General features: G+C 67.2%; 395 protein-coding genes, 3 tRNA genes, 1 other RNA gene and 10 pseudogenes (1 of these 409 only partly in view). 203 read left to right on the top strand and 206 right to left on the bottom strand.

Translation table 11 applies throughout. From position 1 onward, the window contains the following. Window positions 1–275 precede the first annotated feature (275 nt). From nth to marP, 4 genes are read left to right on the top strand one after another with little or no spacing between them, the layout of a single operon-like run. Window positions 276–956 carry an endonuclease III gene (gene nth, locus NM962_09810; protein UVO14644.1) on the top strand — a complete coding sequence of 227 codons (681 nt, stop codon included), beginning with the start codon at window positions 276–278 and terminating at the stop codon, window positions 954–956. Window positions 957–971: 15 nt separating this feature from the next. Beyond that, window positions 972–1,604: a TlpA family protein disulfide reductase gene (locus tag NM962_09815; protein UVO14263.1), complete on the top strand. Its 633-nt coding sequence runs from the start codon at window positions 972–974 to the stop codon at window positions 1,602–1,604. Window positions 1,605–1,642: 38 nt separating this feature from the next. Next, window positions 1,643–2,407, top strand: coding sequence for a CoA pyrophosphatase (locus NM962_09820; protein ID UVO14264.1), 765 nt, complete (start codon window positions 1,643–1,645; stop codon window positions 2,405–2,407). Then, window positions 2,404–3,597, top strand: a complete 1,194-nt coding sequence (gene marP / locus NM962_09825) for an acid resistance serine protease MarP (GenBank protein UVO14265.1) — start codon at window positions 2,404–2,406, stop codon at window positions 3,595–3,597. The genes NM962_09820 and marP overlap by 4 nt, the downstream gene beginning before the upstream one ends. Window position 3,598: 1 nt before the next feature. On the opposite strand, the gene NM962_09830 is transcribed toward marP, so the two are convergent. After that, a complete protein-coding gene (locus NM962_09830) occupies window positions 3,599–4,564 on the bottom strand; it encodes an alpha/beta hydrolase (GenBank protein UVO14266.1) in 966 nt (321 codons plus the stop codon). Then, window positions 4,564–5,118, bottom strand: a complete 555-nt coding sequence (locus NM962_09835; protein ID UVO14267.1) for a phage holin family protein — start codon at window positions 5,116–5,118, stop codon at window positions 4,564–4,566. The genes NM962_09830 and NM962_09835 overlap by 1 nt, the downstream gene beginning before the upstream one ends. A gap of 252 nt (window positions 5,119–5,370) precedes the next feature. Here NM962_09835 and NM962_09840 point away from each other — a divergent pair, with 252 nt between their 5' ends. Continuing rightward, the gene (locus NM962_09840) at window positions 5,371–6,045 is read left to right on the top strand and encodes a S1 family peptidase (GenBank protein UVO14645.1); all 675 of its coding nucleotides are present in this window, start codon (window positions 5,371–5,373) and stop codon (window positions 6,043–6,045) included. 33 nt (window positions 6,046–6,078) lie between these two features. On the opposite strand, the gene acs is transcribed toward NM962_09840, so the two are convergent. Continuing rightward, entirely contained in the window at window positions 6,079–8,088 is a 2,010-nt protein-coding gene (gene acs, locus NM962_09845) for an acetate--CoA ligase (GenBank protein UVO14268.1), read from the bottom strand. 41 nt (window positions 8,089–8,129) lie between these two features. Between acs and NM962_09850 the strand changes: the two genes are divergently transcribed. Then, window positions 8,130–8,876, top strand: a complete 747-nt coding sequence (locus NM962_09850; protein ID UVO14269.1) for an oxidoreductase — start codon at window positions 8,130–8,132, stop codon at window positions 8,874–8,876. A gap of 436 nt (window positions 8,877–9,312) precedes the next feature. Here the strand turns inward: NM962_09850 and NM962_09855 are convergent, their stop codons facing one another. Further along, window positions 9,313–10,185 carry an HAD-IB family hydrolase gene (locus NM962_09855; GenBank protein ID UVO14270.1) on the bottom strand — a complete coding sequence of 291 codons (873 nt, stop codon included), beginning with the start codon at window positions 10,183–10,185 and terminating at the stop codon, window positions 9,313–9,315. A gap of 422 nt (window positions 10,186–10,607) precedes the next feature. Here NM962_09855 and NM962_09860 point away from each other — a divergent pair, with 422 nt between their 5' ends. The 7 genes from NM962_09860 to NM962_09890 all read left to right on the top strand — a co-directional run bounded on the left by NM962_09860 (window position 10,608) and on the right by NM962_09890 (window position 15,234). After that, the gene (locus NM962_09860) at window positions 10,608–11,690 is read left to right on the top strand and encodes a CpaE-like family protein (protein UVO14271.1); all 1,083 of its coding nucleotides are present in this window, start codon (window positions 10,608–10,610) and stop codon (window positions 11,688–11,690) included. Then, a complete protein-coding gene (locus NM962_09865) occupies window positions 11,687–12,871 on the top strand; it encodes a TadA family conjugal transfer-associated ATPase (protein ID UVO14272.1) in 1,185 nt (394 codons plus the stop codon). Before NM962_09860 ends, NM962_09865 begins: the two co-directional genes overlap by 4 nt. Further along, window positions 12,868–13,680, top strand: a complete 813-nt coding sequence (locus NM962_09870; protein ID UVO14273.1) for a type II secretion system F family protein — start codon at window positions 12,868–12,870, stop codon at window positions 13,678–13,680. Before NM962_09865 ends, NM962_09870 begins: the two co-directional genes overlap by 4 nt. Next, window positions 13,677–14,267 carry a type II secretion system F family protein gene (locus NM962_09875; protein UVO14274.1) on the top strand — a complete coding sequence of 197 codons (591 nt, stop codon included), beginning with the start codon at window positions 13,677–13,679 and terminating at the stop codon, window positions 14,265–14,267. Before NM962_09870 ends, NM962_09875 begins: the two co-directional genes overlap by 4 nt. 78 nt (window positions 14,268–14,345) lie before the next feature. Further along, complete coding sequence (locus NM962_09880; protein UVO14646.1) at window positions 14,346–14,552, top strand: DUF4244 domain-containing protein; 207 nt, start codon at window positions 14,346–14,348, stop codon at window positions 14,550–14,552. A 6-nt stretch (window positions 14,553–14,558) separates the two neighbouring features. Next, a complete protein-coding gene (locus tag NM962_09885) occupies window positions 14,559–14,906 on the top strand; it encodes a pilus assembly protein TadE (GenBank protein UVO14275.1) in 348 nt (115 codons plus the stop codon). A 16-nt stretch (window positions 14,907–14,922) separates the two neighbouring features. Beyond that, window positions 14,923–15,234 (top strand): flp pilus-assembly TadE/G-like family protein, encoded by a 312-nt coding sequence (locus tag NM962_09890; protein ID UVO14276.1) that lies wholly within the window; start codon window positions 14,923–14,925, stop codon window positions 15,232–15,234. Here the strand turns inward: NM962_09890 and NM962_09895 are convergent. Next, on the bottom strand, window positions 15,231–16,268 hold the full coding sequence (locus NM962_09895; protein ID UVO14277.1) for a DUF5628 domain-containing protein: 1,038 nt from the start codon (window positions 16,266–16,268) through the stop codon (window positions 15,231–15,233). The two genes, NM962_09890 and NM962_09895, sit on opposite strands and share 4 nt — an antisense overlap. 296 nt (window positions 16,269–16,564) lie before the next feature. Next, the gene (locus NM962_09900) at window positions 16,565–18,928 is read right to left on the bottom strand and encodes a DUF1998 domain-containing protein (protein UVO14278.1); all 2,364 of its coding nucleotides are present in this window, start codon (window positions 18,926–18,928) and stop codon (window positions 16,565–16,567) included. Between the two features lie 427 nt (window positions 18,929–19,355). On the opposite strand from NM962_09900, the gene NM962_09905 reads away from it, so the two are divergent. The 3 genes from NM962_09905 (at window position 19,356) to topA (ending at window position 23,241) form a co-directional block, all read left to right on the top strand. Further along, the gene (locus NM962_09905; GenBank protein UVO14279.1) at window positions 19,356–19,559 is read left to right on the top strand and encodes a cold-shock protein; all 204 of its coding nucleotides are present in this window, start codon (window positions 19,356–19,358) and stop codon (window positions 19,557–19,559) included. Between the two features lie 126 nt (window positions 19,560–19,685). Continuing rightward, the gene (locus tag NM962_09910) at window positions 19,686–20,297 is read left to right on the top strand and encodes a hypothetical protein (protein UVO14280.1); all 612 of its coding nucleotides are present in this window, start codon (window positions 19,686–19,688) and stop codon (window positions 20,295–20,297) included. Between the two features lie 127 nt (window positions 20,298–20,424). Next, complete coding sequence (gene topA, locus NM962_09915) at window positions 20,425–23,241, top strand: type I DNA topoisomerase (GenBank protein UVO14281.1); 2,817 nt, start codon at window positions 20,425–20,427, stop codon at window positions 23,239–23,241. A gap of 1 nt (window position 23,242) precedes the next feature. On the opposite strand, the gene NM962_09920 is transcribed toward topA, so the two are convergent. Next, window positions 23,243–24,910, bottom strand: a complete 1,668-nt coding sequence (locus NM962_09920; protein ID UVO14647.1) for an adenylate/guanylate cyclase domain-containing protein — start codon at window positions 24,908–24,910, stop codon at window positions 23,243–23,245. 63 nt (window positions 24,911–24,973) lie between these two features. Here NM962_09920 and NM962_09925 point away from each other — a divergent pair, with 63 nt between their 5' ends. Together NM962_09925 and NM962_09930 are read left to right on the top strand one after the other, a co-directional pair. Beyond that, window positions 24,974–26,200: a DNA polymerase III subunit delta' gene (locus tag NM962_09925; protein UVO14282.1), complete on the top strand. Its 1,227-nt coding sequence runs from the start codon at window positions 24,974–24,976 to the stop codon at window positions 26,198–26,200. A gap of 29 nt (window positions 26,201–26,229) precedes the next feature. Continuing rightward, a tRNA-Thr gene (locus NM962_09930) sits at window positions 26,230–26,305 on the top strand. Window positions 26,306–26,431: 126 nt separating this feature from the next. Here the strand turns inward: NM962_09930 and cysE are convergent. From cysE to NM962_09950, 4 genes are read right to left on the bottom strand one after another with little or no spacing between them, the layout of a single operon-like run. Next, window positions 26,432–27,016 (bottom strand): serine O-acetyltransferase, encoded by a 585-nt coding sequence (gene cysE, locus NM962_09935; protein ID UVO14283.1) that lies wholly within the window; start codon window positions 27,014–27,016, stop codon window positions 26,432–26,434. 8 nt (window positions 27,017–27,024) lie between these two features. After that, entirely contained in the window at window positions 27,025–27,960 is a 936-nt protein-coding gene (gene cysK / locus NM962_09940; protein UVO14284.1) for a cysteine synthase A, read from the bottom strand. A 34-nt stretch (window positions 27,961–27,994) separates the two neighbouring features. Further along, entirely contained in the window at window positions 27,995–29,653 is a 1,659-nt protein-coding gene (locus tag NM962_09945; GenBank protein UVO14285.1) for a SufS family cysteine desulfurase, read from the bottom strand. Further along, on the bottom strand, window positions 29,640–30,563 hold the full coding sequence (locus NM962_09950; protein ID UVO14286.1) for a hypothetical protein: 924 nt from the start codon (window positions 30,561–30,563) through the stop codon (window positions 29,640–29,642). The genes NM962_09945 and NM962_09950 overlap by 14 nt, the downstream gene beginning before the upstream one ends. Window positions 30,564–30,851: 288 nt before the next feature. On the opposite strand from NM962_09950, the gene NM962_09955 reads away from it, so the two are divergent. Continuing rightward, the gene (locus NM962_09955) at window positions 30,852–32,150 is read left to right on the top strand and encodes a TQXA domain-containing protein (GenBank protein UVO14287.1); all 1,299 of its coding nucleotides are present in this window, start codon (window positions 30,852–30,854) and stop codon (window positions 32,148–32,150) included. Between the two features lie 23 nt (window positions 32,151–32,173). Here NM962_09955 and NM962_09960 read toward each other — a convergent pair whose 3' ends face one another. Genes NM962_09960 through NM962_09970 form a run of 3 tightly spaced genes read right to left on the bottom strand, consistent with a single transcriptional unit; the run spans window position 32,174 to window position 39,296 of the window. Beyond that, window positions 32,174–33,529, bottom strand: coding sequence for a M1 family metallopeptidase (locus NM962_09960; GenBank protein UVO14288.1), 1,356 nt, complete (start codon window positions 33,527–33,529; stop codon window positions 32,174–32,176). Continuing rightward, a complete protein-coding gene (locus NM962_09965; protein UVO14289.1) occupies window positions 33,526–37,452 on the bottom strand; it encodes an AMP-binding protein in 3,927 nt (1,308 codons plus the stop codon). The genes NM962_09960 and NM962_09965 overlap by 4 nt, the downstream gene beginning before the upstream one ends. Before the next feature lie 56 nt (window positions 37,453–37,508). Continuing rightward, complete coding sequence (locus NM962_09970; GenBank protein ID UVO14290.1) at window positions 37,509–39,296, bottom strand: hypothetical protein; 1,788 nt, start codon at window positions 39,294–39,296, stop codon at window positions 37,509–37,511. 32 nt (window positions 39,297–39,328) lie between these two features. Between NM962_09970 and NM962_09975 the strand changes: the two genes are divergently transcribed. Further along, window positions 39,329–40,273 carry a GDP-mannose 4,6-dehydratase gene (locus NM962_09975; protein UVO14291.1) on the top strand — a complete coding sequence of 315 codons (945 nt, stop codon included), beginning with the start codon at window positions 39,329–39,331 and terminating at the stop codon, window positions 40,271–40,273. A gap of 147 nt (window positions 40,274–40,420) precedes the next feature. Continuing rightward, window positions 40,421–44,944: a cation-translocating P-type ATPase gene (locus NM962_09980; protein UVO14292.1), complete on the top strand. Its 4,524-nt coding sequence runs from the start codon at window positions 40,421–40,423 to the stop codon at window positions 44,942–44,944. A gap of 10 nt (window positions 44,945–44,954) precedes the next feature. Here the strand turns inward: NM962_09980 and NM962_09985 are convergent, their stop codons facing one another. The 4 genes from NM962_09985 to NM962_10000 form a co-directional block, all read right to left on the bottom strand. Beyond that, window positions 44,955–45,107, bottom strand: coding sequence for an Rv1535 domain-containing protein (locus NM962_09985; GenBank protein UVO14293.1), 153 nt, complete (start codon window positions 45,105–45,107; stop codon window positions 44,955–44,957). A gap of 90 nt (window positions 45,108–45,197) precedes the next feature. Beyond that, entirely contained in the window at window positions 45,198–45,566 is a 369-nt protein-coding gene (locus NM962_09990) for a DUF2304 domain-containing protein (protein UVO14294.1), read from the bottom strand. Further along, window positions 45,563–46,261 carry a glycosyltransferase family 2 protein gene (locus NM962_09995; GenBank protein UVO14648.1) on the bottom strand — a complete coding sequence of 233 codons (699 nt, stop codon included), beginning with the start codon at window positions 46,259–46,261 and terminating at the stop codon, window positions 45,563–45,565. Before NM962_09995 ends, NM962_09990 begins: the two co-directional genes overlap by 4 nt. A 27-nt stretch (window positions 46,262–46,288) precedes the next feature. Continuing rightward, window positions 46,289–47,563 (bottom strand): hypothetical protein, encoded by a 1,275-nt coding sequence (locus NM962_10000; GenBank protein ID UVO14649.1) that lies wholly within the window; start codon window positions 47,561–47,563, stop codon window positions 46,289–46,291. A 78-nt stretch (window positions 47,564–47,641) separates the two neighbouring features. Here NM962_10000 and NM962_10005 point away from each other — a divergent pair, with 78 nt between their 5' ends. Beyond that, window positions 47,642–48,634, top strand: a complete 993-nt coding sequence (locus NM962_10005; protein UVO14295.1) for a TerC/Alx family metal homeostasis membrane protein — start codon at window positions 47,642–47,644, stop codon at window positions 48,632–48,634. Here NM962_10005 and NM962_10010 read toward each other — a convergent pair. Beyond that, a complete protein-coding gene (locus tag NM962_10010) occupies window positions 48,623–49,060 on the bottom strand; it encodes a nitroreductase/quinone reductase family protein (protein ID UVO14296.1) in 438 nt (145 codons plus the stop codon). The two genes, NM962_10005 and NM962_10010, sit on opposite strands and share 12 nt — an antisense overlap. Before the next feature lie 114 nt (window positions 49,061–49,174). Here NM962_10010 and NM962_10015 point away from each other — a divergent pair, with 114 nt between their 5' ends. Then, on the top strand, window positions 49,175–49,864 hold the full coding sequence (locus NM962_10015) for a TetR/AcrR family transcriptional regulator (GenBank protein ID UVO14297.1): 690 nt from the start codon (window positions 49,175–49,177) through the stop codon (window positions 49,862–49,864). Here the strand turns inward: NM962_10015 and NM962_10020 are convergent. Beyond that, window positions 49,845–50,333 carry an inorganic diphosphatase gene (locus NM962_10020; protein UVO14298.1) on the bottom strand — a complete coding sequence of 163 codons (489 nt, stop codon included), beginning with the start codon at window positions 50,331–50,333 and terminating at the stop codon, window positions 49,845–49,847. The two genes, NM962_10015 and NM962_10020, sit on opposite strands and share 20 nt — an antisense overlap. Window positions 50,334–50,413: 80 nt before the next feature. On the opposite strand from NM962_10020, the gene dacB reads away from it, so the two are divergent. Genes dacB through hpt form a run of 4 tightly spaced genes read left to right on the top strand, consistent with a single transcriptional unit; the run spans window position 50,414 to window position 54,417 of the window. After that, window positions 50,414–51,790, top strand: a complete 1,377-nt coding sequence (gene dacB / locus NM962_10025) for a D-alanyl-D-alanine carboxypeptidase/D-alanyl-D-alanine-endopeptidase (protein ID UVO14299.1) — start codon at window positions 50,414–50,416, stop codon at window positions 51,788–51,790. Further along, window positions 51,781–52,821 (top strand): zinc-dependent metalloprotease, encoded by a 1,041-nt coding sequence (locus NM962_10030; protein UVO14300.1) that lies wholly within the window; start codon window positions 51,781–51,783, stop codon window positions 52,819–52,821. The genes dacB and NM962_10030 overlap by 10 nt, the downstream gene beginning before the upstream one ends. Further along, on the top strand, window positions 52,800–53,762 hold the full coding sequence (gene tilS, locus NM962_10035; GenBank protein ID UVO14301.1) for a tRNA lysidine(34) synthetase TilS: 963 nt from the start codon (window positions 52,800–52,802) through the stop codon (window positions 53,760–53,762). The genes NM962_10030 and tilS overlap by 22 nt, the downstream gene beginning before the upstream one ends. 22 nt (window positions 53,763–53,784) lie before the next feature. Then, window positions 53,785–54,417: a hypoxanthine phosphoribosyltransferase gene (hpt, locus tag NM962_10040; protein ID UVO14650.1), complete on the top strand. Its 633-nt coding sequence runs from the start codon at window positions 53,785–53,787 to the stop codon at window positions 54,415–54,417. 31 nt (window positions 54,418–54,448) lie between these two features. Here hpt and NM962_10045 read toward each other — a convergent pair whose 3' ends face one another. Genes NM962_10045 through NM962_10075 form a run of 7 tightly spaced genes read right to left on the bottom strand, consistent with a single transcriptional unit; the run spans window position 54,449 to window position 63,553 of the window. Next, window positions 54,449–54,781 carry a heavy-metal-associated domain-containing protein gene (locus tag NM962_10045; protein ID UVO14302.1) on the bottom strand — a complete coding sequence of 111 codons (333 nt, stop codon included), beginning with the start codon at window positions 54,779–54,781 and terminating at the stop codon, window positions 54,449–54,451. 35 nt (window positions 54,782–54,816) lie between these two features. After that, the gene (locus NM962_10050) at window positions 54,817–58,890 is read right to left on the bottom strand and encodes an AMP-binding protein (GenBank protein UVO14303.1); all 4,074 of its coding nucleotides are present in this window, start codon (window positions 58,888–58,890) and stop codon (window positions 54,817–54,819) included. Window positions 58,891–58,903: 13 nt separating this feature from the next. Further along, entirely contained in the window at window positions 58,904–59,137 is a 234-nt protein-coding gene (locus NM962_10055) for an acyl carrier protein (protein ID UVO14651.1), read from the bottom strand. Window positions 59,138–59,141: 4 nt separating this feature from the next. Next, entirely contained in the window at window positions 59,142–60,695 is a 1,554-nt protein-coding gene (gene fadD10, locus NM962_10060) for a fatty acid--CoA ligase FadD10 (GenBank protein ID UVO14304.1), read from the bottom strand. Window positions 60,696–60,721: 26 nt separating this feature from the next. Next, window positions 60,722–61,264 carry an FcoT family thioesterase gene (locus NM962_10065; GenBank protein ID UVO14305.1) on the bottom strand — a complete coding sequence of 181 codons (543 nt, stop codon included), beginning with the start codon at window positions 61,262–61,264 and terminating at the stop codon, window positions 60,722–60,724. Beyond that, a complete protein-coding gene (locus NM962_10070) occupies window positions 61,261–62,130 on the bottom strand; it encodes a TauD/TfdA family dioxygenase (protein UVO14306.1) in 870 nt (289 codons plus the stop codon). The genes NM962_10065 and NM962_10070 overlap by 4 nt, the downstream gene beginning before the upstream one ends. A 19-nt stretch (window positions 62,131–62,149) precedes the next feature. Continuing rightward, window positions 62,150–63,553 carry a PPE family protein gene (locus NM962_10075; GenBank protein UVO14307.1) on the bottom strand — a complete coding sequence of 468 codons (1,404 nt, stop codon included), beginning with the start codon at window positions 63,551–63,553 and terminating at the stop codon, window positions 62,150–62,152. A 207-nt stretch (window positions 63,554–63,760) separates the two neighbouring features. Here NM962_10075 and NM962_10080 point away from each other — a divergent pair, with 207 nt between their 5' ends. Both NM962_10080 and gjpA read left to right on the top strand, forming a co-directional pair. Next, entirely contained in the window at window positions 63,761–64,573 is an 813-nt protein-coding gene (locus tag NM962_10080; protein UVO14308.1) for a class I SAM-dependent methyltransferase, read from the top strand. A gap of 245 nt (window positions 64,574–64,818) precedes the next feature. After that, window positions 64,819–65,586, top strand: a complete 768-nt coding sequence (gjpA, locus tag NM962_10085; protein UVO14309.1) for an outer membrane porin GjpA — start codon at window positions 64,819–64,821, stop codon at window positions 65,584–65,586. Window positions 65,587–65,727: 141 nt separating this feature from the next. On the opposite strand, the gene NM962_10090 is transcribed toward gjpA, so the two are convergent. Further along, a complete protein-coding gene (locus tag NM962_10090) occupies window positions 65,728–68,583 on the bottom strand; it encodes an MMPL family transporter (protein UVO14310.1) in 2,856 nt (951 codons plus the stop codon). A gap of 187 nt (window positions 68,584–68,770) precedes the next feature. Further along, a pseudogene (locus NM962_10095) lies at window positions 68,771–70,292 on the bottom strand (HNH endonuclease). Between the two features lie 91 nt (window positions 70,293–70,383). Here NM962_10095 and NM962_10100 point away from each other — a divergent pair. Both NM962_10100 and NM962_10105 read left to right on the top strand, forming a co-directional pair. Then, on the top strand, window positions 70,384–70,728 hold the full coding sequence (locus NM962_10100) for a transposase (protein ID UVO14311.1): 345 nt from the start codon (window positions 70,384–70,386) through the stop codon (window positions 70,726–70,728). A 35-nt stretch (window positions 70,729–70,763) separates the two neighbouring features. After that, complete coding sequence (locus NM962_10105) at window positions 70,764–71,666, top strand: integrase core domain-containing protein (GenBank protein ID UVO14312.1); 903 nt, start codon at window positions 70,764–70,766, stop codon at window positions 71,664–71,666. Between the two features lie 742 nt (window positions 71,667–72,408). Here the strand turns inward: NM962_10105 and NM962_10110 are convergent. Continuing rightward, a complete protein-coding gene (locus NM962_10110; protein UVO14313.1) occupies window positions 72,409–73,152 on the bottom strand; it encodes an SIMPL domain-containing protein in 744 nt (247 codons plus the stop codon). A 65-nt stretch (window positions 73,153–73,217) separates the two neighbouring features. Here NM962_10110 and NM962_10115 point away from each other — a divergent pair, with 65 nt between their 5' ends. Beyond that, the gene (locus tag NM962_10115) at window positions 73,218–74,099 is read left to right on the top strand and encodes a hypothetical protein (GenBank protein UVO14314.1); all 882 of its coding nucleotides are present in this window, start codon (window positions 73,218–73,220) and stop codon (window positions 74,097–74,099) included. On the opposite strand, the gene NM962_10120 is transcribed toward NM962_10115, so the two are convergent. The 3 genes from NM962_10120 to NM962_10130 are packed head-to-tail and all read right to left on the bottom strand — an operon-like array spanning window position 74,089 to window position 77,260. Further along, entirely contained in the window at window positions 74,089–75,105 is a 1,017-nt protein-coding gene (locus tag NM962_10120) for a zinc-binding dehydrogenase (GenBank protein UVO14315.1), read from the bottom strand. The genes NM962_10115 and NM962_10120 overlap by 11 nt on opposite strands. Then, window positions 75,105–76,301, bottom strand: a complete 1,197-nt coding sequence (locus NM962_10125) for an LLM class flavin-dependent oxidoreductase (protein ID UVO14316.1) — start codon at window positions 76,299–76,301, stop codon at window positions 75,105–75,107. Before NM962_10125 ends, NM962_10120 begins: the two co-directional genes overlap by 1 nt. Further along, entirely contained in the window at window positions 76,298–77,260 is a 963-nt protein-coding gene (locus NM962_10130) for an alpha/beta hydrolase (protein ID UVO14652.1), read from the bottom strand. Before NM962_10130 ends, NM962_10125 begins: the two co-directional genes overlap by 4 nt. A gap of 151 nt (window positions 77,261–77,411) precedes the next feature. On the opposite strand from NM962_10130, the gene ftsH reads away from it, so the two are divergent. From ftsH to clpC1, 14 genes are all read left to right on the top strand, one after another. Continuing rightward, entirely contained in the window at window positions 77,412–79,799 is a 2,388-nt protein-coding gene (gene ftsH / locus NM962_10135; GenBank protein ID UVO14317.1) for an ATP-dependent zinc metalloprotease FtsH, read from the top strand. 16 nt (window positions 79,800–79,815) lie between these two features. Then, a complete protein-coding gene (gene folE, locus NM962_10140; protein UVO14653.1) occupies window positions 79,816–80,394 on the top strand; it encodes a GTP cyclohydrolase I FolE in 579 nt (192 codons plus the stop codon). Beyond that, on the top strand, window positions 80,391–81,227 hold the full coding sequence (gene folP / locus NM962_10145; GenBank protein ID UVO14318.1) for a dihydropteroate synthase: 837 nt from the start codon (window positions 80,391–80,393) through the stop codon (window positions 81,225–81,227). The genes folE and folP overlap by 4 nt, the downstream gene beginning before the upstream one ends. Further along, window positions 81,220–81,609 (top strand): dihydroneopterin aldolase, encoded by a 390-nt coding sequence (gene folB, locus NM962_10150; GenBank protein UVO14319.1) that lies wholly within the window; start codon window positions 81,220–81,222, stop codon window positions 81,607–81,609. Before folP ends, folB begins: the two co-directional genes overlap by 8 nt. Next, complete coding sequence (folK, locus tag NM962_10155; GenBank protein ID UVO14320.1) at window positions 81,606–82,124, top strand: 2-amino-4-hydroxy-6-hydroxymethyldihydropteridine diphosphokinase; 519 nt, start codon at window positions 81,606–81,608, stop codon at window positions 82,122–82,124. Before folB ends, folK begins: the two co-directional genes overlap by 4 nt. After that, window positions 82,124–82,609: a DUF3180 domain-containing protein gene (locus NM962_10160; GenBank protein UVO14321.1), complete on the top strand. Its 486-nt coding sequence runs from the start codon at window positions 82,124–82,126 to the stop codon at window positions 82,607–82,609. The genes folK and NM962_10160 overlap by 1 nt, the downstream gene beginning before the upstream one ends. A 129-nt stretch (window positions 82,610–82,738) precedes the next feature. Continuing rightward, entirely contained in the window at window positions 82,739–84,094 is a 1,356-nt protein-coding gene (locus tag NM962_10165; GenBank protein UVO14322.1) for a hypothetical protein, read from the top strand. 128 nt (window positions 84,095–84,222) lie between these two features. After that, a complete protein-coding gene (locus NM962_10170; protein ID UVO14323.1) occupies window positions 84,223–85,125 on the top strand; it encodes a DUF2520 domain-containing protein in 903 nt (300 codons plus the stop codon). Then, a complete protein-coding gene (panC, locus tag NM962_10175; protein UVO14324.1) occupies window positions 85,122–86,057 on the top strand; it encodes a pantoate--beta-alanine ligase in 936 nt (311 codons plus the stop codon). Before NM962_10170 ends, panC begins: the two co-directional genes overlap by 4 nt. Beyond that, on the top strand, window positions 86,057–86,473 hold the full coding sequence (locus NM962_10180; GenBank protein UVO14325.1) for an aspartate 1-decarboxylase: 417 nt from the start codon (window positions 86,057–86,059) through the stop codon (window positions 86,471–86,473). The genes panC and NM962_10180 overlap by 1 nt, the downstream gene beginning before the upstream one ends. 2 nt (window positions 86,474–86,475) lie before the next feature. Continuing rightward, a complete protein-coding gene (locus NM962_10185; GenBank protein UVO14326.1) occupies window positions 86,476–87,288 on the top strand; it encodes a type III pantothenate kinase in 813 nt (270 codons plus the stop codon). A gap of 51 nt (window positions 87,289–87,339) precedes the next feature. Then, on the top strand, window positions 87,340–88,863 hold the full coding sequence (lysS, locus tag NM962_10190) for a lysine--tRNA ligase (GenBank protein ID UVO14327.1): 1,524 nt from the start codon (window positions 87,340–87,342) through the stop codon (window positions 88,861–88,863). Between the two features lie 115 nt (window positions 88,864–88,978). Further along, the gene (locus NM962_10195) at window positions 88,979–89,314 is read left to right on the top strand and encodes an Lsr2 family protein (protein UVO14328.1); all 336 of its coding nucleotides are present in this window, start codon (window positions 88,979–88,981) and stop codon (window positions 89,312–89,314) included. Window positions 89,315–89,572: 258 nt separating this feature from the next. Further along, window positions 89,573–92,092, top strand: coding sequence for an ATP-dependent protease ATP-binding subunit ClpC (clpC1, locus tag NM962_10200; GenBank protein ID UVO14329.1), 2,520 nt, complete (start codon window positions 89,573–89,575; stop codon window positions 92,090–92,092). 57 nt (window positions 92,093–92,149) lie between these two features. Here clpC1 and NM962_10205 read toward each other — a convergent pair whose 3' ends face one another. The 3 genes from NM962_10205 to mhuD are packed head-to-tail and all read right to left on the bottom strand — an operon-like array spanning window position 92,150 to window position 94,500. After that, window positions 92,150–92,815 (bottom strand): dihydrofolate reductase family protein, encoded by a 666-nt coding sequence (locus NM962_10205; protein UVO14330.1) that lies wholly within the window; start codon window positions 92,813–92,815, stop codon window positions 92,150–92,152. A 16-nt stretch (window positions 92,816–92,831) separates the two neighbouring features. Then, window positions 92,832–94,166: a serine hydrolase gene (locus NM962_10210; GenBank protein ID UVO14654.1), complete on the bottom strand. Its 1,335-nt coding sequence runs from the start codon at window positions 94,164–94,166 to the stop codon at window positions 92,832–92,834. Window positions 94,167–94,182: 16 nt separating this feature from the next. Continuing rightward, entirely contained in the window at window positions 94,183–94,500 is a 318-nt protein-coding gene (gene mhuD, locus NM962_10215) for a mycobilin-forming heme oxygenase MhuD (protein ID UVO14331.1), read from the bottom strand. 98 nt (window positions 94,501–94,598) lie between these two features. Here mhuD and NM962_10220 point away from each other — a divergent pair, with 98 nt between their 5' ends. Further along, window positions 94,599–95,285 carry an alpha/beta hydrolase gene (locus NM962_10220; protein UVO14655.1) on the top strand — a complete coding sequence of 229 codons (687 nt, stop codon included), beginning with the start codon at window positions 94,599–94,601 and terminating at the stop codon, window positions 95,283–95,285. Here NM962_10220 and NM962_10225 read toward each other — a convergent pair. Continuing rightward, window positions 95,252–96,151, bottom strand: coding sequence for an A/G-specific adenine glycosylase (locus NM962_10225; GenBank protein UVO14656.1), 900 nt, complete (start codon window positions 96,149–96,151; stop codon window positions 95,252–95,254). The two genes, NM962_10220 and NM962_10225, sit on opposite strands and share 34 nt — an antisense overlap. A 37-nt stretch (window positions 96,152–96,188) precedes the next feature. On the opposite strand from NM962_10225, the gene NM962_10230 reads away from it, so the two are divergent. Beyond that, a complete protein-coding gene (locus NM962_10230) occupies window positions 96,189–96,812 on the top strand; it encodes a carbonic anhydrase (protein ID UVO14332.1) in 624 nt (207 codons plus the stop codon). Between the two features lie 148 nt (window positions 96,813–96,960). Then, a complete protein-coding gene (locus NM962_10235; protein ID UVO14333.1) occupies window positions 96,961–97,908 on the top strand; it encodes a hypothetical protein in 948 nt (315 codons plus the stop codon). 84 nt (window positions 97,909–97,992) lie between these two features. Here NM962_10235 and NM962_10240 read toward each other — a convergent pair. Further along, window positions 97,993–98,085, bottom strand: a pseudogene (locus NM962_10240) (DNA-binding response regulator). A gap of 248 nt (window positions 98,086–98,333) precedes the next feature. Between NM962_10240 and NM962_10245 the strand changes: the two are divergent. Beyond that, on the top strand, window positions 98,334–99,098 hold the full coding sequence (locus NM962_10245) for a hypothetical protein (protein UVO14334.1): 765 nt from the start codon (window positions 98,334–98,336) through the stop codon (window positions 99,096–99,098). 8 nt (window positions 99,099–99,106) lie between these two features. Here NM962_10245 and radA read toward each other — a convergent pair whose 3' ends face one another. Beyond that, the gene (radA, locus tag NM962_10250) at window positions 99,107–100,513 is read right to left on the bottom strand and encodes a DNA repair protein RadA (protein ID UVO14335.1); all 1,407 of its coding nucleotides are present in this window, start codon (window positions 100,511–100,513) and stop codon (window positions 99,107–99,109) included. A gap of 48 nt (window positions 100,514–100,561) precedes the next feature. Next, window positions 100,562–101,110 carry a hypothetical protein gene (locus tag NM962_10255; protein ID UVO14336.1) on the bottom strand — a complete coding sequence of 183 codons (549 nt, stop codon included), beginning with the start codon at window positions 101,108–101,110 and terminating at the stop codon, window positions 100,562–100,564. A gap of 260 nt (window positions 101,111–101,370) precedes the next feature. On the opposite strand from NM962_10255, the gene carD reads away from it, so the two are divergent. From carD to ispF, 3 genes are read left to right on the top strand one after another with little or no spacing between them, the layout of a single operon-like run. Further along, window positions 101,371–101,859, top strand: a complete 489-nt coding sequence (gene carD, locus NM962_10260; protein UVO14337.1) for an RNA polymerase-binding transcription factor CarD — start codon at window positions 101,371–101,373, stop codon at window positions 101,857–101,859. Between the two features lie 14 nt (window positions 101,860–101,873). Beyond that, complete coding sequence (gene ispD, locus NM962_10265) at window positions 101,874–102,539, top strand: 2-C-methyl-D-erythritol 4-phosphate cytidylyltransferase (GenBank protein ID UVO14338.1); 666 nt, start codon at window positions 101,874–101,876, stop codon at window positions 102,537–102,539. Then, window positions 102,536–103,012, top strand: a complete 477-nt coding sequence (gene ispF / locus NM962_10270; protein ID UVO14339.1) for a 2-C-methyl-D-erythritol 2,4-cyclodiphosphate synthase — start codon at window positions 102,536–102,538, stop codon at window positions 103,010–103,012. Before ispD ends, ispF begins: the two co-directional genes overlap by 4 nt. A 14-nt stretch (window positions 103,013–103,026) precedes the next feature. Here ispF and NM962_10275 read toward each other — a convergent pair whose 3' ends face one another. Then, on the bottom strand, window positions 103,027–103,872 hold the full coding sequence (locus NM962_10275) for a hypothetical protein (GenBank protein UVO14340.1): 846 nt from the start codon (window positions 103,870–103,872) through the stop codon (window positions 103,027–103,029). A gap of 127 nt (window positions 103,873–103,999) precedes the next feature. On the opposite strand from NM962_10275, the gene cysS reads away from it, so the two are divergent. The 3 genes from cysS to NM962_10290 all read left to right on the top strand — a co-directional run bounded on the left by cysS (window position 104,000) and on the right by NM962_10290 (window position 107,310). Then, window positions 104,000–105,409, top strand: a complete 1,410-nt coding sequence (gene cysS, locus NM962_10280; protein ID UVO14341.1) for a cysteine--tRNA ligase — start codon at window positions 104,000–104,002, stop codon at window positions 105,407–105,409. Then, the gene (gene rlmB, locus NM962_10285) at window positions 105,410–106,351 is read left to right on the top strand and encodes a 23S rRNA (guanosine(2251)-2'-O)-methyltransferase RlmB (GenBank protein ID UVO14342.1); all 942 of its coding nucleotides are present in this window, start codon (window positions 105,410–105,412) and stop codon (window positions 106,349–106,351) included. Between the two features lie 65 nt (window positions 106,352–106,416). After that, on the top strand, window positions 106,417–107,310 hold the full coding sequence (locus NM962_10290) for a glycerophosphodiester phosphodiesterase (GenBank protein ID UVO14343.1): 894 nt from the start codon (window positions 106,417–106,419) through the stop codon (window positions 107,308–107,310). Here NM962_10290 and NM962_10295 read toward each other — a convergent pair. From NM962_10295 to kstR, 4 genes are read right to left on the bottom strand one after another with little or no spacing between them, the layout of a single operon-like run. Further along, on the bottom strand, window positions 107,307–108,551 hold the full coding sequence (locus NM962_10295) for an SLC13 family permease (GenBank protein ID UVO14657.1): 1,245 nt from the start codon (window positions 108,549–108,551) through the stop codon (window positions 107,307–107,309). The two genes, NM962_10290 and NM962_10295, sit on opposite strands and share 4 nt — an antisense overlap. Further along, window positions 108,548–109,468 (bottom strand): MBL fold metallo-hydrolase, encoded by a 921-nt coding sequence (locus tag NM962_10300; GenBank protein UVO14344.1) that lies wholly within the window; start codon window positions 109,466–109,468, stop codon window positions 108,548–108,550. The genes NM962_10295 and NM962_10300 overlap by 4 nt, the downstream gene beginning before the upstream one ends. Before the next feature lie 4 nt (window positions 109,469–109,472). Beyond that, window positions 109,473–110,708 (bottom strand): MFS transporter, encoded by a 1,236-nt coding sequence (locus tag NM962_10305; GenBank protein ID UVO14345.1) that lies wholly within the window; start codon window positions 110,706–110,708, stop codon window positions 109,473–109,475. 46 nt (window positions 110,709–110,754) lie between these two features. Continuing rightward, window positions 110,755–111,426 carry a cholesterol catabolism transcriptional regulator KstR gene (gene kstR, locus NM962_10310; protein ID UVO14346.1) on the bottom strand — a complete coding sequence of 224 codons (672 nt, stop codon included), beginning with the start codon at window positions 111,424–111,426 and terminating at the stop codon, window positions 110,755–110,757. A gap of 218 nt (window positions 111,427–111,644) precedes the next feature. On the opposite strand from kstR, the gene NM962_10315 reads away from it, so the two are divergent. Both NM962_10315 and glgB read left to right on the top strand, forming a co-directional pair. Beyond that, window positions 111,645–113,786 (top strand): acyl-CoA dehydrogenase, encoded by a 2,142-nt coding sequence (locus NM962_10315; GenBank protein UVO14347.1) that lies wholly within the window; start codon window positions 111,645–111,647, stop codon window positions 113,784–113,786. Between the two features lie 60 nt (window positions 113,787–113,846). Further along, complete coding sequence (glgB, locus tag NM962_10320; GenBank protein UVO14658.1) at window positions 113,847–116,093, top strand: 1,4-alpha-glucan branching protein GlgB; 2,247 nt, start codon at window positions 113,847–113,849, stop codon at window positions 116,091–116,093. Window positions 116,094–116,096: 3 nt separating this feature from the next. Here the strand turns inward: glgB and NM962_10325 are convergent, their stop codons facing one another. The 3 genes from NM962_10325 to malQ are packed head-to-tail and all read right to left on the bottom strand — an operon-like array spanning window position 116,097 to window position 121,300. Then, on the bottom strand, window positions 116,097–117,455 hold the full coding sequence (locus tag NM962_10325; GenBank protein UVO14348.1) for a maltokinase: 1,359 nt from the start codon (window positions 117,453–117,455) through the stop codon (window positions 116,097–116,099). Beyond that, window positions 117,452–119,272, bottom strand: a complete 1,821-nt coding sequence (gene treS, locus NM962_10330) for a maltose alpha-D-glucosyltransferase (GenBank protein UVO14349.1) — start codon at window positions 119,270–119,272, stop codon at window positions 117,452–117,454. Before treS ends, NM962_10325 begins: the two co-directional genes overlap by 4 nt. A 30-nt stretch (window positions 119,273–119,302) precedes the next feature. Beyond that, a complete protein-coding gene (malQ, locus tag NM962_10335; protein UVO14350.1) occupies window positions 119,303–121,300 on the bottom strand; it encodes a 4-alpha-glucanotransferase in 1,998 nt (665 codons plus the stop codon). Window positions 121,301–121,458: 158 nt separating this feature from the next. Here malQ and glgX point away from each other — a divergent pair, with 158 nt between their 5' ends. From glgX to NM962_10355, 4 genes are all read left to right on the top strand, one after another. Further along, window positions 121,459–123,657 carry a glycogen debranching protein GlgX gene (gene glgX, locus NM962_10340; protein ID UVO14351.1) on the top strand — a complete coding sequence of 733 codons (2,199 nt, stop codon included), beginning with the start codon at window positions 121,459–121,461 and terminating at the stop codon, window positions 123,655–123,657. A 3-nt stretch (window positions 123,658–123,660) separates the two neighbouring features. After that, the gene (gene treY / locus NM962_10345; protein ID UVO14352.1) at window positions 123,661–125,958 is read left to right on the top strand and encodes a malto-oligosyltrehalose synthase; all 2,298 of its coding nucleotides are present in this window, start codon (window positions 123,661–123,663) and stop codon (window positions 125,956–125,958) included. After that, window positions 125,951–127,693 (top strand): malto-oligosyltrehalose trehalohydrolase, encoded by a 1,743-nt coding sequence (gene treZ / locus NM962_10350; GenBank protein ID UVO14353.1) that lies wholly within the window; start codon window positions 125,951–125,953, stop codon window positions 127,691–127,693. Before treY ends, treZ begins: the two co-directional genes overlap by 8 nt. 230 nt (window positions 127,694–127,923) lie before the next feature. Further along, window positions 127,924–132,009, top strand: coding sequence for a bifunctional nitrate reductase/sulfite reductase flavoprotein subunit alpha (locus tag NM962_10355; protein UVO14659.1), 4,086 nt, complete (start codon window positions 127,924–127,926; stop codon window positions 132,007–132,009). Between the two features lie 8 nt (window positions 132,010–132,017). On the opposite strand, the gene NM962_10360 is transcribed toward NM962_10355, so the two are convergent. Continuing rightward, a complete protein-coding gene (locus tag NM962_10360) occupies window positions 132,018–132,575 on the bottom strand; it encodes a hypothetical protein (protein ID UVO14354.1) in 558 nt (185 codons plus the stop codon). 23 nt (window positions 132,576–132,598) lie between these two features. Then, window positions 132,599–133,687, bottom strand: coding sequence for a 2Fe-2S iron-sulfur cluster-binding protein (locus NM962_10365; GenBank protein UVO14660.1), 1,089 nt, complete (start codon window positions 133,685–133,687; stop codon window positions 132,599–132,601). A 173-nt stretch (window positions 133,688–133,860) separates the two neighbouring features. Between NM962_10365 and NM962_10370 the strand changes: the two genes are divergently transcribed. From NM962_10370 to NM962_10385, 4 genes are all read left to right on the top strand, one after another. Beyond that, entirely contained in the window at window positions 133,861–135,051 is a 1,191-nt protein-coding gene (locus NM962_10370) for a flavin-dependent monooxygenase (protein ID UVO14355.1), read from the top strand. A 49-nt stretch (window positions 135,052–135,100) separates the two neighbouring features. Next, window positions 135,101–136,000 carry a VOC family protein gene (locus NM962_10375; protein ID UVO14356.1) on the top strand — a complete coding sequence of 300 codons (900 nt, stop codon included), beginning with the start codon at window positions 135,101–135,103 and terminating at the stop codon, window positions 135,998–136,000. A gap of 20 nt (window positions 136,001–136,020) precedes the next feature. Continuing rightward, on the top strand, window positions 136,021–136,572 hold the full coding sequence (locus NM962_10380) for a flavin reductase family protein (GenBank protein UVO14661.1): 552 nt from the start codon (window positions 136,021–136,023) through the stop codon (window positions 136,570–136,572). Between the two features lie 95 nt (window positions 136,573–136,667). Then, window positions 136,668–137,138 carry a hypothetical protein gene (locus NM962_10385; GenBank protein ID UVO14357.1) on the top strand — a complete coding sequence of 157 codons (471 nt, stop codon included), beginning with the start codon at window positions 136,668–136,670 and terminating at the stop codon, window positions 137,136–137,138. On the opposite strand, the gene NM962_10390 is transcribed toward NM962_10385, so the two are convergent. The 9 genes from NM962_10390 to fadD3 form a co-directional block, all read right to left on the bottom strand. After that, complete coding sequence (locus NM962_10390; protein UVO14358.1) at window positions 137,133–138,407, bottom strand: hypothetical protein; 1,275 nt, start codon at window positions 138,405–138,407, stop codon at window positions 137,133–137,135. The two genes, NM962_10385 and NM962_10390, sit on opposite strands and share 6 nt — an antisense overlap. A 9-nt stretch (window positions 138,408–138,416) precedes the next feature. After that, a complete protein-coding gene (locus tag NM962_10395) occupies window positions 138,417–138,749 on the bottom strand; it encodes a heme-binding protein (protein UVO14359.1) in 333 nt (110 codons plus the stop codon). 165 nt (window positions 138,750–138,914) lie between these two features. Next, window positions 138,915–140,096, bottom strand: coding sequence for a pyridoxal phosphate-dependent aminotransferase (locus NM962_10400; GenBank protein ID UVO14360.1), 1,182 nt, complete (start codon window positions 140,094–140,096; stop codon window positions 138,915–138,917). Between the two features lie 5 nt (window positions 140,097–140,101). Then, a complete protein-coding gene (locus tag NM962_10405) occupies window positions 140,102–141,289 on the bottom strand; it encodes a prolyl oligopeptidase family serine peptidase (protein UVO14361.1) in 1,188 nt (395 codons plus the stop codon). Further along, window positions 141,286–142,272: a linear amide C-N hydrolase gene (locus tag NM962_10410; GenBank protein ID UVO14362.1), complete on the bottom strand. Its 987-nt coding sequence runs from the start codon at window positions 142,270–142,272 to the stop codon at window positions 141,286–141,288. Before NM962_10410 ends, NM962_10405 begins: the two co-directional genes overlap by 4 nt. Window positions 142,273–142,292: 20 nt before the next feature. Continuing rightward, window positions 142,293–143,243 (bottom strand): acyl-CoA/acyl-ACP dehydrogenase, encoded by a 951-nt coding sequence (locus NM962_10415; GenBank protein UVO14363.1) that lies wholly within the window; start codon window positions 143,241–143,243, stop codon window positions 142,293–142,295. Next, window positions 143,244–144,209, bottom strand: a complete 966-nt coding sequence (locus NM962_10420; protein UVO14364.1) for an acyl-CoA/acyl-ACP dehydrogenase — start codon at window positions 144,207–144,209, stop codon at window positions 143,244–143,246. After that, a complete protein-coding gene (locus tag NM962_10425) occupies window positions 144,206–145,339 on the bottom strand; it encodes an acyl-CoA dehydrogenase family protein (GenBank protein UVO14365.1) in 1,134 nt (377 codons plus the stop codon). The genes NM962_10420 and NM962_10425 overlap by 4 nt, the downstream gene beginning before the upstream one ends. Beyond that, window positions 145,339–146,883: a 3-((3aS,4S,7aS)-7a-methyl-1,5-dioxo-octahydro-1H-inden-4-yl)propanoate--CoA ligase FadD3 gene (gene fadD3 / locus NM962_10430; protein ID UVO14366.1), complete on the bottom strand. Its 1,545-nt coding sequence runs from the start codon at window positions 146,881–146,883 to the stop codon at window positions 145,339–145,341. Before fadD3 ends, NM962_10425 begins: the two co-directional genes overlap by 1 nt. A 106-nt stretch (window positions 146,884–146,989) precedes the next feature. Between fadD3 and NM962_10435 the strand changes: the two genes are divergently transcribed. Genes NM962_10435 through NM962_10455 form a run of 5 tightly spaced genes read left to right on the top strand, consistent with a single transcriptional unit; the run spans window position 146,990 to window position 151,375 of the window. Continuing rightward, window positions 146,990–148,138 carry an acyl-CoA dehydrogenase family protein gene (locus NM962_10435; protein ID UVO14367.1) on the top strand — a complete coding sequence of 383 codons (1,149 nt, stop codon included), beginning with the start codon at window positions 146,990–146,992 and terminating at the stop codon, window positions 148,136–148,138. After that, window positions 148,135–148,938, top strand: a complete 804-nt coding sequence (locus tag NM962_10440; protein UVO14368.1) for an SDR family oxidoreductase — start codon at window positions 148,135–148,137, stop codon at window positions 148,936–148,938. Before NM962_10435 ends, NM962_10440 begins: the two co-directional genes overlap by 4 nt. Window positions 148,939–148,942: 4 nt before the next feature. Beyond that, complete coding sequence (gene kstR2 / locus NM962_10445; GenBank protein UVO14369.1) at window positions 148,943–149,521, top strand: TetR family transcriptional regulator KstR2; 579 nt, start codon at window positions 148,943–148,945, stop codon at window positions 149,519–149,521. Between the two features lies 1 nt (window position 149,522). Beyond that, on the top strand, window positions 149,523–150,689 hold the full coding sequence (locus tag NM962_10450) for an acetyl-CoA C-acetyltransferase (protein ID UVO14370.1): 1,167 nt from the start codon (window positions 149,523–149,525) through the stop codon (window positions 150,687–150,689). A gap of 11 nt (window positions 150,690–150,700) precedes the next feature. Next, the gene (locus tag NM962_10455) at window positions 150,701–151,375 is read left to right on the top strand and encodes a TetR/AcrR family transcriptional regulator (GenBank protein ID UVO14371.1); all 675 of its coding nucleotides are present in this window, start codon (window positions 150,701–150,703) and stop codon (window positions 151,373–151,375) included. A gap of 18 nt (window positions 151,376–151,393) precedes the next feature. On the opposite strand, the gene NM962_10460 is transcribed toward NM962_10455, so the two are convergent. Next, window positions 151,394–151,999, bottom strand: a complete 606-nt coding sequence (locus tag NM962_10460; GenBank protein UVO14372.1) for a TetR/AcrR family transcriptional regulator — start codon at window positions 151,997–151,999, stop codon at window positions 151,394–151,396. An 86-nt stretch (window positions 152,000–152,085) separates the two neighbouring features. Here NM962_10460 and NM962_10465 point away from each other — a divergent pair, with 86 nt between their 5' ends. The 3 genes from NM962_10465 to NM962_10475 all read left to right on the top strand — a co-directional run bounded on the left by NM962_10465 (window position 152,086) and on the right by NM962_10475 (window position 154,232). After that, the gene (locus tag NM962_10465) at window positions 152,086–152,772 is read left to right on the top strand and encodes a DUF899 domain-containing protein (protein UVO14373.1); all 687 of its coding nucleotides are present in this window, start codon (window positions 152,086–152,088) and stop codon (window positions 152,770–152,772) included. 34 nt (window positions 152,773–152,806) lie between these two features. Then, window positions 152,807–153,196: a VOC family protein gene (locus tag NM962_10470; protein UVO14374.1), complete on the top strand. Its 390-nt coding sequence runs from the start codon at window positions 152,807–152,809 to the stop codon at window positions 153,194–153,196. A 121-nt stretch (window positions 153,197–153,317) separates the two neighbouring features. After that, on the top strand, window positions 153,318–154,232 hold the full coding sequence (locus NM962_10475; protein ID UVO14375.1) for a DUF559 domain-containing protein: 915 nt from the start codon (window positions 153,318–153,320) through the stop codon (window positions 154,230–154,232). 15 nt (window positions 154,233–154,247) lie between these two features. Here NM962_10475 and NM962_10480 read toward each other — a convergent pair whose 3' ends face one another. From NM962_10480 to NM962_10495, 4 genes are all read right to left on the bottom strand, one after another. Continuing rightward, window positions 154,248–155,318: a nitronate monooxygenase gene (locus NM962_10480; GenBank protein UVO14376.1), complete on the bottom strand. Its 1,071-nt coding sequence runs from the start codon at window positions 155,316–155,318 to the stop codon at window positions 154,248–154,250. 82 nt (window positions 155,319–155,400) lie between these two features. After that, entirely contained in the window at window positions 155,401–156,153 is a 753-nt protein-coding gene (locus NM962_10485; GenBank protein UVO14377.1) for a CoA-transferase, read from the bottom strand. After that, entirely contained in the window at window positions 156,150–157,028 is an 879-nt protein-coding gene (locus NM962_10490) for an acyl CoA--acetate/3-ketoacid CoA transferase subunit alpha (GenBank protein UVO14378.1), read from the bottom strand. The genes NM962_10485 and NM962_10490 overlap by 4 nt, the downstream gene beginning before the upstream one ends. Beyond that, window positions 157,025–157,783: an enoyl-CoA hydratase family protein gene (locus NM962_10495; protein ID UVO14379.1), complete on the bottom strand. Its 759-nt coding sequence runs from the start codon at window positions 157,781–157,783 to the stop codon at window positions 157,025–157,027. Before NM962_10495 ends, NM962_10490 begins: the two co-directional genes overlap by 4 nt. 68 nt (window positions 157,784–157,851) lie before the next feature. Between NM962_10495 and NM962_10500 the strand changes: the two genes are divergently transcribed. From NM962_10500 to NM962_10510, 3 genes are all read left to right on the top strand, one after another. Then, window positions 157,852–158,616: an SDR family oxidoreductase gene (locus NM962_10500; protein UVO14380.1), complete on the top strand. Its 765-nt coding sequence runs from the start codon at window positions 157,852–157,854 to the stop codon at window positions 158,614–158,616. A 26-nt stretch (window positions 158,617–158,642) separates the two neighbouring features. Beyond that, a complete protein-coding gene (locus NM962_10505; protein UVO14381.1) occupies window positions 158,643–159,548 on the top strand; it encodes an SDR family oxidoreductase in 906 nt (301 codons plus the stop codon). Between the two features lie 191 nt (window positions 159,549–159,739). After that, window positions 159,740–160,699, top strand: a complete 960-nt coding sequence (locus NM962_10510; protein UVO14382.1) for a fatty acid desaturase — start codon at window positions 159,740–159,742, stop codon at window positions 160,697–160,699. Between the two features lie 4 nt (window positions 160,700–160,703). On the opposite strand, the gene NM962_10515 is transcribed toward NM962_10510, so the two are convergent. The 6 genes from NM962_10515 to NM962_10540 all read right to left on the bottom strand — a co-directional run bounded on the left by NM962_10515 (window position 160,704) and on the right by NM962_10540 (window position 171,049). Beyond that, on the bottom strand, window positions 160,704–163,811 hold the full coding sequence (locus NM962_10515) for a LuxR C-terminal-related transcriptional regulator (protein ID UVO14383.1): 3,108 nt from the start codon (window positions 163,809–163,811) through the stop codon (window positions 160,704–160,706). Window positions 163,812–164,238: 427 nt separating this feature from the next. Continuing rightward, a complete protein-coding gene (locus NM962_10520) occupies window positions 164,239–167,391 on the bottom strand; it encodes a LuxR C-terminal-related transcriptional regulator (protein UVO14384.1) in 3,153 nt (1,050 codons plus the stop codon). 675 nt (window positions 167,392–168,066) lie between these two features. Continuing rightward, window positions 168,067–168,927 (bottom strand): histidine phosphatase family protein, encoded by an 861-nt coding sequence (locus NM962_10525; GenBank protein UVO14662.1) that lies wholly within the window; start codon window positions 168,925–168,927, stop codon window positions 168,067–168,069. An 89-nt stretch (window positions 168,928–169,016) separates the two neighbouring features. Beyond that, the gene (locus tag NM962_10530) at window positions 169,017–169,433 is read right to left on the bottom strand and encodes a nitroreductase family deazaflavin-dependent oxidoreductase (protein ID UVO14663.1); all 417 of its coding nucleotides are present in this window, start codon (window positions 169,431–169,433) and stop codon (window positions 169,017–169,019) included. A gap of 75 nt (window positions 169,434–169,508) precedes the next feature. Continuing rightward, entirely contained in the window at window positions 169,509–169,898 is a 390-nt protein-coding gene (locus NM962_10535) for a hypothetical protein (protein ID UVO14385.1), read from the bottom strand. After that, window positions 169,898–171,049: a steroid 3-ketoacyl-CoA thiolase gene (locus NM962_10540; GenBank protein ID UVO14386.1), complete on the bottom strand. Its 1,152-nt coding sequence runs from the start codon at window positions 171,047–171,049 to the stop codon at window positions 169,898–169,900. The genes NM962_10535 and NM962_10540 overlap by 1 nt, the downstream gene beginning before the upstream one ends. A 158-nt stretch (window positions 171,050–171,207) precedes the next feature. Between NM962_10540 and NM962_10545 the strand changes: the two genes are divergently transcribed. From NM962_10545 to NM962_10575, 7 genes are all read left to right on the top strand, one after another. Then, on the top strand, window positions 171,208–172,458 hold the full coding sequence (locus tag NM962_10545) for a cytochrome P450 (protein UVO14387.1): 1,251 nt from the start codon (window positions 171,208–171,210) through the stop codon (window positions 172,456–172,458). A 37-nt stretch (window positions 172,459–172,495) separates the two neighbouring features. Beyond that, complete coding sequence (locus tag NM962_10550) at window positions 172,496–173,500, top strand: acyl-CoA/acyl-ACP dehydrogenase (GenBank protein ID UVO14388.1); 1,005 nt, start codon at window positions 172,496–172,498, stop codon at window positions 173,498–173,500. Beyond that, window positions 173,501–174,664 (top strand): acyl-CoA dehydrogenase family protein, encoded by a 1,164-nt coding sequence (locus NM962_10555; protein UVO14389.1) that lies wholly within the window; start codon window positions 173,501–173,503, stop codon window positions 174,662–174,664. A gap of 14 nt (window positions 174,665–174,678) precedes the next feature. Further along, the gene (locus NM962_10560; protein UVO14390.1) at window positions 174,679–175,653 is read left to right on the top strand and encodes a MaoC family dehydratase N-terminal domain-containing protein; all 975 of its coding nucleotides are present in this window, start codon (window positions 174,679–174,681) and stop codon (window positions 175,651–175,653) included. Then, window positions 175,650–176,051 carry a MaoC family dehydratase gene (locus tag NM962_10565; protein UVO14391.1) on the top strand — a complete coding sequence of 134 codons (402 nt, stop codon included), beginning with the start codon at window positions 175,650–175,652 and terminating at the stop codon, window positions 176,049–176,051. The genes NM962_10560 and NM962_10565 overlap by 4 nt, the downstream gene beginning before the upstream one ends. Window positions 176,052–176,059: 8 nt before the next feature. Beyond that, entirely contained in the window at window positions 176,060–177,217 is a 1,158-nt protein-coding gene (locus NM962_10570) for a lipid-transfer protein (GenBank protein UVO14664.1), read from the top strand. A 166-nt stretch (window positions 177,218–177,383) separates the two neighbouring features. Continuing rightward, window positions 177,384–178,223, top strand: coding sequence for a hypothetical protein (locus NM962_10575; protein UVO14392.1), 840 nt, complete (start codon window positions 177,384–177,386; stop codon window positions 178,221–178,223). Window positions 178,224–178,334: 111 nt separating this feature from the next. On the opposite strand, the gene NM962_10580 is transcribed toward NM962_10575, so the two are convergent. The 3 genes from NM962_10580 to NM962_10590 all read right to left on the bottom strand — a co-directional run bounded on the left by NM962_10580 (window position 178,335) and on the right by NM962_10590 (window position 182,459). Beyond that, entirely contained in the window at window positions 178,335–179,825 is a 1,491-nt protein-coding gene (locus NM962_10580) for a PPE family protein (protein ID UVO14665.1), read from the bottom strand. Window positions 179,826–179,905: 80 nt separating this feature from the next. After that, window positions 179,906–180,775: a 3-alpha,7-alpha,12-alpha-trihydroxy-5-beta-cholest-24-enoyl-CoA hydratase gene (locus tag NM962_10585; GenBank protein UVO14393.1), complete on the bottom strand. Its 870-nt coding sequence runs from the start codon at window positions 180,773–180,775 to the stop codon at window positions 179,906–179,908. Between the two features lies 1 nt (window position 180,776). Further along, complete coding sequence (locus NM962_10590; GenBank protein ID UVO14394.1) at window positions 180,777–182,459, bottom strand: 3-oxosteroid 1-dehydrogenase; 1,683 nt, start codon at window positions 182,457–182,459, stop codon at window positions 180,777–180,779. A 297-nt stretch (window positions 182,460–182,756) separates the two neighbouring features. Here NM962_10590 and NM962_10595 point away from each other — a divergent pair, with 297 nt between their 5' ends. Continuing rightward, window positions 182,757–183,983 (top strand): cytochrome P450, encoded by a 1,227-nt coding sequence (locus NM962_10595; protein UVO14666.1) that lies wholly within the window; start codon window positions 182,757–182,759, stop codon window positions 183,981–183,983. Here the strand turns inward: NM962_10595 and NM962_10600 are convergent, their stop codons facing one another. After that, complete coding sequence (locus tag NM962_10600; protein UVO14395.1) at window positions 183,984–186,206, bottom strand: hypothetical protein; 2,223 nt, start codon at window positions 186,204–186,206, stop codon at window positions 183,984–183,986. It lies immediately after the preceding gene. A gap of 205 nt (window positions 186,207–186,411) precedes the next feature. Between NM962_10600 and NM962_10605 the strand changes: the two genes are divergently transcribed. The 5 genes from NM962_10605 to NM962_10625 are packed head-to-tail and all read left to right on the top strand — an operon-like array spanning window position 186,412 to window position 191,564. Beyond that, the gene (locus NM962_10605; GenBank protein ID UVO14396.1) at window positions 186,412–187,197 is read left to right on the top strand and encodes a 2-keto-4-pentenoate hydratase; all 786 of its coding nucleotides are present in this window, start codon (window positions 186,412–186,414) and stop codon (window positions 187,195–187,197) included. 20 nt (window positions 187,198–187,217) lie between these two features. Then, window positions 187,218–188,147: an acetaldehyde dehydrogenase (acetylating) gene (locus tag NM962_10610; protein ID UVO14397.1), complete on the top strand. Its 930-nt coding sequence runs from the start codon at window positions 187,218–187,220 to the stop codon at window positions 188,145–188,147. Further along, the gene (gene dmpG, locus NM962_10615) at window positions 188,147–189,175 is read left to right on the top strand and encodes a 4-hydroxy-2-oxovalerate aldolase (protein UVO14398.1); all 1,029 of its coding nucleotides are present in this window, start codon (window positions 188,147–188,149) and stop codon (window positions 189,173–189,175) included. The genes NM962_10610 and dmpG overlap by 1 nt, the downstream gene beginning before the upstream one ends. 7 nt (window positions 189,176–189,182) lie before the next feature. Next, on the top strand, window positions 189,183–191,273 hold the full coding sequence (locus NM962_10620; protein ID UVO14399.1) for a RecQ family ATP-dependent DNA helicase: 2,091 nt from the start codon (window positions 189,183–189,185) through the stop codon (window positions 191,271–191,273). Window positions 191,274–191,294: 21 nt separating this feature from the next. Beyond that, entirely contained in the window at window positions 191,295–191,564 is a 270-nt protein-coding gene (locus tag NM962_10625; GenBank protein UVO14400.1) for a hypothetical protein, read from the top strand. On the opposite strand, the gene NM962_10630 is transcribed toward NM962_10625, so the two are convergent. Genes NM962_10630 through NM962_10645 form a run of 4 tightly spaced genes read right to left on the bottom strand, consistent with a single transcriptional unit; the run spans window position 191,539 to window position 194,606 of the window. Beyond that, window positions 191,539–192,258, bottom strand: a complete 720-nt coding sequence (locus tag NM962_10630) for an EthD domain-containing protein (GenBank protein ID UVO14401.1) — start codon at window positions 192,256–192,258, stop codon at window positions 191,539–191,541. The genes NM962_10625 and NM962_10630 overlap by 26 nt on opposite strands. 10 nt (window positions 192,259–192,268) lie before the next feature. Further along, entirely contained in the window at window positions 192,269–193,210 is a 942-nt protein-coding gene (locus tag NM962_10635; protein ID UVO14402.1) for a TIGR03619 family F420-dependent LLM class oxidoreductase, read from the bottom strand. After that, entirely contained in the window at window positions 193,207–193,674 is a 468-nt protein-coding gene (locus tag NM962_10640; GenBank protein ID UVO14403.1) for a nuclear transport factor 2 family protein, read from the bottom strand. Before NM962_10640 ends, NM962_10635 begins: the two co-directional genes overlap by 4 nt. Next, window positions 193,671–194,606, bottom strand: a complete 936-nt coding sequence (locus NM962_10645; GenBank protein ID UVO14404.1) for a helix-turn-helix domain-containing protein — start codon at window positions 194,604–194,606, stop codon at window positions 193,671–193,673. Before NM962_10645 ends, NM962_10640 begins: the two co-directional genes overlap by 4 nt. A 96-nt stretch (window positions 194,607–194,702) precedes the next feature. Here NM962_10645 and NM962_10650 point away from each other — a divergent pair, with 96 nt between their 5' ends. Genes NM962_10650 through NM962_10660 form a run of 3 tightly spaced genes read left to right on the top strand, consistent with a single transcriptional unit; the run spans window position 194,703 to window position 197,760 of the window. Further along, complete coding sequence (locus tag NM962_10650) at window positions 194,703–195,830, top strand: hypothetical protein (protein ID UVO14405.1); 1,128 nt, start codon at window positions 194,703–194,705, stop codon at window positions 195,828–195,830. Between the two features lie 2 nt (window positions 195,831–195,832). Continuing rightward, window positions 195,833–196,615, top strand: a complete 783-nt coding sequence (locus NM962_10655; protein UVO14667.1) for an SDR family oxidoreductase — start codon at window positions 195,833–195,835, stop codon at window positions 196,613–196,615. Continuing rightward, complete coding sequence (locus NM962_10660; GenBank protein ID UVO14406.1) at window positions 196,615–197,760, top strand: sulfotransferase; 1,146 nt, start codon at window positions 196,615–196,617, stop codon at window positions 197,758–197,760. The genes NM962_10655 and NM962_10660 overlap by 1 nt, the downstream gene beginning before the upstream one ends. A gap of 97 nt (window positions 197,761–197,857) precedes the next feature. Here the strand turns inward: NM962_10660 and NM962_10665 are convergent, their stop codons facing one another. Both NM962_10665 and NM962_10670 read right to left on the bottom strand, forming a co-directional pair. After that, window positions 197,858–198,340, bottom strand: a complete 483-nt coding sequence (locus NM962_10665) for a hypothetical protein (protein UVO14407.1) — start codon at window positions 198,338–198,340, stop codon at window positions 197,858–197,860. A gap of 10 nt (window positions 198,341–198,350) precedes the next feature. Continuing rightward, the gene (locus tag NM962_10670) at window positions 198,351–199,520 is read right to left on the bottom strand and encodes an aromatic ring-hydroxylating dioxygenase subunit alpha (GenBank protein UVO14408.1); all 1,170 of its coding nucleotides are present in this window, start codon (window positions 199,518–199,520) and stop codon (window positions 198,351–198,353) included. A gap of 110 nt (window positions 199,521–199,630) precedes the next feature. Here NM962_10670 and NM962_10675 point away from each other — a divergent pair, with 110 nt between their 5' ends. Then, window positions 199,631–200,164 (top strand): gamma carbonic anhydrase family protein, encoded by a 534-nt coding sequence (locus tag NM962_10675; GenBank protein UVO14409.1) that lies wholly within the window; start codon window positions 199,631–199,633, stop codon window positions 200,162–200,164. 78 nt (window positions 200,165–200,242) lie between these two features. Here NM962_10675 and NM962_10680 read toward each other — a convergent pair whose 3' ends face one another. The 4 genes from NM962_10680 to NM962_10695 all read right to left on the bottom strand — a co-directional run bounded on the left by NM962_10680 (window position 200,243) and on the right by NM962_10695 (window position 203,960). Next, complete coding sequence (locus NM962_10680; protein ID UVO14410.1) at window positions 200,243–200,653, bottom strand: nuclear transport factor 2 family protein; 411 nt, start codon at window positions 200,651–200,653, stop codon at window positions 200,243–200,245. Window positions 200,654–200,722: 69 nt separating this feature from the next. After that, window positions 200,723–201,898: a thiolase domain-containing protein gene (locus NM962_10685; protein UVO14668.1), complete on the bottom strand. Its 1,176-nt coding sequence runs from the start codon at window positions 201,896–201,898 to the stop codon at window positions 200,723–200,725. Further along, on the bottom strand, window positions 201,895–202,959 hold the full coding sequence (locus NM962_10690; GenBank protein UVO14411.1) for a thiolase domain-containing protein: 1,065 nt from the start codon (window positions 202,957–202,959) through the stop codon (window positions 201,895–201,897). Before NM962_10690 ends, NM962_10685 begins: the two co-directional genes overlap by 4 nt. A gap of 8 nt (window positions 202,960–202,967) precedes the next feature. Further along, entirely contained in the window at window positions 202,968–203,960 is a 993-nt protein-coding gene (locus NM962_10695; GenBank protein UVO14412.1) for an OB-fold domain-containing protein, read from the bottom strand. Between the two features lie 58 nt (window positions 203,961–204,018). Here NM962_10695 and NM962_10700 point away from each other — a divergent pair, with 58 nt between their 5' ends. Beyond that, on the top strand, window positions 204,019–205,050 hold the full coding sequence (locus NM962_10700) for an LLM class F420-dependent oxidoreductase (protein ID UVO14413.1): 1,032 nt from the start codon (window positions 204,019–204,021) through the stop codon (window positions 205,048–205,050). Window positions 205,051–205,116: 66 nt separating this feature from the next. Continuing rightward, window positions 205,117–206,667: an acyl-CoA synthetase gene (locus tag NM962_10705; protein UVO14414.1), complete on the top strand. Its 1,551-nt coding sequence runs from the start codon at window positions 205,117–205,119 to the stop codon at window positions 206,665–206,667. On the opposite strand, the gene NM962_10710 is transcribed toward NM962_10705, so the two are convergent. Next, window positions 206,664–207,404: an acetoacetate decarboxylase family protein gene (locus NM962_10710; GenBank protein ID UVO14415.1), complete on the bottom strand. Its 741-nt coding sequence runs from the start codon at window positions 207,402–207,404 to the stop codon at window positions 206,664–206,666. The genes NM962_10705 and NM962_10710 overlap by 4 nt on opposite strands. Window positions 207,405–207,432: 28 nt before the next feature. Here NM962_10710 and NM962_10715 point away from each other — a divergent pair, with 28 nt between their 5' ends. Beyond that, entirely contained in the window at window positions 207,433–208,662 is a 1,230-nt protein-coding gene (locus NM962_10715) for a cytochrome P450 (protein ID UVO14416.1), read from the top strand. 115 nt (window positions 208,663–208,777) lie between these two features. On the opposite strand, the gene NM962_10720 is transcribed toward NM962_10715, so the two are convergent. Both NM962_10720 and NM962_10725 read right to left on the bottom strand, forming a co-directional pair. After that, a complete protein-coding gene (locus tag NM962_10720) occupies window positions 208,778–209,752 on the bottom strand; it encodes an NAD-dependent epimerase/dehydratase family protein (GenBank protein ID UVO14417.1) in 975 nt (324 codons plus the stop codon). Further along, entirely contained in the window at window positions 209,752–210,552 is an 801-nt protein-coding gene (locus tag NM962_10725) for a crotonase/enoyl-CoA hydratase family protein (GenBank protein ID UVO14418.1), read from the bottom strand. The genes NM962_10720 and NM962_10725 overlap by 1 nt, the downstream gene beginning before the upstream one ends. Before the next feature lie 69 nt (window positions 210,553–210,621). Between NM962_10725 and NM962_10730 the strand changes: the two genes are divergently transcribed. Both NM962_10730 and NM962_10735 read left to right on the top strand, forming a co-directional pair. Beyond that, window positions 210,622–212,274, top strand: coding sequence for an acyl-CoA synthetase (locus tag NM962_10730; GenBank protein UVO14419.1), 1,653 nt, complete (start codon window positions 210,622–210,624; stop codon window positions 212,272–212,274). Between the two features lie 62 nt (window positions 212,275–212,336). Next, window positions 212,337–213,752, top strand: a complete 1,416-nt coding sequence (locus NM962_10735) for a wax ester/triacylglycerol synthase family O-acyltransferase (protein ID UVO14420.1) — start codon at window positions 212,337–212,339, stop codon at window positions 213,750–213,752. 4 nt (window positions 213,753–213,756) lie between these two features. On the opposite strand, the gene NM962_10740 is transcribed toward NM962_10735, so the two are convergent. Further along, window positions 213,757–215,310 (bottom strand): succinic semialdehyde dehydrogenase, encoded by a 1,554-nt coding sequence (locus tag NM962_10740; protein UVO14421.1) that lies wholly within the window; start codon window positions 215,308–215,310, stop codon window positions 213,757–213,759. 43 nt (window positions 215,311–215,353) lie between these two features. Continuing rightward, entirely contained in the window at window positions 215,354–216,103 is a 750-nt protein-coding gene (locus NM962_10745) for a hypothetical protein (GenBank protein UVO14669.1), read from the bottom strand. A gap of 218 nt (window positions 216,104–216,321) precedes the next feature. Here NM962_10745 and NM962_10750 point away from each other — a divergent pair, with 218 nt between their 5' ends. Then, on the top strand, window positions 216,322–216,798 hold the full coding sequence (locus NM962_10750) for an RICIN domain-containing protein (protein ID UVO14670.1): 477 nt from the start codon (window positions 216,322–216,324) through the stop codon (window positions 216,796–216,798). A 24-nt stretch (window positions 216,799–216,822) separates the two neighbouring features. Here the strand turns inward: NM962_10750 and fadD17 are convergent, their stop codons facing one another. Then, complete coding sequence (gene fadD17, locus NM962_10755) at window positions 216,823–218,340, bottom strand: long-chain-fatty-acid--CoA ligase FadD17 (GenBank protein ID UVO14422.1); 1,518 nt, start codon at window positions 218,338–218,340, stop codon at window positions 216,823–216,825. A 29-nt stretch (window positions 218,341–218,369) separates the two neighbouring features. On the opposite strand from fadD17, the gene NM962_10760 reads away from it, so the two are divergent. Then, window positions 218,370–218,846, top strand: coding sequence for a nuclear transport factor 2 family protein (locus NM962_10760; GenBank protein ID UVO14423.1), 477 nt, complete (start codon window positions 218,370–218,372; stop codon window positions 218,844–218,846). A 6-nt stretch (window positions 218,847–218,852) separates the two neighbouring features. Here NM962_10760 and NM962_10765 read toward each other — a convergent pair whose 3' ends face one another. Further along, entirely contained in the window at window positions 218,853–219,950 is a 1,098-nt protein-coding gene (locus tag NM962_10765; GenBank protein ID UVO14424.1) for an acyl-CoA/acyl-ACP dehydrogenase, read from the bottom strand. Between the two features lie 33 nt (window positions 219,951–219,983). After that, window positions 219,984–221,162, bottom strand: coding sequence for an acyl-CoA dehydrogenase family protein (locus NM962_10770; GenBank protein ID UVO14425.1), 1,179 nt, complete (start codon window positions 221,160–221,162; stop codon window positions 219,984–219,986). A 193-nt stretch (window positions 221,163–221,355) separates the two neighbouring features. On the opposite strand from NM962_10770, the gene NM962_10775 reads away from it, so the two are divergent. The 13 genes from NM962_10775 (at window position 221,356) to NM962_10835 (ending at window position 233,615) form a co-directional block, all read left to right on the top strand. Continuing rightward, the gene (locus tag NM962_10775) at window positions 221,356–221,550 is read left to right on the top strand and encodes a ferredoxin (GenBank protein UVO14426.1); all 195 of its coding nucleotides are present in this window, start codon (window positions 221,356–221,358) and stop codon (window positions 221,548–221,550) included. 80 nt (window positions 221,551–221,630) lie between these two features. Next, window positions 221,631–222,545 (top strand): 3-oxoacyl-ACP reductase, encoded by a 915-nt coding sequence (locus NM962_10780; GenBank protein ID UVO14427.1) that lies wholly within the window; start codon window positions 221,631–221,633, stop codon window positions 222,543–222,545. 241 nt (window positions 222,546–222,786) lie between these two features. After that, window positions 222,787–223,551 (top strand): ABC transporter permease, encoded by a 765-nt coding sequence (locus NM962_10785; GenBank protein ID UVO14428.1) that lies wholly within the window; start codon window positions 222,787–222,789, stop codon window positions 223,549–223,551. Next, window positions 223,548–224,390 (top strand): ABC transporter permease, encoded by an 843-nt coding sequence (locus NM962_10790; GenBank protein ID UVO14429.1) that lies wholly within the window; start codon window positions 223,548–223,550, stop codon window positions 224,388–224,390. The genes NM962_10785 and NM962_10790 overlap by 4 nt, the downstream gene beginning before the upstream one ends. Window positions 224,391–224,403: 13 nt before the next feature. After that, window positions 224,404–225,603: an MCE family protein gene (locus tag NM962_10795; GenBank protein UVO14430.1), complete on the top strand. Its 1,200-nt coding sequence runs from the start codon at window positions 224,404–224,406 to the stop codon at window positions 225,601–225,603. Beyond that, on the top strand, window positions 225,603–226,640 hold the full coding sequence (locus NM962_10800; GenBank protein ID UVO14431.1) for an MCE family protein: 1,038 nt from the start codon (window positions 225,603–225,605) through the stop codon (window positions 226,638–226,640). The genes NM962_10795 and NM962_10800 overlap by 1 nt, the downstream gene beginning before the upstream one ends. Next, complete coding sequence (locus NM962_10805; GenBank protein UVO14671.1) at window positions 226,627–227,685, top strand: virulence factor Mce family protein; 1,059 nt, start codon at window positions 226,627–226,629, stop codon at window positions 227,683–227,685. The genes NM962_10800 and NM962_10805 overlap by 14 nt, the downstream gene beginning before the upstream one ends. Then, window positions 227,682–229,016, top strand: coding sequence for an MCE family protein (locus tag NM962_10810; GenBank protein ID UVO14432.1), 1,335 nt, complete (start codon window positions 227,682–227,684; stop codon window positions 229,014–229,016). The genes NM962_10805 and NM962_10810 overlap by 4 nt, the downstream gene beginning before the upstream one ends. Continuing rightward, window positions 229,013–230,200 (top strand): MCE family protein, encoded by a 1,188-nt coding sequence (locus NM962_10815; protein UVO14433.1) that lies wholly within the window; start codon window positions 229,013–229,015, stop codon window positions 230,198–230,200. The genes NM962_10810 and NM962_10815 overlap by 4 nt, the downstream gene beginning before the upstream one ends. 6 nt (window positions 230,201–230,206) lie before the next feature. After that, window positions 230,207–231,904, top strand: a complete 1,698-nt coding sequence (locus NM962_10820; GenBank protein UVO14434.1) for an MCE family protein — start codon at window positions 230,207–230,209, stop codon at window positions 231,902–231,904. After that, complete coding sequence (locus NM962_10825; protein UVO14435.1) at window positions 231,901–232,572, top strand: mammalian cell entry protein; 672 nt, start codon at window positions 231,901–231,903, stop codon at window positions 232,570–232,572. The genes NM962_10820 and NM962_10825 overlap by 4 nt, the downstream gene beginning before the upstream one ends. Continuing rightward, window positions 232,569–233,057 carry a mammalian cell entry protein gene (locus NM962_10830; protein UVO14436.1) on the top strand — a complete coding sequence of 163 codons (489 nt, stop codon included), beginning with the start codon at window positions 232,569–232,571 and terminating at the stop codon, window positions 233,055–233,057. The genes NM962_10825 and NM962_10830 overlap by 4 nt, the downstream gene beginning before the upstream one ends. Before the next feature lie 18 nt (window positions 233,058–233,075). After that, window positions 233,076–233,615 (top strand): hypothetical protein, encoded by a 540-nt coding sequence (locus NM962_10835; GenBank protein ID UVO14437.1) that lies wholly within the window; start codon window positions 233,076–233,078, stop codon window positions 233,613–233,615. A 1-nt stretch (window position 233,616) separates the two neighbouring features. On the opposite strand, the gene NM962_10840 is transcribed toward NM962_10835, so the two are convergent. Together NM962_10840 and NM962_10845 are read right to left on the bottom strand one after the other, a co-directional pair. Then, entirely contained in the window at window positions 233,617–235,065 is a 1,449-nt protein-coding gene (locus tag NM962_10840) for a trehalose-6-phosphate synthase (GenBank protein UVO14438.1), read from the bottom strand. Next, window positions 235,066–235,239, bottom strand: a complete 174-nt coding sequence (locus tag NM962_10845; GenBank protein UVO14439.1) for a hypothetical protein — start codon at window positions 235,237–235,239, stop codon at window positions 235,066–235,068. A gap of 99 nt (window positions 235,240–235,338) precedes the next feature. On the opposite strand from NM962_10845, the gene NM962_10850 reads away from it, so the two are divergent. After that, window positions 235,339–236,271, top strand: a complete 933-nt coding sequence (locus tag NM962_10850) for an enoyl-CoA hydratase (GenBank protein ID UVO14440.1) — start codon at window positions 235,339–235,341, stop codon at window positions 236,269–236,271. Window positions 236,272–236,362: 91 nt separating this feature from the next. Next, the gene (locus tag NM962_10855) at window positions 236,363–237,241 is read left to right on the top strand and encodes an SDR family oxidoreductase (GenBank protein UVO14441.1); all 879 of its coding nucleotides are present in this window, start codon (window positions 236,363–236,365) and stop codon (window positions 237,239–237,241) included. Window positions 237,242–237,460: 219 nt separating this feature from the next. On the opposite strand, the pseudogene NM962_10860 reads toward NM962_10855, so the two are convergent. After that, window positions 237,461–237,658 (bottom strand): annotated as a pseudogene (locus NM962_10860) (2Fe-2S iron-sulfur cluster-binding protein). A gap of 117 nt (window positions 237,659–237,775) precedes the next feature. On the opposite strand from NM962_10860, the gene NM962_10865 reads away from it, so the two are divergent. Then, complete coding sequence (locus NM962_10865; GenBank protein ID UVO14442.1) at window positions 237,776–238,786, top strand: helix-turn-helix transcriptional regulator; 1,011 nt, start codon at window positions 237,776–237,778, stop codon at window positions 238,784–238,786. 89 nt (window positions 238,787–238,875) lie between these two features. On the opposite strand, the pseudogene NM962_10870 reads toward NM962_10865, so the two are convergent. The 5 genes and pseudogenes from NM962_10870 to NM962_10890 all read right to left on the bottom strand — a co-directional run bounded on the left by NM962_10870 (window position 238,876) and on the right by NM962_10890 (window position 242,024). Next, window positions 238,876–239,279, bottom strand: a pseudogene (locus tag NM962_10870) (IS1380 family transposase). 147 nt (window positions 239,280–239,426) lie between these two features. Beyond that, window positions 239,427–240,005: a TetR/AcrR family transcriptional regulator gene (locus NM962_10875; protein ID UVO14672.1), complete on the bottom strand. Its 579-nt coding sequence runs from the start codon at window positions 240,003–240,005 to the stop codon at window positions 239,427–239,429. Window positions 240,006–240,097: 92 nt separating this feature from the next. Beyond that, the gene (locus NM962_10880; GenBank protein UVO14673.1) at window positions 240,098–241,009 is read right to left on the bottom strand and encodes an alpha/beta hydrolase; all 912 of its coding nucleotides are present in this window, start codon (window positions 241,007–241,009) and stop codon (window positions 240,098–240,100) included. Beyond that, window positions 241,009–241,446: a PaaI family thioesterase gene (locus NM962_10885; protein UVO14674.1), complete on the bottom strand. Its 438-nt coding sequence runs from the start codon at window positions 241,444–241,446 to the stop codon at window positions 241,009–241,011. Before NM962_10885 ends, NM962_10880 begins: the two co-directional genes overlap by 1 nt. Window positions 241,447–241,499: 53 nt before the next feature. After that, a complete protein-coding gene (locus NM962_10890; protein UVO14443.1) occupies window positions 241,500–242,024 on the bottom strand; it encodes a TetR/AcrR family transcriptional regulator in 525 nt (174 codons plus the stop codon). Window positions 242,025–242,299: 275 nt separating this feature from the next. On the opposite strand from NM962_10890, the pseudogene NM962_10895 reads away from it, so the two are divergent. From NM962_10895 to NM962_10915, 5 genes and pseudogenes are all read left to right on the top strand, one after another. Next, window positions 242,300–242,668 (top strand): annotated as a pseudogene (locus NM962_10895) (acetyl-CoA acetyltransferase). Beyond that, window positions 242,665–243,801 carry a zinc-binding dehydrogenase gene (locus NM962_10900; GenBank protein UVO14444.1) on the top strand — a complete coding sequence of 379 codons (1,137 nt, stop codon included), beginning with the start codon at window positions 242,665–242,667 and terminating at the stop codon, window positions 243,799–243,801. Before NM962_10895 ends, NM962_10900 begins: the two are co-directional and overlap by 4 nt. Then, window positions 243,798–244,376, top strand: coding sequence for a carboxymuconolactone decarboxylase family protein (locus NM962_10905; protein UVO14445.1), 579 nt, complete (start codon window positions 243,798–243,800; stop codon window positions 244,374–244,376). Before NM962_10900 ends, NM962_10905 begins: the two co-directional genes overlap by 4 nt. A gap of 488 nt (window positions 244,377–244,864) precedes the next feature. Further along, window positions 244,865–245,319: pseudogene (locus tag NM962_10910) on the top strand (type II toxin-antitoxin system Phd/YefM family antitoxin). 3 nt (window positions 245,320–245,322) lie between these two features. After that, window positions 245,323–245,757: a type II toxin-antitoxin system VapC family toxin gene (locus NM962_10915; GenBank protein ID UVO14446.1), complete on the top strand. Its 435-nt coding sequence runs from the start codon at window positions 245,323–245,325 to the stop codon at window positions 245,755–245,757. Window positions 245,758–245,905: 148 nt separating this feature from the next. Here NM962_10915 and NM962_10920 read toward each other — a convergent pair whose 3' ends face one another. Both NM962_10920 and NM962_10925 read right to left on the bottom strand, forming a co-directional pair. Further along, window positions 245,906–246,289 carry a hypothetical protein gene (locus tag NM962_10920; GenBank protein ID UVO14447.1) on the bottom strand — a complete coding sequence of 128 codons (384 nt, stop codon included), beginning with the start codon at window positions 246,287–246,289 and terminating at the stop codon, window positions 245,906–245,908. 172 nt (window positions 246,290–246,461) lie between these two features. Beyond that, window positions 246,462–248,336, bottom strand: a complete 1,875-nt coding sequence (locus tag NM962_10925; GenBank protein UVO14448.1) for a hypothetical protein — start codon at window positions 248,334–248,336, stop codon at window positions 246,462–246,464. A gap of 469 nt (window positions 248,337–248,805) precedes the next feature. Between NM962_10925 and NM962_10930 the strand changes: the two genes are divergently transcribed. Both NM962_10930 and NM962_10935 read left to right on the top strand, forming a co-directional pair. Beyond that, window positions 248,806–250,062: a DUF4143 domain-containing protein gene (locus NM962_10930; protein UVO14449.1), complete on the top strand. Its 1,257-nt coding sequence runs from the start codon at window positions 248,806–248,808 to the stop codon at window positions 250,060–250,062. 330 nt (window positions 250,063–250,392) lie between these two features. Continuing rightward, complete coding sequence (locus NM962_10935; GenBank protein UVO14450.1) at window positions 250,393–251,094, top strand: phosphoribosyltransferase; 702 nt, start codon at window positions 250,393–250,395, stop codon at window positions 251,092–251,094. On the opposite strand, the gene NM962_10940 is transcribed toward NM962_10935, so the two are convergent. Both NM962_10940 and NM962_10945 read right to left on the bottom strand, forming a co-directional pair. Further along, on the bottom strand, window positions 251,091–251,435 hold the full coding sequence (locus tag NM962_10940; GenBank protein ID UVO14451.1) for a hypothetical protein: 345 nt from the start codon (window positions 251,433–251,435) through the stop codon (window positions 251,091–251,093). The two genes, NM962_10935 and NM962_10940, sit on opposite strands and share 4 nt — an antisense overlap. Before the next feature lie 44 nt (window positions 251,436–251,479). Then, window positions 251,480–252,280, bottom strand: coding sequence for a DivIVA domain-containing protein (locus NM962_10945; GenBank protein UVO14452.1), 801 nt, complete (start codon window positions 252,278–252,280; stop codon window positions 251,480–251,482). Window positions 252,281–252,799: 519 nt separating this feature from the next. Between NM962_10945 and NM962_10950 the strand changes: the two genes are divergently transcribed. Next, window positions 252,800–253,597, top strand: coding sequence for a DUF2249 domain-containing protein (locus NM962_10950; protein ID UVO14453.1), 798 nt, complete (start codon window positions 252,800–252,802; stop codon window positions 253,595–253,597). Between the two features lie 15 nt (window positions 253,598–253,612). On the opposite strand, the gene NM962_10955 is transcribed toward NM962_10950, so the two are convergent. The 18 genes from NM962_10955 to NM962_11040 all read right to left on the bottom strand — a co-directional run bounded on the left by NM962_10955 (window position 253,613) and on the right by NM962_11040 (window position 273,875). Continuing rightward, on the bottom strand, window positions 253,613–253,903 hold the full coding sequence (locus tag NM962_10955; GenBank protein ID UVO14454.1) for a YggT family protein: 291 nt from the start codon (window positions 253,901–253,903) through the stop codon (window positions 253,613–253,615). Between the two features lie 70 nt (window positions 253,904–253,973). Further along, window positions 253,974–254,636, bottom strand: a complete 663-nt coding sequence (locus NM962_10960; protein UVO14455.1) for a cell division protein SepF — start codon at window positions 254,634–254,636, stop codon at window positions 253,974–253,976. 156 nt (window positions 254,637–254,792) lie between these two features. Beyond that, the gene (gene pgeF, locus NM962_10965) at window positions 254,793–255,500 is read right to left on the bottom strand and encodes a peptidoglycan editing factor PgeF (protein ID UVO14456.1); all 708 of its coding nucleotides are present in this window, start codon (window positions 255,498–255,500) and stop codon (window positions 254,793–254,795) included. A 10-nt stretch (window positions 255,501–255,510) separates the two neighbouring features. Beyond that, window positions 255,511–256,674 carry a cell division protein FtsZ gene (ftsZ, locus tag NM962_10970; GenBank protein ID UVO14457.1) on the bottom strand — a complete coding sequence of 388 codons (1,164 nt, stop codon included), beginning with the start codon at window positions 256,672–256,674 and terminating at the stop codon, window positions 255,511–255,513. 304 nt (window positions 256,675–256,978) lie between these two features. After that, window positions 256,979–257,992 carry a cell division protein FtsQ/DivIB gene (locus NM962_10975; protein UVO14458.1) on the bottom strand — a complete coding sequence of 338 codons (1,014 nt, stop codon included), beginning with the start codon at window positions 257,990–257,992 and terminating at the stop codon, window positions 256,979–256,981. Then, window positions 257,989–259,473 carry a UDP-N-acetylmuramate--L-alanine ligase gene (murC, locus tag NM962_10980; protein UVO14459.1) on the bottom strand — a complete coding sequence of 495 codons (1,485 nt, stop codon included), beginning with the start codon at window positions 259,471–259,473 and terminating at the stop codon, window positions 257,989–257,991. The genes NM962_10975 and murC overlap by 4 nt, the downstream gene beginning before the upstream one ends. A 58-nt stretch (window positions 259,474–259,531) precedes the next feature. Next, window positions 259,532–260,677 carry an undecaprenyldiphospho-muramoylpentapeptide beta-N-acetylglucosaminyltransferase gene (gene murG / locus NM962_10985; protein UVO14460.1) on the bottom strand — a complete coding sequence of 382 codons (1,146 nt, stop codon included), beginning with the start codon at window positions 260,675–260,677 and terminating at the stop codon, window positions 259,532–259,534. Between the two features lie 4 nt (window positions 260,678–260,681). Beyond that, complete coding sequence (ftsW, locus tag NM962_10990) at window positions 260,682–262,211, bottom strand: putative lipid II flippase FtsW (GenBank protein ID UVO14461.1); 1,530 nt, start codon at window positions 262,209–262,211, stop codon at window positions 260,682–260,684. Further along, entirely contained in the window at window positions 262,208–263,746 is a 1,539-nt protein-coding gene (murD, locus tag NM962_10995; protein UVO14462.1) for a UDP-N-acetylmuramoyl-L-alanine--D-glutamate ligase, read from the bottom strand. Before murD ends, ftsW begins: the two co-directional genes overlap by 4 nt. A gap of 1 nt (window position 263,747) precedes the next feature. Continuing rightward, complete coding sequence (gene mraY, locus NM962_11000) at window positions 263,748–264,827, bottom strand: phospho-N-acetylmuramoyl-pentapeptide-transferase (protein UVO14463.1); 1,080 nt, start codon at window positions 264,825–264,827, stop codon at window positions 263,748–263,750. Further along, the gene (locus NM962_11005) at window positions 264,824–266,329 is read right to left on the bottom strand and encodes a UDP-N-acetylmuramoyl-tripeptide--D-alanyl-D-alanine ligase (GenBank protein UVO14464.1); all 1,506 of its coding nucleotides are present in this window, start codon (window positions 266,327–266,329) and stop codon (window positions 264,824–264,826) included. The genes mraY and NM962_11005 overlap by 4 nt, the downstream gene beginning before the upstream one ends. Continuing rightward, entirely contained in the window at window positions 266,326–267,879 is a 1,554-nt protein-coding gene (locus NM962_11010) for a UDP-N-acetylmuramoyl-L-alanyl-D-glutamate--2,6-diaminopimelate ligase (GenBank protein ID UVO14465.1), read from the bottom strand. Before NM962_11010 ends, NM962_11005 begins: the two co-directional genes overlap by 4 nt. 151 nt (window positions 267,880–268,030) lie before the next feature. Continuing rightward, window positions 268,031–268,276: a hypothetical protein gene (locus NM962_11015; protein UVO14466.1), complete on the bottom strand. Its 246-nt coding sequence runs from the start codon at window positions 268,274–268,276 to the stop codon at window positions 268,031–268,033. Between the two features lie 141 nt (window positions 268,277–268,417). Continuing rightward, window positions 268,418–270,424 carry a penicillin-binding protein 2 gene (locus NM962_11020; GenBank protein ID UVO14467.1) on the bottom strand — a complete coding sequence of 669 codons (2,007 nt, stop codon included), beginning with the start codon at window positions 270,422–270,424 and terminating at the stop codon, window positions 268,418–268,420. After that, complete coding sequence (locus NM962_11025; protein ID UVO14468.1) at window positions 270,421–271,533, bottom strand: hypothetical protein; 1,113 nt, start codon at window positions 271,531–271,533, stop codon at window positions 270,421–270,423. Before NM962_11025 ends, NM962_11020 begins: the two co-directional genes overlap by 4 nt. Beyond that, the gene (rsmH, locus tag NM962_11030; GenBank protein ID UVO14469.1) at window positions 271,533–272,774 is read right to left on the bottom strand and encodes a 16S rRNA (cytosine(1402)-N(4))-methyltransferase RsmH; all 1,242 of its coding nucleotides are present in this window, start codon (window positions 272,772–272,774) and stop codon (window positions 271,533–271,535) included. The genes NM962_11025 and rsmH overlap by 1 nt, the downstream gene beginning before the upstream one ends. Further along, entirely contained in the window at window positions 272,749–273,180 is a 432-nt protein-coding gene (gene mraZ / locus NM962_11035; protein ID UVO14470.1) for a division/cell wall cluster transcriptional repressor MraZ, read from the bottom strand. The genes rsmH and mraZ overlap by 26 nt, the downstream gene beginning before the upstream one ends. Window positions 273,181–273,473: 293 nt before the next feature. Next, complete coding sequence (locus NM962_11040; protein UVO14471.1) at window positions 273,474–273,875, bottom strand: DUF3040 domain-containing protein; 402 nt, start codon at window positions 273,873–273,875, stop codon at window positions 273,474–273,476. Window positions 273,876–274,115: 240 nt separating this feature from the next. Between NM962_11040 and NM962_11045 the strand changes: the two genes are divergently transcribed. Both NM962_11045 and NM962_11050 read left to right on the top strand, forming a co-directional pair. Beyond that, window positions 274,116–274,724 (top strand): GNAT family N-acetyltransferase, encoded by a 609-nt coding sequence (locus NM962_11045; GenBank protein UVO14472.1) that lies wholly within the window; start codon window positions 274,116–274,118, stop codon window positions 274,722–274,724. Between the two features lie 126 nt (window positions 274,725–274,850). Further along, the gene (locus NM962_11050) at window positions 274,851–275,525 is read left to right on the top strand and encodes a DUF3153 domain-containing protein (GenBank protein UVO14473.1); all 675 of its coding nucleotides are present in this window, start codon (window positions 274,851–274,853) and stop codon (window positions 275,523–275,525) included. Window positions 275,526–275,528: 3 nt separating this feature from the next. Here NM962_11050 and NM962_11055 read toward each other — a convergent pair whose 3' ends face one another. Beyond that, window positions 275,529–276,437, bottom strand: coding sequence for a mycobacterial-type methylenetetrahydrofolate reductase (locus NM962_11055; GenBank protein ID UVO14474.1), 909 nt, complete (start codon window positions 276,435–276,437; stop codon window positions 275,529–275,531). 208 nt (window positions 276,438–276,645) lie between these two features. Here NM962_11055 and NM962_11060 point away from each other — a divergent pair, with 208 nt between their 5' ends. Further along, a complete protein-coding gene (locus NM962_11060; protein UVO14675.1) occupies window positions 276,646–277,695 on the top strand; it encodes a polyprenyl synthetase family protein in 1,050 nt (349 codons plus the stop codon). Window positions 277,696–277,710: 15 nt separating this feature from the next. Next, window positions 277,711–279,348: an alpha-(1->6)-mannopyranosyltransferase A gene (locus NM962_11065; protein UVO14475.1), complete on the top strand. Its 1,638-nt coding sequence runs from the start codon at window positions 277,711–277,713 to the stop codon at window positions 279,346–279,348. A gap of 17 nt (window positions 279,349–279,365) precedes the next feature. Here NM962_11065 and NM962_11070 read toward each other — a convergent pair whose 3' ends face one another. After that, entirely contained in the window at window positions 279,366–279,770 is a 405-nt protein-coding gene (locus NM962_11070) for an Rv2175c family DNA-binding protein (GenBank protein ID UVO14476.1), read from the bottom strand. A 52-nt stretch (window positions 279,771–279,822) separates the two neighbouring features. Here NM962_11070 and NM962_11075 point away from each other — a divergent pair, with 52 nt between their 5' ends. After that, window positions 279,823–281,025, top strand: a complete 1,203-nt coding sequence (locus tag NM962_11075; GenBank protein UVO14477.1) for a protein kinase — start codon at window positions 279,823–279,825, stop codon at window positions 281,023–281,025. 94 nt (window positions 281,026–281,119) lie between these two features. On the opposite strand, the gene NM962_11080 is transcribed toward NM962_11075, so the two are convergent. The 3 genes from NM962_11080 to NM962_11090 are packed head-to-tail and all read right to left on the bottom strand — an operon-like array spanning window position 281,120 to window position 284,038. Then, window positions 281,120–282,505, bottom strand: coding sequence for a 3-deoxy-7-phosphoheptulonate synthase class II (locus NM962_11080; GenBank protein ID UVO14478.1), 1,386 nt, complete (start codon window positions 282,503–282,505; stop codon window positions 281,120–281,122). A gap of 34 nt (window positions 282,506–282,539) precedes the next feature. Then, window positions 282,540–283,028: a polyadenylate-specific 3'-exoribonuclease AS gene (locus tag NM962_11085; protein ID UVO14676.1), complete on the bottom strand. Its 489-nt coding sequence runs from the start codon at window positions 283,026–283,028 to the stop codon at window positions 282,540–282,542. Next, window positions 283,025–284,038: a hypothetical protein gene (locus NM962_11090; protein UVO14479.1), complete on the bottom strand. Its 1,014-nt coding sequence runs from the start codon at window positions 284,036–284,038 to the stop codon at window positions 283,025–283,027. Before NM962_11090 ends, NM962_11085 begins: the two co-directional genes overlap by 4 nt. A 93-nt stretch (window positions 284,039–284,131) precedes the next feature. Here NM962_11090 and NM962_11095 point away from each other — a divergent pair, with 93 nt between their 5' ends. Continuing rightward, a complete protein-coding gene (locus NM962_11095; protein ID UVO14480.1) occupies window positions 284,132–285,427 on the top strand; it encodes a glycosyltransferase 87 family protein in 1,296 nt (431 codons plus the stop codon). Here the strand turns inward: NM962_11095 and NM962_11100 are convergent. The 6 genes from NM962_11100 to NM962_11125 form a co-directional block, all read right to left on the bottom strand. Beyond that, the gene (locus NM962_11100; protein ID UVO14481.1) at window positions 285,388–286,122 is read right to left on the bottom strand and encodes a 1-acyl-sn-glycerol-3-phosphate acyltransferase; all 735 of its coding nucleotides are present in this window, start codon (window positions 286,120–286,122) and stop codon (window positions 285,388–285,390) included. The two genes, NM962_11095 and NM962_11100, sit on opposite strands and share 40 nt — an antisense overlap. Window positions 286,123–286,232: 110 nt before the next feature. After that, on the bottom strand, window positions 286,233–286,631 hold the full coding sequence (locus NM962_11105) for a hypothetical protein (protein ID UVO14482.1): 399 nt from the start codon (window positions 286,629–286,631) through the stop codon (window positions 286,233–286,235). Beyond that, window positions 286,628–287,887: an ArsA family ATPase gene (locus NM962_11110; GenBank protein UVO14483.1), complete on the bottom strand. Its 1,260-nt coding sequence runs from the start codon at window positions 287,885–287,887 to the stop codon at window positions 286,628–286,630. The genes NM962_11105 and NM962_11110 overlap by 4 nt, the downstream gene beginning before the upstream one ends. A gap of 35 nt (window positions 287,888–287,922) precedes the next feature. Further along, window positions 287,923–288,360, bottom strand: coding sequence for an SRPBCC family protein (locus NM962_11115; protein UVO14484.1), 438 nt, complete (start codon window positions 288,358–288,360; stop codon window positions 287,923–287,925). A gap of 80 nt (window positions 288,361–288,440) precedes the next feature. Next, a complete protein-coding gene (locus NM962_11120) occupies window positions 288,441–288,836 on the bottom strand; it encodes a polyketide cyclase / dehydrase and lipid transport (GenBank protein UVO14485.1) in 396 nt (131 codons plus the stop codon). Window positions 288,837–288,896: 60 nt separating this feature from the next. Next, window positions 288,897–290,417 carry a GMC family oxidoreductase N-terminal domain-containing protein gene (locus tag NM962_11125; protein UVO14486.1) on the bottom strand — a complete coding sequence of 507 codons (1,521 nt, stop codon included), beginning with the start codon at window positions 290,415–290,417 and terminating at the stop codon, window positions 288,897–288,899. Between the two features lie 197 nt (window positions 290,418–290,614). Between NM962_11125 and NM962_11130 the strand changes: the two genes are divergently transcribed. Further along, window positions 290,615–292,417 (top strand): long-chain fatty acid--CoA ligase, encoded by a 1,803-nt coding sequence (locus NM962_11130; GenBank protein ID UVO14487.1) that lies wholly within the window; start codon window positions 290,615–290,617, stop codon window positions 292,415–292,417. Between the two features lie 71 nt (window positions 292,418–292,488). Here NM962_11130 and NM962_11135 read toward each other — a convergent pair whose 3' ends face one another. After that, a complete protein-coding gene (locus NM962_11135) occupies window positions 292,489–293,631 on the bottom strand; it encodes a glycosyltransferase family 4 protein (protein ID UVO14488.1) in 1,143 nt (380 codons plus the stop codon). After that, window positions 293,628–293,807 carry a hypothetical protein gene (locus NM962_11140; protein ID UVO14489.1) on the bottom strand — a complete coding sequence of 60 codons (180 nt, stop codon included), beginning with the start codon at window positions 293,805–293,807 and terminating at the stop codon, window positions 293,628–293,630. Before NM962_11140 ends, NM962_11135 begins: the two co-directional genes overlap by 4 nt. Window positions 293,808–293,870: 63 nt before the next feature. Between NM962_11140 and NM962_11145 the strand changes: the two genes are divergently transcribed. Together NM962_11145 and NM962_11150 are read left to right on the top strand one after the other, a co-directional pair. Next, window positions 293,871–295,178 carry an MFS transporter gene (locus NM962_11145; protein ID UVO14490.1) on the top strand — a complete coding sequence of 436 codons (1,308 nt, stop codon included), beginning with the start codon at window positions 293,871–293,873 and terminating at the stop codon, window positions 295,176–295,178. Between the two features lie 3 nt (window positions 295,179–295,181). After that, on the top strand, window positions 295,182–295,823 hold the full coding sequence (locus NM962_11150; GenBank protein UVO14491.1) for a GAP family protein: 642 nt from the start codon (window positions 295,182–295,184) through the stop codon (window positions 295,821–295,823). On the opposite strand, the gene NM962_11155 is transcribed toward NM962_11150, so the two are convergent. Further along, entirely contained in the window at window positions 295,743–306,851 is an 11,109-nt protein-coding gene (locus NM962_11155; protein ID UVO14492.1) for an SDR family NAD(P)-dependent oxidoreductase, read from the bottom strand. The genes NM962_11150 and NM962_11155 overlap by 81 nt on opposite strands. 269 nt (window positions 306,852–307,120) lie before the next feature. Between NM962_11155 and NM962_11160 the strand changes: the two genes are divergently transcribed. The 4 genes from NM962_11160 to NM962_11175 all read left to right on the top strand — a co-directional run bounded on the left by NM962_11160 (window position 307,121) and on the right by NM962_11175 (window position 314,536). Then, a complete protein-coding gene (locus NM962_11160; GenBank protein ID UVO14677.1) occupies window positions 307,121–308,542 on the top strand; it encodes a condensation domain-containing protein in 1,422 nt (473 codons plus the stop codon). Between the two features lie 18 nt (window positions 308,543–308,560). Then, window positions 308,561–311,563 carry an RND family transporter gene (locus NM962_11165; GenBank protein UVO14493.1) on the top strand — a complete coding sequence of 1,001 codons (3,003 nt, stop codon included), beginning with the start codon at window positions 308,561–308,563 and terminating at the stop codon, window positions 311,561–311,563. Window positions 311,564–311,630: 67 nt separating this feature from the next. Continuing rightward, window positions 311,631–312,761, top strand: coding sequence for a PE-PPE domain-containing protein (locus NM962_11170; GenBank protein UVO14494.1), 1,131 nt, complete (start codon window positions 311,631–311,633; stop codon window positions 312,759–312,761). Between the two features lie 41 nt (window positions 312,762–312,802). Continuing rightward, the gene (locus NM962_11175) at window positions 312,803–314,536 is read left to right on the top strand and encodes an AMP-binding protein (protein UVO10620.1); all 1,734 of its coding nucleotides are present in this window, start codon (window positions 312,803–312,805) and stop codon (window positions 314,534–314,536) included. Here NM962_11175 and NM962_11180 read toward each other — a convergent pair. From NM962_11180 to NM962_11190, 3 genes are all read right to left on the bottom strand, one after another. Continuing rightward, on the bottom strand, window positions 314,517–315,293 hold the full coding sequence (locus NM962_11180; protein UVO10621.1) for a DUF4157 domain-containing protein: 777 nt from the start codon (window positions 315,291–315,293) through the stop codon (window positions 314,517–314,519). The genes NM962_11175 and NM962_11180 overlap by 20 nt on opposite strands. Window positions 315,294–315,357: 64 nt before the next feature. After that, on the bottom strand, window positions 315,358–316,509 hold the full coding sequence (gene ripC, locus NM962_11185) for a peptidoglycan hydrolase RipC (protein UVO10622.1): 1,152 nt from the start codon (window positions 316,507–316,509) through the stop codon (window positions 315,358–315,360). A gap of 169 nt (window positions 316,510–316,678) precedes the next feature. Continuing rightward, window positions 316,679–316,945 carry a hypothetical protein gene (locus tag NM962_11190; protein ID UVO10623.1) on the bottom strand — a complete coding sequence of 89 codons (267 nt, stop codon included), beginning with the start codon at window positions 316,943–316,945 and terminating at the stop codon, window positions 316,679–316,681. 139 nt (window positions 316,946–317,084) lie between these two features. Here NM962_11190 and NM962_11195 point away from each other — a divergent pair. After that, window positions 317,085–318,920 (top strand): annotated as a pseudogene (locus tag NM962_11195) (DEDD exonuclease domain-containing protein). Here NM962_11195 and trpD read toward each other — a convergent pair. Then, window positions 318,858–319,940 (bottom strand): anthranilate phosphoribosyltransferase, encoded by a 1,083-nt coding sequence (gene trpD, locus NM962_11200; GenBank protein ID UVO10624.1) that lies wholly within the window; start codon window positions 319,938–319,940, stop codon window positions 318,858–318,860. The pseudogene NM962_11195 and the gene trpD sit on opposite strands and share 63 nt — an antisense overlap. A 170-nt stretch (window positions 319,941–320,110) precedes the next feature. On the opposite strand from trpD, the gene NM962_11205 reads away from it, so the two are divergent. Genes NM962_11205 through NM962_11225 form a run of 5 tightly spaced genes read left to right on the top strand, consistent with a single transcriptional unit; the run spans window position 320,111 to window position 325,073 of the window. Further along, entirely contained in the window at window positions 320,111–320,722 is a 612-nt protein-coding gene (locus NM962_11205) for a heme-copper oxidase subunit III (GenBank protein UVO10625.1), read from the top strand. Beyond that, window positions 320,719–321,594 (top strand): cytochrome c, encoded by an 876-nt coding sequence (locus NM962_11210; GenBank protein ID UVO10626.1) that lies wholly within the window; start codon window positions 320,719–320,721, stop codon window positions 321,592–321,594. Before NM962_11205 ends, NM962_11210 begins: the two co-directional genes overlap by 4 nt. Then, complete coding sequence (locus NM962_11215) at window positions 321,591–322,760, top strand: ubiquinol-cytochrome c reductase iron-sulfur subunit (GenBank protein UVO10627.1); 1,170 nt, start codon at window positions 321,591–321,593, stop codon at window positions 322,758–322,760. Before NM962_11210 ends, NM962_11215 begins: the two co-directional genes overlap by 4 nt. Beyond that, complete coding sequence (locus NM962_11220) at window positions 322,757–324,382, top strand: cytochrome bc complex cytochrome b subunit (protein ID UVO10628.1); 1,626 nt, start codon at window positions 322,757–322,759, stop codon at window positions 324,380–324,382. The genes NM962_11215 and NM962_11220 overlap by 4 nt, the downstream gene beginning before the upstream one ends. 58 nt (window positions 324,383–324,440) lie before the next feature. Further along, window positions 324,441–325,073: a pyridoxal 5'-phosphate synthase gene (locus NM962_11225; protein UVO10629.1), complete on the top strand. Its 633-nt coding sequence runs from the start codon at window positions 324,441–324,443 to the stop codon at window positions 325,071–325,073. Between the two features lie 36 nt (window positions 325,074–325,109). Here the strand turns inward: NM962_11225 and NM962_11230 are convergent, their stop codons facing one another. The 4 genes from NM962_11230 to NM962_11245 all read right to left on the bottom strand — a co-directional run bounded on the left by NM962_11230 (window position 325,110) and on the right by NM962_11245 (window position 328,278). Further along, entirely contained in the window at window positions 325,110–325,736 is a 627-nt protein-coding gene (locus NM962_11230; GenBank protein UVO14678.1) for a DUF2561 family protein, read from the bottom strand. Window positions 325,737–325,747: 11 nt separating this feature from the next. Next, entirely contained in the window at window positions 325,748–326,659 is a 912-nt protein-coding gene (locus NM962_11235; GenBank protein ID UVO10630.1) for an MmpS family transport accessory protein, read from the bottom strand. A gap of 130 nt (window positions 326,660–326,789) precedes the next feature. After that, window positions 326,790–327,209 carry a cytochrome c oxidase subunit 4 gene (locus NM962_11240; GenBank protein UVO10631.1) on the bottom strand — a complete coding sequence of 140 codons (420 nt, stop codon included), beginning with the start codon at window positions 327,207–327,209 and terminating at the stop codon, window positions 326,790–326,792. A 10-nt stretch (window positions 327,210–327,219) separates the two neighbouring features. Then, on the bottom strand, window positions 327,220–328,278 hold the full coding sequence (locus NM962_11245; GenBank protein ID UVO10632.1) for a cytochrome c oxidase subunit II: 1,059 nt from the start codon (window positions 328,276–328,278) through the stop codon (window positions 327,220–327,222). 215 nt (window positions 328,279–328,493) lie between these two features. Between NM962_11245 and asnB the strand changes: the two genes are divergently transcribed. Then, complete coding sequence (gene asnB / locus NM962_11250; GenBank protein ID UVO10633.1) at window positions 328,494–330,449, top strand: asparagine synthase (glutamine-hydrolyzing); 1,956 nt, start codon at window positions 328,494–328,496, stop codon at window positions 330,447–330,449. Window positions 330,450–330,537: 88 nt separating this feature from the next. Here the strand turns inward: asnB and NM962_11255 are convergent, their stop codons facing one another. The 3 genes from NM962_11255 to NM962_11265 all read right to left on the bottom strand — a co-directional run bounded on the left by NM962_11255 (window position 330,538) and on the right by NM962_11265 (window position 333,220). Continuing rightward, window positions 330,538–331,512, bottom strand: coding sequence for a carbohydrate kinase family protein (locus tag NM962_11255; protein UVO10634.1), 975 nt, complete (start codon window positions 331,510–331,512; stop codon window positions 330,538–330,540). A gap of 123 nt (window positions 331,513–331,635) precedes the next feature. Beyond that, entirely contained in the window at window positions 331,636–331,992 is a 357-nt protein-coding gene (locus NM962_11260; GenBank protein UVO10635.1) for an iron-sulfur cluster assembly accessory protein, read from the bottom strand. Window positions 331,993–332,089: 97 nt separating this feature from the next. Next, entirely contained in the window at window positions 332,090–333,220 is a 1,131-nt protein-coding gene (locus NM962_11265) for a glycerate kinase (protein UVO10636.1), read from the bottom strand. A 69-nt stretch (window positions 333,221–333,289) separates the two neighbouring features. Between NM962_11265 and NM962_11270 the strand changes: the two genes are divergently transcribed. The 4 genes from NM962_11270 (at window position 333,290) to NM962_11285 (ending at window position 336,055) form a co-directional block, all read left to right on the top strand. After that, window positions 333,290–333,967, top strand: a complete 678-nt coding sequence (locus NM962_11270) for a DUF3043 domain-containing protein (protein UVO10637.1) — start codon at window positions 333,290–333,292, stop codon at window positions 333,965–333,967. A 31-nt stretch (window positions 333,968–333,998) separates the two neighbouring features. Beyond that, window positions 333,999–335,030, top strand: a complete 1,032-nt coding sequence (gene cobT / locus NM962_11275; GenBank protein ID UVO10638.1) for a nicotinate-nucleotide--dimethylbenzimidazole phosphoribosyltransferase — start codon at window positions 333,999–334,001, stop codon at window positions 335,028–335,030. Continuing rightward, window positions 335,027–335,761: an adenosylcobinamide-GDP ribazoletransferase gene (locus NM962_11280; GenBank protein UVO10639.1), complete on the top strand. Its 735-nt coding sequence runs from the start codon at window positions 335,027–335,029 to the stop codon at window positions 335,759–335,761. Before cobT ends, NM962_11280 begins: the two co-directional genes overlap by 4 nt. Before the next feature lie 126 nt (window positions 335,762–335,887). Next, window positions 335,888–336,055: a hypothetical protein gene (locus NM962_11285; GenBank protein ID UVO10640.1), complete on the top strand. Its 168-nt coding sequence runs from the start codon at window positions 335,888–335,890 to the stop codon at window positions 336,053–336,055. Window positions 336,056–336,063: 8 nt separating this feature from the next. Here the strand turns inward: NM962_11285 and NM962_11290 are convergent, their stop codons facing one another. Both NM962_11290 and gcvT read right to left on the bottom strand, forming a co-directional pair. Continuing rightward, a complete protein-coding gene (locus NM962_11290; protein UVO10641.1) occupies window positions 336,064–337,170 on the bottom strand; it encodes a branched-chain amino acid aminotransferase in 1,107 nt (368 codons plus the stop codon). 23 nt (window positions 337,171–337,193) lie between these two features. Further along, window positions 337,194–338,288 (bottom strand): glycine cleavage system aminomethyltransferase GcvT, encoded by a 1,095-nt coding sequence (gene gcvT / locus NM962_11295; GenBank protein ID UVO10642.1) that lies wholly within the window; start codon window positions 338,286–338,288, stop codon window positions 337,194–337,196. Between the two features lie 32 nt (window positions 338,289–338,320). Between gcvT and NM962_11300 the strand changes: the two genes are divergently transcribed. Continuing rightward, window positions 338,321–339,409 carry an adenylate/guanylate cyclase domain-containing protein gene (locus NM962_11300; GenBank protein ID UVO10643.1) on the top strand — a complete coding sequence of 363 codons (1,089 nt, stop codon included), beginning with the start codon at window positions 338,321–338,323 and terminating at the stop codon, window positions 339,407–339,409. A gap of 11 nt (window positions 339,410–339,420) precedes the next feature. After that, on the top strand, window positions 339,421–340,959 hold the full coding sequence (locus NM962_11305; GenBank protein UVO10644.1) for a leucyl aminopeptidase: 1,539 nt from the start codon (window positions 339,421–339,423) through the stop codon (window positions 340,957–340,959). A 12-nt stretch (window positions 340,960–340,971) separates the two neighbouring features. Here the strand turns inward: NM962_11305 and NM962_11310 are convergent, their stop codons facing one another. Further along, a complete protein-coding gene (locus tag NM962_11310; GenBank protein ID UVO10645.1) occupies window positions 340,972–341,871 on the bottom strand; it encodes a hypothetical protein in 900 nt (299 codons plus the stop codon). Between the two features lie 233 nt (window positions 341,872–342,104). Here NM962_11310 and sucB point away from each other — a divergent pair, with 233 nt between their 5' ends. From sucB to NM962_11335, 5 genes are read left to right on the top strand one after another with little or no spacing between them, the layout of a single operon-like run. Next, window positions 342,105–343,865: a 2-oxoglutarate dehydrogenase, E2 component, dihydrolipoamide succinyltransferase gene (gene sucB, locus NM962_11315; protein ID UVO10646.1), complete on the top strand. Its 1,761-nt coding sequence runs from the start codon at window positions 342,105–342,107 to the stop codon at window positions 343,863–343,865. Between the two features lie 42 nt (window positions 343,866–343,907). After that, window positions 343,908–344,816 (top strand): TIGR01777 family oxidoreductase, encoded by a 909-nt coding sequence (locus NM962_11320; GenBank protein ID UVO10647.1) that lies wholly within the window; start codon window positions 343,908–343,910, stop codon window positions 344,814–344,816. A gap of 26 nt (window positions 344,817–344,842) precedes the next feature. Further along, window positions 344,843–345,538, top strand: a complete 696-nt coding sequence (lipB, locus tag NM962_11325; GenBank protein ID UVO10648.1) for a lipoyl(octanoyl) transferase LipB — start codon at window positions 344,843–344,845, stop codon at window positions 345,536–345,538. Next, window positions 345,535–346,491 (top strand): lipoyl synthase, encoded by a 957-nt coding sequence (locus NM962_11330; protein ID UVO10649.1) that lies wholly within the window; start codon window positions 345,535–345,537, stop codon window positions 346,489–346,491. Before lipB ends, NM962_11330 begins: the two co-directional genes overlap by 4 nt. Window positions 346,492–346,538: 47 nt before the next feature. After that, complete coding sequence (locus tag NM962_11335) at window positions 346,539–347,291, top strand: DUF4191 domain-containing protein (GenBank protein UVO10650.1); 753 nt, start codon at window positions 346,539–346,541, stop codon at window positions 347,289–347,291. Window positions 347,292–347,380: 89 nt separating this feature from the next. On the opposite strand, the gene NM962_11340 is transcribed toward NM962_11335, so the two are convergent. Further along, a complete protein-coding gene (locus tag NM962_11340) occupies window positions 347,381–347,851 on the bottom strand; it encodes an RDD family protein (protein ID UVO10651.1) in 471 nt (156 codons plus the stop codon). 123 nt (window positions 347,852–347,974) lie between these two features. Here NM962_11340 and glnA (NM962_11345) point away from each other — a divergent pair, with 123 nt between their 5' ends. Together glnA (NM962_11345) and NM962_11350 are read left to right on the top strand one after the other, a co-directional pair. Further along, window positions 347,975–349,411, top strand: a complete 1,437-nt coding sequence (glnA, locus tag NM962_11345) for a type I glutamate--ammonia ligase (protein UVO10652.1) — start codon at window positions 347,975–347,977, stop codon at window positions 349,409–349,411. 424 nt (window positions 349,412–349,835) lie between these two features. Then, window positions 349,836–351,233 (top strand): PE-PPE domain-containing protein, encoded by a 1,398-nt coding sequence (locus tag NM962_11350; GenBank protein UVO10653.1) that lies wholly within the window; start codon window positions 349,836–349,838, stop codon window positions 351,231–351,233. A 16-nt stretch (window positions 351,234–351,249) separates the two neighbouring features. On the opposite strand, the gene NM962_11355 is transcribed toward NM962_11350, so the two are convergent. From NM962_11355 to NM962_11370, 4 genes are read right to left on the bottom strand one after another with little or no spacing between them, the layout of a single operon-like run. Then, the gene (locus tag NM962_11355; GenBank protein UVO14679.1) at window positions 351,250–351,870 is read right to left on the bottom strand and encodes a PaaI family thioesterase; all 621 of its coding nucleotides are present in this window, start codon (window positions 351,868–351,870) and stop codon (window positions 351,250–351,252) included. Window positions 351,871–351,909: 39 nt separating this feature from the next. Then, window positions 351,910–354,936, bottom strand: coding sequence for a bifunctional [glutamine synthetase] adenylyltransferase/[glutamine synthetase]-adenylyl-L-tyrosine phosphorylase (locus tag NM962_11360; GenBank protein UVO10654.1), 3,027 nt, complete (start codon window positions 354,934–354,936; stop codon window positions 351,910–351,912). A 15-nt stretch (window positions 354,937–354,951) separates the two neighbouring features. Continuing rightward, on the bottom strand, window positions 354,952–356,292 hold the full coding sequence (gene glnA / locus NM962_11365; protein UVO10655.1) for a type I glutamate--ammonia ligase: 1,341 nt from the start codon (window positions 356,290–356,292) through the stop codon (window positions 354,952–354,954). Window positions 356,293–356,312: 20 nt separating this feature from the next. Continuing rightward, window positions 356,313–357,854: an alpha/beta hydrolase gene (locus NM962_11370; protein UVO10656.1), complete on the bottom strand. Its 1,542-nt coding sequence runs from the start codon at window positions 357,852–357,854 to the stop codon at window positions 356,313–356,315. Window positions 357,855–358,047: 193 nt separating this feature from the next. Between NM962_11370 and panB the strand changes: the two genes are divergently transcribed. Continuing rightward, window positions 358,048–358,899 (top strand): 3-methyl-2-oxobutanoate hydroxymethyltransferase, encoded by an 852-nt coding sequence (gene panB / locus NM962_11375; GenBank protein UVO10657.1) that lies wholly within the window; start codon window positions 358,048–358,050, stop codon window positions 358,897–358,899. 99 nt (window positions 358,900–358,998) lie between these two features. Continuing rightward, window positions 358,999–360,405, top strand: coding sequence for a CYTH and CHAD domain-containing protein (locus NM962_11380; GenBank protein UVO10658.1), 1,407 nt, complete (start codon window positions 358,999–359,001; stop codon window positions 360,403–360,405). 114 nt (window positions 360,406–360,519) lie between these two features. Here NM962_11380 and NM962_11385 read toward each other — a convergent pair whose 3' ends face one another. Next, window positions 360,520–361,347, bottom strand: coding sequence for a hypothetical protein (locus tag NM962_11385; protein ID UVO10659.1), 828 nt, complete (start codon window positions 361,345–361,347; stop codon window positions 360,520–360,522). 188 nt (window positions 361,348–361,535) lie between these two features. Beyond that, an RNA gene (rnpB, locus tag NM962_11390) (RNase P RNA component class A) lies at window positions 361,536–361,924 on the bottom strand. 80 nt (window positions 361,925–362,004) lie between these two features. Here rnpB and NM962_11395 point away from each other — a divergent pair. Further along, complete coding sequence (locus tag NM962_11395; protein ID UVO10660.1) at window positions 362,005–362,718, top strand: 2OG-Fe(II) oxygenase; 714 nt, start codon at window positions 362,005–362,007, stop codon at window positions 362,716–362,718. A 10-nt stretch (window positions 362,719–362,728) separates the two neighbouring features. On the opposite strand, the gene NM962_11400 is transcribed toward NM962_11395, so the two are convergent. Both NM962_11400 and NM962_11405 read right to left on the bottom strand, forming a co-directional pair. Beyond that, entirely contained in the window at window positions 362,729–363,370 is a 642-nt protein-coding gene (locus NM962_11400; GenBank protein UVO10661.1) for a class I SAM-dependent methyltransferase, read from the bottom strand. Then, window positions 363,367–364,326: an NAD(P)/FAD-dependent oxidoreductase gene (locus NM962_11405; GenBank protein UVO10662.1), complete on the bottom strand. Its 960-nt coding sequence runs from the start codon at window positions 364,324–364,326 to the stop codon at window positions 363,367–363,369. The genes NM962_11400 and NM962_11405 overlap by 4 nt, the downstream gene beginning before the upstream one ends. A 112-nt stretch (window positions 364,327–364,438) precedes the next feature. On the opposite strand from NM962_11405, the gene NM962_11410 reads away from it, so the two are divergent. Beyond that, window positions 364,439–365,014, top strand: a complete 576-nt coding sequence (locus tag NM962_11410; protein ID UVO10663.1) for an XRE family transcriptional regulator — start codon at window positions 364,439–364,441, stop codon at window positions 365,012–365,014. 15 nt (window positions 365,015–365,029) lie between these two features. On the opposite strand, the gene NM962_11415 is transcribed toward NM962_11410, so the two are convergent. The 3 genes from NM962_11415 to NM962_11425 are packed head-to-tail and all read right to left on the bottom strand — an operon-like array spanning window position 365,030 to window position 368,014. Next, complete coding sequence (locus NM962_11415; GenBank protein UVO10664.1) at window positions 365,030–366,124, bottom strand: bifunctional RNase H/acid phosphatase; 1,095 nt, start codon at window positions 366,122–366,124, stop codon at window positions 365,030–365,032. A gap of 25 nt (window positions 366,125–366,149) precedes the next feature. Next, window positions 366,150–366,884, bottom strand: coding sequence for a C4-type zinc ribbon domain-containing protein (locus tag NM962_11420; GenBank protein UVO10665.1), 735 nt, complete (start codon window positions 366,882–366,884; stop codon window positions 366,150–366,152). Then, the gene (locus tag NM962_11425) at window positions 366,881–368,014 is read right to left on the bottom strand and encodes a Nif3-like dinuclear metal center hexameric protein (GenBank protein UVO10666.1); all 1,134 of its coding nucleotides are present in this window, start codon (window positions 368,012–368,014) and stop codon (window positions 366,881–366,883) included. Before NM962_11425 ends, NM962_11420 begins: the two co-directional genes overlap by 4 nt. A 61-nt stretch (window positions 368,015–368,075) precedes the next feature. On the opposite strand from NM962_11425, the gene NM962_11430 reads away from it, so the two are divergent. The 4 genes from NM962_11430 to NM962_11445 are packed head-to-tail and all read left to right on the top strand — an operon-like array spanning window position 368,076 to window position 370,971. After that, window positions 368,076–368,759, top strand: a complete 684-nt coding sequence (locus tag NM962_11430; protein UVO10667.1) for an HAD-IA family hydrolase — start codon at window positions 368,076–368,078, stop codon at window positions 368,757–368,759. Next, window positions 368,752–369,246 (top strand): low molecular weight phosphotyrosine protein phosphatase, encoded by a 495-nt coding sequence (locus NM962_11435; protein UVO10668.1) that lies wholly within the window; start codon window positions 368,752–368,754, stop codon window positions 369,244–369,246. The genes NM962_11430 and NM962_11435 overlap by 8 nt, the downstream gene beginning before the upstream one ends. Then, on the top strand, window positions 369,246–370,082 hold the full coding sequence (locus NM962_11440) for an SURF1 family protein (protein UVO10669.1): 837 nt from the start codon (window positions 369,246–369,248) through the stop codon (window positions 370,080–370,082). Before NM962_11435 ends, NM962_11440 begins: the two co-directional genes overlap by 1 nt. Window positions 370,083–370,110: 28 nt before the next feature. Further along, window positions 370,111–370,971, top strand: a complete 861-nt coding sequence (locus tag NM962_11445) for an LLM class F420-dependent oxidoreductase (GenBank protein ID UVO14680.1) — start codon at window positions 370,111–370,113, stop codon at window positions 370,969–370,971. Window positions 370,972–370,973: 2 nt separating this feature from the next. Here NM962_11445 and fadD8 read toward each other — a convergent pair whose 3' ends face one another. Continuing rightward, window positions 370,974–372,566: a fatty-acid--CoA ligase FadD8 gene (gene fadD8 / locus NM962_11450; GenBank protein UVO10670.1), complete on the bottom strand. Its 1,593-nt coding sequence runs from the start codon at window positions 372,564–372,566 to the stop codon at window positions 370,974–370,976. 119 nt (window positions 372,567–372,685) lie between these two features. Here fadD8 and NM962_11455 point away from each other — a divergent pair, with 119 nt between their 5' ends. Both NM962_11455 and NM962_11460 read left to right on the top strand, forming a co-directional pair. Then, window positions 372,686–373,102: a metalloregulator ArsR/SmtB family transcription factor gene (locus NM962_11455; GenBank protein ID UVO10671.1), complete on the top strand. Its 417-nt coding sequence runs from the start codon at window positions 372,686–372,688 to the stop codon at window positions 373,100–373,102. A gap of 7 nt (window positions 373,103–373,109) precedes the next feature. Then, on the top strand, window positions 373,110–373,316 hold the full coding sequence (locus NM962_11460; GenBank protein UVO10672.1) for a zinc transporter Slc39a7: 207 nt from the start codon (window positions 373,110–373,112) through the stop codon (window positions 373,314–373,316). Between the two features lie 270 nt (window positions 373,317–373,586). Here the strand turns inward: NM962_11460 and NM962_11465 are convergent. The 4 genes from NM962_11465 to NM962_11480 all read right to left on the bottom strand — a co-directional run bounded on the left by NM962_11465 (window position 373,587) and on the right by NM962_11480 (window position 375,254). Next, a tRNA-Val gene (locus NM962_11465) sits at window positions 373,587–373,661 on the bottom strand. A gap of 112 nt (window positions 373,662–373,773) precedes the next feature. Further along, window positions 373,774–374,235, bottom strand: coding sequence for a peroxiredoxin (locus NM962_11470; GenBank protein ID UVO10673.1), 462 nt, complete (start codon window positions 374,233–374,235; stop codon window positions 373,774–373,776). After that, on the bottom strand, window positions 374,235–374,657 hold the full coding sequence (locus NM962_11475) for a DUF3052 domain-containing protein (GenBank protein ID UVO10674.1): 423 nt from the start codon (window positions 374,655–374,657) through the stop codon (window positions 374,235–374,237). Before NM962_11475 ends, NM962_11470 begins: the two co-directional genes overlap by 1 nt. A gap of 75 nt (window positions 374,658–374,732) precedes the next feature. After that, complete coding sequence (locus NM962_11480) at window positions 374,733–375,254, bottom strand: hypothetical protein (GenBank protein ID UVO10675.1); 522 nt, start codon at window positions 375,252–375,254, stop codon at window positions 374,733–374,735. 253 nt (window positions 375,255–375,507) lie between these two features. On the opposite strand from NM962_11480, the gene aceE reads away from it, so the two are divergent. From aceE to NM962_11515, 7 genes are all read left to right on the top strand, one after another. Beyond that, entirely contained in the window at window positions 375,508–378,294 is a 2,787-nt protein-coding gene (aceE, locus tag NM962_11485) for a pyruvate dehydrogenase (acetyl-transferring), homodimeric type (protein UVO10676.1), read from the top strand. A gap of 165 nt (window positions 378,295–378,459) precedes the next feature. Next, window positions 378,460–379,776, top strand: a complete 1,317-nt coding sequence (locus NM962_11490; protein ID UVO10677.1) for a PucR family transcriptional regulator — start codon at window positions 378,460–378,462, stop codon at window positions 379,774–379,776. Window positions 379,777–379,957: 181 nt separating this feature from the next. Beyond that, window positions 379,958–380,902, top strand: a complete 945-nt coding sequence (locus tag NM962_11495) for an ACP S-malonyltransferase (protein ID UVO10678.1) — start codon at window positions 379,958–379,960, stop codon at window positions 380,900–380,902. Window positions 380,903–380,984: 82 nt separating this feature from the next. Next, window positions 380,985–381,284, top strand: a complete 300-nt coding sequence (acpM, locus tag NM962_11500; protein ID UVO10679.1) for a meromycolate extension acyl carrier protein AcpM — start codon at window positions 380,985–380,987, stop codon at window positions 381,282–381,284. 2 nt (window positions 381,285–381,286) lie between these two features. Next, window positions 381,287–382,540 carry a 3-oxoacyl-ACP synthase KasA gene (gene kasA, locus NM962_11505; protein UVO10680.1) on the top strand — a complete coding sequence of 418 codons (1,254 nt, stop codon included), beginning with the start codon at window positions 381,287–381,289 and terminating at the stop codon, window positions 382,538–382,540. 35 nt (window positions 382,541–382,575) lie between these two features. Continuing rightward, window positions 382,576–383,844 (top strand): 3-oxoacyl-ACP synthase KasB, encoded by a 1,269-nt coding sequence (gene kasB, locus NM962_11510; GenBank protein ID UVO10681.1) that lies wholly within the window; start codon window positions 382,576–382,578, stop codon window positions 383,842–383,844. Between the two features lie 61 nt (window positions 383,845–383,905). Continuing rightward, window positions 383,906–385,327 (top strand): acyl-CoA carboxylase subunit beta, encoded by a 1,422-nt coding sequence (locus NM962_11515; protein ID UVO10682.1) that lies wholly within the window; start codon window positions 383,906–383,908, stop codon window positions 385,325–385,327. Window positions 385,328–385,417: 90 nt separating this feature from the next. Here the strand turns inward: NM962_11515 and NM962_11520 are convergent, their stop codons facing one another. Continuing rightward, entirely contained in the window at window positions 385,418–386,167 is a 750-nt protein-coding gene (locus NM962_11520; protein UVO10683.1) for an SDR family oxidoreductase, read from the bottom strand. Window positions 386,168–386,274: 107 nt separating this feature from the next. Between NM962_11520 and NM962_11525 the strand changes: the two genes are divergently transcribed. Continuing rightward, complete coding sequence (locus tag NM962_11525; protein UVO10684.1) at window positions 386,275–387,144, top strand: LysR family transcriptional regulator; 870 nt, start codon at window positions 386,275–386,277, stop codon at window positions 387,142–387,144. A gap of 48 nt (window positions 387,145–387,192) precedes the next feature. On the opposite strand, the gene NM962_11530 is transcribed toward NM962_11525, so the two are convergent. Further along, entirely contained in the window at window positions 387,193–388,272 is a 1,080-nt protein-coding gene (locus NM962_11530; GenBank protein UVO10685.1) for a histidine phosphatase family protein, read from the bottom strand. Between the two features lie 105 nt (window positions 388,273–388,377). On the opposite strand from NM962_11530, the gene NM962_11535 reads away from it, so the two are divergent. Then, window positions 388,378–389,619, top strand: a complete 1,242-nt coding sequence (locus NM962_11535) for a PucR family transcriptional regulator (GenBank protein UVO10686.1) — start codon at window positions 388,378–388,380, stop codon at window positions 389,617–389,619. A 33-nt stretch (window positions 389,620–389,652) separates the two neighbouring features. Here the strand turns inward: NM962_11535 and NM962_11540 are convergent. The 3 genes and pseudogenes from NM962_11540 to NM962_11550 all read right to left on the bottom strand — a co-directional run bounded on the left by NM962_11540 (window position 389,653) and on the right by NM962_11550 (window position 392,805). Further along, window positions 389,653–390,642, bottom strand: a pseudogene (locus NM962_11540) (FAD-dependent monooxygenase). 28 nt (window positions 390,643–390,670) lie between these two features. After that, window positions 390,671–392,227 carry a glycerol-3-phosphate dehydrogenase/oxidase gene (locus NM962_11545; GenBank protein ID UVO10687.1) on the bottom strand — a complete coding sequence of 519 codons (1,557 nt, stop codon included), beginning with the start codon at window positions 392,225–392,227 and terminating at the stop codon, window positions 390,671–390,673. After that, window positions 392,227–392,805 carry a TetR/AcrR family transcriptional regulator gene (locus NM962_11550; protein ID UVO10688.1) on the bottom strand — a complete coding sequence of 193 codons (579 nt, stop codon included), beginning with the start codon at window positions 392,803–392,805 and terminating at the stop codon, window positions 392,227–392,229. Before NM962_11550 ends, NM962_11545 begins: the two co-directional genes overlap by 1 nt. A gap of 17 nt (window positions 392,806–392,822) precedes the next feature. Between NM962_11550 and NM962_11555 the strand changes: the two genes are divergently transcribed. Then, window positions 392,823–394,442, top strand: a complete 1,620-nt coding sequence (locus NM962_11555; GenBank protein ID UVO10689.1) for an FAD-binding oxidoreductase — start codon at window positions 392,823–392,825, stop codon at window positions 394,440–394,442. Beyond that, window positions 394,439–395,347 carry a diacylglycerol kinase gene (locus NM962_11560; protein ID UVO10690.1) on the top strand — a complete coding sequence of 303 codons (909 nt, stop codon included), beginning with the start codon at window positions 394,439–394,441 and terminating at the stop codon, window positions 395,345–395,347. The genes NM962_11555 and NM962_11560 overlap by 4 nt, the downstream gene beginning before the upstream one ends. A gap of 6 nt (window positions 395,348–395,353) precedes the next feature. Here NM962_11560 and NM962_11565 read toward each other — a convergent pair whose 3' ends face one another. The 4 genes from NM962_11565 to NM962_11580 form a co-directional block, all read right to left on the bottom strand. Further along, window positions 395,354–396,247: a hypothetical protein gene (locus tag NM962_11565; protein ID UVO10691.1), complete on the bottom strand. Its 894-nt coding sequence runs from the start codon at window positions 396,245–396,247 to the stop codon at window positions 395,354–395,356. A gap of 83 nt (window positions 396,248–396,330) precedes the next feature. Next, complete coding sequence (locus NM962_11570; GenBank protein ID UVO10692.1) at window positions 396,331–396,852, bottom strand: DUF3145 domain-containing protein; 522 nt, start codon at window positions 396,850–396,852, stop codon at window positions 396,331–396,333. A 134-nt stretch (window positions 396,853–396,986) separates the two neighbouring features. Further along, window positions 396,987–397,820, bottom strand: coding sequence for a beta-lactamase family protein (locus NM962_11575; protein ID UVO10693.1), 834 nt, complete (start codon window positions 397,818–397,820; stop codon window positions 396,987–396,989). Continuing rightward, window positions 397,807–398,892: an AraC family transcriptional regulator gene (locus tag NM962_11580; protein ID UVO10694.1), complete on the bottom strand. Its 1,086-nt coding sequence runs from the start codon at window positions 398,890–398,892 to the stop codon at window positions 397,807–397,809. The genes NM962_11575 and NM962_11580 overlap by 14 nt, the downstream gene beginning before the upstream one ends. A 92-nt stretch (window positions 398,893–398,984) precedes the next feature. On the opposite strand from NM962_11580, the gene NM962_11585 reads away from it, so the two are divergent. The 3 genes from NM962_11585 to NM962_11595 are packed head-to-tail and all read left to right on the top strand — an operon-like array spanning window position 398,985 to window position 402,512. Continuing rightward, window positions 398,985–400,787, top strand: a complete 1,803-nt coding sequence (locus NM962_11585; protein UVO10695.1) for an amidohydrolase family protein — start codon at window positions 398,985–398,987, stop codon at window positions 400,785–400,787. A 10-nt stretch (window positions 400,788–400,797) separates the two neighbouring features. Then, window positions 400,798–401,883, top strand: coding sequence for an S-(hydroxymethyl)mycothiol dehydrogenase (locus tag NM962_11590; GenBank protein ID UVO10696.1), 1,086 nt, complete (start codon window positions 400,798–400,800; stop codon window positions 401,881–401,883). Window positions 401,884–401,897: 14 nt separating this feature from the next. Continuing rightward, on the top strand, window positions 401,898–402,512 hold the full coding sequence (locus NM962_11595) for an MBL fold metallo-hydrolase (GenBank protein ID UVO14681.1): 615 nt from the start codon (window positions 401,898–401,900) through the stop codon (window positions 402,510–402,512). Window positions 402,513–402,667: 155 nt separating this feature from the next. Here the strand turns inward: NM962_11595 and NM962_11600 are convergent, their stop codons facing one another. Beyond that, complete coding sequence (locus NM962_11600) at window positions 402,668–403,384, bottom strand: SHOCT domain-containing protein (GenBank protein UVO10697.1); 717 nt, start codon at window positions 403,382–403,384, stop codon at window positions 402,668–402,670. Window positions 403,385–403,467: 83 nt separating this feature from the next. Between NM962_11600 and NM962_11605 the strand changes: the two genes are divergently transcribed. Then, window positions 403,468–404,544, top strand: a complete 1,077-nt coding sequence (locus NM962_11605; GenBank protein ID UVO10698.1) for a class I SAM-dependent methyltransferase — start codon at window positions 403,468–403,470, stop codon at window positions 404,542–404,544. Here NM962_11605 and NM962_11610 read toward each other — a convergent pair. Next, the gene (locus NM962_11610; GenBank protein ID UVO10699.1) at window positions 404,541–406,070 is read right to left on the bottom strand and encodes an Hsp70 family protein; all 1,530 of its coding nucleotides are present in this window, start codon (window positions 406,068–406,070) and stop codon (window positions 404,541–404,543) included. The two genes, NM962_11605 and NM962_11610, sit on opposite strands and share 4 nt — an antisense overlap. A gap of 828 nt (window positions 406,071–406,898) precedes the next feature. Here NM962_11610 and NM962_11615 point away from each other — a divergent pair. Continuing rightward, window positions 406,899–407,528, top strand: a complete 630-nt coding sequence (locus NM962_11615; protein UVO14682.1) for a cutinase family protein — start codon at window positions 406,899–406,901, stop codon at window positions 407,526–407,528. A gap of 90 nt (window positions 407,529–407,618) precedes the next feature. After that, a complete protein-coding gene (locus NM962_11620; protein UVO10700.1) occupies window positions 407,619–408,278 on the top strand; it encodes a cutinase family protein in 660 nt (219 codons plus the stop codon). Between the two features lie 11 nt (window positions 408,279–408,289). On the opposite strand, the gene NM962_11625 is transcribed toward NM962_11620, so the two are convergent. The 3 genes from NM962_11625 to NM962_11635 are packed head-to-tail and all read right to left on the bottom strand — an operon-like array spanning window position 408,290 to window position 413,673. Beyond that, window positions 408,290–409,861, bottom strand: a complete 1,572-nt coding sequence (locus NM962_11625; GenBank protein ID UVO10701.1) for an acetolactate synthase large subunit — start codon at window positions 409,859–409,861, stop codon at window positions 408,290–408,292. Between the two features lie 53 nt (window positions 409,862–409,914). Continuing rightward, window positions 409,915–411,306 carry an FAD-binding oxidoreductase gene (locus NM962_11630; protein UVO10702.1) on the bottom strand — a complete coding sequence of 464 codons (1,392 nt, stop codon included), beginning with the start codon at window positions 411,304–411,306 and terminating at the stop codon, window positions 409,915–409,917. 6 nt (window positions 411,307–411,312) lie between these two features. Next, window positions 411,313–413,673: an RNA-binding transcriptional accessory protein gene (locus NM962_11635; GenBank protein UVO10703.1), complete on the bottom strand. Its 2,361-nt coding sequence runs from the start codon at window positions 413,671–413,673 to the stop codon at window positions 411,313–411,315. 137 nt (window positions 413,674–413,810) lie between these two features. On the opposite strand from NM962_11635, the gene NM962_11640 reads away from it, so the two are divergent. Then, window positions 413,811–414,521, top strand: coding sequence for an ankryin (locus NM962_11640; GenBank protein UVO10704.1), 711 nt, complete (start codon window positions 413,811–413,813; stop codon window positions 414,519–414,521). On the opposite strand, the gene NM962_11645 is transcribed toward NM962_11640, so the two are convergent. Together NM962_11645 and NM962_11650 are read right to left on the bottom strand one after the other, a co-directional pair. Further along, window positions 414,512–416,092 (bottom strand): acyl--CoA ligase, encoded by a 1,581-nt coding sequence (locus NM962_11645; protein UVO10705.1) that lies wholly within the window; start codon window positions 416,090–416,092, stop codon window positions 414,512–414,514. The genes NM962_11640 and NM962_11645 overlap by 10 nt on opposite strands. A gap of 38 nt (window positions 416,093–416,130) precedes the next feature. After that, window positions 416,131–416,967: an SDR family oxidoreductase gene (locus tag NM962_11650; protein ID UVO10706.1), complete on the bottom strand. Its 837-nt coding sequence runs from the start codon at window positions 416,965–416,967 to the stop codon at window positions 416,131–416,133. A gap of 112 nt (window positions 416,968–417,079) precedes the next feature. Here NM962_11650 and NM962_11655 point away from each other — a divergent pair, with 112 nt between their 5' ends. The 3 genes from NM962_11655 to NM962_11665 all read left to right on the top strand — a co-directional run bounded on the left by NM962_11655 (window position 417,080) and on the right by NM962_11665 (window position 421,008). Further along, window positions 417,080–418,192, top strand: a complete 1,113-nt coding sequence (locus tag NM962_11655) for a cellulase family glycosylhydrolase (protein ID UVO10707.1) — start codon at window positions 417,080–417,082, stop codon at window positions 418,190–418,192. A gap of 66 nt (window positions 418,193–418,258) precedes the next feature. After that, entirely contained in the window at window positions 418,259–420,025 is a 1,767-nt protein-coding gene (locus NM962_11660; GenBank protein UVO10708.1) for a serine/threonine protein kinase, read from the top strand. Window positions 420,026–420,330: 305 nt separating this feature from the next. Further along, a complete protein-coding gene (locus NM962_11665; protein ID UVO10709.1) occupies window positions 420,331–421,008 on the top strand; it encodes an MPT63 family protein in 678 nt (225 codons plus the stop codon). 12 nt (window positions 421,009–421,020) lie between these two features. Here NM962_11665 and NM962_11670 read toward each other — a convergent pair whose 3' ends face one another. Genes NM962_11670 through NM962_11680 form a run of 3 tightly spaced genes read right to left on the bottom strand, consistent with a single transcriptional unit; the run spans window position 421,021 to window position 424,306 of the window. After that, entirely contained in the window at window positions 421,021–422,154 is a 1,134-nt protein-coding gene (locus NM962_11670; protein ID UVO14683.1) for an acyl-CoA dehydrogenase, read from the bottom strand. Window positions 422,155–422,189: 35 nt separating this feature from the next. Beyond that, a complete protein-coding gene (locus NM962_11675; GenBank protein UVO10710.1) occupies window positions 422,190–423,278 on the bottom strand; it encodes a dihydrodipicolinate reductase in 1,089 nt (362 codons plus the stop codon). After that, on the bottom strand, window positions 423,275–424,306 hold the full coding sequence (locus tag NM962_11680; protein UVO10711.1) for an aromatic ring-hydroxylating dioxygenase subunit alpha: 1,032 nt from the start codon (window positions 424,304–424,306) through the stop codon (window positions 423,275–423,277). Before NM962_11680 ends, NM962_11675 begins: the two co-directional genes overlap by 4 nt. Before the next feature lie 109 nt (window positions 424,307–424,415). Between NM962_11680 and NM962_11685 the strand changes: the two genes are divergently transcribed. The 3 genes from NM962_11685 (at window position 424,416) to NM962_11695 (ending at window position 427,453) form a co-directional block, all read left to right on the top strand. Further along, window positions 424,416–425,048 carry a TetR/AcrR family transcriptional regulator gene (locus NM962_11685; protein UVO10712.1) on the top strand — a complete coding sequence of 211 codons (633 nt, stop codon included), beginning with the start codon at window positions 424,416–424,418 and terminating at the stop codon, window positions 425,046–425,048. A 45-nt stretch (window positions 425,049–425,093) separates the two neighbouring features. Next, complete coding sequence (locus NM962_11690; protein UVO10713.1) at window positions 425,094–426,677, top strand: Na+/H+ antiporter; 1,584 nt, start codon at window positions 425,094–425,096, stop codon at window positions 426,675–426,677. A gap of 89 nt (window positions 426,678–426,766) precedes the next feature. Continuing rightward, window positions 426,767–427,453 (top strand): cutinase family protein, encoded by a 687-nt coding sequence (locus tag NM962_11695; protein UVO10714.1) that lies wholly within the window; start codon window positions 426,767–426,769, stop codon window positions 427,451–427,453. Window positions 427,454–427,473: 20 nt separating this feature from the next. Here NM962_11695 and NM962_11700 read toward each other — a convergent pair whose 3' ends face one another. The 12 genes from NM962_11700 to NM962_11755 form a co-directional block, all read right to left on the bottom strand. Beyond that, complete coding sequence (locus NM962_11700; GenBank protein ID UVO10715.1) at window positions 427,474–428,193, bottom strand: DUF2652 domain-containing protein; 720 nt, start codon at window positions 428,191–428,193, stop codon at window positions 427,474–427,476. 25 nt (window positions 428,194–428,218) lie between these two features. After that, entirely contained in the window at window positions 428,219–428,791 is a 573-nt protein-coding gene (locus tag NM962_11705; GenBank protein ID UVO10716.1) for an alkylhydroperoxidase AhpD family core domain-containing protein, read from the bottom strand. Next, complete coding sequence (locus tag NM962_11710) at window positions 428,788–429,105, bottom strand: hypothetical protein (GenBank protein UVO10717.1); 318 nt, start codon at window positions 429,103–429,105, stop codon at window positions 428,788–428,790. The genes NM962_11705 and NM962_11710 overlap by 4 nt, the downstream gene beginning before the upstream one ends. 91 nt (window positions 429,106–429,196) lie before the next feature. Next, window positions 429,197–429,757, bottom strand: a complete 561-nt coding sequence (locus tag NM962_11715) for an ester cyclase (protein UVO10718.1) — start codon at window positions 429,755–429,757, stop codon at window positions 429,197–429,199. A gap of 18 nt (window positions 429,758–429,775) precedes the next feature. Beyond that, entirely contained in the window at window positions 429,776–430,546 is a 771-nt protein-coding gene (locus NM962_11720; GenBank protein UVO10719.1) for a MerR family transcriptional regulator, read from the bottom strand. Window positions 430,547–430,555: 9 nt separating this feature from the next. Continuing rightward, on the bottom strand, window positions 430,556–432,040 hold the full coding sequence (locus NM962_11725; GenBank protein ID UVO10720.1) for an NAD(P)/FAD-dependent oxidoreductase: 1,485 nt from the start codon (window positions 432,038–432,040) through the stop codon (window positions 430,556–430,558). Window positions 432,041–432,074: 34 nt separating this feature from the next. After that, entirely contained in the window at window positions 432,075–432,995 is a 921-nt protein-coding gene (locus NM962_11730; protein ID UVO10721.1) for a ferritin-like domain-containing protein, read from the bottom strand. 29 nt (window positions 432,996–433,024) lie between these two features. Then, the gene (locus NM962_11735; GenBank protein ID UVO10722.1) at window positions 433,025–433,882 is read right to left on the bottom strand and encodes an SDR family NAD(P)-dependent oxidoreductase; all 858 of its coding nucleotides are present in this window, start codon (window positions 433,880–433,882) and stop codon (window positions 433,025–433,027) included. Next, window positions 433,882–434,874, bottom strand: a complete 993-nt coding sequence (locus tag NM962_11740; GenBank protein UVO10723.1) for an alpha/beta hydrolase — start codon at window positions 434,872–434,874, stop codon at window positions 433,882–433,884. The genes NM962_11735 and NM962_11740 overlap by 1 nt, the downstream gene beginning before the upstream one ends. A gap of 207 nt (window positions 434,875–435,081) precedes the next feature. Beyond that, entirely contained in the window at window positions 435,082–436,386 is a 1,305-nt protein-coding gene (locus tag NM962_11745) for a hypothetical protein (protein UVO10724.1), read from the bottom strand. A 283-nt stretch (window positions 436,387–436,669) separates the two neighbouring features. Next, entirely contained in the window at window positions 436,670–438,640 is a 1,971-nt protein-coding gene (locus tag NM962_11750) for an Ig-like domain-containing protein (GenBank protein ID UVO10725.1), read from the bottom strand. A 286-nt stretch (window positions 438,641–438,926) separates the two neighbouring features. Then, window positions 438,927–439,817 (bottom strand): hypothetical protein, encoded by an 891-nt coding sequence (locus NM962_11755; GenBank protein ID UVO10726.1) that lies wholly within the window; start codon window positions 439,815–439,817, stop codon window positions 438,927–438,929. Window positions 439,818–440,286: 469 nt separating this feature from the next. On the opposite strand from NM962_11755, the gene NM962_11760 reads away from it, so the two are divergent. Beyond that, the gene (locus tag NM962_11760; protein UVO10727.1) at window positions 440,287–441,048 is read left to right on the top strand and encodes a PE-PPE domain-containing protein; all 762 of its coding nucleotides are present in this window, start codon (window positions 440,287–440,289) and stop codon (window positions 441,046–441,048) included. Window positions 441,049–441,137: 89 nt separating this feature from the next. On the opposite strand, the gene NM962_11765 is transcribed toward NM962_11760, so the two are convergent. Further along, window positions 441,138–441,211 (bottom strand) — tRNA-Ile (locus NM962_11765). A 178-nt stretch (window positions 441,212–441,389) separates the two neighbouring features. Here NM962_11765 and NM962_11770 point away from each other — a divergent pair. Further along, window positions 441,390–441,542, top strand: coding sequence for a zinc transporter permease (locus tag NM962_11770; protein UVO10728.1), 153 nt, complete (start codon window positions 441,390–441,392; stop codon window positions 441,540–441,542). Window positions 441,543–441,663: 121 nt separating this feature from the next. Here NM962_11770 and NM962_11775 read toward each other — a convergent pair whose 3' ends face one another. Then, window positions 441,664–442,551: a sigma-70 family RNA polymerase sigma factor gene (locus NM962_11775; protein ID UVO10729.1), complete on the bottom strand. Its 888-nt coding sequence runs from the start codon at window positions 442,549–442,551 to the stop codon at window positions 441,664–441,666. Window positions 442,552–442,636: 85 nt separating this feature from the next. Here NM962_11775 and NM962_11780 point away from each other — a divergent pair, with 85 nt between their 5' ends. Together NM962_11780 and NM962_11785 are read left to right on the top strand one after the other, a co-directional pair. Continuing rightward, window positions 442,637–443,020, top strand: coding sequence for a DoxX family protein (locus NM962_11780; protein ID UVO10730.1), 384 nt, complete (start codon window positions 442,637–442,639; stop codon window positions 443,018–443,020). A 95-nt stretch (window positions 443,021–443,115) separates the two neighbouring features. Next, complete coding sequence (locus tag NM962_11785) at window positions 443,116–443,979, top strand: alpha/beta hydrolase (GenBank protein ID UVO10731.1); 864 nt, start codon at window positions 443,116–443,118, stop codon at window positions 443,977–443,979. Window position 443,980: 1 nt separating this feature from the next. On the opposite strand, the gene NM962_11790 is transcribed toward NM962_11785, so the two are convergent. Continuing rightward, entirely contained in the window at window positions 443,981–444,721 is a 741-nt protein-coding gene (locus tag NM962_11790) for a carboxymuconolactone decarboxylase family protein (protein ID UVO10732.1), read from the bottom strand. A gap of 153 nt (window positions 444,722–444,874) precedes the next feature. On the opposite strand from NM962_11790, the pseudogene NM962_11795 reads away from it, so the two are divergent. Next, window positions 444,875–445,031: pseudogene (locus NM962_11795) on the top strand (oxidoreductase). 79 nt (window positions 445,032–445,110) lie between these two features. On the opposite strand, the gene NM962_11800 reads toward NM962_11795, so the two are convergent. Both NM962_11800 and NM962_11805 read right to left on the bottom strand, forming a co-directional pair. Beyond that, window positions 445,111–445,764, bottom strand: coding sequence for a hypothetical protein (locus NM962_11800; protein UVO10733.1), 654 nt, complete (start codon window positions 445,762–445,764; stop codon window positions 445,111–445,113). A 7-nt stretch (window positions 445,765–445,771) separates the two neighbouring features. After that, window positions 445,772–446,653 carry a hypothetical protein gene (locus tag NM962_11805; GenBank protein UVO10734.1) on the bottom strand — a complete coding sequence of 294 codons (882 nt, stop codon included), beginning with the start codon at window positions 446,651–446,653 and terminating at the stop codon, window positions 445,772–445,774. 540 nt (window positions 446,654–447,193) lie between these two features. On the opposite strand from NM962_11805, the pseudogene NM962_11810 reads away from it, so the two are divergent. Next, window positions 447,194–447,274: pseudogene (locus NM962_11810) on the top strand (hypothetical protein). 10 nt (window positions 447,275–447,284) lie between these two features. Here the strand turns inward: NM962_11810 and htpG are convergent. Beyond that, the gene (gene htpG / locus NM962_11815; protein UVO10735.1) at window positions 447,285–449,240 is read right to left on the bottom strand and encodes a molecular chaperone HtpG; all 1,956 of its coding nucleotides are present in this window, start codon (window positions 449,238–449,240) and stop codon (window positions 447,285–447,287) included. A gap of 156 nt (window positions 449,241–449,396) precedes the next feature. On the opposite strand from htpG, the gene NM962_11820 reads away from it, so the two are divergent. Continuing rightward, window positions 449,397–456,059 carry an AAA family ATPase gene (locus NM962_11820; protein UVO14684.1) on the top strand — a complete coding sequence of 2,221 codons (6,663 nt, stop codon included), beginning with the start codon at window positions 449,397–449,399 and terminating at the stop codon, window positions 456,057–456,059. Here the strand turns inward: NM962_11820 and NM962_11825 are convergent, their stop codons facing one another. Continuing rightward, on the bottom strand, window positions 456,060–457,427 hold the full coding sequence (locus NM962_11825; GenBank protein ID UVO10736.1) for a metallopeptidase TldD-related protein: 1,368 nt from the start codon (window positions 457,425–457,427) through the stop codon (window positions 456,060–456,062). Then, on the bottom strand, window positions 457,424–458,938 hold the full coding sequence (locus NM962_11830) for a TldD/PmbA family protein (GenBank protein UVO10737.1): 1,515 nt from the start codon (window positions 458,936–458,938) through the stop codon (window positions 457,424–457,426). Before NM962_11830 ends, NM962_11825 begins: the two co-directional genes overlap by 4 nt. A 62-nt stretch (window positions 458,939–459,000) precedes the next feature. Between NM962_11830 and NM962_11835 the strand changes: the two genes are divergently transcribed. The 4 genes in view from NM962_11835 to NM962_11850 are tightly spaced (at most 26 nt apart) and all read left to right on the top strand, a layout consistent with a single transcriptional unit that may run on beyond the window. Next, window positions 459,001–459,510, top strand: coding sequence for a DUF2804 domain-containing protein (locus tag NM962_11835; GenBank protein ID UVO10738.1), 510 nt, complete (start codon window positions 459,001–459,003; stop codon window positions 459,508–459,510). Window positions 459,511–459,536: 26 nt separating this feature from the next. Beyond that, a complete protein-coding gene (locus NM962_11840) occupies window positions 459,537–460,406 on the top strand; it encodes a sugar ABC transporter permease (protein UVO10739.1) in 870 nt (289 codons plus the stop codon). Continuing rightward, the gene (locus tag NM962_11845; protein UVO10740.1) at window positions 460,393–461,205 is read left to right on the top strand and encodes a carbohydrate ABC transporter permease; all 813 of its coding nucleotides are present in this window, start codon (window positions 460,393–460,395) and stop codon (window positions 461,203–461,205) included. Before NM962_11840 ends, NM962_11845 begins: the two co-directional genes overlap by 14 nt. After that, window positions 461,202–461,373: the 5' portion of an extracellular solute-binding protein gene (locus NM962_11850; protein ID UVO10741.1), read on the top strand. The gene runs 1,160 nt beyond the window's last position; only the first 172 of its 1,332 coding nucleotides appear in the window; the start codon lies at window positions 461,202–461,204; the stop codon falls past the right edge of the window. The genes NM962_11845 and NM962_11850 overlap by 4 nt, the downstream gene beginning before the upstream one ends.

A 461,373-nucleotide genomic window follows, 5' to 3' on the forward strand; every position in this document is an offset into this window, starting at 1 on the left:
CGCTATAGACGGTTGGCATGCTGATTCGGGGGAAACTGAGGATTCGCCTTCTCCTCCCGGCTCAGCCCGGTTTCGATGCGTTCCAGCCCGACTGCTGACAGCATCAGCAGCGTCGGGATGGCAGTGATCAGCAACCAGGACACAAGTCGTCAGTAAACATGGGCAAGGTCTCGTTGGGGTCACAAATTAGTACCCTGTCGGAGGTGACAGTGGACAAAGCCTCCCGCGCGGCGCGGACGGAGACCCGGACCGGACTGGTCCGGCGTGCTCGTCGGATGAATCGGACTCTGGCGCAGGCCTTTCCCGACGCCCACTGCGAGTTGGACTTCACCACGCCGCTGGAGCTGGCCGTCGCGACGGTGCTGTCGGCCCAATGCACCGACGTGCGAGTGAACCTGACGACGCCGGCATTGTTCGCCCGGTACCCCACGGCGCTGGACTACGCCCAGGCCGACCGCACCGAGCTGGAAGAGCTCATTCGGCCCACCGGCTTCTATCGCAACAAGGCGTCTTCCCTGATCAACCTCGGCCAGATGCTGGTCGAACGCTTCGACGGGGAACTGCCCGACACCATGGAGGAGCTGGTGCGCCTGCCCGGGGTGGGCCGCAAGACCGCCAACGTGATCCTGGGCAATGCGTTCGGGGTCCCGGGCATCACCGTCGACACCCACTTCGGCCGGCTGGTGCGGCGCTGGGCCTGGACCAGCGAGGAAGACCCTGTCAAGGTCGAGCATGCGGTCGGCGAGCTCATCGAGCGCAAGGAATGGACGTTGCTGTCCCACCGGGTGATTTTTCACGGCCGACGGGTCTGCCACTCCCGCAAGCCGGCCTGCGGGGTGTGCGTGTTGGCCAAGGACTGCCCGTCGTTCGGGATCGGGCCCACCACCCCGATGGAAGCCGCTGCGCTGGTCAAAGGTCCCGAGACCGAGCATCTGCTGGCCCTGGCCGGGTTGTAGCCGGTTGCCGCGCCCATGAGCAGATCGACCCGGTGGACCCTGGCGGTACTGGCGGTGGTGGCGGCGCTGCTGATCGGTCTGGTGAACGAATTGCGCCGCGAGCCGGCCGGGGTCCAGCCCGGCCCGCATCGATCCAGCACAGCCGTGGCCGGAGCCGGCGCGGACCTGGCCTCGCTGCGGCAGCGCGCCGATCTGCCGCCCTGTCAGGTGGGGCCGGGAGACACCGGGCCGAGCGTCCTGCGCGGCGTCACCGTCGAGTGTGCGGCCGACGGTTCTCCCGTCGACGTGGCGGCGATGTTCGCCGGCCGGAAGGTGGTACTCAATCTGTGGGCGTACTGGTGCGGGCCGTGCCGGGACGAGCTGCGGGCGTTCGCCGAATACCAGCGCCGGGTCGGGCCGACCGTGACGGTGGTGACGGTGCACCAAGACGACAACCAAGCCGCGGGCTTGGCTCTGCTGGCCGAGCTGGGCGTGCGGCTGCCCACCCTGCAAGATGGCCGCCGGCAGCTGGCGGCGGCGTTACGGGTGCCCAACGTGATGCCCGCGACGGTGGTGCTGGCCGCGGACGGTAGCGTTGCCCGCATCCTGCCGCAGCCCTTCGCCAATGCCGAAGAGATCGCCGCTGCCGTCGAGAACAGCGGCCGCTGATGCGGGGCGATCAGGATCCGGCACGCAAGGGAGGCGCGGTGGGCGCTGGCGAGTCCCAGTCCTGGGCCCCGTCGCGTGCCCCGTCTTGGCTGCGCCCGCTCGTCGACAACGTCGAGAAGGTGCCGACGGCCTACCTGCACCGGCTGCCCGCCGATGTTCGCGCGATGATCACGGCGGCCAACGCCAAGGCCAGCGTCGCCGGACGCCGGCGTGACGCGGCCGTACTGGTGTTGTTCTCCGGCCCGCCCGGCGGCCCGCCGGAGGCGATATCGGAATCGGCTGACCTGCTGGTCACGGTGCGGGCGTCGACGCTGCGCCATCACGCCGGCCAGGCCGCATTCCCGGGCGGAGCGGTCGATCCCGGCGACGACGGGCCGGTCGCCACCGCGTTGCGGGAGGCCAACGAGGAGACCGGGATCGACCCGGTCCGGGTGCACCCGTTGGTCACGTTGGACAAGATCTTCATCGCTCCCTCGGGGTTCCACGTGGTGCCGGTGCTGGCGTACTCCGAGGATCCCGGGCCGGTAACCGCGGTGGACCCGGGCGAGACCGCGATCGTGGCCCGCGTTCCAGTCCGGGCATTCATCAACCCCGAGAACCGGTTGATGGTTTACCGTGATGCGCGCAGTCGGCGTTGGGCTATGCCGGCGTTCCGGCTCAACCAGATGCTGGTCTGGGGATTCACCGCCCAGGTGATCTCAGCGATGCTGGATGTGGCCGGCTGGGCACAGCCCTGGGACACCAGCGAGGTACTTGGCCTGGACGAGGCCATGGCGCAGGTCGGAGGAGAAGGCGAGATATGACGTCGTCGCAGTGGCTGGACATCGCCGTGCTGGCGATCGCCTTCGTTGCCGCAGTATCCGGCTGGCGTTCCGGCGCGCTGGGCTCCCTGCTGTCTTTCGTCGGTGTTGCGTTGGGGGCGATGGCCGGGGTGCTGCTGGCGCCACACCTGATCGAGAGCGTCTCCGGTGCGCGGCTGAAACTGTTCGCCGCGCTGTTTCTGATCCTGGCCATGGTCGTCATCGGCGAGGTTGCCGGGGTGGTGCTGGGCCGGGCGGTGCGCGGAGCGATCCGCAACCCCGGTGTCCGCGGAGTCGACTCCATCATCGGGGTGGTGCTGCAGCTGGGCGTGGTGCTGATCGCGGCCTGGCTGCTGGCCACCCCGCTGACCGCGTCCGATCAGCCGAACCTGGCCGCCGCCGTCAACGATTCGCGAGTGTTGCGCCAGGTCGACGATGTCGCGCCGCAGTGGCTCAAGAACGTGCCTCGGCGGCTCTCGGCGGTGCTCGACGATTCCGGGCTGCCCGCCGTGCTGGAGCCCTTCAGTCACGCCCCGATCGCCGCGGTGGATGCGCCGGACCCGGAACTGGCCGCCAGTCCGGTGGTGGAAGCCACTGCGCCGAGCGTGCTGCGGATCCGCGGTGTGGCACCCAACTGCCAGAAAGTGTTGGAGGGCACCGGATTCGTCATCTCGCCCACCCGGGTGATGACGAATGCGCACGTGGTGGCCGGCTCGGACAGCGTCACCGTGGAGAGCGGCACCAAGTCGTATGAGGCCACGGTCATCTCCTTCGATCCCAAGGAGGACATCTCGATCCTGGCGGTGCCCGATCTGCCGTTGCCGCCGTTGGCGTTCGCCTCTTCGCCCGCCCAGGCCGATACCGATGCGCTGGTGCTGGGCTACCCCGGCGGCGGGGTCTTCGAGGCCACCCCGGCCCGGATCCGCGACGTCATCAACCTTGAGGGCCCCGACATCTACCGCAACACCACTGTCACCCGCCGGGTTTACACCATCAGAGGCACTGTGCAGCAAGGTAATTCCGGCGGCCCCATGATTGACATGGACGGCCGGGTGATCGGCGTGGTGTTCGGTGCGGCGGTCGACGACGCTGACACCGGGTTCGTGATGACCGCCGAGGAGGTGGCGGGTCAGCTCGCCCGCATCGGCGACACCCAGCCGGTCTCGACGCAGACCTGCGTCGGGGGAGAGTGAGTTACGCTCTGCCGCGCAGGAATTGCGTCAGGTGGTCGTTGACCACCTCGGGTGCCTCTTCGTGAGCGAAATGTCCCGCGCCGGGAATCGACACGTACTGCCCGTGCGGCGCGTACTGCCGGGTCTTGTTGACCGGGTCGGCCAGCACGTAGGGGTCGTCCTCGCCGCGTAGGTGCAGCAGCGGAATGTTCAGTGTGCGCAGGTCCAGCGCCTTCATGAACCGTTGGCCCTCGGCGCGGAACTGACTGCGCACCGCCCAGCGCTGGTACTCCAGCGCGCAATGGGCCGCCGACGGAATCTGTACCGCGGTGCGCAGGTGCCCGATGGTCTCGGCGAAATCCGCACTTGCCTGCCAGCCCGCCCCAGCTCTACTGCGCACCAAGCGCTCAAGCTCGGCTCCATCGCGGCGGGTCAGGGAGCGTTCCGGCCAGAACGGCACCTGGTACCGCAGCAACCACGGCAACAGCGCCCGGCCCTGATCGGCGTGGGTCAGCGCCGAGTTGCGCAGCGCCGCCGGATGCGGTGAGCTGACCACGGCGATATCGCGCACCAATCGGGGGTGCAGCAGCGCGGTCGCCCAGCAGACCAGGCCGCCGTCGGCGTGGCCGACCAGGGTCGCCGAGGAGTGCCCCAGGGCCCGGATCAGTCCGGCGGTGTCGCCGGCCAGCGTCCAGCCGTCGTAGCCGCGGGGAGGCTTGTCACTGCCGCCGTAGCCGCGCAGATCGACGGCGACGACCCGGGCATCGCTAAGCCCGCGCAATTGATGACGCCAGGTCCACCAGAACGAGCCGAACCCGTGCAGCAGCATGACCAGCGGCCGTGACGTCGGCGGGGCGTCGGCGGCGCTGTTCGTATCTTTGCCGGCCGGTGTCGCCTCTACGACATGGAATCGAATGCCGTTGGCGTGGATGTCCCAGTGTCGCCACGGCCCGTCGATACGGGTGATCGACGGATCCGGTGGCGGCACTACCAGCCCGAGGGATCGGTGGTCGGCCTACCGGACGAGCCCGCCGGTGACGCCGACGAGCCGTGCAGGCGGTCCGGGTCGGGACGCAGCGCGTCGCGAGTCTCGCGCACCGATTCGATCGTTTGGCGCGGTCCGCGGATACGGCGCACTCGCAGGAAGCCGAGCAGCGCCAGAGTCACGGTCACCACCAGCATGATCCCGAACACGATCAGGTAAGCGGCCCAGTCCTGCAGCCACATGTTGAGCAGCTCGGCGACGAAGAAGAAGAAAAAGAAGGTGGAGTAGAACAGCACGACCAGGGCCGCAATGAAGAACACGCTGCCGGTCAGGCCCTTCTTCACGTCCCGTGTGATCTCGGCGCGGGCCAGTTCGACCTCCGCGCGCACCAGCGTCGACATCTGTGCCGTGGCGTCCTTGACGAGGTCACCCAGGGACGGGTCGGCGGGCAGCGCATGCGGGTCGGCCAACGGGATGGTCGCCAAGGTGTTGGGCACGCCGTTGCGGTCCGCCTTCGCTGCGGCGCGTAATGCATTCCTGCGATCGGCCTTGCTCACTGGCTGTCCTCCCGTTCGCCGTCGTCGCGGCTTAATGTTGCCATGCGGTAGCTGACCCGACGAGTGGCCCCGGAAAGCTGCGGCAGATCGCGAGCCGCCGGCGGCCCCGACGGTGCTAGCCCGCGGCGCGCCCAGCCCCGCCAGGTCACTCACCGCAGTTAGGCTGTTTCTCTACCACCGGGGGTGGAGTTGATCGACGGGAGAACCGCTGTGCAGATCGCACACCGCTGGTTGCTGCGCAGCGCGACGGCGCTGTTGGCATGGGTGACTTGTGCCGCCTTGGCCACCTTCGTCGCACCGGTGGGCCGAGTCGCCGCCGACGACAAGGTGGTGATGGGCGGGGGCGCCGGCATCGTGGTCGATGAGGACACGTTGTGCACACTGACCGCGATCGGCCATGACAAGACCGGTGCACTGATCGGTTTCACCTCGGCGCACTGCGGTGGCCCCGGCGCCCAGGTGGCTGCCGAGGGATCCGAAGGCAACGGCATCATCGGCCACATGGTGGCCGGCAACGATGGCCTGGACTACGCGGTGATCGAGTTCGACCCGAACAAGGTGACGCCGGTGTCCAACTTCGGTGGCTTCGTGATCGGCGGCATCGGCCCGGACCCGATCTTCGGTCAGATCGCCTGCAAGCAGGGCCGTACCACCGGCAACTCCTGCGGCCTCACCTGGGGGCCGGGCCAAGACCCGGGCACCATTGTGATGCAGGTCTGCGGGCGTCCCGGCGACTCCGGCGGGCCGGTCGTGGTGAACAACATGCTGGTCGGCATGATCCACGGCGCGTTCAGCGACGCGTTGCCGACCTGCGTGATCAAGTACATCCCGTTGCACACACCCGCGGTCGTGGTGTCGATCAACGCCGTGCTGGGCGACATCAACGCCAACGACCGGCCGGGCGCGGGCTTCGTCCCGGTCGGCTAGGCGATCGCAAGCGCGGCGGGTCGCCGCATTGGCTCAGTCGGCCGCCCGGATCGCGTCGAACACACTGGGGTCCACCAGGGTTGAGGTGTCGCCGAGTTCGCGGCCGTCGGCGATATCGCGCAGCAGTCGCCGCATGATCTTGCCGCTGCGGGTCTTGGGCAGCTCCGGGACGATATGGACGTTGCGGGGCTTGGCGATCGGCGAGATCTCCACGGTGACACGCTCACGTAGCTCGTTGACGATCGTGCCGCCCACGTGGCTGTGCGACGCCGCCAGCACCACGAACGCGCAGATCCGTTGGCCGGTCTGCTCATCGATGGCGCCGACGACAGCGGCCTCGGCCACCGCTTCGTGACCGACCAGCGCGGACTCCACCTCCGCGGTGGAGATGCGGTGCCCGGACACGTTCATCACGTCGTCGATCCGGCCCAGCACCCAGATGTCGCCGTCGGCGTCGTAGCGGGCGCCGTCACCGGCGAAGTACCAGCCCTGCTCGGCAAAGCGCGACCAGTAGGTCTCGATGAAACGCTCCGAGTCGCCCCAGATCCCGCGGGTCATCGACGGCCACGGCTGATCGATGACCAGGTAGCCCGAAACCGGTTCCCCGGCTGCGTCATCCGGCGACAACAGATCGCCGTGATCGTCGACGATGCGAGCGGAGATCCCGGGCAGCGGGGTCATCGCGGCACCCGGCTTGGCCGCGGCCACACCGGGTAGCGGGGTGATCATCGCCGCGCCGGTCTCGGTCTGCCACCAGGTGTCGACCACCGGCAGCGTGTCCGCGCCGATCACCCGCCGGTACCAGCGCCAGGCCTCCGGGTTGATCGGTTCGCCGACCGAACCCAACAGTCGCAGACTGGACAGGTCGTGAGCGCCGGGAACCTCGTGGCCCCACTTCATGAACGTGCGGATCAAGGTGGGCGCGGTGTAATAGATTGTCACACCGTACTTTTCGATGATCTGGAAGTGTCGGTGTTGGTCCGGGAAGTCCGGAGTGCCCTCGTAGATCACCTCGGTGGCGCCGTTGGCCAGCGGCCCGTACACCGCGTAGGTGTGGCCGGTGACCCACCCGACATCGGCGGTGCACCAGAAGACGTCGGAGGCGGCCTTGAGGTCGAAGACGTAGTGGTGGGTGTAGGCCGCCTGCGTCAGATAACCGCCGCTGGTGTGCACGATGCCCTTCGGCTTGCCCGTGGTCCCCGACGTGTACAGCAGGAACAGTGGCTGCTCGGCTTCGAACGCCTCGGCGGTGTGCTGCGATGCAGCCCGATCCACCACGTCGTGCCACCACAGGTCGCGGTCGGGGTTCCAGGACACCTCGCCGCCGGTGCGGCGCACCACGAGCACGTGCTCGACGCTCGGAGCATCGGCGACCGCCTCGTCGACCGCGGGCTTGAGCGGTGCCGGCTGGCCGCGGCGGAACTGCCCGTCGGAGGTGATGACCACCTTCGCCTCGGCGTCGTCGATCCGGGATCGCAGCGCGTGCGCGGAGAAACCGGCGAACACCACGGTGTGCAGGACGCCCAACCGCGCGCACGCCAGCATCGCGATGACCGCCTCGGGGATCATCGGCAGATAGATCGCCACCCGGTCACCGGCGACCAGGCCGAGCCCGGTCAGCGCGTTGGCGGCCCGGGAGACCTCGGCGAGCAGTTCGGCGTAGGTGATCGTGCGGGCGTCGCCGTGCCCATGCGCCGGTCCCAGCTTCGCCTCTCCTTCGTCGAGGCTCGCTGAACCGCCGTCGGGCTCGCCCTCCCAGTGGATCGCCACCCGGTCGCCGTGCCCGGCTTCGACGTGGCGGTCCACGCAGTTGTAGGCGACGTTGAGCTTGCCGTCGGCGAACCAGCGCGCGAACGGGGCGTCTGTGTAGTCGAGCACCTCGGTGAAGGGCGTTGCCCAGCTCAACCGGTTGGCCTGCTCGGCCCAGAATGCGAGCCGATCGGATTCGGCTGCGCGGTACAACTCGGGACCCGCGTTGGCCTGGGCAGCGAACTCGGCGGCAGGCGGGTACGACGGCGCTGAAGCGGCAGGTGTTGCGGTCACGGTCACCGAGCCTAATCACCTCGGCGGTAGTGTCACAGCCCGTGACCACCGCGGAGGATCCACTGGCCCCGTTAGTTCAGCTGCCCGGTGTCTCCGAGGCCAGTGAGCAGGTGCGCGACGAGCTGGCCCGGGTACATCGGCATAAGACCAACATGCGGGGCTGGCCAGTCAGTGCCGCGGAGGCCTCGCTGCGGGCGGCGCGGGCGTCGTCGGTGCTCGACGGCGGGCCGGCGGCCGTGGACGCCGCCTCGACCTCTGACCCGGTGTTCGCCGGGGCCCTGCGGGTGGCCCAGGCCCTGGAAGGCGGGGAGACCACCCTGGTCGAGGTGTGGCGACGTGCGCCGCTGCAGGCCTTGGCCCGGCTGCATGTGTTGGCCGCCGCGGACCTCGTCGACGAGGAGCGCCTCGGCCGGCCCGAAGGCGGCGCGGCGGTCGGGCGCCGGCTGGAGATGCTGGCCGACCTGGCGACCGGTGGCACGTCAGTGGCTGCGCCGGTGTTCGCCGCGGTGGTGCACGGTGAACTGCTGACGCTCGCGCCGTTCGGTAGCGCCGACGGCGTGGTGGCCCGCGGCGCGGCCCGGCTGGTCACCATCGCCAGCGGATTGGACCGCCATGGGCTGGGAGTGCCCGAGGTGACCTGGATGCGTAACGCGCGTGACTACCGGCGGGCGGCGGCGGGCTTCGCGACCGGTTCAGCCGAGGCGGTCAGCGCCTGGCTGCTGCTGTGTTGCGGCGCGATGCGTACCGGTGCGCTCGACGCGCTGGGAATTGCTGAGGCGGGTCGCTAGGCGCTGATTCGGGCCGTTTGAAGAGGTCCTGGAACGAACGAAGCGGGCGGCGTTCCGAATGATTCGGATCGCCGCCCGCTAGCACGGTACACGGTTACCAAGCGTCCAACTTGGGCTGCGTGGGTGGCCTCGGCGCTCCTGCGGTGTTCTTCGGCTGCAACCCCACCCAAAGGGCTGGCAACACCGATCACGTTCCGCAATTACGCAGGCCCGCAACACTTCTGCCATCTTCGCGGCTGTGGCTCCGCGTGGGTACCGCTCTCCGTACTGGGAAGTGCGGTTCGGGAGGTCGATCCTTCTCTTCCGGGGCGACCCTGGCCTTACCGGCTTCCGTGCTTCCTTTGTACTACGTGACGCACGACACAGCAAGGGTCAATCGCATACGGCGTGTGCCGTGTCATCGGATTGTGATCAGCGATGTTTGCTGGAGGCTGGATCAGGGCACCAGTCGGCGCAGTAGGGAGTAGGTCAGCGCGCCGGCGGCCAGTGCGCTGACACCGACCGCGGCAGTGGTGGCCAGCGCGGCACCGGAGGGCGCGGGGATGCGGTCACGCAGCGACACCGGCCGCGAGAACGTCAGCACCGGCCAGCCGTTGGCGATCGCCTCTTTGCGCAGCGCGCGGTCGGGGTTCACCGCCGACGGATGCCCGACCACCTGCAGCATCGGTAGGTCGGTGATCGAGTCCGAATAGGCGTAGCAGTGCTCCAGCGGATAGCCCTCGCGGGCGGCCAGCTCGCGGATGGCTTGCACCTTGCCTTCGCCGTAGCAGTAGAACGCGATCTCGCCGGTGTACTTGCCGTCGGCGACGACCATCCGGGTGGCCATGGCGTGGGTTGCGCCCAGCGCCCGGGCGATGGGCGCCACGATCTCCTCGCCGGAGGCCGAGACCACCACCACGTCGCGGCCGCACAGTTTGTGATCGGCGATCAGCTCGGCGGCCTCCGCGAAGATCAGTGGCGTGACGATGTCGTGCATCGTCTCGTTGACGATCGCCTTGACCTGTTCCACGTTCCAGCCGGTGCACATGTTGGTCAGGTGGGCCCGCATCCGCTCCATCTGATCGTGGTCGGCACCGGACAACAGCATCAGGAATTGCGCGTAACTGGACTTGAGTACGGTGCGACGGTTGATCAGTCCCTGGTCCATAAAGGGTTTGCTGAAGGCCAGCGCGCTGGACTTCGCAATGACCGTCTGATCGAGGTCCAAGAAGGCCGCGGTACGGGTTCGAGGGGCCGTGAAAGGTGCCGCAGGGTCGGTTGGCGACGTAGACGCTGAGTGCGGCTGCGGGGTGGATGCGGTCACCGCCACAGCATAGGTGCGAGAGGTCTGCTAACCCGGTGCTACAGGAGAAAGAGCACTTCACACGTAGTGCGAGATTTAGGTCGCCATTTGATAGCAACACTTGCAAACACTTGCGCCGGACCACCCTGTCGTGTGTATAGTGGCATCACTCGGCTTATGCTGAGGGTGTATCGGCCCGACCCCCCGGGGTTGATACGCGACGACCTCCGCCTCCTCCCCCCCTGGCGGGGGTCGTCTTTTTTAACCGGTAAATTAGTTCGCCGGAGAGCCCCCGTACTGACTGGAACGTGTTACAGATCCGGCTTTTCATCCGATTAGTCTGGTTTTATCGGTAATCCATAACTTCAAGTTATCCACAGTCGGGAATTTCATCCACACTCGCCGGGAATCGGTTGTCGTGACGAAGGCTGTCGCGCCACGGTAAGGCGGTGAGCGCAGCCACCGGCCTGTTGGCCCTCGTTACCCAACCGGCGCTGCGTGACGAACTGGACCGGGTGGCCGCGGCGGCGGGTGTGCGCATCATTCACCTCGGCGCCGAGATGCCGAACCGCAGGGCTTGGTCGGCTGCCGCGGCCGTGGTGCTCGACGAGGAGGCTGCCGCGCGGTGTGGACCGGCCCGGTTGCCGCGCCGCCCCCACGTCGTGGTGCTCAGCGGCGGCCAACCCACCACCCTCACCTGGCAAGCCGGTGTCGCCGTCGGGGCGCAACGGGTGCTGGCCCTGCCCGCCGAAGGCAACGAGCTGGTGGCCGAGCTGGCTGAGGCCGGCGAATCGGTGCGTGATGGGGTGCGCCGCGGCGACGTGATCGCGGTGATCGGCGCGCGCGGGGGAGCGGGCGCCTCGTTGCTGGCAACGGCGCTGGCCCAGCATGCAGGGGATGCGCTGCTGGTCGACCTCGACGCTTGGGGTGGGGGCATCGATCTGCTGGTGGGCACTGAGAACGCCGCCGGCCTGCGCTGGTGCGACCTGGCGCAGCACAGCGGGCGGCTGACCTGGACGGCGCTGCGCGAAGCGCTGCCCCGGCAGCGTGGGGTAAGTGTCCTGTCCGGCGCCCGTCGGGGCGACGCGGCCTACGAGGCCACGGAAGTCGACGCCGGCACCGTCGACGCTGTCGTAGATGCGGGCCGTCGTGGCGGGGTCACCGTGGTCTGCGACCTTCCCCGGGCGTTGGTCGATCCGGTCGAAACCGCGCTGAGCGCCGCCGATCTCGTCGTGCTGGTCAGCTCCTGCGACATACGGTCGTGCGCGGCCGGCGCGGCGCTCGCACCACGGCTGCGCACGGTGAACCCCCACGTCGGCCTGGTCGTGCGCGGGCCGGCTCCCGGCGGTCTCCGGGCCGCGGAGGTGGGCGAGATAGTCGGGTTGCCGTTGCTGACTGCATTGCGGGCCGAACCCCGACTGGCCGAACGCCTTGAACACTCGGGTCTGCGGTTGCATCGCCGCTCTGCGCTGGCGGCGGCAGCCGGTCGGGTCCTTGAACTGTTGCCGCAGCGGAAAGCCTTGGTCTCATGAGGGATTCGCTGATTGACCGGGTCCGGGAACGTCTGGCGGCGGAATCTTGGGAGGCCCGAGGGGCCTCGGAGTTGCGCCCCCAGGCGGTGGCCGCAGCGATCCGCGCTGAATCCGGTGGTGTGCTCGGCGATACCGAAATGCTATCCAGCCTACGGGTTCTGCAGACCGAACTGACCGGCGCCGGCGTGCTGGAACCACTGCTGTGTTCCTCGGGCACCACCGACGTTCTGGTCACCGCACCCGATGCGGTGTGGGTCGACGATGGGGCAGGCCTGCGGCGCAGTGAGATTCGGTTCGCCGATGAAGCCGCGGTGCGACGGCTGGCCCAGCGACTGGCGGTAGCTGCGGGACGCCGGCTCGACGACGCCCAGCCCTGGGTCGACGGGCAGCTGCACGGTATCGGCACCGGCGAGTTCACCGTGCGCCTGCACGCGATCCTGCCGCCGGTTGCGGCCGACGGGACGTGCCTGTCACTGCGGGTGCTGCGTCCGGCCACCCAAGACCTCGCCGCACTGACCGCCGCCGAAGCCATTGCGCCGCAGGCCGCCGCCCTGTTGTCCGACATCATCACCGCCCGGCTGGCGTTTCTGGTCTCTGGCGGTACGGGCGCTGGTAAGACAACCCTGCTGGCCGCTCTGCTCGGCGCAGTCAGCGAAGGTGAGCGGGTGGTGTGCGTGGAGGATGCGCCCGAGCTGCAACCGCGCCACCCGCACCTGGTCCGACTGGTGGCCCGCGCGGCCAACGTCGAAGGCGCCGGCGAGGTGAGCCTGCGCGAGCTGGTCCGGCAAGCGCTGCGGATGCGACCGGATCGGTTGGTGGTCGGCGAGGTCCGCGGCGCCGAAGTGGTCGACCTGCTGGCCGCATTGAACACCGGTCACGACGGCGGTGCCGGAACCGTGCACGCCAACAATTCGGCCGAAGTCCCGGCCCGCCTGGAAGCGCTTGCCGCACTGGGTGGTCTGGACCGTGCCGGCCTACACAGCCAGCTGGCGGCGGCCGTCCAGGTGCTGATGCACGTCGCCCGGGGGCGCGACGGCAGGCGGCGACTCACCGACATCTCGATGCTGCGCCGCACCGCCGCGGGGCAGGTACAGGCCGCGCCGGTGTGGCAGCTCGGACGCGGCCTGACCGACCACGCCGCTGAATTCCGCGCCCTGCTGCGCGATCGGATTCCGGCGTGAGCGGCGCCGCGACCGCAACACTGGCGTTGGCAGCGGCGATGCTGCTCGGTGCTTCGCCACGCCGCCGCATCGCACCGACGGGACAACCGCTCCGCGGTGCGGTGGCCGGACGGGCCGGTCGCTGGAGCCTTGTCGGCGCGATGGCCGGAGCCGCTGTGCTGGCCGCGCTGGTCCTGCCGCGCAGTACGTGGCTGGCCGGAGTCGTATTGGGAACCACCGCCATCGTGCGACGTCGCCGTGGTCTGCGCCGTCGTCGAGCCGTCGCGGAATCACGCGCCCTGGAAACCGCACTGGATGCACTGGCCGGTGAGCTGCGCGTCGGAGCGCATCCGGTGCGGGCGTTTGCTCTGGCGGCCGTCGAATCCGACCACCCCGCGGTGGCCGCCGGGCTGGGTGGCGTCGCCGCTCGGGCGCGGCTCGGGGCAGATGTCGCGACCGGCCTGCGTGAGGCCGCGGTGTGTTCGGCGCTGCCCTCGCAGTGGGCGCGGCTCGCCGCCTACTGGGAACTTGGGGGACAACACGGCTTGGCGGTCGCCACGCTGATGCAAGCCGCGCAACGCGATATCGCTGCCCGGCAAAGGTTCTCGGCGCGTACCGAAGCCGGCATGGCTGGCGCTCGGGCCTCGGCGACGCTCCTGGCCTGCTTGCCGGTATTGGGTGTGCTGCTGGGGCAATTGATCGGAGCCCGGCCCGTGGTCTTTCTGCTCGGCGGAACGGGCGGGCTGCTGTCGCTGATCGGGATAGGACTGGTCTGCGCCGGGCTGCTGTGGTCAGACCGGATCACTGCCCAGGTCGGCGGTGTCCCATGACCGCCGCCGCGATGTTGCTGGCCGTGGCGGTACTCACCGCCGCCGGACCGGCGACGGTGCGGGAGCGGGCGGGGCTACCTAGGCCAGGACGTCCGCCGCGGCTTCGGGTAGTCCCGGGCTCCGATGCGCTGGCGCTGGCGGCCGACCTCGAGGTGTTCGCGCTCTGCCTCACCGCGGGGATGTCCGTGTCCGGCGCAGCGACGGCCACCGCCCGGCATGCGCCACCGGTGCTGGCGGCGGCATTGTTCCGCGGTGCGGATCTGCTGGCGCTGGGTGCCGAACCGGGCATCGCCTGGTCGGCGCCGAACGGTCCGGCTGCCGGGGCGCTCGACCCGACAACCAGCGCGGTGCTGCGCCTGGCCCGAAGGTCGGGGTCATCTGGTACCGCGCTGGCCAGCGGGCTCGGTGAACTTGCCGCGCAGTGTCGCGACGAGGCGGTGCATTCGGCGACGGCCGCTGCGGAGCGGGCCGGGGTATTGATCGCCGGACCGCTCGGACTGTGCTTTCTGCCCGCATTCGTATGCCTGGGCATCGTGCCGGTCGTGGCCGGTCTGGCCGGTGACGTACTGCGGTCGGGCCTGCTGTGAACGGGCGATGCTACGCGGACCGACCGAGAGAAACCAGAAGAAGGTACCGATGAAGGAGGAGCCGTGAAAGCTCAGGTGTTGCAGGTGCGCAACATATTTCGTGTCCTGAAACTGAAGATAGTGCTGCTGGCATCCGATGACTCCGGGATGTCCACGGTGGAATACGCAATCGGGACGATCGCTGCCGCGGCGTTCGGGGCGATCCTCTACACGGTGGTCACCGGTGATTCGATCGTGGCGGCACTGAACCGCGTCATCGGGCGCGCGCTGAACACCAAGGTCTGACGGGTCGTGCGCGGCCGTGCACGATTTGTCGACGATTCCGGCGCCAGCACGGTCGAGGCGGCGTTCGCGTTGGCCGCCCTGGTCTCGGTGCTGGTGCTCTGCCTGGCCGGGATCACCGCGGTGGCCGCCCAAATCCGCTGCGTCGATGCCGCGAGGGAAGCCGCCCGGCTGGCGGCACGCGGGGACGCCGCCGCGGCCACCGCGGTGGTGCGACAGACCGCGCCCGACGGTGCGACGGTCAGGCTTCGCTCCGAAGGTGGTGTGGTGGTTGCCCGCGTCACCGCTCGGCCGATTCTGTTGCCCGGCTTGGCGATCACTGCCGAGGCAGTCGCGGCAGTTGAGCCGTCGCGGTGAATTCGGCGGAGCCACCGTGGCCGCTGCCACAATGGTCGCGGCGCTGCTGAGTGTTACCGGTGGCGGCTTCGTGCTCGGTGCCGCGGTCATCGCGCGCCACCGTGCCCAGGCCATCGCCGACCTGGCGGCTCTGGCCGGTGCGGGCCGGGTTCCGGCTGGGCCCGCCAGCGCCTGCGCGCAAGCCAAGGTGCTGGGCTCGCGGATGCACGCAGGCGAAATCAGCTGCGCGGTCGACGGACTCGATGTGGTGATCACCGTCGCGATGCCGGTGCCCGGCTGGCGACCTGGCCCCGCCCGCGCGACGGCCCGCGCGGGGCCTGTCGGCTAGGGAGCTTCGACGGTTGCGGTCAACCCAGCGTCGGCGAGTTCGGCCTCGGTAGGCAAGCGCAGCGCAATCAACCCAGCCACAGTGCCCTCGTCGAGTTCCACCCGGTTGACCGTCACGTGGACCGGCGCCCAACCGCCGTCGCTCTGCCGCAGCCGCAGCACCCCGCTCGCCGGCGCCTGGGAGCTGGCAAGGTCGGTTTCTATCCGGGCGATCCGCACCTGGTCGTCGGGATGGACCCGTGATACACCCGCCGGGCTGCGCCAGTCGTAGAACGGGCACGGCTCATCCAGCCACTTCAGCAACCGCCGGTTGGCCAGATCCACCATGGCCCGGTGTACGCCCGGCTGGGCCAGCGCATGCAGGATCTGCTGCGCCAGGAAGTCAGGGCGCTGCACTGCGCCGTCGAACTGGCCGCGCCAGTTCATCCCGCGCGTCACCAGATGCTCACGCCCGCCGGGAACGGCCTCGCGGGCCGTGCGGACCACGAAGCCCACCCGAATGGTCTCACCGTTGAAATCGGTGACATCCCAACTGCTGCAGATGGTCTGTCCGGGTTCGGCCCGGATCGCCAGGGCCAGCACCTTGTTCTCGTTAGGGCTGAACTCGCGGGCGGGCAACTCTTCGACGAACGCGCGGCCGTGAGTGGCCTCCACCTCCGGGTCCTTGCCGCTGTTGGTCAGCGACTCCCTGGTGTCGGTGGCCACCCCCAGTGTCAGGTCCCACTTCAGCGGGCCGGGGATGGGGCGCTCGGGCGGTTCCATGTCGGCTGGCCCGGTCCAGACGTGCACCCCGTGCACCCGGCCATCGGACATCACCACCGGTTCGGTGCGGATCACCCGATCGCGGCGGGGCGTGATGCTGGCCAGGCTCTGACCGGTCCGCACCGATTCGGCGATCGCGGTCTGGATCGCCGCGAGGTGTGGGCTGCGTCGCAGGAACTGGGTGAGTGACACGAGGTTCTTCAGCTGCCGGCCCTGCGCAACGACTACCGGTTCACCCCCGAGGGTCTCCACCAGCAACCAGTCATGCGCCATAAGTCGGGATATTACGGCTACCGCCCTTCTACCAGCGTCAACAGTGAATAATTTCCCGGATTTGACGCCCATTTCGCACAGTCGCGCGCGCTGCCAAGTTGCGGAGGATCCGGTGCAGCCGGTAACTTACGGCCGCATCCGGTCATGTACCGGTTTGGGAACGGCTCGCATCTCTCGACCGTTCGTCTTACTGTCCCGCGTGTCCTTTTGCGTGGTGGCGCCCGTCACTGCGACGCAGTTGACGGGGTAAGGGCTCGGGGGAGTCGGCCGTTCGGGGGGTCGGCCGACTCCCGCAGTCATTCAGAGCCCGGGTGCGAGCCGTCGAGGTTGCCGAGCACCAAGCGCAGCACTTGCACCGCGCCTTCCTTATCCAACGGGTCATTGCCGTTACCGCACTTAGGCGACTGTACGCACGACGGACAGCCGTGCGGGCACTCGCAGGATTCGATCGCCTCCGCGGTGGCGGTAAGCCAGGTGGCCGCCGCGCGAAATCCCCGCTCGGCGAAGCCGGCGCCGCCGGGGTGACCGTCGTAGACGAAGACGCTGGGCAGGCTGCCCAGCGCTTCCGGACCCGTCGCGGTGGACAGGCCGCCGATGTCGCCACGATCGCAGCTGGCCACCAGTGGCAACAGCCCGATCGCCGCATGCTCGGCGGCATGTAAGGCCCCGGGGATCGCAGGTTCGGCGACTCCGCAGGCGGCCAGGGCGTCGGCGGCGATGGTGTAGACCACCGCCATGGTCGGCAACGTCGCCGGTGGCACGTCCAGGTCGATGAAATCCAGCACCTCTCCGGTCGGCAGCCGTCGCAGATAGCCGACGATCTGGCGGGTCACCGTCACCGGCACCAGACCGAGACTGACCGGGCCGAACCAGGCGCGTTCGCCTTCCCCCGTGACGTCGATATCGGTGATCTCGCGTGCGAACGTGGCGTAGCCGGGATCCTCGGCATGCACGAACGCGATCTGACGCTCGATATCCAGCGAATCGACCACATAACTCTCGCCCTGATGCAAATACACCGCGCCCGTGTGCACCGTGGCCGACGCTCGCCCGGCATCGACGCTGCCCAGCAGGCGGCCGGTGTCGGCTTCCACGATCACCACCTGCCCACCGGCCGAGCCGCGGATCTCCACCGTCGCGTGCGGGTCGAGCCCGGGTGCCGGGAAGTAGCGGTCAAAGCGCCGTCGCAACAATCCGTCGTCGACCAGGCTGTCGGCCACCTGCTCGGCGCCCAACTGTGCCACCTCAGCGGCGGTCAATGGCAGTTCGGCGGCCGCGCACAGCAGCTGCGGCCCCAGTACATAGGGGTTGACCGGATCGATCACCACTTGCTCGATCGGCTTGTCCAGCAGCGCCGCGGGGTGATGCACCAGATAGGTGTCCAACGGGTCGTCGCGAGCGACCAGCACGATCAGCGCCGTCTGGCCGCGCCGCCCCGACCGGCCGGCCTGCTGCCAGAACGAGGTCACCGTGCCGGGGAAGCCGGCCATCACCACCGCATCCAACCCGGCGATATCCACCCCCAGTTCCAGGGCATTGGTAGTCGCCAGGCCGTAGAGCCCGCCGTCGGCCAGCGCGCGCTCCAAGGCACGGCGATCCTCGGCTAGGTAGCCGGCCCGGTAGGAGGCGACCTTGTCGACCAGCGTCGGGGCGACCGCTTCCAGCCGGGTGCGGGCCGCCAGCGCGGTGAGCTCCGCGCCCCGACGCGAGCGCACGAAGGTCAGGGTGCGTGCCCCCTCGGCGATCAGGTCGGCCATCACCCGGGCCGCCTCGGTGCCGGCGGCGCGGCGCACCGGCGCGCCGTTCTCGCCGGTCACGTCGGTGCGCAGCGCCGGCTCCCACAAAGCCACCGTCCGGGCCCCGTGCGGCGAGCCGTCCTCGGTGACCTCGGCGACGGGCTGGCCGATCAGCGCCGATGCGCTGGCCCCCGGTGACGCGGTGGTGGCGCTGGCGAAGATCACCGTCGGCCCGGCAGCCGCCCCCGGCGCGGCATAGCGCTCACACAACCGCAGCAGCCGTCGCAGCACCATCGCCACGTGCGAGCCGAAGATTCCCCGGTAGTAGTGGCACTCGTCGACGATCACGAAGCGCAGCCCGCGCAGGTAGGCCGCCCAGCGGGCGTGGTTGCGCAGCAGCGACAGATGGATCATGTCCGGGTTGGAGAACACCCAGCGGGACCGTTCCCGGGCGAAGCGGCGGATCTCGGCGGCACTGTCGCCGTCGTAGGCGGTGGGCGCCACGGCTCCGACGGCGCCAACCAGACGCGGCACCGCCGCCGTCAGACTGTGCGCCGCGCGCAGCTGATCGTGACCCAGCGCCTTCGTCGGCGACAGATAGAGCACCCGGGCGCGCGGATCGGTCGCCAGCGCCTGCAGTGCGGGAAGTTGATAGGCCAGCGACTTGCCCGACGCCGTGCCGGTGCTGATCACCACGTGACGGCCGGTGTGCGCCAATTCGGCGGCGGCCAACTGATGCGACCACGGCGCCTCGATCCCGCGCCCGGTGAACGCGCTGATCACGTCGGGCTCGGCCCAGTCCGGCCAGGCTCCGGTGCGGCCCGCCGACGCTGGCAGATCGGCCACGTGACGCAGCGGATCTTCACCCGTTTCGACCCCGGCGAGCGCGGCGGCCAGTAATTCACCGCCGAAATTCGCCGTCATTGGTCCCGTCCTCAATTGCCTGGTTTATGCGGCGGTCCCAGCTTCGCCTCTCCTACGTCGAGTCTCGCTGAACCGCCGGGTTTATGCGGCGGTCCCAGCTTCGCCTCTCCTACGTCGAGTCTCGCTGAACCGCCGGCCTCGAATGCCCGCCGACGTATTGTTCACCCTTCGGCCGAGATTTCGGCACCGCAGTCTGTCCTCGGCGCGACGAACATGGTTGACTGATGGGCGGTCGTAGCTTCTGTGTTCGTGTTAAGCCTTCGCAGGATCTGTGGTTGCGGCCGCAGTGCCCGCGGGGGAGTGTCGGTGGCAGCACCGACCGTCCGCCAGGGTACGGCGGTCGGAACAGGCCCGGGGCAGCGAAAATCGGTGCCCCGAACAACGGTGTGCACTGCACCGGGCAAGAAGAGTAAGGAAAGATCGACAAATGCCACAGGGAACTGTGAAGTGGTTCAACGCAGAAAAGGGCTTCGGCTTCATTGCGCCTGAAGACGGGTCGGCGGACGTGTTTGTCCACTACACGGAAATCCAAGGGTCCGGCTTTCGCACCCTCGAGGAGAACCAGCGGGTGGAGTTCGAGGTCGGGCAGAGCCCCAAGGGCCCCCAGGCCACGGGCGTCCGCGCCGTCTAAGCAACGGAATTTGACGTCACCCCCCGGGCAGCTCCCGCCAACGGAGCTAAGCCGGGGGGTTTCGTTTCGGGCGGGTAAGACCGCCCCGGATGCCGCCGGATGGTGGACCGGCTTACTGTCGGTGACGTGAGCCAGCTTTCCTTCTTCTCGGCAGAGTCGGTGCCGCCCAGCGTTGCCGACCTCACCGGGGTGCTGGCTGGCCCGGGACAGATCGTCGTGGTGGGCGATGGAGCGCGGCTGTCGGTCGTGGTCGACGCCCCGTGGCGAGCTGTGGCGCTGGCGGAGCTGATCGGCGAGGCCGGTCTGCTGTCCGAGGTCACCCGCACCGAGGAGGACACCCCACTGGTGCGGACTGTGGTCGACGCGCGCCTGCGCGTGCTGGCCCAGGCATGGACCCGGGGGGCGGTCAAGACAGTGCCGCCGCAATGGCTGCCGGGTCCGCGTGAACTGCGGGCATGGACGCTGGCGGCCGGGACCGCCGAGGACGACCGATACCTGCTCGGACTCGACCCGCACGCACCGGACACCTACGAGCCGCTGGCCTCGGCCATGATGCGGGTGGGCATCGCGCCCACGTTGATCGGGACTCGTGGGGGCCATCCGGCGCTGCGGATCACCGGCCGCCGCCGGTTATCGCGGCTGGTCGAAAACGTCGGGGAATCACCCGCGGACCCCGCGGCGTTGAGTCAATGGCCGCGTGTCGGAGCCACGATCCCGGGGCAGCCTGGCGGCCTCTGAGAGGATCCAGCGAGAATGCACTGCTGAACGCCGGTTTGCATCGGCACGGCCGTGAGTGCGAGATTGTCAGTTGTCCACTGGCTGCGTGACGCGGCGGTGCGGACAGAAGTGGAGTGGTAAGCGCAAGGTGGCTGACTCTAAGACGGTGAGCGCCCGCAATGGCGATAAAACACCCGTGCGGCGGCTCGTCATTGTCGAGTCGCCCACCAAGGCACGGAAAATTGCGGGTTACCTGGGCCGCAATTACGTCGTCGAGTCCTCCCGTGGGCATATCCGGGATCTGCCGCGTAACGCCGCCGACGTGCCGGCGAAGTACAAGACCGAAGCGTGGGCGCGTCTGGGCGTCAACGTCGACGCCGACTTCGAACCGCTCTACATCGTCAGCCCCGACAAGAAGAGCACCGTTGCCGAGCTCAAGGGCCTGCTCAAAGACGTCGACGAGCTCTATCTGGCCACCGATGGTGACCGGGAGGGCGAGGCGATCGCCTGGCATTTGCTGGAGACTCTAAAGCCGCGCATCCCGGTCAAGCGGATGGTGTTCCACGAGATCACCGAGCCGGCGATCCGCAACGCCGCTGAGAACCCCCGTGACCTGGACATCGACCTGGTGGACGCGCAGGAGACCCGGCGCGTTCTGGACCGGCTGTACGGCTACGAGGTCAGCCCCGTGCTGTGGAAGAAGGTCGCGCCGAAGCTGTCGGCGGGTCGCGTCCAGTCGGTGGCGACCCGCATCATCGTGCAGCGCGAACGCGAGCGGATGGCGTTCCGCAGCGCCTCCTATTGGGATGTGGTTGCCCAGCTGGACGCCAGCGTGTCCGACCCGACGGCTTCTCCGCCCAACTTCACCGCCCGGCTGGTCTCCGTCGACGAGCTGCGGGTGGCCAGCGGTCGCGACTTCGACTCGCTGGGGCAGGTGAAGAAGCCCGCCGAAGTCACGGTGCTCGACGAAGCCGCGGCCACCGCCCTGGCGGCCGGGCTGCGCGGTGCGTCGCTATCGGTGACCTCGGTGGAGGACAAGCCCTACACCCGCCGGCCCTACGCGCCGTTCATGACCTCGACGTTGCAGCAGGAAGCCGGCCGCAAGCTGCGGTTCTCCGCCGAGCGGACGATGAGCATCGCCCAGCGGCTCTACGAGAACGGCTACATCACCTATATGCGTACCGACTCGACGACGCTGTCGCAGTCGGCCATTGACGCCGCCCGCACCCAGGCCCGCCAGCTCTACGGCGAGGAATACGTCTCGCCGTCGCCGCGGCAGTACACCCGCAAGGTCAAGAACGCCCAGGAAGCCCACGAGGCCATCCGGCCGGCAGGCGAGACGTTCGCCACCCCCGACGCGGTGCGCAATGAGCTGGGCAGCGACGAGTTCCGGCTCTACGAGCTGATCTGGCAGCGCACGGTGGCCTCGCAGATGACCGATGCCCGCGGCACCACGCTGAGCCTGCGGATCGGTGGCGAGTCCGAGGGTCGGCAGGTGACGTTCGCCGCGAGCGGGCGCACCATCACCTTCGCCGGGTTCCTCAAGGCCTACGTGGAGACCGTCGACGAGTTGGCCGGCGGTGAAGCCGACGACGCCGAGCGGCGGCTGCCGCAGCTGACCCAGGGCCAGCGGGTGGACGCCACCGAGCTGACCCCCGACGGGCACGCCACCAACCCGCCCGCCCGCTACACCGAGGCGTCGCTGGTCAAGGCGCTCGAGGAGCTGGGCATCGGGCGGCCCTCGACGTACTCCTCGATCATCAAGACCATCCAGGACCGCGGCTACGTCTACAAAAAAGGCAGCGCGCTGGTCCCCACCTGGGTGGCGTTCGCCGTGATCGGCCTGCTCGAACAGCACTTCGGTCGGCTGGTCGACTACGACTTCACTGCCGCCATGGAGGACGAGCTCGACGGGATCGCCGCCGGGCGCCAGCGTCGCGTCGACTGGCTGCACAACTTCTACTTCGGCGGCGACTACGGGGTCGAGGACTCGATCGCCCGCGCGGGCGGCCTGAAGAAGCTGGTCGGGGTCAACTTGGAGGGCATCGACGCCCGCGAGATCAACTCGATCCGGTTGTTCGACGACGCCGAGGGCAGGCCGGTCTATGTGCGGGTGGGCAAGAACGGCCCGTATCTGGAGCGCATGGTCACCGGGGACGACGGCGAGCCGACCCCGCAGCGGGCCAACCTGGATGACTCACTGCCGCCGGACGAGCTGACCCTGGCGCTGGCCGAGGAACGCTTCGCCACCCCGCAGGCGGGTCGGTCGCTCGGCGTTGACCCGGCCACCGGACACGAGGTCGTCGCCAAGGACGGCCGCTACGGCCCGTACGTCACCGAAGTTCTCCCTCCGCCGCCGGACGACGAGTCCGGAGCGACTGCCAAGAAGGGCAAGAAGCCGACCGGCCCGAAGCCGCGCACCGGTTCGCTGCTGCGCAGCATGAGCCTGGAAACCGTGACGCTCGACGACGCGCTGAAGCTACTGTCCTTGCCGCGGGTGGTCGGCGTCGACCCGGAGTCCGGCGACGAGATCACCGCGCAGAACGGTCGTTACGGGCCATACCTGAAGCGCGGCACCGATTCTCGGTCGCTGGCCACCGAGGAGCAGATCTTCGAGATCTCGCTGGAAGAGGCGCTGAAGATCTACGCCGAGCCGAAACGCCGTGGCCGCCAAGCAGCTGCGACCGCGGCGCTGCGGGAGCTGGGTGCCGACCCGACCAGCGGCAAGCCGATGGTGATCAAGGACGGCCGATTCGGTCCGTACGTGACCGACGGCGAGACCAACGCCAGCCTGCGCAAGGGCGATGAGGTGGCCACGATCACCGATGAGCGTGCCGCCGAGCTGCTCGCCGACCGGCGGGCCCGGGGGCCGGCCAAGAAGGCCGCCAAGAAGACTGCCCGCAAGGCGCCCGCGAAAAAGGCGCCCGCGAAGAAGGCCGCCGCGAAGAAGGCTGCGAAGAGCTGAGTCAGTCGGCTGCGGCCGCGGGCTCGGCGTCTTCGGCGATTTCGGCCGGGATCGCTTCCAGCGCTGCGAGATGCAGCGGCCGCGCCAGCTGAGTGGGTGCGGTGCGTCCGCGCAGTTCGACGATCTCGCCGACCTCCCAGCACAGCGCCTCGGCGTCGACCGCGCCGCTGACCGCTACCGCCGAAGCCAGCACGTGGCCGTCCTCCAACTTGGCCAGCTCGGTAAGCCGGGCGGCCTCGTTGACCGGGTCGCCGATCACGGTGTACTCGAAACGGGCTCGGGCGCCGATGTGGCCGGCGATGGCTCGCCCGGCCGACACCCCGATGCCGAACTCTTCGGAACCGAGCACCGGCAGCAGACCGTCGTGCAGTTCGCGGGCCGCCGCCAAGGCCGCACTGGAGGCGTCCGGGTGCTCGATGGGCGCACCGAAGATGGCCAGCGCCGCGTCACCCTGGAACTTGTTGACGAAACCGCCGTGGCGTCCGACGGCCTCGACCACGACCCGGAAGAACTCGTTGAGCACGTTGACGACCTCGCTGGGTGGTCGCGTCGCGGCCAGCTGGGTGGAACCCACCAAGTCGATGAACAGCACCGCCACATCGCGCTCCTGGCCGCCCAGCTCGGTGCCGCGCTCCAGTGCGCGCCGGGCCACGTCCTCGCCGACGTAGCGGCCGAAGAGGTCGCGCAACCGCTGCCGTTCGGCCAGGTCACGCACCATGTCGTTGAACCCGGCCTGCAGTAGGCCGAGCTCACTGGCGTCGTAGATCTGCATGTGCGCGTTGTAGTTGCCGCGCTGCACCTCGCCCAGTGCCCAGCGCAACTGGCGCAGCGGGTCGGCGATCGACATCGACACCAGCACGGTGCCGGCCAGCCCGATCACCAGTGCGGCCAGCGCCATCAGCAGGATCGGGGTGAACAGCTTGTCCGGTGAGGCGTTGAGCAACGACGCCTTGCCGGCCAACACTGATAGCACGATCGCCAGCACCGGTACCCCGGTCGACAGCAGCCAGGTCAGCAGCTGGCGCAGGATCACGCCTGGTGCTCGCAGCTTCTCCGGGGTGCCGTCACGCAGGGCCGCGACGGCGACCGGTCGCAGCACCCGCTCGGACTGCAGGTAACCGATGATCGCGGTGGCGGCGGCACCCAGGGCGGTGGCGGTGACCACGACCGGCACCACGTCGTGTGTCACCTGCCAGCTGATGATGACGAACACCACGCCGCCGACCGTCCAGTAGCAGATGCTGATCAAGGAGCGGTAGAACGGCATCCGCAGCGCTCGGGACCGGGCCAGCTGGGTATCTGCGGGATCGGAGTCCGGGGTGGCGTCGGGGTCGAAATCGGCCAGCAGCGCCTCTCGGCGTTGCCAGCGGAACACCGGCATCAGCAATGCGGTGCTGATCGAAAAACCGAGGCCGAACAGGCACAGCAGCACGACGGCGAACAGTGCCAGGTTCAGGCGCGGCAGGTCCTGCAGATTGATGCGGTCTTCCTCGGGCAGGCCGAACCGCAGGAATCCGAACACGAACAGCGACCCGATGATGTCGGCCTGCAGCATGCTCAGCGTGAAAACCGGCCAGGGCGTGCGCACGACCCAGCGGACGAATCGGTTGATCCGCCCGACCAGGGTCGTGGTGCTCACCAGCACACCGTATCGGGCGTGAGCGGGAATGACCGAGGCTGATGGCTTGTCATGTCCGGGGCATGTCCGGTCAAGCCACTACTGTGACCCATGATGTCCGGGGTTTTCGCGCGTTTGGTGGGCCAGCAGTCGGTCGAAGCTGACCTGTTGGCTGCCGCGCGCGCATCTCGGCGTGATTCAGCACACAGTGGAACGACCGCGGGCGGTATGACACACGCCTGGCTGATCACCGGGCCACCCGGATCGGGCCGGTCGATAGCAGCGGTGTGCTTCGCCGCGGCGCTGCAGTGCACCGCCGACGAGTCCGAGGGCGGACCCGGCTGCGGTCAATGCCGTGCTTGCACCACGACCATGGCCGGCACCCACGCCGACGTGCGGCGGGTGGTGCCGGAGGGACTGTCCATCGGCGTCGACGAGATGCGGGCCATCGTGCAGGCCGCCTCCCGGCGGCCCGGCACCGGTCGCTGGCAGATCGTGGTGGTCGAGGACGCCGACCGGCTCACCGAGGGCGCGGGCAACGCCCTGCTGAAGGTCGTCGAGGAGCCGCCGCCCTCGACGGTGTTCCTTTTGTGCGCCCCCTCGGTCGACCCCGAGGACATCGCGATCACGCTGCGATCCCGGTGTCGCCACGTGGCGCTGGTGACGCCGCCGCCGGCGGCCATCGCCCAGGTGCTGATCGACGCCGACGGGCTCGACCGAGAGACCGCGAACTGGGCGGCCGCGGTCAGCGGTGGACACGTGGGGCGGGCCCGGCGGCTGGCCACCGATTCCGAGGCCCGCCAGCGCCGTCAGCGTGCGCTGTCGTTGGCGCGCGACGCGGCGACCCCGTCGCGGGCGTTCGCCGCGGTCGACGAGTTGGTGGCCGCGGCGGAGTCCGAGGCGCGGGATCTGACCGTCGAGCGCGCCGAGGTCGAGACCGAGGAACTGCGCACCGCGCTGGGCGCCGGCGGCACCGGCAAGGGCACCGCCGGAACGCTGCGCGGCACCGCCGGGGTGATCAAGGACCTGGAGCGCCGGCAGAAGTCTCGGCAGACCCGGGCCTCGCGCGATGCGTTGGATCGGGCTCTGATCGACCTGGCCACCTACTTCCGTGATGCCCTGCTGGCCGCCACGGCGTCGGCCGGGGTCGCGCGGCCCAACCACCCGGACATGACCGATGCGGTGGCGGCCATGGCGGCCCACGCGTCGCCGGATCGGCTGTTGCGGTGCATCGAGGCGGTGCTCGAATGCCGCGACGCACTGGGGGCCAACGTCAAGCCCCGCTTCGCCGTGGGCGCCATGGTGGCCACCGTCGGACAGGCGCTGCGAGACGACCTGTAGACTGACCCGGCCCGGTTTAGGCGGGGCGCGCCACCTTAGCTCAGTCGGTAGAGCAATTCACTCGTAATGAATAGGTCAGGAGTTCGATTCTCCTAGGTGGCTCCATCGCTCGCCTTTGTGCGCGCTCGCCGCTATCTCACCCAAACCGACGTTTTGCAGATCCTTACTCGCACTTTCCCTGCAAAATGTCGGTTTCGAAGGGGGCTGGGACGAGTCCCAGTCGGCAACCCCTCAGATGTACATCGCCGGGTCGATGTAACTGGTCGGGTCCACCAGTGGCTCCCGCTGCTTCTCGGTGCGATGCCGCACCGCGGCCGGTATTCCGGTGGCGATGCAATCTGCCGGAACATCCTGGGTGACAACGGCATTGGCGCCGATTGCGCTGCCCTCCCCGATGGTGATCGGGCCGAGTACCTTCGCCCCGGCGCCCACCGTGACCCCGTTTCCGACGGTCGGATGGCGCTTGCCGTGACTCAGCGAACGTCCGCCGAGGGTGACGCCGTGGTAGACCATCACGTCGTCGCCGATCTCGGTGGTCTCACCGATCACCACGCCCATGCCGTGGTCGATGAAGAATCGCCGCCCGATGGTCGCGCCCGGGTGAATCTCGATGCCGGTGGCGAATCGGGTGGCCTGAGCCAGCACGCGGGCCACCCCGCGCAGCGCCGGCTTGGCCCACAGTCGATGTGCGAACCGATGCGACCAGATCGCGTGCAGGCCCGAATAGACCAGCGCGTTCTCGAAGTCCCCGCGCGCGGCCGGGTCGTGCTCGCGCGCGTTGCGCAGGTCCTCGCGCAGCACCGTCCACACGCTCATCAACGCACTCACTGGCGAATGTGTTCGAACAGCGGCGTCGAGATGTAGCGCTCGCCGAAGTCGGGAACCACCACCACGATCAGCTTTCCGGCGTTCTCGGGGCGCTTGGCCAGTTCGAGGGCGGCCCACACGTTGGCACCGGCCGAGATTCCGCCGAGGATCCCCTCCTCGGTGCCCAGCGCGCGAGCTACCTGGATGGCGTCGTCGAACTGCGCGTCGATGATCTCGTCGTAACAGTCGCGGTCGAGCACCTCGGGGACGAAGTTGGCGCCCAGGCCCTGAATCTTGTGCGGGCCCGGGTCGGCGCCGTGCAGGATCGCGGAGTCCTTGGGCTCCACGCCGACGATCTGAACCTCGGGCTTGTGGGCCTTGAGGGTATGCGAGACACCGGTCAGCGTGCCGCCGGTACCGATCCCGGCGACGAAGATGTCGACGGCGCCGGCGGTGTCTTTCCAGATCTCTTCGCCGGTCGTCCGTTCGTGGATGGCCGGGTTGGCCGGGTTGGCGAATTGGTCTGCGGACAGGGCGTTGTGGGTGTTGGCAACGATCTGTTTGGCCTTGGCCACCGCGCCGGCCATGCCCTCGGAGCCGGGCGTCAGCACGATCTCGGCACCGTAGGCGCGCAGCATCACCCGGCGCTCGGTGGACATGGTGTCCGGCATGGTCAAAATCACCTTGTAGCCCCGGGCGGCGCCGACCATCGCCAGGGCGATGCCGGTGTTGCCGCTGGTGGCCTCGACGATGGTGCCCCCGGGGCGCAGCTGGCCGGATTCCTCGGCGGCGTCGATGATTGCGACGCCGATGCGGTCTTTGACGCTGTTGGCGGGGTTGTAGAACTCGAGTTTGGCCGCCACCTGGGCGTCCAAGCCCTGGGTCAGCCGGTTGAGCCGCACCAGCGGCGTATGGCCGATCAGCTCGGTGACGTTGTCGTAGATCCTGCCCATCAAATGCCCTTTCCTACCAAGGCCGCCATAGGTGCTATGCGCTCCCTTCGGCAATGCGCCGTACGGCCTTGATGAAGATGTCGATCTCTTCGAAAGTGTTGTAGAACGCGAACGACGGCCGCACGGTGGCCTCCAGGCCGTAGCGGCGCAGGATCGGCTGCGCGCAGTGGTGACCGGCGCGCACCGCGATGCCCTCGGAGTTGAGTGCCTTGCCCACTTCCAACGGCTCGTGGCCGGCCAGCACGAACGACAACACACTGGCCTTCTCGTCGGCGGTGCCGACGAGCCGCACCCCGGGGATATCGGCCAAGCGTGGCGTGGCGTACTCCAGCAGGGCGTGCTCGTAGGCGGCGATACGTTCGATGCCCACCCGCTCCACATAGCGCAGGGCCTCGCCCAGGCCGACCGCGTCGGCGATGTTTCCAGTGCCCGCCTCAAATTTATTGGGCGGTTCCTGGTAGAGCGAGCGTTCCAGGGTGACGTCGGCAATCATGTTGCCTCCACCCTGCCACGGCGGCGTCTCGGCCAGTGCCTCGGCGGTGCCGTAGAGCACTCCGATACCGGTGGGACCGAAGATCTTGTGCCCGGAGAACGCGAAGAAGTCCGCGCCCAGCGATTGCACATCGATCGGGATGTGCGGGATCGACTGTGCCCCGTCGATCAGCACCCGAGCGCCGTAGCGGTGCCCGAGTTCGACGATGTCGTGCACCGGGGTGACGGTGCCCAGTGCGTTGGAGACATGCGTGGCGGCAACCATTTTGGTCCGCGGGCCCAACAGGTCCTCGAATTCGCCCAGCAGCAGGTTGCCCGCGTCGTCCACCGGCGCCACCCGCAGAACCGCCCCGGTTTTCTTCGAGATCAGTTGCCACGGAACGATATTCGCGTGGTGCTCCAGATGGGTGATGACGATCTCATCGCCGGGGCCCAGATTCTTGCCGCCCCAGGCGTAAGCAACCAGGTTGATCGCCTCGGTGGTGCCGCGCACGAAGACGATGTCCTCGCTGCGCGGTGCCCCCAGGAATCGCCGCACGGTGTCGCGGGCGTCCTCGTAGGCGTCGGTGGCCCGGGCCGCGAGTTCGTGTGCGGCGCGGTGAATATTGGAGTTCTCGTGGGTGTAGAAGTACGACAGTCGGTCGATCACGGCCTGCGGCTTCTGCGTGGTGGCGGCATTGTCGAACCAGATCAACGGCTTGCCGTTGACGGTCTCGCGCAGGATCGGAAAGTCAGCGCGCACCGCGTTGACGTCGAACACCTCATGCGAATCCGGCACCGTCGGAGCCGGTTCGGCGGTCGGCACCCGCTGAGACAAGAAGGCGTAGTTCGCCTCGTCGCCACCGGAGGCCGGCGTGGGGGTGGCGTGCCAATCCAGCTGCGGAACCGCAGGCACGCCGCCGGGCCAGCCGGGGACCGATCCACGTGGCGCGATCGGGACCGCACCGGCCGGCGAACCGGCGAGCACCCCGGGCACGGTCGGCACGATGCCGCTGGGCACCGCGAACGCCGAGAAGTCGGCCACTCCCGGCGGCAGCAGTCCGGCCGGGTCGGGCATACCGCCGCGCGGTGCCACCGCGGTGGTCTGCGGCGGCGAGTCCAGACCGGGCCGGCCGCCGGCGGCGTAGAGCTGGTTGGCCAGAACCTCCAGCTCAGCGGCGCTGACCGGTGGGTTTACCGGCCCCGGATCACTTGTACTCATGGAAACGGTCCACCGAGACGTCGTCGAGCACGGCGAGCGCATCGTCGGTGAGCACGGCCAGCGAGTTGTACAGCGTGACCAGGTAGGACGCGATCGCGGACCGGTTGATGCCGGTGAACCGCACCGACAGGCCGGGCGCCTGCTCACCGACCAGGCCCGGTTGGAACAACCCGACGACGCCTTGACGCTCTTCGCCGGTGCGCACCAGCAGGATCTTGGTCTTGGAGTCCTCCACCGGCACCTTGTCGCTGGGCACGATCGGGATGCCGCGCCAGGTGATGAACTGCGCGCCGAACAGGTTCACCACCACCGGCGGCACACCGCGGCGGGTGGCTTCGCGGCCGAAGGCGGCCACGCCCAGCGGGTGGGTCAGGAAGAATCCGGGGGTCTTCCACACCTTGGTGATCAACGAGTCCAAGTCGTCGGGGGTGGGCGGGCCGGTCAGGGTAGAGATGGTCTGCTCCGGCGTGACCTGCGCCAACAGGCCGTACTCCGGGTTGTTGACCAGTTCGAACTCCTGGCGTTCCTTGATGGTTTCGATCGTCAGGCGCAGCTGCTGTGCGACCTGGTCGTGCGGGCTGGAATACAGGTCGGAAACCCGGGTGTGCACATCGAGCAGGGTGGAGATCGAACGCAGGGTGTACTCCCGCGGGCTGGTCTCGTAGTCCACGAACGTCTGGGGCAGCGGCTCCTGCGAACCGGCGCCCTGCTCGGCTGCAATGGCGACCTGGCCGGGGTTGACCACCCGATTGACCCGGTAGATGCCGGCTTCGACCGGGACCCAGTTCAACAGGTGCAGCAGCCAGCGCGGCGTGATCGTGGCCAGTTGCGGGACAGACTTGGTCGCATTTGCGAGCTGCCGTGCGGCGAGGTCCCCGAGCGCCTGAGATTCGTTCTGAGCGGACGTCATTGCTTTCCTCCTGATGAGTGACGGCGCCAATCATGGACCATGGTCCGGGTTTGCCCACCAGTTGCGCTCAAGGCGAATTGAATCCCTCGCAGTTCGCGCCGCTGCGGTACATGTCGTAGGGTATGTGCATGTCGAACGTCACGCTGCCACAGCCGCACGCTTTGTGCCGCCTCGCCGCGTGTTGTTGTTGTTGATTCTCTGACGCCCTGATTCCTCAGCGTCGCAGCCCGCCCCCTTTTCTCGGCGAGATGCTGCCGTGCGCGCTTCAGACCAGAAAGTCGACTCGGCATGACCGTTTCAACCTCCGTTTTTCCTTTTCTCGACACCGAGCCCACGGTGACCGTCCGTCGCAGGGTGCAACCGCGCCCGGCCGTCGACATCGATCGAATGACTCGCTATCACGGCGGCACGTATTCGCACACCGTCGACCGGATCGTGTTCACCGACGGCACCAGCGCGCGCACCGATCTGATTCGGCTGAACCCCGGCATCGCGGCGTACTCGCTGGACTTCCACGGCATCGCGCCCACCCGGCCGTCGGCGTACCGGATCGACACCTGGTCGGCGGTTCCGAGCCTGCGTGCCGGCGCCCGTGACCCCCGCGAAGTTCAGGTCGATTGGATCCTGCGCAACTCGGTCCCGCGGCTGACCACCGTCGAGTTGAGCCGTCGGCTGCGGGAGGCCGGCCACCGGCTGGGACGCGGCAACATCACCGAGCACGAGGCGATAGCCGCCACCCAGGCCGCGATCTGGCGGTTGACCAACGGTTTGGAGCTGGACACCCGCGCCCGTACCGAGCCGGTCCGGGTGCTGCGCGACGCCGACGGGGTGACCGTCGAGTTCGAAGAGTCCCTCGAATTGGGCGGCTACACCCTGGAACTGGTCGCCTCGGAGCCGGTAACGATGACCCTGCACAAGTCCGACGACGGCCGTAGCTGGCGGGAGGTGCCCTCGTCGCGGCTGGCCGCCGAGGCCGCCGGCGCTCATCGCAAGGCGCTAGGCGTGGGTGCCACCGTCGGCGGCCACCGGTTCTACCGCCTGTCGGCGGCCGGACCGCGCACGGCGGCCACTCTCGGCGACGTCGACTTTTGGCTCAACGGCACCAGCACCTATCGCAATGCCGACCGCATCGTGGCCCTCTACCGGTACCTGCTGGCCGGTGCGGCCCGGGCGCGCACCACCGCACCCGGATTGAACGTCTCGGCCGCCACCATGGTTAAGGGTCTGGTGGGGCCGCTGCGCCTGTCCGTCGCCGACTCTGCCGCACTGAGCGCCGAAGGTGCGGCGCTGCTGGACGCCGACGGCAACGAGCTGATCGGCCCGGTGGAGCCGGGCAGCGTCTTCTACCTGCGTCCGCGCCCGGGCGCGGTGTCGGCACGGGTGCGCGTCACGGTGCCCGGCACCGATGACGGCTACGGCGGTCGGGTAATCACCGGTATTGCCGGAGAACAGGACTCGCAGATGTTTACCCCGGTGGCGCTGGCGGTTCCGGCCGCGCTGGTCGTCGACTTCGAGCTCTCTTGGTCGCAGCGGCGGGCCTTGCCGCACCGGTCCCGACGACCGCGGTCAGGAGCTCGATCCACTTAGCACCGGATCCACCGCCGGCAGAGTTAACGGGGTGCTGCCAGCGGTGGAACGGCGGCGGAATACAGCCAGTCCTGCCACAGCGGCCGCAGCGATTCCGAGGTATAGCCGGCGGCCAGCGCGGTGAAGTCTTCGGTGCCGGCGTTGCCGTGGCGGTAGCGCGATGTCCAGTCGCGCAGCAGGGCGAAGAAGGCGTCGTCGCCCAGCCGTTCGCGCAGCAGGTGCAGGGTGATCGCGCCGCGCTTGTACACCCGGTCGTCGAACATGTCGGCCGGCCCGGGATCGGCCAACAGCAGATCTTGTGGCAGGCCCGCCAGTTGTCGGTGGTAACGCCGTGCCAGCTGGTCGGCGCTCGGCCCGCCGGAGTGCTCCGACCACAGCCATTCGGCGTAGCAGGCGAACCCCTCATGCAGCCAGATATCGCTCCAGCGCCGCAGGGTGACGCTGTTGCCGAACCATTGGTGGGCCAGTTCGTGGGCGATCAGTCGGTTAGATCTTCCGGTGCCGTCGCAGTGGTTGGCGCCGAAGATCGAAATCCCCTGTGCTTCAAGGGGTATCTCCAAGTTGTCGTCGGTCACCAGCACGGTGTAGCCGGCCGCCAGCGGATAGGGCCCGAACAGCCGCACGAACAGCTCCATCATCTGTTCCTGCTCTGCGAAATCCTGCTCGAACTCGGTCTGCAGGCGCGCGGGCAGCACCGCACGAATTGCCACCGCCGATCCCGGTACCCGGCGGGCCACGTACCGGCCGATCTGCAGGGTGACCAGATACGTCGGTGTCGGCTCGGGCTGCTCGTAGGTCCAGGTGGTGCGGGTGGCGCGGGCCCGTCGCGATATCAGTTCGCCGTTGGCGACCGCGTAATACGGACTGTCGGTGCTGATCTCGATCCGGTAGCTGGCCTTGGAATAGGGGTGATCATCACAGGGGAACCATGACGGTGCACCGTTGGGCTGGCCGGACACCAGCGCACCGTCGGACAGTTCCTCGAAACCCACTTCACCCCAAAGTGTTTCGCTGGGGCGCGGTGATCCAGAGTATCGGACGGCGATCACCAGTGCCGCACCCGTCGGCACCGTCGCGGCCAGCGTGATCCGCAGTTTTCCCGCCGAGGTGGCGAAGCGGCGCGGCGGGCGGCCGTTCACCCACACCTTGGCCACCGACAGGGTGTCGGCAAGGTCGAGTGTGACCTCGCGCAGTGCGGCCAGCGCGACCGCGGTGATGGTCGCGGTGCCCGAGAGCCGGTTACTGCTGACCTTGTACTCCAGATCGAGTTCGTAGCGCGACACCCGGTAACCGCTGTTGCCACTGTCGGGCAGATAGGGGTCAAGAACAGGTGCCGGGGCCGTGACCGACTTCGCGGGAATCTTTGTGGGTTTGCTCATGCCGCGGGCTCCTGACTCGCGGCGGCCGAAGAGCCACGCTTCTTGCCCGACACCGGCCACGGTGCAATCGGATTGCCCTGCCATCGGGTCGCCGCCGGCACCTCGTCACCGCGCATCACCAGCGAGGCCGGCCCGACGGTGGCGCCGGCGCCCAGCCGGGCCGCGGGCAACGCCACGCAGTTGGGACCCAAAGTGGCGCCCGCGTCCAGCGTGACGGTGTCCATCTGCATGATCCGGTCGTGGAACAGGTGGGTCTGCACCACGCAGCCGCGGTTCACCGTCGCGCCGGCGGCCAGCGTCACCAGGTCGGCTTCGGGCAGCCAGTACGTCTCGCACCATACGCCGCGGCCGATGGTGGCGCCGAGCGCCCGCAACCACAGGTTCATTACCGGGGTACCGGTTGCGGCGCGGGCGAACCACGGGGCGGCAACCGTTTCGACGAAAGCGTCGGAGACCTCGTTGCGCCACACGAACGACGACCACAGCGGGCGCTGTGACGCCCGGATCCGGCCCACGGTCAGCCATTTCGCCACCACCGCGCTGCCGCCGGCCACCGCACCCGCGGCCAGCAGCGTCACGCCGCTGCCCAGCGCGGTCCAGCCGTAGCCGAACCGCGTTGCCCCCCACTGCAACGCGCCCAAAACCGCGGCTCCGATCGCAAACGTGACGATGACCGGGATCAGCCGGAATGTCTCCATGAGGGCGCGCATCAGCTTCAACCGCAGCGGCGGTTCGAAGGTGCGCTCGGCATCAAGGTCGGCAGCCTTGCGCCGCAGTCGCACCGGCGGGCTGCCCAGCCACGACGAGCCGGTCTTGGCCTTGTGCGGTGCGGTTGACAGCACCGCTACCAATGAGTTGTCGGGGACCCGCCTGCCCGGCTGGGTGATCCCGGAGTTGCCCAGGAACGCACGCTTGCCGATGGTGGCCGGCGCGACGTGGATCCAGCCACCGCCCAATTCGTAGGAGGCCACCATGGTGTCGTCAGCGAGAAAGGCGCCGTCGGCGATCGTGGTGAACTTCGGGATCACCAGTGCGGTGGAGATCTCGGTGCCGTCGCCCACCTTGGCCCCCAACAGCCGCAGCCACCAGGGCGTGATCAGGCTGGCGTACACCGGAAAAAGATAGTCGCGCGCGTCGTCCATCAGACGTTCGGTGGCCCACAGCTGCCAACCCACCCGGCTGCGCACCGGGTGGTAGCCGTCGCGCAGCCCGATCGACAACAGCCGCACCCCGACCACGGTCAAGGCGGCGTAGCTGAACATCGCGACCAGCGCGGCCAACGGGGTGGCCAGCACGGCCGGCCGGATCGCGTCGGCCAGGGTGACGCAATCCCGCACCGCCCAGCCCAGCACCGCCAGGCCGACACCTAAGGCCAACAACGGCAACCCGCCTAGCAGGATCGACGTCAGCCCGTACACCGCGGCCCACACCGGTTTCGGCGGCGGCCGGTGATCCGGCCAGGGGTGGTGCGCCTTACCGGATTTCACCGCCGGCGAACCGGTCCAGTACTGGCCCTTCTTCACCTCGCCGACTACCCCGGACCCGGGAGCGACGTCGGCGTCCTTGCCGACCGCAGCGCCGGGCAGCAGGGTGGTGCGGGCACCGATGGTGGCGTCGTTGCCTACCGTCACAGGACCGACGTGGAACGCGTCGCCGTCGATCCAGTGCCCGGTCAGGTCCACCTCCGGCTCGATGGAACACCGGTGGCCCAGCGTCAGCATCCCGGTCACCGGCGGGGCGGAGTGCAGATCCACTCCCTCGCCGATCTTGTTACCCAGTGCCCGCGCGTAATACACCAGCCACGGTGCGCCGGAAAGGTTCTCGGCTCCGCTGGCGGTGGCGAGCCGTTCGGCGATCCAGACCCGCAGGTGCTCGGGGCCGCCGCGCCGATAGGTGCCCGGCTGCAGGTTGGAAAGCAGGGCGCGCGCCCCCAGCGCGGCGATACCCATCCGGCCCAGCGGGGTCACGAACAGCACGAAAGCGGCGATCACCCACCACCAGTCGAGCCGCACCAGCCAGGGCAGCGGATGCATCAACGACACCACGTTGTTGATCAGCGTCAGCCACGTCACCCACTGCAGCCCGGTCAGCGTGGCCAGCGGCACCGACAGCAATACCTGTGCGGCCTGGGTCTGCCACGGTGTGGGCGCAACCGCGCGGGACGCGGCGTCGGCTCCGGTGTCACTGCGGCCCATGTCGTCGAGGAATCCGGCCAGGGAGCCGAGCCGCGGACGGTCGTAGAGCTGGGCGACCGTGGTCTGCGGGTAACGCTGCCGCACCGCGGCCACCAGCTGTGCCGCTTGCAGCGATCCGCCGCCGAGGGCGAAGAAGTCGGCCTGCTCGTCGTGGACCGGGGCGCCCAGCACGTCGCGCCACAGCCCGGCCAGCCAGCCCAGGGTGCTGTCCGGGTCGTCCCCGAGAACTCCGCCGGGCAGGGCACCCGGCTCCGGCCCCACCGGCCACGGCAGCGCATCACGGTCCACCTTGCCCGACGTGCGCGTCGGCAGTTCGTCGACCAGCACCAGCCGGGGAACCAGCGCGGCGGGCAGTTGCCGGCCCAGCTCGGCGCGTGCGGCCCCCAGATCGAAGTCCGGATCGGTGCTGACCAGATAACCGACCAGCAGTGGGGTCCCCGCGGCGCTGGTCCGCACCGCCGCCGCACCACCGCTGACGCCGGGCAGCATCACCAGTGCGCTGTCCACCTCACCCAATTCGATGCGCCGGCCGCCGACCTTGACCTGGTCATCGGCCCGGCCGCAGAACACCAGCCCGTCGGCGTCCAGGCGCACCAGATCGCCGCTGCGGTAGGCCCGCGGCCAATCCAGCTCGGGCAGCGGCGCGTACTTCTCGGCGTCGCGGTCGGGGTCCAGGTAGCGGCCCAGCCCGACCCCGCTGATCACCAGCTCGCCGACCTCGCCCGCGGCCACCGGTGACCCATCGGGGCCGAGCACGGCCAGATCCCAGCCCAACAGCGGCAGTCCGATCTGAACCGGGCCGGTGCCGTCGAGCTTCGCCGCGCAGGCCACCACGGTGGTCTCGGTGGGGCCGTAGGTGTTCCACACCTCGCGGCCGTCCACCGCCAGCCGGGCCACCAGCTCCGGCGGGCAAGCCTCCCCGCCGAAGATCAGCAGCCGGACCGCCTCCAGCGCCTCGGCCGGCCACAGTGCCGCCAGGGTTGGCACAGTCGAAACCACGGTCACGTCGCGCGCCACCAGCCACGGTCCCAGGTCCATGCCGCTACGCACCAGTGACCGTGGCGCCGGCACCAGACAGGCGCCGTAGCGCCACGCCAGCCACATCTCCTCGCAGGAGGCGTCGAACGCGACCGACAGCCCGGCCAGCACTCGGTCGCCGGGCCCGATCGGGTTGTCCTGCAAGAAGAGCTGGGCTTCGGCGTCGACGAAGGCCGCCGCGTTACGGTGCGTGATGGCCACGCCCTTCGGGGTGCCGGTGGACCCCGAGGTGAAGATGATCCAGGCGTCGTCGCTGGTCTGCGGTGCCGTGGCCCGCCAGCCGCGTGACGCGCCGGGTCCGCGGATCAGGCCCTGTTCGGTGATCACCGCTGCCACCTGGGCTTCGTTGAACACCAGCTCGGCGCGCTCGGGCGGATCGTCGGCATCCACCGGCACATACGCCGCGCCGGTCGCCAGCGTGGACAGGATCGCCACATACAGTGCGTAATTGCCCGACGGCATCCGGATGCCGATGCGATCGCCGCGGCCGAGACCGCGGGCGGCCAGCCATGCGACGCTGTCGGCGATGTCCTCGATCAGCTCCGCGTAGGTCAACACCACGTTGCCGTCGTCGATGGCGGGAGCGTCGGGGTAGCGGGTAGCGGTCTCTTGCAGAATGGCGATCAGGGTGCGGGGCTGCGGCGCCGAGGAGCCGCGCAGATATTGCGCGGGGACTTGCAGTGAGGGCACGACTGTAGAACGTACCTAGCACGGTCGGGGAGTGCAGCGCTCAACTGTCACAGTCGTCAGCGGGGCGCGAGGTAGCCGATCGGGCCTGCCGCGATGCACACCGACAGCGCTGCGGTGTCGGCGCGCGCGGACACGTTGTATCCGGCGCCGGGCAGTCGCACGAAGACGCGGTTGAGGCCCGGGCGGACCCGCACACGCACGTCGGGCCCGTCGGACAGTGACAGCGTCATCGCACCGTCGACGTTGGCCAGGTAGTTGATCTCGGCGGTCCAGTCCGCGGGCAGCAGTGGGCCGTCCAGCGGCATTGTCACCGGCCGGTCCGGCTGGATCAGATAGCCGCAGTGCGGCACCGGTCCGGGAACCAGGGAGCGGACCCATGTCACCTGGGCGTCGGTCACCGTCCCCGCGTTGGTCAGCATCCGCAACTGTGTCGTCGCCGAGGCGAACTCGGGACGGTCGCGCAGTAGGGCGAACATGTGGCTGGCCAAGTTCTCCGGGTAGACGACCCGCTGCAGCACCAGCGGGTCGACCTCCTGGTCCAGCATCGGCGCATCGGAGGCGGCGTGAGCCGCGGCCAGGCCATGCCGGGCGTTCTGCAGGTACGCGCGAGCCGGATCATCCCGCCAGCAGGTCAAGAACGTCACCGTCGAATACAGGCTGCTCGCGGTGAACGCCGCCGCCAGGCCGGTCACCGCCACGGTGCGCAGTGGTGAGGCATCCAGCCACCGCGACGAGTCCCGGTTCGGGGCGCACAACCCGACCGCGCCCAGGATCGCCAGCACCACGACGAGGTCGGCCAGGTAACGCAGGGTTTGCGCCAGCTCCAGCGCGGTGAACGCCGAGGAGCGCATCAGATAGATCGGCACCTGGCAGGCCGCCGCGTAGCCGGCCGCGGCTAGCCACACCGGCGCCAAGCGATGCTTGCGCGCCAGCGACACCGCCAACAGCCCGGCCAGCACCAGCCACCCCAGCGTCATCACCACTGGCCCCGGCAGCGCCCACGGCGAGGCCGGCGCCCAGCGTGCCCAGGTCCAGGGGCCACCGGCCAGGCTGGGCACGATGCCATGCGTGATCGAGCGCAGCAGCAGGTCGCGGGTCATGTCGAGGTCGAAACTCCACCGCTTCTGATTCACCACCGCCAGGTAGACCCCGATCCACCCCGCGGTCAGCACCAGCATCGCCGTCCACAACCGGACGCCGCTGCGCCACGCCCCGCTCAGCGCGGCATGCTCGCCGGCCATGTAACGCAGCAGCACCACCACCATGAACGCCACGAACGGGATCACCGCGGCCTTCTCGAAGAACAGCAGACCGCCGGCGTAGGCCAGTGCGCCGCTCAGCGTGTAGCGCCGATTCCCGGTGCGCGCCAACAGGATCGCCTCGGCACACACCCAGGACAATGCGGCGCACAGCGGTAGCGAGTTCAATCCCGCCGCCCACCAGGCGAAGGCCGGCAGGCCCAGTGGGGTCCACAGCGCGAAGGTCAGTGGTACCAGCAGCACCGGCCGCCAGCCCAGAATGACCCACAGCACGCGCAGCAGCGCGCACGACGACAGCAGCTGCAGTACCACCAGGCTGACCGCCGGCGCGGCCCACTGCAGCGGCCACAGTTTGGTGAGGGCGCCGGCCACCAGATACGCGCCGGGCATCACATGACCGTCGTGGTCGTCGAACAGGTATGCCGGCGACAACAGCGGGTGGGTCCCGGCCCGGCCGATCAGGATCAGGTCGTCCCAGTAGAAGTAGCCCCCGAACGCCACCACCGCCCGGACCACCAGCTGCGCGGCGATCAATCCCACCGCCGCCCACCAGACCCAAGGCAGGGCGGCGAATCGGGTGCGCATCAGTCTTTCTTACCTGTCGGTATGGTGGGCCGGTGCGAGCACTGGTCACCGGAGCAGCCGGGTTCATCGGATCGACGTTGGTCGACCGCCTGCGGGCGGACGGACACCAGGTCGTCGGGCTGGACAATTTCGCCACCGGCCGGGCCCTCAACATCGAGCATCTGGCAGGTGACGCCGGCTTCACCTTCGTCGAGGCCGACATCGTCTCCGCGGACCTGCAGGCGATCCTGGCGCAGCACCAGCCCGAGGTGGTCTTTCACCTGGCCGCCCAGATCGACGTACGCCACTCGGTGGCCGACCCGGTCTTCGACGCCTCGGTTAATGTCATCGGGACGATCCGGCTTGCCGAAGCCGCCCGGACGGCGGGGGTGCGCAAGATCGTGCACACCTCCTCGGGCGGGTCGATCTACGGCACTCCATCGCACTATCCGACCAGTGAGGACGTCCCCACGGACCCCGCTTCGCCCTATGCCGCCGGAAAGGTGGCCGGCGAGATCTACCTCAACACCTTTGGACACCTCTACGGGCTGCAGTGCTCCCACATCGCGCCGGCCAACGTCTACGGACCTCGGCAGGACCCGCATGGCGAGGCCGGGGTGGTGGCGATCTTCGCCCAGGCGCTGCTGGAGGGCAGGCCTACCAAGGTGTTCGGGGACGGCTCCAACACTCGTGACTACGTGTTCGTCGACGACGTGGTAGATGCTTTCGTGCGGGCCTCGGGTGAGGATGGCAACGGGCAGCGGTTCAACGTCGGCACCGGCGTGGAAACCTCCGACCGGCAGCTGCACACCGCGGTGGCCGCCGCCGTCGGTGCACCCGACGACCCGGAGTTCCACCCGCCGCGCCTCGGTGACCTGAAGCGGTCCTGCCTGGACATCTCGCGGGCCGCGGACGTGTTGGCCTGGCGCCCACAGGTCGCGCTGGCCGACGGGGTGACACGCACCGTCGCATACTTCCGGCAGATGAAGACCGTCTGAACTTTGTGGCATACTGGCCGGTCGGAGGGGAGTATTCCCCAATTCGCAGTGTCGTCATCACGTCGCCCGTCATCGGGTGACCGGCGCTGTGGGCCGGGCAGCCGGCGGAAGAGACCTCCAGCGCTGCTATGACGCTGGAGGCAATCCATGGATGTTTTCGCAATCGGCCGTTTCGGTCTGGACGCCGTTGGTGCCGTCGCATCGGCCAGCCTGGATCTCGCCGCCATCCCCCTGCGTGAGGGCGCCAAGATCCTGGCCGGTGAGCGCTCCGATCTGACCAGCCGACGGAGTTGGCGCGGTGCGGGCCGGGCCTGGATCGAGGTGCACGGGCTCGACGACTCCGACGGCGTAGATATTGGTGCCGAGGTTCTGGAAGCCCTGGGGGCCGAGCCCGGCGTCACCTCGGTGCGGCTGAACCGTCCGCTGTCGCGGGTTGTCGTCGAGATCGGCGATCACGTTTCGCTGGCCGATCTGTGCGCGGTGGTCCAGGCCGTCGAAAAGGGGCTCGAATTGACTGCGGCCGAAACCGCGGCGCTGCCGGGCGACGGACTGCTGCTGGCCACCAAGGGCGCGATGGTGGGCGCCAACGCGGTGGGGCTGGCGATCGCGACCGTGGGCAGCGCTATGCGCCTGCCCGCCGCGCCCAAGATCTTCGACGCCGCGGCGTCGGTGGCCCGCTATCAGCCGCTTGTCCGTGACGCGCTGGCAAGCCGGATCGGCCCGGCAAAGACCGACAGGGTGCTCTCGCTGGTCTCGCTCGCGTCGCACGTCGTCACCATGTCCCCGGCGATCCTGGCGGTGGACCTGATGGTGGAGGGCCTGAAGGCCTCCGAGACCCGCGCCGGGGCGCTGGCCTGGAACCGGTACGAGCCGGAGCTGGCCCGCTTCGCAGAACACTCGGACGTGCACACCACTGCGCGCCCCGTCCCGCGGCCGGACGGTATGGGCGAGCGCTACCTGAAGCGCACCGCGGTCGCCCAGGTGGTCGCGGCCGGGGCGGTGGGCGCGCTCACTCGCAACCTGGACATGACTTCGAGTGCCATCCTGGCCACCTCCCCGAAAGCGGTGCGCACCAGTTGCGAATCGTTCGCCGCAACCCTGGGGCAGGGGTTGGCCGACACGCACGGAGTGCTGCCGCTGCGGCCGGACAGCCTGCGCCGCCTCGACAAGATCGACACCGTGGTCATCGACCCGCGGGCGCTGACCGGTGAACAACGCCGGGTGGTGCAGATCCGCGGAGCGAGCGAGCACGAGCTGCCGAAGGCCTGGAACAGCGCCCAGAGCCTGCTCGACAAGCCCGGACTGCGCCCGGGCTGGCACCGGGTTCCCGGCATGACCGTCCGCGGGTCGACCCGCAAGGAGTCGGTGGACGCGCTGATCCTGCCCGCGCACCATGCGCTGGCCTCGGCGGTGGTCCTCGAAGCACGCGCCTCCGGCGCGGAGCTGGTCACGGTGGACACCGAGATCCTCGGCGAGCTGCGTCCCGGCTTCGACGACATCCGGCCGGTTTCCGGTGAAGATCTCGACGGCGCGCTGGCCGCGGCCGTCACCGACCTGCAGCAGGCCGGCCGCACCGTCGCGGTGCTGTCCACCTCGGCAGCCCACGCGCTGGCGTCGGCTGATCTGGCGCTGGGTGTCATGCCGACGAGCGAGCATGCCGACACCCCACCTCCCTTTTACGCCGACCTGCTGCTGGCCGACCTCGCCGGAGCATGGCAGGTGTTGCGTGCACTGCCGGCGGCCCGAACGGCCACCGAGCGCGGGGTCGCGATCTCGATCGGGGCGTCGTCCATCGCCGGGCTGCTGCTGGTCCGCGGGGTTCGGGCGACCATCCCCGGTGTCGGGGCGGGGCAGAGCCGCGGCCCGGGGCCGGTGACCGTCGGTGCCGGCGCCGGAATGCTGTCGGGGTATCTGCTGGCCCGCCGGGTGCTGCGGGCGCACGCACCCAAGCCGGCACCGGCCTACGAGTGGCACGCCATGACGGTCGAGCAGGCGCGCGAGCTCTTGTCTCCGGACGCGGTGACGCCGCTGGCCGAACGCGCGCCGGTCGACGCGGAAACGCAAGGCATGTTCTGGCCGTACTTCCACGCCGTGCGGGAAGAGTTGTCCGACCCGATGACGCCGATCTTGGCGCTGTGCTCGGCGGCGACCGCCATGCTGGGCTCGCCGATCGACGCCGTGATGGTGGGCACCGTGCTCACCGGCAACGCCATGCTGGCCGCTTATCAGCGGTTGCGGGCCGAGAGCCGCCTGAACACCTTGCTGGCCCAGCAGGCCCCGCCGGCCCGCGTCGTGCTGATGGACGCCGAGGGCATCCCGACCTACCACGAAATCCCCGCCGAACAACTGCTGCCCGGTGACCTGATCGAGGTTCGCAGCAACGAGGTGGTGCCCGCTGACGCCCGGACGATCGAGGTGTCCGACGTCGAGGTCGACGAGTCCGCGCTGACCGGCGAATCGCTGTCGGTCGGCAAACAGCTGGACCCGACTCCCGGCGCCGAACTGGCCGAGCGCAGCTCCATGCTCTACGCGGGCACCACGGTGATTGCCGGTAAGGCGCTGGCGATGGTGACGGCCGTCGGCGCCGACACCCAGGCCCGCCGGGCCTCCGAACTGGCCTCCGGCGAGCTGCCCGAGGTCGGTCTGCAGCACCACCTGTCCCAGTTGATGTACCGGACCTTCCCGTACAGCGCCGCCGGTGGTGTGGCGGTCGGCGCGCTCGGCCTGCTGCGCCAGGGCGGGCTGCGTGTCGCGCTCGGCAACGCGATCGCGGTCGCGATCGCCGCCGTCCCGGAGGGCATGCCGCTGATGGCCACCCTGGCCCAGCACGCGTCGTCGCAACGGTTGAGCAAAACCGGTGCGCTGGTGCGGATCCCGCGGTCGGTGGAGGCACTCGGCCGGGTCGACGTGGTCTGCTTCGACAAGACCGGAACGCTCAGTGAGAACCGGCTGCGGGTCGCCACGGTGCGCCCGCTTGAGGGATATTCCGACGACGACGTACTCGGTACCGCCGCGCAGGCGGCGCCGGCTCCCGACGGTGCGGCGCACGCGCACGCCACTGACCAGGCCATCGTCGAGGGGGCGGCGTCCGCCGCCGGCGCCCGGCCGTGGATCGAGCCGGACGCGCACCTGCCGTTCCGCTCCGGCCGGGCCTTCTCGGCATCGGTGCTGGGATCGGAGCTGCTGGTCAAGGGCGCACCGGAAGTGGTGTTGGGTGCCTGCGAGAACGTCGACGCCGCGGTCGAGCAGCAGGTGGCCGCGATGGCCGCCCAGGGCCTGCGGGTGATCGCGGTCGCCCACGGCAAGCTGACCGCCGCCCAGGTGCGGGCCGTCCGGGACGATTCCGAACGTCTCGTGGAGGTCAGTGCCTCCGGGCTGACGCTGCTCGGGTTCCTCGGCCTGGCCGATACCCCCCGGGCCGACGCTCCGCAGCTGCTCGCCGATCTGGCCGCCCGCGGCGTCGATATCCGGATGATCACCGGTGACCACCCGATCACGGCCACCGCGATCGCCGCCGAGATGGGCGTGACCGTGGCCCCCGAGCAGGTCATCACCGGCTCGGAGTGGAATGCCTTGAATCGCAAGGAACAAGAGCGGGTGGTCTGCGAGCGGGTGATCTTCGCCCGGATGTCGCCGGAGAACAAGGTGCAGATCGTCCAGACCCTGGAGCGCGCCGGCCGAGTGTCGGCGATGGTCGGTGACGGCGCCAACGACGCCGCCGCGATCCGCGCCGCCACGGTGGGGCTGGGTGTCGTTGCGCACGGCAGTGACTCGGCACATGCCACCGCCGACGTCGTGCTGACCGACGGCAAGATCGGTGCCCTGGTCGACGCGATCGACGAGGGCCGGCGCCTGTGGCGCGGTGTGCAATTGGCCATCTCCGGGCTGCTGGGCGGCAACGCCGGCGAAGTGATGTTCTCCGTCATCGGCACGGCGATCACCGGGAATTCACCGCTGAACACCCGCCAGCTGCTGTTGATGAACACCCTGACCGACGCGCTGCCGGCCACCGCCGTGGCGGTGAGCACGCCGGCGGGCCCGATCGGTGACGCGGTGCCCGGACTCGACGAGGGCAAACTGTGGCGTGCGGTGGCGTTCCGCGGCGGAGTCACCGCCGCGGCGGGCACCGCAGCGTGGGCGATGGCTTCGGTAACCGGTTTGCCGCAGCGGGCCGCGACGGTGGCGCTGATCTCGCTGGTGACCACCGAACTCGGTCAGACCGTGGTCGATTCGCGGGCGCCGATGGTGCTGGCCACCGCGGCCGGATCGTTCGCGCTGTTCGCGGCGATCGTCTCCACCCCCGGAGTCAGCCAGCTGTTGGGTTGCACGCCGGTTGGCCCGATCGGCTGGGCGCAGGGTCTGGGCACGGCCGCGGCGGCCACCGCCGCGGTGGCTGTGGCGAGCCGATTCTCGACCCCGACTAAGGAGATCGCTGCCCCGGCCAAGGAGATCGCGGCCCCCACCAAGGCGGTGGCGGCGGTTCCGGCGAAGAAGGCTCCGGCTGCCAAGAAGGCTCCGGCGAAGAAGGCCGCGGCCAAGAAAGCTCCGGCTGCCAAGAAAGCCCCGGCTGCCAAGAAGGCCCCCGCCGAGAAGGCCGTGCCGGCCAAGAAAGCACCGGCTAAAAAGGCCGCCGCGAAGAAGTCTTCCGCGAAGCTGGAGCTGGTGCGCTGAGACTGTCCCGTTACGCCGGCTGAAGCACTATCACCTGCGGCAGTCGTCGCTTGGATGCGGGTAGGCGAACCTCCAGCAGGCCGGCGCGCCAGAGCACGGCGTACAACTCGACCACCGGCACGGTGAGGAGTGCCCCCGTCACGTCGGCCAGAGGCTCTGCCATGATGTCGGTCCCCCGCATACCTGCAACGGTGAGGGCTCGAATCGGACGAACGGCAAACCCGCTGTTACCGCTGGGACAATTGTTGCCGAATTACTGTGTTTTGGGCGGCCCGGGTGGCCCAGGCGGTTCGGGCGGTTGGGCTTGGCCGAGCGCAATCACCCTCGCCAGCCGGGCGTAGCGCAGCTCCAGATCGCGGAATCGCATATAGGTGCTCAGCGTGGTGAACGCGAAAACCATGATCAGCACGTACAGCATCAGATCGGTGCCGCGGCGCACCCCGAGCCAGTTGGCCAACACGGTGGTGTCGTCGGGACGCAACACCGCATAGATACCGGCCACCACGAACACCAGGTAGCCGACCTTCACCCAGGCCCGCGACTGGGCGGAACGGCGCGACAGCAGCAGGTAGATCAGCAGCACCAGCACCGCCGCGATGAGCAGAACCTTTATCCAGTTCATCGCGACATCCTCTTACGTAGCAACCCGTCGAACAGGATGTTGACGCCGTTGAGCAGCGGCTGCCCCTTCGACTTCGAGTAGTCGGTGTAGAGCACCTCGACCGGCTCTTCGCCTACCCGCCAGCGGTTTTCGGCAATCAGGGCGATGAACTCCCCGGCATGGCTCATCCCGTTCATGGTGAGGTCGAGGCCATCGGCCACCCGCCGGTTGAACACCCGCAGGCCGTTGTGGGCGTCGGAGAGCCCAAGTCGGCGAATTCGCGGGTTGAGCCACACTGCGGTCCGCAGTACCGCTCGTTTGAGCGGCGGCACCGTCGCGGCAGCTTCGGGTGCGGCGAACCGGGTGCCGATCACGATGTCGAGGTCGGCGGTGTCGAGACGGTCGATCATGCGTGTCAGGTCGGCCACCCGGTGCTGGCCGTCGGCGTCGAAGGTGGCGAACAGTCGGGCGCCGGGCTGGCGGCGGGCGAACTCGACCCCGGTCTGGATGGCCGCGCCCTGACCGAGGTTGACCGGATGGTGCACCACGTAAGCGCCCGCGCGCCGCGCCGCGACGGCGGTGTCGTCAGCGCTTCCATCGTCCACGCAGACCACGTAGTCGAAAACCGAACGGATCCCGGCGATCACGTCACCGATGACGGTCGCCTCGTTGAACGCCGGGACGATGATCCAGACATCGGGGTAGCGGGTATCGATGTTTTAGAAAATACACGCCCGCCCGGCTTACGAATCGGTGCGCAACGCGGCCAGATGAACGGCGATTCCCACCAGGGGACCGCACAGCAGGGCCACCACGGTTCTGGTCGGCAGGTCCAACGGCAGCAGCAGGAGCAAGGTCGAGGCCACCGTGGCGCCCACCCAGCCCAGCGCATAGGCGCGGTGCAGTGCCGCGGCCACCGTCGCCGCTCCGGTCAGCGTCAGCAGCGCGATCGCGGTGGCTGCCGTCGTCAGTCCGGCCAGCAGCAGGCCGTCGGCGCGGTAATCCGCGCCGAACACTGCGCGCAGCAGCCAGGGTCCGAGCAGGCCCGCCGCCACCGTGCCCACCGCGCCCAGTGCGGCGACGGCCGCTGCCGGCGTGCGCAGTGCCCGCAGCCGGCGGCCGCGCTGGTCGACGAAGTGCGCGATCAGGTTGCCCTGCATGGCGGTCAGCGGCACCAGCAGCGGTGCTCGGGTCACCGTGACCGCCAGGATCACCACGCCGCCGGCAGCACCCAATTCGCCGTAGGTGGCCTGCAGCAGCACCGGAAAACCCATCACCAGGATCGCGCTGGCCCCGGCTGCCGTGATCGAATGCGCCGCACCGCGCAGGAATCCCGCCGTGCTCACCGGAGTCACCAGTCGTGCTGCGGAGCGGGCCTTGGGTGAGGCGGCCAGCAGCAGCAGCCAGGCCAGTGCGCCGGCCACGGTGGCCCACAAGAATCCGACCAGGCCCCAGCCGACGACGAACGTGGCGGTGGCCACGGCCACCCTGACGCTCGCATCGGTCACCATCAGCGCGCCGTACTGCGTCCAGCGGTTGGCGCCGGCCAACATGCCGAGCAGGGTGGCGTGCACCGCAAAGTTGGCCAGCCCGAAGCACAGCAGCCCAACCGACAGCCAGCGCGCCTCGACGAACACGTGGCCGCTCCACAGCGGCGAACTGACGGCAACTACCGCGGCCGCCACCAGCCCGCTCAGTCCGGCCACCCGCAGCGGGCGGGTGTGTGGTGTGGAGGGGCGCTCGCCCGCGGAGCCTCCGGCAAACCGGACTTCCCGGGTGGTCTCCTGCAGCAGGCCGTTGGCGGCGCCGTTGACCAGTCCGAACGCACCCCAGAACACGCCGAACACCGAGAAACCCGCCGGGTCGAGGTCTCGCGCCGCCAGATACAGCACCGCGTAGCCGCAGAGCGCGCTGAGCAGGGTTGCGGTTCCGACCCGGGCCATACTGGCGCGGGCGACAGGACCAGTGGCCAGCCCACGGGGGAACCCGGGGGATCCGGTACCACCGACATCGGTCACCACGGCGAAAATACTAAGCGGGCCGCGGGGTACGGTCGGGCGGCCCGCTGAACTGACTCGCTGACCGGAGGCCCGCTGTTGGACCCGTCGCTGCTGGAATGGCTGCTGACATTCGCGGGCTTGGGCGTGGTGCTCGGTTTCGACCTATTCCTGGTCGCCCGCCGTGTGCACGAGCCGTCGATGCGCGAGGTCGCGATCCGGCTGTCGTGCTACATCGGGCTGGCGGTGGCCTTCGGCATCTGGGTGTGGCATTTTCACGGCGCGAAGTACGGCATGCAGTTCTACGCGGGCTGGCTGACCGAGTACAGCCTGTCGGTGGACAACCTGTTCGTGTTCGTGATCATCATGAACAGCTTCAACGTGCCCAAGAAGTACCGGCAGGAGGCGCTGTTCGTCGGCATCATCATGGCGCTGTCGTTTCGGGCGGTGTTCATCGCGCTCGGCGGGGTCGCCGTGCAGCGGCTGTCCTGGACGTTCTACGTGTTCGGCGCATTTATGGCCTACACCGCGATCAAACTGCTGCGTCACGACGACCCCACCGGCGAGGGTGCGGGCGAGGGGGGCAACAACGCCGTGGTGCGTTTCGCCCGCAGCCACCTCAACGCCACCGAGGGCTGGGGCTCGGGGGTTCGGTTCTTCGTCCGGGACCGCGCCGGGGCGTGGGCCATCACGCCGATGTTTCTCGTTGCGCTCGCGTTGGGCACCACCGACCTGGTGTTCGCGATGGACTCCATTCCGGCCATCTACGGGTTGACTCGTCAGCCCTACCTGGTGTTCACCGCCAACGTGTTTGCCCTGATGGGCCTGCGGCAGCTGTTCTTCATCCTCGGTCAGATGCTGAGCCGGCTGGTGTATCTGTCCCAGGGGCTGGCGGTGATCCTGGGGTTCATCGGGGTGCGGATGGTGTTGCACGCGCTGCGCACCAACGACATCTGGTTCATCAACGGGGGCCGCAACTTCAACGTCCCGGAGATCCCCACCCCGGTCAGCCTGGCGGTCGTGGTGGGAGTGTTGCTGCTGACGACGGGCGCGAGCCTGTACCGGACCCGCGGGTCTACCTCAGCCGAGTGAGAAGACCGGGAACGACGACGCCGCGGCCCGCAGTTCGTCGTCGCTGGAATCCGGTGTCAGCCCCGGCACGTAACCCTTGACCTGCCAATACCATCGTTGTAGATAGCGGCGCAGCAACTCCGGTTTGTCGTCGTCGGACACCTCGGTGACCCCAGCCGGCTGCGGACGCCACCGAGGACCGATCTCGATCTCGCCGGCGGCGCGCACATTGCGAACCCATTCGGTGTTGCCGCGCGGCGAAACCAGGTAGTCCACCCGGTCGACGGTCAGCAGATTGATCACGACGCCACGGCGCTTGCCGCTCTTGCGGCCGCGCACGGAGATCGCACGGGTGCCGGCAATGCTGATGCCCGCCTCGGCCAGCTTGCGGATCACCGTATTGGCGAATCGGGCGGCTGCATTGGGTCGGTCGTATCCGGCGGCCATGGTCGTCCCCCTTTAGCGGAAAAATTTCGAGGGCACCGCTCTCGTTGTGCTGATCGTGACACATCGTAGTGGCTAAAACAAGAGCGGTGCTCTCATATCTGTCAGACTGGTGCCGTGGGAAAACGGCAGGAGTCGCGGGAACGCATTGAGGCGCAGATCATCGAGGTCGGACGGCGTCATCTGCGCACCCACGGGGCGGCCGGGCTATCGCTGCGAGCGGTCGCCCGTGATGTGGGCATGGTGTCCTCGGCGGTCTACCGGTACGTGGGCAGCCGCGACGAGTTGATCACCCTGCTGCTGGTCGACGCCTATAGCGATCTGGCCGATGCGGTGGACCGGGCCCGTGCATCGGCGTCGTGGCGTGAGGACATCGTCGCGATCGCCCACGCGGTGCGGGACTGGGCGTTAGCCCAGCCGGCCGGCTGGGCGTTGCTGTACGGCAGCCCGGTTCCCGGCTATCACGCGCCTGCCGAGCAGACCGTGGCCCCGGGCACCCGGGTCGTCGGCGCGTTCTTCGAAGCGATCGCGGCGGGCGTCGCAGCCGGCGACATTGCGTCGGGCAACAGCGTTGCAGCGCAACCGCTATCGGCGGACTTCGAGCGACTCCGCCAGGAATTCGACTTCCCCGGCGACGATGCCGTCGTCGCGAAATGCTTCCTGCTGTGGGCCGCCCTCGTTGGCGCGGTCAGCCTGGAAGTGTTCGGCGGGTACGGCGAGGACACCCTCTCGGCACCGCGGGTGGTTTTCGACATCCAGCTCGGACTGCTCCTGGACGTGCTGGGGGTCAGTGACCGGAGGTCTTGAACCGCTCGATCGACCGGGTGATCTCGGCCTCGGCTTCGGCGCGGTCCACCCAGTCGGCGGCCTTGACGAACTTGCCCGGCTCCAGGTCCTTGTAGTGCACGAAGAAGTGCTTGATCGCGTCCAGCTCGTAGGCGGGCACGTCGCTGATGTCCTGGATGTGGTCCCACCGGTGGTCGCCGGCCGGCACGCACAGCACCTTGGCGTCGCCGCCGGCCTCGTCGGTCATCTGGAACATCCCGACCGGACGTGCCTCGACCAGCACACCGGGGAACACCGACTGCGGCAGCAACACCATCGCGTCCAGCGGGTCGCCGTCCTCGCCGAGGGTGTCCTCGATGAAGCCGTAGTCGGTGGGGTAGCCCATCGGCGTGTACAGGTAGCGGTCGAGCTTGACACGCCCGGTGGCGTGGTCGACCTCGTACTTGTTGCGCTGGCCCTTGGGGATTTCGATGGTCACGTCGAATTGCACCGGGTCAGTCTAGAGCGGCCCGGATTGACGCCCCGACTCCGCCCGTCCGGCACAATTGCGCCTGACAGGGGAGGAGCGACATGCAACCCACTCGGTGGCGAGACAGCAGTGCCCATCTGGGCATCGCGGCCGCGGTGCTGGCGTTGGCCGCCGCCGTGGTGGTCGTGGCGGTCGTTGTGCTGCCGGACGAATCCGGCGCAGGTGCGCACGTCGTGTCGCCGGCGCCGGTGGCGACCGCCAAACCCGGGGTGGTTCCGGTCTCCGACGACGCTCCGGTGCCGGTCGGCAGTGCCTTGGCGTCTGCCCTGGCCCCCGCGTTGGCCGACCCGAATCTGGGCCGGCTCACCGGCCGAATCACCGATGCCGTGACCGGCAAAGCGCTCTGGACGCAGCAGGAAGACCTGCCGATGCAGCCGGCGTCCACCAACAAGGTGCTGACCGCAGCGGCTGCCCTGCTGGCGCTGGATCAGGGCGCGCGGGTCACCACCCGGGTGACGGCCAGCGATCAGCCCGGAGTGGTGGTGCTGGTGGGTGGCGGCGACCCCACGTTGTCGACGGCCGAGGTCGGCCAGGACACCTGGTACCGCGAAGCCGCCCGCATCAGCGATCTGGCCGATCAGGTTCGCCGCAGCGGGGTGAGCGTCACCGAGATTCAGGTCGACACGTCGGCGTTCACCGGCCCGACCATGGCTCAGGGCTGGGACGCCGAGGACATCGAAGGCGGTGACATCGCCCCGATCGAGGCGGTGATGGTCGACGGCGGCCGAGTCCAGCCGACCACGGTCGAGTCCCGGCGATCGACGACGCCCGCGCTGGACGCCGGAAAGGCCTTGGCCGCGGAGTTGGGCGTCGACCCCGACAACGTGAGCATCGCGTCCGCGTCGGTGACCGGACGCGAGCTGGGCGTGGTCCGATCGGCACCGCTGGTGGTCCGTCTCGGCGAGATGATGAACGCCTCGGACAACGTGATGGCCGAATCCATTGCCCGCGAGGTGGCCGCGGCGATGGGCCGGCCCCGCTCGTTTGCCGGAGCCGTTGACGCGGTGACCAACCGGCTGGCCACCGCCCACATCGCGGTCAGCGGAGCCAACCTGCAGGATTCCAGCGGATTGTCGGTCGACGACCGGTTGTCGGCCCGGACGCTGGATGCGGTGGTGCAGGCGGCCGCCGGGCCGGACCTGCCCGAGCTGCGTCCGCTGCTGGACATGCTGCCGGTCGCCGGCGGCAGTGGCACGCTGTCCGAGCGGTTCCTCAACCCCAAGACCGGGCGCGGCGCGGCCGGCTGGTTGCGGGCCAAGACCGGCTCGCTGACCCGCACCAATGCATTGGCCGGCATCGTCACCGACCGCGACCAGCGGGTGCTGACGTTTGCGTTCATCTCCAACGACGCCGGCCCTACCGGGCGCACGGCGATCGACGCGCTGGCCGCGGTGCTGCGAACCTGCGGATGCAGATGAGCGAATCCGACGTCGGCAGCGCGGTGGACTTTGAGTTCGCCGCGACCGTCGGTGGCTGGCTGGCACGGCCCGCACCGCCGATGACCGACTACACGCGCCGCCAGGTCATCGAAGAACTGCACACCAGCGCCCGCGCGGCAGAACCGCTGGTCCGAGAGGTCACCGGTCTCGGCGAGGACGGCCCGGTCCTCGACGCTCGCGTCGTCGACCGGCGGCAGTGGATCGCCGCGGCCGCCGAATCGATGCGGGTGATGATGGGTGCCTCGGAGCGGCCCGCCGGTTTCCTCACCAGCCGGCTGACCGGGGCGCAGACCGGCGCGGTGTTGGCCTTCGTCTCCTCGGGCATCCTCGGGCAATACGACCCGTTCTGCGCCGGTGGTGGCGCGCTACTGCTGGTCTATCCCAACGTGGTCGCCGTCGAGCGCCAGCTGCAGGTGACGCCGGCCGACTTCCGGTTGTGGGTGTGCCTGCACGAGGTGACGCACCGCGTGCAGTTTCGCGTCAACCCATGGCTGGCCGGCTACATGTCGGATGCCCTGGCGGTACTGACCGGCGACGGCAGCCCGGACCTCACCCAGGTGGTGGGCCGGTTGTCCGACTATCTGCGGGGCCGCCAGAACGACGCCGAGTCGCCGGGCCCGTCGGGGATCCTGGGCCTGGTGCGGGCGGTGCAATCCGAGGAGCAGCGCACCGCGCTGGACCAGTTGCTGATGCTGGGCACGCTGCTCGAAGGCCACGCCGACCACGTGATGGACGCGGTCGGGCCGCTGGCGGTGCCGTCGGTGGCGACCATTCGGAGCCGCTTCGAGGAACGCCGTCAGCGCAGCCAGCCGCCGCTGCAACGGCTGTTACGGGCGTTGCTGGGCCTCGACGCCAAGATGAGCCAGTACACCCGAGGCAAGGCCTTCGTCGACGCCGTGGTCGGTCGCGTCGGCATGGACCGGTTCAACGCGGTGTGGTCGGGCCCACAGACGCTGCCGCTGCCCGCCGAGATCGAAGAGCCCCAGCGGTGGATCGACCGGGTGCTGTAGCCGCGCTGCGCGCCGCGTTGGGGGCCTTCGCCGAGCGGCATCTGCCGCAGGGGGGAGGCTGGGCGGTCGCGTTGTCCGGTGGACCGGATTCGCTGGCCTTGACCGCCGTTGCCGCCGCGATGCGGCCCACCACCGCGCTGATCGTCGACCATGGGCTGCAAGCCGGTTCGGCCCAGGTGGCCGAGACCGCGCGCCGTCAGGCGCTCGAACTGGGATGCGTTGACGCGCAGGTTATTCCGGTGTCCGTCGGAGTTCAGGGCGGTCCGGAGGCTGCGGCGCGCACGGCCCGCTACGCTGCGCTCGCCGATGCCCGCGGCCGGGACCCGATACTGCTGGGGCACACGCTCGACGATCAGGCCGAGACAGTGCTGCTCGGGCTGGGCCGCGGTTCGGGAGCCCGGTCGATGGCCGGGATGCGGCCATACGACGCGCCGTGGTGCCGGCCGCTGCTGGGGGTGCGGCGCGCCCAGACCGTACAGGCCTGCGCCGAACTGGGGCTGACGCCGTGGCTCGATCCGCACAACAGCGACGCTCGCTTCACCCGGGTGCGGTTGCGCGCCGAAGTGCTGCCGCTGCTGGAGGACGTGCTGGGCGGCGGGGTGGCCGAAGCCCTGGCCCGGACCGCGATCGCGCTGCGGGAGAACACCGAACTCATTGACGGCTTGGCCGAGCAGGCGCTGCTCGGCGCCACCGCGGGCGCCGCGTTGGACGTTGCTGCGCTGGCGACCTTGGCGGGTCCGGTGCGCCTGGCGGTGATCCGGCGCTGGCTGATCGATGGAGGCGGACGCGGCCTGACCGACCTGCAGATCCGTGCGGTCGACCGGCTGGTGACCGCCTGGCGTGGCCAGGGCGGGGTGGCGATCGGATCGGACCTGCGGGGGCAGCGGTTGTTCGCGGTTCGCGGCGACGGCCTGCTGCGGCTGCGCAGCGAGCCGGTCTGAGCCGCGGGCGTGATTTCCTCCGCTGCAGTTGGTTGTCGAACTCCCGCCATGGCACGCTGTGCTGGTGGCTGCGATCTTGCCGGGGGAGAAACCCGAGTTGTACGCGGGTGACATCAAATCGGTGTTGCTGACCGAGGAGCAGATCCGGACCCGCACTGCCGAACTCGCCGCGCAGATCGCCGAGGAGTACGCCGACGGCCATGCCGAGAGCGGCGACCTGCTGCTGATCACCGTGCTCAAGGGCGCCGTGCTGTTCGTCACCGATCTCGCCCGGGCGATCCCGCTGCCCACGCAGTTTGAGTTCATGGCGGTCAGCTCTTACGGATCCTCGACGTCGTCGTCGGGGGTGGTGCGCATCCTCAAGGACCTCGACCGCGATATCAGCGACCGCGACGTGCTGATCGTCGAGGACGTCGTCGACTCCGGGCTGACCCTGTCGTGGCTGCTGCGCAATCTGGCCACCCGCCGGCCCCGGTCCCTGCGAGTGTGCACCCTGCTGCGCAAACCCGACGCGCTGGGGGCCGACGTCGACATCGCCTACGTGGGCTTCGACATCCCGAACGACTTCGTGGTCGGCTACGGCCTGGACTACGCCGAGCGCTACCGCGACCTGCCCTACATCGGCACCCTGGACCCGCGGGTTTATCAGGGCTGAACGCCGCTGTATGGGCGACGGCAGCTGACCTTCAGATCTGGTGCATCGCCGGTTTGCGCCGGCCCCGCGACAGGAATCGAGTCAGGCTCGCGATTCGCCCTATGGCGCCGCCGGCGATCTGCACATCCTCAGCGGTGAGAGTCCGTTCCGATCGCAGCTCGGCATGGTAGCCGGCATCTTCGATGGCCGCGCACAGGTCGGCGACGGACACGGTGGGGTCGGCGTCGATCGTGGCGGTCGCAGTCGGAAAGTCTACCGATGCTTGCACCCCAGTGATCGAGTTCAATTTCAGTGCGATATGCGCCTCGCACATCCGGCAGGTCATACCGGTCACGTCGAGTTGGATCCGTCGAATGTCGGACAAGGCTTCTCCTTCTTCAGGTCCTCTGTTAGTGGTCGTCAGAAGGGACTGTCCGGTTCCACGCCGCAACCGTGAGCCACCAGCTCGACCAGCCGCGAAGGTGGGGCGGCCAATTCGGTGACCGTATCGACATGCAGGTCCAAACTGGCGTGGCCGGCAAGGTATTGCGCGTAGGACCGTCCACCCAGGCGCAACCCCAGGGTGAGCCAGGCGTCGATAACCGCCCACCGACGCGGGTTGCATCTGGCCCAGTCACTGGCATCCAAGTGCTGCTTCCAGCGTTCGACGTCGTATTCGCGGGAACCGAAGTGAGCCAGAAATTTCGAGTACTCGACGGGTGTTCCCCGCAGCGCGGTGAGGTTGTGTCCCAGGGGCTCCGACAGCATGCCCAAAATCGCTGCCGCTGCCGACCGGCTGCTGGTGACCTCCTCGGTCAGCTGCACGGCGGGGTAGGCGCGCAGTGCTGAGCACGCATCGGCGAGTGCGACCAGAATATCGGCCGTTATCCGCAGTTGGTGCGGCTCGCCCAACACCCGGGGTAGCCGCACCAGGGAGAAGGCCAGGTGACCAGCGTTACGCGCGACAATCAGCTCGGCCAGCGCCTTGGACGCCGCGTAGGGATAAGGCGCGGCACGCGGATCGACAACTTGCGGTGTTGCCGGTTGCGCGCTCACCACTGAGGTCGACAAATGCACCAACCGGGCGTCGTGTGCTGCGCAGGCCGCAGCGATGGTCAATACCGCTTCCACATTGGCCGGCCGCAGCTCCCGATAGGGCACCACCACATTGGTATTGCCGATGGCGTTGACCACGGTCGCTGCGTGGGTGGTGCGGATCAGCTCAGGGATGCGTTGCGGGGCAATGTGTTCGATGCGAACACCGTCGACCCCGGCCAGCTCTCGCCAGGGACCGGCATCGGGCAGTTCCGAGGTGGTGGCCAAGACCAGCTCCGAATCGAATCCGTGGGTGCGCAGATCGACCGCAGCTCGGGCAAAGCCGGTGCCCAGGATTCCCGAGGCGCCGAACACCACAACGGTGCCGGTGCCATCGGAGCTCAGGCTTAATGCGGGGTAGGGCAGCGGTGGAGCCAAGATCGCGAGATCGTCGTCGATCTCGGCAGCGGTGACCTCGTCCACCCCCACCCCGTCGGTGCTTTCGATCAACCGGCTGGCACTGTCGGCGCTGATCACATCCAGCAACGACACGTGTCGGCCGAGGTAGCGTCGGGTGGCAGGCAGGATACGGATCAGATCCAGCGAGCCGACACCGTCGCCCAGCAGTGAGGAGTCCGGCCGCAGGTCACGGTCCAGATGCCGACTCCACAAATGCGCCAGGCCGTTTGCTTGGGCCGGCGCTGCGCCGGCTTCTGCTTGCTGAGTCTTGGGCAGACGACCCGAATCAACCTTGCCACCGGGCTTGCGTGGAACCTCCGGGACGCCGGACACCACGAAACCGGGGACTCTCGCCGCCAGCAGGATGCCTCGAATGCGTTCTGCTGCAGCAGAATCGGTAGACCCTATCTTGGTGTCCGGGGTCTGAAACCAAACTCCGAGCCGGGTGCCGTCCGGTTCGACCGCGACATCGCAGATCGCGGGATCCTCGGCGATCAGCCGGGTGACTTCGGCAGTGTCGACGCGCTTGCCGGCAAGCTTCACGACGGCGTCCTTGCGACCCGCAAACACGGGAAAGCCCGCGCCGTCGATGCTCACCCGGTCTGCGGTGGCAAACGCACGCAGCGGCGAACCGTCGACGGCGAGTACGGTGCCAAAGTTGGTGCTGGCAATACCCACGTAGCCCGCAGACACCTGGTCGCCGAGCAAAACCACCTCACCGAATGCGATGAAAACGGTGTTTGGAGCCGGAGGTTTCCCCAGTCGCCGTTGGCAACTGGGCTCGACCACAGTCTCCTCCCCGTTCAGCGGCAGGTACGTCACCACCACCGTCGCCTCGGTGGGACCGTAGCTGGAAATCAGCGCGACGTCTGAATCACTGCTGAACGCATGCCACCGCTCGACGGCGCGGGGGCGGACCGCCTCTCCACCGATCACGATTTGGCGCACGCGTGATTTCGCCACGGTGGCAAGCATGTCGGGTTCGTCGCAGCACAGGTGCCAGATGGCGGTAGGCAGATCGAGGACCGTAGCGCCGTGGCGGATCAGGTCTTCTCCCAGTCGCGTGAGATCTCCGCTTCGCGTTGCCGCCGAGCGAACCAGAGCGGCACCGGATTGCGCGGCGCCGAAAATCTCCTCCACACTGATATCTGACGTCAGAGCCGCACATTGCAAGACGGTGTCGTGCTGCTCCCATCCGTAGGCCAGCCGCGCTCCCCGACAGAAGATCGCCAGTGTGCCGTGAGTGATCGGCACCAGCTTGGGACTGCCGGTAGAGCCTGAAGTGGGCATGACGTAGGCGATCCGTTGCGCCAAGTCATGGTCGTCGCGGACCTGTTGAAGGCGGTCCGAAAGGCGGGAGGACGGTGCCGGCAGGTCGGTATTTCCGATGTCGACCAATCGTGCTGAAAGCCCACCTTCCGAACGGAGGGCCGCTAGGCGGCTTTCGAGTTCGTCGGCGCTTTCGCAGACGCTGTAGCCGCAACCGGCCAGATGGCATGCGACCAAGAGATCGATGGTCTTGTCGGTGTGATCGTCGGTGAATACCAACAGCTCACCGGGCTCGACGCCCGAACTCACCAGCCAAGAGATCCAAGAATCGATATACCGGCGGCGTTGGCGCCAGCCGTCGATGTCGGTGTTCGGGTCGAGAAACCACGCCGACACGGCCGGCCTTGTCGGGTTGGGCGCGATATCGGTGGCATGGCACCTTCCGTCGGTGTCAACCTCGAACCACTGGCCCACACTCATTGCGACGGGCTGATCCCAGTGGGCCGGCATCTTCAGCAGTACTTGGGCGATCAGGACTGCGATTTCCGGGGATTGGGTCCGGTTTGGGTGATCGCCATCCCAGATCGACAGCGTCAGAGTCTGATGCGGATCGTCTTGGACGGCTGCCACGGTCAGCCCCTCGATCGGCCCGATATCTGTGGTAGCCGGCATGGCGTCTAGGAACGGACGCAGTTCGGGCGCGCAGGGATCCGGAAGAAAGTTGAGCGCCAATGCGTCGGTCTGGGGAGTCCGGTTGATCGTCAGATAGATGCGGCGATACAACTCCTCCCGGAACCAGCGCCGCCGAACGGCTTTGACGTATCCGCGGTCAACATTGGCCACGAGATCTCGCAGTGATGCGAATGCCGGGAAGCGAACAGATTGGGCAACCGAGTTGACGATGCAGGTGGCCACCTCAAGAGCGGGCTCACCAAACCGATTGTCGATGGCGTGCACCACCAAGGCATCGGTACTGCTTCGACGGCCTGCATCGACCGCGACGGCGGCTGCCGTCACCAACACATGCAGCGGCACTTGTGCCCGAGCGGCCAGCTTCGTGATCGCTTCGTAGTCGGATCCGGTGATCTGGACCGACTCGCGCAGCACCCCTCGGCGAGCACTGCCTGACGTCGGTGGCGATTGCGGATAGCTGCCAGTGGTTGCCTCGCCTGCCAACTCCCGCTGCACCGATTCGGTCAGTCGCCGTTGTGCGGCGTCAACTTGTTCGGCTTCCCGGCGGTGAGCTTCGGCGAGGCGCTCGAGGCCGGCGGCTATGGCGGGCAATTCGGAGCTTCCGGCAGAAAGGTTGCGGCCCAGGTCGGCTTCGATCAGACCGGTCGCACCACCGTCGAGCAGAAGGTGGTGGGCGTGCATGTCCAGGCCCACCACGTCGCCGCTCGAATCGACTTGCACGGTGTAGCGCACCAGCGGCCGGGACAAAATCCCCGAATCCCATTCCCGCACCAGCGGTTCTGCGCCGTCATGGGACATGCGCATGAGATCGTCCGCCCGCAGCCGCGGAACCAGGTGAGGATACTGCGCTTCGGCCTGTTCGAGAACGCACAATTGCACCGGGTTGCGTTGGACAGCGGCTGCCAATGCGAGCCGGAATCGGGGAAGCGGTATGGGCGACAAGCGATACCGGCGGCCGATCAGATACAGCGTGGGATCGGCATCCTGCAGCACGCCGCGGTAAATGTTCTGCTGGGAGACTGAAAGCGGGATGGACACCGGGGAAGGGCAGTCAGACATGCCGGCCGGGATCTTCCAGCTCGGCAACCCAGCCGGTGATCGACAGGTCGCGCGCCAAACGTGCCGGTAGCTCAGACTCGCGGTCCACTCCGAGACGCTTCATCAACAAGACGAATCGAACCGAGTCCAGGCCGAGGTCCCGCAGGTCGGTGCCGTCGCCGTCGAAGAGGTCGGCTTCGTCGATGTAGAGCACATCGCAGACCGCGGCGAGGATCCGCTGGCGGATGGTCTCAACCATGTGCGCGAGCGTCGATCGCTGCGGCCAGCGATGTACGCATGACCTTGCCGGACTGGTTTCGCGGAATGCTGTTCACCAGGACGATCCGCGACGGTCGGGCGGCGGATTCCACCTCGCTTCGGTAACGGGCTGCAATTGTCTGTTTGAGGCTGCGAACACTGGCCTCGTTGAGTTTTTCCGACGCGACCACCGCCAGGCCGACGAGGGCTCCGAACTCCGGGTCTGGGATCTCGTAGCATGCCGCCTCGCGGACCCCCGGAATGGATTCTGCGACACGGTCAACCTCGTCGGGGGCAACATTGACTCCGCCGCAGATGATCATCTCCGAGGCCCGCCCCCGGATGTAGAAGTACCCGTCGCTGCCTTCGTCGAGCAGGTCACCGGTGTTCACCCACCCGTCACGCAGTACTTCGTGGGTCCGGTCTGGGTTGTTCCAGTACCCCAGCATGTTTGCCGGCGAGTTGATCCACAACGTTCCCGACGAGGCCGGCGGGCCGGCCGGTCCGCTGCCATCGCCGTCGAGGTGAACCCGCACGCCGGGGTAGGGTCGTCCGACCGCTCCTGCCTCGATGGCGGCGATCGACCCCGGCGCGGTGGGAAGACACAGTGCGGTGCAACCAGTTTCGCTCAGCCCATAGACCTGGGCGGTGCGTATACCCGCGGTCTCAACGAACTGCACGTCGGATGCGATAGCCCGCGATCCGCCGTAGCCGAGAAAACGCAGCGAAGGCGGCACCGATGCGCCGGTCGCTTTCAGCTCGGCGACCAGACGTGAGAGCAGTGTCGGGACCAGGCAGACCGTAGCGACCTCGTTGGTCGTGAGTATCTCCAACAGCGACGCTCCGTCTTCGCCGCCGGTTACGCACGTACCACCCTGCATCAGGCAGTTCAGAATCCACCACAGGCCACCGATGTGCGTGGCCGGCAACGGCGAGTACGCGACTTCGCCTATCACCCAATCGATCCACGTCAAGCCGGTCTCCCGCAAGATGTCGGCGACGGCGTAGAAGGTCCGATTGGCCAGCAGCACCGCCTTCGGTTCGCCGGTGGTGCCGCTGGTGAAGATCATCGCCAGCGGGTCGTCGGCGCCGCCGTTCGTCCCCGGGAGCACGTCGCGAGCTGTGAGCGGGGCGCTGTCTTCGGCCACCGACAGCGTCGGTACCGCGGCGAGGGTCTCCGGTGGGTCGGAAAGGGACAGTCGGGCACCCTCGGTGCACAGAACTGCGGCGGGTTGCGTGAGTTCGGCGAACCGTTCGACGGTGGCCACCGGCAGATAGCCGTCCGCCAGAACGGCAATGGCGCCCAGTCGGGCGCAGGCAAGCACCGCGAGGTATGTCTGCGGTCCGTTGTCGGAAATGACAAGTACGCGAGAGCCCAGGGACACCCCACTCGCCTGCAGTGCTGCGGCCAGGCGTTCCCATTCGGTTGCCAGCTCCTGGTAGCTAAACGGACTACTTCCGTCGCAACGACGTAACGCGATGGCGTCGGGGCGTTGGCGCACGTGTTCGAGAATGCGATCCAATACGGACGTGTGGGCCGGACTCATCATGTCAGCGTGCCTATTCTGTGTTGTCAGCCGGGGATGTTCAGTGCGGCCAGTTCGAATTCGCCGAACGCTGAACCGCCTTGTTCGTCCCAGAATTCGATTGCGCACGGCACACGCAGATACCGCACCGTGCGTTGCACGATCTCGAAGTTTCGGCATTCCAGCCGGGCACTGAACTTGTTGGCATCTATCGGCCTCTTGAACCGTGACGATGAGGTTCTGATGAACATGCTGGACAGCTGGTGCTTGCAATAGTCTTCCAGCCTCCAACCTCGGAAGGCCGGAATGATGCCATCGCCGATGGCCGGTGCAAAAGCGCTGTAAGCGAGCTGGTTGAAACACAGCACCAACTCGACCGCGTTGAAATGTCCAGTGCTACGGATGTAGGCGGACTCGGCGATCGTGAAGTTACCTTGAGCTAGAACAGAATCAGCGTCGGCCTGCGACACCGCCTCGATCAGATATCGGCATCCCTTGTAGGTATAGGGCTCCAGAACGGTGGCCAGCACGTCCTCGTCGATCGGTGCTGCGTCGCTTAGTGCGGTATGAGGCGAAGCGATGCCGCTCATGCGGCGTATCCCGGAGTCTGGTGGCCGTCGAGCATGGTCAACCGATACGTGGTCAAAGTTCCTTGAGAGCTGCCGTGCTTGGCGCGATGCATCAGAACTCGGTTGTCCCACAAGATGATATCCCCAACCTCGTAGTGCTGGGTGTGGATAAAGGGATGCGTGAAATCCGGATCAAGTTGCCCGGTCGACTCCATGAGCTGTTGCAGGATCTCTGGGTCGAGTACCCGACCGTCCTGGCCGTCGATTCGAGTGGTCCCCGACGCGCAGATATACAGGATCTCCTCCCCGGTCTTCGGATGCCGGATCACGGTTGGCCATTTGATCGGCGGCGTGGTCCGGGTAATCTCGTCCCACAGTTCCCCGATCGGCCGATATACGTCATCGGGACGGATCTTGATGTGCCGCCGGGGATCATGAGTGCTCAACGTTCCTCGGGCGGCGTCCTGCAGGGCGGCGGGCACCGACAACCACGCCTGGTTGAGGTCGATGAAGTAGGTTCCCCGGTCAGGTCCGGGAACGGTCAGGGGTAACACCATCGAGAATGCGAACGGCTCGGGCATGAACATGTAGTCGATGTGCCAGAACGCGCCGGTTCGCGGAACGCCTTGGTGTTCCTCCGTGGAAGATACGAAGATCTCCGGAAACTCGTGATGGTGGTACATGGATTCGTAATAGGGCACGATGTCGCCGACGATCCTGCCCAGCTGCAGGTACTGCTCCGGCGAGGGGTGAACGCCTTTGAGGATGACGAGCTTGTTGGCGTAAACGATCTCGCGAATTTCGTCGCGGGTGATGGTGCTCAGATCGTTGGGGTCGACCCCGGTGATCTGCGCTCCAAGGCCGGTGCCGCTGACGGTTAGCGTCATCCGATCTGGCTTTCCTTGCTCATTGTTCCTTTCCCTCCTTCATCGGTTGTGTTAGTTGCTCTACCTCGTCGGAGACGCACCAGCTGGTCGGCAAGATCGGTACTCGCCGGATTTCGCCAGCGTGCCCCGTGAGTCCAGCGGCGCGGGTGGAGGCGACCACTGCTGAGATGGCCTCGGGTCGTTCGGCAGGGCCGGCATCGGAGCCCGCCGCCATGACAGGACCATCGCCAGCCTGGAGGAACTCGTAACGGTTGCCGTGCATACGAACCCGGCCTGTGCTACGTCGACTGCGTCGGCTGCGGGCGTCAGCGGCGATGACCCGCGGAGAGGCCACGCGGCTGGAAGCCGCAGCGCTGTTGGAGGCAGCCATATCGTCTTTGGGTCCGGTCTCGACCCCGGGTGGTCCCCAGCCGGAGACAACATAGGGAATCAGCGCGGCAACGCCGTCGGCGCTCGGGATGGCCGCGGGTGCGCTCGGTCCCGGTGCACCGGCGGTGCCGCCCAGGCCGGCGGAGGAGCCGGCCGCAGCGGGCGGTGCCACGCTCGCCGCAACGGGAATGTCCATGCTTCCCTCACCGGTTAACGGAGCGATGAAGTCTGGTCCTTGATCAGCCGGGATCTGTTGGCCGTTCAGCAGCGGCAGCAACTTCAGGGCGCTCAACGCGCTGAGCGCAGGAGCGAAGAACGGCAACAGCAACAGGCCATATGACGCGTAGTAGGGGTACCACAACACGTCGTAGGCGATCAATGCGACCGCCGCCAGAAAGGCGGCGATCACCGGGTTGAAGCCTAGGTTTTGGAAGAAGTCCTCGAAGATACGCAGCAGCTCTTCGACATTGCCGGCATTGTTGAGAAGTTCACTGATGAGGCGGGAAAGTTCCTGCAGCCAATTGCCGTCTCCAACGCCTTCTTGGGAGGTGGCTGCGGCGGGGTTGGAGACGATGGGTGGGGCGGGGCGGATCTGCGGGGTCGCTGCGAGGGCTGCGGTGGCGGTGCCCTGATATACGGACATGGTCTCGGCGGCCTGCACCCACATCCGCGTGTAGTCGGCCTCGTTAGCGGCAATCGGGACGGCGTTCACTCCGAAGAAGTTCGTGGCGAGCAGCACCGCGTGGACCGCGTGGTTGGCGGCCAGTTCTTCGAGGCTGGGCATCGAGGACACTGCGGCGCTATATGCGGAGGCAGCCGTCTGGTGTTGTGCGGCAGTCGTAGCAGTGTCGGCGGCTGCCTGTTCCAACCAGGTCAGGTACGGCGTGTGCGCGGACAGATACGCCGTCGCGGTGGGCCCCTGCCAGTGGCCGGTCTGCACCGCAGCCAGTACCTGGGTCAATTCAGCGGCGGTGTCGTCGTAGATGACACTGAGCTGCTGCCACTGCGCGGCGGCTGCCAACAGCGGCCCCGGCCCTGGGCCAGCTGCGAGCATGGCGGAGTGTGTCTCCGGAGGCATTGCCATCCAGATCGGGGCGGTCAGGATGGCACCTCCTCTGATGTTGTGGATTGCGCGGAACGCAAAGCGCGGGCCAGTACCCGCCAACGAGGTGGTCGGACATGGGAATCAAAAAGTTCCGCCCGATTGTGGTTAGGTTTCTCGCAGCGACGCGCGGGGGCCCGGCGGGTACGGTCTGAAGGTGTGCCAGTCATTGACGCGCGTCATCTCGATGGGATCTCGGAGACCGCGTTACTCACGTTGTATCAGCGGGCCGCCGAGGCGAAGCGGCCGGACGGGGTGATCGATGACCCGATGGCGATCGAGTTGCTCGATAGCCTTGATTACGATTACGCCGACTTCGGCAGGACGCACCAGGCCACTGCGATGCGGGCTCTGGTGTTCGACCAGGCCACCCGGGAGTACTTGGCGGAGCATCCGCGCGCGACCGTGGTCGCTCTTGCCGAGGGTTTGCAGACCAGCTTCTGGCGGGTCGACAACGGCCAGTTGAGTTGGCTTTCGGTGGATTTGGAACCCATCGTTGCACTGCGTCAGCGGTCACTGCCGGTATCCGATCGGCTGCGGTACTGTGCCCAGTCGGCACTCGACTACTCGTGGATGGACGAGGTCGACGACTCCGCTGGGGTGTTGATCACTGCCGAGGGGTTGCTGCAGTATCTGGATCGCGAAGCGGTGTTCGCTCTTCTCGCCGCCTGCGCGGAGCGGTTTCCCGGCGGCCGGATGATCTTCGACAGCGTCCCGAGGTTGTTGAGTGCCTACTCACGCTCGCGACACGGTATCAAGTTGAGCGACAACTACACCGCGCCGCCCATGCCGTTCTGGTTCACGGCGAAGGACTACGACGAGCTGCGTGCGGTGCCCGGCGTTCGTGCCGTCTCTGAGCTGGGCGTACCGCCTGGGCGAGGCAAGGTGCTCGGCAGGGCTCTTTCGCTGGTCTACCGGTCCAATAGCCTGAGGCGATTCCGGGCGCCGACCAACCTCGTCGAATTCGGCTGACCGGTCGGGGGTGTAATCACGGCCACATGATCCGGGCGGCTTCAAAACATTCTTGCTGAAGTCTGGAACTTTTTTCATGCCCGCTCGACTTATTGGGCATGACACAGTTACGCCACTCACAGGTCAGCGCAGCACAACTCAGCAGCCGGGGCTTCATGGCCGCTGGGACTGCCTTGGTTGTTGCCGGAATGGTCGCAGTAAGCCCCGCTCTCCCAACGCTGCCTGCCACCGCAACGGTGCCGGAGGTGCAGCTCACCGCGTCGATCGACCCGTTCGGTCCCTGGGTGGATGTCTTCAACACGACCGTGGCTAACGGGTCGCAGGTCTTTGACGCAATCAAAGACTCGCTCGCCGGGTTTGCCACCACCCTAGAGGGCCAGTTCGCGGCGGCGACGTTCGTCGGTGTGGACGTGGCAACGCCCGAGGGCACCGAGTTGGCGGCGCAGACACTCGACTGGAACCACCTGTGGGGCCTTCAGTATTTGGCGGGAATGGACTTCGGAATGGGGATCCCGCAGATCGATCCGGTCGAGCCGGCAGCCACCATGCTGACGTTGTTGTCATCGCCACTTTCTGGCGTTCTGATGGGGCTGATCGGCCCGCTGGTCAGCCCCGGAGTAGAGCTGATCAACAGCATCGGGTCGATCATCGACAGCATCGGTGGCGGAGACTTCGAGGCGGTACTGCAAGAACTGCTGGCAGCACCTGCCAACGTCGTCGGATCGTTCTTCAACGGTGCCACCTTGAACCTGGATGCGTTGGTGCCCATGTTGAATGAACTCCTGCAGGTTCCAGAGGGCAACGCGGTTCTCGGTGCCAGCTTCGCCTTTGGCGGTCTTCTCACGCCCGGAGAGACAGATGCCGGCAACGTCGGCGGTTCGCTGTACAACTCGCTTGGTCTCGACCTGCAGATGGAGGGGATGGGCATGCCCTACTCGGCGCCGGGCGAGGGTGTCGGTCTCATCGCTTCGCTGGTCAATCTCGTGGATATGTTTGCGGCCGGGACGGACTGACGCCGAACCGCAGTGCAATGCGGGAAGCGGGCGTCCCGACTCACGTCGGGCCGCCCGCTTCGTCGCTACCGATGATGGTCAGCTCCCGATCGACACCGTCGGTCTTGAGTGTTGTTCCAGATCAACCGGTTTCGGAACCGGCTAGCGAGCCGGGGTCGGACGCGTCCGAACCACTTGTGGCCACCAGAACCACTTGCCGAGCAGCGCGGCGATGGAGGGCATCACAAACGACCGGATAACGAGTGTGTCGAACAGCAGTCCCAGTGCGATGGTGGTTCCAATCTGCGCCACCACCCTCAACTCGCTGACAGCCATGGACATCATCGTCAGGGCGAACACCAACCCGGCCGAGGTCACCACCGAACCCGTGCCGCCCATTGCCCGGATGATGCCGGTGTTGACGCCGGCCCGGATCTCCTCTTTGAACCTGGCCACGAGCAGCAGGTTGTAGTCGGACCCGACCGCCAGCAGGATGATCAGCGACATGGCCATCACCATGAAGTGCAACTCCAGGCCGATCATGTGTTGCCACAGCAGGATCGATAGGCCGAAAGATGCCCCCAGCGATACCGCCACGGTGCCGACGATCACCGTGGCGGCTATTGCACTGCGTGTGATGATCAGCATGATGATGAAGATCAGGCACAGTGCGGCGATTCCTACTGCCAACAGGTCATAGTTGTTGCCGTCCTGCATGTCCTTGAAGACCGATGCGGTGCCGCCTACGAAGATCTTCGAACCTTCGAGCGGAGTGCCCTTCATCGCCTCTTTGGTGGCGTGTTTGATTGCACCGACGTGTTCGATTCCCTCGGGTGTCAGGGGATCGCCGTCGTGGCTGACGATGAACCGGACGGCGTGGCCGTCAGGCGACAGAAAGGTTTTCAGCCCCCGCTTGAAGTCTTCGTTGTCGAATACCTCCGGTGGCAGGTAGAAAGTGTCGTCGTTCTTGGAGTCGTTGAATGCCGCGCCCAAGGCGGCTTGGTTGTCCTGTATCACCGCGGTCTGCTCCAGCAGGCCGTTCTGGGTGGAATAGATGGTGAGCATGGTGTTCTTGGTCGACGTCAGCGCATCGATTTGAGCAGGCAGCTGCCGGAGCAGTTCCGGCACCAGTGCATCGAGTCGATCAAGGTCGGGGACGACGTGGTCGATGTCGTCGCTCAGCTTGTCGGCGCCGTCGAGAGCATCGAAAACGGACCGCATCGACCAGCATGCCGGAATGTCGTAACAATGCGGCTCCAAGTACAGATAGCTGCGCAGTGGTCGTATGAAATCGTCGAAGTCGGCGAGGTGATTCCGCAGTTCCGCGGTGTCAGAGGCTATTTGATGTGTCTTGCGGACCATGGAGTGGGTCGTCGCGCTCATCTCGGTCATCAGCAGCTGCATCTGCTCCATGGCGTCGACGGTGCTCTGCAGTCCTTGGGCGCTGGACTGAAAATCCCGCATGCGATCTTGCAGGTAGCCTTGGTTCAGCAATTGCAGGTTGGCTTGCAGACTGAGCTGAGCCGGCAGCGTGCTGAACTTCAGCGGAGTGCCGTCGGGTCTGGTGATCGTTTGAACCCTACTGACGCCCGGCTGACCTACGACTCGCTTGGCGATCTTGTCGATCACCAGGAAGTCCGCTGGATTACGCAGATCGCGAGTGGCTTCGACAAGCAACACCTCGGGACTCATGCGCGCGGTGGAGAAGTGTCTTTCCGCCGCGGCGTACCCGGCGGTCGAGGGCAGGTCCGACGGCAGGTATCGGCGCTCGTTATAGCTGGTTCGGTAGCCGGCCAACGCCAGCAGACCGACCAGCGTCAGTGCGGTACTGGCTGCCAAGACCGGAGCCGGCCACCGGACAATGGCCGCACCGATCTTGCGCCATCCTCGGATTCGCATCGTGCGCTTGGGTTCTAGGAGCCCCCGCCGGCTCGCAACGGTGATGATGGCCGGCCCCAACGTCAAAGCCACGAGCATGGCGATCACCATTCCGACTGCCAAGGGAATGCCGAGCGTCTGAAAGTAGGGGAGCCGGGTGAAGTGCAGGCAGAACGTTGCACCCGCGATTGTGGAGCCGGACGCCAGGATCACGTGTGCCGTGCCGCGGAACATCGTGTGGTAGGCCCGCTCAGGGTCTTCTCCGGCGGCCCTGGCCTCTTGGTAGCGGCCGACCAGAACTATCGCATAGTCGGTCGCGGCAGCGATCGCCAACGTGACGAGCAGGTTCGTTGCGAAGGTCGTCAGACCGATGAGATTGAAGTAGGCCAGCGAGGCCACAGCACCACGAGCCGCGGACAGCGCCAGAAACACCAACCCCAAGACAATCAGCCCGGTGCCTATTGACCGGTACACCAACAGAATCATCGCGGTAATGACCAAGAAGGTGAGACCCACGATGACTTGCGCACTGTGGTCACCGGCTACTTGCTCGTCGGCGGCCAGAGCTGCCGGGCCGGTGACATGCGCCTTCACTCCGGGCGGGCCGTCGACTTCGGCGACGAGTTTGCGGATCGCCTCGAGCGACTCGTTTGCCAGTGTCTCGCCCTGATTTCCAGACAGGTAGACCTGCACGTACGCCGCTCTGCCGTCGTTGCTCTGCGCGCCGGCCGCGGTCAGTGGATCACCCCAGAAATCCTGGACGTGCTCAACATGAGCGGCATCGGCGTGGAGCCTGTCGACGAGGGCATCGTAATAGCGGTGCGCATCATCGCCGAGTGGTTGATCGCCCTCCAGAAGAACCATCGCCGAGCTGTCAGACGTGTACTCGCCAAAAACCTGTCCAACGCGTTTCATCGCGGTGACCGATAGTGCGAAGTCGGGGCTCATGGGTACCGACCGCATCTGGCCGACGATCTCCAGTGGCGGCACCGCGGTGCTTAGGACGGCGACGACTGCGATCCAACCCAGGATGATCGGTACGGCGAGCCGCTGAATCCATGTGGCGACGCTGGAGCGTTCGGCATTGGAAGGCGGGGTCGATGCCGGCGATGTGACATGAGGACCAGCAGAGGCTGGCATTGATGGCGGGAGCTTCAAGTGGGCACCACTGATCGGTGACCTGGTTCATGATCCCGGGGGTCGACGCGTCCTGCAGCGCTGGGGCAAGTCATCGCCTAATGGGTCGGACGACGTACGTGGAAAGTTCCCACGCTCGCAGCCCGAATTCGTAGCGGCGGGCCCGCGGGTCTGTCAGGGCTGAGTTCCGCTAGAAGGGCGGTGGGTCGTCGGGGTCGATGCCGGGGGCTACTTTCGGGAACCAGATGGCGTCGAACACAGCGCGTCGGGCTTGGCGGGCTTTGTGGTTTTGGTTGCGTTCGGTGGCGATGCGCGTTGCGCGGTGTTGGGCGCGGGTTCGTCGGCGGCGGGGCATCATCGCGGTGCGATCGCCACACCGGTCGTCGTCGCGTCGCAGCGGTGGCGGCAGTTCCCCGGTGGGTGCGCACAAGCGCGGGAAAAGCAGTGAACTGCCCGGAGTGGTGACGTAGGTCTGCCCCGCCGGCGAGGTCAAGATCACCGTCCCATCGGGCAACTGCTGATCCCGCCAGCCCCAGAAGGTTTTCACCAAATGATGTGTGCGGCAATAGCATTTGAGGTTCGACGCATGCGTGGACCCACCGTCACCGTAGGCAATCGTATGGTCCAGATCGCAGTCAACCGCCGGACGATCACAACCCGGCCAGCGACACGTCAGATCCCGGCACCGCACAAAATCAGCCAACGCCTTCGAAGGCACATACCCCGGCTCCGGCGGGGCGTCGGCGGGATGCACCAACGACACCAACCGGGCCGATCGGGCGAGCTCGGCGATCAACTCCGGCGGGATCAATCCATCGGCTTCGACCAACGAGCCCGGCTCATCACCGGTCCCATCGAGGGTGGCCTGCGCGGCGATCACATGAAGCACCACCGGACCGGCCGCCGCCCGCCCCCCCGGCGGCGCAATCCGGCCGCCCGCAGCGACACCCCAGCCGATCCGCCCGCGCCGCCAACGCCCCCATCGCATCGGCACGCCGCTGGCCGCGAGTGCGTGGATCGTGTTCACAGACCGTGGCGGCCAACGCATCCAGCGCCTTGTCCAGGGCACGGGCATCAGGGGTGAACAAGCTGCCGTAAACCTCCGAGAGCCCGCCCTCTTGGTCCTGAAACCCGATCTTCCGCTCCGCTTGGCGCTCTTTGCGGCGGCGCACCGCATCGGCGTCGGCTTTGGCCACGATCTTGTCGACCTTGCCGGCCAACCGACTCCTGGTCAGCGACGGCCACCTCACCACCTGCGCCGCCAACCGGCCATCGACCAGCGCCAACACCTCACGATCAGCAATCAGATCTGTGCGATACACCATCGTCTGAAACAGTCGGATATCGATATCGCCGGCCTTGAAAACCTCCGCCACCTGCGGCAACTGCTCACGCATCGCCCGGGCATACCGCAGTCGACTGCCCGCCAGCCCTTGGCTGATCCGCAATGCCGCCGCCACCTCCGCAGCCACCGCCGCCTCGGTATCGACCGCCCACTCCTCGGTTTCGCTGCACCGGCCCAATCGCAGCGCGAACAACTCGCCGATCGCCACCAGTTGCGCGGCTGCGGCCCGATTCTCCGCGCGCGCCGACGCGCAGATCCGATCCACCAATGCAGCCGACTCCGGCGTATGCGAGGGATACCGCCGCTCAAACCGCTCACTAAGCCGCGCGATCGACTCCGGAGACGGAACCCGCGACTGATCGAACATACGTTCGATTATAGCGTGCTCCACTGACTCAAACTATTTGGCAGGGTCGCACGTTGTGGATAACTGCGGCCATGGCTGGAAGGTTGTGGAGATGGCTCGATCGCGACGGACGAAGGTCGCTGCCGAGGAGAAGGCCCGCTTGGTCCTTGCTGTGTTGGCTGGGGAGATGACCTGTGCTGAAGCGGCGCGCCGTTGCGGTGTCACGACGGTGACGATGACGAAGTGGAAGCATCAGTTCCTCGCCGCTGGCGCTGAGCGACTTCAGGAAGTGCCCAGCGGCTCGGCCGGGGCCAAAGGCGCTCCTGAGCAGCGGCGGCTGCAGTTGGAAAACGAACAGCTCAAGCTCGCGCTGGCTGAAGCGACGGTGCAGTTGCGGATCTGGCAGCGCGGCGCCGCGCTGATCAATCAGGTCCCTGCCAGGACCTCGAAGCCCTAAGAGAGGCAGCTCAACTGCCGGTTTCGAGGTTCGCCTTGCTCGCCGGCATCCCGGAGCGGACCTACCGCCGCCGCCTGGCTCGGGCGCGCGCCGGTAACCCACCCAAAGGCCCCTGGCCGGCGCCTCAAGTCGACCGTATTGAGGCCCTGGCCGCCAAATACGCCGAAGCCTGGCCAGCCTGGGGCTACCGCAAGATCGCAGCCTTGATGCGTGCCGATGGCCACGAGGTCACCAATTCCTCGGTCCAACGCGCGCTACGGCGCCGCGGCCTGCTGCTGCCTCAAGGCTTCCGAGCCGACCGTAAATCATGGGCCGCGTTGCGTCGACAGGTGTTTCACGATCCGCCGACCGAGCGCAACCGGGTCTGGCAGACCGACTTCTCCGAGTTCGAAACAGCCCACGGGGGGATCTGGCGGATCAGCGCCGTGATCGATTACGTCTCCAAGTACTGCCTGGCGATCACCGTCACCCCCACCGGTCGCGGCGTCGACGCCGTGCACTGCATCCGACTCGCGGTCGAGGAAGCCGCCCGCGTGCTGAACCTGGCCGACCTGCGGCTAGATCGCGGGCAGATGGAGGTCCTCGACACCCAGGAGCACGTCATCGGCTACATGCCCGCCCCCATCGCCGTCGTCTCCGACAACGGGCCCTGTTACCGCGGCAAAGACTTCCAAAGCCTCTTCACCGGGCACGATCCACTACTGCGCCACATCCGCACCCGAATCAAAGCACCGCAGACCAACGGTGTCATCGAGCGCTTCTTCGGGACCCTGAAATACGAGCACCTCTTCCGCGGCTACATCGGGGACGGCGACGCACTCGACATGGAAGCTCACCGCTTCCGCATCATCTACAACACCATCCGGCCACACCAAGCCCTCAACGACCGAACCCCCAAGCAGGCCTACCTAGACAACCAAAACCTGCCATCTACTTGACTCAAGACACTTCGGGGCCGACAGGCCGACAGGAATCGTGTCATCTCTCAGGGCATCGGACGCTCACGCGTTGACCCATCAACAATGTGCGCATACGGGCAACTAGCGACAAGAAGGCCGGCGTGGCTTTCGGTCACTAGCCGTCGGCGGTCCCCTTGTCGCGCGGAATCAGATCTCTGAGTGTGGTCTTGCTAGCGGGATGTGGAGAGGGTTCGTCGTTCTCGTCGCCTTGCTCATCCCTGGCTGGCGCTTTGATTGCGTCCCATAAGAGTGTTGTTCCGGCCACCGCCAGGACGAGGCCGACCGCGGCCCAGGTAGAACCCGATTCCCAAGCTGGCCACTCTGCCGGGTGCGTCCGTTCCGTCAACCCCTATCGGATACACGGTGCGCCCATCCTTGTTGGCCCAGAGATGCACCAGGTACGCGGCGCCCAGGAACGGCATTATCCGCGCCCAGATCCGGTCGCTCTTAGTACCGCTGTCTGCACGGTAGACGCGGCGGCGGCGGAGATGATCAAACGCCAGCCATTGGCGGATTGAATCAGCGTGTTGCCCTCGATGGGGAGGAGTCGCCCCGATTCGACATACGGCAAGAATGCTGCGACCACATGGCAAGCGCCCCGAGCGCTGTAATCCCGAGGGACACGGGGTTCTTCACGTCAATACCAGCCTGTGCATCCGACGGATGCTACCTGTACGCGGCGGCCATCTGGATGGTTCCGCACACGAGGTGGGCGAAAGGTCTAGCTCAGCTCCCACACCGCCGTCACGGTGAAGCTCACGGTCTGCTGACCGGGCTCGACCGGGGGAGCGGCGGCCATCGCGCGGGGCATCGGCATCCCCACCGGCATCGGCGGCGGCGTTCCGCCGGCGATCTCGGAGATCGAGATCACCTGGCCGAGCCGCAGGCCCGACAGCTGCGCGTACTGCTCGGCACGGTCCTTGGCGTCGTTGAAGGCCCGCTCCCGAGCGCCACGCACCAGGGCCGAATCGTCCTCGATGGAGTAGCTCACCCCGTTGATCCGGGTGGCGTCCCCGCCGGCTCGCACGATCACCGCCAGCACCTGGGAGGCCGAATCGCGCTCGACCTTGACCCGGATGGTGTTGCCGGCCCGGTAGCCGGTGATGTTCGCCGACCCGCTGGCATCGGCATTGCCGTACTGCGGCTGCAGGCTGACCTGGGTGGTGCTGATGTCCTTGCGGTCCACGCCGGCATCCACCAGTGCGTCGATCACCGCCTGCTGACGCTCGCTGGTCTGGTTCATCGCGCTGGTGACGTCTCCGGCGACGAACTCGATGCCCGCCTCGGTGGTCAGCGTGTCCGGAACCCCCTGGACCTCGCCGGTGCCCACGACGGTCACCTGACGCGGGATGTCCGTTCCGCCGCCTGGCGCGGCATCGCAGCCGGCCATGGCGAGGGCGGCCACGCCGGCCAGCGCCAGCGTCATCGACCAGCGGAGAACCATCCGGGCACTGTGTGTCGGCATGAGTGGCACCCTATCGGAGTCGATGCACGCACCGGCGAAAAAGACCCGTGCGGCAGACTGAGGCGATGACCACCACCGCGCCGTCGCGAGCACTGTCCAGCGCCATCGAGCCGTTCGCCGGCCAGGTGTACTTCTCCCCGGAATGTCATCGCGGTTACGCGGCCCTCGGTTTCGGTACCAGCCCCGCGACAACCGATGGGGTCGAAATGCCGGACGGGCCGGCGTACTTCTGCAGCCGCGGCTCTGCGTTGGGGCAGGCGCCCGGCGAGGTGATCGCCGCGACGTTCGGGGTGTTCAATCCGGCGGTGGTCGTTCCCGCCGTCGGCTACGGCTGGAAGCTGACCGACGCACCGACTATCCGCGCGGCGCGCACCGAGGGCTCGGTGGGCCAGCTGCGCAGGGTCCTGGGCGCCGCTCCCGACGGCATCGAGCGCGCGGTGGAGTTGCTGCGTCGCGCAACCGACGGTCTGTCGATGGCGGGCAAGCCGCTGTTCGCCGGGCTGGTTGCCGACGGGCTGGTCGGCGAGCCGCTGACCGATGCCTGGCTATTAGCTGACCAACTCCGCGAGTTCCGTGGCGACGCGCACGTGAACGCCTGGGTTGCAGCCGGATTCGATGCCGTCGAGATCGGCCTGGTCACCGAGCTTTATCGCGGATTTCCGCCGCGCACGTATGTCCGGTCCAGGGCGTGGAGCGATGACGACTTGACCGGGGGCGAGGAGCGGCTGGCCGAGCGCGGGCTGGCGCGTGACGGAGTGCTCAGCGATGCCGGGCGCGCCGCGCGCGAGGCGGTCGAGACGTCAACCGATGCGGCATGTGCCGGGATCGTGGCCCGCCTCGGTGACGATATGGGTGAATTGGTGGAACTGGTGGGCGGGTGGTCGAAGCAGCTGGTTGACGCCGGTGGCTTCCCGAAGGCGTGGCTGGGAGCGTCGGCTACGGGGTAACCAGGATCTTGCAGTGTCGGTCGGGGTCGGCCAGGTCGTCGAACGCCGCAGCCACGCCGTCGAGTCCCACCTCGCCGGTGATCAAGGGCGCCACGTCGATCTGTCCCTCGGCGATGGCCCGCAGCGAGGCGGCGAACTCCGCCGGTTCGTAGGCGAAGACGAACTGCATGCTGATCTCCTTGGCGATTCCGTAGAAGGGGTGCACGGTGTCGGGTTCCATGCACACCCCCGCGACCACCAGTCGGACGCCTACCGGCGCGCGCCGCAGCACGTCGTCGATGACGCCCGGCACGCCGACCGCCTCGAAGATCACCTTCGGCTTGACGGTGTCGAACGGCGACCCCTGCGCCGGATCGAGTGTCCGATGCGCGCCCATTACCGTCGCCAGCTCGCGCCGGGCATGTGAATAGTCCGCGGCCACAATGTCTTCCACCCCGTGGTTCCGCAGCGCGGCGATGATCGCCATCCCGATCGGGCCGCAGCCCAGTACCAGCGCGGTCTCGCCGGGCGCGATACCGGACTTGTTCACCGCGTGCAGCCCGACCGCCATCGGTTCGGTCAGTGCGGCGTGCCGGTGGTCCAGGCCGTTGGGGATGGCCAACAACAGTGGAGCCGACAGCAGCATCTTCTCGGCGTAGCCGCCCACCGTGGTGTTGGAGTAGACGATCGGCTCAATACCTTTGGCGGCCAACAGCACCGGAATCGACGTGACCGGCGTTCCAGGTGCAAAGGTGTCGGTGTCGCGGCCGGCCTCCAATACCCGCGCACTGAACTCGTGGCCCATGAAGATGTCGGCGGACAGGTCGACCGACGCCTCGGAGGAGGGACTGCCGGACATGGCCCGCGTCGCGGCCAGTACCTGGTCGCCGTGCGCGGCGAAGTGCAGATCGGATCCGCAGATGCCGCAGGCCGTCACCTCGACCAGCACCTGGCCCGGCCCGGGCGTCGGCTCCGGCACGTCGTCGCGGTAGATCATCCGCCCGTCGCGCAGCACCGCGGCGCGCATCAACGCGCCCCACCGCCCGACTCGGTGACGTGCTCGACGACGGCGTTCTTGATCGCCTCACCGGCCCGGCCGAACAGCGTGTCACGCATGCCCCTGGCCCATTCGTGTGAGGCCTTGGGTGCGGCGAGTTGGCCTTTGAAGTGTGGAATCACCTTGCGGGCCAACAGTTCGTAACTGTGATAGGTGGCCTCCGGTGACGCCCAGTCGTGTCCCAGGAACAGCAGGGTGCCGAATCCGCCGGAGCGCTCCAGCAGATCGGTGATGTGTTCGATCGCGTCGTCGGGGGTGCCGATGCAGCAGCTTCCGGCCGCGGCGTAGGCCTCGACGAACTCGGTCGGCGTCTGCGGTGAACCTTCGACCTCGCTGGCCAGCGGGACGAATCCGGCCGCGCCGAAGTAGTTTGCGAAATCCTGCAGACCGTAGGTGCAGTCGGCCACCGCCTGCTCGCGGGTGTCGGCGACGTGCATGATGCTCAACACCCGCCAGTCGTTGCGGTCCGGTTCGTTACGCCCGGCTTTGGCGGCCTGATCGCGAACCACCTGCCAGGTGTTCTCCAGTGCCGCGAAGCCACCCGGCACCGACATCGACAGCGACAGCAGCGAGGTGCCCAGCGTGCCGGCCAGTCGCGGGCCGGACGGGGAAACCATCGCCGCCGTGGAGATCTCCGGGTACGGCCAGGTGTAGGGGCGGATGTGCAACGCCGCGTCGCGCAGGGTGAACCAGTCCGAGTACCGGGTGACCAGTTCGCCCGGCTCGGCCCGGAACAACGCCAGAATTGCCTCCAGGGACTCCTGCATCATCCGGCGCTGCTCGACCGGGTCGATGCCCATCATGTGGGCGTCGGTGGGCAGTGCGCCCGGCCCCGCGCCGAACATCACCCGGCCCCGGGTCAGATGATCCAGCAGCACCCAGCGATCGGCCACCATCAGCGGGTGGTGATAGGACAGTGAGACCACCCCGGTGCCCAGCCGGATGTGCTTGGTGCGCTCGGCGGCCGCCGCGATGAACACCTCGGGGCAGGCGATCAGCTCATACCCGCCGGAGTGATGTTCGCCGAACCAGGCCTCGTCGAACCCGAGCCGATCCAGCGCGACGACCCGCTCCAGGTCGTATTCCAGTGCGACGGTGGGTGATTGACCCAGCGCGTGAAACGGGGTGATAAAAACCCCGAACCGCAGCGGAGGCCGCGTCGTCATGCCGGTAGGCCCGCCAGGAACTCCAGCAGTTCCGCGTTCACCTCGTCGGGGCGTTCCTGTTGCAGCCAATGGCCGGCTCCTTCGATGAGCACTTCGCGGTAGGGTCCGGTGGCCACCTCGGTGGCCCGGTCGCGGCGGGTGAACGACAGCACCGGGTCGGCGGTTCCGGCGATGAACAACGCCGGGACATCGGTGGTGGCCCCGGCCAGGTGCGCGGTGGTCTCCCAGTTGCGGTCGAAATTGCGATACCAGTTCAGTCCCCCGGTGAAACCGGTCCGGGTGAAGGTGTCGATGTAGTGGTCCACCTCTGCTTGGCTGATCCAGCCCGGCAGCCGGTCGGGCTCGGCCAGCCGATCGATGAAGCCCTCCGCTCCGGGGGCCACCATCCGCAGCGCCGCGGCCTTGTCGGTGGGGCTCAGGCTGCCCAGCATGCGGCGCATGGTGCGGGCCGGGTCTGCGTCGAGTTCGGCGTCGGCGACGCCGGGCTGCTGGAAGTAGAGGATGTAGAAGAAGTTGTCGCCGAACAGCTGCCGCCACGCCTGGGTCGGCTGCTGCTGGGGCCGCGGTGTCGGGGGCACGCTCAGTGACGCGACCGCGGCCACCCGGTCGGGGTGCAGCAGGGCGGCGTTCCACACCACCGGCGCCCCCCAGTCGTGGCCGATCCAGACGGCACGGTCGGCTCCGACGTCGTCGAGCAGGCCGACCAGGTCCCCGGTCAGCGCGTGGATGTCGTAGGCGGCGATCTCGTCGGGTCGCGACGAGCCGCCGTATCCGCGCTGATCGGGTGCCAGTACGTGGAATCCCGCGTCGGCCAGTGCCGGGATCTGATAGCGCCACGAGAAGGCCAATTCTGGGAATCCGTGCGCCAGCAACACCACCGGCGCACCGCGCTCGCCCGCCTCGGTGACCCGCAGGGTCACGCCGTTGGTGTCGACGAATCGTTGAGTTGCTCGTTCGATTGCGGGCGCCACCGTCACACCAAAGCACAACCGGGCCGCTATCGAACAGGGTTCCCGAGTCCGGCCAGGCAGGTAAACCGCAAGGGACGGTAGCCTGAACATGCCCAGCTGCATGTATTGGAAGGATTTGGCCGCGCCCGGCCGATGTCTGATGAATCGCAAAAACGTGATCCGCACCGTAACCGCGATCGCAGTGGTGTTGCTGCTCGGTTGGTCGTTCTTCTATTTCAGCGATGACACCCGCGGATACAAACCGGTCGACACCTCGGTGGCGGTGGCCCAGATCCACAGTGGCAACGTCAAGAGCGCCCAGCTCGACGACCGCGAACAGCAGCTGCGCCTGGTCCTGAAGACCCCGCTCACCAGCGTTGAGGTGACCGACAAAGCCGGCAAGTCGGGTAAAGCCGACAAGCCCGGCCGCGCCGAGAAGGTCGACAAGCTGATCACCAAGTACCCGACCGGGTACGCGGTTCCGCTCTACACCGCGTTGACTGCCAAGAAGGCCGAGATCAACACCGTGGTGAACCAGGGCAGCCTGCTCGGTTCACTGCTGATCTACATGCTGCCGATGCTGCTGCTGATCGGGTTGTTCGTGATGTTCTCCCGAATGCAGGGCGGCGCCCGGATGGGCTTCGGCATGGGCAAATCCCGGGCCAAACAGTTGGGCAAGGACATGCCCAAGACCACCTTCGCCGACGTCGCCGGCGTGGATGAGGCGGTCGAAGAGCTCTACGAGATCAAGGACTTCCTGCAGAACCCGGGCCGCTACCAGGCGTTGGGCGCCAAGATCCCCAAAGGTGTGCTGCTCTACGGCCCGCCCGGCACCGGCAAGACGCTGCTGGCCCGCGCCGTAGCAGGAGAAGCCGGTGTTCCTTTTTTCACCATCTCCGGCTCGGACTTTGTGGAGATGTTCGTCGGTGTCGGCGCCTCCCGGGTGCGGGACCTGTTCGAACAGGCCAAACAGAACAGCCCGTGCATTGTGTTCGTGGACGAGATCGACGCGGTCGGTCGCCAGCGCGGCGCCGGCATGGGCGGCGGACACGACGAGCGCGAGCAGACTCTCAACCAGTTGCTGGTGGAGATGGACGGCTTCGGCGAGCGGGCCGGGGTCATCCTGATCGCGGCCACCAACCGGCCCGACATCCTCGACCCCGCGCTGCTGCGGCCCGGCCGGTTCGACCGCCAGATCCCGGTGACCAACCCCGACATCGCCGGGCGGCGGGCGGTGCTGCGGGTGCATTCGGCGGGCAAACCGATCGGCCCCGACGCGGACCTGGACGGGCTGGCCAAGCGCACCGTCGGCATGTCCGGCGCCGACCTGGCCAACGTGATCAACGAAGCGGCGCTGCTGACCGCGCGCGAGAACGGCACCGTCATCACCGGCGCGGCCCTGGAAGAAGCGGTGGACCGGGTGATCGGCGGCCCCCGGCGCAAGGGCCGGATCATCAGCGAACACGAGAAGAAGATCACCGCCTACCACGAGGGCGGCCACACCCTGGCGGCGTGGGCGATGCCCGACATCGACCCGGTCTACAAGGTCACCATCCTGGCCCGCGGCCGTACCGGCGGGCACGCGGTGGCAGTGCCCGAGGAAGACAAGGGACTGCGCACCCGCTCGGAGATGATCGCTCAGCTGGTCTTCGCCATGGGCGGGCGCGCCGCCGAGGAACTGGTGTTTCGCGAGCCGACCACCGGCGCGGTCTCCGACATCGAGAAGGCCACCGCGGTCGCGCGGGCCATGGTCACCGAGTACGGCATGAGCGCCAAGCTCGGCGCGGTTCGCTACGGCACCGACCACGGCGACCCGTTCGTCGGACGTGCGATGGGTAAGCAGGCCGACTATTCGCACGAAGTGGCCCGCGACATCGATGACGAGGTCCGCAAGCTCATCGAGGCCGCGCACACTGAGGCCTGGGAGATCCTCACCGAATACCGCGACGTCCTCGACATCCTGGCCGGTGAGCTGTTGGAGAAGGAGACGCTGCACCGCGCCGACCTGGAGAAGATCTTCGGCGACGTGAACAAGCGGCCCCGGCTGACGGCGTTCGACGACTTCGGCGGGCGTGTCCCATCCGACAAGCCGCCGATCAAGACCCCCGGTGAGCTGGCCATCGAGCGAGGCGAGCCGTGGCCACAGCCGAAGCCGGAACCGGCGTTCAAGGCCGCCATCGCTCAGGCGTCGCGCGAGGCGGCGGCCCGGGCGGGCGAATCCGGTCCCAACGGCAGCAACGGTGTGCCCGCCGGCGGTGACGCGGGCACCCAGCCCGACTACGGCGCCCCGGCGGGCTGGCACGCACCCGGCTGGCCGCCTTCGCAGCAGCAGGCGCAGCCCCCGCAGCAGGGCGGCTACTGGTATCCGCCCCAGCACTGGCCACCCAGCGGTTATCCGCCCGCTCAGCACTACCCGCCGTATCAGCACCAACCCCAGCCGTATCCCGGTGCGGGTCAGCCGCCGCCACCGCCGGCATCGTCCGGTGAGGCAGACGGCGGCGGTCACGGCACGGAGAACAACCGGTCCGAGCAGCCGTCCGGTGATTGAGAAAGCGGGGTCGACGATGACGTCGACAATTTTCGATCAGGCGCGGGCTGAGGCCGCCGTGCGCGAGCTGCTGTTCGCGGTGGGCGAAGACCCCGACCGCCCGGGTCTGCTCGACACCCCGGCTCGGGTGGCGCGGGCATATCAGGAGATGTTCGCCGGGCTCTACACCGACCCCGACGCGGTGCTGGAGACCACCTTCGATGAGCAGCACGAAGAGCTGGTGATCGTCAGGGAGATCCCGCTCTACTCGACCTGTGAGCACCACCTGGTGTCCTTTCACGGTGTCGCCCACGTCGGCTACATCCCCGGCCACGACGGCCGGATCACCGGTCTGTCCAAGCTGGCACGGGTGGTCGACCTCTACGCGAAGCGGCCGCAGGTACAGGAGCGGTTGACCGCACAGGTCGCCGACGCCCTGATGCGCAAACTGAATCCGCGCGGAGTCATTGTGGTGGTCGAGGCCGAGCACCTCTGCATGGCGATGCGCGGAGTGCGCAAGCCCGGCGCGATCACCACCACGTCAGCGGTCCGCGGGCAGTTCAAAACCGACAGCACGTCGCGCGCTGAGGCCCTGGAACTCATTCGGCGCAAGTGAGCCAGACACGCGTGCTGGTCGTCGGGGTGGTCAACGTCACCGCCGATTCGTTCTCCGACGGCGGGCGCTACCTCGACGTCGATCGCGCCGTGGCGCACGGCCGAGAGCTGGCGGGCCAGGGTGCGGCGATCATCGACGTAGGGGGCGAATCGACTCGGCCCGGCGCGGTGCGCACCGACCCGCGGGCGGAAGCGCAGCGAGTGGTCCCGGTGGTGAAAGAACTTGCTGACCAAGGTATTACGGTCAGCGTTGACACGATGAATGCCGCCGTGGCTGAAGCAGCGCTGGACGCCGGCGCCACGATCGTCAACGACGTGTCCGGGGGAGCGGCGGACCCCGCCATGGCTCCGCTGTTGGCCTCTTCGGGTGCCCGATGGGTGCTGATGCACTGGCGGCCGGTCGATCCCGATAATCCGCACCGGGTGCAGTGCTACGGCGACATCACTGCCGAGGTCCGTCAGGATCTGCTCGCAGCCGTCGACGCGGCTGTGGCCGCCGGCGTGGATCCGGCGCAGTTGATCGTCGATCCCGGTCTGGGCTTCGCCAAGACCGCGCAACACAATTGGGCACTGCTGCATGGGTTGCCGCAATTGGTCGACCTCGGTATGCCGGTGCTGGTCGGCGCGTCACGTAAGCGGTTTCTCGGTACGCTGCTGGCGAGCGAGGACGGCACGCCGCGGCCGCCCGACGAGCGCGAAACGGCCACCGCGGTGATATCGGCGTTGTCCGCGCTGCACGGCGCCTGGGGCGTGCGGGTGCACGACGTGCGGGCCTCGGTCGACGCGCTACGAGTCCTGGAAGCCTGGAATCAAGGAGGCGCAAGCGATGACTGATCGGATCGAGTTGCGCGGCTTGAAGGTTCGCGGCAACCACGGTGTGTTCGCGCACGAGCGTGCCGACGGTCAGGACTTCATCGTCGACATCACGGTCTGGATGGACCTCGCCGCTGCGGCAGCCAGCGACAACTTGGCCGATACCTACGACTACGGACAGCTCGCGCAGCGCGCCGCGGATATCGTCGCGGGCCCGGCTCGCGATCTCATCGAGACCGTCGCCGCCGAGATCGCCGAGGAGGTGATGGGCGACCCGCGGGTGCAGGCCGTGGAGGTGGCGCTGCACAAGCCACACGCCCCGATCCCGCTCACCTTCGCCGACGTTGCGGTGGTGGCCCGGCGCTCACGCAGCGATCGACGCGGCAGGGTGGTGCCGGCGTGAGCCGTGCGGTGCTTTCCATCGGGTCCAACCTGGGGGACCGGTTGGCCCTGCTGCAGTCGGCGGTCGACGGCCTGCGCCCAGCGGTGCGCGCGGTTTCGGGGGTGTACGAGACCGCGGCATGGGGCGGCGTCGAACAGGGGCCCTTCCTCAACGCGGTGCTGATCGTCGAAGATCCGGCCGCCGACGAACACGGCTGGCTGCGCCGGGCGCACGAACTGGAGCAGGCGGCCGAGCGGGTGCGCACGCAGCGGTGGGGGCCACGGACCCTGGATGTCGACGTGATTAGCTACCGCGATCTGCACGGGACCGAGGTGCGATCCGACGACGACGCGCTGACCCTGCCCCACCCGCGGGCCCATCTGCGTGCGTTCGTCCTGGTGCCCTGGTTATCGATCGAGCCGGAGGCACGACTGGCCGTAGACGGCCGACCGCGTGCGGTGACAGATTTGCTCGACGAGCTGGAACCGGCTGAGCGTGCCGGTGTGTCGCTGACCGACCTGGTGCTGCAGCTCTGATGGGCCCGACTCGCAAACGTGACGTGGCCGCCGCGGCAGCCGCGGTCGCCATCATCAGCTACCTGGCGGTCCCGCTGCTGTATCGATGGTTCCCGCCCATCACCGTGTGGACCGGAATATCGCTGCTGGCGGTCGCGATCGCCGAGGGGGCGTGGGGTCGCTACGTCGGGGCGAAGATCGACGACGGCCAGATCGGCGCCGGGGCCGGCCGGCTGCATCCGCTCGCGGTGGCTCGCACCGTGGTGGTCGCCAAGGCGTCGGCCTGGATGGGGGCGCTGGTGCTGGGCTTCTGGCTTGGTGTGCTCGGCTATCTGCTGCCGCGCCGGTCCACGCTGCAGGTTGCGGCCCAGGACACCGGCGGCGCCGTGGTCGCCGCGGCCAGCGCGCTGGCTCTGCTCATCGCCGCGCTGTGGCTGCAGAACCGCTGCAAATCGCCGGACGATCCGTGCCCGCCCACCGAGCTGACCGGAAACCAACCCGGGTGAGAATCGCCGGAGTGGGGCGACACGCGGATTGACCTCGTACAGGTACAGTCGGGCAATGCGCGCCAGCAACGGTACGGGACAGAGCGGCGAGGAGGGGGCACCTCCCGCTTGCGGGGGAGAGCGGCGCAGATGAATTCGGTCCTGTCCCGCGCCCCGGGTCGGCGTGGAGTTCGCAGGCCGGGCTGGACATTGATGACGGCGTTGCTGATCCTTGCGATCGCCGCGAGTTCGGCGCTGGTGTTCACCAGTCGCGTGGAGCTGCTCAAACTCGCCGTCATCATCGCGCTCTGGGCCGCGGTCGCCGCCGCGTTCGTCTCGGTGATCTATCGGCGGCAAAGCGATGTGGACCAGGCTCGGGCCCGAGACCTGAAATTGGTCTACGACCTGCAACTCGATCGGGAGATTTCCGCGCGTCGCGAGTACGAGCTGACGGTGGAATCCCAGCTGCGCCGCGAACTGGCCTCAGAACTGCGGGCACAGGCCGCCGACGAGGTCGCGGCGTTGCGCGCCGAGTTGTCCGCGCTGCGCACCAACCTGGAGATTCTGTTCGACGCCGACCTGAGCCACCGGCCGGCCCTTGAGCCTGAGCGGACCGCGGTCCGTGCCTACAGCGACTGGGCGCGCTCCGCTGAGCAACCCCACACCGGCGCCACCCGGGTCGCGTCGGCGGCCACCACGAGCTACCCGCCGGACTCGGTCACCGAGACCGCGGAGAACCCGATCATCGACGTTCCGGAGGTGCGGATCCCGGCCGCCGGGAGCCCCCTGCCCCAGGCTCCGCAGAAACCGCAGGCGCCGCACGTCGAGGGCCGCCGCGGTTCGCATCGCCGTAGCGCCGACGAATCACCCCGGCCCCCCGAGGAGGCCCCGCCGTCACAACCGGCCGCCGCCCGCTGGGCCCAACCGCCGCAGCCTTTCGTCGCGCCGGAACCCCGCCGCGAGCCGGAGCCGCCGCCACCTGCCCCGCAGCCTCCTCCCCGGGCCGCCGTGCCGACCCCATCCTGGAAACCCGTTGGCGCCGAGGGAGAATGGTTGCCGCCGGGCGCTCCCGGCAGTCACTGGTCGGCGGATGTTCCGGCGGAAGCCGGACGGCACGGCGTGTCCGAGCAGAGCGCCGAAGCGCCGAACCGCCGCGGTCGCCACTCCGGCCCGGCCGAATCCGCCGCCGGTCCGGCCAACGGCGCCGAGCCGGCACGCCACGAGGGAGGGGGGCGCCGTCGGGCGCGCTCCCGGCACGCGGCGGAGTCGGGCGGTGGCCATGCCCAGCCGACGCCGCTCGACCGGGTGCCACCGGTAGCCGCTGAGCCGCAGGCGGCCGCCCCGGCAGCTCCCGCCCACGTCGGTGGGGCCGTGTCCCGGCATTCCGCAGGCGCCGACGTGAGCACTGACGGCCCCAGCACCGGCGGCCAGTCGGTGGCTGACTTGCTGGCCCGGCTGCAGCCCACCCCGACGGAGGGTCGCCGGCACCGCCGCCGCGAGGACTGATCCCCGCTCGACTGCGACCAACGTCACTCGCAGCGCCGGGACCGATCGGGATAGACTCACCGGCGACCGTCCGGTACCCGCAACGCGGGACTGGAACGAAAACCACGAGAACCTGTGAGGTCGTCTGCATGGCGCAGTTCGACGGACTGCGGCCCGCCCGGCTCAAGGTCGGCGTCATCTCGGCTGGCCGCGTCGGCACCGCACTCGGTGTTGCGCTGGAGCGCGCCGAGCATGTCGTGGTGGCCTGCAGTGCCATCTCCGAGGAGTCGCGGCAGCGCGCCCACCGCCGACTGCCCGACAGCCTGATCCTGCCGGCGCCCGATGTTGCCGCGGACGCGGAGCTGCTGCTGCTCGCCGTCCCCGACACCGAACTGGCCGGCATAGTGTCCGGTCTGGCCGCCACGGGCGCCGTGCGCGCCGGCACGATCGTTGTGCACACCTCCGGGGCCACCGGGATCAGCGTGCTTGCGCCGCTGACCGAGCAGGGCTGCCTGCCGCTGGCCATCCATCCCGCGATGACCTTCACCGGCTCGGATGAGGACATCGACCGGTTGTCCGAGAGCTGTTTCGGTATCACCGCTGCCGACGAGATCGGCTTCGCCATCGCCGAGGCACTGACGCTCGAGATCGGCGCTGAGCCGTTCCGCGTCGAGGAGTCCGCCCGCACCCTCTACCACGCCGCGCTCTGCCACGGCGGAAACCACGTGGTCACCGTGATCGACGATGCGCTGGTGGCGTTGCGGGCGGCATTGCCGGGGCGGCTCGGCGCGACTGTGGCCGACGACCCCGACGGTATCGCCGAGCGGGTGCTCGGACCACTGGTGCGCGCCGCGCTGGCCAACACCCTGCGCGACGGTCGGGCCGCGCTGACCGGTCCGGTGGCCCGTGGCGACTCGGCCACCCTGGCCCGGCACCTGCGGGCGCTGGCCGCCGTGGACCCCGACCTGGCCGAGGCCTATCGCACCAACGCCCTGCGCACGGCGCACCGCGCGGGTGCCGCCGACGACGTGCTGGAGGTGCTGGCTCGATGAGCTCGAATACCGTCCGGGGCCCGCAGCCCACCTTCACCGCCGGCGGGTTCAACGTCTACGAACGCCCTGATGACGTCGCCCGGGTCAGCCGCGCGCTGCGGTCGACCGGTCGCCGGGTGATGCTGGTGCCGACCATGGGCGCCCTGCATGAAGGTCACCTGTCGCTGGTTCGCGCGGCGCAGCGGGTGCCCGGTTCGGTGGTGGCGGTGTCGATCTTCGTCAACCCGCTGCAGTTCGGCGCCGGAGAGGACCTGGACGCCTACCCGCGCACCCTGGACGACGACTCGGCTGCGCTGCGCGCCGCAGGGGTCGACCTGGTTTTCACGCCGACTGCCGCGGCCATGTATCCGAACGGACCTCGCACCGCAGTGCACCCGGGACCGCTGGGAGCCGAACTCGAAGGGGCGGCGCGCCCGACCCACTTCGCCGGCATGCTCACCGTGGTCGCCAAATTACTGTCGATCGTCAACCCCGACCGGGTGTTCTTGGGGGAGAAGGATTATCAACAGTTGGTTTTGGTGCGCCAGATGGTCACCGACCTCAACCTCGACGTGACGGTGGTGGGCGTCCCCACTGTGCGCGAGTCCGACGGTCTAGCGATGTCTTCGCGCAATCGCTACCTCAACCCGGCTCAGCGCGAAGCGGCGACGGCTCTGTCGGCCGCCCTGGCTGCCGGTGAGCGCGCGGCCGCGGCCGGTGCACAAGCGGCCCTGGATGCCGCCGCCGCGGTGTTGTCCGCGGTGCCTGCCGTCGACGTCGACTATCTGCAGGTTCGAGGAGTCGACCTCGGCCCGGCGCCCACCGACGGAACCGGACGCCTGTTGATTGCCGCCCGGGTCGGCTCGACCCGACTGCTCGACAACGCGGCGGTCACGCTCGGACTTCCCATCGACGCCGACGTGGCGTTAGCCGCACAAACCCGGAGGAATTGATGTTTCGGACGATGCTCAAGTCGAAGATTCACCGTGCCACGGTCACTCATGCCGACCTGCACTATGTCGGCTCGGTGACCATCGACGCCGATCTGATGGACGCTGCTGACCTGCTCGAGGGTGAGCAGGTCACGATCGTCGACATCGACAACGGCGCCCGACTGGTCACCTACGCCATCACTGGCGAGCGGGGCAGCGGTGTCATCGGAATCAACGGTGCGGCAGCGCATCTGGTGCATCCCGGCGACCTGGTCATCCTGATCGCCTACGGCACCATGGAGGACGCCGAGGCCCGCCACTACCGGCCGCGGATCGTGTTCGTCGACGCCGAGAACAAGCAGGTGGACCTCGGTGACGACCCGGCCTTCGTGCCCGATGACGTTTCGGATCTGCTGTCGCCCAGAAGCGTGCACTAGCCGTGTTGCTGGCGATCGACGTCCGCAACACCCACACTGTCATCGGCCTGATCTCCGGTTCCGGTGACAACGGAAACGTTGTGCAGCAGTGGCGGATTCGGACCGAGGCGGAGATCACTGCCGACGAGCTGGCGTTGACTCTGGATGGACTCATCGGAGATGACGGCGAACAACTCACCGGTGCCGCCGCGCTGTCCACGGTCCCGTCGGTGCTGCATGAAGTTCGGCTGATGCTCGACCAGTACTGGCCCTCGGTCCCCGCCGTGTTGATCGAGCCCGGGGTACGCACCGGGATCCCGCTGCTGGTGGACAACCCTAAGGAAGTGGGCGCCGACCGGATCGTCAACGGGCTGGCCGCATTTCACAAGTTCAAGACGGCAGCCATCGTTGTCGATTTCGGCTCGTCGATCTGCGTCGATGTGGTTTCGGCCAAGGGGGAGTTCCTCGGCGGTGCCATCGCGCCCGGCGTCCAGATCTCCTCGGACGCCGCCGCTGCCCGCTCCGCCGGACTGCGCCGGGTCGAACTCACCCGGCCGCGCTCGGTGATCGGCAAGAACACCGTCGAATGTATGCAGGCCGGCGCGGTCTACGGGTTCGCCGGCCTGGTCGACGGTCTGGTTCGCCGGGTCCGCGAGGAGGCCGCTGGCGCGGGGGACGACGTGACCGTGGTCGCCACCGGCCACTCTGCGCCGCTGTTGCTGGCCGATCTGGAGACGGTCGACCACCACGACGCCAATCTGACCCTGGACGGACTGCGGCTGGTGTTCGAACGCAACCGGGACAGCCAGCGGGGCAGGCTCCGTCCGGCGCGCTGAGCGCCGCCGGCTTTTCGTTCTCTAGCCCCTGTTCCTCTAAGCTGGCGGGTCGTGAGCTCCGCCGATGTTGCCCCCGACACGCAGGACGAATCCGACCTCCCTGAGCAGTTCCGGATCCGCCGCGACAAGCGTGCTCGGTTGCTGGCCGAAGGCCGCGATCCCTACCCCGTGGCGGTGAACCGTACTCACACGCTCGCCCAGATCCGGGCCGGTTACCCCGAGCTGGTCGCCGACACCGCCACCGGCGACGTCGTCGGCGTCGCGGGGCGAGTGGTATTCGCCCGCAACTCGGGCAAGTTGTGCTTCGCGACATTGCAGGAGGGCGACGGCACCCAGCTTCAGGTGATGATCAGCCTCGCCAGTGTCGGGGAGCAGGAGCTCGAGGCGTGGAAGGCCGATGTCGACCTCGGTGACATCGTCTACGTGCGCGGCGAGGTGATCAGCTCCCGCCGCGGCGAGCTGTCGGTGTTGGCGGATTCCTGGCAGATGGCCTCCAAGTCATTGCGTCCGCTGCCGGTGGCGCACAAGGAGATGAGCGAGGAGTCGCGGGTTCGGCAGCGCTACGTCGACCTGATTGTTCGTCCGGAGGCGCGTACGGTGGCCCGCCAGCGCATCGCGGTCATTCGCGCGGTGCGCAACGCGCTTGAGCGTCGCGGATTCCTTGAGGTCGAAACGCCGATGCTGCAGACATTGGCCGGTGGAGCGGCCGCCCGGCCTTTCGTCACCCATTCAAACGCCCTCGACGCGGACCTTTTCCTGAGGATCGCACCAGAACTTTTCCTGAAACGATGCGTCGTCGGTGGGTTCGACCGGGTCTTCGAACTGAATCGGGTGTTCCGGAATGAAGGCGCCGATTCCACGCATTCGCCCGAGTTTTCGATGCTGGAGACCTACCAGGCCTACGGCACCTATGACGACTCGGCGGTGGCTACCCGCGAGATTATTCAAGAGGTCGCCGATGAGGTGATCGGGACCCGTCAACTGCCGCTGCCCGACGGCAGCATCTATGACATTGACGGCCAATGGGCGACGGTGGAAATGTATCCATCGCTGTCGTCCGCACTTGGTGAGGAGATCACCCCCGCCACCTCGGTGGCCGACCTCTGGGCGATCGCGGATCGACTGGGCGTGGAAATTCCCAAAGATCGCGGCTATGGCCACGGGAAACTAGTCGAGGAACTCTGGGAACATGCTGTCGGCCACGCTCTGAGCGCCCCAACATTCGTTCGGGATTTCCCGGTCGAGACCACGCCCCTGACTCGTCAGCATCGCAGCATCGAAGGCGTCACCGAGAAGTGGGATCTCTATATGCGCGGTGTCGAACTGGCCACGGGCTATTCCGAGCTCATTGACCCGGTGGTGCAGCGCGACCGTTTCGCTGCCCAGGCCCGCGCAGCTGCCGCCGGGGATGACGAGGCCATGGCGCTCGACGAGGACTTCCTGGCGGCGATGGAACACGCGATGCCGCCCTGCACAGGTACCGGAATGGGTATCGACCGCCTGTTGATGGTCTTGACGGGTCTATCAATTAGAGACACCGTTTTGTTTCCGATTGTTCGTCGTCAAGGTAACTGAACTGCGCCGAAGCCTGTTGTGTTGAAGCAGGCGAATTTTTATGGCAGATTAGTCGGCGAGGTCGAATACGGCTTGCGCAACGATTGCGCGCACGAAAGCTAACCAAGGGGTACCAATGGCGAAAAAAGTGACCGTCACCTTGATCGATGATTTCGATGGTGAGGGTGCCGCCGACGAAACGGTCGAATTCGGCCTGGACGGGGTGACCTATGAGATCGACCTTTCAAGCAAGAATGCTACGAAACTGCGCGCAGAACTGAAGAAGTGGGCCGACGCGGGCCGTCGGGTCGGAGGGCGCCGGCGGGGCCGCTCCGGTGGCGGTCGCCGTGGAACCATCGACCGCGAGCAGAGCGCCGCGATCCGCGATTGGGCCCGCCGTAACGGACACAATGTGTCGACCCGCGGGCGTATCCCGGCCGACATCATCGACGCATTTCACGCCGCAACCTGATCCGCGGTTCAGCGAGGCTCGACAGAGGTTTCGCTGCTGGCGAACCTTTCGTCTGTCGGAACACATTCGGTGGGTTTAGACGTTGGTCCCTTGCATCCGGTGCCAGGTCTTTCGGGACGGGCCATCGGATGGTCGATTCAGTACGCACTGCAAGGCAGGTCACAGCGCGCTGCGCCGCCCACTAGAGTGGACAGCAGGCACGCCGGCCGAGCCGAGGCCGATCAAGTGCCGATCGCGAGGGAGAGCAGGTAGCCACCGATGTTCGAGAGATTTACCGACCGCGCCCGCAGGGTTGTCGTCCTGGCCCAAGAAGAGGCCCGGATGCTCAACCACAACTACATCGGGACCGAGCACATCCTGCTGGGCCTGATCCACGAGGGTGAAGGCGTCGCCGCCAAGTCGCTGGAGTCCCTGGGCATCTCTTTGGAAGGGGTGCGCAGCCAGGTCGAGGAGATCATCGGCCAGGGCCAGCAGGCGCCGTCCGGGCACATCCCGTTCACCCCGCGTGCCAAGAAGGTGCTTGAGCTGAGCCTGCGTGAGGCGCTACAGCTCGGCCACAACTACATCGGCACCGAGCACATTCTGCTTGGCCTGATCCGTGAGGGTGAGGGTGTCGCCGCCCAGGTGCTGGTCAAGCTGGGCGCCGACCTGACCCGGGTTCGCCAGCAGGTCATTCAGCTGCTGAGCGGCTACCAGGGCAAGGAGACCGCGGAGGCCGGCACCGGGGGACGGGGCGGCGAGTCCGGCTCACCGTCCACCTCGCTGGTGCTCGACCAGTTCGGTCGCAACCTGACCGCGGCCGCCATGGAGGGCAAGCTCGACCCCGTCATCGGCCGCGAGAAGGAAATCGAGCGGGTCATGCAGGTGTTGAGCCGGCGCACCAAGAACAACCCGGTGCTGATCGGTGAGCCCGGTGTCGGCAAGACCGCTGTCGTCGAGGGCCTGGCGCAGGCCATTGTGGCCGGCGAGGTTCCCGAGACGCTGAAGGACAAGCAGCTCTACACCCTGGACCTGGGTTCGCTGGTGGCCGGCAGCCGTTACCGCGGTGACTTCGAGGAGCGCCTGAAGAAGGTGCTCAAGGAGATCAACACTCGCGGCGACATCATCCTGTTCATCGACGAGTTGCACACCCTGGTGGGTGCCGGTGCGGCCGAGGGCGCCATCGACGCGGCCTCGATCCTCAAGCCGAAGCTGGCTCGCGGTGAACTGCAGACCATCGGCGCCACGACTCTCGATGAGTACCGCAAGTACATCGAGAAGGACGCCGCATTGGAGCGCCGGTTCCAGCCGGTGCAGGTCGGTGAGCCCACCGTCGAGCACACCATCGAGATCCTCAAGGGCCTGCGGGACCGCTACGAGGCCCACCACCGGGTCTCGATCAGCGACTCGGCGATCGTGGCGGCAGCCACCCTGGCAGACCGCTACATCAACGACCGGTTCCTGCCGGACAAGGCGATCGACCTGATCGATGAGGCCGGTGCGCGGATGCGAATCCGCCGGATGACCGCCCCGCCGGACCTGCGTGAGTTCGACGAGAAGATCGCCGACGCACGCCGGGAGAAGGAATCCGCGATCGACGCGCAGGACTTCGAGAAGGCGGCCAGCCTGCGGGATCGGGAGAAGCAACTCGTCGCGCAGCGCGCTGAGCGCGAGAAGCAGTGGCGCTCCGGGGATTTGGACGTGGTCGCGGAAGTCGATGATGAGCAGATTGCCGAGGTGCTGGGCAACTGGACCGGTATCCCGGTGTTCAAGTTGACCGAGGCCGAGACTACCCGCCTGCTGCGGATGGAAGACGAGCTGCACAAGCGGATCATCGGCCAGGAGGACGCCGTCAAGGCGGTCAGCAAGGCGATCCGGCGCACCCGCGCCGGGCTGAAGGACCCCAAGCGGCCCTCGGGCTCGTTCATCTTCGCCGGCCCGTCCGGTGTCGGTAAAACCGAGCTGTCCAAGGCGCTGGCGGAGTTCCTGTTCGGCGACGACGACGCGCTCATCCAGATCGACATGGGTGAGTTCCACGACCGATTCACCGCGTCGCGACTGTTCGGCGCCCCTCCGGGCTACGTCGGCTACGAAGAGGGCGGTCAGCTGACCGAGAAGGTGCGGCGCAAGCCGTTCTCGGTGGTGCTGTTCGACGAGATCGAGAAGGCCCACGCCGAGATCTACAACAGCCTGTTGCAGGTTCTCGAGGACGGCCGGCTCACCGACGGGCAGGGCCGCACGGTGGACTTCAAGAACTGCGTGTTGATCTTCACCTCCAACCTGGGCACCTCCGACATCTCCAAGGCGGTCGGACTGGGCTTCACCCAGGGCGGCGGGGAGAACAACTACGAGCGGATGAAGCTCAAGGTCAACGACGAGCTCAAGAAGCACTTCCGCCCGGAGTTCCTGAACCGCATCGATGACATCATCGTCTTCCACCAGCTCACCAAGGAAGAGATCATCGAAATGGTCGATCTGATGATCGGCCGGGTGGCCAAGCAGCTCAAGGCCAAGGACATGGACATCGCGCTGACCGACAAGGCCAAGTCACTGCTGGCCAAGCGCGGCTTCGACCCGGTGCTGGGCGCGCGTCCGTTGCGGCGCACCATCCAGCGCGAGATCGAAGACCAGCTCTCGGAGAAGATCCTGTTCGAAGAGCTCGGTCCCGGCCAGCTGGTCACCGTCGACGTCGAGAACTGGGACGGCGAGGGTGCACACGAGAACGCGGTATTCACCTTTGCCGGTAGCCCGAAGCCGACGGCGGAGGCATCCGACCTGGCCAAGGCCGGCGCGGAGTAGTCGCTACTGACACGAAACGGGCGGCACCTTCACTCGAAGGTGCCGCCCGTTTCGCATTCAACGGGTCTGTCGGCTGAGGCCTCGCCGCCAGAAGAAGTGGTGCACCATCCCGCTGGGGCTTGGGATCTGCTCAAGATGGAAACGGTCGACAAGCTCATCGGGGCTTGACCACAACCTTTCCCCGCGGCCGAGCTCGACCGGTGCCACCGCGACGTGCATCGTGTCGATGAGATCGGCGTCGAGGAACTCCCGAACCGTGGCAACGCCGCCACCGATGCGCACGTCTTTGCCGTCAGCCGCAGCCAATGCCTGCGTCAGTGCGTCCTCGGGGGAGGTGTTGAGGAAGTGGAATGTGGTGTCGCTCAATGTGAATGATGGTCGCGCATGGTGAGTGAGTACGAACACCGGGGTGCGGAACGGGGGCTCGTCGCCCCACCATCCTTGCCAGTGGTAGTTCTCCCATGGCCCGCGCTGCGGACCGAATTTGTTGCGCCCCATGATCTCTGCGCCGATGTTGTGGGCCCAGTCGCGGGTGATGTAGTCATCGAGGCCGTAGCTGCCGCCGGGATCGGTGCGGTTGACCCAGTGCGCGGTGGCGCCCGCCCACGACATGAGGTCCGCCGGATCGGCATGACCGAACGGACGTTCGTGGCTCTGCCCTTCTCCGGCGCCGTACCCGTCGCTGGAGATGCTGAAGTTCTGCACACGGACCAGTTGACGCATGGGGCCCCTTTCTGGGCTAGCGCTGCGTCGGCAGTAGGCCGAACGCCTGCTTGGCGACCTGCAGCATCCAGCTGCCGACGCTCTTGCCGTGATCACGCGGCCAATTGAGCTGGAAACTGACCACCCACGGTTGACCGCCCCGGTCGACGGCGTACCAGCTGAAGGTCAGGTCGCCGGGCAGGCCCCCGGCCTTGGCGCCGATATAGGGCCAGTCGGTACGCGGCAGGTCGATGCCACGCACCGCGGACAGGATCTCCCGGACCGGTGCAGCCTTGCCGACGGCAGCGGCCTGCAGCGCGACGTGTACCCGGCAGATGTCCTCCGCGCTGCCGTACCACTCGGCGCCATAGGCGGACGCCGGGATATGCGCACGAATCGGGTCCGGCTCATAGGGTCGGGAATCGGCCTGCTGCAGCAGCTTTGCCCGCTCCTGCGGTGAGCCGTGCTGCCACTGCTCGCGCAGGTCGGGCTTACCCCAGCCCACCGAGAACAGTTCGTACATGGTGGGAAACGGCGTCATGCTGGCCGGGTCGTGGTGGCCGGCCGTGGCCAGTGCACGCTCGACCGCGCGGGTCCCTACCCGGCCGATCAGCAGATCGGTCGCCATATTGTCGCTGGTGGCGATCATCTTCTCGGCGGCCCTGCGCACCGAGACATGGGCGCCGTCGGGCAGCTCCTCCAGACCGGACGAGCCGACCGATTTGGCCCGGCCAGTGATGGTCAGCGGGTCGTCCCACGACACGGTCCCGGCCTTCACCTCGTTGGCCACCGCCAGCAGCACATACAACTTGAAGATCGATGCCAGCGGCAGGGATTGGGCGGCGTTGGCGCCGGCGACCGGCTTACAGACGCCACCTTCGATCCGCGACGCCTGGTAGGAGTACCGTGCGCCGGTCTTGTTCAGCACCGCATCGAGGTCGTGCCAGGAGCCGATGGTCGGTGCCTCGGTGGTCGGTTTGAACAGGTCGACCATACCGTTGTCGTCGGTGCGGAGCCTGATGTCTTGGCGGGCACCGTAGGAGGTGGTCAGGTGCAGGGTGGCCGCGCCGGCCCGAATGTCGACGCTGTCGAGGTGGAACGGCCGATCCCACCACAGCGATTCCATGGTCGTGACCACCTGCTCGACCTTGTCCGGTGCGGCCAGGGTCGCCACCCCGATCGGACCGATCGGCCAATCGGAGTTCAGCATGTCCATGGTCTGCTTGGCGCGCAGACCCGGTGGAGTCTTGGTCGAGATCGTCACGTCGCTGTCGGAACCGGCGTCGGCGGGAGATGCCGGTGAAGGGGCGCAGCCGGCGGCTGCCCCGGCGACGAGGGCGACCAGGGTCAGAGCGGTCGTCCATGCCGCCAGGTGGCGCAGCACGGGGCTAGGCCTGTGCGGCAGTTCCGGCGACGTCAAGCACGACCTCGAACTCCAGCAATGATGCTCCGGTCGCTACCGGCTTGGCCCGCTGCCCGGCGTGGGCTTCGACGGCGGGTCCCTGTGCCCACGCCTGGAACGCTTCGTCGGACTCCCAGTGCGTCACCACGAAGTAGCGGTCGTCGCCCTTGACGGGGCGCAGCAGCTGGAAGCCAAGAAAACCGGGTTGGTTCTCCACCGCGTGCGCGCGATTTGCGAACCGTTTCTCCAGTTCGGGCCCGGCGTCGGCGGGCACCTCGATTGCATTGATCTTCACCACTGACATGGGCCTAGGCTACCGTGCCCCGGGTGGGGATCGCGTCGACCGAGCTGCTGACCTACCGCGGTGGGCACGGGGCGCCGCTGGTGTTGGTCCACGGACTGATGGGCCGTGGCACCACCTGGCCGCGGCAACTGCCGTGGCTGACCAGGCTGGGTGCCGTCTACACCTACGACGCTCCCTGGCATCGCGGTCGTGAGGTCGCCGACCCGCATCCGATCTCCACCGAACGCTTTGTCGCCGACCTGGCCGTCGCCGTCGAGCAGTTGCCGGGCCCGGTGCGGCTGATCGGACACTCGATGGGCGGATTGCACTCGTGGTGCCTGGCGGCCCGGCGCCCCGAGCTCATCTCCGCGCTGGTGGTTGAGGACATGGCGCCCGACTTCCGGGGCCGCACCACCGGCCCGTGGGAGCCGTGGGTGCATGCGCTGCCCGTGGAGTTCCCCAGTGCCGAGGAGGTGGTCGCCGAATTCGGTGACATCGCCGGCCGGTACTTCCTGGAGGCCTTCGACCGCACCGAGGCCGGTTGGCGGTTGCACGGTCGGCCCGAGTGGTGGTTGCAGATCGCCGCCGAATGGGGCACCCGTGACTACTGGGAGCAGTGGCAGAACGTGCGCTGCGCCACATTGCTGATCGAGGCCGGCAATTCGGTGACCCCGCCGGGGCAGATGCGCGAAATGCACTGTCTCGCGGGCGACAGCACCTATCTGCACGTCCCCGAGGCAGGCCACCTGGTGCACGACGAGGCGCCGCAGATCTACCGCGAGGCCGTCGAGTCGTTCCTGTCCTGACCGGGCAGCGCGAAGCGGCCATCGGCGAGCTGCTCCACCAGGCCATCGCCCAGCAGTGAGGTCAGGGCGCGTTCGCGTTGCACCGCGTCCGCCGGCCAGGCCAGGTCAAGGTCGGCGCGTGTCACCGCAACGGCGTTGTCCCGCAACACATCCAGTAGTCGCCCGCGGACCTGGCGGTCGGTGCCGGCATAACGTTGAGCCGGCCGCTTGGGTCCGGTTCCCGGCGGTGAACCGGCAAGCCGCCAGCTGCAGCTGTGCCGCAGCGGGCAGTCATCGCATCGCGGTGACCGTGCGGTACACACGATGGCGCCCAGCTCCATCAGCGCCGCGGAGAACCTGGCGGCCCGGTCGGCCTTGGGCAGCAGGGCCTCCACGTCGGCGTGGTCGCGCTTCGCCGACGGGGCGCCGGCATCGGGGTGTCCATGCACGGCGCGGGCCACCACCCGGCGCACGTTGGTGTCCACCACCGGAACCGGTTGGCGGTAGGCGAAGCTGGCCACCGCCCTAGCGGTGTAGCTGCCGATCCCGGGCAGCTGCTGCAGCACGTCGACATCGTCGGGCACCACGTCAGCGAAGTCCTGGGCGATCACGGTCGCGCATTCGTGCAGCCGTTTGGCGCGGCGGGGATAACCGAGCTTCCCCCAGGCCCGCAGGACGTCGGCCGGGCTCGCCGCCGCCGTCGCCGACGGGGTTGGCCAGCGCGCCACCCAGTCTGGCCAGATCGGCAGCACTCGTGCGACCGGAGTCTGCTGCAGCATGAACTCGCTCACCAGGATCTGCCACGGCGTGACATCGCCGGCCCTCCAGGGCAGATCGCGTTCGGCCAGGGCGAACCAGCTGAGCAGATCCTCGGCTGGAACGCTCACCAAGCGCTCGGCTCCGATCCCGTGCAGAATGTCGGGCATGCCCAATTCAAACCCGATCTCAGCGTGGAAAGCACTCAAGGAGGGTAACGAGCGCTTCGTCGCCGGCGAGCCTAGCCATCCCAGTCAGGACGTCGCGCGCCGTGCGGCCCTGGCCGCCGGTCAGAAGCCGACCGCAGTGGTGTTCGGCTGCGGCGACAGTCGGGTGGCTGCCGAGCTGATCTTCGACCAGGGCCTGGGCGACATGTTCGTGGTCCGCACCGCCGGCCACGTCATCGACTCGGCGGTGCTGGGCTCGATCGAGTTCGCGGTCGAGGTGCTCAACGTGCCGTTGATCGTCGTGCTCGGTCATGACAGCTGCGGTGCGGTCAAGGCGACGCTGGCGGCGTTGGACACCGGGGCTGTGCCGGGGGGCTATCTGCGCGACATCGTCGAACGGGTGACGCCGTCCATCCTGGTGGGTCGCCGCGACGGTCTCAGTGCCGTCGACGAGTTCGAGGCTCGGCACGTCGACGAGACGGTGGCGCAGTTGGCGAGCCGCTCTAAAGCGATCGCGGATCGTATCGAGGCCGGTTCGCTGGCGATCGTCGGCGCCACCTACCACCTGGCGGACGGGCGGGTGACCGCGCGCAATCATCTAGGCGACATCGGCGACGAGTCGTAGCTCGGTGGCTTCATCGAGATGTGAGGTGCCTGGGAAGTGGTGTGAGGTACCTGGAAAAGCTTGATCCAAACCAAAGTTAAGGCATAGCTTTCCTATGCGTTTTCACGGCCGAAAGCTGGTCGGGCGCACACGGAGGGGGAAGCAAGAAATGAAGCGCGTCGCATTAGGAATTGTTACCGGAGGGGCCGCCACCGCGGCGTACTTCGGGTCCGCGATGGCATACGCGGACGACACGACTTCCGGCACCTCGGGGGCCGAGTCGTGGTCTCCGGTCTACGGGACCGACGCCGCCACCTTGGTCCAAGACCAGGGCTCGGGGTCGCTGGCTTGGGAGTTGCCTGCCAGCTTTGCGAACGGCAGCACGACGCTGTCCGGGACGGATTACGTGATGCCGTCGACGGGCGGATACAACGATGAATTCGTCACTTCTGCCGGGGCCGTCTACGACCAGGATCAGCTGTTCCCGGGGGTCACCAACCTCTATTACGACGACGGGGTGAAAGGCGATGCCCCCGTTGACGTTCTCAAGACGTCGTTTGGGAACTTCAACGTCTCGTCGATGGCGTCGCTGTTCACGCCGACCGACCCGCAGAACTTTGTTGACTCCGGCACGGCTCTGCAGAACGCCGGCTTGTACAGCGCGTTGGACCTCGGACCGGATGGGAAGAGCGGCTCCGAGCCGACGTGGACTCCGAGCTACGGCGATGTCACCGAGGTGGCCAACAAGGGAGCGGCACCGGTGTGGGAGGTGAGCAACACCACCTTCACCCCCAGTGCCGGCACGGCACTTACCGGAACGGACTACCTGGCGCCGTCGCTGGGCGGATACGACAATGAATTTGTCACCGGCAGCGGGGCCGTCTACGACCAGGATCAGCTGTTCCCGGGGGTCACCAACCTGTACTACGACGACGGCGTGAGCGGCGATGCCCCGGTCGACATCCTCAAGACGTCGTTCGGGAACTTCGACCTCTCGTCGATGGCGTCGTGGTTCGCGCCGACCGATTACTCGGATGCCGTCGCGGCTACGCCGGATATGGATCTGACCGACGCGGGCCTCTACAGTGCGCTGGACCTCGGGCTGCCGGTGAGCTAAGGCCTGGCCGGCCGATCGGTTCTCGAATTTTCTGATCGCCACAGGCACACGAATGCCCCGGCTCTGCCGGGGTATTCGTGCTTCTCAGCTTCGGTACCGCGGGGTGACGATGCCGCGGTCAGAGACGTAGACGATGGCCGCCGCCCGGTCGCGCAGGGCGAGTTTGGCGAAGATCCTCGGGCGGTCACAGATCTGTGGGCATCGCCGCTCACCGAGCCGGAAGCCCAGAGTCGCGACCAGCATGCGATCGATTTGATAGTGCGGCTGCCCGGGCTGTGGGTCGTTAATGGCGCTGCTGGGTCGCTGGTTGTGGCGGCCGGGCCGGGTTACCGCACGGGCTGAATAGTCGCCGAAGGTCACAACGCGGCTACGACACGCCGGGACGGGTCGGACAACTCGCGGTGAGGTCGTCCTACCGTGGATGCGTGCTCGATTTGGAACCGCAGGGTCCGCTGCCTTCGCAGATCTATTGGCGACGACGTGGCCTCGCGCTGGGCATTGCGCTCATCGTGATTGCCGTCGTGTCGGCCATCATCTTCGGCGTCGTTCACGGCAGCAGTGCCGGTGCCGACAATGCGGACGGGAAGAAGTCCACCGCCGCGCAGCACGCCAAACCACAGAACCCCTCGCCTGAAGAGGTCAAGACGCCCGTGGTTGCTCCCGCGGAGCAGGCGCCACCGCAAGCGCCGACCCCGACCGCCGCGGTGACGCCGCCTCCGGTGCTCAAGGAGGGCGACGACTGTCCCGACTCGACGCTGGCGGTCAAGGGTTTGACCGGCCCGCAGTACACGGTGGGGGAGCAGCCGCAGTTCACCATGGTTGTCACCAACATCGGCTTGGTGGCCTGCAAGCGGGATGTGGGTGCCGCGGTACTGGCTGCCTACGTCTACTCACTGGACAACCAGCGGCTGTGGTCGAACCTGGACTGCGCGCCGTCCAACGAGACCCTGGTGAAGACCTTCGACCCCGGCGAGCAGGTGACCACCACGGTGACCTGGACCGGAATGGGTTCGGCGCCGCAGTGCCCACTGCCGCGGCAGCCGATCGGACCCGGGACCTACAACCTCGTCGTCCAACTCGGCAATCTGAGATCCGCGACGGTGCCATTCATGCTTACCGAGCCCTCGCCGGACGGGCCGCCGCCGGGGCAGGACGTGCCCCCGCCGGACGCGCTGCCGCCGGGCAACTAGATCGCTCCTTAGGCCCGATCCAGTAGCTGCGGCGGCGCCACATGACCGCCGCGCCGGTCGGCGATCTCGACCAGGTGGTGCAGCGCGGCAACGATGTTGGCTGCCGGAACCGTACGCAGGCCGCCAATGGTGGCCGGAGCACCCGGGGGAGTCAGCGCGATGGTGAAGCCGAGCCGGGCCGCCTCGGCGAGTCGGCGGTCCATCCCGCTGACCGGGCGCAGGTCACCGGCCAGGCCCACTTCGCCCAGCACCACGGTGGTTCCCGGCAGCGGCAGATCCGAGTACGCCGATGCCAGCGCGATCGCGACAGCCAGATCCGTGGACGGATCGGTCAACCGCATACCGCCCACCGTGGACAGGTAGATGTCGCAGGCCGCGATCGGAAGTTCGGCGTGCTTGTCCAACACCGCGGTGATCATGGCGGCCCGGGAGTGGTCAATGCCGCTGACCGCGCGGCGTGGCGAGCCGCCCGCCGGTTTGGCCAGCAGCGCCTGCACTTCGCCGATCAACGGGCGTTTGCCGTCCAGTGCCACGGTGATGGCCGTGCCGGGCACCGGCTCGCTGCGCTGCTCCAGGAACAGCCCGGACGGGTCGGTGATCGGTTCGATGCCGTCGTCGCGGAGCAGGAAACAGCCCACCTCGTCGGTAGCGCCGAAACGATTCTTGACCGCCCGCACCATACGCAGCACCGAGTTGCGGTCACCCTCGAAGTGCAGCACCACGTCGACGAGATGCTCGAGTGAACGTGGGCCCGCGATCGCGCCGTCCTTGGTCACGTGCCCGACCAGGACCAGCGCCACGTCGGCACTCTTGGCGGCGGCGGTCAGCGCGGCCGTCACGGCCCGCACCTGGGTGACCCCGCCGGCCACGCCGTCGGTGTCGGCGGCGGCCACGGTCTGCACCGAATCCACCACCACCAGGGTGGGCCGCACCGCCTCGATATGGCCCAGTACCGTCTGCAGGTCCGATTCGGAGGCCAGGTAGATCTCGTCGTGGCTGCATCCGGTGCGTTCGGCGCGCAGCCGGACCTGTCCCGCGGACTCCTCGCCGGAGACGTACAGCGCCCGGCGCCCGGCCAGCGCCCAGCGGTGAGCGACCTCGAGCAACAGCGTCGATTTACCGACACCGGGATCGCCGGCCAACAGGGTGACCGAGCCGGGGACCACCCCGCCGCCCAATACCCGGTCGAGTTCGGTGACTCCGGTGGGCGCCGGTCGCGCGCGACCCGCCTCGATGGAGCTGATCGGCACCGCGGGCCGTGCCGGTGCCGCTGGCCGCAGCCCACCCGCCGGTGCCGCGGCTTCGCCTACCGGGTCGATACCGCCCCAGCTACCGCACTCCGGGCAGCGGCCTAACCACTTCGCGGTGGTGTTCCCGCATTCCGAACAGCGAAAGAGCGAACGTGCCTTGGCCACTCGGCGACCGTATCGCCTAGGTCCGACAGTGCCGGCCGCGACGCGACGTCAGTGGTGCGAAAGCGGGCCGGCCGAGATGGGCACGTCCACGCGCACCTCGCCGGCCTTCTTGAAGGTGAAGGTGAAGTCGTAGGTGAGTCCGTTGCGGATCGCCTTGTCCAGGGTCACCGTCGCGGTGGCCGTGTTGGCGTTGGCCACCTCGGGCAGTGCCTTGGCGGCGGGAGCCGTCGGCAGGTCGGGGCCTGCCGGAGCGCTGACCACCAGGACGCCGCCGACGGGCACGGTCTTGCTGCCGGTCGGTGACACCTTGCCGATCGAGGTCGTGATGTCGCTCAGCTCGTCGTTGGCGTCGGTCGACTGGTTGCTGGCCACGAACACCAGGTCGACGGTCTGGCCGGGCTCCAACGCGTCGCCGGTCTGCGTCGCCTGGATGCGCACGTCGCGCAGTGCCAGGTCGCCGACGGTGGCCGAGGCGCCGTTGACCGCGGACGCCTGGTCGGCGGTCTGAGAGATCTGTCCGGTACCGCAGCCGGCCAGCGCCGCCGCAGCAATCAGCGCGATCGCAGCCTTGTTGAAGGCCCTGCTGAACGAGTTCACGTGTGGTCTCCTGCTCGGCCGTCGCGACTTGTGACTATGCACTGTAGTAGCAACCATCTGCCGGCGGTAGCGCAGGGTTACCGGTCGCCCGCGACCCCCGTCGACCAGCCCGGATCAGGCTCCGATCAGGTTTGGCCCAGCATGCTTCGGTCGCGGTGTCAACCCCCCTCCTGGGGTCGCGGTGCCCCTGACCTGCACCGTTGGTGGTCGAGTGTTGTGGCGGCGTGTTAGTATGGGGTAGCGAAAGGGGCTCAAATCAGATGATCTTTAAGGTCGGAGACACCGTCGTATATCCACACCACGGTGCAGCGTTGATCGAGGCGATTGAAACCCGGACCATCAAAGGCGAGCAAAAGGACTATCTGGTCCTTAAGGTGGCGCAGGGCGACCTCACCGTTCGAGTTCCCGCTGAGAATGCCGAATATGTCGGTGTGCGTGACGTTGTCGGCCAGGAAGGTCTGGACAAGGTCTTCCAGGTGTTGCGTGCCCCGCACACCGAAGAACCGACCAACTGGTCGCGTCGTTACAAGGCCAACCTGGAGAAGCTCGCCTCCGGCGATGTGCACAAGGTAGCCGAGGTCGTTCGCGACCTCTGGCGGCGTGACCAGGAGCGTGGCTTGTCCGCCGGTGAGAAGCGGATGCTGGCCAAGGCACGTCAGATCCTCGTCGGTGAGCTGGCCCTGGCCGAGAACACCGATGACGCCAAGGCGGAGACCATCCTCGACGAGGTGCTGGCCGCAGCGTCCTGACCGCCAGGAATTAGGTGGCAACCACAGTAGCCGTGGTTCCGGCCGCGGGTTCGGGTGTGCGGCTCGGTGCCGGTGTCCCCAAAGCGTTCTTTCTGCTCGGCGGGCGGACGTTGGTGGAGCGCGCCGTGGCGGGGCTGCGGGAATCCGGGGTGGTCGACCAGGTTGTGGTCGCGGTGCCGCCGGATCGCACCGATGAGGCCAAGCTGATCCTGGGCGGTGCAGCCACCGTGGTCGCCGGCGGTGCTCATCGTGTCGACTCGGTCCGGCTGGCGCTCGAGAGTGCCGGGGATCCCGAATTCGTGCTGGTCCATGACGCGGCGCGACCACTGACCCCGGCGTCGCTGGTGGCCCGGGTGGTAGAGGCATTACATGCCGGGCACCGCGCCGTCGTCCCGGCGCTTCCGGTCGCCGACACCATCAAGGCGGTCGACGCGAACGGAACGGTCCTGGGCACGCCTGAACGGGCCGGCCTGCGGGCCGTACAGACCCCGCAGGGGTTCGCCGCCGACCTGCTTCTGCGGGCCTACCAGCTGGCCGGTGCGGACACGCAGTTCACTGATGACGCCTCGATGGTCGAACACGTCGGCGGCCAGGTCCAGACCGTCGACGGCGATCCGTTGGCGTTCAAGATCACCACAGCGCTCGACGCGGTGCTCGCCGAGGCGGTGGTGAACCGGTGAGCGCACTGCCGCGGGTCGGGCTGGGCACCGATGTACACCCGATCGAGCCGGGCCGGCCGTGCTGGCTGCTGGGGTTGCGCTTTCCCGACGCCGACGGCTGCGCCGGGCACTCCGACGGCGACGTGGCCGCACACGCCCTGTGTGACGCGCTGCTGTCGGCGGCGGGGTTGGGGGACCTCGGAACGGTTTTCGGCGTCGACGAGCCCCGCTGGGCACATGTAACCGGTGCTGTGATGCTCGGCCACGTGCGCGAGCTGCTCGCCGAGAGCGGCTTCGTGATCGGGAATGCCGCAGTGCAGGTCATCGGCAACCGGCCGAAAGTGGGACCCCGCCGCACCGAAGCGCAGCAGCTGCTCTCGGAATTGCTGGGCGCACCGGTTTCGGTGTCGGCAACAACCACCGACGGCCTGGGGCTCACCGGTCGAGGCGAGGGACTGGCCGCGGTGGCTACCGCGTTGGTGGTTCCTGGGTAGTTGGCTCGGCGGGTTTAGCAGCCGACGCCGAAGATGGCGCCGACGATCCCACACGGGACCTCAGTGGCCACCGTCGTGCCAATCTGCGCGCCGGCATCCGCGAGCGTGGCCGGCAGGTCTGCAGCCCCGTCCAGGGCTGCAGTTCCGTCCAGGAACGGGGTTATGTCGACGTCAAGCGGTATGTCACCAAGCGGCACGTCCGCGGGCACGTCAAGGGGCATACCGGCGGCTGCCAGGCTGAAACCGTCGGTCGCCGGATCGAACAGATTGACGGCATCGGTCGCAGCGGCCGAGCCGACTTCCGGTGCCCCCAAATTCAGAGCGTCGGTCGCAGCGCCGGAACCGGCGTCGGTCGCAGCGGCGGAACCGGCGTCGGTCGCAGCGGCCGAACCGGCCTCGGCGGCGTTTGCGCCGGTGTTCGCGCCCGATTGGGCCAACCCGCTCAGCATCGGGGTCATCAAGGGCGCGGCCAGCGAGGGCACCATCATCGCGACCATCGGCGCCATCATTGCCATGGACATACCGATCTGGGGGCCCATCGCAGCCATACTGGCGGTGCTGGCGCCGGCGGTGCTGGCGGACTGACCCATCTGACCCATCTGGTCGGCCTGCTGCTCGGCCTGCTGGCGCTGCTGCTCGGCCTGGGCGTCCTGCATCATCTCTTGCTGGCCCGGCGCGATTGCTTGCTCGGCCGGCGCGACCTCGTGCTCGGCCGGCGCAGGAGTAACCGCAGCTACAACTTCTGCGGGCTGAGGTTGCTGCTGGTTGTTGTTCGGCTCGTCGGCGTATGCAGTCGCGCTACCTGCAAATGCGACCGCAGCCAAGACTGCTCCCGAGACTGCCACCAGACGTTTACTCACTGCCGCAATATATGCCACGTCACACCCCCTGTCCACCGATGCGCCGATCGGTATCCGGTCCTGGGAAGCCCCTAGCTAGTGGCGCGCGTGGCGGTTGCCGGCTTAGCGCCCGGTAAGCTGGCCCGTCGTGACCGATCGCCCCAGCCTGCGGCTGCACGACACGGCAACCGGCGCCGTGCGTGAATTTGTCCCGCTGCGGCCCGGCCATGTGTCTATCTATCTCTGCGGTGCCACCGTCCAGGCGGCGCCCCATATCGGCCATGTCCGCAGCGGCGTGGCGTTCGATGTATTGCGCCGGTGGCTGACCGCCCGCGGCTATGACGTCGCCTTTGTGCGCAACGTGACCGACATCGACGACAAGATTCTGGCCAAGGCCGCCGCAGCGGGGCGGCCGTGGTGGGAGTGGGCCGCCACCCACGAGCGTGAGTTCACCGCCGCGTATGAGGCGCTGGGGGTGCTGCCGCCGTCGGCCGAACCGCGCGCCACCGGACACATCACTCAGATGGTCGAGCTGATCGAGCGCCTGATTGAGCGCGGCCATGCCTATGCCGGCGGCGGCGACGTGTACTTCGACGTGCTCAGCTACCCCGAATACGGCCAGTTGTCCGGTCATCGCATCGACGACGTGCACCAGGGCGAGGGGGTCGCCACCGGTAAGCGCGATCCGCGTGACTTCACGCTCTGGAAGGGCGCCAAGCCCGGTGAGCCCAGTTGGCCCACGCCGTGGGGCCCAGGCCGTCCGGGCTGGCACCTGGAGTGTTCGGCGATGGCCCGCTCCTACCTCGGTGCCGAATTCGACATTCACTGCGGCGGGATGGATCTGGTCTTCCCGCATCATGAGAACGAGATCGCTCAGAGTCGCGCCGCCGGAGACGGATTCGCGAACTACTGGCTGCACAACGGCTGGGTCACCCTGGGCGGCGAGAAGATGAGCAAGTCGCTGGGCAACGTGTTGTCGATGTCGGCGGTGCTGCAACGGGTCCGGCCGGCCGAGCTGCGCTACTACCTGGGCAGTGCGCACTACCGGTCGATGCTCGAGTTCTCCGAGACCGCGCTGCGCGACGCGGTCAACGCCTACGTCGGTATCGAAGACTTCCTGCACCGGGTGCGCAGCCGGGTGGGTGCGGTGGTTCCCAGCACCTGGACGGACCGTTTCGCCGCAGCGCTCGACGACGATCTGTCGGTGCCGATCGCGCTGGCGGAGGTGCACCGGACGCGCGCGGAGGGCAACCGGGCGCTGGACTCCGGCGACCACGAGGGCGCGCTGGCCGCGGCCGGCGCGATCCGGGCGATGATGGACGTGCTGGGCTGCGACCCGCTCAACGAGCGTTGGGAGTCGCGCGATGAGACCTCGGCGGCGCTGGCTGCGGTCGACGTCTTGGTGCGGGCCGAGTTGGAACGCCGGGCGACCGCTCGCGCGGAACGGGATTGGCAGTTGGCCGACGAGATCCGCTGCAGGCTCAAGGATGCCGGTATCGAGGTCACCGACACCGGGGATGGTCCGCAATGGTCACTACTGGTGGAGGGGTCTGAGTAGATGGCCGGAAATTCCAAGCGCAAGGGTGCGGTGCGCAAGCCCGGCACCAAGAAGGGGCCGACGGTCGGCTCCGGCGGCCAGCGTCGCCGTGGGCTCGAAGGCCGCGGCGCCACCCCACCGGCGCATCAGCGCGAATACCACCCGGCGGCCAAGGCGGCCAAGCGTGTGGCCAAGCAACGCGCCTACCGCACCTCCAAGCGCACCGACGAGAACGAGACCGTGTTGGGACGCAACCCGGTTCTGGAGTGCCTGCGCGCCGGAATCCCGGCCACCGCGCTGTATGTGGCGCTGGGCGCCGAGGCCGATGAGCGCCTGACCGAATCGGTGACTCGGGCAGCCGATTCCGGATTGCCGATCTTGGAGGTCCCGCGGTCCGACCTGGACAAGATGACCACCAACGGTCTGCATCAGGGCATCGCTCTGCAGGTTCCGCCGTACAGCTACGCGCATCCCGACGACCTGATCGCCGCGGCGCGCCGCGATGCGGCGCCGCCGTTGCTGGTCGCACTGGACAACATTTCTGACCCGCGCAATCTCGGCGCCATCGTGCGGTCGGTGGCGGCGTTCGGCGGCCACGGTGTGGTGATCCCGCAGCGTCGGTCGGCCTCGGTGACCGCGGTGGCCTGGCGTACCAGTGCCGGTGCGGCCGCGCGGGTTCCGATCGCGCGGGCGCCCAACCTGAACCAAACGTTGAAGGCGTGGGCAGATCGCGGCCTGCAGATCGTCGGGCTCGACGCCGGCGGCGACACGGTGGTCGATGAGCTGGACGGCACCAGCCCGATGGTGCTGGTCGTCGGTTCCGAGGGCAAGGGATTGTCCCGCCTGGTCCGGCAGAACTGCGACTCCATCGTGTCGATTCCGATGTCCGGGCCCACCGAGTCGCTCAACGCATCGGTGGCCGCCGGGGTGGTGCTGGCCGAGATCGCCCGTCAGCGAAGGTGATTCGACGCGCTGCGGAGCGTTGCCTCCGCGAGCAGTCAGAGAATCGCATCAATCCGGCCAACTTCATGCGACTTTGCGTCTGCTCGGCGCTGGTTGTGGCGTCGGCGATGATGGTCGCGCCGATTGCCGGTGCCGAACCCGCGGGCTTCGATCTGCAGGCGCATCGCGGAGGCCGGGGCGAGACCACCGAGGAGTCGTTGCGCGCCTTCGCGAAATCGCTCGCGTTAGGTGTCAGCACCCTGGAGTTAGACATCGTGCTGACCCGCGACCGGCAGCCGTTGGTGTGGCACGATCCGGTGATCGAGCCGGCGAAGTGTGCCGACACCGGACCGGTGTTCGCCGGCGATCCCGATTACCCGTATGTGGGCAAGCGGGTAGTCGATCTCACCCTCGCCCAGATCCGAACCCTGGACTGCGGACACCTGCTGCCGGAATTCCCGGATGCGGAAGTGGTGGCGGGCAACGTGATCGCCACCTTGCCGGAGGTCTTTGCGCTCGCCGGTCACGCGGGCGTCCGCTACAACATCGAGACCAAGGTCGACGCCGAGAACCAGCAGCAGATCGTCGACGTGATCTTGGCGGCGGTGCGGACCGCCGGCCAGCTGGACGCCGTCGAGATCCAGAGTTTCGACTGGCGCACCCTGCCGTTGGTGCGGGCCGCCGAACCGGGCATTCCGTTGGTCGCGCTGTGGGAAGGGGGCCTCGACCCGATATCTGGGGCGGTGGCGGTCGGCGCCGACATTGTGTCCCCGGATTACTCGGTGGTGGATCGAGCATTCGTGGGACGTGCACATGCGGCGGGGCTGCGGGTGATCCCGTGGACGGTCAACGATGCCGACGCCATGCGACAGCAGATTGCCGCGGGAGTCGACGGGCTCATCACCGACTATCCGAGCCGGCTGCGTGCGGTGCTGGCCGAGCTGGGCATGCCGCTGCCGGCGTCGTACCCGAGCCGCTAGACCCCCAGCAGTCGTGCGCTCGCCCACAGTGCCAACACGGCCACCACCAGCGTGGCCGGAACGGTGCACAGCCCCAGGCGGGTGTATTCGCCGACGCCGGCCGGAACATCGTAGCGGCGCAACACTCGGCGCCACAGCAGGTTGGACAGCGAGCCCGGGTAGCTGAGGTTGGGGCCGATGTTGACCCCGATCAACACCGCCAGCACCGCGACGGGGCCGCTGGCTGCCACCAATGGCACCAGCACCAGCGTCGCCGGCAGGTTATTGACCACGTTGGCCAGCAGTGCGGCGACCGCGGCGATGCCCAGCAGCGCCGGCAGGCCAGATCCCGCGGGCAGCACCGCAGACATCTGGGCGCCCAGGCCGTTGTCGACGACGGCCCGCACCACCACGCCGAGGGCCAACACGAAAACCAGGAAGCCGGGGTTGGCGGCCCGCAGAATGCCGGCCGGGGTGCTGCGCCGCCGCGCCAGACCACGGGTGGCCAACACGGCCGCACCGGCGACGGCTGCCCATGCCGCCGGAACCCCGAATGTCTCGGCGACCACGAAGCCGGCCAGCGTCAGTCCCAGTACCACCAGCACGAACACTGGAACCGGGGGCGGGGGCCCGGCGTGCTGGTGCACCGGTGTGGCCCGCAGATCGGCCCGGAAAAACCAGCGGAAGATCAGGTAGACGACCGCGGTGGTGGCCAGCCATGGCGCCGCCATCAATGCGGTGAACCTGACGAACGACAGCCCGGCTTGGTTGAACGCCAGCAGATTGGTCAGGTTCGACACCGGCAACAGCAGTGACGCCGTGTTGGCCAGGTGCGCGGTCGCATACGCGTGTGGGCGCATCGGGGCGTGGCGGCGGCGGGCCATCATCAGTACCACCGGCGTCAGCAGCACCACCGTCGCGTCCAGGCTCAGCACCGCGGTCAGGCCGGCGGCGATGACGAAGACGCGGCGCAGCAGATGTTGCGGCGGGCCGACGTCGGCGCGTGCCATCGCCGCGCCGGCCGCCTCGAACAGGCCCTCGTCGTCACAGAGCTGCGCCAGCACCAGCACCGCGCCCAGGAAGACGACGACATGCAGCAGGGTGGCGGCTTCGGTGAGTGCGTCGTGCATCGAGATCGCGCCGGCGGCAATCAGGATGGCGGCGGCCGGCACCGCCGCGAACATCTCCGGCCAGCCCCTCGGGCGGGCCACCGCGAACCCCAGCACCACGGCAAGCAGCAGCAGCGCAAGAGCCAGGTTCAGGCCCACGGGTCCTCGCGACACCACACCGTCGGAAGGTGGAGTCCGACCCCGTCGGACTCGGCCAGCTCGGAGAGAACCCGCATCGTGAAGTTGAGATCGTCGCCGGCGTAGGGCAAGGCGCGCAGCGGCTTTGACAAGGGCAGGAAGAAGTCGTCCCAGTGGGTCAACACCACCGTCAACGCGCCGACGGCGCGGACCGTTTCGTTCCAGTAGTCGACCAGGTATTGCCGGGGCTGAATGCCGAGCTGGCCGATACCCAGGTAGACCACATCGGCGCTGCGGCCGGCCAGCGCCCCCGGGATGTAGCCCGCGCTGCCCATGATCAGCAGGTTGCGCCCCGAGGGGCGGTGGGACACCAACGCCGACCAGGCCTCACCGCACTTGTAGGCAGATGCTCGCACTGGTGGAACCACCGCCGCGGTGATGACGCCGGGGAACCGGTCTGGTGGGCAGTGTCGCGACTCGATGAGGGTGACGTCGTAGGCGCCCAACGTGATGGGCTCGCCCGAAGCCGCGACGATCAAGCGCTCGTCTGAGAGTCCTTGGCCCCGGCCGACATTGGCCGTCGACTCGCCACCCACCAGCGTCGCACCGGTACGTTCGGCCACCACAGCGGAGTCCAGCGCGTGATCGATGTGGGAGTGCAGGGGGATCACCCCCGCCAGCTCGTGCACGCCGGCTCGGGCCAGGCAGGCGTCGATGCGGGCAGCCGACGGCGACACCTTGCGCAGTGCCACCTGCGCCAGACTGGGGCGAGAGAAATAGCCGTCGGTCATCAGCGCCGAAGACCCGTCGTCGATCAGCAGGGTGGTCACGCCGAGCCACGTCACCGACAGCGGTGCGCCCGGCGCCGCGGGTGTGACGTCGAACCGGTCGGCGTACCGGCCGATGTCGGGGCGGCCGAGCTTGAGGCGCATCCGCTTAGGCTAACGGGGGTGCGGTGGCGCCGCTGCGTCTGGCCGTCTCGGGCATCGCGGTCAGGTAGAGCACGAAACCCGCGCCGGCTACCGCCGCCAGGGTGAAGAACGCCGCGTCGTAGCCTGCGGCCGAAACGATCTGGCCGGCGACGAAGTTCGACAATGCGGCGCCCACGCCCCATGCGGTAGTAATCGCCCCCAGGCTCACGTTGAATCGTCCGGTTCCGTGCGTGACATCTTGGACGACCAGCGGGAACAGTGCACCGAAGATGCCTGCTCCCACCCCGTCGAGCAACTGCACCCCGACCAGCCAGTAGGAGTTGTCCCAGACCGGGTAGAGCAGCCCGCGGACGGTCAGCACGGCGAATCCCACCAGGAAGATCGGCTTGCGACCCCAGACGTCGGCTTTGGCCCCCGTCAGATAGGCCACTGGCACCATGACCAGCTGGGCGGCCACGATGCACACCGCCATCAGCGCGGTGCCTACCTCGGTGTTGACCAGCGCCAGTTCCTGGCCGACCAACGGCAGCATCGCCGCATTGGCGAAATGGAACATCACCACCGTCACGGCGAACACCAGCAGGTGGCGGTTGCGCAGCAGCGCCGCGAATCCCGATGGCTGCCGATGGGGCTGGCCGGCCAGATGGTCCATGCCCCGGGCCACGTCGTGATCGATTGCCGACGCAGGGACGCGTAGGGTCGCCACGACACTGAGTGCAGCCATGGCGGCCAGCATCCAGAACACCACGATCGGGCCGTAGAAGTAGGCCAGGGCGCCGGTGGCGGCCGCGGTTGCGGCGTTGCCGGCGTGGTTGAACGATTCGTTGCGGCCAATACGTCTCGCGAACAGACGTGGGCCGACCACACCGAGGGTGATCGCGGCCAGCGCCGGTGCGAACACCGAACCCGCTATTCCGGTCAGCAACTGCAACGCCGCGATGCTGTAGAAGCCGGGGAACAGCGGCATCGCCAATGCCGCCGCTGTGATGGCCAGCGCACCGACCACCAGCAATGCTCGCTTGGCCGTGGTGCGGTCCACCAGCGCGCCCACCGGCGTCTGCGCCACGACCGCGGCGACGCCGCCGATCGCCATCACGAGGCCGATCGACGCCTGGTCCCAATGGTGGGTCACCAGCAGGTAGATCGACAGATACGGGCCGAGCCCGTCGCGCACGTCGGCCAGGGTGAAGTTCAACAGGTCCAGCGCGTGCGCCAGCCTGCGCGGGATCGGATCCGCCACCGGTTTTGAATCTGTCGAACCGGTCCGCATCTTCGTAGCGGTGGGGCTAGACCTTGGGGCTGTCGTCGTCGCCGATCAGCAGCCGGACTGCTAGGTCCAGCCGGGTGCTGAAATCGGTGGCCGACGCCCGTCGGGTCAACCAGGCGAGCAGATTGGACAGCCACACATCCGAGATCACCCGGGAGATGTGGTACTGCTCCTCGGTCGGTTCGCCGTCGCTCATGGCTCCGGCGAACATGCCGTCGATCAATTTCTGGACATGGTCGACCTCGCCGGCCGCCGAGGCGTCGGCGAAGACATATGCCCGGGTCATCGCCTCGGTCAGCAGCGGGTTGCGCTGCATGGCGCGGTTGAGTTTGTTGACCACCAGGTTCAGCCGTTGGTGGCGGGTGGTTGCGGCGAACGTCGCCGGGTCGGTCTTGGTGTCCACCCGCGCGATCTCTCGGCCCATCGCCGAGACCAGGAGGTGAACCTTCGACGGGAAGTAGCGGTACAAGGTGCCGACGGCCACGTCCGCGCGGTCGGCGACGGCACGCATTTGCACCGCGTCGTAGCCGCCTTTCGAGGCGATCGCCAGCGTCGCGTCGAGGATGCGCTTGCGGCGTTCGCGCTGCGCTTCGGAGCCCAGGTCGGATTCAGTCAGCACAGCGACGTTGACCACCTCGCGTGGTTGGCTGCTCGATCCGCGGCCTGTGGTGCCCCCAGCTGGTGATGACATGTGCTGCGCGGCTCCCTCCGTCGATCTACTGGCCCATAACGATACGCACCGCGCAGTTGAATTTTCCTACTCCCGACATCGCCCGGACCCAATGTGTCCAGCCACAACGGTTCGACTTGACGCTCGCACGCTGGCACTATTAGAACACGTTCTAGTGGATGGTGGGGGCGTTCGTGACCCGCCTCTCTCAAGCCCGTTTCGACCCGGAGGAGCCCAGCGTGTCAGTGAGTACCACGGAGACCAGTGCCGCCGAACAGCTCGCTGCCCGCGAGTTGGTCCGCGACTGGGCCGCCGCCGCGGGCACCGCCGAGGCGATACGTGCTGCGGAGTTAGGTGAAACCGATTCCTGGCGAGCCGTTTTCGCGCGCCTGGCCGACTTGGGCCTGTTCGGTGTGGCGGTGCCCGAGGAGTCCGGCGGGGCCGGTGGGCGACTCGAGGACCTGTGCGCGATGGTCGATGAGGCCGCCAAGGCCCTAGTCCCCGGGCCGGTGGCGACTACCGCGCTGGCCACCCTGGTGGTCACCGATCCGGAGCTGGTCGAAGCTCTGGCAGCCGGCGAACGGGTTGCCGGGGTGGTAACCGACCCGTCCGCGGCAGCGGTGAGCTTCGACGCCGCGACCGGCCAGGCCTCCGGCACTGCCGAGCGGGTGCTCGGCGCCACCGCCGACGGGTTGCTGTTGCTGCCGGCCGGTAAGGCGGGGGACACCTGGATACTGGTGGACGCCCGCGCGGACGGGGTGCACGTCGAGCCCCTCGCCGCCACCGACTTCTCCCGACCGCTGGCCAAGGTGACGTTGACCGCAGCGCCGGCAGTGGTCCTAGAGGCCGGCAACCGGGTAGAGAACCTGGTGGTCACGGTGCTGGCCGCCGAGGCCGCCGGGGTCGCCCGCTGGGCGTTGGACACCGCGGTCGAATACGCCAAGGTGCGTGAACAGTTCGGCAAGCCGATCGGCAGCTTTCAGGCCATCAAGCACCTCTGTGCGGAGATGCTGTGCCGGGCAGATCAGGCCGCAGTGGCGGCCAGCGACGTGGCGCGCGCCGCATCCGACCCCGATGACCAGCAGTTCACGATCGCGGCCGCGGTTGCCGCCGCGATCTGTATCGACGCCGCCAAGACCAACGCCAAGGACTGCATCCAGGTGCTCGGCGGTATCGGCATCACTTGGGAGCACGACGCGCACCTGTACCTGCGCCGGGCCTACGGCATCGGGCAGGCGCTGGGCGGGCCGCAGCGGTGGCTGCGCCGCACCGCCGCGCTGACCCGCGACGGCCTGCGCCGCCGGTTGGAGGTCGACCTCGGTGAGGCCAGCGACGTCCGGCCCGAGATCGCCGCGGAGGTGGCGCGCATCGCGGCGTTGCCGGCCGACCAGCGTCAGGTGGCGCTGGCCGAATCGGGTCTGCTGGCGCCGCACTGGCCGGCTCCCTACGGACGCGCGGCCGGCCCCGCCGAGCAGTTGGTGATCGACCAGGAACTCGCCGCGGCCGGCGTCGGGCGTCCCGACCTGGTGGTCGGCTGGTGGGCAGCCCCGACGATTCTCGAGCACGGCACGCCCGAGCAGATCGAGCGCTTCATCCCGGCCACCCTGACCGGCGAGGTGTTCTGGTGCCAGCTGTTCTCCGAGCCCGGCGCCGGCTCGGACTTGGCGGCGCTGCGCACCAAGGCGGTGAAGGTTGACGGCGGCTGGCGGCTGACCGGTCAGAAGGTGTGGACGTCACGTGCCCACGACTCGCAATGGGGCGTCTGTCTGGCCAGAACCGATGCCGAAGCGCCGAAGCATAAGGGCATTACCTACTTCCTGGTCGACATGGCCGCCGAGGGCATCGACATCCGGCCGCTGCGGGAGATCACCGGAGAGGCCCTGTTCAACGAGGTCTTCCTCGACGACGTGTTTGTTCCGGACGAGATGGTGGTCGGCAACGTCAACGACGGCTGGCGGTTGGCCCGGACCACCTTGGCCAACGAGCGCGTCGCGATCGCCGGCGGCACCGCGCTGGGCAACCCGATGGAAGAGCTGCTGCGAGCCCTCGACGATCGGGAACCGGACACCGCCACCGCCGAGCGGCTGGCCCGGCTGATCATCGCCGCGCAGGCGGGTTCGCTGCTGGATCAACGCATCGCCCAGCTCGCTGTCGGCGGCCAAGACCCTGGCTCGGAGTCCTCGGTGCGCAAGCTGATCGGGGTGCGCTATCGCCAGGAGCTGGCCGAGTTCCGGATGGATGTGGCCGAGGGCGGCGGCGCGGTGGCCGGACGCGAGGTGCACGACTTCCTCAACACCCGGTGCCTGTCGATCGCCGGGGGCACCGAGCAGATCCTGTTGACGCTGGCCGCTGAGCGGCTACTGGGGCTGCCGCGCGGGTAGACCCGCCGTTCGCATAGCTTCGGCCCGCCGCGGGTATCCCAGTCGGAAAGACGCAAGTCGATCCGACGAACAGGGAGCTCGGTGCTGGACCGAATCGAGGGCGACCGGCTGTTGTCCGGTGCCCATCACGACCCGCACGCGATCCTCGGTGCCCACGACAACGGTGAACGCACCGTGATCCGGGCCCTGCGCCCGGGCGCGAGTGCCGTGACGGTTCTGGTGGGCGGTGACCGGATCCCGATGCAACACCTGGCCAACGGGCTGTTTGCCGCGACACTGCCCTTTGCGGGCCTGATCGACTATCGGCTGCAGATCGATTATCCCGGCGCCGCGGAACCGCACGTGGTGGCCGATGGGTATCGCTTTCTGCCGACGCTGGGCGAGATCGACCTGCACCTTTTCGCCGAGGGGCGACACGAACGGCTGTGGGAGGTCCTTGGCGCTCATCCGCGCACGTTCACCACACCGGACGGGACGGTGACCGGTGTGTCGTTCGCGGTGTGGGCGCCCAACGCCAAGGGAATCGGGTTGATCAGTGACGTCACCGGCTGGGACGGTATCGGAGCGCCCATGCGGGCACTCGGCTCTTCCGGTGTGTGGGAACTGTTCTGGCCGGGATTTCCGATCGACGGTCTGTACAAGTTCCGGGTTCACGGCGCAGACGATATGGTTACCGAGCGGGCTGACCCGATGGCGTTCGCAGCCGAAACCCCGCCGCACACCGCTTCACGCGTCACCACCAGTCGCTACACCTGGAGCGACAGCGACTGGATGAATCGGCGTGCCACCGCTAATCCGGCCTTCGAAGCGATGAGCATCTACGAAGTGCACCTCGGGTCCTGGCGCCCTGGGCTCAGCTACCGGCAGCTTGCCACTGAACTGACGGACTACGTTGTGGAGCAAGGGTTCACCCACGTCGAACTGCTGCCGGTTGCCGAGCACCCATTCGGCGGATCGTGGGGCTATCAGGTCACCTCGTACTACGCGCCGACCGCGCGTTTCGGCACGCCCGACGATTTCCGTTGCTTGGTCGACGCGCTGCACCGCGCCGGCATCGGAGTCATTGTGGACTGGGTGCCGGCGCACTTTCCGAAAGATGCCTGGGCGCTGGGTCGGTTCGACGGCACCCCGCTGTATGAGCACGCTGATCCGCGACGCGGTGAGCAGCTCGACTGGGGAACCTACGTGTTCGACTTCGGTCGACCTGAGGTGCGCAACTTTCTGGTGGCCAACGCGCTGTACTGGCTGCTGGAATTCCACATCGACGGGCTACGGGTGGACGCCGTGGCATCGATGCTCTACCTGGACTACTCGCGACCCCAGGGCGGCTGGACGCCCAATGTCTACGGCGGCCGCGAGAACCTGGAGGCGGTGCAGTTCTTGCAGGAGATGAACGCCACCGCACACAAGTCGGCGCCCGGCATTGTCACCATCGCCGAAGAGTCGACCTCGTGGCCCGGTGTGTCGAGGCCGACCAGCCTTGGCGGGCTAGGTTTTTCGATGAAGTGGAACATGGGCTGGATGCACGACACCCTCGCCTTTCTCGGTCACGACCCGGTGCATCGCTCCTACCATCACCACGAGATGACCTTCTCGATGCTCTACGCCTACAGCGAGAACTTCGTGCTGCCGATCAGCCATGACGAAGTGGTGCACGGCAAGGGCACGCTGTGGAGCCGCATGCCCGGCGACGACCATGCCAAGGCGGCCGGGGTGCGCAGCCTGCTGGCTTATCAGTGGGCGCACCCTGGAAAGCAGCTGTTGTTCATGGGCCAGGAGTTCGGCCAGCGTGCCGAATGGTCCGAGGAACGCGGGTTGGACTGGTTCCAGCTCGACGCGCAGGGCGCGCAGGACGGGTTCTCCGCCGGAATTCAGTGCCTGGCCCGCGATCTCAATTCCGTCTACCGCGGCCGTCCCGCGCTGTGGAGCGAAGACATCAGCCCGGCCGGCTATTCCTGGATCGACGCCAACGACTCCGCCAATAATGTCCTGAGCTTCCTGCGTTACGCGTCGGACGGATCAGTGCTGGCGGCGGTGTTCAACTTCTCCGGTGTGGCCCATACCGACTACCACCTCGGTCTGCCGTTCGCGGGCCGGTGGAACGAGATACTCAACACCGATGCCGTCGATTACCACGGCGGCGGCGCAGGCAATTTCGGTGGTGTGGACGCCGTCGACGAGCCACGTCACGGGCGCCCGGCCTCTGCGGTGCTGGTGCTGCCGCCACTGTCGGCGTTGTGGCTGGAACCCGCTAGCGATCACCGTGCTGATGGCGGTGATCCGCTTCGCCCGGCTCCGCCGCGCTAGCGATCACCGCTCGCTGAGTCGACTCAGCGCCCGCAGCGGAATCGGTAGCCAGGCGGGCCGGTGCCGGGCCTCGTAGCCGGCCTCGTAGACCGCCTTGTCCAATTCGTAGGCGGCCAGCAGCGCTGCGTAATCACGCGGGTCGGTGCCAGACTCCGCCCCGTAGCCCTCGCAGAAGGCGCTGCGGCAACGGTCCAGCCACTCACGGGCCCGGGTGGCCAGTTGCCGGTCTTGGCCGTCGCGGGACAGGTCGGCCAGCTTCCCGTACGCGGCGTACTCGTAGGACCGCAGTACGCCGGCGACATCGCGCAGCGGCGAGTCCGGCCTGCGACGTTCCGACAACGGCGCGCCGGGCTCGCCTTCGAAGTCGATCAGCAGCCATCCGTTCGGGGTGCGCAGCACCTGGCCCAGGTGCAGGTCTCCATGGACTCGTTGCACAGTGATGGTCTCGCCGGCGAGTGCGGCGAATCGCTCTTCGATAGCAGCCAGGTGGGGGCGTACTTCGGGTACGTTCTGCGCGGTCGCCGACAACCGCGACAACAGCACACCGGCAGGGAAGACCGACTGCGAAGTGCCCAAGGTGTCGGCAAGTGTCCGGTGCACCGATGCGACAGCTTCGCCGAGTCGGTACGACTCACCGGCGAAATCGCCGCCCACTTCGTAGGCGTACAGATCGGCTTCGGCGAACAGGTCGCGCACGCTCGCGGTGGCCATCGCCCAACCTTCGGCGGAGTTCATCGCGTACTCGCTGACCATGCCCAGCGCGTAGGGCAGCGCGCCAGAGTCGCCCGGCAACTCAATCTGGTAGGAGCCGAACAGTCGCGGCACGTGGGGGTTGGCGGCTCGGCCCAGCGCTGCGTTGAGTTCGATGTCCGGATTGATCCCAGCTCTGATTCGCCGGAACACCTTGAGGACCACTTTTTCCTCGACGATGACGCTGGTGTTGCTCTGCTCGGCTTCCGATACGCGAGAATCGGCGCGAACCGGCAGCGTCACCCCCGGCTCCGGAGTGAATGTGACGTCGCCCCGCTGGGCTGACGAATCGATCAGTGACAACAACACTCGGGTTGCCGCGGCGTCATACAGTGCGTCGGAGGCGGTATGCCCCCCGTGGGTTCCGATCGTCGCGATCTGGGCGTACTCCGGTGCCAGGTCCACGTCCCAGCTGACTATCACTTGGTAGCGATCGGCGGTGCCGTCGGTGTAGCCGACGTCGATCAGCACCAGCTGCAGTCCGCCCCCCAACTCCACCACGAGGAGGGGATCTGCCTGCACCAGTTGCCTATTCCGCCCCGCGTACCAACGTCGGGTCGGCAGCCATTCCGCCCACGGCAGGCCCGCTGGTTCGCCGGTGCCACCAGTCATGACAGGTCCTCCCTCGGCTCGCGTGGCTCGCATAGCTGAAACCAGTAGAAGCCGTGCCCGGGCAGCGTGAGTAGGTACGGCAGTTTTCCGATTCGGGGAAACTCCACCGAACCGGTGAGTTCTACCGGTATGTGGCCGTCCCAGTGCTGCAGATTCAACTCGATCGGCTGGGGAAACCGGGACAGGTTGTTGACGCACAAGACCGTGTCCCCCTGGACGCGCGCATTGCCGCCGGAGATTTCTCGCACCATCTCCCGCACGAAGGCCAGCACCGACGGATTGGACCCGCCCAGTTCGCGGAATCCACCGAGGGCGAAGGCTTCGTACCGGCGTCGAATGGCGAGCATCGTGCGGGTCCAGTTGAGCAACGATGCGGAGGTGTCTCGTTGCGACTCGACGTTGACGGACTGATGACCGTAGACCGCGTCTTGAATGGGCGGCAGGTAAAGGCGGCCGGGGTTCGCGGTGGAGAAGCCCGCGTTGCGGTCGGGTGTCCACTGCATCGGGGTGCGCACCGCGTCGCGGTCGCCGAGCCAGATGATGTCGCCCATCCCTATCTCGTCACCGTAGTAGAGGATCGGGGAGCCGGGTAGCGACAGCAATAGAGCGGTGAACAGTTCGATCTGGTTGCGGTCCTTGTCCAGCAGTGGGGCCAGCCGGCGCCGGATTCCCACATTCGCCTTCATCCGCGGGTCTTTCGCGTATTCGGCGTACATGTAGTCACGCTCGTCGTCGGTGACCATCTCCAGGGTCAGTTCGTCGTGGTTACGCAGGAAGATTCCCCATTGCGCCAGGTGAGGTATCGGTGGTGTCTGCGCCATGATCTCCGAAATCGGGAAGCGTGACTCGCGTCGCACCGCCATGAAAATGCGTGGCATCAGCGGGAAGTGGAATGCCATGTGGCATTCATCGCCACCGGTGTCTGGGTTGCCGAAATACTCAACCACATCTGTGGGCCATTGATTGGCTTCGGCCAGCAGAACCCTGCCAGGGAACTCTTCGTCGACCACCTTGCGGCAGCGCTTCAGGAAATCATGTGTCTCGGGCAGGTTTTCGCAGTTCGTTCCCTCTCTTTCGAACAGGTACGGCACTGCGTCCAAGCGAAACCCGTCGATGCCGAGGTTCAGCCAGAACCGCAGCACGTCGATCATGGCCTCTTGCACAGCCGGGTTGTCGTAGTTCAGGTCGGGCTGGTGGGAGAAGAACCGGTGCCAATAAAACTGCTTGCGTACCGCGTCGAACGTCCAGTTGGACTCCTCGGTGTCGACGAAGATGATTCGGGCATCGGCGTACCGTTCGCTGGTGTCACTCCACACGTAGTAGTCGCCGTGGGGGCCGTCCGGGTCTTGCCGCGACTGTTGAAACCAGGGGTGGCTGTCGGAGGTGTGGTTCATCACCAGGTCCGTGATAACCCGGATGCCGCGCCGGTGCGCCGCGTCGAGCAGTTCGACGAAGTCATCGACCGTGCCGAACTCCGGCAGCACCTTGTAGAAATCCCGGATGTCATAGCCGCCGTCGCGCAGCGGCGAGTCGTAGAACGGCGGCAGCCACAGACAGTCGACGCCGAGCCATTGCAGATAGTCCAGCTGCTCGGTCAGGCCCCGCAGGTCGCCGATGCCGTCCCCGTTGGAGTCGTAGAACGCCCGGACCAGCACCTCGTAGAACACCGCTCGCTTGAACCAGACGGGATCCGCGGGCAGGGCCGCGGCATCGCCGAAGTCGTCCGCGCTCGGGTGCTCGACGATGCCGTCCTCGACATGGCTACCCGCCCCGGGGTCTAGGTCCTGACCAAATTCATCGTCAGCGTCGATGGCCATATTTCGACATGTACCCCATTCCGGCCGTGATTACCTGGCAGACGATTGATGACCTTGGTCGTGCGAGAAGAACGCTGCGGTGCGGGCGATCCTCGGGTCCGTCCGCAACTGCTCAAGAGACTCCGGCAGGGGCAGACGCCAGTTCGGATATTGATCGACGGTGCCGGGCAGGTTGGGCTGAGAAGGCTCGGCCAGCACGTCGTAGGGGGAGAGGAGTTTCAGCCGGCTCGGGGTGGCCGCCAGAAAGCGGTGCATGGCATCGATGATCCGCGGCTCTGCCGGGGCCATGTCGTCCTGCTCGAGAAAACCTTCCGAGCGCAGCAGGGCGAGCCATTCGGCTCGCTCCTGCTCGGCGGCGCCTTGTGCGGCCGCCACGTCGTCGAGCAGACCCAGTTGGGCGCGTGCCCGTACGTGCTCGCCGCGAAAGAATCCAGCTGCCGTGGGCAGGTCGTGGGTGGAAATGCTGGCGGCCACTCGCGAAGGCCACGTCGACGGCGCAAGCAACGGCTGGCCGGGCGTCGATTCGTCACGGGTGAACCAGGAGACCGCGCACCCGAGCATTCCGTTGTCGGCCAGTGCCCGGCTGACTTCCGGTTCGACGGTTCCCAGGTCCTCGCCGATGACCACGGCGTTGGCGCGATGCGCCTCCAGCGCCAGCACCGCGAGCATGACGTCGGCGTCGTAGTGGACGTAGCTGCCCCGATCGGGGCTCTCGCCGGGCGGGATCCACCAAAGCCGCCACAAGCCGGCGACGTGATCGATGCGCACACCGTCCGCATGAGCCAGCACGGCTCGCAGCATCTCGCGTACCGCCTGGTAGCCGGTGTCCGCCAAGCGGTCCGGCCGCCAGGGCGGTAGCGACCAGTCCTGGCCGCGAGGGCTGAACGTATCCGGGGGCGCGCCGACACTGGCCTCAACGGCCAGTACGTCGGCCAGGGCCCATGCATCGGCGCCATCGCGGTCGACGCCGACTGCCAGGTCGTGCAGCACGCCCAGCGCCATGCCCGAGTCTTTGGCGGCGCGCTGTACCGCCAGCAGCTGCTCCACACAGCGCTGCTGCACCCAGGCATGAAACGCGACCCGCGGCGCGAGCTCGAGCCGCGCGGCTGCCACCGCGGCGCCGGTTGCGTCGTGCAGCGGCGCCGGCCACCTGGACCATCGACCGCCATGGCGTTCGGCCAGCGCGCAGTAGGTCGCCCAGTCACGCAACGCCCGCGTTCGCGACGACTCGTCGAGCGGGCAGGGGCGCCCTTCAGCACGCCAGAGCAACTCCAGGGCCGCGCGTTTGGCCGCCCAGACCAGGTCGTAGTCGATCTTCGTGGTGTCCGCGGCAACTCGCAGCGCATCGACTTCCGAACGGGTGGCTGGGTCGCACCGGCGGTAGGCGTCGAGGTCTTCGATGCGCAGTGCCAGCGGGTTGGCGAACCGACGGCTCGACGGCGTATACGGCGACGGCTGCACCGGATGCGTCGGTCCCGGTGCGTGCAGCGGATTGAGCAGCACCGCCCCGGCGCCGTGCTCGGCTGCTGTCCAGGCCACCCAATCCCGCAGGTCTGACAGGTCGCCGATGCCCCAAGAGCGGGCGGACCGCAACGCGTAGAGCTGCAGCATCCATCCCCACGCGACCGGCGGCTGCGGAACCCGGGCGGGCGCCGCCACCAGCGTGACTTCCCGGCCATTGCGCAGGTGAAGTTGATACCAGCCCGGCGACAGATCGGCGGGCAACTCCTCGCGCACGACCGTGCGCTCGCCCTGTTCGTTCACCAGAGCGGCGGCCCCGGGGAACGGTAGGGGAGTGCCCGTCACCCGCACGGCGGCCGTCGGAGCGGGAACGCCGGCACGTTCACGTTCGTCCAGCTTGAGCAACTCGCGACGACGAGCGGCGTCGCTGCCGGCCTCGACTTCGAGCAGTCGCAGGATCTGGACTACGACGTCGGCATCCACCTGCACCAACTCGCGCCGTTCGTTGCGGTAGGCGGTGGCTACGCCGTGCGCCGCCGCCAGCCGGCGTAGGTCATCGGGCGCCACGACAACGCCTATACCCGCCTGGGACGCATTTCAACTCCCCACCCCCCGCGAACCGATCGTAGTGTCCTTAGCCGGCGATAGTTTGACCGCCCGGCAAGCGGGTAGCCACCCTCGGCAAAGGCACGTGGAATCAGATGTCGTGACGAGATTGGGCGAGTATGGGCACTACCCGAAATCCGGCAAGGGTGGTCACCGCGGCCAGGGATTCAGCTGAGACCCCAGCTGTGTCGCCCACCGTCTGGCCGGGCAGCAGTGCCCCGCTCGGGGCCAGCTACGACGGTGGCGGAACCAACTTCGCCCTTTTCTCGGAGATCGCCGAGCGGGTCGATCTGTGCCTGATCGACGAGGACGGTGACCAGGCCTGCGTACCGCTCGACGAGGTGGACGGCTACGTCTGGCACGCCTACCTGCCGACGGTGTCGCCAGGACAGAATTACGGCTTTCGGGTGCACGGGCCGTTCGACCCGCCGGCGGGACATCGCTGTGATTCCAGCAAACTGTTGCTGGACCCCTACGGCAAGGCTTTCACCGGCGATTTCGACTTCGGCCAGGCGCTGTTCTCCTACGACATGGCAGCCGGAGACGGGTCGCCGCGCAACGAGACGCTGCCGAGGGTCGACTCGCTCGGGCACACCATGACCAGCGTGGTGATCAACCCGTACTTCGACTGGGCAACCGATCGGCCGCCGAAGACCCCCTACAACGAGACGATCATCTACGAGACACACGTCAAGGGCATGACGCAGACGCATCCGGACATCCCCGAGGAACTGCGCGGTACCTACGCCGGTTTGGCTCACCCGGTAGTCATCGACCACCTGCAGGCGCTCAATGTCACGGCTGTCGAGCTGATGCCGGTGCACCAATTCATGCACGATGACCGCTTGCTTCGGATGGGGCTGCGGAACTACTGGGGCTACAACACTTTTGGGTTCTTCGCCCCGCACAGCCAGTACGCGGCAAGCCGACAGCCGGGGGCGGCGGTCGCGGAATTCAAGGCGATGGTGCGCACCTTCCACGAAGCCGGCATCGAGGTGATCCTGGATGTGGTTTACAACCACACCGCCGAAGGCAACCACCTGGGCCCGACTATCAACTTCCGTGGCGTCGATAACGCCGCCTACTACCGCCTGGTCGACGACGACCGAACCATGTATATGGACTACACCGGAACGGGCAACAGTCTCAATGCGCGCAATCCGCACGCACTGCAGCTGATCATGGACTCACTGCGGTATTGGGTGACCGAGATGCACGTCGACGGGTTCCGTTTCGACCTGGCCTCGACGTTGGCCCGCGAATTCTATGATGTGGACCGACTTTCGGCGTTCTTCGACCTGATCCAGCAGGACCCGGTGGTCAGCCAGGTCAAGCTGATCGCCGAACCGTGGGACGTCGGTGAGGGCGGTTACCAGGTCGGCAATTTTCCCGGCCTGTGGACCGAATGGAATGGAAAGTACCGCGACACCGTGCGCGATTATTGGCGCGGCGAACCGGAGACGTTGGGGGAGTTCGCCTCGCGGCTCACCGGGTCGTCAGACCTTTACGAGGCCACCGGGCGCCGGCCGGGTGCCAGCATCAACTTCGTCGTCGCCCACGACGGATTCACGTTGCGCGACCTGGTCTCTTACAACGCAAAGCACAACGAGGCCAACGGCGACGACAACTCCGACGGGGAGGACCACAACCGGTCGTGGAACTGCGGCGTCGAAGGCCCCACCGACGATCCGAAGGTTCAGGAACTGCGGGCTCGCCAGATGCGCAACATCCTGGCCACCCTGCTGCTGTCCCAAGGCACGCCGATGATCGCGCACGGTGATGAGCTGGGACGCACTCAGCAGGGCAACAACAACACCTACTGTCAGGACTCCGAACTCGCCTGGATGGATTGGTCGCTGGCCGACACCAATGCTGACCTGCTGTCCTTCGCCCGCCACGTGACGCAGCTTCGCAAAGAGCATCCGGTGTTTCGCCGTCGCCGGTTTTTCGAGGGCCGCCCGGTACGCCACGAAGACGAGATCGGCGACATCGCGTGGTTCACCACCACCGGTCAGGAGATGAGCCAAGACGATTGGGACAACGGCTTCGACAAGTGCATCATGGTCTTCCTCAACGGCGAGGCGATCCGCGAACCTGACATGCGCGGCCAGCGGGTAGTGGATGACTCCTTCCTGCTGTGCTTCAATGCGCACGAGGAGACGGTCGAGTTCGCCGTTCCTGGCAAGGATTACGCTCAAGAATGGACGAAAGAATTGGACACCGCCGAGCCGACATCCCGGGCTGAGCAGGGTGCGCAGACCGGGGACGAGCTGCCTGTTGCGGGGCGTTCGCTGCTCGTCCTGCGGAAAGTGCGCTAACGCATGGCCCGCCCGGTGCTGTCCACCTACCGGTTACAGCTGCGGGGCGCAGACAGCGGTTTCGCGTTCACCTTCGCCGACGCCGAGAAACTACTCGACTATTTCGATGCACTTGGCATTTCGCACCTTTACCTCTCACCGATCATGACCGCGGTGCACGGATCGACGCACGGTTACGACGTCGTCGATCCGACTACGGTCTCTGCCGAACTGGGCGGCGCGCCGGGTTTGGCGCGGTTGTCGGCGGCTGCACGTGCCCGGGGGATCGGTCTGATCATCGACATCGTGCCCAATCATGTCGGGGTGCAAAAGCCGGAGCAGAACCCGTGGTGGTGGGATGTGCTGAAGCACGGCCGCTCCTCGCGGTACGCCGCATTCTTCGACATCGACTGGGACCTCGGTGACGGCCGAATCATTCTGCCGGTGTTGGGATCTGACGACGATATTGCCGACCTGGCCGTCGACGGCGAGTCGCTGCGTCTGGGGGATCTGGTGTTTCCGATCGCGCCCGGAACCGGCGGCGGCAGCGGCGCCCAAGTCCACGATCGCCAGCACTATCGTCTGATCGGCTGGCGCAACGGCAGCTGTGGATACCGCCGCTTCTTTTCGATCACGTCGCTGGCCGGCCTGCGTCAAGAGGATCGAGCAGTCTTCGATGCCTGGCACGTCGAGTTGGCGCGCTGGTTCGATGCTGGTCTTGTCGATGGTGTGCGGGTCGATCACCCGGACGGACTGTCGGATCCGCGGGGGTATCTGGAATGGCTGCGTGCGCTGGTCGGACCGGACGCGTGGATCGTCGTCGAAAAGATTCTGGCCGTTGACGAGTCGCTTGACCCAAGCCTGCCGGTGGCCGGCTCCACCGGGTACGACGCCCTGCGGGAGATCGGCGGGCTGTTCATCGACCCGAACGGTGAGCCGGCACTGACCGAGTTGTGCGAGACCGCTGGGGTAGACTATCGCGCGATGCCGGCCCTGCTGGCCGAGCAGAAGGAGATCGCGGCTGCTGAAACACTGGGCAGCGAGCTGGCGCGGCTGTGCCGCTGTGTGGCCAACGCTACCGGCGCTGATCATCCGTTACTGGCCGACGCCGTCCTGGCCTTGCTAGCGCACATCGGTGTCTATCGCAGCGACTATCGCGGGTTGGCGGCGATACTGCCGGTAGCGCTGGCACACACGCTTGCGCAGCGGCCGGAACTCGATGAGCCGCTGGCACTGCTCGTCGCAGGGATCTCCGACGGTGGTGAAGCTGCCGCACGGCTGCAGCAGCTGTGCGGAGCGGTGACCGCCAAGGCAACCGAAGACTGCGTGTTCTACCGGGACGCCAGACTGGTGTCGCTCAACGAGGTCGGCGGCAACCCGCAGTATTTCGGTGTGGGTTCGGCCGAGTTTCATCACCGGGCCGCCACCCGGGCGCGACGCTGGCCGCACACGATGATCACGCTGTCCACCCACGACACCAAACGCGGCGAGGATGTGCGGGCGCGCATCGGGGTGTTGTCCCAGGTTCCGTCGCTATGGGCGGAGTTCGTCGCCCGTTGGGAATCCACGGCGCCCTCACGCGATCTGGCAACCGGAATATTCCTGTGGCAGAACATTTTCGGTGTGTGGCCACTCGACGGTCGGGTGACCACCGCACTGCGCGAGCGACTGCACGCCTATGCGGAAAAGGCGGCACGCGAGGCCGACCGGCGGACATCGTGGCTCGACCCCGACACAGAGTTCGAGGGCGCGCTGCACCAATGGCTCGACGACATACTGGATGGTCCTATCGCTCGGGAACTGACCGAGTTCGTCGCTGAACTCGCTCCGCATATCGAAAGCGACATCCTGGGCCAGAAATTACTGTCTTTGACCGTCCCCGGCGTCCCGGACGTCTACCAGGGCACCGAGCTCTGCGATGACAGTTTGGTCGACCCGGACAATCGGCGGCCGGTCGACTACGACGCGTGCCGGGCGGCGCTGGAGTCCTTGGATCACCCGAAAATGCGGGTGGTCGCTGCGGCATTGCAGATGCGACGAGCCCGTCCCGACACGTTCCTGCACGGCAGTTATCGGCCCGTGCCGGCGTCGGGTGCGGCCGGAGAACACGTCGTGGCCTTTCGCCGGGGCGATGACGTGGTGGTGGCGGTCAGCCGGTGGACGGTGCGCCTGCAGGGCACCGGATGGGGCGATACGGTTGTCGCGCTGCCTCCCGGTACGTGGTCCGACGCGCTCGGCGGCGTCAGGCACAGCGGACCGGTCCTGGCCGTCGAGTTGTTCGCCGAACTACCGGTTGTGCTGCTGGAGCGTGTCGATGAGTGACTTTGCCGTCTGGGCACCCACACCGGCAGTTGTCGGCCTCGATGTCGATGGGGTGGCATACCCGATGACCCGCGCGGCTGGTGGGTGGTGGCGGACGACGCTCGACGTGGCGCCCGATGCCCGTTACGGCTATCTGCTCGATGACGACCCGCAGGTTCTCCCGGATCCGCGGTCCGCCCGCCAGCCCGACGGCGTGCACGCTCGCTCGGCGGTGTGGGATGAAGCCAGCCCGACCTGGACCGACGAGGACTGGGCGGGCAGGCCAGTCGAAGGTGCGGTGATCTATGAACTGCACGTCGGCACATTCACGCCCGCGGGCACATTCGATTCCGCCGTCGACAAGCTGGAACACCTGGTCGATCTGGGCGTCGATTTCGTAGAATTGATGCCGGTCAACGCCTTTTCCGGCGCGCACGGCTGGGGATATGACGGTGTGCTGTGGTACGCGGTGCATGAACCCTACGGCGGCCCGAACGGGTTGGCGCGCTTTGTCGACGCCTGCCACGGCCGGGGCCTGGGGGTGCTGATCGATGCCGTCTTCAACCACCTTGGGCCGTCCGGGAATTACCTTCCTCGCTTCGGGCCGTACCTGTCGGACGCACGTAACCCGTGGGGTAACGCCATCAACATCGATGGACCGGACTCCGACGAAGTGCGCCGCTACATCATCGACTGTGCGCTGCGCTGGATGCGGGTCTTCCACGTCGATGGCCTACGGCTGGATGCCGTGCACGCGCTGGTGGACACCACAGCGATCAATATTCTTGAAGAGCTGTCGGCCGAAACCGACGCGCTTGCCGCGCAGTTGGGTCGTCCGCTGTCGCTTATCGCGGAAAGCGATCGTAACGATCCCCGCACCATCACCCGTCGCAAGGACGGTGGCTACGGGATCACCGCGCAATGGGACGACGACATCCACCACGCCATCCACACCGCGGTATCCGGTGAGCGGCAGGGCTATTACGCCGACTTCGGCAGCATGGCCACCTTGGCGACCACCTTGCGTAACGGGTTTTTTCATGCGGCCACGTACTCCTCGTTTCGCCGCCGGCGTCACGGCCGGCCGCTGCCGATCTCGCAGATTCCGGCTACCCGCCTGTTGGCCTACACCTGCACCCACGATCAGGTCGGTAACCGAGCACTCGGTGACCGCCCGTCGCAGAACCTGACCGCCGGACAACTCGCGGTCAAGGCTGCACTGGTACTGCTGTCGCCTTATACCGCAATGCTTTTCATGGGAGAGGAATGGGGCGCGCGCACCCCGTTTCAATTCTTCACGTCACATGAGGACCCGCAGGTGGCACGCGCCACCGCCGAAGGCCGCAAAGCCGAGTTCGCCGAGCACGGCTGGAACGCCGACGAGATCCCCGACCCGCAGGATCCCGAAACCTTCCACCGGTCCAAGCTGGCCTGGAGTGAGCTGGAGAAGCAACACCATCTGGAGCTGCTGCGCGTCTACCGGGAGCTGATCGGGCTACGCACTGAAATCGATCCGGCCGGTCCCTGGCTGAGCCAGCTGGTGATCGACTACGACGAGGACAGGCGATGGATCGCCATGCGCCGCGGTCCGCTTCTGCTCGTGTGCAATCTCAGCGAGGACCCGGTGAGTGTGCCGGTCTGCGGCGATCTGGTACTGGCGTGGGGATCACCAAGGTTTGAGACCGATAGCACCCGGTTGCCAGGACATTCGTTCGCGGTGCTGCGTCTGGGCCAGAAGCCCTTGGTCGCGGAGTGATTCACGCAACACTTCTCCCGCGATGAAGTCGGCATCACCCCCGGTCAGCAACTCCGCAGGAATATCGCAACGCGTGGTAATGGTCCGGAAATGATCTTGAAACCTGGGCGCGGCAGGGTGGCGGCAAGTCCCGCAACCGCAGGAGGTGACCTTTCGTGCCCACCCCCGACGATTCCCAGTGCGCAGAGGCCGTCAGTACTCTCTGCGCCTACTGTGGGGTCGGATGCGGCATGGTGCTGCAGGTCGAAACCGATGCGGCCACCGGGCGCCGCCGAGTAGCCAAATCCAGCGGCGACCAATCTCATCCGACCAACTTCGGCCGGTTGTGCACCAAGGGCGCCACCACCGCCGATCTGCTCGCCGCGCCCGGCCGAATGGAGTCGGCGTTCATGCGACCCGGCCGCGACGAACCCGTCGAGCCGACCGACGTCGATACCGCCATCACCCACTGCGCCAGCCGGTTACGGGCGATCATCGACGAGCACGGGCCCGACGCCGTAGCGCTCTACGTCTCCGGGCAGATGTCCACCGAGGCGCAATACCTGGCGAACAAGCTCGCCAAGGGCTTTATCGGCACCAACCAGATCGAGTCCAACTCGCGGCTGTGTATGGCCAGCGCGGGCAGCGGCTACAAACAGTCGCTCGGCGCCGACGGGCCGCCCGGCTCCTATCAGGACTTCGACCACGCCGACGTTTTCTTCGTGATCGGCGCGAATATGGCCGACTGCCATCCGATTCTGTTCCTGCGGATGATGGACCGCGTCAAGGCCGGCGCCAAGCTGATCGTCGTCGACCCGCGCCGCACTGCCACCGCGGAGAAGGCCGACCTGTTTTTGCAGATCGCGCCCGGAACCGATCTGGCGCTGCTCAATGGGCTGCTGCACCTGCTCGTCGCGAATGGCCACCTCGACGACGAGTTCATCGCCGAGTACACCCAGGGTTGGGAGGTCATGCCCAGCTTCCTTGAGCAGTTCACACCGCAGGCGGTGGCTGAGCTCACCGGAATCCCCGAGGCGGACATCCGCACCGCCGCAGCGTGGATCGGCGAGGCGGACAACTGGATGAGCTGCTGGACAATGGGACTCAACCAGAGCACCCACGGAACCTGGAACACCAACGCCATCTGCAATCTGCACCTGGCCACCGGGGCCATCTGCAAGACCGGCAGCGGGCCGTTCTCCCTGACCGGTCAGCCCAATGCGATGGGTGGCCGGGAGATGGGCTACATGGGTCCGGGCCTACCCGGCCAGCGCAGCCTCGTCTGCGCCGACGACCGTGAATTCGTCGAGGGCATCTGGGGTATCCCGCCCGGCTCGCTGCGCACCGAGGTGGGCGCCGGCACCATCGACATGTTCTCGCGGATGGCCGATGGCGAGATCAAAGCGTGCTGGATCATCTGCACCAACCCGGTTGCGACGGTGGCGAATCGGAAGACCGTGCTGGAAGGCCTGGAACGAGCCGAGTTGGTGATCGCCCAGGATGCATTCACCGAGACCGAGACCAGCGCCTACGCCGACGTGCTGCTGCCGGCGGCGCTGTGGAGCGAGTGCGACGGAGTGATGGTCAACTCCGAGCGCAATGTCACGCTCTTTCAACAGGCGGTCGACCCGGTCGGGCAGTCGCTGCCGGACTGGCAGATCATCGCCCGCGTCGCGGCAGAAATGGGATACGCCAAGGCGTTCGACTATTCCAGCGCCGAAGAGGTGTTCGAAGAGATCAAACGATTCGCCAACCCCAAGACCGGCTACGACCTACGCGGCATCACCTACGAGCGATTGCGTCAGACGCCGATCCAGTGGCCGTGCCCGCCGGAGAGCGCCCAAGACCGTCACCCGATCCGCTACCTCAACGACGGGGCCAGTCAGACGCAGCTGGTACGCGAGGACGGCAGCGTGCCGCGGTTGGCGTTCGCGACCGAGTCCGGCCGCGCGGTCTTCTTCGCCCGCCCGCACCTGCTGCCCGACGAGATGCCCGATGACGACTATCCGTTCCTGCTCAACACCGGACGGCTGCCGCATCAGTGGCACACCATGACCAAGACCGGAAAGGTCGCCAAGCTCAACAAGCTCAACCCGGGACCGTTCGTGGAGATCCACCCCGACGACGCCGCCCGGCTGGGCATCGTCGGCGACGACCCGGTGGAGATCGCCTCGCGCCGGGGCCGGGCCGTGCTGCCGGCGGTGATCACCGACCGGGTGCGTCCGGGGAACTGCTTCGCACCGTTCCACTGGAATGACGCGTTCGGTGAGTACCTGTCGATCAACGCTGTCACCAATGACGCCGTCGACCCGACATCGCAACAGCCCGAGTACAAGGCGTGTGCGGTGACCTTGGCCAAGGTGGTTGTGGAATCGCCGCTCGAACTGGAAGCGCCCGGTATGCCTCAGTCGGGGGAGACAGGCCTGGACCGAGTGGACACCCTTATCGAATTATTCGGGCTCAGTGGGGAATCCGTGACCACGGTGCCCTCATTCGCTCCCATGGAGCGCATCTATTTGAGTGGATTGCTGACCGCACTCCGCACCGAGGCGGGGCGCAGCGCAACCGGTGTGCCGACAGTGCCGGCCAATGCCCCGCTGGAGCCGGCCACCCGAATGTGGGTCGACGGACTGCTGGCCGGGCTGTACTCCCGGCACCCCACGCCGGCGGCTCCCTCGCCGTCGACCCGACCTCAGGCCGACGGGTCGCGGCATGAGTCAATCGTGGTGTTGTGGGCCTCGCAGACCGGTAATGCCGAAGAGGTGGCGACCCGCTGTGCGGCTCACCTCGGCGAGGCCGGACTGCCGGTCGCGTTGCACACGATGAACGACTTCCCGGTGACCGGCCTGTCGGCAACCCGACAGCTGATCGTGGTCTCGAGCACCACCGGTGACGGTGACCCGCCCGACAACGGCGCTGTCTTATGGGAGGAGTTGTCCGCCGACGGGACACTACAACTCACCGATACCCGCTACGCCGTGTTGGCGCTGGGCGACTCCAACTACGACGACTTCTGTGGTTACGGGCGCAAGCTCGACACCCGGCTTGCCGAACTCGGCGCTACCCGAATCCTGGACCGTGTCGACTGCGAGCCCGATTACGACGACGCCGTGGATGAGTGGTTCAGAACGCTCCGCGGGGCCCTGAGCGCCGTGCCGACCCCGGCTGTGGACGAGGTTGCGGCCGGAGTCGCGGTCCGCTCGTCGAGGGAACCGCGTCGGTACAGTAGGAAAAATCCGCTGCTCACCCGGCTGCTGCGTAACACCGTGCTCAGCGGCCCGGGTTCGACGAAAGAGGTCCGGCAGCTGGTGTTCGCGCTTCCCGAAGCGACGCTGAGCTATCAGGCCGGTGATGCACTCGGGGTGTGGCCACGCAACAGCGCCGCGCTGGTAGACGAATGGCTGACGGTGACCGGCCTCGATGGCACCCACGTCGTCGAGCTCGCCGAGCACGGTTCGATGCCGTTGCGTCAGGCGCTGGTCGAGCGATTCGAAATCGCCCGTATCACCGGTGATTTGCTGCGGCTCGTGGCGCAGCGCAGCCAAGATCATGAGCTCGTCGAACTGTTGCGGCCGGAGAACAAGGCTGCGCTGTCGGATTGGATGTGGGGTCGTCAGTCGGTGGATGTGCTGGCCGCAATCCCGATCCGGGCCACCGTCGAAGACTGGCTTGGCGTGCTCAAACCGCTGACACCGCGGATGTACTCGATTTCGTCGGCATGCATCGACAACCCCGGCGAGGTGCACGTGACGGTAGGCGCGGTGCGCTACGAGTGTCGGGGGGTGCCGCGCGGCGGCGTCTGCTCGACATATCTGGCGGACCGAAGCGATGATGCTGAGATCGGCATATTCGTGCAGCCCGCCAACCATTTCCGGCCGCCGGCGGACCCCAATGCTCCGATGATCATGATCGGGCCGGGTACCGGCGTCGCGCCGTTCCGCGGTTTTCTGCAGCAGCGCCGCGCGCTCGGGCATCGCGGGCGCAACTGGTTGTTCTTCGGCGAACGCAATGCCGCCACGGATTTCTACTATCGCGACGAGCTCAGGGACATGCACGCCACCGGTTTTCTAACCGAACTCGATCTGGCGTTCTCCCGCGACCAGCCCGAGAAGGTCTACGTACAAGACCTGCTCCGCGCGCGCGGCGCGCAAGTGTGGGAGTGGTTGCAGGACGGCGCGCACCTCTACGTGTGCGGCGACGCCAGCCAGATGGCCAAGGAGGTCGACCGCGCGATCTGCGATATCGCCGCGCGACATGGGCTGCTCGCCCGCGACGCCGCGAAAGCCCATGTGCGGGCGCTGTCGTCCGCCGGGCGCTACCAGCGCGACGTGTACTGAGTGCGCCGCTAAAAAACCGTCTGGGCGCAGGTGGACGGCGTGGTCAGGTTGACCCCGGCGTAGACCACCTGCACGTGGGTGCAGACGATCACGTTGGCATCGGTCTTGGGACGGCCGGTGGAGTATTCCAGGACGTCGATGCTGCCGTTGGTCTGGTATTTCTCCGGCGGACCCTCGCCGAAGTACATCGACTGGATCACCGCGCCGGTGCCGTCCTTGAACACCTTGGTGTTCGGGCCGCCGCGGTCCTTGAACCAGCCCTCACCGCCGTCGGTGTGCACGTCCAGATAGGCGGTGCGCTTCGACGAGCGAATCTCGGTGCTCTGGCGGGCCCACAGATCCGGCGGGAACCCGGCCATCCCCTCGGGCGTCTGCAACTGCACCCCGACGGTGAACCGGCACAGCGGCGGTGCGCTGCAGTCGACCCAGCTGTGAGTCTGCAGTTGATCGGCGTCGTTCACCGGGAACAACGTGGTCTTGGTGTCACTGGCCGCCGACGCGGTTGCGGCCGGGATCAGCGCCGCCAACAGCGTCAAGGCCGCTGGGATGATCAGCAACCGCTTCATGTCGCACCAACCTAGACCGGACATCACTCGTCGTAGGTCACTTCCACCGAATCGGTCTCGGGATGGGCTTGGCAGGCCAGGATCAGCCCTTCGGCGAGGTCCTGGGGTTCCAGCACGTCGTTGATCTCCATGGTGACCTTGCCCTTCTTGAGCTCGCAGGCGCAGGCGCCGCAGTGCCCCTCCCGGCAGGAGAACGGGGCATCAAGGCCCTTGTTGAGCAGCAGGTCGAGCAGCTTGACGTGCCGCGGCCACTCCAGTTCATGCTTCTCGCCGTCCAGCTCGACGATGACGGTGGCCGGCGCGGCGGCCTGTTCGCCTTCGGGTGCGGCGGCGATCTTGACCGCGGCGAATGGGTCGCTGTCCAGCGACTTGAACACCTCGAGGTGGACCTGCTCGGCCGGCACTTTGCAGGCATCCAGGGCCTCGCGGGCGGCCTGCATGAACGGGCCGGGGCCGCAGATGAAGACCTGGCGGTCGGTATAGGGGGCGGCCAGGTTGGCCAGTGCCGCGCGACTCGGCAGGCCCTGCACCGACTCCAGCCAGTGCACGACGGTCAACCGGTCGGGGTACTTGTCGGCCAGCTCGCGTAGCGCGGCACCGAAGATCACCGACCGCTCGTCACGGTTGGCGTAGACCAGCACCACCTTGCCGCTGCCCTGCGACAGCGCCGACTTGCAGATCGCCATCATCGGGGTGATCCCGCTGCCGGCGGCCAGCAGCAGAAAGTCGGTGTCCAGGGACTTCGGCACAAAGGTGCCTGACGGCGCCAGCACGTGGATGCGCATGCCGGGGCGCGCGTTGTCGCACAGCCAGTTCGATGCGTAGCCGTCGGCGGTCCGCTTGACGGTGACCGCCAGCGAGTCATCGGTGAACGGCGAACTGCACAGCGAGTAGCAGCGGGCCACCGAGCCGGTCTGGTCGCTGGGGATTCGCAGCGTCAGGAACTGGCCCGGCGAGTACTTCAACCGCTGCTCGGGGATCTCCGGGTCGTCCGGCCCGTCTGGCACGCCGAACACGAGCGAGCGTGCGTCGTCGGTTTCGGTGACGACGTCGGTGATCTGCAGTTCCAGCACGTGACTGCCGAGTGGTTCGTCCGGAATGGTCTCCGTCACGGGCCGCCCTTCATCTTCGGTCATAACTAGAACAGGTTACAGAAAAGTGGTCCGGTATTGCTACCAGCTGCAGGAACACCCCGCTCGACACAAATCGGAACGTGTTCTAATCTCACTCTAGGCTGGTTGGAAAACGGGCCGGAAGAACCTGTTCACTTCTGGGAGGCAATCTAGTGACGTCCATTCAACAGCGTGACGCGCAGTCGGTGTTGGCCGCCATCGACGACCTTCTGCCGCAGTTGCGCGAGCGCGCCCAGGAGACCGAAGACCTGCGCAAGCTGCCCGACGCCAACGTCAAGGCGCTTGAGGACGCCGGTTTCTTCCGGCTGCTGCAGCCCGAGCAGTGGGGCGGCCTGCAGTGCGACCCCACCCTCTTCTACGAGGCAGTGCGCCGGCTGGCCAGTGCCTGCGGCTCCACCGGTTGGGTTGCCGGCATCATCGGCGTGCACAACTGGCACCTGGCGCTGTTCGACCAGCAGGCCCAGGAAGACGTCTGGGGTGAGGACACAGGCGTCCGGATCTCGTCGTCCTACGCGCCGATGGGCGCCGGTGTGGTCACCGAAACCGCCGACGGCTACATCGTCAACGGTTCGTGGAACTGGTCGTCGGGCTGTGACCACGCCACCTGGGCGTTCCTGGGCGGTCCGGTGATCAAGGACGGCAAGCCGGTCGACTTCGGCAGCTTCCTGATCCCGATCTCCGACTACCGCATCGACGACGTCTGGCACGTGGTCGGCCTGCGCGGCACCGGCAGCAACACCGTCGTGGTCAAGGACGCCTTCGTGCCGCGGCACCGTTTCTTGTCCTACCGGGCGATGAACGACGGCACCGCCGGCGGCTACCAGACCAACACCGCGCCGGTCTACAAGATGCCGTGGGGCACCATTCACCCGACCACCATCTCGACGCCGATCATGGGCATGGCCTACGGCGCCTACGAGGCGCACGTCGAGCACCAGGGCAAGCGGGTGCGTGCGGCGTTCGCCGGCGAGAAGGCCAAGGACGACCCGTTCGCTAAGGTCCGGATCGCCGAGGCCGCCAGTGACATCGACGCCGGCTGGCGTCAGCTGATCGGCAACGTCGGCGACGAGTACGCGCTGCTGTCCGCCGGCCAGGAGATCCCGTTCGAGCTGCGGGCCCGGGCCCGGCGTGACCAGGTCCGTGCCACCGGCCGGGCCATCGCCTCCATCGACCGGCTCTTCGAGGCGGCCGGTGCCACCGCGCTGTCCAACGACGCTCCGGTGCAGCGGTTCTGGCGCGACGCGCATGCGGGTCGGGTGCACGCCGCCAACGACCCGGAGCGCGCATACATGATCTTCGGTAACCACGAGTTCGGGTTGCCGCCCGGCGACACCATGGTCTGATCGACCGGACCTGGCTGGGACATAGAAGAGCTTGCTGGAGGTATCACCGATGAGTATCCGTTCGCTGGGCTACCTGCGGATCCAGGCCACCGACATGGCGGCCTGGCGGGACTTCGGGTGCAAGGTCCTCGGCATGGTCGAGGGATCCGGTACCACCGAGGGTGCGCTGTACCTGCGGATGGACGAGTTCCCGGCCCGGCTGGTGATCGTCCCCGGGGACACCGACCGGTTGCTGGTATCCGGTTGGGAATGCGCCAATGCCGCAGGGCTGCAGGAGATTCGGCAGCGCCTGGACGCCGAGGGCACGCCCTACAAGGAAGCCACCGCCGCCGAGCTGGCCGAGCGCAGCGTCCAGGAGATGATCGCGTTCGACGACCCGTCGGGCAATCACCTGGAGGTCTTCCACGGCGTGGCGCTGCAGCATCGCCGCGTGGTCAGCCCCTACGGGCACCGGTTCGTCACCGAAGAGCAGGGCCTGGGCCACGTGGTGCTGTCGACCACCGATGACGCCGAGGCGCTGCACTTCTACCGCGACGTGCTCGGCTTCCGGTTGCGTGACTCGATGCGGCTGCCCCCGCAGATGGTCGGCCGCCCCGCCGACGGCGACCCGGCCTGGCTGCGGTTCTTCGGCTGCAACCCGCGTCACCACAGCCTGGCCTTCCTGCCCATGCCGACTCCGACCGGAATCGTGCACCTGATGGTCGAAGTGGAGAGCGCCGACGACGTCGGGCTCTGCCTGGACCGCGCCTACCGTCGCAAGGTGCCGATGGCCGCCACCCTGGGACGGCACGTCAACGACAAGATGCTGTCGTTCTACATGAAGGCGCCCAGCGGTTTTCAGATCGAATTCGGCTGCGAGGGCCTCGAGGTCGACGACGACGACTGGGTGGCCCGGGAGAGCACCGCGGTCAGCCTGTGGGGACATGACTTCACCGTGGGTATGCGGTAGCAGTGACTGACGACCTCTCGATCGACCCGCGTGCGTTCCGCAACGTACTCGGCCAGTTCTGCACCGGCATCACGATTATCACCACCGTGGATGACGATGCGCCGGTCGGCTTTGCCTGTCAGTCGTTCGCCGCGCTGTCGCTGGACCCACCACTGGTGCTGTTCTGCCCGACCAAGCAGTCGCGGTCCTGGCAGGCCATCGAATCCAGCGGAAAGTTCTGCGTCAACATCCTGGCCGAAGAGCAGAAGGACGTCTGCGCCCGCTTCGGCTCGCGGGAACCAGACAAGTTCGCCGGGGTGGACTGGAACCCGTCCCCGCTGGGGTCGCCGATCCTGGCCGGGTCCCTGGCCCACATCGACTGCACGGTGGCCTCGGTGCACGACGGTGGCGACCACTTCGTGGTGTTCGGCGCGGTGCAGTCACTATCGGACGTCCCGGAGGTGAAGCCGCGGCCGCTGCTGTTCTATCGCGGCGACTACACCGGCATCGAGCCGGACAAGACCACTCCGGCGCACTGGCGCGACGACCTGGAGGCGTTCCTCACCGCCACCACCGACGACACCTGGCTGTAAATTCTCGCCCCGAGAGTGAAACCGGCGACGCCGACGCGGCGTGTCGCGTCGTGAGATTGCGTCTCGCGCAGAGGGCGGCGCCTAACATCCACCGGGTGAAGCGACTCGGCTGGTCGGCGGCGGCATATGTCGGCTACAGCGTTGTGATGCTGGTGCTGGAGCGCGGGATGCGCAAGACGGGTGGCCCCGGCATCATCCCGTTCGAGCTGGCCGGCAATGCCGAACGGGTTCAGGAGATCTTGGCGGCCTGGGGCGAGCAGGGCCGTCGGTGGGCGCGGTGGTCACTGTGGCTCGACTTCGGTTACATGCTGACCTACGGCACCCTGGCGATGTTGCTGATCGAGCGGGCGCGCAGTCGGCACGGTCATCCGGTAGCGCTGCGGCTGCTGCCGATCGGCGCTGTGGCCGGTGACGCGATCGAGGGGGTGGCATTGCTCAAGGCCCTCGACGGCGTCGACGTCGACACCAATGCCCGGGTCGCCCGTAGTGCGGCACTTGCCAAGTTCGCGATGTTGGCAGTGGCTCACGCCTACCTCCTCAGCGCGGTGGTTCGCCAGCGATCATGAGCCGTGCCAGCATCGCTGGTGCTCGGCGTGGGTGCGCAGATACGCTCCGGGGCCGTAGAACTCGTCATAGAAGTCGGTGTCCAGGTGCTGGGCCTGCAGGTACATCAGCACGTGCACGGTCGGGACGGTGCCCGGCAGTTTCCCGAAGGTGTCATAAATGTAGGACGCCTCGCAGGTGACCAGTTCGGCGATGCCGTCGGGTGCCAGCGCCGAACCGCGCACGGCTGGGCTGTCCGACCAGGGGCCCGGGGTGCCGGCGTGCGACGGACCGCCCGGACCGAACTTGCGGGCCACCAGCTTGCGCACTCCCTCGGCGACCGAAGTGACATGCGGTGGACACAGCGTCTCGAAGTAGCCGGGTAACCCAGTGACATTCGGGAACGGCCAACGCGGATCGGTGTCAGCGACGAATCCCAGCCCGGGGGCGCGCGGGTCGCCGGAGCCGCCCAACACCGACAACCGGTCCAGGCCGTCGAAGATCCAGCCGCCCAATCCCATTGCCTGCAAGCCGAGTGCTCCATTGTGGGCCGCGATGGACAACTCGGCGCTGGCCTCGGTCAGGGTGTACTGCTCCACGAACGACAGCGGGATCGGGTCGTCGGCGTGCGCCAAACCGGAAAAGGCTTGCACGCCGGGGATGTCGCGGCCAGTGATGTCATCGGTGATCGGATAGCCGTTGGCCGCGAAGAACCACAGATTCTCCAGCAGATGGTCGGCAAGGTCAGCCACGTTGAATGCCAGCAGACTGCCCGGGTGGTTGCCGATCCAGGTGTTGTGGCCCTCCATGTAGGGCTCTTCGGCGGGCAGCTCCAGGCGGGAATCCGAGAGGCGCACATAGCAATCGGCGGTGTGGCTGATCCAATCTTCGACGGTCTCGAACCGCTGGGGCGGCTGGTCGCGAGTGGGCAGCAGGTAGCAGCCGGTGTCGTCGGTGAAGAACAGCTGACTGGTGTGGAATCCCGCCGCCGACGGCATCGCCCGCCCGGTGGCGCTGCCGGGGTAGTTCGGCAGCGCCGGGGCGTACCCGGGATGGTGCGCGATACCGTCGTGCCAGCCGGTGGTGCCGGCCATCAGCGACAGCAGCAGCGCCCGTTCGACCTCGGACAACGGCTGCACCGGACGGCGGCTGCTGTAGGCCAGCGCACCGTCTGGAATGGCGCCGCCCACCGGGAACCGCCGCGACCGGCGTCCGGTGATCGCGGCGAACAGCCCGAAACCGGCCGCCTGCGCCAGCGCGGCCCGTTCGTGGTCACTGATAGCCAGGGCCATGGCCCGGACCTACTTGCTGACGGTCTCCAGCAGCGTGGCCAGCTGGGTCGGCGAGACCGCGATCCCGCACTGGCTCTTCAGGTCGGTGAGCGGCTGGGCGATGCCCTGCAGCGTCGACAGCTGGTCGAGGTGCCCGATGAAGTAACCCTGCACCGAAGACTTGGCCTGGTCCGGGGGCATGCTGGCCGCGTTGGTCAGCACGTCGTTGGTCTCCGGGTGGTCGTTGAGGAATCCGCCGGCCTGGCTCAGCACGCCGCTGGCAGTGTTGGCGAGCCCGGCAGCCGTGCAGGCACCGGGTGCGGCGTGGGCCGGGTTGCTGGCCGTCAGCGTGGATGCGGCCACCGCCCCGAGGATGCCGAGGGCTGCCGCGCCGAGCGCCAGGCGGTTCAGCGAGCCTCGACGGAGGAGAGGCGAAGCTGGGACCGCCGCGAGAGCAGGGCCAGAAGTCGTGGTGATGCGCATAGCAGTGGTCCCTTCGATCAGGTATTTCCAGCTTGGAAGCTAAACCTACCGGAGTGGCAGCCAACCGCGGAGTCGGCGCAATGCTTCCTCGATGTCGGCGGTGGGGCCGGCGAACGACAGCCGGACGTAGGTGTTGCCGCGTTCGGTGTCGAAGTCGACTCCCGGGGTCAGCGCAAGACCGGTGTCGGCCAACAGGCGCGCGCAGAATGCCAGCGAATCGTCGGTGTGCGCTGCGAGGTCGGCATAGACATAGAACGCCCCGTCGGTGGGCGCCAACCGATCGATGCCCATGCTCCGCAGGCCGCCCAGCAGCAGCTCCCGGTTGGCGGCGTAGTGCCGCAGGTGGCCATCGGATTCGACGATCGCCTCCGGCGTGAACGCGGCGACCGCCGCGTATTGGGCCAGTACCGGAGGGCAGATGGTGAAGTTGCCGGTCAGGCAGTCCACCGCGCGGCGCAGTGCCGGCGGCACCAGCAGCCAGCCCAACCGCCAGCCGGTCATCGCAAAGTACTTCGAGAAGCTGTTGGCCACCACCGCGTTTCGTGAGGTCTCCCATGCACAGCTGGTCTGCGGGGCGCCCTCGTAGACCAGGCCGTGATACACCTCGTCGCTGATCAGTCGCACCCCGGCGGCGTCGCACCAGGCGGCGATCGCGGCCAGTTCCGCCGGCTCCATGACGGTGCCGGTCGGATTGGCCGGGCTGGCGACGATCACCCCGGCCAACGGCCCGGTTTCAGCGAGCGCTGTGAGCGCCGCTGCGGTGGGCTGGAAGCGGGTCTCGGGTCCGCACGGGATCTCGATCACCTCGCAGCCCAGGGCGGTCAGGATGTTGCGGTAGCAGGGATAGCCGGGGCTGGCGATTGCCACCCGGTCGCCGGCGTCGAAACAGGCCAAAAAGGCCAGCAGGAATCCGCCCGACGAGCCGGTGGTCACCACCACGTCGTCGGGGTCGACGGACAGGCCGTAGCGATCGGCGTACGAGCCGGCAATGGCCGAGCGCAGCTCCGGGATGCCCAGCGCGACGGTGTAGCCCAGTTCGTTGGCCTGCAGCGCCGCGGCCGCTGCGGCGCGCACCGGTTCGGGGGCTCCCACACTGGGCTGGCCGGCCGACAGGTTCACCAAGTCGCCATGGCTGCGCTGGCGTTCGGCGGCGGCCAGCCACACGTCCATCACGTGGAATGGCGGAATGCCGGCGCGCAGCGCCGTGCGGTCGAGACGGTGGGTCATGCAATTCACCCTGTCATCAGTTGCTGGAGGAACCGGGTGGAGTCCGGCATGGAGGCGAGCACCGTGCCGGAATGGTCCTGGTCGGGATAGATGTGCAGCTGCACATTCTGGTGATTGTCGATCAGCTGCTGATACAGCGTCTGACTGGAGCGGGGCGGCACGTCGGCGTCGCGCAGGCCGTGTCCGAGAAAGATCGGCCGGTCATATCCGTCGGTCGGGGTGCCCATATAGCCGTCGAGCGCGGCGCCGATGCCGTCCAGTGACGCCACCGGTGCGCTGAAGAGCTCGTTGAGTGTGGTTCCCGCCACCTGTTTGTCCAGCTCCGGTTTGCACACCGTTTCCGCCCGGTCCGCCAGCTCACGCCCGCGCGGAGTCAGCACGCGGTCGACGGGAATATCGGGATGCGCTTCGCGTAGGGCGGCCAGGATGAACGCGGTATAGCTGATCGCCGCGGCAGGTACCTGCTGTGGCGGCAGGTCGGGCCCGGCCTCCATGACCAATCGCTCGATGTTGGCCGGAGTCCCGGTGGCGACCACCCCGCGATAGTCCAGGCCGGTGCCGGCGGTGAGCCTGTCGGCCCACCAGGCACTGTTGATCGCCGCGCCGCCGCCCTGCGACTGGCCGACGATCGCCCACTTGGGGGACAGCGGCAGATCCATCTGGTGGACGGCGCGCACGGAGTCGATCACCGAGTGCGCTTCGGTGGCGCTGTTGAGGTAGCTCATCAGCCCCGGCGTGCCGAGCCCGACGTAGTCGGTGCCGACCACCGCGTAGCCCTGGTCCAGCCAGTGCGACAGGTATTCGTCGTCGCGGGCGCTGCGTGGCCGAGCCGACGGGGTGCAGTCGTCGCCGAGACCGACGGTGCCGTGTGCCCACGCGATCACCGGCCATCCCCCCGCCGGGGGCGCACCATGCGGAACGAAGACCGCGGCGGTGCTCACTGCGGGCCGGGCGTGCTGGTCAGGCGTGGCGTAGAGGATCCGGAATGCTTGGGCGGCGCCGGTCACTGACAAAGCCGGGTCGAGCGGTACCGAGGTGATCAGCTCGCCCTCGGCGGGAATGGGACCGCCATACGCGCGCGCGTCCAGTCCGGACCACCGCGGCCCCGGGTCAGCGGCCGCCGATGCGGCCAGCGCCAGGGCGACCAGCCCAGCTGACAGCGAGGCGGCAGCCAAGCGGCGTGCCGCGCTCACGTGTTCAGGGCCAGGAAGGTGAATGGTTCGGCGACGTCGAAATCCGCCGATGTCTCACCGGCGAAAATGTTGCTGTCGTCGGAACCGAGTGTGAGTTTGCGCGCGGGCGCGTCTTCGGCGAAGTCGAGTTTGTTCAGATCCACCCAGAAGACGTTGGGCGTCAACGCCGACTCGAAGAAGTACAGCTTGCGGGTGTGGTGGGCAACCGTGCGCCAGCGGGTCGAGGAGATATTCGGCTCGTCCGGGGTGGAGATGCCGAATGGCACCGACACGTTGCGTACCACGCTGAGCACCGAGGCGAGTGCGAGCTTCATGTCGTCGGATTTCGGAATCGCGTTGACGTAGAACGAAGCTCGGGCGAACCGGTCCGCGGCCCGATTGGTGCCCGGCAGCATGACGGTGCCGCCGAGCTGCTCCCAATAGGCGTTGACCGCGAGCTGTTGTTCGAAGATCGGCGAGTTCGTCATCACCTGGTACTGCCGACCATGGTGGATGACCTGTTTGCCGTCAACGTATTCCACGATCGCACTGTCGCCGGTCACGTCCGACAGCGACAGATGCAGCGTGGCCAGCCGGTCCTCGCCGGGCACGCCGTCGGTGACCACCTGGAACGGTTCGGTGCGCAGCGCCGCGACGGCTTCGGCGACCGTGGCGAAGTTGTCCAGGGCGTACTGCGCCCAGACCGAGATGCACAGGCCGGGCCGGCTGCCGTCGTATTTCGGATATACCGACTCCGCCAGCCAGAGCAGGTTGGCGGACAATCCGGCTTCGTTCAAGCCGTCGGTGGTGCAGATGTCGTAGCCGGTGGCCACCACACTGCCGTACTTTGCGGTCCACTCAACGGAGTTCGCCCCGGCCCGACCATCGCGTTTCACGCCTCGCGGCAACGACCACAAATTGGTCGCCAAATCCAGCTTCCAGTCCATGGACCGTCCGGTGATGATGTTGCCGTTCGGGCCGAGATAAACCAGTCGAGTGCACATGCGGCTACCGTACGGGGCTGCTACAGCACCTCGGCCTGCAACCGGCGAAGATGCTGTGCCGGCAGGCCGAACAACTGTGAACTGCCGTGCGCGCGTTTGAAGTACAGCTGGATGTCGCTTTCCCAGGTGATCGCGATGCCGCCGTGCAGCTGCACGGCCTCGCCGGCCACCTTGGAAAATGCCTCGCTGGCCACCACCCGTGCCAGCGCGGCCGAGGTCGCCGACGGCTCGGCGAGGGCGTCGTCGACAACGGCGCGGGCAGCCGACACGGCCACGTGCAGGTCGGCCATCCGGTGCTTGAGCGCCTGGAAACTGCCGATCGGCCGGCCGAACTGCACCCGGCTCTTGGTGTACTCCACGGTCAGGTCCAGGCAGCGGGCCGCGGCGCCGATCTGCTCGGCTGCCAACAGGATCGCCGCGTAGTCCGCGATGCCGGGGTCATCACCGATGGGCGTGGTCGCGGCGGCGGTGATCCGGCCCAGGCGCCGGGTCGGGTCCATGGTGGCCACCGGCTCGGTGCTGAACTCGGTCCAGCGCCGCAATTGGCCGTCCTGGGCGCCCACGACGACATCCGCGATATCACCGTTGGCCACGGTGTTGTCGTCGCCGAAGACGACCGCTCCGATCGCGCCGCCTTCCGCCAGCTGTTCCAATGCTTCGGCATCGGGCTCGGCCGCAGCCAGCAGCGCCAGCTCGGCCAGAATGGTTCCCAGCAGCGGAGTGGGCACCAATGCCTTGCCCAGCTCCTCGAGAACGACTGCGGCGTCGCCCAGTTCGCCCCCGGCGCCGCCGAGCTCCTCGGGCACCACCAGGGCAGCGGCGCCGACCTGCTCGCACAGCAGTTGCCATAGCGTCTCGTCGTAGCCGCGCTCGGATTCCATCGCCGCCCGTACTGCCTCTCCGGTGGCGTGCTTGTCGACCAGTGCGGCCACGGTCTGGCGCAGCAGGTCGCGTTCGTCGTTACGGGCCATTTAGATCGCCTCCAACACTCGCCGCCGGTGGGCGGTCGCATCCCCCCACGCGGGACGCAGGGCCTGCACCCGCAGCAGCCACAGCGACAGATCGCACTCGCTGGTGAAGCCGATCGCGCCGTGGGTCTGCAACGCCGAATGCGCGGCCAGCAGGGCGGCGTCGGACGCGGCCACCTTGGCGGCGCTGACGTCGCGGGCGGTGTCGGGGGAGCTGTCCGCAAAAGCGAGCGCCGCCCCGTACACCAGCGGGCGGGCCAACTCGAGCGCGATGTGCACGTCGGCCAGCTTGTGCTTGATGGCCTGGTAGCCGCCGATCACCCGACCGAACTGGGTGCGCTGCTTGGCGTAGTCGACGGCGGTGTTCAGCATCGCCTGACCGGCCCCGATGAGCTGTGCAGCAGTGGCCAGGGCGCCCACTTCGTAGGCGCGGGCGGTGTCGGCCTCCCAGGTCGCTCCGGTCGCGGTGACGTCGAAGACGCTGCGGCTGGGGTCCACTGAGGCGTGACGGGTGCCGACCTGTGCCGAGCCGGCCTGGCCGTTCTCGGCGAGCAGCACCAGGTCGGCGGACTGAGCATCCAGGGCCCGCGGGGTGTGCGGCGGCAGCGCCACCGTGGCGATGAGCTCACCGGCGGCGAGGGCTGCCAGCTGCGACCCGGCATCAGGTGAGCCGGCCAGCAGGATCGGTGCCACCGCGATGGACTCCACCACCGGCCCGGGCACGCACCAGCGGCCGAGTGCCTCGATAGCCAACACCAGGTCGACGGGATGGGCGCCGATGCCGTCGAACTCCTCCGGCACGGCCAACGCGGTCACGCCGAGTTCGGCCAGCTGATTCCACACCGCGCGACCCGGCTCGGCGTCACCCTGCGACCAGGCGCGCACCGCGCCGGGCACGTCGGCGGCACCCAGGGCGGCGTCGATGCTGGCCGCAAAGTCGCGCTGCTCTTGGTCTAGATCGAATTTCATTTCTTCTCCCGGGGCAGGCCCAGCAGCCGCTCGGCGATGATATTGCGCTGAATCTCGTTGGTGCCGGCGTAGATCGGGCCGCCGAGCGAGAACAGGTAACCGTGGGTCCAGGCGTCGGCGAGTTCGCCGTCAGCGCCGCGGATGTCCAGGCCGGTCTGGTGCAGGGCAACGTCGAGGTCGGACCAGAACACCTTGGTCACTGAGGACTCCGCGCCCAACTCGCCACCGGCAGCCAGCCGGGTCACGGTGCCGAACGTCTGCAACCGGTAGGCCTGCGCCTTGATCCAGGCGTCGGCGACGCGGTCGGTGAACACCGGATCGCTGCCGTGCTGCTTCCACATGGCGGCCAACTTTTCGGCGCCCACCAGGAACCGGGCCGGGCTGCGCAGGCTCATGCCGCGCTCGTTGCTCGACGTGCTCATCGCCGCGCGCCAGCCTTCGTTCGGCACGCCGATCACGTCGTTGTCCGGCACGAAGACATCGTCGAGGAAGATCTCGCCGAAGCCGGTCTCGCCGCCGAGCTGCTCGATGGCACGCACGGTGATCCCGTCGGCCTTCAGATCGAACATGAAGTAGGTCAGGCCGTGGTGGCGCTGGGCTTCGGGGTCGGAGCGGAACAGCCCGAAGCCGCGCTCACCGAACGGGGCCCGCGAGCTCCAGATCTTCTGCCCGTTGAGTTTCCAGCCGCCGTCGACTTTGGTCGCCGTCGAGCGCAGCGACGCCAAGTCGCTGCCGGACTCCGGCTCCGACCATGCCTGTGCCCAGATCTCCTCGCCGCTGGCCATCTTCGGAAGGATGCGGTCCAGCTGCTCTTGGGTGCCGTGCGCGAACAGCGTCGGTGCCAGCATCGAGGTGCCGTTGGCGCTGGCCCGGCCGGGCGCCCCGGAGGCGAAGTACTCCTCCTCGTACACCACCCACTGCAGCATGGTGGCGTCGCGGCCGCCGTATTTCTTCGGCCAGGCGATCACCGACAGGCCGGCGTCGAAGAGCACCTTGTCCCAGCGGCGGTGCTGCTCGAAACCCTCGGCGGTGTCGTAGGACTCAGTCGGGAACTTGTCGGAGTTCGCGGCCAGGAAGTCGCGGACCTCGGCGCGAAAGGCCTCGGTCTCATCATCGAAATTCAGGTCCATCAGGCCCACTCTCTCAATTCATGCTTGACCACCTTGCCGCCAGGATTGCGCGGTAGGGAGTCGGTGAAGATCACCGATCTCGGTGCCTTGAAGTTCGCCAAATGCTCACGGGCGTATGCGATCACCGCTTGTTCGTCGAGCGTCGATCCGGGCCGGCGGACGATGAAGGCGCGGCCCACTTCGCCCATCCGTTCATCGGGAACGCCGATCACCGCCACGTCGGCCACCCCGTCGAGGCGGGCCAGTGTCTGCTCGATCTCGGCCGGGTAGACGTTGAAGCCGCCGGAGATGTACATGTCCTTGAGCCGGTCGGTGATCCGCAGGTTCCCGGCCGCGTCCACGGTCCCGATATCGCCGGTGTGCAGCCACCCTTCGGCGTCGATCGCCGCAGCGGTCGCGTCGGCGTCATCGAGGTAGCCGAGCATGATGTTGGCGCTGCGCAGGAGCACTTCGCCGGAATCCGAATCGCCGCCCGTGCTTTCCAGCCGCAGCTCGAAGTCGCCGATCGGACGCCCGCAGGTGGTGGCGACGGTGACGGCGTCGTCATCGGCCCGGCACATGGTGCCGAACCCGCCGGACTCAGTCAGCCCGTAGGCGGTGAGCACGATGTCGATGTCGAGTTCGGTCTGCATCCGCTCGATCAGTACTACCGGCACGGTGGCCGCTCCAGTGACCGCGAATCGCAGCGAGCTCAGGTCGTGTTGGTCACGCTCGGGGTGATCCAGCAGGGTTTGGTAGATGGTGGGCGGCCCGGGCAGCACGGTGATCCGGTGGGATTCGATGGCGCGCAGCGCACCGGCCGGGTCGAAGGTGAGCTGCGGAATCAGGGTGGCCCCGGTCTGCAGGCAGGCCAGAATGCCGGCTTTGTAGCCGAAGTTGTGAAAGAACGGGTTGATGCACAGGTAGCGGTCCCGCGAGGTCATCTGGCCACACTCGGCCCAGGCCGCCGGGCCGGCCAGCGACTGCCGGTGCGCGCAGAGCACGCCCTTGCTGCGGCCAGTGGTGCCGGAGGTGAACAGGATGTCGGACAGATCATCGGGTCCGACGCCGGCGGCGCGGGCGTCGACGTCGGCGGCCGGCACTGCGGCACCGGCGGCGATGAATTCGTCCCAGGTTCCGTCCTCCGTCTCTACCGGCACCCGGATCACGTGCTGCAGATCCGGCAGCTGGTCGCGATCCAGTTCGGTGAGGCGGTCGGTCTTGAGGAACCGGCCCATGCCGACCAGCACCTTGGCCTTGCTGCGGGTCAGGATGTCGGTGGCCTCTGCCGCGGTGTAGCGCGTGTTCAGCGGCACCAGCACGCCGCCGGCGTAGTGAGTGCCCAGGCAGGTGATCACCCAGTGCCAGGTGTTGGGCGACCAGAGCGCAACCCGCTCGCCGGGTTGCACGCCAAGGGCGATCAGAGCCGCGGCGGCCCGCCGCACTTCGTCGCGCAGGGTCGCGTAGGTGAAGCGCTTGTCCTCGGTGACCAGGGCGTCATGGTCGGGCAGCGCACGCGCGATGTGGTCCAGGGCCGCAGGTGTGGTCTGCGGTTCTGTACTCATAGGCGCTGCTCCTCCCCGTCGCTGAACTCTGCATCGCCGTCAGCGCGGGCTCCCTGGGCTCGACGGCTCGTAGCCGAGCAAGTGCTTGGTAGGTTAGCCTACAAGGGTGCAAGCAGTCGAGGAGTTCCGGGCCGAGGTCCGTGCATGGCTGGCCGACAACCTGGTCGGGGAGTTCGCCGAGCTCAAGGGGCTCGGCGGTCCGGGGCGCGAGCATGAGGCGTTCGAGGAGCGGATGGCGTGGAACCGCCATCTCGCCGACGCCGGGCTGACCTGCCTGGGCTGGCCGGTGGAACACGGCGGTCGCGGCCTGTCGGTGGCGCACCGGGTGGCGTTCTATGAGGAGTACGCCAAGGCTGACGCGCCCGACAAGGTCAACCACCTGGGCGAAGAGCTGCTGGGGCCGACCCTGATCGCGTTCGGTAGTCCCGAACAGCAGAAGCGCTTCCTGCCGGGCATCCGCAACGTCACCGAACTGTGGTGCCAGGGCTACTCCGAGCCCGGCGCCGGCAGTGACCTGGCCAACGTGGCCACCACCGCGGTGCTCGACGGAGATGCCTGGGTGATTAATGGCCAGAAGGTCTGGACGTCACTGGCACACCTGTCGCAGTGGTGTTTCGTGGTCGCCCGCACCGAGAAGGGCTCCAAGCGGCACAACGGACTGTCTTACCTGTTGGTGCCACTGGACCAGCCCGGCGTCGAGATCCGGCCGATCGTGCAACTGACCGGCACCTCGGAGTTCAACGAGGTGTTCTTCGACGACGCCCGCACCGACGCCGACCTGGTGGTCGGTGAGCCCGGCGACGGCTGGAAGGTCGCCATGGGCACGCTCACCTTCGAACGAGGCGTGTCGACCCTGGGCCAGCAGATCCGTTACGCCCGTGAACTTTCCGCACTCGCCGAGCTCGCACAGCGCAACGGCGCCGCCGACGACCCGTTGATCCGTGAGCGGTTGACCCGCTCCTGGGTGGGCCTGCGGTCGATGCGGTCGTATGCGATGGCCACCATGGACGTCGAGCAGCCCGGTCAGGACAACGTGTCGAAGCTGTTGTGGGCCAACTGGCATCGCGATCTCGGTGAGCTGGCGATGGACGTGATCGGTCGCGACTCGATGGTGCTGGCGGACGGCGAGTTCGACGAGTGGCAGCGGCTCTACCTGTTCACCCGCAGCGACACCATCTACGGCGGGTCGAACGAGATTCAGCGCAACATCATCGCCGAGCGGGTTCTCGGCCTACCCCGGGAGGCAAAGGGATGAGCTCGACGTCCAAGGATCTGTCCAAGACGCCGGAAGAGATTGCCGGGCATGGCTTATTGGCGGGCAAGACGGTTCTGGTTACCGCCGCCGCCGGCACCGGCATCGGCTCCACCACCGCGCGGCGTGCACTGCTCGAAGGCGCCGACGTCGTCGTCTCCGACTACCACGAGCGCCGCCTCGGCGAGACCCGCGACGAACTGGCCGGCCTCGGGCTGGGCCGGGTCGAGGCGGTGGTCTGCGACGTCACCTCCACCGCCGCGGTGGACGCATTGTTCGACGAGGCCGTGGCGAAGATGGGTCGGCTCGATGTGCTGGTCAACAATGCCGGGCTCGGCGGGCAGACCCCGGTCATCGACATGACTGACGACGAGTGGGACCGGGTGCTCAACGTGACCCTTACCTCGGTGATGCGGGCGACCCGGGCGGCGCTGCGCTACTTCCGCGGTGCCGAACACGGTGGGGTGATCGTCAACAACGCCAGCGTATTGGGTTGGCGTGCACAGCATTCGCAGTCGCACTACGCCGCGGCCAAGGCCGGCGTGATGGCGCTGACCCGGTGCAGTGCGATTGAGGCCGTCGAGTACGGGGTGCGGATCAACGCCGTCTCGCCGTCTATCGCCCGGCACAAGTTCCTGGAGAAGACCAGCTCGGCAGAACTGCTGGACCGCCTCGCCGACGGCGAGGCGTTCGGCCGGGCGGCCGAGCCGTGGGAGATCGCCACCACCATCGCGTTCTTGGCGAGTGACTACTCCAGTTACCTCACCGGCGAGGTCATCTCGGTTTCCAGCCAGCGCGCCTGATGCCATGACACGCCGTGACGAACTCCTGAACCTGGCAGCGGCGATGATCGCCGAGCGTGGCCTGCGTGCCACGACTGTGCGTGATATCGCCGACGCCGCCGGGATCCTGTCCGGCAGTCTGTATCACCACTTCTCCTCCAAAGAGGAGATGGTCGACGAGGTGCTGCGTGACTTTCTGGACTGGCTGTTCGCCCGGTACCAGCAGATCGTCGATCATGAAACCGATCCGCTGGAACGCCTCAAGGGACTGTTCCTGGCCTCGTTCGACGCGATCGAGCATCGGCACGCTCAAGTGGTCATCTACCAGGACGAAGCCAAGCGGCTGTCGTCACACGAACGGTTCTCCTACGTCGACGAACGCAACCGTCAGCAACGCAAGATGTGGCTCGACGTACTGCAGCAGGGCATCGAAGCGGGAATATTCCGGCCCGACCTCGACGTCGACCTGGTCTATCGCTTCATCCGCGACACCACCTGGGTATCGGTGCGCTGGTACCAACCGGGTGGTCCACTGACCGCCGAACAAGTCGGCAGACAATACCTCGCCATCGTGCTGGGTGGTATCACCAAAGAAGGAGTCTGAAATGGCCGCACAAGTCTCTGAAGCGTATGTCATCGACGCTGTTCGCACCGCCGTCGGCAAGCGCAACGGATCGCTGGCCACCTATCACCCGATTGACTTGGGCGCGTTGGCGTTTCGCGGTCTGTTGGACCGAGTCGGCGTCGACCCGGCGGCCGTCGATGATGTGATCGCCGGCTGCGTGGACGCCGTTGGTGGCCAGGCCGGCAACATCGGCCGGCTCGCGTGGCTGGCGGCCGGCTTCCCCGAAGGGGTTCCCGGCGTCACCGTCGACCGGCAGTGCGGCTCCAGCCAGCAGGCCATCTCATTCGGCGCGCAGGCGATCATGTCGCGCACCGCGGATCTGATCGTGGCCGGCGGCGTGCAGAACATGAGCTGGATCCCGATCTCGTCGGCAATGGTCGTCGGCGAGCAGTTCGGCTTCACCTCGCCGACTAACGAGTCGAAGAAGTGGCTGGAACGCTACGGGGACGAAGAGGTCTCGCAGTTCCGCGGCGCCGAGATGATCGCCGAGCGCTGGGACATCTCCCGCGAGGACATGGAGCGTTTCGCCCTGCAGAGCCACCAGCGGGCGTTCGCCGCGATCGCCGAAGGCCGCTTCGACAACGAGATCATTGATGTCGACGGCTTCCGGGTCGACGAGTGCCCGCGCGAGTCCACCCTGGAGAAGATGGCCGGCCTCAAGACGCTGGTCGAGGGCGGCCGGCTGACCGCCGCGCTCTCCAGCCAGATCTGTGACGGCTCGGCAGCGGTGCTGCTCGCCTCCGAGCAAGCCGTGTCCGACCATGGCCTGAAGCCGCGCGCCCGCATCCACCACATCAGCGCCCGTGGTGACGACCCGGTGATCATGCTGACCGGCCCGATTCCGGCCACCCGCTACGCGCTGGAAAAGACCGGCCTGAGCATCGACGACATCGACGTCGTGGAGATCAACGAGGCGTTTGCTCCGGTGGTGCAGGCCTGGATGAAGGAGTTCCCGATCGACCCGGCCAAGGTCAACCCCAACGGTGGGGCAATCGCGCTGGGTCACCCGCTGGGGGCGACCGGTGCCAAGTTGTTCACCACCATGCTCAACGAATTGGAGCGCACCGGCGGCCGGTACGGTTTGCAGACGATGTGCGAAGGCGGCGGCACAGCTAACGTCACGATCATCGAGCGCCTCGGCGGCTAAAATTGCGGGTTATGGAAGGACCGACTCCGACGGCGCCAGGGGGACGCCGGATTCGTGGGCTCGACGCTGATCAGCGCCGAGCTCAGCGTCGTGAGCAACTCTTGACCGCAGCGTTCGAATTGTTTGCCCGAGACGGTTACGTCAATACCTCTATCGAGCAGATCTGCCAAACGGCCTACGTCGGCAACAAGGCGTTCTACGAGCTGTTCGACAGCAAGGAAGACTGTTACCTGTCGCTGATGAACGAGATCGGCGACCGCATCGAGGCAAGGGTCGAGGAGGAGTTGCTTCACGGTGCTCCCGACGACACCGAAGAGACTGAAGAGGCGACGGTGCGTCGCGTTTTGACGGTGTTCGCCCATGAGCTGGTCGTCGATCCTCGGGTTGCGGTCGTTGTGTTCCGGGAGAGCACCGGAATCTCGCCGCGGGTGGAGGCGCAACGGCGGGCGAACCGCAAGTGGGCCGCGAACTTCATCGAGTCGTTCTGGCGCAGCAGGGCTCAACCCGGTGAGGCCGCCGACTATCGGGCGATGGCAGTGGCCACCGTCGGGGGACTCTTCGAGATCATCGCCGATTTCCTGTATCAGACCGACCCGCCGCGGTCGATGGACGACCTCACGCATGACCTCACCGCGTTCCTGATCACCGTCAGCAACGGGATCCATCTGCCCGCCCACGTCAGCTGAAGCCGCGCAGTCGCCGCCTCACCCAACCAGACCGGCGATGATGTCGTCGACCGTTCGTTGTGCCAACGCGTCCAGATCGGGGCGGGGGGCGCCGCGCAGCGGCCCGCGCAGGGCCAGCTCGGCGAATCCGTGCACGGCCGACCAGCACGGCCACTCCGCGCCGGCGCGCCGGTCCGCGTGCAGCACACCGGAATCGGCCATCGCATCGAGTGCGTCGACCAGCGCGCGAAATGGTGGTGGGACTCCGTCGTCGTCGACTGAGGTGACCCCGGAGCCGAAGAAGGCCACGGTGAACCACCCCGGCTCGTCCAACGCGAACCCGATGTAGCCGAGTCCGACTGCGCGGAGCCGGTTGCGTGCCCGGTTCTGTGGTGAGCCGCGTCGGCTTACCGGTGGGAGCATGCGGGCGGCCATCCGGTCTCCGATGGCGATCGCGACGGCCCTCAACAGTGCCTCGCGGTCGGCGAAGTGGCGGTAGGCGGCGTTGGGGGAGACCCCGACGCGCCGGGTCGCCTCTCGGACCGTGAGAGCCTCTGGACCGCCGAGCCGGGTCAGCTGCAGGCCGGCGTCGATCAGCGCCGCGCCCAGGTCGCCATGGTGATAACCGGTCTTTGTCGCAGTCACCTCTTGACAGCCCCCTCGGGTCCAAGTGTACGGTGTGAACATATCCAATGTAGACGCCGTACACATACCAATGGGGGTTTTCGCCGATGACTGGTTTCAAGGCGCCGCCGATCGTGGATCACCAGGCCTGGCAACGGGAACTCGACGCGTTGCGCGTCCGGGAGAAGGCGGCCACCCGTGAACTAGACGCGATCGCAGCGCTGCGCCGGCGCCTGCCGATGGTCGCCATGGACGACTATGTGCTCGATGGTGAGCGGGGGCCGGTGCGCCTGCCTGAGGTATTCGAGGGCAAGAGTCAACTGATCGTCTACCACCACATGTGGTCGCCGGGTCAGGAATGGCAGTGCCCGGGGTGCACCGGCTACACCGCGCAGTTCACCCGACTCGACTTCCTCGACGCCTATGACGCACGGTTCGTCATCGTGACGCAGGGGCCGATCGACGAAGCGATCGCGTACAAGCGGCGTGTCGGCAATCAAATGGCGTGGTACAGCACTGCCAACAGTCCGTTCGGGGCTGATGTCGGGGTACCGCCGGGCGGCCAGTTCGCGGTGAATGTCTTTCTCCGCCAGGGTGATACGGTCTACCGCACCTGGTTCACCAACCACCGCGGGGTTGAACAACTCAGCCACGTGTTTCCGCTGATCGACGTGCTGCCCTATGGGCGTCAGGAACAGTGGCAGGACTCGCCCGACGGCTGGCCGCAGGGCCCCACCTACAGTCGCTGGGCCAGCTCGCCGGAGATCGCTGCGCTATACGGCTCGAATTCGTAGTTTGCCCAACCCATCCCAACCCAGAAGGAGCATGATGAGCACTGCCAAGATCGGCCTGAAGACGATCAACCTGGTGTGTGTGCCGACCGTTGAGCAGGACAAAGCGGTGGCGTTCTACGAGTCGCTGGGCTTCGAGAAGCGAACCGACATCGACATGGGTGATGGCTACCGCTGGGTGGAGGTCTACCCGCCCGAGGGGAATACCGGGATCGCGCTGGCTCCACCGCCGCCGGAGAGTGGGCCGGTCGAGCCGACCGACACCGGCATCGCGCTGACCACCGACGACATCGACGCCACGCACGCTGCGATCCGTGAGCTAGGTGTCGACGTGGACGACCAGGTTGCCCGGATGGGTGACCCGGTTCCGCCGATGTTCTGGCTTCGTGACCCGACCGGGCACACCCTGATGGTGGTGGAGGCTTAACCACCGCGCCGAGCGCCAATCTCCCGACGCCGCCACGGCGTGTCGCGTCGTGAGATTGGCGTTCGGTCGCCTGTGGATGGATGTCAGCGCTGATCGGCACCGGCGAGCATGCTTTCAGGCTGTGGGCGAATTGGGATGGCCATTCCTGGGTCAGGAGGCGCTGGCCGCCAGGGCCATCCCCGAGCGGGCGATGCGGGCGCTCTACGAACCGGTTTATCCGGGGGTCTACGCGCCATGGGGTGTCGAGCTGACCGCCCGGCAGCGGGCGGAAGCGGCGTGGCTGTGGTCACGGCGCCGGGGGGTAGTCGCGGGTGACTCAGCCGCGGCGCTGCTCGGCACGAAGTGGGTGAGCGGCGCGCTGGACGCCGAGCTGGTGTACGGCAGCCGGGTGCCCCCGCAGAAACTCGTCGTACACCGCGACATCCTGAAGCCGGGTGAGGTGGTAGACGTCGACGGGATTGCGGTCACCTCTCCGGCGCGCACCGCTTTCGACATCGGGCGGCGTACGTCGTCACGGCTTCGGGCACTCCAACGGCTTGACGCACTAGCGAACGCCACCGGCGTCGGGGTTGCGGAAGTCGAGGCCGTCATCGACGCGCATCGTGGCGCGCGGGGCCTGAATCGGCTTCGCCGGGTGCTGCCGCTCGTCGACCGCGGAGCGGAGTCGCCGCAGGAAACGCGTACGCGATTGGTCTTGATCGACGCTGGCTTGCCGCGACCGGACACCCAGATCGTGGTGCGCGACAGCTACGGCGAATTCGTGGGCCGGGTCGATATGGGATACCGACAATTGAAGGTCGGCATCGAATACGACGGTCAGCAGCACTGGGCCAATCCGAAACAGCGGCAACGCGACATCGACCGCCAGGTAGGGCTGGCCGAGCAAGGCTGGGTGATCATCCGGGTCAGCGCGGAGTTGCTGAGCTACCGCCGCGGGACGCTTATTGCCCGGGTGGAGGACGCGATGTATACCGCCGGTTGGCCCGGCCGCGCGAGTGCCAATCTCACGACGGTGACACGGCGTGTCGCGTCGTGAGATTGGCGCTCGGGGCTAGACGACGAAGGAGTTGGCGCTGCGCAGGTGCTCGACGGCCTCGTCGACGATCGAGGTGATCAGCTCGGCGCACGACGGCAGGCTGTCCAGGATGCCCGCCACCTGACCCGAGGCCAGCACGCCGGCTTCGGTGTTGCCTTCTACCAGGCCGGCTTTGAGCAGCATCGGGGTGTTGGCGGCCATCAGCACCTGCGACCAGGTGAGCTCCTTGCCGTGCCGCATCGCCAGCCCGTCGCGCACCATGGTCGGCCAGCTCATCTGCGACATCTTCTTGAACTTGGCGGCGTTGCGGATGGCGGCGCTGAAACCACGTGCCCGCGAACCGCTTTCAAGTTTGTTCACCAGTTCAGTGCGCAGCACCCGGTGCGGCATGCCGTCTACCCGGGTGGAGACCACGGTGCCGCTCAGGTCGGCGGCCAGGTAGCGCTGCTTGACCGAGTCCGGAACGGTGGAGTCGCTGGTCAACAGGAATCGGGTGCCCATCGCGACGCCGGTCGCGCCGTAGGACAGCGCGGCGGCCAGACCGCGGCCGTCGAAGAATCCGCCGGCGGCGATCACCTGCACCCCGGTACCGGCAACCGCGTCCAGCACCGACGGCAGCAGCAATGTGGTGGCGACCGGGCCGGTGTGCCCGCCGCCCTCTCCGCCCTGCACGATCACCGCGTCGGCGCCCCAGGACGCCACCTTCTTGGCGTGCTTGGCCGCGCCCACTGACGGGATCACCACGGATCCGGCCTCTTTGAGCTTCGCGATCAGCTCGGCCTTGGGCGCCAGCGCAAACGACGCCACCTTGACGCCCTCGCGGATCATCAGGTCCACCCGGTCGCCGGCGTCGGCGCCGTCGGCACGGATGTTGACCCCGAACGGCTTGTCGGTGGCGGCCTTCACCTTGGCGATCGCGGTGGCCAGCTCATCGATCGTCATGGTCGCCGAGGCCAGGATGCCCAGCCCGCCGGCATTGGCGGTCGCCGAGACCAGCCGCGCACCGGCTACCCAGCCCATCCCGGTCTGCACCACCGGGTGTTCGATACCGACCAGTTGGGTCAGCGGGGTTTTGATGCGGCTCATTGGCCACCGCCGACGATGCAGTGGGGGTACCCCCAGTCGCGAAGCGGCGAGGGGGACGGAGCGATGAGGAGGAGGCGGATCATCATGCTCTGACCTCTTTGTCCCGCAATGACTTGGGGTCGATGACCTCACGGATCAGCCGCAACTCTTCGACGGTCGGCTCCCGGGTCACCGCGGCTTCGGCCAGACCGTGCACCTCGAAGCTGGTGTTCTCGGTGACCTCGTCGGCGGTGACGCCGGGGTGCAGCGAGACCGCACGCATCTCATGCGAGGGGCCGCCGAAGTCGAACACACCGAGGTTGGTCACCACCCCGCCCAGGTTGAAGAACCGGAATGCCGGGTTGGCCGGGTCCACCTTGTCGTAGCCGATGCCGCAGACGATGTCCACGGCCTCGCAGAACACCCGCGACGAGTGCGCGCCCACCCAGTAACTGGTTGTGTGGTTGATGGTGTTGCCCGGCGCCCCGCGGACCCCGAACATCTGCCGGGTCGGCTGCTGCAGCGCACCGAACGCGGACAGGTTCTGGTTGCCGTAGCGGTCGATCTGGTTGGCGCCCATGATCACATGGCGCCGGCCCCACGACAGGGTTTCGAAGACCCGGTTGAACGGCATCCAGCCTTCCAGTGGACCGACCTTGCCGATCGCCGGGGTGTCGGCCAGGATGCGGGCCTCCCCGTCGGTGAGCACCAGGTCGGGGGAGAAGGTGAGGCGGGCCAGCCGGGCGCCGACCGAGGGCACGGTGGCCATGGGTGAGGCCATGATTTCGCCGGCGTCGCGGAACAGCTCGGCGCAGGCGACGGCGCAGATCTCGGCGCGTGTGGGTGAGTCGGTCATGTGAGTGCCTCCGCTCCGAATTTCTTGACCGCAGCCTGGTAGTCGTCCTCGCTGCCGGACAGGTAGGTGGCCTTGAACTCCGCCCAGGTCTCGTCGGAGCGGGCGGCTTCGGCGTAGTGCCGCTGGAACTTCTCGTCTCGGCCGTAATCGGCTGCGCCGATGGTGAAGTGGGCGCCATTCGGGGCCTCGACGACCTTGTCCACCATCATCCGGTTGATCACCTGGGTCTGCGGTGACGTGCTGGCGATCAGCTCCTGGGTGGGCACGATCTTCTCCACCGACAGGAACCGGCGCTGCGCCGACATCAGGAACAGGTCGTCGAAGTACGGGTCGATCCCGGTGTAGGCGGCGTTGCCGCGCTCATCGCCGATGTTCATGTGCACGAACGCGGCGTCCAGGTTCAGCGCGGGCATCGCGACCAGCGTCTCGTGCCCACCCTCAACGGGATACGGCGACACCACGGTCTTGAGTTCACCTTCCCAGAAGTCGATCACCGAGCTGCCCAGCCCGGCGCGGATCGGCAGGAACGGCAGCCGCTGGGCGGCGGCCTGCAGTCCGCAGCGCAGCATGCCCTCGTCCATCTCGCGGGCCTCGATGGCCCCGGTGGTGCGGGCGTGCGCGAACCACGGGTCGTAGAACGGCGCGGAGTCCAGGGAGACGAATCCGTAGTAGGCCCGGCGCACCTTGCCCGCCGAACACAGCAAACCCAGATCCGGTCCGCCGTAAGTCACTACGGTCAGATCCTTGACGTCGGTGCGCAGGATGGCGCGGACGAACGCCATGGGCTTACGGCGCGAGCCCCAGCCGCCGATACCGATCGTCATGCCGTCGCGCAGTTCCGCGACGGCGTCGTCGAGGGTCGTTACCTTGCTCATTTCTTAGCGCCCTTCTCGGTCCCGGCGAACTCGTCGCGGTGCTCGTCGGCGACACCGGAGAGGTTGAGCTCGAAGGTGAAGCCCTGCTCCATGCGGTAGCTGCTGTTGACCTTCTGCACATCGATGAGGTTGAGGGCTTCCTTGGCCGCCCGGATCACTCGGGTGTCCTTGGATGCGATGTCGCGGGCCACTCGCAGCGCGGCCTCGTCGAGCTCGGCGCGCGGCACCACCTCGTGCACCGAGCCGTAGTTGGCCAGGACCGAGGCGGGGACGGTGGCCGCGGTGTAGAACAACCGGCGCATCATGTGCTGCGGCACCAGCCGGGAGAGGTGGGTGGCCGCGCCCAGTGCGCCGCGTTCGACCTCCGGCAGGCCGAACTTGGCGTCGTCGGAGGCCACGATCACATCGGCGTTGCCGACCAGGCCGATCCCGCCGCCGACGCAGAAACCGTTGACCGCGGCGATCACCGGCACCGCGCACTCGTAGACGGCCTTGAACGCCGCGAAGCAGCCGCGGTTGGCGTCGATCAGCGCGGTGAAGCCCTCGGTGGCCTGCATCTCCTTGATGTCCACGCCGGCGTTGAAGCCGCGGCCCTCGGCGCGCAGGATCACCGCGTGGGTCTTCATGTCGTTGCCGGCGGCGGTGATGACCTCGCCGAGCTCGAACCAGGCCCGCGACGGCAGCGCATTGACCGGCGGGTAGTCGACGGTGACCGCGACGATCCCCGGTTCGACGGTTTTGGATGTGATCGGCATGGGCGGACTTCCCTGTCGTATTGGGGCCTTAGATACCTAAGCAAGCACTTGCTTGGTACGCTAGCACAGTGGGTGAAGCGATCAACCTCGGATTGACCGGCAAGGTGGTCCTGGTGACCGGCGGAGTGCGCGGCGTCGGCGCGGGCATCAGTGCCGTCTTCGCCGATCAGGGCGCAACGGTGGTGACCTGCGCCCGGCGCCCGGTGGACGGCTCCCCCTATGAGTTCCATTCCTGCGACGTCCGCGACGACGACGCCGTGAGGGGTCTGATCGGGGCGATCGTGGCCACCCACGGCCGGATCGACATCGTGGTCAACAACGCCGGCGGCTCCCCGTTCGCACTTGCGGCAGATGCGTCGGCCAATTTCAGCCGCAAGATCATCGAGCTCAATTTGCTCAGCGCCCTGCTGGTGTCCACGCACGCTAACGCGGTCATGCAGGCCCAGGACACCGGCGGCTCGATCGTCAACATCACCAGTGTCAGCGGCCACCGACCGTCCCCTGGCACCGCGGCCTACGGTGCGGCCAAGGCCGGGGTGGATAGCCTGACCACATCGTTAGCCGTCGAATGGGCTCCGAAGGTGCGGATCAACTCGATCGTGGTCGGCATGGTCGAAACCGAACAGTCCGAGCTGTTCTACGGCGACGCCGAATCGGTAGCAGCCGTCGGCGCCACCGTGCCACTGGGCCGGTTGGCCAAACCATCCGAAATCGGTTGGGCAGCAGCATTTTTGAGTTCCGACCTGGCGTCCTATGTCAGCGGCGCCAGCCTGACCGTGCACGGCGGCGGAGAGAACCCCGCCTACCTCGACGCATCCAGCGCTAACAAATAGCGCTAACAAATAAGGAGAGAGCAGCCATGGGACTTCTTGACGGCCGCGTAGTCATCGTCACCGGAGCCGGCGGCGGAATCGGGCGGGCGCACGCGCTGGCCTTCGCCGCCGAGGGCGCCCGAGTGGTGGTCAACGACATCGGCGTCGGCCTGGACGGTTCGCCGGCCGGCGGCGGTAGCGCCGCCCAGAACGTGGTCGACGAGATCGTCGCGGCCGGTGGCGAAGCCGTCGCCAACGGTTCCAACGTCGCCGACTGGGGCCAGGCCGAGGCGCTGATCAAGCAGGCTGTCGACACCTACGGCACACTCGACGTGCTGGTCAACAACGCCGGTATCGTGCGGGACCGGATGTTCGCCAACGCCACCGAAGAGGAATTCGACGCCGTCACCGCCGTGCACCTCAAAGGCCACTTCGCCACCATGAAGCACGCCGCCGCCTACTGGCGGGCCAAGTCCAAGGCCGGCGAAACTGTCGACGCCCGCATCATCAACACCAGCTCGGGCGCCGGCCTGCAGGGCAGCGTCGGGCAGGCCACCTACAGCGCCTCCAAGGCCGGCATCGCCGCGCTGACCCTGGTCGCCGCGGCCGAAATGGGCCGCTACGGAGTCACCGCCAACGCCATCGCCCCGTCAGCGCGCACCCGGATGACCGAGACCGTGTTCGCCGACATGATGAACACCCAGGGCCAGACCTTCGACGCGATGGCGCCGGAGAACGTCAGTCCACTGGTGGTGTGGCTGGGGAGTGTGGAATCCAAGGACGTGACCGGCAAGGTCTTCGAGGTCGAGGGCGGCAAGATCCGCGTCGCCGAGGGTTGGGCGCACGGCCCGCAGGCCGACAAGGGCGCCCGCTGGGATCCCGCGGAGTTGGGGCCGGTCGTCGCCGACCTGTTAGCTCAATCACGTCCGCCGGTGCCGGTGTACGGAGCCTAAAGTCCTGGGGACGAAAGTCCTGATGCGCGGACCAGCGGCGTTATACGTTGGCGTCAATATTGTGATACTTACTTAGCCGGCCATTGCAGGCTTGCGTCCCAAGCCTGGCCGGGGCGTGACGTAGGCTCTCAGTTGTTCTCGTTTTGCATGCCCGTTTTTCATGAATTGCTGTCGCTGGAGGTCGTGTGTCGGTGCTCGAGACGGCGGAAGACCCGCCGGCGACGACCCGACGTCAGCGGCACCCGCATCCTGGCGAGGGGATGCCGGCCTTCGCGTGGCCTACCTTCGGGCTTGCGTTGGGGGCACTGGCTGTTTTCGTGCTGGTGGTGGCCGGCACTGTCGACGGGTTCCTTCCGATTTGGGCCGCGGTCCCACTGAGCACCGCGGTCACCTATGTGATGTTCTCGGTGGCGCACGAGGCGTTGCACCGCTCGCTGTGTTCGGTGCGCTGGGTGAACACGGTGGTCGGTCGACTGGCCTGGCTGTTTGTCATATTGCCGTTCTCGTTGCCGGCGTTCGGGTATGTGCACGGTGAGCACCACCGCCACACCAACGACCCGGACCGGGACCCGGACATGTTCGCCACGCACGCGCCGGCCTGGCAGCTGCCGTTCCGTTGGGCGCTGATCGACCTCTTCTACGCGTCCTGGTACATCCGCAAGCTCTGGAAGCGAGTGCGTCATTCCTGGCGTCGCCCGGTGGCCGAGGTGGCCGAAACGCTGCTGCTGTCCATGGCGACGGTGGTCGGTATCGGCGCTGCTGTCGTTAGTGAACATTTCTGGACTCTTGCGATAGTCCTGTTGATTCCGCAGCGCATCGGCATCTTCATCATCGGGTGGTCCTTCGATTGGCTTCCGCATCACGGGCTCGATGAGACCCAGCGGGGAAACCGATACCGTGCCACCCGGCTGCGGGTGGGGATGGAATGGCTGTTGGCGCCGTTGATGCTGTCGCAGAATTACCACCTGATCCACCATCTGCATCCGTGGTTGCCGTTCTACCGCTATCTGCAGGCATGGCGACGCAACGAGGAGCTCTACCTGGAGCACAGTGTCGCTGTCACCAATCTGCTCGGCCGGGAACTGAGCGCCGAGGAATACCGGCACTGGAAGCGGTGGGCGCAAGTCGAACCCGACTCTCGTATCGCCTAGTGCATCAGGTGTGTTGCGCCGCTTCTTGAGCGAGTTGCAGGCGGGACGAGATGTTGAGCTTGGTGTAGATCCGGCTCAGGTGCGAGTGCACGGTTCGGGGTGAGAGGCTCAGTTCGGCGGCGATTTCCTTGTCGCGGAGACCGGCACTGATGAGCCGGACGACATTGCGCTCGGCCGGGGTCAACGAGGCCCAACCGCTGGACGGGCGTCTGGATTCGCCCTTGCCCTTTGCGTCACCGCGGCGCGCGTGGGTGATCGCCTCCGCCGGCGGCATTGCGGCGCCCTCGGCCCACCGGCTCTCAAAATCCTGCTGCCCCATCGATTTTCGCACGGTGTCGACCGCTACGGTGTAGTCGGCGTCATAGATCTTGAAGCGGACGGCACCGGTGTGGTCGCGGATGGCAACTGCCGATCCGAACAGTCGCGCCGCGTCGCGGTATCGACCGGCGCTCGCCGCCAGCGTTGCCAGGCACTCGATCACCTCGGGAATCGCCAGATATGCGCCGGTCTGGCTGGCGATCTCCAAGGCCTCGAGGGCGTCTTGTTTGGCCCGCTTGAAGTCGCCTTCGACGATAGCGATCCGAATACGTGTCTCCAGCGGTAAGAGCCGGTTCACCCCCGACGATAACGAGAGCGCTTCGTCGGACCGGTGGCGCGCTGCGACCGTATCACCGGATGCCAGCGCAGCCCTGGCCACCGGGTTGCCGTTGATGGCCAGCAGGTGCGGTAGGGCGCACGCCTCGCACGCAATATCGCTGGCCAGTTGTCCCGCCGGCACATCACCGGCAGCCAACGCTGCGTCCACCAACGCACCCAGACTGATGCCGCGGTGGAAGGCGGCTTGGTTGACAGTGGTGTCGGCGCTTGCTTGTGCAGCGCGGCGAGCTCCGCTGGTGTCACCTTGGCGTGCCAGGGCCTCGGCCAGCAGCATCAGGCCCTTCGCTGCGAAAAACGGCTCGTGTGTCGCGGCCGCCTCGGCGGCCATTTCCTGGCCCGCAGTGGCAGCTTTCGCCAGCTCCCCGGACAGCAGGTCTGCTAAGCCCAGGCAAAATCGGCAGAGTCGTGAGGCTGACCAGTCGCCGACCGCTTCCGCCAGGTTACGTCCTTGTTCGGCGGCTTGACGCAGGGTGTCCAGGTCGCCCGCGACGAAGGCGGCGTAGGCGTAGGCGCCGTATATCTGGCTTAAGCGCCAGTCGCCGGGAACGGGAGCGGGAGCGAGTTCGAGCGCCTCGTGGAAGTAGGGTAGGGCGATCTCGGGGCTATAGCAGTTGGTGAAGGCGCAGGCGGCCAGCGCCCAAGACAACAATGCCGGGTCGTCGAGGTCGCGTGCGATCGCCACGGCCTGCTCGGCCTGATCGAGGCGATCGTAGGACCCGCTCCACCCCTCGAAAACGGTTTTGTCGGCGAGCAGGCGGCTACGGATGGCGGGTGCCACCGCGGCGCCGCCGGTCAGAACGGCGTTGAACCAGGCGAGTCCTTCCAGGCTCCGGCTGTGGATCCACAGTGGCAGCAGCCCTGATACGAGGCGAGCGGCCAGCTCGGTATCACCGTGTTCGTGACTCCAGGTGAACGCTGCCCGCAGGTTGTCAATCTCGATTTCGGCCTGCTTGATATGCCATTGATAGCCGTCAGGCGATTGGGTTTCGAACAGTGCGGTGTAGTGGTCGCGGTGGCGGCGGCCAAGCGTATCGGTCTCGCCGGCTTCGTCGACCTTCTCCAGCGCGTACTGGCGCACCGTCTCCAGCATCGAATAGCGTGTGGTGGGTCCGGTGCTATCGGCTGTCACCAGCGATTTGTCGACCAGCTGAGTAATCCAGGCAAGGGTCTGATTGCGCGTCAGATCAGTGCCGGCGACGACCGCGTGGGCGGCACTGAGGTCGAACCCACCCAAAAATACCGCCAGCCGGCGAAAGGCGACCCTTTCCGGTTCGCTGAGCAGGTCGTGTGACCAGTCAATTGAGGCGCGCAGGGTCTGCTGGCGCGGCACCACCGTGCGTGCACCACCGGTCAACAGCTGCAATCGCTCATCGAGTCCGTCGCGGATCTCGGTCAGCGACAACGCTCGAACCCGTGTCGCGGCAAGTTCGATCGCCAACGGCACCCCGTCCAAGCGTCGACAGATCTCAACTATCGTGGCGGCCCCGTCGTCGGTGCTGGCGAATTCGGGCCGGACCAGCCAGGCGCGCTGGGTGAACAATTCCACTGCTTCGTCGGCTAGCGACAGAGACGGAGTTGGCCAGGTCACCTCGCCGGCCACCCCGAGGGGTTCCCGACTGGTCGCCACGATGATCAGTTCCGCGCTGGCCGCCAACAGCGTGTCGATCAGCCGCGCACACGCATCCAGCAGATGCTCGCAATTGTCGAGCACCATCAGCAATTGCTGGTCGGCGACGAAGCGGGCCAGGGTGTCGACCGGGGAGCGGTCAGTCTGATCCGGCAGGCCGAACGTGTGCGCTATTCGCTCGGCGACCAGATCCGGATCGGTGATCGGCGCCAGGTCCACGCACCAGGCTCCGTCGCGGAACTTGTCGACAAAATCATCGGCCAGTTGCAGCGCCAGCCGCGTCTTGCCGACTCCGCCGGAGCCGGTCAATGTCACGAGACGGTTGGAGGCAACCAATAGCCTCAGTTCGTTCAGCTCGGCTTCGCGTCCGACGAAACTTGTCAGCGGAGTTGGAAAATACCGCTCAGGCAACGCTTTTCCGGCTCGAAGCGGCGGAAAGTCAGTGGGGAGGTCAGGGTGGCAGAGCTGCGTGACCCGTTCCGGATACGGTATGCCGCGTAGCCGGTACACCCCGAGATCAACCAGCCATGCCGTCGGTGGCAGCCGATTCGCGATCGATTGCTGGGCTGTCTCCGACAACACCGTCTGCCCGCCGTGGGTCAGATCGCACAGCCGCGCCGCGCGCTTCACCAGGGCTCGCAGGCGTGCGCAGGGGTCAACTAGCGGCAGCTCGTCGGTGTGTATTGCGATCCGGGGCCGGATCGGCTCCGAGGGCGCACGCTGCAAAGCCAGTGCACAGGCCACCGCGTCGTCAGCTTCCACGAACCCGGCGGCAAACTTGTCTCCGCGGTCCTGCGCCGCTAGACGTTCGCCACGATGGGCGGTCACGACCTCGGCGAGCGTGCTTTGTAGTCCTGAGAGGCCGGTCGTCGACGACTCCGTCAGAGATTGCCAGGGTGGGCGGAGGTCGCCGGGACCGACCACGAGGACTGTTCGCGCTGTGGAAGACGGCGAATGCGCTTCGCTCGGGTTCGCTGACATCTATCGTCCTCTAGCCCTGTGCTTTCGTGCCGGTTGCATGTTGTGAATGAGGGAAGGTGCTCTGAGCTGGGATAATTCGACTTGCCAAACGTTGAATCAGTCCAGTTCGAGGAGCACCTTTCTGGTGAGTTAAGTCTATGTCGTGTTGCCCAGGGTGCTCACCGAACTGCGCAACCGGGGTGGACGTAACATCCTGTTCGTCTGCTGTGACGGCTTGCCGGGCCTGCCTGAATCGATCACCGCGCAGACGGCTCGCGGGAATAACACCGTTGTGTCAGGTGTGTTGCGCTTGCGCTGCTGCTTGAGCGAGTTGCAGGCGGGACGAGATGTTGAGCTTGGTGTAGATCCGGTTCAGGTGCGAATGCACCGTTCGGGGTGAGACGTTCAGTTGCGCAGCGATGTCTTTGTCTCGGAGACCAGCACTGATAAGCCGAACGACGTTACGTTCGGCCGGGGTCAGCGACGCCCAACCGCTAGACGGGCGTCTGGATTTGTCCTTGCCCTTTTCGTCGCCTCGGCAGGCGTACGCAATGGCCTCAGCCGTCGACAGGGCATTGCCCTGAGCCCAAAGCCGCTCAAAGTCATTCTGCTGCATCACTTCTCGCAGCGTTCCGACAGCGGTTTCGTAGCTGGCGTCGTAGACCCTGGCACGGACCGCACCGGTGCGATCACGGGCGCTCACCGCTGAGCCGAACAGCCGTGCTGCGTCGTGGTGTCGCCCAGTGGCCGCGGCCACCGATGCCAGTAGTTCGATCAGATCCGGGACGCCCAGAGTTGCCTCAGTGTCGGCCGCCACCGCCAGCGCGTCCCTGGCATCTCGTTCGGCTTGATCAAACCCACCCTCGGCCATGGCCACTCGGCCACGAATCTCCAGCAGCAGTATCCGATGCATACCCGAACTCACGGACAATGCGTCGTCGGCCCAACGGCGCGCCGCGGCCAGGTCGCCGGATGCCAGTGCGGCGCGAGCGACCGGATTGCCGTTTATCGCCAGTAGTTGGGGCAGCGCGCACGCGTCGCATGCCGCCCGAGCTGCACTGAGCGCCCCGGCCACATCACCGGCGGCGAGGAATGTGTCCGTAACCGCGCCGAAGCCGAACGCGCGGTGGAAGTCGATCAGTTCGGCAGCGGCCTCGACACATGCACCTGCCGCCGCGTGCGCCCCGCGGATATCCCCCTGGCACGCGAGGGCTTCGGCCAGGACGGTCAGACTCTGGGAGCTGAACAGCGGGTCGTGTGCAGCCTCGGCCTCGGTGGCTACCTGGCGGGCCTGCTCGGCCGCCAGCGTGAGCTCTGCGCGGTGCAGATGCGCCAGTGCCAGGCAAAGGCGGCACAGTCGAGCAACCGACCAGTCACCGACCGCATCGCCGAGGACTGCCCCTTTTTCAGCGGCGAGCCGCATCGTATCGAGGTCCCCGGCCACGAACGCCGAATACGCCTGCACGCCATAGATCTGGCTCAACCGCCAATCGTCGTTCATTGCCGGGGACAGCGCGATGGCCTGTTCAAAGTAGGGCAGGGCGAGTTCGGGGCTGTAGCTACAGGTGAAGCCGCAGGCGGCCAGCGCCCAGGCAAGCAGTCCCGGTTCATCGAGGTGCCGTGCGATCGAAACCGATTCCTCTGCCTGCTCGACCTGCCCGTAATTCCCGATCAACGCGTCGAAGATCGCTTTGTCCGCGAGTGCGCGGGCACGCGCGCCAGGCGCCATCGTGGCGCCGACGAGCACCGCGTTGAACCATGCCAGTCCTTCCAGCGTCCGGCTGTGGATCCACAGCGGGAGTAGTGATGAGGCGAGACGTGCGGCAAGCTCCGGCTCGCCATGGTTGCGGCTCCACGTGAAAGCCGCCCTGAGGTTGTCGATCTCGAGTTCCGCCTGCGCAATGTGCCAGCCGTACCCAGCGGTCACCTCGGAGCCGAACAGGGCTGTGTAGTGATCACGGTGGCGTGCCCGGATGGCGTCTGATTCCCCGGCCTTCTCGAGCTTCTCCAAGGCGTACTGCTGCACGGTCTGCAACATTCGGAAGCGTGTCGATTCTCCGGTGCTGTCGGCTATCACCAGCGATTTGTCCACTAGCTGGGTGAGTTTGTCGATGATCAGTCCGCGCGGCAGGTCAGTGCCGCCAGCCACAGCATGGGCCGCATCAAGGTCGAAACCACCCCGAAATGGCGCCAAACGGCGAAACACCACGCGCTCGGGTTCGCTCAACAAGTCGTGAGACCAGTCCTCCGAAGCCCTCAGTGTCTGTTGGCGTGGGACCACCGTGCGCGCACCACCGGTCAACAGTTGGAAGCGCTCGTCCAGCCCGTCGGCGATCTCGGCCAGTGACAACGCTCGAACCCGGGTCGCGGCAAGTTCGATCGCCAACGGCACCCCGTCTAGGCGCCGACAGATCTCGGCTACCAAGGCAGCATCACCATCGGTGTCGGTGAAACCCGGCCGGACCAGCCGAGCGCGCTGCCGGAACAACTCGACAGCCTCGTCGCCGAGCGAGAGCGAAGGGGTTTTCCAGGTCACTTCGCCGGCTACGCCGAGAGGTTCGCGACTGGTCGCCACGATGGTCAGCTCTGCGCCGGCGGCCAACAAGGTATCGGTCAGTCGCGCGCACGCGTCCAGTAGATGCTCGCAATTGTCGAGCACCAGCATCAATTGCCGGTCTGCGATGAAGTGCACCAGGGCGTCGACCGGGGAGCGGTCCGGTCGATCAGGCAGGCCCAACACGTGTGTCACTCGTTCGGGAATCCGATCCGGATCACTGATCGGCGCCAGGTCCACGCACCATGCCCCATCGCGGAAACGGTCGACAAACTCCTCGGCCACTTGCAGCGCGAGCCGCGTCTTGCCCACTCCGCCAGAGCCGGTCAGCGTCACAAGACGGTTGCCATCAACCAGCCGACGCAGCTCGGTCAACTCCGCATCGCGTCCGACGAAACTCGTCAGCGGCGTCGGAAAGTAAGGCTCGTGCCCCGCATTTCCGGTTCGAAGCGGCGGAAAGTCGATCGCAAGATCGCGGTGGCAGAGCTGCGCCACCCGCTCCGGATACGGTATGCCACGCAGCCGAAAGGATCCCAGCTCAACCAGCCAGGTCTCCGAGGGCAGCCGATCAGCCATCAATCGCCGGGCTGTTTCCGATAACAACGTCTGACCGCTATGGGCCAGGTCGCAGAGCCGTGCAGCACGTTTCACCAGGGATCGCGGGTGTGCGCACGGCTCGACCAACGGCAACTTCTCGGTGTGCAGGGCGATCCGCGGCCGAATCGGTGCCGCGGGAGCGCCCTGCAGAGCCATGGCGCAGGCCACTGCATCACTGGCGTCTGCGAACGCGGCGGCGAACTTATCTTCGTGGTCCTCCTCCACCAGCCGTTCGCCACCATGGGCGGCAACCGCTTCGGCGAGAGTACTTTCCAGCCACGACAGCCCGGTCGTCAATGACTCAGTCGGGGGCTGCCATTGCGGCCGAGAGTCTCCGGGGCTGACCACAAGGACCGTTCGCGCCCGGGAAGGTGACGAAAGCACCGCACTCGCATCCGACATCATTTACCGTCTCTCAGAGGCAAGGATGCTCGCGCAAGCGGGCAACACCCTCCATTCCCCCCGGATGGATCAGCTGTGCATCCGTGCAGTCCTAAGGCTTACTTTCCGTGATCTAGGTACTTCTACCGCCAGGTCTCCGCGTCACGATACCAGCGAGATTTCGGCATTCTTGCCGATGTTCTATGGGGGCGTGCTGTCGCACAGTGGTGGCGGCAGAGCTGCGCTTGCCGAGTCGGCCGCCTCGCGGCGGAACTATTTCGCCGGTCTCCAACTGATCGCGATCTCTCGAACGAGGGCAGCGGCAACGAGGGCGTCCAGGGTGTTGCTCGGCGGCGCGCCACGGGACGCCGCCGAGGTCCGAATTCGGCGCATTGTTTTTGCGGGATTTGTTGTGCCAGCAAACTCGAATCGAATATCTAATCCGTTTATGCGTGAACCCTTCCGGTGCCGCAGAAAATGCGCGTGCCCGTCGTTGGATTCCGTAAGTGAATCTTGGCTCCGCGCCGTAACACCCCCGGCAGCGGCGGCAACGGCGCCTCGTGTGCGGGGCTGTCTCGTTTGCTGGCCAGGTCAGATGGCGTCGAGTACGTCGTTCCACACTGCGAGGGGGAACTGCAGAACCGCCGCGCCGATATCGTCGGCGCCGGCCTGGATCGCGTCGAGGAATGTCGTCGGACCCCCGCTGAGCAGCGCCTCCCAGATGTGGAACATCGCCATCTGCGGCGCGGTGATCACGTCGCGCACGTCGACGAAGAGCTCGGTGAGCAGTCCCGGATCTTCGGCGACCGGCTGCCCGTTCCAGCTGACCAGCGTCCAGCCGTCCTCCGGGTTTCCCCGGACCTCGATGACACCGGTGAACGGCAGCAGCTCACCCGTGGTCAGCGCCTCGTTGAGAATGATGCCGAAATCAGGATTCTGGACGTTCATCAACGTCCAGAACACGATCGACCCTTCGTGGGCGAACACCGCATCGGTGTCCCCGCCTGCGCTGCCGGCGTAGATCGCGGCAACGGCGTCGGAGAATCGATCCTGGAAAACCATCCCGTTGAAATCCGAGGAACCCAGCTGCGGAACGAAATATAGACCCAACGCCCACAGCATCGGGGCCGCGGCGTACAGCACCGCTCCCACCGGGAGGCCGCCGACGTTCACTGGCAGATCCGCGAGAAGACCGGCGTCGATCTCGTTGAGTCCGGACAACTCATGCACGGGCAGTCCCAGCATTTCAGCCAGGGGATCCGCGGTCTCGTGCGCGCGGGTCATGATCGAGGAGTAGATGCCGGTGACGCTGTCATCGGCTAGAAGGTCGGCGACGCTGTGTGCCTGCTGTTGGCCGAGTTCGGTGGACCGGGAATCTCGTTGTTGATCACCAGGTTGTCGCCGGCCTGCCCATGCCGCACGAACTCCAGCGTGATCGAATCGGCAGCCCAGGCAGCCGGGGCCGCGAACAACGCGACGACCGCGGGAACGGCGGCTGCCCCGTAACGCAGGCGCCGCGAATCCCGGATCACCGGTGACTGCTAGGGCTCGCAGATGACGATCGGGATCTCCCGATCAGTCCAGGCCCGGTAGTTGACGAAGTCGGGGTACATCGTGTCGAGCTTGGGCCAGTAGGCGGCCCGCTCGGCCTCGCTGGCGTCGCGGGCACGCAGCGACAGCACCTCGCTACGGATCCGGAATGACACCTGCGGGTTGGCCTTCAGGTTCAGGTACCACATCGGGTTGGTGGCGCGGCCGCCCTGGGAAGCCACCAGGATCACCCGGTCACCCTCACGCAGGAACAACAGCGGGGACTCCCGCGGCTGACCCGACTTGCGCCCGGTGGTGGTGAGGATGCCGACCTCGGGAACCTCACCAAAATGCTTGGTGCCCAACCGCCACCGACCGCCGACCCGGCCGCCGGTCGCCTTGTAGGCCCAGGTGTTGGCCCGCGACATCCACTTGATGATCGTTCCGGTGACCGGCGAATCCAGTGACTTCGGCTTCTCTGGTGGGTTGCTCACGGGCTCACTCTAACGGTGGATGAACGGACGAATCCCCGCGCGGATGTGGTGGATCACGGCGGAGCCGTCCGGGCTGTCAGCGGGGATCCGGAAAACCTCGTCGACATGCGAGCAGACCCGGACCCCGAACAGCGACGGCTTGGTGATGATGTCGTAGACCGCCCGCACATCGTCGCCGTCGATGCTGTACTTCGGCAGCGTCGCGGCCGAGATCAACCGGAACTGCGGCCCGCGGTTCAGACTGCGGTGCAGGTGATTTCCCGAAAACCCGGTCTTGAGTCCGACCTCGATCCGGACGCAGCCGGGGGAGAATCGGACCGCAGACGAGTCGTGGCTGACCAGCGCGTCGATGTAGGCCTGCGCCGCCGCGATGCGGTCGGTCTCGGTGACCGGGGCCACTAGATGCGCTCGATGATGGTGCCGGTGGACAACGCCCCGCCGGCGCACATGGTGATCAGCGCGGTGGACTTGTCGGTGCGCTCGAGCTCGTGCAGCGCGGTGGTGATCAGCCGGCTGCCGGTGGAACCCACCGGGTGGCCCAGCGCGATCGCCCCGCCGTTGACGTTGACCCGATCCATGTCCGGCTTGTGCACCGCGGCCCAGGACAGCACCACCGAGGCGAACGCCTCGTTGATCTCGATCAGGTCGATGTCGCCCATCTTCATGCCGGCCTTCTCCAGCACCTTCGCGGTGGACTGCACCGGGCCGTCCAGGTGGTAGTAGGTCTCGGCGCCGACGTTGGCCTGGCTGATGATCCGGGCGCGTGGCTTCAGGCCAAGCGCCTTCGCCTTGTCGTCATCCATCCACAGCACCGCGGCCGCGCCATCGGAGATCTGCGAACTGGTGCCGGCGGTGTGGATACCGCCCTCGATCACCGGGTTCAGCGCCGCCAGGCCCTCGGCGGTGGTGTCGCGCAGGCCCTGGTCGCGGCTGACCGTGTTCAGCTCGGCGGTGGGCTGCTTGTTCTCGTCGATCACCGGCGCCTCGATCGGGGAGATTTCCCGGTCGAACCGGCCCTCGGCCCAGGCCTGCTTGGCCAGCAGCTGGGACCGCAACCCGAGTGCGTCGACGTCGGCGCGGGTGATGCCCCGGCGCTTGGCGATGCGCTCGGCCGCTTCGAACTGGTTGGGCAGGTCGATGTCCCAGGACGCCGCGCGGGCGCCGCCGCCGTTGGCGCCCAGCGGGACTCGGCTCATCGCCTCGATGCCGCACGCGATGCCGATGTCGATGGCGCCGGTGGCGATCAGGCCGGCGATCAGGTGGTTGGCCTGCTGTGCGCTGCCGCACTGGCAGTCGATGCTGGTGGCGCCGACGTGCTCGGGCAGCCCGGCCACCAGCCAGGACTGCCGGGTGACGTTGTTGCCCTGCTCGCCGAACTGCGTGACGCAGCCGCCGATGACCTGCTCGACGCTGCCCGGGTCGATCCCGGCCTTGGCGACCAAGGCTTTCTGCACCGCCCCGAGCAGTTCGGTGGCGTGCAGGCCGGACAACCAGCCATTACGTTTACCGATGGGGCTACGTGTGGCTTCGACGATGACAGGATTACCCATGCGGCCAGGCTAGAACACGTTTCATTAGTCTGACAAGCGACGATGCGGCACCGCCTTTGATCTGCGGTCGGGCCGTGTTTCAATGGTCGCAATCAGGCACTAGACGGCGTTGTCCGGCGTCGTCGAACCTACTAGCAGATCACTCTAGGAGTAGACACATGGGCTGCCCCGCCATCCCCAGCGACTTCGACTTCCTTAACTCCGAGATGAGCCTGAAGGGCCTCCCGGTCAAGGAACTCGCCGAGCTGCGCAAGTCTGAACCGGTGCGTTGGGTCGACGTCCCTGGCGGTACCGGAGGCTTCGGCGACAAGGGTTACTGGCTGGTGACCAGGCACAAGGATGTCAAGGACGTCTCACTGCGCAGCGACGTCTTCTCCAGCGCGATGAACGGCGCGATCCCGGTCTGGCCGCAGGAGATGACCCGTGAGGCGGTCGACCTGCAGCGCGCGGTCCTGCTGAACATGGACGCGCCGCACCACACCCGGCTGCGCAAGATCATCTCCCGGGGCTTCACCCCCCGCGCCCTCTCGCGGCTTGAGGACGAGCTGAAGGCGCGGGCGCAGAAGATCGCTCAGACTGCCGCGGCGTCCAACACCGGCGACTTCGTCGAGCAGGTGTCCTGCGAGCTGCCGCTGCAGGCCATCGCGGAACTGCTCGGTGTGCCCCAGGACGACCGGGACAAGTTGTTCCGCTGGTCCAACGAGATGACCGCCGGCGAGGACCCGGAGTACGCCGACGTCGACCCGGCGATGTCGTCATTCGAGGTCATCACCTACGCCATGAAGATGGCCGAGGAGCGGGGCAAGAACCCCACCGACGACATCGTGACCAAGCTGATCCAGGCCGACATCGACGGCGAGAAGCTCAGCGATGACGAGTTCGGCTTCTTCGTCATCATGCTGGCGGTTGCCGGCAACGAGACCAGCCGCAACTCGATCACGCATGGAATGGTCGCGTTCTCGCAGAACCCCGACCAGTGGGAGCTGTTCAAGCGGGACCGGCCGCAGACGGCCGTGGACGAGATCATTCGTTGGGCCACACCGGTTTCGGCATTCCAGCGCACGGCGAGCGAAGACACCGAGATCGACGGCGTCAAGATCAAGGCCGGCGAGCGTGTGGTGATGTCCTACCGTTCGGCCAACTTCGACGAGGAGGTGTTCGACGACCCGTTCACCTTTAACATCCTTCGTGACCCCAACCCGCACGTCGGCTTCGGCGGTACCGGGGCGCACTACTGCATCGGCGCCAACCTGGCCCGCCTGACCATCAACCTGATCTTCAACGCGGTCGCCGACCACATGCCCGACCTGAAGCCGATGGGCGAGCCGGAGCGGCTGAAGTCCGGCTGGCTCAACGGCATCAAGCACTGGCCCGTCGACTACTCGGGTGCGTGCCCGGTCGCGCACTGAGCACACTGACGGCCTAGACGAATCAAGGAGGATTCGGGTGGATTTCACACCGAACCCGGAGCAGCAGGCTGTCGCCGATGTGGTGACGTCGGTGCTCGACCGAGACAACAACTGGGATGCGCTGGTAGCCGGCGGAGTCGCGGCGCTGGGCGTGCCAGAGCGACTCGGCGGCGACGGTCTGGGGCTGTCGGAGCTGGCCACCGCGCTGACCGGGATCGGCCGGCACGGCACCACCGGTCCTGCGCTGGCAACGTTGGGCCTGGGGTTGATTCCGCTGCTGGACCTGGCGTCCGACAGCCAGCAGGACCGGTATCTGTCGGGGGTGCCCACCGGCGCGGTGCTCTCGGCCGCGCTGAACGAGCCTGGTCGACAGCTGCCGGAGCACCCCAAGACCAGCTTTGCGGGCGGGAAGCTCAACGGCACCAAGACCGGTGTTCCCTATGCCCAGACGGCGACGTGGTTGGTCGTCACTGCTGACAAGGCGGTGGTGGTGGTCGCCCCGGACGCCGACGGCGTCACGGTCACTAAGACACCGACCTCCAACGGATCCGACGAATACGTGGTGACGTTCGCCGACGTCGCAATCGAGGACGCCAACGTGCTCGACGGCGCCAGCGTTGCTCGAGTCAACCAGTTGGCGCTGGCCGCCACCGGTGCGTTCGCGGCCGGGCTGGTGGCTGGCGCCCTGCGGTTGACCGCCGACTACGTTGCCACCCGCGAGCAGTTCGGCCGTCCCCTGTCGACGTTCCAGACCGTGGCCGCGCAGCTTTCTGAGGTCTACATCGCTTCGCGGACCATTGACTTACTGTCGACATCAGCGATTTGGCGGTTGGCCCAAGGTCTTGACGCCGACGATGACCTCGGCATCCTGGGCTACTGGCTGACATCGCAGGCCGCACCGGCCATGCGACTCTGCCACCACCTGCACGGCGGTATGGGCATGGACATCACGTACCCGATGGACCGCTACTACTCCTCGATCAAAGACTTGACCCGGCTGTTGGGTGGTCCGGTGCACCGCCTCGATCTGGTGGGAGCGTAAATGTTCATCGACCTGACACCCGAGCAGCGGGCGCTACAAGCCGAACTGCGCGAGTACTTCTCGACCCTCATCACGCCCGAAGAGGCGCAGGCGATGGAGTCGGATCGGCACAACGAGGCCTACCGTGCCGTGATCAAGCGGATGGGCAGCGACGGCAAGTTGGGCGTCGGCTGGCCCAAGGAGTATGGCGGCCTGGGATTCGGTCCCGTCGAGCAGCAGATCTTCATCAACGAGGCCAACCGGGCTGATATCCCGTTGCCGATGGTCACCTTGCAGACCGTCGGCCCGACGCTGCAGGCGCTCGGCACCGAAGAGCAGAAGAAGAAGTTCCTGCCTGGGATTCTTTCCGGCGATGTACATTTCGCGATCGGTTACTCCGAACCCGACGCCGGCACCGATCTCGCCTCACTACGTACGACCGCGGTCAAGCACGGTGACGAATACATCGTCAACGGGCAGAAGATGTGGACCACTGGCGCCCACGACGCCGACTACATCTGGCTGGCCTGCCGAACCGACCCGACCGCTGCCAAGCACAAGGGCATTTCGATTCTCATCGTCGACACGAAGGATCCCGGATACTCCTGGACTCCGATCATCCTGTCCGATGGGGCCCATCACACCAACGCGACGTACTACAACGACGTGCACGTACCCGCCGACATGCTGGTCGGCGAGGAGAACGGTGGCTGGAAGCTCATCACGACTCAGCTCAACCACGAGCGCGTCGGTCTGGGGCCGGCTGGTCGCATCGCCGGGATCTATGACCAAGTGCACCGCTGGGCGTCCAAGCCTGGTTCGGACGGCGTTACGCCGATCGAGCAAGACGACGTGAAACACCTGCTGGCGCAGATCAAGTCGATCTGGCGTATCAACGAGTTGCTCAACTGGCAGGTGGCAGCCTCTGGTGAGAACATCGCCGTCGCCGACGCTGCGGCCACCAAGGTGTTCTCCACCGAACGGATCCAGGAAGTCAATCGCCTCGCTGAGGAGATCGTCGGCAGATTCGGCAACCCGGCGGACCCCGAGACCGCCGAAGTCCTCGTCTGGCTGGACAAGATGGCCAAGCGCAACTTGGTGATCACCTTCGGCGGCGGCGTCAACGAGGTCATGCGCGAGATGATCGCCGCTTCTGGGCTGAAGGTTCCGCGGGTGTCACGATGAGTCGAGGAGAGGTGATGACCGACATTTCCTCCGGGATCGAGCAGATACTGGCGTCTGGTCGCAGCAAGCCACGGTCCGGCCGGGACCCGGTGAACCAGCCGATGATTCGGCACTGGGTCGACGCGATCGGCGACGCCAACCCGATCTACACCGACGAGGCGGCTGCGCAGGCGGCTGGGCATCCCGGAATCGTCGCTCCGCCGGCCATGATCCAGGTCTGGACCATGATGGGACTGGGCGGGGAGCGCCCCGCCGACGACCCGCTGGGCAAGATCATGGAACTGTTCGACGGCGCAGGCTATGTCGGCGTGGTGGCCACCAACTGTGAGCAGACCTACCACCGCTACCTGCGCCCCGGCGAGGAAGTCAGCGTCACCGCCGAGGTGACAGACATCGTGGGCCCCAAGCAGACCGGCCTGGGCGAGGGATACTTCGTCACCCAGAAGATCCGCTGGTGGGTAGGCGAAGAGAACGTCGCCGACATGAATTGGCGCATCCTGAAGTTCCTGCCCAAGGACAAGGGCGGTCAAGGCTCCGCACCGGCTGCTGTGCCCGAGGACCTGGACCCTGACAAGATGATGCGCCCGTCGTGGTCGCGGGACTCCAAGTACTTCTGGGACGGGGTGGCCGCACACGAGCTGCGCATCCAGCTCCGCCCCGACGGCAGCCTGCAGCACCCGCCGGTTCCCGCGGTCTGGAAGGACAAGACCGAGACCACCGACTATGTCGTTTCCAGCGGCAAGGGAACGGTGTTCAGCTACGTGGTGCACCACGCGCCCAAGGTTCCCGGGCGCAGCTTGCCGTTCGTGATCGCGCTGGTCGAGCTCGAGGAGGGCGTGCGGATGCTCGGTGAGCTCCGCGGGGCCGACGCGGCCGCGATAAAGATCGGAATGCCGGTTCGCGCAACCTTCCTCGATTTCCCTGCCAGCGATGTCGGTCCGGCGTGGTCTCTGTACGCCTGGGAGCCTGTGGAAGGAGACGGGGCATGAGCGCTGCGACTGTCGACGTGGGCACCAAGTTGCCCGAGCTGAAGATCTACGGTGACCCGACGTTCATCGTCTCCACGGCGATCGCCACCCGCGACTACCAGGACGTGCACCACGACCGGGACAAGGCTCAGGCCAAGGGCTCCAAGGACATCTTCGTCAACATCTTGACCGACACCGGCCTGGTGCAGCGCTACATCACCGACTGGGCCGGGTCCAACGCGGTGATCCGCTCGATCGGGCTGCGGTTGGGTGTGCCGTGGTACGCCTACGACACCGTCACCTTCTCCGGTGAGGTGACGGCGGTGGACGACGGCCTGGTCACCGTGAAAGTCGTGGGCAACAACAGTCTTGGCGACCACGTCATCGCCACCGCCACTCTCACCCTCGGGGAGCGTTAATGCCCGGCATGCTTTCAGGACAGGCGGCTATCGCCGGAATCGGCGCGACCGACTTCTCCAAGGAATCCGGGCGCAGCGAACTGCGTCTGGCGGCCGAAGCGGTGCTCGACGCCCTCGACGACGCGGGCCTGAAGCCCTCCGACGTCGATGGCCTGGTCACCTTCACCATGGACTCCAACCTGGAGACCGCCGTCGCGCGTGCCACCGGGATCGGTGAGCTGAAGTTCTTCTCCCAGATCGGTTACGGCGGCGGCGCCGCCGCGGCGACCGTGCAGCAGGCCGCCCTGGCGGTGGCGACCGGGGTCGCCGAGGTGGTCGTCGCTTACCGTGCCTTTAATGAGCGCTCGGAGTTCCGGTTCGGCCAGGTGATGACCGGTTTGACGGTCAACGCCGACTCGCGCGGCGTGGAGTACAGCTGGTCGTACCCGCACGGCCTGAGCACCCCGGCGGCATCGGTGGCGATGATCGCCCAGCGCTACATGCACGAATACGGCGCCACCAGTGCGGATTTCGGCGCAGTTTCGGTGGCCGACCGCAAGCATGCGGCGACCAACCCGAAGGCGTTCTTCTACGGCAAGCCGATCACCATTGAGGATCATCAGAATTCGCGGTGGATCGCCGAACCGCTGCGGCTGCTGGACTGCTGCCAGGAGAGCGACGGCGGGGTGGCGATCGTCGTCACCACTCCGGAGCGGGCCCGCGATCTCAAGCATCGACCGGCGATCATCGAGGCGGCCGCGCAGGCTGCCGGGGCCGACCAGTTCACCATGTACTCCTACTACCGCGAGGAGCTCGGCCTGCCTGAGATGGGCCTGGTGGGCAAGCAGCTGTGGTCGCAGTCGGGCCTGACGCCGGCCGATATCCAGACCGCGGTGCTCTACGACCACTTCACTCCCTACACGCTGATCCAGTTGGAAGAGCTGGGATTCTGCGGCAAGGGGGAGGCCAAGGACTTCATCGCCGGCGGCGCCATCGAACTCGGCGGCCGGCTGCCGATCAACACCCACGGCGGCCAGCTCGGCGAGGCCTACATCCACGGTATGAACGGCATCGCCGAGGGTGTGCGCCAGCTGCGCGGCACTTCGGTCAACCAGGTCGATGGCGTCGAGCACGTGCTGGTGACCGCCGGGACCGGTGTGCCTACGTCGGGTCTGATTCTGGGCTAAGCGCACTAGTCGCCCTCGCTTTCCCCGCCGAACGTGAAGTTGGCTTGACGCTGGGAGGTCGAGCGTGAAGCCAGCTTCACGCTGGGCAGGGTGTGAATCCGGCGGGGTGTGGATAGGTCAGCAGAGTGAAGTGACGGCCGGCGAGCCCGGGTGAGACGCTGCCGCCATGGCAGACCCGTTCATCGGCAGCGAGTCGGTTGACGCTGGACTGGTGACACCGGGGCAACTGATCACGGGCCACACCAGGGTGTTTCGTGATGTGTACCTGCGCAGGGATATCGAAATCACCGCGGTCGACCGGGCCAGAGCGGCGTGGCTCTGGTCAAAGCGGCAAGGTGTGGTCGCGGGTTTCTCGGCGTCGGCCCTGCACGGCAGTGAATGGGTAGACGTCGACAGGCCCGCCGAACTCATCCACGGGAATCGGCATCGCTTACCCGGATTGCTCATTCGTGGCGACGCCTTACGACTTGATGAGATCCAGGTGATTGGCGGGGTGCCGGTCACCACGCCGGCGCGCACCGCCGTGGACCTGGCCTGCTGGTATCGGACAGTCGAAGCGGTTGCGGGCCTGGACGCACTGGCTCGCTCCACCGAGTTCAAAGATGTTGACGTCCAACGGATTGTGGATCGTTGCGGGGGACGACGCGGCATCGTACGCGCGCGGGAGTCGCTGGTCCTGGTCGACGCTGGTGCGGAGTCGCCGAAAGAGAGCTGGCTGCGGGTCATCCTGATGCGGGCCGGATTGCCTCCGCCGGTAACCCAGATCCCGGTCTATGACGGCTACTGGCAGCCGTTCGCGGTGCTGGACATGGGGTGGCCGGAGGTGAAGGTCGCTGCGGAGTACGACGGTGACACGCATCGGACGGACCCCATCCGCTGGCGCAAGGACGCCAAGCGTCATGAGCGACTGCAACGCTGCGGCTGGATCGTCGTCCGAGTGTTGGCCGGCGACCAGGAAGCCGACGTGATCCGGCGCGTGCGTGCCGCCCTTGCCCGCCGAGCGTGAAGCTGGCTTCACGCTGGGGGGGCGGGCGTGAAGGTAGCTTCACGTTGGGCGGGAGGGAACCCGTACCGGGCGGGAGGGAACCCGTACCGGGCGGGAGGGAACCCGCAGCGCTCAATCGTTGGTGGGCTCGCCCCAGCTCTCGGGCAACAGCGGAAGGGTTGGCCCGTCGCTGAAGCCGCTGCGTGCCAACGTGGTCAAACCCGTTGCAGGCAGGCCCGGCTTAGCTTGCGCCGCAGCGAATCCCAGGATTCCGGCACTGCTTGCGGAGGCACGAGTCGCGACGTCGGGCCCCATATCGGGGGTGTCGTCGGCGTAGACGTAGATGAACTCGTCCGCGTGCCCGCGCGCATTTCGGCGCCGGCGGGCACGGGACCGATCCCGTGCGGCCGCAGCTGCGGCCGCCGCCTCGGCGGCTGCTTCCGGATTCTGTGCCTTCTTGACGGCATGAGCGCGGGTCGCAGCGGGCATCCGGCCGGTCGCACCGGGCGGACCGATCACATAGGGCGGGAAGAGTGCCGGGGTGCCGCTTGCCGGGGGAGCCGCGGGCGGTGCTGGCGCGGGCGCGGCGCTGGTGGTCGGTGCCGATACCGAACCCGCTGTGGTCGGTGCCGCAGCAGGGTTGGCGACGGTAGTGGACGTATTCGCTGAACCCACGGAGGCCAAGGGGTTTTCAGCGGGCAGGGCTTCGGCGGGCAGAACGGCCGGGGCGGGCTGAATCCCGGCGAGTCCGGCCAAGCGGGCTGCCCACCCCAGGTTGCCGATCGCCAGGCCCAGCGCGGGTTGCAGCAGCGCCGGCGCGAACTGGCTCAAGGTGGCGGCAAGCTGACTGGCGTGGAAAGTCAGGTCGGCCATGATGACGGGGAGATCTGTCAGCAGCGCGGCCGGGTCGGTCAGCAGGTCGTTGACGATGATCTTGGCCCACTCGCCCATTTCCCCGAATACGTCTTTCCACCACTCCGGGTCGGTCGGATCGAGGTCGCCGTCGTGGATCCCCTCGTGGTCGTGGTCGTGGTCGTGGTCGTGATCATGGTCGTGATCGTCGTGGTCGTGATCAGCCTCGGCGTGGTTGACGATCGGCGGTGCCACGGCGAGCTGTGGGGTCGATGCCAGCGCCGCGCCGGAGACGGCTTCGTAGGTGGCCATGGTGGTGGCAGCCTGGACCCACATCCGGACATAGTCGGCCTCGTTGACCGCGATCGGGATGGTGTTGACCCCAAAGAAGTTGGTAGCGACCAAAACTCCGTGGATGGCATGGTTGGCCGCCAGCTCCGGCATGGTGGGCATGGCCGCCAACGCACTGACGTAGGCTGCGGCCGCTGTTTCGTACTGAGATGCACGTGCGGCACTGTCCGCGCTGGCCGTCGCCAACCAGGCCAAGTACGGCAGGTGTGCGGCGAGATAGCGCTCGGCGCTGGGTCCCTGCCACGACGCTGCCTGGGTGGCTCCCAGCACCTCCCGCAATGCCTCTGCAATCGCGGTGTATTCAAGGCTCAGCGATGACCACGCGCCGGCCGCAGACAACAGTGGGCCGGGCCCCGGGCCGCTGCTCAGCGCCGCAGAATGCACCTCTGGAGGAGATGCCATCCATACCGGCGCCGTCATGACGATCACCATATCGAAGATGAAAGTCATTTTCAATTAGGTGTCGCGTGCGGGTGGCCGGCGGGGACGCCGGGGGATAGCTAGGCCGAAACAAGCTCCACATCGTTGAGGATGGCGGCGTCCTCACGCGAGGGCGCCACGACATTGCCCACCAGTCGATCGCCGTCTTTCCACAGCCGGGCCCGCAGCGTCTCGCCCGGGAAAACCACGCCGGCGAACCGGGCGCCGAAGGAACGAACCGCACCGGCATCACCGTCCAGCGCGGTGTCCACCGCCGCCTTGCAGGTCATGCCGTAGGTGCACAGCCCGTGCAGAATCGGCCGGTCGAAGCCCGCCGCGGCGGCGAACGCCGGGTCCGAGTGCAGCGGGTTGCGGTCGCCGCAGAGCCGGTAGAGCAGTGCCTGCTGCGGGGACACCGGGATGTCGATCTCGAAATCCGGTGCCCGGCCGGCAAGGGCGCTTGCCGCCGAAGATGAAGTCGGTCCGCGCTCGCCGCCGAAGCCGCCCTCGCCGCGGGCGAAGATGGACCGGTGCTGGGTCCACAGTGGCGTGCCATCGGTGCTGGTGACCGAGGTCTCCAGCACCACCACCGCGGCCTTGCCCTTGTCCCACACCTCGACGATCCTGCTGATCGCGCGGGCGCTGCCCGACGGCGGCAGCGGTGCCGGCACGGTCACCTTCTCCGAGGCGTGCAGGATCTTGGCCAGGTCGATCTCGACTCCGGGCCAGCTCACCTTCGGCGGGTCCACCTCGTTGAACGAGGCCGCGACGCAGCCGAACGTCGGCAGCACCTGCGGTTTGCCGTCCACGACGTAGCTCAGCTCACGCGGGTCCATCGGGTCCGAGCCGGCGCCCAGTGCCAGGTTGTAGAGCTGCACATTGGTTGCGGTCCAGGAGAATTCGACCTGGCCGAACTCCGCCCCCAGTGCGACGTCGAGATCGATCGCCATGTCAGGCCTTTCCAGCGATGTCGAGGGCGGCCAGGTAGCCGAACGTCATGGCGGGTCCGATGGTGCCGCCCGGTCCGGGGTAGGTGTGGCCCATCACCGGTGCGCTGACGTTGCCTGCCGCATACAGGCCCGCGATGACGCTGCCGTCGTCGCGCAATGCCCGGCCGTTCACGTCGGTGCGGATCCCGCCCTTGGTGCCCAGGTCGCCCGGCACCATCTTGGCCGCGTAGAACGGGCCTTGCGCGATCTGGCCCAGGTTCGGGTTCGGCTTGTTGGTCGGGTCGCCGTAGTAACGGTCGTAGGCGCTCTCGCCGCGGTGGAAGTCCTCGTCCACGCCGGTGCGGGCGAACTCGTTGAACCGCTCGACGGTCGCGGCCAATGCGGCAGCCGGAACGCCGGTCTTGGTCGCCAGCTCCTCCAGGGTGTCGGCGGACACGATCACGCCGGACTCCAGCCATTTCTTCGGAATCCGTTGGCCCGGCTGCAAACCCGCGAAGATGAAGTTGTTGCGGTAGCGCTGGTCGAAGATCAGCCAGGCCGGGATGTTCTCGCCGGGCCCGGCGCCCTGGCCGTATTGGCCGCCGTACATGTGGTGGCAGGCCTCCACATACGGCATCGACTCGTTCATGAACCGCTTGCCGGCCATGTTCACGATGATCGATCCAGGTGAGTTGCGCTCCGACAGTGCGAACCACGGCGACCCGGGCAGCGGCACCGTCGGGCCCCACCAGGCGTCCTCCATGATGTCCAGGGCTGCACCGAGCTTCTCGCCGGCCAGAATGCCCTCACCGGTGTTGGCCTTCGCGCCCACCGTCCACTCGGTGGTGATCGGGGCGCGCTGGTACTTCACCCGCATCTGCTCGTTGTGTTCGAATCCGCCGCTGGCCAGGATGACCCCGCGCCGGGCGCGGATCAGCTGGGGCTCCGCCGACTCGGCGTCCTGTGCGCCGCGGACGTAGACGCCGGAGACCACGCCGTCTTCCACGTAGAGATCGGTCAGTGCGGTGTTGAGCTGCACCGGAACGCCGGCCTTGCGCAGGGCGAGGCGCAGCGGCGCGATCAGGGCGCGGCCCATGCCGACCAGGTTCTTGCCGGTGGCCTGGGCCCACATGGTGCGGGCGCCGACCTTCAAGCTGCGCAGCACCCCGCGCGGGTGGCGCTTGAGTTGGTTGAGGCGGACGTAGTCCTGCTGCATCACAACGACGTTCAGCGGCACCTTGCCGTAAGCCGGCTCGAGGCCATTCATGTCGGCGCCCAGCTTCTTGGCGTTGAACGGCTTGGGCTCGATCGAGCGGCCGGTGGGCTTGCCGCCGGGCTGCTCGGGGTAGTAGTCGGCGTAACCCGGGACCCAGCACATCTTCAGCGGCGAGTTCTTCAGCACGAAAGACAACATCTCCGGGCCGCGCTGCAGGTAGGTGTCGATCTTTTCGGCCGGAACCACATCGCCGACGATCGTGTGCAGATAGGTGCGGGCGGCCGCGGCGTCATCCTTGACGCCCGCGCGCTGCAACACCTCATTGTTGGGGATCCATACGCCACCACCGGAACGAGCGGTCGAGCCGCCGTAGTGGGCGGCTTTCTCGATGACGATGGTGGACAGTCCCTGGTGGGCGGCAGTGAGGGCGGCGACCAACCCGGCGCCGCCGCTTCCGACCACGACGACGTCGTATTCCTGTTCGGCCATGTAGAACACGTTATAGAATTGCCCCGCCCGGGCGCCAGTTGGCTGGCCTTATTGCTCCGGCGACCTCCGTACAACTGTTCCCTACCCTGCTGGTAGCCCCTCGGTTCCGGCCAGGTCGGGCCGACCGTTCGGTGCAGTAGAACGTGTTTCAGTTTTGTCCTGAATGCAGGGTCTTTCTGCCCTTCCTCCTGAGGTGAAGGCATGCTTTACTGACGCGAGAACGTATCGTTTTCTCCTGCGGATCAGTAGTGAGGAGTTGTCATCGTGGCCAGCCCTACTATCTCGTCAGCCACCGGCATCGCGGCCGGTTTCGACCTCACCGACCCGGAAATCTACGCCGAGCGACTGCCCGACGCGGAGTTCGCCGAACTGCGGCGCAGCGAACCGATCAAATGGATCGCACAGCCCGACGAGAAGAGCGGCGGCTTCAAAGACGGCGGCTACTGGGCGATCACCCGGCACGAGGACGTCAAGGAGATCTCGCGGCTCGACGACGTGTTCTCCAGTGAGCGAAACGGCGCTATCCCGCGCTTCCATGACGAGACGCCCCGCGAAGCGCTCGACGCCCAGCGGATCCTCATGCTCAACCAGGATGCGCCGCACCACACCCGTCAGCGCCGGATCATCTCGCGCGGTTTCACCCCGCGCCACATCCTGCCGCTGCGCGACCAACTGGAACAGCGGGCACAGGCCATCGCCAAGGAGGCCCTGGCGAGGGGCACCGGTGACTTCGTTGTCGAGGTGGCCTCCGAGTTGCCGTTGCAGGCCATTGCCGGGCTGATGGGGGTGCCGCAGGAGGACCGCGGCAAGTTGTTCAACTGGACGAACCAGATGACGTCCTACGACGACCCGGAATACGCCCACTATGACCCCGCGACCTCCGCGATGGAGATCATCGCCTACGGCCTGGAGTTGGCCGAGCAGAAGCGGAAGAACCCCGGTAGCGACATCGTCACCACGCTGATCGAGGCCGACATCGATGGCGAGAAGCTCAACGATGACGAGCTGGGCTACTTCATCATCCTGTTGGCGGTGGCCGGCAGTGAGACCACGCGGAACTCGATCACTCAGGGCATGATGGCCTTCACCCAGTTCCCGGACCAGTGGGAGCTCTTCAAGTCCGAACGCCCCGAGACCACTGCCGACGAGGTGGTCCGCTGGGCCACCCCGGTGACCTCATTCCAGCGCACCGCCACCCGCGACCACGAGCTCAATGGCACCTTGATCAAAGAGGGGCAGCGGGTGGTGATGTTCTACCGCTCGGCCAACTTCGACGAGACGGTGTTCGACAAGCCGCAGGAGTTCAACATCTTGCGTGACCCCAACCCGCATGTCGGTTTCGGCGGCACCGGTGCGCACTACTGCATCGGCACGCATTTGGCGCGGATGACGATCGGGCTGATCTTCAACGCGATCGCCGACCACATCCCGGACCTCAAGCCGCTGGAGAGCCCCGAGCGGTTGCGGTCGGGCTGGCTCAACGGGATCAAGCACTGGCAGGTGGACTACACCGGCGGTAGGTGATCAGAAGCCACCGGTGTTGCAGCGGGCGAAGTAGGGCAGGCTTGCCAGCGGGGCTGACACGGTGGCCTCCGACGGTCCGGTGTAGTTCCCGTCGCTGTCTTGCCGGTTCCAGCAACCGGGCGGGAAGTACACCTTTCGCGAGGTGGCGCCTTGGGTGACGACCGGGGCAACCAGAACATCGGATCCGATCATCCACTCCTGGTCCGCTGCCCACGCTTGCCGATCATTGGGCGCGGCCAGCCACACCGGCCGTGACAGTGGCACTCCCGTGCTGGCAGCGGTGGCCCAGGTGGCGGAGATCAGCGGAATCGCTCGGCGGCGCAGTTCGGAAACCTGCCGGAAGATATCCACGGTCTCCTGGTCGAAGTCCCACGGCATGTGGGTTCCGCTGTGCGCCCCGTGCAGCCGCATGATCGGGGAGAGCGCCGCCATCTCCGACCAGCGCACCAGCAGTTCCTTGGTGGTGGCCCCGGCCAACAGATCCTGATAGCCGCCGATATCGGTGCCGTAGCCGTAAGCGCCGGCGAGGCCTCGGTTGAGCATGTCCGGGATCAACGCGCCGAGCCCGGAGGCTACCGAGAAATCCGTACTCTCATCGCCCGGAAAGTTGCCGCCCTCGTAGCCGGTCGACCCGGTATAGCCCGCGCGGTTGTAAAACCAGATGCTGCGGCCTGGATGTGACTGCTCGTAGGCGTCCACCGCCTCGCGGACCACCTGTTGGTACAGCGTCGGGTAGGCGTTGTGCATCGTGGCGCCGGTCTGCCCATTGGCGAAATGCATGTCGGGCAGGGTCTGTTCGCCGAAGTCGCTCATGAAACCGTCTGCCCCGGTTTCCAACACCTCCCTGACCGTGTGCTGAAACCATGCTTTGGCGGCGGGGTTGGTGAAGTCGATGACAGCGGACTGCCCGCCGATCGCCGTGTTGGGTGAGCCGCAGATATAGGGCTTGCCGTTGGCGTGAGTCGCCACGTAGTTGTTGGCCACCGCGTACCGGTAGTCCGCCGGGCTGGTGTTGCGCAGCGGATCCATGCTGACGAAGCTGCGCACGTAGAGCAGCACGTGAATTCCGTGCGAACCGAACTCGCTGATCAGTTGGCGCAGCACGGTCGGGTCCAGGGTGAGCCAGGCCTCGATCCGGTAGGCGGTGACCGGCAGGTTGTAGGCGAGGATGTTCGCCAAGTCGCTGCGGATAACCGCCGCGTAGTCGTTCCCGGTCTGCCCGGTGACGATGCGGCGATCCAACTGTGTGCCCAGCGCCCATGCCGGCGGGACACGATGACGGCCGTTGGCCGCGCTGAGCGCACTGATCACCTGTCCCGGGTCGCCGACGGCGACCTCGTAGTCCAAGTGGGCGGCGGCGACGTTGACCTGCCAGGCATCCGGGCGATCCGAGTCCAGGTGCCAGTCGGCGAGCTCGGACTGGGCCAGCAGGAAACCGTAGCCCGCCGTGGACACGAACTGCGGCTGCACGTAATAGGCGGACTGCGGACCGCCGGGGAACAGATAGTGCGGGCCGCCTGAGCTGGCGAACAGGACATTGAACAGCGGTGACAGTGGTCCGGCGCCGACGTTTGCCTCCTGGACCCAGTTGGCGAATCGTGCCCCGCGCTGGTCCAGCCCGCTGTGCACGCCGCCGAAACCGGCGAACCGTTCGCCGGATGGGGACGCGAAACTGTCTCCCATCGCGACGATCCCCTGCGTGCTGCTGGGCACGACCGAAACCCGCAGCCGGCCGGAATCCGCGCTGAGCGTCACGGCCAGGGTTCGGCCCGACGGGTCGTCGGTACTCAGTGTCAGTTCCTGCCCCTGTGGCAGTGGGCGCGTGGAAAGCACACCGGTGGCCGCGTACTGCATGCCGCCGGTGCCGGCCTCCCACAGGTCACCCAGCCACAACGGGCTGATGGGAAACGGGGTCGCCGACGAGGTGCCCACCGTGAAGGTGAACGGGGTGTACCGGGTGGGAAACAGCCACTCGGAGGGGGTCACACCCAGCGGCTTCGCCGACTCGTTGTGGACCAGCCGTGGCCCACCGTTGCCGGGTACCTGCGTCAATACCGGTTGGCCGGAGGAGTTGAGGATTTGCATGGCAAACGGCGTCTGGGTGATCCGCACGGAAAAGCCTGGGCCGGGAACAGTGATGTCACTGGTATCCGGGAGCGCTGCGGGAGGTGGCACGATTGACAGTGCGACGGAGGCCAGGGCGATGCTGGTCATGATGGCCATCGACCGCACGGCGCCTCCGGAGTTTTAAAAAGTTGACTGTTGTCCCGACAGTTGTGTTATCGGCAGATCCTGGCGGGTACAGGTCACGTCCGGGCCGCTCCGGGGCTACGGCCTCGTCTCAGTTTGCGGTTTTAGAACACGTTATAGAATTGCCGCTGAACGGCTCGTTTCATCCGCTCAACACCACCCGAGGGGACCATCGAAGATGCTCAGCGCTCAGATCCGTGAGGAACTCGCTGCCGAGTTGGCGCAAGCGGAGCGGAGTCGGGTTCCGATCTCTCCGTTGACGGCGGCTCAGCCCGGCATCGACGTCGTCGACGCCTACGAGATCCAGCTGATCAACATCCGCCAGCGGATCGCCGAGGGCGCCCGCGTCGTCGGGCACAAGGTCGGCCTGTCCAGCGAGGCGATGCAGCAGATGATGGGCGTCGACGAACCGGACTACGGGCACCTGCTCAACGAGATGCAGGTGTACGAGGACAAGCCGGTCAAGGCGTCGAACTACCTCTACCCCCGGATCGAGGTCGAGGTGGCGTTCATTCTGGCCGAGGACCTGCCAGGCGCGGACTGCACCGAAGAGGACGTGCTGGCCGCCACCGAGGCATTCGCCCCGGCGATCGAACTGATCGACAGCCGGATCAGCGACTGGAAGATCAAACTCTGCGACACCATCGCCGACAACGCCTCGTCGGCCGGATTCGTGCTGGGCACGCAGCGCGTCAAACCCGGTGACATCGACATCAAGAACATCGATGCGGCGCTGACCAAGAACGGCGAGGTGGTCGCGCAGGGCCGCAGTGACGCGGTGCTGGGCAACCCGGTCACCGCGGTGGCCTGGCTGGCTCGCAAAGTGGAAAGCTTTGGGGTGCGGTTGAAGGCAGGCGACATCGTCTTGCCGGGCACCGCGACCCGGGCCATCGACGTACACGCCGGCGACGACTGTGTCGCCGACTTCACCGGACTGGGTTCAGTCCGGCTGGTTTTCGCATAGATTCCAATAGAGGAGCGTTCATGGCTGCCAAAGCCTCAGTCGCGATCGTCGGGTCGGGCAACATCAGCACCGACCTGCTGTACAAACTGCTGCGTTCGGAGTGGCTGGAGCCGCGCTGGATGATCGGCATCGACCCGGAGTCCGAGGGGCTGGCCCGAGCCCGCAAGCTCGGCCTGGAGACGTCGGCCGAGGGGGCGGACTGGCTGCTGGCCCTGGATGAGAAGCCGGACTTCGTCTTCGAGGCCACCAGCGCCTACGTGCACAAGGCGTACGCGCCCAAGTACGAGGCCGCCGGCATCCGGGCCATCGACCTGACCCCGGCCGCGGTGGGTCCGGCGGTGATTCCGCCGGCAAACCTGCATGAACACGTCGACGCACCGAACGTCAACATGATCACCTGCGGTGGCCAGGCCACCATTCCGATCGTGTACGCGGTCACCCGCGCGGTCAAAGCCCAGGGCGGCACCGTGCCGTATGCGGAGATCGTGGCCAGCGTCGCAAGTGTGTCGGCCGGGCCGGGCACTCGCGCCAACATCGACGAGTTCACCAAGACCACCTCGGCGGGTGTGCAGACCATCGGTGGTGCCGAGCGCGGCAAGGCGATCATCATCTTGAACCCCGCCGACCCGCCGATGATCATGCGCGACACCATCTTCTGCCAGATCCCCGAGGACGCTGACCGGGACGCGATCACCGCGTCGATCAAGGACGTCGTCGCCCAGGTGCAGACCTACGTGCCGGGCTACCGGTTGCTCAACGAGCCGCAGTTCGACGAGCCGTCGCTGAACTCCGGCGGGCGCGCTGTGGTCACCACGTTCGTCGAAGTAGAGGGTGCCGGGGATTATCTGCCGCCGTATGCGGGAAACCTGGACATCATGACCGCCGCCGCCACCAAGGTCGGCGAGGAGATCGCCCGCGAGATGGCGGCAGCAAAGGCTGGAGGAGCGTAATGAGCGACCACATCTTCGATGTGCGGATCACCGACACCTCGCTGCGGGACGGTTCGCACCACAAGCGTCACCAGTTCACCCCCGAGGAGGTCTCGGCGATCGTCGCCGCGATCGACGCCGCCGGGGTACCGGTGATCGAGGTGACCCACGGTGACGGCCTGGGCGGGTCCAGCTTCAACTACGGGTTCTCCAAGACTCCCGACCAGGAGTTGATCAAGCTCGCGGCGGCCACGGCCAAGGACGCCAAGATCGCCTTCCTGATGCTGCCCGGCGTGGCCACCAAGGAAGACATGAAGGAGGCGCAGGGCAACGGCGGCGTGATCTGCCGGATCGCCACCCACTGCACCGAGGCCGACGTCTCCATCCAGCACTTCGGCCTGGCCCGCGAGCTCGGTCTGGAGACCGTCGGGTTCTTGATGATGGCCCACACCGTCACCCCGGAGAAGCTGGCCGCCCAAGCCCGCATCATGGCCGACGCCGGCTGCCAGTGCGTATACGTGGTGGACTCCGCCGGTGCGCTGGTGATGGAAGGTGTCCGCGATCGGGTGCAGGCGTTGGTCGCCGAGCTCGGTGACGACGCTCAGGTGGGCTTCCACGGCCACGAGAACCTCGGGCTTGGCGTGGCCAACTCCCTGGAGGCGGTGCGCGCCGGTGCCAAGCAGATCGACGGCTCGGTGCGCCGATTCGGTGCGGGCGCGGGCAACGCCCCGGTCGAAGCGCTGATCGGGGTGTTCGACAAGGTCGGGATCAAGACCGGCATCGACTTCTTCGACATCGCCGACGCTGCCGAGGAAGTGGTGCGCCCGGCCATGCCGGCCGAGTGCGTGCTGGACCGCAACGCGCTGATCATGGGCTACTCCGGGGTGTACTCCAGCTTCCTCAAGCACGCGGTGCGCCAGGGCGAGCGTTATGGCGTTCCCGCCCATGAGCTGCTGCACCGGGCCGGGCAGCGCAAGCTGATCGGCGGCCAGGAGGACCAGCTCATCGACATCGCGCTGGAGATCCAGCGGGAGCGGGCTGCGAAATAATCGCGGTATGACGGTGCGGCCGCAAGCCCAGGCAATTCTGGAGCAGTTGGCCGGACCGCAGGCGCGGCTGCGCGACGACCAGTGGGCCGCGATCGAAGCCCTGGTGGTCGGGCGCCGTCGCGCGCTGGTGGTGCAGCGGACCGGCTGGGGCAAGTCGGCGGTCTACTTCATCGCAGCCAAGCTCATGCGTGCGGGCGGGCAAGAAGACCGGGGTCCGACGGTGATCGTGTCGCCGCTGCTGGCGTTGATGCGCAACCAGGTCGCCGCCGCAGAACGGGCCGGCGTGCACGCGGCCACCATCAACTCGTCGAACGTGACCGAGTGGGCCGACGTGCAACGCCGGGTGGCCGCGGGCGAACTGGACGTGCTGCTGGTCAGTCCGGAGCGGCTCAACAATCCCGATTTCCGCGATGAGGTGTTGCCGGCGCTGGCGGCCCGGGCCGGGCTGGTCGTGGTCGACGAGGCCCACTGCGTCTCGGATTGGGGCCACGATTTCCGGCCGGACTACCGGCGGATCCGCACCCTGATCGCCGAGCTCGGCGCCGACATCCCGGTGCTGGCGACCACGGCAACCGCCAACGACCGGGTGGTCGCCGATGTCGCCGGCCAGCTCGGGGTCGGCGGTGGCGACACCTTGGTCTTGCGTGGCGGCCTGGACCGCGAATCGCTGCGGATGTCGGTGGTGCAAGCCGGGGGCCCGGCGCAGCGGGCCGCCTGGATCGGTACCCACCTGGAGAAGCTGCCCGGATCCGGGATCGTCTACACGCTGACGGTGGCCCAAGCCCACGATGTGGCGGCCGACCTGCGCGCGCAGGGGTTCGCGGTGGCCGCCTACACCGGTTCGACCGATTCGGCCGATCGGGAGCAGCTTGAGGCCGATCTGCTGGCCAATCGGGTCAAAGCGCTGATCGCCACCTCGGCGCTCGGCATGGGATTCGACAAGCCCGACCTGGGATTCGTCGTCCACCTGGGTGCGCCGTCCTCGCCGATCGCCTACTACCAGCAGGTCGGCCGGGCCGGGCGCGCCACCGCCAGCGCCGAAGTGATCCTGTTGCCCGGCACCGAGGACCAGGACATCTGGCGCTATTTTGCGTCGCTGGCCTTCCCCGCGGAGTCTTTGGTGCGCAAGGTGATCGGCGAACTGTCACCCGATCAGCCGCTGTCGACGCCGGCGCTGGAAGCGCGGGTAGACCTGAACCGGTCGCGGTTGGAGATGGTGCTCAAGGTCCTCGATGTGGACGGTGCAGTACGCCGAGTCAAGGGCGGCTGGTTGGGCACTGGAGCCCACTGGACCTATGACGAGCAGCGCTACCGCAAGCTCGACGAGCTGCGGCGGGCCGAGCAGCAGGCGATGCTGGACTACCAGGCCACCGACGGTTGCCGGATGAGTTTCCTGCGGGCCCAACTCAATGACCCCCAGCTGCAGGCAGGGGAGCGCTGCGGGCGGTGCGACAACTGCGCCGGGCCACGGTTTGACGCCGCGGTGGATCCCAGCGCTGCCGCGGCCACGCGTGAGCGGCTGATGCGTCCCGGCGTGGAGATCACGCCGCGGCGACAGTGGCCGTCGGGGCTGGCGCAGCTTGGCGTCGGCCTGTCCGGCCGGATCGCCGACGGGCCGGAGCCGGGCCGGGTCATCGGCCGGCTCACAGACCTGGGTTGGGGTGCACGGCTGCGGCGGCTGCTCGACGAGCCGGACCGCGAAGTACCCGACGAGGTGGTGCGCGCGGCCGTGAGCGTATTGGCCGGCTGGGAGTGGCAGACCCGGCCGACCGCGGTGCTGGGCCTGGACTCGGCCACGCACCCGATTCTGATCGGCTCGTTGACCGACCGGCTGGCCGAACTCGGCCGCCTGACCCGCTTGGACACCTTGCGGTATGCGCCGCAGCGGCGCGCGACGACGGCGGCGAACTCGGCCTACCGAGTCGCCGCGCTGCAGGGCTGCTGGCAGCCGCCGGCCGAGCTGCCGGCCGATATCGGCCCGGTGTTGTTGGTCGACGATGTCACCGACACCGGGTGGACGTTGACGATGGCGGCCCGGGTGTTGCGGGCTGCGGGCGCACCGCAGGTCCTGCCGTTCGCCCTGGCCAGCGTGAACTAAAAACGCGGGTACCGTCGAGTGATGAGCGGTATTACTCGAGCGATTGCGGTCGGCTTGCTCAGTGTGGCCGGGGTACTGGCACCGGTGGCCAACGCCGCACCGCAGCAATGCGACCAGACCGTCGGCAACTCCATCGACGCCTACCTAAACCGGCATCCGGACGTCCGGGCGGAATTAGACGAGCGAGGCAGGCAGGAGGATCCCGGCGCCCCGAACCCGACGCTCGCCTACCTCGAACGGCACCCGCATGTACGGGAGGCGTTGATCACGCTGTCCCAGCAGTGTGTGTGACGAACGGCGACCGGAACACATAGCGGCTGGTGGGCACGGTGTCGATGTTCAGCTGCGCACCGAACGCGCTGACACTGGCGATCATCCGGCCCACCCGATCGGTGAGGTCGGCTTCGTCGGCCGCGCCGTAGAACGCGTACGGATCGGACACCGCCTCGTCGGGGAAGTTCTCCTCGACTATGGCGTCGATGCGGGGTGCGTCTTCGGTGAGCGGGCGGATCACGACATTCTGGGTGTAGCCGAAGGTCGCCTGGGTGTCGATGGCGACCTGGGTGTGGTCGATGTGCCAACGGTGCAGCCAGGTCGCCTCGTCCAAATCGGCCGGCCGGCGCAGCAACGCCACATTGGCCAGGCCCCGGGTGCGACGGCCCTCGCCGGGGTCCGGTGGCGGCATGGGCATCGATTCGGTCACCAGATACGCTGCCGCCGAATCAGATTCGGCTTCGATCAGGGCGATGGCTGCTCGAGTCGCTTCGCCGTAGTACTGCTGGGTCCACAGGCTGATGACGGCCGCCGCCGGCGGGTCCAGCGTCGTCAGCGTCATCATGGAGTCGCGCACCGGCTCGTCGCGCACGTTGACCACGACGCCCGGCAGGCCTAGATCCAGTAGTTTCGCCGCGATCGGACCGCGCAGATGCTGGCACCATTGGTCGCTGAAATCGGCTGTGCGCGCGACGATCATGACCTTTTCCATCGATGTCTCCTTAACCGGTTGCGGCGCGGAACGCCTCGACGAGTTGGCGAAGCAGGTCAGTGGCCCGACCGACGTCCTTGGGCAGCGAGCAGGTGACCCGCACATCGGTGACCCCCGCGGCGACCAGTGCCGGCGCCGAGGCCGCGGTGGCCTCGGCGTCCAGCGAGCCGTCCGGGTTCTTGGCGGTGGTCGCGTGGCCCAGGACCTGCAGACCGGTCGGATCGCCACCCAGCGCGGCGACGCGGTCCTTCATGGCCGCGATCGCGCCGGCCGGGTCGCGCATTGCCGGGCCCCACGGGATCCAGCCGGAGCCGAACCGGGCCAGGCGGCGTGCTACCGCGTCGTTGATCGTGCCGCTCACCCAGATCGGAACCCCGCCGGGGGTAACGGGTTTGGGCATCTGGTGAATGTTCTCGAACGACAACTCCGGGGATGCATAGCTGCTGCGCTGTTGAATCCACAGGGTCTGGCACACCTCCAGGGTGTGGTCCAGCAGTCGCCCGCGGCGCTCGAACGACAGCCCGGCGGCCTCATATTCCTCGCGTTGCCAGCCGACGCCCACGCCGAGATCCAGCCGCCCTCCCGACAGTACATCCAGGGTGGCCAGCTCCTTGGCCAACACCGCCGGCCGGCGCAGTGCCGCCAGCAACACCGCAGTACCCAAGCGGATGCGAGTGGTGGTCGCGGCCAGCGCGGTGAGCACGATCAGTGGATCCAGCCACTGGCCGTCGGGCCCGGTCGGCTGGCGCCCGCCGGCGATCCCACCGAGCCGGGGGTCGGCGTAGGCAGCCGGATTCTCGCCGAACACCACGTGATCGGAGACCACGACCCGATCGACGCCCGCAGCGTCCATCGCCGCGCCCAGGGCCAGGGTTGCGGCCCAATCGTGGCCGGGATCGTCAGTGAAAGTCTTGAGCTGTAACGAAATCTGCGGTCTCTGGGCGGGGGTCATGAGCGCACCTGTCGGGCCGGCCGCGACTCGATCGCATCGATGGTCAGCGCCCGCTGCGCGATCCGCCAGCCCCGCCCGACACGGTGATAGGCGTCGCGGTAGCGCAGGTACCAGACGTGGTCGGTGAGCTTGCCGTCGTGCTCGAGCCAATGATGCGCCACCCCGGTGATCTCTCCGGTCGCGACGTCAGCCGAGGTCGAGGCGGTGTAGACCTCGCCGACGATGCCGTGCTGAGTGCGGGTCACCGCGTCCAGTGCCGACATCGCGTTCCGCACGCCGGCGTGGCCGTGGTGGCGCACGCATGGTTCCAGGTGATCCGGCGGATCTGGTAGGACGAGTTCGGCTTCGGCGGTGAACAATTCGGCTACCGCGTCGAATCGTCGCGCGTCGACGTCGCGGGCGTAGCGGTGCACGAGCTCGGACAACTCCAGTCGGGAGGCAGTCGACAGGACCAGCGCGGTCATGTCGCCGAACCTAACAGCCATGCGGGCTTGCTTCCGCCGAGTTGCGCGGTGAGCGCCTCGGCGGTCCGCAGCAGTCCGCGCGCCCACTTGGTGATCTCGGAGTCGGTCAGTGCGCGCTGGGCGTGCAGCGACACCACCATCGCTTGGCGTTGGTGGTGGTCGTAAACCGGCGCGGAGATCACGCTGATGTCGTGACGGCCCCGGCTGCCGCCTTCGCCACGCAGATACACCCGCTCGCCGATGTCGGAGACCAGCTCACCGAGCAGGGCTCGCAGCTCGTCGGGCAGATCGCTGGACAGGCCCGCCATCAACCCGTAGAGCCGTTGGCCGCCCGGAGTCAGTCGCTCGACCAGATAGCCGTCGGTACGGCATTCGTCGACGACGCGTTGCAGGCGCTCGCCCTCCGATCGCAGCGGGATGGTGGGCTGGCGGGCCAGCCAGTCCCGCAGGGCATGGTCGTCCCAGAGCACGAACATCAGCCCGACCGGCGGTGCGAAGGGATAACTCTGGCCGGCTTGGACTCCCAGATGCGCGTTGGGCGCCGCCACCAGCTCCAGCACCGTGATTCGGTCATCGACCACCGCACTCAGCGCCGCGGAGGTGGCGAAATCCGCAGACAGCCGCTGCAATTGCTCGCGTGCCTCGGGGCCGACCCGCAGCGACTGCTGGGCCGCGCGGCCGAGCGAGATCAGGCCCGGCCCGAGCCGGTAGGTCTTGTGGGGGTCGTCTCGGGTCAGGTAACCCGCGTCGGCCAGGGCGTTGGCGATGCCCAGGCAGGTCGGCTTGGACAGCTCGGTGCGCCGGGCCAGTTCGGACAATCCGAAGCTCTGGTCGGGGTGGCGGGCCAGAAAGTCCAGGATCGTCACCACCCGCTCGGTCGGCGGGGACGACCGCACAACTCGTTGGGGCGCCGCTTGTTCAGGCACAGCCATTGCAGCATGCTACCGCGACCGTCTAAAGTCGGTTCGAGATATCTACCATATCGGTCCAATATTGAACCAATCGATGATCTGTGAGGTGTTGCAGCGATGTACTCCGAACCCCTTTCGGCCGCGATCGCCGAGGCGGAGAAGCTGGTCGCCGCCGCCCCGCACATCGAGACCGAGGCCGATCTGCTCGAGGGCCTGCAATACCTGGCCGGCGGTGTCGAGGCTTGCGTGCACGCCGCCTTCAACAGCGAGCGCGACCACCCGTTCTTGCTGTCGGGCACCGGGCCGTTCACCAAGATGGGCCTGGACAACCCCGATACGCTGTACTTCGGCGCCGTCGTGCGTCCCGGCAACGACTACATCGTGCAGGGCACCCGGGGAACCACGACCGACCTCAGTTTCCAGCTGCTCGGCGGCGAATACACCGACGACAACGTCCCGGCCAGTGAGGCCGCCTTCGACGATCGCGAACTCGATATTGCCGCCGATGGCACCTTCACCTGGCGCTTCCAGCCGAAGACACCGGCGCAACTGGTGATCCGCGAGGTCTACAACGACTGGTCCGCTCAGCGCGGCACCCTCTCGATCGCCCGGACCGACACCGAAGGCACCGCACCGCCGCCGCTGACCCGACAGCTCATCGAGAAGCGTTATGCCGCAGCGGGAAAGCAGCTGATCAACCGCATCAAGACCTGGCTGGCGTTCCCGCAGTGGTTCTATCTCAACCTCCCGGTCAACACCATGGTGGCGCCGCGTCTCACACCGGGCGGTCTGGCCACGCAGTACTCGTCGGCCGGGCACTACGAGCTCGAGCCCGGACAGGCGCTGGTCATCACCCTGCCGGTGTCGGATGCGCCGTACCTGGGCTTCCAGCTGGGCAGCCTGTGGTACATCTCGCTGGACTACATCAACCACCAGACCTCGCTGAACGGCACTCAGGCGCAGGCCGATCCGGACGGCAAGATCCGGATCGTGGTGTCCGACACCGATCCCGGGGTCACCAACTGGGTCGAGACGTGTGCGCACCGGCGCGGGTTCCTGCAGTTCCGCTGGCAGCGGGTGTCGCGGCAACTGACCGAGGTCGACGGACCGACCGTCGAGCTCATCGACGTCGATGCCGTGCAGGCGGCGCTGCCCTTCTATGACCACAACAAGATTTCGCAAGAGGACTGGCGAGCGCGAATCGCGCAGCGGCAGCAGCAAATCGCTAACAGAATGCTGGGGTGAAGATGACCGGATTGCTCAACGGCAAAGTCGTTGTGATCAGCGGGGTCGGGCCGGGGCTCGGCAGCACGATGGCCAATCGGTTCGCGGCCGAGGGCGCCGACCTGGTGCTGGTCGCGCGCAGCGCCGATCGCCTCGAAGAGGTGGCCAAGCAGGTCAGGGCCGCCGGGCGTCGCGCCCTGGTGGTCCCGGCCGACATCACCGAGGACGACCAGGTAGCGCACCTGGTGGACGCGGCCTCGGCCGAGTTCGACCACATCGACGTGTTGATCAACAACGCCTTCCGGGTGCCGTCGATGAAGCCATTGGCGCAGACCACGTTTCAGCATATCCGCGACGCCATCGAGCTCAGCGGGCTTGGCGCGCTGCGCCTGACCCAGGGCTTCACGCCGGCTCTGGCAGCGGCAGGAGGCTCGATCGTCAACCTGAACTCGATGGTGATCCGGCACTCGCAGCCCAAGTACGGCGCCTACAAGATGGCCAAGGCCGCCCTGCTGGCGATGTCGCAGTCGTTGGCGTCCGAACTGGGCGAGCAGGGTATCCGGGTCAACTCCGTTGCTCCCGGATACATCTGGGGCGACACCCTGCAGAGCTACTTCGCCCACCAGGCCGGTAAGTACGGCACCACCGTCGAGCAGATCTATGCGGCCACCGCCGCCAACTCCGACCTGAGGCGGCTGCCGACCGAGGACGAGGTGGCGTCGGCGGTGCTGTTTTTGGCCAGCGATCTGGCCAGCGGCATCAGCGGCCAGGTTATCGACGTCAACTGCGGGGAGTACCACAACTGATGACGGCTCGTACCAACGTCGGCACCGTCGAGGATCTGCACGCCTCGGCCACCAAGATGGTGGGTCTGGACGACTTCGGTCCCGACGACGACAACTACCGCGAAGCGCTCGGCGTGCTGCTGGACTCGTATCAGACCGAGGCCGACCTCACCGAGCTGGGCAGCAAGATGAATCGGTTCTTCCTGCGTGGTGCGCTGGTGGCCCGGTTGCTGTCGCAGGCCGGCTGGAATGCGAACCCTGAGTACACCCAGGTCGGTATCGAGCGGCCGATCTTCGTGACCGGTTTGCCCCGCACCGGAACCACCGCGCTGCACCGGCTACTGGGCGCCGACCCGGCGCACCAGGGCTTGGAGATGTGGCTGGCCGAGTTCCCGCAGCCGCGGCCGCCACGCGAAACCTGGGACAGCAACCCGGTTTACCAGCAGATGGCCGCCCAGTTCGCGCGGCACCATGACGAGAACCCGGACTACACCGGGCTGCACTTCATGACCGCCGACGGATTGGAAGAGTGCTGGCAGCTGCTGCGCCAGTCGCTGCACTCCGTGTCATATGAGACGCTGGCGCACCTGCCGAGCTATTCGCGCTGGCTCTCCGAACGGGACTGGGTCCCGTCGTACCAGCGGCACCGCCGCAACCTGCAACTGATCGGGCTCAACGACCCCGGCAAGCGGTGGGTGCTCAAGAACCCCAGTCACCTGTTCGCGCTGGACGCGATCATGGCGGTCTATCCCGACGCGCTCATCGTGCAGTGCCACCGGCCGGCCGAAACCATCCTGGCGTCGATGTGTTCGCTGGCTCGGCACACCACCGAAGGTCAGTCGAACACCTTCGTCGGTGCGCGGATCGGCGCCGACGAGATGGAGACCTGGGCTCGCGGGTTGGAGCTGTTCAACAGCCAACGCGCCCAATATAACCAGGCTCAGTTCTGCGACATCGATTACAAGGAGTTCGTCGCCGACCCGCTGGCCACCGCCGCGAGCATCTACGAACGCTTCGGCCTACCGCTGTCCGATGAGGCGCGTCAGGCCATGGCCGACGACTATGCCGCAAGCAAGACCGGCCCGCGCGCGCCGAAGCACGAATACTCACTGGCCGACTATGGGTTGACCGCCGAGGCGGTCCGGGAGCGCTTCGCCGGCCTGTGAGTCAGTGAATTTGGCCGTGCCACCCGCCGAGTGTGCGGTTTGGTCGGTCAAAGATGCGATCTGCCAACCAAACCGCACTCTCGGCGGAGAGAACGGTCTAGTCGATGCCGTCGCCGGGCGGGGGAGCGCTGGATCGTTCCTCCAGATGGCCCTCGGCAACCGCGTGCGCAATGCTCTTCGACAGCTTCGGACAGCCCCGGCTACGGCTGCTGCCGTGGCCGGCCTCGCGTTCGGCGGCGAAATGGGCGCACTGCTTCACCGCTGCCGAATTCCATTGCACCGAGGTGTATCCGGGGCCCAGCTTCTTGACCTCGACGGTGGCGGTGCAGTGCCGGCATTCCACCGGCATCAGACCCGAATGCAGGTAGCGGTCGGTATCCCGTTCGGTCGCAGCACGAATCGCCTCGTAGCGCTCCGGATCGACCGGAAACAGCGGTTGCCGCGAGTAGCGGGTGTCGGGGCCCGACTGATCGTCCCGGTCGTCGGCGGAGTCGCCGTGCTCGCCGTGGTCGTCGTGCGGGCCGTAGAACATCAGCATGGACCGGGCCAGCTCGCCGGCGTCGGGAACCTCGCGGGCCATGGTGCCAGACCTACTCTGCGTTAACGGTTTCTGAGGCCTTTAGGGCCTTCGCTTCTTCCTGCACCCGCAGGTTCTCGGCGACCTCCGCGTTCCACTTCTCGTTGGCCACTGTGGCGTCGATCTCGATCTCGAAGCGATCGGTCATCTCCGCGGTGACGTCGGCAGCGTCGACGTAGAACTGTGAGTACCAGCGGCGCAGCTGGTAGACCGCTCCGTCTTCTTCGACCAGCAGCGGGTTCTCGATCCGGCTCTTGTGCGTCCAGATCTCGACGTCCTGCAGGAAGCCCTTGCTGACGCCGTCGGTCATGGCGTCGGCGATCTTCTCGGTCGTCGCGTCGTCGAGGCCCTTGGGCTTCTGCACGATGACGCCCCACATCAGCCGGAACTGGTCCTGGCTGATGGGGTAGTGGCAGTTGATCAGGATCGACTCGGCCTTGAAACCGCCGTAGCTGTTGTGCAGCCAGTTGATCATGAACGACGGGCCGAAGTAGGAGGCCTCGGAGTCCAATTCCGAACCGCCGTAGCTGGTGCCCAGGCCGGGAACGTCGGAACGCCCGACATTGTGCAGGTACTGCGAGGCGATGTGGCCCTCGAACACGTTCTTGAACGACGTGGGCAGCCCGTAGTGGATGTAGAAGAAGTGCGCGAAGTCGGTGACGTTGTCGATGATGTCGCGGCAGTTGGAGTCGATCACCATCGAGTTCCAGCGCCAGTCGGTCCACTCACCGCTGGACCACTCCGGGATCTCCGGGATCCGCACCTCGTCCGGCGGCGGATTGCCCTCCGGGTCGTTGTACATGAACAGCAGCCCGCCGCGCACGTCGGTCGGGAAGGACTGGGTGCGCGCAACGCGCGGAGTCCGCTTGGAGTAGGGCACCAGCTTGCAACGCCCGTCGCCGCCCCAGCGCCAGTCATGGAACGGGCAGGCGACCTCGTCGCCCTTGATCTCACCGCGGCTCAGGTCCCCGCCCATGTGGCGGCAGTAGGCGTCGAGCACGTGCACCTCACCCCGCGAGTCGGCGAAAACCACCAGCTTGGCGCCGAACGCGTGAATGGAGTGCGGCTTGCCGTCCTGGAAGTCCTTCACCGGGCCCAGGCAGTGCCAGCCACGCGCATAGCGGTCCGGCAGCGTCCCGGTATCGATGTGGCGGACGCCGACCTCGGCGTTGTCAGTGCTCACCTGTTGCCTCCAACCCTTCGCTTCTAACTAGAACACGTTACAGTTTTGACACCTGTTTGCGCAATAAGCCCTGCTGGTTCGGGGTCTTTGGTCCCTGGTATATGTGAACGATGCAGCTGTTCTCCTTCAATGGTCGCTCGCCGCGGATCGACCCCACCGCCTTCGTCGCTCCCACCGCCACACTCATCGGTGACGTCACCATCGAAGCCGGGGCCTCGGTGTGGTTCGGCGCCATCTTGCGTGCCGACGACGCCCCCATCGTGGTGCGCGAGGGTGCCAACGTGCAGGACGGCTCGGTGCTGCACGTGCCGCCGGGCGTGCCGGTGGACATCGGCCCGGGCGCGACGATCGCCCACATGTGCCTGATCCACGGCGCCAACATCGGTGCCGAAGCGTTGATCGGCAACCACGCCACCGTGCTCGACGGCGCGGTGGTCGGCAGCCGCAGCCTGGTGGCGGCCGGCGCGACGGTGCTCGCCGGCACCAAGATTCCGGCCGGGGTACTGGTGACCGGCTCGCCCGCCGTCGTCAAGGGCCCGATCGCGGGAACCGGCGCCGAGATGTGGATCAACGCCAACCCGCCGTACTACCGGGATCTCGCGCAGCGCTACCGCGAAGGCATGGAGCCGGTCACACCTGAGTGACCGGCCGGGCGTCGCGCCCGCGCGCCGAGTGGGAAATCCCCGACGCTGAATCGGCGTGTCGGGCTGTTGCCGCAGCGCCTAGATCTTGTGAGCGGTCTTCGCGGCCCGGTCCAACTCCCAGTAGGCGCGCAGCGCCACGAGCTGACCGGCCTTGTTAGCCCGGTAGGTGAACACACCCTCGGTAACGATCTGGTGCCCGCCCATGGTGATGGTGATGTTGCCGGTGTTGGCCTCTTCATCGCCGCACTGGAAGGTGTCGGAGAAGTTGAACTCGATCTTGTCGGTGCTGGCGATCGCCTTGTCCCAGAACGCCGAGATCTCGTCACGACCGCGGTGACCCTTACCTTCGGGGTCGAAGTGCGAGGGCCCGATCGGGTCTTGCACGATCGCGTCGTCGGCGAAGTTTGCCAGCCAGGCTTCCTTGTCGCGGGCTGCCACCGCGTCACGGGATCGCTTGCCTGCGACGTGGGCGGGGTGATCTGCATTCATGCGGGTTTCCCTCTCACTTGGCGGGTTTGATGCGACGGTCCAGCTTCGGCTCTCCTTCGTCGAGCATCGCTAACCGCCGGGTTTGTCGGCGCCGACCACCCACATCGAGTAGTACTGCGAGCCGCCGCCGTAGGCGTGGCCCAGTGCCTTGCGGGCGTTCGGAACCTGGTGGTCGCCGGCCTTACCCATCACCTGGATCGCCGACTCGGCGAACCGGATCATGCCCGAGGCGCCGATCGGGTTGGACGACAGCACCCCGCCGGAGGCGTTGAACGGGATCTTGCCATCGATCGCGGTCTCGCCGGCCTCGGTGAGCTTCCAGCCCTCGCCTTCGGGAGCGAACCCCAGGTTCTCCAGCCACATCGGCTCGAACCAGGAGAACGGCACATACACTTCGGCGCAGTCGATCTCGTCGATCGGGCTGGTGATACCGGCTTCTTTCCACAAGGCGGCCGCAGCGTCCCGGCCGGCCTGCGGATTGACCTGATCGCGACCGGAGTAAGCCAGTGGCTCGGTGCGCAGTGCGGTGGCGTGGATCCAGGCCACCGGATGCCCGTCGGCGATCCGCGCGTCAGCGATCTGCTCGTCGCCGATCACCATTGCGGCGGCACCGTCGGATGACGGGCAGGTCTCATCGAAACGGATGGGATCCCACAGCATCTGGGATGCCATCACCTTCTCGAGTGTGATGTCCGGTTGATGCAGATGTGCCAGTGGGTTGCGGGCACCGTTGAGCCGGTCCTTGACCGCGACCATCGCGCCGATATGTGTCGGCGCGCCGGAGCGGCGAATGTACGCGCGCACGTGCGGGGCGAAGTAGCCGCCGGCGCCGGCGCCGACCGGCTTGGTGAACGGCACCGGGATGCTCAGTGCCCACATGGCGTTGGACTCCGACTGCTTCTCCCAGGCCATGGTCAGCACGCGCCGGAACTTACCTGACTTGACCAGGCTGGCCGCCACGACCGCGGTCGACCCGCCCACCGAACCGGCGGTGTGCACCCGGATCAGCGGCTTGCCGGTGGCGCCCACAGCGTCGGCCATGAACAACTCGGGCATCATCACGCCCTCGAAGAAGTCCGGCGCCTTACCGACCACCACCGCGTCGATGTCGTCGAAAGTCGAGCCCGAGTCGGCCAGCGCGCGGTCGATGGCCTCGCGCACCAGGCCGTTCATCGAGACGTCCTGGCGCTTGGCGACGTACTTGGTCTGCCCGGTGCCCAATACCGCAGCGAGTTGGCCCATCAGTTGCGTCCTTCCATCACCGCGACCAGGTTCTGTTGCAGCGCAGGGCCGCTGGTGGCATGGGCCAGTACCCGGCCCGCCGAACCATCAAAGATGTGCTGCGCGGCGAAGCCGATGCGCTCCAGTCCGGCGACAAACATCGGATTGGCCGCCAGGGCACCGCCGGACGGATTCACCTTCGTCTTCGACGGCAACCGCATCGCCTCAGTCAGGATCAGATGCTGATGGGTGAACGGCGCGTGGATCTCAGCGACGTCCACCGCCGGCATGTCGTCGCCGGTGGCGGCCCGCGTCGAAACGGTGGTCGACAGTGACCGGGTCAGGTCCCGGCTACCCAACACCGGCGATTCGATGCGATGCTCGAAACCGGTGATCCAGGCCGGGTTTTCACACAATTCGCGGGCCTTGTCGCCGGCGGCCAGGACGATCGCGGCGGCGCCGTCGGTGATCGGTGCGATGTCGTGCCGGCGCAGCGGGTCGGCGAAGAACGGACGCTCCAGCAGCTCATCAAGGCTGGTGGAAGGCTCCACCGAGTCCACTCGATCAGCGACCGCGAAGGTATCCAGCGCCACCCGCGCCATCTGCTCGGCGGTCCATTGGCCGCCGTCCAGACCGAGCCGGGCCTGCAGTGCTGCGATCGAGACCGAGTCCGGCCACAGTGGGGCAACGGTATAGGGATCGGTCTGCAGGGCCAGTATCCGGCGCAGCTGGCCGGCCGAGGACTTGCCGAAGCCGTAGGCCAGCGCGGTGTCGACCTCGCCGGTCAACACCTTGATGTAGGCCTCATACAGCGCCCACGCGCCGTCCATCTCCACATGCGACTCGTTGATCGGCGGAACCGCGCCGATCGAGTCGATCGCCGAGATGAACGAGAACGCCCGGCCGGCAAGGTAGTCCGAAGAGCCCGAGCACCAGAAGCCGATGTCGGTCTGGGCGATGCCCAGGTCGGAGTACAACTGAGCGAAACACGGCATCAACATCTCGACGCCGTTGGTGGTGCCGTCGGTGCGGCGAACGTGCGGGGCGTGGGCGAAGCCCACCACCGCGACATCGCGTTGCGTCATGCTGCCCCTCACAGGTGGTGCTTGTAGGTGTCGTAGTCGGCGTCCGGTTCGCCGGTGGGCCGGAAGTACTCGATGTTGTCGATGCCCAGACCCCACTCCTCGCGGGGCTTCCACACCGCCTCGACCCGCATTCCCATCCGCACCTCGTGGGCGTCGATCTCAGAAACCAAGTGCAGGAAGGGAATGTCGGCACCGTCGAGCAGCACGTAGGCGGCCACGTACGGCGGCTTGATGCGCTGCCCGGCGAACGGGATGTTGATGATGGCGAACGTCGTCACCGTGCCCTTGTCGGGCAGCTCGACGAAATTATCCAACGGCAGGCCGGTGGCCGGGTCGGCTTCCTTGGGCGGGAAGTACAGCTTGCCCTCGGCGCCGGTGCGCGCACCGAGCAGCTTGCCTTCCTGCAGGGCGCGCAGGTACGCGCTTTCGGGCAGCGACGCGGTGTGCTGGATCTCCAGGCTGGAGGGGATCACCACCATGGTCACCGGGTCGCGCTCGTCCGGGGTGTCGGCTACCGGCTCGGCTTCCTCGCCGATCGCGAAGTAGGCGATGTCGGTGATGGCGCCGACGGTCTCGTCGGCCCAGTGTGCGTGCACCCGGGTGCCGACGCTGATGTCCTTGGCGCTTTCGGCCGCCACCGCGTGCAGCAACGGCACGTCGGCGCCGTCGAGTTTGATCAGAGCCCAGGCGAACGGGCGCTCCAGCGGTTGGCCTTCCAACGGGGCCGGCTGCCAGGACCACGACACCACGGTCCCGACACTGCTCACCGGTACGATCTCGGTGAGCGGTTCGTCGCTGACCGGGTCGTACTCGGCCGGCGGCACGTACACCCGACCGTCGGAGCCACGTACGCCGACGATGCGGCGCTCACGCAGAGCGGTGAAGAACGCGCCCAGAACGGGGCCGACTGAACGTGTGTAGTCGAAGGACAACTTCAGCGGCGCAGAGAGGGGCGGCTCATGCTCATCGATCTGCGCGCGGTTGCTTTGGCTGGCAGTCACGGCATCGAGTAGAACAGGTTCTAACAATGGTGGCAAGCAGGCAAGCGAGGAGCCAAGGATGAAGCTGGGACTGCAACTCGGATATTGGGGCGCGCAGCCGCCGACCAACCACGCGGAACTGGTGGGCGCAGCCGAGGAAGCCGGCTTTGACGCGGTCTTCACCGCCGAGGCGTGGGGCTCCGATGCCTATACGCCGCTGGCCTGGTGGGGTTCGTCGACGTCACGGGTTCGGTTGGGCACCTCGGTGGTTCAGCTGTCGGCACGTACCCCGACCGCCTGCGCGATGGCTGCCTTGACGTTGGACCACCTCTCCGGTGGACGCCACATCCTGGGGCTGGGCGTGTCCGGCCCGCAGGTGGTGGAGGGCTGGTACGGCCAGCGCTTCGGCAAGCCGCTGGCTCGCACCCGCGAGTACATCGACATCCTGCGCCAGGTGTGGGCCCGCGAGGCCCCGGTGACCAGCGCCGGCCCGCACTACCCGCTGCCGATCAGCGGCGAGGGCAGCACCGGGCTGGGCAAGGCGCTCAAGCCGATCACCCACCCGCGCCGGGCTGACATCCCGGTGATGCTCGGCGCCGAAGGCCCGAAGAACATCGCGCTGGCCGCCGAGATCGCCGACGGCTGGCTGCCGATCTTCTACGCCCCGCGGCTGGCCGACATGTACAACGAGTGGCTCGATGAGGGCTTCGCCCGTCCGGGCGCGCGGCGTACCCGGGAAACCTTCGAGATCTGTGCGACGGCCAACATCGTCATCACCGAAGACCGTGCCGCGGCGTTCGCGGCCATGAAGCCCTACCTGGCGCTCTACATGGGCGGCATGGGTTCGGAGGACACCAACTTCCACGCCGAGGTCTACCGCCGGATGGGCTACGGCGAGGTCGTTGACGACGTGACCAAGTTGTTCCGCTCCGGACAAAAGGACAAGGCCGGCGAGATCATCCCCGACGAGCTGGTGGACGACGCCGCGATCGTCGGTGACGTCGATTACGTCCGTAAGCAGATCAAGGTATGGGAGGCCGCCGGCGTCACCATGATGGTGGTCACCGGGCGCAGCACCGAGCAGATTCAGCAGCTGGCCTCGCTGGTTTAGCTCGGTTCGGCGCGCGGCGCCGGTCCCGTCTTGCGGGCAGACTAGAACGCGTTCTAGATTGACCGGATGAGCGAAGCCGGCCTGTGGAACATTGCCCGTGACACCCCCGACGCCGTCGCCGTGGTCGACGTTCACGGTGGTCAGCTGACCTACGGGGAGCTGGCCGCCCGCGCGGACCGCTACGGCCGCGGCCTGCAGGCGATGGGTCTGGAGCCCGGTGACGTGCTGGTGATGGTGCTGCCGAACATCGTCGACACGCTCGCGGTGTACTTCGCCGCCATGCAGACCGGGCTCTACATCGTGGCCGTCAACTGGCATCTGACTGGTCCGGAGATCGGTTATATCCTCTCCGACAGCGGTGCGAAAGTTGTTGTCGCTCACGAGCGGTTCGCTGAGGCGTCCAAGATCGCCGCGGACGAGGCCGGCCTGCCCGCCCAGGGGAGGTTCGCTGTCGGCAACATCGAGGGGTTCGCCCCGCTGTCCACGTTGGGCGCCGAGGAACCGGCGACCCGGCCCGACGTGCGCACCATGGGCGCTGCGATGCTCTACACCTCGGGCACCACCGGCAAGCCCAAGGGGGTCAAGCGTCCGCTGACCGGTGCCGACCCGGACGCGGTTCCGGTTGCCTCGGCCGGCTTCTTCGCGCTCTATGACCTGTTGCCTTTCGACAACCATGTACACATCTGTGGCTCGCCGCTGTATCACACTGCGGTGCTGAACTTTTCGTCGATCTCCATCCAGCTGGGTCACAAAGTGGTGCTGATGGACAAGTGGGACCCGGAAGAGATGCTGGCGCTGATTGACGAGCACAAGGTCACCCACAGCCACATGGTGCCCACCCAATTCCGTCGGCTGTTGGCGCTGCCCGCCGAGGTGCGCGCCCGGTACGACATGTCCTCGCTGCGCAACATGATCCACGGCGCGGCGCCGTGCCCGCCCGAGGTTAAGCGCCAGATGTTGGACTGGTGGGGACCGGTGATCACCGAGTACTACGCCGCCACCGAGGGCGGCGGTACCAAGATCAGCGGCGCCGAATGGCTGACCCACCCGGGTTCGGTGGGCAAGGCCTGGCCGTATTCGGTGGTCAAGGTGCTCGACGACGAAGGCAACGAGCTGCCGTCCGGCGAGGTCGGCACCGTCTACATGCAGATGGGCGGTTCCACGTTCGCCTACCACAACGACCAGAAGAAGACCGAGGAAAACCGTGCTGGTGACCTGTTCACCGTCGGGGACGTCGGCTACCTGGATGAAGACGGCTACCTGTATCTGCAGGACCGCAAGACCAACATGATCATCTCCGGCGGGGTCAACGTCTACCCGGCCGAGATCGAGAACGAGCTGATCATTCACCCGAAGGTGCTCGACGTCGCGGTGTTCGGGGTGCCGGACGAGGAATGGGGTGAGGCGATCAAGGCCGTCGTGCAGACCGCCGACGGCGTGACCGGCGACGACGCGCTGACCGCCGAGCTGATGGAGTACGCGGCCGCACGGCTGGCGAAGTTCAAGCTGCCCCGCTCGATTGACTACATCGCCGAGATGCCGCGCGATCCGAACGGCAAGCTGTACAAGCGCAAGCTGCGCGACCCGTACTGGGAGGGGCGGGACGCCAAGATCTAGGCGCCTACCACCTGGGCGTCGCCGAAGGTCATCTCGACGCGGCCCACGGTCGACGACATCATCGGCCGCTTGGGCAGGCCCAATGCGGCTAGTTCGCGGGCGTACGGGTGGGTGCCCAGCCGCAGCGTGGTACCCCCCAGTGAGCCTCGTACCTTCGAAATCCGCATTTCCCAAGGTACTTGGCGGGTAACGCCGTCGAAGTGGCTGAATGCTTGCAGGACCCTCGGCCGAGATGTGAGCAGTCCCGGAACCGGTAGTCCGCGACCGAATTCCATGGTGGCGATGTGCTGGCCGTCCGCGGCGACATCGAAGCCCAATCGCCGGCCTCCCTGACCGGTATCGCGAACGGTGAAGTCCGCCATGATCTTCGGGAATCCCCAGATGGTGCGTCCGGCCTCAAGGGTGAACTCTTGGTCGACCGGCAGGTGGTGGATGAATGCCCCGGCGGAGCCCAGTGCGCGCCAGCCGCTGGCCTCGCATGAACCCGGCGGGTTGACCATCACCGCGGTGCCGAATTCCAGGTAGCGGCCGAGGTCGCCGTCGATATAGCGGGCCAGCATCAGATTGACCACGGCGCGTCCCGGCTGCTGCTGGAAGACCTGCAGACCGCTGTAGTCGATCATCGCCTGCGCAGCGTCCGCGGGCACCGAAAACATTGCGGAATGCACATCCGCATGACGGATGCGGACGGGCATGGTAAGCACAGTGCCAGCGATCGTGTGCTGTGAAAGAGCCATGACTCCCACTGTAATCCGGAGGAAGCCGATGACCGAGGTAATGGCCGATGCCAAGCCGGACACCAAGCCGGATGTCGATCTGACCGACGGCACGTTCTATGCCGACGGGGGAGCTCGTGGCGCCTACGGCTGGATGCGGGCCAACGAGCCGGTGTTCCGGGACCGCAACGGGCTGGCCGCGGCGTCGACCTACCAGGCGGTGATCGAGGCCGAGCGCACACCCGAGGTGTTCTCCAACGCCGGCGGCATCCGACCCGACCAACCAGGCTTCCCCTACATGATCGACATGGACGACCCGGAGCACCTGGTGCGCCGCAAACTGGTCAACGCCGGCTTCACCCGCAAGCGGGTGCACGCCCAGCTGCCGTCCATCGAGACCTTGTGCGACACCCTCATCGATGCGGTCTGCGAGCGCGGCGAATGCGACTTCGTCCGCGACATCGCGGCGCCGCTGCCGATGGCGGTGATCGGCGACATGCTCGGCGTGCTGCCAGAAGAACGATCGCTACTGCTGAGGTGGTCCGACGACCTGGTAGCCGGGCTGAGCTCACACCTGGATCCGGAATCGGCGACGGCCCAGGCGGTCATGGCGGCATTCGCCGGCTGGACCGAATTCACCCGGAACATCATCACGAAACGTCGTGCCGAGCCCACCGATGACCTGTTCTCCGTGCTGGTCAACGCCGAGGTGGACGGCGAACAGATGACCGATGACGAGATCATCTTCGAGACCCTGCTGATTCTGATCGGCGGTGACGAGACCACTCGGCACACCCTGTCCGGTGGTACGGCGCAGCTACTGCGCCACGTCGATCAGTGGGAGCTGTTGCAGCGCGAACCCGATCGGTTGCCGGTGGCGATTGAGGAGATGCTGCGGTGGACCTCGCCGGTGAAGAACATGTGCCGCACCCTGACCCGCGATACTGAGTTCCACGGCACGCGGCTGCGCGAGGGCGAGAAGATGCTGCTGCTGTTCGAGTCGGCCAACTTCGACGAGTCGGTGTTCGAGGAGCCGGAACGCTTCGATGTCACCCGAGACCCCAACAGTCACGTGGCATTCGGTTTCGGCACGCACTTCTGTCTGGGCAATCAGCTGGCCCGGCTGGAATTGCGGCTGATGACCGAGCGGATCTTGCAACGGCTGCCGGATCTGCGGCTGGCTTCCGGTGACGCCTTGCCGTTGCGCCCGGCGAACTTCGTCAGTGGCCTGGAATCGATGCCGGTGGTGTTCACGCCGACCAAGCCGCTGCTGGGATAGTCGCCCCGCGACCAATAGCTCCGAGACCGACGTTTTGCAGGTCGCTACTCGCACTTTCTCTGCAATACGTCGGTCTCGCTGGAAATGGGGCTTGCGGGAACGCGATACGGCGGGGCTAACCGACCCGCAGCGACTCCACGATCGCCTCGATCGGTGATCGCCACCCCAGGCCCAGATCGGCCAGCGTGGCCGAGTCATCCGTCGGGGTGGCCGAGGTCAGCAGCCAGGCCGCCTCGTAGCTCAGCGACTCGGGCAGTGGCAGCAGCTTGCTGGCCAGGTCGCTGACTCGGCCGATGCCCTTGAAGACGCTGGGGGCAACCGGGATTCGGCGCACCGGGGCACCCAAACCCTGCTCTACCGCGGCGATCATCTCGTCGAAGCTGACCATGATCCCGCCGCACAGATAGCGGTGCGGGCCGCGGCCGGGCCGCATCAGCGACTCGTGTACCCGGCCGATATCGCGGACGTCGACCATCGCCATGCCACCGCGCACCACCGGGGCCATCCGGTACTTCACGATCGGCGCCCAGCCTCGTTCGGTGACGCCGGCCGCGGTGTGAAACGCCGGGCCGACGACGCTGGAGGGATAGGTGACCACGACCGGAGCGCCCTCGTCCTGCAGCCGGCGGGCCACCCGCTCGCCGTAGGCCTTGGTCCGGGCGTAGGCGCTGCGCCCGGGCACGGTGGGCGAGTCCGGGCCGATGATGCCGTTCGGCGGCGGAAAGAGCGCGCTGTAGGAACTGACCGATACCACCGGGTCCAGACCGGCGGCCACGGCACGGGTCAGGATCGCTTCGGTGGCGTAAGCGTTGATGTCCCACATCAACTTTTCCTGGCGGTCGTTGGTGCCGACCACCCCGGCGGCGTGCAGCACCGAGTCGCAGCCGTCCAACAGTGCAGCCACCACCGCGGTGTCGCGGATGTCGCCGTCGAGCACCTCCAGCGCGCCCAGCTCACGTAACCGGGGAATGACGGGCTCGTCACCGCAGCCCGGAGCGACCAGCAGCCGCACCGAGTGTCCGGCTTCCAGCAGTGTCTTGACCGTGTGGGCGCCGAGGTAGCCGGTGCCGCCGGTGACTGCGACCCGCATCAGCGGTTCTTGAACTCCGGCTTGCGCTTCTCGGCGAACGCCCGCGGGCCTTCCTTGGCGTCCTCGCTCAAGAACACCTTGATGCCGATCTTGGTGTCGATCTGGAAGGCGTCGTTCTCGTGCAGGCCTTCGGTCTCGTGGATGGTGCGCAGCATCGCCTGCACCGCCAGCGGGCCGTTGTTGTTGATCTGCTCGGCGATCTCCAGCGCCTTGTCCAGCGCGGAACCGTCCGGCACCACATGCCCGATCAGGCCCATTTCGAGCGCTTCGGCGGCGGTGATGTGCCGACCGGTGAACAGCAGGTCACAGGCCATGGTGTAGGGAATCTGGCGGACCAGCCGCACCGCGGAGCCGCCCATCGGGTACAGGCTCCACTTGGCCTCGGAGATCCCGAACTTGGCGCTTTCACCGGCGATGCGGATGTCGGTGCCCTGCAGGATCTCGGTGCCCCCGGCGATGGCCGGGCCCTCCACCGCGGCGATCAGCGGCTTGGTCAACCGGCGGCCCTTGAGCAGGCCGTCGATGCGCGACGGGTCGTAGCTGCCGTCCTTGAAGGAGTCGCCGGGTGCCTTCTTGTTGGCCGCTTTGAGGTCCATGCCCGCGCAGAAATAACCACCGGCGCCGGTCAGGATGCACGAGCGGATCTCGTCGTCGTTGTCGACGCGGTCCCACGCCTCGACCATGATCGCCAGCATTTCGCCGGAAAGAGCGTTGCGGGCCTCTGGCCGGTTGAGGGTGACGATCAGCGTGTGTCCGCGCTGCTCAACGAGGGCGTGGGGCTGTTCTGACGACTCGCTCACCGGCGTCCGCCTTTCCGGGTTGGAATCTCGACTTGAAATCGAAATGTAACACGTTCTAGTTTGTGTGTTGTGGCTCTCAACATCGCCGACTTAGCCGAACACGCCATCGACGCCGTACCGGATCGGGTTGCCCTGATCTGTGGGCCTGACCAGCTGACCTACGGGCAGCTGGAGGAGAAGGCCAACCGGCTGGCCCATTACCTGATCAGCCAGGGCGTCAAGAAGGACGACAAGGTCGGCCTGTACTGCCGCAATCGCAACGAGATCGTCGTCGCGATGCTCGGCATCATCAAGGCCGGCGCCATCCTGGTCAACGTCAACTTCCGCTACGTCGAGGGCGAACTGCGCTACCTGTTCGACAACTCGGACATGGTTGCGGTGGTGCACGAGCGCCAGTACGCCGACCGGGTGGCCAACGTGCTGCCCGACACCCCGAACGTCAAGACCATCCTGGTGGTCGAGGACGGCAGCGATCTGGACTACCAGCGCTACGGCGGCGTGGAGTTCGAGTCCGCGCTGGCGCAGAGCTCGCCGGAGCGGGACTTCGGGCCGCGTAGCGCTGACGACATCTACCTGCTCTACACCGGAGGAACCACTGGTTTCCCCAAGGGCGTGATGTGGCGCCACGAGGACATCTACCGGGTGCTGTTCGGCGGCACCGACTTCGCCACCGGCGAGCCGATCGCCGACGAGTACGACCTGGCCAAGCAAGCCGTCGCCAACCCGCCGATGGTCCGCCACCCGATCCCGCCGATGATCCACGGCGCCACCCAGTCGGCGACCTGGATGTCGCTGTTCAGCGGCCAGACCGTGGTCCTGGCACCGGAGTTCGACGCCGATCAGGTGTGGCGCACCATCCACGACCACAAGGTCAACCTGTTGTTCTTCACCGGTGACGCGATGGCGCGTCCGCTGCTGGATGCACTGTTGGCTCATCAGGACGCCGGAAACGAGTACGACTTGTCGTCGCTGTTCCTGCTGGCGTCCACCGCGGCGCTGTTCAGCCCGAGCATCAAGGAACGGCTGCTGGAGTTGCTGCCCAACCGGATCATCACCGACTCCATCGGATCCTCGGAGACCGGTTTCGGCGGCACCAGCATCGTCGCCAAGGGCGAAGCCCACACCGGCGGGCCGCGGGTCACCATCGACAAAACCACCGTGGTGCTCGACGAGGACGGCAACGAGGTCCAGCCCGGCTCGGGCGTGCGGGGCATCATCGCCAAGCGCGGCCACATCCCGGTCGGCTACTACAAGGACGAGAAGAAGACCGCCGAGACGTTCCGCACCATCAACGGCGTGCGCTACGCGATCCCCGGCGACTTCGCACAGGTCGAGGCCGACGGCAGCGTCACGATGCTGGGCCGCGGCTCGGTGTCGATCAACTCCGGTGGCGAGAAGATCTACCCCGAAGAAGTCGAGGCCGCCCTCAAGACCCACCCCGACGTCTTCGACGCGCTGGTGGTCGGGGTGCCCGACGCCCGCTACGGCCAGCATGTGGCCGCGGTGGTGCAGGCGCGCGGCGACGCACGGCCTTCGCTGGACGAGATCAACGCCTGCGCCCGGACCGAGATCGCCGGCTACAAGGTCCCCCGCAGCCTGTGGTTCGTCGACGAGGTCAAGCGTTCCCCGGCCGGCAAACCCGACTACCGCTGGGCCAAGGAGCAGACCGAGGCTCGTCCCGCCGACGAGGTGCACGCCAAGCATGTGGCGGCCGAGAGCTAACTCACCGAGTTTTTGGTGCAGAGCTGCCCTCGGCGGAACGCTTTGCGGGCTAGTCTCTGTCGATGCAGCGACTTTCGGGCGTCGACGCGGCGTTTTGGTCTGCCGAAACGGCGGGCTGGCACATGCACATCGGTGGGTTGGCGATCTGCGACACCACCAATGCGCCGAACTACAGCTTTGAGCGGGTTCGCCAGCTCCTGATCGAGCGATTACCGCAACTGCCGCAGCTGCGCTGGCGGGTCACCCCGGCCCCGCTGGGGTTGGACCGGCCGTGGTTCGTCGAGGACGAGAATCTCGACATCGACTTCCACCTGCGGCGCATCGGCGTTCCCGCCCCGGGCGGGCGGCGCGAGGTCGAGGAGCTCGTGGGCCGGCTGATGTCGTACAAGCTGGACCGCTCCCGCCCGCTGTGGGAGATGTGGGTGATCGAAGGCGTCAGCGGCGGCCGGGTCGCGACGCTGACCAAGATGCATCACGCGATCGTCGACGGCGTCTCTGGCGCAGGACTGTTCGAGATCATGCTGGACATCACGCCCGAGCCACGGCCGCCACTACCGGAGACGACCGAGTCCTCGAACGGCTCCACCATGCCCAGCTACGAGCGTCGGGTCGTCGAGGAGTTGGTCAACGTTGCGGTGAAGACGCCGTACCGCATCGGCCGACTGCTGCAGCAGACCGTTCGCCAGCAGATCGCCACCGTGGGACTGGGACTGGCCCGCAAACCACCGCGCTACTTCGACGCCCCGGTGACCCGCTTCAACGCCAGCGTCTCGCCGCACCGGCGGATCAGCGCTGCGCGCATCGAGCTGGCCCGAATCAAGGCCGTCAAGGACGCCTACGGGGTGAAGCTCAATGACGTCGTGCTCGCCATGGTCGCCGGTGCGGTTCGGCAGTATTTGGGCGAGCGCGGGGAGTTGCCGGACAAGCCGCTCGTCGCCCAGATACCGGTATCGACCCGCACCGAGGAGAGTCAGGGCGAGGTCGGCAACCAGGTCAGCTCGATGACGGTGTCGATGGCCACCGACATCGAGAGTCCGGCTCAGCGGCTCAAATCGATTCACGCCAGCACCCAGAGCGCCAAGCAGATGGCCAAGGCGCTGTCGGCGCACCAGATCATGGGCCTGACCGACACCACTCCGCCTGGACTACTACAGCTGGCCGCCCGCGCCTACACCGCGACCGGGCTGTCGAACCGGCTGGCCCCGATCAACCTCGTCGTCTCCAACGTGCCGGGGCCGCCGATTCCGATCTACATGGCCGGGGCGGAACTGGAGTCACTGGTGCCGCTCGGCCCGCCGGTCATGGACGTGGCGCTGAACATCACCTGTTTCTCCTACCGCGACCACCTCGACTTCGGTTTCGTGACCACGCCGGAGGTCGCCGAGGACATCCACAAGATGGCCGACGCGATCGAGCCGGCGCTGGCCGAGTTGGAGCGCGACATCGACCGGGGGAAGAACCGCACCGGCCGGCGCTGAGGCGCTACCGGCCCGGTAGCGCCTGCACCGCGCGGATCATCGGGGTCAGCATTTTCTGCCACAGCGGGCCGGAAATCCCCAGTGGTGGGTCCAGATTCAGAACCCGGGCGGTGGAGACGGTCTGCGACTCGGTGTACTTCAGGATCCCGTCGGCGCCGTGGCGGCGGCCCACCCCGGAGGCCTTCATGCCGCCCATCGGCGCGGCGACGCTGCCGAAGGCCAGCGCGTATCCCTCGTCGACATTGACCGTGCCGGACTTGATGCGCGCGGCGATCGCCTCACCCTGGGACTTGCTGGCGGCCCACACGCTGGCGTTCAGGCCGTACTCGGTGTCGTTGGCCTTCGCGATGGCCTCTTCGACGTTGTCGACGGGGTAGATGGAGACCACCGGGCCGAACGTCTCGTTGCGTCCGCACTCCATGTCGTCGGTGACATCGGTCAGCACCGTTGGCTCGTAGAACAACGGCCCGATGTCCGGACGGGCATTTCCGCCGGCGATGACCTTGGCGCCCTTGGCCTTCGCGTCATCGACATGGTTAGAGATGGTCTTGATCTGGTCTTCGGAGATCAGGCTGCCCATGTCGCCGGTGAAGTCGTAGGCGTTCGACAGCTGCATGGCGCGCACCTGCTCGGCGAACTTCGCGGCGAATTCGTCGGCGACCTCGCGTTCGACGTAGATCCGCTCGATCGAGATGCACAACTGACCGGCGTTGGAGAAGCAGGCGCGGGTGGCGGCCTTGGCGACCTCGGATAGGTTGGCTCCCTTGGTCACGATCATCGGGTTCTTGCCGCCCAGTTCGGCGGAGAAACCGATCAACCGAGAGCCGCACTGTTCGGCCAGGGTGCGGCCGGTGGCGCTGGAGCCGGTGAACATCAGATAGTCGCACTGCTGCACGATCGCGGTGCCGACCACCGATCCCGGGCCGGGCACCACCGCGAACAAGTCGCGCGGCAGCCCGGCCTGATATAGCAGTTCGGCGTTGGCCAGAGTGCAGTACGGGGTCTGGCTGTCCGGCTTGACCACCACCGCGTTGCCCGCCAGCAGTGCGGGGATGGCATCGGAAATCGACAGTGTCATCGGGTAATTCCATGGCGCGATCACGCCCACCACGCCCTTGGGGTGGTGGTTGATGACGGTCTTGACGATGCCCGGCAGCAGCCCCGGCACCCGCTTGGAGGCCAGCAACTTGGTGGCCTGACGCGCGTAGTAGCGCGCGTTGAGCATGATGTCGAGGATCTCTTCCTGCGCCGCCGAACGCGCCTTGCCGGTCTCGGCCTGGCAGACGTCCATCAGGAAGTCGCGGTTGGCGATCACCAGATCGCGATAGCGCTCGATGATCGCGCTGCGCTCTTTGACGCTCCGCGCGGCCCAGGTGCGCTGGGCCGCGCGGGCTTTGGTGAATGCCACCGTCACGTCCTCGGCGTTGCCGACCGGGATGGTGGTCAGCGGCTTACCGGTGAAGACCTCGTCGATGGTCTTCGACTGCCGGGCGTCGATGTCCTCGATGGCGGACAGTTGACGCAGCCGGTCGAAGTCTGCGGCGGATGGGGCGGGCATCGGTGGTCTCCTACTCGCGGGTAACACGTGGTTAGCCGCCAAACTACCCCGCGCAGCGGCCGCCCGGTAGCTCGGCGGCGTGGGCACTGAGCCACTGGGTCATCTGGTTGAGTGCCGCAATCCCGGAATTGAAGCTGCCGTCCTTGGGTTCAGCAGCCAGCGCCACCGCGAGCGACCCGGCCGGCGTGCCGACGATGCCGAACTGCCGCACCAGGTAGCCGCCGCCTTGGCCGGGGCCCCAGCCGCCCTTGGTCGGGGCGCCGATGCTGGCCAGCCCCCAGCGCTGGTCGGGGACGGTGTTCTTCATCAAGCTGACGACGGGTGCGGCGGCGGGCATGCAGGGCAGATGGGCGGCAAACACCGCTTGGCGGGCCAGTGGCCACTGGGTCTGGCCGAAGGCGCTGAATTCGGGACGCAGTCGTCGGGATTCGACCGCGGTGCCGGCGTCGCCGCCGGCCCGCAGAACGGCCTGCACCTGTTGGGCGGCCTGGGGGGCCGGCCCCAGCGAGGACCACAACTGCTCGGCGGCGTCGTTGTCGGATGCCGTGACGGCCTTGGCGGCCAGGTCCTGGGCGTTCGGGCGGTTGGCGTGCAGCGCCGCGATCGCCAGCGGGACCTTGATGGTCGACCACGCGACACCATTCTGCAGGGAGCCGAGCGTGCCCGCCTGGTTCTGGCCGACCGGGGCATAGGCGATGCCGACGTTGCCCGGGATGGTGTTGGCCAGCTGCGCGAAGCTGGTCTGTAACGGCTCTGCGGAGGCGGGGGAGGCCAGGGTCAGGGGTAAGGCCATGACGGCGGCCAGGACTGCGACGAGCACGCGGCGGGCAGCAGGCATTGATTCAGTATTGCGCGCCGGGGGTTCGAAACGGCGGTGGCCACACCGCGCGTCCCGCCGGAACCGCGTGGGTAATTCGTCGTTTGCGGCTCATCGACGGCAGCCATGGTGGTAGGAGTTGCTGATCACCTTGGGTGACGGGGGTGGACGGGGCCGAGAAGACGGAGCGAACAGTGCACCGGTTGCGCGTGATGGGCGGTGTCGGCCGGGTCCTTGCCGTGGTCGGTACGGCGCTGTGCGTCGCGGTGGGAATCGCTGGTCTGGCGGCCGCCGACGGCCCGGTTCGGTTGGGCAGCCGGCTGGGCGATTCTTGTCTGGATGCCCCCAGCGCGAACTATTTCGCTGCGGTGGTGGTCAACCCCTGCGAGGATTCGGACTCCCAGCGCTGGTACCTCAATGGCAGGCAGCTGCAGAATGTGGCCTTTCCCGGCGGATGCCTGATTAATCCGGCTGGCGACGGTCTGTTCGCGCACCTTGGACCTTGTGTCGGAATGTGGCCCCAGAACTGGAATATCGACCCCAACGGCCAGGTCAAAAATGACACCGGCTGGTACTGCCTCACTGTCCTGGGCGGTCCGGCGCCGGGGACGTGGGTCTCCACCCGTTACTGCAACGGCGATCCGAGCCAAGGCTGGGATGTCATCTCGTGAAAGGACAGGTAGTAGGACGGCCGGCTACCGGGAGATCCGGTACACCGGATCGGTGCACTCGGTGGCCTCGGCGGACAACACCCGCTTGAGCACCTTGAACGTCTCGGTGCGCGGTAATTCGTCGGCTACCCGAACATACGACGGCCACTGCTTGGGGCCCAGGTCGGGCTGCTCGGCCAGGAATGCGCGGAAGTCGTCGGCGTCGAACGATGCGCCGCGGGCCAAAACCAGCGCGGCCATCACCTGATCACCCACCGCGGGGTCCGGGATGGGATACACCGCGACTTGGGCGACGGCGTTGTGGCGCAGCAGGATCCGCTCGATCGGCGCGGTACCCAGGTTCTCGCCGTCCACCCGCATCCAGTCGCCGAGCCGGCCGGCGAAGTAGGCGTAGCCGGCCTCGTCACGGTAGGCCAGGTCGCCGGAGTGATAGATCCCACCGGCCATTCGCTGCGCCTCGGCCTCGGGATCGCGGTAGTAGCCGCGGAACTGTCCGCGCCCACTGGCATTCACCAACTCGCCGACCACGCCGGGTGGGCATTCTTCGCCGGTTTCGACATCGATGATGGTGTTCCCGTCGATCAGCGGCCCCAGTGCACCGGCCGGGGTGTCCGGGGTACGCCCGATCGCCACCCCGCCCTCGGTGGAGCCGAAGGCGTCGATCACGGTGCATCCGAACCGAGCCGCGAACCGTTCCAGATCCCGGGGTGCGCCCTCGTTGCCGTAAAGAAGTCGCAGTGGGTTGTCGGCGTCGTCGGGCCGCGCCGGGGTGGCCAGCACGTACGACAGCGGTTTGCCCACGTAATTGGCGTAGGTGGCGCCGAAGCGCCGCACGTCGGAAATGAACCCGGAGGCGGAGAACTTGCGGCGCAACGCGACTGACGCGCCGGCGGCCACCGCCACCGACCAGCCCGCCATCACCGCGTTGGAGTGAAACAGCGGCATCGACAGGTAGCAGACGTCGGAGGTCCCCAGGCCGAACCGCCCCGAGAGCATCACCCCCGGGAACGCCGCCTTCCACTGCGTGCAGCGCACCGCCTTCGGGTCACCGCTGGTGCCCGAGGTGAAGATCAGCATGAACAACTCGTCGGGGTCGGCGTCCCGGAACGTCACCGGAGTGTCGTCATGACCGGCCAATTCCGATTGCCACGAGGGTGATTCGACATCGATCATGCCGGGAACCGTGACGTCGGCGGTGTTGTCGGCCAGCACCAGTTGGCAATCCGCGTGGGCCACGTCGCGCTCCAGGGCCGCGCCCCGGCGGGTGGGGTTCAAGCCCACCGGCACGATGCCGGTCAGTGCCGCTGCCACCAGCATCGTGGAGAAGAACGGCGTATTGCCCAGCAGCACACCGACATGCGGTGGCTTGTCCGGATCGAGGCGGGCCCGCAGCGCGGCACCGAGCCGGGCGCCCGCGGCAATGTGGTCTCGCCAGCTGACGAAGGTGTCCTCGTAGAAGACACCGCGGTCGTCCACCTCGGCCACCTGCGCCAGCAGTGCTGTGACGGTGGACTGTTGGTCGATATTGGCGGGTGCTGACATGGTGATCAGATTAGTGCTGCAATAGAGCGGTGACTGATTCGCACCAAGCCATAGAAGCCATCAAGCAAGTCAAGTACCGCTACCTGCGAGCGCTGGACACCAAGCACTGGGACGACTTCGCGGACACGCTGACTGAAGACGTCAGCGCCGACTACGGCAAATCGATGGGCAGCGACCACAAGTTCGCCGATCGCGACTCGCTGGTGACGTTCATGCGCACCGTCATGCCGGCGAACCTGATCAGCGAACACCGGGTCAACCATCCCGAGATCACCCTTACCGGCCCGGACTCCGCGAGCGGCATCTGGTACCTGCAGGACCGGGTGATCGTGCCCGACGCCAACCTGATGCTGATCGGCGCGGCGTTCTACCACGACACCTACCGGCGTACCGCCGACGGCTGGAAGATCAGCTCCACCGGCTACCAGCGCACCTACGACGCCACCGTGCCGCTGTCGGACATCCCCGGGTTCAAGGTGACGTTCGGAGATGCGCTGAACCGCTGAAGCTAGCTAGGCCGGGGTTTCGGCCAGCTCGCGGCCGATCGCCAGCAGCTGCCCGGTGGCGCCGCCAACTGCGAACTCAGTCTGCTTGGCGGCCAGGAAGTAGCGGTGGATCGGGTGGTCGATGTCGATGCCGACCCCGCCGTGAATGTGGACGATGCTGTGCGCCACCCGGTGTCCGGCCTCGGCCGCCCAGAATGCGGCGGTGGCCACCTGGGTGGTCGCGGGCAGTCCCTCACTGACCCGCCACGCCGCCTGCGTCAGCGTGAGCCGCAGCCCCTTGACGTCGATGTAGCCGTCGGCCAGCCGCTGCGACACCGCCTGGAAGCTGCCGATCGGCTTGTCGAACTGCTCGCGCTCACGGGCGTATTCGGCGGTCAGGGCCAGGCCGCGCTCCAGCACGCCCAGCTGGTAGGCGCTGTGGCCCAGGGCCGCCACGCTGCTCAGGTGGTCGAGCACTTCGGCGCCACCGATCAGGCGACCGGCCTCCACCTCGACCCCGGCCAGCTCCAAGTGGCCCACGCTGCCCCGTCCGGTGGTGGCCAGCGAGGTCACCGTCACGCCGGGATCGGAGGCGGCGACCAGGAACACCGCTGAGCCGGAATCGGTTTCGGCCGCCACCAGGAACGCGTCCGCGACCGAAGCGAAACCGACCTGGGTGCGGGTGCCGGTGAGACGGAAGCCATCACCGGCGGCGGCCGCCCGAACCGGGCCCTCGCCCATGTCGCCGTCGAGCGCGACGGTGAGGATCTTCTCGCCGGCCACGGCCGGGGCGCCCCAGGCCTGCTGCAGCTCCGCGGAGCCGAACTTGGCCAGCGTCTCGGCGGCCAGCACCACCGACTCCAGGTAGGGCACCGCGGCCAGCTGACGGCCGAGCGCGGTCAGAATCGCCGTCTGCTCCAGCACACCGAACCCGCCGCCGCCCAGCGACTCGCTCGCCGCGCTGGACACCACGTCGGCGTCGATCAGCTTGCGCCACAGCTCGGTATCGAAGCGCTGCTCCAACGCGTCGAGCTCACGCTGGCGCTCCGGGGTGCACACCGCGTCCACGATGGTGCCGACCAGACCCGAAAGGTCGTCAGATGCTTCGGTAGTGGTGAAGTCCATGAGTACTTGCCTCCAAAGTCCTTGGGTATTAGGTCAGCGATTACGGGGCAGGCCCAGGGCGACCATGCCGATGATGTCGCGCTGCACCTCGTTGGTGCCGCCGCCGAAGGTCAGGATCAGGCAGGCCCGGTGCATCCGTTCCACCCGACCGCGCAGCAGTGCGCCGGGGGAGTCCTGACGCACGGTGGCGGCGGTGCCGAGCACCTCCATCAGCAGGCGGTAGGCCTCGGTGGCCAACTCGGTGCCGAACACCTTCGCCGCCGAGGCGTCCGCCGGGGACGGCGCGGCCTTGTCAGTTGAGGCCAGCTCCCAGTTGATCAGCTTGAGCACTTCGGCCTTGGCCAGCACCCGGGCCAGGTTGAGCTGCACCCACTGCGAGTCGATGATCCGGTTGCCGTGCGCGTCCTTGGTGTTCTGTGCCCACTCGCGGACTTCTTCGAGAGCCAGCAGGATCGGCTGCGCCGAGACCAGGGCAACGCGCTCGTGGTTGAGCTGGTTGGTCACCAGCTTCCAGCCCGCGTGCTCTTCGCCGACCAGGCTGGTCACCGGGACCCGCACGTCCTGGTAGTAGGTGGCGCTGGTGTCCGGGCCGGCCATGGTGTGCACCGGGGTCCAGGAGAAGCCCTCGGCGCTCGTGGGCACAATGAGCATAGAAATTCCGCGGTGTTTCTTGGCCTCCGGGTTCGTCCGGGCCGCCAGCCATACGTAGTCGGCGTAGGCGATCAGCGACGTCCACATCTTCTGGCCGTTGATCACGTAGTCGTCGCCGTCACGTACCGCGGTGGTGCGCAGCGAGGCCAGGTCGGTGCCGGCGCCCGGCTCCGAGTAGCCGATCGCGAAGTGCAGCTCGCCGGCGGCGATCTTGGGCAGGAAGAACTTCTTCTGCTCTTCGGTGCCGAACGCCATGATGGTCGGCGCGACGCTGTTGATGGTCAGGAACGGCACCGGGGCACCGGCGATCGCGGCCTCGTCGGTGAAGATCAGCTGCTCCATCGGCGAACGTGCCTGGCCGCCGTACTCCTTCGGCCAGCTCAGCGTCAGCCAACCGTCGTGCCCCATCTGGGCCACGGTCTCGCGGTAGACGTTGCCGGTGCCGTACTCGCCCTGGGTCGAGCTGAGGGCCTCACGACGCTCCGGCGTCATCAGCGTGGTGAAGTAGGACCTCAGTTCGCTGCGCAGCTCTTCTTGGGCCGGCGTGTAGCTGATCTGCATCGGGGGAGTCCTTCGCTGGTGATCGGTGTCACGATAAGATTCTGGTTCGACAGCCCGTTGTAACACGTTCTAGTCCCGGGGTCCAACGGCCCTAGCGGCTCGTGTCTGGAAGCTGTCGGATCGTATGGTGACACTAGTGGATGACGGCGGCCGGAAACGCTCGGTCGGCGCAGGGCTTTTACAGGAGAATGTCATGCGAGTTGAGGTAGATCTGGATCGTTGCGAGGGCAACGCGATTTGCGTCGGAATCGACCCCGACCTGTTCGATCTGAACGATGACGAGCAGGCAGAGGTCAAGCTCGCCCCGGTCCCGGCTGACCGGGAAGCCCACGCCGAGCAGGCCATCGCCGAGTGCCCGCGGGCCGCGCTGCGCCGCGTCGACGACTAGCCTCCCACGGGCAACGACTAGAGGTATTCATAACCGCCGGTGACGACGAGTGCGCCGGCGACGCATAAGGAGCGGCGTACATGACTGACAACACGATCGACCTGACCGGCAAAGTCGCAGTGGTGACCGGCGCGGCCGCCGGCCTGGGCCGAGCAGAGGCGATCGGGTTGGCCCGCTCCGGGGCGACGGTGGTCGTCAACGACATCGCGCCGGCGCTGGAGTCCTCCGACGTCATCGACGAGATCGCCGCCGCCGGCGGTAAGGGCGTGCCGGTGGCCGGTGACATCAGTCAGCGCTCCACCGCCGACGAGCTCGTCAGCACCGCCGACGGCCTGGGCGGGCTGAACATCGTCGTCAACAACGCCGGGATCACCCGCGACCGGATGTTGTTCAACATGTCCGACGACGACTTCGACGCCGTGATCGCCGTGCACCTTCGTGGGCACTTCCTGTTGACCCGCAATGCGGCTGCCTACTGGCGTCAGAAGGCCAAGGACGCTGAAGCAGGCGCCATCTACGGCCGCATCATCAACACCTCGTCAGAGGCCGGCCTGATGGGTCCGGTCGGGCAGGCCAACTATGGCGCGGCCAAGGCGGGGATCACCGCGCTGACGCTCTCGGCCAGCCGGGCACTGAGCCGCTACGGCGTCTCGGCCAACGCGATCTGCCCGCGGGCCCGTACCGCGATGACCGCCGATGTGTTCGGTGAGGCCCCGGAAGGCGCTGCGGGAGATGTCGATCCTTTGTCGCCCGAGCACGTGGTCACCTTGGTCCGGTTCTTGGCGTCCCCGGCCTCGGCTGCGGTCAATGGCCAGGTTTTCGTGGTCTACGGACCTGAGGTAACCCTGATGGCCGCGCCGACGGTGGAACGTAAGTTCAGCGCCGAAGGGCAGGCGTGGGACCCGGCCGGACTGTCCGACACGCTGGCCAATTACTTCGCCGGCCGCGATCCGGCGCGGACTTTCTCGGCATCCGAACTCATGTCCGGCGATTAGAGCAAAATTAGAACGCGTTACAGCGAGGCGTGGGTCACAATGCGCCGTGAACAGGGGAAATAGCCTGTCTCGCTCAGTGAAACGTGTCCTTTGACACTGCGAACGTGTTCTAGTTAGTATGATCCGGCTCACGTGAGGCGGCGTCTGAATTTGCACGAATGACGCCGATCGAACGAGGTTGCCGGATACAGTTTTGCGACCACCGATGCCCCGGAAGCCTGACCTGAGGGAAGGACGTGTCTTGATCGAACAACTCACGGTTCCGGCTCGGGCCGTGGGCGGGTTCGTTGAGATGTCCCTGGAGACGTTTCGGGCCATGTTCCGCCGGCCCTTCCAGTACCGCGAATTCCTTGACCAGACCTGGATGATCGCGCGGGTGTCGCTGCTGCCGACGGTGCTGGTTGCGATCCCGTTCACCGTGCTGGTGGCGTTCACTCTCAATATACTGTTGCGCGAGATCGGTGCTGCCGACCTGTCCGGCGCCGGAACCGCGTTCGGCACCATCACCCAGCTAGGCCCGGTGGTGACCGTGCTCGTGGTCGCCGGCGCAGGCGCGACCGCCATCTGCGCGGACCTGGGCGCCCGAACCATCCGCGAAGAGATCGACGCGATGCGGGTGCTCGGCATAGACCCGATCCAGCGCCTGGTGGTACCCCGGGCCCTGGCGTCGACTTTCGTCGCATTGCTGCTCAACGGCCTGGTGTGTGCGATCGGCCTGGTCGGCGGCTACGTGTTCTCGGTCTTTCTGCAGGGCGTCAACCCCGGCGCCTTCATCAACGGGCTCACCGTGCTCACCGGACTCGGCGAGCTGGTGATGGCCGAGATCAAGGCGCTGCTGTTCGGCACGGCGGCCGGCCTGATCGGGTGTTACCGCGGACTGACCGCCAAGGGCGGCCCCCAGGGCGTGGGCAACGCGGTCAACGAGACCGTCGTCTACGCCTTTATTTGTCTGTTCGTCATCAACGTCGTCATGACCGCGATCAGCGTCCGGGTGTTGGTGAAATGAGTTACGACGCCACGTTGCGGTTCCGGCGGATATTCCGCGGGGTGCCCAAGGCTGTCGACAACTTCGGTGAGCAGGCCCTGTTCTACGCCGAATCGATCCGCTACGTCCCCAACGCGCTGACCCGATACCGCAAGGAAACCGTCCGGCTGATCGCCGAGATCACCATGGGCACCGGCGCGCTGGCCATCATCGGCGGCACGGTCGGGGTGGCCACCTTCCTCACCCTGGCCTCCGGTGGCGTGATCGCGGTCCAGGGCTTCTCCTCGCTGGGCAACATTGGAATCGAGGCGTTGACCGGCTTCTTGTCCGCCTTCCTCAACGTGCGAATCGTGGCACCGGTGGTTGCCGGGATCGCCCTGGCCGCCACCATCGGAGCCGGCACCACCGCCCAGCTCGGCGCCATGCGCGTGGCCGAGGAGATCGATGCCGTCGAATCGATGGCCGTCCATGCGGTGTCGTATTTGGTGTCCACTCGACTGGTGGCCGGCCTGATCGCGATCATCCCGCTGTATTCCCTGTCGGTGCTGGCCGCGTTCTTCGCTGCCCGGTCCACCACGGTGTTCATCAACTCGCAGTCACCGGGCCTCTACGACCACTACTTCGACACGTTCCTGATCCCCACAGATCTACTGTGGTCCTTCCTGCAGGCGATCATCATGTCGGTCGCGGTGATGCTGGTGCACACGAACTATGGCTTCAACGCGGCCGGCGGTCCCGTCGGGGTGGGCATCGCGGTGGGCCAAGCCGTGCGGACCTCACTGGTCGTGGTGGTCGTGATCACTTTGTTCGTCTCGCTCGCCGTCTACGGCGGGTCCGGTAACTTCAACCTCTCGGGATAGCAAGGAAGTGGACGTGCAAACGGGTTCGAGGCGTACCCAGGTGCGGATTGCCGCGGCAGTCCTTGGTGCGATCCTGCTTGCTGCCACCGTGTTCACCTACCTGTCGTATGTGTCGGTCTTCAGTTCCACCGACAAAGTCACCGTCACCTCACCGCGCGCCGGCCTGGTGATGGAGCAGGACGCCAAGGTCAAGTACCGCGGCATCCAGGTCGGCAAGGTCAAGTCGATCAAGTACTCCGGTGACCAAGCCAAACTGTCTTTGGCCATCGACAGCTCCGCGATGCACCAGATCCCGTCGAACGCCGCCGTGCATATCGCCGGCAACACGATCTTCGGGGCCAAGTCGGTGGAGTTCGTGCCGCCGCCGGTGCCCTCGGGTGCCACGCTGCGCAACGGCGCGAACGTCCAGGCCTCCGACGTACAGCTGGAAGTCAACACGCTGTTCCAGAAGCTGACCGACCTATTGGACAAGCTTGACCCGGTGCAGCTCAACGGATCGGTGAGCGCGCTGGCCGAAGGTCTGCGGGGCAACGGGGACAACCTGGGCGCGCTGCTGTCCGGGCTGAACAGCTACCTGGGCAAGTTCAATCCGAAACTGTCCCAGTTGCAGACGGGCTTCGCCAAGACCGCGATAGTCGGCAACATCTACGGCGATGCCGCCCCGGACCTAGCCGCGACCTTCGACAACGTCCCCGCGATCAGTAAGACCTTGGTCGATCAGCGGGAGAACCTGAACAAGGCGTTGCTGGCGACGACCGGGTTGGCCAACAACGGCTACGACACCTTCGCCCCGGCCGCTGACGATTTCATCGCTGGTGTCCAGCGCTTCCGCGCCATGAGTAGCCTGCTGGCCGAGTACTCGCCGGAGTTCGGCTGCTTGCTCAAGGGGATTCAAGGGGCACTGGAGCGGTTCGGCCCCTCGATCGGCGGCACCAAGCCGGCTTTGTACGTGCAGTCCAGCTTCATCCCGGGCTCACCGGCCTACACCTACCCGGAGAGCCTCCCGGTGGCCAACGCGACCGGCGGACCAAACTGCCGCGGCTTGCCGGACATCCCCAGCAAGCAGTACGGCGGCTCCTGGTTCCGCTCACCGTTCCTGGTGACCGACAGCGCCTACATCCCGTTCCAACCCAACACCGAGGTCCAGTTCGACGCCCCCTCCACCGCGCAGTTCCTCTTCAACGGCGCCTTCGCGGAACGGGATGAATACTGATGAGTCCGCGCAGCACTTTGATCAAGGTCACCGTCTTCGCCGTCGCCATGCTGCTGGTATCTGCCGGTCTGGTGGTGGTGTTCGGCGAGTTCCGGTTCGCCTCGAACCACACCTATCACGCCGATTTCTCCAGCGCTTCCCGGCTCAAAGGCGGCGAGGACGTGCGGATCGCCGGTATTCCGGTGGGCACGGTGAAACGCGTCGAGTTGACGCCGGACAACAACGTCAGTGTCACCTTCGATGTGGACAAGCGCTACCAGATCTACGACTCGACCCGCGCGCTCATCCGGTACGAGAACCTGGTCGGTGACCGGTATCTCGAGATCGCCTCGGGAGCCGGCGACCTGCGCAAGCTGCCGCCGGGCGGCACCATCGCCCGCGACCACACCCAGCCCGCCCTGGACCTGGATGCGCTGTTGGGCGGGATGCGCCCGCTGCTCAAGGGCTTGGATGGCGGAAAGATCAACGAGATCAGCAATGCGCTCATCGAGCTGTTGCAGGGTCAGGGTGGTGCGTTGACGCAGATGTTGGCCAGCACCAGTTCGTTCACCACCACGCTGGCCTCCCGCGACCAGCTCATCGGCGACGTGATCAACAACCTGAATACAGTGCTGAGCACCGTCGACGACAAGAGCGAACAGTTCGACGCCACCGTGGACCGGCTGCAGCAGCTGATCACCGGCCTGTCTCAGGGCAAAGACGCGATCGCCGGCGCGATCGGCCCGCTGGCCTCGGTCGAGAACGACCTCGCCGACACCCTGCGCCGCACCCGGCGGCCGCTGCAGGGCGTAATCGAGAACGCGCGGCCGCTGGCCACCGTGCTGGATAAGCGCAAGCAGGAGCTGAACGACGTCATCGACCCGCTGGAAGAGAACTATCTGCGGCTGAACGCGCTGGGCGCCTACGGCTCGTTCTTCAACATCAACTACTGCACGGTCGCCCTGAAGTTCAACGGCCCCGCCGGCAGCGACATCACCTTGCCCATGGGCGGCCAGAACGACACCAGCAAGGGGAGGTGCTCTCCTGTCAAGAATTGACGGCGTAAACCCGGTTCGCACGGGTCTGCTGGGCATCGCACTGGTGGCCTGCCTGGTCTTGGTGTCGTTCGGCTACACCAGTTTGCCGTTCTGGCCGCAGGGCAAGAACTATCACGCCTACTTCGCCGACGCCGGCGGCATCATCCCCGGCAACGACGTGACGGTGTCCGGCATCCGGGTGGGCAAGGTCAAGTCGGTGGCGCTGGCAGGGGCCAGTGCGAAAGTGGACTTCACCATTGACCGCAAGGTCCGGGTGGGGGACCAGTCGCTGGCCGCCATCCGCACCGACACCGTGCTGGGCGAGAAGGCGCTGTCGATCAGTCCCGCCGGTTCCGGTTCGGTGACTTCGATCCCGCTTGAGCGCACGCGTGCCCCGTACACGCTCAATAACGCGTTGCAGGACCTCGGCGGCAATGTCCGCGATCTGGACAAGCCGCGCTTCGAGGAAGCACTGCAGGTGCTCACCGACTCCATGCGTGAGGCGACCCCGCAGCTGCGCGGAGCGCTGGACGGGGTGGCTTCCCTGTCGCGCAGCCTCAACCGGCGGGACGAGGCGTTGGGTCAGTTGCTGACGCACGCCCAGGTGGTCACCGGTGTGCTCAATCAGCGTGCCGCCCAGGTGAACCAGTTGGTGCTCGACGGCAACCAGCTCTTCGCTGCGCTGGACGAGCGCCGGCAGGCGCTCGGCGCGCTGATCGGTGGCATCGACGACGTGTCCCAACAGCTTTCCGGATTCGTGACCGATAACCAAAAAGAGATCAGTCCCACCTTGAAGAAGCTGAACCTGGTACTGGACAACCTGAACGAGCGCAAGGACCGGATCGCCGGCGCACTGGAACGGCTGCCGGGATACGCCACCACGCTCGGCGAGGTGGTGGCTTCGGGTCCGGGCTTCCAGATCAACCTGTACGGCCTGCCGCCGCCTACCATGTCGGAGGTCATGGTCGACATGTTTTTCCAGCCCGGCAAGCTTCCGGACAGCCTGGCCGACTACCTGCGCGGGATGATCTCCGAGCGCACGATCATTAAGCCGAAGTCACCATGACGCGCAAAACTTCACGCATCCTCCTCGCCGGGGCGTTGGCCGTACTGTTGGCCGCCGCCGCGTACGTGGTGCTGCCGGCGCAGCGCAGCTACCGCATCACCGGCTACTTCGCCTCGGCGGTGGGCCTCTACCCAGGCGACGATGTCCGGGTGGTCGGAGTCCCGGTCGGCCGCATCGAGTCCATCGAGCCGCGTGCTGAGAACGTTAAGATCACCATGTCGGTGAGCAAGGACGTGCCGTTGCCCGCCGACGTGCATGCGGTGCTGATGGCGCCGAACATCGTCTCGGCGCGGGTCATTCAGCTGGCCCCGGCCTACACCGAAGGTGACAAGCTGGCCGACGGTGCAGTCCTGGGCGAAGACCGCACTGCGGTCCCGGTCGAGTGGGACGAGGTCAAGCAGGAGCTGACGCAGCTCAGTGCCCAGTTGGCGCCAGAGCAGGGCAAGCTCAACGGTGCGCTGAGCGCATTCGTCAACCAGGCGGCCGACACGTTCGACGGCAACGGCGACTCCTTCCGCAACGCACTGCGCGAACTCTCGGCGACTACCGGACGGCTCGGCGACTCGCGCACCGACCTGTTCGGCACCGTCAAGAACCTGCAGGTACTGGTGGACGCGCTCTCGGGCAGCAACGAGCAGATCGTCCAGTTCACCGACCACGTCGCAGCGGTGTCGGCAGTGCTGGCCGACAGTTCGGTCGACCTCGACGCCACGCTGGGCACCCTCAGTCAGGCGCTGCGCGATGTGCGCGGCTTCCTGCACGACAACAACGACGCGTTGATCGCCCAGGTCAACAAGCTGGCGGAGTTTACCGAGATGTTGTCGGATCAGAGCGACAACTTCGAGCAGGTCCTACACATCACGCCGCACGGCCTGGTCAACTTCTACAACATCTACAACCCGGCTCAGGGCTCGCTCGCCGGCCTGCTGTCGCTGCCCGACTTCGCCAACCCGGTGCAGTTCATCTGTGGTGGCGTCTTCGACATCGGTTCTGTGCCAGACAACTTCAAACGGGCCGAGATCTGCAAGGAACGGATGGGACCGGTCATGCGCCGCTGGGCCATGAACTTCATTCCGCTGCTGTTCCACCCGATCAACTCGATCACCGCCTACAAAGGCCAGATCATCTATGACACCCCTGCCACCGAGGCGAAGGCTCAAACGCCGGTACCTTACCTGAAGTGGTTGCCGGCTCCGGGTGTCACGCCGCCGAGCACCGAGGATGTCGCGGCGCTGTTCCTGCCGCCCCCCGCGCCGGGGCAGCTGGGCAAGGCGCCCGGCCCGACCGGACCGGCCCAGCCCGGTGCCGGCGCACCACGGGAGGGCGGATGAGCGTGAAGTCTGTTGGCGGTGCGCTGCAGCGGGTCGGCCGGCGCGGTGCGGCACTCGGCGCCGGGGTGTTGGTGTTGTCCGGTTGTCAGTTCGGCGGGCTGAACTCGCTGAACATGCCGGGAACCGCGGGCCATGGCCGCGGCTCGTACAGCATCACCGTGCACCTGCCGGATGTGACCACGTTGCCGCAGAATTCACCGGTGATGGTCGACGATGTCACCGTCGGCAGTGTCTCGGGCATTCGGGCCGTGCAACAGCCCGACGGCAGCTTCTATGCCGCGGTCAAGTTGTCGCTGGACGGCCAGGTGCAGCTGCCGGCCAATGCCATCGCGAAGGTCGCCCAGACCTCGCTGCTGGGTTCTCAGCACATCGAGCTGGCCGAGCCGACCGACCAACCGCCGGTCGGTAACCTCGTCGCCGGCGATGAGATTCCGCTCAGCCGGACCGGCCGCTACCCCAGCACCGAAGAGGTGTTGTCGTCGTTGGGCGTGGTGGTGAACCAGGGCAATCTCGGTGCGCTGCAGGACATCACCGAAGAGGCCTATGCTGCCGTCGCGGGCCGGGCCGGCACTTTTGCCGAGCTGGTGCCGCGACTGGCCGAACTCACCGCATCGCTGGACCGCCAGGCGCACGACATCATCGCCGCCGCAGACGGCCTGAATCGGGTTGGCGCGACCCTGGCCCGTAGCGCCCCCAGCCTGGCACGGGCGCTGGACACCATGCCGGCGGCACTGCAGGTGCTCAACGACAACCGCAGCAACATCGTCGATGCGTTCGGGGCGCTGCAGCGGTTGGCCGTGGTCGGATCGCGGATCATGAGCGAGACCAAGGAAGACTTCGCCGCCGACATCAAGGATCTGTACCCGATCATCAAGGCCTTCGCTGACAACGCCAACGAGTTGGTGACGTCGCTCCCGTTCATCCCGACATTCCCCTTCCCCTCGATGTATCTGCGCAACGCGGTGCGCGGTGACTTCCTCAACGTCTATGTCACCTTCGACATGACACTGCGGCGATTCGGTGAGACGGTCTTCACCACCGGCGGTTTCGACCCGAACATGCCGCACATGCACGACGTCCTCAACCCACCCGACTTCTTGATCGGCCAGATGGCGAACCTGTCCGGACAGGCTGCCGACCCGTTCAAGATCCCGCCCGGCACGGCTGCCCACTATGAGGAATGACCTGCGATGCTGACCCGCCTCGTCCGAATCCAGCTCGGGATCTTCGCCGTGGTCACAGTGCTGGCCGTCGGCGCGATCTCGATCCTGTATCTGCATGCCCCGAGCCGGCTGGGCATCGGGACCTACAACGTGTCGGCTGACTTCATCGGCGGCGGCGGTATCTACAAAAGCGCCAACGTCACCTACCGCGGCGTGACCGTGGGTCGGGTGGAATCTGTTCAACTCAGCGACCACGGCGTGGACGCAGCCATGCGGCTCAACAGCAGCACCAAGATCCCTGCCAACGTCACCGCCACCGTCAAGAGCATGTCCGCGATCGGTGAGCAGTACATCGACCTGGTTCCACCGGCCGGGGACGCTGCCGCAGGGGTGCTGCGCAATGGCGCACGCATCGGCCAGGACCGCACCGCGATCGGTCAGGACATCGCTGGCCTGCTCGACCAGGCGCAGTCGTTGGTCAACAGTGCCGCCAACAGCCGCCTTCGCGATCTGCTGCGCAGCGCGTTCGATGGATTCAACGGCTCCGGGCAGGAACTGGCCCGGATGATCGCCTCGTCACGGCAGCTGATCGACGAGGCCAATGCCAACTTCGACGCGACTTCGGCGCTGATCGACCAGGTCGAGCCCTTCTTGGACGCCCAGATCCGCGGCGGCGACGACATCAAGAAACTGACGCGGTCGCTGGCGGCGGTCACCACCGAGGTGCGCAACGCCGACCCGCAGCTGCGCGAGGTGCTGCAGACCCTGCCCAGCGTCGCCGACGAGGCCAACACCACATTCGACGGCATTCGGGCCTCCTTCCCGACGCTTGCGGCCAGCATCGCGAACTTCGGGCGGGTCGGGGTCATCTACCGCAACTCCATCGAGCAGGCGCTGGTGGTGTTCCCCGCGCTGATGGCGGCACTGATCACCGTCGCCGGCGGCGTACCGATGGATGAGGGCGCCAAGCTGGACTTCAAGATCGACATGCACGACCCGCCGCCCTGCACCGTCGGCTTCTTGCCGTTCACCGAGATGCGCACGCCGGCCGACGAGACCGTCCGCGAGCTACCCAAGAACCTGTACTGCCAAGCCGCGCAGAATGACCCCTCGGCGGTTCGCGGCGCGCGCAACTACCCGTGCATGGAGTATCCGGGCAAGCGGGCGCCGACCATCCAGCTCTGTCGCGACCCGAAGGGCTACGTCCCGATCGGCAGCAACCCGTGGCGCGGTCCGCCGATCCCGTACGACACCCCGATCACCGATCCGCGGATGCTCAATCCGATGAACAAGTTCCCCTACATCCCGCCGTCGGCGGACTACGACCCGGGACCACCGGTCGTGGCGCTGCCGCCGGGTGTGCCCGCGGGCCCCGGCCCGGCGCCCAACCCGCCGTTCCCGCTGCCGTACCCGCCGAACGAGCTCGGGCCGAATCCGCCGGCGCCGTGGCCGTACTACGCGCCGCCGGACCAGAACCTGCCGACCGGTCCTGGGGGCAACGGTGGCCTGCCCGCCTACGGCCGTGACCCCGCTCCGGCAGCAGCTCCCGGGCCGGCTCCGGGACCGTTGCCCGCCGAGGCCAACGGTGTTGCCTACAGCACCTACGACCGGTCCGGAAAGTTCGTGGATCCGGCAGGCAACAGCGGAGTGTTCGTCTCCGGCTCCGACAAGTGGCTGCCCGCCGAGAACTGGGCTGATCTGATGCTCGCGCCGAGGCAGACGTGAGCGGACCCGACGACGCGAAGGTCCGGCGCCGGGCCTCGCGGGCTGCGGGACCAGCAGGTGATGCCGGCGAAACGACGCCGAGTGCGGTAACGATTCCGGCACCGAGCCGCGCTGCGGTGCGTGCGGTCCGGCCGGCCGGACCGCCGCCGCGGCGGCGGCCCAATGCCCGCAAGACTGCGCAACTGGCGGGCGCCGTCGGACTCGCGGCGTCGGTCCTGCTTGGACTGATGGTCGCCGCGCTCGGGGTGCAACACCGGCATGCCGACGCAGAGCAACAGCGGGATCAGCGATTCGTCGACACCGCGGTCCAGACCGTGCTGAACATGTATACCTATACGCCCGACACCATCAGTGACCAGGTAGATCTGTTCGTGGCGGGCACCAGCGGACCGCTGCGCGACACGATGGCCGCCAACGCCGAGAACCTCAAGGCGTTGCTCCGCGAGACCAAGCACAGCTCGGAAGCCGTCATCAACGCCGCGGCATTGGAAGGGGTCGACAACATCGCTGCCAACGCGTCGGTGTTGGTGGCGATGCGGGCTACCGCCACCGATGTCGATGGCGTCAACAAGCCGTCGCAGCCCTACGCTTTGCGGGTGATCGTGCATGAAGACGACGCGGGCAACATGACGGCTTACGACCTCAAGTGGCCGGACGGCAGCCGATGACGCGTAAGTGGATGTTGCTGGCCGTCTTGGCGGGGTTGCTCGCGGCGTTCGTGGGTCTTGGCGCATCGGCGGGAAAGCTGTACTGGAACCGGGTCGAGTCGCATGGTGAGCAGTCGGCGCGCTCGGAGTTGGTCAGACTGACCGCCGACGAGATCCCGAAAGTGCTTGGGTATGAGTACAAGACCGTGGAACGCAGCCTGACCGAGACGTACCCGATGTTCACGGGGGACTACCGCCGCGAATTCGAGGCTCGTGCCATCAACGAGATCATCCCGCAGGCGCGCGATAAGCAGTTGGTGAACCAGGTCGATGTCGTCGGCGTCGCTGCCATGGCTGCGCGCCGGACTTCGGGTTCGGTGTTGGTGTTCGTCAACCGCACCGTGACCGGCAAGTCCAAGGAGAAGTACTACGAGGGCAGTCGGCTGCGGGTGGACTTCCGCAAGATCGACCGCAAGTGGCTGATCAGCAACATCGTGCCGATCTAGCTGAAAGGATTGAGCGCCATGGGGAAACTTGTTCGTGGTCTTGTCGCCTTGGCTGCGGCGGTGACGGCGGCCACCGGACTCGCAGTCCCGGCCGGTGCCGACGACGATGCGATTCCAGAAGGCACGCTGGAGGGCATCTACACCTACAACGACGGTGCCAAGACCGCGACCTGGAAGATCTATCCGCTGTGCGTCCCGACCGTCGGCGACGGCCGGGTGCCACTGCACCTGGCGGTCGGCTGCAAGCTGCAGGTTGAAAGCAACGGCCCGCCCGGACAGGCCGGGGCCTACCGGCTGGCCAACGGCCAGTGGACGTACAAGACACCGCTGTTGGCGGGTACCCGGTGCTCCGACGGCAGCACCGCGGGCAGCGAAGAGATGTACCAGTTCGACACCTCGCTCAACGGCACCTACACCCACTCGCACAACGCGGTGTGTGGTCTGCAGCCCGGTTTGGAGAAGCGCGCCTTCACCCTGACGTTCGTCTCGCCGTTGCCGAACCCGGTGATCCACTACCCGCTGAACTGCCAGGACAACCCGCAGCATCTGTGTAGCTGAGCTACTCCGCGGAGTCGGCGAGCGCACCGAGGAAGGATCGGGCCCAGCGGTCCACGTCGTGGGCCAGCACCTGACGGCGCAGTGCCCGCATCCGTCGGCGCCCCTCCTCCGGAGTCTGGTTGACCGCCGCCTCGATGACGTCCTTGACACACTCGAGGTCATGCGGATTGACCAGGTAGGCCTGACGTAATTCTGCTGCAGCACCAGTGAATTCGCTCAAGACCAAGGCGCCGCCCAGGTCGCTGCGGCAGGCCACGTATTCCTTGGCGACCAGATTCATTCCGTCACGCAGCGGGGTCACCAGCATGACGTCGCTGGCCACGAAGAATGCGATCAGTTCATCGCGGGGGACCGGGCGGTGCAGGTAGTGCACCACTGCGTGACCGACTTCGCTGTACTCGCCGTTGATGTGGCCGACTTGGCGTTCGATGTCGTCGCGCAGGATCTGGTAGCTCTCCACCCGCTCCCGGCTCGGAGTCGCCAGCTGCACCAGCACGGTGTCGTCGCGTTTGGCGCGTCCCTCGGCCAGCAGCTCGTTGAACGCCTTGAGCCGGACATCGATGCCCTTGGTGTAGTCCAGGCGATCCACGCCGAGCAGGATCTTTCGCGGATGTCCCAGTTCGGCGCGAATCTCCTTGGCCCGCCGCCGGATTCCGCGCTCGCGCGCCTTGCGGTCGAGTTCGCCGGAGTCGATCGAAATGGGGAAGGCGCCGACTCGTACCGTTCGATCGTTCAACCGCACCTCGCCGAATCGGCTGCGCACCCCGACCGAGCCTCGCGAGGTGACGGCGCCGGCCAGATTGCGGGCCAAGAACAAGAAGTTCTGGGCGCCGCCGGCCAGGTGAAAGCCGACCAGGTCGGCGCCGAGCAGGCCGTCGACGATCTCGGCGCGCCACGGCAGCTGCATGAACAGCTCCACCGGCGGGAACGGGATGTGCAGGAAGAAGCCGATGGTCAGGTCGGGGCGCAGATCCCGCAGCATCTTCGGCACCAGCTGCAGCTGATAGTCCTGGACCCACACGGTCGCGCCCGGCGCGGCGGCTCGCGACGTGGCCTCGGCGAAACGGCGGTTGACGTCGACGTAGCGGTCCCACCACTGCCGGTGGTAGATCGGTTTGACGATCACGTCGTGATACAGCGGCCACAGGGTGGCGTTGGAGAAGCCCTCGTAGTACTCGGCGATATCGGTGGTGTCCAGCGGCACCGGATGCAGCCGCAGGTCCTCGATGTCGATCGGCCCGCCGGGCGCCTCCAGGCTGCCGGGCCAGCCGACCCAGGCGCCGCGGCGCTTACGCAGCAGCGGCTCGAGCGCGGTGACCAATCCGCCGGGGCTGCGCTTCCACGCCGTCGTACCGTCCGGGAGCACCTCGATGTCGATCGGCAGCCGGTTGGCCACTACGACGAAATCGGACTCCCCGGGTGAAGCCGGTGGTTCCCCCGACTCCGGCATCTACGCCCCGTTCTTGTCGGGTGTCGCGGGCCCGATCCCCAGCATGGACAGGAACACCCGACACTCGTCGGCGTCCTCGGCGTAGGCGGCAACCACTCGCCGAGCTTGGCGCGCGGTGCTGTCGGCCAGCGGTTCCACGTCTTCGATGTCGGCGTGTTCGGATTTAGCAGGCATGCATTGACTCTAGCGAAGTGCGCGCTGTGTCACACCTGGCTCGGGCAGCTCAGGCCGGCCGCCGTAGCCTGTGATGCGAAGACGACGAGGGCGGAGGCAATGGCCACATCGGACACCGCAGCGCAGCAGCCTGACGACACTTCGGATCGGCTGGTCGACTACGAAACGCTCGACGACGGGCGCATTGCCCGGATCTGGCTGAATCGCCCCGACGTGCACAACGCGCAGAATCGCACCCTGCTGGTGCAGCTCGACGAGGCATTCGGCCGGGCCGAGGCCGATGACACCGTCCGGGTGGTGATCCTGGCCGCGCGGGGCAAGAACTTCTCCGCCGGCCACGACCTGGGGTCCGAAGCCACGTTGCTCGAGCGGCGCCCCGGGCCGGCGCAGCACCCGACGTTCCAATCCCACGGCGCCACCCGCGAGCCGGTCGTGGAAAAGACCTACCTGCAGGAGTGGCACTTCTTCTTCCAGAACACCTGCCGGTGGCGCGACCTGCGCAAGATCACCATCGCGCAGGTGCAGGGCAACGCCATCTCGGCCGGGCTAATGCTGATCTGGGCGTGCGACCTGATCGTGGCCGCCGACAATGCCCGGTTCTCCGACGTGGTCGGGGTGCGGCTGGGGATGCCGGGTGTGGAGTACTACGCCCACCCCTGGGAATTCGGACCCCGCAAAGCCAAGGAGCTGCTGCTGACCGGGGACTCGCTGGACGCTGACGAGGCGCACCGGCTGGGCATGGTCTCCAAGGTGTTCCCGGCCGATGAGCTGGCGGACAAGACGCTGGAGTTCGCCCGCCGCATCGCGAAGCTGCCCACCATGGCCGCGCTGCTGATCAAGGATTCGGTGAACGGCGCCGCCGACGCGATGGGTTTCACCGAGGCGCTACGGCACGGCTTCCATATTCATCAACTGGGTCATGCTCATTGGGCCGCTCACAACGAAAACCGCGCCCCGCTGGGGTTGCCGCCTGACGTCGAGGACTGGCGCACCGCCCGGCCCACCGCGGTGGCTCGCCGCGACCAACCCTGACTTAGGCGCCTTGCGTCGTTCGGCGGGGGCGGGGGCCCGAGGCATGGTTCCATAGGTAGAACCTGTTTCAGTTTCGATGTGAGGGGTCGGTGTGCAGCTCTCCTTTGAAGACCGCAGCTACCTGGTCACCGGCGGCGGCAGCGGTATCGGCAAGGCCGTGGCGGCCGGGCTGGCTGCCGCTGGGGCCGATGTCCTGATCGTCGGGCGAGATGCCGATCGATTGGCGAAGGTAGCCGCCGAGCTCGGCGGTTCAGCGAGGCTCGACGGAGGAGAGGTGAAGCTGGGACCGCCGCATGAACCCCGTGGCTCCGTCCGTCACCTGCCGACCGACGTCACCGACGAGGACAGTGTGATCGCCGCCGTGGAGGCCGCCGTGGCCAAGAACGGCCGGCTGCACGGCGTGGTGCACTGCGCCGGTGGCTCGCAGACCATCGGGCCGATCACCCAGATCGACTCGGAGCTGTGGCGGCGCACCGTCGACCTCAATGTCAACGGCACCATGTACGTGCTCAAGCACGCCGGCCGGGCGCTGGTGCGCGGCGGCGGGGGCTCATTCGTCGGGATCTCCTCGATCGCGGCCAGCAACACCCACCGCTGGTTCGGCGCCTACGGCCCCACCAAGTCGGCGCTGGACCACATGATGCAGCTGGCCGCCGACGAGCTGGGCGCCTCGTGGGTGCGGGTCAACAGCATCCGCCCGGGCCTGACCCGCACCGAGCTGGTCGCCCCGATCCTGGACTCGCCCGAGCTGAGCGAGGACTACCGCGTCTCGACACCGCTGCCGCGGCCCGGCGAGGTCACCGATGTCGCCAACCTGGCGCTGTTCCTGCTCAGTGACGCGGCCGGCTACATCACCGGTCAGGTCATCAACGTCGACGGCGGGCAGATGCTGCGCCGCGGTCCGGACTTCTCGTCGATGCTGGAGCCGGCGTTCGGGGCGGACGGGCTGCGGGGAGTGGTCGAGGGCTAGGAGCGTGGGTCGGTAAGGGTTTGCGCGGGTCCACGGCGGTGCCGGTTTCATTGTGCGCTGGTGGCGGTAGCCGTCGGCGTGTCGCCGCCCTGGCCGCACAATCAACGGTCGGAGACACCCCGACAGAACAGGAGGACACCCCCGCGGCACTGACCGCCTGAACCACCAACTCGAAGAATCACACGACGACGTCGTACACCACGCCCGTGGACTTGACCTGGCCCCGGAGAGGCCGACCCGATCGGACCATTGCGGATCGACGATCACATGGCAGGTGCCGCACGCGGCTTCGCCTCCGCAGTCGCCGTCGATGCCGGGCACCGCATTGTTGGTCGCGACCCGCATCAGTGACTGACCTTCCTCGAGAGGCGCCTCATACTTCTCGCCGCCGTGGGAGACAAATGTGACAACTGCCATAGCCAGGCTCCTTGCGTGTCCTCAGTTACTTGACACAAGTCTTGCGCCAGATGAGCGCTGCGGCTATGTTCGCCGGAGTCAGAAACTTGTGATTTCGGCTCAAAGGGGCCATGGTCAGTGAACCCCAATGACGCGGGTGTGCCCCCACTCGCATTCGTGCAAATGCTCGAGAGCCCGGCGTTTGACCCAGACGCCGTCGCGCGGCTTCGCAACATCATGGCTCGCGAAGGAACCGACGAGGCGACGCTGATTCAGCGTGATGTCCAGGCCCCGTTACGGTGGTTTCGTGAGGCGTACCCCGGTCTAGACATCGATCAGGCAACGCTGCTCGGATTTGCGTTAGCCGAACAGGCACAGTTGACGTCCTTCGGCCCGCTGAGTGTTCCGCTGGTCAGCGCGGGCTCAGTGGCCGAGATCGTAGAGCTGCTGACTTATCTGCCGTTGATCACGACGGCTGTCAAAGCACAGTTTCATCCAGATGACCAAGGCCTCACCGTCGGGCTCTGGGGACACACCAGCGATCGGGCCCTGGACTGCCTCGCCGTCACGTACGCCGGGTTGGCGTTGTTGCGACTGCTGGACATGCTCGTCCGTGCGGCGCCGACCCTCACACTCCACTTGAGTTGGCCAGCGCCCGCCGCCTTGAAAGATCGCGAGGACGACCTTACCGCCGGGCGCCTGTTCTTCGACGCTCCGATGTCCTTCCTCCATGTTCCCGCGGACACGCTCAACGAGGTGTGCCGGTTCTCCGATCCCGTCGCATACCGACTCGCCATCGTCGATCTGCAGCGAACTCTCGACCAGCGGAGCGAAACCACGTCGTTCTCGGAGAAGGTGAGACGGCTGCTGCAGAAGGAGCCCGGACGCCGAAGTAAACATTGGTTCGCACATGAGCTGTCAATGTCCACCAGCACACTCAAGCGGCGCCTCTCCGAAGAGGAGACCACCTTTCGCGAGTTGCGCCAAGCATTCCTGCGCGAGCGCGCGATGCTGCAGCTACTCGACCGATCCCTATCGGTGAGTGAGATAGCCACGGATCTCGGATACAGCGACCTCGCCAACTTCTCACACGCCTTCAAGCGATGGACCGGCCGCTCTCCGAGCGAGTTCCGGCTCTCACCACATTGAGCTGTCCCGGCGGGTCCGGAGATCCGACCTTTGCGGCGTCTTTCTGCAGCGTCGCCTCTCCCCGGGTGTTCGATGGAGGCCCGAGCCTGCGCGCCGGGCAGCAGATTCACCCGGTCACACAAGCCGGCCAGATGCTCGGCCAGCACCGAATCCAATTGGCGGGCATGACCGAAAGTGAACTCCCGCAACAGCGTTCCCATCGTTGACGGGGGATACACCCGGCGGAAAAAGGGATTTATGCCGCCAGCGCGGACCAGGTCGACATCATCGATGTAATCCGCGCCCGCTTACATGCTCGCGATCAGGGTGGCCAGTTTCGGAGCCGGATTGGCCGACCTCGACTTGACCCTGGGAGCTGCGATGTGAATCTTGTTGGCCAACAACTCCGATAGGCCTGCCTGCTCAGCCAGCGCCATCACCGGCACCAGGCCCGCGCACGACACCAGATATCCTCATCGAACACATCGGACCGCGGGGTGAACGTGTGGGACACTCGCGCCGGAAGTGCCGTTCTCGAACTGGACCGATTGTTGCCTGAACAATATCAATCTTCCCAGCTCAGAACGCACTTTCCTTATCCCGACACCCCGACAAACAGTCCATTGTCAGTGGATCGAGGCCAAGACCGCTCAAGTCACAGCTATCTATAGCCAACGCCGAGGTAGCGGAGCGCCACCCGCGAGATCCGCGCACCCGTGGTGGCGATGTCCGCGGAGGGAAGAACGACGTGACTCACGGTGAGCCGCACCAGAACGTCTGCGACCTCCTCGACGTCTTCGGAGTCGAGATCGGCGAAGTGGTCGTGAAACCACGCGACCAAAGCCGCGGAGGAGAGCTGGAGCAGGGACGCCGATGTCGGCAGGAGAGGAAGAACGCCCGTCGTCGGCGCACCGGCGCGATCATCCCCTGAGTGGTTGGACGTCAGCACCGACTTCAGGAGCGGACTGGCTTCTGCTTCACGCAGGGTGAACCGCACCGCTGCGGTGATGCCGCCCTGAACGTCGCCGGTGTGTTCGGCGAGAATGGCGTGGATACCCTCCAGGAAGCGCTGACCCTCGGCCACCACGAGCGCGTCACCAAGTCCCTGCTTATCGCCGAACTCCTTGTATAGCGTCGGTCGGGAGACGCCGACAAGTTCGGCGACCTCACTCACTCGGACTTGTTCCCAGCCCTTCTCAATGGTGAGTTCCCGTGTCGCCCTCAAGACCTGCTCGCGGATATGTCGGCGAAACGACATCCGCGCCGAATCAGTTGGCATACGAGCAGAATAGGTGGCGAACTGGGATCTCCCGCGCAGCCCGACGACTGGCGTCAAACGGTACGGTCGAGAAAGTCGACGACCGCCGTCGAGAATGCGTCGTTGTTGTCGCCAGCAACCATGTGGCCCGCGCCTGACACGTCAACGGTTTGCGCGTGGGGAACCAAGGTGAGGAAATCCTTCACTGTCTCTTCGGAGACTATGTCCGACAGCAGGCCGCGGACCAGCAGCGCCGGCGCGGACACCTGTCGCGCGCCATCGACAAGGAATGCGCTCATCATCTCGAACTCCTCTGCGCCGTCGTCTGAATCACTCTGCAGGAACTGAAAATTCGACGTCGCAAACGCCGGATCCCATCGCCAGGCCCAGCGACCGTCTCCACGTCGGCGGAGGACTTTTTGAAGGCCGTCGACGTTTTCGGGGCGAGGGCGGTGCGGGTTGTAGGCGGCGATCACGTCAGCGGCCGACTCTAGGCTGTCGAAACCTTCGGGATGGGCCGACATGAACGATAGGACTCGGCGGGCGCCGTGCATCTGCATTCGCGGAGTGATGTCAACCAGGACGACGGCCTGCCATAGCTCCGATGGGGCGAGCAAGTGCGTGCCGAGGATGGTCAAACCGCCCAACGATGCCCCGATCGCGGCAACTGGGCGGGCGGAGCCGGCGTACGCGCGCACGGCCAACAGGTCGGACCCCAGCCGTTCGATGTCATAGCGTCCGTCTGGATCCCAGTCGCTGTCACCATGTCCCCTTGCGTCGTAGGCGGCAACGGTGTAGCCCCGCTGATGCAATCGTTGGGCGGTGACATCCCAGGCGTGCCGGCTCTGACCACCGCCGTGAAGGAGCAACACGACCGCCCGCGGTCCGTCACAGCGGTAGAAGTCGACCGCCAGCGAGAGCCCATCCACCGTGGGCACGCGCTCGACGACAGGAGCGGACAAATCATGTGCTCTGTTTGCAGACATCAAGAGATGGCCTTCGGTGCGACGACGGTGACGGTGCCCTGCGCCGCACACACCGCTCTGCCGTCGTTGCAGATGTCGATACGTGCCACACCGCTGGTTCTGCCCAGCGAGATGATCTCAGCCGTGGCTACACAGGTTCCGCTGGAAACTGGACGAAGCAAATTCAGTTTGAACTCCGTCGTCGCGACCCAGGATCCCATCGGAATCACGGGATAAAACACCACTCCAAGGCAATGGTCGACCATGGCCGACAAGCAGCCGCCATGCAAGTTGCCGAAAGGCGTCTTCAGGTCGTCGCGTGCGTCCATCTCCGCGACGAGCCGTCCAGCAGTGAAGTCAGTGTGCCGGAAGCCGAGGTAACCGGCCAACCCGCCCGTGGTTTCTGCTGCGCTCTGCAGTTGTTCAGCGACCTGCTGGTTGAACGTGGTGAACTGCACAGACATGTCCGGCCTCCTACCTCAGCTGTGGTTGAGACATTACGCCTTGTCTGTCACATCGGTCGACAATGGTCGCTCGCCAGGATTGCGGGAAGGAGAAACCTTGAAAGAAATGTCCGGAGCCCGTCACGACTGCGCTCCCGCGGTCCTCGAACAGTCAGCAGGCTCAGTATCGTGCGGAGAACCCACTCGGCGGCGTCGTCGACGGAGACGCCCGGTTCTACGTAACTCCAGTGTCTCCTGAAGATGGGACGGAGAAACTCGGTGACGAGTTCGAAGAGTGACGTCGAGGTCCCCGCCGCGAGGCCAACGCCGGCGAGTTCCTCGTCGCTGCCGAACAACAATCCGATGATCTCTTCGCGGCGCGCGGCCTCAACTGTGTATTCCACGAAATCGACGAGAGCGGAGCCCAGATCGGTGTGCTCCGCGATCCGGGGGTTGATGCGATCGAGATAGCGCTCGGCGGCGCGAATGATGACGCCCGACATCACCGCCTCCCGATTAGGGAAGTAGCGATACACCGTTGCCCTGGAGACACCCGCTGTTCTGCCGATGTCCTCCATGGTCGTGCCTACCACGCCGCAACTCTCTAGGCACCGCTCGGCAGCATCTAGCAATCGGTCGCGAGCGGAACCACGATCTGACGGCGCGGCGGCACCCCATCGCACCAACTTCGTCGACACAACAGCCAGTATGCCGCGGGCGCACACCATTGTGGCTTGACTGCAGATATGACACCATCGCATTCGTGTCTCACAACAGCCCGTGGCCCTGAGCGAGTGATCGATTGTCGGTAGAAGCGCGTACTCCGGTGGTGGTCGGCGTAGGCGAAGTAACCCATCGCGGGGACGACGTCGTCACCGGCCTCGGTTGGTATTCGACGAAACATTCGGTCGGTGTGTGGTCGGCCACCCCTCCACCAACCGGGTGGCGACTGATCGACACGGCAGACGAACAAGCTCAGATCGATTCATCGCGGCTGGCCGTCGCAGGCGTCGACGAGGCGACCGGTCGCGCGACAGTGGACGGGTACACGGTCGAATACGACCGAGACGGGCGACCTCGATGGACACCGATCATCGCGCACCTGTCCGACGGGCGAAGAGTCGTCGCACGCAGCGACGATCCGCAGATTGCCGAGGCGATGGCGGGCGAGATGTACGTTGGCAGAACGGTTTGCCTCCGAAACACAGGGTCGTCCACGGGATTCGAGCTTCCATGATCGCCGAGGCCATGGTGTTGACCGGACCGCGGAATCTGGAGCGGCGCCAGATGACCATCCCCGACGTCGGTGACCGCGGTGCGATCCTGCGAGTTGAAGCATGTGGTCTATGCGGTACAGATCACGAACAATTCACCGGACACCTGCCTGCCGGCTTCTCATTCGTTCCAGGTCACGAAATCGTCGGCATCGTCGAACATGTCGGCAATGCGGCCAGCGAACGCTTGTGCGTCCAGGCCGGCCAGCGCGTGGCCGTCGAGGTGTTCCGGTCCTGCCGAGACTGCCCGGAGTGTCGCCGCGGCGAATACCGGCGATGTGCGGTGAACGGCATCGCCACCATGTTCGGGTTCGTCGACGTGGAGATCGGCGCCGGGTTATGGGGCGGATACGCCACCCATGTGGAGCTTCCGTGGGACGCGATGCTACTCCCGATTGCCGAAGACATGGACCCCGTTCTCGCCACGTTGTTCAACCCTCTCGGGGCCGGTATCCAATGGGGGAAAACTCTTCCCGACACCAAGGCGGGGGGTATCGTAGCGATACTGGGACCGGGCATCCGCGGGATCTGCGCGGCGGTGGCGGCGAAAGAGGCGGGAGCCGCTTTCGTCGCGATGACCGGCATCGGTCCACGCGACGATCAGCGACTGGCCATAGCCAGATCATTCGGTGTCGACCTGCCCATCGACGTATCGCAGGACGATGCAGTGACAGCGCTCCAGCGTGAGACAGGCGGACAGCTTGCCGACGTGGTCGTCGATGTCACCGCCAAAGCACCCTCCGCGTTCGCCGACGCCGTCGCCCTTGCCAGGCCTGGCGGCACGGTCGTGGTTGCCGGCACCCGCGGCGGAGGCGGCGCGCCCGGCTTTGAACCAGACACGCTGGTGTATAAGGAATTACACATCTCCGGTGCACTCGGCGTGGAGTATCCCGCCTACCGGGCAGCCCTCGAGATTCTGGCCACGCGCCGCTGGCCGTTCGACCGGATCACAAGAGAATCAACCGGATTCGCTGGTCTCGCGCCGCTGCTCAGTTCGCTTGCAGATGAAAATGCCAAATCGAGTGCGGCCCTGCACAACGTCTTCGTGCCCACGCCCTCACAGCATGCGGAGCTTCAACAGAGAAAGGTCACGTGACGAGGACGGAACGCGTACCGATGCTCGACCTTGAGCAGGCCCGGCTGCGGGCTGCCGAGTGTGGGCTGCCCGAAGAGATGGCAGAACTGTCAGTATTTCGCGTGGCACTTCACCAGCCGAGCCTCGCAGTGGCCCTGTACGGAATGCTCGAGGCGCTGCTATTTAACGGTGTGCTCGACGCCCGGCTACGCGAATTGATCATCATGCGCATCGGCTGGGTAACGGGGTCGGTATATGAGTGGACACAGCATTGGCGAATCGCGACGCTGCTCGGTGTGGCTTCGGATGACCTTCTGGCGGTGCGTGACTGGCAAAGTTCCAATCGTCTGGGCCATGCCGAGCGTGCAGTCCTGGCGGCGACCGATGATGTGGTACGTGACGGGGTCATTGCCGAGGAAAACTGGGCCGCGTGCCACAAGGCATTCAATGGCGATCACGCGGTTTTGGTCGAACTTGTCGGAGCGATCGCCAATTGGCGGCTCTTTTCGATCCTGCTTCGATCCTTGAATATTCCGCTTGAGTCGGGTACCGACTCCTGGCCGCCCGATGGGCGAGCCCCTCGACGTGACGATTGAGTAAAAACCGGTTGTTCAGCAATCGCACCCAAGTTGAAGCTCGGTTACCCCTTATGTTCCTAGTCAGTTGTGGGCTATTGAATTTCAAACGGGGTAGTTGTGATTTCGGTCTCATAGCCACGGTCTCGGGGTAATGCCACCAACTAAACATGTGGAGCCAACTGTTCTGGGACGCCTACACCAGCTTGAAGCACGCTCCGTCATACGAATACGATCCAAGGCATGTCGAGGTTCTTCGCGACTCAGGCCAACTGTTACTACTGGGAGAGTCGCTCAATCGGGTCGCTGGCAACAGAACGCCAATGAAGGCGATCGCCAGCAGTCACCGCACACAGCACCTCAAGCAGAGAATTCAAGAGCCCGCTGCTGCAAGCTAGACCCGGCGTCCGACACCGAGGCGCTGCCGCCTCCATGCAGCTGACCACGAACGCCAGCTGCGCCGAAGTCCCACCGGGGACGGCAAACACCTTCCGCCGCAACACCTTCGGATGCAGCTTGGACGGAAGGCCACCAGCCACCATGATATCGACCGTCTCGGCGTCGCCAGCACCGCGGACGAATCGGTGTACCGGCCCGTTGCCACCTCGCCTCCGGCTTGCGCAGGTCAATCTCTCAGGTCGTCGTTGCCACACTCAGGAGTGACATGTACAAATCACGGTTCAGCGAGTGTACAGTTCACGGTGTGGAGGTATCCGTGACCGAGTTGCGCGCGCACCTTAGCGATTGGCTCGATCGAGTTCGGGCTGGTGGTGAGGTCGTCATCACCGACCGCGGGATTCCGGTCGCGCGACTCGCTGCGCTGGACAGCGCAGGCACCTTGGAGCGTCTCACGGCCGAAGGCGTGATTGGCAGGGCCACCGCGCAGCGGCCCGTCGCTGCGGGACGGTCCCGGCCCAGGCCGCGGCGGCCGGTGTCTGACCAGGTCAGCGACCAGCGGCGCTGACCGGTGCCGCTCGTCTACTTCGACGCCAGCGCCTTCGTCAAACTTCTCACCACCGAGACAGGGAGCTCGCTGGCGTCCGCGCTATGGGACGGCTGCGACGCCGCATTGTCCAGCCGTCTGGCCTACCCCGAAGTCCGCGCCGCACTCGCTGCAGCAGCCCGCAATCACGACCTAACTGAATCCGAGCTCGCCGCTGCCGAGCGTGACTGGGAGGACTTCTGGGCCGCCACCCGCCCAGTCGAACTCACCGCGACAATTGAACAGCACGCCGGCCGCCTCGCCCGCGCCCATGCCTTGCGCGGAGCCGACGCTGTCCATCTGGCCAGCGCGTTGGCAGTCGGCGACCCCGGCCTGATCGTCGCCGTTTGGGACCGACGCCTGCACGCCGGAGCCCAAGCCGCCGGGTGCCGACTCGCCCCCGCCCAACTCGACCGCTAATCCGACCGCTCGACGTCAGAGGTGGGTCGACCCCGGCATGGATGACGATCAGGTACCGATTCGCCAGGTCAGAACCCGTGTCGTAAGTGGCCAAGTCCCCCCTCGGACACATTGTGATCTCTCGGGAGATCCCGGACAGGCCGAACCCTCAGGGTTCGGTCTGTTTTTGTTTGTGGCGCCATTGGGCGTGGCGGTCTTTGCCTGTTGGTTGGTAGTCGCGGGTGGGGTCGATGCTGATGCCGTTAATCACGGTGCCGGCGTAGCCAGACACCGGGAGCAAGTCGGCCAGGTAGAACTTGATCACCGCGTAGTGCAGGTCGCTGTCGACGGCCACCACGGTGACCACAGTGGTGTCTGTTCCCGCGAGTGCGACGGCGGCCCCTGGTTCGCCGCACGGTCCGGTGAAACCCACCACGTCACCGGCCCGGTCACGTCCGATCGTGGTCAGCGTGCAGTAGCTGTTGCCGTCGACAACGATGGGGGCTCCCCCGCCCAAGATCACGATTGCAGCCGCGGGTGGCGCAACCGGCACCGCTGCGCCGAAGACCCACTATGAGAGCGAGAGCAAGCCGCCAACGAGCGAGTTGCACGGCGTCTCTCCGCTCGATTCAACTGACATCCGTGGAGGACCGATCAGACTGGCACACCGTGCCCGAAGCTGGAGATACTCGCGACGCAGTCCTCCCCGATGGACGCGGACGCAATTAGCTGGATGGGCTGTACGGGTCGACGCCGGGCGCGCCGGCAGCACCGGGCGTTCCGTCAGCGGCGCCGGCTCCGCCATGCCCGCCGTCACCGCCCTTGGTGACGCTGTAGTTCGGCGCGCCGTCACCTCCGTTGCCGCCCGCGCCGTCACCGTTGGGGCCGACCTGCCCGCCGTCGCCACCGTTCCCGCCGGACCCACCTCCGCCGCCTAACACGTTGGTGCCGCCATTTCCGCCATTGCCACCATTGCCGCCGGTGCCGCCGTCGGCGTCGCCGCCGGTGCCGCCGGTCCCGCCGTTGCCGTGGCGCAGGGTGTTGTCTTTGTCGGACTGAGGCCCTAAGCCACCACCGCCGTTACCGCCGTTACCGCCGTTGCCGCCTTGGCCTCCGGTGCCGGCTCCACCGCCGCCCCCACCGCCTCCACCGGCACGGCCGAGCGTGCCGTCGCTGTTTCCGGCTCCTCCACTGCCACCTGCGCCGCCGACCCCGCCATCGCTCGCGCCTCCGGCGCCGCCGTTACCGCCATGGCCGCCACTGCCGGTGGCGTTCGCACCGGTGCCACCGCCGATACCGCCGACACCACCGTGGCTGGCGGCGGCGCCGTCATTGCCGTCACCACCGTTACCGCCGTTACCGCCGGCCCCGCCATCGCGGCCGCCAGACGCAGTGCTTATACCCCCGTTACCACCGTCGCCACCGGCTCCGGCAAGACTGCCAGCCCCACTGGCAGCGCCACCGTTGCCGCCAAACCCGCCAGCACCGCCGTCACGGCCGCCAGTGGCGCTGCTGAGGCCGCCGGCACCGCCGTTGCCGCCGGCTCCTGCGATGCTATCCGCACCGACGACGGCGCCACCGTTACCGCCGTTGCCGCCCGAACCGCCGTCACGGCCGTCCCAAATGCTCGCTTGCAATCCGTCGCCACCGTTACCGCCTGCGCCGCCGCTGCTGCCGACGCCCTCAGCGCTGCCGCCGCTACCGCCGTTACCACCGATCCCGCCATCACCGCCGACGGCGTACAAGTTCAGAGTGTGTCCGCTGGCGCCACCTTTACCGCCGGCACCGCCGGTGCCACCATCGCCCACCGAGTTGCCACCGTTTCCGCCGTTGCCGCCGTCACCGTTGGTGCTGAACAACATCCCGGCGCTGCCACCGGCACCACCGTTGCCGCCGTCGCCTGCATGCAGGCCGTCGAGCCCCGCACCACCGTCGCCACCGGTACCGCCATTGCCGATCCAGCCGCCCGCGCCACCGGCACCACCATCGGCGCCAGCGCCACCGTCACCACCGGCGCCACCGTTGCCCAGCCATCCACCGTCACCTCCGGCACCACCGGCCACACCGCCTTCAGTACTGCTCCAACCGGTGCCACCGTCACCGAAGATCCAGCCGCCTGCACCGCCGTCGACATTGGTTTCGGTGCCGTCCACGCCGTTGCAAATCAGGCCGCAGGCGCCTCCGAATGCAAACAGCGGGTTGATGACGGCGTTGACCGTCGAACCGAGCGGACTGTCGATCCAGTCCTGCATCGCAGCATGCAACGGCAGATAGAAGTCGTTCTGGAACCAGTCGGCGAAATCAGTATCGACAGCCACGCCGGGTAGGCCATCTGCGACGGCCGCGCCCGCCAGGTCACCGCCGTTGAACAGGGTCGCGAGGTCGAGCGTCGAAGCCGAGTCCGAGCCATCCCAGTAGTCGGGGTCGAACAGGGTGCCCCACGCGGCCGGATCCAACAGATCGGCAAAGAAGTCGTCGAAGTCTGCATGCGCCAACGGAGCTGATGCCAACGGCCCCAACCCGAACGCTGCCCATGCCCCCACGGTCATCGCTGCTGCCGCCGCTCGCCGCAGCCGCGTTCCTGAGTGGATCTTCCCCATGTCTATCAGTTCTTTCTAAGTTTTTGCTCTGGCAATGGTAGCGAGGCTTTAGACACCCTGCATCCCAACGCAGAATCGAACGACCACCACGCCCCACAGCCGAACGGCCGGCGAGATCTTCCAAGAGGCGGCATATCTGGTGCGCAGGCGCGCCATCCAGATGTCGAAGCTCGCCGAGCGCCACCGTCGCCGCGGCTATGCCCACCGAACCAGTCAAAGTCCTCCTACAAGTCCCCAGCAACACGGCTGAACGCGGCGTCAGACATCCCGGCTCGGTTTAGCAGCAACCAAACCAAAGTCGCGAAATAGATGGCCGGGCCTTTCCGTCAGCGCCCTCAGCGACCGCGAAGTCGACGTGGTGCTTGTCGATCGCCCAGCTCGTCGCGAGGGGCATCCGCGATCAACAAAATGTAGTGACAGTTTTCCACAAAATATAGTGATATATGCCCACAAACTGTAGCCTTTAGCCATGGAGTATCGCCCCCGAGTCGCTGACCAGCTCCTGGCCGACCGTCTCACTTCCGCCGGCGCTGTTGTACTGGAAGGCCCGAAGGCGTGCGGGAAAACCTGGACGGCGCGCCAATTCGCCGCCAGCGAAGTCCTGCTCGATGTCGACTCGAATGCCCGCGACGCGCTCGACGCGGACCCAGCCCTGATTCTCGAGGGCGCGTCGCCCCGCCTCGTCGACGAATGGCAGATCGGCGGGACCCCGCTGTGGAATCACGTGCGGCGCGCTATCGATGACCGGCAATCAGCCGGACAGTTCATCCTCACCGGCTCGTCGACTCCGGCCGACGACGTGACACGACATAGCGGGGCTGGAAGGTTCGCCAGGATCGCGATGCGCCCGATGTCGCTGTACGAGGTCGGCGATTCCACCGGCGAAATCTCTGTGGCCGGCCTCCTGACTGGAAAGCACACATCCTGTCCAGACCCCGGACTGGGGGTACGAGACATTATCGATCGCATCGCAGTCGGCGGCTGGCCCTCCAACCTGGGCGGCTCCGTCGACAGCGCGCTGCAGCGCAACATCGACTACCTGGATCACGCACGCGAAGTCGATATCCCATCGATTTCTGGACCGCGACGCGACCCCGAACGCCTGCGACGATTACTAACGTCACTGGCGCGGAACACCGCAACCGAGGTAAAGATCTCCGCACTGGCGCGGGAAACGTTGGGCGACAACGAAACAGCACTCGCTCGAACCACTATCTACGATTACCTGGCCGCGCTCGACCGGCTCATGCTCATCGACGACGTGCCAGCCTGGTCAACGCACCTGCGATCCAGGGCGACGCTGCGACAAGAACCCAAACGTCATTTCGTCGATCCTTCACTTGCCGTCGCCGCACTCGCCAGCACCCCGAAACGGCTACTGGACGACCTCAGTTTCGCCTGCTTCCTGTTCGAGTCCCTCGTCGTGCGGGACCTGCGGGTACTGTCGTCACCCCTTCGCGGAACCGTTGCGCACTATCGGGACAGCAACGGCGTAGAGGTCGATGTCATCCTTCAGATTCCCGATGGGACGTGGGGGGCATTCGAAGTGAAACTCGGCCCCGGCCGAGTCGACGACGCGGCCGCGTCCCTGCTGAAATTCGCTTCCACCGTAGATACGGAGAAAGCCGGTGAACCCGCCGTCCTCGGCGTCATCACCACGGCGACCTACGGCTACACCCGCAAAGACGGTATCCAGGTAATACCCATCGCCGCCTTACGCCCATGAAACACACGAACCGCAATTGACGAGATCAACGACTCAGCTGAAACACCTCAACCCGTGTCGCAGATAGACAACCTCCCTCGGACACATTTCTTGCGATGAGTCGGATCATCGGCTACGGCCCGCTCCGACCATGCGGGTTGCGCCCGGCTTTGAGCGACAACTACTGCAGTGAGCCGGGATTGACCGGAAGTGTCGCTCAAAGCCGGGCAACGCCCCTGCCGGCCGGCGGCAAGGTAGGCCCGCCAGCAGAACCAGTCGCCGCTTTTGGCCGGCTGCGGCATGGCCGAGCTGAGTCACTAAAGCCCCAACCGTCGTAGGCTCGATGGGGAGATGACTCGTCCAGGCGCGTACCTTCGCCAGCCGGCGCCACGCACCTTCCGCGACCGCCGTGACGCCGGCCGGGCCTTGGCCGATCTCGTAACGGCCTCCCTGCCCGGCGTAGCGGGCGCCCAGGGCGTGGTGGTGCTGGGATTGGCCCGCGGTGGTGTTCCGGTGGCCTGGGAGGTCGCCACCGCTCTGGGGGCGCCGCTGGACGTCTTTCTGGTCCGCAAGCTCGGTGTCCCGCAGCAGCCCGAATTGGCGATGGGCGCGCTGGCGGGCGGCCAGGTGGTGATGAACGACGAGGTGGTCCGCAGCCTGGGGATCAGCGATGACGAGATTCAGTCGGTGATCGACCGCGAGACCACCGAATTGCGGCGCCGCGAACGTGTCTACCGCGGGGATCGGCCGGCGGCCGATCTGCGCGGCCGGGTGGTGATCTTGGTCGACGACGGCATCGCGACCGGAGCGAGTGTGCTGGTGGCGGTGCGAGCGGTCCAGGCGGCCGCACCTGCCTCGATCATCGTCGCCGTGCCAGTGGCACCACGCTCGGCGTGCCGCAAGATAGCCCAGGAAGCCGACGACATCGTGTGCGTCACGACGCCCGACGCATTCGATGCCGTGGGGCAGGTCTATCGCGACTTTGGCCAGACCGATGACGATGAAGTCCGCGACCTGCTGGCCGCGCCGACTACGGGCCGAGCAGCGGGCTAATCGGCCGGGTGCGCAGCGATATCGTCGGCGGTCTCTTCGGCCGCCTCGGCGGCCTCAGCGTCGAAGTCCGCCACCTCGGCGGCGTCGGAGCTCTCGACGTCAACAGCGTCGTCATCGTCGGCAGGCACCTCGGACTCCTCGACGGTGTCCCCGGCATCCGCGGAGGCCTCGACCGCCGGGGCGTTCGCGCGCCGCTCCCGCAAGGCGTCCACGACCAGTAGCAGTACGCCCAGCACGCTCGCACCGATGCAGACCCACGCCACCAGCGCATTGCTGGTGACGACGGCGAACACCAATGCGGCAAGGCCGATTACCGCCAATACCAATGCGATCACCAGCATCGAATCACCTCCAGTCCGACGGGCGAACTACTCGACTCCGACGGTCAGTTGGTGCCGCGGTTGAAATGGTTGAACCCGCCACCGTCGCCGGAGGCGCTGCTGTCGACAGGCGCCGCCGAGCCGCGCTGACCCAACTCCTCGAGCTGGGATTCCAGGTAGGTCTTGAGCCGGGTGCGGTACTCGCGCTCGAAGGTGCGCAGTTGCTCGAGGCGACCTTCCAGCACGGTGCGCTGCTGGTTGATCGTGCCCATGATCTCGGAGTGCTTGCGCTCGGCGTCGGCCTGTAGAGCGTCGGCCTTCTCCTGAGCCTGGCGCAGCTGGGTCTCCGAACGCGTCTGAGCGTCGGACAGCATGGCGTCGGCGCGCTGGCGAGCTTCGGTGACCGTCGTCTCCGCGGTCTGCCGTGCCTCGGTGAGAATTTGGTCGGCGTTGGCGCGGGCGTCGGCCATCAACTTCTCCGACTCGGCCCGGGCGGTTCCGGTCAACCGGTCGGCAGTGTCCTGGGCCAGGCTCAGCACACGCGCGGCCTTGAGGTGCTGCTCTTCGGTACTCGATTCCGATGCCACCGGCGCGGCGACCACGGGCTGCGGCGCCGCCGGCTCCGGGGGCTCGTACGCCGGGATCGACGGAATCGACTGGGCGCCGCCACCGGCACGGGCCGCGGCCAGATCCTGGTCGAGTTCGCTCACCCGCTGACGCAGGTCGGCGTTCTCCTCGATGAGGCGCGTCAGCTCGGTCTCCACCAGGTCCAGGAAGGCGTCGACCTCGTCCTCGTTGTAGCCGCGCTTCCCAATCGGCGGTTTGCTGAACGCGACGTTATGTACGTCGGCCGGTGTTAGTGGCATCCTCTGCCCCCTCGAGTCAGGTAGTTAGGTAGCGCCGATCGGGCACGATAGTCGACCGGGAAACGCTCGCCGTGTGTAACTGCCGTCCATCCTGTCACATCCGCCGCTGCGCTCGGCAATGTGAACGATATTAAGAGTGAATTTCAAATTGCTGCCACAAAAATCACGCTTTGGCAAACGGAAGCCCTGAGGGTGATCGGCGATCCCGGCCGGCCAGAGGTGCCGGCAGATCACCGAGGCCAGACCAAAACCGCCGGGAACTGGACCTCGTGCCACCGCCGACAGTCAGGCGCGGTCCCGCCCTTCCAACCGAGGGCAGCAAAGTGCATAGGCGTCCAACCAGCGAAATGTGATCTATTTCGCTACGCACCCAAACGTGTCGCCCGCCGATTCCCGGAGCCGCGCCCGGGCGGCAGGGCTACCGGTGCGGCCACCTGCGCCGTATTATTCACAATCTCGACCCGTAAATATTCATGACGAGGTCGAACCGTGCGGGACCGACCGGAGGGACACTCGGGAATGACAACCAATGACGTGGTCATGGCGACCAGCGCAGCGGACTCGGCAGCCGTCGATGACATCCGATCTCGCTACGCGGAACTCCTCGGCCGCCAGGCCGCCCTGGGTGCAGCGTTGTTCACTGCGGTCGCCGGGCCGACCTTCGACGAGGCTCACCGGGCCGTGCAGGCGTCCATCGACCAGGCGGTACGACCCCACCTGCACGCCGCGGTGGGGCTGATCTTTCCCGCCGCGGCCGGCGTCGAGCGGTCGCGGCTACTGGTCGAAGGCCTGCTGGGTGACATCCAACTGATCGAGCAGGTGGCGGCGCGCATCGCCCACGGCACTGACCGGGTTCAGGTGGTCGCACACACCGAGGTCCTGCGCGTACTGCTGGAGGCAGCGCTGGGCAAGGTCGCCGACCTGTTGCTGCCCGCGCTTGCCCAGGCCAGCGGCGTCTCGCTGGCCGCGCTGGCCGCCCAACTGCCCGGCCTGGGTGACGTCGCCTCCGGGGCCGCTCCCATGGGCCAGCCCGGCCCCGCGACCCACGGGCCCCACGACCACGCCGGGTGCGGCTGCGGCGAGGAGGACGACGAGATCCCCGAGCTCGACGTGCGAGAGGTTCCGCACGCCATCAGGCATGCGACGGTGTTCGGCGCTTTCGACGCGGTTCCGGTGGGCGGATCGATGCTGCTGGTAGCCCCGCACGACCCGATTCCGCTGCTTCGCCAGCTGACTGAGCGCAGTGGTGGCCGGCTGGCGGTCGGCTACGAGGAGCGTGGACCGGAGGCGTGGCGGTTGCGGCTGACCCGGGTCTGACCCCCGCTCCTGAGCCTAGGCGGCGTGCTGCAGGGCCAGCTCCATCCCGACGAATGCGATCAGCAGCAGCACCATGATCGACAGATCGATGCGCACCGCCCCGATGGTCAACTGCGGGATGAGCCTTCGCAGCAGCTTCACCGGCGGATCGGTGATGCTCATGATCAGTTCCAGGATCACCACGGTGGCACCCGTCGGGTGCCAGTCACGACTGAAGGAGCGGATGAATTCGATGACGATTCGGGCGATCAGCAACAGCCAGAAGACAAATAGCGCGATACCAAGAATCGTGAAGAACAACGCCAACGGAATGCGACCTTACTGACGAGGGTGGACCCGCATCAGCAGTGCTGACCGGCTCGACTGCTGTTCCAGCCTACCGATAGGCGTAGAAGCCGGTCTCGGCGATGCGGCGACGCTCCTCCGGAGACACGTCGACATCGGCCGGAGACAGCAGAAACACCTTGGTCGCGACCTTGTCGAAGGAGCCACGCAGGGCGAAGGCGAGACCTGCCGCAAAGTCGACCAGCCGCTTGGCGTCGGCGTTGTCCATCGACACCAGGTCCATGATCACCGGGGTGCCGTCGCGGAACCGCTCGCCGATGGTGCGGGCCTCGCTGTAGTCCTTTGGCCGCAGCGTGGTGATCTTCGACAGCGGGCTGCTCTCGTCGAACATCTGCGCCATCCGGCGCGGCTCCATCGCCAGGGCGCCGCGGGTCGAGCCGCGCAGCGAGGAGAATCGGCGCTCGAAGTCGCGGGGACGGTCGAACTCACGCGCCCGGTAGCGGGGGTCGTCCTCGTAGCCGCCGCCCCGGTAGCCGGCGGGCGCGTCGTCGTAGTCGCGGTCCTCGAAGCGGTCGTCGTAGCGGCTATCCGAGCGGCCGCCGACGCGGTCGAAGACGTCCTCGCCGAACCGCTCTGCCCGAGGTGCGTAGTCACGCGACCCGGCGCGGTCATCGCCGTCGTCGTAGTAGTCGTCGTCGTAGTCCTCCATAGGAGCCATCCCGAAGTAGGCCTTGACCTTGTGGAGTGTGCTCATCCTTTAGACCCTTCTAGGCTGATGACTGTGATGAAGGTGTGACTGAAGTGACTAATAACGGTGACGGTAACGGCAGCGAGCGGGTTGGCGCGGCACCGACACGCGGACAGCTCCCACCGGTTTCATCCACCCCCTCCAGCGACCTCTACCGTGCACTCATTCCAGCCACACCAGGGACGCCAGCCGGCCGGTGAGTCCGTCGCGACGGTGACTGAACAGTTTCGCATCCGCCGCCGTACAACGCGGGTCCGCGTCGATGGACTCCACGCCCAATCCCCTTAGCTGACGCGCGATTCCGGCCCGCAGGTCCAGCCCGACAGTGCCCGCCGACGTGACGGTGCGACTGCCCGGCAGCGCCGCCTCGACCTCGTCGGCCAGCTCTGCCGGCACCTCGTAGTGCAGCCCACTGACGGCCGGGCCCAGCAAAACCGAAACGTCGCCGGCTCGCGCCCCTGCCGCCAGCATGAACTCGAGCGCGCGAGCGACCACACCGTGCTGCGCCCCGACCCGGCCGGCATGGACTGCGGCGACCACGCCGGCCCGGGCGTCGGCCATCAGCACCGGAACGCAGTCGGCGGTCACCACCGCCATCGCCAGCCGGGGCACGCCTGTGACCAGAGCATCGGTGGCGTCGATCGGGGTATCACGCGGCCCGTCGACGACCACCACGTGATCGCCGTGAACCTGGTTCATCCACACCAGCCGATCGGGACCGAGGCCGGTGGCCTTGGCCAGCCGCGCGCGATTGGTCGCCACCGCAGCCGGGTCGTCACCGACGTGGTCGCCGAGGTTGAAGCTGTCGAACGGAGCCTTCGACACGCCACCGGAGCGGGTGGTTGTCACCCGCCGGATGCGAAATGTCATGGGGTAAAGGCTAGTGCCGCATGAACGGCGGCACGTCGACGTCGTCGTCATCGCAGCCGTCGTCACCGTTGCGTCCGCCGACGCTGACCGTCGCACCGTTGGTGGGAGCCGGCACACTGACCGCATCCACCGGGTCGAACAATGATGTGGTGACCTTCCCGGCCTGACCGGGCGCCATCGCGTGCCGGGCCGCACCGGACGCGCCGGTCACCGGCTTGCGTCCGGAGCCTGCCGAGTCGAAGCCGGCCGCGATCACGGTCACCCGGACCTCGTCGCCGAGGGAGTCGTCGATCACGGTGCCGAAGATGATGTTGGCCTCGGGGTGCGCGGCGTCCTGAACCAGCGATGCCGCCTCGTTGATCTCGAACAACCCCAGGTCGCTGCCGCCGGCGACCGACATCAGCACGCCCTGGGCGCCCTCCATCGAGGCCTCCAGCAGCGGCGAGTTGATCGCGATCTCGGCGGCCTTGAGCGCGCGGCCGTCGCCGCGGGCCGATCCGATGCCCATCAGCGCGGTGCCGGCGCCGCTCATGATGCCCTTGACGTCGGCGAAGTCGACGTTGATGAGGCCGGGGGTGGTGATCAGGTCGGTGATGCCCTGGACACCGTTGAGCAACACCTCGTCGGCGCTGCGGAACGCGTCCATCAGCGAGACCTGGGCGTCGCCCATCTGCAGCAGTCGGTCGTTGGGGATCACGATCAGGGTGTCGCAACTCTCGCGCAGCGCACCGATGCCGTTCTCGGCCTGGTTGCTGCGCCGCTTGCCCTCGAAGGAGAACGGCCGGGTGACCACACCGACGGTCAGCGCGCCGAGCTTGCGCGCGATGGTCGCGACCACCGGTGCGCCGCCGGTGCCGGTGCCGCCGCCCTCCCCGGCGGTGACGAACACCATGTCGGCGCCGCGCAGCAGCTCCTCGATCTCGTCCTTGGCGTCTTCGGCGGCGCGGCGGCCCACTTCGGGGTCGGCGCCGGCACCGAGGCCGCGCGTGGAGTCACGGCCGACGTCGAGCTTGACGTCGGCGTCGCTCATCAGCAATGCCTGCGCGTCGGTGTTGATCGCGATGAACTCGACGCCCTTGAGCCCCTGCTCGATCATCCGGTTGACGGCGTTGACGCCGCCACCACCGATACCCACGACTTTGATGACGGCCAGATAGTTGTGCGGTGGGGTCATCGTTCGTCTTCCTCCCTGGTGGGATTGGAGTCCTCTCTCGGGCCGGGGTTTGGCGCGGAACTCCCCGATTCTGTCTTCAACAAAACCCTCAACCTCAACCAAAGGCTTAGAGTTATGTCAAGTTGTTCCGCGCAACCGCCACACTAGGGCCGCCTGCGCCGTCATCGGCGCCGACGCGCCGAGACGCGTCCGGCGAATTTTCCTGCACTTCTCTACCGGCCGCCGCCCCTCGCCGAGCGCCAGTCTCCCGACACCCTCACGGCGTGTCGCGTCGTGAGATTGGCGCTCGGCGCTGAGGGGCGAGCTACCGGACGGTGGGCAGGTCCGGGCTCGACACGTCATAGGTGTGGCCGGGCTGGGTCAACAACGCCGCCAGCTTCTGGGCCTTCTCCGCCGTGCGGTCGGTGTTGCCCCAGACCACCACCCGGCCGTCGGCCAGCGTCAGCGTGATCGACGCCACCGACGGCGCGGCCACCCGGCTGATCTGGCCGGCTACCTCGGGCGCCAGCGAGGTCATCACCTGCAGGGCGGCCAGGGTGGACGGGTCCGCCGGGCCGGGATTGTCCACATCGAAGAACGGCAGCATTCTCGGCGGCGCGCCGGTCGCGAAGTCGACGCCGTCCCGGTCGAACAGGTGCGGGCCGTCCGGAAAGTCCTTGTAGACCACTGGGACCCGCTCGACCACCGCGATCCCCAGCACCGAGGGGTACTGCCGCTGCACCCGGGTGCTGGCCACCCGTCGGATCGCCGCGACCCGGTCGGCCACACTGCCGGTGTCGATCTGCAGCAACGGCGTTCCCAGCTGCACCCGCGCCACGTCCAGCACTTCCTCACGGGTCACCGTCGCGATGCCGGTGACCTCGATCTCGCGCACCGACATCAGCGGGGTGAAATACAAGATGAGCCCGAGCCCGACGACGAGCACCGCCGTCAGGAAAACCGCCAGCGCCATCTTCAGACCCCGAATGGTGCCGCGGGGAACGCCTTTGGCCGGTTCGGCAGAACCCGTTCGCAGTCGCCGCTTGGCCTCCCGACGGGCCTGTTCGATCGCCTCGGCACGCGCCTGCGCGGCGCGCCGCTCGGCGCGTTCTCGGCGGGCCCGGCGCCGCGGTCCCTCCGCTTCGGCGGGCTCGTCGGCAGCTTCAGCCTCTTCTTCGTCCGCGGCGACTGCGCCGACCTCGCCCTGCGGGACAACGTCCGGGTCCGCTTCGGTGGCTTCGGTGGCTTCGGCTTCTTGCGATGCTTCGCTTTCGGGGACGTCCGCGGCGCCGTCCGGATCCTCCGGTGGAACCGCCGGGGTTTCGGGCGGCACGCTCACAGCACGCCCGGGCTGCCGGGAGGGATTCGATCGGTGCGCGCCCGCAGCGCGGTGACGATCTCCGGGCCCAGCATGGTGACGTCGCCGGCTCCCATCGTGATGATCACGTCACCCGGACCGGCAGCCGCGGCCACCGCCTCGGGCACCGCGGAGAAGTCGGGCAGGTAATGCACCGGCACACTGACATGTTCGGCGACGCTGGCGCCGCTCACCCCCGGCAACGGCTGCTCGCGCGCACCGTAGACATCCAGGACGAAGACCTCGTCGGCGCCGTCCAGCGACCGGCCGAACTCGCCGGCGAACTCCTTTGTCCGCGAATACAGATGCGGTTGGAACACCACCAGGCTGCGCCCGGTTCCGCACTCGTCCAGCAGGGCGCGGACCGCGGTCAGCGTCGCGGCGATCTCGGTCGGATGGTGCGCGTAGTCGTCGAAGACCCGAACCGATCCCGTGACGCCTGCCGACCCGACCAGCTCGAATCGGCGGCGCACCCCGTCGAACCCGGCGAGGCCGTCGAGCACCGCATCCAATGGTGCGCCGACCTCGACCGCCGCCAGCAGTGCGCCCAGCGCGTTGAGGGCCATGTGGCGTCCGGGCACCGACAGGCGCATCGCCCTGCGCTCGCCCGTTCCGGCCAGCACGATCTCGGCGACCGCCCCGGTCCCCCGCTGCTCCCAACTGACCAGCTCGCCGTCCAGCGCCGCCATGCCGGGGCCTTCGGTGCCGTAGCGCAGGACCCGGATGCCCTGTGCCGCAGTGCGATCGGCCAACTCGGCGCCGCCGGGGTCATCGACGCACACCACAACTGCCCCGCCCGGCGCGATGCGCTCGACGAACGCGTCGAACACCTGCGTGTAGGCCTCGGCACTGCCGAAGAAGTCGAGGTGGTCCGCCTCGATGTTGGTCACCACCGCGACGTTGGGGGTGTACTCCAACAACGAGCCGTCGCTCTCGTCGGCCTCGGCGACGAACAACGGCCCGCTGCCGTGATGGGCATTGGTGCCGGCCTCTGCACCGGCAGAACCCAATTCGCCGCCGACCGCGAACGACGGATCCAGCCCACAGTGTTGCAGCGCGACCACCAGCATCGATGTCGTGGTCGTCTTGCCGTGGGTGCCGGTGACCATCAGCGTGGTGCGCCCGGCCATCAGCTTCGCCAGCACCGCCGGTCGCAACACCACCGGGATGCCGCGACGACGGGCCTCGACGAGCTCGGGGTTGGTCTTGGGAATCGCCGCGTGGGTGGTGACCACCGCGGTGACCCCGCCGGGCAGCAGATCCAGGGCCGACGCGTCGTGACCGATGCGCACCTGCGCGCCGCGGGCCCGCAGCGCATGAATCCCGCGGGACTCCTTGGCATCCGAGCCCGAGACGAGCCCCCCGCGGTCCAGCAGGATGCGGGCGATGCCGGACATGCCCGCTCCCCCGATGCCGACCATGTGCACCCGACTCAGCTCCGGCGGCAGTTGCGAGGAGCTCATGCGCCACTCCTCGATCGCCGGGCGCTCGCGACATCCAGCGCGACCCTGCTCATGCCGCTCACTGGCCGCCCCTCGCTGCGCTCGCGACTTCCAGCGCGACGGAAGCCACCCGTCGCGCCGCCTCCGGGTGCCCGGCCAGCACCGCGGCGCTGGTCATCGCGGTCAGCCGCGCGGTGTCCGTGAGCAGCCCGGCGACGGTGTCGGCCACGAAATCCGGGGTCAGCGAGGCGTCGTCGACCAGGATTCCGCCCCCGGCGTTGACCACCGGAAGCGCGTTGAGGCGCTGTTCGCCGTTGCCGATCGGCAACGGCACGTACACCGCGGGCAGCCCGACCGCCGACACTTCGGCAACCGTCATCGCCCCGGAGCGGCAGATCGCCAGGTCCGCAGCCGCGTACGCCAGGTCCATCCGGTCCAGATAGGGCACCGCGACGTAGGGCGGCTCACCCGCGCCGGCCGCCGGCAGGTCCAGGGTGTTCTTCGGTCCGTGCGCGTGCAACACCGAAACGCCGGCAGCGGCAAGATGTTTGGCTGCCCCCGCCACGGCCTGGTTGATCGAGCGGGCACCCTGCGAGCCGCCGAAGACCAGCAGCACCTTAGCGTCGTCGGCGAAGCCGAACTCGGCTCGGGCTGCCGCACGCAGCGCAGCCCGGTCCAAGGTGGTGATCGCCGCCCGCACCGGCACCCCGACCACTTCGGGGTGGGCCAGACCGCAATCAGGAACGGCCGACAGCACTCGCTGCGCGCCCCGGGCGCCGACCCGATTGGCCAGGCCGGCTCGAGCGTTGGCCTCGTGAATCACCACCGGCACCCGGTTGGCGCCGAGACCGCGCGCGGCCAGATATGCCGGCAGCGCCACGTATCCGCCGAAGCCGATCACCACGTCGGCCTGCACGTCGCGCAGCACCGCCCGGGTCTCCCGGACAGCGCGCAGCACCCGCAGCGGCAGCCGGGCCAGATCGGCGTTGAACTTGCGGGGCAACGGCACCGGGGTGATCAACTCCAGGTCGTAACCGCGGGCCGGCACCAGCCGAGTCTCCAGACCTCGGGCGGTGCCCAATGCGGTGATCCGGACGTCGGCGTCCAGTGCACGGAGCGCGTCGGCGACCGCCATCGCAGGTTCGACGTGGCCGGCAGTGCCCCCGCCTGCGAGGACTACCGATAACGACGCACCGCGGTCCGATGAGATGACCGAGTCGTTCACTCCCCTATCGCTGACCTTCCAATGCGCGTACACGTCCGCCAGTCGGACGCGCCCCGGCGTGGCGCCGGCCGCCTCCATTTTGCCCTGCGCGCCCGGCGCCTCGACCGGCTGCCCGTGCCGGAGCCTGCGCTGCGGCACGCTGCCGACCCGAGCGGGCCGGAGCCTGTCGGGTCGTCTGGGCTGTTCGTGGCCGTGCGGCCGGCTGCGGACGCGAGCGCAGGCGGTCGCGCAGGGCCTCAAGACGGGTCGGCGAGTACGGCTCGGGCAGCGGCAGTCGCAGGATCCGGTTCATTCGGTCGTCCTGGCCGGCGCGCAGCGCCGCCACCGCCTCCGGTTCGTGCCGGGCCGCGTTCGCCATGATGCCAACCATGAACAGCGTTGTCGCCGTGGAGGTTCCGCCCGCAGAAATGAGCGGCAGCTGGATTCCGGTGACGGGCAACAGCCCGATCACATAGCCGACGTTGATGAACGACTGGCCGATCACCCACATCGTGGTGGCCGCCGTCAACAGCCGCAAGAACGGGTCCGCGGACCGCTTCGCGATCCGCATGCCGGTGTAAGCGAACAGCCCGAACAGCGCCAGCAGCCCGAACCCGCCGATGAAGCCGAGCTCCTCGCCGATGATGGCGAAGATGAAGTCGTTGTGCGCGTTGGGCAGGTAGTTCCATTTCGCGGTGCCCTGCCCCAGACCGTCGCCGAAGATCCCTCCGTTGGCCAGCGCGAACTTCGCCTGTCGCGCCTGGTAACCGGCGCCCTGCAGGTCGGCGTCGGGGTCCAGCCAGGACCGCACCCGGTCGGAGCGGTAGCCCTCGGTCACCGCCATGATCGCGGCGGCGGCGACGATGGCCGTCAGCGAAGTGAGGAACACCCGCAACGGCAGACCGGCGTACCACAACAGCGACAGCAGGATGATGCCCAGCGAGACCGTCTGCCCCAGGTCGGGCTGGGCGACGATCAGCACCAGCGCGACCACGGCGGCCGGCACCAGCGGGACCAGCATCTCGCCCAGCGTCGCCCGCTCCATGCGCCGGCTCGCCAACAGGTGTGCGCCCCAGATGACGAAGGCGATCTTGGCCAGCTCGGAGGGCTGCATGGAGAAACCGGCGACGACGAACCAGCCGCGGGAGCCGTTGGAGAGCGTGCCGATGCCCGGGATCAGCACCAGCACCAGCAGCACGATGGTGAACGCGAAACCGGCAAAAGCCATGCGACGCATGAACCGGACCGGCATCCGCAACGCCACGTAGCAGCCGACCAGCCCGATCACGGTCCACAGCACCTGCTTGCCGAAGATCCGCCACGCGGACCCGTCGGTGCCGTAGGACTCCACCCCGGAGGCCGACAGCACCATGATCAGGCCGAGCGTGGTCAGCAGCGCGGCCACGGCCACGATCAGATGGAACGACGTCATCGGCCGGCCCAGCCAGGCGCCGAACCGGGTGCGCGGCTCGGCCTTGACTGCCTTGTCCGGTGTTTCGGTGGAGGCGTCTGGGGCCCCGGCATCCCGCCGCAGCCGGGCCAGGATGCCGATCACACCGATCCCGCCGCGGAACGCGCAGCGGCGGCGAACGCGTCGCCCCGGGCGCCGTAGCCGGAGAACTGGTCGAAGGATGCCCCCGCCGGAGCCAGCAGCACCGTGTCACCGGGCCGGGCCAGGTCGCGGGCGGCGGCCACCACCGCGGTCATCACCCGTGAGCCGAGCGTCTCATCAGACCCATCAGCTACTCGCTTCACATGAGTAACTGGAGACACAGCAGTATCACCCATATCAATATCCTCGCCCGCCACAACGTGGACGACGGGGACATCCGGTGCGTGTCGTGATAACGCCTTGGCAACCTCGCCGCGATCTCGGCCGATCAGCACGGCCCCGGCCAGGTGAGGGGCAATTCTGGCGACGGTCGGGGCGATCGCGGCGCCCTTGAGCAGTCCGCCGGCCACCCAGATCACCCGCGGGTGGGCCAGCACCGACGCTTCAGCCGCGTGCGGGTTGGTGGCCTTGGAGTCGTCGACGTAGCTGACCCCGCCATCGACCACGACCAGTTCAGCGCGATGCCGCCCGACCTGGAACGACGCCAGCGCCTCGGCGATCGCCTGCGGGGGCACGTCGACGCTGCGGGCCAGCGCGGCCGCCGCCAGCGCGTCGAGGATCCCGACCGGGCCGGGCACCGGTATCGACGCCGCCGGGGCCAGCGCGACCTCGTCGGCCCCCTCCGCCACAAAGGCCCGGTCCACCAACATGCCGTCGATCACGCCGAGCTCACCGGGTTCCGGTTCGCCGAGCCGGAAACCCACCTTGACCGGGGCGGGCGCGGTGTCGCGCAGCGCCGCGGCATGCGCGTCGTCCATCCCGACCACCGCCACCCGGCCGGCCAGCGCGCGGGCCTTGTCGGCGGTGTAGGCGGCCATACTGCCGTGCCAGTCCAGGTGGTCCTCGGCGATATTGAGCACCGCGCCGGCCTCGGGGCGCAGCGACGGGGCCCAGTGCAGCTGGAAGCTGGACAGCTCGACGGCCAGCAGTTCGGATTCATGCGGCGGTCCTAGCTTCCGCTCTCCTCCGTCGAGCCTCGCTGAACCGCCGGCTGGCTCCCCCAGCACGTCCAGCACGGGGCTGCCGATGTTGCCGCACAACTGGGCACGCCGGCCCGCGGCAGACAACATGGCGTGCAGCATCGAGGTGGTCGTGGTCTTGCCGTTGGTGCCGGTCACCACGAGCCAGCGCCGCGGCGGCCCGTAGTGACCCGCGACGTCGAGGCGCCAAGCCAGCTCCACGTCACCCCAGATCGGCACCCCGGCCGCCGCGGCCGCGGCCAATACCGGTGTGTCCGGGCCGAATCCGGGGCTGGTGACCAGCAACGTGTAGCCGCTGATCTGCGCTGCGGCTTCCGTCGGGCTGCAGGTCGTGACCTCGGAATAGGCGCCCAGAGCGGCCGCGTTGTCGTCGCACAGCGTCACGTCCAGCCCGAAGGGCGTCAACGCCTTCACGATGGCACGGCCGGTGATGCCGGCCCCGGCGACGAGCACCCGCGCGCCGGCGGACAGCATGCCCAGCCCCGGTTCGGGCGTCATCTCAGCCGCCTACGGCGGTGAACCACTCGCCGTAGAACATGGAGACGCCCAATCCGCAGGCAATGGCGGTGAGCAGCCAGAACCGGATGATCACGGTGGTCTCAGCCCAGCCGGCCAATTCGAAGTGGTGATGGAACGGGGCCATCCGGAACACCCGGCGGCCGGTGCTGCGGAACGCCAGGATCTGGACGACCACCGAGGTGATCTCGGCGACGAAGAGCCCGCCGAGCACCACCGCGAGGATCTCGGTGCGGGTGGTGATCGACATGCCGGCGATCACGCCGCCCAGTGCCAGCGACCCGGTGTCGCCCATGAAGATCTTCGCCGGCGCGGCGTTCCACCACAGGAATCCGATGCAGGCGCCGGCGGTCGCGGCGGCGATCAGCGCCAGGTCCAGCGGATCGCGCACGTTGTAGCAGCCCAGTCCGGGTGCGATCGCGCAGGCGTTGCGGTGCTGCATCACGGTGATCAGCACGTAGGCGGCGCTGACCATCGCCATGGATCCGGCTGCCAGGCCGTCGAGGCCGTCGGTGAAGTTGACCGCGTTCGACCAGGCGCTGACGATCAGGATCACGAACAGCACGAATACCGCTGCGGGCAGTGTGACGGTGGCGATGTCGCGCACATAGGACAGTTGCAGGCTGCCCGGGGTCAGACCGGAACTGTTGCGGAAGCACAGCACCAGCAGACCGAACAGGGTGGCCGCGGTGACCTGCCCGACGGTCTTGGCGGTCTTGTTCAGACCGAGGTTGCGCGACCGCCGGATCTTGATCAGGTCGTCGAGGAAGCCGACGCCGCCCAGCGCGGTGGCCAACCCCAGGACCAGCAGGCCCGACGCAGTGGGCCCGGTGCCGTAGAAGACCAGGCCCGCCAGTTCCGCGGCCAGGTAGCCCGCCCAGATCCCGGCCACGATGGCCACGCCGCCCATCGACGGGGTGCCCCGTTTGCTCTGGTGGCTGGCCGGTCCGTCCTCGCGGATCTCCTGCCCGAATCCCTGCTTGGTGAACACCCGGATCAGTACGGGGGTCAGCAGGATCGCGACCAGCAGCGCGACTCCGGCAGCGATGAGGATCATTATCATCGGCGATCTCCTGGGTCTTCGCTGGTCAGCGCGTCAGCCAACGCGGTCAGACCCGCGGAGTTCGACGCCTTGACCAGTACCACGTCCCCCGCCTGCAGTTCGGCGCGCAACAGGGCCAGGGCGGCATCGACGTCGGGCACTGCGGTGGCTTCGGCGCCCCAGGATCCCTCCATCACTGCGCCGTGCAGCATCGCGCCCATCGATCTCCCTACTCCGACGACAATGAGACGAGACACATCTAAGCGCACCGCGAGCCGTCCGATGCGGTCATGCTCAGATATCGCGTCCTCGCCGAGTTCGGCCATCTGCCCCAGCACCGCCCAGCTGTGGCGCTTCTCCCCCGGATTCTCACCGCGGGCGATCCAGGCCAGCGCCTGCAGCGCCGCCCGCATGGAGTCGGGGTTGGCGTTGTAGGAGTCGTCGATCACGGTCACGCCGTCGGCGCGGGTGCTGACGTGCATCCGGTGCCCCGAGGCCGGTCCGGCACCGGCCAGCGCGTCGGCCACCTGTTGCGGCGTGGCACCGCATTCCAAGGCCACGGCAGCGGCGCACAGTGCGTTGCCCACCTGGTGATCGCCGGACACTCCGAGCGACACCGTGACTTCGGCGTCCTGGCCAGCGGAGTGCAGGGCGAACCGCGGGCGGGCCAGTTCGTCGAGCACCACCGGCCCGGCCCACACGTCGGCGGGAGCGGAACGGCTGACCCGCAGCACCCGTGCGACGGTCTTGTCGGCCATCGCGGCCACCGCCGAGTCATCGACGTTGAGGATCACCACGCCGGATTCCGGAACGGCTTGTGCCAGCTCGGCTTTGGTCTCGGCGATAGCCTCGCGGGAGCCGAACTCGCCCAGGTGGGCGGTCCCGACGTTGAGTACCACCGCGATCTGCGGCGGGGCGATCGCCGCCAGCGCGGCGATGTTGCCGCGATGCCGGGCAGACAGCTCGAGGACCAGATAATCGGTGATCTCGTCGGCCCGCAGCACCGTCCACGGGTGGCCCAACTCGTTGTTGAACGACCCGGGCGGGGCGATCACCGACCCCAGCGGCGCCAGCACCGCGGCGATCAAGTCCTTGGTGGAGGTCTTGCCCGACGACCCGGTCACGCCGACGATCGTCAGTCCCTTGGCAACCAGGGCGGCGGCCACCGCGGCTGCCAGTTTGGCCAGTGCGGCCAGCACCGCGGCACCGGATCCGGCCTCGTCGTCGTGCTCGAGCGCACCGGATCGGCTGTCGGATGCGACCGGCTCCACAACGATGGCCGGGACCCCAACCGGACGCGCTGCCAGCACCGCCACCGCGCCGGCATCCACCGCCGACGCCGCGTGGTCGTGACCGTCGACCCGCGCACCAGGCAGGGCCAGAAAGAGCGCGCCCGGGGCGATCCGGCGGGAGTCGAATTCCACGGTGCCGGTGACGACCGTGCGCTCGGCCTGTTCCGGGGTGATGTCGGCCAACCGGCCGCCGACGATCTCGGCGATCTGCGCGACAGTCAGCGCGATCACCGGTGCTCCTCGCGCGCTTCCAGCGCCTGGGCCAGCTCCACCCGGTCATCGAACGGCTGGGTGTGCCCGGCGGCGGTCTGCCCGGTCTCGTGTCCCTTGCCCGCGATCAACACCACATCCCCGGGCTGAGCCCACGCCACCGCGTGCTCGATCGCGGCCCGCCGGTCACCGATCTCGACCACCTGGGCGCTACCCGCAGCGGCACCGCCCAACACGGCACGCCGGATGTCGGCGGGGTCTTCCCCGCGCGGGTTGTCGTCGGTGACCACGACCAGATCGGCGGCCTGGGCGGCGATGCGTCCCATCGGTTCGCGCTTGCCGTGGTCACGGTCGCCGCCGGCGCCGAACACCACGGCTAGGCGCCCAGTAGTGTCGCGCAACTCCTGGCGCAGGGTCGTCAGCACCGCCGACAGGGCCCCGGGCTTGTGCGCATAGTCGACCAACGCCAGGAAGCCCTGACCCCGATCGATCGACTCCATCCGCCCCGGCACCCGCGCCTCCCGCAGGCCGGGGGCCGCCTGCTCCGGCGACACTCCAACCGCATCGAGAATGGCCAGCGCGACAAGGCAATTGGCCACGTTGTAGTCGCCGGGCAACCCGATGCCGATCGGGTGGTGCACACCGGCGGGGTCGACGGCGATGAACGCGCGCCCAACGGATCCACCCGCGCTCAGTTGTTCTGCACGCCAGTCCGCGGGGCGGCCCGTCGCGCTGACGGTGACCGGCGCTGTCGCCCGCGCCGCCATTGCCGCGCCGGCGTCGTCGTCGATACAGACCACCGAGCGGGCGGCGTGCAGCGGCGACGCCGGATCGAACAGCCGGGCCTTGGCCTCGAAGTAGTCGGCCATGGTCGGGTGGAAGTCGAGATGGTCGCGGGACAGGTTGGTGAAGGCGCCCACCGCGAACCGAGTGCCGTCGACCCGGCCCAACGTGAGGGCGTGGCTGGACACCTCCATGACGGCGGTGTCCACCCCGCGCTGCGCCATCGCGGCCAGCAGCGCCTGCAGTGCCGGCGCTTCGGGTGTGGTCAAGGCGCTGGGCAGGTCGACGCCGTCGATGCGCACACCGACCGTGCCGATCAGTCCGGCGGTGCGGCCCGCGGCCCGCAGCCCGGCCTCCACCAGATAGGTGGTGGTGGTCTTGCCCGACGTCCCGGTGATTCCGATGACCGTGATCCGATCGCACGGATGGCCGTAGACCTGCGCAGCGAGTTCGCCCAGCACGCCGCGGGGTTCCGGATGAACCAGGATGGGTATGCCGGGTAGCGCTGCGCCGTCGGCGATCTCGGCGGCCCCGGCCCCGTCGGAGAGCACCGCGATCGCTCCCCGGGCAACGGCGTCCGCCGCGAAGCGTGCGCCGTGGGTGGTCGCGCCGGGCAGCGCCGCGAAGAGATCACCGGGCCGGACATCCTGGGCGCGCAGAGTCAACCCGGTGATCGGCAGCTCCGGTACCACCTCGCCGGCTACCGCGACCGCCCCGACCTGGGCTGCGAGCACCCGCAGCGACGTGCCGGCACCGACGTCGGGGCGCAGAGCAGCAGGCACCGCCATCACCTCCATCCGCTGCGGCCGGGTCGTCCGGATCGGCCCTGAGACTACCTAGGCGGGCCGTATCCACAGCGCAGGCGATCCGGCTTAGCCGACGGCGGGTCGTGGTGGGGGCGATTGCCCGGCGAAGCGGGGACCGCCGCATTGGCCCGGGTCAGCCGTCAGAAGGCGGCGGCTGCGTGAGCTTCTTGTCGAACATGCATTGGAAGTCCCCGGGCGCACATCCGTACTGGGTCGGGTCCGGCAGGTCCTCGCAGTTTCCATCCTTGGTCATGAAACAGCCGCTGGCCTGGTGGTCACTTGCGATGGGTGCGCCGAGCATCCCCACCGCGACGATGCCTGCCGCCGCGGCGAGAACCCCCGGAATTGCGTAACTGATCGCAATGGCTTTTCGGGCCATGATCGACCCCTTCTCTTCGGCGCGGAACCCCCTTTGTCCCCGCGTTGTCCGAACGATAACCATCCGACCATCATCAAGGCGACGGAATCACGTCTTTTTTTACGGACGCGAGTCGACGGATCTGCTGTCGCGGCGCGCCGACTACATCGCCTGCAGGACTAGCGGCGGTCCCGGGTCCGGCGACAGCGGCACGTTGTGACGCTGCAGCAGCCACCCGGCGATGTTGTGGAACAGCGGTGCCGCCGAGGTGCCCGGCGACCCGTCCGCGGCGCGGTGGGGGTTATTCATCATCAGGCCGATGACGTAGCGCGGATTGTCCGCGGGCGCTATCCCGGCGAAGGTGATCCAGTAGACATCGTTGTAGTAGCAACCGCAGGCCGGGTTGATCTGCTGTGCGGTACCGGTCTTCCCGGCGATCTGATATCCGTCCACGGCGGCCTGCCATCCGGTGCCCTGCTGAACGCCGGTCGGATCACGTTGCACCACCGAGCGCAGCATGTTGCGCACGGTCGCCGCGGTCTGCTCCGAGACCACCCGAACACCTTCGGGCCGAGGCTCCTCGGTACGGCTGCCGTCGGCGGCGATGGTCGCTTTGATGATCCGCGGCGAAATCCGCAGACCGTCGTTGGCAATGGCCTGATACATCCCGGTCATCTGCAGCAGCGTCATCGAAAGGCCTTGACCGATAGGAAGGTTGGCGAACGAGCTGCCGGACCATTGGTCCACCGGTGGAAGCAGGCCGGCACTCTCACCCGGAAGTGCCACACCGGTGCGCTGCCCCAGCCCGAACTTCTCCGCCATGTCGAACCAGCGCTCGGGCCCCACCCGCTGCGCCAGCATCAGGGTGCCGACGTTGGAGGACTTTCCGAAGACTCCGGTCACGGTGTAGGGCGCGACGCCGTGTTCCCAGGCGTCGCTGACGGTGACGTCGGCGACGTTGATCGATCCGGGTACCTGCAGGACGTCGTCGGGGTGGCCGAGGCCGTACTCGATGACCGAGGCGGCGGTGATGATCTTGTTCACCGAGCCCGGCTCGAACGGCGAGGACACCGCCAGGTTGCCGAGCTCGCGGTCCTCCTGGCGCCCGACGTCCTGGGAAGGATCGAACGTGTTGTCGCCGGCCATCGCCAGCACCTCACCGCTCTTGGCGTCCAGCACCACGGCCGTGACGTCGTGTGCACCAGTGACGTTCTTGGCCTGCTGCACCTGCTGCTGGACGTAGAACTGAATGTCGTCGTCGAGGGTGAGCTGGATCGTCGACCCGTTGACGGCCTTGTGCCGATTGCGGTAGCTGCCCGGGATGACCACGCCGTCCGAGCCGCGGTCGTAGGTGACCGACCCGTCCGTTCCGGCCAGCACGGCGTCCATCGAGTCCTCCAGCCCCAACAGGCCGTGGCCGTCCCAGTCGATGCCGCCGATGATGTTGGCCGCCAGCGACCCTCCCGGATACTGCCGCAGGTCCTGCCGCTCGCTACCGACCTCAGGGCATTTCTCGGTGATCACCTCGGCCACCGCGGGGTCAACGGCACGGGCGAGATAGACGAAGGTCTCGTTGCTGCGCAGCTTCTTCAGCAGGGCCGCGGAGTCCGGCTTGTTGCCGAGGCGCGTAGAGATCTCCTTGGCGATCTGCTGCAGCCGCAGCTGCGGATCGGGGGCCGACGGATTCTTCTTCTTGGCGTCGGCGAGCTGCTTGCCGATCTTGACCGGCTGGAAGGACAGCGCCCGAGCCTCGATGGTGAACGCGAGCTTGTCGCCGGTGCGGTCGATGATGTCGCCGCGCATCGCCTGCTGGACGTCGGTGACCTTGAGTTGTCCGGCGGCTTCGGCCCGCAGCCCGGAGGCCCGCGGCACCTGCAGGTAAAACAGCTGAACCGCCGACAAGGCCAGCACCAGGAAGATGACCGCGTTGCCGGTGCGGTGCCGGAAAACGAACGAAGCGCTACGCAGTCCCACCTCGGTGGCTTGGCGGGTACGACGCTCCCGCGCCGAATGCCCGGTTGTGGTAGTCGCTTTCGGCGCCTTAGCGGGCTTGGCGGATTTGGCCGGCTTGGCCGGCGAGGTGGCGGATCGGCGGGTCTTTCGCGAGGCAGCTGCGGTCGAGCCGTCGCCGCGGCGTGCCGGGCCGGTTCCCCGCGCGGGCCGTCTCATCGCGCGGCTCCCCCGGCCACCGGCGGCGCCAGGACTTCGGGCGGCAGCGGGGGTTGCGGAGGCAGGACGGCCTCGGGCGGCAGCACCGCCCCCGGAGGCAGGACCGACGCCGGCGGAAGCGTTCCGCCCACCGGCAGCACGGTCTCGGGCGGCACTACCGACCCCGGCGGCAAAGCGACGGGCGGCAAGGCGCCAGACGGGATGGCCGGAGGTGTCGCCAGTGGCGGGATGTCTTGCGCGCCAGGACCGGGCAACGGACCGGCCAGCGGCATGCCGGGAACTCCCGGCAGGCCCGGAATGGTCAGCGGCGCGCCGGGCACCGCCGGAGCCGGCGGTACTGCGGCGGGCAGATGGCGGCTGTCGAGCTTCGGCCCGGCCGGGGGCACCCGAACCGGCACCTCGGCCGGTGGTGCCACATCGTCGGGCAGCTTGGTGTTCAGCGGCGGCGGGGGCGCACCCTCGGCGGGCTTCGGGGTCCCGACGACCACCCAGTTGCCGATCGGGTCCTGGACCAGATGCGCGGTGTCGCGGCTGGGAATCATGCCCAGTTCGCGGGCCGCCTCGGCAAGCGCGGGTGCGGATTCGGCGGTGAGCACGTCGCGCTCGAGCGCTTCTTTCTGCTGCATGAGGACCCGGTTGCGCTCCCGGATGTTGCCCAACTGGTAGGACCGCTCGGCGGCGTCCGTCGACAGCCACAGGGTGATTCCCAGCCCGATGCCGAGCGCGCCGATGATCAGCACGACGAACGGAACCTTGGTCGCCAGCGTGCGCGGCCGCAGGTCGACCGAGGCCAGCCGAGCAATCAGGCGTTCGCGCAGCGGGACGCGTATAACCTTGGGCGCCTTGGCCTTGCGCGCCTTCGCCCGCGCCTTGGCCTGCTTGGTGTTCTTCGGCGGCACCGGTCGGGGGTCCGGGCGAAGCGACGCCGCCTTTTGCGGGCCGGTGCGCGGCCGCGACTCACGACCCGCTGCGGGCGTGGTCCCACGCTGGCGCCGCGGGCCCCGGGCCTGCGTTTGCTCGGTGACCCGCCGCGGGCCGGTGCGGGTTGTGCTCTCGGGATTACGGCGACGGTCGCCTTGCCGTGCCGCGGGCTTGCGCTTGGTCGCCATCACTTCCCCCTCGATGCCACGATCGGTCCGGCCTGGACCCGCTCGACCGCACGTAGCCGGACCGAGCCCGCTCGTGGATTGCGCTCGATCTCATCCGCCTCGGCCTTTTCGGCGCCCCGCGTCAACGTCGTGAACTTCGGTTCGTCGCCGGGCAATTCGACTGGAAGTCCGACCGGTGTGCGAGACGCGGTGGCCGCAGCGAACTGCTGCTTGACGATGCGGTCCTCCAGCGACTGGTAGGACATCACTGCCACGCGTCCACCCACCGCCAGCGCATCCAGCGCCGCCGGTAATGCGTCTCGCAGTGAGTCCAGTTCGCCGTTGACCGCAATGCGCAGCGCCTGAAACGTCCGCTTGGCCGGGTGTCCCCCGGTGCGTCGCGCCGGCGCCGGAATCGCCTCGTAGAGCAGCTCCGTCAGTTCCCCGGTCGAGGTGAATGGGGTCTGGGCCCGGCGGCGCACGATGTACGAGGCGATCCGCGATGCGAAACGCTCCTCGCCGAAGCGCCGCAGAATGTCGGTCAGCGCGGCCGCGTCGTAGGTGTTGACGATGTCTGCGGCGGTGAGGTCGGCCTGCGGGTCCATTCGCATGTCCAGCGGCGCGTCCTGCGCGTAGGAAAATCCTCGCTCCGCCCGGTCGAGCTGCATCGAGGACACCCCGAGGTCGAACAACACCGCGGCCACCGACCCGGTTGCGGCCAAACCTGATTCGGCCAGCGCCGCCGGAATCCCGTCGTATCGGGTGCGGACCGTCTGGAGCCGATCGGCGAAGCGGGCCAACCTTGCCCCGGCGATGTCGAGTGCGGTGGTGTCGCGGTCCAGACCGATGACTCGCAGGCCCGGGAACTCGCTCAAGAACCGCTCGGTGTGCCCGCCGGCCCCGAGGGTGGCGTCCACCAAGGTCGCACCCTGGCCGTCGGGCGACTGCCTGGTCAGCGCCGGAGCCAGCAGCTCCACGCAGCGGTCCAGCAGGACCGGCACATGTCCGAATTCGCCCTGTTCGGCCACAGCAATACCTCCCTGTTGCGGCCAATGAATTGCACGAGGTGCTGCCAGCCCGGGCCCACTGCGCGCGACCACCGGTACCCGGCTCCGCCCCGCTTGCGATCGCCCGCAGGCCCTTGCCTCGAGGTCCCTGCCCGACGGCGCGAACCTGACGTTGGGGAAGTACGTCAGGGTCGGTTCGGACAGAGGCCACGAGGCACGGGCGTGCGCCTCAGATGATGTCGCTGAGTGCTTCATCGCTGGCCGCGGAGAAGTTCTCTTCGTGGGTCTGCTGGTAGTCGCTCCAGGCCTGCGCGTCCCAGATCTCCAGGTAGTCGACCGAGCCGATGACCACGCACTCCTTGGACAGGTTGGCGTAGCGGCGGTGGTCGGGCGACAGGGTGATCCGGCCCTGGGCGTCGGGGTGCTGTTCGTCCGTGGCGGCGGCCAGGTTGCGCAGGAATGCTCGCGCGTCCGGGTTGCTGCGCGAAGCCTTGGCCGCCCGGCGGGCCAACTGCTCGAACTCCGCGCGGGGATACACGGCCAGGCTGTGGTCCTGACTCTTGGTGACCATCAACCCTCCTGCCAGCGCATCACGAAACTTCGCGGGCAGTGTCAGCCGCCCCTTGTCGTCGAGCTTGGGCGTGTAGGTGCCGAGGAACATCGGCCACCTCCCGCCATGTCGACTTCGCAGCCCACGATACCCCACAATCCCCCACTACGCACCATTTACTAGGTCGATTCCGCCCCTATGCCCCACCAGATGGGCCATCGTGTCGTCCAGGCATACGAAAAAGGGCCCAGCTGGGCACCAAACGACCAGCTCAGCGCCAATGTAGGCAAAGTGGGGCGAGGTGGGGTGCGCGCAGGGTCACCGGAGCTGCCGCGCGCCGAAACGCCAAGAAAAAGGGCAGCCGATCGGCTGCCCTTTCACATCACACGTGCCGCTGGATCGGCCTAAGGCTCGAACCGGCGGCGGAAACGGTCTTCCATCCGGCTGGCGAACGTGCCGCCGCCCTTGACCCGCCGCGGCGAACTCCCGCCCGGCCTGGCCGCACCCTCACGGCTGGCGGTCGCGTGGTTGCCGGTGATAGCGAACACCACTCCACCGAACATGACCACGAATCCCAGCACGCTCAGAATCAGGAATGCCGAATTGACGGTGGTCGCATAGATCGGGATACCGGAGACCAGCATCACCAGACCGACCACGAACAGTGTCATGCCCTGCACCCGCCGGCGGGTGGTCGGGGTACGCAGGGCGCCGCCGCGAACGCTGGAAGCGAACTTGGGGTCCTCGGCGTAGAGCGCGCTCTCGATCTCGTCGAGCATGCGCTGCTCATGATCGGAGAGTGGCATTCGTCCCTCCTTGCCGACGGCCGCTCATATCATTGCCCACGGCGCAATACGGACTGGTGCGGGCAACTAACACTGATAATACGAGGTAGGCCTGCGCCGTACCACAGGCTTCACCAGCCGATTGTAGCGGCGGTCCGACGATGTCGAACCACAACGGCCGACGCCGCAGGACCCAATCGCCGATAATGGGACTCCGGACATCGGGCACGCTCCCCCTTCTGCGGGAAAGGAACCTGCACGTTGGTGACCTTCCTCCTCGACATGTCGCCGCGCGAAATGGCGGATCACCTCGGTGCGGCTCTGCGCGTCTACGTCACCGCGATGGGTTACCCCCCGGGCACCGAGAGCCAACGTGCCGCGATGTGGCTCGACCACACCCGCCGGAGCGGCTGGCGGGCGGTGGCCGCCTTCCAAGACAACGAAGCCGGCGAGATTGGTCAGCCGGACGCCGCGCCGGCCGGGTTGAATGGCGCCGAGCTGCTGGGCGTGGCCTACGGCTACTGCGGAGCCCCCGACCAGTGGTGGCAGCAGCAGGTGGTGCTGGGTTTACAGCGCCGCGGCCTGCCCCATCCCGACATCGCGCGCCTGATGGCCAGTTACTTCGAGCTGACCGAATTGCACGTGGCGCCACGCGCCCAGGGCAGCGGCCTGGGTGAAGCCCTGGCACGCCGCCTGCTGGCCGGGCGTCCTGAAGCCAACGTGCTGCTGTCCACACCGGAGACCAATGGCGAAGGCAACCGCGCCTGGCGGTTGTATCGGCGGCTGGGGTTCACCGACGTCATCCGCGGTCACCACTTCGCCGGGGATCCGCGGCCGTTCGCCATCTTGGGCCGACCACTGCCGTTGTAAATCCAAGCGCCGCGTCGTCACCGGAGCCGCCGACTGGTCTGGCACGATGACGTCGTGCATGTTCGGCGTTCGCTACAGCCCGCTCGGAGACCCGTTCCAGCGCCCCCTCAGCGCCGGTTTCGACGGTTGGGCACCTACCGTCGCCTGGTGGCTCTGGTCACGCTGCTGTTGATCGCGGCGCCGTTGGCCGGGTGCGTGCGCATTCGGGCCAACATCACCGTCTCTCCCAACGATCAGGTCTCCGGCCAGATCGTCGTTGCGGCCAAGCCGCGCAACGACAACGACACCGGGCCCAAGCTCAGCGCCGACCTGCCGTTCCCGCAGAAGGTCGCGATTTCCAACTACAGCAGGGACGGCTATGTCGGCTCCCAGGCGGTGTTCTCCGACCTGACCTTCGCCGAACTGCCGCGGCTGGCCGAAATGCACCGCGACGCGGCCGGGGTGGACCTGTCACTGCGCCGCGCCGGAAACCTGGTGATCCTGGAAGGCCGGGTGGATCTCACCTCACTGGGCGACCCGGAGGCCGACGTCGAGTTGAGTGTCGCGTTCCCCGGCGAGGTGACGTCCGCCAACGGCGAACGCATCGGCAGCGACACGGTGCAGTGGAGGCTAAAGCCAGGCGTGGTGAGCACCATGAGCGCCCAAGCCCGCTACACCGATCCCAGCACCCGCTCCTTCGCCCACGCTGCCCTGTGGCTGATCCTGTCTACGCTCGCCGCGGCGGGCGCGGTCGCGGCTATCGCCTGGTACGGGCGGGACCGCTCACCACGATTCAGCTCCCCCGACGACAGCGCCGGCTAAGGATCAGCGGGGCTCTGGCGACCAGTACTCGAGCATCTGGGCAAAGGTGCGGAATGCCGCCGCGGACACCCCGTAGGTGGCCTCGAAATGGATGCTCAGCGGGAAGCCCAGGTCCGCGACACCGTCGATCACCCGCTTGTACAGGTCAAGCATCAGCTTGCACCGCTGGTCGGGGTCGCTGTCGGCGAGCGCCTTGACGAAGTCCTGTTCGGCGGCCACCGCCGCGTTGCCCGGATCCTGAATCAGCCAGTTGATCAGACCAATCCGGTTCTCGAACGACGGCACGAAGCCGAACGACAGCAAGAGCTCCGGGCGTGCCTCGCTGTGCTTGGCGAACTCGGTCAAGAACGGCACGATCGCGTCGGAATACAGCAGCTGGGTCAGGCCGAACGTCGCCCCGCGGTCGCATTTGAAGTTAAACCGGCCGATCTCGTCGGCCCGGGTGGGAATCAAGATGACGCCGCGGTTGGCCACGTCGGAGCGAAACGTCGCCAGCGCGTCGGTCGGCGGCACCCCCGCGCCCTCGCCATCGGCCATAGTGCGAGGCACGCCGACGAAGACCACGCCCTCGATCCCGGCGCCGGTCAGATCGCCCAGCCGGCTCCGCAGCGCCGCCTCGTCGGAGAACGAGGTGACCTGGGTGCACAACCCGGCCATGCCTGGCAGCTCAGGCCGAATCGCATTCCAGAAGTCCAGCACGTCGAGCTTGGGCTTCATCTCGATCGGGCGGTCATCGTCCTCGTTGATCATCCCCGGCATCAGGATGTGACGGATCCGCCCCTCAAGGCCAGCCTCGGCGGCGAACCGCACGACCTTGTGCGCCTCCTCGATCGTCTGCTCGGGTCCCTTTTCCACGTTCGGTGGGACAAGCTCGAGTGCGACGGTGTTCAAGGCCACGTACCAGCTCCTCATGAAAGACAGTCAGCAGACAGTCAACAGTGCCACAGGGCAGGAACGGGCGGCGGCGGCCGCCTCCGGCCGCTACCGGCCGCAGTCCCCCCGGCTGTGGTGGCACACTCTACGCTGGACCCACGCTGGGGGTCCCCGGCCGGGCAGCACAGAAAGGGGCGCCGAGCTGAGTTTCAAGGCATCCGCAGCGACTCCACCGTCGGCCGCCGAACTGGCCGCGGCCGTGACCGAAACGCTGCGCTCCCACCTACGCACCCGCCGCACCGAGACCGCCTATATCGGCGACGACTACGAGGCGTTGATCACCGGCCTCGAAGAATTCGTGCTCATCGGCGGCAAACGGCTGCGCCCAGCGTTCGCCTACTGGGGCTGGCGCGCCATCACCGGCCGCGATGCCGACGACGGCGAATTGCTGCTGTTCGCCGCGCTGGAACTGCTGCATGCCTGCGCGCTGGTGCACGACGACGTGATCGACGCCTCAGCCACCCGCCGCGGCAACCCCACCACCCACCGCAAGTTCGCCGAGCTGCACCGCGCCCGCGGCTGGCGCGGCTCGCCCGACCAGTTCGGGATGTCGGCCGCCATCCTGCTCGGCGACCTGGCGCTGGTGTGGGCTGACGACATCGTCGCCGGTGCCGATCTGCCAGCCGACGCCCGGCGGCGTGTGCGGGGCGTGTGGTCGGACATCCGTACCGAGGTGTTGGGCGGCCAGTACCTCGACATCGTCGCCGAATCCAGCGGGGTGGACTCGATCGCTTCGGCGATGCGCGTCAACACCTACAAAACCGCCTCCTACACGGTGGTGCGCCCGCTGCAGCTGGGGGTGGCGGCCGCAGCCGACCGGCCCGACATCCAGGCGCTGTTCCACGAACTCGGCACCGACCTGGGCGTGGCGTTCCAGCTGCGCGACGACGTGTTGGGGGTGTTCGGGGATCCGGCGGTCACCGGCAAGCCCTCCGGCGACGACCTGCGTTCGGGCAAGCGCACCGTGCTGCTGGCCGAGGCCGTCGAGCTGGCCGACAAGTCGGATCCGGTGGCGGCCAATCGGTTACGCAATGCGATCGGCACCGCGCTGACCGAGGCGCAGGTCCGCGAACTGTGCGAGACGATCGAGGCGGTAGGCGCGCTGGCGGCCGTGGAGGACCGTATCGATCTGCTGACCCGCCGTGCCATGGCCGCGCTGGCGGCCGCACCCATCGACGAGGTTGCCAAAGCCGGACTCACCGACCTGGCTCGCCGGGTCGCCGACCGGTCCGCCTGATCGCTCGGAGCGCCGATGTCGAACCCCACCACCACACCGGTCCCCCGCGCGTCCAGCGACGCCGCGAGCCGCCTGTCCCGACTGCGGCAGTTCGCCGCCGGCGAGCAGGCGGGAGCGGCATGGCTCGGCTGTCTGGGCGCGCTGTTGATCACCTTGGGAGGCTTGGGTGCCGGCAGCACCCGCATCCAGGACCCGGTGCTGGATTCCCTGCATCTGTCATGGCTGCGTTTCGGCCACGGCCTGGTGCTGTCATCGGTGCTGCTGTGGGCCGGGGTCGCGGTGATGCTGGTGGCCTGGCTCGGCTTGGGCCGGCGGGTGATCGAGGGCACCGTGAGCACCTACACATTGATCACCACCACCGGCTTCTGGCTGGCACCGCTGCTGCTGTCGGTCCCGGTGTTCAGCCGCGACACCTACTCATACCTGGCCCAGGGCGCCCTGCTGCGGGATGGATTCGACCCGTACGTGGTGGGGCCGGTGGACAACCCCAATCCCCTGCTCGAAGATGTCAGCCCGATCTGGGCAGCGACGACGGCACCGTACGGCCCGGCGTTCATTCTGGTCGCCAAGCTCGTCACGATGCTGGTGGGCAACAACGTGGTGGCCGGCACCATGGTGCTGCGCTTGTGCATGCTGCCCGGGCTGGCGCTGCTGATCTGGGCCGCACCCCGGGTCGCCGCCCGAGTCGGTGGCAGCGCACCCGCGGCGCTGTACCTGGCCGTGCTCAACCCGCTGGTGATCATCCACCTGATGGGTGGAGTCCACAACGAGATGCTGATGGTCGGCCTGGTGATGGCCGGGATCGCGCTGACCCTGGAACGCCGCCACGTGGCGGGGATAACACTGGTGGCGCTGGCGGCCGCGGTAAAAGCCACCGCCGCAATAGCATTGCCGTTCCTGGTGTGGGTGTGGATGCGTCGCCTGCGGGAACCCCGCGGTTCAGCGAGGCTCGACGAAGGAGAGCCGAAGCTGGAACCGCGACTTGAGCGCCGCGGTTCAGCGAGGCTCGACGAAGGAGAGCCGAAGCTGGAACCGCGACTTGAGCGCCGCGGATATCCGACGGTGATCGCATTCGCCACCGCGGCAGCGGTGTCCACCACGATCGTCGTCGCGGTGTTCGCCGTGCTGTCGGCCCTGGCCGGCGTGGGTCTGGGCTGGTTGACCGCACTGCTGGCCGGCAACGTCAAGATCATCAACTGGCTCACTGTGCCGACCGCGGCAGCCAATCTGATCCACGCCGTCGGCGGCTTGTTCGCCCCGGTCAACTTCTATGCCGTTCTGCACATCACCCGGATCAGCGGGGTCGTGGTGATCGGGCTGCTGCTGCCGGTGCTGTGGTGGCGAGCGCGGCGCGACGATCGCTCTGCGGTCGCCGGGATCGCCTGGGCCATGCTGGTGGTGGTGCTGTTCGTGCCGGCCGCATTGCCCTGGTACTACACCTGGCCACTGGCGGTGGCGGCCACCGTGGTCCGCTCACCAACCGCGATCGCCGCGATCGCCGCGGCGTCGACTTGGATCATGGTGATCTTCAAACCCGACGGCTCGCACGGCATGTACACCTGGCTGCATGTGATCGGTGCGACCGGATGCGCGGTGTACGCCTGGTACCGGCTGTCGCGGGCAGAACAAGGGCATGCCCTCGACGCTGCTTGAAAGATGCCGCTTGAAGCTCAGTACGCCATGGCTTGCGCCCGGCGCATCACTTCACGGGCCTGATGGGCGTGCAGTGCATCGATGGGGCGGGCATTGTCGATCGACTCCCGCACGCCGTCGCGAGTCAACGACAGCGACGAATCCGGGGTGAACAGCCACCGCACGATGTCGGTCTCCTGATAGCCGCCGTCGCGCAGCACCGCCAACAGCCCGGGCAGGCTCTTGAGGATGTCCCCCTCTTCGGTAAAGAAGTTCCGCGGCACCCTCAACGCCCCCGCCCGCCGCACCGCGATCAGGTGATTGTCCCGCAGGTACTGATGCACTTTGGTGACGGGCACCGCCAGCATCTCGGCGACCCGAGGCAGGTCAAATGTGGGTTCGTCGGGCTCAAGCACGTCTTCGGAGGCCGGAATGCTGCTCACGACACAAGTCTAGAACCGCCGGACCGGCCATCTGCACACATACCATGACCAGGTGACTGGAGCGTGGGGCGGCGACGCGCTGGAGGGCGCGCTGCTCGACGGCCGGTACCGGGTGGGCACCCGGATCGCCACCGGCGGCACCTCGACGGTGTACCGCGGTCTGGACGAGCGCCTGGACCGTCCGGTCGCGATCAAGGTGATGGACCTGCGTTACGCCGGTGACCAGCAGTTCCTGACGCGCTTCCAGCTCGAGGCCCGAGCGGTCGCCCGGCTCAAAGACCCGGGGCTGGTGGCGGTGTACGACCAGGGATTCGGCACCCCGCACGACCCCGGGCAGCCGTTTCTGGTGATGGAACTCGTCGAGGGCGGGACGCTGCGCGAGTTGCTCAACGAACGTGGCCCGATGCCGCCGCACGCGGTCGCCGCGGTGCTGCGGCCGGTGCTAGGAGCCCTGGGGATCGCGCATCGGGCCGGGCTGGTGCACCGCGACGTCAAACCGGAGAACATCCTGATCTCCGACGACGGCGACGTGAAGGTGGTCGACTTCGGGTTGGTACGCGCCATCGCGGCGGCTGGAATCACCTCCACCAACGTGATTTTGGGCACCGCCGCCTATCTGTCCCCGGAGCAGGTCCGGGACGGCAACGCCGGCCCCGCCAGCGACGTGTACGGGGTCGGCGTGCTCACCTACGAGCTGTTGACCGGGCACACGCCGTTCTCCGGTGATTCGTCGTTGACGGTGGCCTACCAGCGGCTGGATCATGATGTCCCCCTGCCGAGTTCGGCTATCGACGGAGTCCCAGGCGAATTCGACGACCTGGTTGCCCGGGCAACCGCCCGCGAACCGGCGGAGCGCTATGCCGATGGGCTCGAGATGGCGCACGCGGTTGACATGATCACCGAGCGACTCGCGCTGCCGGAGTTCCGGGTGCCGGCCCCCCGAAACTCCGCCCAGCACAACGCCGCCGCCCCGGCCCGCCGCGCCCCGGAACGCCCGGCGCCGCCGCAACGCCAGACACCGCAACACCAGACACTGCACATGACCCGCGGCCCGGCGGACTGGATCGAGGACACCGATACCCAATATGAGTTGGTTACAGGACAATTCGGCGGCGTCGAACTGAGCCGCTTCGTGTTGGAACGCCAGCACGCGCGCCGGATGGTGGTCATCTGGCTCGCCGTGTTGTTCGCAACCACCACGTTGGTCGCCGCGTTGGCGTGGACGCTAGGCAACAACGTCGGCGCGCTGCTCTAGTTCCCTCCGCCGAGCAGACAGAGAATCGCATCACGGGTCGCCTATCCGTGCGATTCTCTGTCTGCTCGCGGTAAAGAAACTCGCGGCAAGAAAACTAGCCGCGCAGCATCTCCGCGACCAGGAAGGACAGCTCCAGCGACTGCTGGGTGTTGAGTCGAGGGTCACAGGCAGTCTCGTAGCGCCCACCCAGGTCCGCATCCGAAATGTCCTGGGCGCCACCGAGACACTCGGTGACGTCTTCTCCGGTGAACTCCAGGTGGATGCCGCCGGGGTGGGTTCCCAGCGCGTGATGTACCTCGAAGAAGCCCTGGACCTCGTCGACGATCCGATCGAAGTGGCGGGTCTTGTGACCGGTGGAGGCCTCGTGGGTGTTGCCGTGCATCGGGTCGCACTGCCAGATCACCTGGTGGCCGGTGGCCTGCACCTTCTCGATGAGGCCCGGGAGCAGGTCACGCACCTTACTGTTACCCATCCGGCTGATCAGCGTCAGACGCCCCGGAACATTGTGCGGGTCAAGACGTTCCACGTATTCGACTGCCTGGTCCGGCGTGGTGGTGGGACCGAGCTTGACCCCGATCGGGTTGGCGATCACCTCGGCGAGCGCGATGTGTGCGTGATCGAGCTGGCGGGTCCGCTCCCCGATCCACACATAATGCGCCGACAGGTCGTAGAGCTGCGGTGTGCCCGAGACGTCGGCCATCCGCAGCATGGCCCGCTCGTAGTCGAGCACCAGTGCCTCGTGGCTGGCGTAGATCTCGGCGGTCTGCAACTCCCGGTCAGCGACCCCGCATGCGCTCATGAACTTCAGGCCGCGGTCGATCTCACCGGCCAGCGCCTCGTAGCGGGCACCCGCCGGCGAGGTACGGACAAATTCCCGGTTCCAGTCGTGCACCAGCTCCAGCGATGCCAGGCCCGACGACGTCAGCGCCCGCACCAGGTTCATGGCCGCGCTGGCGTTGGCGTAGGCCCGCACCAAACGCGACGGGTCGTGTTCGCGCGATTCGGCATCCGGGGCCAGGCCGTTGACCATGTCGCCGCGGTAGGACTTCAGCCCCAGCGAGTCGATGTCGGCCGACCGCGGCTTGGCGTACTGACCGGCGATGCGGGCCATCTTGACCACGGGCATGCTGGCCCCATAGGTCAGCACCACCGCCATCTGCAGCAGAGTGCGGATGTTGCCCTTGATGTGCGGCTCGGTGTTGTCGGTGAAGGTCTCCGCGCAGTCGCCGCCCTGCAGTAGGAAAGCCTGCCCGCGGGCGACCTGGGCCAGCTGCGCCTTGAGGCGCTCGATTTCGGACGCCACCGTGATGGGCGGGACGCTCTCCAACACGGTGCGCATGGCCTTGGCCTGGTCAGCGGGCCAGCTCGGCTGCTGGACGGCCGGCCGGGCCAGCGCGGCGTCGAGGCGCTCGCGCAGATCCGCGGGCAGCGGCGGCAGCGCCGGCAGCTGGTCGATGGGTACGTCAACGGTCCAGTTCACCCGACCATGGTAGCCGGGCGCCGACCCTGCCTGATCAGGCCAGTTCGCTGCCGGTAATCACCTGAAAACGGCGGAGCTGGTCGCGGGCGTCGACCAGTGCATCGTGACTGCCCGTCGACCGCGGTGGCAGGGCTGGCCGGTCCCGGTCCTCCCACAGTTGCTTGAGCTCGCGGGTGAAACGTGGGATCGGCGTCGGCAGATCAGGCATGGTGCCCCACAACTGGCAGAGCACCACGTGGTCGTAGGCTCCCACCCAGGCCCACAACTCGATCGGTTCACCGCGCTCGACGCCGAAGAACTCCTCCAGATCCGCGCGGATCCTGCTGCGCGACCGCCACGTCTGCGAAGCCGGCGACGGCAACTTCGGCAGTACGTGGGTGCGAACCCACGCCCCCGCCCGGTCCGGGTCGAACTCGGTGGAGACCGCATAGTATTCGCGCCCGTCCTCGGCGACCACGCCGATCGAGATCAGCTCGATGGTACGGCCGTCCTCGATGAATTCGGTGTCGTAGAAGTACCTCACTGCCACGGACCGCCCGGCCGGTGTATCCGCGGAATCGCAACCGGCATGGTCGGCGCCGACGCCTCCGAAACCGCCCGGTTGGGCCCCGAGCGGGCAGGCGAACCTGCGGCGGGCGCCGGCCTGGCCGGCGGCCTGCCGATGGGGACCTGCTGGCGGGGAACCATGAACTGCACCGTCGGTGCCGACGCGGCCCGCACCTCACGGTCGAGCTCGGCGTCGACGGCCCGCTCATCGGGCACTTGGGGCCGACCCGCGATCGCATCCTGCAACCAGAGCTTGGCCGCAATAGCCGGGCGGCGCAGCCGGCGCTCGCGCTCCAACGCACGGTGCATCCGGTCCCGACGGGTCAGGTAGCGCCAGCGGGCCCAGGGGGCGTGTGGCCGTGACAACCGCACCGCGCCCACCACCAGTAGCGGAAAGAAGAACATCCCGATCAACCCGGTCCACACCTTGCCTTTCAACAACACCATCACCCCCAGCGGCAGCGCCATCACCAGGCTGGCGATCACACCGGCGTGGATCAGCGGCGAGGAGGTGTCGTGCCACGTCGACAGCACAAACGTCAGCGGATGAAAACCCAGCACCAAGAGTCCGGTGACCGCGGCGGCGGCGAACACAGCGTCCACCGAGGCACGTCCGTCCTCCTCCCAATACACGTCGGACAGGTGCAAGATCAGCGCGTACTCGTCGAGCACCAGCGCCGCTCCGACCCCGAACGTTATCGCAGCCAGGCTGAATGCCGGCTCATGCGCGTTCGGCCCGGCGGCCACCAGCGTCACCCCGGCGACCATCACCAACACGACCCCGAAGACCACGTGGTGAATGTGCTTGGAGCCGAAGCGCAGGTTGCGGGGCTGCCACCACCGCGGCGGACCGGGGTTTCCGGCCTGGCTGCGGATATAGCGCACCACGGAGCGGGTCACCAGAAACGTCACCAGGAAGGCCAGCAGACAGCCGAGCAACGGCAGTCTGCCACGGCCGACGATGTCGTCGCGGAACCATTCCAGCACCTAATGCAACGTACGCCCTCGTGGCACACCACGCCGGGATCGCCACAGGTATCCCCCGGCTTAACGTCGCTACCGGATAGGCTGTGCTGCGACATGACTACATCGCGGCCGCCCGACCCGGGCCGTCGGCGCGGGGGCATCAGCGGTTGGGCCGTTTGGTGGATCTTCACGTTGCTGGCGATTGCAGCCCTGGGCTACACGACGTGGCGGGCGCTGGGCAGCACGCCCTACCACATCGACGTCGACGTCTACCGGATGGCGGCGGAGGCCTGGCGTGCGGGCCGGCCGCTCTACGGCGAGGACTGGTTCCAAACCCAGATCGACGGGACGGTACTGCCGTTCACCTATCCCCCGATCGCCGCGGTGATGTTCGCTCCCCTCACCTGGGTGTCGCTGGGCACCGCCACCGCCGCGCTGACCGTCCTGTCGACGCTGCTGCTGGTGGTGTCGATCACCATCGTGCTGACCGGTCTCGGGGTCCACTTCGACGTGCGCCCGGGCAGCGGGCCAGCCTGGTGGCACCGCGGCGTGGTGGCCGTGGCGATCGTGGCGGCCTCCATCTGGCTGGATGCCGAACCGATCTGGGCCAACTTCGACTTCGGCCAGGTCAATGCGGTGCTGATGACGCTGGTGATCGCCGACTGTGTGCCACGGCGCACCCACTGGCCGCGCGGCGCGCTGCTGGGTATCGCAGTGGCACTCAAGCTGACCCCGGCGGTCTTCCTGCTCTACTTCCTGTTACGACGCGACCGGCGCGCCGCGGTCACCACCGTGGCATCGTTCCTGGCGGCGACCCTGGTGGGCTTCGTGATGGCCTGGAGCGACTCCTGGCAGTACTGGACGCACACCGTCAGCGATACCGACCGCATCGGCGGGGCGAGCCTGAACACCAACCAGAACCTGGCCGGCGCCCTGGCCCGGCTGCCGCTGAACGACCAGTTGCGCTCGGTGCTGTGGCTGGCGGGTTGCGTCCTGGTGCTCGCGGCGATGTGGTGGGCGGCGCGCCGTGTGCTCGCCGCCGGCGAGCCGATCTTGGCGCTGGTCTGCGTGGCACTGTTCGGGTTGGTGGTCTCGCCGGTGTCGTGGTCACACCACTGGGTGTGGATGCTGCCCGCCGTGGTGGTCACCGCGGTGGTGGCCTACCGACATCGTGCGGTCGCGTTGGGCGCGCTCAGTGTGGCCGGGGTGGCGCTGATGATGCGCAGCCCGATCGAGTTGCTGCCGGAACATCACGAGGCCGGCGCGGCGTGGTGGCGCCAACTGGCCGGGACGTCCTACGTGTGGTGGGCGCTCGCCGTGATCATCACGGCCGGCGCGACGCTGCGGCCCGGCCCCCGGACGAATCCGGATCAGCCCGCCGCAGTCTCCGGAAACCGGGCGACCGGCTGACCCGTTGCCCCGTCCTGCTGCGGGACACCGTTTTTGACGCTTGCCGCGTAGATGTCGACGTATTCCTGCCCGGACAACCTCATCAGCTCGTAGATCACCTCGTCGGTGACAGCACGCTCGATGAAACGGTTGTCGGCCATCCCGTCGAAGCGGGAGAAATCCATCGGCTCACCGAAGCGGACCGTGACCCGGCCGAAGCGCAGCATCTTGGTGCCGGGAGGGTTGACGACGTTGGTGCCGACCATGACGACCGGGATCACTGGGACACCGGTATGCAGCGCGAGCCGCGCCAGTCCGGTCTTGCCCTTGTACAGCCGGCCGTCGGGTGAGCGGGTGCCCTCGGGGTAGATACCGAGCAGCTTGCCCTGCGACAGGATTCGCTGGGCCGTGGTCAGCGCGGCCTGCGCGGCGTCAGAGTCGTTGCGGTCGATGGGAACCTGCCCGACGGCGGTGTAGAACGACCGGGTGAGCCAGCCCTTGATGCCGGTACCGGTGAAGTACTCCGACTTGGCCAGGAAGGTGATCCGCCGGCGTACCACCAGCGGCAGGTAGAAGCTGTCCATGACGGCCAGGTGATTGCTGGCCAGGATGGCCGCCCCTTCGTCAGGGATGTTCTCCAGGCCCTCGACTTTCGGCCGCCCGATCAGGGCCAGCAGAGGCCCAAAGAATACGTACTTCACCAGCCAGTACCACATGGCCCCTCCCTCCTGCCCCGACTAGGCGGCCGTGTTCGCGCCAACTTTACCGACCGGACGTGGCTAGAGCCACACGGTGATTCGTCACATCGCGAATTCCGTGGAATTCCTCAGCTTTCGGTTTCGATGGTGACCGGAATCGGCTCATAGCTGGGCCGGGCCGGCGGCTCGTCGCCGCCACCGCCTCCGCCGGGCGAGCCGGGGTCGGGCGGGCGGGGCGCCCCACCGTGCGGGTCGGCCTCTCCGACCACTGCGCGGATCACTTCGTACAGCGCGACGCTGTGCTCGGCGACGATGGTGAGCAGCGGATGTTCTTCCCCGGTTACCAGCGCCGCCAGCGCGCACACCGGGCACCACACCTGTTGACATTTGCCGGGGCCGTCCCCCGAGGAGGCCGCCAGCAGCGCCGCGGCGCGCACCGCAGGGTCGAGTCGATCCAGGATCGCTTGGGCAAGCTTGCGCAGCTCGGGCCCGAGCTCACCCAAGTCGGGGTGCGCGCCAGCGTTCAACGTCGCACCTCCTCGTCGCCAGTCACCGGCCACACATTCGGATCCGGCCGGAAGCGCACCGTCAATTCGCTGCCGCGCAGCGTTGCGTCCACGACCGTGCAGCGCCGCAGCACCGACGCCAACCGAACCCGGCGTCGGGTGCCACCTGCACCGATGATCAGATCATCTCCGGATCGCCCCAGGCTCAGCGCACCGGAATCGACCTGGGGTAACTCTAGCCGTAGTCGATACACCGCCCCCAGCCCGGAACCGGACTCCCGATCGACCACCGGCCGGACCGGACCGGGAGGCGCCGATCCGTCGCGGCGGCGGCTGTTCGCGAGCAGATCGCCCAGTGCTTTGGGGCCGATCGGCTCCCCCGCCAGGTGCGGGACCAGCACCATCGCCACATCACCGATGGCCCGGTCGACCTCGTCGAGGACACCGCTCTGTTCCCTGATCCGTTCGGCGTACCAGTCGAACGCCGGGTGGGCCGGCAGGTTGGTGTAGACGTACGAATCGTCCTGCAACAAAATCTGATTGACGATCAGCTCTGCCACCCGCACGCCGGTCAGTGACAAGGCTCCCAGCGTCCGGACGGCTTCGGCGGCCACGACGCGCTCGGCGGTCAGCACCAGGTGCGCGGCGACCGTCGTCTCATCGGTCAGTCGCTCGGCAAGCCGCTCGGCGGCGCCGCTGATTCGCTCGATCAACTCGACCAATGCCGTCGACCGGGGATCCTCTGTTCCACTGAGCCGACGGTGCCGCGGCCAGGACCGCTCGGCGTAGAGCGCCACCGTCGCCGGCAGCGTCAGCATCCGCATCGCATCAGCGGTAGACGCACAGTCGACGACGACCCGGTCCCATCGCCCACTGTCCGCGAGTTCGCCGACCTCGTGCAGGCCCAACACCTCCTGAACACCGGGAAGCGCCGAAAGCTCTTCGGGCGCAACGCTACCCAGATCAGATTCCGGGAACCGCGCGGCTAGGACATCGACCACGCCCACCCAGTGCCGCTCAAGCAGGGCCAGCGTGTCCAGTGCCAGCACGTCCAGGCAGCCGACTCCCGCTCCGGCGTCGTCGATGTCCACCGAGATGGGGTCTCGGCCACCGCTGGGGGGCACCTGCAGTCCGAGCACATCCCCGACCGAATGGGCCTGGTCGGTGGAGATCAACAACACCCGGTCTCCGGCGCATGCCAGCGAGACCGCGGTCGCCGCCGCACACGTGGACTTGCCTACGCCGCCCTTGCCGACGAACAGACTGATCGCAGCCACTGGGAGCGCTGTCGGCGTTCCTGCCTGAGGCGGGCTCACTCAGCCTCTGCTCGCTTCTTCAGGTCCTTCAGCGCAGTGTCGGTCAGCCGCCGCTCCGCCTTGCGCTTGAGCAGGCCGATCATCGGAATCATCAGATCCACCGACAATTCGTACAGGACCTCGGTTCCGGATCCCTTGGACGTCAGGCGATATTCACCGTCGAGGGCCTTCAGCAGGGAACTCGACGCCAACGACCAGCGCACCGAGCGGTGGTCCGCCGACCAGTCGTAGTCCAGCACCATGGTGTCTTTGAGCACGGCCGCGTCGAGTACCAGCCGCGCCACCTTCGGGTAACCGTCGGCATCGGTTTCGAGCACTTCGGCCTCGGTGTACTCCGAGACCCAGTCGGGGTAAGCGCCGATGTCGGCGATCACCTTCATCACCGTGTCCGGATCCGCCGCGATGTAGATCGTCTGAGCTGTCTTATCCGCCACGTACTTACTTCCCTAACTCGCTCGCGCCTGCCGCCGGCCCTCGGCAGAGACGGTACCTCGCCGGTCCCGGCGAAGCCGGGTCAACTTACGGCGATCGGAGGGACCCCCACCGGCCGGGAACGCTCAAGGCGGTCCTTGACTTCGAAGGCCATCCGCTTGCCGGCCACCCGGCGGCGATGGTTCAGCTTCGCCAGGTTCAGCCGGGCCAGCTGCCGGCCGCTCACACCGGTGGGTTCAGCATGCAGGAAATAGTGCAGCAGCACGCCGTCGAGCATCGGCTCCAGCCAGATCTCCATGGTGCCGGTCAGCGGGCCGCTCACGGTCCACCGCATGCCCTTGTCAGCACGGTCCTCGACCACCTGGAGCTGCAGGTCGGGCCACCACCGCTGCCAGCTCGAACGATCGGCGACAGCCGCCCCGACCTGCTCGCCGGATGCGGCGACGAACGTCTCGTCGGCGACCTGGATACTGTTCATGGCCCGCAAGCGTATCGAACGGGTTTGCTGCATGTTCGCCGCCGCCCGTCTCGGGCGGCGCTATCGCGCCCACCGCTCAAGCAGGAAGTCCGCGCAGCGCTCGCCCAGCATGATAGATGGCGCGTTGGTGTTGGCCCGCGGAATTCTCGGCAGGGCCGACGCATCGGCGACCCGCAGGTTCTCCACCCCCCGGACTCGCAGCACGGCATCGAGTGCACTGTCGGGTTCGGCGCCCATTGCGACACTGCAGGCCGAATGGTAGGTGGTGACGGCGGTTGTCCTGACGTAGTCATCGAGGTCGGCACCGGGGCCGGGCAAGAGTTCGCGTTGGACGGCCGATGCGATCGGTTCGGTGGCCATAATGTCCCGGCTGCGCTCGATAGCACGAGCCAGTGCGCGCACATCGTCGGGCTCGGCGAGCAGATTCAGCCGGACGGCCGGCGGGACGGTCGGGTCTGCGGAACGGATCATGACGCTGCCGCGACTCTTGGGTGTCCAATAGGACTGGCCGATCGCCACGGTGGGACGCATTCTCCGGGTGCCGGGCTCGGCGAGCGGATCGGCAGGAATGCACATCAGCTGAAAATCGCAGGCGGGAAGGTCGGCCGCCGACCGGATATGCGCAACCGCTTCGACTCCGTTGCTGGTCAATTTGCCGGTCCGAGTGAACAACCACTGCAGCAGCCATCTCGGATTGGTGATGTCGGACAGGCCGCGGTGGCCCGGGGCAGGATCCCAAATGGCCCAGGTGTGGGGGTGATCGGTGACACCCTGCCCGATCCGGGAACTGTCGACGAGCGGGGTTACTCCCACGGCGCGGAGACGATCGGCGGGGCCGATGCCCGACAGTTGCAGCAGCTGCGGAGTGCCGAACACGCCGGCACTCACGACCACCTCATGGTCGGCGATCACCTGATGGACGCGGCCCCGGCGGCGGTACTCGACGCCGACCGCACGACCATTCCGAATGATCACCCGATGGACGTCGGCTTTGGTGACCACGCGCAGATTGCGCTGGCCGTTCAGGTAACCGCGCGGCGTGCTCCACCGCTGTCCGTTGTGGACGTTCACCGGGCTGAGCGCCGCCCCCTCAAGCGCGGGTCCGCTGACGTCATCGTTGGCAGCGATCCCCGCGGCCCGGGCCGCTGCGACAAATCGCTGGGACAGTTCATCGGGGTACGCAGTCCGAGTGACCCGCATCGACCCGTCTTCGATACGCGCGAACACCGGCGCCACGTCGGCCCAGCCCCACCCGGGCAGCTGCCAGCCGTCGTAGTCGAGGTCGCTGCCTTTGACCCAGACCAGCGCGTTCATCGCGCTCGTGCCGCCCAGGACACGACCGCGGTGCTGCACGATCCGCCGGTCTGCGCACCCGGATTCCGGTTCGGTCTCGTACCCCCAATCCAGGGCCGTCCCGTACTGGGAAGGACTGGCCGCCGGCGCCCGCACCGCCAATCTCCGGTCCGAGCCGCCCGATTCGATCAGCAACACCGTCGCCGCGGACTGCGTCGAAAGTCGGCCGGCAACCGCGCACCCGGCCGAGCCGGCACCCACAACAACGAAGTCGTATGAGGTCTCCATGGAATCTCCGCCTCCTGTCGAGGGCCGCGACCGATGATCAGCCTGGAAAACATCCTTCCGGTGGCTGAACCATCCGGCGGGGATTTTGCCGATGCGCCCCCGGACTGAGCCGCAACGTGAACACCGTCACGGTCGTCTTCAGGGGCCGACTAGGCTGTAGCGGATCGACACCCAGGTTGGCAAGAGAGGTCATCGCAATGCGTGAGTTCAGTGTTCCCGCGCCGTTCACCGTCGAGGAGCACGACAACGTCGCCGCGGTCGTCTTCGAGCACGAGCGCAACAGCCCCGACTTCGTCATCTACCAGCGGTTGGTCGACGGGGCCTGGACCGACGTCACCTGTGCAGAAGCCGCCGCGCAGATCCGTTCGGCCGCGCTGGGCCTGATCAGCCAGGGTGTGGCGGCCGGCGACCGGGTGGTCATCTTCTCGGCAACCCGCTACGAGTGGGCCATTCTGGACTACGCGATCCTGTCCATCGGTGCGGTGACCGTTCCGATCTACGAGACGTCGTCGGCCGAGCAGGTCCGCTGGGTCATGCAGGACTCCAGCGCGGTCGTGGCGTTCACCGAGACCGACGCCCACGCCCAGATTGTCAACGAACTCGCCGGCGACCTGCCGTCACTGCGGCGGGTATTTACCATCGACGGCTCGGACACCCCGGCACTTGATGAGCTCGCCGCGGCCGGCGCCGGCCAGGATCCGGCACAGGTCACCGCGCGCCTCGACGCGTTGCGGGCCACCGACCCGGCGACGCTGATCTACACCTCGGGCACCACCGGACGCCCCAAGGGCTGCGAGCTCACCCACTCCAACCTCATCCACGAGGTCCGCGGCACCCAGGCCGCACTGCCGACCCTGATGACTTCCGGCCAGCGCCTGCTGGTCTTCCTGCCGCTGGCCCACGTGTTGGCTCGCGCCCTGAGCATCGCGGGCTTCGCCAACAAGGTCACGATCGGATTCACCAGCGACATCAAGAACCTGGTGCCGATGTTCTCGGTGTTCAAGCCGACTGTGGTGGTGTCGGTGCCGCGGGTGTTCGAGAAGGTGTACAACACCGCCGCCCAAAACGCCGCCAACGACGGCAAGGGCCGCATCTTCGAGATGGCGGCCCAGACCGCGGTGGACTGGAGTGAGGCCACCGAACGCGGCGGCCCCGGCCTGTTGCTGCGCGCCAAGCACGCCTTGTTCGACAAGCTGGTGTACCACAAGCTGCGTACCGCGCTGGGGGGCAACTGCCGCGCCTCGGTCTCCGGCGGAGCACCGCTGGGCGAACGGCTGGGCCACTTCTACCGCGGCGTCGGACTGTCTATCTACGAGGGCTACGGGCTGACCGAGACCACTGCCGCCATCACCGTCAACCCGGTCGGCGGCATGAAGGTCGGGACCGTCGGAAAGCTCGTGCCCGGCAACAGCATGCGCATCGCCGAGGACGGTGAACTGCTGGTGCGCGGCGGCGTGGTCTTCAGCGGCTACTGGCAGAACGAGCAGGCCACCGCCGACGCGTTCACCGACGGCTGGTTCCGCACCGGCGACCTGGCCGCCATCGACGACGAGGGCTACCTGAAGATCACCGGCCGCAAGAAGGAGATCATCGTGACCGCGGGCGGCAAAAACGTCGCCCCCGCGGTGCTCGAGGACCAGCTGCGGTCGCACCCGCTGATCAGCCAGGCGATGGTCGTCGGCGACGCCAAGCCGTTCATCGGCGCACTGATCACCATCGACCCCGAGGCTATCGAGGGCTGGAAGCAGCGCAACAGCAAGGCCAGCACCGCGACCCCAGCGGACCTGGCGACCGACCCGGATCTGATCGCCGAGGTGGACGCGGCCGTCAAGCATGCCAATCTGGCTGTCTCGCACGCCGAGTCGATCCGCAAGTTCCAGATCCTGCCGGTCGACTTCACCGAAGCCACCGGCGAGCTGACCCCCACGATGAAGGTCAAGCGCAACGTGGTCGCGGAGAAGTTCGCCGACGCCATCGAAGCGATCTACGCCAAGGGCTGAGCTAGCTGCGCCGAGTGTGCGGAATCGTCGGCCGAACGGCCTTGCCCATCAAAACGCACACTCGCGGCACCTCAGGCTTGCAGCAGGTCGGCCATGCGTCCGGCCAGGGTGTCCCAGCGCCAGTGGCCGGTCGCCCAATCGCGTCCAGCCGCACCCATCGCGGCGGCCCGATCGGGGTCGGCGAGCAATCCGGCGACGGCGTCAGCAATCTGCCGTACAGCCCGGCCGTCGACCACCAGGCCAGTCCGGTTGTGCAGGACGGTTTCGGGTGCGCCGCCCGAGTCGCCGGCAACCACCGGGACCCCGGCCGCCGACGCCTCCAGGAACACGATACCCAGTCCCTCCACGTCAAGCCCGGCACCGCGGGTGCGGCACGGCATCGCGAACACATCGCCGAGCAGGTAGTGGGCCGGCAGTTCGGCGGCTGGTACACCACCGGTGAAGGTCACCGCATCGGCGACCCCGCACTCGCCGGCCAGCTTGTGCAACGTCTCGGCGTAGGGTCCACCGCCGACGATCACCAGCGCAGCCCCGTCCACGCGTTGCCGAATCGCCGGCAGCGCCCGAATCAGCATGTCCTGGCCCTTGCGGGGCACCAGCCGCGATACGCAGACCACGGTCGGACGCTCACCCAGCCCGTGCCGGGCCCGCAATTCGGCGCGGGCACTCGGGTCCGGGCGGAACCGGTCGGTGTCCACTCCGGGAGGCAGGTGCTCCAGCGCGGCGTCGGGGCCGAACGCCGAGGCGAACCGGCCGCAGGTGTAGTGGCTGACGAAGGTGACGGTGTCGCAGGAGTCGCCGATCCGGCGCAACACCGAGCGGGCACCGGGCAACATCGACCAGCCCACCTCGTGGCCGTGCGTGCTGGCCACCACCCGGGTGGCACCGGCAGAGCGCGCCCGCTGCGCCTCCAACGCCAGCGGGGCGGCCGCACCGAACCAGACGGTCTGGGCCCCCTGGTCGGCGATGAGCCGGCGCATCCGGGAGTCGACGCCCGGCCCCGGCACCATCAGCGTGCCGGGATGGCGCACCACCTGGTAGCCGACCGATTTCGCAGCGTCATCGAAAGCGTCCGCGCCCTTCCACCGGGGCGCGTACACCGTCACGTCGTGGCGCCCACTACCGGCGATACGGCGCACCAGCTCTTCCAGGTAGCACTGGATGCCGCCGGGACGCGGCGGAAAATCATTGGTTACCAGCAGGACCCGGCTCACCCGTGGGATGCTAGCGCGATGACGATGCGGGCCGCCCGCGGCCCGAAGAGAAATCGCGCCATCAGGCACAGCGCGATGACGATGCGGGCCGCCCGCGGCCCGAAGAGAAATCGCGCCATCAGGCACAGCGCGATGACGATGCGGGCCGCCCGCGGCCCGATAAGGAATCGCGCCATCTAGGCTAACGGCCGGCGGCGACGGGCACCGGAATCTGCGCCGGCGACAGAGGGAGGACGGCTGTGACCAGCCGCGTGGTCAATGCGCAAACCACCTCGCGATCGCAGGTGGCGGCCTGGGCGCTGTGGGACTGCGGCGCGACGGGTGTCAATGCAGTCGTGGGCACCTTCGTCTTCTCCGTGTACCTGACCGGACAGGTCGGCGCGGGGCTGCCCGGCGCCACGACGCCGGCAAGCTGGCTGGGCAAGGCGCTGACCGTCGCGGGGCTGCTCGTCGCGCTCTTGGCTCCCGTGATCGGGGTCTGGGTCAACGCCCCGCAACGTCGCCGCGCCGCACTCGCGGTGTTCACCGGCCTGGTGGTGGTGCTGACCGCGGCGATGAGCCTCATCGATGACGACTATCACTATCTTGGGTTCGGACTGGCGCTGCTAGCCTGCGCCGCGGTATGCAGCGACCTGGCAACGGTGCCCTACAACGCCGTGCTGGGCCAGCTGTCCACACCGCAGAATTCCGGCAGGATCTCAGGAATCGGCTCGGCCTCAGGCTTTTTCGGCAGTGTGCTGTTGCTGCTGGTCCTCTATGTCGGTTTCATCGCCGGCGATGGTGACACCCGCGGCCTGTTCGGTCTCTCCGTCGACCACGGCCAGTACATCCGGGTGGCGATGCTGGTGGCCGCAGGTTGGCTGATCGTGTTCGCCGCTCCCCTGCTCTTTCTGGTGCGTACTCCGCCGACCACCGAGCCGGCACCGGTGGCCGGGCTCGTCAGCGCCTACCGCACGCTGTGGCAGGAGATCAAGGCCGAGTGGCGTCGCGACCACAACGTCATCTACTACCTGCTGGCCAGCGCGGTGTTTCGTGATGGGCTCACCGGGATCTTCGCGTTCGGCGCGGTGCTCGGTGTCAGCGTGTACGGCGTATCGCAAGCCGACGTGCTGATCTTCGGCGTCTGCGTCAGCATCGTCGCCGCGGTGGGCGCGGTGGTGGGCGGCCGGCTCGCCGACCGCGCCGGTCCCAAGCCCGTCATCATCGGCTCGCTGGCCGCCATGGTCGCGGTCGGGCTGACCCTGCTGACCGCCTCCGGGCCAGTGGCGTTCTGGATCTGCGGGCTGTTGCTCTGCCTTTTCGTCGGTCCGATTCTGGCGTCCGCCAGGGCGCTGATGCTGCGCATGTCCGCACCGGGCAAGGAGGGAGTGGCCTTCGGCCTCTACACCACCGCCGGACGCGCCGCATCATTCCTGGCGCCCTGGATGTTCTTCACCTTTGTCGATCTGTTCGGCACCGACCGGGCCGGAATGGGTGGGCTGTGTGTGGTCCTGGTGGCAGGCCTGATCGCCATGGTCGCCGTTCGGGCACCCCGCGAGGCGTCCTAGTCCATGTGGCTGACGGTGCTGGTGATGGCATTTGCCGTGAGCCTCGAACCGTTCCGTATTGGTATGACGGTGTTGATGCTGAACCGGCCGCGGCCGGTGCTGCAACTGTCCGCGTTCCTGATCGGCGGCTTCGCAATGGGGATGACCGTGGGGCTGGTCGTCTTGTTCGTCCTACGCCGCCGTCTACTCGGCTCGACCTATGTCACCTTGCCCCATGTTCAGATCCTGATCGGGGCGCTGGCGCTGTTGGCCGCCGCCGCGGTGGCCACCAAGGACAGGTGGTCGCGCCGAGCCACGCCGACGAGGCCCGTCCAGCGCCTGTTGCGCAGCAGCTCGCCGTGGGTTGCGGCGGCGGCCGGCTTGGGGATCGCGTTGCCCTCGGTGGACTACCTGGCCGCTCTTGCCGTGATCTTGGCCTCCGGTGCCGCGGTCACCGCGCAGGTCGGGGCGTTGCTGATGTTCCACGTCGTCGCATTCGCACTGATCGAGATCCCGCTGCTGGCATATGTATTCGCGCCGAAGCAGACGCAGGCGGCGATCACCACGGTCAACGACTGGATTCGGTCACGTCGCCGCGTCGAGGTCGCCACCCTGCTCGCCGTCGTCGGCAGCCTGTTGCTCGCCGCCGGCATCATCAGTCGCTGACGGTGTCGGGGGCTGACCTGCCGGCGATTCGGCGTCCGGCAGCTGGGCGGCGAGGTACTCACCGAGGCCCCCGATCGTCGGATAATCGAAGACCGCAGTCGCGTTGATGGTGAACGCGCCACCGAACTGGCTGTGCAATCGGTTACGCAGTTCGACCGCCATCAGCGAATCCGTGCCCAGATCCAGGAACCGACTGGTTGCGGCCGGCGGCTGCGCCAAGCGCAGGAACCCCTGAACTTCGCGCTGCAAGAATTCGGTGATGAAATCGGCCCGCTGCGCCACGGGTATCTCCTGTAGTTGCCGCAGCAACTCGGCGTCGCCGGCGCTGTCCCCCGCGGTGCTCGGCAGCACCAGATCCAGAATCGGCGGACGGGAACTGCCCAACACCTTCGCCGCGCGCTGCCAGTTCGCCTTGAGGATGGTCGCCTGAGCGCATCCGCTGGCGACGACGGCGGCGAGCGCACCAAGAGCAGCCGAGGGCTCCAGCGGAACGAGCCCTTGCGCACCGATATTGGCGCGTGCTGCCTCCGACGAGGCCATCCCGCCCTGTCCCCAGGGCCCGAAGTTGACCCCGGTAGCCGGCAGGCCCCGCGCCTGGCGCTGCGCGACCAGCCCGTCGAGGAACGCATTGGCGGTCGAATAGTTGGCCTGCCCCGGCGATCCGAGCAAGCTGGACACCGACGAGGACACGATGAAGAAATCCAGGGCGTCGTCTCGAGTCAGGCGGTCCAAGTGCCCGGCACCGAAAGCCTTGGGCGCCAATACCGTCTGGAAGCGCTCCCAACTCTGCTGGGACAGCAGCGCATCGTCGAGCACACCCGCCAGATGCGCGACGCCGGCCAGCGGAGGCAACTCGGTGCGGATTCGCTCCAGCAGCCGTGCCACCTCGGATTCGTCGCCGACATCGGCCGTGACGGTGTGGACGCGGCACTTGTAGCGGTCGGTGATCTCGTCAATGGCCCGCTGCGCGTCGGCATCGGGTGTACGCCGACTGCTCAGCACGATGTCTCCGGCGCCGAGTTGAGCCAGATGCGCCGCCAGATGCAGGCCGATCGCGCCGAGGCCACCGGTGATCAGATAGGTCCGGTCACCGTGCGGCTGCAGCGGCGCGGGCATCTGCACCACGATTTTGCCGATGTGCCGCGCCTGCTGCATGCGACGGAACGCGGTCTTGGCTTCGGTCAGCGGATAGATCTCGGCGGGCAATGGCGTCCATTCACCCTTGGCCAAGCCGTCGGATACCTCACCGAGCAGGGAGCGGATGCGGTCGGGTTCGGTGAACATCACGGTATCCAACGCGACGATCTCGTAGGCGATGTCGGGGCGGGCCTCGGCCATCTGTTCCGGAGTCCAGATGTCTCGCTTGGCGATCTCGGCGAAACGCCCGCCCTGTGCCGTCGCCCGCAGGGTCGCCTCGATGAAGCCTTCGTTGGTCAGGCTGTTGAGCACCACATCCACGCCGGCGCCGTCGGTATCCGCAAGGATCTGGTCAGCGAAATCGGTTGTCCGCGAGTCATAGACATGCTTCACGCCGAGCTTGCGCAGCGTCTCCCGCTTGAAGGTGCTCGCCGTCGCGTACACCTCGGCACCATGCTGCTGGGCCATTTGGATAGCGGCCAGCCCGACACCACCGCTGGCGGCATGGATGAGCACCTTGTCGCCGGGATTCAGCTTCGCCCAGTCGAATGAAAGCCGAACCGTAAGCGCCGCAGCCGGAATCGTCGCGGCCTGCACCGCGCTCACCCCGTCGGGGATCGGCGCCACGAACTGGGCCGGTACGGCGAACCGGGTGGCGAAAGCGCCCTGCATGGAGCCGTAGACACGTTGGCCCACCTCGAGTCCGGTCACCCCGTCGCCAAGTGCGGTGACGACGCCGGCAAAGTCGCCACCGACGGGGCCCGGATCGCCCGGGTACAGGCCCAACACATTGAGCACGTCCCGGAAATTCAACCCGGCGGCCTCCACCCGGACCTGCACATAGCCGGCGTCGGGTGGCGCCACCTCGACCTCGGCCAGCCGCAGGTTGTCGATCGCGCCGCGCTCGGTGGGAGCTAGGGCATAGTCGGCGCCGCGCGGTACCGCGAGATGCCCGCTGCGCGACCACTGCAGAAGCCGGGGCGCCAAGTACTTTCCTTGCCGCAGCGCAATTTCCGATTCGGCCATCGGCGTCGCCAGCAGACCCGCCAAGGACACGACGGCCTCCGCGGATCCGTCGTGATCGAGCAATCTGCAGTGCAGGGCCGGCTCTTCGTTGACGATGGTGCGCCCAAGTCCCCACAACGCCGCCTGGACCGGATCCACCGGCTCGCCGGATTCGGTAGCGACCGCTCGCTCGGTGATGAGCCACAGGCCGCCGGGCAGCTTGACGGCCCCCTCCCCCTGTAGCGCGTGTACGGCGCCGAGCAGGTCATCGATCTCGCACTGTAGCCGTGCCGCGGCCTCGGCACCGGACTCATCGGCCGTCGGTCGGCTGGCACGCCAGACGATTCCGGCGAACGACAACCCGCGTTGGTGCGCCTGCATTACGAGCTGCCCCATAGGCTCCGGGTCGGTCTTGCGGTCCCAGGAGATGCAGCCTGGAAGTTGGGCCGCCAACTCGTCGAATCCCGCGATCAACCAGGTGCCGCCGGCCGTTGCGGCCTCCTCGACCGGCCGCGGCGCCGGCACCTCGTGCCAGCCGAGGCTGTACAGCAGCCGAGTGCTGTCACCGCCGAGCCCGCGCAACAGCGCTTCACGGGGCGCGCGTTTGACCGTGAATTCCCGGATCCCGCCGAGGCGGCGGTTGTCTCGGTCCACGAAGTCGAGATCGAAGACCTGGGTTTCACTGTCGAGAGCGCTGGCGTGCCATCGGGCGCGGCAATAGAACCGCCGCGGCATCTTCGCGGCCAACGTCACCTGCCCGTACCGCAGCGGCAGGAAAAGATCGTGCACCCCCTGCTCGGCTGCCAGCAGCGCGGGGAACGCCGGGAACGCCACCCCGGTGCACAGATCGAGCAGCACGGGATGCATGGGCTCTGTGCCCAAGTGTTCGGCGAGTTCGGCGCCGACGGTGATATCGCCGATCGCCTCGCCCTCGCCGAGCCACAGCGATTTCAGGCAACCCGACCAGCTGGGTCCCCACGCCAGTTCCATGTCGGCGAAAGTCTCGAACAGCTCCTGCGGCCGCATGCGTTCCAGGCGTTCGATGGCCACATCGACCGGATCCGCCAAGTCGGATTCCGGCTCGGCTTCGCTGCCGGCGATACCGGAGACCACCACGCCGTCGGCGTTCAACGCCCATTCGGCGTCCCGGACGCCGTAAGGACGGCTGTGCACCTGGAAGCTCCAGGACTCCCCGTTCTCCGCGCCCCCGTCACGCGGGTGCAGGGTCAGTTGGACTTCCCGAGAACTCTTCTCCGCCAGGATGATCGGTTCGTAGAAGAACACCTCCTGCACCCGGGCCGGCGGACCGACCGCCGCCAGAGCCATCGCCGCATACGTTGCGCCCGGGACGACGACGGTGCCATAGATGACGTGGTCGGCCAGCCAAGGCTGCGACTTGACCGACAGCCTGCTGGTGTACACCGAGTCACCGGATGCAAGATCCTTGGTGCTGCCGAGAATTCCCGAAACAACGGGGCCGTCGACCGTGACGCCCGACGACCGGGGCCAAAAACGCCGGCGCTGGAACGGATAAGTGGGCAGCTCCATCCGGTGGGAGGGCCGGTGCGCCAGTGCGTCGAAGTTCGGCCGATGACCACTGACATAGGCCGCGGCCAGCGCTTCGGCAATCTGACGCCGGTCGCCGACGCCCTTGCGCAACGACACGATCGCACGTGGCGCAGCCAGGTGCTCCGGCCAGACCTGCACCGCGTTGCCGGTCAGTACCGGTTGCGGCCCAATCTCCATCAGCACCGAACATCCCAGTCCAGCCACGGTCCGCACGCTTTCGGCGAACTGGACCGGCTGACGGGAATGCCGGCGCCAATACTGTGCGTCCAGCGGCGTTTCGGCCATGAGCACCGACCCGGTGCGGTTGCAGACCAGCGGCAACGTCGGCACAGCGAACTGCAACTGCTGCGCATACGATTCGAATTCGCCGAGCACCGGGTCCAACAGCTCTGAGTGGAAGGCGTGGCTGGTATGCAGCCAGCTGCAGCGGACTCCTTCCTCCCCGAACGCGGCGACGATCTTCTCCAGGTCCGCTCCCGGACCCGAGAGCACGGTATTGGGCCCGTTGTAGGCCGCAATCGACACTCGCGGAAACTCATTGACAACGACTTCGATGGGGTTGGCGTCGGCGAACACCGCGACCATCCGCCCGCCTTCCGGCAGGCTCCCGAACAGCCTGCCCCGCTCGGCCATCAGCCGTGCTCCGTCCTCGAGACTGAAGACGCCAGCCACACACGCCGCCGCGTACTGGCCCACACTGTGCCCCAGCACCACATCGGGCTCGATGCCCCACGACTTCCATAGCCGGGCCAGTCCCATCTCGACCGCGAAAAGTGCCGGTTGAGCAAATGACGTGTGCTGCAACAACTCCGCTGTGTCGCGGTCGGTCGCGAACAGCACGTCGAGCAATGGACGCGGCAGCATCCCTGCGACCGCATCGGCACACTGCGTCACGGTGTCGGCGAAAACCGGCTCAGCGTCGAACAGTTCGCGGGCCATTCCCGGATGCTGACTGCCCTGGCCGGTGAACAGCCACGCCGTCGTGGGCCGATCGCCGCACTCCCCGCGCACCACGCCGGGACGCAGCCGATTCTCGGCCAAGTCGGTCAAGCCGTCAGCGGCACTGCGGACCGACTCCACGACCAGGGCTGCTCGATGCTCGAAATGCGAGCGCCCGGTCCCGGCCGTCCGGCAGACATCGGCGATGTCGACATCTGGGTGGGTGTCCAACCAGGATCGATACCGTTGCACCAGCACCGCCAGCGCCTCGGGCGAGCGCGCCGACAGCGCCAGCACGTTGGCCGACTCCCCGGAGTCCTCCGGTCTCGGCGCGATCGCAGCGTGGTCGCCGGAGTGTTCCGGCGGGGACGGCGCCTCCTCGATCAGCACGTGCGCGTTGGTACCGGTGAATCCGAAAGAACTCACGCCCGCGCGGCGCGGTCTGCCATTGGTCTGCCATGGCATCGGCTTATCGACAACCCGAATCGGCAACGAGTCCCACGGGATATGCGGCGAAGGCTTGTCGAAGTGCAGGCTGGCCGGCAGCATTCCGTGCTGCAACGACAGCACGACCTTGATCAGACCGGCTGCCCCTGAAGCTGATTCGAGGTGACCGATGTTGGTCTTCACCGAACCCATCAACAGCGGCCGATCCGCGTCCCGACCGGCGCCGTAAACGGCTCCTGCTGCCTGCACCTCGATCGGGTCCCCCAGCGGGGTGCCCGTTCCGTGCGCCTCGAGGTAGTCGACATCGCCCCCGATCAGCCCGGCGCGGGCCAATGCCGTGCCGATCAATCGCTGCTGCGCACCACCGTTGGGAACCGTCAGACCACTGGAGGCGCCGTCCTGATTGGTCGCGCTACTCGGGATGACCGCGGCAACCCGGTCGCCGTCGCGCACCGCATCACCCAGGCGCTTGAGCACCAGAACGCCGCAGCCCTCACTGCGCACATATCCGTCGGCGGTCGCATCGAAGGTCTTGCATCGCCCGACCGGGGAAAGCATCCTGGCGCGCGAGGCGGCGATCACGGTGACCGGGCTGAGCAACACGTTCACGCCGCCGGCCACCGCCAGATCGCAGTCGCCGGAGCGCAACGCCAGGCAGGCCTGATGAACGGCCACCAACGACGAACTGCAGGCAGTGTCGAGCGCCACGGCCGGGCCTTCCAGCCCGAGCGCGAAGGCCACCCGACCGGAGATGGCATTGAGCGCGTTGCCGGTGATGAAGTAAGGCTCAATCTTGTCGACCGGCTCCGCCGACAGCAGGTGTGCGTATTCATTGGCGGCCACGCCGGTGAAGACACCGGTTCGGCTGCCGCGCAACGTTGCCGGTGCATAGCCTGCCCGTTCGAAACCCTCCCAGACGGTTTCCAGCATCAGCCGCTGTTGCGGCTCGATCCAGACCGCCTCGCGTGGGGAGATGCCGAAAAACTCCGGATCGAACTCGTCGATCCCGTCGATGAATCCGCCGAAGCGACTGTAGATCTTGCCCGGGGCTTCGGGGTCGGGGTCGTAGAACTCGTCGATGTCGAACCGGTCTTCCGGTACCTCCCGGATCGCATCGACGCCTCCGGACAGCAACTCCCAGAATGCTTCCGGATCGGGTGCACCGGGGAACCTACACGACACCGCGACGATCGCGATCGGCTCGTCGGTGGCGGTCGACTGTACCGAGGCCGGCTGGGTCCGTGCCTTGGACGAGGACTGTTCGCTGAGCTCGAGAACGTCGCCGAGCAGGTAGTCCACCACGTCGGACAGCCGCGGGTAGTCCATGGCCAGGGTGGCCGGTATCTCGCTGCCGACCCCCTGTTCGATGCGCTGCCGCAGTTCGACAGCCATCAGCGAGTCCATCCCGAGGTCAAAGAATCCTGCGTCCTCGCGGATCTCGGTCGGGTCGACACGCGTCACCTCGGCTACCGCACCGCGAAGGTAGTCCGACAGAAGCTTTCTGCGCTGCTGCACCGGGGCGGTTGTCAGCCGCTCGACCAGTTCGGTCTTCCCGGAGCGAGTCGCCGACGGTGCCGTCCCCGTGAGGTGACTGGGCACCTCACGTTCGAGTTCCGCCAGGAACGGGCGCCGGCCGGCCTGCTGGTAGAGCGGCAGGAACTTCGCCCAGTCGACCCGCGCCACGACGCCCTGTGCGGGCCCTGGCGCCGACCCCCGCCCCAACGACGCCGCGATCACATCGGCCATCCCGGTCAGGGCGTCGGCCGGGGACAGTGTCGCGATACCACGCTTGCCCAGCCGGACGCGCGACTCCTCGTCGGCCATGCCCACCGACCAGGGCCCGAAGTTCACACTGATCCCCGGTATGCCCCGCTCACGCAAGCGCCAGGCCAGCCCGTCTAAGAAGGCGTTGGCCGCACCGTAGGCACTCTGACCGAATCCGCCCCACACCGAGGCGATCGAGGACGTGCAGACGAAGAAGTCCAGCGCAAGATCCGCTGTGGCTTCACTCAGCTGCCATGCCCCCCAAACCTTTCCGGCGAAGACACGATCGATTTCGGCTTGATGCGATTCGGCGTCCAGCGCGCCCAGCGGGTTGGTGGCGATCTCTCCCGCAGCGTGGACGATGCCGGTCAACGGCGGGAGTTCGGCCTGCACGGTTGCCAACAGCCTCGCGACGTCGTGTGCGTCGGCAACGTCGGCCGCGATCGCCCGCACTGCGCACCCGTACTGTTCGCGCACCGCATCGATGCGCTGTTGGGTGGCGTCGCCGGGCGCGTGTCGACCGGTCAGCACCAGCTGCCGGGCACCGTGCGCCGCCAGGAATGCCGCGGTCTCCAGCCCGATCGAACCCAGCCCACCGGTCACCAGATACGTTGCGTCCTCGCGCAATGTCAGCGGTGCCGGGTTGGGCTCGCCTGCGCGGCGAATCAACCGGGGCGCATAGGCGGTGTCGTCACGCAGCGCGATCTGGTCTTCTCGGCGACCGCAGTCTGCCGGCCCCACGATCTGGTCGATCAACCTTGACCACTGGTCGGGGCCGGTCGAACTCAGATCCGCCAGCCCGCCCCACAGGTGCGGATGCTCCAGGGAGGCAGCCCGCCAAAAACCCCAGAGGCAGCTCTGCTCCGGTGCCACGACGTCGGTGTCGGTGACTCGCTGGCCATCGCGGGTAACCACCCAGATGGGGCAGCGCAGTTCGGCTGAGACCGCCGCGGCCACAAGCCTGCGGGTGCCCCCGAGCACCCGGTGCTGCATGCGCGCCAGCGAGCGCGCCCCCGACGCCGCGGAGTCCAGGGCAGCGACGTGCACGATTCGCAGGTCCGGTTGGTCAGCCGCTGCGACGCGCAGCACCGCCACGAGTTCTTCCTGGTCGCCGTCGGATCCCGGCAACCCGATCGCCTGATGCCGATACCCACGCGTGGTCAGCGCAGTGATAAGGGGCTCAAGCGCACCCGGATCATCGCCGACGACAAGCCAGGTGGATCCGTCGGATTCGTCGGTGCCCACCTCTGGCGTCGGGTACGCCTGCCACTGGATCTCATAGCGCGCATCCGAGATCGACCGGGTCTTGCGCTGCTGGTTGTGTTGCGCGGCAAGCTTTGTCAGTACCTTGCACGTCTGTTGATCGTCACCCGAATCGCCGAGTAAGGCCGCGAGCTCCTGAATCCGGCCGTCCTCGAGGAGGCGGACGGCTTCGGTGCTGGCAGCGAGGTGCTGTTGCTGGCTGGGCCGCTCCCGCTGGTCGCGGAACCAGTATTCACGGTGTTCGAACGGATAGGTCGGTAGGTCGACCTTGCGCGCGTGCGACGGTCGAACAGCGCCGAAGTCGGGCACGTGGCCCGCCGCGTAGGCCTCGGCGAGGGCTTCGGTGATCTGTCGCTGGTCGGCCGTGTTGCGGCGCAAGGATGCGATCGCCCGCGGCACCGTGGCCGGGTCGGGCCATGCGCGCAGCGCCGCGGCACTGAGCACGGGTTGCGGGCCGATCTCCAGCAGCACTTTGCAGCCGAGATCGGCGAGGGTTCGTACGGTCTTGGCGAACTCCACCGGTTGCCGCGCGTGACGTCGCCAATAGTTGCCGTCCAGCTTCACGCTGCGCCCGACCGCCGAACCGGTGCGGTTGCAGATCAGAATCCGTTCGGGAGGTCGGTAGTCGCACCGATCGGCGTAGGCCTCGAATTCGTCGAGGATCGGATCCAGCAATGCCGAGTGGAACGCATGACTGGTCTCCAGCCAGTCGCACCGGACGCTGTCGGCGGTCAGCTGGGCCACCGCCTGCTCCAGATCGCCAGCAGGACCGGACAACACGGTGTTAGCGCCGTTGTAGGCGGCAATGGATAGAGTCGGGAACTCGTCGGTCAGGCTCTCGGCACGCTCGGCCGCGGTGAACACCGCCACCATCCGGCCGCCCGCCGGCAGACTCCCGAACAATCGGCCGCGCTCGGCCATCAGCCGCGCCCCGTCCTCGAGGCTCACGACACCCGCGACGCAGGCTGCCGAATATTGGCCGACACTGTGGCCGGCAACCACATCAGGCTCGAACCCCCACGACTGCCAGAGCCGCGCCAAGCCCATCTCGACCGCGAACAGTGCCGGCTGAGCGTAGCTGGTCTGCCGCAGGGTTTCTTCGCCATGCAGACCGTCCACGTCGAAAATAACGTCTAACAAGGGCTTTTCGAGAATGTCAGACAACACTTCCGCGCAGCGGCTCAGGGTCTCGGCGAACACCGGCTCGGTGTCGAACAACTCACGCGCCATACCCGGGTACTGGCTGCCCTGACCGGTGAACAGCCATGCCGTTTTCGGGGTGTCGCCGGACACTCCGCGCACCAGACCGGGGGCCGGGCGGTCGTCTGCGAGTGCACCGAGCAACTCTGCGGCGGACTCCGTCGAGTCGACGACCAACGCGGCCCGGTGCTCGAGGTGTGCGCGCCCCACCCCGGCGGTCAAGCACACGTCCGCCAGAGCGGCCTGCGGGTGCGCGCTCAACCAGTTGCGGTAGTCCTCGGCGAGCTTCACCAGTGCGGTGGGCGTGCGGGCAGACAGCGGAAGAATGCGCAACGTGCGCTTGGTGTCGCGCGGACTCGGTGTCACCGCCGGTTCCGCGGGCGGCGCTGGGGCCTCCTCGATGATGACGTGCGCGTTTGTCCCGGCGAACCCGAACGAGCTAACTCCGGCAATGCGGGGTCGCCCGTTGCGTTCCCAGGAGGTGGCCTGCCCAACGACCTGCACGGCAAGCCGCTCCCAGGGGATGTGCGGCGACGGATTCTGGAAATGCAGATGCTGGGGTAGCAGCTCGTTCTCGAGCGCCAAGACGACCTTGAGGACACCTGCGATTCCCGCGGCCGCCTCGAGGTGTCCGATATTGGTCTTCGCCGATCCGATCAACAGCGGCCGGTTCGGGTCGCGACCTTCACCGAGCACTGCCCCGGCGGCCTGCGCCTCGATAGGGTCACCCAGCGATGTTCCGGTCCCGTGCGCTTCCAGGTAGTCGACATCGGCCGGTGCGAGACCGGCACGCCGCAATGCATCAGCGATAACCCGTTGCTGAGCAACGCCGTTCGGCACCGTCAGGCCGCCCGACGCGCCATCCTGGTTGATCGCGCTGCCCCGGATGACAGCACGAATCCGGTCTCCGTCGGAGAGGGCGTCCTCCAGCCGCTTGATGACGATGACGCCGCAGCCCTCACCGCGCACGTAGCCGTCGGCAGCCGCGTCGAATGTCTTGCACCGGCCGTCGGGCGCAAGCATGTGCGCATGCGAGAACGTGACCATGGTCGCCGGGGTGAGCAGAACATTTGCGCCGCCTGCTAGCGCCAGGTCGCATTCCCCCAGGCGCAGTGCCTGGCACGCCTGGTGGATCGCCACCAGTGACGAGCTGCACGCTGTGTCGACGGCGACCGACGGACCCTGCAATCCCAGCCGATAGCTGATCCGTCCAGCCGCGGCGGCGTTGGACGTCCCGATCGCCATGTACGCCTCGATCTCCGGGTAGGCGAGCTCCGCGGATGCCATACCGAGGTAATCGTGGGTCGCCAGACCGACGAACACGCCGGTGTTGCTATTCGCCAAAGCCGTTGGCGCAGTGCCCGAATGCTCCACCGCCCGCCATGCCGTCTCCAGCAGCAGCCGATGCTGCGGGTCGAGCAACCTGGCCTCACGTGTCGAGATGCCGAAGAACGGGGCGTCGAATCCCGTCACATCGTCGACGAAACCTGCCCGACGGGTCACTACCTTGCCCGGTGCACCGGGCTCCGTGTCGAAGAATTCGTCCGCGTCCCAACGGTCGGCGGGCACCTCCGACACCGCATCACGCCCTTGGCGCAACACCTGCCAGAACTCGTCTGCGCCCGCCGCACCCGGAAAACGGGCCGCGTAGCCGACTATCGCGAACCCTGGTGACGACCCTTTCAATTCCCCGACCGATGCCATACGCTGCCTTCCCCTGCCTCGCCGGCCACGATTCGTTCCCCCCCCGCGGCCGGTCCGAATTGCCCACCCAGACTCCCCCGCCATCGACCGGTAGTGCAAGAGCTGTGAGCGGATCCCTGGCAAACTCGGTGGACTTCGCCCAGGTGGGAGCGGCCGCTGCCCACAATCCGCGCTGGAGGCGTTCACCCGACACGTATCGGAGATCAGCCCGGCGCGTTATCCTGGCCTCGCCGCAGCATGGCCGGGGGGACCAAGCGAGGAGGGGCAGTTTGCGCATCGGCAAGATCACGGTCGGCTCGCTCGATGAATGGACCCTCAGCCCCGGCACGGTCATCTCTTGGCATCCCACCGCAGCGGCCACCGAAAAGGCCCGGCAGGCCGCGGTCAGCTCGGTTCCGGTCAGCTACATGCAGGCTCAGCATCTGCGAAATTACTGTGAGCGCACGGCAGCCGGTCTGAACTTTTCACGTCAGATCATCGCGAGCTGTGAAGTGCCAGGTCAGTGCGATGTTTCCGCGATGGATCATGCACTCAACGCCTACCTGCGCCGGCATGACACCTTCCGCAGCTGGTTCGAAGAGGCCGGTGACGGTGAGTTCATCAGGCATGAGATCACCGATCCGGCCGATATCGAATTTGCGCCCGTCGACCACGGAAAGATGACTGCGGACGAGATACGCGCGCACGTCGTCGCGATCCCCTCGCCGCTGGAATGGGGTTGTTTCACCTTCGGGATCATTCAGTCCGAAAGCCACTTCACGTTCTTTGCTGCCATGGACCATGTCCATGGCGACGCCACGCTGATCGGCACGACGATGCTGGAGGCCAACGGCATGTACTCCGCACTCAGTGGCGGCGGCAGCGCACTGACGCTTCCCGATGCCGGCAGCTACGGCGATTTCTGCATCCGGGAGCGGGAAAACACCGCGGCATTGACGGTGGATTCACCCGGAGTGCGTGCCTGGCTGGACTTCGCCGAGAACAATGGCGATGGCTTCCCCGAATTTCCGCTCCCGTTGGGCGACCCGACGGATTCGACCCGTAGTGACATGTCTTCTGAGCAGTTGATGGATGCCGGGCAGACCGATCGGTTCGAGACGGCCTGCGCTGCGGCGGGCGCGCGGTTCGTCGGTGGGTTGTTCGCCTGCCTGGCACTGGTGGAACATGAGTTCACCGGCGCGCTCACCTATTACGGACTGACGCCCAGGGATTCCCGAACGGCGGCCGACAATTTCATGACGCAAGGCTGGTTCACCGGATTGATCCCGATCACCGTTCCCATCGCGGCGGCCTCCTTCTCGGACGCGTCCTGGGCCGCCCAAACGTGCTTCGATTCCGGGCTGGATATGGCGAAGGTGCCGTATTACCGGGTGCTGGAATTGGCACCGTGGCTGAACTGGCCACAGCCGAACTTTCCGGTATCGAACTTTCTGCACGGCGGAGCTGCTCCGCTCAATGCCATTCTCGCCGCCGGCGATATGGGGCTTGCGAACAACATCGGCATCTACCCCGATGGCCGATATTCCTACCAACTGACCATCTACATCTTCCGGTACGGCGAGGGCACGGTCATGGCGATCATGCATCCCGACAACCCGATCGCCCAGAAATCGGCTACGCGCTACATGGAGGCGATGCGGTCCGTGTGCGTCCGGGTCGCAGGCAGCGGGCACTGGGGTCGCGTCGCTTAAACAGGGGGTCAGGGCAATATGCGGCGATTAGCCGAGCTGGTGGTGCGATGGCCTTTGGTGGTCATCGGGGTCTGGATCGCCGTCGCGGCCGCACTGCCCCTGACCTTCCCGTCCCTGAGCGAGATGGCCCAGAAGCATCCGCTCGCAATCCTGCCGAGCGATGCACCCTCGCGCGTCACCGCGCAGAAGATGGCCGAATCGTTTGAGGAATCGGGATCTGAAGACCTCCTGCTGGTGGTCTTGACCGATGACAATGGGCTCAATCGCGCCGACGAGTCCGTATACCGCAATCTCGTCGATGCGCTACGTCGGGACACCGAAAACGTTGTGATGCTTCAGGATTTCATCACCACGCCACCGCTGCGTCCGATTGTCACCAGCGAGGACCACAAAGCGTGGGTCGTGCCGGTCGGCGTTGCCGGTGAACTGGGTACGCCGCAGTCATTTGCGGCGTTCAATCGGATCGGTGCGCTGGTCAAGCACGTCTTGGAACAGGCCCCGGAGGGGTCGGCCCTGACCGCTCATCTCACCGGCCCCGCGGCAACCGTCGCCGACCTGACCGTCGCCGGCGATCACGACCGGCTTCCCATCGAGTTGGCCATCGCGGTACTGGTGCTCCTTGTGCTGCTGGTGGTGTATCGAAGTCCGATCACCATGCTGCTGCCCCTGATATCCATCGGGATATCTCTGGTAATCGCCCAGGCACTGGTGGCCGGATACTCCCACCTGACGAATTCGGGAGTCTCGAATCAGTCCAATGTCTTTCTGAGCGCGATCATGGCCGGTGCCGGAACGGATTACGCGGTCTTCCTGATCAGCCGCTACCACGACCAGCTGCGGTCGGGGGCGAATTCAGATCAGGCGGTCAAGGGCGCGATGATGTCGATCGGCAAGGTGATCGCCGCGTCCGCCGCCACCGTCGGAATCACCTTTCTGGTTATCAGCTTCGCCCGCATGGGCGTCTTCAAGACGGTCGGGTCGTCGGCTGCGATCGGGATCGGGGTCGCGTTCCTTGCCGCACTGACGTTGCTGCCGGCGATTCTGGTGCTGGCCGGGGCACGAGGCTGGGTCAAACCTCGGCGCGAGTTGACCGCTCGATTGTGGCGCAAGTCGGGTATCCGCATCGTGCGCAGGCCTGCGGCCCACCTGCTGGCCAGTCTGCTCGTGTTGGCTGCCCTGGCCGGCTGCGCCGCCTTCGTGCGCTACAACTACGACGACCGCAAGGCGCTGCGGTCCTCGGCTCCGAGTTCGCTCGGGTACGCGGCGCTGGAGCAGCATTTTCCGGTGAATCAGTCGATTCCCGAATACATCCTGATCCAGTCACCGAACGACCTGCGCACTCCCGAGGCGCTTGCCGACCTGGAACAGATGGCACAACGCGTCAGCCAAGTCCCGGGCGTCGCCGCGGTCACCGGCATCACCCGGCCGACCGGGGCTGTGCCGGAAGAGTTTCGGGCCACCTATCAGGCCGGCGCCATCGGCGGCTTTCTCGCGGACGGGTCCGCCACGATCAGCGGCCGCTCCAGTGACCTCAACCGGTTGGCCGCCGGAGCCGAGACGCTGGCCACCAACCTGCGCGACGTACGCGGCCAGGTCAAACGCCTATCGGCCAGCGTCCAGGACGTGGTCAACTCCTTTTCGTCCATGAAGAGCCAGTACGGCGGCGACACCCTGGTCCAGTCGGTCGACACCGCAGCCCAACTCGTCGACCATGTCAACGCCATCAGCAATTCCATGGGCTGGAATTTCTCCGCCGGCAGGAACATGTTCGGCTGGATCGGCCCGGTGCTGACGGCGTTGCAGGGCAACCCGATCTGTGATCTGGATACCTCCTGCAGTGCCACCCGCGGGGCTTTCGAACAGCTGCTCGGTGGACGCAATCAAGAAGACCTCGACGCGATCAGCGATCTCGCACAGCAATTGCAGTCAATCCCGGACCAGCGGTCCCTGAACGCTTCGATCAACCGCGTGCGCACCGCGCTTGCCAACCTCACCAACGTGATGCAATCCATGGGAATGGACAAACCCGGTGGCCTGCAGACCAACCTGCGGTCCATGCAAGACGGAGCGGACCGCGTCGCCGGTGGAAGTCGGCAGATCGCTGACGGCGTTGCCGAACTGGTCAAGCAGGTCAAACAGATGGGCACCGAATTGGATGCCGCCGCGACGTTCCTGCTGACCCTCAAAAACGGTGCGGCGCAACCGGCTCAGGCCGGTTTCAACATCCCGGCCCAACTCTTGCAGTTGGACGAGTTCACCGAAGCCGCCAAGATATTCCTTTCGCCGGACGGGCACTCCGTGCGCTACCTGGTGCAAACCGAACTCAATCCGTTCAGCACCGAAGCGATGGACCAGATCGACGCCATCAGTGACGCCGCGCGCAGCGCCCAGCCCAACACCGCCTTGGCCGACGCCACCGTGTCGATGGCCGGCTACACCGCGGGTCTGCGAGACACCCGCGACTACTACCAGCACGACATCCGGTTCATCATCATCGCCACCCTGCTCGTCGTGCTGTTGACGTTGATTGCGCTGCTGCGTGCTGTCGTCGCACCGCTGTACCTGGTCGCCTCCGTGGTGGTCTCCTACCTGTCTGCGCTGGGTATCGGTGTGCTGGTGATCCAGTTCATCGGTGGCCAACAGCTGCATTGGACGGTGCCCCCACTGGCGTTCGTGGTGCTGGTCGCGGTCGGAGCCGACTACAACATGCTGCTGGTGTCGCGGATGCGCGACGAGTCGCCGCACAGCGTCCGCTACGGCGTGATCCGCACCCTGAGTTCGACCGGCGGAGTGATCACCGCAGCGGGCGTGATCTTCGCCGCCTCGATGTGCGGCCTGTTGTTCTCCAGCATCAGTACCGTGGTCCAGGGGGGTCTCGTCATCGGAGTCGGGATCTTGCTGGACACCTTCCTGGTCCGGACCATCACCGTTCCCGCCATCGCCGCGCTGGTCGGGCGCGCCAACTGGTGGCCGTCTCGGCTGGGATCGCGGCGACAACGGCGGGGGCGCGCTGCAGCGTAAGGGGGTTACTCGTGCAGGCGATCTGTGTGAAACTACAAGGCAAGCCGAGCCGTCGGGGGAGGCAGAGATGAAGAAGCTCGTAGCAGGATTCTCCGCGCTGGTGACTCTGAGCACGACCGGATGCTTCGGTACCGGAGTCAGCACAGCCGACGACACGCCCGGTTACGACACGCCCGGCGGAAGCGCGAATCCATCCGGCCGCAACGCGTACGCCCTCGGCGGCGCCCACGTGCTGGGCATCCCCTACGACGAGTACATCCGCCGCGAGGGGGAGGAATGGTTCCCGGGCCTGAGGCGGCAGATCGTGCGCTACCCCGCTGGGCAGGTCCAGGGGCACGTGCTGGAGCGCCTCTTCCCCGGCATCGGCAAGCTCGATGAAGCCTTCCCCGGGTTGGGGGCGGACGGGCCCAGCATCGGTGAGTCGGTCGACGAGGGCGAGGGCACTCTCGACGCGGCGATCCGCAACGGCGGCCCCGGCACCGCGATCGGACTGTCAGAGGGCTCGTTGGTGCTCGACGCCGTGCAGGCCCGGCTGGCGACCGATCCCACCGCTCCCCCGCCGGACAAGCTGAACTTCGCCACGTTCGGCGACCCCATCGCGCGGCACGCCTTCGGCCAGAGCTTCCTGACCGCGATGTTCCCGGTCGGATCGGTCGTTCCGGCGATGGACTATCGCATCCCGGCTCCGGTGGAGAGCCAGTACGACACCAAGATGTTCGTCTCCGCCTACGACTCGATCGCCGACTTCCCGGACCGCCCGGACAATCTGTTGGCGCTGGCCAACACCCTGATGGGCCTGGCAACCGGCCACACCGCCGTCGCCTTCACCAACCCGGACATGGTGCCGCCGCAGAACATCAGGACAACGGTGAACTCCAGGGGAGCGACGACAACGACCTATCTGATCCCCGAAAAACACCTTCCACTCGTTATGCCGTTGTCCTACATCGGGATTGATGAAGACACCCTCAACAGGCTGGACGCGATACTGCTACCTCGGGTGAACGCCGCCTATTCGCGCAACGACGATCCTGCGACCGCTCCGGTCCAAGTGGACCCGATCAATGGCTTCGACCCGGCAGCCGTCACCGCACCTGCCACCCAGGCCACCTTCGGCGGCGGCGCCGACCCGTTCTCGCAGATCCTCAACGGCGCAATGTCCGTATTGTCCGGAATGTCCGGGAGCGGCAAGGGCTGATCGCCCGCTGGCCTACCGATTCGATGAGCTATGTGACGCCTATGCCTCAGCCCTCCGTTCTATCGATGCTGCATGGGCGTGCCAGCCTCCGGCCCCATGACGTCGCGTTCACCTTCACCAACTACGACGGAGACTGGGAGGGAGTTCGCGAGGACGTCACCTGGTCACAGCTGTCGCGCCGGACATTCAACGTGGCACGCGAGCTCAGCTTCCACGGATCCGTGGGCGACCGGGCAGTGATCCTGGCACCGCAGTCGCTGGATTACATCGCGGCGTTTCTGGGATCGATGCAGGCTGGATTGATCGCCGTCCCACTCCCGTTGCCACACCGCGGCTCGCGTCATGAGCGGGTGGGTGCGGTCCTGGCCGACGCAGCGCCTGCGGTGGTCCTGACCACGTCCGCGGTCGCGCAAGACGTCGCCGAATACGTTGATGCGGCCCGCCTGGACACCGTGCCGAAGATCGTCGAGATCGACTCGATGCATCTCGATGTCGACAGCGAAATCAGTTTCCGGGCGACTGATTTGCCGAGCACCGCATATCTGCAGTACAGCTCCGGATCGACCCGGCAGCCAGCCGGGGTGATGATCTCGCATACCAACCTGCAGACGAATTTCGAGCAGTTGATGCGAAGCTACTTCGCTGGAACCACAGTCCCGTCGGATACCACCATGGTGTCGTGGCTGCCGTTTTACCACGACATGGGTTTGGTACTCGGGGTCTGCGCACCGATCCTGGGCGGTTTCCGCGGCGAGCTGACCAGCCCGGTTTCGTTCCTGGAAAGGCCGGCCCGATGGATCCAGGCACTGGCGCGAAATCCGCACAGCTGGTCGGCGGCACCGAACTTCGCCTTCGACCTGGCCGCGCGCAAGACAACCGACGCCGACCTGAACGGATTGGACCTCGGCGGCGTGCTGGGCGTCATCAGCGGCGCCGAGCGTGTCGAGGCGGCCACCCTGGAACGCTTTGTCGACCGGTTCGCACACTTCAATTTCCGGGACGAGATGATGCGGCCCTCCTACGGTTTGGCCGAAGCGACCGTCTTCGTAGCGGCCAACACCTGGAGCGAGGCAGCACCGGCGGCACATTTCGATGTCGTTGAGCTGGGTGCAGGCCGCGCTCAGCGGTGCATGCCCGGGCAGGGCACTGCACTGGTCCCCTACCGCGTGCCGCAGTCGCCCACGCTGCGGATCGTCAACAGTGACACCCACCGTGAGTGCCCGCCGGGCGTGGTGGGCGAGATCTGGGTGCATGGCGCCAATGTCGCCGACGGCTATTGGCGCAAGCCACCTGAGGAGCAGCACTGCTTTGGCGTCACGCTCGCCGAACCGTCGCCGGGCACGCCCGAGGCGCCCTGGCTACGCACCGGCGACCAAGGATTTCTCGACGAGGGTGAGCTCTTCATCGTCGGCCGCATCAAGGATCTGTTGATCATCCGCGGACGCAACTACTATCCCGAGGACATCGAGGCGACGGTCCAACAGATCACCGCGGGTCGGGTCGCGGCGATAGCCGTCCGGACCGGCGATACCGAGAAGCTGGTCACCATCATCGAGATCAAGCAGCGCGACGTTGCCGGCGAGGCAGCAAACCAGCATCTCGCCCGCGTCGCCCGCGAGGTCACTGCAGCGATCTCCACGGAGCACGGCCTGACCGTCGGAGACCTTGTCCTGGTGGCGCCCGGCGAGATCCCCACCACGACGAGCGGCAAGATCCGGCGCGCCGCCTGCGTCGAGCAGCACCGCCGGAACGAGTTCACCCGGCTGGACGCCTGAGACCGTCGGCCCAGCGCTGCCACTCGTCGAGCAGCTCGGGCAGATCCACCCCGAGCACCATCGGCACCGCCACGGCCGGCGGCACATGTCCGGGACCGCAGGCGGTCAGATAGAGCTCGCGCAGCTTGACCGTACCGAAGCGCTCGGCCACGAAACGAGCGAAGTCCCAGGCCCGGTCATAGGCCTGTACCCGCCGCGGTCCGGGAGCATCCAGGTCGGCATCCGACGGCAACGCCAGCACCGGTCCGGTCGGCCCGATCGCCAGATCCCCGGTGGGTCGTGCAACGAAATCGGCTACCCCCTCGGTGAGCCAGCGCGGCGCATCGAACGCGGTGTCCGTTCGGGCGGCGAAGTGAAAAAGCTCATGGGTCAACACGATTCGCAGTGCCGGAGTGCTCATCGCAGCTGCGCCGGGCGCGAAGACGATCCGTTGACCAGTTACCGTCCGACGCTCCGGATCCACCCGCTCGGCGACCGCGACCGCGGCGACATCCGACCACTGCGCAACATCCGCGCTGTCGTGGCCGGCCAGCTCGACGAACTGCTGATCCGACCCGGTGGCCGTCACCTGGATGCGATGCGACCAGTCGGTCCCCCAGAACGCTTCGACCGCGTCGACGGCACTGCCGATGTTTGCGGCCACCCGCGACAGCAGTTCTTCGCCGGGCTTGCCGCCGAGATTCTCCAGGATGACGCTGCGATCGTCGCCCACGATCAGCGGCACGACCGCCGGCCGGCGAGCAGCTGCGCCCAACAAGACGACACCACTGATCAGCTCGACAACCAGCAGCGCCGCAAGCAGGCGGCGGATGGCCCGGCGCTCAGTAACGGCGGGCGTTGTGGATCGGGCCGGACGAGTTCATCGGAACCACCCGGACCGGCTGACCGTAGGTGGACGAGTGGATCATCATGCCGTCGCCGACGTAGATGCCCGAGTGCGACGCGTCCGAATAGAAGGTCAGCACGTCACCGGGCTGCAGGTCTGACAGCGACACCGCCTGCCCGCCGTTGGCCTGCGCCTGGCTGGAGTGCGGCAGGTTGATGCCGGCCTGGTGGAACGCCCACATCACCAGTCCCGAGCAGTCGAATCCGCCCGGCGCTGCCCCGCCCCAGACGTAGGGCGTGCCGACCTGAGTCAACGCTGCCTGCACGGCGGTCGCGGCGGACCCGCCACCGGGAGCGGCCATTGCCATGTCCATCGGGGGCGGCGCGTCGGATCCGGGCATCGGGAATCCTGGGAAACCGGGTGCCGGCGGCATGCCCTCGGGGGCGGGCTCGCCCGGTACCGCTTCGGGCCCTGCGCCGGGTGCGGCCATCGCCGTGCGCTGCTGCGGCGTCAGTGCGTAGTACTGCGATTTCACCACCGAGATCTGCAGCTGCAGCCGGCTCTGGCGGGCCTGCAGCTCGGCGCGGACCGCAGCGGCCTGCTCGGCTGCCGTCCGGGCGTCGTCAGCCGACTTGGCGGAGGCCTGTTCAGCCTGATTGGCCTGCTCGCTGGCGGCACGGAAACGGTCCAGCTGCACCGCCAGATCGCCGGCAACCACCCGCTGCACACCGAGCTTGTCGATCAGTTGCTGCGGCGATTCGGCGGTCAGGATGGCGTCCGCGCCGCCGACGCGGCCACCCATGTAGGTGGTGGCGGCAAAGCGATTGACGGCCGCCCGGTAGGTGGACAGTTGATCCCGGGCCGCATCCAGGGCAGCTTGATCGGCGTTGTGCGCGTTGTCCGCGGCCTGCTGCGCGGCGAGCTTCTCGTCGAGGTTGAGCTGCGCGGTGTGCATGGCCTCGGTGGTCTGCTCGGCCTGCCGGGACAGTTCGCTAAGTTTCGCCAGGGCGTCGTCAGCGGGGTCAGCATGGACGCTTCCGACCAACACACTGCTCAAAGTGGTGACACCGGCCACCAAACCGACCGCGGCGCCGAGGGCAGGGCGCCTCCATGCACGCAGACGCCACTGCATACGTTCGAGCTCCAAGATTGCATCCTTAACACTGCCCAGGGCGGTACAGGGGGTATACCGCCGCCGAAACGTAAGGTCTCGAATAGGTTACGGAATGGCAACGTCGTTGTCCATCACGAATTGCCGACAGTAACAGTCAGGATTGTGAAAGTTCTAAGGCCTGTTCGCTCGGATCCAGCCCTGATCAGGCCACGCCCGAGCGCCGCACCGGCCCGCGCTCCCGGCGGATCGGGACCAGCCGCAGTCGCGGCGCCATCCCGGCCTCGGCGAGCACATCCAGCGCCGCCCGCTCGTCTTCGAGCAGCTCGTTGGGCACACCCAACAAGACGCTGACCACACAGTCCCGGCACGCAGGTCCGCGCACTGCACAGTCATCGCAGTCGATCACCATCGGATCCGAATCCGCCCGGCGCGCGCCGTGGCCATCCGAGTGTCCCGAGATCTGTCCCATGACGATTCCTCTCGATCAGTTGCCCGCACGCTAACTCCGGGCACCGACAACCTGGCGTCATTGCGGCGGTCCAGCTTCGCCTCTCCTCCGTCGAGGCTTGCTAACCGTCGGTGTCGGTGCGTGCACCTACGGTTCGACCATGACCACCGGCTCTGGCACACAGCAGCTGAGCTTCCCCCCTTTCGAAGCCCAGCTCGAAGCCGAATTCGACGCCGCCCCGGCCGACCTGCGCGACACCACTTTCGTGGTGGTAGACCTGGAGACCACCGGCGGCCGGGCCTCGCCAAAAGGGGACGACGAAGCGGACGCCATCACCGAGATCGGCGCGATCAAAGTGCGTGGCGGAGTGGTCGAGGGTGAGTTCGCCACGTTGATCAACCCGCAGCGTGGCATTCCGCCGCAAATCGTCCGGCTGACCGGCATCACCACCGCCATGGTCTACGAAGCGCCCACGATCGATACCGTGCTGCCGTCCTTCCTGGAGTTCGCCGGTTTCGACCGCGGGTCGGTGCTGGTCGCCCACAACGCCGGGTTCGACGTCGGGTTCTTGACCGCCGCCGCACGACGCTGCGATCTGGCCTGGCCGCGGCCGCCCGTACTGTGCACGGTGCGGCTGGCACGCCGGGCGCTCAGCCGCGACGAGGCACCCAGTGTCCGGCTTGCCGAGCTGTCCCGACTGTTCGCGGTGAGCACCACCCCCACCCACCGGGCACTCGACGACGCCCGCGCCACCGTCGACGTCCTGCACGCGCTGATCGAGCGGCTAGGCAACCAGCAGGTCAACACCTTCGTCGACCTGCGTGCCTACCTGTCGCACACGACACCGGCCCAGCGCCGCAAGCGCAGCCTGGCCGTCGGGCTGCCGGAGCTGCCCGGGGTCTACCTGTTCCGCGGCCCGTCTGACGAAGTGCTCTACATCGGCACCTCCACCAACCTGCGCCGCCGGGTCGCGCAGTATTTCAACGGCTCGGAACGCCGTAGCCGCATCGCCGAGATGGTGGCGTTGGCCACCCGGATCGATCACGTCGAATGCGCGCATCCGCTGGAGGCCGGGGTGCGCGAACTACGACTGCTGGCCGCGGCCGCTCCGCCCTACAACCGACGATCGAAGTTTCCCCGACGGTGGTGGTGGATCACGCTTTCAGGCGAGGCTTTTCCTCGCCTGACCGTGGTGCGCACTCCGCGCCAATACCGGGTCATCGGACCGTTCCGTTCTCGGGCTGACGCCGCCGAGGCCGCCGCCCTGTTTTCGCGGTTCACCGGAATCCGAACCTGCACAACGCGATTGGGCCGGACCAGTCGGCACTCCTGCCCGCCGGCCGAAGTCAGCCCCTGCCCAGCGACGGCGAACACCACCGCAGACGAGTACGCCGAAGCGGTCCGGCGTGCGGCCGCGTTGCTCGACGGCGCCGACAACGCCGCGCTGGGCGCCGCGGTGCAGCAGGTGAACACGCTGGCTGATCGCGGGCACTACGAAAGTGCGGCACGGCTGCGCGACCGCACTGCGGCAGCCATCGATGCCCTATGGCGTAGCCAACGCGCCCGCGCCCTGGTGGCCCTGCCCGAGCTGGTGGCCGCAGCGCCGGATGGCACCGGCGGCTGGCACCTCGCGGTGATCCGCCACGGCCGGCTGGCTGCCGCGGGGTGCGCTGCGCGCGGTGTCCCGCCGATGCCCGTCGTCGATGCGATCACGCTGGGAGCCGAGACGGTGCTGCCCGAGCCGGCGCCGTTGGCCGGGGCTCTGGTCGAGGAGACCATGCTCATCGCCCGCTGGCTGGCAGCTCCCGGGGTGCGCATCGTGCGCGTCGCGTCGACCGAAGGTGCCACCGAGGCCGAGGGATGGACTTCCCCGCTGGCTTCGGCCGGGCCGTGGACGTCGTGGGCGGCGCTGGCTCGCTCGGCGCGGCTGGCCTCAGAGCTGAGCGCCGAAGCGGACCCAACGGGCCAACAACTGTTCGGCCGCGCCGCTGTCGATCGCCTCGACCGCCCGCGCCAGCCCGTCTTCCCAGGCCGGCAGCCACTCAGCACCGCTGGATAGCCCCGCGTGGGCCACGATCGCGCCGGCCGCGTTGAGCACCACGGCGTCACGCACCGCACCCGTGGTTCCGGCGAGCACCGAGCGGGCCTCCTCGGCGTTGGCCTGCGCGTCCCCACCGAGTAGCTCGCCGACCTCTGCGCGCGCGAATCCGAAACCGGCCGGGTCGAACGTCAACCGGTCGATGGTGCCGGCCTGCACCCGCCAGATCGTGCTGGTTGTGGTGGTGGTGAGTTCGTCGAGGCCGTCGTCACCGTGCACCACCAGCACGCTGGAGCGCCGCGCCGCGAACACACCGGCCATTACTTCGGCCAACTCCCCGAACGCGCACCCGATCAGCCCGGCCCGCGGCCGCGCCGGGTTGGTCAGCGGACCCAGCAGGTTGAACACCGTCGGGACGCCGATCTCGCGCCGTGCCACCGAGGCATTGCGATACGACGGCTGAAACTGCGGGGCGAAGCAGAATCCGATACCGACCTCGGCGACACTGCGCGCCACCTCGTCGGGACCCAGGTCGATGCGCACCCCCAGCGCCTCCAGGGTGTCGGCGCCCCCGGACAGCGAGCTCGCCGACCGGTTGCCGTGTTTGACCACCGGCACGCCGGCGGCGGCCACCACGATCGCCGCCATGGTGGACAGGTTCACCGTGTTGGCGCCATCCCCGCCGGTGCCCACCACGTCGACGGTGTCGGTACCGATCTTGTCGGTGGGCACCTTGCGTCCGAAGGACAGCATGACGTCGGCCAGCTCGCCGACTTCGGCGGCGGTCGGGCCCTTCATCTGCATCGCCACCCCGAACGCCGCAATCTGCGCAGAGGTGGCGGCGCCGGCCATGATCTGCTCCATCGCCCAGGCGGCCTGCCCCCGGGGTAGGTCGCTACCGGACGTCAGGCCGCCCAGGACCTGTCGCCACTGCACTATTTGCGCTGTCGGCTGCGCCGCACTACCTGGCTCGACCACGCGCCGATCGTCGCACGCGGCCTCCGTGACACCAAAGCCAACCGGAAACCGGGCGCGAACAGAGCGCTAACAGTGCGCTCACGAGCGCGTAACGGCACAGACAACACCAGTTCAAACGAATTGCCAGCCCCGGGTGGAGATCTACAACTACATAGCGTCATACTTGCGGGGTGACGAGCGCTGTGGGGTCCTCGGGTACTGCCATTACTTCTCGTGTGCATTCGCTGAACCGTCCCAACATGGTCAGCGTCGGCACCATCGTGTGGCTGTCCAGTGAATTGATGTTCTTTGCCGGTTTGTTCGCGATGTACTTCACGGCACGCGCGCAATCCGGGGGCGCCTGGCCGCCACCACCAACCGAGTTGAACCTTGCACTGGCGGTCCCGGTGACCCTGGTGCTGATCGCGTCATCGTTCACCTGCCAGATGGGTGTCTTCGCCGCCGAGCGCGGCGACGTGTTCGGGCTGCGCCGGTGGTACCTCCTGACCTTCCTCATGGGCCTGTTCTTCGTCTGTGGTCAGGCCTACGAGTACTCCCACCTGATCGCGCACGGCACCACCATCCCGTCGAGCGCCTACGGCACGGTGTTCTACCTGACCACCGGGTTCCACGGCCTGCACGTCATCGGTGGATTGGTCGCCTTCATCTTCTTGATGCTGCGCACCACCATGAGCAAGTTCACCCCGGCTCAGGCCACCGCCTCGATCGTCGTGTCCTACTACTGGCACTTCGTCGACATCGTGTGGATCGCACTGTTCGCCACGATCTACTTCATCCGATGAGCAACCGCCCGATGAACAGGAGTGTCCGGTTGAAGACACTGAAGAAGTGGGCCCGACCTGGCAACGACGACACCGTCGCCCGCCGGCGCCTGCGCCGTCGGGCCTCTGGCGGACTGCTGCTGCTGGCCGCCCTGGCCCTGGCCGGTGGAATGGCCGCGCTGCTGACCCCCACCCCGCAGGTTGCGGTGGCCGACGAATCGGCCTCGGCCCTGCTGCGCACCGGCAAGCAGCTCTTCGACACCTCGTGTGTGAGCTGCCACGGCGCCAACCTGCAGGGTGAGGTGGGCCGCGGCCCGAGCCTGATCGGCGTCGGCGAAGCCGCCGTCTACTTCCAGGTCTCCAGCGGCCGGATGCCCGCGGTCCGCGGTGAGGCTCAGGCGGCCCGCAAGGCTCCGATCTTCGATGAGAACCAGATCGATGCCCTGGGCGCCTACATCCAGGCCAACGGCGGCGGCCCCACCGTGGTCCGCAATGCCGACGGCAGCATCGCGCAGGCTTCACTGCGCGGCGACGACTTGGGCCGTGGTGGCGACCTCTTCCGGCTCAACTGCGCGTCGTGTCACAACTTCACCGGCAAGGGCGGCGCGCTGTCCTCGGGCAAGTACGCCCCCGACCTTGAACCGGCCAACGAGCAGCAGATCCTGACCGCCATGCTGACGGGACCGCAGAACATGCCGCGCTTCTCCGACCGGCAGATCTCCATGGAAGAGAAGAAAGACATCATCGCCTACGTGAAATCCGTTACCGAAGAACGTGAACCGGGCGGCTACGGGCTCGGCGGGTTCGGCCCGGCTCCCGAGGGCATGGTGATTTGGATCATCGGCATGGTTGCCGCCATCGCCGCAGCATTGTGGATCGGGGCCCGCTCATGAGCAGCAACGACAAGACCGAACTCCCAGATGACGCCGCACTGGCGACGATGACCAACGACGAGCTGCTGGCTCTCGGCGGCAGCATCGACGGTGTCAACACCGTCTTCAAGGAGCCGCGCTGGCCGGTCGAGGGCACTCGGGCCGAGAAGCGGGCCGAGCGCCGGGTCGCGGCCTGGTTCCTGGCGGGTGGCGGCTTCGGCCTGGCCCTGCTGCTGGTCTTCCTGTTCTGGCCGTGGGAGTACGCGCCGCTGGAGTCCCCGAACGGCTTGGCCTACTCGCTGGCGACTCCGCTGTACGGCTTGACCTTCGGGCTCTCGGTGCTGTGCATCGCGATCGGCGCGGTGCTGTTCGTCAAGAAGTTCATCCCCGAAGAGATCACCATCCAGGACCGTCACGACGGCAGCTCCCCCGAGATCGACCGTAAGACCGTGGCGGCCCAGCTGACCGACGCGTTCGAGGGCTCGACCATCGGTCGGCGCAAGCTGCTGGGTGCGTCGCTGGGCGTCGGATTCGGCGCATTCGGCCTGGGCACCTTGGTGGCCGGCGCCGGTGGCCTGATCAAGAACCCCTGGAAGCCGGTCGTCGACACCGCCGAAGGCAAGAAGGCCGCGCTGTGGACTTCCGGGTGGACCCCGCGCTACCCCGGCGAGACCATCTACTTGGCCCGCGCGACCGGTCAGAGCACCAACTCGCCGTTCGTCAAGATGCGGCCCGAGGACCTGGACGCCGGCGGCATGGAAACGGTGTTCCCGTGGCGCGAGTCCGACGGTGACGGCACCACCGAAGAATCGAACGAGAAGCTCACCGAGATCATGATGGGCGTTCGTAACCCGGTGATGCTGATCCGTATCCGGCCCGACGACATGCCCAAGGTGGTCAAGCGCCAAGGCCAGGAGAGCTTCAACTACGGCGACTTCTTCGCCTACACCAAGATCTGCTCGCACCTGGGTTGCCCGTCTTCCCTGTTCGAGCAGCAGACCTATCGGATCCTGTGCCCGTGCCACCAGTCGCAGTTCGACGCGCTGCACTTCGCCAAGCCGGTCTTCGGCCCGGCGGCTCGCGCACTGGCACAGCTGCCGATCACTATTGACGCCAATGGGCATCTGGTCGCCAACGGCGACTTCGTGGAACCTGTCGGACCGGCCTTCTGGGAGCGCACCTCATGAGCCCTGCAATCGGCGATCTGCTCGCACGCCAAGCAGACGACATCGATACCCGGTACCACCCGGCGGCCGCGCTGCGCCGGCAGTTCAACAAGGTCTTCCCGACGCACTGGTCGTTCCTGCTCGGTGAGATCGCGTTGTACAGCTTCATCATCTTGCTGCTGTCCGGCGTCTACCTGACGCTGTTCTTCGACCCGTCGATGGCCGAGGTCATCTACCACGGCGTCTACCAGCCGCTCAACGGCGTGCAGATGTCGCGGGCCTACGAATCGGCGCTGGATATCTCCTTCGAGGTCCGCGGCGGCCTGTTCGTCCGCCAGCTGCACCACTGGGCCGCGCTGATGTTCGCGGCGTCGATCATGGTGCACCTGGCACGCATCTTCTTCACCGGCGCGTTCCGTCGGCCGCGTGAGGCTAACTGGGTGATCGGGTCGCTGCTGCTGATCCTGGCCATGTTCGAGGGCTACTTCGGTTACTCGCTGCCCGACGACCTACTGTCCGGTATCGGTCTGCGCGCCGCGCTGTCCTCGATCACGCTGGGTATGCCGGTGATCGGCACCTGGCTGCACTGGGCGCTGTTCGGCGGTGACTTCCCGGGCACCATCTTGATCCCCCGGCTCTACGCGCTGCACATCCTGCTGATCCCGGGCATCATCCTGGCCCTGATCGGCGTGCACATGGCGCTGGTGTGGTTCCAGAAGCACACTCAGTTCCCCGGACCGGGCCGCACCGAGACCAACGTCGTCGGCGTGCGGGTGCTGCCGGTCTTCGCGATCAAGTCGGGCGCGTTCTTCGCGATGATCACCGGCATCCTGGGCCTGATGGGCGGGTTGCTGCAGATCAACGCGATCTGGAACCTGGGGCCCTACCGCCCGTCGCAGGTGTCGGCAGGTAGCCAGCCGGACTTCTACATGATGTGGACCGAGGGGCTGGCCCGTCTCTGGCCGGCGTGGGAGTTCTACCCCTTCGGTCACACCATTCCCGGTCCGGTCGGTGTCGCACTGATCATGGGCGGCGTCTTCGGCTTGCTGATGGTCTACCCGTTCCTGGAGAAGAAGTTCACCGGCGACTACGCGCACCACAACCTGCTGCAGCGTCCCCGGGACGCTCCGGTCCGTACCGCGATCGGTGCCATGGCGATCAGCTTCTACATGGTGCTGACCCTGGCTGCGATGAACGACATCATCGCGTGGAAGTTCCACATCTCGCTGAATGCGACGACTTGGATCGGCCGTATCGGGATGGTGGTTCTGCCGCCGTTTATCTTCTTCATCACCTACCGGTGGTGCATCGGTCTGCAACGCAGTGACCGCGACGTGCTCGAGCACGGTATCGAGACCGGCATCATCAAGCGGCTGCCGCACGGTGCCTACATCGAGCTGCACCAGCCGCTGGGCCCGGTCGATGACCACGGCCACCCGATTCCGCTGGAGTACGCCGGTGCGCCGCTGCCCAAGAAGATGAACAAGCTCGGCTCGGCTGGTGCTCCCGGTAGTGGCAGCTTCCTGACGGCCGACCCGGTCGACGAGAACGCCGCGCTCAACGAGGCCGCACACGCCAGCGAGCGACGTGCGATGACGGCGCTGGCCGAGCACCAAGGCGGTAACACCAACGGTCACCACTAGGCCTTCTGGGTCCGAACAATCGGGCAGCCTGCGCAGTCTCCTGCGCGGGCTGCCCGTTTTGGTTGGTGCGGCACCGGAATTCGATCCGGCGCAGGCACCGGCCGATCCGGTCGCACTGTTCGTCCAATGGCTGCTGCATGCCGTCGACAGCGGCGTCGTGGAACCGCATGCGATGACGTTGTCGACGGTCGGCGCGCTGGACGCCACGGGTGTAGCGCGGCCGTCGGCGCGGGTGTTGATCCTCAAAGATGTCGATGCCGCCGGTTGGCATTTCGGAGTCAGCTCGGCCAGTCGCAAGGGCGCCGATCTTGCCCGCAATTCCGCTGTGTCACTGACGTTTTACTGGCCCTCACTGGGTCGTCAGGTCAGGGTCGACGGCATGGCTCTCCCGGACTCGCCCTCGGTGACCGCCGACGACTTCCTGGCCCGCTCGCAAGGCGCCCGGGCGATGGTGCTCACCGGCCGGCAGAGCGAGCCCTACGCCGATCCGGCAGAGATCAGTGAGGCACTCGCTAAGGCGCATCTGGAGCTCGATCGCTCCCCCACCCTGGTGCCCGCCGAGTGGGTGTCGTATGCGGTACGGGCCGACGCCGTCGAATTCTGGCAGGCCGACGCTAGCCGCCGGCACCGCAGGCTGCGGTATGAACGGGACGACGACATGGGCTGGTCAACGACCCTGCTCTGGCCGTAGCCAGGCACGCCGCGAGAACGGCGCCGTGATGGCGGCTCAGCCGAAACGAGACGGCAGTTCCAGTACCTCACCCAGCCGACGCAGGTACAGCCACGGAATCACCGGCATGGCGGCAGCGCCGACCCCGGCCAGCCCGTAGCAGACCCAGGAGCCAGTGTCTTTGCCGACGGCCATCAGATACGTGGCCAACGCGACCAAGGTCAACGCGCCGCCCACCGCGGTAGCCAGCACGGTGACGCCACGCAGCAGCACCCGGTCCACCTGAACCTGATTGGGCAGCACCTGGCGGGTACCGGCCGCCCGCCGGCCCGGAGCGTCGAACCCGGGCTGCTGGTGCGGGGCGTCCTGGGCATTCGGGCGCGGCGGCTTGGCCGGTGCCTGGGACGGGAAGCCGGGGGGCCGCGGCGGGCCGGGCTGGCGCGCCCGGAGCAATACCGGGATGGCCGCGAGGATGACCAATGCCGAGGCACCGATCACGATGTAGAGCAGGCCGCTGTGCGAACTCTTGGTCGGCTCGTGAAAGCCCCGCCCGAGATCCACCAGTGCCACCGTGGCCGCCACGCTCATGCCCAGCCACGTCAGCCAGATCGCGGCGCACGCGCCCAGCAGGATGCGGTCAGTGACCTCCGGGGACTGCCCCGGTCGAATGAATCGATCTACCATGTTCCCGCCGGTCATCCGCAGCTCGTCGCCGGTGCGTCATTGCTGTTGGAGAACAACACCCTACCGTCACTGCTGGTGATCGAGCAGTTGAGTTTGCTCAGCCGCAGCATGCTGGTCGCCTCCACCGAACCGATCTCCGACTGGGAGATCGGCGTCAGGGTCAGCGACCACGGGATGTAGGCGTTGCGCTGGGTACGACGTTGGCCGGAGGCATCCACGTAGGTGATCGTGATCTGGTCGAACGGCGCCTTGGTTCCGGTCACCGAATAAGTCACCTGCAGCGGCTTCGCCTGCGTGGTCGTGGTGGTCTCCTGCGTCGTGGTCGATGGCTCCGGTGCCGGCTCCTCGCTCGGCGGCGGCGGGGGTGGCGGCGGCTCCTCGCTGCTGGGCGGCGGAGGCGGCGGCTCCTCGCTGCTGGGCGGCGGAGGCGGCGGCACCGTGGTACTGGCGCTGGTCCGGGTGATCTCGTCCTGTACCGGCGGCACCGAGACGGTGCTGGTCGTCGTCGCGGGCGTCGCCAAATCGTGGGTTTCGGTTCGGGCGAACAGCAATGCCACCGACACCACCAGCGAGACCGCGGCGATGATCACGGTGACACCGACCACCCACGGCCACCGGGCCGTCTTGGCGCCCGGCTCCGGTTCTTCCGGCACGTCGTAGTTGTCGTAGTCGTAGAGCCGCGGGTCCGCCGGGACGTAGGGGCCACTCAGAAACTGTTCGGACTCAGGCGCCGAGTAGGCCTGGGAGTACGCGGTGTTGTCTGCCGGCACGGCGGCCGGAGTGGCCGCCACATCGTCCAGCGGTTGAATCTCCCCGCCCGCGCCTGCTTCGGCGGCCATGTCAGAGGCCATGTCTGGGGCCGGCTGACCGTTGCCGGAGCCCTCGTCTCCAGAGCCCGCCTCTGGGGGATTCGGCCCGCTCATTCCCGCCTATCCTCTTCAAACCGCCGCGCCACGACCTGACCGGTTGCGGTCGACATCAACCACCGTTGGTCATTGTGCATCGGCAACCCTACCCAAGCGGGTCGACACGGCGGCCGCGGTGGAGATGTGGTCAGTGTTTCTCGGGGCCGATGTAGTACTCGAAGACCAGTCCAGCCACGCTCGACAACACGAACACCACGCCGGCCGCGATCAGCCACGGCAGCCACAGGGCGATTCCGACGGCGGCCACCGAACCGGACAGTGCGATCAGAATCGGCCACCAGCTGTGCGGGCTGAAGAAGCCCAACTCGCCGGCGCCGTCACTGACTTCGGCCGCCTCGTAGTCCTCGGGGCGGGTGTCCAGCCGCCGTGCCACGAACCGAAAGAAGGTGGCCACGATCATGGCCATCATGCCGGTCAGGAACAGCGCGGTAGTGCCGGCCCATTCCACACCACCGGTGGCGAACTTCCCGGTCAGCACCGCGTAGATCACGCCGACCACCAGGAAGAAGGTGGCGACGAACTCGAACAGCCTGGATTCGATGCGCATGCGGTTGTCCCTACTTGTTGCTGGCTTGCGGGGCTAGCAGGCCACGGCGGCTGTCGAACGGGAACGTGGTGGTGGCCAACGGTTCCTGCTTGATCGCCTCCAGCGCCTCGGTGTTGGTCTTTCCGGCGATGCGCTGATCCAGGTAGGCCTTGAAGTCATTGGGCGAGACCACCCGGACTTCGAAGTTCATCATCGCGTGGTAAGTGCCGCACATCTCGGCGCAGTGCCCGACGAACGCGCCTTCCTTGGTGATCTCGGCGACCTGGAAGGTGTTCACCTGGTTGTTGCGCTCGGGCCAAGCGATAACGTCGCGCTTGAACAGGAACTCCGGCACCCAGAAGGAGTGGATGACGTCGGCCGAGTTGAGCACGAACTCGATGCGCTTGCCGCTGGGCAGCACCAGCACCGGGATCTCGCTGGTGGTACCCACCGTCTCGATCTTGTCGAAGTTCAGGTAGGTGCGGTCCTCGGTGTTGAGGCCCTGGACCGGGCCGACCCGCTCCTCGCCGTGCGCGTCCACGCCCTCCGGCTTGGAGGTCATGGCGTCCTTGCGGACCTGGTCCACGCCGTCATAGCTCAAGGTGCGGTCGTGGAAGTCGACCTTCTGGTAACCGAACTTCCAGTTCCACTGGAAGGCGGTGACGTCGACGACCACCTCAGGATTGGGCTCGTGGTGCAGCATCTTCTCCTGCACGACGACGGTGAAGTAGAAGATCACCGCGACGGCCAGGAACGGCACGACGGTGAGTCCGAGCTCCAGGGGCATGTTGTAGCCGAACTGGCGCGGCAGCTCGGTGTCGGTCGCCTTCTTGCGGTGGAAGATCATCGACCAGAAGATCATTCCCCAGACGAGCCCACCGATCACCACCGAAGCGATGACCATGCCGATCCACAGCTGGTAGTTGGCCTCGGCCTCGGGCGTGATGCCCTTGGGCCAGCCGAAACCGACCACATCGGTCCAGTCGACGCTGCAACCGCTGAGCGTTACGGCCAGCAGTCCGAGCACGCTGACCGCGGTCAGCGGTCGAAGCAGACGGCGATGTGCAACGCCCTGCCCGCGACGTGTCACGTTGGTGCCTCCTCGAGTCACAGAACGGGCCGACTGACCCGGCGGAGCAGTCGAATACTACGCAGCGTAGACCACCCGGATCACCGAGGTTTGATGTACCTGCCGGTTGGCCGCCCTGGTGTGTTGACCGCCTCATCTGACTCCACAGGTTCTTCGCCGGCCTACATGGGCCTTCGCAGTTCAACGCCGATACCGGTGCGGCATACTGGGACCCGATGTGTGGACTGCTGGCCTTCGTGTGTGCCCCGGCCGGCACGACACCCGGCCCTGATGTGGCCGAAGTCGCCGGCGCGGTGTCGCGCGCTACCCACCTGATGCGCCACCGTGGCCCCGACGAGCCAGGCGGTATCTGGGCCGGCGACCGCGTAGTGTTCGGGTTCAACCGACTGTCGTTCATCGACATCGCCCATTCGCACCAGCCCATGCGGTGGGGCCCGCCGGAGGCTCCGGAGCGCTACGAACTGGTGTTCAACGGCGAGATCTACAACTACCTGGAGTTGCGCGAGGAGCTAGCCGCCGAGTACGGCGCGGTGTTTGCCACCGACGGCGACGGCGAGGCGATCGTCGCGGGCTACCACTACTGGGGCACCGAGGTGCTCTCGCGGCTGCGCGGCATGTTCGCCTTCGCGGTGTGGGACACCGTGGCCGGCGAGCTGTTCTGCGCCCGCGACCCGTTCGGGATCAAGCCACTGTTCATGGCGTCGGGCCCGGGCGGCACGGTAGTGGGCAGCGAGAAGAAGTGCCTGTTGGACCTGGCCGAGCAGGTGGGTTTCGACGCTGGAGCTTCAGGCATCGACACCCGCGCACTGCAGCATTACACGGTGCTGCAGTACGTACCGGAGCCGGAGACGCTGCACTGTGGCATCCGTCGGCTGGAGTCGGGCTGCTACGCCCGGATTCGACCCGGCGGGGCGCCGGAGACCACCCGCTATTTCCGGCCGCGGTTCGACGCCACCCCGATCACCCGCGACACCGAGCAGGCGCGCTACGACGAGATCACCGCGGTGCTCGAGGATTCGGTCGCCAAGCACATGCGGGCCGACGTCACCGTCGGCGCGTTCCTGTCCGGAGGGATCGACTCCACCGCGATCGCCGCGCTGGCGATGCGCCACAACCCCAAGCTGATCACCTTCACCACCGGGTTCGAGCGGGAAGGCTTCTCCGAGGTCGATGTCGCCGCTGCGTCCGCCGAGGCGATCGGTGCCCGGCATGTGGTCAAAGTGGTCAGCCCGGCCGAGTTCGTCGCCGCCCTGCCCGAGATCGTCTGGTACCTCGACGACCCGGTCGCCGACCCGGCGCTAGTGCCGCTGTACTTCATCGCCGCCGAAGCCCGCAAGCACGTCAAGGTGGTGCTCTCCGGCGAGGGCGCCGACGAACTGTTCGGCGGCTACACGATCTACCGCGAGCCGCTGTCGCTGCGCCCGTTCGAGTACCTGCCGGGGCCGGTGCGCCGGTCACTGGGCAAGGCGTCGCGGCCGCTGCCCGAGGGAATGCGCGGCAAGAGCCTGCTGCACCGCGGATCGCTGACACTGCAGGAGCGCTACTACGGCAATGCCCGCAGCTTCTCCGACGAGCAACTGCGGGCGGTGCTGCCGGGCTTCTCCCCCGACTGGACGCACACCGACGTCACAGCGCCGCTGTATGCCGAGTCGGCCGGCTGGGATCCGGTGGCCCGGATGCAGCACATCGACCTGTTCACCTGGCTGCGCGGCGACATCCTGGTCAAGGCCGACAAGATGACGATGGCCAACTCACTGGAGCTGCGGGTGCCGTTCTTGGACCCCGAGGTGTTCGCGGTGGCGTCGCGCCTGCCGGTGTCGGCCAAGATCACCCGCACCACCACCAAGTACGCGCTGCGCCGGGCTCTGGAGCCGATCATTCCCGCGCATGTGCTGCACCGCCCCAAGCTCGGCTTCCCGGTGCCGTTGCGGCACTGGCTGCGTGCCGGGGAGCTGCTGGAGTGGGCGTACGCGACGGTGGACGCCACCGGCGCCGATCACCTGATCGATGTGGCAGCGGTGCGCACGATGCTCGACGAGCACCGCGTCGGTACCGCCGATCACAGCCGTCGGCTGTGGACGGTGCTGATTTTTATGCTGTGGCACGCGATCTTCGTCGAGCACAGCGTGATGCCGACCATCAGGGAGCCGGACTACCCGGTGCGGCTGTAGCCCCCGAGCTGTAACCCCGCCGAGCAGACACAGACTCGCACTGGGCAAGCCTCCGCGACGCGATTCTGTGTCTGCTCGCGGCGAAGGATTACTTGAGCGCGGCGTCGATCTCGGCAGCGGCGGCATCGCCGTAGGCATCCGCCAGACGGCTCACCGCGGCGGCGCGGTCCCACACCCATTCCTGGGTTCCGGTGGACTCCAGCACCAGCACCGCCACCAGCGAACCGAGCTGCGCGGACCGCTCCAGGCTCAACCCGGCGCTGCGTCCGGTGAGGAAGCCGGCGCGGAATGCGTCACCGACCCCGGTCGGGTCGGTCTGGGACTTCTCCGGAACCACGCCGACGTGGACCCGGGAACCGTCCGGGGAGACAATGTCGACGCCGTCGCCGCCCAGGGTGGTCACCCGCAGCCCCACCTGCTTCATGACGTCGGCCTCGGTCCAGCCGGACTTGGACAGCAGCAGGTCCCACTCGTAGTCGTTGGTGAACAGGTAGGTGGCGCCGTCGATGAGCTTGCGGATCTCCTCACCGGTCAGCCGGGCCAACTGCTGCGACGGGTCGGCGGCGAACGCCAGCCCCAGCCGGCGGCACTCCTCGGTGTGCAAGAACATCGCCTCGGGGTCATTGGCCCCGACGATCACCAGTTCGGGCTTCCCGGCGGCCTCGACCTGCTTGGCCAGCGAGATGTTGCGGGCCTCTGACATCGCGCCGGGGTAGAACGACGCGATCTGGGCCATGTCTTGGTCGGTGGTGCAGACAAATCGAGCCGTGTGCGCCGTGGTCGAGGTCAGCACGTGGTCGCAGTTGACGCCGTGCGAGACCAGCCACTGCCGGTAGTCGGCGAAGTCGGCACCGGCGGCGCCGACCAGGGCGGCATCGCCACCGAGCACACCGATGGCGAAGGCGATGTTGCCCGCCACGCCACCGCGGTGCACCACCAGGTCATCGACCAGAAAGCTCAGCGAAACCTTCTGCAGGTGATCGGCCAGCAGCTGTTCGGAGAACCGACCCGGAAAGCGCATCAGATGGTCGGTCGCAATCGAACCGGTCACCGCAATCGTCACTGAACAATCCCCCTCATATCGTCACCATTGGGCCTGGATGTGGGTACCCACGGTAGCGGCCCGGTGTCACCCGTTCGCCGCCGGGCAACACAAAACCCCGGGCGTCCAGGTGAAATCAGGTGCTTAGTTGAACGAGTCGCCGCACGAGCACGAGCCGCCGGCGTTGGGGTTCTCGATGGTGAAGCCCTGCTTGTCGATCTGGTCGGCGTAGCCGATCTCGGCACCCTGCAGGTACGGCGCGCTCATCCGGTCGACGGTCAGCGTGACGCCGTTGAACTCCGCGACCACGTCACCGTCAAGGCTGCGGTCGTCGAAGAACAGGTTGTAGCGCAGGCCGGCGCAGCCGCCAGGCTGGACCGAGATCCGCAGGGTCAGGTCGTCACGACCCTCCTGTTCCAGCAGCGCCTTCACCTTGGCCGCGGCCTCATCGGTCAAGACGACGCCGTGAGACTCGGTGGTCGACTGATCCTGAACAGTCATTGCGTCTCCCTATTGCGGTTGATCATGGGGGCGGGCCCGACCTCACTCAAGGCGTTCGAGCCCACCTGAACAACGATACCCTGCGCCAACGTGTTCCCTATCGACCCGGCGAACCCGCCGGACGGCCACCGATCTGTGCGGCTGTGACGCTGGTCAGCCCGATCAGCTGGTTGGCGGCGTCGATCAGGGCCAGCCGCACCGAGCCGGCATAGTCGGCGATTGCCCGGGCGGCCAGCACCCCGGCCGACCGCAGTGCGGGTTCGTCCAGGCTGATCTGTCCGGCCAGGACCAGCAGCGGTATCTCCCGCGCCCGGGCCGCCGCCGCCAGCGAACCGACCACTTTGCCGTGCAGCGACTGCTGATCGAAGTGGCCCTCGCCGGTGACCAGGACGTCGGTGTCGGCGAGCGCGGCCTCCAGGCCGGTGTGGCGGGCCACGATCGCGGACCCGGATTCGATGGTGCCGCCGAGCGCCAGCACGGCTGCTCCGATTCCGCCGGCCGCCCCGGCTCCGGACGCAGCGCTGGCCGCCCACCCGGCGGCGGCGTCCAGTTCGGTCGCCCAGGCAGCCAGCCTGCTTTCGAGTACCGCGACCGTGGCGGCGTCGGCGCCCTTCTGCGGCCCGAACACCCGGGCCGAGCCCCAGGGGCCCAGCAGCGGATATTCCACGTCGCAGGCGGCGACCAACTCGACCCCCGTGAGCCGCCGGCGTCCAGCGGCCAGGCCGCCGAGTTCATCGACCATGCCGCGACCACCGTCGGTACACGCACTGCCGCCGAGTCCGATGACGATTCGCTGCGCTCCGGCCGCCAGCGCGGCGGCGACGAGCTGTCCCACCCCCATGCTGTGGGCAAGTAGCGCCGTCCGCGCCGACGGCGGTTCCCCGAGCACTCCCAACCCGCAGGCCTGGGCACATTCCAGATAGGCCGTTTTGGCAGCGGCGTCCCAGACCCATTCGGCATCGACCGGGTCATCCAGCGGTCCGCTGACCCGGACCTGCTGCACCGTGCCCAGCGCGCTGGCCAGCACCGCGACGAAGCCCGGGCCGCCGTCGGACTGCGGTGCGATCGCCAACCGGTCGTGGGGTCGGCTGCGATGCCAGCCCGTCGAGATAGCGGCGGCGGCCTGCACCGCGGTCAGGGTCTCGCCGAAGCAGTCCGGCGCGATCAGTACCCGAAGCGTCCGCGCCCGAGGACCGGCCGAGCCGCCGGAACCCGGGTGATCAGCCATCACTGCAGCGTATCGAGCCGCGAGGACGGCGACGCGGGCCGGGCGGACCGGGCAAGTAATCTGGCGGGCGTGAAGTTGCCGGGGCGTAGAAAAGACGAGACTCAGTCCGCTGAGTCCGTGGTCTCCGCCGTCTCTCTCGACGGCGACGAGTCTGAGGGCGCCGGTCGTGGCGGCGTCACCGCGCCCAAAGGCCGGCCGACCCCCAAGCGCAGCGCCGCGGCCAAGCGTCGGGGCCCGGTGGCGCCGGCCCCGATGACCTCCGCGGAGGCCCGGGCCCGGCGCAAGTCGCTGGCCGGCCCGAAGCTGAGCAAGGAGGAGCGCCGGATCGCGAAGGCCGAGCGCCGTGAGCGGATGTCCGACCGCCGGGAACGGATGCTGTCCGGCGACGAGTCGGCGTTGTTGGAACGCGACCGCGGCCCGGTGCGCCGGTACGTTCGCGACATCGTCGACGCCCGCTACAACCTGTTGGGCCTGTTCATGCCGGTCGCGCTGGGCCTGATGTTCATCATGATGGCGGTCCCGCAGGTCCAGTTCTACATTTCGCCGGCGATGATGCTGCTGATGGTCTTGATGGCCGTCGACGGGGTGTTGGTGGCCCGCAAGGCCGGCCGGATGGCCGACGCCAAGTTCCCCGACAATGTCGAAAGTCGTTGGAAGCTCGGGCTCTACGCCGCCAGCCGCGCATCCACGCTGCGCCGCATGCGGGCACCGCGCCCGCAGGTGCGGCGCGGCGAACGCCTCGACTGAGTCCGAATCGGGGCCGCCAACCTTGGAATTCGTGGATTTCCCACCGGTCAGCCCGCCCGATGCCGCGGTGGCAGCAGCCGCCCGGGCCCGGCAGGACTCACTGACCAAACCGGCGGGTTCACTGGGCCGACTGGAGGCCCTCTCGGTGTGGGCGGCGACCTGTCAAGGACGGTGTCCGCCACGACAGTTCGAGCGCGTCCGCGTTGTGGTGTTCGCCGGCGATCACGGCGTAACCCGCGGAAGGGTGTCTGCCTACCCCGCGGAGGTGACGGCCCAGATGGTCGCCAACATCGACCGTGGCGGGGCGGCCATCAACGCGCTGGCCACGATCGGCGGGGCCGGGGTACGGGTGGTGGACATGGCCGTCAACGGAGACGCCGCCGGCACCTACAAGGTGCGCCGCGGCAGCGGTGACATCACGAGCGAGGATGCCCTGACCCCCGAGGAGACGCTGGCCGCGGTCGAGGCCGGCCGGCACGTCGCCGACGAGGAGGTCGACGGCGGTGCGGATCTGCTGATTCCCGGCGATATGGGGATCGGAAACACCACCGTCGCAGCCACATTGATCGCTGCGGTCACCGGCGCCGAACCTTCCGACGTGGTCGGCCACGGGACCGGGATCGATGATGCCGGCTGGGCTCGCAAGACCGCGGCGGTGCGCGACGCCCTGTTTCGGTCTCGGGCGCAGCACGCCGATCCGCTTGCGCTGCTGCGCTGCTGCGGTGGCGCCGACTTCGCGGCGCTGGCGGGTTTCTGCGCCCAGGCCGCGGTACGGCGCACCCCGGTGTTGCTCGACGGCCTCGCCTCGACGGCTGCTGCTCTGGTGGCCGAGCGGTTGGCGCCTGGAGCCAGGGCCTGGTGGCAGGCCGGTCATCGCTCGCCGGAGCCGGCGCACGCACTGGCGTGCGCGGCGCTGGGCCTGGAGCCGATCCTCGACCTGCAGATGCGGCTGGGCGAAGGCACCGGCGCCGCGGTCGCACTGCCGGTGCTGCGCGCCGCAGTAGCGGCGTTGGCTTCCATGTCGACGTTCGCCGAGGCCGGCGTCAGCGACCGATCATCGTGATCACTTCCCTAGCAGCGTCTTTCGCGTTCGGGACGATTCTTCCCGTTCCCACCGACCGACCGCCGGGCCGCGGGGCGATGACCGCGTTCCCGGTTGTCGGCGCCGCTCTCGGCGCGCTGGCCGCGGCCGTGGTCTGGGCCGGTGGATACGCCTTCGGACCGGGCAGCCCGGTGACCGGCCTACTGGCCGTGGCGGCGCTGCTGGCCGCCACCCGTGGACTGCACATCGACGGGGTGGCCGACACGGCCGATGGCTTGGGGTGCTCCCGGCCCGCTCCGCAGGCGCTGCAGGTGATGCGCGAGGGGTCGACCGGCCCGTTCGGGGTGGTCGCGGTGGTGCTGGTGATCGGCCTGCAGGCAACGACCTTCCCGATGCTGGGTGCCGGGCAGATCGTGCTCGCGGTCTGCGCGGGCCGGGTGGCCGCGGTGTTGGCCTGCCGGCGCTCGGTGCCCGCCGCCGCCGGCAGCATGCTGGGCGCCACGGTGGCCGGCAGTCAGCCGCTACCGGTCGCGGCGGCCTGGGTGGTGGCACTGCTTGCCGCGGCGATACCTGCCGGCGCGGCGCCGTGGCATGGGCCGGTTGCCGTCGCCCTGGCCCTGGGTTGCGCCGCCATGCTGGTAGAACGCTGTGTAAGCCGTCTTGGCGGCATCACCGGTGATGTGCTGGGAGCCGTCATCGAGTGGACGACAACACTGGCCGCGGTCGCGCTCGCCGCTCTGACCAGCAGTTGACGCTCGCGTCAATTTTCTATCCTTTCCGAGCTTACGGACATTTCTTCGATGCAATGTGTTACACCCAAATGGTCTTTGTAAGAATTCCGGCGACCATTAACATCGTGGCCCGGGGAGGAAAACTGGATGACGCGCCATCAGAGCTACAGCAAGCGGAGTCGCGAATCACGCAAGGCGATGAACGACGACACCGCTGATGACGACGACTACCCCGACTGTTGCGAGCGCATAGCTGCTGAGGACTGGTCACCGCTGGCCGATGAGCTCAACTGGCCGCCAGATCCCGTGAGCTGAACTCCGGCTCAGTCGAGCCGAGCCATCCATCCATGAGTGTCGGCGAAGGTACCGCGCTGGATTCCGGTCAACGTGTCGCGCAGCGCCATCGTGACCTCACCGGGCTCGCCGTCGGCGATGGTGAACTCGCCGTCCGCGGATTTGACCTGCGACACCGGGGTGATGACCGCGGCCGTCCCGCAGGCGAAGACCTCGGTGATCTCGCCCGAGGCGGCCTTCTTCTGCCATTCACTGACATCGATCTTGCGTTCTTCGACACTGAACCCAGCATCAGCAGCCAACTGCAGCAACGAATCCCGTGTGATGCCGGGCAGCAGTGAGCCGGACAGCTCGGGAGTGACCAGGCGAGCCGAGCCACCGGTGCCGAACACGAAGAACAGGTTCATCCCGCCCATCTCTTCGACGTAGCGCCGCTCGGCCGCGTCCAGCCACACCACCTGGTCGCAGCCGTTGTCGGCCGCCTGCGCCTGGGCGACCAGCGACGCGGCGTAGTTGCCGCCGAACTTGGCGGCGCCGGTACCGCCGGGGCAGGCCCGCACATACTCCGTCGACAGCCACACACTCACCGGCTTGATTCCGCCCTTGAAGTACGCCCCGGCCGGTGAGCCCATCACCAGGCAGCGGTACTCGTTGGCCGGGCGCACTCCCAGTCCCGGTTCGGTGGCGAAGACGAACGGGCGCAGGTAGAGCGATTCCTCACCGCCCGGCGCCGGCACCCAGGCGCCGTCCACGGCAATCAGCTGCCGCAACGACTCGATGAACAGATCGTCGGGCAGCTCCGGGATGGCCAGCCGCCGCGACGATGCCCGCATCCGGGCAGCATTTGCCTCGGGCCGGAACGAGACGATCGATCCGTCGGTCCACCGGTAGGCCTTGAGGCCTTCGAACACCTCTTGCGCGTAGTGCAGGACGATGGCCGAGGGGTCCAGTTCGATGGGCCCATAGGGAATGACCCGCGCATTGTGCCAACCCGCATCCCCGGTGTAGTCGATCGACACCATGTGGTCGGTGTGGTACTTGCCGAAACCCGGCTCCGCCAAAATGGATTCGCGCACCTCGTCGGGCGTCGGGCTTCCGGTGACCGACACATGGAACTCGAGGAGGCTGCTCGTCATGCAGCGATTGTATAACCGGTGCGCTAGCGGGTTTTTGCCGTGACGAACGGCGGTGTCACCACCTCGCATTCGACGGCGCGGCCACGCACGTCGACATCCAGCCGTCCACCATCTTTAATGCCGGCATCTACGTCGATCAGCGCCAGCGCAATGCCGGCCTTCAGCGTCGGCGAGAACGTGCCCGACGTGGTGACCCCGACCCGGCGGTCACCGTCGAGCACGGCCAGGTCGGCACGCAACACTCCCCGACCCGTGGCGCGCAGGCCGCGCAGCAGCCGCGCGGGTCCGGCGGCCTTCTCCGCCAGCAGTGCGTCGCGGCCGAAGAACGATTCCTTCTTCCAGCCGATCGCCCAACCGCAGCGGGCCTGCAGCGGCGAGATGGCCGGCGACAGTTCGTGTCCGTGTAGCGCGTAGCCCATCTCGGTACGCAGGGTGTCGCGGGCGCCCAGGCCGGCCGGCTCACCGCCGATCCCCCGCACAGCCTCCACCAGTGCGTCGAACACCACCCCGGCGGATTCCCATTCCGGCAGCAGCTCGTAGCCGTGTTCGCCGGTGTAGCCGGACCGACAGACCCGTACCGGCACGTCGGCGTAGCTGGCGTCGGCGAACGCCATGTAGTCCATGTCCGTCGGCAGGCCGAGACCCGCCACCACCTCGGCCGATCGTGGGCCCTGCACTGCCAGCACCGCGCGCGAACGGTGTTCGTCGGTGATCGTCAGCCCCGCCGGCGCGACCGCCTGCAGCACGGCCACCACGGCCGCGGTGTTGGCGGCGTTGGGCACCAGAAAGATCTCGTCGTCGGAGATGTAGTAGGCGATCAGGTCGTCGATAACGCCACCGGATTCGTTGCAGCACAACGTGTATTGGGCCTGTCCCGGCACGATTCTGGCCAGGTCGTTGGTGAGCGTCGCATTGACGAAGGCCGCCGCGCCCGGGCCGCGAACGGTTGCCTTGCCCAGATGGCTGACGTCGAACAGACCCACGCTGGAGCGGGTGGCGTTGTGCTCGGCGACGGTGCCGGCGTAGGACACCGGCATCAGCCACCCGCCGAACTCGGCGAAGCTGGCGCCCAAGGCGCGGTGGCGGTCTTCCAGGGGTCCGTGTTGCAGTTCGCTCACGACGAGCCAGCCTAATCGGCACACTGGTGTGAATGGTGGATTGGGATGCGCTCGAGGCTGCCGGTATCGCTGACCCCAGGGGCCGTGCGGATCTGGTCGAGTACCTCTACGGCCTGGGTTTCACCGTCGAAGAGATGGCCGAGGCCGAGCGCCAGGGGCGGTTGTTCGGCCTGGCCGGTGATGCGGTGGGGCGCTCGGGCCCACCCGACTACACGTTGCGTACCGCCGCCGAGGCGCTGGGTCTGCCGCTCGACGACGTCGCGCAGGCATGGCGGATGCTCGGATTGAGTGTGCCCAGCCCGGACACACCCGCGCTGAGCCAGGCCGACGTGGACGGGCTGGCTACCTGGGTCCAGATGCGGTCATACCTCGGCGAGCCCGTCGACGGCTTCCTGCGGGTGCTGGGCGCGACCATGGCCCGCCTGGCCGAGGCCGAGTCATCGATGATCCGGCTCAGCGAACCCGACATGTGGTTGGGCCACACCCGCGACGAACTCCGCACCGCCCGAGCCTGGCGCTCGGTTGCGGGGTACATCCCGCGCATCGGCGCGATGATCGACGCCGTCCACCGTCAGCACCAGGTCAGCCACCGGACATTCCTGGAAGGGCTGGCCGGCGGCCCGGCGGCCAGCCTGAAGTGCGGTGTCGGGTTCGCCGACCTGACTGGTTTCACCGCGCTGACCCAGGTGCTGTCGTCCGCGGAGCTAGCCGCGCTGTTAACCGATTTCGCCGGCACCGTCGCCGACGTGGTGCACACCGACGGCGGGCGGGTGGTCAAGTTCATCGGCGACGCGGTGATGTGGGTGAGCGCGACCGGGGACCTGCTGGCCAACGCGGCGATCGACCTGGTCAACAACCCGAAAGCCAGCAAAGCGGGCCTACAGGTACGTGCCGGGCTGGCCTACGGCGAGATGCTGGCAATCAACGGCGACTACTTCGGCACCCCGGTGAACCTGGCCGCGCGCCTGGTGGACGCCGCCGTGCCCGGACAGGTGCTGGCCTCTACCTGCGTCCGGCACGAATTGCCCGACTGGCCGGCCATACTTCAGGAGCCGTTGACGCTCAAGGGTTTCGACGAACCCGTCCCGGCATACCAATTGCACCCGAACCCAGATCGTTAGGGTGAGTGCTTGTGAGCACCGAACCCGGATACCCCGCCCCCTCCGTCACCGTCGCCGCCTCGCTGCCCGCCAATGCGGATGATGCCGTGCTGATCGTGGCGGTCGTTGCCGCTGATGACGAATCCGGAGCATCGGTCGCCATGACCGAGCCGGCGCTGCCCGCCGAGGCGGTCGCCGAGATCGATGCGGGACTGCGCGCGCTGAGCGCCAAGGGCGGCAATGAGCAGGTGAATCGGCTGGTGGTGGCGTCGCTGCCGGTGGCCAGCGTGGTGACGGTCGGGTTGGGCAAGGGGCGCGATTCCTGGCCGGCCGACACCGTGCGCCGGGCCGCCGGAAATGCGGCGCGTTCCCTGAACGGCACCGCCACGGTGATCAGCGCGCTGAGCGGGCTGCCCGGTGACGGGGTGCTCGCCGCCAGTGTCGAGGGACTGCTGCTGGGCGGCTACCGATTCACCGCATTCCGCAGCGAGAAGACCGCGCCTAAGGAGCCGGGCCTGCAGGCCGTGACCGTGTTGTCCACCGCGGCCGACGCCGAGGCGCAGGCGGCACGCGGCGCCGACATCGCCGCCGCGGTGGCTACCGCGCGCGACTTCGTCAACACCCCGCCGAGTCACCTGTTCCCGGCCGAATTCGCCGACCGTGCCAAGGCACTGGGCGAGTCAGCCGGCCTGGAGGTCGAGGTGCTCGACGAGCAGGCGCTCGCCGACGCCGGCTACGGCGGAGTGATCGGGGTGGGACAGGGCTCCTCGCGCCCGCCGCGTCTGGTGCGGTTGGTCCACCGCGGATCACGCCTGCTCGACGACCCGGACGGCGCCAAGAAGGTGGCGCTCGTCGGCAAGGGCATCACCTTCGACACTGGAGGTATCTCGATCAAGCCGGCTGCCTCGATGCACCACATGACCTCCGACATGGGCGGGGCGGCTGCGGTGATCGCGACCGTGGTGCTGGCCGCCCGCCGCGGGCTGCCGATCGAGGTGACCGCGACCGTGCCGATGGCGGAGAACATGCCGTCTTCCACCGCGCAGCGCCCGGGCGATGTGCTCACCCAGTACGGCGGCATCACCGTCGAGGTGCTCAACACCGACGCTGAAGGTCGGTTGATCCTGGCCGACGCGATCGTGCGGGCCTGCGAGGACAACCCGGACTATCTCATCGAGACCTCGACGCTGACCGGTGCGCAGACGGTGGCGCTGGGTGCGCGCATCCCCGGGGTGATGGGCTCAGACGAGTTCCGCGACCGGGTGGCGTCGATCTCGCAGGCCGTCGGCGAGAACGGCTGGCCGATGCCGCTGCCCGACGAGCTCAAAGAGGACCTCAAGTCGACGGTGGCCGACCTGGCCAACGTCAGCGGTCAGCGTTTCGCCGGGATGCTGGTCGCCGGGGTGTACCTGCGTGAGTTCGTGGCCGACGGCGTCGACTGGGTCCACATCGACGTTGCGGGCCCGGCCTACAACTCCGGCGGCGCCTGGGGCTACACCGGCAAGGGCGGCACCGGGGTACCCACCCGCACCATGTTCGCGGTACTGGAAGACATCGCCGCGAAGGGATAGCCGACGGCGGCGTCAGACGTTCTCGTCGGCGCTCTCTGCCTTCTGCACCGGGCCAGGCGGCCTCTCCACGCCCCGCTGAAATGACAGCGCCGTACTGAGCACCAACATCAACACGGCGAACACGGCAACCCAGATCCAGGATTCTGTCGAGTCCAGATGGGACGTCACATCGGTTTTCGGCAGCGCTGTCATCGAGCGAACGATCGCCGCGATGATCACCACGGTGCTCAAATACGGGAATGCGGTACGGATGCGGCCTGCCCTAGGCCCGATCGGAGATTCGCTGCGCCGTCGCGCCCGTCCGAAGAACCACCCGATCGCACAGACCACCGCGATGGCGACCGCGATGGGCGCGGACAGTCGGTTGGCGTCGTCCCACAGCGGCTGCAACGGTTGATGCGTCTGCTGGTCACCGAGCGAGAGTGCCAGGTCCGTCAGCGTCGCCTCCACGAAGAACACCGCAATCGGCGGGACCAGGACCGCCACGATGAACACGCAATGTCTGATCAGCGTGCCGGCGCTGCCCGACACGAACTGCACGACGGCGTACAGCAGAATGTAGAGCGAGGCCACAAATGATATGCCGCCCAACAGTTCTGCGGATGCGGCTCGACCACTGCCGACCGCACATCCCTGTTCGCCGGCCAGCAGACTGTATTGCACCGCCGTCAGGAACAGTCCCAGAAATGCGTTCATCAGCGCGACCCCGGTGAGGGTCTCGTGCTCGACCTCGCGCGGGTTGGGCGCATGCCCGTCGCTACGACGCCGATACGCACGATCGAGCACCAGATTGATGACGACGAACGCGAAACCAGCCAGCAAACCGGCTAGTTGGGCATAGTTGCGGGCCACGAGGGATACGTCGAAGCCGGTCCACAGCTCACAGGCTGCGGCGATCTGATCAGCGGGCACGCGCGAGATATTAGTGACGCTTCAGCGGTCGCAGTAGCGCTTTGGCGGACTATGCAGTTGCGCAATACCCGACGGCGTCGAGAGCCGTTCGACCGCCACCTCGATGTGTGCCGACGACGCCGCAATGACAGGATGGTTTCCGACAGTCCACCTGGGCACCGCCCTCGCCTCACCACTGACGTGGTATCCAGGAAACGACGTGCAGCGACCGATCGAGCGAGGAGTCAACAACGATGGCCTTCTCAGTCCAGATGCCCGCCCTCGGTGAGAGCGTCACCGAAGGAACGGTGACCCGCTGGCTCAAGCAGGAAGGCGACACCGTCGAGGTCGACGAGCCGCTCCTGGAGGTCTCCACCGACAAGGTCGACACCGAGATCCCGTCACCGGTGGCCGGCGTGCTGACGAAGATCATCGCCGGCGAGGACACCACGGTCGAGGTCGGCGGTGAGCTGGCGTTGATCGGCGAGGCCGGTGAAAGCAGCCAGGCCCCGTCGGCCCCCGCGGCACCGGCGGCCGAGGCTGCGCCCGCCCCGGCCGAGCCGGCTCCCGCTGCCGAAGCGCCGGCTGCTCCCCCGCCCGCCGCTCCGGCGGCACCCGCTGCCCAACAGGCACCCGCCGGAGATGGCACCCCGGTGCTGATGCCCGAGTTGGGTGAGTCGGTCACCGAAGGCACCGTGACGCGCTGGCTCAAGCAGGTCGGCGACACCGTCGAGGTCGACGAGCCGCTGGTGGAGGTCTCCACCGACAAGGTCGACACCGAGATCCCCTCTCCGGTGGCCGGCACCCTGCTGTCGATCACCGCCGGTGAAGACACCACCGTCGAGGTCGGCGGCGAACTGGCCAGGATCGGTTCGGGCACCCCGGCGGCCCCCGCCGCCGCGCCGCCCCCCACGCCCGCTCCCGCGGCTCCCGCCCCCGCTCCGGCGGCGCCTGCGCCCGAGCCTGCTCCCGCTGCACCGGCACCCGCGCCGCAGACCAAGCCCGAACCCGCCCCGGCACCGCCACCCACCGCCGCGCCCGCGCCGACGCAGCCCGCTGCTGCCGAGGCCCCGGCCGGCGACGCCGCACGATACGTGACGCCGTTGGTGCGCAAACTCGCCGCCGACAAGAACGTCGACCTGAGCCTCGTCACCGGCACCGGGGTCGGCGGTCGAATCCGCAAGCAGGACGTCCTGGCCTTCGCCGAGAAGCAGGCCGAACCGCAGCAGGCGCCCGCGGCTCCGGCCGCCCCGCGCCCGGCCGCTGCGGCACCCGCCTCGGCGTTGGCGCACCTGCGAGGCACGACCGCCAAGGCCAACCGGATCCGTCAGATCACCGCCAAGAAGACCCGCGAATCCCTGCAGGCCACGGCGCAGCTCACTCAGACCCACGAGGTCGACATGACCAAGATCGTGGCACTGCGAGCCAGGGCGAAGGCGGACTTCGCCGAGCGCGAGGGCGTCAACCTGACCTACCTGCCGTTCATCGCCCGCGCGGTGATCGACGCCCTCAAGGCACATCCGAACGTCAACGCCAGCTACAACGAGGACGCCGGAGAGATCACCTACTACGACGCCGAGCACCTCGGCTTCGCGGTGGACACCGAGCAGGGGCTGCTCTCCCCGGTCGTCCACAACGCCGGTGATCTCTCGCTGGCCGGACTCGCGCGGGCCATTGCCGACATCGCCGCCCGGGCACGCTCGGGCAACCTCAAGCCGGACGAACTGTCCGGGGGCACCTTCACGATCACCAACATCGGCAGCCAGGGTGCACTGTTCGACACCCCCATCCTGGTTCCGCCGCAGGCCGCCATGCTCGGCACCGGAGCCATCGTCAAACGGCCGCGAGTCATCGTCGACGAAGCCGGCAACGAGTCGATAGGCGTACGTTCGATCTCCTACCTGCCGCTGACCTACGACCACCGTTTGATCGACGGTGCCGACGCCGGCCGGTTCGTGACCACGATCAAGAACCGGCTCGAAGAAGGTGCGTTCGAGGCGGACCTGGGGCTCTAACGGCGCCGGGGCTTTTCCGAAGAGCTGCAAGAGGATTCAGCTGTGAGCAACCCCACCGTCGCGATCGCCGGTTCGTCCGGGCTGATCGGCTCGGCTCTGGTCTCGGCGTTGCGCGCCGACAATCACCAGGTGCTGCGGATCGTGCGGCGGGCACCGGTCAATGCCGGCGAGCTGCGGTGGGATCCCGAAGCCGGCCAGATCGACGTGGGCGCACTGGCCGGGGTCGACGCCGTGGTCAATCTGTGCGGCATCAGCGTCGGCGACCGCCGCTGGTCGGGGGCGTTCAAACAGAGCCTGCGCGACAGCCGGATCACCCCGACCGAGGTGCTGTCGGCCGCGGTGGCCGAGGCCGGCGTACCGGTGCTGGTCAATGCCAGCGGGGTCGGCTATTACGGCGACACCGGCAACCGCGTCGTCGACGAGTCCTCCTCGGCTGGAACCGATTTCCTGGCCCAGCTCGCCGAGGACTGGGAAGGCGCAACCGCGTCCGCCCAAGCTTCGGGAGCCCGCGTGGTACTGGCCCGCACCGGCATCGTGCTGTCGCGATCGGGTGGCGCCCTTGGCCGGTTGCGCCCACTGTTCTCGCTGGGACTCGGCGCCCGGATCGGCAACGGCCGGCAGTACATGTCGTGGATCAGCATGGAGGACGAGGTGCGGGCGCTGCTGTTCGCGATCTCGCACGACACGCTGTCCGGCCCGGTGAACCTGACCGGGCCCGCGCCGGTGACCAACGGTGAGTTCACCGCCGCGCTGGGACGTGCCGTCAATCGCCCGACCCCGCTGCTGCTACCCGGCGTCGCGGTCCGTGCCGGGCTCGGCGAATTCGCCGACAGCCTCCTCACCGGCCAGCGAGCCATTCCCGCCGTGTTGGAGCAGGCCGGTTTTCGGTTTACCCACCACACCGTCGGCGAGGCCCTGGCCTACGCCACCTCCCGACCGACCCCGCTGTAGAAACCCGCGCCGAGTAGCCTGCGAACATGGTGTCCATCCGCTCGAGCGCCGCGCCGATCGAGGTGCGCCAGCTGGGCACCGTCGACTACGGCGACGCCTGGCAGTTGCAGCGCGAGCTGGCCGAAGCCAGGGCAGCTGGCGGCCCGGACACTCTGCTGCTGTTAGAGCATCCCCCGGTCTATACCGCCGGACGCCGCACCGAGCCGCAGGAACGCCCGATGGACGGCACCCCGGTGGTCGACACCGACCGGGGCGGCAAGATCACCTGGCACGGTCCGGGCCAGCTCGTGGGCTATCCGGTGATCGGCCTCGCCGAACCTTTGGACGTGGTGAATTACGTTCGACGCCTTGAAGAATCGCTTATCGAGGTATGTAACACGTTGGGCCTCAATACGGTTCGGATAGACGGCAGATCCGGGGTGTGGCTGCCACCGGGCGGCGGCCGGCCCGCCCGCAAGGTCGGCGCGATCGGTGTCCGCGTGGCTCGCGCCACCACATTGCACGGCTTCGCACTCAATTGTGATTGTGATCTCAGTGCGTTCGGCTCAATTGTGCCGTGCGGCATCACCGACGCGGGAGTGACTTCACTGTCGGCGGAGCTGGGCTTTGTGACCGGCGTCTCCGATGTTCGGCAGGCAGTGGCCAACGCGGTCCTCGATGCTCTCGACGGCGTGCTGCCGGTGCGCGAGCATTCCGGTCCACGCGTAACATCGACCAGGTGAGCGCCGCCCCGGAAGGCCGTAGGTTAAGCCGTGCCGAAGCACGCAACGCCGAAACTCCGATCGAACGCAAACCCCCGTGGATCAAGACCCGCGCCCGGATGGGCCCGAGCTACACCCAGCTCAAGGTTTTGGTGAAGCAGGAAAAGCTCCACACGGTATGCGAGGAAGCGGGCTGCCCCAACATCTACGAATGTTGGGAAGACCGGGAGGCCACCTTCCTGATCGGCGGCGAGGTCTGCACCCGCAACTGTTCGTTCTGTCTCATCAAGTCGGGTAAGCCGCCCGAGCTGGACCGCGACGAGCCGCGCCGGGTCGCCGAGAGCGTGCAGACCATGGGTCTGCGGTATTCGACGGTCACCGGTGTCGCCCGCGACGATCTGCCCGATCAGGGATCCTGGCTCTACGCCGAGACGGTGCGTGCCATCAAGGCCCTCAACCCGTCCACGGGTGTCGAGCTGTTGATCCCCGACTTCGGCGGACGGCCCGACCTGTTGGGCGAGGTATTCGAGTCTCGCCCGGAAGTGCTGGCGCACAACGTCGAAACCGTGCCGCGCATCTTCAAGTTGATCCGGCCCGGATTCAGCTACGAGCGCAGCCTCGACGTGCTGACCCAGGCCCGTGATGCCGGGTTGGTGGCCAAGAGCAACCTGATCCTGGGCATGGGCGAGACGCCTGAAGAGATCCGAGCGGCACTGGCAGACTTGTACGACGCCGGCACCGAACTGGTCACCATCACCCAGTACCTGCGCCCCACCGAGCGACACCACCCGATCGACCGATGGGTCAAGCCCGAGGAGTTCGTCGAGCACGCCCGCTATGCCGAGGAGCTGGGCTTCGCCGGAGTGATGTCGGGGCCGCTGGTGCGCTCGTCGTATCGGGCCGGGCGGCTCTACCAGCAGGCGCTGGAAAACCGGGCGCGCCGCGAACAGGCCCCCGCCGCCGCCCACGGCTGACTGACGCCCCGGCTGCCGGTAAGCCCCGCTGGGTATCCTTGGTGACTATGCCCAGACTGCGCACCACCACCGAGAACAAGGCTGCCCGGGCGGAAGCGAAAGCCGCCCGCAAGGCCGCCAGCCAGCAGCGCCGCACCCAGCTGTGGCAGGCCTTCCAGCTGCAGCGCAAGGAAGACAAGCGGCTGGTGCCGTACATGGTCGGCGCCTTCCTGCTGGTTGCCGGGGTGACGACGGCCCTGGCACTCAACGGCGGCACGTTCGCCAAGGTGACGACGATTCCGCTCGGCCTGGTGCTCGGCGGCCTGGTGGCATTCATCATCTTCGGCCGGCGCGCGCAACGGTCGGTCTACCTCAAGGCCGAGGGGCAGGCCGGGGCTGCAGCGTGGGCGCTGGACAACCTGCGTGGCAAGTGGCGAGTGACCCCGGGGGTGTCCGCCACCGGCCAGCTCGACGCCGTGCATCGGGTCATCGGGCGGCCGGGCATCATCTTCGTCGCCGAGGGTTCGCCCGCCCGGCTCAAACCACTGCTGGCTCAGGAGAAGAAGCGCACCGCCCGGCTCGTCGGCGACGTACCGATCTATGACGTGGTAGTGGGCGGCGGCGACGGTGAGGTTCCGCTGGCCAAGCTGGAGCGTTACCTGACCAAGCTGCCGGCCAACATCACGACGAAGCAGATGGAATCGCTGGAGTCGCGACTGGCCGCCCTGGGCTCGCGGACCGGGACCGCGGCCATGCCCAAGGGCCCGCTGCCCGGCGGCGCGAAGGTGCGTGGCGTTCAGCGCGCGGTGCGCCGACGCTAGCTGCAAACAACCCGTTGACTCTGCGCTGACGGCGGAGGCTACTCGCACTTTTGCGCCGTACACGCAGACTCAATGCGGCAGTCAGAGGTTCAGCGGCTGCGCACCACGGCGGTCGCGGTGGCCCGGTCCTGCAGGCCACGGCCGTCGGCGTCGGCGAACAAGGGCGGTATCACTAGCGCGATCAACAATCCGCGGATTGCGGCGCGACCGACGCCCACGCCCAGGCCGGGGCCGTCGACGGGGACCACCCGCAACCCGCAGGCGTACTGGCCCGGCGTGAAACCGAACAGCCGCACCGCGGCCACTCCGAGGACCAGCCAGATCCCCAGCACCACGGTTGCCAGGTATTCCGGGGTCACCAGGCCCGCCGCCACGCCCAGGCCGGCCAGTCCGTAGCCCACCATCCAGTCGAGGGCCAGGGCCGCCATGCGGCGCCCCATCGGAGCCAGAGAACCGGGGCCGCTGGACGGCAAACCCAGGCCCTGTCCCGGGGCGTCGTCGGGGCGGCTGGGTCCGGCAGACTCCGGCCCGGACAGCCACGAGGAGAAGGTGCGGCTCATGTTCCCTACGATAGGCGGGCGGCGAATCCGACCCGGCGTCGCAGGGTCGGGCCGCGATTGCGTAACGTCAGCACCGGCAACCTCAGCGTCCGACCGGGGCGACCAGCGGAGGAGAACACTTCTGTGACCGACAAGACGGCCGACGACATTCTCAAGCTCGTCGCCGATGAGAACGTGGAGTACGTCGACATCCAGTTCTGCGACTTGCCCGGTCAGATGCAACATCTGTCGATCCCCGCGTCCACGCTGGACGCGAGCGTGTTCGAGGACGGGCTGGCGTTCGACGGATCCTCGATCCGCGGCTTCCAGTCCATCCACGAGTCCGACATGATGCTGCTCCCCGACTACTCCACCGCGCAGATCGATCCGTTCCGGGCCGCCAAGACGTTGAACCTCAACTTCTTCGTCCACGACCCGTTCACCCGCGAGCCCTACTCCCGCGACCCGCGCAACGTCGCCCGCAAAGCCGAGAACTATCTCACCAGCACCGGCATTGCCGACACCGCCTACTTCGGCGCCGAGGCCGAGTTCTACATCTTCGACTCGGTGCGCTTCGACTCGCAGATGAACGGCACCTTCTACGAGGTGGACTCGGATTCGGGCTGGTGGAACACTGGCTCGCCGACCGAGGCCAGCGGACGGGCCAACCGCGGATACAAGACCCGCCCCAAGGGTGGCTACTTCCCCGTCGCCCCCAACGACCAGTACGTCGACCTGCGCGACACCATGACCACCAACCTGGCCAACGCCGGCTTCACCCTGGAGCGCGGCCACCACGAATGTGGGTCCGGTGGGCAGGCGGAGATCAACTACAAGTTCAACACGCTGCTGCACGCCGCCGACGACGTCATGCTCTTCAAATACATCATCAAGAACACCGCCTGGGCCAACGGCAAGACCGTCACGTTCATGCCCAAGCCCCTGTTCGGTGACAACGGCTCCGGCATGCACGTCCACCTGTCGCTGTGGAAGGGCGGCCAGCCACTGTTCTACGACGAGGCCGGCTATGCCGGACTGTCCGACACCGCGCGCCACTGCATCGGCGGCATCCTGCACCACGCGCCGTCACTGCTGGCGTTCACCAACCCCACCATCAACTCCTACAAACGACTGGTGCCGCACTACGAGGCGCCGATCAACCTGGTCTACAGCCAGCGCAACCGTTCGGCCTGCGTGCGTATCCCGATCACCGGCACCAACCCGAAAGCCAAGCGGCTGGAGTTCCGCTGCCCGGACTCCTCCAGCAACCCCTACCTGGCGTTCGCAGCCATGTTGATGGCCGGCATCGACGGCATCAAGAACAAGATCGAGCCGGCAGCCCCGGTCGACAAAGACCTCTACGAGTTGCCGCCGGATGAGGCCGCCGACATTCCGCAGGCGCCCGCCACGCTGGCCGAGGTGATGGACAACCTCGAGGCCGACCACGAATACCTCACCGAGGGCGGCGTATTCACCTCGGACCTCATCGAGAACTGGATCCGCTACAAGCGCGACCACGAGATCACCCCGATCAGTGTGCGGCCGCACCCGTACGAGTTCGCGCTGTACTACGACTGCTGAGTCGGACTGACCAGCCTGGCCGACTCGGGCCACGATCCGCCCAACAACGAAGCCGCCTAGCCAGGAATTGCCCACGCAATTCTGTGTGTTTGCCGGGAGCCGGATAAAACGCACTAACCTGCCCCGACATAACCGGCGCGCCCCGGACACTGGTTCTAGTCGACTACTGAAACATATTCACGGACATGGCACTTAACTGACCGGTCGGCCAAATCGCGGAATCTCTTGCCGCTTCGCCGCGGCCACATTGATTCCGCCGGCGGCGTTTGCCGGGGCAGCGTTACATGCCGAACGCGATGAGCTGGTAACCGGCGTTACCAAACCCCTAAAACATGTGATTGAACTTAGAAACGGTTCGTTGTAATTTATCGCCAGATCAGTAGCTTTCCAACTAAAGGGCTTGTTTTCCACGAAAGGAACGCCCATGTCTGACCGCAGGTTGCTCCCACTGGCCGTGGCACCGCTGCTGATCGGCGCAATCGCCCCTCCGGCAATCATCTCGGCCCAGTGCCCGACGTCAGTCTCCGCCCAGGTCATCCTGCTCGACACCGAGGGTTGGGGCATGGGTGGCAGCGGGACCCCGATCCCCTCCCAAGCGCTCATCGACGCCATCGGCGAGCGCTACATCATGCCGGCCTCGCCAATCTTCCCTGGCCAGCCGATCTTCCCGGTCGAATCGGTGCATCCCCTGTTCACCCCGGAAGGCCTCTACCCGATGACCGGCGTCAAGTCGCTGGTCCTCGACCAGTCCGTGGCGCAGGGGGTGCAGATCCTGGACGCCACCATCAAGGAGCGGCTCGCCTTGGGCCACGACCTCGTCGTGGTGGGCGGCTCGCAGAGTTCCACCATCGCCTCGCTGGAGATGCGCAATCTGCTTGCGCTGCCGGCTGATCAGATCCCGACTGCCGACCAGCTGTCATTCGTCCTACTGGTCGACCCCAGCAACCCCAACGGCGGGTTGCTGTCACGCTTCGGTGATCCGAGCCTGCCGCCGTTGAGCTTCCCGAGCATGGGCGTCACGTTCAGCGGGGCCACCCCGTCAGACACCCCGTGGCACACCGCCATCTACAACATGGAGTACGACGGCTTCTCGGACTTCCCGCGTTACCCGCTCAACTTCCTGGCCGATCTCAATGCCGTCTTGGGCATCGCGTTCGTTCACGGCACCATCCCCTACCTATCCGACGAGCAGATCGCCCAGTCCGTCCTGCTGCCGGTGTCGGAAGGCTACGACGGCAACACCGACTACTTCATGATTCCCGCCGAGAACCTGCCGCTGCTGGAGTTGCTGCGCGCCGTTCCCATCCTGGGTGATCCGCTAGCAGATCTGATGCAGCCGGCGCTGCGGGTGCTGGTCAACCTGGGCTACGGCAACATCGAACACGGCTGGGACCCTGGTCCGGCCGACCTGCCCACGCCTTTTGGAGTGTTCCCGAACCTCGATCTGGGCGACGTCCTCACGGCGCTGGGCAACGGTGTCCAGCAGGGCTGGCACGACTTCATCAACGATCTGGGCTCGTTGCCGAGCCTGCCCGACGCCCTGGCTAACAGTGCGGCAGTCCTGGACAGCTTTTCGGACGGAGTGAATGCCTTCTCCGCCGACCTGTCGACCCTCTACTCGACGCTGCTGCCGATCACCGACTTGGTCAACGCCCTGTTCACCACCTTGCCGGCCTACGACATCAGTCTGTTCGCGCAGGAGCTGGCCTCCGGTGACCTGTTCAATGCCGTCATGATGCCGATTGCCGCCGACATGGGGCTGGCCACCGCGGGCATCGGGATCGGAGCGCTGAGCGTGCTTTCGGCCTTGATGTCGCTGTAACGGGTGGCCGTTGGCGTCACTCGAGCCCGTCGCGGGCCCAGGACGGCGTAATGAAAACCCCCTCGGCCTCCACAGTGACCCCGTTGGCGTCCGAAATATGTCCGCGAGCATAGGTTTTCACGCCTTCCCTGCGGTAGATCGAGGCTTCGGCATGCAACGGCCCCAGAGGTGTGCCGCGCAGGTACTTCACCGTGATCGTGCCGGTGTAGCGCGGCTTGGTCAGGCCGTCGCTGGCCGCCTCACCGAGCACGTGGTCGAGGACCAGCGCGCTGACCCCGCCGTGGACCAGCGACGGCGGACCCTCGTAGGCCGCTCCCAGGTGAAAGTCGCTCCAGCAGTGCCCGTTCTCCCCGTGCTGGATCACCAGCGGCGGGGCGATCGGGTTACGCAGGCCCACTACCGCGTTGCCCCACGCCAGTGGTCGCCCATCGACGACGTAGCGCAGACCCGGTGAGTCGCTGAGGGTTCCGCCACGAAGCCGCTCGGTCAGCTCCTGCACCTGGGCGGTCACCTCACGAGCCGTGGCATCGTCGGCCTGGGTGCGGATAGTGGCGTCGATCAGGTCGCGGACCGCCTGAGCCAGCGGACCGTAGCGCTCCAACAGCTGTCCGCTCTCGTCGGAGCTGATCGTCGGCACGTTCGAGCGAGCCCGGAAATCCACCACAGAGGTCCTCCTTCAGTCTCCGAATACCTTGCGCGCGACGACCTTCGCCCGCCGCGTCACCCGGAGGTAGTTGTCCAAGAACTCACCGCCGTCGCCGCCGGGCCAGCCGGCGGCGACCGCGACCGCGTTCAGCGCGCGGCCCGGCCCGGGCAGTTGGTCGGTGGGTTTGCCACGAACCAGCACCAGCGCGTTGCGCGCACGGGTGGCGATCAGCCAGGCCTGCCGGAGCCGGTCCACTTCGTCTTCTTCGAGCAGCCCGGCAGCGGCGATGGCGTCCAGGGTTTCCAGCGTAGAGGTGTTGTGCAGCGCCGGAACGCGGTGGGCGTGGCGCAACTGCAGCAGCTGCACGGTCCACTCGACGTCGGCCAGACCGCCGCGGCCCAGTTTGGTGTGTGTATTGGGGTCGGCCCCGCGCGGCAGTCGCTCGGCGTCGACACGCGCCTTGACCCGGCGAATCTCACGCACCGCGTCGGCAGATACCCCGCCGGGCGGATAGCGGGTGGCGTCGACCATCTGCAGGAAACGACGGCCCAGGTCCACATCACCGGCGACGCAATGCGCCCGCAGCAGCGCCTGGATCTCCCAGGGTTGCGCCCACTGGTCGTAGTAGGCCGCGTAGGAGGCCAACGTGCGCACCGGCGGGCCACTACGGCCCTCGGGACGCAGATTGATGTCAACCTGCAGGGGCGGATCGACGCTGGCCGTGCCCAGCAGCGCCCGGACCTGCTCGGCGATCGACGTGGCCCAGCGCACCGCGTCGGCGTCGCTCACCCCCGTCGCCTTCTCGTTGGCCTCGCACACGAACATGACGTCGGCGTCCGAGCCATAGCCCAGTTCGCGCCCGCCGAGTCGGCCCATGCCGATCACCGCGATCTTCGCCGGTGCTTGCTGCGCGTCGGTATCGGGCGAGCCGGGCAGATTGACCCGGACGATCGCGTCCAGGGCGGCCTGCAACACCGCGACCCACACCGCGGTCAGTGCCCGGCAGACCTCGGTGACGTCGAGCATGCCCAGCAGGTCCGCCGAGGCGATGCGGGCCAATTCGTGGCGCCGCAGGCTGCGGGCCGAGGCGATCGCGCGCACCGGGTCGGGGTAGCGGCCCGCCGATGCGATCAGCGCCCGCGACACCGCGTCAGAATCGGTGTCGAGCAGCTTGGGGCCGGCCGGTCCATCGCCATATGCCTGGATGACGTCGGGTGAGCGCATCAACAGTTCCGGGATGTAGGCCGAGGTGCCCAGCACCCGCATCAGCCGCTTGGCCACGGCACTGCTGTCCCGCAACGTGCTCAGATACCAGCGCTGCTGAGCCATCGCCTCGCTCAGCCGCCGGTAGGCCAGCAGCCCCGCGTCGGGATTGGGCGTGTCCGACAGCCAATACAGCAGGGTGGGCAGCAGCACCGCCTGCACCCGGCCCCGGCGACCGCTCTGGTTGGTCAGCGCACCCAGGTGGGTCAGAGCGTTGTGCGGCGCCTCGTATCCGAGTGCCGCCAGCTGTCGTTCCGCGGCACCGGGAGTCAGTCCCCCGACCAGCTCCAGTCCCGCCGGGCCGACGGCCTCCAGCAGCGGTTGGTAGAAGAGCTTGGCGTGCAGCCGCGACACCCGCCGGTTCTGCGCCTTGAGCTCTTCGCGAAGGACGCCCAGGGCGTCGTGACGGCCGTCCGGGCGGACATGCGCGGAGCGCGCCAGCCAGCGCAGTGCCTCGTCGTCATCGGGCGGCGGGAGCATGTGGGTGCGCTTGAGCCGCTGCAGCTGTAGCCGGTGTTCCAGGAGTCGCAGGAACTCGTAGGAGGCGGTCAGATCGGCCGAATCTTCCCGGCCGATGTAGCCGCCGGCACCCAAGGCCGCCAGCGCATCGACCGTGGATGCCACATGCAATGACTCATCACTGCGGCCATGCACCAGCTGCAGCAGCTGCACGGCGAACTCCACGTCGCGCAGTCCCCCGGAGCCCAGCTTGATCTCGCGAGTCCGGATCTCGGCGGGTACCAGCTGCGCCACCCGGCGACGCATCGCCTGCACGTCGGCGACGAAATCCTCACGCTCGCAGGCGGTCCAGACCATCGGCAGCAGTGCCTCGATGTAGGCCCGGCCCAATTCGGCGTCGCCGACGGCCGCGCGCGCCTTGAGCAGCGCTTGGAACTCCCAGGTCTTGGCCCACCGTTGGTAGTAGGCGATGTGTGATTCCAGGGTTCGCACCAGCGCGCCGTGCCGGCCCTCGGGCCGCAGCCCGGCGTCCACTTCGAAGAAGGCCTCGCCGGCCACCCGCATCAGCTCACCGGCGACTCGGCTGCTCGCCGCGTCGGCTTCCTCGGCGACGAAGATGACGTCGACGTCGCTGACGTAATTCAGTTCCCGCGCACCGCATTTGCCCATGGCGATCACGGCAATCCGCGGCACGTCGGCCCCGGCGTCGGGGCCGCAGACCTGCAGTTCGGCCACCCGTAGCGCGGCCGCCAGCGCGGCGTCGGCCAGGTCGGCCAGATGCTCGCCGACCGCCACGAAGGGTAGGGCTGGCAGCTGTTCGACGGTGGGCGCCAGGTCTATCGACGCCAACACCAGCATCCGGTCGCGGTACAACGCTCGCAGCCGATCGATGTAGGCGCCATCGGTGGTGGCGGCAACGCAGTCGGTGAACATCGCGCGCAGCTCAGCCGCTGACGGCAGCGTGATCGAGTAGTCGTCGGAGTCGACCGGACTGGCCAACAACTTCCAGGTTTCCGGATGGGTGATCAGGTGATCCCCCAGCGTCAGTGACGATCCCAGCACCGCAAACAGACGCCCGCGCAGTCCCCGATCGGCCATGAGCGCTGCGCTCAGCTCGGCCCAGTCGATGCCCGGCGCCTCGGACAACCGGATCAGGGTGCGCAGCGCGAGGTCGGCGTCGGGAGCGCGCGACAGCGCCCAGAGCACGTCGACGTGCGGTTGGGTATACGCGCTGTACCAGCCCAGCGCGGTCAGGTCTGCTGCGGCGTACCGGTCGACCAGACCCAGGCGCCCGACGCTGGGCAGCTTGCGGCGCTGAGCTCCGGGATAGGCCATGAGGCGTCGGAGGCCCTACAGCGACAGGTAGTTCTGCAGCTCGTAGGGGGTCACGTGGCTGCGGTAGTTCGCCCACTCCTGACGCTTGTTACGCAGGAAGAAATCGAAGACCTGCTCCCCCAACGCTTCCGCGACCAGCTCGGAGTTCTCCATCTCGCTGAGCGCACGCTCCAGGGTGCCGGGCAGTTCCTTGTAGCCCATTGCCCGGCGTTCCTCGGGAGTCAATGCCCAGACGTTGTCCTCGGCCTCCGGGCCGAGTTCGTAACCCTGCTCCACCCCGCGCAGACCGGCGGCCAATAGCACCGCGAAGGCCAGGTAGGGGTTGCATGCCGAGTCCGGGCTACGCACCTCGATACGCCGCGACGACGTCTTGTGCGGGCTGTACATCGGCACCCGCACCAGCGCCGAGCGGTTGGAGGCGCCCCAGGAAGCCGCGGTAGGTGCTTCCCCACCGTGGATCAGCCGCTTGTAGGAGTTCACCCACTGGTTGGTGACGGCGCTGATCTCGTTGGCGTGCTCGAGAATCCCCGCGATGAACGACTTGGCGGTGACGGACAGCTGCAGCGGGTCGTCCGGGCTGTGGAAGGCGTTGACTTCGCCCTCGAACAGGCTCATGTGGGTGTGCATGGCCGAACCGGCGTGCTCGCGGAACGGCTTGGGCATGAACGACGCCCGCACACCCTCCTTGAGCGCGATCTCTTTGATCAGGTAGCGGAACGTCATCACGTTGTCGGCCATCGACAGCGCGTCGGCGTAGCGCAGGTCGATCTCCTGCTGGCCCGGAGCGTTCTCATGGTGGCTGTACTCCACCGAGATGCCCATCGACTCCAGCGCGTCGATCGCGTGCCGGCGGAAATTGGCGGCCGAACCATGGATCGACTGGTCGAAGTAGCCGGCGTCATCGGCCGGAACCGGGGTGCTCCCGTCGTAGGGACCGGGCTCCAGCAGGAAGAACTCGATCTCGGGGTGCACATAGCAGGCGAAACCCAGTTCCCCGGCCTTGGCCAGCTGCCGACGCAACACATGGCGCGACGACGCCCAAGCCGGCGAACCGTCCGGCATGGTGATGTCGCAGAACATCCGCGCCGAGTACTGCCGGCCGGCGTCGGAGACCCACGGCAGCAGCTGGAATGTCGACGGATCCGGGTGAGCGACCATGTCGGATTCGAAGACCCGGGCGAAACCCTCGATCGCCGAGCCGTCGAAGCCCACGCCTTCGTCGAAGGCGCCCTCAAGTTCCGCCGGGGCGATCGCGACTGATTTCAGATAACCGAGTACATCGGTGAACCAAAGCCGGACGAAACGGATGTCGCGTTCCTCCAGCGTGCGGAGCACAAACTCCTTCTGACGGTCCATACCGCGAAGCGTATCAGCGCTCAGCACTTAGCATCGGTTGGCGGCAACGTGCCGTCGACCAGGTATCGCGTGGCGAATCGGTCCACGCATTCGTTGCCCTGGAATACCACGGTGTGCTGGGTTCCGTTGAACGTCAGCAGGCCCCCGCCCAGCTGCTTAGCCAAGTCCACACCGGCCTGGTATGGGGTGGCCGGGTCGCGAGTCGTGGAGACCACCATCGTCGGCGGCAGATCCGGCACCGAGATGGCGTGCGGCTCAGTCGTCGGCGGTACCGGCCAGAAGGCACATGTGCCCAGCGGCGCGTCGCCGGTGAACTTTCCGTAGCTCATGAAGGGCGCCACCTCGCGCGAACGCCGGTCTTCCTCGATCACCTTGGCGCGGTCGGTGACGGGCGGCTGGTCGACGCAGTTGACCGCGACCCGGGCATCGGTGGCGTTTGTGTAGTGGCCGTTGGCGTCCCGGCGCATGTAGAGGTCGGCCAGGCTCAGCATGATGTCGCCGCGACCGCCGGCCAGATCGGACAGGCCGTCGTTGAGGTGCGTCCAGAACGTCGGCGAGTACAGGGCCATGATGGTGCCGACGATCGCATCGCTGTAGCTCAGCCCGCGCGGGTCCTTGGTCTTGGCGGGCTTGTCCACCAGCGGGTCGACCAGGCTGTGATAGACGTCGACGGCCTTGGCCGGATCGGTGCCCAGCGGGCATTCGGCTTCTTTGGCGCAGTCGGCCGCGAAGTCGTCGAACGCGCCCTGGAATGCCTGCGCCTGCCGCAGGTCCTCTTCGATCGGGTCCGCGTTGGGGTCCACCGCGCCGTCCAGGATCATCGCGCGCACGTTCTGCGGGTAGGCCTCGGCGTAGGCCGCGCCGATCCGGGTGCCGTAGGAATAGCCGAGATAGGTCAGCTTGTCGTCGCCCAACCCGGCGCGGATCGCGTCGAGGTCGCGGGCGACGTTGACGGTGCCGACGTTGGCCAGGAATTCCTTGCCGGTCTTCTCCAGGCAGCGTTCGACGTATTCCTTGGTCTCGCTCTCGATGCGCGCCACGCCCTCGGGGCTGTAGTCGACCTGGTTCAGGGCCCGCAGCCGGTCGTTCTCCTTGTCGGAGTTGCACCAGACCGCCGGCCGTGACGACGCCACTCCCCGCGGGTCGAACCCGACCAGATCGAACTGCTCACGGACCTGACGCGGCAGCGAGCTGACCAGGCCAACCGCGGTTTCGATTCCCGACTCCCCCGGCCCGCCCGGGTTGATCACCAACGAGCCGATCTTGTCCTTGGTGGCAGGGAATCGGATCATGGCCAGCCGGGCGACGGCGCCCTGCGGCTTGGAGTAGTCCACCGGAACTCCGATGAAGCCGCACTGGGCGTCGGCGGGCACCTTGATGTTGGTGTCGGCGGTGAACCGGCACTTGTCCCATTGGACCGGTTGGCCGACCCGCGGGACGGCCAGCACCGCGTGGCCCGGCGTCATTCGGGTGCAGCTGCCGACGGTGAATGCCACCACCGCAATAGCGAGGCAGGTCAGGGCGGTGCGCGTCATCCTGTCGCGGCGCGTCGGCGAGCTCATGACACCACATGCTGCCATGCACGCCCGTGCAAGCCCGGCCACCTGCTGCGCTGTGCGCGTGGCGGTGTGAGGAAATCCACTGCGCCCGGAGGTTCAGCTGCACCGCGTCAGGTGGCACACTGGGCATGTCAGACGACCCGGGGACCCGAGTTACGGGCTTCGAGGATCGACCCGACCAATTCGAGGGACAACGATGTCTGAGCACGTTTATGGCGCTTCGCCTGTTTCCAGCCCTGGCCCCGCCCGCATTGCACCGCAGACCCGCGTCCATCATCTGCTGCAGATGAAGAACGAGGGCCGCAAATGGGGCATGCTCACGGTTTACGACTACTCCTCGGCCCGTATTTTCGATGACGCCGGCATCCCGGTGCTGCTGGTCGGCGACTCGGCGGCCAACGTGGTCTATGGCTACGACACCACCGTCGCCATCACCATCGACGAACTGCTCCCGCTGGTCCGTGCGGTGGTTCGTGGCGCACCGCATGCGCTGGTGGTTGCGGATCTGCCGTTCGGCTCCTATGAAGGCGGGCCGGCGGCGGCGCTGGCCACCGCCACCCGGTTCATGAAGGAGGGCGGCGCGCACGCGGTCAAGCTGGAAGGCGGCGAGCGGGTGGCCGATCAGATCGCCACGCTGACCGCGGCCGGCATCCCGGTGATGGCGCACATCGGGTTCACCCCGCAGAGCGTCAACACCCTCGGTGGCTACCGGGTGCAGGGGCGCGGTGACGCCGCCGAGCAGACCATCCACGACGCGATCGCGGTGGCCGAAGCGGGTGCGTTCGCGGTGGTGATGGAGATGGTGCCCGCCGAGCTGGCCACCCAGATCACCGGAAAGCTGACCATTCCCACCGTCGGGATCGGCGCCGGACCCAACTGCGACGCCCAGGTTCTGGTGTGGCAGGACATGGCCGGAATGACCACCGGCAAGACCGCCCGCTTCGTCAAGCGCTTCGGGGACGTGGGTGGCGAGTTGCGCCGTGCCGCAGAGCAGTACGCGTCAGAGGTAGCCGCGGGCACTTTCCCGGCCGAGGAGCACTGCTTCTAGAACGCCATGTTCATGCGGCGGTTCCAGCGTCGCCTCGCCTCCGGCGAGCCTCGCTAAACCGCCGTGTCCGGGCGGTCCGGATGTGACAGGCTGGATGCCGTGTCTGCAACCAACCCGAGCACCTCTCGGTTTCGCGAGGTGGAACGCAAGTTCGACGTTGACGCAGAGGCGATCTCGCCGTCCTTCGACGGTATCGCCGGGGTCGCCCACGTCGAGCAGGTGCCGGCACAGGACCTTGCGGCCGTCTACTTCGATACACCCGCGCACGACCTGGCGGCCCGGCGAGTCACGTTGCGCCGGCGCACCGGCGGTCCCGACGCCGGCTGGCACCTGAAGCTTCCTGCCGGCCTCGATACCCGCACCGAGGTGCGCACACCCCTGGGCCCGGAGGTTCCGGACGAACTGCTCGATGTGGTGAGGGCGATCGTCAGGGATCGGCCGCTGGCGCCCGTGGCACAAATCCGTACCGCCCGCCGCGTGGTGGTGCTGCGAGACGATCACGGTGAGGTGCTGGCCGAGTTCTGCGACGACCAGGTCACCGCGTCGGCCGACGGTGACGCCGAACAGCACTGGAGGGAATGGGAACTGGAACTGGGCAGCGGGGACCTTGAGCTGCTGGACCGACTGAGCAACCGGCTGCTCGACACCGGCGCCGGGCCGGCCGGCTACGGCTCCAAACTGGCCCGGGTGCTCGGTGCGCCGGCGGCGCCCGCGCACCCGACCGATCGCCTGCATCGGGCGCTGGCCGAGCAGATCGACCAACTGCTGGTCGCCGATCGCGCGGTGCGCGCCGACGCCGATGACGCGGTTCATCAAATGCGGGTGACGATCCGGCGGATCCGCAGCCTGTTGCAGGGCGAGGAGACGGCCCACGCCCCGCTGCTCGACGAACTGCAGGAATTGGGCGCCGTCCTGGGTGTCGCCCGCGACGCCGAGGTCCTGGCCCAGCGCTATCAGCAGGCGCTCGATGAACTGACACCAGAGCTGGTCCGCGGGCCGGTGAGCGAACGGCTGGTCGACGGTTCGCTGCGCCGCTATGAGACGGGGCGGCGGCGCAGCCTGGCCGCGATGCGCTCCCCGCGGTACTTCCGGCTGCTCGACGGGCTCGACGATCTGGTCAGCGCTCCGGCCGCCGAACGGTACGCCACCGTGGACATCGCCTACCGGCGGCTGCGCAAGGCCGTGAAGGCCGCCAAGACGGCCGCCGACCGCGACGCAGCACTGCACCGGATCCGCAAGGCCGCCAAGCGACTGCGCTACGCGGCCGCAGCAGCGAACAAGAAGAAGATCGCCAAGCGAGCGAAGACCATTCAGACCCTGCTCGGCGACCACCAGGACAGCGTGGTCAGCCGGAAACATCTGCTGCAGCAGGCCGACGCGGCGGCGGCCGCCGGCGAGGACACCTTCACCTACGGGCTGCTCTATGCCCGCGAAGTCGACCTCGCCGCGCGGAGCCGGGCGGCGTTGCGGCCCGCGCTGCGCAAGCTTGAGCGGGTGGTTCGGTAAGGCTCGCTACAACCACGGCTGGCGCGGCGCCACGGCCAACAATTCCGAGCCGTGGTAAGGCTCCACAACGCACACAATTGGGAAACAGCACTTCGATCGGATGTCGTGTTGCTCCTAGCCGGAATCGACGTACGGCCATTCATCCTCTGTCAGTCCGCTAAAGGACAACGTCACCCTGGCCCGCCAAACTCCATCGTCGTTGCGCGCCCAAATGCGAACCGGAACGATGAAGTGCTTGCCCGTGGCGTGGCTATTCCAGGCCCGCTTCTTCGTACTCAAATCGCCGTGTGGCACATAGCCGACAACCAGCCCTTCGACGTGAACTGCGACGGCGACCCCGATCTTTTCATTGCTGAAGGGGTGTTCCGGGTCTGGTATCAGCGCGGCGTTCCGCATGAGGACACCACCAAACGGCCACCCTGCCCTGCCAAAAATCTCGGCGAACGATTCACGGTGGTTCGACTCGCCAATAACCTCGACATCGCGGAAATCGTCGTCGGGGTACAAATCGTCTTGCTCCACGGCATACGACCACTCGGGTTCCGTCTCACCTGAGAACGACAGGGTTACCCTCGATACCCAAGCTCCATTGTCATTCCGCGCCCAGACACGGGCCAAGACGTCAAGGTTCTTATCGTCGATGGATGCGGCGATAGCGCGCGATTTGGTCGCCTCATCGGCACGCGGAACGTAGCCCACACGCAGGCCTTCGATGTAGACCGCAACCGCGGTGTCGTCAAAGGGGTTTTCCGGCTCAGGAACCAGCGTCGCGGTGCGGACAATAACTCCGCCCCCAGGTCGGTCCGCCGTGCAAAAGATCGCCGCAAAGGCCTCGGCGTGATAGGCCTCGCCCGCTACCTCGACATCCGACTGATACTCGCACTGCGGCTCTTTCGCCGGCTCGACTTGCTGCAATTTTCGCAAGATGTCACGCAGACCCATATCCAAATCACCCAGCCTCGTGATTGTGCAGCAAATACACCGGATCGTATGCCAATGTGCAGACAGCGCAGGCTGAATTTCGCGAAACCAATCGGCGGGCTACCGACCGGCCGTTGGGCGGTGTTGCCGCGTACTCCTGCGTACCGGGACGCCGCCGGCCGCCTGGACATTCGGCCAGTGCTTTAAGGCGGACGAGTTGGCCTGTAAGCCGGATTCTGTTCCGCACCACTTACGCGGTGCGGCGGCGACCATCCATCTGGGTACACCGTCGCCGGGTACCTCAAGCGGCCTACCCGCAGATTCGGGCGAGCAGCCCTCAAACACCTGCGCGACCGCACCGAAATGCGGCCTTCTTGGCCTTGCTTCGGGTGGGGTTTACCAAGCCGTCCCGGTCACCCGGAACGCTGGTGCGCTCTTACCGCACCGTTTCACCCTTACCACCTTGCGGTGGCGGTCTGTTTTCTGTGGCACTGTCCCGCGAGTCACCTCGGATTGCTGTTAGCAATCACCCTGCTCTATGAAGTCCGGACTTTCCTCGACCCGCTTTTACGCGCGCCGCGGCCGCCCGGCCAACTCGTCCGCGCTGAACACCGTACCGTCAAGCATGCGTGCAGACCAGCCGACGCAAAGGCAGCGCGGCCGGCGCACACTCTAGTGATGACGACGCGCTGGGAGCGCCGGGTGGCTGCCGGCAACTGGGATGCCGTCGCCGCCGAGCTCGATGAGTACGGCGGAGCCCTGCTACCGCGGCTGCTGACGGTCGCCGAAGCCGCGCGGCTGCGGCATTGCTACGCCGACGACGAGCGCTTCCGCGCCACCGTCGACATGCAGCGCCATCGCTACGGGTCCGGGCAGTACCGATATTTCGCGGCACCGACACCCGATCCCGTCGATGCGCTCAAGCGGGCGCTGTACCCGCATCTGCTGCAGATCGCCCGGGACTGGGCGACCCGGCTGGGCCGCGACGCGCCCTGGCCCGGCGACTTCGACGAGTGGCTGGAACAGTGCCACCGGGCCGGTCAGACCAAACCGACCGCCCTGATGTTGCGCTACGGCCCCGGTGACTGGAACGCGCTGCACCGGGACCTCTACGGCGAGTTGGTGTTTCCACTACAGGTGGTGATCAACCTCAGCGACCCAGCCGTCGACTACACCGGGGGCGAGTTCCTGCTCGTCGAGCAGCGCCCGCGTGCGCAGTCTCGGGGCGTGGCCGTACAGCTGCCACAAGGCCACGGTTATGTGTTCACCACCCGCGATCGCCCGGTGCGCTCCACCCGCGGCTGGTCGACGGCGCCGGTGCGCCACGGTGTCTCACCGATCCGCTCGGGTGAGCGCTTCACACTGGGGCTGATCTTTCACGACGCCGCTTGAAAGACGCCGCTTAGTCCGTGGGACCGATGCGCCGCAACAGGATCACGTTGTCGGTCAGCACTCCGGTCTGGCAGTGGGGCCCGACGGCGTCGCGGTCGGCAGTCCCGAGCCGCAGCAGCTCCCACTGCGCGTCATCGAGGCCCAACCCGGCCAGTACCTCCTCGGCCGTGGCGAAGTGATGCTCGTGGACGTGCTCGCCGGCCCACGGCGGCGCGGCGGCGTGGTCGACGATCAGCAGTCGGCCGCCCACCGCCACGGCTTCGGCCGCCCGGCGCAGCACCTCCTCGCGGTCCAGTTGCACCGGCGAGTGCAGGAATTGCGCCGATACCAAGTCGAAGCGGCCGACGGGGAAGCTGGTGGACAGATCATGGCGCTCGAAGCGGATCCGCGAGATCACCTGGCGCTCTTGAGCCGCGGCGCTGGCCCGCTCCAGCGCGTTGGCCGAGACATCGACCGCAACCACCTGCCAGCCGTCTTCGGCTAGCCAGATCGCGTCGGCCCCTTCACCGCAGCCCAGATCCAATGCCCGGCCCGGCGCCAGGTCCGCGGTGATCTCGGCGAGCACAGCGTTGACCTGCCCGCTCCAGACCGGAGCATCGCCACCGTAGAACTCGTCCCAGTATTCGCGCGGGTCGCGCAGTGCGTCGGTCATCGGTCTGTGTTCCTTCCGTTCATGATTGGCGGCATCGGCAGTCCGTAATCGTCGGCGGCCAGGCTCTGCACCACCGCCGCCGCGGCACGGGACCCCGCCGCGATCGCGGTTGCCACCTGCGGCATCTCCCCCGTCAGGTCTCCCGCGGCAAAGACCCCGGGAATCGAGCTGCGGCACAACGGATCCACACCGACCGGGTCGTGGGCCACCGGACCGGGCTCCGCGACTGCCACACCGAGGCGCTCGGCCAGGTGATCGCGTTGCCGCAGGGCCGCCGCGACCAGCAGCCCGCGCCGGGGCAATCGCTCACCGTCGCCGAACACCACCGCCGATAGCTCGCCGTCGTGCGCCTCCAGCGCCGCCACCGGCCGTTCGTCTACCCGGACGCCGGCACCGGCCAGTCGGGTGCGGTCGTCTGCGCCGAACTCGGCCGCACCTTCGGTGAGTACCACGATGTCGTCGCTCCAGCACCGCAGCAGCAGAGCCAGGTGAACGGCCCGGGCACCGTCGGCCAGCACCGCCAACGGCAGATCCCGCACTTCCCAGCCGTGGCAGAACGGGCAGTGGAACACCGAACGGCCCCACAGTTCCGCTATGCCGGGAAGATCCGGCGGGAGGTAGTCCATTCCGGTCGCCAGCAGCACGCGGCGTGTTCGTTCGTCGCGACCGCCGAGAAGCCGCACCACGAACTCGCCGTCGACGCTTTCGATGTCTGCCACTTCACCGGCGCGGATCTGCACACCGTACGAGGCGAGTTCGTCCCGGCCGAGCCGATAGAGCTCGACCGGCGGGCGGCCATCGTGGCCCAGTAGGCCGCCGATTCCGTACGCGCTGCGGTTGCTCTGCTGGCCCGCGTCGATCAGCAAGGTGTGACGCCGGGCTCGGCCCAGCACCAGACCCGCGCTGAGTCCGGCCGCGCCACCGCCCACCACGATGCAGTCCCAGATTTCGCTCATGCATCGAGCATGCAGGCCGAATCGCAAAACAGCACGCTCGTTTGCTATTCAGGCAAACGCAGCGGGTCGGATACTTGCCGTCCCACCGAAGATACTGGCAACCTGGATTGCTATGCAGGCAAGCACTGACGATGGTGGCGTAGATCTGCGGGTGCGGCGTCGACTGCGGGAACTCCGCACCCAGCAGGGGCTGACCCTGGAGGACGTGGCGACGCGCGCCCGGATCGACGTCTCGACGTTGAGCAGGCTGGAATCGGGCAAGCGACGCCTGGCGCTGGACCATCTGCCCCGGCTGGCCGAGGCGCTGTCGGTCAGCACCGACGAATTGCTGCGCGCACCGCACCACCAAGACCCGCGGGTGCGCGGTACCTCGCACAGCCACAACGGCATCACCTATTGGCCACTGACCCGGCACGGACCGGCCGGGGGCTTACATGCCTTCAAGATCCGGGTCGGGATGCGCCGTCGACGCCCCGCCGAGTTGCCGGTGCACGAAGGCCACGAGTGGATGTACGTGTTGTCCGGCCGGCTTCGGCTGGTGCTGGGCGACGACGATTTCTTGATCGGGCCCGGTGAGGCGGTCGAGTTCTCCACCTGGACGCCGCATTGGTTCGGCGCCGTCGACGGCCCGGCCGAGGCCATCGTGATCTTCGGAACCCACGGCGAACGCGTGCACCTGCACGACTGACGCGCGGGCCAGCGACTACAGGTACGCCGTCTGATTCACCAGGCGCACCGACGCGGGCCCGTCACCGTAGAACTCGGCGATGCTCAGCGACGCCAGGTCCAGGTGCAGCCGGTACAAGATGGCGGGGCCGGCGTCCAGTGCCAGGCGCAGCACGGTCTTGATCGGTGTCACATGCGACACCACCAACACCGTGGACCCGCCGTGTTCGGCGACGATTCGGTCGCGCGCGGCCAGCACCCGCTGCTGCACGGCGTCGAAGCTCTCTCCGCCGGGGGGCTGCGTGGAGGTGTCCTTCAACCAGCGCCGGTGCAGTTCGGGATCACGCTCGGCGGCCTCGGCGAAGGTCAGGCCCTCCCAGGCCCCGAAATCGGTTTCGGTCAGGCCCTCATCGACGGTCACGTCCAACTGAAGCAGTCTCGCCGCCGCCTCGGCGGTGTCGCGGCAGCGCTGCAGCGGTGAGCTGATGACCGCGGCGATACCGCCGCGCTGGGCCAGGTAGCGCGCCGCCGCATCGGCCTGCTGCCGGCCGGTGTCGGTCAGTGGCGGGTTGCCGCGTCCGGAGTAGCGGCGGTTCACCGACAGTTCGGTCTGCCCGTGCCGCAGCAGCAACAGCCGAGTCGCCGTTCCCGTCGCGCCGGTCCAACCGGGAGCCGTGGGCACGGGCGTGGGGGCCTTTTCCGCCGACTTCGGGGCAGGATCATCGATGCCCGCGGCAGCGTCCATCGCCTCGTTGGCCAGCCGGTCAGCGTGGGAGTTCTCCTCCCGCGGAATCCAGGAGTAGCGGACATGGTCGAACCTCGACGCCAACTCGCGAGCCTGCCGGTGCAGTGGGACCAGGTCCGGATGCTTGACCTTCCACCGACCGGCCATCTGTTCGACCACCAGCTTGGAGTCCATGAACACCGCGACGTCGGCCGCGCCCAGCCGGGCCGCTTCGGTCAATCCGGCTACCAGACCCCGGTATTCGGCGACATTGTTGGTGGCGACACCGATGGCATCCTTGGCCTCGGCGAGCACTTCGGAACGATCGGCGGACCACACCACCGCGCCGTAGCCGGCCGGGCCCGGGTTTCCCCGCGACCCGCCGTCGGCTTCGACTACGACTTTCATCCCGCTACCTTCACCGGCCGGCACACTAACCGAAGTTCTTGACCCGCAGCAGGATCGTGTTGCATTCCGGGCACCGCAGCACCTCTTCGGGCTCCGCTGCCGAGATCTTCGCTAGCTGGCCACGGTCGATCTCGATCCGGCAGGCGCCGCACTGGCCCCCGCGCAACAGCCCCGCGCCGACTCCCGCCGAGGCGCGCTGCCGCTCATAGAGCGCCAACAGCTCGGCGTCGATCTCGGCGGCCAGTCGTTCGCGGCTGCCCGAACGCTGTCCGCGGGTGGTCTCGATGTCCTCTAAGGCGGTGTCGATCGTCTCCTGCACTCGGGCCAGGTCGGCAGCCAGCCGCTCCAGCACCCCAGCTTCGGCGCTGGCCTGGGTCTGCAGCTGCTCACGCTGCTCCAACAGCTCCAGCAGCGAATCCTCCAGACTCGACTGCCTCTTCTGCAGGGTCTCCACCTCGTGCTGCAGATCGGTCACCTGCTTGGCATTGACCTGGCCCGAATCCAGCAACGCGCGGTCGCGGTCCTCACGCTGGCGCACGGCGTCGATCTCCGACTCCAAGCGCCCGGCTTGAGCGTCCAAGTCCTCCAAGGCCAGCTCCAGCGCGGCCAGCCGGTCGGCGGCCGCAGTGTGCTCGGCCTGGATCCGCTCGCGCTCCTGCTGCTCCGGCAGATGCCCGACGCGGTGAGCCATCCGGGCCAGTTCAGCGTCGAGTTCCGACAGTTCCAGCAGTGAACGTTGCTGTGCTTCTTCAGCCTTCATGGCCGGTCTCCTTCGAGCGCGAGATTCCAGGGGTCGGTGCGCAGCGTGCTGACACGCACCGGCAGCGTCGCACCGAAATGCGAGCGGAGTACGTCGGCGGCTTGCGCGCACCACGGGTATTCACTGGCCCAGTGGGCCACGTCGACCAGCGCCATCGCAGACCGGCGGGAATGCTCGTCAGCCGGATGGTGGCGCAGGTCCGCGGTGACGTAGACCTGTGCGTCGGCGGCGGCCGCGGCATCCAGCAGGGAATCTCCGGCGCCGCCGCAGACCGCCACTCGCGACACCGCCACGTCGGGATCCCCCGAGGCGCGCACACCCCACGAGGTGGCCGGCAGGCCCGCAGCGACGCGGGCGACGAACGCGCTCAACGGCTCCGGGGTTGCCAGACTGCCGATGCGGCCGATCCCCACCCCGGCGGGCAGCGGCTGCAACGCGAAGATGTCGAACGCCGGTTCTTCGTACGGGTGAGCGGCCAGCAGCGCCGCGTGAATCGCCCCGCGGACCCGCGCCGGGGCCACCACTTCGACGCGGTCCTCGGCAACGCGCTCGACTTCGCCCACTCGTCCGATCGCGGGCGTTGCACCGTCACCGGGCAGGAACTGGCCGGTGCCCGGCACGCTCCAGCTGCACTGCGCGTAGTCACCGATGTGACCCGCACCCGCCGCGAACACCGCGGCCCGGACCGCCTCGGCGTGCGCTGGCGGGGTGTAGATCACCCATTTGTCGGTGTCGGCGCGTGGGCCCGCCGGCTCCAGCACGGACTCCACGGTCAGCCCGAGCGCTGCCGCGAGCGCGTCGGAGACCCCGGGCGAGGCCGCGTCGGCATTGGTGTGGGCGGTGAACAGCGCGCGACCGGTCCGGATCAGCCGGTGCACCAACGAGCCCTTGGGCGTGCTGGCCGCCACGGTGTCCACCCCGCGCAGCAGCAGCGGATGGTGGGCCAGCAGGAGGCCGCCGTCGGGCACCTCGTCGACCACCGCCGAGGTGGCATCGACCGCGATCGTCACCGAGCTCACCAGGTCGTCGGGGTCACCGCAGACCAGCCCGACCGAGTCCCAGGAGTGGGCCAGCCCGGGCGGGTAGGCCGCATCCAGTACGTCAATGACGTCAGCCAGCCGCGCGGTCACACTGCAAGACAGTAGTGCGCCACCCAGCGAGCTCTCCGCGCACGTCGGGGACAATGGACGCGTGACGCGCACAAGCACCGCCGCCGCCGAATTGGTGATCTTCGACCTCGACGGCACCTTGACCGACTCCGCGGCCGGGATCGTCGCCAGCTTCCAGCACGCACTGGCGCACATCGGCGCGCCGATTCCCGAGGGTGATCTGGCTGCCCGGCTGGTCGGCCCGCCTATGCACCACACCCTGGCGGCGATGGGCCTCGGCGAACAGACCGAGGCGGCGGTCGCCGCCTACCGCGCCGACTACACCAGCCGCGGATGGCAGATGAACACCATGTTCGACGGCGTCGCCGCGCTGCTGCGCGACCTGCGAGCCGCCGGGGTCCGGCTGGCCGTGGCCACCTCCAAAGTGGAGCCCACCGCGCGCAAGATCCTCGCGCATTTCGGCCTCGACGGTTATTTCGAGGTGATCGCCGGCGCCAGCGTCGACGGCACCCGGGCCGCCAAGCCCGACGTGGTGGCCCATGCCCTGGCTCAGCTGGCGCCGCTGCCCGCGCGGGTACTGATGGTGGGCGACCGACGCCATGACGTGGACGGTGCGGCCGCGCACGGTATCGACACGGTGCTGGTCGGCTGGGGCTACGGCCGAGGCGACTATGCGGACACCGCCGACGCCGGTCTTAATTCCCCCGACGGCCCGCTCGCCCGTGTGCAGACCGTCACCGAACTACGGGAGGTACTCGGTGTCTGAGCCGATGCTGCATGTCACGTTCGTCTGCACCGGCAACATCTGTCGCTCGCCGATGGCCGAGAAGATGTTCGCCCACCAGCTCGCGCAGCGCGGACTGGGCGGCACCGTGCGGGTGACCAGCGCCGGCACCGCGGACTGGCACGTGGGCAAGGGCGCCGACGAACGCACGAACCGGGTGCTGCGCGACAACGGCTACCCCGTGGAGCATTGCGCCGCCCAGGTCGGCCCCGACCACGAGACCGCGGACCTGGTGGTGGCGCTGGGACGCAACCATGTCGGGCTGCTGCAAGGACTGGGCATTCCGGCCGAACGGATTAGGATGCTGCGGTCCTTCGACCCGCGCTCAGGAGCGGCGGTGCCCGACGTCGACGACCCGTACTACGGCGGCCACGACGACTTCGTGCAGGCGTTCACCGTCATCGCGGCAGCACTGCCGGGCCTGCACGCCTGGGTCGACGGGCAGCTGGCGTTGGGCGAGAGCGGCTGATGCGACGCCTGGCCTTCCTGCTGCGCCCGAGCTGGCTGGCTCTGGCGGCGGTGGTGCTGGGCTTCGCCTACCTGTGCTTCACCGTGTTGGCGCCCTGGCAACTGGGCAAGAACACCACCACGTCTCGCGCGAACAGCCAACTCGAGCACGCGCTGACCGCCGAACCCGTGCCGGTGACCACGCTGCTGCCGCACCAGGATTCGTCCGCGCCGGACGAGCAGTGGCGGCCGGTGACCGCCACCGGGCACTACCTGGCCGAAAAGCAGGTGCTGGTGCGGCTGCGCGTCATCGACGGAGTGCCGGCGGTGGAGGTGCTGGCACCGTTCGCGGTCAAGGGTGGGCCAACCGTGCTGGTGAATCGCGGCTTCGTGCGCACCGACGACGGCGGCTCGCGGCTGCCGGACATTCCGGCACCACCGGACACCGAAGTCACTATCACCGCGCGGTTGCGTGACTCCCAAGGCGCCATCCCGGGCAAGAACCCGTTCACCGAGAACGGTTTTCGCCAGGTGTACTCGATCAACACCGCGCAGGTGGCCGCGGCCACCGAAACCCCGCTGGCCGGGTCCTACCTGCAGCTCGTCGAAGACCAGCCCGGCGGCTTGGGCGTGATCGCGCTGCCGCGCCGGGATGCCGGGCCGTTCCTGTCCTACGGGATTCAGTGGATTGCCTTCGGCATCCTGGCGCCAATAGGTCTGGGGTACTTCGCGTTCGCCGAGCTGCGGGCACGCCGGGAAGAGCGCGCCCAGACCCAGCCCGAGGCGGGCGACGACGAACCGGCGCCGCCGATGACCGTCGAGCAGAAGCTCACCGACCGCTACGGCCGGCGCCGGTAGACCACCGCTATGCCATCCTGGGGCGATGGTGAACATCTCGGGTGTCGGGATCTGGAGTGCGCCGCTGCGCTACGGCGACCAGGGCGAGGCCGCCGAAGCGGCTGCCGAATTGGAGGAACTGGGCTTCGGGGTGCTATGGATCCCGGACGTCGGCGGTCCGGTGTTCGACGCGGTGGGCAACCTGCTGTCCGCCACCCGCAACGCGGTCATCGCCACCGGCATCCTGAACCTGTGGATGCACACCCCGTCCGACGTCGCGGCGTCCTACGCATCGCTGACCGCGGCGCACGGTGACCGGTTCCTGCTCGGCATCGGCGTCAGCCATGCTCCGCTGATCGATGCCGGGGATCCCGGGCGATACCGCCGCCCGCTGCACGCCATGAGCGAGTTTCTCGACGGGCTCGACGCCGCCGAGGCACCCGTCCCGGTCGAGTCGCGAGTGCTCGCAGCCTTGGGCCCGAAAATGCTCGACTTGGCCGCCGCCCGCAGCCGCGGCGCCCACCCGTACCTAACCACGCCTGCGCACACCCGATTTGCCCGCGAGCAACTGGGTGACGGGCCGCTGCTGCTGCCCGAGCAGACGGGGATCTTGTGCGCCAGCCGCGACGAAGCCCGTGCGATCGGCACCAAGTGGCTGGCCTCCTACCTGGCGCTGCCCAACTACGCCAACAACCTGCTGCGGTCGGGTTTCTCCGAGGACGACATCGCCAGCGTCAGCGATCGGTTGTTCGACGCGATCATCGCGTGGGGAACCCCGGAGGACGTGCTCAGCCGGGTCGCCGAGCACCAGGCCGCCGGCGCCGACCACGTCTGCGTGCAGCTGCTGGACGCGGACCCGCGGGCGTTCCCGCGGGAGCAGTGGCGGGAGCTGGCCGCGGCACTGGGCTGATCTCAGCCGACGGAACGCTCTGCGCCGGACCAGAACTGGGCGCGCACCGTCTTCTTGTCCGGCTTGCCCAGCGCGGTCACCGGCACCGATTCGGCGACGATCACCTGCTTGGGCGACTGAACCGAGCCCTTACGTTCTTTGACCGCGGACTGGATCTCGGCAGTCATGGTGGCCACCGCGGCGGGGTCGCTGTCGACACCCGGACGCAGCACCACCACTGCGGTCACGGCCTCCCCCCACTTCTCGTCGGGGGTTCCGATCACGCAGACCTGGGCCACCGAGGGGTGCTCGGCGATGACGTCCTCGACCTCGCGCGGGAACACGTTGAAGCCGCCGGTGACGATCATGTCCTTGGTGCGGTCGACGATGTAGTAGAAGCCGTCTTCGTCTTCGCGGGCCAGGTCGCCGGTGTGCATCCAGCCGTCCCGGAATGTCTCAGCGGTGGCCTCGGGAAGCTTCCAGTAGCCGCCTGAGAGCAGCGGCCCGGACACGCAGATCTCGCCGACCTCGCCCTGGGCCACCGGGTTGCCGTCCTCGCCCAGCAGCGCCACCCGGGCGAACAGCGTCGGGCGACCGCATGAGGTGAGTCGCTTCTGGTCGTGGTCGCCCTTGGCCAGGTAGGTGATCACCATCGGCGCCTCGGACTGGCCGTAGTACTGGGCGAAGATCGGGCCGAACCGGTCGATAGCCTCCTGGAGCCGGACCGGGTTCATCGCCGAGGCGCCGTAGTACACCGTCTCCAGCGAAGACAGGTCGCGGGTGTGCGAATCGGGGTGATCCATCAGCGCGTAGATCATCGACGGCACCAGCATGGTGGCGGTGATCTTCTGCTCCTCGATCACCCTCAGCACCTCTGCCGGGTCGAATTTGGTCAGCACCACCAATTGGCCGCCCTTGACGATCGTCGGCACGAAAAACGCTGCGCCGGCGTGCGACAAGGGGGTGCACATCAAAAACTTCGGGTGCTCCGGCCACTCCCACTCGGCGAGCTGAATGGTCGTCATCGCCGTGATGGACCCGACGGTGCCGATGACGCCCTTCGGCTTGCCGGTGGTCCCGCCGGTGTAGGTGAGGCCGCCGATGTGGTCTGGGGCCAGGTCGGCGGCCACCAGGGGCTGCGGGTCGTACTTGGCCGCCTCCGCAGCCAGGTCGACAGCTTTCCCCTCGAGCTCCGGCGGCACCGGACCGATGGTCAACACCTGGCGCAACGTCGGCACCTTTTCGAGCAGGCCCAGGGCGCGCTCCACGAAAGCCGGTGTGGGATCGATGATCAGCGAGCTCACCTCGGCGTCGGCCAGCACGTAGGCATGGTCGTCCAGCGAACCCAGCGGGTGAAGCGCCGTGCGCCGGTGTCCCTGGATCTGGCCGGCACCGATGATCATCAGCACCTCGGGGCGGTTCAGCGACAGCAGGCCGAACGTGTCGGCGCCGAGCGACCCGAACGCCTGGATGTACTGGCTGATGCGCTCGGCGAGCTGACCACCGGTCAACGTGGTGTCGCCGAGGAACAGCACCGGGGTGTCCTGGTGGCGCTTGAGGGCGCCCACGGTGAGGTGCCCGGAATGAATGGGCTGGCGCATGGACTGCGTCGACATCGGGGCTACCTCCACTAGTGCGTGACGACCTGCCCGCTGGACACTACCGACCGCCCCATCGGTCCCTGGGACGAGCCGAGGGTTGACACCCCGGAAGCCCCAATGCTTATTATTTGCGTATGCATGCAGATAATGGTCCAGCGGATCGGTTGCCGGAGGATCAGGTCGGCCTGATCGTCGAGGTGTTCCGGATGTTGGCCGACGCCACCAGGGTTCAGGTGTTGTGGGCGCTGACCAGCCGGGAGATGTCGGTCAACGAACTCGCCGAGCACGTCGGCAAACCGGCGCCGTCGGTGTCACAACACCTGGCGAAACTTCGGATGGCGCGGCTGGTGCGTACCCGCCGCGAGGGCACCACGATCTTCTACAGCATGGAGAACGAGCACGTCTGCCAGCTGGTGACCGACGCCGTCTTCAACGCTGAGCATGCGGGCCCGGGGGTGCCGCCGCATCACCGCGCCGCCAAGAACCTGCCGGCTGCTGCCGGAGAGGCGCTGCCCGAATTGCGGCAGCGAGCCATCGAACAAGGGAGATGAAACCACCATGTCGCACCACAACCATGGGCACGATGCACCGCATGCGCACGAGCACACCCACGGCGAGCTGACGCACACCCACGTGCACGACGCTCATGAGCACGACCACGTCGAGCATGCGCACGAGCACACTCACGAAGACGGGACCGTGCACAGCCATCCGCACGCGCACCAGGCCGGGCTGGAGCATGCCGGCCACGCTCATTCGCACTGAGCGGCAGGCACACCTAGGCCGAAAGCACGATCAGCAGGGCTATGACGCCGATCAGCACGAGAAGGGCCGCCCACAACAGGGCGCGCACACCTGGCGGCTTCGCCGAACGTCCCGTGGGAGTCAGCTGCGGGCTAGTCGACGGCGGTACGCCCCACTTACCGCTCGGCGCCCGTTGAGGAGGAACGGGCGGCGACGGTGAAGTGGGTTCGTCCGGTGTCGGAGAGGTTGTCATGCTCACCGCATTGACGGTCTAGCGCGGCGTCAAACAACTGGTGGGCGCGGACGGTATCGAACCGCCGACCGCTGGTGTGTAAAACCAGAGCTCTACCACTGAGCTACGCGCCCCTGCCTCGGGCAGGTTACCCGGCCGGTGCCAGGCTCCCAAAACCGCGAGATCGTACTGACGCAGCAGAAGTTGAAGTAGGTCCCTGCGTGAGCCCGATTTCGCGGCAACGAATCAGGACTTGAGCGCACCCAACGCGTCGAGCCAGAGCTGCTGGTCGCGCGCCTCACCGGGCTGCTTCATCTCGGCGAACCGGATGATGCCGGACTTGTCGATGACGAACGTGCCGCGGTTGGGAAAGCCGGTGTCGGAGTTGAACACCCCGTAGGCCTCGCTGACGGCGCCGTGCGGCCAGAAATCCGACAGCACCGGGAACAGGAACCCGCTCTCGGTCGCCCAGATCTTGTGGGTGGGCGGCGGGCCGACCGAGATCGCCAGCGCCACACTGTCGTCATTGACGTAGCTGGGCAGGTGGTCCCGCAACTGATCCAGCTCGCCCTGGCAGATGCCGGTGAAGGCCAGCGGGAAGAACACCACCAGAACGTTCTTGTCGCCCCGGAAGCTGCTCAGCGTCACCTGCTGCTGATTCTGGTCCTTGAGGGTGAAGTCAGGGGCCGGCGCGCCGACTTCCAGCATCAACGCTTCCCCGCGCGGGATTTGGGTTGGATCAGGCGACTGGCGCTCCAGTCCCCCAGACTCACCGACGAGGTCGACATCAGGCCGGCGGTCGGCGCCGCCTCGGCGATCTCGGCGGGTTGCACATGGCCGGATCGGCCGGTCTTGGGTGTCAACACCCAGATCACCCCGTCGTCGGCCAAGGCGGTGATGGCATCCATCAGGGTGTCCACCAAATCACCGTCGCCATCGCGCCACCACAGCAGCACGACGTCGACCACCTCATCGGTGTCCTCGTCGAGCAGTTCGCTGCCGGCGGCCTCTTCGACGTCGACACGGATGTCGTCGTCGGCGTCCTCGTCCCAGCCGAACTCCTGGACTAACTGCTTGCTCTCGATGCCCAGTTTGCGGGCGAAGCTCGGGGCGTTATCCGCCGCGACCACCGTGCGACCTCCTTCGATCGTCAGCGTTACGTGTGATGTGAATCATCGTTGCACAGCTCGCCGTGCTGGGCGGGCTCAGAAGGCTTTGCACAGCTGCATCCCCTTGTCCCGAGCCCGGTTGAGTTCATCCTTGCGGGCGTTGTACACCGAGACCGGAGCCTTGGATGAAATCGCGGTCGCGACGCCCCGCGCCGCCTGTGCATAGGTATTGAATGCGTCGGTCAGGTCCTGCGACAACTTCTCGTTGATCGCCGCGACGACCTCGTCGGCACTGTGGTTGAGTGCCTCCACCGCCGGGCCGGCGGTTCCGGAGATATCGCCGCCGTTGTTGAACGCCTCCACGTACTTGTTCACCACGTCGACGGCGTCGCTGCTGCTCGAAGCGAACCGGCCGCACGCACCGCGGACCGCCTGGGTGGTCATCGACTGCTGGCGCTGGGTCTCGCGAATGCTCGAGGTGGCCTCCGAGGCCGACACCGACGCCGACACCGAGGAGCGGTAGGCCGGGGCTTCGGAGGTGTCGGCTTGCGGGTTGCCACCGATGATGCTGGTACAACCGACGACACCCATCGCCAACGCCGCAACCACACCGGCCACCGACGCGCCTACCCGAGCGTGTCGCCGCGTCTGGGCGCGCGAGGCAGTCAGCCGTCGGGTCAGCACAACTTCAAACGTTACCGCGTACCTGCCACCAGGCCGAGATCAGCCCACCCCGCGGCACTCGCCGACCGGCGGTCGGGTGTCCGGTGGGGCACGATAGAAAAGACGAGACCGGCGAATCGATCGGTCGGTGCCGTCCTGGCCACAAGCCGGGAGGCACATCTTGTCCTCCGAACCAAGGAGCAATGCGTTGACCACTGAGGCCGTACATCAGGATCAGGCCAAAAAGCCCAGCAGCACAACCGAATCCGATCGGGTCCGGGTGATCCGCGAGGGAGTGGCGTCCTACCTCCCCGACATCGACTCCGACGAGACCTCCGAGTGGCTGGAGTCCTTCGACGAACTGCTCGCCCGGTCCGGTCCGGCCCGCGCCCGCTACCTGATGTTGCGACTGCTCGAACGCGCCGGCGAACAGCGGGTGGCGATCCCGGCGCTTACCTCCACCGATTACGTCAACACCATCCCGACCGAACTGGAACCCTGGTTCCCCGGCGACGAGGAAACCGAGCGCCGCTACCGCAGCTGGATCCGCTGGAACGCCGCGGTGATGGTGCACCGCGCGCAGCGGCCCGGAGTGGGAGTCGGCGGGCACATCTCGACCTACGCGTCGTCGTCGACGCTCTATGAGGTCGGGTTCAACCACTTCTTCCGCGGCAAAGACCACCCCGGCGGCGGCGACCAGGTGTTCATCCAGGGCCACGCCTCCCCCGGCATCTACGCGCGCGCTTTCCTGGAGGGCCGGCTGAGTCCCCACGACCTCGACGGCTTCCGTCAGGAGCACAGCCACCCGGGCGGTGGGCTGCCGTCCTACCCGCATCCGCGGCTGATGCCCGACTTCTGGGAGTTCCCCACGGTGTCAATGGGCCTGGGCCCGATGAACGCCATCTACCAGGCCCGGTTCAACCACTACCTGCACGACCGCGGCATCCGCGACACCTCCGATCAGCACGTGTGGTGCTTTCTGGGCGACGGCGAGATGGACGAACCGGAGAGTCGGGGTCTGCTGCACGTCGGGGCGCTGGAGGGCCTGGACAACCTGACCTTCGTGGTCAACTGCAACCTGCAGCGCCTGGACGGCCCGGTGCGCGGCAACGGCAAGATCATCCAGGAGCTGGAATCGTTCTTCCGCGGCGCGGGCTGGAACGTGATCAAGGTGGTGTGGGGTCGCGAGTGGGACGCCCTGCTGCACGCCGACCGGGACGGCGCCCTGGTCAACCTGATGAACGTCACCCCCGACGGCGACTACCAGACCTACAAGGCCAACGACGGCGGCTACGTGCGGGAACACTTCTTCGGACGCGACCCGCGCACCAAGGCGCTCGTGGAGAATCTGTCCGACCAGGACATCTGGCACCTCAAGCGTGGCGGGCACGACTACCGCAAGGTCCACGCCGCCTACCGCGCGGCCGTCGAGCACAAGGGCCAGCCGACCGTCATCCTGGCCAAGACCATCAAGGGCTACAGCCTGGGCAGCTACTTCGCCGGCCGTAACGCCACCCACCAGATGAAGAAGTTCCGGCTGCAAGACCTCAAGGACTTCCGCGACGAAATGCGGATTCCGATCCCGGACTCCCAACTCGAAGAGAACCCCTACCTGCCGCCGTACTACCACCCCGGCGAGAACGCACCCGAGATCCGTTACCTGCTGGATCGGCGACGCGCCCTGGGCGGCTTCGTGCCACACCGCCGCACCCAGGCCAAGACGTTGGAACTGCCGGGCTCGTCGGCCTATGCGGCAGTCAAGAAGGGGTCCGGCACCCAAGAGGTGGCCACCACCATGGCGACCGTGCGGGTGTTCAAAGAGTTGTTGCGGGACAAGCAGTTAGGTCCGCGACTGGTGCCGATCATCCCCGATGAGGCGCGCACGTTCGGGATGGACTCGTGGTTCCCATCGTTGAAGATCTACAACCGCAACGGTCAGCTCTACACCTCCGTGGATGCCGACCTGATGCTGGCCTACAAGGAAAGCGAAGTCGGCCAGATCCTGCACGAGGGCATCAATGAGGCCGGATCGACGGCCTCGTTCACCGCGGTCGGGACGTCGTATGCCACCCACGACGAGCCGATGGTGCCGATCTACATCTTCTATTCGATGTTCGGCTTCCAGCGCACCGGCGACGGCCTGTGGGCGGCCGCCGATCAGATGGCGCGCGGGTTCGTCCTCGGAGCCACCGCGGGACGCACCACGCTGACCGGTGAGGGACTGCAGCACGCCGATGGGCACTCGCTGTTGTTGGCCAGCACCAACCCGGCAGTGGTCTCCTACGATCCCGCGTTCGCCTACGAGGTCGCCCACATCATCGAAAGCGGCCTGCACCGTATGTACGGCCCGGACCCGGAGAACGTGTACTTCTACGTCACGCTCTACAACGAGCCCTACGTGCAGCCGGCCGAACCCGACGGCTTTGACCCCGAGGGCCTGCTGCGCGGCATCTACCGCTTCCGCAAGGCCGAGCCGAAGTCCCACACCGCGCAGATCCTGGCCTCGGGGGTGGCGGTGCCCGAGGCGCTGCGGGCCGCCGACTTGTTGGCCGCCGAGTGGGACGTGGCCGCCGACGTGTGGTCGGTGACCAGCTGGGGTGAGCTCAACCGGGACGGGGTGGCCATCGAACGCGAGCGGCTGCGGCACCCCGAGCGCCCGGCCGCGGTGCCGTACGTGACGCAGGCGCTGGCGGAAGCCACCGGCCCGGTCGTCGCCGTGTCGGACTGGATGCGTGCGGTGCCCGAGCAGATCCGGCCGTGGGTTCCCGGTAACTACGTCACGCTGGGCACCGACGGGTTCGGGTTCTCCGACACTCGTCCGGCCGCGCGGCGCTACTTCAATACCGACGCCGAGTCGGTGGTGGTGGCGGTGCTGGCGGCACTGGCCCGCGACGGGGTCATCGACCCGTCCGTGGCAGTGACCGCGGCGACGCAGTACCAGATCGACGACGTGTTGGCCGCCCCCGAGCAAACGTCGGATTCCGGGGTCGCCTAGTCAGCCCCGTGGATTTGGGCGCGATAGTTCCCGCTGAGCGAGCACTACCGCGCCCAAATCACCGCCGGGTTGGATGCGGCGGTCCAGCTTCGCCTCTCCTCCGTCGAGCCTCGCCAACCGCCGGGTTTGTCAGTTGTTGCTAGAAAGCAGGCGTAGCTTTTAGGAATGGCTGACAACCCGGCGGCTCCGGTCCTACCGCGCTCCACCCTGGACCAGCTCAGCGCCGTCCCGGACGCCATCCTGCGCCGACTTAAGAACTACTCGGGCCGGCTGGCCACCCAGGCTGATGCCGTGATGGGCGAGCGGTTGCCGTTCTTTGCCGAATTGGAGGCTTCGCAGCGAGCCAGCGTCCAACTGGTGGTGCAGACCGCCGTGGTCAACTTCGCCGAGTGGATGCGCGACCCGCACGGCAATGTCAGCCACACCGCGCAGGCGTTTGCACTGGTGCCGCAGGACTTGACCCGCCACATCGCGCTGCGGCACACGGTGGACATGGTGCGGGTCACCATGGAGTTCTTCGAGGAGGTCGTACCGCTGCTGGCCCGCTCCGAAGAGCAGGTGACCGCGCTGACCGTGGGCATCCTCAAGTACAGCCGGGACCTGGCGTTCACCGCCGCCTCCGCCTACGCCGACGCCGCGGAGGCCCGGGGCACCTGGGACTCCCGGATGGAGGCCAGCGTGGTGGACGCCGTGGTCCGCGGTGACACCGGACCGGAGCTGTTGAGCCGCGCAGCCGCCCTGAACTGGGACACCACCGCCCCGGCCACCGTCGTGGTGGGCACCGCACCGCCAGGTCCGGACGCCTTCGCCGGACAAAAAGCCAGCCAAGACGTCCGCGATGTCGCCGAACGCCACGGCCGAGCGGCGCTGACCGACGTGCACGGCACCTGGCTGGTGGCCATCGTGTCGGGCCCACTGACGCCCACGCAGAAGTTCTTCGCCGATCTGCTCGGCGCGTTCTCCGACGGTCCGGTGGTGATAGGACCGACGGCGCCGACGTTGACCGCGGCCTATCACAGTGCCAGCGAAGCGATCTCAGGGATGAACGCCGTGGTGGGCTGGACCGGGGCGCCCCGCCCGGTGCTAGCTCGCGAGCTGCTTCCCGAGCGGGCGCTGATCGGCGATGCGTCGGCGATCGCCGCCCTGCACACCGACGTGATGCGGCCGCTGGCCGAGGCCGGTCCCACGCTCACCGAGACCCTGGACGCCTATCTGGACTGTGGCGGCGCGATCGAGGCCTGCGCCCGCAAGTTGTTCGTTCATCCAAACACCGTCCGTTACCGCCTGCGGCGGATCGCCGACTTCACCGGACGCGATCCGGCCGTGCCGCGCGACGCCTATGTCCTGCGGGTTGCCGCCACGGTCGGGCGGCTGGCCCACCAGGCGGAACAGGCGAGCTTCACCACCACGGATGTGACCTACTCCGCGTCGCTGGTGTCCGACGCAGCCGACGCCGAACCGCAGGCCGAGTCGGGCATGTGACCTGCTACGAAACGCTCTCGGCGCGCCCTCGGATGCGCACCCCGAGCGAACAGTTGTCGCAGTTCGGTATCGAACACGTCGCATCGAACGGCAGATTTGTATGGTCTCCACAAAAACATAAGACAATGTTCATAATCTAGGACATCCTGCAAATCGCGCTTCACAATGTTCTCTTAAAGACGTGATTGCGTTGCTCGCTCCCGGACAGGGATCTCAGACCCCCGGCATGCTCTCGCCGTGGCTGGAGTCGGCTGGCGCCGATGCCGCCCGCGAGCAGTTGGCCGCCTGGTCGGAGATCGCCGGCCTGGACCTGATCGCGCTGGGCACCACCGCGACGGCCGAGGAGATCACCGACACTGCGGTCACCCAGCCGCTGGTGGTGGCGGCAACCCTGCTGGCCTACGCCGAGCTGGTCAAGCGGCGCAACGGCCCCGTGAGCGGCAGCGATGTCATCGTGGCCGGCCATTCCGTCGGTGAGATCGCGGCTTACGCGATCGCCGGCGTCATCTCCCCCGACGACGCCGTCATGCTGGCCGCCACCCGCGGCCGCGAGATGGCTAAGGCCTGCGCACTCGAACCGACCGGCATGGCCGCCCTGCTCGGTGGCGACGAGGCCGAGGTGCTGGCCCGCCTCGAGCAACTCGACCTGACCCCGGCCAACCGCAACGCTGTCGGCCAGATCGTGGCGGCCGGCCCGCTGCCGGCCCTGGACAAGCTCGCCGAAGACCCGCCCGCCAAGGCCCGGGTCCGCAAACTGGCCACCGCCGGGGCGTTCCACACCCAGTACATGGCACCAGCGCTGGAGGCTTACGCTGCCGCCGTCGAGCAGGTCAAGGCCGCGGGAGTTGCCGCGGGAATCTCAGGGCCCACCGCTACCCTGTTGTCCAACCGCGACGGGCAGCCGGTGACGTCGGCGGCTCAGGCATTGGAGCACCTGGTTGCGCAGCTGACCCGGCCGGTGCGCTGGGACCTGTGCACCGAGACACTCCGCGCCCGCGAAGTAACGGCGATCGTGGAATTTCCGCCCGCCGGTACCCTGGCCGGCATCGCCAAACGCGAACTTCGGGGGACTCCGACGCACGCCGTCAAATCTCCCGCGGATCTGGACGGGCTTCCCGAGCTCTAACGCCCGCTTCCAAACCTGCACAACCAGATACCCAGTAATTACCCCCGCACACCCCGTGCGGATCCAACCGAAGGGAAACACAGTGGCTGCCAGCCAGGATGAAATCATCGCCGGTCTCGCCGAGATCATCGAAGAGGTGACCGGTATCGAGCCGAGCGAGGTCACCGTCGAGAAGTCCTTCGTCGACGACCTGGACATCGACTCGCTGTCGATGGTGGAGATCGCGGTTCAGACTGAAGACAAGTACGGCGTGAAGATCCCGGACGAGGACCTCGCCGGTCTGCGCACCGTCGGTGACGTGGTGGGCTACATCCAGAAGCTCGAGGCCGAGAACCCCGAGGCCGCCGCCGCGCTGCGCGAGAAGTTCGGTTCCGAGAGCTAATCGTGTCCTCTCAGCCTTCTACGGCCAACGGCGGTTACCCGAATGTGGTGGTAACCGCCGTTGAGGCCACCACTTCAATCGGCGCGGACATCGAGAGCACGTGGAAGGGCTTGCTCGCCGGCGAGAGCGGCATCCATGTGCTTGAGGACGAGTTCGTCTCCAAGTGGGATCTGCCGGTCAAGATCGGCGGACACCTCAAGGACCCGGTGGACGACCACATGGGCCGGCTGGACCTGCGACGGATGTCGTACGTCCAGCGGATGGCCAAACTGCTCGCCGGGCGGTTGTGGGAGAACGCCGGATCGCCCGAGGTCGACCCGGACCGTTTCACGGTCGTCGTCGGCACCGGACTGGGTGGCGGCGAGAAGATTGTCGAAACCTATGACCTGATGAACGAGGGTGGCCCCCGCAAGGTGTCGCCGCTGGCCGTTCAGATGATCATGCCCAACGGTGCGGCCGCAGTGGTCGGTCTGCAGCTCGGCGCTCGCGCCGGGGTCATCACCCCGGTGTCGGCTTGTTCGTCGGGTTCGGAGGCGATTGCGCACGCGTGGCGTCAGATCGTCATGGGCGACGCGGACTTCGCGGTCTGCGGCGGTGTCGAAGGCGGCATCGAGGCCCTTCCGATCGCTACCTTCTCGATGATGCGGGCCATGTCGACCCGCAACGACGACCCCGAGGGTGCGTCGCGGCCGTTCGACAAGGACCGGGACGGCTTCGTATTCGGTGAGGCCGGCGCGCTGATGATCATCGAGACCGAAGAGCACGCCAAGGCGCGCGGCGCTAAGCCGCTGGCCCGGTTGATGGGCGCCGGTATCACCTCCGACGCCTTCCACATGGTGGCTCCCGGTCCCGACGGCAAGCGGGCCGGCCGTGCGATGACCCGGTCGTTGGAGTTGGCGGGCCTGTCCGCCAAGGACGTCGACCACATCAACGCGCACGGAACGGCTACTCCGATCGGTGACACGGCCGAGGCGAACGCGATCCGGGAAGCCGGTTGCCAGCACGCCGCGGTGTACGCACCCAAGTCGGCGCTGGGCCACTCCATTGGGGCGGTCGGGGCGCTGGAGTCGGTGCTGACGGTGCTCTCGTTGCGTGACGGGGTCATCCCGCCGACGCTGAACTACGAGACACCCGATCCCGAGATCGATTTGGACGTCGTGGCGGGCGAGCCCCGTTACGGTGACTACAAGTACGCGATTAACAATTCATTCGGGTTCGGTGGGCACAACGTCGCGCTCGCCTTTGGGCGGTACTGACACCGGATCGCGAGAGAGGGAAGTTCGCAACAGCCATGTCAACGCTGGCAACGGGAAAGGGTCTCCCCAACGTCGTCGTCACCGGCTACGCCATGACGACGGCTTTGGCAGCGGATGGGGAGAACACCTGGAAGAAGCTGCTGGACGGCCAAAGCGGCATTCGCAGGCTGACCGATTCATTCGTCGAGGAGTATGACCTGCCGGTTCGTATCGGCGGGCACCTCGTCGAGACCCCGGAGATGTTCGACGAGGGGCTGAACCGGACGGAGCTGCGTCGGCTTTCCTACTTGCAGAAGTTGGCTTTGGTGCTGAGCCGGCGTGCCTGGGAGCACGCCGGCTCACCCGAAGTCGACACCCGGCGCCTCATGGTGTCGGTCGGCACCGGGATGGGCTCCAGTGAGGAGCTCGTCTGGGCCTACGACGGCATGCGCGAACGCGGCCTGAGGGCGGTCTCGCCATTGGTCGTGCAGAAGTACATGCCCAACGGAGCGGCCGCTGCGGTCGGACTGGACCGTCAGGCCAAAGCCGGGGTGATCACCCCGATCTCGGCCTGTGCATCAGGCTCCGAGGGCATCGCCCACGCCTGGCAGCAGATTGTTCTCGGCGAAGCCGACATAGCGATCTGCGGTGGTGTGGAAACCCGGATCGAAGCAGTGCCGATCGCGGGGTTCGCCCAGATGCGTATCGTGCTGTCCACCAGCAATGACGACCCGGAGGGCGCCTGCCGCCCCTTCGACCGTGACCGCAACGGGTTCGTGTTCGGCGAGGGCGCCGCACTGATGGTGATCGAGACAGAGGAGCACGCCAAGGCGCGCGGCGCCAACATCCTCGCCCGGATCATGGGTGCCTCGATCACCTCGGACGGCTACCACATCGTCGCGCCGGACCCCGACGGTCAAAGCGCGGGTCGGGCGATGACACGGGCGATCCAGATGGCCGACCTGACACCCGGCGACATCAGCCACGTCAATGCGCACGCCACCGGAACCACGGTGGGTGACGTGGCAGAAGGCCACGCCATCAACCTGGCTTTGGGTCCGCACGGCGGCAACGCCGCGGTGTACGCGCCCAAGGCGGCACTCGGCCACTCGGTCGGTGCGGTCGGCGCGGTCGAATCCATCCTGACGGTGATGGCCCTGCGTGAACAGGTCATCCCACCGACGCGCAACATGGAGAACCTCGACCCCGAGATCGACCTGGATGTGGTCGCAGGCGAACCGCGCCCGGGCAACTACGAGTACGCGATCAACAACTCATTCGGGTTCGGCGGGCACAACGTCGCAATCGTCTTCGGTCGGTACTGAAGGCCATAAACGGACCAGAAGCGAGACCCGCGATCAAGAATCAGACCCAAGGAGAGGCGCGATGACGACTATGGCTCCCGAGACGGTGGGCGAATCGCTCGACCCGCGCGATCCCCTGCTGCGTCTGTCGACCTTCTTCGACGACGGCACCGTGGAATTGCTGCACGAGCGTGACCGTTCCGGCGTGCTGGCCGCGGGCGGCACCGTCAACGGAGTGCGCACCATCGCGTTCTGCACCGACGGCACCGTGATGGGCGGTGCGATGGGCATCGAGGGCTGCGACCACATCGTCAACGCCTACGACACCGCGATCGCCGAGCAGAGCCCGATCGTGGGCCTGTGGCACTCGGGCGGTGCCCGGCTGGCTGAGGGCGTGCGAGCCCTGCACGCGGTCGGACGGGTCTTCGAAGCCATGATCCGAGCTTCCGGATTTGTCCCGCAGATCTCGGTGGTGGTCGGTTTCGCCGCCGGCGGCGCCGCCTACGGGCCGGCCCTGACCGACGTCATCGTGATGGCACCGGAGGGCCGGGTGTTCGTCACCGGCCCCGACGTGGTGCGCAGCGTCACCGGCGAGGACGTCGACATGGCCGCGCTGGGCGGCCCCGACACCCACCACAAGAAGTCCGGCGTGTGCCACATCGTCGCCGACGACGAGCTCGACGCCTACGAGCGGGGCCGCCGTCTGGTCGGGTTGTTCTGCCAGCAGGGCCATTTCGACCGCAACAAGGCCGAGGCGGGCGAGATCGACCTGCACGCGCTGCTGCCGGAGTCGGCGCGGCGCGCCTACGACGTGCACCCGCTGGTGAACGGCCTGCTCGATGCCGACGCTCCGTTCGATGAGTTCCAGGCCAAATGGGCGCCGTCGATGGTGGTCGGGCTGGGCCGGTTGTCGGGTCGCACCGTCGGCGTGCTGGCCAACAACCCGCTGCGGCTGGGCGGCTGCCTGAACTCCGAGAGCGCCGAGAAGGCGGCACGTTTCGTGCGGCTGTGCGACGCCTTCGGGATTCCGCTGATCGTGATCGTCGACGTGCCGGGCTACCTGCCGGGTGTAGGCCAGGAATGGGGTGGCGTGGTGCGCCGCGGCGCCAAGCTGCTGCACGCGTTCGGTGAGGCCACCGTCCCCCGCGTCACGCTGGTGACCCGCAAGACTTACGGTGGGGCCTACATCGCGATGAACTCGCGGTCGTTGGGCGCCACCAGGGTGTTCGCCTGGCCGGACGCCGAGGTCGCGGTGATGGGCGCCAAGGCCGCGGTCGGCATCCTGCACAAGAAGAAGCTGGCCGCCGCACCCGATCACGAGCGCGAGGCGCTGCACGAGGAACTGGCTGCCGAGCACGAGCGGATCGCCGGCGGGGTGGACAGCGCCATCGACATCGGCGTGGTCGACGAGAAGATCGATCCCTCGCACACCCGCGGCAAGATCACCCAGGCATTGGCTGAGGCGCCGGCCCGTCGCGGCCGCCACAAGAACATCCCGCTGTAACCCCCACCCACTTCCCTCTTTCCGCGAGCATGCGTGTCCCCGGTCGACACACCGGGGCAATTCCCGGGATTGCGCACGCTCGCGGCCGGCTCACCGGGTGGTGTAGCCGCCGTTGGCAAAGACGGTCTGACCGGTGATCCAGTGGCCGCCGTCGAGCAAAAACAGGACTAGCGGCGCGATGTCCTCGATCTGGGTCAACCGATTGCCCATCGCCTGCGACTTGTGGAACTCGACGCGCTCGGGGGTCTCCTGCGGGTAGAAGAACGGCGTGTCCATCGGCCCGGGCGCGACACTGTTGACGCTGATACCCCGGGTCCCGAACTCCTTGGCCGCAGCACGGGTGAAGTGCTCGACCGGACTCTTGGAGCCCGCATAGGTGGAGTAGCCGTCGGTGAACGCCCCCAGCAGCGCGGTCACGATCGTCACCACCGAACCGTTGTCGTTAAGGCGCTTACCGGCCTCCTGCAAAAAGAAGTACGCGGACTTGGCGTTGATGTCGAACATCGAGTCGTACTCGGCTTCGGTGGTCTCCAACATGGGCTTTCGCAGCACCTTGCCGACGGTGTTGACCGCGAAATCCAGGCCGCCGAAGGCGTCCACCGCGGCGTCGAAGAGGGCGGTGACATTGGCCGGAACGGTCAGGTCGCCCTGCACCTTGATGGCCTTGGCACCGGCGTCCTGCACCGCCGCCACGGTCTTGTCGGCGTCGGGCTCAGAGCTGTCGCTGTTGTAGTGCACCGCGACGTTGACGCCGTGCGAGCCCAAAGTGGTGCTGATCAGCCCGCCCAGGTTCTTGGCCCCCGCGGCCACCACTGCCGATTTTCCGGTCAAATCACTCATGGAAGTCCCCTTCTGTGTCTGAACACGAAACTAACCGGACTCCATACAAATGAGAAACAGTGTTATGCGCGGGTTCAACAAATAGTATTTGTAGTTAGCATGAGCCGATGTTCCCGGTCCCGGACCTTCGCCGCCTGACCCACTTCATCGCCGTCGCCGAGTCCGCCGGCTTCACCAGCGCCGCCACGCAGCTGCATCTGTCCCAGCAGGCGTTGTCGCATTCGGTTCAACAGCTGGAGAAGGAAATCGGCGTGACGCTGCTGATGCGCGCCGGGCGTCGCGTCACCTTGACCGCTGCCGGGCAGACCCTGATGGACGAGGGCCGCGCACTGTTGGCGGCGGCTCGAACCCTCACAGCGCACACGCGGGCCGCGGCCAGCGCCCAACCGGATGAGTTCGTGGTCGGGCACTCCCCTGCGATCAGCAATCACGACGTCTACGCCCTGATCGAACCGGCGATCGCCGCCTCGCCCGACACGTCGTTCACGGTCGTACAGCTGTTCCCCGACCGGCTGACCGCCGGGGTGCGCGAAGGCACGGTGCAGTTGGGGCTGCGCCGCGCCGTGGTGCCCCAGGACCTGCTGGCTGGCGCGGTGATCGGGTACGACCCGCTGCGGATCGCCGTGCCTGCCGATCACCCGCTGGCCGCGCGCTCCCGCATCCGCATCGCCGATCTCGCCGACGAACTGATCGCGCTATGGGCGCCCCCTGGGGCTTCTTACTACAGCGACTTTCTGGTCAACGCCTGCCGGCGTGCCGGATTCGAGCCGCAATACCGGGTCAGCCGAGTGCAGGGCTGCCCGCCTGAGGTGGCGGCCCTGACCGAGAGCGCCGTCGCGTTCGTCACCGCACCGGCCGGACCGGCCCTCGGCGGCACCGTCACCGTCGTCGATCTCGACGAGCCGCTGCTGGTGCCCCTGCAAGCGCTGTGGCAGCCGCACACCAGTTCAGCGGTGCGCGACGCGATTGTGCGCTGAGACCGGCTGAGTTCACGCCCGCCCGGAGGTCGTGTCGAGCCGCGCTCCCTACCCGGCGCTCAATGCATCGAAGACGTCGGTGAAGACGGATCCAGGGAACTGCAACAAGGCCGTGCCGACGTCGCTCAGGCCCGTTTGCACGGCATCCAGGATCGCGGTGGGATCGCCGCCGGCGAGCGCCTCCCAAATATGCCAGGTCGCCGCCTGCGGCGCGACGATCACGTCACGCACGTCGACAAACAATGCGGTAAGCAGATCGGCCGGCGGAACCGGTGTCCCGTTGAAGCTCACCAGCGTCCAGTCCCCAGGCCCGCCTTCGAGCACGACCTGGCCCACGTTGGGCAGCAAGGTGCCCGTTCCCTTCAGCTCGTCGACGAACATCGGGATGAACACCGAGAAATCGGGATTCTGGGCGTTCATCAGAGCCCAGGCGGTGATCGCCGCCTCGCCGGACGCGGCGACCGCCGTGTTCGGGCCGTCGGCGGCAATGGTGTCGTCGTAGATCACCTGAGTGGCTCCGCTGAACAGGTCGTTGAATTCAACGCCGTTGATGTCCGGGGATCCCGGCAGCGGCACGAACTCCAGCCCGAACGCCCAGGCCGCCAACGTCATCATGAACTCGATGCCCTCGGTGCTGGACAGTGCATGGCCGGCATACACGCCACCGTCGATCTCGTTGAGGCCCTCCAGTTGGTGGACTTCCATGTTCAGCGAGTCGGCCAGGGGCTGCACGGTCTGCCACATCCGGTATTCGGTACCGCCGTAGACCCCGGCGATGTCGTTGCCGTACTGCGCCTCAATCTGTTGCGAGACGTCCGCTGCCTGCTGCTGGCCAAGGACGCCCAGCGGCGCTCCCGGAGGTCCCCCGGAAACGCCTTCGGACCCCTGCCCGCCGCCTTCGGCCGAGCCGCTTCCGACCTGGTTGGTGTCGGGAGCCGAGGCACCGGTGATGTTGTTTGCGTGGCGGACCAGGTCCAGCGTGATCGACCCGTCACCGGCGGTCAGCGCGATGTCGGCGCGGTGAACGCCAGAGTGGGCGGCGTCCATCGGACTGGCTGTGAAAAGGCTGGCACCGAGTAGGGCGACGCTGATCGTCGCATAGGCGTTGGCCGTGGAGATATTTTTCATAGTGAGCCGATGTTCCCTCTGCAATCAACCCGAGGCAAGGGGCTGGTTGCCTCGACATTGACCAATGATGGTGCATCATGCACAGCTACAACTAGACTTCGACGGATGCAATGGGGCCGTCCGTCGCCACGAGTCCGCGAACTCATCCGGCAGCGCGCCGAGATGGTTCTCAGTGGATCTCAGGGTTGGCTCAGCGAGTTGGACCAAGCCACCCTCGCGTCCCCCTACATTCGGGCAGTCGCCGACGACCCGGTGCTGGCCGAGTCGATCCGTCAGTGCAATCGGTCGATCCAGCTGCACTGGGTCGCCGCGAACATCAGCCACCCCGGTGAACCGGTGCCCGCCAACGTCGGCACCGAATCGCTCACCGTGGCCCGCGACCTGATTCGCCGCGGCATGGACGAGTCGGCCGTCGTGGACTGGTACCGCATCGGACAGGACTTCGTCTGGCGGCACTGGATGCGCAAAGTGTTCACGTTGACCTCCGACCCCGACGAGCTGCGCGATGTGCTTGACGTCTCGGCACGCTCGATGGCAGCGTTCGTCGACGCCACGATCGCCGGGATCTACCACCAGATACAGGCCGAACGTGACGAACTCACCCGGGGCACCCACGCCGAACGCCGGGAAATCGTCGGATTGATCCTCGACGGTGCGCCGATCACCCAGCGGCAAGCCGAGCGCCAGCTCGGCTACGAATTCGAGCGGAACCATACCGCTCTGGTGATATGGAGCGCTCGGGCTAATACCGCCTTGACGGATCTGGACCGGGTGACCGAGACGATACTGCGCAGCGCCGCCGGCACCCGGCCGCTGTCAGTGCTGGCCGGGGCTGGCACTCGCTGGGTATGGATTCCCGGGGAAGACGGCCACGATCTGGCCGATGTCATCACCGTCGTGAATCAGCTAGCCGGCGTGCGCATGGCCGTCGGGCCCACGGCGGCGGGAATCGACGGGTTCCGGCGCAGCCACCTTGATGCGATCAGCACGCAGCGCATGATGGCGCAGTTCGGAGCCACCCAGCGGGTAGTCAGGTTCACCGATGTCGAACTCGTTGCCGCGCTGAGCACCAATACTGAACGCGCGGATCGATTCGTCAAACACACGCTCGGCGAGTTCGAGTCCGCCGACGCCGAGCTCCAGCGGACCGTACTGACGTTTGTCCACGAGCAGTGCCATGCGTCCCGAGCCGCTGAGCGTCTTTTCGTACACCGAAACACGTTGCTGCGTAGGCTTGTTCATGCAGATAGCCTGCTTCCGAAGCCATTGAAGGACTCCAGTGTGCATGTCGCCGTGGCTTTGGAGGTGTTGCGCTGGCGGGCGGCCGCCCCGCAGAACGCGCCCTAGATTCCGTGGGCCGCGACCTCAGCAGGCCCGCCGCTAAATTCGAGCGAGAATGGTCGCCAGTGCCCGCTGCAGCTCGATCTCCGGATCAGCCGGCAGCGACTCACTGCGCCATCCGACGAAGTCATCCGGGCGGATCAACAACGCGCCGTCGGCTGCCAAACCGGTGGTAGGCGCCCACTGCTCATCGACGATCCGATGCACGGCCAGCGGGATCCCCAGCACCTCCGATGCATGCGACACAGCGGCCCGCCACGCTCCACCGTCCCGCCCGGTCAGCACGGTGAAGCCCGGCCCGAGCAGGTCGAGGGTCGAAATCCGCTTCTCGCCATGCTGCAGCCACATATGCGGGAGCCGGGTTCCGGGCTGGGCCCGCAACTCCGTCACCAACGACACGGGGTCCGGGTCGACCGGGTCTGGATCATCGGAAACCACTGCAGTGGAGTGGTATTGGTGACCGATGAGCAGGGCGAACATCGGCGCCTCTTCGTCCGGCGGCAGTTCGGGGCCGTGGCCATCTCGCCGCAGCAGGCGCAGTGCCGGACCGGTCAACGATTGGCGTGCGCTGAAGCGTCCGACCGGACGCCGTTCGGCCTGATAGGTGTCCAACAGGTCCGGGCCGGCCGATCCGGTCAGCACCGCAGCCAACTTCCACGCCAGATTGTGTGCACTCGCAAGGGCGCAGTTGGCGCCGCCGGCGTTGAACGGAGGCATGGCGTGAGCCGAGTCGCCGGCAAGAAACACTCTGCCGCAGCCGAACTGGTCCGCGACTCGCTCGTAGGGCTGCCATGGTGCGGCCTCGATAATCTCGACGTCAATTGACTCGCCGATTGCCTTGAGCACGATCTCGCGGCACCGGTCCGCGGTGAATTGCTCCGCGGACTCGCCGCGGCCGGGCAAGTAGGTGGTGACCAGCATCCCGAAGTCGTCACGCACCGGCAGAAAGATGCCGTCAACGTCGTCGTTGACGACCTGGATGGCGTCACCGTCGCCTAGCTGCGGGACGAACTGCCGCCAGGGGCCGCGATATTAACCGATACGATTCGGTTCCGTCTTAGCGCGAGTCAATCGGCCCCGCAAGGAATTCTCGCGCCACCTCGATGACGCGCTCCCGGTCCTCGGCGACCAAGCCGATCCGGGTCCGGCGATCCACGATGTCCTCGACCGTCAGCGCAGCTTCGTGGCTGACGGCGTACTCGAATTCGGCACGCAGCACGTCGATCCCGTCGGCCACCGGTTCCGCGGGCCGCTCGCAAGCCGCGGCGGCCAGCACGCTGGGCGCCTCCGCGCCGTAGCGCGCCACTAACGACTCGGGCAGGGCACGCGGCGCGGACGCCGCCGAAGGGCCAGATCCCGGGTTGTCCGGCGCACCGATCAGCGGCAGGTCCCGGGTGCGGCATGGCGCGGCACGCAAAGCTCGCAGGCGCACGGTACGGTCCAGCACATCTTCGGCCATGTGCCGGTACTCGGTCAGCTTGCCTCCGATCACGCTGAACACCCCGGTCCCCGATTCGACGACGGCGTGATTGCGTGAGACGTCGGCGGTACGGCCTTCTCCGGTATCGATCAGCGGCCGCAGCCCAGCGTAGGCGCCGCGGACGTCGGCGGTGGTCAGAGCAGTGCCCAGCGCGGTGTTGACGGTGTCCAACAGGAATGAGGTCTCTGACGAAGTAGGTTGCGGCACATCCGGAATCGGCCCGGGCGCCTCTTCGTCAGTCAGGCCCAGATAGACCCGCCCCAGCTGCTCGGGCATGGCGAACACGAACCGGTTGAGCTCACCGGGGATCGGCACGGTCAGCGCGGCGGTCGGATTGCCGAAGGTAGCTGCGTCGAACACCAAGTGGGTTCCCCGACTCGGCCGCAGCCGCAGCGCCGGGTCGATGTCGGCGGCCCACACCCCGGTCGCGTTGATCACTGCCCGGGCCTTGACATCGAACGACTCACCCGAGATCTGGTCGGTCAGCCGTACCGTGTCGCCAGTGGCGTGCGATGCCGCCACATAGGTCAAGATCGTCGCGCCGTGCTGGGCCGCGGTTCGAGCGACCGCCGTGACCAGGCGGGCGTCGTCGATCAATTGCCCGTCGTAGGCCAACAGGCCGCCGTCGAGGCCGTCGCGGCGCACGGTCGGCGCCAACTCCACGGCGTGCTCGACGGAGACCCGTCGCGAGCGGGGCAACACCGTCGCGGGTGTGCCGGCCAACCGGCGCAGGGCGTCCCCGGCAAGAAACCCGGTGCGCACCAGGGCCCGATCCCGTCGCGGCATCGACCCCAGCAGCGGGACCAGTTGCGGCATCGCCCGCACCAGGTGAGGTGCGTTGCGGGTCATCAGGATTCCGCGCTCGATGGCGCTGCGCCGCGCAATGCCCACATTGCCGGTCGCGAGGTAGCGCAGTCCGCCGTGCACCAGTTTGGAACTCCACCGGCTGGTGCCGAACGCAAGGTCTTGCTTGTCCACACACACCACCCGCAGGCCGCGCGTGGCCGCGTCCAGGGCGATGCCGGCGCCGGTGATGCCCGCGCCGATCACGACGACGTCAACGGGTGCGCCATCGGCCAGTGCGGTCAGTTCGGCGGTGCGGCGGGCGGAGTTGAGCGCAGCAGTATCGGGCATCAGGAGAGGTACCTGTTCAGTGTGTAGGCCAGTTCGGTGGAGAGTGCGTCCTCGTCGAGGATCGACGCGACGACTTGCGCGGACTGAATAGCCGATTGGGTGATCAGCAGACACATCGCGGCGAGTTCACGCGGGTCGCCGGCTCGCACGCTCCCGGCGGCCTGGGCGCCGCCCAGTTCGCCGGCCACCAGATCGATCAGTCGCCGTTGGCTGGCCCCCATCCGCTGGGCGATATAGACCATCGCCAGATCGGGTGCGTGATGCAGCACCTGCATCACTACCTCGTCGTGGCGCAGCCGCGCCGCAACCGCCACGATCCGCCTCACCAGCGCCTCACGCCCGGTTCCCGGTTGCTCGAGTTCGGTCCAGGCCGCGGTGATCCGCGCGGTCAGCAGTGCGGCGATCACCGAGCGGCTGTCCGACCACCGCCGGTACACCGTTGGGCGGCTCACCCCGGCGCGGCGCGCGATAGCCGCCAGCGTCACCCGCTCCATTCCCAATGCGAGCAGGCAGCTCGCGGCGGCATCGAGGATGCGCTCCCCGACCTCCACCTGCTCGTCATTACTAGTTGACAGCATGTGTAATACTGTAACGCATGACGCCGGCCGATGCCCAGGACGCCCTGACCCCGCCGATGAAGTGGAACGCCTGGGGCGATCCGGCAGCAGCCAAGCCTTTGAGCGACGGCATCCGTCAACTGCTCAAGGCAGCCCTGGGCGTGGACGGCACGAGCGCCCCGGAACGCGATCCGAACCAGGTGTCGCTCACGCCGTCGGCATTGACCGACACCGACCGCGCAGCGCTGGCGGCGATCGTCGGCGAGGGCTTCTGCCGCATCGATCACACCGCACGGCTACTGCGCGCCGGAGGCAAGTCCACCCTGGACCTGCTGCGGCGCAATGATTCCGACACCCAGGATGCGCCCGATGCGGTGCTGCTGCCCAGCAACGACGACGAAGTCGCCGCGATCTTGAGCTACTGCAGCCAGCACGCCATTGCGGTGGTCCCGTTCGGCGGCGGCACTAGCGTCGTCGGCGGACTCGACCCGATCCGCGGCGGATTCACAGCAGTGGTGAGCGTGGACCTGCGTCGGTTCGATGAACTGCTCAACCTCGACGAGGTCTCCGGCGAGGCCGAATTCGGCGCCGGGGTCACCGGGCCCGATGCCGAACGGCTGCTCGGTGAGCACGGCTTCTCGTTGGGCCACTTTCCCCAGAGCTTCCAATTCGCCACCCTCGGTGGCTTCGCCGCCACCCGCTCCTCGGGCCAGGACTCCGCCGGATACGGCCGCTTCGACGACATGGTCCGCGGCCTGCGGATGATCACCCCGGCCGGCGTGCTGGACCTGGGCCGCGCCCCGGCTTCGGCGGCCGGGCCGGACCTGCGCCAGCTGTTGCTGGGGTCGGAGGGCGCGTTCGGCGTCATCACCCAGGTGCGGGTGCGCGTGCATCCGGTGCCGGCGACCACCCGCTATGAGGCGTGGTCGTTCCCGGACTTCGCCACCGGTGCCGCGGCGCTGCGCGCGGTCACGCAGACCGGCGCCGGACCGACGGTGATCCGGCTGTCCGACGAAGCCGAGACGGGCGTGAACCTGGCCACCACCGAGCAGATCGGCGAGCAACAGATCACTGGGGGCTGCCTGGCGATCACGCTGTTCGAGGGGACCGCCGAGCACACCGAAAGCCGGCATGCCGAGACCCGCGCGGTGCTGGCCGAACACGGCGGCACGTCACTGGGCGAAGCACCGGCACGGGCTTGGGAGCACGGCCGATTCTCCGCGCCGTACCTGCGCGATTCGCTGCTGGCCGCCGGGGCACTGTGCGAAACGCTGGAGACCGCCACCGACTGGGCGCGTGTTCCCACCCTCAAGGCGGCGGTCACCGAGGCGCTGACCACCGCGCTGGGCGACAGCGGGACGCCCGCGCTGGTGTTGTGCCATATCTCGCACGTTTACCCGACCGGTGCATCGCTGTACTTCACCGTGGTTGCGGGTCAGCGCGGCAATCCCATCGAACAGTGGCAGGCCGCGAAAGTCGCTGCAGGCGATGCGATCATGCGGGCCGGCGGAACCATTACCCACCACCACGCCGTCGGCGCCGATCACCGGCCGTGGATGAGCGAAGAGGTGGGCGAGCTGGGTGTGCAGGTGCTGCGAGCGGTCAAAGCCACACTGGATCCCGCCGGAATCCTCAACCCCGGCAAACTGATTCCATGACGTCGCGTCAGATCAAACGGATCACGCTGCTGACCAACCCGGCCGCCGGGCACGGTAATGCCCGGCATGCCGCCGAGCGGGCGCTGGCACGGTTCCAACAGCGCGGTGTCAACGTCAACCACATCGTCGGCTCCGATGCGCACCATGCACGACAGCTGCTCGATGAGGCGCTGGCCGCCGGAACGGACGCCGTGGTGGTAGCCGGCGGCGACGGCGTCATCTCGCTGGCGCTGCAGTCCCTGGCACTCGGCGACGTGCCGTTGGGGATCATCCCGGCCGGCACCGGCAACGACCACGCCCGTGAATACGGTTTGCCCACCGGCGATCCCGAGGCGGCCGCCGACGTCGTCGCCGAAGGCCAGACCGAGACAATCGATCTGGGCCGCATCGTCGAAGACGGCGGCGCGGTGTCCTGGTTCGGCACCGTGATGGCGGCCGGTTTCGATTCGCTGGTGAGCGACCGCGTCAACCGGATGCGCTGGCCGCACGGCCGGATGCGCTACAACGTCGCCATGGTCGCGGAGATGTCCAAGCTGCGGCTGCTGCCGTTCCGGCTGACCTTCGACGACGATGAGCCGCTGGACATCGAGCTGACGCTGGCGGCGTTCGGCAACACCCGCAGCTACGGCGGCGGCATGTTGATCTGCCCGGGCGCCGATCACGCCGACGGCCTGCTGGACGTCACCATGGTGCACTCGAGCTCGCGCACCAAGCTGATCCGCCTGTTCCCCACCGTATTCAAGGGCACCCATGTACTGCTCGACGAGGTGAGCACCCGGCGGGCGAAGTCGATTCGGGTGGAGTGCCCTGGAATCAACGCCTACGCCGACGGCGACTACGTGGCTCCGCTTCCCGTGACGGTGTCAGCGGTACCGGGCGCGCTGCAGATCCTGCGTACGCCCTAATCGGTCTCAAGAGGCCAGCGAGGTCCACAGGTCACCGAGCTGACCGGGCAGCGTGTCAACCGAGGTGCTGAAGTCGGCTGGCGCCGGTGCGTCCGTGTGCAGCCATGGGTATGCCGGGATGTAGGTGCCTCCGGGAAGGAATGGGTTCAGCATCACGTACCACGCTGTCGCGACGTCGATCAGCACATGGAATACGTTGGGCATCGACACCAGCGGGTCCGCCGACGGGTCGGCAGTCAAGTGGGTCCAATAGTCGGCCCACGGCTTCCCTAGATCCAAGGTGAACGTCGTGCCGGCCCACGGGTAGACGTCCGAGCCGTCTGAACCGATAACTGTACCGGGGAAGCCCAACGCACCCTCGACCGCGCCGTGCGGGTCGGTGATAGTCGGTCCCTCTGTCGGGAAGGTGTAGCCGTTCAGCAGCTCCGAGATCGGCACCTGGCCGTAACCTTTGAGCAGCGCTATCCAACCGTCGAGAGTGCACCACACGCCGCTTTCGCAGGCGGTGTTGGTCGGGATTTCGGCCGCCAGGAAACCGACCAACTGCTCACCGATCGGCTTCGAGAGCGCCGGAATCGGGATCTGAAAGTCGACCGTTGCCTGGAATTTTGGCGGGTCCGCGAGGTCGACACCCAAGAGGTTTGTCGCGCTCTCGACTAACCAGGAGCCGGAGAAGAACTGCGCATAGGCGAGCGCGTCAAGGGCCTTCAGCGCGTTGGCCGGGATGTTGATGATGTCGTAGAGCAAGTTCAGCGGAACGTTGGTCAGATCTCCGTCAGCTGTCAACCGCACGGCGACACTTGACGTGGCGATCTCGGGTGTGACCGGGTTGGCGGCGATCAGACCAGCAGCCACCAGTGTCGCGTTGGCGATCGCAGCCGAGCACATCAGGGCACGCATCATTAACTCCTTGACGGTGAGAACAGCGTGCGGGCGAATCTACCCTAAGAAGTAGCTGTGGACGAGTTTAGCGATCCTGCAAGCTACCCCACACCACGGCTGAGCCAGGACACCTCCGCGCCCTCGCCGCCGTCGCGGTAGGCCTCCAGCGCATCGTCCCAGGCCGTGCCCAGCACGGTCTCCAGCTCGGCGGCCAGCGCGTCGGCGCCGGCGGCCATCAGTGTGCGCAGGCGGTTCTCCCCCACCATCACGTCGCCGTTGGCGCTCATCGTCCCGCTCCACAGGCCGAGCTGCGGGGTGTGGCTGAACCGCTGGCCATCGACTCCGGCGCTGGGGTCTTCGGTGACTTCGAAGCGCAGCACCGACCAGGAGCGCAGCGCACTGGCCAGCTGGGCGCCGGTTCCCACCGGTCCGACCCAGTTGACCACGGCTCGCAGCTGTCCCGGCATGGCAGGTTGCGGCGTCCAGTTGAGCTTTGCCTGGCCGTTTCGGGCACCCAAAGCCGAGGTAAGTGCCCACTCGACGTGCGGGCACACCGCCGCGGGCGAGGCGTGGATGTACACCACGCCGCTGGTCACGTCGGCGAATTGATTCGTCGCGCGCATCAGTTGCTCCTTCGGATCCACGAGGGACGTCTTCCCCAACGACCTGGCGGACCGAATTTGAGCAGTGTTGCTGCAGAAACTGGAGTGTATTCAGTGTTGTATGTGTCTATTGTGCCTTGTGTGACGCGTGTTGGCTAGTCCCGGCTATACGCAGCCACCACGGCGTCGGACAGCTCCGGCCACCGGCCGGTGACCCAGTCCCCGAAGTCGCGGTCGGTGAGCACCACCAGCGCCCGCTGGATCGCCGGATCAGCCCAGATCAGGGTGCCTGACTGGCCGAAATGGCCGAAGGTCCGCGGCGAGTTGTCCGCACCGGTCCAGTGCGGCGTCTTGCCGTCCCGGATCTCGAAGCCCAAGCCCCAGTCGTTCGGCCGCTGCGGCCCGTAGCCGGGCAACACTCCGTCCAGGCCGGGAAACTGCACGCGGGTGGCCTCGGCATGCAGCTCCGGCGACACCGTGACCGGGGTCAGCAGGTCGTAGGCGAAAGCGGCCAGGTCCGCGACGGTCGAGGTACCCCCGAATCCAGCCGCCGGCGCTCCCCCGTCCAGGCGGCTGGCCGTCATGCCCAGCGGCTCGAACACCGCCTCGGTCAGGTAGCGGCCGAATTCGATCCCGGACTCCTGTTGTACGGCTTCGGCCAGCACCGCGAAGCCGTGGTTGGAGTAGACCCGCCGGGTGCCGGGCTTGGCCAGGATCCGATCGGAGTCCGCCGAGAGTCCGGAGGCGTGCGCGAGCAGATGTCGCACCGTGGCACCCGGCGGCCCGGCCGGGGTGTCGAGTTCGACGGCCCCCTCCTCCACCGCGACCTGCACCGCCCGTGCCACCAGGGGCTTGGTCACCGACGCGAGGTAGAACGGTCGAGCGGTATCGCCGTGGGTGGCCAGCACCCCGTTCGGGCCGATAACGGCGGCGGCCGCATGACCGACCGGCCAGTCGTCGAGGGCGGCGAGAGCGTCAGCGGCGGGCATCGCCGGTCAGCCTAACCTCGGCGCGGACCGCCTTGCGGTGACTGGTCGCACTGCACCCGAACCAGCGCTGACATGACCGGCTGAGCACGCTCTGCTCGGCGTAGCCGAGTTCGCGGGTCAGGTGCGCCAGGCTGATGTCGGTGTCACGCAGGTAGCGGTGGGCGGCATCGCGGCGGACGCCGTCGACCAGGGCCGCGAACGTAGTCTCTTCGGCGGCCAGCCGCCGATGCAGTGTCTTGGGGTGCAGGCCGAGCTGACCTGCGATCAACTCCAGGCTCACGGCGCCGGTGGGCAACAGCTGGCGCGTCATCGCGCGGACCGAGCCCGCGATGCCCGGCGACTCTGACGTGATGCCGCGCAGGTAATGCACCATCGCCTGATGCGCTTGGTCGTCCCGGTGCAGGGGGCGGTCCAGATCGACGGTACGGAAGGTGAACCCGGCGATCGGCTGCGCGAAGTAAGGCCGGCAGCCGAAGTAGGCGAGATAGTCGCGCACCGGGGTGAGCGCCTCGTGCGGAAGGTGTACCGACAGCGGCGCATAGGGCTCGTCGAACATCATCCGCATGATCCCCAGCGACACCCCGAGCGACAGCTCGGTGGTCTGCGGATGCGGCGGCGACCGCTCGATGAGCACCTCGAACGCATAGAACGATTCGCCTGGTTCATGCGGCGGTCCCAGCTTCCCCTCTCCTGCGCCGAGCCTCGCTGAACCGCCGGCACGGCCGCCCGGGATGATGCGCGCCGAGATCGCCGGGCTGTAGGCGGACAAGAACCGCTCCACGATCGAGAATCCGCCGCCGACGGTGGCCGCGGTGCGTGCAGCCACACCCAGCGGCCCGAAGTTGCCGATGTCTTGGCGTAGGGCCAGGCGGCGCCCGAAATCCGAACAGCCGGTCGCAGTCGCCGCAGATTCAACAGCGACGATCACCGCGCGGTACGGCACGAAGATGTCGTGGGCTCCGACGGACCCGTCTGGCACCCCGGCGGCCAGCAGCAATGCCCCTGGATCACCGCCGAGCTCGGTGACCAGCTCCGGGTATCCCGACAGCGCGGTGCCGCGCACCACCGACATGTCCGCAAATATCAAAGAAATGTCCGCAGATGTCAAGACTTCGGCCGTCTTGCGAGACATGCTGGAACGGCATTCGGCGGAAAGGAATACCCGTGAGCTTTGACACCGTGATCCGTGGCGGTCGGTGGTTCGACGGCACCGGGGCGCCGTCGGCGATCCGCAATATCGGTATCCGCGACGGACACGTCGCCGTCATCTCGGCCGAACCACTCGACGAGGCGGGCTGCGACCGGGTGATCGACGCGGCCGGCAAATGGGTGATGCCCGGACTGCTCGACATCCACACGCACTACGACGTCGAGATAGTCCTCGCGCCCTCGCTGTCGGAGTCGGTGCGGCACGGCGTGACGACGGTGCTGGTGGGCTCGTGCTCGCTGTCCACCATCCACGTCGACGGCCAGGATGCCGGCGATCTGTTCGGTCGGGTGGAGGCCATCCCGCGCCAGTACGTGGTCGACACCATCGATGCGCACAAGACCTGGTCGAGTTGTGAGGACTACATCACCAGCCTCGAGAAGCTACCGCTCGGCCCCAATGTGACGGCGTTCATCGGGCATTCCGACATGCGCGCCGCGACCATGGGATTGGACCGTGCCACCCGCGCCGACGCTCGACCCACACCGGCCGAGCAGGCCCGGATGGAACAGATGCTGGACGAGGCGTTGCAGGCTGGATTCGTCGGAATGTCTTCCCAACAGCTGCTTTTCGACAAGATGGATGGCGACGTCTGCCGCTCGCGCACGCTGCCGTCGACATACGCCAAGCCCAAGGAGCTGCGCCGCCTCAAGGCGAAGCTGCGCCGCAGCGGACGGATTCTGCAGGCCGGGCCGGACGTCAAGAACCCGTTAGATGTGGTGTCTCAGCTGGCGCAGGCCCTGGGGATATTCCGCCGGCCGCTCAAAACCACTCTGCTGGCCGCCGCCGACGTCAAGAGCAACCGGTTGGCGATTCCGGCGATGGTCAAGGCATCGCGCATGTTGACCCGGCTGGGCGCTAATTTCCGCTGGCAGCACCTGCCGGTGCCGTTCGAGGTGTACGCCGACGGCATCGACCTGGTGATCTTCGAAGAGTTCGGCTCCGGCGCCGAGGCCCTGCACCTGCGGGAAGCCGTTGAACGTGACGAGCTGATACGCGACGAGTCCTACCGACGGCGCTTCCGCAAGGATTACGAAAACAAGTACGGCCCGCGGGTCTGGCACCGCGACTTCTTCGACGCCGAGATCGTCGACTGTCCGGACGCCTCGGTGATCGGAAAGTCCTTCGGGCAGGTCGGGATCGAGCGTGGCGGCGTGCATCCCGTCGATGCGTTCCTCGACCTTGTGCTGGAACATGGGACCGCGCTGCGCTGGCACACCACGATCTCCAACGACCGGCCCGAGGTGCTCAAGAAGCTTGCTGCCGAACCGGGCATCCAGATCGGCTTCTCGGACGCGGGCGCGCACCTGCGCAATATGGCGTTCTACAACATGGGTCTGCGGTTGCTGCGCCACGTCCTCGATGCCCAGCAGGCCGGCCAGCCGTTCCTGTCGGTCGAGCAGGCGGTGCACCGGCTGACCGGTGAACTTGCCGACTGGTACCGGGTCGACGCCGGTCACTTGCGCGTGGGCGACCGAGCCGATGTCGTGGTCATCGATCCCACCCACCTCGACCACACCCTGGACGCCTACGCCGAGGAGCCCTTCGCCCCCTACGGCGGGATGTCACGCATGGTTAACCGCAACGACGAAGCCGTCAACGCCGTGCTCATCTCCGGCCGCGCGGTGGTGCTCGACGGTCAGCCCACCAGCGTGCTCGGCACGCAGCGCACCGGGAGTTTCCTGCGTGCCGACACGCGCACCCCGGCGGTCGCCGGGCAAGCCACGGTCTCAGCACCGGGCGCGCAGGCGGCAACATAAGGTTGACTCCATGAGTCAGACAGTGCGCGGGGTGATCTCCCGTGAAAAGGGCAAGCCGGTCGAGGTGACCGACATCGTCGTCCCGGAGCCCGGTGCCAACGACGTGGTCGTCGCCATCAGCGCCTGCGGGGTGTGCCACACCGACCTGACCTACCGCGACGGCGGTATCAACGACAGCTACCCCTTCCTGCTGGGCCACGAGGCCTCTGGCACGGTCGAGTCGGTGGGATCGGCGGTCACCGCGGTCGCCCCCGGCGACTTCGTGATCCTGAACTGGCGCGCGGTGTGCGGACAGTGCCGCGCCTGCAAGCGGGGCCGCCCGCACCTGTGCTTCGACACCTTCAACGCCTCGGTTCCGATGACCCTGACCGACGGCACCGAGCTCACCCCGGCACTGGGCATCGGGGCGTTCGCCGACAAGACGCTGGTTCACGAAGGTCAGTGCACCAAGGTCGATCCCAGTGCTGATCCCGCGGTGGCCGGTCTGTTGGGCTGCGGCGTGATGGCAGGTCTGGGCGCCGCGATCAACACCGGCGGAGTCACCCGCGACGACACCGTCGCGGTGATCGGTTGCGGCGGCGTGGGCGACGCCGCGATCGCCGGAGCGGCCCTGGTCGGTGCCCGGCGCATCATCGCCGTCGACACCGACAACACCAAGCTGAACTGGGCCCGTGAATTCGGCGCCACTCACACCATCAACGCCCGCGAGCTCGACCCGGTGGAGACCATCCAGGATCTCACCGACGGTTTCGGCGCCGACGTGGTGATCGACGCGGTCGGTCGGCCGGAGACCTGGAAGCAGGCCTTCTACGCGCGTGATCTGGCTGGAACCGTTGTGCTGGTGGGGGTTCCGACTCCGGATATGCAACTGGAGATGCCGCTGATCGACTTCTTCTCCCGCGGCGGTTCGCTGAAGTCCTCGTGGTACGGCGACTGCCTGCCCGAGCGCGACTTCCCCACCCTGATCAGCCTCTATCTGCAGGGCCGGCTTCCGCTGGACAAGTTCGTCTCCGAACGCATCGGGCTGAACGATGTCGAGAAGGCCTTCGGACGCATGCACGGCGGCGAGGTGCTGCGGTCGGTCATGGTGCTGTGACCTCCAGCAGCCCGATTCAGCGAGTCATCACCCACGGTACTTTCGAACTCGACGGCGGCAGTTGGGAAGTGGACAACAACATCTGGATCGTCGGTGACGATTCCGATGTGGTGGTCTTCGACGCCGCCCACGACGCCGCCCCGATCATCGAAGCCGTCGGCGGCCGCAACGTGGTGGCCGTGGTGTGTACGCATGGGCACAACGACCACATCACGGTGGCCCCGGAGCTGGGCCGAGCACTCGATGCGCCGGTGCTGCTGCATCCCGGCGACGACATGCTGTGGCAGATGACGCACCCGGACAGCGACTTTCGGGCCGTATCCGATGGTGACACGCTCGCTGTCGGAGGTTTGGAATTGCGGGCGCTGCACACGCCCGGTCACTCGCCGGGCTCGGTGTGCTGGCATGCGCCGGACCTGGGCGCGGTGTTCAGCGGCGACACTCTGTTCTGCGGCGGCCCGGGGGCGACTGGCCGCTCGTTCTCGGACTTCCCGACAATCTTGGCGTCGATCTCCGGGCGGCTCGGCGAATTGCCGGCCGACACTGTCGTCTACACCGGGCACGGCGACACCACGCGTATCGGTGACGAACTGGTCCACTACGACGAGTGGGTGGCGCGCGGCCGGTGACGATGCGCCGCGAGGTACGAGCGGCGAGGAGGAAGAGGCCCATCCAACCGCGGCCGGTGACGATGCGCCGCGAGGTACGAGCGGCGAGGAGGAAGAGGCCCACCCAACCCCGCCGGTGACGATGCGCCGCGAGGTACGAGCGGCGAGGAGGAACCTCAGTGCCCGCGCAGGATGCGCCGCTTCTCTTCGGCGAACTCCTGCTCGGTCAGCGCTCCCGAATCACGCAGCGCCGTTATCGTTTTGAGCTGCTCGATCCGAATTCCTTCGCCCTCGGAAACCAACCGATCGTGGCTCAATTCCCTGCCCGTGCCACCCGTCTCCACCGACGGGCGGCGACGCCGGGCCGCCAACAGCCGGCCTGCGATCAGATCCACGAGCCCCAGAACGAAGATCACCGGAAACACCCACAGCAGTGTCGAGTGGCCGGCGGGCTTGCCGAAGGCCAACCGTGGAGCGATATAGGCGCCGACCTGCCCGTCGGTGACGATCTGGTAATCACCGGCCTCGGCCACGGATATCCGCCACAGCCGCCGCCGGCTGTCGTTGTTGACCGTGGTGGTCATCCCGACGCTTTCCTCGAACTCCGGATCGGGCACGCCGTCTGGTGGTGTCACCGTCACGCTGATGGGTGGGACCGGCAGTCCGCCGCCGGTGGGACTCGAGATGACCCGGGTGTGCAGATTCACCGTCACCTCGCCCGCCGGCAGATGCACCCTGCCTGAGCCCGGAATCGGCACCTCGCCGTAGGCGTCGTAGCGGTCCAGCACAAAGACGTTGAGAATCAGCGCAACCACGAAGCCGATCACCCCAAGGGTCATCAGGCCGGCTGCCACCACGATCGGAACGCGTCCGATCGCCCGCTGTGCACCCACTTACGGAAGTGTGCCACGGATCGTCGATACGGCTACCGTCAGTGGTGAATATCGATGACGGCGTTGCCGGGGTCGGAGGTGCCATGCCAGAGTCGAGCATCGTGGTCCGCCCCGAGTCCGGCGGCGCTCCGTCGAGCCGGTTGCAGGCGGCCGGACTGGCCCACGCGAGCGGTGTCTTCGAACAGCTCGCGGCGACGGTTCCGCTGCCCCCCGCGCCGCGGCCGATCGTCGTCGCCGACTATGGCGCCGCCACCGGCTACAACTCACTGCTTCCGATCGGGGCCGCTATCGCGGCATTCCGACGGCGAACCCGGACCGACCATCCCGTGTTGGTTGTCCATACCGACCTGCCCGACAACGACTTCACCGCACTGTTCACCACGCTGGCTGACGATCCCGACAGCTATGCCCGCAAGGACACCGCCAGCTTCCCCTCGGCGATAGGCCGGTCGTTCTACAGCCAGATCCTGCCCTCGCAGAGCGTCAACCTGGGCTGGACGTCCTGGTCGACCATGTGGCTGCGCCGGCCCGCCGGGGAGCTGCCCGAGTTCGCCGACCACGTCCATGTCGAGCACAGCGACGACGACGCCGCGCGGCACGTCTACACCCGCCAGGCCGCCCAGGATTGGCACGACTTCGTGGCGTTCCGCGGCCGGGAATTGAGCCCGGGCGGCAAGCTGCTGGTGCTGACCGCCGCCGTCGACGCCGCCGGCCGATCGGGCTACCAGCCGCTGCTCGACGCGATCGTCGCGGTTCTCGGCGAGCAGGTGCGCGACGGCGCACTGACTCGTGATGAGGTGGCCCGCATGACGATTCCGGTGCTCGGCCGCAGTGAGAAGGAACTTCGTGCGCCGTTCGCCCCCGCGGGGCGGTTCGAGTCGCTGACCATCGAGCGGCTGGAGGTTTTCGACGCCGAGGACCGGTTCTGGGACCGATACCTGCACGACGGCGATGCGGTCGCGCTCGGCACCCATTGGGCCGCCTTCGTCAGCGCCGTCGTCTTCCCCACGCTGGCCTCCGCATTGGCCGGTGGCACCGACGACCCGCGCGCAGCCGACTTCGTGCGTCACCTCGAAGCCGGCGTCGCCGCCCGGCTCGCGAGCAACCCCCAGCAGGTGCAGATTCCGCTGGCGCTGATCGTTCTCGCCAAGCAACGCTAGGGGCTGACGGGACTCTCAGTGGATTCCGGCGTCGAGCTCTCGGGAATCTCGGGCAGGCTCGGCGAAATGGGTTCCGGGCTGGGCGCGAACGCCGGGGGCAGCTCGAACGTCGAGGACGGTGCGGTGGTGGCTGTCGTCGACGACACTGGCGTCAGCTCGCTCGGGCCCGGTCCGGTGTCGGCGGCATGCCGCAGCACCAGCACAGCAACCGTGCCCAGCAACATCGCGACCAGCGCAGCCAAGATCACCACCGGGACCGGCCGCCGATACCACTCCACGCCGACCTGGCCGCCGATCTCCTCGGGTTCCGGTGCGGCGGGCTGGCGCGGCGCAGCGGGTGCCGGGCGCGGCGGCGGTGGTGTCACCAACGGCTGCAGCCCCTCATCCGGGATGCTGTCGGGCACCGGTGGCGGAACGTGCTCCGGCGGCGGCGCCGACTCCGGGAACTGCAACGGCGGCGCCACCGGCGGCGGTGCCTTCTTCGGGACGGCCACCACATTGCCGGCAACGCTCAGCGCGGCGCCGATGGCCGCCGTCAACTGTGGTCGTGGCGAGCTGATTACGGCGACCCCAAAGCGTTGCGACAGACCGGTCGTGACCGTCGGCATGTTCGCCCCGCCGCCGACCGACACGATGGCCGACAGCGCATCGGGAACAATCTCGTTGCCGTCCAAAGTGTTCTGCAACACGGTGTAAAGGCCCTCAAGCGGCTGACGCAAGGCCTCGTCGAGTTCTACCCGGGTCAGCCATACGCCGCCGTGGAATCCCGCGAGTTCGGCCACCGTCTCAGACGACAGCTGCTCCTTGGCATCACGGCACTGGCTGCGCAGCCGGGTCAGCGACCCCACTGTCGGAGGCCCGTCGCCGTTGCCACCCAGATCGGCAACCACGTGATCCAGCAGCGCCTGGTCGATCACATCGCCGGAAAAGACCGCGCTGCGCCGGGTGGCACTGATCGGTTCGAAACCGCGCTCCGCGTCGACAAGAGTGACGTTGGTTCCGCTCCCCCCGAAGTCACACACCGCAATGATCCCGTGATCGGGTAGGCCCGGATTCGCTTGCAGCGCAGTCAAAGCTGCCGTCGTGTCAGAGATCAGCGACACCGGATGCTGCGCCCACTCCGAAACCCGCCCCAGCGCGGTGCGCAGCGCGCCGACGGCGTCACGCGACCAGTGCGCGGGATAGGTGACCGCTACCGCCGGCGGAATCGGACGTCCCTCGGTCACCGCGTACGCCAAGGCATGCAACCCATCTGCAAGCAGTTGCTCGGGACGGTGGGTCGATCCGTCGCTCGCCACCACCGGCCTGCCGCCGCCGACGCGATCCACGAAATCGGTGACTACGAGGCCACGGTCGTGCAGTTCAGAACTCACTGCGGAGTTCTCCGAGGGCATGCCGATTTGGGATGGCCGATCCCGGAACAGCGTCAGCACGGGCCGACGGGTGATCGCGCGATCGGCGGTGACCGCCGCCAATGTGGTTGCCCCGACGGACATCCCCAACGCGGGGCCTGTCTCTTGCGCCATGCTGTCCCATCCACGGTGTCATCCGGCGGTCAGAGCACACCGGTCTACGTAATTTTACCGACGAATGTCCGATATACCTCGCATTGCAGCGCCGTTGGTGCGCCGGAGAAGTCACGCCGAGGACTGCCGCAGACGTCTGGTATCTGATCGCATGCGAGCGCCGAGCCACGGTGCATCCCGCCCGACGTTGAGGGCCTGGCGGTTCGTCTGGTCAACCATGGTTTGCTGCCGGCCGCGGCAGTGCCGGTGCGGTACGCGGCAGCCATGGGCGCCAACGCGGTGGCAGCCCTCGCCTCGGGGTAGGTGCTACGGCCGGTTCGGCGGCAAGGTCGTGTTGAGTCTGCCGATCCTGCCGGCTGTGGCGGTGTTCGCCTTCGCCGGCAGCGTCACCGTGGCGGTGGCCGGGGCGACGAGCCAGCGCCTGCCGGGCGTTCGCCGCCGGGCCGGGTGCGGCCGGGGTCGGCGGGGTTCTCACCGGTTGGCTCTACGACGTGTCGGTCGGCGCGCTGATCGCGTCGGTCCTGGGGATTCAACTGCTCGCACTCGTGGTCGCGGGCGCATCCAAGGTTTGCTGGATACGCAATCCTCAGACGTCACCTCGAGGACACCCGACGGACAACGCCCGGTAACACAAGGCCGCATCTGAACCGATCTCAGCTGTGACTCAGATATCCGATATGAACTACTCAGCATATCGCAGACGATCGGTCAGCAACCACTGAATAGGTTCACTGCCTGGGGTGTCCGCTGCACACGAGGCGCTTCGTATGCCACCATGTACCGGTGAACCCACGACGGATCCTTCGCTCCCTCGGTGTTGTTCTGGCCCTGACTTGGCTGCTGCACAGCACCGTCGCGCCCCCTCCCGCTGCCTTCGCAGACCCCTGTCCGGATGTCCAAGTCTTGTTTGCTAGAGGCACTGGCGAGGAAGCCGGCCTGGGCGAGACCGGGCAAGCATTTGTGAACTCGCTACGGAACCGACTGCCCGAGCGGCCAGTGGACGTCTACGCCATCGATTACCCGGCCACCAACGACTGGCCGACCGGCATTCAAGGCATCCGTGACGCCACTGCCCACATCGAGGCCACGGCAGCGAATTGCCCCAAGACCAAGATGGTGCTCGGGGGCTTCTCGCAGGGCGCTGCGGTGATGGGCTTCTCGACCGCCAGCGCCATCCCGGACGGGGTGGAAGGGGTCGACATACCACGGCCGATGCCCCCGGAAGTGGCTGACCACGTCGCCGCCGTGGTGCTCTTCGGAACCCCGAACGACCGGGCTATGAATTTCCTCGGCCAACCGCCCTTGGTCATCGGCCCGGCATACGCCGCCAAGACCATCCAGCTGTGTGCGCTCGAGGACCCGGTCTGCTCCGAGGGACTGAACTTCTCCGCGCACGCTCCCGGCGCCTATGACGGCATCGCCGACGAGGGCGCGGCGTACGCGGCAAACCGCCTTTAACCTCCGTTTTCGCTCCGCACGGCCTACTTTGCGGTTTGCTGATTCGCAACCCGCAGGCCAGTGGCCAGCAAGACATGTCAGCATTTAGGGATGAATTTGCGTAACACTGTTCGCAGCTTCGCTGCCGCGGCGATGCTCACCGGAACCCTGGTGGCCGCGCCGGTGGGCCTGCCCATCGCATCCGCAGAGCCTTGCCCGGACGCCGAAGTGGTGTTCGCCCGCGGCTCCGGCCAGCCCGTCGGGCTCGGTGACGTCGGTGACGCGTTCGTCGGCTCCTTGCAGGAGCAGCTGGCAGGCCTCAACGTGAACGTCTACCCGGTCGAGTACCCGGCGAGCACCGACTACCGCAACAGCGCGGTGCTCGGTGAGTCTGACGCCACCGCCCACATTCAGGCCACGGTCACCAACTGCCCCAAGACCAAGCTCGTGCTCGGCGGCTACTCCCAAGGCGCCAGCGTCATCGCCATGTCCAGCAATGCGCTGCCGGCGCCGGTCGCCAACCACGTGGTCGCGGTGGCGCTGTTCGGCCCGCCGTCGAGCCCGTACTCCACCTCGTTGTGGGGCGGCCCACTGCCGGTCCTCGCCTCGTCCTACCGCCCGAAAACCATCGACTTCTGTCTGACGGGCGACATCTACTGCGAAGACAGCGGAAGCGTCGTCCCGCACCTGATGTACGTGCAGGACGGCAAGACCGTGGAAGCCGCGACATTCGTAGCGAGCCGACTCAGGGCCGGCCAGAGCGTCAGCTAGGCCCGACGCGGTCAGAACAGGGTCGGGACCCGCGCGTCGATCAGGTGCGGCCCCGGCTCGGCGACGGCGCGGCGGAACTGTTCGGCGAGCTCCTCGCACGTGGTGGCCACCGTGGCCGGCACCCCGAACCCCTCGGCGATCTTCGCGAAATCCATGTTCGGCCGCGACAGGTCGAGCAGAGCCTCTGCCTTTGGGCCGCGGCCGCCCCCTTCGCCCTCGGCGCCCACCCGGGCCAGCTCCATGCGCAGGATCGCGTACGAGCTGTTGTTGATCAACACGACGGTCACGTTGGCGTTCTCGCGTGCCATGGTCCACAACGCGGAGATGGTGTAGGCCGCACTGCCGTCGGCCTGCAGCGCGATCACCGGCCGATCCGGCGCCGCGATGGCAGCGCCCAGCGCCACCGGCAGGCCCTGTCCGATCGCCCCTCCGGTCAGCGTGAGCACATCGTGGCGAGGTGAGCCGGCGGTAGCCGCCGGCAGCATCAGGCCCGAGGTGTTGGCCTCGTCGGAGATGATCGCGTTGTCCGGCAGCAGCGCCCCGATCACCTGCGCCCAGTTCTGCGGGGTGAGATCGCCGGTTGGAAGCTCGGGGACGGCGGCCGGCGCCGGCCGCGGCGGCACACCGGGCGCCACCGCCTCGGCCAGCTGCGCCAGCGCGGCCGTCACGTCGGTCTCCAGACCGGCCAGGTTGTGCACGACGCAGCCCTCGGGAACCAGGTCGCTGGGCTTACCGGGGTAGGCGAAGAACGACACCGGCGACCGGGTGCCGGCCACCACCAGGTGCTTGATCCCGTCGAGTTGGAATGCGGCCTGCTCGGCCAGGTAGCCGAGACGGTCGATCGGCGGGACCCCGGCACCGCGCGTGAGCCGGGCCGGGAAGGTCTCGACGAGTGCGCGCGCGCCGGTCGCGGCGGCGATACGGTCGGTGGCCTCCAGCGCGCGCACATCGCCGGCGGCAGGGCCACCGATCAGCAGTGCCGCGGACTCACCGCTGCGCAACACCTCGGCGATCTCGGCGACCGCCTGCTTGTCGGGCGCGGCCGGCGGCACCGGCTGGACCGGGCCGGCGGCTCGCGCACCGTCGTCCCAGGAGATGTCGGCGGGCAGGATCAGGTTGGCTATCTGCGCCGGGCTGGCCATGGCCGCCGCTACCGCTTCGGCGGCATCGCGGCCGACGTCACCGCCGGAGCCGGTGCGGCGCACCCACCCGTGGGTCCAGTCGGTCAGCGGCTCGATGTCGGATTCCAGCGGTGCGTCGTACTTCTTGTGGTAGGTGGCGTGGTCACCGATGACGTTGACCACCGGCACGTGTGCGCGGCGGGCGTTGTGCAGGTTGGCCAGGCCATTACCCAGACCGGGCCCCAAGTGCAGCAGGGTGGCGGCGGGCTTTGCGGCCACCCGGGCGTACCCGTCGGCGGCACCGGTCACCACGCCTTCGAACAGGCACAGCACCCCGCGCATCTGCGGCACCGAGTCCAAGGCGGCCACGAAATGCATCTCGGAAGTACCTGGGTTGGCGAAGCAGACCTGCACCCCGCTGTCGACCAGGGTGGCGATCAGGGCCTGTGCTCCGTTAGTCATATGACTGCCTTTCTTGCCGAGCACCAAAAATTGCGGGACGCGCAATCTGCTGCCTATAGAAGCACGCCCGGATTGAGGATCCCGGCGGGGTCGAAGGCATCCTTGATCCGGCGCATCAAAGCGATCTTGACCGGGTCCTCCAGCTCCAGGAAATGCTGCGTCTTGACCCGTCCCAGACCGTGCTCACCGGAGATGGCGCCGCCGAGGTCCATCGCGGTCGCGAAGATGTCGTGCAGCAGCCGGTGGCGGACCTCGTCGTCGGCGCAGAACACCGCCAGGTGGACGTTGCCGTCACCGGCGTGTCCGCAGCCGACCACTCCGGCTCCCGCCGTTTGGGCTAATCCCTGTGCCTTGGTGAGGAACTGGTGCATCTCGGCCCGCGGGACCACCACGTCGATCACGTCATGCGCACCGGCGGCCTTGGCCGTCCAAAACGCCTTCTCGCGGGCCTCGATCAAGGCATGCGCTGAATTGCCCTCCAGCACATATACATCGTCGGCGCCGAGTGAGGCGAGCAGTTCACCCAGCATGGCCACGTCGTCGTCGAGGCGCTCACGGTCACGGTTCTCCACCCCCACCACCAGGTAGGCCTCGGCGGTCTCACGCACCGCGTCGGGGATGCCCAGGTTCAGGTTCTGCGAGTAACTGATCGCGGCCAGAGTGAGCTTGTCGACGTATTCGAGGATCACCGGGTCCACCCCACTGCGCACCACCGCCGGCACCGCGCGCATCACCGCGGGCAGATCGCAGAACGGCGCCAACAACGTGGCAGAGTGCCCGAGCCGAGGATAGAGCCGCACGGTGACCTCGGTGGCCAGCGCGCAGGTGCCCTCCGAACCGATGATGAGCTGGGTCAGGTCATAACCGGTGGACAGCTTGGTGATTCGCCCCCCGGTGCGGATCAGCTCGCCGGTCGGCAACGCGGCCTGCAGGCCGAGCACGTTGTGCCGCGTCACCCCGTATTTGACCGCGCGCATACCGCCGGCGTTGGTACCGACGTTGCCTCCAACACTGGCGGACAGTTCCCCGGGGAAGACGGTGTACATCAGCCCCGCCTCGGCCGTCGCGGTGTCGAGGTCGGCCAGCGTGACCCCGGGCTGCACCACCGCAACCTGATTGTCGGTGTCGATCTCCAGGATCGCGTTCATCCGCTCGAAGGAGATCAGCAGACCGTCGGGGCACGGCCGCGCGCCGGCCGACATGCCGGTGCCCGAACCGCGAGCCGTCACCGGAACCTTCGCCTCGGTTGCCGCGGCCAACAGCGCCGCAACCTGCTCGGCGGTCTGCGGGCGGGCAACGTAGCTCGGCGTCACCGGGGCTCCGACCAGTGCCTCGTCATGGGCATAGTCGGGGCCGATCTGCTCGCCGGTGAGCAATGCGCCTGCTCCGACGATGTCGGCGAACTTGCGCGCGGCCTCAAGACGTGAGCTGTCTACCGTGGACATCCGTCCCTACTTTCCAAATCCGGCGTCACGCAACGCCTGAGCCATCGACCCGCCTGCCGGTGCCGCATCCCGGCGTCCGGCACTATTGCCGGGACGCCGCCCACGATTCTGCTTGGCCGCGTCACTGCGCGCAGCCGGTTTGGCACCCGGACCCCGGGAGGATGTGCCGGGCTTGTCCGCCGGCTTGTCCCCCAGCCGCAGGGTCAGCCCGATGCGCTGACGGTCGACGTCGACGTCGACGACCTTGACCTTCACTACCTGGCCGGAGCGCACCACCTCGTGCGGGTCGGAGACGAAGCGGTCCGCCATGGCCGAGACGTGCACCAGGCCGTCCTGATGCACCCCGACATCAACGAAAGCGCCAAAGGCGGCGACATTGGTGACCACGCCTTCCAGGACCATGCCCACCCTGAGGTCGGCCACCTTCTCCACGCCCGCGGCGAACGTCGCCGTGGAGAACGCCGGCCGCGGGTCGCGTCCCGGCTTCTCCAGCTCGGCGAGGATGTCGGTCACCGTCGGGACCCCAAACCGGTCGTCGGCGAAGTCGCCGGGTTTCAGCGACCGCAACACTCGCTCATCGCCGATGATCTCGGCCAGGGCGACTCCCGAGCGGTCCAGGATGCGCCGGACCACCGGGTAGGCCTCGGGGTGCACCCCCGACGAATCCAGCGGGTCGTCGCCGTCGCGGATGCGCAGGAACCCGGCGCACTGCTCGAATGCCTTGGGGCCCAACCGTGGCACGTCAAGCAGGGCGGCGCGATTGCGGAAGGGTCCGGTCTGGTCGCGGTGGGCCACGATCGCTTCGGCCAGCGACTCCGACACTCCCGACACCTTGGCCAGCAGCGGGGCCGAGGCGGTGTTGAGGTCGACGCCCACGGCGTTCACCGCGTCTTCGACCACCGCATCGAGGCTGCGCGCCAGGGTTCCCGGTGTCACGTCGTGCTGGTATTGACCGACACCGATCGACTTCGGCTCGATCTTGACCAGCTCGGCCAATGGATCCTGCAGCCGCCGCGCGATCGACACCGCACCGCGCAGGGTGACGTCGAGGTCCGGCAGTTCGTGAGCGGCGTAGGCCGACGCCGAGTACACCGACGCGCCGGCCTCGCTGACCATGGCCTTGACCGGTGCCGGGGCGCCGGCGCTCTTGAGGTCGGCGATCAGCTCGCCGGCCAGGGCGTCGGTCTCGCGCGACGCGGTGCCGTTGCCGACCGCGATCAGGTCCACACCGTGGCGGGCCACCAGTGCGGCCAGCGCCGCCTTGGCCTGATCCCACTGCTTTTGCGGTTGGTGCGGGAAGATCGCGCAGGTGTCGAGGACCTTGCCGGTGCCGTCGACGACGGCCACCTTGACCCCGGTGCGAAAGCCGGGGTCCAGTCCGAGGGTGGTGCGGTTACCCGCCGGCGCCGCCAACAACAAGTCTTTGAGGTTCTTGGCGAACACCGCCACCGCGTCCTGCTCGGCGCGTTGGCGCAGCCGCATCCGGGCATCGACTGCCGCCGAGAACGCCAGCCGGGTGTCCCATGCCCACCGCACGGTGTCGGCCAGCCAGGGCGTGGCCTGGCCGGAGGCGGTCATGTTCACGCCCAGCGATTTAGCGACCATCGCCTGGTAGGGCTCGTTGTCGCCGCCGTCGAAGGCCAGCGCCAAAGCATCTTCCTTCTCGCCGCGCAACACGGCCAGCACCCGGTGCGACGGCATGGTCTCCAACGCTTCGCTGAATTCGAAGTAGTCCCGGAATTTTTGTGCTGCAGCACTTTTCGCCGTGTCTTCGGAGCGCGGCGTCGTCCGCAGTGAGCCCGCCGACCAGAATTTCTCCCGGACCGCACCCACCAGCTCGGCGTCCTCAGCGGCACGTTCGACCAGAATCGCGCGGGCGCCCTCCAGTGCGGCCGCGGCGTCGGCGACCTCTTCGCCGGTGTACTCCGACGCGAGCTGCTGGGGGTCGAGTGCGGGGTCGGCGAGCAGCCGATCAGCCAACGGCTCCAGGCCCGCCTCGCGCGCGATCTGCGCCTTGGTGCGGCGCTTGGGCTTGTAGGGCAGGTAGATGTCCTCGACGCGGGCTTTGGTGTCGGCCGACAGCAGCGCGTTTCGCAGCTCATCGGTGAGCTTGCCCTGCTCCTCGATCGAGGACAGCACCGCGGCCCGACGGTCGTCGAGCTCACGCAGGTAGCGCAGCCGCTCTTCCAGGGTGCGCAGCTGCCCGTCGTCGAGGCTGCCGGTGACCTCTTTGCGGTAGCGGGCGATGAACGGAACCGTCGCGCCCTCGTCGAGCAGCGCGACAGCCGCCGCGACCTGTCGTTCGGCTACTTCCAGTTCGTCGGCAAGGCGGGCATTCACCGGTTTGAGGGTCACGTTCGCGGTCACGCCGACGGACCCTACCGAACGCCGCTGACGATTCCTGGGTGCGGGACGGCGTGGGCCCGCCGCGCCACTTAGATGCCGACACAGATCCATAGCCGCGACTTGAGGCATCCGAGCCCGAACCGCGAGAAGATGGCACCGTGACGACCTATGCCGAGATCCGCAACAACGCACCGCTGTGGCCGGGGGTGATGGACCGCTCACTGCTGGGCAACCGGCAGGCGCAAGCCGCGCTGTATCTGGCCGACATGGCCAAGCGGGGCAAGTGGAGCACGGTGATCCGGGAACTCGACCGCGGCGATCACGTGGTCGATGTCAAGGCGTGGCGGCCCGGAGGCAAGACCTGGCTGACGGTGCTGCATCAGGCCGGCTGGCACGGCGCGTCTGTCGACGTCGCGTCCTGGCTGATCGAGCAGGGTGCGCTGCGCTCGCAACCGGACGCCGCCGGTCGCACGGCTTTCGACCTGGCCGTTGAGCACCAACGGTCGGCCGAACTGCTGGAGGTGCTCAAGCCTCCGCCGGCCGCCCTCGACCCGGACCGGATCGCCGCGCTCAACTTCCAGCTCACCACCGTGATCGACGACCTGGTCCAACACCTGTTCCGCGGTGGCGAACTGCGCCAGATGCTCCGCTATCCCCCGGTCGAGGTGCTGCACGAGCTGCCCAGAAAACAACTGTGGTTCCCGGTGCCCTACCTGTGGGGCGGATTTCGGATCGGTCTGTGCGATGACGACATCGAAGTGGTCGGCGGTTATCGAGAACTCGACCCGGTCGGCGATGTGCACGTCGCGACGGTCGGCTACCTCATCACACCCGAGGGCCCGTCGCAGATCTACGAGGGTTACGAATAGCCACTGATCTGACGCAACTGTCCCTTGGCGATCTTGCCGCCGGATGAGCGCGGCAACTCGTCGATGACGACAAGGCGCTCCGGCAGCAGCTCTTTGGACACCCCGAGGTCCAGCAGGTGCTCGACGAGTTCCGCCAATTCCAAGGTACCGGCGCTCGCGCGTGCCACCTCCGCGAGTTCGACGTAGACACAGACCTTTTCGCCGAACACTTCGTCGCGCATCGGCACCGCGGCCGCCACCGCGATCGCTGGATGGGTCATCACCGCGTCCTCCACCTGGGCGGCGCTGATGTTCTTGCCGCCGCGCAGAATGAAATCCGAGGTCCGGCCGGTGACGCTCAGATAGCCTTCGGCGTCGATCTCGCAGATGTCGCCCATGCGCATCCAGCCGTCGGCGGTGAACAGCTTGTCGTGGTCGATCCCGTTGAGATAGCCGAGGCTGGTGGCCGGGCCGCGGCAGGCGGGCTGCCCCCGGCCGGTGTCGGTCACGTCGGTGTTGCCGTCCTCGCCGCCGAACAGCCGGACCGCCATCTCGTCGACAATTCGCCCACCGGTGCGCAACCGCCGCTCCAACGAGTCGGCGAGTGTGGTGGCGCTGAGCACGCCGGTCTCGTTGGATCCGTAGAATTGCAGGATCTTCGCCCCGGTGAGCTCCTCGAATTCCGCGGCCGGCCGGTAGGGCAACGCCTCGCCGCCGGTGAACACCACCCGCAACGAGCTCAGGTCGAACTCACGGCTGGCCGGATCCGCCATCATCATGGTCAATTGAGTGCTGACACAGCACAATACGGTGACCCGATGCCGCGCTATCGCGGCACAGGTCGCGGCTGCGGTGAAGCGGTCCAACAGGATTGCCGCGGCGCCGAGGTGGATCGGGGTGGTGTGGCTGGTCCAGAGCCCGAAACCGAACGGTGTGGGAATGATCGGCAAGAAGACGTCGTCGGGACTCAGTTCCCCGTTGGCGACGGCCAGCTGGTGAAAGTAGTGCCAGCGATTCTGGGTGTGCACCACACACTTGGGCAGCCCGGTGGTACCGGAGGTCGAGTTGATCAGGAAGACGTCATCGGGGCCGAGTTGCGGACCCGGTACCCCGATTTCGGCGACGGCCTGCAGCTCATCGATGCTCAGCGTCGCGATCTCGAGTCCGGCTGCGGCGGCGTGCCGCTGCTCATCGGTGATCAGTAGCTGGGCCTGCGAAGCGGCCAGGATCGCAGCCACCTCACGGGTGCCGGCGCGGGCGCCGATACCGACCACGATCGCCCCGCAGCGCTCGATCGCCACGAACAGCACGTGGATGGCGACGGCATCGCGATGCCACACCGCGATCCGGTCTCCCACGCGTACCCCGACACCCGTCAGCCGAATCGCCAATTCATCTGCCGCGGTATCGAATTCCTGCCATGTCAAGCCCGCGCCGAGATAGTCCACATAGGCGTCCCGGGCGGGGAGTCGCTGGGCGTTGCGGCGCACCGCGTCCGACAGCGTGGTCTGCGACCACCAGCCGACGGCGTGATAGTGGGCGGCTTCGGCGGCGGTGTAAGCCGGTGTGTTCCAGCCGGTGTCGGAAGACATCTCGCCGGCCGCCTCCGATCAGTCGCGTTCAGTCGAAATCAGTAGATGTAGTCTTCGCCGCTCGCTCGCACGGTGATGTCGCTGATGCTGATGCCCCAAGGCTGGTCGATGACGTGCACCACCGCCTCGGCGAGGTCTTCGGGGGTGATCAGCCAGTACTTCACCGAGTCGATGTCGGTCTGCTCAGGGTCCAGGGTGCCCTCGGCGAACGCGGTGACCGACCGCAGGTAGCTCTCACCGCGGGATCCCACGATGCCCATGATCGCGGAGCCGTTGACCACGCCTCTGCCGAGATTGGTGCCCAGCACGCCGGTCGGCTTGACCGTGGTCACCTTGATCTTTCCCTTCGCCTCGGTGCGCAGCGAGTCCGACAGGACTGCGACCGCGGCCTTGGTCGCGCTGTAGACCCCCGAACCGGCCACACCAGCGTTGCCGTAGATCGACGAGATGTTGACGACGTGACCGCGGCCCTGCTCGATCATCTGGTCGTAGACGGCGGAAATGCCGTTCACCACACCCTTGATGTTGATGTCGATCGCACGGTGCCAGTGCTGCCAGGCCTTGTCGTGATCGGCGAAATAGGCCAGCGGCATCACACCGGCGTTGTTGACGATGACGTCCACCGCACCGAAGGTCTGCACCGCGTGCTGCACGGCGGCCTTCATCTGCTCGATGTCGGTGACGTCGGCGACGTGAGAGGTGCCCAACAGGCCGGCCTCGCGGATCCCGTCGAAGACCGCCGCAAGGTTCTCGGCACCGATGTCTACGCCGACCACGCGGGCTCCGGCGGCGGCACACTTCTCGGCGATCAGTTTGCCGAATCCACCGCCGGCACCGGTGATGACGACGACCTTGTCCTGCAGGTGCTGCGACATAGTCGGCCAGTTTAGGTCGCCGCTGTCGCCCCAGGCGTCACCGCCCGATTTGCTCGGCGACAGGCGGCGCGTTCGGATGCCCGCTAACAGGTCCGGAGGCTATGGTCACTTCGTGAAGCGTCGAACGGCACTGGGGCTCCCCCTCCTGCTGGCGGCGGGTCCCACCTTGAGCCGGCTCCCGCGCGCCGGCGCGGACCCCGGCCGGTGGTCGATCGACCGGGTGAACCGCTGGTATCAGGCGCAGGGATGGCCGGTCGGCTCCAACTACATCACCTCCACCGCGGTCAATCAGCTCGAGATGTTTCAGCCGGGCACCTTCGATCTGCGGCGGATCGACTCCGAGTTGGGCTGGGCCCGATCGGCAGGCTTCAACACCGTGCGGGTGTTCCTGCACGACCAGCTGTGGGCTGCCGATCAGCGGGGCTTCCAGTACCGGCTGGGCCAGTTCGTTGCGGTCGCCGCGCGCCACCGCATCAAGCCGATGTTCGTGCTGTTCGATTCCTGCTGGGACCCGCACCCCAAGGCCGGACCACAGCTGGCCCCGCGAGTCGGCATCCACAATTCACGATGGGTGCAAAGCCCCGGCGCAGATCGGCTCGGCGACCGCAACTACTACCGCACCTTGCATGACTACGTCACCGGTGTGATGACCCAGTTCCGGTACGACGAACGGATCCTGGCCTGGGACCTGTGGAACGAGCCGGACAACATGGCCCGCGAATACAGCGCCGTCGAACGGTCGGACAAGTTGGATTACATCAGTGACCTGCTGCCCCAGGTGTTCAGTTGGGCCCGGTCGGTCGATGCCCGTCAGCCGTTGACCAGTGGGATCTGGGAAGGTTCGCGTCAGGGCAGCACGATCGTCAACACTCAACTCAACAGCTCCGACGTCATCACGTTCCACTCGTACGACAAGCCGGCGACGTTCAGTGAGCGCATCGCCGAACTGGCGCCCCTGGGCCGGCCGATGATGTGCACCGAATATCTGGCTCGTACCCGCGGCAACACCATCGACGGGATTCTGCCGATCATGAAGCGCCACAATGTGGGCGCCTACAACTGGGGCTTCGTCGCTGGGCGAACCCAGACCTACCTGCCGTGGGACTCCTGGGACCACCCCTACACCGCCGAGCCGCAGGTCTGGTTCCACGATCTGGTGCAACCCACCGGTCGCGCATACCGGAATCTGGAGATCATGACGATCAGCAACCTCACCGGGCGCTGACCGGCTGATAGCGGCGCGGTTCAGTGATGAAATCATTGGCGGCAATGTCGTCGTGAGGAGTCGGTGATGGGCGAGACCGCGTCGGGTTCGCGGGCTGGGTCACGGGTGGGGCGTTACCTCCTCAAACGACTGCTGGGACGCGGCACCACCGGCGAGGTCTACGAGGCGCTCGACACGCAGAAGGACCGCACCGCGGCGCTCAAACTGCTGTCGCCGGCGTTTGGCGGGAATCCGGCGTTCCGTGAGTGGCTGCAGCGCGAGGCGCTGGTCGTCGGGCGGGTGCAGGAGCCCCACGTGGTCCCAGTTCGCGACTACGGCGAGCTCGACGGCCAGGTGTTCATCGATATGCCGCTGGTGGCCGGTGCCGACTTGGCCGCGGTGTTGAAGCGCAACGGGGTACTGCCGCCCTCGCGTGCGGTGAACGTGGTGTGGCAGGCGGCATCGGCCCTGGATGCCGCGCACAGCGCCGGCTTGATCCACCGCGGTGTCAAACCTCGCAACATCCTGCTGACCAGTGATGACTTCGTCTATCTGGTGGATTTCGGGTTGGCCGGCGCGCCCGGGGCCGAGGCGGCCGATGCCGAGAACGCCGGTGCCCGCTGGAAGTACGCGGCGCCGGAGCTGTTCTCCGGCAGTGACTTCGGGCCGGCAGTCGACGTCTATGCGCTGGCATGTGTGCTCTACCAGTGCTTGACGGGTTCGCCGCCGTACCGGGCCGACAGCCTCAAGATGCTGGCCAACGCGCATCAGACCAAACCGATTCCGCGGCCCAGTCTTGCCGGCGCGACCATCCCGGCAGCGTTGGACGAGGTCGTCGCCAAAGGTATGGCCAAGGATCCGCAGGGCCGTTATGCCAACGCCGCGGAGCTGGCGACCGCGGCTTATCAGGCGCTCAGCGCGCCCGACCAGCACCGGACGCTGCAGATCTATGAGACCAGCCAGCAGTCCACTCCGCCGCTGATCGAAGCGCCACAGCCCAGCGCGCCGCCGACGGTACCGGACGAGGTGGCTGCGGCCGAGCCGTCGGCACCGTCTGCTGCGGCAGCCGAGGTTGCCCCGGCCCCGGTGCGTGAGGTGCCGCCGGTGCCCGAGGTGCAACCAACCACGCCGCCGGTCCAGCCCGCTCCGATTCCCGAACCCGTGTCCGCGGCACGCCCCGCCGGGCAGTCCGGTCTGCCCCGGGTCTCGACGGCAGCCGACGACTGGTTCAGCGCGTCACGGCGACTGCGGCTGCAGCACGATCCCGCCAAACGCAAGCTGCTGCTGCGCCTCGGTGCGGCACTGATCGTGGTCGTCGGGTTGATCACCTGGATGACGAACCGATCGAGTTCTGACGAGCTGGCCGCCGACACCGACACCTCGCCGTCCGCCGCGGGGGCGAGTCAACCCACGACGACGGTGTCGTCTGCCGAGGCCCAGGCTCGTCTGCTCAAGCTGCTGCCGTCGGGCTATCCGCAGGACACCTGTACGTCGTCGACACCGACGGGCGGGGCCATCGCCGAAGTGACGTGTGGCCGCAACACCGACGTCGACGGCCCGCCCGCTGCGACTTACACACTGTTCCCCGATGCCACTTCGCTGCGCCAGAGCTTCGACAACACGGTGCAGGCCACCACCGTCGTCAACTGCCCCGGCCGGATCCAGTCGCCGGGAGCCTGGCACCGCACCGCCACCCCGGACAAGACGGCCGGAACACTGCTGTGCGGTATGCGGCAGGGGTCGCCCGTTCTGGTCTGGACCAACGACGCCAACCTGGTGATCGGCTCCCTGCGAACGGAACGAAACACACCCACGCTGGAACAGTTCTACACCTGGTGGAGTTCCCACTCCTGACCGTCGATCCTGAAACACGAGCAAGCGCGGCTGTCAAATCCACTGGTTCGGAAGGCACCGCGTCGGCTGCCTCCGGAAACCAGGGCACGCCGCTTCCGGCCGCCGCCCCGGGTACCCCCGCCGCCACCGGCGCGAACACCTCGACCACGTCGAACTGACCGAAGTTCATCGCCAATCCGGCCCGGCCTCACTACCGCGAGGTCGGGCCGGACTCGTTCCTGGGTAGCCTGACCCTTAGCCCGTTACGATTGAAGTACTTGAGTACCAATATCGTCGGCATGCAGCCGACTTGAGGAGACAGTCCCATGAAGTCCATCTCGACCGCCCTGGCCGCGGGAGCACTGGCCGCCGCGGGCGCCCTCACCACCGGGATCGCCGGCGCGGACCCTGACCCGGCCCCGGCGCCCGCCCCTGCCACCCAACCGATCGGCACCCAGGGCACCGTGCCCGAAGGGCCCGGAGTCCACGGCTGGACGGTCAGCGATCTGCGACCCAGCTCGGACGCCATCCCCTATCAGCCGCGCGGCGCCCTGTGGGAGGCCACCGCCACCGACGAGGCGATCCAGGGCGCCGTCTTTCCGATCGTCGCCAACCTCAGTGCCCGTTCGGCCAGCGGCCAGAACTACCAGGCTTTGTTCACCGTGCCCACCGCACAGGGCATCGCTCCCGCCGCCCTGACTCAGGGCCAGAAGGCCAGCGGCAAGGTCTACTTCGACGTCACCGGCGACGCCCCCAACAGCATGGTGTACCAAACCGGCGGCAACGATCTGATCCGTTGGGTGGCGCCGGCGCCCCAGGCGCCGCAGCCCCAAGCCCCCGCCGGCGGGTCACAGATCCCGGCCAACGGCGGCAGCAATCGGGCGCCTGCCGCACCGGCTCGTCCCCCGGCGTCGCGGCCCGCGCATCCCGCACCGTCAGCTCCGCCGTCCGGCAGCTCCGGAACTCCACTGCCCGAGGGCAGTTCCGGGACTCCGCTGCCCTGATTGCGCGGCTGATCAGAGCCCGAACTGGTCGTCGATCAGCCCGAGCCAGATCTGGGCCGCATCGATAGCCACCTTCTCACTGATGAAGGCGTGCTGGGTTCCGGTGTAGATGTCTCGGAAGGCGCGTTCCAGCCGGCTGCCTTCGCGGATCGCCGTCGTTCCGGCCGCCAGGTGTGCCCACTCGGCGCAACTTCTGGCGGTATCGGTGGCGTAGACGGCCGCCACGCGCATGTCTGCCCGCAGTCCCGGCGTCAGGTCTTCGCCTGCCGCGACAGCGGATTCGGCCGTGTTGAAGGCGTCGAGCACCAACAAGTGAGCGGCCCGCCACGCGGCGACGTGGTGAGCCAGATCCTTCTGAAACGTAGGGCGGCTGGCCAAGGCCGCCATATCGCTCATCCGGTATTTGGTGGCTGCCAGCTCGGTCACATCGTCAAGCATGCTTTTGGCCACACCGAGCGCCCAGGACGCGTGGCCGGCGGCCGTGACCGGCATCAGGCCCATCCGAGCTGCCGGCGAGGCACCCCGAAGCGGAGTACGGCAGAACAGCGGAAAAGTCCGGCGGGCCGGTACGAACACGTCGTGGGCGCTGTAGTCGTAGGAGCCGGTTCCCTTGAGCCCCTGGACATGCCAGCCATCGTTGAAGGAGATCTGCTCACGTGGCAGCACCGCGACCTGCATGTCGGGTATTCCGTCGCTGACCCAGCGCATCTCGCCGTCGTCCATCGGGAAGAAGCCGGCGGCCAGGTATTGGGAGTGTCCAATACCCGAGCCGAAGCTCCACGATCCGCTCAGCCGGTACCCGCCGTCGACGGCGACGCCCTGGCCGTTGGGGAAATATTGGCCGCCCAGTGTGACGTGATTGTCGTGGGAGGTGAACACCTCATCGAACCCGTCGTCGGGTAGGTACGTGGCAACAGCGAACGACGACGGCATGTTGGCGATACCGACCCAGCCGAACGAGCCGTCCTGCCATGCCATTTCGATCCAGGTCTCGATCATCTCGGCAAACGACGGCTCGGCGCCACCGGCAGCGGCGGGATTGAACGCCGACATCAAGCCGGTGCGCCACATCTCGTCAACGATGGGATCGGTCAGCGTGCGGCGCTGCTCGGACACGCCGGCCTCGGCCGCCACCAGCTCGCGCATGCCGCGCGCCAGCGCGACAACCCCGCCGGCCTTGCTCACTTGCGGAATCGCCCGGCGAACCCGCGCAGCGGCAGGTCGGCGCTGGTCAGCAGGCCCGGCGGCGCCGCCACCACCGACTTGATCGCATTTAGGGCGGGTAACCCGGTCACGGTCATGCCGATCGAGGCGAAGTTGTCCGGGTTGGACAGGTCCACGCCGGGCTTGGGGAAGATCATGTGCTTGTTGTAGACGCATGGATCACCGGTGACCCGGGTGATGTAGCAGCCCTTGATGTTCCAGTTCGGCTCGGTGAACGGCGTCATCTGCCACTCCAGATGCGTCTCGACCCGCGGCACACCGTTGACCATGCCCTGGTACTTAATGTAGTTGCCGCCCAACGAGCCCTTGGGCAGGGTGTACCAGCCCAGGTCGACGTCCCGGGTGCACACGCCGAGCTCGTAGTCGAACGTGACCTCGTCGAGGGTCAGATCGAAGCAGTCGGCCATCATCAGCACACTGTCGGCGAACACCCGGGTGAACTTCTCCAGCTTGCCCGGGATTTCCGGGTCGTCGGCGGGCTGGCCGTAACCGACCTCGATCCAGGTGTCCTTGGAGTGGTGGCACGACACGTCGACGGATTCGAGGGTGGTGATGTTCTCGATCTCGGCGACATCGGCCGAACACACCACGCCCAGAATCTGATTGAGCCCCGGGTTCATTCCGGTGCCGTAGAAACTCGCGCCGCCCAACTCGGCGGCTTCAGCCAGCAGTTGCGTCACCGGTTTGCCTGACGGGTGCGGATGGTTGCGGTCACGGTGCCAGCCGGTGATCCAGTCCGCGGTGGTCACGATGTTGATGCCCGCTTCCAAGACCTGGACGTAGAGGTCCTCATCGGGGAACACCCCGTGAAACGTCAGCACGTCGGGCTTGGCGGCGATGATCTCCTCGACACTGCCGGTCGCGATGATTCCGTTGGGCGCGATCCCGGCCAGCTCGCCGGTGTCTTTGCCGATCTTGTCCGGCGAATAGCAGTGCACCCCTACCAGTTCGAGATCATCGCGGGCGGTCAACCGCCGGATCATCTCGGTCCCGACGTTGCCGGTGGCGACTTGGAAGACCCGGATGGGTGCGGCAGCTGCATTCATGCGGTGAAACCCTTCTGCGCGTAGACGTCGGCAGCACTGCCGCCGATGCCGTCGGGATAGAACTGCTTGGCCCACTGGCGGATTGCGGTGAAGCCCTCATATTCGGCGGTTGCCAGGGCCGGCGGATCCGAATAGCGCTGATGCGACCAGATGTGGATGTCCTGCTCGAATTGGCGGATCACTTCGCGACCGAAATCGGCCGCTCGGGCCTCGGCCCGGTCCGGGTCGCCGCCGGCGCCCGGTGAGCGGCCGATGTAGACCATGAAGCGAACGTCGGAGGTGGAGTCGTCAACGGGCGTGATCGCGGAGATGGTCCGGTTGTCGATCATCCCCCAGCTCTTGGTCACCGCGATCCCCAACCCGCCGTTGATGGCTTCCACGCCGCTGTTGACGTCCTCGATCAACTGAGCGTCGTCGCCTTCGAAGGTGATGGTGAAGTCGACGTAGGACACCGGTTCGGCGAAGTCGTGGCGGGTGAAGACCGGCACGATCGGGGTCTTGTGCACGTATTTGAAGTGGGCGAAGTCCACCCCGTTCTCCAGCACGTACTGCGGGTGCAGCTCAAGACCTGTGCGAAGCAGCCGCTGCTGCGGGTAGTAGTCGTCGGCGCTGCGATCGTCGAAGCTGGCGAACACATCCGGCGCGTCGAAGAACGGCGCCCGCCCCTGCGCGTCGTTCCAGATGTAGACCGACGCGTTGCGTTCGGTGACCGGATAGGTGGAGATGCGCCGGCCGCGGTTCGGCTTGTCCTGGTAGGGGATGCAGACGTTGCGGCCCTGGGAGTTCCACTGCCAACCGTGGAACGGGCATTGCAGCACCTCGCCGCAGACGGTGCCGCCGAAGCCCAGATGCGCACCCAGGTGTTCGCAGTAGGCGTCCATCACGGTGAGCTGACCCGACTCGGCCCGCCAGCCCACCATCTCCCGGCCGAAGTACTTCATGGCATGGACATCGCCAACGCCGATCTCGTCGGACCAGGCGACTTGAAACCAGCCTGTCGGGTTCATCGACAACGGCGGTTTAGCCATGTCAACGGTGTCCTCTCTGTGGTCTCCGAGCGGGCCGACGGTCGCAGCATAGTGCGGATTGCAATGGAATCATAGTGGGTGCTATGTAAATGTTGTTAGGATTCGGCGGATGGCTCAATCGCAGGCGCGGCGCAGCAATAGGCGGGGGCTGGCGACCCGCGAGGCGATGCTGGACGCCGCGGTGCGCTCCCTGTCCACCGGGGACCCCGGCGCGGTGTCGGCCAGCCGGATCGCTAAGGAGAGCGGCGCCACCTGGGGCGCGGTGCAATATCAGTTCGGCGACGTCGACGGGTTCTGGGCGGCGGTGTTGCACCGCACCGCCGAGCGCCGCGACGCCGCGATCTCGGCGTTCGGCAGCGTGAAATCGGATGCGCCGCTGCGGGAACGAGTCGCGGCCATCATCGACACGCTCTATGACGGGCTGGCGTCACCGGATTCACGCGCGATCGAGAACCTACGTGCCGCACTCCCCCGCGATCACCGCGAACTGGAACGGCTGTATCCGCGCACCGCGGCCGAGTTGTACTCCTGGGGCAAGAGCTGGCTGACGACATGCCATGCGGCCTTCGCCGACCTAGGAGTCGATCCCCAACGGGTGCGGGAGGTGGCTGCCCTCATCCCCGGTGCGATGCGCGGACTGGTCTCGGAACGCCAGCTGGGCTCCTACGCCGACCTGGACGAGGCCCGCCACGGCCTGACCAATGCACTGGCGGCATACCTCGAGCAGTCCCGGCCCGGCTGAAACCGGGGGCTGCGCAAACCGGGGCCGCCACGTCAGGATGTGATGATGTTTGGCCTCGTCGTTGTTGTCACCCTCGTCGCCACCGTGGTCGCCGGCACGATTCTGGGCAAGCGCTATCGCGTCGGCCCCCCGGTGTTGCTCATCCTGCTCGGCGGCATGCTGGGTCTGATCCCCCGCTTCGGCGAAACCCAGCTCGACGGGGAGATCGTGTTGCTGCTGTTCCTGCCGGCGATCCTGTACTGGGAGAGCATGAACACCAGCTTCCGGGAGATCCGGGCCAACCTGCGCGTGATCGTGCTCGTCAGCATCGGACTGGTGATTGCGACTGCGGTAGCGGTGTCCTGGACGGCGCGATCGCTGGGCATGGAGCCACATGCGGCGTCAGTTCTGGGCGCCGTCCTCTCGCCCACCGACGCGGCCGCGGTGGCCGGCCTGGCAAAGAAGTTGCCGCGCCGGCCACTGACCGTGCTGCGCGCCGAAAGCATCATCAACGACGGCACCGCACTGGTGCTGTTCGCGGTGACGGTCGCCGTCGCCACGGGCAGCCCGGCGATCGGCCCCATCGACCTGGTGGGCCGCTTCGTCGGCTCCTACCTCGGCGGTATCGCGGCCGGACTGCTCGTCGGTGCCGCGGTCACGCTGCTGCGCCGCCGCATCGACGCGCCGCTGGAGGAAGGCGCCCTGAGCATCTTGACACCGTTCGCGGCATTCCTGCTCGCCCAGACTTTTCACTGCAGCGGCGTCGTCGCGGTGCTGGTGTCGGCACTGGTCCTGACCTATGTCGGCCCGCGGGTGATCGCGGCCCGTTCGCGGCTGCAGGCATACGCCTTCTGGGACATGGCGACCTTTTTGATCAATGGCTCACTGTGGGTGTTCGTCGGAGTACAGATTCCTGGGGCGGTGCACGGGATCGTCAATGTCGGCGACGGTATTCGTCATGCCACGGTGCTGGCCCTCGCTGTCACCGGTGTAGTCGTCGTGACGCGAATCGCCTGGTCAGAGATCACCACCGTGCTGCTGCGCACCCTGGACCGGCGTGCCGTGCAGCGGACCCGCCGGGTGAGCTGGCGTCAGCGCGCGGTGTCGAGTTGGGCGGGCTTCCGCGGCGCGGTCTCCCTGGCCGCGGCACTGGCCGTCCCGCTGTCCACCCGTGCGGGCACCCCTTTTCCGGATCGCAATCTGATCATCTACGTGGTCACCGTCGTGATCCTGGTGACGGTGCTGGTCCAAGGCAGCACACTGCCCGCGGTCGTGCGGTGGGCGCGGATGCCCGAGGATGCCGCACACGCCGAGGAGTTACAGCTGGCACGTACCCGGGCCGCTGAAGCCGCCCTGGAAGCGTTGCCGCGGGTGGCCGATGAACTCGCCGTCAGCCCGGATCTGGTGGTTCGGCTGCTCAAGGAGTATCAGGATCAGGCCGAGCTGGTGGCGGTCTCCGATCAGCCCAGCGCCGCCGCGGAACGCGACGACATGGTGCGCCGAGTCCACCTGGGTGTCCTGGAGCACAAACGCCGTGCCGTGACCGAGCTGCGCGACCGAAATCAGATCGACGACATCGTGTTACGTGAGGTTCAGGCCGACATGGACCTGGAGGAAGTGCGACTGCTGGGGCCTGCCGACACCGAATAGCCGCCGGACTCCTCGACGATGGGACTCCTGCGTTGAGCGGGCCCCGGTCGGTGGCGACAGGATGTCCACCGACCACTACTATCCACTGCGTGAGCGATTCCTCGGCCCGCCGATTAAGACTCACCAGGCGAGGCACTGTGCTGGCGGCAGTCTTGCTGACCGCTCCCGTTGTGATTCCCGCCGGGACGCCCGGTGCTGTTGCACCGGCCAGCGCGGCCTGCCCCGACGTCGAAGTGGTGTTCGCCCGTGGGCGGTTGGAATCGCCCGGGGCCGGCGCGGTCGGCAACGCGTTCGTCAGCGCACTGCGCTCCAAGACCTCCAAGTACGTCAGTCTGTATGCGGTGAACTACCCCGCTGACAACCAGATCGACCAGGGCGCCAACGACATGAGCGCCCACATCCAGAACACCATCAACGGATGCCCCAACACCCGCATTGTGCCGGGGGGCTACTCACTGGGTGCAGCAGTCACCGACGTAATGCTTGCGGTCCCCTTCTCGGCATTCGGCTTCAACAATCCCCTGCCGCCGGGCGCCGACGAGCACATCGCCGCGGTGGCGCTCTTCGGCAACGGCAGTCAATGGGTCGGCCCCATCACAAACTTCAACCCGATCTACAACGATCGGACCATTGAGCAGTGCCACGGCGCCGACCCGATCTGCAACCCGGCCGACCCGAACACCTGGGAAGAGAACTGGCCGCAACACCTAGCCAGTGCTTACATTTCGTCAGGGATGGTCAACCAGGCCGCTGACTTCGTCGCCGGAAAGCTGTAGCCGGTCGGAGCTGACCGCGGTCAGCCTTTCGAGAGTTCGGGGGTCCCACGGCCCAAGCCGCGAAATCCCTCGCAGGGTTCCTTGGCACCGACCACGAATGGCAGCGCCTTCCAGCGAAACCGCATCCTGCCGCGAAATCCCATGGCGTCCGGCGGCGGTGGTACCGCCGACTTCGCCAGATCCAGGTAGTACGTGGACGTTTGGCCCAATCCTTCGAAGTCGTGCACCAACGGTGTGCACACCGCACGAACCGGCTCGTCTAGCCGTTGCGCGACGGCATCGGTCATCAACACGTATTCGGGAACCGGCACCAGGTTCTTGAGCATCCGATGCACCAGGATGACGTCTACGCCGGCAAGTTCGGTGTGGCGCTTGACCTTCTGCTCGGCCACCTCGCCCTCATGGGCGACAAACTTCAACGAGAGGTTCATCAGCTGCTCGCAGCTCTCGCAGTGACAGTTGCGGCCGTTCTCAATACGGGCCCGACGATTCAGGAACGCCTGATGCATCCGCGACAACCGCTCACTCACCAACACCTGGGCGTCACCGTCGGGCGCCCAGAAGAAGGCGGCGTCGCCCTCCAGCTTCGCCAGTTTCATGCCCTTGGCGGCATCGATGACCGATTCCAGTAGCGCGGCCACTGCCATCTGGGCGTGCACCAGATGGGTCCGGTTCCAGTTCATGTATGCGGTGTATCCGCCGATGTCGGCAATGACGAGCACGGCGCGCCGGATGGCCATGAACTCAAGATTCTAGTCCGAGTAGCTAGCCGTAGCCACGCTTCACCAGGTGGCGGGCGCCTGCCTCCATGGCAGCTGGGCCGGCCACCTCGAAGCCAAACGCATTGGCCAACCGGTCGGTGATGTTGAAGACCAGGCTCACCGCCAGGGCATCCTTGACCTGCTCGGCAGTGACGCCGCTCGCCAGCACGGCACGTACATCGTCGGCGTCGACGCGGTGCTGGCGCGTCAGCTTGTCGAGCAGGCGAAGCGCAGCCCGCAACTCTTCGGTGATCGGGGCGGTGTCCAGATCGGCGAGGGTGGCGGCTGCGGTCGCGTCGTCGAAGCAGATGTTGGACGTGGCGGTGTGTGCGGCGACGCAGAACGGACAGTCGTTGGCCTTCGAGACGTAGGCGGCCATGAGTTCTCGCTCCCCGATCGTCCACACCGATGGTCCGCGCATCGCCTCGTTGGTCAGCGGTCCTCCGCCGTAGAACTCCGGGCGATAGAACGCGAGTTTGACGGCGTCGACCACCGGTTGCCGTGACACCAGCCGAATGATTGCCAGCAGGGCCTTGGTGCGCAGCCGGTGGCCGCGATCGAGGATGGCCAGTCTCATCGCTTTCCCCGGTCCGCGGTGGCGTCGGTGAGCGCGTCCAGCGCGCTGGTGTACTGCCGGGTCGCCTGGCCGACGGCGGCGCACACCACGATCTCGAAGATCTGGTCTTCGCTCAGACCTGCGGCTCCGACGGCGGCAACGTCCTGGTCGGACACGCTGTACGAGCGCACGGCCACCTTGTCGACCAGGGTGCTGATCGGTCCTTCAAGACCGGCGTTGTCATAAGCCGCCCGGCGCAAGTCGAGCGGCGCTGTTCCGCCCTTACCCAAAACGCGGTCCAGCAGCGCTTGATGTAGTTCGGTGATGTCGGACATGGGTTTTCGTGGACCTCCTCGTCACGCACAGGGTCACCTCGGCGAGTCGTTACCCGTCCATTGTGCGACCGCCGGGCCATCGCAGTCCAGATCAGCGCGACAGATTCGCCGGCGGGGTGTGAACGAGGCCGGGATCGGGTGCCCCGGACATGCGCAGCAGACCCCGCACAACGCGGAAGACCAGCGGCCAGGAGCGCGGATCGCGCAGGTTGATGCCGCCGATCAGTTGTTTGACCATGGACAACGTGTCGAAATAAATGCGCTCGACGGTCAGGTTCTCGTGCTCGTCGAAGATGAAGTAGGCGGTCATACGGGTGCGGTGTCGTGATCCGGTGGCCGGAACAGTGCCCAGCGGCCCCAGATGTGTTCCGGTCAGCCAGAATTCGACGATCACCGCGTCGGCACTGTGGCGCAGCGCGATGATCTCGTGGTTCTGGTCCGGGAAGGCTACTCGGGTGTCGTGGTAGTAGCCGCGCACTTCGGCATCGCCGTCGTGCACGGTCAGCGTCGGGATGATCTCGTAGTGCGGGTGCGGGAACGTGGCCAATACGTCGTCCCAGTCCTTCCGCACTTCGTCCCGGAAATGATCGAGGACCAGCTTTTCGCGGGCTTGCAGGACCTCAACGGACGGGATGGCGTAGCGGTCGGTCACGGTGTTCCCCTCGTGGAGTCAGGCGTTGTCCTGCAAGCGCCCTTCGTGCTCAGGGCTTGTCTGCCGATACTGCCGCAGCTCGGCGCGCACCGCCGCATCGAATGCCCGATCCAGGCTGGCGTGCGCCGACCGCCGTGCCACCCTGCGCATGGCGTCGACCAGGTCCGCGGCCCAGGCGAGTTCCTCGTCATTGCTCGGCAACCACCCGGGTCCGCGCTGCCGAACCACCTCGGCGTGTCCGGTGCGGGTCAGAAGCTCGGCGGCGGCGTCCAGTTTCTTGTCGACGGCGGTCACGGTCTCCAGCATCTCCGCCAACGGCATCCCGCGTGACATCAGCGTGGCGAGATCATCGATCTGATCCGTGTCGGCCACCCGGTAGACGTCGTCGGCGTCGGTCGGTTCGATGACTCCACTGGCGGTCAGGCGCCGCAGCAATGGTGCGTCCAACCGACCCAGCCGCGCCTCCAATTGTTCGAGCGTCATGGTCTGCGACACCGGACGTGACCATGGCGCGGTCACCAACTCTGCCAGATCAGCCAGGTCCAAAACTTCGACCAAGGCCTCCCCGCGCTGCAGCCCGGTCAGGAACTTCAGGATGTGCTTGACCGTGAATCCCTCGCCGAGCAAACGGATGATCGCCTGCAACTGCTTCAGGTGCCGGTCGGTATAGATCGCGACCCGGCCTCGGCGCTGGGGCCGGGGCAACAGACCGCTTTCCTGGTACACCCGGACGTTGCGAGTGGTGGTCCCAGCCTGTCTCGCAAGATCGTCGATCCGGTACTCGGTCACTATGACATCCTAGGCAGTCAGGACCGGGTCACTGCTTGTCTTCGCGGCGGTGATCTTGAAGTCTTCCAGTTCCAGCGTCTTGAGTTGGTTGACGAATTGGGTCGCGAAGCCAGGGAACATGGTGGCGTTGAAGCCGTCCTCGGTCAGGTACCAGCTCTGGCATCCGGAATTCCACGTGGTGGACTTCAGGCGCCGCTGGATGTCCTGGTTGTAGCGGTCCTGCACCTCGGGTCGTACATCGAGCGACTTCCATTCGTACTGCAGCAGTTTGGAAATGGCGCCGACGATGTAGTCGATCTGAGCCTCCATGTAGACCAGAGCCGAGCTGTGGCCGGGACCGGAATTTGGTCCGAAGGTGAAGAACAGATTCGGATAGCCCGATACCGCCACACTGCGGTAGGCGTAGGCGCCCCTGCTCCACTCCGATGCCAGGTCGCGGCCGTCGATTCCGGTGATCGGGATCGGGGTGCCGGCCTTGGATACCTCGAAGCCGGTCGCGAACACGATCGCGTCGAACTGGTGCTCGATGCCTTCGACGGTGCGAATTCCCTTGGGTGACAAACGAGCAATGGGCCAGGTCACCAGTTTGCAGTTGTCCTTCTGCAGTGCTGGATAGTAGTCACTGGTCATCAACAGTCGCTTGCAGCCGGCGGAGAAGTCCGGTGTGAGCTGTCGGCGCAGCCACGGATCCTTCACCTGCGCCCGCAGGTTCGCCAGACTCAGGGCTTCCACCAGCCGGGTGAAGGGGCTGTCCCACACCACCCCGACCGCGACCGACTCATGGCCCCAGAACCAGGCGGACCGCATCAGCTTCTCGGCCAGCGGCACGTCCTTGTAGATCTTCTTCAGCCAGCCACCGGTCGCGGTGTTCAGCCTCGGCAGTACCCATCCCGGCGTGCGCTGAAACACCTTGACCGACTCAGCCACCTTGACCAGTTCGGGGATGATCTGCACACCGCTGGCACCGGTGCCGACTACCGCCACCTTCTTGCCGGTGAAGTCGTAGTCGTGATCCCAACGGGCGCTGTGGATCTTGTTCCCCTCGTAGTCCTCGATGCCCGGGATGTTCGGGAAGCTAGCATTGGCCAGCGGTCCGGAGGCGACGATGACAGACTTGGCGCGCACCGCTTCCCGACCATCTAGGTCGATGGTCCACTCGCCGGCTTCCGCGTCGTAGCTGATCCCGGACACGTTGTGCTCGAACCGGATATACGGTGCGATTCCGAAGGATTCGACCATGGTGTCGATGTAGCCGAGGATCTCGGCGCTGCCCGAGTAGGTGTGCGACCAGTCGGGGTTGGGGGCGAAGCTGTAGGAGTACAGCCGCGACGGAATGTCGCAGGCTGCGCCCGGGTAAGTGTTGTCGCGCCAGGTTCCGCCGACCCGCGAGCCCCGTTCGAAGAGGACGAAGTCGGTGATTCCCTGCTCTTTAAGGCGGATGGCCGCACCGATGCCGGCGAAGCCGGCGCCGATGATGGCTGTTGAGATAGTCACAGTGATCGTTCCTCTTACTTACGCGACCGGTTACTTACGCGACCGGCTCGTAGGTCAGTTCCTGCGACCAGGTCGGGGTGTTCTGCACCAGCGACGGCGGGATGACGCCGGTGATCTTCACCAGCGAGTCGGCCAGCCAGTGGTACTTGGAGCTGCGGTCGATCACCTTCTTGCCGTGCCAGGAGATGAACTGATACATCGGCACCCGACGGGCGAAAGCGCTTCGCTCGCCGACGTTCTGGAAACGCCGCATAGCCTGGTACAGGCGTTCTTCGTTGACGCCCATCGCCACGATGTTGTCGCGCATCTTGTTCAGCAGCGGGAAGTAGCTCAGCGTTCCGATCAACAGCGCCGGGTTCATCCAGCTGCCGACGAACTCGACCGCCAACTTGCGCAGGTTGGCGTGGCCCAGAATGTCCATCACCTCGAAGTCGACCGCCAGGTGGCGCGACTCGTCGGAGTTGATCCGCTTGAACACCTCTTGGGCCACCGGGTCTTTGACCTCGTCGGTGATGAACTTGATCAGGGCGCCGTCCAGGGCCACTTCCAGCATCGGGATCACGGTGCCCAGAATCGACAGCGACATGCCATCGGAGAACTTGTCCAGCCAGGTGATCACCAGCTGGACGTTGACGCTCGGAGGCGGAATCTCGTCGTCGTCGAGCATCCCCCACCGGCGCATCAGGGCGAGCTCGGCGTTCGCGTGCTTCTGCTCCTCGGCGTGGAAGTGCTCGTAGATGCTCTTCAACGTCGGGGTCGGGGCCTTCTTCGCGAGCGCGGCGAAACCGCGGGCGCCGACGTTCTCGATCCACATCAGGTCGGTCATGAACGGCTTGAGCTTGGCCCACAGTTCGGGCTCGATCAGCTCGGCTCCCGGTGCGTCCCAGTCGATATCGACCAAGGCCCACTGCTTGTCCTTGATCTTCTGCAGCATGTCGTCCAGGTCCATCGCCATGATCGGCTGTATTCCTTTCGCGAGACGGGTCAGTTCTTGGGAAGGACGCGGCCGAGCAGGCCGGCGCCACGGGCGTACAGCGCGGGGAAATGTCGCTTCAGGTGCCAGATGACGGTGGCGTCGATCTGCGGCACCACATACAGCCGGCCGCTGTCGTGCGCGTCCAGCGTGCGCGCCGCGACACTGTCGGCGGACAATCCGGTCCAGCGGGCCAGCTGCTGGCTCAGGCTCATCGAGCCCGGGGTGATCCGGCCGTCGGTGAAGACGTTGGTCTTGACAAAGGTCGGGCAGAGCACGGTGACGGCGATGTCGGTGCCGTCGAGTTCAGCGGCCAGGGTCTCGGACAGCGACATCACCCCGGCTTTCGACACGTTGTATGCCGCCATCGACGGGGCGGCGGCGAATCCGGCCGCTGAGGCCACGTTGATGATTCCGCCGCGACCAGCCTCGCGCAGCAGCGGGGTGAAGACCTCGCAGCCGTAGACCACGCCCCACAGGTTGATGCCAAGGGCCCAGTCCCAGTCCTCGAATCCGATGTCGCCCACGGGTTTTCCCCCGATACCGACACCGGCATTGTTGATGACCAGGGTCGGCGCACCGCCGAATATCTCCCGAGCCTGCTCAGCCAGCCGCTCGACGGCGGCACGGTCCGAGACATCGCACTGCACCGCATGCCCGGCGCCGGTGGACAGCTGCTCGATCAGCGCCACGGTCTCGGCTGCGCGTGCTTCGTCGATGTCTGCGCAGATGACCTCTCCGCCGCGACGGGCCAGCTCCAGGGCGAACGATCGCCCGATGCCACTGCCGGCGCCGGTGACCACTGCCTTGGCATTGGCCGTCCGTCGATCATTGCGGAACAGGGACAGCACCGTGTCGAGTCCGAACATCAGCGTGCCGCCCCGAGTTCGTCGGATCGCTGGTCGGCGTAGACACCGGCGATGAAGGCCGCCACGCGACGCAGCGCGGGTTTGGCCTCCGGGGCCAGCCGCGGCAGGGCTTGGAAGACATGGACCATTCCCGGCCACACCTCCAAGGTGCTCGCTCCGCCGTTCCGGCGGATCTCGGCGTCCAGATAACGCGAGTCGGCACTGAGGATCTCGAAGCCACCCACCTGGGTGAAGACCGGCGGTAGCCGATCCGCCCGAGCGAAGTCGAGCCGAAGACGCGGATGGTCAGGGGCTTGGCCCCTCACGTAGAGCTCCACCAGCCGACGAGCCGAGGCCGCCGACACCGCCGGGTCACGCCGCACCTTCTCCTGCTGCTCGGCCAGCTTCAGCGTGAGGTCGATCAACGGCGAGAACAGCACGACCCCGGCCGGCTGAAACGCCGGCTCGTCGGCATGCGCGAGCAACATGTCACAGGTCAGGTGGCCGCCGGCCGAGTCCGCACCGATCACGACCTCGAAGGCGGCGTACCCCTGGGCCAGCAACCACCGGTAGCCGGCTTCGACATCGTCGGCGGCCGCCGGGAACGGGTTCTCGGGAGCCAGGCGGTAGTCCACCGAGAACATCGGCAGTCCGGTTGCCTCCGAAAGCCTGGCGACCAGCTTGCGGTGGGTCCGCGTGGAGCACAGCACGTATCCGCTGCCGTGCACGTAGTAGCCCGCCCGCCGGCCGAACTCGACGCCGGGCCCGAGCACCCATTCGCCGCGCACCCCTGCCTCGCGAACCGGAATGACCCTGGTGCCAACCGGAGTCGACCCGAGCGTGCCCATGATGGTGGCGATCAGACCGCGTGCGAACGCGATACCCGGGCGGTTCATCGGAATCAGGTTGTTGAGAACGTGCAGCGTCCAGCGCGTGGACGTGCCAGCCACCACGGCACGCATCGATGCGCGGGTGGGTACTGGCGGCAAGGGCAAGCCATCAAGTTCCGTCACGGCACATACAACACCAGCGATCGTGCCATTTGTCAATGGCACGATGGATGATGTAGGCGTCGCCCGATCGGCGGATGTCACCGTTTTGGGACGGCCCCTAAGCGAGACCGTGTCGAGTTCTTGAGCGCCATTGCGGTCTTGACGAATCTCGGTGTGCGAACAGCATTGTCCCCGATACCGACAGCTCGGGCGCTATCCCGACTGCCGCTAAAGCCAACCGAAAAGTTGGCTAACCCAGTCGATGGACATGGTGTCGGTAGCGGCATCTTCTAGTCCGACAGGGGAAACAGCTCCGCTCGCGATCTGTGCGGCCAGCGAACTAAACTCGCTCAGCTCCTCCGGCGTCACGGCGGGAAGCACCTCGCCCGGGGAGACCTCGACAACGTGCAGCGACCCGTTCACGTCGTCGAACGTGTACCAGTGGTTGCTGATCATGTACTCAAACGGATGCAGGCTATCGCCGTATCCCGCATCAACCTGCAAGGTGTTCTGCGGCAGGAACTGCTCGTAAAACGACCTGAACCACAAGGAGTTGTAGGCACTGGGCAGCAGCGAGTCGTAGTCGGGATTGGAGTCGGAGCCGTAGTTGTACACGTCGGGCATCAGGTGAAACACCGTCTCCCCAGCCGGGGCGGTGGCACCCGGGGCGATGATGCTGACGCTGCCATCTGAACCAATGGTGTAGTTGGTGGCGTGGGTCATCTCGTAGGTGAACTCATTAGCGGTCAGCGAACCGTATCCATTATGGATGTAAGTCATCGCGTCCGAGGAATTGGTCTGAGCAGTCGCGTTTCCCGTCGTGGGAAAGTCACAGACCGCGTCATATATACCGCAGTACACATCGGCGTTGGGAGCGTTGATAGGGAAGATCTTGGCGACAAGCTGACCGCCGCTTCCGGTGGTGTACATGTGCGGGTACATCACTCGGTAGTTCAGACCCCCGTCGGGGGAATTTGTATACGTTCCTGGAGGGTAGGGGACGGTGAACAGACCGGCTGCGTTGCCGTGCTGGCCCATCGACGGCGGGGCAAGGGCGATCCAGTGGATGTCTTCATTGGACAAGATTGCCTGCGCCCCGGGAGCCAGGTTCTGGGTGAAGGCACCGATGCCCTGAGTGGGGATGGTGTTATTCGCAATGTCGTCGATGAGCAGCCCCATGGCGCCAGCGCTTTGGGAAATACCGAAGACGGTTATCGGGTCGGCGGGGTCGATCACGTTTGCGGGAGTGTTCCCTATCAGCCCGTTAGCCAGATAGATTTCGTCGTCGACGTAGGTACCCGAGTAGATACCCTCCGGCGTGAACAGGTCCAGTCCGGTGCTGTTGGAATAGGAGTTGGTGCCGGCTATCGGACTCACGGGCGCGTCGCTGAAATCGGTCCCGTAGACCCGATTAATCACATCGGCGATAAGGCTGAAGGTCGTGCTCGGCATCAGCTGTTCAAAAGTGCCGCCCATCTCCACCAACTGATCGGAGGAAGTCAAGGTCACCGTACGGTGTTGGACAGTCGACACCACGCCGAGGGTAGAAGCTGCCGCTAGTACTGCCATTCCAGATACAGCCGTGATTAGGGCGGGCTTTCCCACCATTCTGAAGGTGCTGCGCATGCGTCCTCCCGCAACTACCGGTCGGTATTATCGCGAAACGATACTTGTCACAGGCCATGCTTGGAAAGCACTAATTTTTGCCGTGGAGCAAAAAGTGCTGACTGCGACCTTCAAGAAAGGTCGGAGGTGAGCCAAGTCGGGTAAAACGCGCGCTATCGGCGGGCCCTAACGGGGCAGTCAGCCCGGGCGGTCAGGACACCGTGACCGGGCCCAACAGCTCGGGCACCTCGGCCTGATACGGCGGCAGACTCGGCGTTGCCGGCCTCAACTGAGGCGACGGTGCCGGCGGCGGCGTTGATCCCATGCTCCAGTTGCCGTCGTTACCGGCGGTGTAGGCCAGCCAGACCCGGTCGACGCCGGCCTGGGCTTTGGCCGCCTTGAGCAGTTCGTTCTGATATCCGGTGCGGGGTACGGCGAATGTGCCCTGCCCAATACACGCCAGGGCTCCACCGGCGAACTGGCCGGCGCCGGAGCTGATGTGCCAGCCGTCAGGGGCTTGGCAGGCGTAGCGCAAGAACTGGCCGCAGGCCTCGGCCTGGAAGCGGCCGTCGCCGTTATGCACGGCGCATTGTTGCGTGGGGCTGGACAGCGGTTGACCATAGGACCAGCTCCAGGCGAAGCCCGCCAGCTGGTCGGCTTGTGGGTCTACGAAGTTCGGGCCAGGCGCGTTGGCACCGCATTTCATCATCTCGTGGATCTGAGCGGAAGTCATCGGCTGGGCATTGCCGCCGCCGGCGAGCACGTCGACCAAAGTGTTGGAGTCGAAGAACCGCGTGTAGGAACTCTCGAACTGCGCCCTGCTGAAGTAGCAGTCGGGGTACTGCACGGCGACCGGCATCCCCTTCTCCTCCACGTTGCTGTCGTTGAAGCCCAGGGCGTCCCACGCCGCATTGTGACCACAACCGCTGTTGGTGTACATCAGCACCTGTTTGCCGCTCGCGAGGATCTGGGCCATGCTCACGTCCCGCGGAATCGGCTGGGTCTCGCACGACGAGCCGGGCTGCACCTGCGAGGGGCGGAACAACAGGTCACGCGCCGAGGTATTGCCCAGCGTGCTCTCGATGACCGCGGCCCCGGCCGGCAGCGACTTGGTGATGTCGTCGACCGGGTCATCGAGCCGGTTCTCGATGTAGAGGACGATCACCTGGTCAGGGTGGGCGTCCAACCAGCGCCGTATCTCCTGCAGGCCCGACGCGGCGGTCCGTTCGAAGGTGCAGCCGAGGTGGTTGTCGAAGCCGTGGCACAGGATCGGGGCGTAGCCGCCGGGGGCACCCAGGCTGGGGTACCAGTGCAGATCGAGCTCGATGAACCGCATGTCCAAGTCGAGTTGGTCGACCAACGAGTACAGCTGGTCGGGATCCATACCCGACAATGTCGGCGGGACATTGGCATTCGTGTAGTTGAACGAGTTGTGGGTGGCGGGTATCTGGGCCTCCCCCAGCGGCAGAGTCAGGTTCAGCCGGTACTGCTGGGCCAGCGCCTTGTGCACCGGCCCGGCCAAGTAGGTCTGCACAGAGCGATTGCCGATGGGACTGCCGTTGCGCAGGGCGCAATAGTCGATCGGGCCGTTGATCACCCGGCACTGGCTGGCTACCAACTGCGCCGCCGCATCAAGCGTCTTACAGGTCGACGCCAGCTGACCGGTGGCGATATCGAAGCAGGCGCTGATCAGTCCGTGCTTGTTGCCGCCGAACCAACTGCACGCCTCGACGGAACCGACCGTGCTGCAGGCATTCACCAGCGGATCGGTGACGCCGCCGATCGCCGTACACACCGGGGTGAACGCCGGACCCAAGTCGGTACAGGCGGTAGCCAACGACGGCGGCGCGGAAGCCTGCGACATCACCGTGACGCCGACAGTGGCCGGCGTCGAGAGCCCTCCACCGTCGGTCGTGGCGTAGCTGAAGGCGTCAGTGCCGACAAAGCCGTTGGCCGGGGTGTAGGTGAAAGTGGCGCCGGTGACGGTCGCCGTGCCGTGCGCGGGCGGGGTGACGATGGCGAACTGCGTGGCCGGGTTCGCCGGAACGGCAACCAGCCCCGCGCTGACCGGAGTGGCGGTGGTGGTCACGGCCGCCACGTTCTGCGGCTCAGCGCCCGCTGCCGACGCCAACCCGGGAAACCCCACCGCAGCCCCGGCGCCTCCGGCAAGTAGTGACAGCACCGCGATTACCGCGGTCCAGCGCAACCTGCGGGTGGTATCCCCGGTCGTGGCGGTCCACCCGAAGTGGCGCCGAGAACGCTCAACTGTCGCCCCATCGACCACAGGCCAAACTCCTCACACGGTTACGACCCCCGGAACACTCAGGCAACTTCCGTAACAATGGGCAACAAAAATCACACTGGTAACACGACACGATCACAGATCGAGCTCAATGAATTCTTCGGATTAACTTGGCTTACGCTCACGCCGGCGACGCGCCTTTCGATGCGGCGCGCCCGCCGCCGGCTCAGAAGTCCGGCAGTAGAGCGCTCGGCTCGCCCGAGTCCCCCAGGTCGACGTCGCCGACGTCCGGTGCCAGCGAACCATCGATCGGCGAGTACGAAGCACCGATCGACTCGGCGACAGCGCGCGGCAGATAGTTCACCAGGGCATCGACGAAACCCGTTTGGTTCACATCCTCGAACGGCGCCAGCAGTCCGGCCAGGCCCGGAGCCTCACTGTTGAGATAGGCGTTGAGGAGATCGGCCGGTGCGCCGATCAGCCCAAACAGTGCGCCGGTGATATCGCCTGCCGACAGGTCGTCGACGAAGTTGCGGGCGAGCGTCTCGAATTCGGCGGCAACGGCCTGCAGGGAGCTGAGCGCGGCAAGGCCGACCGGCACCTGTACTGCGTGCAAGGTGGCCATCGCCGCATTTACGACGTTCCCGACGATGTCGATGGGGATCGCCACCAGGCGATCCACCAGCCCCAAGACCGGAAAGGCGCTGATCACGATGATGATCGCCTGCCCCAACGCCGCCGTGATCTCGCTCGCCGAAATGGCGCTGAACAGGGTGTCGAGCTGGTCGGGCAGGTTGATCAGCCCGTCCACGAACGACTGGGCGGTGGCCCCGAATGCCTCGAACGTCCGCTGCGCGTAGTCAAACCCGTTGGTGGCCAGCTGGACCACTGTGGGCAGCGGGTCCTCCAGCCAGTGCGCGCCGATCACGCCCAGATTGTTAAAGGTGTTGGTGATCAGGTCCACATACGGATCGAAGGGACTGGCCGTCAGCTCGACGGCGCGCGCGACGACGTCAAGGGGCGGCGCCACCGACGGCGTCGCGATCAGGGTGCCCGTGGCCAGTGCTGCGATGCCAACGGTGATCCGGGGGTGACTGACTGATCCCACAACACTCATTTCATGACTGGAGCCACTACGGTAACTCTGGGCACGCTGGTCAACCGCGTGAATGGACGATTTTCGGGTAACGCCGGTTGCGAGCCGGGCCACCCCCATCCGACGCCCGGGGACGCCGGAGATATGGCGAGCGCCGGCACGGGGCCGATCGCCGCTGGAGGCATGGCAGGGCGCGGGCCCGTAGCGGCCGACCACTCCTGGTTGAGTCATCAGAAGCGGACCTAAGTCTTCTTATTCCCGCCCGCCGACTCCGTTAGCACATCAACGGGCCGGGCGTGGCGGTTTCATTCAAGGAATCTTTCAAATCCAAAGACGGTTATTGACGCCTCTTGCAATACTTCTGCCAGTTGCCAACTGAAGGCGCGGCGTACGGTGCGACATCTGCTGGGGGCATGTCGGACGACGTAATGGCTTGCCGTGCAATCAGCTTGGCGACATCGTCAGTGACTGTTGCGATCTAGGGGTATCGATGAAGCAAATCATCTTCGGCGCAATGCTGTTTGGCGCCGCACTGGGTTTGGCCGGCGCAGCCAACGCCGCCAACGACAACCAGTACGAATTCCTTTACGGCTCAACAGACGCGTTGGTCCTGGGCCCGACCGGAATCCCTACACCGAGTGCCAATTACATCAGCAACGGCGTCGATCTGTACCTCGGTCCGCTGGGGTACAGCGGCACCGTCGCGTCGACGTTGCCGCTGACCATGCCCAACAGCTTGGACTTCTTGAACAGCGTCCCACAGGGGCAAGCCATCCTCGTCAACGCGATCCTCGCCGACTACAACGCCGGCGAGATGGGCTGTGACGCCTCCGGCGTCTGCACCGACCCGCTGACCATTTTCACCTACTCGCAGAGCAGTCTCATCGCCTCCTACGCCCAACAGCAACTCACCGAAGCCGGCGTCCCCAGCGACGCTTTACGTTTCGTGATGCTCGGCGCCAACCCCGAAGCCGTCCCCACCAGCCTGTACCCCACCGAAGTATTCAACATCCAAGGCGACGTCTACACGAACCCCATAGTCCAAAGTTGGATAGACCTGCTGTTCGGGGGAACGAGTTGGCAGGACTTGCTGTACGGGTTGGCTCTGCATAGCGCCTACTTCGGGTTGACGGCAGACCAAATCGACTCGGCCACATCGGTTGTCGATGGGATGACCACGTTCAACGAGATTCCAACGCTCGACTTCGGCGACCTGGGGCAAGCGCTGTGGAATGCACTCTTTGCGGTGTGATGCCTAGGTGAGGAGTTGGGCCGGGCAGCACTCGGCTCAACTCCGCCTGGGGGGCGTCAACATCGCGCCACGGGATACCAAGACCGTTGTAGGGCGGGCGGGGCTCGAACCCGCGACCAATGGATTATGAGTCCACGGCTCTAACCAACTGAGCTACCGCCCCTGATACGCATGTGCGCGGGAACCATCGTGCCATGCCGCGTCAGCGGCGTCTCCATGCGCCGTCGCCGCGATCCTCCACGTCCGGGAACCGCCGAACCCGTCCGCAACATCACGCACCAACGGCGTGCCTACTCATCGTTATATTGCAATGCTTGCATATTTCAGGTATCGTCGCTGCCATGAACACGACAGAGCACCAGACCCACTCGCACACCGAACACACCCACGGCCCCGGCTGCGGCCACGAGGCAGTGCAGCACGGCGACCACGTGGACTACCTACACGATGGTCATCGTCACGCCGCTCACGGTGACCACTACGACGAGCACTGATCACTCACCAACCAGCAAGCGGCGTAGGCGTGTCCGCAACCTCGGCAATGGACAGTACGCAATCGATGAGGAAGGCTCCGCAATAGCGGGGCCTTCCTCATCAGCGCGCGGGGAAGGCTGGCTAGTTGCCACTGTCCGACTCCTGGGGCGGATCGGGCAGCTCCATACCGGCCAAGCGGACCGGGTCGGCGATCGAGACGATACCCACCAACCGACCATCTCGGACCGTGCACGCCATCAAGGCCAGCGGCCGGCCCGTCGGGCCCCAGCCCAAGATTCCGGGCTCGCCGTTGACCAGGACACGACGCGCCGTGATCCGCGCCCCCTGGCCTCGACGGACCGCCTCCAGGACCGCACTGGCTCCGGTCGTGACGGTCACCCCACGCACTGTGTGTTGACGCCAAGTGACGTCGGGGTCGAGTACCCCCAGGAGAGCCTCGAAGTCCCCGCCTTGCGCGGCGGCCAGAAAGGCGTCGACGACCTCGCGCTGCGCCCGCCGATCCCCCGCCGGGGTGGGTGCGTCCTGGACTTTGCGGCGTGCCCGGCTGGCCGCCATCTTGGCGGCATCAGTCGATTTGCCGATGATTGGCCCGATCTCGGCGAAGGACACCGCGAACATGTCGTGCAGGACGAACGCGAGTCGTTCGTCGGGGCGCAGCGAGCCCAGCACCACCAGCAGCGCCAGCCCGATTGAATCCGCTAGCACCGCAGCGTCTTCGGGGGTGTCGCGGTCATCGGTCACGACGAGGTCGGGCAGGTTCTGATCGATCGAGACTTCGGGCTGAGCGGCACGGGAACGCAGGGTGTCGATGCAGATCCGGCTGATCACCGTCGTCAACCAGCCCGGCAGGTTGTCGATCACGTCGACGTCCTGGCGAGACAGCCGCAGCCAGGCCTCCTGGACCGCATCTTCGGCGTCCGAACCCGAGCCCAGCACGCGATACGCCAACGCCAGCAGGCGGTGACGCTGCTCCTCGAAGGCCTGTGCCAGCTGCGTCTCGGTGGTCATCGGTTACCTCTCGTGGTGTCGGTCCGTCATAGGTAATGACGAACCCCACCCGACCGAGGTAACCACGAACACAAAGGAGCACGCCATGAACACCACCCTGTGGATCATCGCCGGCGCCGCCGCGGCCGCATACGCCATCGGCGGCGCCACCCTGCTACTGCTGCCCCGGGCGAAGTACCGCACGTTGGGCACCAACCAGCACTGGGTCGACGATTTCGGCGACGGCCACCTCACGGCCATTGGCATCATCAAGCTGCTCGGCGCAGCCGGGCTGATCCTGCCGGCGGCTGTCGGAGTGGCACCACTGCTGGTGCCGTTCGCCGCCACCGGTCTGATGCTGTTCATGGCCGGTGCCGCCACCACCCGATTCCGCCGCAGCGAGTGGGCCTATATGGCCGGCGACGTCGTCTTTATCGCGATGTTCGCGTTCCTGGCCTGGGGCCGATTCGCGCTGCACCCGTTCACCTGAACTCGCGGCGTCATCGAACCACCGAACCCGCAGTTCACCATAGGTTTTGTCGGGCAAGTGATCGAGCATTACCAAGCTAGGCTTACTATCCCAAGATGACCGCGGAAACCTTCGTCACCCATGCGCCCGGCGACGTCCGAATCATCGCCGACCGCCACGGTGACCCCGACGCACGCGCCGTGGTGTTCCTGCACGGCGGCGGGCAGACCCGCCGGTCCTGGGGCCGGGCCGCCGCGGCGGTTGCCGAGCGCGGCTGGCAGGCGGTCACCGTCGACCTGCGCGGCCACGGCGAGTCGGATTGGGCAAGCGAAGGCGACTACCGGTTGGTCAGCTTCGCCGCCGACGTCCACGAGGTGCTGCGCACCCTGCCTCCGGACCCGGTGCTGGTCGGCGCCTCCCTGGGCGGGTGCACCGCGATGCTGCTCGGCGGCGAACTGGCGCCGGGGGCTGCCAGCGCAGTGGTGCTGGTCGACATCGTGCCCAACATGGATGCCTCCGGCGCGCAGCGCGTTCAGGCGTTCATGGCCGAGAACATGGAGTCCGGCTTCGACTCCCTCGATGAGGTCGCCGACGCGATCGCCGCCTACAACCCGCACCGGCCCCGCCCCGCCGACCTCAACGGGCTCACCGCCAACCTGCGTCGGCGCGGCGAGCGCTGGTATTGGCACTGGGACCCGCAGTTCATCAGCGGTCCCGAGCACCAGGGACCAATGGAGATCCACGACGTCGAGCGGCTCAACACCGCGGTGCAGACCATCCTCGACGACGGTGTACCGATGCTGCTGGTACGCGGCCAGCTCAGCGACTTGGTCAGCGCGGCCAACGCCGAGGAGTTCTTGGCCCGGTTCCCGCAGGTGGAGTTCGTCGATGTTGCCGGGGCCGGTCACATGGTCGCCGGGGACCGCAACGACATTTTCGCCGACGCCATCTTGGGCTTTTTAGCGCGGCACTCCGCCTAGCTCAGCCGAACACGGTCTGGCCGTCGGCACCCAGCAGGTAGCGTTCGGTGCCGTCGGCCACCCGGGGGGCATCGGCGGCCAGTGCCACCGCAATCTTGTTGCCGGCGTTGCGCATCACGTCCAACGTCAGCTCGACGGCCTGCTCGTCGGTGAAGTGCCGGCGTACCCCGGCGGCTACGTCGGCGTCGATGTGGGTCGGCGTCCAGATCAGCGCGTCGACGTAGCGCAACGCGGCCTTCTGCGCGTCGCTGAGCAACGCGGACTCCTCAAAACGTTCGATGTCGTCGTAGAGCGATTCGGAGCCTCCGGCGTCCAGCGCAGTCGTCTCGCGCAGTGACTTGCACAGCCGGCAGTTGTGCTGGGCCGCGCCGCGTAGCCGGACCACCTCCGAGGTCACCGCATCCAGGGACCGTAGCCGGGCCACGGCGGGCATGAACCCGTTGAACAGCGCGTCAGCCAGCTGACCCGCGGTATCCCCGCCCCTCGCAGCTGACGGCAGCGCCACCCCGAGGGCATCGAGGCCGGCCCGCACCCGCGGCGCGAAGTCGGCGATGAACATCTGCACGACCGCACCGAACGTCTGCTCCCCCAACGCCTCTCGCAGCCGGTCCCGCTGAGCATCGGTGATCATCGAGACGTCGACACGGAACTGCTCGGCGAAGTCGGCCACCGCGGGATCGGAGTCGGCCGCCGGCTCGCCCGACAGTGTCTCCAACCGGTTCAGCTCAGCGAGAACGTCCATCCCACCGAGTTTATGCGGCGGTTCCAGCTTCGCCTCTCCTTCGTCGAGGCCCGCTAAACCACCGAGTTTATGCGGCGGTTCCAGCTTCGCCCCTCCTTCGTCGAGGCCCGCTAAACCACCGATTATGGACGCTGCGGCAATAGGGTGAAACCCATGCGCGTTGTCGTCATCACCAAGACCGGCCCCCCATCGGTCCTACAGGTGCAGGACCGCCCCGACCCGCCGCCGCCCGCCAGCGGGCAGGTACGGATCGGGGTGCGGGCAGCGAGCGGCGGGCGTGAACTTTGCCGACCACCTTGCCCGAATGGGTAGAGCCAGCAGGCCGCTACGCCGGGCGGGCAGACTGGCAACCGCTGGCCAAATCGCCCTAGCTAGCACTAACCCTTGCCTCAGTTGTTGGTAGTCGTGGTGTCGTGAGTTTGGACTCGGTTGCGCATGACTCCATTGATAACTACTGCAACCTGGTACAACACCTTGACAGCTGCCAACATTTGAGCGCCGGCATAGGTCGCCGTCATCGCCACCAACGCGGCCAGGATGCTGTTCTCGACAGCATGGCTGGTCAACAACGGGTCTCCGCCAGCAACAACAGCCCACAGGATTGTTACCACGGAGGCAATCACATTGGCTATCGCGGTAATCAAGAACACCGCTACCAGGTCGAGGTATGCCGAACTGTCATCAGCATCGACTCGGCCACGTTGGACAATGCTTCGTGCGAGCGCGACTGTGCTCTTCTCGCCATCTTCGGTGACCTGTGCAGGTGGCGATTTAAGTGTATTGACAACTAGCAGCGCGGTGACACGATCGAACGGCATAGCAAGGATCAACGCCACGGCAGCCAATGCGATCGCGAAACCCATCGAGGTAAACGAAAGCAATGGCCCAGCGACTTCCGCGACTTTCACATCAATGTGGCGTGGTTTGGACCGAAGACCACACATCAGCCCTAGCACCGTCAGGCCGCTCATGGCCGAGAGGTAGAAGTTGGGGTGTTTGACAATCCGCTTCCACCGCGATGCGATCAAAGATGCGTTGGCCATAAGGTTGTTACCCTTGCGACCCATTGGTAAATGTCTTTCGTGCCGACTCAATCAGCGCAAGGACCCGATCGCGTATCAGCCCTTCGGTATCGGCGTCGGCAACCGTCGGCACTTTGACAAAGACGCGTTGCTGGTGCTTACTGCTCGTAATTGTGGTCTCTTTGTCGGAGTTTCCCTTACGGCCCGTGATTTTAAATTTGCTCATGGAGGCAGCCGCATGCGTTAGGGAGCTGCGGATCGCCCTGACAATACCGCTGTCGATACTGAGGGCCTGTTTGCGAGCGGCACGCACCCTAACTTCTGCTTCGTGACCACCAGATTCGTCGGCAAGCTCAGCGAGCTTGTGACTGTGGTCGTCCCAGTCAAAGTTCGGCCGTGTCACTGTGGCGGTTGCCTCTCGGATCCGCGAAAAGGACTCGATTTCGGTTAGCAGTGAAGGTGACTGTACCGGATTGATGTCGAATTCAACTGCGCGCTTGCTCCAGATCTCTTCTGCAAGTAGCTGAAAGTAACGAGCTAACCGCACGGCCGTGATTCCATTCCGGGCGCTCTCGAACGCGATGAACCGATCTTCTGGGGTGATCGACACCACGATCGCGGCCACTTGTGCGAGCCACTTTCCGTCAGGGGTGGTACCACTGTCAGTTTGCCCAGTGCGGTAATCGAAGTAGACCGGCACCTCGTCGGGGGTCCCGGCCACTATGGTGCCGTAGAAAACTTGGCGTGGCGCCTCACGCGCATCGGGCCCGTCATCTGTAGACGCTTTCAGGTCGATCGCGAACGTGAGATCTCTAGAAACTGCTTGCAGGGTCTGGGGCGATTCTCTGGCCGCGATTTCCTCGAAAAGCTCGCCGTAGGGAAGCAATTCGTCACCTTCGCGGGCGTTCATCGTCCACAGCCTGAAGGTGACGGTACGGTGACTCGGGGGCATGCAACTCCTTAGGTCAAAAAGCACAGAACTGGTCCCGGCTGAGATAGCGTTTCCAGGCGCAGACCCGTTGGTCGATCTCGTGGGCTAGATTGCCACGCGTTGCGCAGAAGCAGGTACAGCCATGGTCACGCCTACGTTTCCGCATCTCCCTCGGGAAGGAGGGCGATACAATCGGCCCTCGATAAACAACGGGACTAGCTATACCAGAAGGCGACACCCTTATCGACGAGGCCCCGCAGAGTTATATCAGATTCGATCGATCACGATCAGAGGATCGATTCACTCCGCATCAGTTCATGACATTCGGTTGGAGTGGGTCTATGCGACACTCGCGGTCACGAACACAGTTTGCGGACCGCAGCGCCAATACTGATGTGCCTGCAATTCTAGGCCCAAAATGGGCGGCCCCGGTGAACTGCAGGACCGCGTGGGCTACCTTGCGCGGATACGGGTGACTAAGGCCGGCGGGCCGGTGCTGGCGCACGCAGAAACCGAAGGCTGCCGTTCGCGAATGCCCCGGAAGCCCACCGCATTCTGGCCGCGCGGGAAAACGTCGGCAAGGTGGTGCTGGTGCCCTGAGGTCACGTGCTCAGACGCTGCGGGCCAGCCGGTGCGCCAGCAGCTCGGCGAACCGCGCCGGATCCTCCAGCGCCCCGCCCTCGGCCAACAGCGCGGTGCCGTAGAGCAACTCCGCGGTCTCGGCCAAGTCGGCGTCCTCGCCGCCCCGCTCGCTGTGCGCCTGGCGCAGGCCGGTGACCAGCGGATGGCCCGGGTTGAGCTCGAGGATGCGCTTGCCGACCGGGACCTCCTGGCCGTTGGCGCGGTAGATGCGGGCCAATGCCGGGGTCATCTCGAAGGTGTCGGTGATCAGGCAGGCCGGTGAGTCGGTCAGCCGGGTGGACAGCCGCACTTCTTTGACGTGCTCCGCCAAGGCCTGCTCCAGCCAGGCGATGAGGTCGGCGAAATCCTTCTGCTGCTCCTTGCGCTCGGCCTCGTGCGCGGCCTTCTCCTCCTCGGAGTCCAGGTCCACCTCGCCCTTGGCCGTCGACTGCAACGGCTTCCCGTCGAAGTCGGCGACGGTGTTCACCCACACCTCGTCGATCGGGTCGGTGAGCAGCAGCACCTCATACCCCTTGGCCTTGAAGGCCTCCAGGTGCGGCGATTTCAGCAGTTGCTGGCGGGATTCGCCGGTGGCGTAGAAGATCTGCTCCTGGCCGTCTTTCATGCGTTCGACATACTCGGCCAGGGTGGTGGGCTCGGTGTCGCTGTGCGTCGAGGCGAACGAGCTGATCGCCAGCAGCGTCTCCTGATTGTCGAAGTCGGAGAGCAGTCCCTCTTTGACGACGCGGCCGAACTCGGTCCAGAACGTGCGGTAGTCCTCGGGCCGCTGCGACTGCAGCTCTTTGATGGTGGACAGCACCTTCTTGGTCAGCCGGCGGCGAATCGCGGTGATCTGCCGGTCCTGCTGCAATATCTCGCGAGACACGTTGAGCGACATGTCCGCTGCGTCGACGACGCCCTTGACGAACCGCAGGTACTCGGGCATCAGCTGGTCGCAGTCACCCATGATGAACACACGTTTGACGTAGAGCTGCACCCCGACGTGGGCGTCGCGGTTGAACAGGTCGAACGGGGCGTGCGACGGGATGAACAGCAGCGCCTGGTATTCGAAGGTGCCCTCGGCCTTCATCGCGATGACCTCCAGCGGGTCATCCCAGGCGTGCGCGATGTGCTTGTAGAACTCGTTGTATTCCTCTGGCGAGACTTCGTCTTTGGGGCGCGCCCACAGCGCCTGCATCGAGTTCAGGGTCTGGGTTTCAACGGTGACTGTCTCGTCGCCGCCGTCCGCCTCTCCCTCTCCCGGCCCGGTGGCCGGGCGCTCGACCTGCATCCGGATCGGCCAGGCGATGAAGTCGGAGTATTTCTTGACCAAGCCCCGGATCGTCCACTCCGCGGTGTAGTCGTGCAGCGCGTCGTCGGCGTCTTCGGGCTTGAGGTGCAAGGTGATCGACGTTCCCTGCGGAGCGTCCTTCACCGCCTCGATGGTGTAGGTGCCGTCGCCACTGGACTCCCAGCGGACCGCCTCGCTCTCCCCGGCCTTGTGGGTGACCATCACGACTTTGTCGGCCACCATGAACACCGAGTAGAAGCCGATGCCGAACTGGCCGATCAGCTCTTCGGAGGCGGCTTCGTTCTTGGCGTTCTGCGCTTCGCGCAGTTGCTGGCGCAGCTCGGCGGTACCGGATTTCGCCAGGGTGCCGATCAGGTCCACCACCTCCTCGCGCGACATGCCGATCCCGTTGTCGCGGACGGTCAGGGTGCGGGCGGACTTGTCGACCTCGATCTCGATATGCAGGTCGGAGGTGTCTGCCTCGAGGTCCTTGTTGCGGAACGCCTCGAGTCGCAGCTTGTCCAGTGCGTCGGAGGCGTTGGAGACCAACTCCCGCAGGAACGCGTCCTTGTTGGAGTAGACCGAGTGGACCATCAAATCCAGCAGCTGTCGGGCCTCGGCCTGAAACTCCAACTGCTCCACACGTGCGTTCATAAGCGCCAAATTTTACCGACGGCCTCATCGCGTTGATCGGGGGGCCAAGCCGCCCGCGGGGGAGCCCCCGACTGCGGCGGACGGTGTCTTTACCGGATCTTGACCGCCCGTTGAATCGCCCCACCGACTATTGCCCTCGTGACTACCATTCAAGCCGTGGAGCTGGGGGTTTTGGGACCTCTACAGGCCCGGCGGGACGGCGCCCCGGTCACGATCCCGGGTGCCAAACCGCGTGCGATCCTCACGATGCTCGGTCTGCACGGTGGCTCCGTCGTGTCGGCCGAAACACTGATCGATCTGCTCTGGGGCGATGAGCCGCCGCGCACTGCGTCCAAGGCGCTGCAGACTCACATCTCCTCGCTGCGGCGGGCCTTGGGCGACGGCTTCGTTCTCACCGAGGGCACGGGCTGGATCCTCAACACGACGGAGGTGGATGCCCCGCGCTACAAGCGGGCCACCAAGGCAGGACGAGACGCCACGGCCACCGGCGACACCGGCCAAGCGGTGCTCCGCTTCGAGGAGGCGCTGAATATCTGGCGCGGAACACCCGAACTGCCCGATTCGCGCCGCGGAATCTCGGAGAAGACCCGCTGGATCGAGGGGCACGCCGCCCTGGTCGAGGACCGTGCCGACGCGTTGCTCGCGACGGGGCGGGCCGCAGAAATCATCGGCGAGCTGGAAGCCGCGGTGGCCGACGCACCGTTGCGCGAGCGGCGATGGGCACAGCTGATGCTGGCGCTCTATCGCGCCGGCCGCCAGGGTGAGGCCCTCGGCGCGTATCAACGAGCCCGGTCGCTGCTCGCCGACGAGCTCGGCGTCGATCCCGGTCCCGAGCTTCGACGGCTCGCGGCCGCGATCGTCGCTCAGGACTCCGCACTAGACCACCCCGTGACCCAGCATCTTTCATCGGTGACCCGGGCCGTGACCTTTCTGCTCACCGACATCGAGGGGTCGACTGCCGCGTGGGAGGCCGATGCCGACGCCATGGCGATAGCGCTCGCTCGCCACGACGAACTCGTCGAACAGGTCGTCACCTCACGCGGCGGGCGGCTCATCAAAACGCGTGGCGAAGGCGACGCCACCTTCTCGGTGTTCGACCGGCCCTCAGCGGCAGCCGCCGCGGCTATCGAGTTGCAAGACGCAATCGTCCACGAGCCGTGGGGTTTGCACGAACCCATGCGCATCAGGATCGCTCTGCATACCGGCGAGGTAGAGCTGCGCGACGGTGACTATTTCGGTCGCGCGGTCAATCGCGCCGCTCGCCTGCGGTCGCTGGCCGTGGGCGGCCAGATTCTGTGCTCCGGCGCTACGGCCGAGCTCGTCATCGACACGCTGCCCGACGACGTCGGCCTTGCCGACCTCGGGATGCGTGCACTGCGCAACCTGCCGCGCCCGGAGCATGTCTTCGAGCTCCGCCTACAGACCGCCGAACAGGTCGAGGAGCCCGTCGACGAAACCTTTGAGCGGCCAGCACTCCCCGCGGTACTGACCGGCCCTGGGCGGTTCGTGGGGCGTGGCCCGGAGCTGGAACGACTTGCCACCGCCTGGCAGGCCGCGCTCGCCGGTGGCATTCACGCAATGCTGCTTGCCGGCGAACCCGGTGTGGGCAAGACGCGCCTGGCCGGCGAGTGGTCTCGACAGGTTTACGAGCAGGGCGCCACCGTGCTGTACGGCCGTTCCGACGAAGACCTCGGCGCGCCCTACCAGCCGTTCGCCGAAGCGCTGCGTTCGCTGGTGCCCTGCATCGACACCAAGCGACTGCGGGGACTGCGGGGCGTTGAGGCCCTGATCCCACTGATTCCCGGGCTGACCGATCTGCTCCCCGATCTGTCCGCGCCACCGCGCGCCGATCCCGACACCGAACGCTATGCCCTTTTCGACGCCGTGGTCGCGTTGTTGGAACTCGCCTCCGCGAGCGCGCCCGTCGTCCTGATACTCGACGACCTGCACTGGGCGGCCAAACCCACGCTGTTGCTGTTGCGGCATCTGCTGCGCTTCGGTGATCACACCCGAGTGCAGATCGTCGCGACGTACCGCAGCACTGACCTCGACCGTTCCCATCCGCTGGCGGCGATGCTCGCCGATCTGCACCGGGACGGCACCGCGAATCGGCTTGCGCTCAGCGGACTCGACGAGGATGACGTTACCGCCTATGTCACCGAAGCCGGTTACGACGACGAAGAGCTCGCCCGGGCATTGGCGTCCGTCACCGGCGGCAACCCGTTCTTCTTGATCGAGGCGCTGCGACACGTCGAGGAAAGCGGCGGCGTATGGGATCCGAGCACGTTGCCGCAGGGTGTTCGGGAAGCCGTGAGCCGCCGGCTTTCGCGACTCCCCGCGGAGACCAACAAGGCACTCGCCGCGGCCGCGGTCGTGGGCAGCCGCTTCGCTGTGGACCTCGTGGAGCAAGTGGTTGAACAGGACCTCGTCGACGCCTTCGACCAGGCCTGCAAGGCCGGCATCGTCATCGAAGAGTCCGGCGGTCGATACCGGTTCAACCACGCCATCGTCCGGCAGGCGCTGCTTGCCGAGCTGGCATCCGTGCGACGTATGCGACTGCACCAGCGCATCGCCGCGACACTGGAAGCCACGTCCGGCGCCGACGACGAGCTGCTGTCGGAACTGGCGTACCACTATTTCGAATGTGCCTGGGCGGGAAATGCGGCGAAGGCCGTGGAATATTGCCGGCGAGCAGCGGACCAGGCGATGTCTCGGCTCGCCTACGAAGGCGCCGCCGACCTGTACGCCCGGGCACTACACGCGCTGGAAGAGATCGACGACGAGCTGCCCGACCGCGCCGACCAGGCCGCCGAGCTGCTGATCGCCCACTGCGAGGCGCTGCTGGCCGCGGGTGAGGCTGCTTCGGCCGCAGGTGCGGTCTCGCAATTGCAGGCGGCGACCGTCGATTCGGTCCGATTGGCGGCGTGGGCGACGTGCTTCGACGGCCAACTGTCGATGCTGATCCATCCCGAACGGTTGGACGAGGTCGAGATCGCGTTGAGCACAGCTGCCGACAGGCTGGCCGGATTGAACGATGCGGCCGGGGAGGCCAAGGCCCATACCGTACGGGCCGGATGCCTTGCGCGCCTGGGGCGAATCGGCGACTGCGAGATCGCATTGGACAACGCGCTGACCGCGGCGCGGCGTGCGCGTGAACACCGTCGGGTGAACGCTGTGCTGGCGGGTGCGCCTCTTGCGGCACTGTGGGGGCCCAACCCGGTTCCGCGGGCCGGGGGACGTTGTCTTGACGTGGTCCGGCTGTTGCGAATCACGACGGATTCGCCTGCGGTCGAGGCGACGTCGACGCGATGCCAAGCCGTGTTGGAGGCTTTTCGCGGCCGCGCCGCCACCGCCCGACGAATGATCGACTCGGCGCGGCGCACGGTGACCGAGCTGGGCCTGCGCCATGCCCTGCTTGAGGTGGAGCAGTTCGCCGGGATCATCGAGCTGATCGTCGACGACCCGGGCGGGGCCGAGCCACATCTGCGCCAGGCCTACCACGGGTTCCGCCGGATGGGGCTGGACGCTGACACCGCCGAGACCGCTGCCCTGCTAGGCCGGACGTATCTGGCTCTGGGCCGAGATGCCGAGGCCGACGAGTTATGCACGGAGAGTGAGCTTCTCTCGGGGCATGCACTGAAGGCGTCGATCGCCTGGCGCACACTTCGGGCGCTGCTGTTGGCACGCCACGGTGATCATGGCGCGGCACGGCAAATGGCCGAGTCCGCGGTCGATCTGGCGCAGCGCACTGACGCGTTGGTCGATCACGGCGATGCCTGTCTGGCGCTGGCAACGGTGTTGAATGCCGCCGGAGACGAGGCGGGTGCGCGGGCCGCCGCCGATCGGGCGGCGGGCCTGTACGAGCGGAAAGGCGCGGAGGCGCTTGCCGCAAAGGCGCGTGCCACGCTTGGCGAGTCCGTCGCGACTCCCCCTGCCGAGCCACCCGAATCACCGTCCGTCGACCTCGACAATGCGGCCGTCCGTGCGGGCGATCGCGTGATGGCGGCTATCGAGCGCAAGGCCTGGGACGAGTTCGAGCAGCTGTTCGTGCCCGACGGCACCATCGAGAGCCGCCGGAAGATCGTCGGCTTTCCGCAGAACGAGGTCTCGGCGGGCGGGGTGATGCATCAGACACGGCAGGACCTCGAGTCGGGACTCATGCGGATCGAGCGGGTCGTTGTCGCCGTGCGAGGCACCCGCTTGGCCCTTGCCCGAACGAGCCTGTGTACCCCCGATCCGGGCCCCGGCGCACCGCACGACGAGCTTCTTCAGCTGTACGGCATCGACGAAGAGGGACGAATCGTGCTGCAGGTGTGGTTCGACGTCGAAGACTTGGACGCGGCGATCGCCGAACTCGACGCACTGCATGCCCAATTCGAAGGCGAACGCCCACCGGCGCGGCGGCCGGAAAATACGGCCAGTCAACTGTACGAACGATTCAAGGCTTGCTTCGCCGTCCGCGACTGGGACGCCATAGCCGCGACGCTGGCCGAGAACATTTCGACCGAGGACCGGCGCCGGGTGGTCAATGCCGGCCTTCGACAAGGGCCAGCTGCGGTGATCGCCGAGGTCTCGGGCCTCGTCGACGTCGTCAGATCGATCACTTCAGAGGTCGTGGCAACCCGCGGTGCGCGTCTATGCCTCAATCGTTCGTGCACTGAGGGTTACGAGGACTTCCGCACCTACTTTCTCGACGTGGTCGAAGTTGATGCTGACGGTCTAGCCGTGGCCCGTGTTGTGTTCGACCCTGAAGACTTCGACGTCGCCATCTCCGAACTCGACGCCCGCTACCTCGCCGGCGAGGCTGCCGCCTGCGCCGACACGTGGTCGGCGATCACCGAAGCCTTCGGTGCTCTCAATCGAGGTGAAATGCCTCCGACCGTGTCCGGCTTCACCGACGTCGACCATCGGACGCTTGCGACGGTCGGGACGGGTGACCTGATGGCATACCTGCGCGTCGCGCTGCAAGACACCACGCAGAACACCATCTATGTCGAGGCCGTGCATCACTTGACCGACCGCGGCGCGGTCGTCACCCATGTGGCCAAAGGAACTTCGCGAGACTGCTTGGACGTCGAGTGGCGCCTTGTCGACACTCTCACCGTCGATGGCGATCTGATCAGCCATTGCGAAATGTTCGATGAGGCAGATCTCGATGCCGCGCTCGCGAGGTTCGAAGAGCTGCAGCCGCAGAAGGCGCGTCGATTGCACAATGCGGCAAGTCAGGTGTCCCAACGCTTCCTGGCCCAGTTCGCCGTTTGCAACTGGGACGCGATGGCCGAGCTATTGGCTGACGATTACTACCAAGACGATCGCCGACGTACCGTGAACGCCGGAATTCGACGCGGTCGAGATGCGGCCCTCGCAAATATGCGAGTTGTCGCCGGGCTTGGCATCACCGACGTCATGGTGAGCGATGTCGCGACACGTGGGGACTCTCTCATCCTCACCTGGAGCGTCTTCTCATTCCGGGATCAAGACCCCGAAGCCTTCGTCGCCGAGCAACTCGACGTCGGTGAGGTCACGTCGGACGGGAGATTGGCGGCGAGCGTCTCCTTCGACCCCGACGACTTTGACGCCGCCATCGCCGAGCTCGACGCCCGCTACCTCGCCGGTGAAGCGGCAGCCCACGCGCAGACATGGTCGGCGGTCGGAGCGGTTCTCGTCGCGCTCAGTCGAGGTGAAATGCCTCCGATAACTCCCGACTTCGCCGACGTCGACCATCGAACGCTTGCAACCATCGAGCCTGGTGATCTGGTCGCGTACCTTGGGGTCGGACTGGCCGACATGGTGCAGAACATCCTCTACGCCGAGGCGGTTCATCGGTTGACCGACCGCGGCGCGGTCATCACCCACGTGGCCAAAGGGACATCCCGAGAGGGAGTAGATGTCGAGTGGCGCATGGTTGACACCCTCACCGTCGACGGCGGCCTGATCAACCGCTGCGAGATGTTCGACGAGGAAGACCTTGACGCCGCGCTAGCCCGATTCGACGAGCTGAGCCGACCGAGGCCTGCGCTGGAGAACGCAGCCACGCGGAACTGCGTACGCGTCGCCGAAGCTTTCAACCGCCGCGACGGGGACGCGATCTTCGCCCTTGCCAACGAAGATGGCCGTTACGAAGATCGCCGAAAAGGTCTGCGCTCCGTCCTCGACGGCCCCGAACGGCGGAAGGTCATCGACGCCACGTTGAATACGGTCCCCAGCACCTGGCGGTTGGAGGTGGAACCCATCGCCATTCGAGGATCTCGGCTCTCGCTGACCCGCGACCGTTATTGCGACATAGGTGTTTCCGAACGAACGGTCGTCGTCGAGATGTTGCATCTTATGGACGTCGACGCCGCCGGTCTTATGCAGTACACCGTGACTTTCGATCCCGACGACATCGACGCCGCCCTAGCTGAGCTAGACGCCCGTTACCTCGCCGGGGAGGCGGCCGCCTGCGCGCAGACGTGGTCGCTCGTCACCGGCGCTTATGCCGGGTTCAACCGGCGCGATCTTGCTGCAACAACGCCGGACTGGGCAAGCATTGATCACCGTCGCGGGGCGGGTTTCGCCACCGGTGACATGGTCCCGTACATCGAGGCTGCCTGGGACGACTCTCCCGAAACCAGGATCTACGTCGCAGCGGTTCATCGGCTCAGCTCAATCGGAGCGGTCGTCACCCATGTGGCGCAGGGGATTTCCCAGGATGGATTCGACGCCGAGTGGTGCGATATCAACGTATTGACCGTCGACGGCGATTTGGTCAATCGCTCCGAACTGTTCGACGAGGACGACCTCGACGCTGCGCTCGCCAGATTCGACGAACTCAGTTGATCACTGCGCCTGGCTCACCGACGACATGTGGAAATCGGGAATCCGCAGTGACGGCATCACCGCCCGGGTCGCCCAATCGCCCCATTCCCGGGGCAGCGTCGGCTCGGCGATACCGGCCTGAGTGGCACGGCGCAGCAGGTCCAGCGGACTCTCGTTGAACCGGAAATTGTTCACCGCCGCTGTCACTTTGCCTTCGTCGACCAGGTAGACGCCGTCGCGGGTCAGCCCGGTCAGCAACAGCGTGGTCGGATCCACCTCGCGGATATACCACAGTGTGGTCAACAGCAGCCCACGCTCGGTCGAGGCGATCATCTCGTCCATGCTGGCCGAACCGCCCGTCATCAACAGGTTGTCTGCGGCCAGGGCGACCGGGACGCCGAATTCGGCGGCAGCGGCCCGCGGATAGGCCAGCGCGTTGATCACCCCGCCGCGGATCCAGTCCACACAACCGATGTCCAGGCCGTTGTCGAACACCGAGGCAGTCTCCGCCGAAGTGCCGGTCGCCACGAACGGTGCACACTCGAGCCCGAACGCATGCGGGTCCGAATACAAGGTCAGAGGCAATTCAGACAACCGCTCCCCCACCCGGGTGCCGCCGCCGGGCGCCGACAACGCGGTACGGCCTTCTTGGGCCCCGCGGCCGCTCATCGTCCAACCGAGATAGATCATCATGTCGGCAACGGTGGAAGGCGGCATCAACGTCTCGTAGCGTCCGGCCGGCAGTTCGACGCTGCGCGCCGCCCAGCCCAAGCGCGTCGAAAGCTGCTCCAGCAAGGAATCTGTCGGCACGTCAACGAAATCCGGAGTGCTGATCCCCGCCCACGCGCTGGCACCATTGCGTTTGGCGTTGATCTCCACCGTTCCGGTGGGCTGGGTGAAACGCCGCCGCAACCCGGTCGACGACGCCAGGAACGTCGTCTCCACCTCGTGGCGGGCGAACCCGTAGAGCTGGTCCGCGTCCCGAAAACCTCGACTCAACGAGCTGGCCAACCCAGCGAAGACCTCCGCGCCGGTCTGCGGGACCGGGGCGTCCCAGTCCCCCGGGACGGCGGTGCCACCCAGCAGTTCCGCCGCGTCGCGGGCCTCCGGTGCGCCCGCGGCCGCCTCTACTGAGGCCGCAACCAGCTCGGGGATCAGCGCCGGATCCACTTCGGCCGAGCACAGCGAGCCGACCCGAGCACCCTCGTCGTCGGAGACGATCGAGATGACCGTAGTGGTTCGACTGCTCGACACCCCGTTAGTGGTCATCGAGTTACCGGCCCAGCGCAACGACGCCTCGGTCCGGTCGGTGACCAGCACGATGGTCTCGGTGTTATCGCTCTTGGCCGCCGCCAGCGCGGTGTCGATGACTTGTTGTGGCCCAATCATTCCCGGCCCCCCTCGCTGCGCGTGTTGAGCACGTTGATCCCCCGGAACAGCGCCGACGGGCAGCCGTGGCTGACCGCGGCCACCTGACCGGGCTGCGCCTTGCCGCAGTTGAACGCCCCGCCCAACCGCCACGTCGAGGCGCCGCCGACGGCCTCCATCGCGTTCCAGAAATCGGTGGTGGTCGCCTGATACGCCACATCGCGAAACTGCCCGTCGAGACGGCCGTCACGGATCCGGAAGAACCGCTGTCCGGTGAACTGAAAGTTATAGCGTTGCATGTCAATCGACCACGATCGGTCTCCGACGATGTAGATGCCGTTGTCCACTCGACCGATCAGATCCGCGGTGGACAGGTCCTCGGTTCCCGGCTGCAGGGACACATTGGCCATCCGCTGGATCGGGACATGGTGCGGTGAGTCGGCGTATGAGCACCCGTTGGAACGAGATCGTCCCAACCTGGGCGCGAACACCCGGTCCAGCTGATACCCGACGAATCGCCCGTCGCGCACCAGGTCCCAGCTCTGAGCCGCCACGCCTTCGTCGTCGTAGCCGATGCTGGCCAACCCGTAGGGCACCGTGCGGTCCGCGGTCACGTTCATCACCGGCGAGCCGTATTGCAGGGCGCCGAGCTTGTCCGGGGTGGCGAACGATGTGCCCGCGTAGGCCGCTTCATATCCGATGGCTCGATCGTATTCGGTTGCATGCCCGATGGATTCGTGGATGGTCAGCCACAGGTTGGTCGGGTCGATCACCAGATCGGTCGGTCCGGCGGTCACGCTGGGCGATTTGACCTTCTCGGCCAGCCAGACCGGCAGTTCGGTCAGCTCGCCCGACCAATCCCAGATCTCGTCGCCGGCCACCGCCTCCCAACCGCGCGCGGTCGGCGGCGCCAGCGTGCGCATCGAGTCGAAGCCGTCCGGTCCGACGGTGACTGCGTCGCAAACCGGCATCAGCCGCACCCGCTGCTGAGTGATCGACGATCCGAACACATCGGCATAGAAGGTCTGCTCCTTGACCGCGGTCAAGGAAGCCGTGACGTGGTGCACCCCATCGGCGGCGAGCAACCGACCCGAGTAGTCCTCCAGCACGTCGATCTTGTCAGCGGTAGGTACCTCGAACGGGTCGATCAGGTAGTCCGACACCCACGTCGCGTCGCGGTACACCGGTTCGGCGGCCAGCTCGACACGTTCGGCGTTGAGCACCGCCAACGTCTTGGCGACCTGCACCGCACGGCGCGCGGTGTCAGCCGCTACGGGCGTCGCCAGTTCGGCATGCGAGGCGAAGCCCCAGGTGCCGTTGACCACCACCCGCACCGCGAAGCCGAGCTCGCGGTTGACCACGGCGGTCTCCAACTCGCCGTCTCGTAGCCGAATGACCTCAGTGGCGATCCGGTGAATCCGCAGGTCGGCATGCTCGGCGCCGGCCGCTCTGGCCGCCGACAACGCGGCGTCGGCCAGCTCGTGGCGGGGCAGGGCCAAAAACTCGGCGTCGATCCCCCGGTTCGCTGTCACCCGTCCACCGTAACGACGTACCGATGGTTGACCACGGCGTAGGTGTCAATAAGGATCACGACGTGACAGCGCCCCAGCGACTGGTTGAAGACGGCATTCGACGCTACGGCCGATTCGAGGGCCGGGTCCGCGACACCAACCCGGTCGATGCGCACCGAGGTCTGTCGCGCCTCTGGCGCGAGTTTCGGCTCAAAGAGTGGGTCGGATTCGCGGCCGCAATGGCCGGCGGTGTCGTCGGCTCCAACTTCGTCGACCGGCCGGAGTTCAGCGACGACGATGACGAGTCGTCGAACTGGGTTCCCGGTGCCGTGGAGCCGCTCGCGGGAGTCCAGTTCGATTTCGGGTCCGCCGATCCGCGGTCGACCGCGCGCGTGCATGACCGCGACGGCCGGCTCGATGTGACCTTCACGCCCGCGGGGCGCAAGGCGGTCAAGGTCAACCTGGTCGCGGCCGCGATCGACTACTGGCAACTCGCCGGGATCTACCGCGGAACGGTGACTTCCCTGTCCGGTGAGTCCTACTCCTTCGACAACGTGCCCGGGGTGCTCGAGCGGATGAAGACCCGATTTTGAGTCGGCGCAAGCGCTTTAATACACCTATGAGTCGCGCCCCCCGTTCTGCGGCGCTGGGCTACGCGCTGCTCGCCCCCAGCCTGTTCGGCGTGGTGACTTTCCTGCTGCTGCCGATGCTGGTGGTGGTGTGGCTGAGCCTGCATCGCTGGGATCTGCTGGGACCGATCAGCTATGTGGGCGCGGCGAACTGGCGATCGGTGATGACCGATCCGGTGTTCGGCAATTCCCTTGTGGTGACGGTACTTTTCGTCGCGTTCGTCGTCCCGCTGCAGACCGCGTTGGGGTTGGGTGTGGCGCTCTTGCTGGCGCGCGGGTTGCCCGGCAGCGCCGTGTTTCGCACCGTGTACGTGCTGCCGTGGATCTGCGCACCGCTGGCGATCGCGGTGCTGTGGCGATGGATTCTGAGCCCCACGGACGGCGCGGTGAGCACCGTGCTCGGTCACCGCATCGAATGGCTGACCGATCCGGGGTTGGCGCTGCCGGTGACTTCGGCGGTGGTGGTGTGGACCAACGTCGGCTACGTCGCGCTGTTCTTCCTGGCAGGCATCCTGGCCATCCCCACCCAAGTGCTCTCGGCGGCGCGCATCGACGGCGCCAGCGGGTGGCAGCGGTTCTGGCGCGTCACCTTGCCAATGCTGCGGCCCACGATGTTCTTTGTGCTGGTCACCGGCGTGGTCAGCGCGGCGCAGGTGTTCGACACCGTGTACGCGCTGACCGGCGGCGGACCGGGCGGCCGCACCGACCTGATCGCCCACCGCATCTATGACGAGGCATTCGGGGCGGCGGCGATTGGCCGGGCCGCGGTGATGGCACTCGTGCTGTTCGCCGTCCTGGTTTCCGTGACGGTTGTTCAGCAACTTTCGTTGGGCCGGCGGGTCAGCTATGACCTCACGTAACGGTGTCGTCTACGCGCTGCTGACGATCGGCGCGCTGATCACCCTGGCGCCCTTCGGGCTCGGGCTGTTGACCTCGTTCACCCCGGCGCGCCAATTCGCCACCGGTTCCCCGCTGTCCTGGCCGCACCCGCCGACACTGGACAACTTTCGTGATCTGGGCGGTGCCGGATTCGGCCGTGCGGCGGCGGTTACGACGTTGATGACGGCGGTAATCGTGGTGGGACAGTTGAGTTTCTCGGTGCTGGCCGCCTACGCGTTCGCCCGGCTGGAGTTTCCGGGCCGCGACAAGTTGTTCTGGGTGTATGTGGCGACCCTGATGGTGCCGGCCACCGTGACCGTGGTGCCGCTGTATCTGATGATGGCGCAGCTGGGTCTGCGGAACACGTTCTGGGCGTTGGTATTGCCGTTCGTATTCGGGTCGCCGTATGCGATCTTTCTGCTCCGCCAGCATTTCCGCACCGTCCCCGATGATCTGATCAACGCCGCGCGACTCGACGGAGCCAACACTCTGGACGTGATCGTGCACGTGATGCTGCCGGCGAGCAGGCCGATCCTGGTCACGCTCGGGTTGATCACCGTGGTCTCACAGTGGAACAACTTCATGTGGCCGCTGGTGATCACCAGCGGCGACAAGTGGCGGGTGCTCACGGTGGCCACCGCCGCCCTGCAGTCGCGCTACAACGCGCAGTGGACGCTGGTGATGGCGGCAACCACCGTGGCGATGATTCCACTGATCGTGTTGTTCATGGCGTTCCAGCGCCGAATCGTGCAGTCGATCGTCGTTACGGGGATCAAGTGAGCCGGCCGCGGTTCTCCACCGTGTTCGCCGCGGCGGTGGTGACCCTGGCCGCCCTGCTCGGCGCCGCGGCGATGCTGCTCGACGGGGCCTCGAACCGGTCGGCGGCCGGCACGACGGTGGTGACGGTACGACTGTGGGACGAACAGGTCGCGAACGCCTACCGGCAGT

This window comes from Mycobacterium sp. SVM_VP21 (assembly GCA_024758765.1).
In the GTDB taxonomy this organism is placed as follows: Bacteria; Actinomycetota; Actinomycetes; order Mycobacteriales; family Mycobacteriaceae; genus Mycobacterium; species Mycobacterium heraklionense_C.

Bases quoted from the DNA above. Each gene is read 5' to 3' on its own strand.
- NM962_10655 (UVO14667.1), top strand. From the start codon at position 195,833: ATGACCGGATTGCTCAACGGCAAAGTCGTTGTGATCAGCGGGGTCGGG.
- fadD3 (UVO14366.1), bottom strand. From the start codon at position 146,883: ATGAGTACAGAACCGCAGACCACACCTGCGGCCCTGGACCACATCGCG.
- NM962_10470 (UVO14374.1), top strand. From the start codon at position 152,807: ATGAGCACTGCCAAGATCGGCCTGAAGACGATCAACCTGGTGTGTGTG.
- NM962_10355 (UVO14659.1), top strand. From the start codon at position 127,924: ATGGTGCTGCAGGTCGAAACCGATGCGGCCACCGGGCGCCGCCGAGTA.
- NM962_11055 (UVO14474.1), bottom strand. From the start codon at position 276,437: ATGAGGAGCTGGTACGTGGCCTTGAACACCGTCGCACTCGAGCTTGTC.
- NM962_10110 (UVO14313.1), bottom strand. From the start codon at position 73,152: ATGCCGACACACAGTGCCCGGATGGTTCTCCGCTGGTCGATGACGCTG.
- folE (UVO14653.1), top strand. From the start codon at position 79,816: ATGACGTCGACAATTTTCGATCAGGCGCGGGCTGAGGCCGCCGTGCGC.
- NM962_11175 (UVO10620.1), top strand. From the start codon at position 312,803: ATGCCTCAGCCCTCCGTTCTATCGATGCTGCATGGGCGTGCCAGCCTC.
- NM962_11590 (UVO10696.1), top strand. From the start codon at position 400,798: ATGAGTCAGACAGTGCGCGGGGTGATCTCCCGTGAAAAGGGCAAGCCG.
- NM962_11215 (UVO10627.1), top strand. From the start codon at position 321,591: ATGAGCAGCAACGACAAGACCGAACTCCCAGATGACGCCGCACTGGCG.
- NM962_11690 (UVO10713.1), top strand. From the start codon at position 425,094: ATGTTTGGCCTCGTCGTTGTTGTCACCCTCGTCGCCACCGTGGTCGCC.
- NM962_11685 (UVO10712.1), top strand. From the start codon at position 424,416: ATGGCTCAATCGCAGGCGCGGCGCAGCAATAGGCGGGGGCTGGCGACC.
- NM962_10480 (UVO14376.1), bottom strand. From the start codon at position 155,318: ATGAGCCGCATCAAAACCCCGCTGACCCAACTGGTCGGTATCGAACAC.
- NM962_10465 (UVO14373.1), top strand. From the start codon at position 152,086: ATGACTGGTTTCAAGGCGCCGCCGATCGTGGATCACCAGGCCTGGCAA.
- NM962_10950 (UVO14453.1), top strand. From the start codon at position 252,800: ATGACAACCAATGACGTGGTCATGGCGACCAGCGCAGCGGACTCGGCA.
- NM962_11400 (UVO10661.1), bottom strand. From the start codon at position 363,370: ATGACCGACGCACTGCGCGACCCGCGCGAATACTGGGACGAGTTCTAC.
- NM962_10075 (UVO14307.1), bottom strand. From the start codon at position 63,553: ATGCTCGCAGCTGGCCCAGGGCCGGGGCCGCTGTTGGCAGCCGCCGCG.
- NM962_10745 (UVO14669.1), bottom strand. From the start codon at position 216,103: ATGGCCTTACCCCTGACCCTGGCCTCCCCCGCCTCCGCAGAGCCGTTA.
- fadD8 (UVO10670.1), bottom strand. From the start codon at position 372,566: ATGTCGACGCAGTCCATGCGCCAGCCCATTCATTCCGGGCACCTCACC.
- NM962_10690 (UVO14411.1), bottom strand. From the start codon at position 202,959: ATGACGCAACGCGATGTCGCGGTGGTGGGCTTCGCCCACGCCCCGCAC.
- NM962_11675 (UVO10710.1), bottom strand. From the start codon at position 423,278: ATGAATGCAGCTGCCGCACCCATCCGGGTCTTCCAAGTCGCCACCGGC.
- NM962_10665 (UVO14407.1), bottom strand. From the start codon at position 198,340: ATGGCCCGCGAGGTTCCCGACGCCGGCGAGCTGGCCCGGTCCATGCTG.
- NM962_10810 (UVO14432.1), top strand. From the start codon at position 227,682: ATGACGCGCAAAACTTCACGCATCCTCCTCGCCGGGGCGTTGGCCGTA.
- NM962_10940 (UVO14451.1), bottom strand. From the start codon at position 251,435: ATGCTGGTGATCGCATTGGTATTGGCGGTAATCGGCCTTGCCGCATTG.
- NM962_11290 (UVO10641.1), bottom strand. From the start codon at position 337,170: ATGACGAGCAGCCTCCTCGAGTTCCATGTGTCGGTCACCGGAAGCCCG.
- NM962_11525 (UVO10684.1), top strand. From the start codon at position 386,275: ATGTTCCCGGTCCCGGACCTTCGCCGCCTGACCCACTTCATCGCCGTC.
- NM962_11825 (UVO10736.1), bottom strand. From the start codon at position 457,427: ATGATTGGGCCACAACAAGTCATCGACACCGCGCTGGCGGCGGCCAAG.
- NM962_10680 (UVO14410.1), bottom strand. From the start codon at position 200,653: ATGAATGCAGATCACCCCGCCCACGTCGCAGGCAAGCGATCCCGTGAC.
- NM962_10545 (UVO14387.1), top strand. From the start codon at position 171,208: ATGGGCTGCCCCGCCATCCCCAGCGACTTCGACTTCCTTAACTCCGAG.
- NM962_11805 (UVO10734.1), bottom strand. From the start codon at position 446,653: ATGAACGCCCGCGAAGGTGACGAATTGCTTCCCTACGGCGAGCTTTTC.
- kstR (UVO14346.1), bottom strand. From the start codon at position 111,426: ATGTCATCACCAGCTGGGGGCACCACAGGCCGCGGATCGAGCAGCCAA.
- NM962_09970 (UVO14290.1), bottom strand. From the start codon at position 39,296: ATGCGCACCCGATTCGCCGCCCTGCCTTGGGTCTGGTGGGCGGCGGTG.
- NM962_11845 (UVO10740.1), top strand. From the start codon at position 460,393: ATGACCTCACGTAACGGTGTCGTCTACGCGCTGCTGACGATCGGCGCG.
- NM962_10765 (UVO14424.1), bottom strand. From the start codon at position 219,950: ATGGACTTCACCACTACCGAAGCATCTGACGACCTTTCGGGTCTGGTC.
- NM962_10065 (UVO14305.1), bottom strand. From the start codon at position 61,264: ATGAGCGGCATCGCTTCGCCTCATACCGCACTAAGCGACGCAGCACCG.
- NM962_11065 (UVO14475.1), top strand. From the start codon at position 277,711: ATGTCGAACCCCACCACCACACCGGTCCCCCGCGCGTCCAGCGACGCC.
- NM962_09960 (UVO14288.1), bottom strand. From the start codon at position 33,529: ATGAGCAAACCCACAAAGATTCCCGCGAAGTCGGTCACGGCCCCGGCA.
- pgeF (UVO14456.1), bottom strand. From the start codon at position 255,500: ATGACATTTCGCATCCGGCGGGTGACAACCACCCGCTCCGGTGGCGTG.
- mraZ (UVO14470.1), bottom strand. From the start codon at position 273,180: ATGTTCCTCGGCACCTACACGCCCAAGCTCGACGACAAGGGGCGGCTG.
- NM962_11210 (UVO10626.1), top strand. From the start codon at position 320,719: ATGAGCAACCGCCCGATGAACAGGAGTGTCCGGTTGAAGACACTGAAG.
- NM962_11335 (UVO10650.1), top strand. From the start codon at position 346,539: ATGCCCAGACTGCGCACCACCACCGAGAACAAGGCTGCCCGGGCGGAA.
- NM962_11025 (UVO14468.1), bottom strand. From the start codon at position 271,533: ATGGCGACCAAGCGCAAGCCCGCGGCACGGCAAGGCGACCGTCGCCGT.
- NM962_10360 (UVO14354.1), bottom strand. From the start codon at position 132,575: ATGAAGCGGTTGCTGATCATCCCAGCGGCCTTGACGCTGTTGGCGGCG.
- rsmH (UVO14469.1), bottom strand. From the start codon at position 272,774: ATGAAGCACTCAGCGACATCATCTGAGGCGCACGCCCGTGCCTCGTGG.
- rlmB (UVO14342.1), top strand. From the start codon at position 105,410: ATGGCCGGAAATTCCAAGCGCAAGGGTGCGGTGCGCAAGCCCGGCACC.
- NM962_11650 (UVO10706.1), bottom strand. From the start codon at position 416,967: ATGTCGCAGCACCTGCAGGACAAGGTCGTCGTCATCACCGGTGCCGGC.
- NM962_10620 (UVO14399.1), top strand. From the start codon at position 189,183: ATGACGGTGCGGCCGCAAGCCCAGGCAATTCTGGAGCAGTTGGCCGGA.
- NM962_11410 (UVO10663.1), top strand. From the start codon at position 364,439: ATGCAGGCAAGCACTGACGATGGTGGCGTAGATCTGCGGGTGCGGCGT.
- NM962_10880 (UVO14673.1), bottom strand. From the start codon at position 241,009: ATGTCTGCAAACAGAGCACATGATTTGTCCGCTCCTGTCGTCGAGCGC.
- NM962_10300 (UVO14344.1), bottom strand. From the start codon at position 109,468: ATGCGCCTCAAGCTCGGCCGCCCCGACATCGGCCGGTACGCCGACCGG.
- NM962_10530 (UVO14663.1), bottom strand. From the start codon at position 169,433: ATGTCGCGGGCCAACACCTGGGCCTACAAGGCGACCGGCGGCCGGGTC.
- NM962_10605 (UVO14396.1), top strand. From the start codon at position 186,412: ATGCTCAGCGCTCAGATCCGTGAGGAACTCGCTGCCGAGTTGGCGCAA.
- panC (UVO14324.1), top strand. From the start codon at position 85,122: ATGAGCTCGAATACCGTCCGGGGCCCGCAGCCCACCTTCACCGCCGGC.
- NM962_10815 (UVO14433.1), top strand. From the start codon at position 229,013: ATGAGCGTGAAGTCTGTTGGCGGTGCGCTGCAGCGGGTCGGCCGGCGC.
- NM962_10100 (UVO14311.1), top strand. From the start codon at position 70,384: ATGGCTCGATCGCGACGGACGAAGGTCGCTGCCGAGGAGAAGGCCCGC.
- lipB (UVO10648.1), top strand. From the start codon at position 344,843: ATGGTGTCCATCCGCTCGAGCGCCGCGCCGATCGAGGTGCGCCAGCTG.
- NM962_10180 (UVO14325.1), top strand. From the start codon at position 86,057: ATGTTTCGGACGATGCTCAAGTCGAAGATTCACCGTGCCACGGTCACT.
- nth (UVO14644.1), top strand. From the start codon at position 276: ATGAATCGGACTCTGGCGCAGGCCTTTCCCGACGCCCACTGCGAGTTG.
- NM962_11840 (UVO10739.1), top strand. From the start codon at position 459,537: ATGAGTCGCGCCCCCCGTTCTGCGGCGCTGGGCTACGCGCTGCTCGCC.
- NM962_10840 (UVO14438.1), bottom strand. From the start codon at position 235,065: ATGCCGGAGTCGGGGGAACCACCGGCTTCACCCGGGGAGTCCGATTTC.
- NM962_11785 (UVO10731.1), top strand. From the start codon at position 443,116: ATGACCGCGGAAACCTTCGTCACCCATGCGCCCGGCGACGTCCGAATC.
- NM962_09865 (UVO14272.1), top strand. From the start codon at position 11,687: ATGAGGGATTCGCTGATTGACCGGGTCCGGGAACGTCTGGCGGCGGAA.
- NM962_11680 (UVO10711.1), bottom strand. From the start codon at position 424,306: ATGGCTAAACCGCCGTTGTCGATGAACCCGACAGGCTGGTTTCAAGTC.
- NM962_10125 (UVO14316.1), bottom strand. From the start codon at position 76,301: ATGACGACGCGGCCTCCGCTGCGGTTCGGGGTTTTTATCACCCCGTTT.
- NM962_10830 (UVO14436.1), top strand. From the start codon at position 232,569: ATGACGCGTAAGTGGATGTTGCTGGCCGTCTTGGCGGGGTTGCTCGCG.
- NM962_10585 (UVO14393.1), bottom strand. From the start codon at position 180,775: ATGGCGATCGATCTCGACGTCGCACTGGGGGCGGAGTTCGGCCAGGTC.
- NM962_10090 (UVO14310.1), bottom strand. From the start codon at position 68,583: ATGCCAGCCTCTGCTGGTCCTCATGTCACATCGCCGGCATCGACCCCG.
- NM962_09895 (UVO14277.1), bottom strand. From the start codon at position 16,268: ATGGCGCATGACTGGTTGCTGGTGGAGACCCTCGGGGGTGAACCGGTA.
- NM962_11570 (UVO10692.1), bottom strand. From the start codon at position 396,852: ATGCGCGCGACGAATCAATTCGCCGACGTGACCAGCGGCGTGGTGTAC.
- NM962_11520 (UVO10683.1), bottom strand. From the start codon at position 386,167: ATGAGTGATTTGACCGGAAAATCGGCAGTGGTGGCCGCGGGGGCCAAG.
- NM962_10115 (UVO14314.1), top strand. From the start codon at position 73,218: ATGACCACCACCGCGCCGTCGCGAGCACTGTCCAGCGCCATCGAGCCG.
- folB (UVO14319.1), top strand. From the start codon at position 81,220: ATGACTGATCGGATCGAGTTGCGCGGCTTGAAGGTTCGCGGCAACCAC.
- NM962_11420 (UVO10665.1), bottom strand. From the start codon at position 366,884: ATGAAGGCTGAAGAAGCACAGCAACGTTCACTGCTGGAACTGTCGGAA.
- NM962_11555 (UVO10689.1), top strand. From the start codon at position 392,823: ATGACGCCGGCCGATGCCCAGGACGCCCTGACCCCGCCGATGAAGTGG.
- NM962_11730 (UVO10721.1), bottom strand. From the start codon at position 432,995: ATGGCGATGGACCTGGACGACATGCTGCAGAAGATCAAGGACAAGCAG.
- NM962_10640 (UVO14403.1), bottom strand. From the start codon at position 193,674: ATGACCGCGCTGGTCCTGTCGACTGCCTCCCGACTGGAGTTGTCCGAG.
- NM962_11385 (UVO10659.1), bottom strand. From the start codon at position 361,347: ATGGGTCTGCGTGACATCTTGCGAAAATTGCAGCAAGTCGAGCCGGCG.
- NM962_11155 (UVO14492.1), bottom strand. From the start codon at position 306,851: ATGGCATCGGTCGGGGAATTGAAAGGGTCGTCACCAGGGTTCGCGATA.
- NM962_11455 (UVO10671.1), top strand. From the start codon at position 372,686: ATGCATGCAGATAATGGTCCAGCGGATCGGTTGCCGGAGGATCAGGTC.
- NM962_10710 (UVO14415.1), bottom strand. From the start codon at position 207,404: ATGGCTCTTTCACAGCACACGATCGCTGGCACTGTGCTTACCATGCCC.
- sucB (UVO10646.1), top strand. From the start codon at position 342,105: ATGGCCTTCTCAGTCCAGATGCCCGCCCTCGGTGAGAGCGTCACCGAA.
- NM962_11140 (UVO14489.1), bottom strand. From the start codon at position 293,807: ATGGCGCGATTCCTTATCGGGCCGCGGGCGGCCCGCATCGTCATCGCG.
- NM962_11300 (UVO10643.1), top strand. From the start codon at position 338,321: ATGGTGGATTGGGATGCGCTCGAGGCTGCCGGTATCGCTGACCCCAGG.
- NM962_11605 (UVO10698.1), top strand. From the start codon at position 403,468: ATGCCAGAGTCGAGCATCGTGGTCCGCCCCGAGTCCGGCGGCGCTCCG.
- NM962_09945 (UVO14285.1), bottom strand. From the start codon at position 29,653: ATGAGTACAAGTGATCCGGGGCCGGTAAACCCACCGGTCAGCGCCGCT.
- cysE (UVO14283.1), bottom strand. From the start codon at position 27,016: ATGAGCGTGTGGACGGTGCTGCGCGAGGACCTGCGCAACGCGCGCGAG.
- NM962_11350 (UVO10653.1), top strand. From the start codon at position 349,836: ATGTCTGACCGCAGGTTGCTCCCACTGGCCGTGGCACCGCTGCTGATC.
- NM962_10450 (UVO14370.1), top strand. From the start codon at position 149,523: ATGGCCGCACAAGTCTCTGAAGCGTATGTCATCGACGCTGTTCGCACC.
- kasB (UVO10681.1), top strand. From the start codon at position 382,576: ATGTCAACGCTGGCAACGGGAAAGGGTCTCCCCAACGTCGTCGTCACC.
- NM962_11440 (UVO10669.1), top strand. From the start codon at position 369,246: ATGCGACGCCTGGCCTTCCTGCTGCGCCCGAGCTGGCTGGCTCTGGCG.
- NM962_11775 (UVO10729.1), bottom strand. From the start codon at position 442,551: ATGACCACCGAGACGCAGCTGGCACAGGCCTTCGAGGAGCAGCGTCAC.
- NM962_10440 (UVO14368.1), top strand. From the start codon at position 148,135: ATGAGCTCGACGTCCAAGGATCTGTCCAAGACGCCGGAAGAGATTGCC.
- NM962_10635 (UVO14402.1), bottom strand. From the start codon at position 193,210: ATGACCCCCGCCCAGAGACCGCAGATTTCGTTACAGCTCAAGACTTTC.
- NM962_09950 (UVO14286.1), bottom strand. From the start codon at position 30,563: ATGACGTCCGCTCAGAACGAATCTCAGGCGCTCGGGGACCTCGCCGCA.
- NM962_10390 (UVO14358.1), bottom strand. From the start codon at position 138,407: ATGGCCCTGGCTATCAGTGACCACGAACGGGCCGCGCTGGCGCAGGCG.
- NM962_10575 (UVO14392.1), top strand. From the start codon at position 177,384: ATGGCAGACCCGTTCATCGGCAGCGAGTCGGTTGACGCTGGACTGGTG.
- NM962_11660 (UVO10708.1), top strand. From the start codon at position 418,259: ATGGGCGAGACCGCGTCGGGTTCGCGGGCTGGGTCACGGGTGGGGCGT.
- NM962_10935 (UVO14450.1), top strand. From the start codon at position 250,393: ATGACTCGTCCAGGCGCGTACCTTCGCCAGCCGGCGCCACGCACCTTC.
- NM962_10945 (UVO14452.1), bottom strand. From the start codon at position 252,280: ATGCCACTAACACCGGCCGACGTACATAACGTCGCGTTCAGCAAACCG.
- NM962_09990 (UVO14294.1), bottom strand. From the start codon at position 45,566: ATGAACTGGATAAAGGTTCTGCTCATCGCGGCGGTGCTGGTGCTGCTG.
- NM962_10660 (UVO14406.1), top strand. From the start codon at position 196,615: ATGACGGCTCGTACCAACGTCGGCACCGTCGAGGATCTGCACGCCTCG.
- NM962_11340 (UVO10651.1), bottom strand. From the start codon at position 347,851: ATGAGCCGCACCTTCTCCTCGTGGCTGTCCGGGCCGGAGTCTGCCGGA.
- NM962_11125 (UVO14486.1), bottom strand. From the start codon at position 290,417: ATGGAGACCTCATACGACTTCGTTGTTGTGGGTGCCGGCTCGGCCGGG.
- cysK (UVO14284.1), bottom strand. From the start codon at position 27,960: ATGGGCAGGATCTACGACAACGTCACCGAGCTGATCGGCCATACGCCG.
- treZ (UVO14353.1), top strand. From the start codon at position 125,951: ATGAGTGACTTTGCCGTCTGGGCACCCACACCGGCAGTTGTCGGCCTC.
- NM962_10645 (UVO14404.1), bottom strand. From the start codon at position 194,606: ATGGCTGTGCCTGAACAAGCGGCGCCCCAACGAGTTGTGCGGTCGTCC.
- NM962_10205 (UVO14330.1), bottom strand. From the start codon at position 92,815: ATGCGTCAACTGGTCCGTGTGCAGAACTTCAGCATCTCCAGCGACGGG.
- NM962_11015 (UVO14466.1), bottom strand. From the start codon at position 268,276: ATGGCCCGAAAAGCCATTGCGATCAGTTACGCAATTCCGGGGGTTCTC.
- NM962_11790 (UVO10732.1), bottom strand. From the start codon at position 444,721: ATGGACGTTCTCGCTGAGCTGAACCGGTTGGAGACACTGTCGGGCGAG.
- murC (UVO14459.1), bottom strand. From the start codon at position 259,473: ATGAGCTCCTCGCAACTGCCGCCGGAGCTGAGTCGGGTGCACATGGTC.
- htpG (UVO10735.1), bottom strand. From the start codon at position 449,240: ATGAACGCACGTGTGGAGCAGTTGGAGTTTCAGGCCGAGGCCCGACAG.
- NM962_11220 (UVO10628.1), top strand. From the start codon at position 322,757: ATGAGCCCTGCAATCGGCGATCTGCTCGCACGCCAAGCAGACGACATC.
- NM962_11610 (UVO10699.1), bottom strand. From the start codon at position 406,070: ATGGCGCAAGAGACAGGCCCCGCGTTGGGGATGTCCGTCGGGGCAACC.
- treY (UVO14352.1), top strand. From the start codon at position 123,661: ATGGCCCGCCCGGTGCTGTCCACCTACCGGTTACAGCTGCGGGGCGCA.
- NM962_10325 (UVO14348.1), bottom strand. From the start codon at position 117,455: ATGACTGGTGGCACCGGCGAACCAGCGGGCCTGCCGTGGGCGGAATGG.
- NM962_10900 (UVO14444.1), top strand. From the start codon at position 242,665: ATGATCGCCGAGGCCATGGTGTTGACCGGACCGCGGAATCTGGAGCGG.
- carD (UVO14337.1), top strand. From the start codon at position 101,371: ATGATCTTTAAGGTCGGAGACACCGTCGTATATCCACACCACGGTGCA.
- NM962_11770 (UVO10728.1), top strand. From the start codon at position 441,390: ATGAACACGACAGAGCACCAGACCCACTCGCACACCGAACACACCCAC.
- NM962_11515 (UVO10682.1), top strand. From the start codon at position 383,906: ATGACGACTATGGCTCCCGAGACGGTGGGCGAATCGCTCGACCCGCGC.
- NM962_11170 (UVO14494.1), top strand. From the start codon at position 311,631: ATGAAGAAGCTCGTAGCAGGATTCTCCGCGCTGGTGACTCTGAGCACG.
- NM962_10590 (UVO14394.1), bottom strand. From the start codon at position 182,459: ATGGCCGAACAGGAATACGACGTCGTCGTGGTCGGAAGCGGCGGCGCC.
- NM962_11010 (UVO14465.1), bottom strand. From the start codon at position 267,879: ATGGCGGTGCCTGCTGCTCTGCGCCCCGACGTCGGTGCCGGCACGTCG.
- NM962_10960 (UVO14455.1), bottom strand. From the start codon at position 254,636: ATGAGCACACTCCACAAGGTCAAGGCCTACTTCGGGATGGCTCCTATG.
- NM962_10560 (UVO14390.1), top strand. From the start codon at position 174,679: ATGACCGACATTTCCTCCGGGATCGAGCAGATACTGGCGTCTGGTCGC.
- NM962_11630 (UVO10702.1), bottom strand. From the start codon at position 411,306: ATGTCCACGGTAGACAGCTCACGTCTTGAGGCCGCGCGCAAGTTCGCC.
- NM962_10705 (UVO14414.1), top strand. From the start codon at position 205,117: ATGAGCGAAGCCGGCCTGTGGAACATTGCCCGTGACACCCCCGACGCC.
- NM962_11150 (UVO14491.1), top strand. From the start codon at position 295,182: ATGTGGCTGACGGTGCTGGTGATGGCATTTGCCGTGAGCCTCGAACCG.
- fadD10 (UVO14304.1), bottom strand. From the start codon at position 60,695: ATGAGTCCGGCCCACACGTCCGTATTGGATCGCATTCTCGAACACGTG.
- NM962_10720 (UVO14417.1), bottom strand. From the start codon at position 209,752: ATGCGGGTCGCAGTCACCGGCGGCACCGGCTACCTCGGCGCCCACACG.
- NM962_11165 (UVO14493.1), top strand. From the start codon at position 308,561: ATGCGGCGATTAGCCGAGCTGGTGGTGCGATGGCCTTTGGTGGTCATC.
- NM962_11560 (UVO10690.1), top strand. From the start codon at position 394,439: ATGACGTCGCGTCAGATCAAACGGATCACGCTGCTGACCAACCCGGCC.
- NM962_10160 (UVO14321.1), top strand. From the start codon at position 82,124: ATGGGCCCGACTCGCAAACGTGACGTGGCCGCCGCGGCAGCCGCGGTC.
- NM962_11710 (UVO10717.1), bottom strand. From the start codon at position 429,105: ATGTCCGACATCACCGAACTACATCAAGCGCTGCTGGACCGCGTTTTG.
- NM962_11780 (UVO10730.1), top strand. From the start codon at position 442,637: ATGAACACCACCCTGTGGATCATCGCCGGCGCCGCCGCGGCCGCATAC.
- NM962_10790 (UVO14429.1), top strand. From the start codon at position 223,548: ATGAGTTACGACGCCACGTTGCGGTTCCGGCGGATATTCCGCGGGGTG.
- mraY (UVO14463.1), bottom strand. From the start codon at position 264,827: ATGATAATGATCCTCATCGCTGCCGGAGTCGCGCTGCTGGTCGCGATC.
- NM962_11395 (UVO10660.1), top strand. From the start codon at position 362,005: ATGACGACGCGCTGGGAGCGCCGGGTGGCTGCCGGCAACTGGGATGCC.
- NM962_11550 (UVO10688.1), bottom strand. From the start codon at position 392,805: ATGCTGTCAACTAGTAATGACGAGCAGGTGGAGGTCGGGGAGCGCATC.
- NM962_11705 (UVO10716.1), bottom strand. From the start codon at position 428,791: ATGAGACTGGCCATCCTCGATCGCGGCCACCGGCTGCGCACCAAGGCC.
- NM962_09980 (UVO14292.1), top strand. From the start codon at position 40,421: ATGGATGTTTTCGCAATCGGCCGTTTCGGTCTGGACGCCGTTGGTGCC.
- NM962_09815 (UVO14263.1), top strand. From the start codon at position 972: ATGAGCAGATCGACCCGGTGGACCCTGGCGGTACTGGCGGTGGTGGCG.
- NM962_10420 (UVO14364.1), bottom strand. From the start codon at position 144,209: ATGAAATTCGATCTAGACCAAGAGCAGCGCGACTTTGCGGCCAGCATC.
- NM962_10490 (UVO14378.1), bottom strand. From the start codon at position 157,028: ATGAGCAAGGTAACGACCCTCGACGACGCCGTCGCGGAACTGCGCGAC.
- NM962_10650 (UVO14405.1), top strand. From the start codon at position 194,703: ATGTACTCCGAACCCCTTTCGGCCGCGATCGCCGAGGCGGAGAAGCTG.
- NM962_11240 (UVO10631.1), bottom strand. From the start codon at position 327,209: ATGCGCATCGAATCCAGGCTGTTCGAGTTCGTCGCCACCTTCTTCCTG.
- NM962_11460 (UVO10672.1), top strand. From the start codon at position 373,110: ATGTCGCACCACAACCATGGGCACGATGCACCGCATGCGCACGAGCAC.
- NM962_10565 (UVO14391.1), top strand. From the start codon at position 175,650: ATGAGCGCTGCGACTGTCGACGTGGGCACCAAGTTGCCCGAGCTGAAG.
- NM962_11235 (UVO10630.1), bottom strand. From the start codon at position 326,659: ATGAGCGGGCCGAATCCCCCAGAGGCGGGCTCTGGAGACGAGGGCTCC.
- NM962_10930 (UVO14449.1), top strand. From the start codon at position 248,806: ATGGAGTATCGCCCCCGAGTCGCTGACCAGCTCCTGGCCGACCGTCTC.
- NM962_11490 (UVO10677.1), top strand. From the start codon at position 378,460: ATGGCTGACAACCCGGCGGCTCCGGTCCTACCGCGCTCCACCCTGGAC.
- NM962_11580 (UVO10694.1), bottom strand. From the start codon at position 398,892: ATGTCGGTGGTGCGCGGCACCGCGCTGTCGGGATACCCGGAGCTGGTC.
- marP (UVO14265.1), top strand. From the start codon at position 2,404: ATGACGTCGTCGCAGTGGCTGGACATCGCCGTGCTGGCGATCGCCTTC.
- NM962_11625 (UVO10701.1), bottom strand. From the start codon at position 409,861: ATGACTAACGGAGCACAGGCCCTGATCGCCACCCTGGTCGACAGCGGG.
- clpC1 (UVO14329.1), top strand. From the start codon at position 89,573: ATGTTCGAGAGATTTACCGACCGCGCCCGCAGGGTTGTCGTCCTGGCC.
- NM962_11575 (UVO10693.1), bottom strand. From the start codon at position 397,820: ATGCCCGCCGCTGACGCTCTCGCCGCCCTCGACGACTGGCCGGTCGGT.
- NM962_10455 (UVO14371.1), top strand. From the start codon at position 150,701: ATGGAAGGACCGACTCCGACGGCGCCAGGGGGACGCCGGATTCGTGGG.
- NM962_11260 (UVO10635.1), bottom strand. From the start codon at position 331,992: ATGACTGTTCAGGATCAGTCGACCACCGAGTCTCACGGCGTCGTCTTG.
- NM962_11735 (UVO10722.1), bottom strand. From the start codon at position 433,882: ATGTTCGGACTCGACACGGTGCTGTCCCTGTTCCGCAATGATCGACGG.
- NM962_11095 (UVO14480.1), top strand. From the start codon at position 284,132: ATGACTACATCGCGGCCGCCCGACCCGGGCCGTCGGCGCGGGGGCATC.
- NM962_09900 (UVO14278.1), bottom strand. From the start codon at position 18,928: ATGACGGCGAATTTCGGCGGTGAATTACTGGCCGCCGCGCTCGCCGGG.
- NM962_10625 (UVO14400.1), top strand. From the start codon at position 191,295: ATGAGCGGTATTACTCGAGCGATTGCGGTCGGCTTGCTCAGTGTGGCC.
- NM962_11265 (UVO10636.1), bottom strand. From the start codon at position 333,220: ATGGCTGATCACCCGGGTTCCGGCGGCTCGGCCGGTCCTCGGGCGCGG.
- NM962_11530 (UVO10685.1), bottom strand. From the start codon at position 388,272: ATGAAAAATATCTCCACGGCCAACGCCTATGCGACGATCAGCGTCGCC.
- NM962_10700 (UVO14413.1), top strand. From the start codon at position 204,019: ATGAAGCTGGGACTGCAACTCGGATATTGGGGCGCGCAGCCGCCGACC.
- NM962_09925 (UVO14282.1), top strand. From the start codon at position 24,974: ATGTCCGGGGTTTTCGCGCGTTTGGTGGGCCAGCAGTCGGTCGAAGCT.
- dacB (UVO14299.1), top strand. From the start codon at position 50,414: ATGCAACCCACTCGGTGGCGAGACAGCAGTGCCCATCTGGGCATCGCG.
- NM962_11100 (UVO14481.1), bottom strand. From the start codon at position 286,122: ATGTGGTACTGGCTGGTGAAGTACGTATTCTTTGGGCCTCTGCTGGCC.
- NM962_10845 (UVO14439.1), bottom strand. From the start codon at position 235,239: ATGCCTGCTAAATCCGAACACGCCGACATCGAAGACGTGGAACCGCTG.
- panB (UVO10657.1), top strand. From the start codon at position 358,048: ATGTCTGAGCACGTTTATGGCGCTTCGCCTGTTTCCAGCCCTGGCCCC.
- NM962_11230 (UVO14678.1), bottom strand. From the start codon at position 325,736: ATGGTAGATCGATTCATTCGACCGGGGCAGTCCCCGGAGGTCACTGAC.
- ftsH (UVO14317.1), top strand. From the start codon at position 77,412: ATGAATCGCAAAAACGTGATCCGCACCGTAACCGCGATCGCAGTGGTG.
- NM962_10570 (UVO14664.1), top strand. From the start codon at position 176,060: ATGCTTTCAGGACAGGCGGCTATCGCCGGAATCGGCGCGACCGACTTC.
- murD (UVO14462.1), bottom strand. From the start codon at position 263,746: ATGACGCCCGAACCGGGGCTGGGCATGCTGTCCGCCGGCGCGCGGGTG.
- NM962_11360 (UVO10654.1), bottom strand. From the start codon at position 354,936: ATGGCCTATCCCGGAGCTCAGCGCCGCAAGCTGCCCAGCGTCGGGCGC.
- kstR2 (UVO14369.1), top strand. From the start codon at position 148,943: ATGACACGCCGTGACGAACTCCTGAACCTGGCAGCGGCGATGATCGCC.
- NM962_10715 (UVO14416.1), top strand. From the start codon at position 207,433: ATGACCGAGGTAATGGCCGATGCCAAGCCGGACACCAAGCCGGATGTC.
- NM962_11405 (UVO10662.1), bottom strand. From the start codon at position 364,326: ATGAGCGAAATCTGGGACTGCATCGTGGTGGGCGGTGGCGCGGCCGGA.
- NM962_11130 (UVO14487.1), top strand. From the start codon at position 290,615: ATGCGTGAGTTCAGTGTTCCCGCGCCGTTCACCGTCGAGGAGCACGAC.
- NM962_10580 (UVO14665.1), bottom strand. From the start codon at position 179,825: ATGACGGCGCCGGTATGGATGGCATCTCCTCCAGAGGTGCATTCTGCG.
- NM962_11755 (UVO10726.1), bottom strand. From the start codon at position 439,817: ATGAGTGTTGTGGGATCAGTCAGTCACCCCCGGATCACCGTTGGCATC.
- NM962_11670 (UVO14683.1), bottom strand. From the start codon at position 422,154: ATGCGCGAGCTGGTGGCGGCCGAGGCCGGCGTGTCCGAGCAGCGCCGC.
- NM962_10120 (UVO14315.1), bottom strand. From the start codon at position 75,105: ATGCGCGCCGCGGTGCTGCGCGACGGGCGGATGATCTACCGCGACGAC.
- NM962_10010 (UVO14296.1), bottom strand. From the start codon at position 49,060: ATGGCCGCCGGATACGACCGACCCAATGCAGCCGCCCGATTCGCCAAT.
- NM962_10375 (UVO14356.1), top strand. From the start codon at position 135,101: ATGAGTATCCGTTCGCTGGGCTACCTGCGGATCCAGGCCACCGACATG.
- NM962_11565 (UVO10691.1), bottom strand. From the start codon at position 396,247: ATGCGTGCCCTGATGTGCTCGGCTGCGATCGCCAACGCGACACTGGTG.
- NM962_11020 (UVO14467.1), bottom strand. From the start codon at position 270,424: ATGAGACGGCCCGCGCGGGGAACCGGCCCGGCACGCCGCGGCGACGGC.
- NM962_10740 (UVO14421.1), bottom strand. From the start codon at position 215,310: ATGCCCGCCCCATCCGCCGCAGACTTCGACCGGCTGCGTCAACTGTCC.
- fadD17 (UVO14422.1), bottom strand. From the start codon at position 218,340: ATGTCAGCACCCGCCAATATCGACCAACAGTCCACCGTCACAGCACTG.
- ftsZ (UVO14457.1), bottom strand. From the start codon at position 256,674: ATGACCCCACCGCACAACTATCTGGCCGTCATCAAAGTCGTGGGTATC.
- NM962_10555 (UVO14389.1), top strand. From the start codon at position 173,501: ATGTTCATCGACCTGACACCCGAGCAGCGGGCGCTACAAGCCGAACTG.
- NM962_10485 (UVO14377.1), bottom strand. From the start codon at position 156,153: ATGACCGACTCACCCACACGCGCCGAGATCTGCGCCGTCGCCTGCGCC.
- NM962_09955 (UVO14287.1), top strand. From the start codon at position 30,852: ATGACCGTTTCAACCTCCGTTTTTCCTTTTCTCGACACCGAGCCCACG.
- NM962_10170 (UVO14323.1), top strand. From the start codon at position 84,223: ATGGCGCAGTTCGACGGACTGCGGCCCGCCCGGCTCAAGGTCGGCGTC.
- treS (UVO14349.1), bottom strand. From the start codon at position 119,272: ATGGCCATCGACGCTGACGATGAATTTGGTCAGGACCTAGACCCCGGG.
- NM962_11645 (UVO10705.1), bottom strand. From the start codon at position 416,092: ATGTCTTCCGACACCGGCTGGAACACACCGGCTTACACCGCCGCCGAA.
- NM962_10600 (UVO14395.1), bottom strand. From the start codon at position 186,206: ATGGCCATCATGACCAGCATCGCCCTGGCCTCCGTCGCACTGTCAATC.
- mhuD (UVO14331.1), bottom strand. From the start codon at position 94,500: ATGTCAGTGGTGAAGATCAATGCAATCGAGGTGCCCGCCGACGCCGGG.
- NM962_11370 (UVO10656.1), bottom strand. From the start codon at position 357,854: ATGAGCTCGCCGACGCGCCGCGACAGGATGACGCGCACCGCCCTGACC.
- NM962_11700 (UVO10715.1), bottom strand. From the start codon at position 428,193: ATGGCCATCCGGCGCGCCGTGCTCGTCATTGCCGACATCGGCGGATAC.
- glgX (UVO14351.1), top strand. From the start codon at position 121,459: ATGGGCACTACCCGAAATCCGGCAAGGGTGGTCACCGCGGCCAGGGAT.
- NM962_10400 (UVO14360.1), bottom strand. From the start codon at position 140,096: ATGACCCACCGTCTCGACCGCACGGCGCTGCGCGCCGGCATTCCGCCA.
- NM962_10820 (UVO14434.1), top strand. From the start codon at position 230,207: ATGCTGACCCGCCTCGTCCGAATCCAGCTCGGGATCTTCGCCGTGGTC.
- dmpG (UVO14398.1), top strand. From the start codon at position 188,147: ATGAGCGACCACATCTTCGATGTGCGGATCACCGACACCTCGCTGCGG.
- NM962_11545 (UVO10687.1), bottom strand. From the start codon at position 392,227: ATGCCCGATACTGCTGCGCTCAACTCCGCCCGCCGCACCGCCGAACTG.
- NM962_11285 (UVO10640.1), top strand. From the start codon at position 335,888: ATGACGCGCCATCAGAGCTACAGCAAGCGGAGTCGCGAATCACGCAAG.
- NM962_11800 (UVO10733.1), bottom strand. From the start codon at position 445,764: ATGGCCAACGCATCTTTGATCGCATCGCGGTGGAAGCGGATTGTCAAA.
- NM962_10780 (UVO14427.1), top strand. From the start codon at position 221,631: ATGACTGACAACACGATCGACCTGACCGGCAAAGTCGCAGTGGTGACC.
- NM962_11190 (UVO10623.1), bottom strand. From the start codon at position 316,945: ATGGGACAGATCTCGGGACACTCGGATGGCCACGGCGCGCGCCGGGCG.
- NM962_10290 (UVO14343.1), top strand. From the start codon at position 106,417: ATGCGACTTTGCGTCTGCTCGGCGCTGGTTGTGGCGTCGGCGATGATG.
- NM962_10235 (UVO14333.1), top strand. From the start codon at position 96,961: ATGAAGCGCGTCGCATTAGGAATTGTTACCGGAGGGGCCGCCACCGCG.
- NM962_09905 (UVO14279.1), top strand. From the start codon at position 19,356: ATGCCACAGGGAACTGTGAAGTGGTTCAACGCAGAAAAGGGCTTCGGC.
- NM962_11760 (UVO10727.1), top strand. From the start codon at position 440,287: ATGAAGCAAATCATCTTCGGCGCAATGCTGTTTGGCGCCGCACTGGGT.
- asnB (UVO10633.1), top strand. From the start codon at position 328,494: ATGTGTGGACTGCTGGCCTTCGTGTGTGCCCCGGCCGGCACGACACCC.
- NM962_11415 (UVO10664.1), bottom strand. From the start codon at position 366,124: ATGAAAGTCGTAGTCGAAGCCGACGGCGGGTCGCGGGGAAACCCGGGC.
- NM962_10610 (UVO14397.1), top strand. From the start codon at position 187,218: ATGGCTGCCAAAGCCTCAGTCGCGATCGTCGGGTCGGGCAACATCAGC.
- NM962_10775 (UVO14426.1), top strand. From the start codon at position 221,356: ATGCGAGTTGAGGTAGATCTGGATCGTTGCGAGGGCAACGCGATTTGC.
- NM962_11665 (UVO10709.1), top strand. From the start codon at position 420,331: ATGAAGTCCATCTCGACCGCCCTGGCCGCGGGAGCACTGGCCGCCGCG.
- NM962_10425 (UVO14365.1), bottom strand. From the start codon at position 145,339: ATGGACCTGAATTTCGATGATGAGACCGAGGCCTTTCGCGCCGAGGTC.
- NM962_10675 (UVO14409.1), top strand. From the start codon at position 199,631: ATGCAGCTGTTCTCCTTCAATGGTCGCTCGCCGCGGATCGACCCCACC.
- NM962_10505 (UVO14381.1), top strand. From the start codon at position 158,643: ATGGGACTTCTTGACGGCCGCGTAGTCATCGTCACCGGAGCCGGCGGC.
- NM962_10770 (UVO14425.1), bottom strand. From the start codon at position 221,162: ATGCAGATCAGCTACACGCCGGCCCAAGAAGAGCTGCGCAGCGAACTG.
- NM962_10070 (UVO14306.1), bottom strand. From the start codon at position 62,130: ATGACGCTAACCGTCAGCGGCACCGGCCTTGGAGCGCAGATCACCGGG.
- NM962_09985 (UVO14293.1), bottom strand. From the start codon at position 45,107: ATGGCAGAGCCTCTGGCCGACGTGACGGGGGCACTCCTCACCGTGCCG.
- NM962_11620 (UVO10700.1), top strand. From the start codon at position 407,619: ATGAATTTGCGTAACACTGTTCGCAGCTTCGCTGCCGCGGCGATGCTC.
- NM962_11120 (UVO14485.1), bottom strand. From the start codon at position 288,836: ATGAACAGTATCCAGGTCGCCGACGAGACGTTCGTCGCCGCATCCGGC.
- NM962_10800 (UVO14431.1), top strand. From the start codon at position 225,603: ATGAGTCCGCGCAGCACTTTGATCAAGGTCACCGTCTTCGCCGTCGCC.
- NM962_09875 (UVO14274.1), top strand. From the start codon at position 13,677: ATGACCGCCGCCGCGATGTTGCTGGCCGTGGCGGTACTCACCGCCGCC.
- NM962_10495 (UVO14379.1), bottom strand. From the start codon at position 157,783: ATGCCGATCACATCCAAAACCGTCGAACCGGGGATCGTCGCGGTCACC.
- NM962_11470 (UVO10673.1), bottom strand. From the start codon at position 374,235: ATGCTGGAAGTCGGCGCGCCGGCCCCTGACTTCACCCTCAAGGACCAG.
- NM962_10410 (UVO14362.1), bottom strand. From the start codon at position 142,272: ATGTGCACTCGACTGGTTTATCTCGGCCCGAACGGCAACATCATCACC.
- NM962_10540 (UVO14386.1), bottom strand. From the start codon at position 171,049: ATGGGTAATCCTGTCATCGTCGAAGCCACACGTAGCCCCATCGGTAAA.
- NM962_10195 (UVO14328.1), top strand. From the start codon at position 88,979: ATGGCGAAAAAAGTGACCGTCACCTTGATCGATGATTTCGATGGTGAG.
- NM962_10165 (UVO14322.1), top strand. From the start codon at position 82,739: ATGAATTCGGTCCTGTCCCGCGCCCCGGGTCGGCGTGGAGTTCGCAGG.
- NM962_10220 (UVO14655.1), top strand. From the start codon at position 94,599: ATGGGCCGTGGCACCACCTGGCCGCGGCAACTGCCGTGGCTGACCAGG.
- NM962_10925 (UVO14448.1), bottom strand. From the start codon at position 248,336: ATGGGGAAGATCCACTCAGGAACGCGGCTGCGGCGAGCGGCGGCAGCA.
- NM962_10230 (UVO14332.1), top strand. From the start codon at position 96,189: ATGCCCAATTCAAACCCGATCTCAGCGTGGAAAGCACTCAAGGAGGGT.
- NM962_10415 (UVO14363.1), bottom strand. From the start codon at position 143,243: ATGGCCCGTAACGACGAACGCGACCTGCTGCGCCAGACCGTGGCCGCA.
- NM962_10735 (UVO14420.1), top strand. From the start codon at position 212,337: ATGCAGCGACTTTCGGGCGTCGACGCGGCGTTTTGGTCTGCCGAAACG.
- glnA (UVO10655.1), bottom strand. From the start codon at position 356,292: ATGGACCGTCAGAAGGAGTTTGTGCTCCGCACGCTGGAGGAACGCGAC.
- NM962_11535 (UVO10686.1), top strand. From the start codon at position 388,378: ATGCAATGGGGCCGTCCGTCGCCACGAGTCCGCGAACTCATCCGGCAG.
- NM962_10850 (UVO14440.1), top strand. From the start codon at position 235,339: ATGGCCACATCGGACACCGCAGCGCAGCAGCCTGACGACACTTCGGAT.
- NM962_10630 (UVO14401.1), bottom strand. From the start codon at position 192,258: ATGGAAAAGGTCATGATCGTCGCGCGCACAGCCGATTTCAGCGACCAA.
- NM962_11040 (UVO14471.1), bottom strand. From the start codon at position 273,875: ATGCCACTCTCCGATCATGAGCAGCGCATGCTCGACGAGATCGAGAGC.
- NM962_10835 (UVO14437.1), top strand. From the start codon at position 233,076: ATGGGGAAACTTGTTCGTGGTCTTGTCGCCTTGGCTGCGGCGGTGACG.
- NM962_10030 (UVO14300.1), top strand. From the start codon at position 51,781: ATGCAGATGAGCGAATCCGACGTCGGCAGCGCGGTGGACTTTGAGTTC.